This window comes from Sphaerisporangium sp. NBC_01403 (assembly GCF_045040145.1).
In the GTDB taxonomy this organism is placed as follows: Bacteria; Actinomycetota; Actinomycetes; order Streptosporangiales; family Streptosporangiaceae; genus Sphaerisporangium; species Sphaerisporangium viridialbum.
Genome location: NZ_CP109534.1, coordinates 633,403 through 1,094,775, shown reverse-complemented (window position 1 = coordinate 1,094,775; position 461,373 = coordinate 633,403). Strand labels below are relative to the sequence as shown.

Below are 461,373 nucleotides of genomic sequence, written 5' to 3'. Positions count from 1 at the left end.
ACGTGCACGCGCCTGAAGCCGTCCCTGGAGATCTTGGACAGCGACCGCCGCAGGTCCTTGCGCTGCCGGGTGATCACGTGCGCGCCGAAGGCCCTGTCGGGACGCAGGGCGTTGCGCGCGACCGCGACCTCCTCCGGCACGTCCAGCACGATCGCGTCCACGAGCACGTCGTGGCTCTTCGCCAGCTCGATGAGCTTCCTGCGGGCCTCCCACTGGACGTTGGTGGCGTCCACGACGGTGAACAGCCCTCGGCGCAGCCGGGTGCCGACGATGTAGTGCAGCACGTCGAAGGCGTCCGGGGTCGCCTCCTGGTCGTTCTCGTCGTCGGCGACCAGGCCCCTGCAGAAGTCCGAGGAGATCACCTGGGTCGGCTGGAAGTGCCTGCGGGCGAACGTCGACTTGCCGCTGCCCGACACGCCCACCAGCAGCACGAGCGACAGCCTGGGCACGCTGATCTCAGCCACGGACGAACACCCCCATCTGGGTCGGCGGCCCGACCTCTGGATCGACCTCGCCGACCGGCCGGTACGTCACGCGGTAGCCGTACTCCCCGCAGACTCCCTCGGCCCAGGCGGCGAACTCCGCGCGGGTCCACTCGAAGCGGTGGTCCGGGTGGCGCATGCCGGTCAGGAACTCGTACCTGACGTTGTACTCGCTGTTGGGCGTCGTCACGACCACCAGCCCCGGCCTCGCCGTGCCGAACACCACGCGTTCGAGGGCGGCCAGGCGCGGCGGGTCGACGTGCTCCACGACCTCCATGAGCACGGCCGCGTCGTACCCGGCGAACCGCTCGTCGGTGTAGGTGAGCGCGCCCTGGAACAGGTGCAGGCGGGCCCGCCGGGCGTCGGGCATCCGGTCGAGCTTCAGGCGGCGGGCGGCGACGGCCAGCGCGCGCGCCGAGACGTCCACGCCCGCGACCCTGGCGAACTCGGGGTTCCTCAGCAGCTCGCCGACCAGCTGGCCGGACCCGCACCCGAGGTCGATGACGGTACGCGCTCGCGCCTCGGTGAGCACCTCGACCACCGCCTCCCTGCGCAGCAGGTTGAGCGGTGTGCGGGCCTGCGGGCCGGGCTCCGGCTCGACGGCGTCCACCGCGTCCCCGGTCTGCGGCGTGGGTGTATCGGCGGTCTCCGGCGTGGCCGTCTCGGCGGCGGCGTCCTCCTCGATGGGCGGCTCCAGGTCCTCCTCGACGTCGTCGCCCAGCTCGGCCAGGCGGGCGAACGCGGTGTTCGTCAGGCTCCTGCGGCGGCCGAGGTAGCGGCGCGTGATCCGCCCGCGCTCGGGATGCGACGCCAGCCACCCCTCCCCCGCGCGGATCAGCTTGTCTACCTCGTCGGAGGCCATCCAGTAGTGCTTGGCGTCGTCGAGCACCGGGAACATGACGTACAGGTGGTTCAGGGCGTCGGCCAGCCGCACCGGCCCGCGCAGCACGAGCCGTACGTACCGCGAGTCGCCCCACTCGGGGAAGCCCTCGTCGAGCGGGAGGGCGTGCGCCTCCACCTGCCAGCCGAGCGGCTCGAACAGCTGTCGTGCCAGCTCCGGGCCGCCCCGGCAGGGCAGCGCGGGCACCGTGACCTCCAGCTCGATCGGCCCGGCCGCCAGCTCGGGCCTCGCCTTGCAGTGCCCCGTGCGGGCGGTCCTGAAGACGTCCGCGAGCGCGACGGCCAGCATCGAGGAGGCCGCGTACGGGCGGTCGTTGACGTACTGCCCCAGGCTGAAGTCGGGCGAGGACGTGCCGCGCGAGCGCACCAGCCGGATGGGGTCCACCTCGACCATCAGCGCGGCCGTGCAGCGCTCCTCGGTGGCCTCGGGATAGAACACCCTGGCCACGCCGAACGACTGCCCGAACTCCTGGACGCGGCCGGGGTGCTTGTGGAGCAGGAAGCCGAGGTCGGTGGCCGGCCGCGTGGTCGTCGAGATGGTCAGCAGCACGCTGCCCGATCTTTCCCTATCGGCCATCACACCGGCCACCAGTTTGACGGGTTCGCCCGCCCTTGCCGCGGTAAGCGAGGCTCAGACGTGCGGCATGATCTCCGCCGCTATCAGCTCCAGGTGGTCGAGGTCCGACAGGTCGAGCACCTGGAGGTAGAGCCGCTCGCTGCCGGCCCCGGCGAACTTACCGATCTTGTCCAGCACCTCCTCCGGCGTGCCCGCGAGGCCGTTCTCCCGCAGCTCGGAGACCTCGCGGCCGATCGCCGCCGCCCGGCGGGCGATCTCGGCCTCGTCGGCGCCGACGCACACGACCTGCGCGGCCGAGAAGACGATCGAGCGCCGGCCGGCGGCCGCGCACGCCTCACGCACCCGGCCGAACGCGGCGGTGGTCTCCTCCAGGCTGTTGAAGGGCACGTTGTACTCGTCGGCGAACTTCGCGGCGATGCGGGGAGTCCGCTTGGCGCCCGTACCCCCGATGATCACCGGCGGGCGAGGGTGCTGCGCGGGCTTGGGCAGGGCCGGGGAGTCGGCCAGCCGGTAGTACGCGCCCTCGAAGGAGTACGTTTCGCCCGGCTTGGTGGTCCACAGCCCGGTGATGATCTCCAGCTGCTCCTCGAAGCGGGCGAAACGCTCGCCGAGCGGCGGGAACGGGATGCCGTACGCCTTGTGCTCCGCGTCGAACCAGCCCGTGCCGAACCCGAACTCGACGCGCCCTCCGCTCATCTGGTCCACCTGGGCGACGCTGATGGCCAGCGGGCCGGGCAGCCGGAAGGTCGCGGCCGTGACCAGCGTGCCGAGGCGGATGGTGTGGGTCTCGCGGGCGAGCGCGCCAAGCGTCACCCAGGAGTCGGTCGGACCGGGTTCCGGGTCGCCGTCGCCCATGCGAAGGTAGTGGTCGGAACGGAAGAACGCGTCGAAACCGAGGCGCTCGGCGGCCTGCGCCACCTGGAGCTGGTCCTCGTAACCGGCCCCCTGCTGGGGCTCAGTGAAGATCCTTAATCTCATAAGGCCATTATCCCGTCGCTCCGGAATCAATCTTCGGGGTGGTGTAGGGGTTCGTACGCATCTCCCCAGTGGGTAAGAAAGCGCCCATGGGGGGACTTCCTGCCTACACGCCGATGCTCGCCCAGCTGGGACCGCTCCCACCGCCCGGCGAGGATGACGCCTGGGGTCACGAGATGAAGTGGGACGGCGTGCGGGCCCTCGCGTACGTCGAGAACTCCGCCCTCAGGCTCGTCTCCCGCAGCGGCAAGGAGGTCACGGTCGCCTACCCCGAGCTGTACGCGCTGGCGGGCGCGGTCGGCGGCCACGACGTCGTGCTCGACGGGGAGATCGTCGCCTTCGACGAGGCGGGCCGCCCGAGCTTCTCGGCCCTGCAGCCGCGCATGCACCAGCGGCGCGAGGAGCGTGTGCGCCAGCTCGCCCAGACGAACCCCGTGACGTACATGCTGTTCGACATCCTGCACATCGGCGCGGAGTCCTCCATAGCCCTTCCGTACGTCCAGCGCAGGGAACTGCTGGAGGGCATCGTGTCGGCGGGGGCCCGCTGGCAGGTGCCCGCCTGGTTCCACGACGACGGCGCCCACGCCCTCGGGCTGAGCCGGCAGCTCGGGATGGAGGGCATCGTCTCCAAGCGACTGCAGTCGCCGTACCGTCCGGGCAGGAGATCCCCGGAGTGGACCAAGGTCAAGAACTTCCGCGCGCAGGAGGTCGTGGTCGGGGGCTGGACGCCCGGGCGCGGCCGGCGGGCGTCGACGATCGGCTCGCTGCTGCTCGGCGTCCACGAGGGCGGCAGGCTCCTCTACGCGGGCAACGTCGGCACGGGGTTCACCGAGGAGACGCTCAGGGAGCTGGGCGCGATCCTCGCTCCTCTGTCGCGTGCCACCCCGCCGTTCGACGACCAGGTGCCCCGCGAGCAGGCCAGGGACGCCCGGTGGGTGGAGCCGGTGCTGGTCGGCGAGGTGCAGTACGCGGAGTGGACGCCGGACGGGAGGCTGCGCCACCCCTCCTGGCGCGGCCTGCGCGACGACAAATCCCCCGAGGACATAACGCGCGAGCCCGAACCGATCATCACCCGCGATAGCGGGCCCCGCACGGCCGGCGGATCGGACGTCACCCGCGAGGGCGGGCCCCTCAGGACCCGCGGACCGGGCGTCAGCCGCGGGGGCGAGCCGCCGCGGAGGGCAGGCTGACGAGCTCGACCAGCTCGTCCAGATCGACGTACTTCGCGACCTCGGCCACCGACCGGCAGTAGGCGACCAGGATCCCGTGCTGGCGCACGCGCAGCAGCGTCCGCCCGTCGAGCCTGATCGGCTCGATCTCGTACCCGTTGCTCCCCACCCATCGCGACATGCCGGAATCATAAGAAATCGCAGGTCAAAGGGATGCAAAACCTACCTGAGACCTCCGGCCGGTGGACGGGCGCCCCCGTTGACCGCCCATCCACCCCTAGCCTGAAACTCCACTAAACCGCGCTATCGTGACGAAACACGACTTATCCCTATAAATCGCCCAACCGTCCTCATTCCGAGAAAGGCCAGCCCTGATGTCTGATCTCCTGTCTGCCCTGAACGGGCTGAGGAAGTCCTTCAACCACCACGATCTCGACGCGCTCGCTCAGTGCTTCAGCGAGCGGGCCGTGCTGGTGGCGCCGGACGGCATAGGGCAGGACAGGGACGAGATCGCCTCCTACTACGGCCTGTTCATCGAGGCCTTCCCGGACTCGGCGTGCACGCCCCAGTCGGTGCACGAGTCCGGCGACACCATCACAGCGGAGTACACGTTCACCGGCACCCACAAGGGGCCGTTCCTCGTGCCCGGCGGAGGAGTGGTCGAGGCGACCCTGCGCCCGATCACCGTCCGCGCGTGCTGCGTGTCGTTCGTGGAGGACGGCCTCATCGCCAGCCACCGCATCTACTACGACCAACTCGAACTGGCCGCCCAGCTCGGCGGCTCCCTCTGCTTCAAGGAACCCGAACTGCTCACGGAACGCTAGCCCGATCAGCAGTTCTCCGTGCGCTCGTACTGGCCGTAGTGCCCGGGGCCGCCGCGGAGAGCGCCCTCTTCGTGGTGCGGAACTTCATCTTTCCTCCAGTGGTGTGACCGGTCGGGGTGCCTCCAGCTTCCGTCCGCGGCGGCTCCGGCGGCAGGCGGGCGACCGGCGGTTGACCGGCGGTTAGGCTGCGAACGGCGCGGACAAGATCGGGTACCGTGAACCGGCGGAAAGGGGATCGATGTTCGGCGGCGTGCTGCGCGACTTCCGGGTTCGGGCACTGCTCACGCAGGAGGAGCTGGCCGCGTTGTCCGGCGTCAGTGAGCGGCAGATCCGCGAGATCGAGTCCGGCCGCGTCGCGGTGCCCCGGTCCAGCACCGTCCGGGTGCTCGCCGACACGCTGAAACTCTCCCCCTCGGACCGGGCCGCCTTCCAGCTCGCCGCGCAGCCGGACGCCGGACGCCCGCCGGTCCCCGCGCAGCCCGGCGCAGGACTCCCGCCGGTGCCCGCGCAGCCGGACATGGGACTCCCGCCGGTGCCCGCGCAGTTACCCGCCGGCGTCGACGGATTCACCGGCCGGGCCGAGGCGCTGCGCGCGCTCGACGCGGCCACGGCCGCGGTGGTCACCGTCTCCGGCCCCGCCGGCGTGGGCAAGACCTCACTGGCCGTGCATTGGTCCCGCCTGGTCGCGCCGCGCTTCCCGGACGGCCGGCTGTACGTGGACCTGCGCGGTTTCTCTCGCCACGCCGCGGTCGATCCCGCCGAGGTGATCCGCGGATTCCTGGACGCCCTCGGGGTGCCGCCCGACCGCGTCCCGCCCGGCTTCGAGGCGCAGGTGGCGCTCTACCGCAGCCGGTCCGCGGGCCGCCGCCTGCTGGTCGTGCTCGACAACGCCCGCGACGCCGACCAGGTCCGGCCGTTGCTGCCCGCCGGCCCGGACGCCCGTACGGTCGTCACCAGCCGCCGGCAGCTCACCGCCCTGGTCGCCGAGACCGGCGCCGCCGCGCTGACGCTGGACGTCCCGGGCATCGAGGAGGCGGTAGAGCTACTCGGCCACCGGCTCGGCGCGGACACCGGTCGGCGCCGATCGCACCCGGAGGCTGAGGTCGGGGACGTGGACGCCGTGACCGCGATCGCGACTGCCTGCGGACGGCTCCCGCTGGCGTTGGCGCTGGTCGGCGCGCGGGCGCGGCTGACCGGCTTCCCGCCCGCGACGATCGCCGCGGAGCTGCGCCACCCGGGCGGCCGGCTCGCGGCCCTCGACGTCGGCGCCGTGTTCTCCTGGTCCTACGACGCGCTGAGCCCGGAGGCCGCGCGGCTGTTCCGGCTGCTCGGGCTGGTCGCGGGCGCCGACATCGCTGTGACGGCCGCGGCCGCGCTGGCCGGCCGGGCGCTGCCCGAGGTCCGGCGGACGCTGGCCGAGCTGGCCCACGCCAGCCTGGTGACCGAGCACGCGCCCGGCCGCTACCGGATGCACGACCTGCTGCACGTCTACGCCGGCGAGCGCGCCCGGGCCGACGAGTCCGAGGCCGCGCGGCGGGCGGCGCTGACCCGGCTGCTCGACCACTACACGCACACCGCGTACCACGCCGAGCTGGTGCTGAATCCGGTGCGGGCGCCCATCCCGATGACCCTCGGCGCGCCCGCCGACGGGGCCGAGCCGAAACGCGTGTTCGACGTCCCGGCCGCCCTGGCATGGCTGGAGACCGAGCACGCGGTGCTGCTGACCGCGCTGCGGCAGGCCGAGGCGGAGGGCATGCACAGGCACGCGTGGCAGCTGAGCTGGGCGCTGGACACATTCCTGAACGACCAGCGGCGCTGGCACGACGAGGGGGCGGCGTGGGCGGTGGCGCTGCGTGCGGCGACCGCCATGACCGACCAGCCGGCGGCGGCGCACGCGCACCGCTTCCTGAGCGCGGTGAACGGCCGGCTCGACCGGTTCGACGACGCGCACGCCCACATGCGGCAGGCGCTCGAACTGAGCCTCGCCGCCGGAGACCGGGCGGGCGAGGCGGAGAGCCGCTTCGTGCTGTCCTATGTGCACTGGCTGCAAGGCGACGGCGAACGGGCGCTCGACCAGGCCGAGCAGGCGTTGTCGCTCTTCGACGAGCTCGGCGACCCGCTCTGGGCGGGCAAGGCCAGCCTCGCGGTGGGCTGGTACCACTCCGAGCTCGGCGCCTACCAGGAGGCGCTGCCGTTCCACGTGCGAGCGCTGGAGCTGCAGCAACGGGCGGGCGACCGGGCCAACGAGGTGGTCACCTTGGACACGCTGGGCCTGCTCCACCAGCGGCTGGGCGACCCGGAGACCGCGATCCGGCACTACCAGCGCGGCCTCCGGCTGGCCGGCACGATGAACAGCGCCGGGTTACGGGCCCAGCTTCTCGGGCACCTCGGCGACGCGAGCGAGGCCGCCGGCGACCCGCGGACGGCCCGCGAGCGCTGGCTGGAGGCGTACGAGATCTTCCGCGACCTCGGCCACCCCCAGGCCGCCGACCTGCGCCGCAAACTCCAGTCCCCAGACCCGGCGTAGCCGGTAGGGGCGGCAGGCTGGCCCCGGTCCGGCAGGTTCCGGTACGGCTAGGCGGCGCGGTCCCCGGCGGGCGGGGCCTGGTGCCGTCGGCGGAGCAGGGCCAGCAGGGCCGCGCCCGCCAGGTACACGGCCAGCGCGGCCGGAGGCAGGCCGGTCCACCCATGGTAGGCGGGGCCCGCCAGGGCGATGCCGAGAAGGGCGGCGATGACGGCGGCTGCGCCGAGGGCGGTCAGCACGGCGGCCACGGGTCCTCGTGCGCCCGGTGAGGCGGCGGGTGGTTCCGTGCGTCGCTCGGCGCGCCCGAACACCGCGACCAGCACCGCGAGGATCACGGCCAGGCACAGCAGCCAGGGGATCCGCAGCAGCACCCAGGGGAGCGACCCGGGCGCGGGCTGGGGCATCAGGTCCGTCCCGTGCAGGGCCAGGGCGCCGATGATGAGGGCGGTCATGTGCCAGAGGAACAGCGTCATGATCACCGAGTTGACCGCGACCACCGCCGTCCACGGCCCCCGGCGCCGCAGCCACCGGTTCCCCAGGTCCCGCAGCCACAACGCGACCCCCGCCTGTGCGGTCGCGAGGGCGAGCAGGGCGAGTGTGGGCGGCGCGGTGTTCTGCAGCTCTTCTCCCGCGAACCCGACCATGCTGACCGGATAGGGCCCGGCCACGGTCAGCACCACGAGGGCGCCCGCTCCGAGCACCGCCATCGGCGCGGCGACCAGGGGCCGGGCGGGAAGGCGGCCGTCCTGCCAGGCGAAGCCCAACTGGTGGACGGCCAGCCATGCCAGCAGGTAGTTCGCCTGGCCCACGTACGGAACATCGAGGACGAGCCGCGTCAGGTCGCCCGCACCGACCAGCGCCGTGAGGACGACCGGCACGACGAGTCCCGCGCGCCGGTGCAGCGCGTACATGGGCGGGGCCAGCACGACCACGGCGATGTAGACGACCAGGAACCACAGCGGGATCAAGGCCAGCCAGATCGCGTCGCCGATCAGGGACGGGCCGACGCCCGCGAGCCGCGCGACCAGCGCCACCGCCGCGAGCGTGCACAGCAGCACGGTGGTCGGGCGGACGAGCCGGGCGGTCCTGCCGAGCACCCAGGCGGTGGGGCCGCCGCCGCGCCGCAGATGCGAGGTGAGGGACGCGGCGTTGGCGTACCCGCCGACCAGGAAGAACAGGGGCATGACCTGGAAGACCCACGTCAGGGGGCGCGTCCACGGCACGGTCTCCAGGACGCTACGCCCCGCGAACCCCCCGGGGCCGTGGGTGATCGAGACGACAAGCCAGTGGCCGGTGACGACCGCCGTGATGGCGAAGGCCCGGACGAGATCGACATAGCGATCCCGCCGCGCGGGCGTCCGCTCGGCCGCTTGCCCTATCCGCGCGATCAGCGATCCGGCCGGTCGCCGCGTCCGCCGCGCCGCCCGCCGCGCTCCCGGCGTGGGGCGGGCTCCCCTGGTGCCGCCGTCCGGCATGGCTGGACATCCCTTCGCCTTCCTTTACGTCATATCAAGCGGCTCTGGGAGGCTGAACGGCGGAGATGCTCATCCGCGCGTGGTGTCTCGTACCCGGGTTCCGAAATATCGCCTCCGCTATCCCGCGACCGATGGCGACACCGGCCGGCACCTTCCGCGATCGCCACGCCCGAGGCCACTCCCCACATGAAGCGTTTCGGGGCTCGCAGGGGGCCGGTAGGCCCTTGGGAGGCACTGCCCGAGCCGAAGGGGAGGTCCGACGGCGGTCAGGTCGTGTGGCGGGCTCTTTCGAGGCCGTCGAGGATGAGGTCGAGGCCGAACTCGAACTCGTCGCCGTAGTCGTAGCCGGGCTGCATGACGTGCTCGACGGCCAGCTCGGTGAGGTGTGGGTACTCGCCGGAGGAGAATCGCGCCATGATCGCCTGCGCGACCTGCGCCGTCTCGGCCGAGGTGTCGAACGGCAGGCTCGGCTCCTGCATCGCGAACCCGTAGATGTAGCTGTCCAGGGCGGAGTACGCGTGGGCGGCCAGGGCGATCGAGAACCCCGCCCCTCGCAGGGTGCCGATCACGGCGTCATGGTGCCGCAGCGTCGCGGGGCCGGGCGTGGCCCGCGACTCCATGCGCCCGATCGCCCAGCGGTGACGCGACAGGGCCTCGCGGGCCGAGATCGCCCGCCGGCGCATGGCCGTCCTCCAGTCGGTGTCACCGGCCGGCAGGTCTATCTCGCCGAAGACGACGTCGATCATGCCGTCGAGCAGGTCGCTCTTGTTGGCCACGTGGTTGTACAGCGACATCGCCTCGACCCCGAGCTCCTCTCCGAGCTTGCGCATGGTGAGCGACTCGATGCCACCCGCGTCGGCCAGGGCGACCGCGGACCGCAGCACCCGGTCGCGGTTCAGTCGCGCCCGGGGCTCGGGGGTCGGGTGGGTCATGCACATCCTCCTTGACTTACTTACACTGTAAGCAGCAGACTTACGGCATAAGCTTACAACGTAGGGAGCCCGCGATGGGAACCGACCACCGCACCAGACCGGCCGACCCCCCGCACGTCACGGCCGAGGGGACGACGATGAAGGCGGTCGTCCAGGACGTGTACGGCGAAGCCGAGAATGTCATGCGGGTCGAGCAGATCGGCCGTCCCGTCATCGGGGACGACGAGGTGCTGATCCGGGTGCACGCCGCCGGTGTCGATCGAGGCGTCTGGCATCTCATGGCCGGCCTCCCCTACCCCGTGCGCCTCGCCGGCTACGGGGTCCGCGCGCCCAGGACCCGAGTGCGAGGGCGGGAGGTCGCCGGGCGCGTCGAGGCGGTCGGCAAGACGGTGACCACGCTCCGGCCGGGCGACGAGGCGTTCGGCGTCGGCGAGGGCACCTTCGCCGAGTACGCCACGGCCACGCCGGGCAGGCTCGCGCCCAAGCCCGCCAACCTCACCTTCACGCAGGCGGCGGCCGTCGGTGTCTCGGCTCTCACCGCCCTGCAGGCGGTTCGCGACCGAGGGCGCGTGCGGCCCGGGCAGAAAGTGCTGGTCATCGGCGCGTCCGGAGGCGTTGGAACGTTCGCCGCGCAGATCGCCAAGGCCTTCGGCGCGGAGGTCACCGGCATGTGCACCACGACGAAGGTCGACCTGGTCAGGTCCCTCGGCGCGGACCACGTCGTCGATCGCACCCGCCACGACGTCGAGGACGCGGGGCGGCGGTACGACGTCATCCTCGACATCGGCGGCAACCGCTCGCTCACCCGCCTACGCCGAGCCCTCACCCCGCGCGGCACACTCGTCATCGTCGGGGCCGAAACCGGCGGGCGATGGCTCGGCGGCACCGACCGTCAGATCCGGGCGTCCATGCTGTCCCCGTTCGTCGGCCAGAAGCTGGGCACGTTCATCTGCTCGGAGAACGCGAAGGACCTGATCGTTCTCACCGAGCTCATCGCGTCCGGCAAGGTGACCCCGGTCATCGGCCGCACCTACCCCCTGAGCGAGACCCCCGCGGCCATCCAGCACATGCGAGACGGCCACGCCCGCGGGAAGATCGTCATCAACATCTGAGGCACCCTCAGCGACCTTTCGCTGACAACAATGCCAACGATCCCTCCGTTCACCACGCGAGTCCCCACGCCGAGTACCGGCCGTATCTGATCCGGACGCGCCGAGAGCGCGGCTCGGGAGATCCGCGCGGCCGGCCGGGCCTACTCCGGCGCCTGCGCCTACACCCACTCCACGCTGGCGAACGACCTGTTCACCTACGAGCCTGTCGCCAGGTCCTCTGGGAAGCACTGCCCGAGCCGAAGGCGAGGCCCAGAACCACGAGCGGACGCCGACGAGGCCGCATCCAGCTAGAGATCAGGTCCTTGGTCAGCAGCCGACTCGATGTGGCGGGCATCAGAAGCCATCGAAGGCTCGGACCCCGAACATCTGGTAAGCCGAGGTGCGACAGAACAGCTCTCCCCGTTCGGCATCTAGATGTACGGTCCGCCTTGGATATACTCTGCGTTCAAGATCGGACACACTAGGTCATGAGGTTTGGGTACGCGAGCACATGAACCGCTTGGTCGAACCCCAGCCTTCAGTAACCAGGCGATGCTCTGCCGTAAAGGTGACGCGGGTGGCTCGGGCTGGCAATGTAGACATACCTTCGAGTGACATGGCCTGATACAAATACAGTTTTACGCATTCGAACATTAGTTCCTGGAGAGTAGGATGCGGATCACCGAAGAGCAGGCTCGCCTGCTCGCCATATGCATGGTCAAAGGCGTCAGCTGGCACCTCATCGCCCGCGAGGCTCAGCGTCCAGAGGGCCTCGCGCGCCTCTGGGCAGGGGAGATCGTCGAGTCCTCCCCCGAAGCGACCAAGGCAAGAGCGCTGATCAGACAGAGCATCCCGGATCTTGATCACTATCTGGAAGCCGCCGAGCAGCAGGCAGGCCGAGCTGTGGCCGGTGGTGCTCACATCGTCACAGTCCTTGATCCCGACTATCCCGCTACTCTTCGCCTGATCTTCAACCTTCCGCCTTTCCTGTTCGTCCGCGGGCAGCTACGGGATGCGGATCTACGGAGCGTGGCGGTCGTCGGCACCCGCCAGGCCAGCGAGGATGGTCTGCGCCGGGCGCGCCGTATGTCATGCCTTCTCACCGAGCACGAGGTCACTGTCGTCTCCGGTCTGGCCCGGGGCATCGATACCGCCGCGCATACCGCCGCACTCGACGCCGGCGGCCGGACCATCGCCGTCGTCGGCACCGGCATTCTGCGCTGCTACCCGGCAGAGAACCGGGCACTGGCCGACCGGATCGCCGAGAATGGCGCCATGGTCTCCCAGTTCTGGCCCGACGCCAACGGGGCCAGCTATACCTTCCCCCGGCGTAACGTCACCATGTCGGGGATCGCCCAGGGCACGGTGGTGATCGAGGCGGCGAGCACGTCTGGGGCCAAGATGCAGGCCAGGCTAGCGTTGGAGCACGGCAAGAAGGTGTTTCTCCTTCGGAGCCTCACCCAGGACCAACCGTGGGCGCAGCAGTACGTCAGCGAGCGCGGAGCGGTCATGGTCGACGACGTGGATGATGTCGTCAAGGCCTTGTCCAGCCCTGGCCGCATCCAAGCCGTCGACGCTTCCCGGGCCCAGCTGGCCCTTGAGTTCGACGAACTGAAGCTAGAAGAGCAGGCCCCCGGAGGCCTGTGGTGAAACGGCCGGCCTATGGCGACGGCCCACCGCCTGCCGGCTTCGGGAGATGCGGAATATGCCCCTACCTACGGACGGGGCACGTCCGCATCTGCCACGAGTGCGCTTCAGAGCGATTCCAAGCCCCCGACGATCCCAACTGCCCTATATGCCATCAGGTCTTGCGGAGCGGCCAGCAGGCGTGTTCCAACCGGCTCTGCGGCCACCCTCAACGCGCGTTCGAGTGGACTGCTGTCATCGGGGTCAAGGCGGGCATCCTGCAGGAGGGAATCCTGCAACTCAAAAAGGGCGCCCATGGCTGGGGAATGATCTTCGCACGGATCGTCCTGGGCCACCTCTACACACGTCCCGAGCTCACCGCCAAGGTCGACGCCATCATTCCGATGCCCTCGTACCTGGAGCAGAACCAGGCCCGCCGTGGTAATGATCACACCGGATACGTCATCGAAAGAGCCATCCTAGAGGACGACCGAGGTCTCCCATTCGTACTGGAGCCCCCGCTGATACGGAAGACCAGCGTGACCGTCCGGATGAGAGACACCGCGTCGGCGTTGGAGCGGCATGTGGCGGCCCAAAGCCTGTACGACGCTCTCCATGTACCCGACCCAAGTCGCGTCAGAGGTCAGAGCATCATGGTTTATGACGATGTATTCACCGGCGGCAACACCCTGAATGCGGTAGCGAAGCGACTGAAGGCCAATGGCGCCAGCAAGGTGTACGGACTGACTCTCGCCCGGGCCCAGTGGCGAGTGTGAGTGGCCTAACGTGGCGGGCGCGGGGATGTCGCCGGCGTCAGGGGTGAGGAAGTTCGCGGCGTGCCGTCCCCAGCCGCGGAGGTCGTCGATGGTCTGGGCGATCTCCAGCTTGGAGCCGGGGATGAGGGACGCCCAGCTCGGTAGCCGTCGAGACGGGGTGAGTGGGGTCGTCCACCCAAGGCGTGATCAGCACTGGTAGGCGCAGCCGGGCGATGAGCTCACGTGGCGGCAGATCCAAGGCGCCCACCCCGCCTAGGACGGACGGTAGCAGCCGTTCGCCGGCGTCCACCGGCAGAGGCAGGCCGGGGGCGCCCTGGTGCGGTGCGGGAACCGGCGCATCGCGCAGTAAGGACTCCAGTGCGGCCGCCCCGCCTTCTTCTACGAGAGCGGCCATCGACGCATAGAGCTTGCCTTGGGACGCGCGGGTCTCCCACGCCGTGGCGAAGCCGTCAGCACGAGCTTCTCGAAGCGATCGGAAGCGAGGACCGCGGCGTGAAGCCGGAGAGCAACTGGCGGATTTCCTGCGCGCACGACCTGCGGCCGTCCGGCCGTCGGATGCCGCGAGTGCCTGCGCCGGGTCTCGGGGCGCCGGCCCGCGAGCTTGTCGAGCGACTGCGCTCCGAGAGCGCGGAGTTCGCTGTGCTGTGGGAAGCACATGAGGTGGCGACGCGGATCAGCGACCGCAAACGGGTCGCCGGCCCGACGGGCATGCTGGAGCTGTACTGCCGGTTCCTCACCGCCGGAGCCCCAGATCAGCTGCTCGTGGGCTTCACCCCGGTCGCCGGCACGAACGGCCACCGAGCGGCTTCGGTGAATCCGTTAGCGCCGGCGCGGAGCGTTCCCAACGGTGCATCAGCGACCAATCGCCCAGCGTTAGGCGACGCGGGGGTCGAAGGGGGCCGGCAGGCCCCATTCGAAGCACAGCCCGAGCCGTAGGCGAGGGCCATGACCGCGAGCGGGCGCGCCGGTATCTTGGCCGGCCAGGAGGCGACCGAACCCGGGCCGGTCGTGGCCGGTTAGATCACGTCCTTGGTGAGGAGGACGACGGTCTCGACGTGGTGGGTCATGGGGAAGGCGTCGAAGGCGCGGATGTCGACCGTGGGGTAGCCGCGTTCGGCGAACCATGCGAGATCGCGCGCCAGCGTGGCCGGGTCGCACGAGACGTAGACGACGCGGGCGGCGTCCAGGCCCGCGACGCGGTGGACCACCTCGCGGCCGAGCCCGGTGCGCGGCGGGTCGACCACGACCACGTCGGCCCGTTCGACCCCCAGCCGGTCGAGGGCGTCCTCCACCCGGCCCCGCTCGATGCGCGCCTGCGGAAGGTCGCGCAGGTTGTGGCGGGCGTCCTGCACCGCCCGCGCGTCGAACTCGATGCCGAGTACCGCGCCCTCGGGTCCGACGGCCTCGGCGAGGCCCGCCGCGAACAGCCCGACCCCGCAGTAGAGGTCGAGCGCCCAGTCGCCGGGGCGCAGCGCGGCGAACTCCAGCACCGCGTCGAGAAGCGTGGCGGGGGCCCCGGGGTGCACCTGCCAGAAGCCGCTGCCGGTGACCTGGAACTCGCGCTCGCCGACCCGCTCGGTGAGCGCCGTACGGCCCCGTACGGCCCTCGCGTGGCCCCGGCCCTCGTCGACGAGGACGTAGGCGTCCGCGTCGAGATCGGGCACCGCCACCGTACGGTGGGGCTTCGGGGAGACGACGACGGCCCGCTCGCGCGTGGACGTCGCGATCGCCTCCACGCTGGAGGCGCCCCGCCAGTTCTTGCGCTCGACGCCCATGCGCTCGACCTCGGGGTGGGCGATCAGGCAGGCGTCGACCGGCTCGATCTCGTGCGACCGGTGGCGGCGCAGCCCGGGCACGCCGTCGGGGGTGACGGCGAACTGGACGCGGGTGCGCCAGCCCAGGCCGTCCGGGGAGCCCGGGAGCTCCTCGACGTCGACCTTCATCTCGATGCCCGCGAGCCGCTGGAGCTGCTCGGTGACGACCTCGGCCTTGAACCGGCGCTGGGCGTCCAGAGTGGCGTGCTGCCAGTCGCAGCCGCCGCACCGGCCGGGGCCGGCGAACGGGCACGGCGGCGTGACCCGGTCGGGCGACGGGTCGAGGATCTCGACCGCGTCGGCCCGCAGGAAGCGCGTGGTCTCCTCGGTCACCTCGGCGAGAACGCGCTCGCCGGGCAGAGCGTGGCGGACGAAGACCACCCGGCCTTCGTGCCTGGCGACGCACCATCCACCGTTGGCGACGCGCTCCACGGTCAGTTCGATCGGCACCTCGGTCCCCCCGCTCACATTTTGACCTGGTCATCCTTACGTGCCACAGCGTACGGCCGGCGTACCGAGCCCGGGGCGAACGACTCCGGCCGGCCCTTGAGCCGGTCGGAGGACGCGAGCTGCCACGGCACGCTGGTGACCATCACGCCGGGCTGGAACAGCAGTCGGCCCTTGAGCCGCAGCGCGCTCTGGTTGTGCAGCAGGTGTTCCCACCAGTGGCCGACGACATACTCGGGGATGAAGACGGTCACCACGTCGCGGGGAGAGCGGCGCCGCAGGCTCTTGACGTATTCGAGCACCGGGCGGGTGATCTCTCGATAAGGCGAGTCGAGGATCTTGAGCGGCACCGGGATGCCCCGCTCCTCCCAGTCGCGCTGGAGCTGCCTGGCCTCGTCGGTGTCGACGCCGACGCTGATGGCCTCCAGCGTCGAGGGACGGGTGGCCCTGGCGTACGCGAGGGCGCGGAGCGTCGGCTTGTGGATCTTGGAGAGGAGCACGATGGCGTGGTTCCTTGCCGGGAGCATCGACTCGTCCGTCTGCATGTCCTCCGGCACGACCAGCTCGGCGGCCACGTTGTCGTAGTGGCGCCTGATGCCGCGCATCATCACGAAGAGCACGGCCATGGCGGCACAGGCGATCCAGGCGCCGTGGGTGAACTTCGTGATCAGCACCACGACCAGCACCAGGCCGGTCACCGTGGCGCCGAACGCGTTGATCATCCGCGACCGCTGCATCTGCGCGCGCTTCTTGGAGTCGGTCTCCGTGCGGAGCAGGCGGTTCCAGTGCCGCACCATGCCGACCTGGCTGATCGTGAACGACACGAACACGCCGACGATGTAGAGCTGGACCAGGCGGGTGGTCTCGGCGTGGAAGGCGTAGATCAGCAGCCCCGCCATGGTCGCGAGCATGACGATGCCGTTGCTGAAGGCCAGCCGGTCGCCGCGCGTGTGCAGCTGGCGCGGCAGGTAGCGGTTCTGGGCGAGCACCGACGCCAGCACCGGGAAGCCGTTGAAGGCGGTGTTGGCGGCCAGCACGAGGATCAGCGCCGTCATCGCCGTGATGACGTAGAAGGCCGGGGTGAAGTTGCTGAAGACGGTCTGCGCGACCTGGGCGATCACGGGACCGGGGTTGGGGACGGGGTGGCCCGCGCGGTCGACGAGCGAGCTGCCCGCCGCGCGGTCGGCGAACTTGGCGTCGGTGATGAACGCCAGGGCGGTGATGCCGGCGAACATCGTCGCGGCCAGCACGCCCAGCGCCAGCAGGGTGTTCGCGGCGTTCTTGCCCTTGGGCTTCTTGAACGCCGGCACGCCGTTGCTGATGGCCTCCACGCCGGTCAGCGCCGCGCAGCCGGAGGAGAACGCGCGCAGCAGCAGGAAGATCAGGGCGAAGCCGCCGATGCCGACGCTCTCGCCGGTGACCGTATAGTCGGCGGAGGGGGCCTTCAGCTCGGTGCCGAGCGCGAGCCGCACGCCACCCCAGATCATCAGGCCGAACACGCTGATCATGAAGGCATAGGTGGGGACGGCGAACGCCAGGCCCGACTCCCTGATGCCCCGCAGGTTCAGCACGGTCAGCACCGCGACGATGACCACCGCCGCGGCGACCTTGTGGTCGGCCAGGAAGGGGAGCGCCGCACCGAGGTTCTCCACGCCGGAGGAGACCGACACGGCCACGGTCAGCACGTAGTCGACCATGAGCGCGCTGGCGACGACCAGCCCGTAGTTCGACCCGAGGTTCTCGGTCGCGACCTCGAAGTCGCCGCCGCCGCTGGTGTAGGCCCGGACGTTCTGCCGGTACGACGCGACCACCGTCAGCAGGATCACCACAACAGCGAGGGCGATCCAGGGAGTGAAGTGGTAGGCCGCGAGGCCGGCGATGCCGAGCGTGATCAGAATCTCCTGAGGGGCGTACGCCACCGAGGACAGGGCGTCGCTGGCGAACACCGGCAGCGCGATGCGCTTTGGCAGCAACTGCTCGTGTGCCTGCGCACTTCGGAGCGCACGCCCGACGAGTAGTCGCTTGACCAGATCTGCAACCTTCACCACGAGTGACGATGCTAGTCCTCAGGTCCGGTCCTCCTCACACGACGCCGCCAGAACCGGCCATACTTGGCCTCGTAGCTGTATAAGGTCCAGGAGTTGCCGCCTCAAAGCCAACGGCGGGGGAGCATGCATATCGTCATCATGGGATGCGGCCGGGTCGGTTCGACCCTTGCCCACATCCTCGAGGACAGCGGCCACTCGGTCGCGATCATCGACAGGGACCCTCAGGCGTTCCGGCGCCTGCGGGCGGGCTTCCGCGGGCGCCGTGTCACCGGCATCGGCTTCGACCGGGACGTCCTGGAGGAGGCCGGCATCGAGTCGGCCGCCGCGTACGTCGCGGTGAGCAGCGGCGACAACTCGAACATCATCTCCGCGCGCGTCGCGCGCGAGACGTTCGGCGTCGACAACGTCGTGGCCCGCATCTACGACTCCCGGCGCGCCGAGGTCTACCAGCGGCTGGGCATCCCCACGGTGGCCACCGTTCGCTGGACGGCCGACCAGATCCTCCGGCGGGTGCTCCCCGAGGGCGCCGAGCCCCTCTGGCGCGACCCGACCGGCGTGGTCATACTGGCCGAGGTCGCCTACCACTCCAGCTGGATCGGCAGCCGCACCCGCACGCTGGAGGAGGCCGCGGGCGCCCGCGTCGCCTTCCTCAACCGCATGGGCGAGGCCCTGCTGCCCAAGGAGGAGACGGTGCTCCAGGAGGGCGACATCCTCCACATGATCGCCGGTGACAACGACATGGACCGGATCAACAAGGTGCTGTCCGCCGCGCCCGAGGAGGAGTCCAACTGATGCGCGTCACGATCGCGGGCGCGGGGGCGGTCGGCCGGTCCATCGCGGCGGAGCTGCTGGAGAACGGCCACGAGGTCCTGCTCATCGACATCGACCCCCGGGCCATCAAGATCGACAGCGTGCCGCGGGCCGAGTGGCTGCTCGCCGACGCGTGCGAGATCTCGTCGCTGGACGAGGCCGGGCTCAACAACTGTCATGTGATGATCGCCGCGAGCGGCGACGACAAGGTCAACCTGGTCGTCTCGCTGCTGGCCAAGACCGAGTACGGCGTGCCGCGCGTGGTCGCCCGCATCAACCACCCGAAGAACGAGTGGCTGTTCAACGAGTCGTGGGGCGTGGACGTCGCGGTCTCCACGCCGCGCCTGCTCTCGGCCCTGGTCGAGGAGGCGGTCAGCGTCGGCGACCTGGTGCGGCTGATGACCTTCCGTCAGGGCCAGGCCAACCTCGTCGAGCTCACGCTTCCCGAGGACGCCCCCGTGGTCGGCCAGCGGGCCGGCTCGGTGCCCTGGCCGCAGGATTCCGCGCTGGTGGCGATCCTGCGCGAGGGCCGGGTGCTGGTGCCCTCCGACGACGATCCCCTGGAGGCGGGCGACGAGCTGCTGTTCGTGGCCAGCCAGGAGGTCGAGGAGGAGCTCGCCCACCTGCTCGCCCCCCACTGAGAGCTCACCACCCACTGAGAGCTCACCCCCCACTGAGGGGGGCTCACCCCTCGCTGGGGGGGCTCACCCCTCGCTGGGGGTTGCCCCCCACTGGGGGCCGATCACAGCGAAAGCGCCGGGGCCCCCTGAGGGGCCCCGGCGCCGCCGTATCCGCCTCTTAGGCGCTGGCTCCGGGCGTGGTCGGCGAGATGGGGGTTCTCCCCCGGGCGAGCACCCAGACCATGGCGCCGAGCGCCGCGACCTGGATGGGCCAGCCCAGCACGACCTTCGCCACCCCGAGGGCGGCAACCTGGTCGGCGTAGTAGAGCGGCAGTTGCACGACCACCCGCAGCAGGCAGGGCAGGATCAGCAGCCACGTCAGCCGCGAGCAGAGCCGGACGATGCCGGAGTCCTGCCGCCAGCCAGTGGGGTCGCCGGTCACCGAGCCGATGAGGAACCCCACGACCGGCCACCGGACGACGATCGACAGCACCATCACGGCGGCGTAGCCCCCGTTGTAGAGGATGCCGGGCAGGAAGACGTCCTTGGCATCCCCCGAGCGGCTGGCGAAGACCGCGCCGATGCCGATGCCGATGAGGCTGTTGATCACGAACTGCGGCGTGGTCCGCTGCGCGAGCCGTACGAGCAGGAGCAGCACGGCCACGCCGATGCTGACCATGAGCGAGATCTTGAGCTGCTCGGTGGAGATCCACGTGATCGTGAACACCACCGTCGGGACCGCCGCCTCGATGATGCCGCGCACGCCACCGAGCGCCTTGGCGAGCTGGGCACGGATGGCGCTCTCGACGGTCTCGTGCGCGACCTCGTCCTGGATCGTCGTGCCGGACGCGCTCACGGACGCGCTCCCCGCCGGCGCGCCGCGCCCGCTCTCGTCGCGCCGTCTCGCCACTGCATGATCATTGGTCTCCTCGCCTGGCGGAACCGTGGTCACTGGCCACTCGCTGGGCGCAGCTCGTAGCGGGGGTTGAACATCACCTTGCGGCCGTCCTGGATGCTGACCAGACCCTCGGCCCGCACCACCCGGCCCGGCTCGATGCCGACGATCTTGCGCCGGCCCAGCCAGACCAGGTCGACCACATCGGAGCCGTCGTAGAGCTCGGCCTCCAGGGAGGGAACGCCGCCCCGGGGCCGCAACGTCACCGTGCGGAGCGTGCCCGCCACGCAGAACCTCCTGCGCTGGCCGCACGACGCGATGGGCGTCGCGCCGTAACGGTCGAGGTCCTCCTGGAGCTCCGCGGCCTCCAGCTCGGCCTGGCTGGTGGTCAGCCGCCGCAAGAAACCGCGCAGCCCGCGTTTGACGGGCTCTGCCGTACTCATCTCTCGTTCAACTCCTCGGGAGCCCATGCGATCCTGACCGCAGCTTACGTCAGCGAACCTCGGTGATCTCAGGCCCACGCTCGAACGGATTGAGGTCCGCCTTGCCCTCCTCGGTCGCCTGCTGCTCGACGGCCTGCCGGGCCTCGGCGGGCAGCCGCAGCTCGATCGGCTCTTTGGGGGCCATGGGCTGGTCTCCGCGCACCACGACGATGTCGCGGATGACGTCCTCCAGAACTTTGCCCGCCTCGGGGTCGGCGATGGCACGGCCGCTGAGGACGCCCCGCAGGAACCAGCGGGGGCCGTCGACGCCGATGAACCGGACCGGCTGCTTGGCGCCGTCCTGCTGGATCTCGGCGGCGAGCTCGGGACCGAAGGGGCCCTGCCGCTCCTCGCAGGCGCCGCCCGCGGCGGTCAGCTCGCGGGTCAGCTCGGAGCGGACCTCGTCCCAGATGCCGCTCTTCTTGGGGGCCGCGAAAGCGTGCACCTGGAGGGCACTCTCGTTGACCAGCACCACGGCGCCGACGATCTGGTCGCCGGCGACGTTCAGCTGGACCTCGAACCCGGGGCCGATGGGCAGCCGCATGCCGCCCAGATCGACCCGCTCGGTCTCGGGATGGGGCTCGTCGGCGTCCCATGGTCCCGACTCGCGGTCGGACACCGGCGCGTTCTCGGCGACCGGTGCCGACTCCTGTTCTTCCGCATGACGGCGGCGTCGGAACACTTCGTTCACACTCCTTATCGACTTATCGACCGGTGGAGCCGAACCCGCCGGCGCCGCGCGCCGACCCGGGGAGCCGCTCCACCTCGTAGAAAGCTGCCTTCTCCACCCGCTGGACGACGAGCTGGGCGATCCGGTCACCGCGCCTGAGCCGCACGACGTCCTTGGTGTCGGTGTTGAGCAGCGTCACCCTGATCTCGCCCCGGTAGCCGGCGTCGACCGTGCCGGGCGCGTTGACGAGCGTGACGCCGAACTTGGCCGCGAGCCCGGAGCGCGGGTGCACGAAGGCGGCGTACCCGTCGGGCAGCGCGATGGCCACGCCGGTGCCCACCACGGCCCGCTCCCCCGGCAGCAACTCGACGTCCTCCGCGGCGTGGAGGTCGGCTCCCGCGTCGCCCGGATGGGCGTACGAAGGAAGCGGCAGCTCGGGGTCGAGTCGCTGGATCAGCACCTCGATCATGGATTCACCTCGTAGTCGTGGAGCCGCGCCCGGCTGACGGTGTGACCCGGCCCACCGGACCGCGGGACGCGCATCCGGGCACCCGCACCGGCGAACGGCCTTCCGGGCGCGCCGCGGCGGCCCTCAGCCTCAAGGTACGCCCTCGGAGTGACCGGGGCGGAACGGGTGTGCAACGAGTCACGAACCGAGACCTTACCCGCTGTGCTGCGGCGACATGTCCTCTCCCGCGTCAGGCACCTGGTCGGCGGGCGGCTCGGGGGCCGGTGGCGGCTCGTGCGGCACCGCGGGCGGCAGCTCGGGGGGGTGCCTGCGGAGCTCGGGCAGCGCGCGGTAGACCACGGCCGCGACCGGCACCGCGATCGCGGCGCCGGCGATGCCGCCGAGGACGCCACCGATGGCCAGCACCAGGATGATCGCGAGCGGGTGGAACTTCACGGCCCGCCCGACGATCAGGGGCTGGAGCACGTGGTTCTCCAGCTGCTGCTCGACCAGCAGGATGCCGATGAAGACCAGCGCGAACACCGGCCCCTTGGCCCCGAGCGTGACGAGCGCGGCGAGGCCTCCGGCGAAGAAGATGCCGACGATCGGGATGAAGCTGGCGAAGAAGATCAGCACGGCGAGCGGCGCCCAGAGCGGCACCCCCATGCCGAACAGCACGATGCCGATGATCACACCGTGAATCGCGGCCACGATGACGGTGCCGTGGATGTACTGCGACAGGGTGTGCCACGCGGCCCGGCCCGCCCGGTCGACACGGGGGGCGTGGGAGCCGAAGCCGCGCAGGAACCACGCCCAGATGCGGTCGCCGTCCTTGAGCATGAAGAACGTGATGAACAGCAGCAGGACGATGGAGGCGAGCACCTCGATGAAGACGGCCGCCGTCGACAGCAGGGTGCTGGTGATCTGGCTGCGCTGCTCGTTGATCTGCTTGGCGATCTCCCCCACCATGTCGGTGAGCTGCGCCTCCTTGAGGTGCAGCGGGCCGGTCAGCAGCCAGCCCTGCACGTCGCGGGCGGTCTTCTGCACCTGATCGACCAGCCGGGGGAACTCGTCGTTCGCCCGCGTGCCGATGATGAAGCCGAGGCCGACGATGATGGCGAACGCGAAGAGCATGGTGATCCACGTCGCCCAGATGGGACGCAGGCCCGCCGTGCGCAGGCGGTCGGTGAGCGGGAACAGCAGGGCGGTAAGCAGCAGCGCGATGGCCACCGGCAGCGCCACGAAGCTCAGCCGGACGATGATCTGGGCCGAGAAGTAGATCACCACACCGATGACGATGAGGCGCCAGCTCCACGCCGCCATCGCCGACAGAACCGGTGGCACGCTCCGTTCCTGGGTCTCCCGTTCCGCGATCACCTCTCCAGACTGGCACGTCAGACGGCAAAACGCGCACTGGTTACGGTCAGGTTCAAGGTCTGGTCTGCTTCCTCCACATTTCCCCGCCAGGCGATCTGTACGCGCCTGCGGGGAAACGCGGGAAAAGTGTGATCCTGCTCAGGCGGGGGCGGCCTCGGCGAGCGTGACCTCCACCCTCAGGTCGCCGTCCTGCGGCGAGAGGACGAACTCGTCGACGGCGCCCGCCGCGCACAGGTCGTCCTGCCCGTGGCGCACCAGCTCGACGGCGGAGCCCGCCACGCTGAGCAGCGCCACCTCGGCCCGCATGGACAGCCTGGCCGAGGACTTGGCCTTGCGGACCTCGCGGAGCACCTCGGACACGGTCGGCAGGACCGCCGGGTCGCCGGAGGAGGCGAACCCCGCCAGCTCGGCGGCCGGCCAGGCCGCGCGGTGGACCGACCCCGGCCGCCACCACGACCAGACCTCCTCGGTCACGAACGGCAGGAACGGCGCGAACAGCCGCAGCATCACGTCGAGCGCCCGCCGCAGCGCCGCGCGCGCCGAGTGCGCCCCCGGATCGGACCCGTACGCGCGGGCCTTGACCAGCTCCAGGTAGTCGTCGCAGAACTCCCAGAAGAACCGCTCGGTGAGCTCAAGGGCCCGGGTGTAGTCGTAGGACTCGAACGCCGCCGTCGCCTCCTCCACGACCCCGGCGAGCCGCGCGAGCATCGACCTGTCGAGCGCCTCGGTGACCTCCCCGGCGACCTCGCCGAGGCCGAGGACGAACTTCGAGGCGTTGAGGATCTTGATGGCCAGGCGGCGCCCGACCTTGATCTGGCCGGTGTCGAAGGCGGTGTCCGTGCCGGGACGCCCGCCCGCCGCCCAGTAGCGGACGGCGTCCGAGCCGTACTCCTGGAGCAGGCCCATGGGCGTCACGACGTTGCCCCTGGACTTGGACATCTTCTTGCGGTCGGGGTCGAGGATCCACCCGGAGATCGCCGCGTGCCGCCAGGGCGCGACGCCGCTCTCCAGATGCGCCCTGACCACCGAGGCGAACAGCCAGGTGCGGATGATCTCGTGCGCCTGCGGGCGGAGGTCCATCGGGAACACCCGCCCGAACAGGTCGGCGTCGCGCTCCCAGCCGCCGATGATCTGCGGTGACAGCGAGGACGTCGCCCAGGTGTCCATGACGTCGGGGTCGGCGGCGAAGCCGAACGGCCTGCCCCGCTGGTCCGGCGCGTACCCGGGCGGCACGTCGCTGGACGGGTCGACGGGCAGCGCCTCCTCGCAGGCCGCGATGGGCGCGTCGTAGATCGGCTCCCCCACGGAGTCCAGGGGGTACCAGACGGGGATGGGGACGCCGAAGAACCGCTGCCGGGAGATCAGCCAGTCGCCCGCGAGGCCCTGGACCCAGTTCTCGTAGCGGACCCGCATGTGCGGCGGGTGCCACGACAGCTCCCTGCCGCGCGAAAGCAGCGCCTGCCGGAGCTCGGCGTCCCGCCCGCCGTTGCGGATGTACCACTGGCGGGTCGTGACGATCTCCAGCGGCCGGTCGCCCTTCTCGTAGAACTTGACCGGGCGGGAGACCTTCCTCGGCTCGCCGGAAAGCTCGCCGGACTCCGCCAGCATCTCGACGATGCGCTCGCGGGCGCTGTGCGCGGTCTTGCCCGCCAGCTCGGCGTACGGCCCGGCGGGGACGCCCTCGGGCGCGTCGGGCAGCAGGCGCCCGTCCCACCCGATGACCGGCCGGGTCGGCAGGTCGAGCTCGCGCCACCAGACGACGTCGGTGACGTCGCCGAAGGTGCAGATCATGGCGATGCCCGAGCCCTTGTCGCGCTCGGCGAGGCGGTGGGCCAGGACGGGCACGTGGACGCCGAAGATCGGCGTGCTCACGGTCTTGCCGAACAGCGGCTGGTAGCGCTCGTCGTCGGGGTGGGCGACCAGGGCGACGCAGGCCGGGATCAGCTCGGGCCTGGTGGTCTCGATGTGGACCCCGCCGGCGTGCTCGGTGCCGGGGACCCCGCCGAACCGGATGCGGTGGAAGGCCCCCGGCCACTCGCGGTCCTCGAGCTCGGCCTGGGCCACGGCCGTGCGGAACGTGACGTCCCACAGGGTGGGGCCCTCCGCGACGTACGCCTCGCCGCGCGCGAGGTTGCGCAGGAACCCGCGCTGCGAGGCGGCGCGGGAGGCGTCGTCGATCGTCGCGTAGGTGAGCGACCAGTCGACCGAGAGCCCGAGGTGGCGCCAGAGCTCCTCGAAGGCCTTCTCGTCCTCCTGGGTGAGCCGCTCGCACAGCTCGATGAAGTTGCGCCGTGAGACGTTGACCTGGCGCTTGGGGTCGGGCTTGGCGGGTGGCTCGAAGCCGGGGTCGTAGGGCAGGGAGGGGTCGCAGCGAACGCCGAAGTGGTTCTGCACGCGCCGCTCGGTGGGCAGTCCGTTGTCGTCCCAGCCCATGGGGTAGAAGACCTCACGGCCGCGCATGCGCTGGAAGCGGGCGATCGTGTCGGTGTGGGTGTAGGAGAAGACATGGCCGACGTGCAGGGATCCGGACACGGTGGGCGGGGGCGTGTCGATCGAGTAGATCTGGTCCCGCGTCTTCGACCGGTCGAACCGGTAGGTGCCCTCGGCGTCCCAGCGGCCTACCCATACCGACTCGAGCCCATCGAGGGAGGGCTTGTCGGGAACGGTGGTATGGCGCAGTCGCTGTTCGGTCATGGCGCCTTATGGTATGGCGTCGCGGTGCCGACCGGCACGAGGGACTAGGGTTCAGCTAGATCGACGAGGGGAGAAGTCATGGCCAAATCGAATGACACCGAGAAGCCGGACATGGCCTGGCGGCTGATCGGCGCGGTGGTGGCGCTCGGCGTGGGATACGGCGCCCGCAAGGCCATCGAGTTCGGCTGGCAGAAGACCACGGGCAAGAAGCCCCCGGCCGACCCCAACTCGCTGGAGACCAGCCTGGCCGAGGCGATCGGCTTCGCCGTGGTGCTGGGCGTCGGCATGGAGGTCGCCCGCATCGTGGCCACCCGCACCGCCCACAAGAGGTACCAGGCGTGGAAGGCCATCCCCGACAAGGTCGAGCGGGCCGTCAAGTCCTAGCCCGGGCCGTCCCTTCGGGGCCGTTCCGTGCCGTGCCGGCCACTCTTTCGTGACCGGCGACGGCGAGGGTCATGCGGTCAGCGTTCGAGGGCGGCCAGGAACTCCCCGGCCCACCGGTCGACGTCGTAGGTGGCCACCCGGCGGCGCATCGAGCGCATCCGGCGGGACAGCTCGTGGGGCGTGGCCCGCATGGCGGCGACCATCTGCCGCTTGAGCCCCTCCACGTCGTAGGGGTTGACGAGGAAGGCGTGTTTCAGCTCGTCGGCCGCCCCGGCGAACTCGCTGAGCACCAGCGCGCCCCGCAGGTCGTGCCGGCAGGCGACGTACTCCTTGGCGACGAGGTTCATGCCGTCGCGCAGCGGCGTCACCACCATGACGTCGGCCGCGCAGTAGAGGGCGGCCAGTTCTTCGCGGTCGTAGGACTGGTGGAAGTAGTTCACCGGGGGCACACCGAGCACTCCGTGCTGCCCGTTGATCCGCCCGACGCGCAGCTCGATGTCGTCGCGCAGGTGGCGGTACTCCTCGACGCGCTCCCTGCTCGGGGTGGCGATCTGGACGAACACCGCCTCCCCCGGGCTGACCGTCTTGTCCGCGAGCAGCTCCCCGAAGGCCTTGAGGCGCTGGCCGATGCCCTTGGTGTAGTCGAGCCGGTCGACGCCGAGCAGGACGTGCTCGGGCTCGCCAAGCTCGGCGCGGATCTCCTTCGCGCGGGCGAGGATGTGCGGTTCCCGTACGAGGTTGTCCAGCTCGCCGAAGTCGACCGAGATCGGGAACGCCTCGGCGCGCACCGTGCGGTCGCCGACGACGATCTCCGAGCGCTGGTTCTGCAGGCCGAGCTGGCGGCGGCAGAGCCGGATGAAGTTGGAGGCGCCACCGGGCCGCTGGAAGCCCACCAGGTCGGCGCCGAGCAGGCCTTCGAGGATCTCGCGCCGCCACGGGAGCTGCCAGAACAGCTCGGCCGGCGGGAAGGGGATGTGGAGGAAGAATCCGATCTTCAGGTCGGGGCGCAGCGCCCTCAGCATCGCGGGGACGAGCTGGAGCTGGTAGTCCTGCACCCAGACGACGGCGTTCTCGGCGGCGATGTCGGCGGCGGCCCTGGCGAACCGCTCGTTGACCGCGCGGTAGGCGTCCCAGAGCACCCGGGAGTAGATCGGCGTGGCGACGACGTCGTGGTAGAGGGGCCAGAGGGTCGCGTTGGAGAAGCCCTCGTAGTAGAGCTCGACCTCGTTGGCGGAGAGGGGTACGGGGATGAGGTTCATGCCGTCGTGCTCGAAGGGCTTGAGCTCCTCGCCGGGAGCTCCGTGCCAGCCCAGCCACGCGCCGTCACGGCGCTGCATCACGGGCGCGATCGCCGTCACCAGCCCGCCGGGACTGCGCCGCCATGACGCTGTGCCTTCGGCTGTGATGGTCCTGTCCACAGGCAACCGGTTCGCGACGATCAGGAATGAGCTACGCACACGTCCTCCCTCGTGATCGGTTTAGGACCACCTTACGAAATCGGACGCGGCGCTCTGTACAGGGCCTCCGGCTATGGAGTATGCGGGTTTCCGTCCGGGCGGCCTACCGGGCCAGCCAAATCGGACAAATAGCTCACAAAGGGGAGGAAAGGCATCAGCGCGGGGGTGGCAGTCCCCGCTGGCGGCGCAGGTCGGCGCGCACCATCTCGGCGAGGCGCTTGGTCGCGATCCGGTTGAGCGCTCCCCCGGCGACGGCGCCCGTCAGGAACGGGCCCAGCGTGGTCAGGTGACGGCCCATGGTGCGCAGCAGCCGCTTGCGTAACCCGGCCTTCGCGGCGGCCCCGAGGGCCAGCTGCACCGAGGCCGGTGACAGCGGGTCGACGCCCCGCTGCCTGGACCAGGCGACCGAGAAGGCCATGGCCCGCTGGCTCCCCGAGCCCTGCACCTGCACCCCGTACACCTCGTGCAGCTCGGCGAGGAGCTTGACCTCGATCGCGGCGACCACGAGGGTCTCGGCCACGAGCTGGGCGGGCGCGGAGAGCAGGAGCGGCGGCGCCGCGAACTCCGCGGCCGCCAGGGCTCCGCCGATCGCCCCTACCGCCATCGTGGCCTTGCTGGCGGTGCGGACGAGATCGTCGGCGAGCTGCTCGCCGGTCAGACCGTAGTGATGCTCCTGAAGTGCCGCGAGGTCACGGATGGGAAGGCGCGGCGCGATGGACGCGAACACGTCCGCGAGCCAGCGGCCCCGTCCGGCGCCGGACGCGCGCGCCCGCTTCCTGGCCGTGACCAGCGCCGTACTGAGGCGGCCGAGCAGCCTCCGCCGCTCGGCCCCATCCATGTCACCCGCGTCGGACAGCTTGCCGACGAGCTCGGCGACCTCGGCGTTGGCGTCGGTCGCGGGCCCGGGCAACGCGGGCCGCCCCGGCTGGTCCTGCGATGATCGATCCGCTCCTGATGTCACGGACCCTCCCAGAGTCTCAGGCGGCACATTCGCGGCAGATCTGCTGCCCGCCCTTGTCAGAGGCGAGCTGACTGCGGTGATGCACCAGGAAGCAGCGCGAGCATGTGAACTCGTCCGCCTGCCTGGGAATCACCCGGAGTGACAGCTCCTCGTTCGACAGATCGGCACCCGGCAGCTCGAGCGACTCGGCGAGATCGGTCTCGTCGATGTCGATGCTCCCGGAGGACTTGTCGGTCCGCCGGGCCTGGAGCTCCTGGAGGCTGTCCTCACTCAGGTCGTCGTCTGTCTTGCGCGGGCTGTCGTAATCGGTGGCCATTTGCGTATTCATCCCCCTCATCTATGGCTTGCGCGTCGCGCGTCGCGCGTCTGTAACGTCTGGGCGGTCCATCTTGTGCCCGTATCTCTCGGGGAATTTTGCAATCGGTACCCCGTCAGAACGGTCGATGAACCTCCTAACACGTGAGGGCCTTGCCGCCTTCGCCGCCCGGTTAGCCAAATATGGCGAAAACCTAAGCATTGGCCACAGGACCCATCGTGTTCGACGGCACATCCAACCACATGTCTGGCGTGAACGAGACGCCCCCCGCCGTATCAACCCGCCGGAAGTCGCACCGTCATCACGAGCCCCCCGCCTTCCCGTGGGACCGCCTTGACGATCCCCTGATGGGCGCGGACCACCGCGCGCACGATGGACAGCCCGAGCCCCGCGCCGCGCGCGGATTCCACGCGGTCGGAGTTGAGGCGCCTGAACGGTTCGAACAGGTCGTCCACCTCGTACGCGGGCACGTGCGGCCCAGTGTTGGCCACCTGAACAACGGGAGTGCCGTCCACCATTCCCGTGCGCAGCCAGACCTCACCGGACTCGGGAAGGTTGTGCTTGATCGCATTCTCCACGAGGTTGGCCACCAGTCGCTCCACCAGCACCGGGTCCCCCACCGTGGGGGCGGGGCGGAGATCGACGTGCACGGTGACCTTGGTCTCCTCGGCGAAGGACGCGTGCTGCTCCACCACCGCCTGCCCGACGTCCTGGAGATCGACGGGCTTGCGCACCGCCAGCTCGCGTTCGCTACGGGCGAGCAGCAGCAGGCCCTCGATCAGGTGCTCGTTCCTGGCGTTCGTGCCGAGCAGCGTACGGCCCAGCACCCTCAGGTCCTCCGAGGCGTGTGGATCGCCTAGGGCGACCTCCAGCACGGTGCGGTTGATCGCCAGCGGGGTGCGCAGCTCGTGGGAGGCGTTGTCGACGAACCGCCGCTGGGCGTCGAAGGCGCGGTTGAGGCGGGTGAGCATGGCGTCGAAGGTGTCGGCCAGCTCCTTCAGCTCGTCGTCCGGGCCCTGGAGGTCGATGCGATCGTGGGCGAGCGAGGTCTCCGACAGCCGACGTGCGGTGGCGGTCATCTTCTGGACCGGCCGCAGCGCTCGGTCGGCCACGAAGTAGCCCAGGATCAGCGCGAGGATTCCCACCCCTCCGAGCGCCAGCAGCGACCGGTGCAGGACGTGGGTCTGCGCGGCGGCGATCGTGGACTGCCGGTAGTGGTCCCACTGCTGCTGGACCTGGATCACCACCTGCGCGGGCCACTCGTCATAGATGGGGAACTCGGGCCAGGCCTGGCTGATGGCGCCGCCCACGAAGGAGTAGATCACGAACAGCAGAAGCGCTCCCGCCACGAAGAACAGGGCGCCGTAGGTCAGCGTGAGCCGTACCCGGATGCTCATCCGCCCGGTGATCCGCTTCAGCTGGGCGATCAGGTCCTGCGGGACGGGGTTGGAGGCCACCGGCGGCGGGCCGTCCCAGGCGGGGGGTCCGCTCGGCGGGGGTGGCGAGGTCCGCGGGCGGAACGACCAGCGCGTGCTCTCGACGGTCGGCTGCTCGCTTCTCCAGACGTCCGGGGCCGAGCGCTCGGCCTCCGTCCCTCGCGACGACTCTCCCGCCCGGACCGACAGCGCCCCGGCCCCCGGCGAACCGGACGACTCCTCCGCGCCCGGAGGCAACGGGGAGCCCGGTGGAACGATGACCGGCTGGGGCGAGGAGAAGGTCGGCCGCCCGGCCTCCCGGTCGCGTTCCGCGCTCACAGCTTGTATCCCACTCCTGGCACGGTCTCGATCACCGCCGGGTCGCCTAGCTTCTTGCGCAGGGTCATCATCGTGACCCGCACCACGTTGGTGAACGGGTCGATGTTCTCGTCCCACGCCTTGTCCAGCAGGTCCTCCTGGCTGACCACGGCCCCCTCGGCCCGCATCAGCTCCTCGAGGACGGCGAACTCCTTCTTGGTGAGCGCGATCTCGTTGTCCTCCCTGGTCACCAGGCGCTTGCCCGGGTCGAGGCGGATGCCCGCGCGCTCCAGCACGGGCGGCAGCGCGGGGGCCGACCGCCGGCCGAGCGCCCGCACGCGCGCCACGAGCTCCATGAAGGCGAACGGCTTGGCGAGGTAGTCGTCGGCGCCCAGCTCAAGGCCCTCGACCTTGTCGTCCACCTCTCCCGAGGCGGTCAGCATCAGGATGCGCGTGGCCGTGCGCTGCGCCACGAGCCGCCTGCAGACCTCGTCACCGTGGATCTTCGGCAGGTCGCGGTCGAGCACGACCACGTCGTAGTCGATGTACCCCGTGCGCTCCAGCGCGCCGACGCCGTCGTACGCCACGTCCACGGCCATCGCCTCGCGGCGGAGCCCCGTCGCGATCGCGTCCGCGAGCACCCGCTCATCTTCCACCACAAGCACCCGCACGGCCCCTGGCACCTCCTGTAGTCCGGACCTGGCGCGACCAGTCCTGTACATCCGCCCCTGGCGACGCGCGTGGCGCCCGTCCAGGCAGTACAGCTCGCAGGCTCATTGTTGCCACATTTGGCTTAAGCGCATGGTAAGCACTCGCCAGCAGTGCGGCGGACAGGTGACATAAAGCACACTCCAGACATCCGGCATTCGTGGTTTAAGGGAGACAGCCGGGTGGGTAGACCCGCAAGACCCACTCGCACCGCCGGGGAAGATTCTGTGCTCTCCCCAGGCTGTACGTGGCACGACTGCTCCTTCGCCCCTCGAGAAAGAAGGTGAGATGGGCGAGTTCACCACCACGATCGAAAATCGGCTCGACCAGGCCTACAAGGGTCTCCAGGAGGCACGCACCAGTGGCGACGACTTCCTCGCCGACACTCTCTGCGCGGAGATAGAGGATCTACGCCGGATCGCCGTCGACAACGGCGTCTCCATCCAGCACTGCTGACCCTCCTTCAACGACATCAGGGGCCCGCCCGTCCACCGGGTGGGCCCCTCGTCATGTCCGGGTCGCCCTAGGCGTCGCGCTCCGGGTCCAGGGGCGTCAGGAGGTCCTGGAGCTCCTCGAACAGGCCCGGGGGCGCGCACACCGTCATGCCGGGGTTGTACGGCCGGCCGCCGAGGCCGCCGATCACCGCCCCCGCCTCGGCCGCGATCAGGCCGCCCGCCGCGAAGTCCCAGTACTCCGGGCCCCGCTCGTAGTAGCCGTCCACCCGCCCAGCCGCCACCGAGCAGAGATCGGACGCGCAGGACCCGCCCCTGCGGATGTCGCGCACCTTCGGCAGCACGTGGGTGAGCACCTCCGCCTGCACGGCCCGCCGTCCGGGCTGGTAGCCGAAGCCGGTGGCGATCAGGGCCTGCGACAGGGGCACCGCGGCGTTGCAGCGCAGCGGCATGGCCGGGAGGCCTTCCCTGAGCAGTTCCGCCCCGCCGCCCTTCTCCGCGGCGAACAGCTCGCCGCGCGGCACCACGTTGACCACGCCCGCGACGACCTCGCCGTCGACCTCCACGGCGATGCTCACCGCCCAGTCGGGCAGGCCGTACATGAAGTTGACGGTGCCGTCGATGGGATCGACGATCCAGCGGACGCGGCCCTCTCCGGTCACCTCGCCTCCGGTCTCGCCGCCCTCCTCGCCGAGGATCGCGTCGCCGGGCCTGGCGGCCCTGACGCGGCTCCTGATCAGTTCCTCGGAAGCCCGGTCCAGCGCGGTCACCACGTCGGTCCGGCTGGACTTGGTCTCCACCGCCTCCGGGCGCGCCGGGCGCTTGGCGACCAGCATCTCGCCCGCCTCGCGGGCGATGCCCACCGCCAGGTCCAGAAAGCCCGTCATGCCACCGACTCCGGGCGCTTCCACTGCTCGCCGAGGACGTGCTGCGCCAGGAAGGCCAGGACCGTCTCGTACCAGGCGATCACATTGCCCGGCTTGAGGATCCAGTGGTTCTCGTCGGGGAAGTACAGGAACTTGGACTCGACCGACGATCTCCGCAGGTCCCACCAGAGCCGCAGGGCCTCGCCGATCGGCACGCGGTAGTCCTTGTCGCCGTGGATGACGAGCATCGGCGTCCTGATCTCGTCGAGCGAGTGGTGGGGCGACAGCAGCCGGTAGCGGTCGGAACCCGGGGCCCCGAACTCCCGCTGCCAGTAGAGCGCCGAGTCGGTGGTGCCGGCGAACTGGTCGAGGTTCCACAGGGACGCGTGGGTGACGACCGCGCGGAACCGGTCGGTGTGCCCTGCGACCCAGTTGGCCATGTAACCGCCGAACGAGCCGCCCATGACGCCCGTGCGCCCGGCGTCGATGTCGGGCCTGGCCACGCACGCGTCGGTGATCGCCATCAGGTCGGCGTGCGTGCGGGGGCCCCAGTCGCCCCAGCCGCGCTGGATCATCTGCTGCCCGTAGCCGGTGGACAGGCACGGGTCCGGCATGAGGACGGCGTAGCCGTGCTCCGCCATGATCCACGGGTTCCACCGCCACGACCAGTCGGTCCAGCTCGCGAGCGGCCCGCCGTGGATCCACAGCAGCAGCGGGGCCGGGTTGCCCGCCGAGGCGCCGGGGGGCAGCACGAGCCAGCCCCTGATCTCCACTCCGTCGTCGGCGACCGTGGACACCTCGGTGAGCGTCCCCGGGATCTCCACCGCGGGCGCGGGCGAGGGCAGCTCGGTGATCTCCCCGCTTTCGAGGGCGATACGCACGGGGACGGCGGGGCCCGCGACCGAGCTGCGCAGCGCGTACAGGTAGCGGCCGTCGGGCGAGGGGCAGGGCTCGATGAAGGCGTCGTCGCCCGGCGTCAGCCGTACCAGGTCGCCCGTGAGGCCCACCTGGAAGATCGGGCGGCGGCCTCGGTCGTCGGCCACTACGTACACCGACCGCGAGTCGGCCGCCCACACGGTGGCCGACGGGGCGAGATCGGCGGTGAGCGCGGACCCCTCACCGGTGGCGAGGTCGGCGATCCACAGCGCGAACTCGACGGCCCGCTCCTCGGTGGCGTGCAGCTCGCGCCAGCAGGCGACCTTGGAACCGTCCGGGGAGATCTCCATCGGGCCGGAGAAGTCGTGCACGCCGGAGGAGGCGAGGACGCGCCGCTCCCCGGTCGCGGCGTCGATCGCCACCAGATCGGTACGCGACCGCCCGGCGGGCAGCGGCACCGTCCACGTGGTGACGACGGTCGAGCCGTCGGGGGTGACCGCGAACGACGCCTCGGTCAGGGCGCCACCCGGCTCGGGGGTGAGGTCGCGGGGCTCGGCGAGACCGGGGAGAGCGGCGGCGAACAGCCGCGTCTGGCCCGGACCGAGATCGTGGTCCCAGTAGCGGATCGGGTATCCCTCGTGGAGGATCGCGCTGGTCCCGCTCTCCTTCCTGGACTTGCGCCGGTCCGCCTCGGTGGCCGCGTCTCCGGCGAGCACGTCGGCGGCGAAGACGACCGTGTCGCCGCCCACTTCGAGCCCTCCGACGCCTCCGGGTCTCTCGGCCAGCTTGCGGGCCTCGCCGCCCCTGGCCGGAAGCACCCACAGCGCGGGGACCTCGTCCTCGGGCTGGTCCTTGACCGCCGGGTCGGGGCGCCGCGACACGAACAGCAGGTCGCCGTCCGGGGCGAACCGCGCGCCGGTCTCCCCCTTGGCCGAGCGGGTCAGGCGGTGCGCCTCGCCTCCGGGCTCGGTGGGCACCTCCCAGATCGAGGTGCCGTACGACTTCCCGTCGGGGTTGAGCGACTGGACGACGGAGACCAGTCGGGACCCGTCCGGAGAGAGGCGCAGCGACAACAGGCGCGGCACACCGACATATTCGCGAATGTCCTTAAAGAGGCTCACTTCTCCGAACCTACCCCCACCCGCTCGCCCGCCCCCAGAGCCCGCCGTCCCTGGGATGCGGTTGGATGGTGGCATGGCACGTTACGACGCGTTGCTGGTCGTCTCCTTCGGCGGCCCCGAGAAGCCCGAAGACGTGATGCCGTTCCTGGAAAACGTCGTCCGCGGCAGGGGCGTGCCCCGTGAGCGCCTGCTCGAGGTCGAGGCCCACTACCAGGGCGTCGGCGGGGTGAGCCCGATCAATCAGCAGTGCCGCGACCTGATCACGGCCCTGCGGCCCGAGGTCGACATCCCGATCTACTGGGGCAACCGCAACTGGCATCCCTTCCTGGCGGACACGCTGCGGAAGATGGCGGCCGACGGCGTCACGCGGGCGGCGGCGTTCATCACCGCGGCCTACAGCTCCTATTCGAGCTGCCGTCAGTATCTCGACGACATCGCCCAGGCCCGCGCGGAGGTGCCCGGCGCGCCCGAGATCGTACGGCTGCGTCACTACTTCGACCATCCCGGCTTCATCGCCGCCATGGCCGACCACACCCGCGAGGCGCTCGACGGGCTCCCCGAGGAGCACCGCGACCAGGCCCGGCTGGTGTTCACCGCCCACAGCATCCCGACGTCCATGGCCGCCTCCTCCGGGCCGTCCGGCGGGGCATACGAGGCCCAGCTCCGCACCGCCGCCGCGCTGGTGGCGGGCGACCGGCCGTGGGATCTGGTGTGGCAGAGCCGCAGCGGGCCGCCGCAGGTCCCGTGGTTGGAGCCCGACGTGTGCGACCACCTGGCGGCGCTGCGCGCCTCGGGCACGCGGGCGGTGGTGCTGGTGCCCATCGGGTTCGTCTCCGACCACATGGAGGTCGTCTACGACCTCGACACCGAGGCCGCGGGCGTCGCGCGCGAGCTGGGCCTGCACCTCACCCGGGCCGCCACAGCGGGCACCCATCCGCGGTTCGTGTCCATGGTGCGCGAGCTGCTCGACGAGCCGGAGCCGCTGCTGCCCTGCGCCGCCGCCACCTGCTGCCCCGCGCCCCGCCGCCGCCCTCAGGCGTAGGCGCGGGCGTAGGAATCGGCGATGCCGAGCACCTTGTTCACGTAGTCCCACGAGTGGTTGTAGCGGTAGACCGCCGAGCGGAGCTTCGCCCCGCCGAGGCCGCCGCCGTTGGCGCACAGGTAGCGAGCGGCGGACGGCACCGCGTCGTACGGGCTCCAGATGTCGGCCTTGCCGTCCCCGTCGCCATCGACCCCATATGCCTTCCAGGTGGCGGGCATGAACTGCATCGGGCCGAGCGCGCCCGCCGACGAGGGGCCGTTGTTGCGCCCGTGGCCGCTCTCGACCTGCCCGATCGCGGCGAGCACGGTCCACGAGAGGCCGGGGCAGACGCCCGCGGAGAGCTTGTAGAGGTCGAGGTAGCTGCCGGGCCGTCCGACCAGTGAGGTGCCCGGCCGCCCGGCCACCGGGGGCAGGGTCGTGTCAGGCCGGGCCGCCGGCGGGGGCGAGGTCACCGCGCGGCGCGCGCCGATCACCACGACCTGCGCGCCCGGGCCCAGCAGCCGCTTGATCCGGGAGCCCACAGAGGCGGCCTTGCTCGCGGGGGTGTGGACGAGGACGGCCACGCCGGGCACCAGGCCGAGCCCCCGGCCGACCTCCTTGGTGACCAGCCCGTCGACGCCCGGGAGGCCGAACGGCGCGGACGCGGCGACACGGAGCCGGGAGCCGCCGCCCGCCTCGTACTCGCCGCCGAGCTGCAGCCTGTAGTGCCCGGCCGTCTTGGACTCGGCGATGAACTCGCCGCGCGCAAGCGCGTCCCACACCTCGGGCTCGCCCGCGATGGCCTTCGGCGCCCACGGGCGGTACTCGGCCGGGTCGACGGCGAGGAGGTTCAGCGTGGCGGCGGAGAAGCGGACCGCTCCCCCGTCGGCCACGGCCACCTTCGTCACGTCCTTCAGCGCGGCGATCTCCCGCAGGGTCGCCTCACCGACCTGCTCGCGCGCGACGGCGATCAGCCGGGGCGGCGTGGGCGCGACGGGGCCGTCCGCACCGGGGGAGGGCGCCTGGGACGGGGAGGGGGACGGCGCCGAGGCGAGCACCGGGAAGGGGGACACCGGCGCGGTGAGGTCACGGACGTCCGAGAGGGGTGTGCCCGCCGCCTCGGGAGCGTCTGCGGCCGGCTGGTGGAGGATCAGGAACGCGCTGCCGGCCACCGAGCCGAGGGCGGTGAGGATGGCGAGCCCCGCCATGACGGCGCGCGGCGGCACGAGCCGGGGACGATGGGACACTAGACCCACGTTAAACCCACGAATCCTGTTTCGTGTACGTTGCCGAAAAATCACTTGCCGCATCCGCGAATGGTGCGCAAGGGTACAAAGGGACTGTTCGACGCGCACCGGGGGTGCGCGAAAGGGGCGAGATCGTGGTCGGGCCGTATCGAGGGCTCTTCAGCATGCCCGGCACCAAAGGCTTCGTCATCGCCGGTTTCGTCGGGCGTATGCCGATGTCGATGCTCGGGATCGGCATCGTCCTTCTCATCTCGGCCCTCACCGGCTCGTACGCGACCGCCGGAGCGATCTCGGCGACCGTCGCCGTGGCCTACGCGGTCGCCGCCCCGCTGTCGGGACGGCTGGTGGACAGGTTGGGCCAGTCAAGAGTACTCATCCCGTTCGTCGTCCTGCACGGCGCCGCGCTGGTCACGATGATGCTCTGCGCCCAGTACGGGGCCCCCATGTGGACGCTGTTCGCCTCGGGCGTTGTGGTCGGCGGGGCCGCCACCTCGCTCGGCTCGATGGTCCGCGCCCGCTGGTCCCACCTGCTGGGCGGGTCGGCCCGGCTCCACACGGCGTTCTCCTTCGAGTCCGTGGCGGACGAGGTGATCTTCGTCGCTGGGCCGGCGCTGGTGACCGGGCTCACGACCATGGTCAACCTCTACGCCGGGCTGATCCTCGCGCTGGTCTGCACGATCATCGGCACCGTGGCCTTCGCGCTCCAGCGGCGGACCGAGCCGCCCGCGCGGCCGGGCGCGTCGCAGTCGGGCAGCCCCATCACGATCCCGGGCGTCGCGCTGCTGTCCTGCGTGTTCCTGGCGATGGGCGCGGTGTTCGGCTCGGTCGACCTGATCACGGTGGCGTTCGCCGAGGACAACGGCGCCAAGGCCGCCTCGGGCCTGCTGCTCGGGTCCTTCGCCGCCGGCAGCATGGTCTCCGGCCTCTGGTACGGCTTCCGCCAGTGGCGGATCTCGCTGCGCCACCGCTTCGTGCGGGGCCTCGGGGTGTTCGCCGTCGGGCTGACCCCGATCCTGCTCATCGGCGACACGCGGATCATGGCCGTCGCCCTGTTCTTCGCCGGTCTGGCCATCTCGCCGACGATCATCACGGGCTACGCGCTGATCGAGCGGCTGGTGCCCTCGCACCTGCTGACCGAGGGGATGTCCTGGATCTCGACCGCCGTCGGGTTCGGCGTGGCGATCGGCGCGTGGGCCGGGGGGCGGCTCACCGACTCGTTCGGGGCGTCCAACTCCTACGCGTTCTCCTTCGTGGCCGCGCTGCTCGCGGTGGGCATCGGCGTGGGCGGCAACACCCTGCTCCGCACTCCCGAGATCGGCCCGGCGGACGCCCGTTCATCGGCGGCGTGATCCGGCTTACATGAGCTTTGTTCACGTCTGGCCAGACGCGCGGTTCATGATTATCGTGCTCCACCATGAACGCCGTCTTCCGGAACTGGGCGGGCAACCAGTCCATCACCCCCGCCGAGGTACGCGCCCCTTCCTCGGCCGAGGAGGTGGCGCGAGCCGTACGCGACGCCGCCGCTCGCGGGCTGCGGGTGCGCATGGCGGGCACCGGGCACTCCTTCACCGGGGTGGCCCTCACCGATGGCATCCTGCTGCGGCCGGAGGCGCTGACCGGCGTACAGGAGGCGGGTGAGGGCCGGGTGCGGGTCGCGGCGGGCACGCCGCTGCGCGTGCTCAACGAGGAGCTGGACCGGCGCGGGCTGGCGCTCGCCAACATGGGCGACATCACCGACCAGACCGTGGCGGGCGCGATCCAGACCGGCACCCACGGCACCGGCCGGGAGATCGGCGGGCTCGCCGACCAGGTCACCGAGCTGGAGATGGTGCTCGCCGACGGGTCGCTCGTCACGGTGTCGGAGGGCGACCTGTTCGACGCCGCCCGGGTCGGCCTCGGCGCCCTCGGGATCCTCACGGCGGTGACCTTCAGGGTCGAACCGTCGTTCCTGCTGCGCAACGTCAGGCGGCCGATGACGCTCAGCGAGATCCTGTCCTCGCTGGACGAGATCACGGGCGAGAACGAGCACCTGGACTTCTTCTGGCTGCCGCACACCGACACCTGCCTGACCAAGCGCAACAACCGGTCGCCCGGCCCCGCCGCGCCGCCGGGGGCCTTCAGGCACTGGCTGGACGACGTCTTCCTGGAGAACACCCTCTTCGGCGCCCTGTGCGAGGTCGGGCGGCGGTTCCCCGGGGCCATCCCCCGGCTGAACGGCATCTCCGCGAAGGCGCTCACCTCGTCCGCCCACACCGACAAGGCGTACAAGGTCTTCACCAGCGTGCGGAACGTGCGGTTCCTGGAGATGGAGTACGCCATCCCGCGCGAGCGCCTGGGCCAGGCGCTGCGCGAGACGCGCGACCTGCTCGAACTGCGGGACTGGCGGATCACGTTCCCGATCGAGGTGCGGGTCACCCCGGCGAGCGACGCCTGGCTGTCCACCGCGTACGGCAGGGACTCCGCCTACATCGCCTGCCACGTCTACCGGCCCACGCCGAACCCGGCCTACTTCGAGGGGGTCGAGGAGATCATGACCCGCCTCTCCGGACGGCCGCACTGGGGGAAGCTGCACACGCGCGACGCGGCCTACCTGTCGACCGTCTACCCCCGCTTCGGTGACTTCGTGGCGCTGCGCGACGAGCTGGACCCTCGGCGCCTGTTCTCCAACGACTACCTGGACGTGGTGCTGGGCTGAGCGGTGCCGCCCTGCACGTCCCCCTGGTCCCCTGTGCCCGAGTCCTGGGTCGGCATCACGCTTCCCTCGGGCGACGCCGAGGACGACGGGACGGACGGCTGCCCGGTCTCCGCCGTGGTGGGCTCCTGTGACGTGCTCGCGCTCCGCTCCGAGGAGGGGCTTGAGCCGGAGACGCCGGCCGAGGTCGAGGGCGTGGGAGCGATCGGTTCCGGCTCGTCCACCCGCCCGCCCCAGCTCGTCCCCGATCCGCTCTGCCCGTGGACGGTGGCGGCCAGGGGCTTGCCGCTGAGCAGCTCGAACGCCAGGATCCCGCCCATGCTCAGCGCGAAGGTGGCGACGGTCGCGACCACCAACGTGGCCCAGAGCGGGCCCGGCGAGCCCTCGCGCCTCAACGGGGGCGCCTGCGCCACGGCCGCGTCCACCGGAGCGGTGTCGCCGACGGTGGGCGGCAGCTCCGAGGGGCCGTGGTCGCGCACCGTGGCGTGGACCGCCGTGGCCAGCCCGTCCTCACCCGGGCGGGCGAGGGCCGCCTCCTCCGCCTCTTCCTCCAGCGCCTGCCCCTCCAGTTGCCCGGTGATCAGCCCGTGGGCCTCCTTGAGCCGGTCGCGGGTCCGCTTGAGGTAGTGCGTGTAGACGGTGTTCCCGACCGTGGTCGCCGCGCTCGCCACGGCGGCGCCGATGATCGTTCCCGTGACTCCGAGGAACGACGCCGCGACGGCCGCCGTGGCCGCCGCGAGGGCGCTGCCCGCGATCTGCGGAGCGCTGAGGTCCAAGCCTTCCTTGCCGCCCATCCCTGAGATCAGTCCCTTCCGGCAGTGGCGGTGTTCCGGCACGTTCTGGGCGCGTCCCGCATCCCCCCTGCCGCAGGGGACCGGACGCCGCCGCATGACCTCTATCCGGGATGTGGGGGTATGAACATCTTTTACGGTTTCCACCGGTCGGAGGCGTTCACCGGCGCGGCCGTACCGCGACGGAGATCATTTTTGGACGCCGCCCGCTTCCCCGGCCCCCTCGGCGGGCACCGTCGCGATGTCGCAGGTCCGGGCCTTTCTCATGCCTCTTGGCCGAAGTCGAAGGCGGCGACGGGCGCGATTCGCGAGAATCCGTGCAGGACGCCTAACCCGTTTGCTGCATATCGAGCAGCCGATAGATAGGGTGAAAGCGACATATATAACCGCCTCTCATCGCTTCCCGTGCCTCTGAGGAAGGCGATGTTCGGACATGCCGGGTACGGTGCTGGCAGGTAACCGGCTCACGCGAGAGACTCAAGGGTCCGGGGGAAGATTGAGCACGACGACGAAGGGACTCGCATGCAGGAGCTCCGACTCGTCGCGGTGAGCGAGGACGGAACATACCTTGTGCTGGCCACGGCCGGCAGGGGTACACGGTTCACGCTTCCCGTCGACGAACGGCTCCGAGCGGCGGTCCGCGGCAACTTCTCCCGTCTCGGCCAGTACGAGATCGAAGTGGAGAGTCCGTTGCGCCCCAAGGAGATCCAGGCCCGCATCCGTGCGGGGGAGACCGCGGAGGAGATCGCCGCCACCGCAGGCATCCCCGTGGAGCGTGTCCGCTGGTTCGAGGGACCCGTCCTGCAGGAACGCGAGTACACCGCGCAACAGGCGCAGCGTGTCGCCGTGCGCCTGCCCGGGGAGTCCACTCCGGGGCCGACCCTCGGTGAGCTGGTGGCCGAGCGGCTGAGCCGCCGCGGCGTCCCCAGCGACGAGATCGACTGGGACTCCTGCAAGCGCGACGACGGCCTGTGGCGCATCAAGCTGGGCTTCGTGTGGAACGGTCACACGCGCAGCGCCGAGTGGCTGTTCGACCTCAGGCGCCGCCACGTCACGCCGTACGACGACGAGGCCATGCGCCTGTCCGCGGCCGAGTACGTCGAGCCCGCCGAGAGCGGTACTGTGACGCCGTTCGTGCCCCGGCTCGCCGCCAAGCTCGCCCCCGTCCCGGCGATCCCCGTCGAGGCGCCCGCGACCCTGCCCGGCGTCGTGCGGCACGACCACGCCGCCCGCACCCACCCCGAGCCCGTACGGCCCGACCTCCCGGACCTCCGCGACCTCCCGGACCACGCCGCGGAGCGCGGCCTACCGGAACGAGGCCTGCCTGAGCGAGGCCGCCCCGAACCGGCCGAGCCCGCGGCCTTCCGCCAGGACCCGCCCCCTCGCCACGAGCCCGGCTTCCGCCGCGAGCCCTCCTCCCACCACGAGGCCGAGCCCCGTCGTGAGCTTGCGTCCCACCACGAGCCCGGCTTCCGCCGCGATCCCTCCTCGCACCAGGAGCATGAGTCCCGTCGTGAGTCCGCCTCGCACCACGAGGCCGACTTCCGCCATGAGTCCGCCACCCACCACGAGGCCGACTTCCGCCGCGAGTCCGCCTCCCAGCGCGAGCCTGAGTCCCGGCACGAGCCCGCGTCCTACTCTGAGCCCGCGGCCCGCCATGAGCCGGCGCCGCTCCGCGCGGCCGAGCCCGCCGCGGCCCTCAGGCCCGCATCCGAGTCCTCGCAGGGTCCGGCCCCCAGGCCCGTGACCGAGCGCGCGCCCCGGCCCACCTTCGAGCCCGCCGTCCAGCAGTCCTACGAACGCCACCCCCAGCCCACCTTCGAGCCCGCGGCCCACCACTCGCAGGACCGGGCGTCCCACTCCCCCGAGCCCGGAACCCGCCAGTCCCCCGAGCCGGCGGCTCAGTGGTCTCCCGAGCCGGCGACCTACCACTCCGCCGAGCCCGCGGCTCCTCACACCGCCGAGCCGAGTGCGCCCGGCCACTTCGAACCCGCCGCCCGGCAGCCCGCCGAGACCCCGGCACCGCAGGCCACCACACCGCGCGCGGCCGAACCCGCCGCGCCGGGCGTCACCGAGCCGGGTGCCGATCCGGACGAGGCGGCCCTGGGGGCTGCCACGAGCGAGGTGGCCGACGCCGGGCGCACGACCACACGGTCGGCACCGCCGAGCGCGGCCGAGGCGCGAAAGCCCGAGCCCGGCAACGCACCGGCACCGGCGGCCCAGGTCGCGGCGGCTCCCGCCTCTGAGGTGGAGGCCGTGAAGGCCCCCGCCGCGGAGGCACAGGTCACGCGGCCACCGGCCGCCGAGACCACGGCTCAGGACGCCAAGCCCTCTACTCAGGACGCCAAGCCCACGGCTCAGGACGTCGAGGCCTCGACTCCGGACGTCAAGGCCGCGACTCCGGACGTCGTGCCCTCGGCTCGGGCGACCGAGCCAGAGCCCAAGGTCGCGTCGGCTCCGGCCGGTGAGCCCGCCGCCCACGTCCAGTCCACCGGGGAGGGCGAGCCGGGCGCCCAGGCCGCGTCCGCTGCCGGGACCGAGGTCGAGCAGCCCGCCGCCGAGACCACACGGCCCGCCCCCGAGGTCACCCGACCAGATGCCGAGGCCGTACAGCAAGATCCCCAGGCCGCACGACCCGTCGCCCAGACCACACGGCCCGGTCCCGAGGCCGCGCGGCCGTCGGCCGGCGATGAAGCCGCCGAAAGCTCGAACGCGCCCGCTCCGGAGAAGACGCGAGCCGGCCAGGCCTCCCCGGAAAGGAAGGCGGGACGGCCGGTGCCGGTGCCACCCGCCGCACGTCCCGCCGCGGCCTCTTCTCCCAAGAAGGCTCCGGCCGCCGCCAAGAAGGCCGAGGAGACCGAAGAGGCGCCGGTCGCCGTGCCCGCCGCCCGCACCAGCGGCGAGACCGCCGACCGTCCCGCCGCCGCCGCGTCCGCCGAGCCCGAGAAGGCGGACCAGCCTGAGAAGCCCGAGAAGGAAGTCAAGGCCGCCGAGCCGCCGGCCGTTCCTCCGCAGGCGCCCAAGCCGGCCCGGCCGGCGCGCAAGGGGGGCCGTGGCCGCCGCGCCTCGGTCCCGACCTGGGACGAGATCATGTTCGGAGCCCGCCGCCAGGACTAGCACGCACGCTGTGACCGGATGCCGCCGCCAGAGCCGGTACCCGAAGCCTGACCAGATGCCCGCCGCCAGGACGAGCACCACGGCCTGACCAGATGCCCACCGCCAGGACGAGCATCAGGGCCTGGCTGGATGCTCCTGGGGTACAGGCACCCGACCCGAAACGCGGTCCGCGTGATCGTCCCTGCCCGACCCGGCACCGGACGATCACGCGGACTCTCCGGCCTCATCCGCTGGCAGGGCCGCCCGTCAGGAGGCGGTCGACGCCTTGGAGAGGGCGTGCCCGCTGATCCGCCTCACCGACGCCGAACGTGAGGGCGTGCTCGGCCTTCTCGGGCAGACGCTGCCCGACTCCCAGGGCGCGGCCACCTCTCGATGAACGTGCCCAGGGCCCGTCAGTGGCCGGTGGTGAAGGGGGCGAGCCACTCGGGGGTCACCTCGGCGGCGAAGCGGACGCCCTGTTCCTCGCCGGTGTCGATCGCGGCGTAACCGCCGCTGCCCGCGCCGACCCCCGCGATCACGGTGAGCACCCTCGATCGCCGCTGGAACCACGTCTGGCGCACCGTCCAGCCCACCACGGCCCGGCGCTCCACCACCGCCTGCGACCGGGGCAGGGAGCCCGACCGGACCGACAGGCGCGCGCCGTCGTAGGCGTGACCGAGGGAGCGGTAACGGTCGAGCCCGAGCGGGACGCCGATCGCGGCCACGACCAGCGCGAGCGCTCCGATCCAGACCCAGCCGAGCAGGAAGGCGGCCACCGCGACGGCGACCCCCGGGGCGACGGCGCGGAAGAGCCGCCTCTGCAGCGCCTTCGGCGGATGCCGCCGCAGCTCGGCACCGAACGGGCCGATCGCGTCGGCGGCGACCTTCATGGCGAAGTCCCTCGGCACGACGGGCAGCAACTGACCTCTCGTCCGCGAGTCTCCGAGGCCGGTGACGATCGCCCACAGCCGCGCGACCCGGGCCCGGCGCTCCAGGAGGCCCTGGGCGATCTCGTAGCCCCGGATCCTGCGGTGTTCGAGTGCCACGCTGCGCCGGGTGACCAGCCCGCGCTCGGCGACCAGGGAGGAGTCGCGGCGGCGGAGCGTGAAGTTCCAGTTGAAGACGGCGTACATCACGCCGCCCGCGACGGGCATGGCCATCACCAGCAGGAGCCCGGCCAGGACCAGCAGGATCGGCCGGTTCCACAGCCACTCGCCCAGGGTGATGGCGACGCGCTCGCTGAGGCCGAACTCGCTGCCCCACTGGAATGCCAGGCCGATGGCACCGCCCAGCAGGGCGAACGGCGTGAGCAGGAACGCGCCGGACAGCGGCCCGTACAGGAGCCATTGCCAGGGCACCCGTACGTACACCCGCTCGTGCACGGCGGTGGGGGTGGCGGTGCGCGTGAGGGACGACTCGGGCCCGGCTCCCGCCGTCTCGGCGTGGTCCTCGTGACGGGCGTCGCGGCTGCGCCGGAGGAGGACCCGCCGCAGCCGCTCGGCCTCGGGGAGCGGTACGCCGTCCAGCTCGCCCTCCTGCTTGGCGCCGCCGCTCGCTCCCGTGTCGACGCGGATGACGGCGAGGTTGAACAGCCGATGCAGGGGCGGCGTCGTCACGTCCACGCCCCTGACGCGTTCGAGGGGGATGGTCCTGACCGAACGGCTGACGAGCGACCGGGTCAGCTCCAGCCGGTCGCCCACGATCTGGTAGGTGAACGTGGCCCAGCGCACGGCGGCGTACCCGACCGAGCCCACGAGCCCCAGCATCGCCCAGACGAACGACGAGGGCGAGAAGCCGCCCACGAAGAGCACACCCGCCAGGGGCAGGAACAGCGAGGGCAGCATGCGCACCGGGTCGATGAGGAGCACGAGCGGGCTGAGCCGCGACGGCGGAACCGCCATCGCACCGCTCCCCCACACCCCGGGCGGCCCTCCGCCCGGTCCGCCGGGAGCGCCGGACTCCTCGGTCATGTCGCGTCGTCCCTGAGCTCGTGGGCCCGGTGTGCGAGGTCTTCCGCCAGGCGGGCCGCCACGCCGACGTCCAAGCCCTTAATAGAGGACGATCCGGCGTACGAGGCCGTGCGGATCTCGACCGTGGCGAGGCCGAGGAGGCGCTCGAACCAGCCCTGCTCCTTGTCGACCGTCTGGATGCGGCTGACGGGGATGAAGACCCACTGCCGGCTCAGCCACCCCGACCGCGCGTAGACGACGTCTCCCGACAGCTCCCACCTGTGGACGGCGTAGCGCCACAGCGGCTCGATGACCACGAACGGGAGCTCCACGACGGCTATCACCCCCGGCAGCCACCAGATGTTCCCCGAGAGCCAGGAGGGCACCCACGACCAGCCGGACCCGGCGATCCAGGAGGCCGCCAGGGCCGATCCTCCGACGAGCAGGAGGAAACCGATCAGCGCCTCCAGCAGCCACAGGGTGATCGCGCGACGGGATACCCGGTGGGCGGGGTCACGCAGGGGAGCAGGCACGCCACCAGCCTAACTAGATCGCCACCCCCGGGAGCACCGCGACCGTCCCCGGCCCGGCTCCGCCTCGACCGGTATGTCGCCTCGGAGGTGCCCGGGTACCTCGGCCTTCACGCATCATTGAAGTGCGGGCGCCTTCGCAGGCCCGGCGTTCCTCCAGAACGGGGAACCGCCATTGCAATCGGGGCAGGACGCGTTTCTGTCAGCCGTCTGTCAGCGGGCGGGCCGTGATCGCGGTCTCGCCTCAGAGAAATGTCAGTGCCGTAGGCAAGACTCGGAACCAGCCACTCGGACCGCGAGCCGAGCGTTCCCCCAGCCCGTTAACTGAGGAGTTGAAGCTATGCGATATGCGGTCCAGGCTGAAGGTCTGGTGAAGCACTACGGCGAGACGCGCGCCCTCGATGGTGTGGACCTCGTCGTTCCCGAGGGGCGCCTGCTCGGTGTCCTCGGGCCCAACGGCGCGGGTAAGACCACCGCCGTGCGCATCCTCGCCACCCTGCTCCGGCCCGACGGCGGCCACGCCACGGTGGGCGGTTTCGACGTCGTCAAGGACGCCCACAGGGTGCGCTCGCTGATCGGCCTCACCGGGCAGTACGCCGCGGTCGACGAGACGCTCACCGGCGTGGAGAACCTCGTCATGATCGGCCGGTTACTCGGCCTGTCCCGTCCCGCGTCCAGGCAGCGGGCGGGCGAGCTGCTGGCGCGGTTCGACCTGACCGACGCCGGAGGCCGGGCGGCCAAGACCTACTCCGGCGGCATGCGCCGCAGGCTCGACCTCGCGGCGAGCCTGGTCGGGCGTCCTCAGGTCCTGTTCCTGGACGAGCCGACCACGGGCCTCGACCCTCGCAGCCGCACCGACCTTTGGGACGTCGTGCGCGGCCTGATGGCCGACGGCGTCACCGTGCTCCTCACCACGCAGTATCTCCAGGAGGCCGACGAGCTGGCCGACGACATCGTGGTGTTCGACCACGGCAGGGTCATCGCCTCGGGCACCTCCGACGAGCTGAAGGCCACCACGGGCGCCCAGGTGCTCCAGGTGCGGCCCATGCGCGCGGACCACCTCGATCTGGTGGCCGACGTCATCACTGATGTCATCGGCGACCGCCCCGACCTAACCGGTGGCCAGGCCACGGTCAACATCAAGGACCCCACGGTGGTCCCCGCCATCGTGCGCCGCCTCGACGACCTCGGGGTGGTCGCGGCCGAGCTGAGCCTGCGCAAGTCCAGCCTCGACGAGGTGTTCCTGGCCCTCACCGGCCACCGCGCCGAAGACCAGGCCTCCGTGGCGGAGACCAAGGAGAAGGAGGAGGTGCCGGCATGACCACGCTGACCGCGCCCGCGCAGGCCGTCCCGGGCCGCATCGGCCCCGCCACCGCGCTCCGGCACACCATGACGCTCGCCTGGCGGAGCCTGGTGCAGATCAAGCACAACCCGATGGAGCTGCTCGACCTCTCGGTGCAGCCCATCATGTTCCTGCTGCTGTTCACCTACGTCTTCGGCGGCGCGATCTCCGGGTCCACCACCGACTACCTGCAGTTCTCGCTGCCCGGCCTGGTCGTGCAGAACATGCTGTTCGCGACGCTGACCACCGCGATCGGGCTCAGCACCGACATCACCAAGGGCGTGTTCGACCGGCTGCGCAGCCTGCCGATCGCCCGCTCGGCGCCGCTCGCCGGCCGCATCGTGGCCGACACGCTGAAGCAGGTGTGGGCCTTCGCCCTCTTCGTCGGCCTCGGCACCGTGCTCGGCTTCCGCATCCACACCGGGGTGGCCGGGGTGGTGGGCGCGCTGGCGCTGCTGCTGACGTTCGCCCTGGCGATGTCCTGGCTGTCGGTGCTCATCGGCCTGGTGGCCTCCGAGCCCGAGAAGGTGCAGATCATCGCGTTCTCGGTGATGATGCCGCTCACGTTCACCTCCAACGCCTTCGTCCCGACCAAGACGCTGCCCGGGTGGTTGCAGAAGTGGGTGGAAGTCAACCCGGTCACCCATCTGGCCGACGCCGTCCGCGGCCTTCTCAGCGGGGGTCCGGTCGCGAGCCACGCGACGATCTCCCTGGTCTGGGCCCTCGTCATCGCGCTGGTCTTCGCCCCGCTGTCCCTGCGCGCCTTCCGCTCCCGCGGCTGACCCCCGCACCGACGGTGCCGGTCGGCGCCGGGGTCGTACCGGTCGGGGGCAGAGCCGGACGGGGGCAAAGGCCGGACGGGGGCAAGGGCGATGGTCTTTTCGTCCGAGCGAGATGGGATCACCCTGCGGTCAGGGCGATTCCCGGGCGCGGGGCGGTGAGGGCGGGGATCTCTTCGGGGAGGATCTTGCGGCCGCGTTCGAAGTACCGGGTGTAGTTCTCCGGGCCGAGCGCGGCCGTCGTCGCCTCGGTGATCCGCACATGGTCGTAACCGATCACGTCCTGGATCCCGCGGATGCGGGACGCCGCGCCCAGCAGCACCGCCGCCCTCGCGGCGTCCCCCTCGCGCACGACCAGGCCCGCGACGGCGATGAGCACCAGCCCGTAGGCGCCCCCGTCCTTGGCGTCCCGCGCCAGCCGCAGCGCCTCCAGGTGCGATTCCCGCGCGGCCCGCAGGTCGCCCTCCTGCTCGGCGAGCAGCCCGAGCGACGAGTGCAGCAGGGCCCGGAAGTGCGCGGGGAAGACCAGCGGGTCCACGGCGAGGCGGATCGCCTCCTCGTAGTGCCACCTCGCGAGCGCCGGCTTCCCTTCCTCGCGGGCGAAGTCACCCCGCACGCTGTGCACGCCCGACTCCCCCACCCTGTCGCCGGCGTTCACGCAGATGTCGAGCGCGTGGTCCAGCACCGCCTGGGCGCCGGCCGGGTCGCCGGAGGCGTTGAGCGCCATGGCCAGCCGGGTGCGCATGTACGGGGTGTCCTCCACGGCGCCGATCTCGTCGAGCAGCGCGAGCGCCTCCCGCAGCACCGAGATGGCCGTGGCGTTGTCTCCGCGCAGCATGCTCACCTCCGTGAGCGCGCCCATGGCGGTGCCGATGCCCCACCGGTCGCCCACCGCGCGGAAGTGGCGGAGCGACGACCCCACGTCGGCCTCGCCCTCGGCGATCCGACCGGCGTTGTAGTGCACGTGCGCGCGCAGCAGGTGGGCGCAGGCGACCACCCACGGGTCGGGGTCGCCGAACATGTCCGCCATGGTGCGCTCCTGGTCGGGCGCGACGTCGGGGATGAAGAGCACCAGCATCGGCTCGGCCAGCGAGACCATCGCCGGCCAGGGGCGGGGCACCGACGACCTGGCCAGGGCCATCGCCCTGGTCAGCACGTCCCTGGCCTCCTGCCACTGGTTCGTGCCGCCCGCCATGAGGATGCCGTGCACCGTGAGCGCCAGCGCCAGCCTTCTCGGCCCGACCTCGGCGTCGCCCCCGCTGTCCAGGCCGCCCCGGTCATCCGGAGGGCCACCATCCTCCCCGGCGTCCAGACCGCCTCCGCGGCCCGGGTCCTCCCCGGCGTCCAGACGGCCTCGGTGACCCCCGGCGTCCAGACGGCCTCGGTGGTCCCCGCCGTCCAGACCCTCTCCGCGGCCCAGGTCGTCCCCGGCGTCCGGGTCGTCCACCAGGGCGATCACCTCGGCGGCACGCTGGGCGCCCTCGGCCCTGCGGCCGGCCAGGAACCAGTACCACCCGAGCGCGCCGACCAGCCGGACCCCGAGCCCCCGGTCCGCCGACCCGACGGCCCAGCGCAGCGCCGCCGTCAGGTTGTCGTGCTCGGCCGACAGCGCGGCGAGCCACTTCACCTGCCCGGCGCGGCGCAGTTCAGGCTCGGCGGTCTCGGCCATGCCGGTGAAGAACCGCGCGTGCGCGCGTCGCACGCGGTGCTCCTCGCCCGACTCGGCGAGCCGTTCCGCCGCGTACGCCCTGATGGTCTCCAGCATCCGGTAGCGCTCGTTCTCGCAGACGACGAGCGATTTGTCGACGAGCCTCGCGAGCACGTCGAGCACCTCCTCGCGCGGCAGCCCGCCCCCGGAGCACACCGTCTCGACCGCGTCGAGCGACGCCCCGCCGGCGAACGCCGCGAGCCTGCGCGCGAGCACCAGTTCCCGGCCGTCCAGCAGGTCCCAGCTCCACTCGACGACCGCGCGCAGCGTCTGGTGCCTCGGCAGCGCCGTACGGCTCCCGCCGGTCAGCAGCCGGAAGCGGTCGTCGAGGCGGTCGGCGATCTGCCCGGCGGACAGCGTGCGTAGCCGGGCGGCGGCCAGCTCGATCGCGAGGGGCATGCCGTCGAGCTCGCGGCAGATCCGCGCGACCGCCTCCGCGTCACCGTCCATGACGTACCCGGGGCGGGCCGTGGCGGCGCGGTCGGCGAACAGGCTCAGGGCGTTCTCGTGATCGAGCGGCTGCACGGGCCACAGCAGCTCGCCGGTGATGCCGAGGGGCTCACGGCTGGTGGCGAGGATGCGCACTCCCGGGCATTCCGCCAGGATCCGGTCGGCGAGCCGCGCGGCGGCGTCCACCAGATGCTCGCAGTTGTCGAGGATGATCAGCTGGCGGCGCGACCCGATGCCGGCCACCAGGCGGCCGGTCAGGTCGGCGTCGGGGGCGGGCGTCCGTACGGGCACGCGGCGGGTGTCGCGCATGCCGAGCGCGGCGAGCACCGCCTGCGGCACACCCTCGGGGTCGCGTACCGGGGCGAGCTCGGCGAGCCAGACACCGTCCGGCATCCGGCCCGCCAGCGCCTCGCCGGACTCCACGGCGAGCCTGGTCTTGCCCGCGCCACCCGGGCCGAGCATCGTGACCAGCCGGTGCTCCGCCAGCAGCGAGCCCGCGCGCCGCACGTCGTCGCGCCGCCCGACGAAGCTCGTCAGCCGGGCGCGCAGGTTGCCCCTCTTGTGCCCCTTGTCGCGCATCTCGGGCTCCTGCCCCTGCTCGGGCGTCCCGGGCTCGGGCGCGACGGCCGTTGGCGGGTCGCCCCGGAGCATGCCAAGGTGCAGGGCGGCGAGCGCGGGCGAGGGGTCGGCGCCGAGCCGGGCGGCGAAGTCCGCGCGGGCCGCCTGGTAGGCGGCGAGCGCCTCCACCTGGCGCCCTGAGCCGTACAGGGCGCGCATGAGCTGGCCGCGCAGCCGTTCCCTGAGCGGATGGGCGGCGATCAGCGGTGACAGCTCGCCGGTCACCTCGGCGTGGCGTCCGAGCAGCAGATCGGCGTCGAAGCGGTCCTCGACGGCGGCCAGGCGCAGCTCCTCCAGCCGGGCGATCTCCGCGCCGGCCGCCTCGACCTCGCTCAGGTCGGCGAGCGCGGGCCCGCGCCAGAGCGCCAGCGCCTCCCTGAGCGTGCCCGCGGCCCCGCCCGCGTCGCCGCGCGCCAGCGCCGTACGGCCGTCGGCGGCCAGCCGGGCGAAGCGGTGGGCGTCGACCTGATCCGGAGATATAACCAACCGGTAACCTGACGTCTCCGTGGCCACCAGACCCCGGCCCAGAGTCGCGCGGAGGCGGGAGACCAGAGCCTGCAGCGCGTTGCCGACCGCGCTCGGCGGATCGGCCTCCCACACCCCCGCGACCAGGGTGGCGAAAGGCACCGTTCGTCCGGGGCTGAGCAGCAGCAACGCGAGGAGCGTCCGCAACCTCCGGCCGCCGATGTCAAGGCGTGCGCCGTCGTGACGCACTTCCAGCGGGCCGAGCACGCCGAAGCTCACGCGCGTGTCCGACTTCGCGCCATCCATGCCTCGATTGTGGCTGATTAAGGGACTTCCTGGCGCCGCTCATTCGGGCGATGGGGTCAGCGCACCCCTCAGATCCGCGTAGCATCAGCGGGCATGGGGCAGCCGAGAAAGTCCGTGCGCGTTGGGCGCACGGGACGCAGCGGGCGTATCGCTGTGATCGCGGCGGTCGTCGCGGCGGCGGCGGCGGGCTGCGGGATCGTGGGCGCAGGTTCACCGACCGAGAGGTCGCTGGACGGGCTCAGCGTCTCCAGCCCCCGGTTCCGCGACGGGGCCCCCCTCCCGGCCGAGTATTCCTGCACGGGAAAGGTCGGCAACCCGCCCCTGAGGTGGTCGGGTGTGCCGCAGAAGGAGACCAGGTCGATCGCCTTGGTGATCGACGCGAACAACGCGCAAGGAGCGGCGGAGGTGCACTGGGTGCTGTTCGACATCGACCCGCTCACCACCGAGCTCGCGCAGAACAGCGTGCCCAGGGGCGCCGTCCAGGGTCTGACGTCGAGCGGCAAGGTGGGCTACTCGCCCCCGTGCCGGCCCGATGACACCTATCGTTTCAGTGTCTACGCGCTCGACTCCAAGATCGAGCGCAAGGAGGGCGCCGCCCTCCGCGAGACGCTGGAGGACATCGCCCGGCACACGATCGCTCGGGGACGCCTCTCGGCGGCCCACATCGAGTGACATGCTGAGCACCAGAGGTAGTTATGGATACCAGATCTTCTCGTAGGGTGTGACAACGGTCATAGTGGTCGGACAGAATCAGATGCAATCCCGGAGCGCAGGTGGTCAACGGGGGAAGGTCGCGTCGATGGCCGCGCGATCTCACCAGCGCCACTGGAAGGCCATGGCCATGAAGGTGGTGCAATGATCGCGGTCATTTTTGGCCTCGTCGCCGTCGTGCTCCTCGTCCTGGTGGTCGTGGCACTCGGCATGCGGTCGATGAACCGCCGGGAGAGCAACCTGCCTCCTGAGCGGCTGCGCAAGATGGCCGAGCAGGCGGACGACCCGAACGCCAAGCGCCCCGGGCGTCCCGCCGAGGAGACGTTCTTCGAGAGCTTCCCCGAGGGCTTCGACGCCTTCCAGGAGCCCGAGCGGGCGACCGCGCGCCTGCGCCCGGGCAACGGAAGGCCCGCTTCGCGTCCCGCCGGGCGCCCCGGCGGCCGTCCGGCTCCCCGCGGCAAGCAGGCCGCCTCCTCCCGTGGCCGCCGCGGCGTCGACGAGTGGGGCGACGCCGACGACTACGACGACGACTACTGGAGCCGGGTCCGCGCCGACGACGGCGCCTTCGGAGGCACCATCGCGGCTCGCATGGGAGCGAGCCGCCCCGACGTGTCCTCTCCGTCCAACTCCGCACCCGCTCCCGCCAAGGCCGCCTCGCCCAAGGAGCCCAAGGAAGAAGGCGTCGACGCGAACGCCGCCACCGTCCAGGCGGCCCTTCCCACCCGGCCGGCCGGCCTCGCCGACCTGGTGGAACCCTCGCGCAACGTCACGCCCTCCGCCGCCGCGGCGTCTGATCGCACCGTCACCTTCTCGGCCCCCGTTCCCCAGACCCCCGCCGCGTCGGCGGCCGACGTGCTCGGCGCGATCGGCACCCCGCAGCCGTCCTCGCGCAGCCGTCGCGGCTCGCGGCCCGACCCCGCCGACCCGCTCGGCGTCGCGGACTCGCGCGCGAAGCCCCGCCGCCGCTCCGACGCGGGCGGCGACCCCGGGCGCACCGCCCCCGGCCGCACCACCGACTCCCGGCGCACCGACGCAAGGCGCGGCGGCTCGGGCAGGATCGCCGAGCCCGGACGTGCCGCCACCGCGCGGCCCGACGCCGCCCGCGCCGACGCCTCCCGTGACGTCACGGGCCCGTTCACGGCGGGCCGCCCCGCCACGGATCCCGCGCACGACCCGCTGTCCGGCCCCTTGACCACCGGCCCGCTCTCCGCCGCCCCGCACCCCACCGGCTCGCTCGCGAACGATCCGCTGTCCAGCGGCGCGCTGTCCGGCGGTCCCGTATCCGGTGGTCCGGCGTCCAAGAGCCCGCGCTCCGGCGGCTCCCGTCCGGCCGGCCCCCTGGACACCCCGAACAGCGCGACCGGCCCATTCGACGCCGGCCGCTCCTCGACCGGCTCGTACGAGACACCCCGCGCGGCGGGCGGCTCCCGCGGCAGCGGGTCCGTCCCTGCCGCCGCGTCGTACGACCCGCTCGGCACCGGCCCGGCGGCTCCCGGGGCGACCGGCGACTTCCCCGCCGGAGGCTCCTGGCCGGCGCAGGCCGCCTACCCGGCGACCGGCCTGTACGACATCCTCGACGAGCCGACCCCGGCGGCCGGCACCTCCAAGGAGACGTGGAAGGCGGCGGACTACCAGCTGCCCACCTACGACGGGTACGCCGCCCGCGACGGGTACGCCGCCGCCCCGTCCGCGCCTCCCGCCTCACCGGCACCCTCGTACGAGGTGCGCCCGGGCTGGGCCACCATCGACGACTCCGACTCGGTGAACGGGCCGACTCCCGCGTCCGGCCTGCCGACGGGGCCGTCCCGCGCGGTCCCCGCGTACGAGACGCCCACCGGGCGCGACCTGCCGCTCGCGGGCGACGAGCCCGCGGCCGGTCAGGGCTACCCCGGCTACGACGCCGAGCGCTACGCGGCGCCGGGAGCGACGTCCCCCGGCTGGCCCCAGCCGGTCCAGAACTCCGGGGGGAGCTGGCCCTCGTACGGCGAGCTCTACGGAACCGGCGCGAACGGCGGCCCAGGGCCCGACCAGCCGGCGCCGACCACCCAGTCGACGCAGTCGTCACAGGCGTCGCCCTCGCGCGGCGGCCACCGCCGGCGGGGCGAGACGGACTATCCCGACTACTACCGCTGATCGATCAGTGTTCTCCCGTCATATATAAAACGCGGCGGCCAAAGGCTTAATCAAACGGCCGTCGCGTCGTATGGTCGGCTCATGACCGAGGACACGCAGCGTAGCCGTTCAAGGACCGAGCGTATTTCCTCGGTGCTCAGGCACGACCTCCCGGCCTCGCTGGTGGTCTTCCTGGTCGCCGTGCCCCTCTCCCTCGGCATAGCCGTGACCTGCGGGGCGCCGCTCATCGCGGGTCTGATAGCCGCCGTGGTCGGCGGCCTGGTGGCCGGGCCGCTCGGCGGGTCGGTCGTGCAGGTCAGCGGTCCCGCGGCCGGGCTCGCCCTCGTCGTCGGCGAGCTCGTGCGCACGTACGGCTGGCGCGCCACCTGCATGATCACTCTGGCCGCCGGAGTGCTGCAGCTCGTGCTCGGCGCGTTCAAGGTCGCGAGGACGGCGCTGGCCGTCTCGCCGGCGGTGGTCCACGGCATGCTCGCCGGCGTCGGCGTGGTCATCGCCCTGTCCCAGCTCCACGTGGTGCTCGGCGGGCAGTCGCAGAAGTCCGCCGTGGAGAACCTCATCGAGCTGCCGAACCAGATCGTGAACAACCACAGCCACGCCGTGGCGGTCGGCGTGCTGACCATCACGGTGCTGCTGCTGTGGCCGCGCCTGCCGCGCCTGAACATGCTGCCCGCCCCGCTCGCGGCGCTGGCCATCGCCGCGCTGACGGCCGGGGTGTTCGGCTGGGACATCGCCAGGGCCGACCTGTCCAAGGGCTTCAGCGAGTGGGCGTCGCCGGCCATGCCGAGCGGTGACTGGCACGGCATCGCCGGCGCCGTGCTGCTGGTCGCGCTGCTGGCCGGCGTCGAGTCGCTGCTGTGCTCGGTGGCCGCCGACCGGCAGCACGACGGCCCCCGCTCCGACCTCGACCGCGAGCTGACGGGGCAGGGCATGGCCAACGTCGTGTCGGGGGCCCTCGGCGGCCTGCCGGTCGCGGGGGTGATCGTCCGCACGACCACCAACGTCAAGGCCGGGGCGCGCAGCCGGTGGTCCACCGTCCTGCACGGCGTGTGGGTGCTGCTGTTCGCCGTCTGCTTCGGCTGGATGGTCACGCTGATCCCGATGGAGGCTCTGGCGGCCCTGCTCGTCTTCATCGGCGTGCGCATGGTCAACCTCGGCACGATGCGCGGCCTGCACGGGCAGGGCGAGCTGCCGGTCTACATCCTGACCATGGGCGCCGTCGTCGTCATAGGCCTCGCCGAGGGGGTGCTGATCGGCCTCGGGCTCGCCGCGCTGTCGGCGCTGCGCCGTCTGACCAGGGTGTCGGTCCAGGTGCGCCTGGAGCCGGACGACCGATGGCACGTCGTGGTGACCGGCTCGCTGACCTTCGTGGGCGTGCCGCGCCTCACCGACAACCTGCGGGCGATCCCGGCGGGCGCCGCGGTCGACCTCGACCTCAACGTGGACTTCATGGACAACGCCGCCTTCGAGGCGTTGCACGGCTGGCGCCTCGAGCACGAGCGGGCGGGCGGCACCATCACCATCGACGAGATCCACGACGAGTGGTACACCTCGGCGGCGGGCGGCACCCGCGTCTCCTCGGCGAAGACGCCGCCGCGGGCCCCCGACCGCTGGTGGCTCCCCCGCGCCTACCGGCGGGGCGGGCCGCTGTCCAGCATCCCGGTGCGGCACGACGGCGTCTGGGTGCCTTCCCGTGCCGAGCCCGGCGGGCCTGGGTCGCGCGCGGACGCCGTGCCCGACCTGCTGGCCGGCGCCATCGACTTCCAGCGGAGCACCGCGCCCCTGGTACGGCCGTTCCTGCACCGCATGGCGCGCAGGCAGGAGCCCTCGCACCTGTTCATCACCTGTGCCGACTCCCGGGTGGTGCCCAACCTGATCACCGCGAGCGGCCCCGGCGACCTGTTCACCGTGCGCAACGTCGGCAACCTCGTGCCGAGGCACGGCGCCTCTCCCCCGGACGACTCGGTGGTGGCGGCCATCGAGTACGCCACCACCGCACTCGACGTCCGCACCATCACGGTCTGCGGGCACTCCGGCTGCGGGGCGATGGCCGCCGTGCTGAGCGCCGGGGAGCAGACCGGCGGGCTGCCGGGGCTCGAACGCTGGCTGCGCCACGGCGACCACACGCTCGCGCGTTATGTGCTGTCCGACAGCACCGGCGAGGACGAGGGGCCGCTCGACAGGCTGTGCCGGGTGAACGTCGCGCAGCAGCTCGACAATCTCCGCACGTACCCCTCGGTGGCCGGCCTGGAGGATTCGGGGCGGCTGCAACTGGTCGGCCTGTACTTCGACATCGGCGCGGCGCGCGTGCACGTGCTCGACCGCCAAGGCTTCACTCCGGTGGCGAGCGTCCGCTCGTAGCGGATTCGCTCACCGTGAAAGTTCTCGGCGGAAGGCGGCCACGGGTCGAGAGTGGTCGCCATGAGAATCCTGGTGATCGGCGGTTCGGTGTTCCTCGGCCGGGCCATCGTCGAAGAGGCCCTGCGGCAGGGGCACGAGGTCACGACCTTCAACAGGGGCAGGTCCGGAGACGATCTGCCCGGGGTGACGGCCGTCCGCGGCGACCGTGAGGTCCCCGCGGACCTCGAAGCGCTCGCCGAGGGACGCGAGTGGGACGCGGTCATCGACGTGTGCGGCTTCACTCCGCGGGTGGTCGCCGACTCCGCGCGCGCCCTGTCGGGGCATGCCGCCACCTACGCGTTCATCTCCACCATCTCGGCCATCTCCGACTGGCCGGCCAAGCGCGTCGACGAGTCCGCTCCCCTGTGGGAGTGCTCGCCCGACGCCGGCCCGGAGGATGGCGACTACGGCGTCCTCAAGGCCGGCTGTGAGCGGGCCGTGGAGAAGTACTTCGACGGAAACGCGCTGATCATCCAGCCGGGGCTGATCCTCGGCCCATGGGAGAACGTCGGCCGCCTGCCCGCCTGGCTGCGGCGCGTCTCCCGTGGCGGCCGGGTCGTGGCCCCCGGCGACCCCGGCCTCCCGATGCAGCTCATCGACGCCCGTGATATCGCGATCTTCACCGTCGACCAGGCGGCCAAGGGGGTGAACGACCGTTTCCTCACCACCGGGCCCGCCGGCAACACCACGTTCGGCCGGTGGCTGGCCGACTGCGCCGAGGTCACCGGCGCGAGCCCCGAGCTGGTCTGGATCGACGACGAGTTCCTGCTCGCCCGCGAGGTCGAGCCGTGGACCGAGCTTCCCCTCTGGATCCCGTCCACCCCCGGCGAGGTCGGCACCTGGGACGTCTCCACCGCCAAGGCCGAGGCGGCGGGGCTGCGGTGCCGCCCGGTCGCCGAGACCGTGCGCGACACGTGGCACTGGCTGAAAGACCGCGATCACGCCGAGCTGGAGCGCCGCCTCCCCCACTGGCGGCGGCACGGCCTGGCACCCGACAAGGAGGCCCGCATCCTCAGCGAGTGGGACGCCGGCTGACCTCGCCCGCACGCGGCCCGTCACGGGGGCTGTCGTGCACGCTCTCGCGCAGTGGCTCACCCGGGCCGAGGACGGCGTGGGTGAGCCCGATGGCCATGGCCTCGGCAGCGGGGAGTACGACCGGCACCGCCTTCGCGGGCGCGCTCGGTGAGCTGTACGGGCGTGCGGAGGGCCGGGTGGTTGACTAGTGCGCCGGAACCCCCGGCACGTAGTCACCTGACCCCCTTCGAGGGGTTTTGAACCGTACGCGTTCTAGGGGCGATCTACGGGTGTTAACGTCTGGACCGTGGCAGACCCCCCAGGGACCGCTGGTCCCGACGAGCGCGAGTCCAAGAGGACCACTGCGGGCCCTCCACCTGACATGACCATGTTGAAGACGCTGCGCCCGCAGGACTACGACGAGGTCGTCTACGTGGGGCACTTCTTCCGCAAGGGGCTGCCCGTGGTCATGGACCTCACCGGAATGTCGGACGCGGACGCCAAACCACTCCTCGACTTCGCGGTGGGCCTGGTCTTCGGGCGCCGCGGCGACATGGAACGCATCGCGCCCAAGGTCTTCCTGCTGGTCCCCTCGGGCGTGGTCATCAACGCCTGAGCCGGCCTTCGGCGGGAACGGCGGTGCCGCACCCGGAAGCTTCCGGATACGGCACCCGCGCGGTCACGCCTGAGCCCCGGCCAGGTTCACAGTGGCGGGGTGACGTTGACGAAGGCCGTGCAGTTGCCCGGCCAGACGACGTTCGGGGTGAGGCCGCACGACGTCTCCGCCACCTGGCCGGTCTTGGCCCGCACCGTGACGAGCAGCTGGTTGGTGGCCGGCGCCACCAGCAGAGTGACACCCGTGCCGGCGGCACCCGGGGCCTTGCCGGGCCGCTTCGCCGCGCTCGCCGCCGCCGGCAACTGCGGGGCCGCCGTCAGAGTCACACCCGTGACGTCGCCGGGGTAGCCCGCCAGCGAGGACAGGTCGTGCCAGAACGGGTTCGGCCCGACCGACGTGGGGTCCCGGACCAGGGTCGCCCCGTTGGCCTGGGTCTCCGCGACGTACCGCACGGGCCCGGTCGTCACGCCCGTCGGCGTGACCAGCGCCGAGTCGACACCGTCGACCCGTCCCCTGGGCCCGGGAGGACCCTCGGGGCAGCCATTCTCCTTGTCACGACTCCGGTCGTCGTGGTCGCACCTCCTGGCGGTCCTCCACCAGAGGCCGGTGGCGGCCTGGACGACGCCGGCCGCCGCCCGGTGCCCGGCAACGCTCTTCCCTTCCGCGCTGACGCCGGCCGTTGCCGGGCTGGACAGCGCGACGAACCCGCCGGTGACCGCGGTCGCGACCACCAGGGTCCATGCGGTCCTACCTGCGGACGGACCATTTTCCCGAGGAGTCACTCGGTTCCCCCATATCACTTGAATTCCCCTTAGGCCTGACAGACGGTCGGGCGGAAGGTGTCGTGATGACTGACGGCGCCGTACCCGGGACATCCCCGGGCACGGCACGCGCTGTCACTCCGAAAGCCCTGGTCAGGCCTAGAGCGGTGGCGTGGAGTTGACGAAGGCGCTGCAGATGCCGGGCCAGGTCGCGTTCACGGTGACGAGGCAGGTCGTCTGGACGACCTGACCGGTCAGGGTCCGCAGCGTGATGTGCAGGGTGTTGGTGGTCGGCACCGCCGTCAGGCTGACGTCCGTCACGTTGCCGGGGTAGCCCGTCAGCGAGGACAGGTCGTGCCAGAACGCGTTCGGCGCGACCGACGAGGGGTCCCGGACGAAGGTCGGACCGTTTCCCTGGGCAAGCGCGATGTACTTGACGGGGCCGAGCGCGCCAGTCGGTGTGGCCAGCGCCGAGTCGATGCCATCGCTGCGGCCCCGAGGCCCGGGAGGACCAGGAGGGCCGGGATGGCACTTCTTCGGGCACTTGCCCTTGCCGTCCTCGTCGTCGTCATCACCGACCGGCTTCAGCTGGCCGGCGCCGACGCCGGCGGCAGCGTGGCCGTACGACACCCGCTGCCCGGTGACGCTCCGCGCTTCCGTGCCGGCGTGGGCCATGGCCGGGCACGACAGTGCGACGAATCCGCCGGTGATCGCCGTCGCGACCGCCAGAGTCCACGCGGGCTTACCTATGAAAGAGCCTTTTTCCCGAGGAATCACTCGGTTCCCCCATATCGCTTGAATTCCGATGAATCGGACCTTCTTCGTGTCGCCATGGCGGCACTGCGACCAGGGAATACCCATTCAGCGAACCTACAACGCAGCACTGAAGTACCGATAGAGAAAACAGACGCCACAATAAATAAAAGAAGCCATGACGCCATGTCCCAGCGCGATCGCCAAGGCCCTTCGACCAGGCAACAGTGCACCATAAATCACATTGATGGACTTTCCTGCAGGCTCTGGGCTTTTCAGACATGCACCTGAATACCCCGCCGACCAGCACGAACAGGCCTTACAGGTGCGTCCTTCCGGTAGAGGGGGCCCTACGGGAGGACAAATGAATATCCGCCCGCCCCGCCAACGGAACTGAACCCAGGAGCCACCACAGAGAGCTTGTCATTCAGACGTCGCAACGAATATCTCCGCCCGCCGATCGGAATCCCTCGAACGCACCGTTCTCGTCACGACAGAAAAGGAAACCAGCCCCCACTCGGCAAGCCAGTGTGCCGGGAAACCCACATCATCATGGGCCGTGGAGGCAGAATTCGTTGTTCTCGGGGTCGGCCAGCACGATCCAGTGCTCCTCTGTGGCCACTACCCGGGCGCCGAGGGCGATCAGTCGCTTCAGTTCCGCGTCGATGTCGTCGCACGCGAGGTCGAGGTGGACCCGGTTCTTGGCCGTCTTGGGTTCTGGAACGAGTTGGAAGAAGAAACGCGGCGTGACACCCGGCCGAGCCTCGACCAGCACCGTCGGGTCGTCTTCCGGGTCATCGATCCCCATGCTTCGCAGCCGCTCCAGTTCGGCCTCGTCGTACGGAGCCACCTCGTAACCGTCCAGGACGGCCGCCCAGAACCGCGCGACCGACGCGGGGTGCCGGCAATCGACCACGACATCCTTGATCCGAGCCATGACACCATAATGCTGCAGATAATCCTGGCCTACGCGCGGACAACCTGGCACGGAAATGTCGGAACGCTTCGGTACGTTGCCATCATGGAATTCGTACTGGTAGCGGGCGCGTGGCTCGGATCGTGGGCGTGGGACGAGGTGGTGCCTGAGCTGCGTGCGGCCGGCCACGGTGCTCACCCGTTGACGCTTTCCGGCCTCGCCGACAAGCAAGGCGTCCCCGCCGGGCAGCAGACCCACGTCCAGGACATCGTCGACGAGGTCGAACGCCGCGATCTTCACGACGTCATCCTGGTCGGGCACAGCTACTCGGGCATCCCGGTCGGTCAGGCCGCCGAGCGGATCGGCGACCGGCTTGCCCGCGTGGTCTTCGTCGACTCCAACGTTCCGGCCGACGGCGCGTCGTTCGTGTCCGGCTGGCCGGACGGCAAGGCGATGGTGGAGGCCTCGATCGCGGAGCACGGCGGCTTCTGGGCACCGCTCACCACGGCCGACTGCGACGGCCAGGGGCTCACCAGCGCACAGATCACCCGCATCGTGGGCGGTTCCACACCGCATCCGGGAGCCACACTGACCGAGCCCGCCGTGCTGTCACGGCCACTCGGCGAGCTTCCGGCGACGTACATCAAATGCCTGCTCGACGGCGACGAGCCCACCGATGACGTGGCCGCGCTGCTGACCAGCGAGCACTGGCGACTGGTCGAGATGAACACCGGCCACTGGCCTATGTTCTCCCAGCCCCGCGATCTGGCCCACATCCTCCTCGACGAGACCAAGCCATGAGCCCTTCGCCCCGACCCCTACTCCGCGCTCACGTCAAGCCCGGCGCGTTGCCGGGCGCCACAGCTCTGGAGCAGGCCCGGGCGGCTGGGCGCTTCACCCCGTCCATGACGAGCGGTGGGCTGCCGCCTGCAAACGCACGGCGGTCTGGAGGGCACGAGCAGAGCTGACTTGGTGCCGACTCCGGCTAGGTAGGGATCAAGGAATCCCATGCTCAGAAGCGTAAGAGGCGGGCGAGTCGGCCTGTAGGCCGGGTTCTGATCCCGCCCACCTCTGACCTGCGGCTCACTCAGCGGCCTGCTCTCTGACCTGCAATAACGCTGCCGTCCTCTGCCACTGCCCTCCACCGTCTTCCAACGCCATGTGCCCCCGATGTGCCCCCGGGCAATGCCGTCAGACGCGCACCTCCCCCTCCCCCACCGCTGTGTGAACCGACTGCCGCCACTCCAAAGCCTCGGGAACGTCCCGATACTCCAGCAGATGCTGGCCCGCGATCTGCTCCAGCAGATCCCTGACCTCCGCGGGCGTGGCATGGAAGAACTCCCGCCGCAGATTGACCCTATTGACCCGCCGATCGTTCAACGCGGCGTGCAGCCGCCCCTCCAGCCCGACCGCGTCGTCGCTGAAGATCAGTGCGTGCGTGTCGAACCTGAACGGCACCAAGGCATCCCCCAGCTCCCGCACCCGGTCCTCCGGCTCCAAGCGCCGGGTCATGCCGATCTTGTCCTTGCCGAACGCGCCGACGTTGGAGATCACGTACACGTAGCCCGCCCGGACGTTGGCCTCGCGCGCCTCCACGTCACTGACCGCCGCGCCGATCTCCTCCAGCTTCGCCTTCAGCTCCTCCGCTCCGGCCTCGTCCCCCTTGACGATCAGCTTGGCCAGCGCCGCCTTGTAGTGAGCCTCCTCCTTGCGCAGCCGGACCTTCTCCCGCTCGAACTCCCGGCGCGCGGCCTCCTCCTCACGCTCATCGGGTCGAGTGGCGTCCCGCCTCCGGCTCAGGACTGGTTGAACAGCGAAAGCGTCAGGGTCGAGTGGTACTCCCCGGCGGCGACGTCGACCGCAGTCCGCAGGGCCAGGTCGGCGTTGACCTCCCAGGTGCCGATCTCGCCAGCGGAGTTCGCGGTCGAGACGAGCATCTCCTGGCCCTGCAGACCCACGGCGGGGGCGTCGGTGCCGTCGGAGATCACACTGGAGACGGGCTCACCGGCCTCCACCGCCCCGGTGGAGGAGTCGGTCAGCAGGCGCGGGGTCCATCCCAGGTACTCCGAGCCGATGGTCTTGGCGGGGTCGCCGGTCGCGGTGAACTGGCCGGCCTGGCCGACGACCGCCCAGAAGTCTCCCGCGGGGATCTCCTCGGGACTGCGGGCGTCGGTCACCGTGACCGTCGGCGTGGTGCCGGTGAACTGGCGGGCGGCGGCGTCGGAGCCGTTCTCCTGGAGGGACACTCCGCTGTTGTCCGCCACGGTCATCGACACCTGACCGGGAGTGGTGGTGGGCTCGATGGTCACCGACACGTCGATGCCGTCGCCGGGGTCGTCGGCCGCCACTGCGGGACCGGCCACGCCGGCAAGCGCAAGACCGAGCACCGACACGGCCAGCATCTGGGCAGCTTTCTTGGTTTCATGTGATTGCTCCATCTATGGGGGCGGGTAGGCCGATCGGTACGGCCAGGCCCCTGTTCACTACGGCGGCGTCCCCGGCGCGTACACCGTGGCCACCGCCGGCCCGGTCAGCCGCAGCTGATCGCGGTGTAGTCGGCCTCGTAGGACGAGGTGACCTTCTTGCCATCGATCGTCGCGGTTCCCGTGACAGTCACCTTGCCCGCGCCGATCTGTCCGGCCCGCGCGTTGAAGGACTGGTACGCCTGCTTGCCCGTGGCCACGTCCGCCACGGTCTTGGCACCGTACGGGGTCGTCAGCGTCACGGTCGCCGGCACATCGCCGCCGTTGACGGCCGTCACCGCCACGTACGCCGACGTGCCCACACAGCGGGACGAGGCGGTCACGGTCAGCGGAACGGCAGGAGAGTCATCGCCGTCCTTGCTGAGGTGGAAGTAGTCGAACTTGGCCGTCTTCGACGCCGTCTGGTTGGCGCCGAAGGCGAACAGACCGACCTTCGCACCGCCTGCGACCTTGCTGTTCTTGACCGCGGTCGGCGTGCCGTTCACACCGATCTCGGTCCAGTCGGTGCCGTTGGAGGAGTAGTAGCCGTGGAAGGTGTCGCCTTCCTTCTTCATCCGCAGCCACCACACGCCGCTGGTGAGATTGCTGACCTGCGGCTGCGGGTCCTGGACCACGCCGCCGACCTCGCTGCGCAGTTCGATCCTGCGCACCACGGCCGCCCCGGGCTGGTTGTCGATGACGTAGTCGAACTTCACGTAGTCGTCGTCACCGGCGTAGACGATCAGGCCGCCCTGCTGGTACTGCTCGTTGAGCGCCGATCCGTCGATCTTGGTCTCCAGCGTCCAGTCGCCGTCCGGCGCCGTCTGCAGGATGAAGTTCTTCGCATCGCTGTTGTCCGACCCGTAGATGTCTCCCTTTTCGGTGTCGATCTCCAGGTTGCCATCCTTCACCCGCACGGCCGATGCGTTGTAGCGCACGCTCGCGTCCCAGCGGCAGGTGTTGAGCTCGGTGCCGTCGAACTCGTCGTTGGGAGCCGGCTTGGTCGCCGTGTCATCGGGGGTGATGTGGAACCAGTCGAAGTAGGCGTTGATCACCGGACGGTTGCCGGTGCCGGCGATGGAGAACAGGCCGATCTTCGGGTTGTTGATCCCTGCGAGCTTCTTCGTCTCCGGCATCGCGGTGAAGCTGACGCCGTCCGCCGAGTAGTGCGCGGTCAGGTTGGTGCCGTCGGAGATGAACCGCACGTACGCGGTGTCGGGGAAGGCGTCCCCGAGCTGCGCCGTGTTGCTCGCCGTCACTTCCTTCGGATCGCCGTTCTCCTCGCGGATGAACTGGAAGATCCGGTTGGCCTTGCTGTTGGTGCCGCGGGCCTGCAGCACCATCTTGGCGTAGTTGTCGTCGTCGCCGTACAGGATCAGGCCCGCCTGCTGGTACGCGTCACGGGCGTTGAGCGTGACCTTGGTCGTGGCCATCCAGGCACCCGACGGCGCCGGCTGCACCACGATGTTCGGCGAGCCGGCGTTGTCCCCGTAGATGTCGGTGTTCGACGTCGGGATCACGAGGTTGCCGTCTTCGACCTTGAGGCCCTGGTTCTCCCGGATGACCGACCAGCGGTTGCGGTCGAGCTCCGTCCCGTTGAAGTCGTCGGAACGTCCGGCCAGGCAAATCGTGTTCGGCGCGTCCACCTTGATCGAGATCTGCTTGGTCGTCGCCGCGCCCTCGGAGTTGGTCACGGTGACCGCGGCCGTGTACGTACCCGGCACGGTGTAGGTGTAGCTCGCGTTCGCGGTCGTCGGCTGCGGAGCTCCCGCCACCCCGAAGTCCCACTTGTAGGTGAGCGACAGGTTACCCGGGTCGGTGGCCGATGCGGTGAAGTCGACCTTCAGCGGAGCGATGCCCGACGTCGGGTTCGCCGACGCGGTCACCACCGGGCGCTGGTCGCCCTGCTGCTGGTCGCCCTTGCGGTACTCGATCCGGTAGATGCCGGAGTCGGCGTTGTTACCGTTGAACCCCGATCCCCACTCGATCAGGTACATCGCCCCGTCGGGGCCGAACTTGATGTCCATGGGCCGCTTGAAGCTCATGGACTTGAGGATCTGGTTGATCTTGACAAGCTTGGTGCTGTCCTCGTTCAGCTGGAACGAGAACATCTTGTTGTTGTTCCACTCGCCGAACAGCGCCTTGTTGTCCCAGTACGCCGGCCACTTCACGTCCGACTTCAGGTTCTCGTCGTACCGGTAGACCGGGCCCGCCATCGGCGCGCCGCCGTTGAGCTCGGGGAAGTTGTTCGGGTCGGTCTGGTAGTGGTACCAGATCGTCGCCGGGATCGCCGGCGGCAGGTTGGTCAGGCCGGTGTTGTTGGGCGAGTTGTTGACCGGCGCATCGCAGTCGAACGTCTCGCCCGACTTCCCGGTCGCGAAGTCGTACTTGATGTACGCCTTGTTGGGGCCGAGGCAGTACGGCCAGCCGTAGTTACCCGGCCTGGTGACCAGGTTCCACTCCACGGCGTTCTCCGGACCACGCGTGGGGCTCGGAGCCCCGGCGTCAGGGCCGTAGTCGGCGACCAGCGGGTGCCCGGTCTTCGGGTCCATGCCGATCCGGAACGGGTTGCGGAAGCCCATGCCGTAGATCTCGGGCTTGGTCTTCGCGGTGCCCGGTGCGAACAGGTTGCCCTCGGGGACGGTGTACGTGCCGTCCGCCTCGGGGTGGATCCGCAGCAGCTTGCCGCTCAGGGAGTTGGTGTTGCCCGAGCTGCGCTGCGCGTCCCAGGCCGCACGGCCCGGCCGCTCATCGTGCGGGGAGTAGGCGTCCGAGGCGAACGGGTTGGTGTTGTCACCCGTAGCCAGGTACAGGTCACCGGTCTTGGGGTCCATCACCATGCCGCCGCCGTGGTGGCAGCACTCGGCCCGCTGCACCGGCACGTCGAGGACCTTCTTCTCACTCGACATGTCGATGGTGTCGCCGGTGACGGTGAACCGGCTCAGCCGGTCAACGTTCTCACTACCCGCGGGCGAGTAGAACAGGTACAGCCAGTGGTTGGAGTCGAAGTTCCGGTCCAGCGCCACCCCGAGCAGGCCGCTCTCGTTGTCGGTGAACACGTTCAGGTGACCGGCCGTCACCTTGGCGCCGCCGGGCTTGATGATCTTGACGTCGCCCATCCGGTCGATGTAGAAGACCCGGCCGTCGTTGGCGACGTCCAGCATCATCGGGTCCGACCTGCTGCTGTCGAGGGTGACCTTCTCGAAGCTGCCGCTCTGCGACGCCGCACAGTCGGCCTTCTCGACACCCGCGGCGGTCTTGATGCCGCCGAGGACCATCTTCAGGAAGTTGTCCTCGGTGAAGCTCTCCTTGGTGTGGCCGAGCGCCGTGTACCACGAATGGCCGCCGTCGTAGTCCTGGCACCACGAGTTCGGGTGGTCGATGCCCATGGTGGCGCCGGAGTAGGACTTCTCATCCATCGACGTCAGCACGTGCACGGTGTTGCGAGGGTTCGACTGGTAGTCGTACCACTCGTCGTTACGCGTCCACGACGTCGGCAGGTGCTTGGTCGACGGGTGCGCGGGGTCCTCGACCTTGACCGTGGCGTTCTGGATCGCCGGGTGCGACTTGAAGTACGCACCGACCAGCTTGCCGTACCACGACCAGCTGTAGTGGGTGTCGGCGGCCGCGTGGATCCCGGCGTAACCGCCGCCCCGCTGGATGTAGCGCTCGAAGGCGTCCCGCTGGTCCTGCGTGTTCAGCGGGTCGCCCGTGGTGGACAGCCAGATGACGGCCTGGTATTGCGCCAGGTTCTCGTCGGTGAACTTCGTGCTGTCCTCGGTGGCGTCGACCCCGAAGCCATTCTCCTGGCCGAGCTTCTGGATCGCCGCGATGCCGTTGGGGATCGAGTCGTGCCGGAAGCCGGTCGTCTTGGAGAAGACGAGCACCTTGAACTCGTCAGGGACGGAGTCCGCGCTCGCCGGCGACGCCAGGGCCGCCGGTGCGAGCAGCGCCCCCAGGGCGAGAGCCGCCGTCGCGGCCCTCCACCTTAAGGTGCGATGTTTGTGAACTGTCACAACAGCTCCTCCGGGAGTGGTTTGAGCATGAGCTCTTTGCTCTTTGCACTGACTGCTGCCCTGGGGGTGGAGTGGAACAGGGAGATGTCGGCGCCAGTACGTCGCCTCATCGCGACAGCGCGGTCTTCACCGGGAGCCGCTGTGGCGGCATCGGTGGCAGGGGTAAGGGGGCTATCGCCCGGGCCTGTGACGAGGTGGAAGCACAACCCGCGCCTGATGCGCGGACTCCGGTCGCGCGGCCGTTTGCGCCACGCCATACCTCCAGGGGGGGCAGGTGACGTGAACGTAACCAACTTTTCCTCTAAGGGGAAGATGTTTTCAGCCAAACGATACGACTTTGTATCCTTAGAGGACAAAGCTTGGTGTCTTATCGAGAAACTGTGGTCATCGCAGTCAGGTGAAGAGCCAGAGAAGTGCCCACACCCCGAGATCGCCGCAAGGGGCGGCTCCCGGAGGATCGACGACTACGGCTGAACAAACAGAGCCCGGAACGACGGTCAAACCGACGGGCGGGCGGCCAGAAGGGCCTGCCGTACAGCAAGGTCGACCACGGCCTCGCGGGTGGAACCGGTGAGTTTCTGCGCGGCCGCGTAGGTGTCGACGGCGGTGGCCAGCTGCCGTACGGCCGAGGCGAGGCTCGACCTCGCCACATTGGTGGCGGTCTCGCCGGAGGGCGGGTCGGCGAAGCCCTCGACGGCCGCGGCGGCCGCCTTCCGCCAGCTCTCGACGTCGGCCGAGGTCGCCGCGGCGGGTGCGGTGGCGTCGTCGGCGGGCGTGGCACCGTCGTCGGAGGGAAGGGCGCGCTCGAGGCCCTCGAGCACGGGAACGAGCCGGTCGCGGGTCGTCCGGGCCAGCTCGGATAGAGTCTTGATCTGCGCCTGGTACCGGGTCTTCTTCCGGTCGCCCGGCACCCCCGGGCATGGTCAGTCTTTCGGTGTGCCGCCGTAGTGGGCGATCAGTGCGCTTGCCTCGCGCAGGATCGCGGCCTGCCGCTCGAGGCGCCTGCGGCGCCGGGAAACGGCCACCCGGATGACCAGGAAGGCGACGACGAGGAGGGCGAGGAGAGCGAGCTGCGGCCACGGCAGTGCCCAGAGCGTGGTGTCGATCGTCACCCGCTCGGCGGTGATGCCCGGGGGCGACTTACCCGCGGGTGAGGGGATCGCCACGACTTTCGTGGTGATCGACCCCATCGGCCAGACGCCGGTCACCCGTGCGGTGAACTCGCGACTGCCACCCGGCATGATTTCCCTGGTCTTGGCTTCGGACGTGTCGTCCCAGCCGCTTTCCCCCACCAACGCGGACGTTCGGACCTGCGCGTCCGGGGCCACCCGGACATTGCCGACGTTGGCCACGGTGTAGGTCACGTCGATGTAGCCCGCGGCGAAGGGGTTCCATGAGCCGGTGTATTCGGTCCGCAGATCGGTCACGGCGACTTTGGCCACGTAGTCGCCGGTCACGCGGAGGTTCACCCGGACGCCCACCCGGTTCTGGACCCGGACCTGCCCGGAGATCGTGTCCACGGACGCGGTGACACCCGCGGGGTGGTCCCCCGGCGTCGCGTTCCGCGGCACCGAGACCTTGACGGGCACGACGGCGGTGGCACCGGCGGGAATGGTCACCTTGTCGGGAAGCTTGATCCATGCTCCGCCGTCGGTCGGCGTGGCGTCCGAGGGCCGCATGTCGAACAGTCCCTTGGCGGTCAGGTAGCCGTCGTTGGCGTCGATCGCGAAGACGACCTCCTTGGTGGAGCGGTTGATGATCGCGACATGCTCGGTCACCTCCTGCCCACCGGCCAGTTCGACATCGATCACGCTGCGGCCATCAGGGCCGTTGGCGTCGGCCGGCGCGACCGACCAGGTGATGTCGCTCCGGCCTGCGGCGCCGGCCGGGCCGGCGAATCCGACCAGGGTGGTCGCGACAGCGCACAGGAGCGCGAGGAGGGCGAGTGCCCTGCGCGGACTGCTCATGGCCAACAGAGGTGTCTCCTGTCTCATCGTGAAGGTCCGGGACGTGCGCCAGACTGGCACACGTCCCGGACGGACCCAGCGGCAGGGGGCGTCCCGCCCCCTCGGCTCAGGACTGGTTGAACAGCGAGAGCGTCAGGGTCGAGTGGTACTCCCCGGCGGCGACGTCGACCGGAGTGCGCAGCGCGAGGTCGGCGTTGACCTGGTGGGTGCCGATCTCGTCAGCGGAGTTCGCGGTCGAGACGAGCAGTTCCTGGCCCTGCAGACCCACGGCGGGCGCTCCGGTGCCGTCGGAGACGACACTGGAGACGGGCTCACCGGGCGCCACCGACCCGGTGGAGGAGCCGGTCAGCAGGTGCGGGGTCCATCCCAGGTACTCCGGGCCGATGGTCTTGGCCGGGTCGCCGGTCGCGACCAACTGGCCGGACTGACCCACCACCGCCCAGAAGTCTCCCGCGGGGATCTCCTCGGGAAGGCGGGTGTCGGTCACCGTGACCGTCGGCAGGGTGCCGGTGAACTGGCGGGCGGCGGCGTTCGACCCGTTCTCCGCTAGGGTCACGCCGCTGTTGTCCGCCACGGTCATCGACACCTGACCGGGAACACGGAGGGGCTCGATCGTCACCGACACCTCGATCCCGTCGCTGTCAGGGTCGCCGTCCGCCATCGCGGGAGCCGTGGCTACGCCGGCAAGCGCGAGGCCGAGCACCGACACGGCCAGTAACTGGGCAGTTCTCTTGGTTTTCATGTGCTTGCTCCATCTATGGGGGGCGGGGCCGGCCGATCGGCCGGCCGGCCCCTGTTCACTACGGCGGCGTCCCCGGCGCGTACACCGTGGCCACCGCCGGCCCGGTCAGCCGCAGCTGATCGCGGTGTAGTCGGCCTCGTAGGACGAGGTGACCTTCTTGCCATCGATAAACGAGGTTCCCGTGACAGTCACCTTGCCCGCGCCGATCTGTCCGGCCCGCGCGTTGAAGGACTGGTACGCCTGCTTGCCCGTGGCCACGTCGGCCACGGTCTTGGCACCGTACGGGGTCGTCAACGTCACGGTCGCCGGCACATCGCCGCCGTTGACGGCCGTCACCGCAACGTACGCCGACGTGCCCACGCAGCGGGACGAGGCGGTCACGGTCAGCGGCGTCTTGGCGGCCGGCGGCGCCGCGATGACCGTGAACTTGGCCTCGGCGACGTTGGAGGTGTTGCCGGCCTTGTCGGTGGCCCGGTAGCTCACGGTGTGCGCCCCCGGCTGGTCGATCACGAGCGGCTTGGTGTACAGCGCAAACGGCTGCCCGTCGATCGAGTACTCGATCGTGTCCACGCCGGAGCCGGAGTCGGTCGCGGTGATCGTCAGCGTGGCGGAGCCCACATAGTTCCAGGCCCAGTCCATGCTGCCGGTGAGCTGCGCCGACACCGTCGGCGGGGTGGTGTCGTCCTGCTTCGGCGCCACCACGGTGAAGGTCACCGACCCCGCCTCTGAGGTGTTGCCGGCCTTGTCAGTGGCCCGGTACTGCACCGTGTGCTTGCCGACCTGGTTCACCGACACCGGAGCCGTGTAGGCCTGGAACGCCCCGCCGTTCAGCGAGTACTCCACCTTGTCCACACCGGACTCGGTGTCGCTCGCCGAGACCGTCACCGTGGCGGAGCTCACGTAGTTGCCGTCAGCGTCCTTGGTGCCCGACACCGACGCCGACACCGTCGGCGGGGTGGTGTCCTTCGGCCCCGAGTTCACGACCGTGAAGGTCACCGACCCGACGTTGGAGGTGTTGCCGGCCTTGTCGGTGGCCCGGTAGCTCACGGTGTGCGCCCCCGGCTGGTTCACCTCGAGCGCCTTGGTGTACAGCGCGAACGGCTGGCCGTTCAGCGAGTACTCCACCGTGTCCACCCCGGACTCGGTGTCGGTGGCCGTGATGGTCACCGTGGCGGAGCTCTCGTAGTTGCCGTCAGCGTCCTTGGTGCCCGACACCTGCGCCGACACCGTCGGCGGGGTGGTGTCCTTCTCCTGCGGGGCCACGACCGTGAAGGTCACCGACGCCGCCTCGGAGGTGTTGCCGGCCTTGTCGGTGGCCCGGTACTGCACGGTGTGGTTGCCAACCTGGTTCACCGACACCGGAGCGGCGTAGGCCTGGAACGCCCCGCCGTTCAACGAGTACTCCACCTTGTCCACACCGGACTCGGTGTCGCTCGCCGAGATCGTCACCGTGGCGGCACCGACGTAGTTGCCGTCGGTGTCCTTCTCACCCGACACCGCGGCCGACACCTGCGGCGCCGTGGTGTCCTTGGGCGGGCCGGGGGTGACCACGAACTCGCCGTACATCTGGCCGTGGCCGGGGACGGCGCAGAAGTAGCGGTACTTACCGGGGGTGAGGTTCACCTGAACCTCCCACCGGCCCCCGTTGGCGTCGAAGGGGCTGGCCAGGATGTTGACGTCGACGTCGTGGTTGTAGCCGGGGCTGGAGGTGTCGAAGGTCAGGGTGTGCGACATCCCGAACTGGTTGCCGGTCGCCCTGCTGTTCTCGAAGACGATCGTCGCCGGGCCGGCGGTTGCCGTGGTCGGCGCGGACTTGTACTGGGTGTAGTCGTCGTTGGTGGTCCAGACGAGCACCTGCTCTGCCGCCTGGTTGGCCTGCAGCGCCTGCTGCCCCTGAGACTGCGCGGTGGCCCCGGCCGACGACAGCCACAGCGCCGGCAGCGCAACGCTCAACAGCACCACGGCAAGACCCCGCGCCGCGGCTGGTGATTTGGTTACTTTCCGTAATTTACTGAAGAAGAGGGCGGTAAGAGATCCGATATGCATCTATCGCTGTACCTCTCGTGAGTCTGCGACTTGGGCCGACGGACGTCGCGCCCCGGCTGAGGTCGGCTGGACGGGGTGCCGGGTACGGGGAGTGCGCTCCCCGTACCCGGCACCAACCGGTTACTGACCTAGAGCTCGCGCACCCGGATGTTGCGGAACTCGGCCAGGTCGTTGTTGCCGTGGTTCTGCAACCCGATGAACCCGCTGATGAACTGGCGCAGGTCCGTGTCCGGGTCGCCACTACGGGACGACTTCTTGCCCGGAACGTTGTCGAACTCGTTGATCACCACGCCATTGCGGATGATCGTGTAGTGCTGTCCGACCGCCCGGATCTCGTAGTCGTTCCACTGACCCTTCGGCGTCACCCTGGCCTTGTCCAGGCCGATCGGCGCGAAGTTGTAGACCGATCCGGTCTTCTGGACCTCGCCCGTGTCGCCGTCGTAGATCTGGATCTCGTGACCACAGTAGATCGCGACCCATGCGGGGGACGTACGGGCCGAGCCGACCGTGCCGCAGCTTCCGGTGGGACGGTCGGCCAGCGGGGTCCCCAGGTCGGGGAACCGAACGAAGACACCGGTGTTGGCGCGGCCCGTCCCGGGCGCGACGTCACGGAACTTCAGCCTCACCGAGAAGTCGGCGTACGCCTTCTTCGAGTACCACAGCATGCCCAGACCGCCGGACGTACGCAGCGAACCGTCAGGCTGCAGGTTGAACTGCCCGGACGGCGCCATGCTCCAGCCCTGGAAGGACTGCGGGGTCCCGTCGAAGATGGTCTCGTAGCCGTTGACCTTGCCGATGTCGGACTGGCCCGCCGCCTTGCTGATCGCGGAGGACTCCTTGTCGTCGATGATCCCGTCCAGGCGGAGCTGGTTCACCACATCGTTGAGGCTGCTCACGAACTGATCGTGGTTCGGCCACTGGCGCTCGTCGTCGATCAGGTCGTTGATCGTGCAGCCGCCACCGACCACACGGTTCGGCACACCGGTGTCGGTGTCCAGCAGCTGGACCGTCGACCGGGCGTCGGGCGCCGGGCAACCGATGGTGACGTCGATCTCACCGGTGGCCACCTCACCGTTGGCGTAGGTGACCTTCAGCTTCGCCTTGAAGTCACCGAACTTGGCGTAGGTGTGCGTCGGGTTGGCCTCCGTCGACTTGCTGCCGTCGCCGAAGTCCCACTCCCACTTCACGCCGCCGGCCTTGGTGTTGGAGAACTGCATCGTCTTCGGCGTGGCGTCCCGGACCGGCCGCACCGCGGCCTGGCTCGGGTTCGGCGTCGCCGGACCACCCTTGTAGGCGATGCGGATCAGCTTCTGGTTCGAATGCAGCGTGAAGAAGCCGCCGGCGTAGTCGAGCAGGTAGAGCGCGCCGTCCGTGCCGAATTTGGCGTCCATCCAGGACTGGAGCTGGGTGCCGCCGCTGCCGGGCTGGATGATGCTGCGCACGTCCTCGGCGAAGGGCGGCGGAGCCATGTCCTTGACCGTCTTTGGGTCGACGGTCACGGCGATGCGGTTGTTGGCGTTGGACTGGTCACCGATGAACCACTTGTTGTCCCAGTACGCCGGCCACGCGACACCGCTGTCGGTGTCGACCTCGGAGAGGTGGTAGGTCGGCCCGGACATGACCGCCTGGCCGCCGCCACTGAGGAAGGGCTGGGTGAAGGTCTCGTCGCCCAGCTTGTAGGTCGGCAGACCGCTGCCGTCGCCCCGCTTCGGGTAGACCGGGCCACCGCCCTGCGGCGAGTACCAGATCATGTTGGTGCGGGCCGGCGGGATGTCGACCAGGCCGGTGTTGCGCGGCGAGGTGTTCTTCAGGTTGTCGCAGTCGTACCAGCCGGCGGGCTGGCTGGCGTCGACGTTGCTGCGGTCACGGTAGGGCTGCTTGTTGCCCATGCAGTACGGCCAGCCCTGGTTGCCCGCGGAGGTGATGATCGTCGCGGTCTCGTACTTCGCCGGACCCCAGGTCTCGCTCGGGACACCGGCGTCCGGACCGACCCATGCGGCGTTCAGCCAGTTGTTCACGGGGTCCCACTGGAGCCGCGAGATGTTACGGACGCCCATCACGTAGATCTCGGGGCGGGTCTTGCCGCCGCCCTCTTCGTCACCCGTGAACAGGTTGCCCTTGGGGATCGTGTACGTGCCGTCCGGCTCCGGGTGGATCCGGATGATCTTGCCGCCCAGGTTGTTGGTGTTGCCGGCGGTGCGGCGAGCGTCCTGGAACGACAGGCCCTTGTAGTCCTGGGTCCAGTTGTTCCCGGCGTAACCCGCCCCGGCGCCGCCGGAGGAGTTGTTGTCACCGGAACCGACGTAGAGGTTGCCCTCGTTGTCGAAGGTCATGCCTCCACCCGCGTGGCAGCAGCTGTGGATCTGGGTGTCCCACTGCAGCAGGTCCTTACGGGTCGCCTGGTCGATCGTCTCGGTCTTGAGGTCGTAGGTGAACCGCGAGATCGTCCGCTTGCCGATCCGCAGGTCCCTGTCGATCGACTCGTGCGGCATCCAGTAGACGTAGATCCAGCCGTTCTGCTGGAACTTGGGGTCGGGGACGATGCCGAGGAGGCCTTCCTCGTTCTTGACCAGCTCGTCACCGCTGCCGCGGTTGCCCATCACGGCGAGCGTGGTGAGCAGCTTGACCTGCTTGGTCTTCGGGTCCCACTGGTGGATCGTGCCACAGCCGAGGCCGACCTTGGGGTCGTTCCAGCTGGGGATCGCGCCGGTCGAGCAGGCCGCCCTGCCAACGTAGAAGACCTTGCCGTCGGGGGCGACGGTCAGGCCGTGAGGCTCGCCGATCTGGTCGAGCTGACCCGACTTGTTCGTCGTGGTCAACCGCTCTGTCACATAGTTCGACGCGATGGTCGCCTGGCAGTCACCGCGGACCAGGCCGGCCGCCCACTTGATGGCGCCGCCGAGGTGGCTCTGGAACTGCTTGTCGCTGGTGTAGCTCGCCTCGGTGCCACCCATGCCGGTGTAGAACGACCGGCCGCCGTCGTAGTCACGGCACCACGAGATCGGGTGGAACGGGCCGTTGCCGTTCAGACCCGCCTTGTAGAACCGCTCCTCGAGCTGCGCGACCGTGTGGACCTTGCCGAGCGGGTTGGGCGCCCAGTTCATCCACTGGTCGGACCGCTTGACGGTGAGCGGCATCCCCTCGTTGGCCGGGTGCTGGCGGTCGGTGAAGTCGACCTGAGCCTCCTGCACCTCGGTCTCCGGCGGAGGGCCGGCCTGGGGGCCGAACAGCCGCAGCTCGGCCAGCTGGGTCAGCGGCTCACCGCTGTTCGCGGTGATGTCCAGCTTGTACCACAGGTATGCCGTGCTGTTCTCGAACTTGAATTCCCTGGTCTGGAACCGCTGCGGGAAGGTCTCATTGGACCGCTTGTCCAGGTCGACCCAGGTCTGCCCGTCCTGCGAGCCCTTCAGCGTCCAGTTCTTCGGGTCACGGCCGTCGTAGTCGTTGGCCGAGGTCAGCGCGTAGTGAGCGACCACGACCGGCTTCTCCAGCCGCACCTCGGCCCACCCGGTGTTCACGCGGGTCAGCCACTTGGTGTTGTTGTTGCCGTCGATCAGCTGGGCCTTGCCCTCGCTCGGCGGGTTCTCCCCGCTGACCCTGATCTCGACGACCTTCTCGGCAGGGGGGATGCTGCCGGCGGGGCGGGTGCCGACCAGGTCGGTGAACCAGGCCGAGTCCGGCTGTGCGCGAACCGCATCGTGGACGCCGACGAAACCGCCGCCGTCCCTGATGAACGTCTGGAACGCGGCCTCCTGTGCGGCGTTCAGGGTCACGCTCTTGGCGGACAGGAACACCACGCCGCGGTAGCGCGCCAGGTTCTCGGAGGTGAAGACCGCCGGGTCCTGGGACACGTCGACGCCGAAGCCGCTCGTCTTGCCCAGGTCCTTGACCGCCGCCGCAGCGCGCTCGACTGGGTCGTCCTGCTTTGCCGCCGGACCATGGAACACCAGCACGTTGACCGAGGTGTCGGCGGCCTGCGCCGGGTCGCTGGATTTGGCTGGCACCGGGTCGCCGGGTTTGGTCGGCGCCGCCGCGGCGGGCAGCGTCGCCATTCCCAGCGTCAGGGCGGCACTCAACACCATGATCAGTGCGCGGCGCCAGGCGGGTGGTCGGGGCTTTGCGAAGAGGTCTCTTTGACCCATCGTTCGCTCCTTTGTGGGGGGTGCACAACAGCAACCTTCGGAAGAGCTATCTGGTCAGCCGCGGCGGGTCACCGGGCTTGCCGATGTCGGACGTGACGCCGGCCTTGTTGATCTCCTTGTTCCTTCACTGATCGATCACTCCCTGTACGGCAGTGGTGCCGTGACGTCCTACATCCTTCCGGGGCCGATAGCAGGCTCCTTGGGCGCTTTGGGTGAAAAGTAACAGTCAGGTGCCACTTCGTCCAGACTCGTGACAAAGTTGTGTGCATCGTTACTATTCATAAGGAGAAATCAAGCAAAAGTCCCTTAAGTATCGACAAAAGTACCCTTTTACCTGCACAAATCCCTCCCGACCGGCATGCCCCATACTCCGCACGCCGCCTCGAGATCCCACCACCACGTCGTATCCGCCGACTCGCCGTCGGCATCACGGACCAGCCTCAGCTCGCCGCACCCAGGCGGCCGCCGTCACCGATTGGGGAACCATGACCGAGAAAAGCAGTGACGTGGCGCGACGCCTGTTCTCCCGGCGCGCCTTCACCGCCACCGCGGCGACAGTCGCCGCGATCGCGCCGTTCGCCGTGGCGAGCCAGGCCAACGCGGCATCGCCGGAGAAGGTCGCGGGCAACTCGGGCAACGGGCAGGGCGGCGTCCGCCGCATGACTCTCTACGCGGAGAGGCTGCCGAACGGTCAGATGGGCTACGGCCTGGAGCCCGGCAAGGCCACGATCCCCGGACCGCTCATCGAGATGATCGAGGGTGAGACCCTCGAGATCGAGCTGGTCAACAACATGGACGTGACCGTCAGCCTGCACGTGCACGGGGTCGACTACGAATGGAACAGCGACGGCACGCGGATGAACGCCAGCGTGGTGGAGCCGGGAGGCCGCTACGTCTACACCTGGCGCACCCACACCCAGACCAACCGCCCGGACGGCACCATCGAATCCGGCAGCGCCGGCTACTGGCACTACCACGACCACGTCGTGGGAACCGAGCACGGCACCGGCGGCATCCGGGCGGGGCTCTACGGGCCGCTGATTGTCCGCCGCAAGAACGACGTGCTGCCGGACAAGACGTTCACCGTCGTCTTCAACGACATGAAGACCAACAACCTCCAGAAGGCACCCGACTTCGTCGCCAAGCTCGGCGAGCGGGTGGAGTTCATCGTGATCACCCACGGTGAGTTCTACCACACGTTCCACATGCACGCGCACCGCTGGGCCGACAACCGCACCGGCCTGCTGCAAGGCGCGAACGACCCGAGCCGGATCATCGACACCAAGATCATGGGACCGGCCGAGTCGTTCGGCTTCCAGGTGATCGCCGGCGAGCGCGTCGGCCCCGGAGCATGGATGTACCACTGCCACGTCCAGAGCCACTCCGACATGGGGATGGCCGGGACCTTCTGGGTGACCGACGCGAACGGGAGCGTGCCGGGCCACCCGGGCGCCGTCGAGCCTGAGGTTCCGCTGACCGTTACCGCCTCGTCCCGCTGCGTGGGCACGTCGGCGTACGTGGCGGTGACGGCCGTCAACGACGGCGATGTGCCGGCAACCGTGACGTTGACGACCCCCTACGGTTCCAAGACCGTGGCCGACGTGGCCCCGGGCAAGCAGGCGTACCAGTCCTTCAACGCGCGGGCCGGACAGATCGGCGCGGGCAAGGTGACTGTCACGGGAACCGCGACGATCGACGGCAAGAAGGTCACCTCGTCCTACGACGCCACCTACAACGCGATCAGCTGCGGCTGACCGGGCCCTTCGACATCGATCACGCTGCGGCCGTCGGGACCGTTGACGTCGGCCCGGCCCGAAATTCCCAACCCCGGTGACCACCGCGGCTGACCGCTGCCGAACAGCTCTTAAAAGATCGCCAACTTCGTTTCGTTCCGCTAGCCCGGCATGACCCACATCGCGCAGGCCGGCATCGAGATCCCGACACCACACCGTTCAAGCCGACCCGCCGTCGGCTCACGGACGCAGAAGCTCGCCTCACGCGGGTGGGGCACCGTCACCGATTGGGGAACTATGACCGAGAAAAGCAGTGACGAGACGCGACGCCTCTTCTCCCGGCGCGCCTTCACCGCCACCGCAGCGACAGCAGCCGCGTCAGCCGCCGCGCTCGCATCGTTCGCCTTGACGAGCCAGGCCAACGCGGCACCGCCGGAGAAGGTCGCGGGCAACTCGGGCAACGGGCAGGGCGGCGTCCGCCGCATGACTCTCTACGCGGAGAGGCTGCCGAACGGTCAGATGGGCTACGGCCTGGAGCCCGGCAAGGCCACGATCCCCGGACCGCTCATCGAGATGATCGAGGGTGAGACCCTCGAGATCGAGCTGGTCAACAACATGGACGTGACCGTCAGCCTGCACGTGCACGGGGTCGACTACGAATGGAACAGCGACGGCACGCGGATGAACGCCAGCGTGGTGGAGCCGGGAGGCCGCTACGTCTACACCTGGCGCACCCACACCCCGGGCGACCGCCCGGACGGCACCATTCAGCCCGGCAGCGCCGGCTACTGGCACTACCACGACCACGTCGTGGGAACCGAGCACGGCACCGGCGGCATCCGGGCGGGGCTCTACGGGCCGCTGGTGGTCCGCCGGAAGGGCGACGTGCTGCCGGACAAGACGTTCACCGTCGTCTTCAACGACATGAAGACCAACAACCTCCAGAAGGCACCCGACTTCGTCGCCAAGCTCGGCGAGCGGGTGGAGTTCGTCGTGATCACCCACGGTGAGTTCTTCCACACGTGGCACATGCACGCGCACCGCTGGGCCGACAACCGCACCGGCCTGCTGGCAGGCCCGAACGACCCGAGCCGGATCATCGACACCAAGATCATGGGACCGGCTGAGTCGTTCGGCTTCCAGGTGATCGCCGGCGAGCGCGTCGGCCCCGGAGCATGGATGTACCACTGCCACGTCCAGAGCCACTCCGACATGGGGATGGCCGGGACCTTCTGGGTGACCGACGCGAACGGGACCGTGCCGGGCCACCCGGACGGACCGGGCAGCCACTCGATGGGCGGGGGCATGGACCACTCGAACATGGACCACTCCGGCATGGATCACTCGGGCATGTAGCGCTGACGTCGTCTCTCCGCCCCCAGAACCACCACAGAACGACCCAACATAACGGGTATCCCCCTGGACGTGGAACAGCCACGACGGCCCTCAGCTGGGCCATTGATGCTCGTCACTGGCCCAGCTGTTCGCGCACGACGGCCCACGCATGTCCTTACCGGTTAGGTCGGTCGCCATCGCGCGGCTGTTCTGTCGCGAGCAGCGCCGCCGCCTGGCTCACGGTCTTCCACAAAGCCGGGTCTTTCCAATAGCCGGTGTGACTGCCGATGTGGGGGAGTGGCTCGCTGGAGTTGCCCCGGTTCAGTAGACACGTCAGGGCTTTCGGCTACGCGGCAGCATAGCCGTCTTCTTGGATGCTCTTGAGGGCGTGTCGTGCTCGGCCGCAAGGCGTCGAAGCGGCTGATCGAGCACGGAGACTGGGCCATGGCGCTCGCGGAGGTGGCCGAGGAGACCGTACGGCTCCTGCTGGAACTCGTTGACGGGGCCGACCACGTGGACCCGGCGATCCTCCCCGCTCGTCTCATCGTCAGAGAGTCCGCCTGAGAGCTCCGGAAGGTGCCGCCCGGGCACGTCGGGCGGCGGACGAACAGAGACAGACGGGCAGATCAGGCGGCAGGAAGACGTGGTCGCTGATCAGCCGGGCGGCCCCGATGACGCCGGCCGTCCCGCCGAGATCGGACAAGACGATGGGTAGGTTGCCGGTCGCCAGCGGCAGGGACCGCTGGTAGACGAGGCTGCGGATCTCCGCGAGCAGCCTGTGGCCCAGCCCGGCCACCCCACCTGCGATGATGACGAGGCCCGGATTGAAGAAGCTCACGAGCCCGGCGAGCACGGTGCCGACCTGACGGCCCCCTTCACGGATCATCCGCACCGCGAGGGCGTCGCCCATGGCCGCCGCCGCGGCGACGTCCTCCGCCGTGAGCGCGCCTTTTTCGGCGAGCCGCTCGGCCAGGAACGCAGAGCGGCCGGACTGCGCCGCCACCAGGGCGTCGCGGGCCAGCGCCGCCCCGCTGAAGTACGCTTCCAGGCAGCCGGTGTTGCCGCAGGCGCAGGTGGGACCGTGATCGTTCACCCGGATGTGGCCTATGTCGCCTGCGCTGCCGGACACCCCGCGGTAGATCTCGCCGTGCACCACGATTCCGCACCCGATGCCGGTGCCGATCTTCACGAGCAGGAAGTCGTCGACCGACCTCGCGAGCCCGGCGTGCAGCTCGCCGAGAGCCATGATGTTCACGTCGTTGTCCACGAGCACGGGGCAGCCGAGCTCCTGGCTCGTTGCCTCCCGGACGGGGAAGCGGTCCCAGCCGGGCATGATCGGGGGTGCGATCGGCGTTCCGTCCCGGAAGCTCACCGGCCCGGGGACCCCGATGCCGGCCCCGTGGATCTCGGTGGCCGTTCCGTTGGCCCGCAACTTGCCGACCAGTTCCATGGCCTGGTCAAGCACAGCAGCGGGGCCGTCGCGCACGTCCGTCGGCCTCGACAGGCGGGCCAGCACCTCGAGCTCGCCGTTCGTCACCGCCACATCGATCGACGTGGCTCCGATGTCGATGCCGACGAAGCGCAGGTGCGAGGCGATGCGCACGATGCCAGATCGCCGGCCACCCCGTGAGGCGGCGAGGCCGCCGGATTCCACCAGTCCCAGGGTCGCGAGCCGGTCGAGCTCCAGGGCCAGCTTGGAGCGGGAGAGCTGGACCAAATCACCGAGCTCGGCGCGCGAGCGAGCACCGTCTTCGCGCAGCAGGCGCAGCAGCCGGGCTTGGTGCACGTTTTCGGGGCGAGCCATCATTCGCTTCGCGCCGCCCTCCAGGTCGGAAGTCGTTATGTGCCGAGGATATCTCTACTTTTGCTCAGCTGATCCTGGCTTTGTTATTTGAAATAGCCACTTTTATCCCTTTATGGACAAAGCCCATGCTCCATCAGGCGCGGATGCGCAGGCCACGCGGGGTCGGGTGGAACCCCGCCGCCTCCAGGGCCGCCGCCAGCGGCGAGTCCGCGATGGCGGTCCCGTTGGCCCGTTCCACGGTCAGCTTCCCCAGAGCGCCCTGCCGTACGGCCGTCGCCTGCATGGTCCGGCCACGGCAGGGCCGCGCCGTACAGGTTGGCCGGATCCGCCGCGGCCAGGACCATCGCGCGGCGAGCCGCTGCGCCCGTCGAAATTCCGGAAGATACCGGGGACGCGGGGGATATCGGGTAAGCGGGGTACGGTTCGGTACCCGGGACCGGCACCGAGAGCGGTGACGGGACCGGCGGCGGGTTGGCGGACGGACCCGCTGCCATGGCGCGCATACGATCGACCGCCCCGGCAGGGCGAACTGCGCACCGCCGAACCCTCGACGAAGTAACCCCGGCGGCACCGGCCGCTCTCCTCGTACGCCCGCAGCACCTGATAAAGCCCCCTGGAAGCCGTTCGGCGGCGACGCCGCCTCTGGTCAGCACGCCGTGCCGGTCGAGCAGCACCTCGGCCAGGGCCTGCGCTCGCCGCGTGCCGTCGGAAACCGGAGCCGGCACCGGCCACCACCGGCCGCTCACCTCTGGCTGATCCCGGAGGGCATTGATGAAGACGCTTGATCGTCTCTGGACGGTGAATGAGGTCGCCGCCTACCTCGGAGTGCCGGTCGGAACCCTCTACCAGTGGCGCTGCAGGAGGATCGGCCCGCCTGGTCGACGGATCGGCAAGCACCTGCGCTACCTCCCCGAGGATGTACGCGCCTGGGTCAGGGAGCAGGCATGACCGTCTACGACCGTTGGCACAAGTCCCATCCTGAGCCCGGTGAGGCGAGGTGCTCCGAGCACAAGCGGGTACCGACCGCCAAACACGGACAGGGGGTGCGCTGGCAGGTCCGCTATCGGAACGAGAAGGGCGAGCAGCACAAGCGCAACTTCGAGAAGAAGGCCGACGCTGACCGCTTCGACGTGACGCGCCGCGCCGACGAGCCGCGTGGCGAGTGGATCGATCCCAAGCTTGGACAGACCAGATTCCAGGTGTACGCGGGGACCTGGATGGCATCACGACTGCACAAGCCCGGGACCGCAACGACCTACGCAGGGCACCTGAAGAACCACATCAATCCGGTGTTCGGCCTGGTTCCCCTACTCTCCATACGGCCCACCTCGGTGCAGAGGTGGAAACAGGTCGTGGTGATCGACCGGCGTCCGATGCTGGCCCCGCCGAAGACGAGGGCGTCCATCCGCGACGTCCCGGTACCGGCCGTCCTCGCCGACGCGCTGGCCGAGCACATCGACCGGCACAAGCCCGAGGATGTGCTGTTCCGGACGACCCGCGGCAATCTGATCCGGCGTGACTACTTCAACGCCGACATCTTGAAGCCCGCGATCCTCGCGGCCGGAGTGCCGGCCGACATGACGTTCCACGATCTGCGGCACACCTTCGCCAGTACGGCGCTCGCCGAGGGCGTGCCCATCTCCGAGGTGTCACGGTGGCTCGGGCACGAGTCCATCACCACGACCGTGGACCTGTACGGGCATCTCGTTCCGGAGGCGTCCAATCGGGCTCGCACGGCGTTGGACAACGCCTTCGCCGCGGTGTCCGGGCTCACCTGAATGTGCCCCCAATGTGCCCTCTGGCCGCTTCGATCTTGCCTGGCAGGGGCTTCATCGCAGGTCAGAGGTGGATGGGGCGGACGAGTCGGCCTATAGGCCGGGTTTTGTCCTTTGCTTGCGCAAAGGGGCGACCATCCATCTAGGACCGCCGTTGCCGGCGGCCTCAAGCGGTCTACCCGCGCGACTCGGGCGGGGCACCCTCGAACGCCGCGCGCGGGATCCTCCAGGGGAGGATCCCTTCTTGACCTTGCTCCAGGTGGGGTTTACCGAGCCGCCCACGTCACCGTGGGCGCTGGTGGTCTCTTACACCACCGTTTCACCCTTACCTCCCCCGATCGGGGAGGCGGTCTGTTTTCTGTGGCACTGTCCCGCGGGTCACCCCGGGTCGGCGTTACCGACCACCTTGCCCTGTGGAGCCCGGACCTTCCTCGGCAGGGCTTCGAAAAGCCCCAACGCGGTCGCCCGGCCGACTCGTCCGCTGTGTCTCCAGTTTAACGGATCACAAGTCGCCTTTGATCCAGCGGCAAACCCCACCAGGTCTGATAGGAGGCGTACGGCGGTGGCCCGAGCCCCCCGCGGTCACCGCCGTGCACCACGCGAGGTCAGCGAAGGTGTGCCGTGTCGTTGAGTGCGGTGACCAGCTCCGGGCCGTCGGGGAAGTAGTCGACCGACGACAGGGACGCCACGTCGAGATGCATGCGGTAGAGCGCGTCCGGGGGCGCCAGCAGCGCGAAGCGCAGCAACAGCTTGATCGGTGTCACGTGCGAGACGACCAGGACGGTCTTGCCGCCGTGTTCGAGCAGGAGCCTGTCCTTGGCCTCCCCGACCCGGAGCGCCGCCTGCTCGAAGCTCTCACCGCCGGGCGGGGCCACGGAGGGGTCGGCGAGCCAGGCGGCCAGCTCGTCCGGCCAACGGCGCTGGATCTCGGTGAACGTGTGGCCTTCCCATGCGCCGAAGTCGACCTCGCGCAGCCCCTCATCGACGGTGACCTTGAGCCCCGTGCGCGAGGCCACGGCCTCGCCCGTCTGACGGGCACGCCGGAGCGGGGAGGCGACGATCACGTCGATCTCGTACGGCTTGCCGGAAAGCCGGGCGGCTGCGGCCTCGGCCTGGGCGAGCCCCTTGGGGGTCAGCTCGGGATCGCCGGTGCCGGAGAACCGGCGCTCGACGGAGAACGGCGTCTCGCCGTGGCGGAGCAGCAGCAATGACGTGGCCGTCCTGGCGGGCCCCCTCCAGCCGCTGCCGCGCGCCGGCTCGGTGAGGAGCTTCACCTCGGCGGCCGGCTCGGAAACTTCGGCCGGCCTGGAAGCCGCCGCGGGAGACGACGCAACCGCGGAAGGAGCCTCGCGAGAGTAATCGGCCGTGGAGGGAGCGGACGTGGCCATGAGCTCGGGAGCGGGTGCGGGAAGGGGGGTGCCCTGCCACTTGGTGCCGCGGGCGGCGGCGTCCATGGCCTCGTTGGCGAGGCGGTCGGCGTCGCGGTTGCGCTCTCGCGGGATCCACTCCCAGCTCACGCGAAGGCGCCGCGCGAGGTCGGCCGCCTCCATCGCGAGCGGCCGCAACCCCTCGTTCTTGATCTTCCACCGGCCGGCCATCTGCTCGATGACCAGCTTGGAGTCCATGCGGACCTCGACCATGGCGCCGTCGCCCCCGAGGGCGAGCGCCGACCGAAGGCCGGCGATCAGGCCCTGGTACTCGGCGACGTTGTTGGTCGCGACCCCGAGCGCGTCGGCCGCCTCGGCCAGCACCTGCCCGTCGGGGTCCTTGACGACGGCGCCGTATCCGGCGGGGCCTGGATTGCCCCGGGAGCCGCCGTCGGCCTCGATGACGAGCTTCACAGGCCGGACTCGGGGGTGCGGACGAGGATCCTGCGGCACTCCTCGCAGCGGACCACCTCGTCCGCGGCGGCGGCCCTGATGCGGTTGAGGTCGGCGATCGACAGGGAGACCTTGCAGCCCTGGCACCGCCCGCCCTGCAGCATGGCCGCGCCGACGGTGTACTGCCCGCGCAGCTTCTCGTACAGGGCGAGCAGGTCGGCGGGGATGTCGGCGGTGATGCCTCCGCGCTTCCCCTTGGCCTCCTCGCTCTCCTTGTCGAGGGCGCCGAGCGCGACGTCGCGCTTCTCCTCCAGCGTGGACAGGCCGGAGCCGATCTCGGCGCGCTCGGCCGTGAGCCGGGCGACCTGGGCGTCCGCCGCCTCCTTGCGCTCCATGATCTCCAGCACCACGTCCTCCAGGTCGGCCTGGCGGCGGTGGAGCGAGGCGATCTCGGACTGGAGGTTGGAGAGATCCTTGGGAGAGGAGACCTGGCCGGAGTCGAGGCGCTTCTGGTCGCGCTCGGCGCGCACCCGCACCGCGTCGACGTCGGACTCGGCCTTGGTCTGCTCCCTCGCGAGGTCGCCGGTCTCGGTCTCCGCCGCGATCACCTCGGTGGCGAGCCGGGCCAGCTTCGCCGAACGCTCGTCGATCTCGGCGAGCTCGGGCAGCGTGCGGCGGCGATGCGCCAGCCGGTCGAGGACGGCGTCAAGCTCGGCCAGCTCGAGCAGACGCTTCTGTGCTTCCGGGGCTGCTTTCACTTAATTCCTCGCACTGTGCTGTTGTCGTCCAGGCGTCCGTGACCGTCTCGGAGACGCGCGTCTCAACACTAATCCCCCTGGCGGCCAACCCTGACGCGAGAAGCTCCGCGGCCTGGGGCAGCCAGGGCCATTCGGTGGCCCAGTGGGCCGCGTCGATCAGTGCGGGACCGCCCGAGAACGCCCCGGACTCCATGAACTCGCTTGCCGGATGGTGCCTGAGGTCGGCGGTCAGGAAGACGTCGGCGGCACGAGCCGTACCGAGCAGGGAGTCGCCCGCGCCGCCGCTGACCGCGACCGTGCGGACCACGCGGGACGGGTCGCCGGCGACCCGCAGGCCCCACGCGGTGCGCGGCAGCCCCCGGGCGGCCTGGGCGGCGAACTCCTGGAGGGTGCGGGGCTCCTCCAGCTCACCGACGCGGCCGAGGCCCCGGCGCGGGTCGTCCGGTGAGGGACGCAGCGGGCGCAGCTCTCCGGAGAGCCCTACCGCCCTGGCCAGGGCGTCGGAGACGCCGGGATCGGCCACGTCGGCGTTGGTGTGGGCGGTGTAGAGGGCGATGTCGTGCTTGATCAGCCGGTGGATCAGCGCGCCCTTGACCGTGTCGGCCGCGACGGTGGTCGTACCCCGCAGGTAGAGGGGGTGGTGGGTGACGATCAGGTCGGCGCCCCAGGCCACCGCCTCGTCGGCGACGCTCGCCACGGGATCGACCGCAAACAGGATCTTGCCTACGGGTTGCGCCGGATCTCCGCAAACCAGGCCCACAGCGTCCCAGGCCTCCGCCCAAGCCGGGTCATACGCCGATTCAAGTTCCGCGATGATCGCGGACAACGCCGTTGGGGACACGTGCGCAGACTATCGCCACGATCTACCGTAAGTACGTCCTGACACCCGGAGGGCTGGCGAATGGCACCAACGGTAGCGATCATTGGGGCGGGCTTCGGCGGGCTGTGCATGGGGATCCAGCTCCAGAGGGCCGGGATATCCACCTACACCATCTTCGAGAAGGCGGGCCGCGTCGGCGGCACCTGGCGGGACAACACCTACCCGGGAGCCGCCTGCGACGTGCCCTCCCACCTGTACTCCTACTCGTTCGAGCAGCGTCACGACTGGACGCGCCGCTACCCCCGCCAGCGCGAGATCCTCGCCTACCTGGAGCACTGCGCCCGCAAGTACGGCCTGCGCCCCCACCTGCGGCTGAACACCGAGGTGACGGCCGCCGTGTTCGACGCGTCGGTGAACCGCTGGCGGGTGACGACGGCGGACGGGCAGGAGGAGCCGTTCGACGTGGTCGTCTCCGGCGTGGGCCAGCTGAACCGCCCCCGCCTGCCCGACTTTCCGGGTATGTCCTCCTACGAGGGCACCGCCTTCCACTCCGCCCGCTGGGACCACGACCACGACCTCACCGGCCGCCGCGTCGCCGTGATCGGCAACGGCTCCTCGGCCGCGCAGATCATCCCGCGCGTCGCCCGCGTCGCCGGCCACCTGGACGTCTACCAGCGCACGCCCAACTGGGTCATCCCCAAGGCCGACGGGGCGTACAGCCCGCGCGAACGGCTGGCGTTCCAGCGCGTGCCGCTTCTCCTCGCGGCCGACCGCGAGCGGATCTTCCGGTTCATCGAGGGCCTGGTGTTCCCCGTGCTCGTCGGGGGCTGGAGCCGGCGGCTGATCGTCAAGCGCGCCACGGACCACCTGAGGCAGCAGGTCGAGGACCCCGCGCTCCGCGCCAAGCTGACCCCCACCTACCCGATCGGCTGCAGGCGCATCGTGATCGACAGCGACTTCTACCCGGCGCTCACCCAGCCCAACGTCGACCTCGTCACCGAGCCGATCGCCCGCGTCGTCCCGCACGGCATCGAGACCGCCGGCGGCACCGTCCGCGAGGCCGACACGATCGTCTACGCGACCGGCTTCCAGACGACGGACTTCCTGGCCCCCATCGAGATCACGGGGAGGGAGGGCCGCAGGCTGCACGACGTGTGGAAGGGCGGCGCCGAGGCCTACCTGGGCGTCGCCGTGCCGTACTTCCCGAACCTCTTCCTGCTGTACGGGCCGAACACCAACCTCGGCCACAACTCGATCGTCCTGATGATCGAGTCGCAGGTCCGCTACATCATGGGCTGCCTGCCGCTGCTGTCCGCGCGCGGCCCGATGGAGGTGCGCCCGGCCGCCATGGACGCCTGGCGCCGGGCTCTCGACCAGGCCATGGCCCGCACGGTCTGGGAGGCGAGCTGCCACAGCTGGTACAAGAACGCCGCTGGGCGGGTGACCAACAACTGGCCCGGGCCGGCGACGGTGTACCGCAGGATCACGCGGGCTCCCCGCCCAGGGGCGTACACCTTCGGCTGACCGGCTCCTGCCGCCCAGGCCCCGGGACCTGGCGCCTTGGATTTCGATTTGCACCGCGTGCGTATACGGTCGGATGAAACCGGACACTCGGGGTGAACAAGGTGCCCCTTCCGGACGGCCGACTTCCGCGTCGCGGGCCTGACGCGTGGGAAGGACCGCTGGCGAGGTCCGCGGCGAGAGGAGCCCGTACGTGTTCGCAGACCTGCATCAGGACGCGATCGTGGCAGACACCCACAACGACCTCCTGATGGCGGTCTCGGCGAGGCCGCCGGAGATGTGGGCGTCGTTCTTCCGGGAGCGGTGGCTGCCCCAGCTCCGCGAGGGCGGCGTCGACGTGCAGGTCCTGCCGGTCTTCATCGACAGCCAGTACCGCCCGGAGGGCGCGCTCCGCCAGACCCTGCGGATGATCGAGTGCGCCCACGTGCTGGCCGAGGGCAACCCCGGCGAGGTCAGCATCTGCTACGACGGGCAGCAGGTCGACGAGGCGCTCGCCCTCGGCAGGATCGCCCTGGTCATCGCCCTTGAGAGCATGCCGGGCCTGGACGCGAGCGTGGAGCTGCTTCCCACCCTGTTCCGGCTGGGCGTCCGCGTCGCCTCCATCGCCCACTGGGGACGCACCCCGCTCGCCGACGGCAGCGGGGAGGACGCCACCGGCAGCCGTCTCACCGCGTACGGCGTCGCGGCCCTCCAGGAGATGGAACGGCTCGGCATGATCTTCGACATCTCCCACCTGGGAGCGTCGGGCGTGGCGCACGTGCTGGAGATCGCCACACGGCCGGTCATCGCGACGCACTCCTCGGCGCGGGCCCTGCGCGACCACCACCGCAACCTCACCGACGAGCAGCTGCGCGCGGTCGCCGCGGGCGGCGGCGTCGTCTGCGTGAACTTCCTCGCGGCGTTCCTGTCGGAGAAGCCCGAGGACTACACGGTGGAACGGCTGGCCGACCACATCCTGCACATCGCAGACGTCGCCGGCCTCGACCACGTCGGCCTCGGGCCGGACTTCATGAGGGAGGTCATGGTCGACCTCACCCCGCCCTGCTGCGAGGGGTTCAGCCCCAGCGGCATCGACTCTCGGGCGGCCATTCCCGGGCTCGACGGGCCGGGCGGCATGCCCCTGGTCACCGAGCAGCTGCTCAAGCGCGGCCTGGACGAGCAGGACATCCGCAAGATCCTCGGCGGCAACGTGATGCGGCTGTTCCGCTCGGAACTGGGACGGCCCGCGCCGGAGATCGCCGAGCCAGGGCTCGTCAGGTGATGCCCGGCGACCTTCCGGTCATGCTGGACGACCTGGAGGAGCTCGTCCTGCGCGAGTCCTTCTCCTCCGACCACGACGCGGTCGCCGCCAGCGCCTCGGTGGTCGCCGCTCTCGGCGCCCGGCATCTCGGCGTGCCGCCCGAGCCGATCGTGCTCGGCGGGGTCACGCACCTGCGCTGGAGCTTCGGCACGCCACGCGTCCTGCTCCTCGGCCACCACGACACCGTCTGGCCGATCGGGTCGCTGCGCGCGCACCCGTGGGCGGTCACCGGCGGTGTCGCCCGGGGGCCGGGGGTGTTCGACATGAAGGCCGGCCTGGTCCAGATGTTCCACGCACTGCGCTCGCTCGCGTCGGTGGACGGGGTGTGCGTGCTGGTGACGGGCGACGAGGAGCTGGGCTCGCCCACCTCGCGAGCGCTCATCGAGCAGAGCGCCCGGGACTGCGCGGCCGCGCTCGTCCTTGAGGCGAGCGCGGACGGCGGCGCGCTTAAGACCGCGCGCAAGGGCGTCTCCCGGTACGAGGTGGCCGTGCACGGCATGGCGGCCCACGCGGGCCTGGAACCCGAGAAGGGGGCGAACGCCGGGGTCGAGCTGGCCCACCAGGTGCTCGCCATCGCGGCGATGTCCGGCCCGGACGGCTCGACGACCGTGACCCCGACCGTGATGAGCGCGGGCACCAGCACCAACACCGTGCCGGCGGAGGCGGCCGTCGCCGTGGACGTGCGCGCGGCCGAGCAGGCGGCGCAGTCCCGCGTGGACGAGCGGATGCGCGCGCTGGCGCCGAGGCTGCCCGGCACGCGCCTCACGGTGACGGGCGGGCCGAACCGGCCGCCGATGGACGCCGCCTCCTCGTCCGCCCTGTTCAAGCTGGCCGAGCAGGCCGCCGCCGAGCTGGGGATCGGCCCGCTGCGCGGTGTGGCCGTGGGCGGCGGCTCGGACGGCAACTTCACGGCCGGCATCGGGTGCCCCACGCTGGACGGCCTCGGCGCGGTGGGCGGCGGGGCCCACGCGGCGCACGAGCACGTGATCGTCGAGGAGATGCCCCGCCGGGCGGCCCTGCTGGCCAGGCTGGTCCATTTGATCCTGAAAGGCCGGCGGTGACAGGCCGGCGCGGGAGCGGGCTGTGACCCCGGCGGCCCCGGCGTCGCTCGCGGAGGCGGCCGACGGGCAGTGGCGGGCCGCCGCCCGGCACTGCGGGGTGGAGGTGCGCGAGCTTCACGAGATCCCCGAGTTCGAGCTGGTCTACCGGCTGTACGACGAGATCTGGCATCCGGAGCCGGTGAACGTCCCGATGAGCGTGGAGCTGATGCGCGCGCTGTCCCACAGCGGCAACTACGTGGCGGGGGCCTTCGAGGGCGCCACGCTGGTCGGCGCGAGCGTCGGCTTCCTCGCCGGTCCCCCCGGCACCGCCCTGCACTCCCATGTCACCGGCAGCCTGATGGGGCGCGGCATCGGGTTCGCCCTGAAACTCCACCAGCGCGCCTGGGCGCTGTCGCGGGGGCTCGGCCAGATCTCCTGGACCTATGATCCACTGGTGCGCCGCAACGCCTACTTCAACATCGCCAAGCTCGGCGCCCGCCCCGAGCAGTACCTTCCGTGCTTCTACGGGGCCATGGAGGACGTGATCAACGCCGGTGACGAGTCCGACCGGCTGCTGGCGGTGTGGCGGCTGACCGAGCCGCACGTGCTGGCGGCGTGCGCGCGCACGGCACGTCCGGCGCGGCCCCCGGAGGGGGCCGTGGTCGCGCTGTCCGCCAAAGGCGATCGTCCCGCCGTCGGGCGCGAGGACGGCCAGGTGCTCCTGGTCGGCACGCCCGAGGACATCGAGGGGCTCCGGCCGGCCGACCCGGCCGCCGCCAAGGCGTGGCGCCACGCGATGCGCGACGTGCTCGGGGGGCTGATCGACGGCGGGGCGCGCGTCACCGGTTTCACCACCGACGGCCACTACATCCTGGAGCGAGCGTGAAGATCACCGGTGTCGAGCTGCGCAGGATCGCGATGCCGCTGGTCGCGCCGTTCCGTACCTCGTTCGGCACCGAGACCGAGCGGGACGTGCTGCTGGTCAGGGTGGTCACCCCCGAGGCCGAGGGGTGGGGCGAGTGCGTGGCGATGTCCGAGCCCCTGTACTCCTCGGAGTACGTCGACGGCGCCGCCGAGGTGATGCGCCGCTTCCTGATCCCCGCGCTGACCGCCCTGCCGAGCCTGGACGCGTACGCCGTGGGGCGGACGCTCGAGCCCTTCAAGGGCCACCGGATGGCCAAGGCGGCGCTGGAGACCGCCGTGCTCGACGCCGAGCTGCGCGCGGCCGGCAGGTCGTTCGGCGGCTTCCTCGGCGCCTCCCGCGACCGGGTGCCCTGCGGGGTGTCGGTCGGCATCATGGACTCGATCCCGCAGCTGCTCGACGCGGTGGCCGGCTACCTGGACGAGGGCTACATCCGGGTGAAGATCAAGATCCAGCCCGGGTGGGACGTGGCGCCCGTGCGCGCGGTGCGGGAGCGCTTCGGCGACGACCTGCCGCTGCAGGTGGACGCCAACGCGGCCTACACCCTGGTGGACGCTCCGCATCTGGCGAGGCTCGACGACTACGGCCTGCTGCTGATCGAGCAGCCGCTGGCCGACGACGACCTGGTGCAGCACGCTGCCCTCGCCAAGCGGCTGAGGACTCCGGTGTGCCTGGACGAGTCGATCGAGTCGGCCGCGCACGCCGCCGCCGCGATCTCGCTCGGGTCGTGCTCCATCATCAACGTCAAGCCCGGCCGGGTGGGCGGGTACATCGAGGCGCGGCGCATCCACGACCTGTGCCGGGCGCACGGGGTCTCGGTGTGGTGCGGCGGCATGCTGGAGACCGGCCTCGGCCGGGCCGCCAACGTCGCGCTGGCCGCGCTGCCCGGCTTCACCCTTCCCGGCGACACCTCGGGGTCCAGCCGCTACTACGCGACCGACATCACCGAGCCGTTCACCCTCCAGGACGGCCACCTGCCCGTCCCCACCGGCCCCGGCCTCGGCGTGGACCCCATCCCGGACATCCTGGACAAGGTCACCATCTCCAAGGAGTGGATCCCCGCCTGACCGGCTCAGCGGCCCTTATTCGGACACGAACAGGCAGAACGGGTGCCCGGCGGGGTCGAGGTAGACCCGCACGTCGTCCTGCGGCTGGAACTCCGCGAGGGTCGCGCCCGCGGCCACCGCGTGAGCTCCCGCGACGTCGAGATCGTCGACCAGGATGTCGAGGTGGACCATCATCTGCTGGTCGCCGGGGCCGGCGGGCCAGGCCGGCCTGACGTAGGCCGTCTCCGCCTGGAACGACAGCCCCGGCCCGCCGTCGGGCGCGGCGAGCTTCACCCAGTCGGGCTCGTCCTGCTGCACCTCCCATCCAAGGAGCCGGCGGTAGAAGGCCGCCAGCTCATGTGGGTCGAGTGAGTCGAGCACGACGCCCGACAGCGTCATTCGTGGCCGCCCGGTCACGTTGCCTCCAAGGTCGAAAGGACGGGGCCGAGCCTAGCCAAGGGCACTGACAACATCTGGCCGGCATGGTGGGCGAGTTCCAGCTCCACCTCGTGCGTGTCCCGCCCCGCACGGGGGCGCCGGCCCCGGCCGTGGACATTGATCTACAAGCCAACTCCAAGACGCTGCGCTCAGACTGTGCGACCTCGACAGAAGGAGAACAGCCTGTGAAGATCGCACTGGTTACCGGGGCCGGACGGGGCATCGGCCGGGAGATCGCCCGGCAGCTCGTCGAGCACGGCATGACCGTGTTCGCCGGGGTCCGCAACGAGAGCCACGCTCCCGAAGGCACCCGCCCCGTGCTGCTCGACGTCACCGACGGGGGGCAGGTCGCGAGCGCGGCCAAGACCATCGGCGAGGAGTTCGGGCGGCTGGACATACTGGTCAACAACGCTGCGCTCTGCGGCGACTTCGGCGTGGCTCCGGCGGAGGTGACGGCCGAGCATATGCGGGTCACCTACGAGGTGTGCGTCTTCGGGGTCGTCGCGGTCACCCACGCGATGATCCCGCTGCTCCGGGCGTCCGGCGACGCCAGGGTCGTCAACATGACGACCCGGCTGGCCTCGATCGGCCTCACCTCCGCCGCGGACGACCTCAACGCCGAGTGGCCGATGCTGGCCTACAACTCGGCGAAGAGCGCGCTCAACGCGATCACCGTGCTCTACGCCAACGAGCTGCGCGAGTCCGGGATCCTGGTCAACGCCGTCGATCCCGGCCACTGCGCCACCGACCTCACCGGCCACACCGGGACCCGCATGGCGGCCGAGGGCGCGGCGGTGGCACTACGAATGGCGACCCTCGGCGCCGGCGGCCCGACGGGCACGTTCAGCTCGGAGGAGGGCCCCATCCCCTGGTAGCCCGGCGACGCGCCGCCGCGATCTCGCACGGATCCTGCTCGATCACCCCCGTGACCGGAAACGGATCACGCGTGTACGGCGGCGGGGGTCGAGAAATCGCATAGAAAGCATGTGATCAGAGCGTCGGTCACTGTCCCGAGCGGGTGAGCGCGGGAGGCTGTGGTTCGCTCATCGTCATGCGTGATCGGGGGATTCACTTGCGACGTCTTTTCACTGGCCTGAGCTGTCTGGCCCTGGCCCTCGGTACGGCTGTCGCCGCCGGATCGGCGGCCGGCGCCTCTTCGGCCTGGGAGCCACCACCCGGCGCGCCCAGCCTGGGGGACCAGCCCGGGGTCGAGCCGACACCACTGCCGGCGCCCAACATCTGGCCGATACCGACACCACCGCCGGGACCTCACACCGGGCCACCTCCCGGACCTCACACCGGACCACCTCCCGGACCTCACACCGGACCGCCACCGGGACCGGGTCCCCACATCGGGCCTCCGCCGGGACCCCACATCGGGCCGGTGCCGGCCCCGCGCACCCGGATTCTGGTCCTGAGCAAGCGCCGCGGTGCCACACCGTTTCCGGCCGACCGCATCGTGACCCTGCGATGCACGCCTCCCGGTGGGACACACCCCTCGCCGGTGAGCGCCTGCCGTACGCTCGCCGTGGTCGGTGGCAATCCGGCCGCGTTGAACGTGTCGCCGGGGATCCACTGCACGAGGATCTACGATCCCGTGACGGTCACCGCCGTCGGCAGCTGGGACGGTCGCCATATCACGGTGCGCCACACCTACTCCAACCCGTGCGTCCTGCGAGCCGCCACAGGTTCGGTCTACCAGTTCTGACAGCGCGCACGCCGTACACGAGGGTCCCGGCCGGCGGTCGGGGCCCTCGTCGTCCGACGGCCGCTCAACTCGTGCGGAGGTAGTCCTCCCGGAGCCTGTGGCGGGAGAGCTTGCCCGTCGGGGTGCGGGGCAGTTCGTCGCGGTATTCGATGACGCGCGGGTGCTTGAAGCGGGCGATGCGCGGTTCGCAGTGCGCGAGCAGCTCGGCGGTCAGCTCCGGGCCTGTACGGGCGCCCGGGACCGGCTGGACCAGCGCGACCACCTTGTGGCCCCACTCCTCGTCCGGGACGCCGATCACGGCGACGTCGGCCACGATCGGATGTTCCAGCAGCGCGGCCTCGATCTCGGCGGGGTAGATGTTGACCCCGCCCGAGATGATCAGATCGGTGCGGCGGTCGCACAGGAACAGGTAGCCGTCCTCGTCGAGGTAGCCGATGTCGCCCGGCGCGTACCACTCGCCCCGCTTGCTCGCGGCCGTCTTGCCGGGGTCCTTGCGGTACTGGAAGGACCCAAGGGACGACTTGACGTACACCATGCCGGGCTCCCCCGGGGGCAGCACGGCGCCGCTCTCGTCGAGGATCCTGGCCTCGAACGTGGGCGCGGGGCGGCCGACGGTGCCGGGACGGGCGAGCCAGTCGTGCGGCTTGACGTAGAAGGCGATGGTCGACTCGGTGGAGCCGTAGTACTCGTAGAGCACCGGCCCCCACCACTCCATGATCCCCTTCTTGACGGCGACGGGGCAGGCCGCGCCGGTGTGGATCACCTGCCGGAGTGACGAGACGTCGTACCTCTCCTTGACCTCGGCGGGGAGCCGGAGCATCCGGTGGAACATCGTGGGGACCATCATCGCGTTGGTCACACGGTGCTTCTCGACCAGTTCGAGGATGTTCACCGGGTCGAACCTCGGGGTGATCACGATGGTGTGCCCGAGGTTGAGCGCGAGCATGGTGTGCGCGCACGGCGAGGAGTGGTAGATCGGCGAGGTGACCAGGTGGACGCCGTCACCGGGACGCAGGTCGCACACCTCGCCCGCGAACCACGCGGTCAGCGGCGCGGTGTCCTCCGGCGTGGAGGTCGACAGCGACCGCTGCACGCCCTTCGGGAACCCCGTCGTACCGGAGGTGTACCACATGACCGACCCGTTGGAGCGGTTCTCCGGCGCGCCGGGCGACTGTCCCTCGGCCAGAGCGGCGTGCCCGGCGAACGTCGCCTCCTCGAGGATCCCTGCCGACGCGCGGGCCTCCTTCACGGTGCCGGCGGGCATCCCGTCGATCTCCCCGTAGACGATGATCCCTGCGTCGCAGTCGCCGAGGATGTACGCGATCTCGGCGGCGGTGAGATGCCAGTTGACGGGCACGTAGTACAGGCCGATCTGACCGGTGGCCAGCAGCATGATCACGGCGTCGATCCCGTTGGGCAGCACGCCCGCGACCACGTCGCCTTTGCCCAGCCCGCGCGCCCGCAGCCCGTTCGACACCTGGTTGACACGGCCGAGCAGCTCGCCGTACGTGGTGACCGACCCGTCGGCGCCGATCACCGCCGTGCGGCCGGGGTCGGCCTCGGCGATCCTGTAGAAACCGGGCAGCTCGCTGATGTCCATGCAGCACTCCTCGATCGCGGGGCGGATCGGATCACGGGGTCGTCGAGGTCGGTCTGGTCAGCAGGTCGCGGGTACGGGCCGGAGGCGGTCAGATGACGAGGTCGGCGAGGCGGGCGCGGTGGGTTCTGGGCGGACCGAGAAGGACCTCGTCGCTCTTGGCCCGTTTGTAATAGAGATGCGCATCGTGTTCCCAGGTGAAACCGATGCCGCCGTGCAGCAGGAGCTGGTCGCGCGCCACCTCGAAGCAGGCGCGCCCGGCGTACGCCTGGGCCAGCGCGGCGGCCTCCGGCAGCTCGCCCGGGGCCTCGTCGGCGGCCCAGGCGGCGTAACGCACGATCGCGTCGGCCTGCTCCAGCTTGCAGTGCATGTCGGCCAGCTTGTGCTTGACCGCCTGGTACGAGCCGATCTGGCGGCCGAACGCCATCCGGATCTTGCTGTAGGCCACGATCGCGCCGAGTCCCGCGCGCAGCACGCCGAGCTGCTCGGCCGCGAGCGCCACGGAGATCAGGTCGAAGGCCCGTGCGAGCCCCCGTGCGGCGGCCTCCCCGCCGCCGACGAGCCGGCCGGGAGCGCCGTCGAAGGTCACGCGGGCCTGGCGGCGCGTGAGGTCGAGCGTCGTCAGCGGCGTACGGCCGACGCCCGGGGCGCCCGGCTCCACCGCGTACACCGCGTCGTGGTCGCCCGTGATGACCAGGATGAGGTCCGCGTCGGCGCCGTTGAGCACCACAGGGACCTCGCCGCGCAGCGTGCCGCCCGACACGGTGACGCCGCCGGGGTTGCCGGGGAGCGGCGCGAGGGTGGCCACCGTGGTCCCGGCGGCGATGCCCGCGAGCAGGTCCTCGGCGCCGGCGAGCTCGGTGAGGACGATGGTGGCGAACACGGTGGCGAGCAGCGGTCCGGGCAGGAGCGCGGCACCGGTCTCCTCCAGGACCACGGCCAGGTCGGCGTGCCCGGCCCCCGCGCCGCCGTGCTCCTCGGGGACGATCAGGCCCGCCAGCCCGAGCTCACCGTTGAGCCTCCGGTAGACCGCCCGGTCGTAGCCGTCGGTGGTCTCGACGTCCTGGCGGACCTTGGCGAGCGGGGAGACCGCGCCGAGGAAGGACCGGACGGCGGCGCGGAGCTCGCTCTGCTCGGCGGACAGGACGAGCCTCATGCCTGCGTACCCACTTTCAGGTCCTTGAAGGGCACCTTCTTGTCGACCCGCGGCTCGGGGGGCAGGTCGAGCACCCGGTCTCCGATGATGTTGCGCATGATCTCGTTGGTGCCCCCGCCGAGGGACATGGCCGGGGCGAGGGCGATCGCGCCGGCCAGTCCGCCCTCGCCCTCGTACGCGACGGCCTCCGGGCCGGCGAGCGAGACGGCGAGGTCGGCCTGGAAGTTGACGAGCTCGGCGAGCAGGAGCTTGGCGGCGCTGCCCCGCGCACCCGGGAAGACGCCGGCCTTGGTCTCCTGCGACAGCTTGGCGTTGAACAGCGCGAGCGCGCGGCTCCTGATGTGGAGCTCGACGAGCCGGTCGCGCACCAGGGGGTCGGCGGCGTCGACGATCTTCCGCAGGCTCTCGAACGACGCCGGATTGTCGCGCTGGCCGCTCATGCCGACCCCGCTGGAGATCGACAGCCGCTCGTGCAGGAGCGTGGTGACCGCGCAGCTCCAGCCGTCGTTGACCTCGCCGATGACGTTCCCCGGGGCGATGTGCACGTCGTCGAAGAAGATCTCGTTGAAGTGGGCGTGCCCGGTCATGTCCTTCAGCGGCCGTACGGTCACGCCGGGAGCGCGCATGTCGACGATGAGCATCGTCAGGCCCTTGTGCTTGGGCACGTCGACGTCGGTGCGCGTGAGCAGCAGGCCGAAGTCGGCGTGCTGGGCGACCGAGGTCCAGACCTTCTGGCCGTTGACGATCCAGCCGCCGTCATCGGCGGGGGCGGCCCGGGTCTGGAGGCTCGCCACGTCGCTGCCCGCGCCGGGCTCGGAGAACAGCTGGCACCAGATCTCCTCGCCGCGCAGGATCCTCCTGATGTGGCGGGCCTTCTGCTCAGGGGTGCCGAGGTCGACCAGCGTGGGACCGCACATGCCGAGTCCGATCGAGAACACGTAGGTCGGCAGCGTGACCCCGCCCGCCTCGGTGGCGAAGGCGCGTTCCTCGGCCTGGGTGAGGCCCTGGCCGCCCCACTCGGCGGGCCAGGTGATGCCGGAGTAGCCCGCGTCGTGGAGCCGGGCCATGAAATCCCTCGCGGAGGCGAGACCGTCCTCGTCCGAGGCGCCCTCGGCCCGGGCTCCGGGGGCGTTGGCCGCGAGCCAGCTCCTGGCGCGCCGCTGGTACTCCTCAAGGTCCATGTTCACTCCACCGCCTGGGCATCAGTGAGCACTTACTCTAACCAGCGGCGAATCGGGCGTACAGATCATCCCTCTGTTCGGCCGGTGAGCGAAGACGGATCACCACGCCACTCCCGGAGTAGTGAGCGAAACGTCCAGCCGGGGCGGCACGGGGGTCCGGGAATGGGCACGATGCGGAGCCGTGAGCGACAGGAATCTTCTCAACGGCCGCACTTTCATCATGATCAGCTCGACGGCGAGCGAGGTGAACGCCGTCGATCCCACGCGGTTCGCCTACGAGGAGGCGGACGGTCTCATCTGGGGCAGCTACACCGGCGACACCGTGACCCACGGCCGGTTCGTGGGCACCAGGGACGACGACCGCATCGAGATCATGTACGTCCACGGGCTCAAGGCGGGCGGCCGCGCCTCCGGACGCAGCGACAGCCGCATCGAGCCACTTCCCGACGGCCGCCTCCGCCTGGTGGAGCAGTTCACCTTCGACGGCGACGGCACCCCCCAGACCAGCGTCTGCGAAGAGGTCTGATCAGATCTCCCAGCCGAACCGCCGTACGGCGGCGCCGTCATCGCCGCACCACGACCCACCGTCCGGCGCCGGAAGCAAACCGCCCATAGCGGGGCGGGGGTCGGGGGCGGCCGGCCAGACGTCCCGGGGTCAGGTGTCCTTGTGCATGTCGGCGCGCCCTTCGGCGGCGCCGACGAAGCGCATCTTGCCGAGGGGTACGTTCGGCGGGGGCGGGGGTTCGGCGGCGGGCGGTCTGCGGGGCGCCTGCCCGGGGCGGCGGTCGGAGGGCAGCACGTACGGCCGCTTGAGCACCTCGTCCAGGATGAAGACCGTCTCGGTGGCCTTGACGGCGGGGATGCTCGCCAGGCGCTCGGTCACCAGCGCGTGCACCGCCGCGACGTCGGCCATCCTGACCTGGATCATCGCGTCGTGCTGCCCGGTGGTGATCGCGCAGTACTCCACCTCGGGCATCTGCGCGAGCTGGGCGCGGAACTGCTTCCACATCTGCTGCCGCACGGTCACGAACACCAGCGCGGTGATCCCGAGACCGGCCCGCAGGTGGTCGACCTCGGCGGTGAACCTCTTGATCACACCGTCCGCGCGCAGCGCCTCGAACCTGGTGTAGGCGCTCGCCCGGGAGATCCCGACCCGCTCGGCCAGCGCCGCGACCGAGATGCGGCCGTTCTCCCGCAGGACCTCCAGGATCTTCATGTGCGTCGAGTCGAGCTGGAGGCCGATGCCGATCCGTCCAGGGACCCCGGTCCCGGGCGACGGCGAGCCTGACATTTCGGTCATACCTTGTTCCTAAGCGTCATATCCGTCTCGGCTTCCCGCCATGAGCTGGACGTTCCATCGGACAATCCTGGACGACACGCTAACAATCGTCTACATAGCACCAATTCCGGAGGACACAGAATGGCGACCCGTCCGCGGCGCCGTACGGCATGGCAGGCGAAGGCGGCTCTGCTGCCGGTACTGCTCACCGGCGCGCTCTCCCTCGCCGCCTGCTCCGGTGGCAGCACGCCCACCACGTCGTCGCAGAGCGGCGGCGCGAGCAAGACCCTGGTGATGGACGCCTCCTTCACCCTCAAGACCGCGGACCCCGGCCGCAACTACGAGCCGACCGGGCTGCTCATCGGCAAGGCGCTCTACGACACCCTGCTGACCTTCGAGGGCTCCGACGTCACCAAGCCGGTGCCCTCCCTCGCCGAGTCGTACGAGCAGTCCGCCGACGGCAAGACGCTCACGCTGAAGCTCAAGCAGGGCGCCACCTTCTCCGACGGCTCCCCGGTCACCGCCGACGACGTCGTCTTCTCGCTCGACCGGGTGCGCGACCTGAAGGGCAACCCGTCCTTCCTGCTCGACGGGGTCGAGGTGGCCAAGACCGACGAGACGACCGTCACGCTGACCTCCAAGACCGCCAACCCGGCGCTGCCGTTCATCCTCCCGAACCCCGCCCTCGGCATCGTGAACTCCAAGGTCGTCAAGGAGCACGGCGGCACGGCCGACACCTCCGACAAGGCCGAGCAGTACCTCAACGGCGCCTCCGCCGGCTCCGGGCCGTACGAGCTGGAGTCCTTCAACGCCCAGTCGCGGGTGGTGCTGAAGGCCAACGCCAAGTACTGGGGCGCGAAGAAGCCCGTGTACACCAAGGTCGTGCTGCGCAACGTCGAGTCCGCCACCCAGAAGCTGAACGTGCAGCGGGGTGACAGCCAGGTGGCCCTGGACCTGTCCGGTGACCAGATCAAGGGCGTCGCCGGAGACATGCAGACCACCAAGACCGCCTCGGCGAACGTGGTCTTCATGCTCGCCAACCAGGACCCGGGCGTCAGCAAGGTGACGAACAACCCCAAGGTCGTCGAGGCCATCCGCAAGGGCGTCGACTACCAGGGCCTGCTGGAGCTCGCCGGCGAGGGCTCGGTCCAGGCGCCGGGCGTGATCCCGACGATGCTGCTGGGCGCGCTGCCCGCCGACCAGGCCGTCAAGCGGGACGTGGAGGGCGCCAAGGCGGCCCTCGCGGCCAGCGGCGTGAGCAACCCGAGCGTCAAGCTGGAGTACCCGAGCGACATCACGCTCCAGGGCCTGTCGTTCCAGCCCTTCGCCGAGCGCATCCAGGCCAACCTCAAGGAGGTCGGCATCACCGTCGAGCTGGCCCCCGCCCCGGTGGCGACCGCGCTCGACAACTACCGCAACGGCAAGGAGGAGCTCGGCCTGTGGTACTGGGGCCCGGACTACCCGGACCCGACCGACTACCTGGCCTTCCTCCCCGGCAAGACGGTCGGCCTGCGCGCCGGCTGGAAGGCGGGCGCCGACAAGGAGCTGGAGGCCGCGGGCGACAAGGCCGCGACGACCATCGGCGACGACGCGCGCAAGCAGATGTACGTCGACATCCAGAACACGCTCAACGCGTCGGGGCCGTTCGTCCCGCTGGTCCAGCCCAGCCAGAACATCGTGACGGCCGCCTCCGTCACCGGCCTCGCGTTCCACCCGGTGTGGACGGTCGATGTCGCAGCCCTCGGCGCCAAGTGACGCCTCGGCGGGCGGCACGGCTCCGCGCCGTGCCGCCCGCACGGGTGTAAGGGGGCTGCGGCATCCGCTGGCGCGGTTCCTGCTCCGCAGGATCGCCGCCGCGGTGCTGCTCGGCTTCGGGATCACGCTGGTCACGTTCGTCCTGACCAACCTCGTGCCGGGCGACCCCGTGACGGCCAACCTCGGCCAGCGCGCGCTGGGCGACCCGGCGATCGTGGCGCAGTTCCGCGCCGAGCACGGCCTGGACAAGCCGCTGCCCGCGCAGTACCTGACGTACCTCGGCGGGCTCGTCCAGGGCGACCTCGGCATGAGCCAGCAGAGCCATCGGGCCGTCCTGACCGACCTGGCGGAGTTCGTCCCCTCCACGATCGAGCTGGCCGGCGGGGCGATCGTGATCTCGCTGATCGCGGGCGTCGCGTTCGGCGTCGTCGCCGCGCTGCGCCGCGACCGGCTGTCGGACCAGATCCTGCGCGTGACGAGCCTCATCGGCATCTCCGTGCCGACGTTCTGGCTCGCGCTGGTGGCGTTCTACGTGTTCTTCTTCCGCCTCCAGATCACCCCGGGCAGCGGGCGCATCGCCCCCGACATGAGCCCCCCGCCGGACGTCACCGGCCTGTACACGGTCGACGCCGCGCTCGCGGGGCAGTGGGACGTGTTCTCCTCGGCCGTGGGCCACCTGATCACCCCCGCGCTCGTGCTCGCCGCGTACACCATCGGGCTTTTGACCCGGTTCACGCGCTCGGCGGTGCTGGAGGTGCTCGGGCAGGACTATGTGCGCGCCGCGCGGGCCAAGGGCCTGCCGGGCCGCGTCATCCTGTTCCGGTACGTGCTGCGCTCGGCGCTGGTGCCGATCATCACGGTCGCCGGCCTGGCGTTCGGCAGCCTGCTGTCGGGCACCGTGCTGGTCGAGTCCGTGTTCGCCAGGCCCGGCATCGGCCAGTACGCCTACAAGAGCGCCACGACCCTCGACCTGCCCGCCGTCATGGGCGTCGGCCTGGTGGTCGGCGGCGTGTACGTCCTGATCAACCTGGTGGTCGACATCCTGTACGGGATCATCGACCCGAGAGTGAGACTGTCGTGACTCCGTGCACGGGCATCGACCCGAGAGTGAGACCGTCGTGAGCCCGCGCATGGGCACCGGCCCGAAAGTGAGCCCGCGCATCGGCCTCGGCCCGTGGGCCGGCGCCCGCCCGGGAGTGAGGCCCGCGTGAGGATCCTTTCGCGCCTGCCCGAGGCGTGGCGGCAGCCCCTCGCCGTCATGGGGGCCGTGGTGGCCCTCGCCTGGCTGGTGATCGCCGCCGCCGCTCCCCTGCTCGCGCCGCACGACCCGCTGGCCCAGGACCTGCCCCGGCTGGCCTCCCCCGGCCCCGGGCACTGGTTCGGCACCGACCAGCTCGGCCGCGACATCCTGTCCCGGATCATGTACGGCGCCCGGGTGTCCATCCCGCTGACGCTGCTGCTGGTCGCGCTGTCCCTGCTGATCGGCGGCGCCCTCGGCGCCAGCGCCGGATATTTCGGTAGATGGGTGGGGGAAGGGATCATGCGACTGGCCGACCTGGTCTTCGCGTTCCCCACCGTGATCCTCGCGATGGTCGTCGCCGCGGCGCTCGGGGCGAGCCTGACCAACGCGGTGCTGGCGGTCCTGGTCGTGGCGTGGCCCGCCTACGCCCGCGTGACCCGCGGGCTGGTCCTCGGCATGCGGGAACGCGAGTTCGTGCTCAGCGGCCGGCTGCTCGGCTTCTCCGCCTGGCGCTCACTGCGGGTGGACGTGCTCCCCAACGTGACAGGACCCATCCTGGTGCTCGCCACGCTCGACATCGGCACGGCGCTGCTCCTGCTGTCCGGGCTCTCCTTCCTCGGGCTCGGGGCCAAGCCGCCGTCCCCCGAGTGGGGCGCGATGGTCGCCTCCGGCGTGGAGGTGTTCGACAGCTGGTGGGTCGCGACCTTCCCTGGCCTCGCCATCCTGACCGTCGTGCTGGCGTTCAACTTCCTCGGCGACACGCTGCGCGACGCCCTGGACCCCCGTACGGCCCGCGCGATCAAGGAGCGTGCGCTGTGAGCTCACCGGACACCGCCACCGTGCTGAGCGTCGAGGGGCTGAAGGTCTCCATCGGCGGGCACGAGATCCTGCGCGGGGTCGACATCGGCCTGCGGCCCGGCCGCGTCCACGGCCTTGCCGGCGAGAGCGGCTCCGGCAAGACCATGACGGGTCTGGCCGCGCTCGGCCTGCTCCCCCACGGCGCCCGCACGTCCGGCCGCGTCGTCCTCGACGGCGGCCGGAACCTGCTCGAACTGCCCCAGCGCGACCTGAACAGGGTCAGGGGACACGAGATCGCGATGGTCTTCCAGGACCCGGCGACCAGCCTGCACCCGATGCTGTCGATCGGCCGCCAGATCACCGAGCACATGCGCCACCACCTGGGGCTCGGCAGGGCCGAGGCGCGGGCGCGGGCGGTCGAGCTGCTCGGCCAGGTGCGGATCCCGGGGGCCGCGGCGGCGGTCGACCGCTACCCGCACCAGTTCTCCGGCGGGATGCGCCAGCGCATCGCCATCGCCATCGCGCTGGCGTGCGGCCCGAAGGTCCTGATCGCCGACGAGCCGACCACCGCGCTGGACGTCACCGTCCAGGCCGGGGTCCTGCGGCTGCTCAGGAGCCTGTGCGACGACCTCGGGCTCGCCGTGCTGCTGGTGACGCACGACCTCGGCGTCATGTCGGCGGTGGCGGACGAGGTCAGCGTCATGAGGGAGGGGCTCGTGCTGGAGACGGGCCCGCGCGCCCAGGTCCTGCGCACGCCGGAACATCCCTACACCCGCGCCCTTCTGGACGCACTTCCAAGGGAGGGCTCGTGAGCCTGCTGACCGTGGACGACCTGGTCGTCGACCACCGGACGCCGGGCCGTCCGGCCGTACGGGCGGTGGCGGGGGCCAGCCTGAGCGTGGCGGCCGGCGAGGTCGTCGGCCTGGTCGGCGAGTCGGGCTGCGGCAAGTCCACGCTGGCGCGGGCGGTCTGCGGGCTCACCGCCGCCTCCGGCGGGACGATCGCGTTCGAGGGCGGGCAGGTGGCCCCCCTCGGCCTGCGCCGCAGGGACCGGGCGCTGACCAAGATCCAGATGGTCTTCCAGGACCCCTACGCCTCCCTCAACCCCCGGCGGCGGATCGGCGCGCAGATCGCCGACGGCCTGGAGACCGCGCGCGACCGCGAGACGACCCCCGGCGGCATGCTGGAGCGGGTGGGGCTGCCCGCCCAGATGGCCGGGCGCTACCCGCACGAGTTCTCCGGCGGGCAGCGCCAGCGCATCGCGATCGCCCGCGCGCTGGCGGCGCGTCCCTCGCTGCTCATCGGGGACGAGCCGATCTCCGCGCTCGACGCCTCCGCCCAGGCGCAGGTGGCGACGCTGATGCGCAACCTCGCCGTCGAGTCGGGCGCCGGGCTGCTGTTCATCAGCCACGACCTGTCCGTCGTACGGCTGATCGCGGACCGCATCGCCGTGATGTACCTCGGGAAGATCGTCGAGACCGGTCCGACGGCCGAGATCTGGGCGAACCCCCGCCACCCGTACACCCAGGCGCTGCTGCGGGCGATCCCGGAGCCGGACGGGCTGGGCAGGCTGCCCCAGGAGCTGCCGGGCGACGTGCCCGACCCCGCGGACCCGCCCGCGGGGTGCCGTTTCCATCCGCGCTGCCCCATGGCGATGGACGTCTGCGCGGAGAAGGAGCCCGCCCCCGGGCCGGTGTCCTGCTGGCTGTATCCGCGGGCATGACCGGGGAGGTCATGGCGGACGTGCTCGCACGGATGTCCGCGGCCGGGCTGGACGCGCTGGTGCTGCGCCCCTCACCCGACCTGCGGTACGTCGCCGGCCGGGACGTCTCCGGGTTCCTCGTGCTCGTCCCCGGGCTGCCGCCGGGGTTCGCGGCCGACGCCGCCGAGGCCGCGGCGCTGATCCCCGCCTCGGTGTCGCGGGTGGGGGTCGACGCGCAGATGCGGGCGCACGAGTTGTTCGTGCTCCGCGTCGACGCCGACCTGGTGCTGGCGTCGGCGGTGCTCGACCCGCTGCGGGTCACCAAGCGCCCGGACGAGATCGCCGCGATCGCGCGGGCGGCGGCGGCGACCGACGGCGTGCTCGCCCTGGCACGCGAGCTGTCCTGGTTCGGCGCCACGGAGCGGGTCATGGCTCGGCGGCTCGCCACCGAGTCGGGCGCCGAGGGCGTGCTCTCGGTCGTCGTGGCGGCGGGCGAGAACACCGCGAGGCCGCGCCACACGCCGGCCGGCCGGGTGATCAACCCGGGCGACGCCGTGTCGATCAGGGTGACTGCCGAGTCGGACGGGTATCACGCGCACGCCAGCCGGGGATTCGTCGTGGCCGAGCCGCCCGAGGACTTCGACGCGGTCTACGCGGTCCTGCTGTCCGCGCGCGACGCGGCGGCCGAGGCCGTACGCCCGGGGGTGACGGCCGCGGAGGTCGACGCCGCCGCCTGGAGCGTGCTCGACGAGAGCGGGTACGGCGCCTACGTCACGCGCGGGACGGGTTACGGCGTCGGGCTGGACCGCCGTGAGGCACCGTGGCTCACCGCCGCGGACCGCACCGTGCTCGCCCCGGGCATGACCATGACGATCGAGCCGGGGATCCACGTGCCCGATCTTTACGGGGCCCGGGTCGGCGATGTGGTGGAATGCACGGACACCGGAGCCCGGACGATGAACCAGATGCCCCGCGCGCTGCATGTCCTTGATCCATAGTTTCTGCCATCTTGCCCTTTCGCTGCCCTGACCTCGAATGATCCGGTTTTAGGGTGATCATGAGGCGGACAGGGGGGCGCGGTGAGGCTCTGGCGCGACTGGTCCGTACGGACTCGGCTGACGTGGGTCGCCAGCGTCGTGATGGCCTTGGCGTGCGCGGGCGTGAGCGTGCTCGTCTTCCTGGGCGTGCGCGACCTGGCCATGAGCGAGAGGCGCCAGCAGATCGTTCTGGCCGATCTCCACGTGGGCCGCCTCATCAGGCTGGGCAGGCTTCCCCCGGTCCTCCCCCCGCAGAAGGTCGCGGCCGTCCAGGTGGTGGACGACACCGGGCGGATCGTCTCGTCGACCAGGCAACTGGTCGGCAAGCCGCTGATGGCCGACATCGCACCCCCGGACGAGCATGGTGAGTCCCACGGGGTGAAGTGCTCGCTGCCGGGGCACAAGGGCACCTGCATGAACGTGGTCGTCACGCGGTACTACCGCAAGGAGGGCGACTGGCTCATCTACGGCGCCGATCCGGTGGTCCCCTGGTACGTCAACTCCGCGCTGGTCGCGATCCTCGGGATCGGCTCGCTGTTCGTGGTCACGGCCACGGCGCTCGGCATGTACCGCATCGTCGGCAGGGCCCTCGCCCCCGTGGACAGCGTGCGCAGGGAGCTGACCGAGATCACCGCGTCGGACCTGAGCCGCCGGGTGCCGCTGTCCTTGCACCGCGACGAGATCAGGAACCTGGCGGAGACCGTGAACGAGACCCTCGACCGGCTGCAGCAGGCGGTGGAGCGGCAGCGCCGCTTCGCCTCCGACGCCGGCCACGACCTGCGCAGCCCGATCACCGCGATGCGCGCGCAGGTGGAGGACGCGCTGATGCACCCCGAGGACACCGACTGGGTCAAGACCTCCGAGTCCCTGGTCGTGAGCCTCGACCGGCTCCAGGCCATCGTCACCGACCTGCTGGTGATCGCGCGGCTCGACTCCGGCGAGAAGGTCACCCGTGACTACGTCAACGTCGCCGAGCTGGTGCGCACCGAGGTCGGCCGCCGCTTCCGGGGCAAGCGGATCGCACTGGACCTCCAGCACGGCGTGGTCGTCAGCGGCGACCGGCTCCAGCTCGTACGCCTGCTCACCAACCTGCTCGACAACGCCGAGCGGCACGCCATGTCCACGGTGACCATCTCGGTGCGCCGCGACGTCCACCACGCCGTGCTGGAGGTCATCGACGATGGCGAGGGGATCGCGCCCGAGCAGCGGGAGATCGTGTTCCAGCGCTTCACCCGGCTGGCCGCCGGCCGCGAGAAGGACAAGCAGGGCACCGGGCTCGGCCTCGCGATCGCCAGGGACATCGCCGAGCAGCACGGCGGGTCGCTCACCATCGAGGACTCCCCCAAGGGCGCCCGCTTCGTCCTGAGGGCGCCCCTCCTCACCGTGCGCAGTCCCGGCTGATGGCCTCTCCCGGCGACCCACCCGGACCGGACGGTACCCCCGGCGCGCACAGGGAGGAGAGCACGGCCGGCGCGCACGGGCAGGAGGGCGCGGACCCGCGCCGGTGGAAGGCGCTGACCGTCTGCCTGGTCTCCGGCTTCATGACGTTGCTGGACGTGAGCATCGTCAACGTGGCCCTGCCCTCCATCCGCGTCGGGCTGCACGCCCCGCCGAGCGACCTGCAGTGGGTGGTCTCGGGGTACGCGCTCGCCTTCGGGCTGGTGCTCGTCCCCTCCGGCCGGTTCGGCGACACCCACGGGCGGCGGAGCGCGTTCATCTCCGGCGTCGTCCTGTTCACCCTCGCGAGCATGGCCGCCGGGGCCTCTCCGGGGTCGACCTGGCTGGTCGTCGCGCGGATCGTCCAGGGGGCCGCGGGCGGGTTGATCAACCCGCAGGTCAGCGGCCTGATCCAGCAGCTCTTCCGCGGCGCGGAGCGGGGCCGGGCGTTCGGGCTGCTGGGCGCCACGATCGGCATCTCCACCGCGATCGGCCCCCTGCTCGGCGGCCTGCTCATCCAGCTCGGCGGCCGGCAGGACGGGTGGCGCTACGTCTTCTACGTCAACATCCCGATCGGCATCCTCGCCATAGTGCTGGCGTACCACTACATCCCCGGCGGCGGGGCCAGGAGGCGGCGGGAGGACATGGATCCCGTGGGCGTGCTCCTGCTGGCCACCGCCATCTTCCTGGTGCTCCTGCCGCTGGTGGAGGGGCAGCGGTGGCACGGCACCGGGAGGTGGCTGCTCATACCGGCGGGGCTGCTGGTGCTGGCCTTGTACGCGGGCTGGGAGCGGTGGTACGGGCGGCGGCACGAGCCGATGGTCGACCTCTCGCTGTTCCGGAGGCGCTCGTACGCCCTCGGCGCGCTGATCGGGATGCTCTACTTCGGCGGATTCACCGCGATCTTCTTCATCCTCACCCAGTACCTCCAGGAGGGCCTCGGGTACTCGGCCCTGCACGCCGGGCTGGCCAGCACGGCGTTCGCGGTGGGGGCCGCGCCGAGTGCCGCGCTGGGCGGGCGGATCGTCACCCGGATCGGCCGCCGGCTGGTCGCGCTGGGCCTGGTGCTGGTCACGGTGGGGCTGACCGCCCTGGACCTCGTGGTGCGGCTGATGCCCACGCCGAAGGTGGGCTGGGCAATGGCGGTGCCGCTGTTCGTCGCGGGCCTCGGCAGCGGCCTGGTCGTCTCGCCGAACCAGACTCTGACCCTGTCGGAGGTGCCGATCTCCAGGGCCGGCACCGCGGGCGGGGTCCTCCAGACGGGGCAGCGGATCGGCGCCTCCGTCGGCATCGCGGCGGTGGGCTCCGCGTTCTTCTCCCAGGTGGCCTCGACCCACGGCGACTACGCGCGCGCCTTCAGGCACGCGCTGCTGGTCAACATCGCGTTCCTCCTGGCCGCCCTGGTGGCCGCCCTCATCGACGTCCTCGCCGAACACCGGACCCGCTCAGCCTCACCCCGCACCCCGCCATGACCTCGGGTCAGCCCCACACGTGCCGACCTAGTCGGCGCCCCTGCGACCCGGCCTGAACCCGCAGACCCATGGCGCCTCAGCCCACCCTGAACCCGCGGACCCATGGCGCCTCAGCCCACCCTGAACCCGCGGACCCATGGCGCCTCAGCCCACCCTGAACCCGCAGACCGGTGGCGCCTCGGCTCACCCCGTGTGCTGGTGGGACCTCAGCTCGTCGAGCATGCCGTGCAGGTGAGCCGCGGCGACCTCGACGTCGGTGTAGTCGAGCCGGGCCGCCCGCACCTCGGCCGCGATGACACCGCACCGATGCACCTTCTCGAAGTCCCCGTACGGGAACTTGTACCTGGACTTGGTCTCTTCACCGGACTCGTCGTCCTCGGCGAGATGCCACTTCGCGTACTCCGCGAACCCGTGCTTCTCGATGAAGTCGTTCTCCTGCCGGGTGGACGGCTGGTGCTCGCTCCAGTCGTCCATCTCGTCCAGGACGTAATGCCCTTCGTCGATCAGCCTCTTCGCGAACTCGAACGACCGTTTACTCAGCCTCACAGTCATGCTGTCCTCCAACGTGTACGAACCCACCGCCGCAACGGCCCGGGCACGTGACTTCCACGCCTGGCACTTTCATGCTATTACCTGCGAAAACACGACAATGATCGCCTCATGCCCCGCAGGTCCACGTATCCCCCACACCCCCGCTCCACACCCCACCACCACTACCGGGCGCCGACACCGCCTGCCCTGCGGCGGTGTCGACGCCCGGCGACCACCGCTTGTGGCGGGGCATGTGCCGGGCGGGCAGAACGGTGTTCACCCGTCAAGTGCTGGACGGGTGGGTAGGAGAGAACATCACCCAATGGCCCGCGTTCTCATCTGAACAACGCCAAAGGGCCTCGAAACCCGGGTGTCCACGGCTTCGAGCCCCTTCGTCGTGCTGAACGCGCGCGGTACTAGACCAGGTTGGCCGCGTACACGGACACGTCGATCTCGCTCACCTGGTCGGCACCCATCGCAAGTGCCAGTTTGCGGTATCGCCGCGCCTCATCGCCGCGGTTACTCCGTTCGAGAGTCCTGGCCAGCGCCTCGTACGCCCATCCGTTGGCCGGGTCGAGCTCCAACAGCCGCCGGAAGGTCGCCTCCGCGCGGCCAAGCTGGGCGCTGTGGAAGTAGGCCCGGCCCAGCAGCTCGACAGCCGCCCGGTTACCCGGATCCCGCTCCACGATCGGAGCGAGAATGCGCCCCGCCTCCGGGTAGTCCTTCGCGTCGAAGAACATCATTCCCCGCTGGTACTCGTCGTAGGACATCGGCTCGTGCCCCTTCCCGGGAGCGTCCGCCGCACCGGCGGACCACCCACCGCCCCCTCAACACCGCCACGTACCACCGTCTTCCCGGCGCCTCACCGGCTGACAGTTCGGGTTGCTTTCGCATGCCGCCCAACCCGTGCCACTGCGCGTCACGACCAGGGGAACCCGGAACGTCACGTTCGGGCGCGCCGGGGGGCACAGGCCTAGACGCGGCTGAGGTGTTTCATCCGTCGCCCGGTGAGGTCAACACTTGGGTGACAACACACGGCCCACCCGTCAGCCCCTTGACGGGTGGGCCGTCGAACATCCCCGCCCTCGCACATGCCTAACGAGTACGGGCCATCAGCGGTCGGCTCGGCAGGCGCCCTCACCAGCTCCAAGACGGGCGCAGAGGTGGGTCACTTCTTCGCGCAGGTGGTGCCGTTGAGGGTGAAGGTGGCCGGTACGGCGTTGGTGCCGGTGTAGGTGGCCTGGAAGCCGAGGCTCGCCGTGCCGCCGTTCGCGCCGATCGTGCCGTTCCAGTCCGCGTTCTTCACCGTGACCTGGGCTCCGGACTGCGTGGTGACGCCGTTCCAGGTGTTCGTGATCTTCTGGGTGCCGGTGAAGGCGAACGCCAGGGTCCAGCCGTTGATCGCCGCGCTCCCGCCGTTGGTGAGGGTCACGTCGGCGGTGAACCCGCTCCCCCAGTCGTTGACCTTGTAGACCACCGAGCAACCACCGGGCGAGACGGTCGGCGTGGGAGTGGGGGTGGGGGTCCGTGTCGGAGTGGGCGTGGGTGTCGGAGTGGGCGTAGGCGTCGGGGTCGGGGTGGGCGAAGGGGAGGTGGAGCCGCCGCTCTTGGCCGTCATCCGGGCCGAGTGCGCGCGGAACACCGCCAGCGCCGGGTCGCCGCTCTTCACGCTGTGCGGGTCGCCCCCGGCGTTCTTGTCCGGATACCACCAGAAGGCCGAGCCGTCCCCGTCCCTGGCCTCGAAGTCGGCGTAGAGCGCGTTCCACCAGGTCACCCGGTCGGCGTTGCCCTCGGTGTTGAACTCCCCCAGGAAGAACGGCTTGCCGACCACGTCGTGCGAGTCGGAGATCCACCGGCCGATCAGGGTCTTGGTCTGGTCGAGGGTCAGGTTGGCCCAGCTCGCGTTCGGATAGGGGTGCGCGGAGGTGAAGTCGACGTACGGCGACTGGTGGATGTAGACGAACGGGTTGCCCTCGTCGCCGCCGAAGCCGTATCTCGACTCGTGCCCTTCCAGCCCGGTGCCGACCATGTGGTTGGAGTCGATGCCCTTGACGTAGGAGGCCATCTCGTCGACCCACTTGCGCAGGGTGGCGCCGCTCTTGTTCTCGTCGGCGCTGACGTCCTGGTAGCGCGGCTCGTTCATGAGCTCCCAGGCGAAGATGCCCGGCTCGTCCTTGTACTTCACGCCGCTGTAGTGGTTGGTCCGGTTGAGCGCGTAGTTGACGTAGTTCTTGTACTGGGTGAAGCAGCCCGGGCACTTGGCCTTGTCGAAGAAGACGGCCCGGCCGGGGTGCCCGCCGTTCAGTCCCTCCCACTTGAGCCGGGTGTCGATGCCGCCGTAGGCCTCCCAGTAGTTCTCGAACACCGGGATGAGCCGGATGTCGTGCGCCTTGGCCGACTGGATGACGTAGTCGAAGAGCGCGAACTGCTGGTCGTTGTAGACGCCCTTGGCGGTCTCGAACCCGTGCCAGCTCTCGTGGCTGAACATCCACAGCCGCAGCACGCTCACCTTGTCGGCCTGCAGCTCGGCCATATGCGCGTCTATGCGGGCCTTGTCCATGTACTGCGTCTCGGTGTCCCCGTAGCTGCCGCCGTAGGTGAACACGTCGTAGGTGTTCGTCCCGGCGAAGTAGTACGGCTTGCCATTGAGGCAGAAGTGGACGCCGCAGCGCTGCACGAACCCCGAGATCGCCGCGTTGGCGCCGGAGAGGGTGAGCGTGACGGTGCCGGCGGCGATGGCCAGCACCAGTGACAGCAGCAGATATACCGGTCGGATCCGTCGTCTCATGATGTTCCTTGCCACGGCGGCGAGTGGGAGCGCTCCCATAACCATCACGCCCTTCGCCCCACCGCAACCGCACGCGCCACGACCCCGTCGGACCACCGGCCCCACCTGCGCACGGCCGGACGGAGCCCGCCGGAACCCGTGAAACGTTCACCACGGAAACCGGCGGGCGCCGCCCGGCGGCGGGTTCAGGACGCCGCTGTCACTCTGCCCGCCTGGATGACCGTGCGGCGCTCGGGGCCCGCCCACAGGACCGACGGGTCGCCGAACGGGTCGCCGTCCAGGATCACCAGGTCCGCGACGGCGCCCGGCTCGATGCGGCCGAGGTCCGGGCGGCCGATGAGGTCGGCGTTCACGGACGTGGCCGACCGCAGCGCCTCCAGGGCGCCCTCGACCTCGACCTGGAGCCGGAGCCCGTTGAGCTGCTCGTCGTCGAGCGCGCCCATGAGGTCGGTGCCGAAGCCGATGCGCACCCCCTCGGCCCTCGCGATCTCGACCGCCCGGCGCCCGGACTCCAGCACCTCGGCGTTCTTGGCCCGGGGGATTGGGCCCAGCCCGAGGTCCGCACCTCGCCTGTCCATCGCGTCGTACGTCGCGAGGGTGGGCACCAGGAAGGCGCCGTGCCCGGCCATCAGCTTCGCGGCCGGCCGGTCGAGGAGGTTGCCGTGCTCGATCGAGCGCACGCCGTTCTCGACCGAGTGCGCGATCGCCTCGGGCGAGTAGGCGTGGGCCGCCACGTAACTGCCCCGGCGCGACGCCTCTCCGGTGACCGCGCGAACCTCCTCGGGCGAGTACTGCGGAACCCGGATCGGGTCGGTCAGCGAGACCACCCCGCCAGAAGTCATGATCTTGATGGCGTGGGCGCCCCGCCGGAAGCGGTCGCGTACGGCCCGGCGCAGCGGGTCCACGCCGTCCACGATCTCTCCGGTGTGGCTCCCGCAGGCACACAGGTCCTGGTCACCCGGGCGGGGATCGCCGTGCCCGCCGGTCTGGGTCAGGGCCGGCCCCGTGTACAGGTAGCGGGGCGAACGGATCAGGCCCTGGGCGATGGCCTTCGCCAGTCCAGGGTCCCCTCCGGCGACGTCTCGCACGGTCGTGAACCCCCGGCCGAGCGCGGCGCCGAGCCTGCGGGCCCCGGCCAGCGCGAGGTAGCTCAGCGGGGCCGACTCGATCTCCAGCAGGCTCAGTGAGACGCCGTAGGCGTGGAAGTGGGCGTCGATGAGACCGGGGATGACCGTGCCGCCCCGCGCGTCGACCACCCGCTGCGCGGCCGGCGCGGCGCCGCCGACCTGGACGACGATGCCGCCGGAGATGTGCACAGGGCCGTCCGAGAGCTCGGCCGACCGGCCGTCGAAGACGGCGGCGTTGACGATGGTCAGGTCTCCCGCGAGCGAGGAACCCATTTCAGCACCCCTTTCCGGCGGTGCCACGAGGGCTCGCCGCGACGATTTGGATCATACGGTCGCCCCGCCCCGGAGCCCCGCGGTCGCGTCGAGGTCGACCTGGAAGGTGTCCGGATCCACCACGACACCGTAGTCGCGGGCGGCCGCGGCCGCGGTCACGAAGCCGTTGCGCACGTCCTTGGCGACCCGCTCCGGCTCGCGCTCGAACGGGTCGCCGTACCCGCCGCCACCGCCGGTGTTGTTGACCAGCACGTCACCGGCCGCCAGGCGGTTGTAGCTGCCGCCCTGCGTCACCTCGCGGTCGGTGCCGGGGTTGAGCACGATGTGGTTGTTCTCCCCCGGCCGCCCGTCCCCGATCGGCCACGGCTTGGTCCTGGTCTTGTAGACCAGGCAGATGCCGGTGGACGGCGCGGTGAACCGGTACGTCCGCCCGACGCCGACGCCGCCGCGGTGCCTGCCCGCGCCTCCGGTGTCCGGCCGGTAGCCGTAGGACTCGATGAACATCGGCGACTTGGTCTCGAGGATCTCGACGGGGTTGTTGCGGCATCCGGGCTCGGACAGGTGCATGATCCCGTCCTCGCCGTCGCCCCGGGCGTGCCCGCCGAACCCGACCGCCTCGTTGGTCGCCTCCAGCCACGCCTCGCCGTTGCGGGGGTTGACCCCGAGGCCCATCATCGAGCTGACGTCACCGCCGGAGCACGCGGGCACCCGGTCCGGCATGCCCTGCGCGAGCGCCTTCAGCACGACCTCGCCGCCGAGCAGCCCGGTCCACAGGGTGAAGGTCGGCATGGGCGGCACCGCGTGCATCACGGATCCGGGTTCGGTGACGACGCGCATCGGCCGGAAGTTCCCGGCCACCACCGAGGTGTCGGGGGTCGTCAGCGCCTTGAAGATGAGGCTGCAGAAGGCCTCGGTCTGGCCCACGGGAAGGTTGATGGGCCCCCTCACGTCACGGTCGCTGCCGGTCCAGTCGATGACCATCTCGTCGTCGTTGATCGTGACCGTGACCTGCATCTTGATCAGGCGGTCGAGGTCGACACCGTCGTTGTCGACGAAGTCGTGGGCGGTCCAGGTTCCCTTGGGGAGCTTGGCCAGGGCCAGGCGGGCGAGCTTCTCACCGTGGTCGTTGATCGCGTCCATCGCGCCGAGGAGGGTCTCGGCGCCGTACTTGGCCGCGATCTCCTGGGTGCGGCGGACGCCGGTGACGCAGGCGGAGACCTGCGCCTGGATGTCGCCGATGGTCCGTTCCGGCATCCGGCTGTTGAAGCGGATGATGTTGAAGATGTCGTCGTTCTGGACCCCGCCCCGGTAGAGCTTGGTGGCCGGGAAGAAGAGCCCCTCCTGCGACATGTCCGTGGAGTCCAGGACGTATCCCGGGTCCTTCTGCTTCAGGTCGAGCACGTGGATCCGGCAGGAGGCGAAGCCGATGAGCTCGTCCTGGTGATGGATGGGGGCGAAGACCAGCGGGTCCAGCGTGTGGGCGGAGGACCAGTACGGGTAGTTGAGGATGACGACGTCGCCGGGCCGCAGGCCGTCCTCGCCGAGGAACTCCACGGCCTTCTTGATGCCGTGGTCGTTCCCCCGGGTGAACACCGCGATGCCGGGCGCGTCCGCGACGACGTCCCCCTTGGCGTCGTGGATGCCGATGCCGTAGTCGTGGATCTCGTACACCACGGTGTTGTACGCCGTGCGGCACAGGTTGCGGGCCATCTCCTCCGCCGCGGCGAGCAGCCCGTGCCGGATGATCTCTGTGGTGATGGAGTCGTTCATCGGTTGAACTCCTTGGTTCCGGAGGCGACGGTTCCAGAGGCGACGGTTTCAGGGGCGAAGGTTCCCGGGGCGACGGAGATGACCAGTTCGCCGTACGGCCCGACCGTGAGGCGGTCCCCTGCGTGGATGACGGAGGTGGCCGTGTGCTCGGCGATCACCGCGGGGCCCTCGATGGCGTCGCCGGCCAGCAGCGACTCGCGGGTGTAGAGGGCGTATCCGGCGGCCGGCCGGTCCGCCGACAGGTGGACGGCGCGGGTGCCCTCGGCCGAAAGCGAGCCGGACTCCCGCCGCGCCACCAGTGGCAGCGCGGGTTTGTCCACCGATCCCGTGGCCCGAAGGCGAAGCGTCGTGACCTCGACCGGGTCGCCCATCGTGTGCCCGTACTGCCGCTCGTGCAGCCTGGCGAAGCTCTCCGCGACCCGGGTGACCATGTCGTCGGCGCTCGCGGGGAAGGCCACGGTCACCGAGTGCTCCTGGCCCGCGTACCGGACGTCCAGCGACCGGGCGAGGGTCACGCTCCGCTCGCCGAACCCCTCGCCCGCCAGTTGCGCCAGGGCCTCGCGCTCCATCTCACCGTAGGAGGCCTCCACGGCCGAGGGGTCCAGCCCGTCCAGCGGCGATACCGAGGTGCGGGCGAAGTCGTGCTGCACGTCGGCCATCAGCATCCCGAAGGCGGAGAAGGCGCCCTGGCCCGGTGGGACGATGACGGTGGGAATGCCCAGCTCGCGCGCCACCTCGACGGCCACCAGCCCTCCGCCGCCGCCGAAGGACAGCAGGGCGAAGTCCTTCGGGTCACGGCCCAGCTCGACGGTGATCGCCCGCACCGCGCCCATGATCTTGGTGTTGGAGATACGGACGATGCCCCGGGCGAGCGCCTTGACGGTCATGCCCAGCTCGCCGGCGATCGGCTGGAGCGCCTTGTCGGCCAGGGCGGCGTCCAGGGTGAGCTTGCCGCCCAGCGGCGTGCCGCCGCCGAGGTATCCCAGCGCCAGGGCGGCGTCGGTGAAGGTGGGCGCCGTACCGCCCCGGCCGTAGCACGCCGGCCCGGGCACGGCGCCCGCGCTCTGCGGCCCGACCTGCAGCGCGCCGGCCTCGTCCAGCCACGCGATCGAGCCGCCGCCCGCGCCGATGGTGTGGATGTACAGCGACGGGGTGTTGATGGGCATCTGCTCGAACTCGGCCCCCTGGTACAGGACGGGCTCGTAATCGAGGATCAAGGACGCGTCGAGGCTGGTCCCGCCCATGTCGATCGTGATCAGATTCGGCCGGTCCAGGATCTTCGACAGGGCCGCCGCGCCGATGACGCCGCCGGCCGGGCCGGAGAGGATCAGGCTCACCGGCTGCTCCCGCGCCGAGCTCGCGGTCATCGCCCCGCCGCCGGAGCGCGTCATGAGGAAGCGCCCGCCGAACCCGCCCGAGGCGAGCTCTCCTTCCAGCGTGTGCAGGTAGTGGCGCACGATGGGCTTGACGTAGGCGTCCAGGACGGCGGTGCTGGTGCGCTCGTACTCCCGGTACTCGCGCGACAGTTCGTGCGACAGCGTGACCGCCACGCCGGGCGCGACCTCGGCGAGCACCTCCCGCATCCGCAGCTCGTGGCCGGGGTTGGCGTAGGAGTGCAGGAAGGCGACGGCCACCGACTGGTACCCGCGCGCGGCGACGACGGCCGCCACGCGCCGCGCGTCGTCGACGTCGAAGGGGGTGTGCACGGTGCCGTCGAAGCGGCTCCGCTCGGTCACCTCGAAGGTGTCGTGACGTTCGAGGAGCGCCGGCGGCTTGCGGTAGGTGATGTCGTAGTTGGTCCTGCGGTCGGTCCGCCCGAGAAGGTAGACGTCGCGGAAGCCCCTGGTGCCGATCACCGCGGTACGCGCGCCGGTGCGCGTCAGCAGCGCGTTCAGCCCAAGGGTCGTCCCGTGGGTGAACATCCCGATGTCCGTCATGGGCGCCCGTGCCACTCCGAAGGCGCTCATCACGCCCTTCGTCGGCGCTTCGGGCGTCGTGGGCACCTTGTCGAAGCGGAGTTCACCCGTCTCGGGGATCAGCTCGACGACATCGGTGAACGTCCCTCCGACGTCGATCGCCAGCCTGCTCGCCTTGTCCATCGTTGGCTTCCTTCCTGTCCGGGACGCCCGTGTCCGGCGCGGCCTCGGCGGGCCTCGGGATGACCTGCGGGGTTTCCCGGGTGTCATGGGCCGCGGTGGCCGCGAACGACCACGCACAGCCTGACTTCGCCTGTTCAGGAGGGGTGCGGCGAGCCGCACAGCGGCGGCGTCCCGCACTGTGCGGGGCGCCCAGGGGAGGGCTGGACCGGTTTCTACAGTTTCTGCCACGTCGTCGGGCATCGACGGGCGGCCACCGTCCAATCCGTTCGGAGGAACACATGATCCGCAGTGTTCTCTACCTCAGACCGCTCCCCGGCAAGGAGGGCGACCTGGAGGAGTTCTACGCCCGCCACGGTGTGCTGGACCGGGCACTGTCCCTGCCGGGCTGTCACGGGGCCGCGTTGCATCGCCCCGCCGAGCCGGGCGGGCCGTACCTGGTCACCGCTACGTGGACCGGCGAGTCCGACTACCAGCAGTGGCTCGGCGACCCCTGGCGCCAGCGGATCACCGGAGAGCTGGGCGACCTGCTCGACGGCGGCCCCCGCGCCGACCAGGGCGGCGGGCTCTACACGATCGTGGCGGCGGCCGGCGACGAGACCGGTGACGAGGAAGCGGCTCAATGAGAAGCGGGATGCACATGCACATCAAGAAAAAGGGACTCGCCCTCGGTGTCGTGGCCGGGGTGCTCGCGCTGAGCACCGCCTGCGTCGCGCCGGAATCGGACACCACGGCGACGGGCACGGCTTCCGCGGAATCATCGGCCGCTTCGAACGCCGGGCACAAGCGCATCGCCTTCTTCGGGTTCGCGCGTGCCAACTCGTTCGCCGCGGCCACCTGGGCGGGCATCGAGGAGTACGCCAAGGCCAACGACGCGGAGGCCGAGTTCTTCGACCCCAACTTCGACGCCCAGGCCCAGGTGCAGCAGATCCAGGACGCGGTGACGTCCAAGCGCTTCGACGTGTTCGTCGTGCAGGCCAACGACGGCGCGGCCGTGGTGCCCGCGGTCAAGCAGGCGGTGGCGGCCGGGATCACCGTGGTGGCCGAGTTCACCCCGGTGGGCACCCGCTATGACACCGCCGAGTCGCAGGTGCCCGGCGTGATCACGCTTCTGGACGTTCCGGTGGACAACGGCCGCAAGCTGGGCGAGCTCGGCGTGGCCGCCTGCGAGAGCAAGAAGCTCGACCCGTGCGAGGTCGCGTACCTGGAGGGCTTCAAGTCGCTCCCGCTGGACAACGCGCGCACCGACGCCGCCGTCAAGGCCCTCGAGGCCGGCGCCGGCGTGAAGCTGGTCGCCCGGGTCGAGGGCGGCTACACCAAGGAGAGCGGACGCAAGGCGACGCAGGACGTGCTCCAGTCGCACCCGGGCGTCGACGTCGTCATCGGCTCCTCCCAGGCCGTCGCGGGCGCCGAGGCCGTGCTCAAGGGCAAGGACGTGCTGCTGATCGGCAACGGCGGCTCCCGCCAGGCGGTGCGGGCCGTGCAGGACGGCCGCTGGTTCGCGATCTACTACCTGCCGGAGAAGTCCGCCGGCGCCAAGGCCGCCGAGCTCGGTCTCGCCAAGGCGCGCGGCCAGGAAGTGCCGACGACCAACAGCTCGACCGACCTGGCCCCCGGTGAGGGCAAGGGCACCAAGGACGTGCTCGCCGGAGTCCAGGGCGAGTACGACGAATAGCCGGAGCGGCACGGAAAGGGGTCACCCGATGTCCCAGCCGGTCAGGATCGACCTGGAAGGGTTCGGCAAGGCTTACGGCGGCGTGCCCGTGCTGCGCGATGTGTCGTTCACCCTGTACGGGGGACGGGTGCACGGGCTGCTCGGCGAGAACGGCGCCGGCAAGTCGACGTTGCTCAAGGCGGTGTGCGGAGCGGTGGCTCCGGACACCGGGCGCATCTTGCTGGACGGCGAGCCGATCTCGGTCGGCTCCCCCCGGGACGCGCTGCGGCACGGGTTCGCGCTGATCTCCCAGGAGCTCGCCCTGGTGCCGGCCATGACCGTTCTGGACAACGTCCACCTCGGCCGGTGGCGCAACCGGCTCGGCTGGCGGACCGGCCGCGAGGACGGCAGGACGCTGGCCCGGCTGATTGAGCGCACCGGGTTCGATCTCAACCCCTCGGCCCTGGTGCGTGACCTGCCGCTCGCCGCGCAGCAACAGGTGGAGATCCTCCGGGCGCTGGCGTCCGGAGCCTCGGTGATCGGCATGGACGAGCCCACGGCGCTGCTCACCCAGACCGAGACCGACCGGCTGATGGCCGTCATCAGGCAGCTCGCGGCCGACGGCACCGCCGTGGTGCTGATCTCGCACTTCCTGGAGGAGGTGCTGTCGGTCTGCGACGACGTCACAGTGCTGCGCGACGGCCGCCATGTGGTCACCGGACCGGCCGCCGCGCAGACGCCCGGCAGCCTGGTGCGGCACATGGTCGGCCGGCCGCTCGAACTGTTCTACCCCGAGCCGGCCCCGGTGAAGGACGCCGCCCCGGTGGTGCTCAGCGTCCGCGACCTGCGACGCGGCACGGCGGTGCGCGGCGTGTCGATGGAGATAAGGGCCGGGGAGATCGTGGGGGTGGCGGGGCTGGTCGGCAGCGGCAGGTCGGAGACGCTGCGCGCGATCTTCGGCGCCGACCCGCGCGACGGCGGCGCCGTCGAGGTGGACGGCGACGCGGTGCCTCCCGGCTCGCCGTCGCGGGCCATGCGCGCCGGCCTGGCGATGGTCCCGGAGTCCCGCAAGGAGCAGGGGCTGGTGCTGGACCGCTCGGTCCGCGAGAACATCGCGCTGGCCAGCCTGAGCTCCAGGCAGCTCGCCGGTTTCGTCAGGGGCGGGTCCGAGAGGCCGGCGGCCGGGTCCATGCTCCGCGACCTGGACGTGCGGGGCTCGGACCTCGGCGGGCCCGTCTGGACGCTGTCGGGCGGCAACCAGCAGAAGGTGCTCTTCGGCAAGTGGCTGCTGGAGAAGCCCGCGGTGCTGCTGGTGGACGAGCCGACCCGCGGCGTGGACGTGGCTGCCAAGAGCCAGATCCACCGGCTCCTCGTCGACCTCGCCGCCGGGGGCATGGCGGTCCTCATGGTGTCCTCGGAGGTCGAGGAGGTCATGGGGCTGTCACACCGGGTGCTGGTGATGCGGCACGGCCGGCTCGTCGCCGAGTTCGCCCGGGGCGAGGCGACCCGCGAGCAGGTGCTCTCGATGGCCTTCGCCGACGACCTCCCCACCGGAGCCGCCCCCGGGCCGACCCGCTCAGCTGACCCGACGAACTACCCAGAATCCAGCCGTAACAGCACGGAGGAGCACGAATGACCACCATGGCTGACACGGAGGCCCCGCCCGAGGCGGCCGCACGGGCCACGGCCAGCAGGTTCGCCAGGCTGCACGACTTCGGCATCGTGCTGACCGTGGTGGTGATCGTGGTCGCGCTGTCGCTGACCACCCAGACCTTCATGACCACCGGCAACCTGGTCAACCTGCTCGACCAGGCGGCGGTGATCGGGCTGCTGGCCTGCGCCGCCACCCTCGTCATCATCTCGGGCGCCTTCGACCTGTCGATCACCGCCGTGCTCGCCGTCTCGGCGATCGTCGCCGTGGTGGTCACCACGCACGCCGGGGTGCCGGCGGGCATGGCCGCCGGGGTGCTGACCGGCGGCGTGCTCGGCGCGATCAACGGCCTGGTCGTGATCACCGTCAAGGTCCACTCGTTCATCGCCACGCTCGCCCTCAGCATCATGTACCGGGGGCTGGCCGTGATCCTGACGGCCGGCGCCATCGTGTACCCGCAGGAGAGCAGGCTCGCGTCCTTCCAGGCGCTCGGCTGGCCGACCGTGCTCGGCGGGATCACCGCGGCCTCGCTGCTGTTCCTGCTGGTCGCGGCGGTCTGCTGGGTGGTGCTCGCGCGCACCACCTTCGGCCGGCGCATCTACGCCGTCGGCGGCAACGAGGAGGCCGCGCGCCTGTCCGGCATCCGGGTCGGCGCGGTGCGGGTGGCGGTCTTCGCGATCAGTGGCGTGTGCGCGGCGCTGGCGGGACTCATCCTGGCCTCCCGCGGCGGGTCGGCGCAGGCGGGAATGGCCACGGGCATGGAGCTCACCGCGATCGCGGCGGCGGTGGTGGGCGGCACCAGCGTGCTCGGCGGCGAGGGCGCGATCTGGCGCGGGCTGATCGGCGTGCTCCTCATCACCTTGATCGGCAACGGATTCAACCTGCTGGGCTGGGATACCATATATCAGCAGGTCGTGCAGGGTGCGCTGATCCTCGGAGCGGTCAGCTTCGACCGGCTGCTGCGAGGCCGAAGGAGTTAGGTGGCTGGCGCGCGCATCGGGGTCCGGCTGGGCGCCGGCCAAGCTCGGGCCGCTCTTGTCGGCGCCGGTGACATCCGCCATGCCGCGTGCGACTCCGGCGACGACCGCACGCTCTCGCGCATGCTCCGGGGCCTCGCGGAGGGCACGCCGGTCCGGTCGGTGACCTGGGACGTCTCCGCCGAGCTCGACCCGGCCACCGCCGGCTCGCCGGTGGCGTCCCTGCGGGTCATGCCGCGCCCGCCGGTCGGCAGCGGCCATCCCTCTCCCCTGCTCCTGGCACTGGCCGGGCGCCGGGCCGCGGTGGTCGGAGGGCACGACCTGTTCGGGGTCGAGCTCGCCACGCTGGACATCTACGAGGTGCTCCGCACCGCGGCGGCGGCGCAGGCGGAGGGGATGAGCGCGCTGGCGCTGACGGCCACGGGGGCTCTCGGATGCCCCGACCACGAGCTCGCCGCGGCCGAGCTGGTCCGCGAGGCCTTTCCCCAGCTCAGGGTCTCGCTCTCACACCAGGTCGGAGGCCTTGGCCTGCTGGAGCGCGAGGCCGCGACGGTGATCAACGCCGCGCTGCTGAGCCGCGCCGAGCAGGTGGTCGAGCGCTGCGTCGTGATCTCGGGCCGGCTCGGGGGCTCTACGTCGGCCTGGTTCGTGGCCGGGGACGGCGGCAGGATCTCCGCCGAGCGGCTGCGGCTGCTGCCGGTGCTGGGGCTGTCGGCCACCGGCGCCGCCGCCCTGACCGGCGCCGCGCGGCTGGCCGGAGTGGACGACGCGGTCGTGGGGCTGGCCGGGCCCGACGGGCTCGCCGTGGGCCACGTCCGCGACGGCCTCCCGGACGTGGCGACCGACCGGCCCGGTCCGGGTGGGGTGCGGATGGCCGTTCCCCAGGCGTCGCTGACCCCGATCCGCGGCTCGTACACGGCCACGGCGTCGGCCTTCGCCCTGCTGGCCGAGCACGACCAGCACACCGCGGTCATCGCCGTCGCCGATGCGGGCCCGGACGGGGACCCCCGCGACGGGGACGCCACCGACCGGGCGCGGGCCGCCGCGGCCCGGCTGCCGTCGGCGTCGGTGCTGGTGGAGCCGTCGGCCGAGCTGGCCGCCATCGGCGCGGCGGGCACGGAGCCGAGCGCCTGGCTCGACACCGTGCTGTACGCCGAGACCTCCGAGGTGCTGGCCCGCAAGCAGGCCGCCGCGGAGCAGCGGGCGCTCACCCTGGTGGCCGAGAGCGGCGCGCGGCTCGGCAGCGAGCGCGTGGTCAGCTCCCGCGCCCTGTCGCTGTCGTTCCTGCGCAGCGGCTCCTACCGGCTGGTGGTACGCGCGGGCGGCCGGGCGGAGGACGACGCGTGACCGGCCGCTCCATCACCGTGGCGGACGTCCCGGCCCTGCTGGCGGGGGCGGAGTTCTTCTCGACCAGCGCCGCGGGCGAGGGCATCGAGTTCGCGGGCTTCTGGCTGGAGGACATCCTCGCGCAGACGGGGCCCGTGGAGCTGGTCACGGCCGGCGAGCTCGACCCGGGCACGCCGTGCGCGGCGGTCGGCGCGATGGGCTCGACCGTCGCCATGGCCGAGCTGCCGCCCTCCGGGGAGGAACCCGTGGCCCTGGCACGCAGCCTGGCCGGGCGGTTCGGCGCCCCGCTGGGCGCGATCATGCCGCTCAACGCGGCCAGCGTGAACGCGCTGCACCCGGTGGCCGCCGCCGCGGTGCTCGGCCTGCCGCTGATCGACTGCGACGGCATGGGCCGGGTGTTCCCGCTGATCCACCAGACCACCTACGAGCTGGCGGGCCTCTCGCTCAGCCCGCTCGCGGTCGTCAGCGCCGGCAACGACTCGCTGCTGCTGGACACCGGCTCGGCCCGCGCCGAGCGGATCGCCAGGTCGATCGCCCAGGCCGCCGGCGGGTGGCTGCTGTGCGGGATGTACCCCACCCAGGTGGGACGGTTGCACGAGGCCGCCATCCACGGCTCGGTGAGCCGCGCGCTGGAGGTCGGCCGGCTGCTGCGCGAGCACACCTCCGACGGCAGGACGGCGCGGGAGTCCGCCGGTGGCGGCGGCTCCGCACTGCCCCGGTACGGGCGCCCCGGCGACGGCGCGTGGCCGGCGAGCGGCACCGCGCCGCACGAGCGCCTGCTCCGTGACCTCGCGACGGCGACCGGCGCGACGGTCCTGGGCGGCGGCCGGGTGGTGGAGCTCGGCCCCTCGGTGCGGCAGGCCGGAACCGTCTATCCGGGCAACCCGATGAGCATGGTGGTCCACGACCACGACAGCGGCCGCCTGATCCGGCTGGAGGCGCACAACGAGCTGGTGCTCGCCCTCGCCGACGGCGCGCTCACCGCGGCCGTTCCCGACCTGCTCTGCCTGCTCGACCGGGGCACGCTGCGGATGACCGGGCCGGAACGGCTCACCGTCGGCGACCAGGTGGACGTGCTGTGCGTGCCGGCCGCGCCCGTATGGCACACCGTCCACGGGCTCGGCCTCGGCGGGCCGGGAGCCTTCGGCTTCCCCCTGCGCCACCCACGCCAGGAGGGCCGATGAAGCGCGCCGGACGCCCCGCCGAGCAACTGACCGTGGACGAGCTGGTCAGGTACGGGCCGCTCGGCCACGCCGAGATGCTGGTCGGGGAGAACCTCGCCCGGCCGGTGTCACGGGTGGCGCTCATCTCCGATCTCGACCAGGTCCGCCACTGCGGCCCCGGTACCGCCGTGGTCCTCTCCTGCGGGCTGGCGCAGGGGGCGTGGGCGGTCGAGTCGGCGCTGCGCCTGGCCTGGGAGCGCAGTGCCGCCTGCCTGGTCAGCCCCGCCGTCGTCGGGCTGGACCAGGCCACCGCCCAGCTCGCCCGGCGGATGCGGCTGCCGGTGTTCGTCGTGACCGGGGACACCGCCGCCTGCGCCCTGGACCTGGCCGCGGCCATCGCCAGCCCCGAGGCCGCCCGCGCCCGCCTCGCGGCGCGCTGCGCGGAGCTGTTCGCCGAGCGGAGCAACGCCCGGGGCATCGTCGGGGTGATCAACTCGGAGGTTCCCGGCGTGACGGCCGCGCTGGTGGCTCCGGACGGTCACGTGCTCGCCGGCCAGGCGTCCGCCGACCGGGCCGAGCACCGCGTCCAGGTGGACGTGCCGGGCCCGGACGGGCGTCGCTGGGCCGAGCTGGTCGCCGCCACGGCCGGCCCTTCCTCGCCCACCTGGGCCGAAACCGTGCTCCTCATCCTGCGCCTGGCCCGGGGGCCGCTGGCCGCCTCGGTCGCCAGAGAGCGGGTCGACGCGGTGCACGACGCCGAGCGAGGCCGGGCGGCTCTCCGCGCCCTCTTCGCCTCGGCCGGGCGTGATCCCGCACCGACGGCGCAGGAGGAGCCGGGCACCCGTGACCGGGAACGGACCGTCCCGGGGGAGGCGCTCGGATGGCGCGTCGGCGGGCGGCACGTCGCGGTCTTCCTGCGGTCGAGCACCCCGCTGGACACCGCCGCCACCGGTCCCGGCGTGATCTCGGCCTGGCAGGAGGTCATCGACGACCTGCCTCTGGTGCCGTGGGACGCCGGCTGGGCCAGCTGGTGGACCGGCGAGGAGATCGAGGTGGAGCAGGTGGCGTCGGCGCTGCGGCGGCACCTCGCCCGGATGCGCTCGCCGATCCCGCTGAGCGCGGGCGTGGGCCGCGTCGCCGAGAGGGCCGAAGGGCTGCGGGAGTCGCTGTCGCAGGCGATGCTCGCGGCCGGGGTGACGGTGCGGGACGGCCACGGGACGGTGCGCTCGTTCGACGAGCTGGGCTTCCGGGTGCTGCTCGCCTCGCTGTCACAGCCGGAGCTGGTCGGATCCGCCCGGATGGTGCTCGCCGACCTGCTCTCGGCGCCGGACGGGCCGGTGCTGGTGACCACGCTGGCCGCGCTGCTCGACTGCGCGAACTCCACCAGCCAGGCCGCCGCCCGGCTCGGCGTGCACCGCAACACGGTGCTCGGCCGGGTCGAGCGCATCAGGGCGCGCGGCATCGATCCCGATCGCCCCGATCAGCGGCTCGCGCTCCACCTCGCCTGCTACGCGCTGCTGCCCGAGCTGAGCTGAGCCATCCGGACATGCCGTTGAGACCGGTACGGCGGCGCGGGTCAGGCCCCGCGCCGCCGTACCGGGATCGGATGCCGGGCTCAGACGGAGACCGCGTAGAGCTCGGCCGCCCGCGCGGCGGAGACGTGGCCGTCGAGCACGTCGGTCCGTACGGCCTCGGCGTCGCGCTCGGCCGGGTCGCCGAAGCCGCCGCCGCCACCGGTCATGCAGCGGATCACGTCACCGGCGGCCAGGCGCAGGCCGTTGCACTTGAGGATGCGCCGTTCGTCGGGACGGCCGGGGTTGATGACGATCTCCGGCGGGACCGCGTCGTGCCCGCCGAACAGGCCCCACGCCGGGGTCGACGACCGCTCGAACCACAGTGAGACCGTGCAGTCGTGCAGCACCGTGTACTCCCGGAGCACGCCGTTGCCCCCGCGGAAGCGGCCGGAGCCGCCGGAGTCCGGCCGGATCTCGTACCGGCTGATGCGGAACGGGTAGCGGGTCTCGAACACCTCCACCGGGATGTCCTTGAGCGAGCCGTTCACGTTGTTGATCAGGGCGGTCTCGCCGTCCGAGCCGTCCCAGGCGCCCCAGCCACCGAGGGTGGCCTCCAGGCTGACGTAGTCGCGCCTGGTCCGCGGGTCGGTGCCGGCCAGCAGCACGATCATCGAGTCGCCGTGGCTGGCGCCCGCCACCTTGCCCGGCATCGCCGGAGCGAGTGCCTTGGCCACCATGTCGATGAGCAGCCCCAGGTGGGAGAAGTACCACTGGCAGGCGGCCGGGGCCACCGCGCCGAAGACCGATCCCTCCCGCACCTGGACCGTCATCGGACGGAACGACCCGCCGTTGCCGGGCACGTCCGGGCTGACGAGCAGCTTGTACCCGACCCGGCAGGCGGACACCGTCTGGGACGTGCCGCAGTTGATCGGCCCCGTGGTCTGGTCGGCCGACTCGGTGACGTCGAAGTCGATGTCCGAACCGCTGACCGTGATCCTGAGCTTGATCGGGATGGTGGTCCCGAGGTCGATGCCGTCGTTGTCGAGGCAGCCCTCCGCGGTGTAGACCCCGTCCGGGATCGCCGCGATGACCTCGCGCTCCAGCGCCTCGGTCTGGGCGAAGATCTCGTCGCGGGCGGCGCGCAGCGTTTCGAGGCCGAAGCGCCGGACGATCTCCTCCAGGCGTGCCTGGCCCATCTTGATGGTGGCGATCATCGCGTGCATGTCGCCGCTGGTCTGGTAGGGGAAGCGCACGTTCGTGGCGATCGTGCTCATCACCCCGGGGACGTCGCGGCCTCCCTCGACCAGCTTCTGCGCGCCGAGCCGCAGGCCCTCCTGGTAGATGTTCACCGAGTCCATCGACCCGCCCGGGTCCTTGGAGCCCACGTCGATCCAGTGCGCCCGGGTGGCGGTGAAGCCGACCAGCTCCTCATCGACGAAGACCGGCCCGAAGATGGTGACGTCGTTGAGGTGGGTGCCGCCGAGATAGCTGTCGTTGAGGATCCACACGTCGCCCGGCTGCCACACCTCGCGGCCGAACTGCTCCTCGGTCGCCTTGGTACAGGTCTCCAGGTTGCCCAGGAAGATCGGCAGGCCGGCGGACTGGCCAAGCACCTGGTGCCGGTCGTCCAGCAGCGCGACGACGCAGTCGCCGCACTCATAGATGATCGGGGTGTAGGCCGATCGGATGAGGGTGGCGTTCATGTCGTCGGCGGCGGCGGCGAGCGCGTTGCGGATGATCTCTACCACGACCGGATCGACGGTCCTGTTGTCGGTCACGATTCCTCCTGTCTCACAGCGTTTCTCACAGCGTGCCGTCCGTGCTGGTCCGGATCACCAGGGAGCCGATGGGGTCCACCGACACCGAGAAGCCGGGGGGCACCACGGTGGTGGCCGTGCCCTCCACGATGATCGCCGGGCCCTCGAACGCGTGCCCGGCCGCCAGGTCCTCACGGCGGATGAGCGGGGTCGAGCGGCTCTGGCCGTCGAACACGACCTCGCGGAGCCGGTGCGGGAACGCCGTCTCCGTGGCCGCCTCCACCTGCTCGGCGGCGCCCCGGCCGAGGTCGCCGAACGCGGTGGTGCGCAGCGTGACGAACTCGATCGGCGCGCCCAGGTTCGCGTGGCCGTAACGGGACTCGTGCTGCTGCCCGAACCGCTTGGCGATGATCTCCACGAAGTCGTCCCTGGCCGGCTCGCTAGCGTCGAGGAGCGGCACGGTCAGGGTGTACTCCTGAGCGGCGTAACGGATGTCGACCGCGTACTCCACCCGGCGGTTCGGCTCGGGCACCCCCTCGTCGGCCAGCGAGCTCAGGGCGGCCTCGGCCATCGCCGCGAGCCTGGCCGCCATGTCGGCGGTGTCCAGGTCGGCGTCGAGGTGGAAGTAGGTGTCCGAGGCGTCCTTGCGGATGTCGGTCTGCAGCATGCCCCACGCGGAGAACGCGCCCGGGAAGCGCGGCACCACGACCTCGCCGATGCCGAGCTCCCTGGCGAGGAAGACCGCGTGCATCGGACCGGCGCCGCCGAAGGCGACCAGGGTGAAGTCGCGCGGTTCGATGCCCCGCGAGACGGTGATGGTCCTGATCGCCTGGGCCATCTTGGCGTTGGCGACGTCGCAGACGCCTTCGGCCATGGCCACGGTGTCCAGGCCGAGGCCCTGCGCCAGGCCTTCCAGAGCGGTACGGGCCGCGCCGGTGTCCAGCGTGAGCGAGCCGCCGGCGAACCACTCCGGGTCGATGCGGCCCAGGACGAGGTTGGCGTCCGTCACGGTCGGCTCGGTGCCGCCGCGGCCGTAGCAGGCGGGGCCGGGGGTCGCGCCCGCCGAGCGGGGGCCCACCCGCAGGCCGCCGGCCTCCAGCCAGGCGACGGAGCCGCCGCCGGCTCCGATGGTGTGGATGTTCACCACGCTCATCAGCATCGGGAGGCCTTCGATCTTGGCCTCCGGTGAGATGTCCGGCTGCCCGTCGATGACCAGCGACACGTCGAAGGACGTGCCGCCCATGTCCACGCAGATGAGGTTCGGCCGGCCGATCGCGCGGGCCAGCTCGACCCCGCCCATGGTGCCGCCGACCGGGCCGGACAGCAACGTCTGCAACGGGCGGCGGCGGGCCGACTCGGCGGTGAGGATGCCCCCGGAGGACTGCATGACGTGCAGCGGTACGGCGAGCCCCCGCTCCGTCAGGTTCGTCTCCAGGCGCTCCAGGTAACGTCGCACCACCGGGCCGGTGTACGCCTCGACGACCGCCGAGGAGGTGCGCTCGTACTCCCGCCACTCCTTCGCGGCCTCGTGCGACAGCGAGATCGTGAGGTCCTCGCCGAGCTCCTCGCTCAGGATCTCGCGGGTGCGCAGCTCGTGCGCCGGATCCAGGTAGCTGAAGAGATAGGCGACCGCGATCGCGCCGAACCCGCCGTCGCGGTAGCGCTGGGCCGCCTGCCGCACGGCCTGCTCGTCCAGAGGTTCGAGCTCCGTGCCGCCGGCGTCGAACCGGCCGCCGACCTCGACGATGTCGCGCAGCGGGACCAGTGGCGCCGGCTTGCGGAAGTGCAGGTCGTACAGCCGGGTGCGCGGGCCGCGCGCGATGTGGTAGGTGTCCCCCGCGCCCTTGGTGGACAGCAGCAGCACCTTCACGCCGCGCCGCTCAAGGAAGGCGTTGAGCCCCTGCGTGGTGCCGTGCACCGTGAACGAGATGTCGCCTGGGGAGTCCACCAGGGACTCCAGCGCTGTCAGCACTCCCTCGGTCAGGTCTTCCGGCGTTGTGGACGATTTGCCCACCTGATAACGGCCGGTGGCTTCGTCGTAGCCGATGACGTCGGTGAATGTGCCGCCGATGTCCATGGAGACCCGGAAACGGCTCATCAAGGAGCTCCTCTCTGCAAGGCGTAGCGGTGACCGTAGCTCCGGCGCGGCCACCCGGGATGTGCACGGCGACCACCGCATCGCCGGGTCACCGTGCGAGGCGCCCTGCGAGGGCTTGATGTCCGGCGGGAAACTGGGCGCGCCGTAACAGGGGGAGGTAGGGCGATGGACGTCGCGGTCGGACCGGGTCGGGCGGATGTGCCGGAGGTGCGAGGGGTCTTCACCGAGGAGGTGAAGAGCCTGCGCGCGGCGGGCCTGCTCAGGTGGGAGGGGTTCACGGCCGAGCCGGGCTCCACCGCGCCGGTCGAGGACGGGGGTCCGGTGCTGCTGGCCGGTCTCGGGCCGCTGGACGGGTGCGACGCCGAGCGGCTGCGCGCCGCCGCGGCGGCCGCGGCGGCACTGCTGCCCGGCGATGCCGTGCGGGTCGACCTGGCGGGCCGCGGCGCGGGCGCGCTCGGCGCCGGGGAGTCCGTCCGCGCGGTCGTGGCCGGGCTGGCCCTCACGGCCGCGCGACCGCTCAGCGTGACGCTCACCGGGCTGGATGGACCCGACGGTGACCACGTCACCGTAGGGCTGCTGGACGCGGAGGCCGTGCTGCTGGCCCGGGAACTGACCAACCGCCCGCCGAGCGAGCTCGTCCCGGATGACCTGGCGTGCCTCGCGCGGGACGTCGCCGCCCGGGAAGGCCTGGCCGTACGGGTCCTGGACGAGCATGACCTGCGGGAACTCGGGATGGGGGCCCTGCTCGGCATGGGCGCCGGATCTCCGCACCCGCCTCGGCTGGTGGACCTGCGCCACGAGCCCCCGGGCGCGCGGTGTTCGGTCACGCTGGTGGGCAAGGGCATCACCTTCGACTCCGGCGGCCTGTCCCTGAAGTCACCCGCGGCCATGATGGGCATGCGGGGCGACATGGCGGGCGCCGCGGTCGTACTCGCCGTGATGTCGGTGCTGGCCAGGCGGGGGCTCCCTGTCGCGGTCCGCGGCCTGCTCCCGCTCGCCGAGAACATGATCGGCCCTGCCGGCGTACGGCCCGGCGACGTGCTGCGCGCCTGTGACGGCCGGCGGATCCAGGTGCTGGACACCGACTTCGAGGGCCGGGTGACGCTGGCCGACGCGCTCGCCCTCGCCGCGCGGGAACGCCCCGGCGCGATCGTGGACGTCGCCACGCTGACCTACCAGGTGGTGACGGCGCTCGGACCCGAGATCGGCGGGGTGCTCGGCCGCGACCGGGGCCTGACGCGGCAGGTGCTCCGGGCGGGCGCGCTCGCCGGCGAGCCGCTGTGGGCGCTGCCCTGGGCGCGTCGCTACCGGGACCAGATCGCGTCCGGCTACGCCGAGGTGCGGAACTTCCCCGAGGCCGACACGGGCCGTGCCATCACGGCGGCCCTGCTGCTCGGCGAGTTCGTCCCGGAGGAGATCCCGTTCGCCCACCTGGACATCAGCGGGCCGGCATGGCGCGGTCCCGCCTCCGGCCACGGCGCCACCGGCTTCGGCGTGCTCACCCTCACCCGGCTGCTGGAGTCGTTCGCGACCGCCGCGGTTCCACGGGACCGCTCATGACGGCGGCGTCGAGGGGGTCATGGCCACGGCATCTCGGTCGGGGGGCGGACGACCGGCCCCCGCAGTACGTCACGGGTGAGCAGATCCGGCGCGTCCTGCCGATGGAGCACGCGGTGATGGCGCTGGAGCAGGCGTTCCGCGCCCGCGCGGGCGAGGGCGACCCGCCCCGCACGGCCGTTCCGTGGAGCCACGGCGAGCTGCTGGTGATGCCCAGCGAGCACGCCGAGTGGGCGGGCACCAAGCTCGTCACCGTCGCCCCCGGCAACCCCGCGCTCTCGGTGGACCGGATCAACGGCACCTACGTCCTCTTCGACGCCGCGACCCTGGTCCCGAGGCTGCTCCTGGACGCGTCCGAACTGACCGCGCTGCGGACCGCCGCCGTCAGCGCGCTGGCGACCCGCTATCTGGCCCACACCGACGCGCGGACCCTGGTGGTCTTCGGCACCGGCCCGCAGGCCCGGTCGCACGTGCGGGCGATGCTCGGCGTCCGGCAACTGGCCGAGGTGCGCGTCGTCTCCCGCGATCCGGCGCGGGCCGCGAAACTGGCCGGCGAACTCGCCGTGGAACACGGGCTGCCGGTGACTCCCGGCACCCCCGCTGACGTGGCGACGGCCGACATCGTCTGCACCTGCACCGGTTCGGCCACTCCCCTGTTCGACGGCCGCCTTCTGGCCGACGTGGCACATGTCAACGCCATCGGCGGCCACCACCCCGAGGTGCGAGAGGTCGACGGCGAGACCGTGCGGCGGGCCTTCGTCGTGGTCGAGCAGCCCGGCCCGGCCCGCCGCGAGGCCGGAGACCTGATCATGGCCGTGAAGTCCGGCGCTGCGGACGACTCCGTCTTCGACGTCGACCTGCACCGCGTCGTCACCGAGCCGTGGAACCGCCCAGAGCGTCCCACGCTCTTCAAGTCGGTCGGCCTCGCCATGGAAGACCTCGTCGTCGCGGCGGAGATCGCCACCAAAGTGCTGACGCCGTGACGCGGGGCGGCTTCGGAGGCGTCGAGCGACCCGCTTGCGACTCCCCCTTGGATCGCGAGCGGCGCCGCTGTCAGGGGTGGGCCTTGCGGTAACTCTCGTACAGGGCGGCGAGGTTGTCGGTGTAGAGCTCCGTGTAGCCGCAGGACGCGCAGATCCAGGCGCGCACGGTGCCCGTCGAGGAGCCCTGCTTCCAGACGAACCCGTGGTCCGGCGGCTCGGGCTCCTCGACGCGGACGCTCAGCGGCAGCGAACCGTTCCTCGCGTGATCGCGCACCTCCACCCCGGCCATGACATGGGGCGAACCGCATTTCGAGCAGAGATCACTTCTCACGGTCTTCCCTGTTCCTCGTCGAACCCAATCCGCAGCGGCAGCGTATCGGGATGCCAGGCCAGGTGGCGGGCAGAGGGAGGTATTCGGAACGGTCGAAATACGCCGAACCGCCCACGGGGATCGGTCCGGTACAGGCGGACGAAAACCTATCCGCGGACGAGCGTCGCAGGGGATCGCTGCCTCGGCGCGTGAGCGTCAGGGCCGCAGGCGGGGCAGCCGGGTCAGGAGGGCGACGGCGAAGAGCACGGGGATCAGCGCGAACAGCGCCCAGGCCAGTCCCACCAGTTCGGCGGCCCAGCCGATCGCGGCAGGACCGAGCAGGATGCCCGCGTACGTGAACGTCGTGAACCGGGAGACGATGGCCGCTGCGGCGGGGCCGGTGGCATCCGCCTGCCCGACTGCGCTGAAGGTCAGCGGGAGCAGGACCGACGCGCCGAGACCCATCACGGCGAACCCGGCGATCGCGGCGGCCGGTTGAGGAGCGAGCACGGCCATCGCGAGGCCGCAGGCCGCGACGAGCCCGCCGGTGCGGAAGACGGGCGGGGCGCCGTACCGCATGGTCAGGCGGTCGCCGACCAGCCGGCCGCCCGTCTGACCGGCCGTGTACGCCGTGACCGCCGTCACGGCGAGGCCGAGTGACGCGCCCCTGCTGTCGTGCAGGAAGATCGCGCTCCAGCTGAGGGCGGCGCCCTCGCAGACCATCAGAGTCATGCCGGTCAGGCCGAGTGCGACGACCGGGCGGGTCCAGCCACCGCGCCACCCGAGCTGACGGCGTGCTGGAGCCTTAGCGTTACGGCGATCCGTCGTTGCGGGCCGCAGGAGCGGCCCGAGCACGAGCCCACCGGCGAGGAGCACGGTCGCGGCTCCTACGAGGTGCGTGGGGGACGAGACGCCGGCGTGCGCCAGGGCGGCCATCGCGAGGGAGGCGACGACCGCGCTGACGCTCCAGGCGGCGTGGCAGCCGTTGAGGATGGGACGTCGATTGAGCCGCTCGACGGTGACGGCGTGTGCGTTCATTGCGGCGTCCGTGGTGCCGTGAACGGCGCCGAGCGCCGTTGCGACCAAGGCGAACTGGACCGGGCCGCCGGCCAGGCCGACGAGGGCCAGCAGCAGCGGCATGATGACAAGCGAGGCGCGCAGGACGGGCCGGCTTCCGATCCGGGCCACCAGCGGCCCGACGAACTGCATCGAGGCAAGGGCCGCCAGGGCGAAGAGCACCCCGACGACCCCGAGCTGACCGTCGGCGAGGTGGTGCTCACCCTTCAGGGAGGGTAGTCGCACGATGTACGTCGACAGCGCGAGCCCGTTGAGGAAGAAGACGGCCGTGGCGGGCCATCGGCCGGTCCCGCCGCCCCGCGCGGCCGACCGAGCCGGTGTGGTCTGGTCCTGGATCGTCATCGTGTGACCTCCGGTCGTGGATTGCCCCGGGAATCGGGTCCGCACGGACGACGAACGCGGCATGGCCCTCCTCGACAGCAGGAGGCGCCGGATCAGCCGCGGACCTCGGCGATGCGTCGACGTAGGTAGCGCCGCTCGGGCTCGGTGGGCGCCAGGGTGAGCGCCTGCTCGTACGCGGCGGCGGCCTCCGCCCGTCGGCGTAGCCGGCGCAGCAGGTCCGCGCGGGTGGCCGGGAGCAGGTGGTAACCGTCGAGCCTGCCCAAGGATTCGAGAGTGTCGACGAGTGCCAGCCCGGCTTCCGGCCCGTCAGCCATCGCGACCGCGACCGCCCAGTTGAGCTTGACGAATGGCGATGGCGTGAGACTGGCCAGCTGCTCGTACAGGACAGCGATCCGCCGCCAATCGGTGTCCTCAGCGGTGGTCGCGGTGGCGTGGCACGCCGCGATGGCGGCTTGGAGCTGGTACGGGGTGGTGGTGCCGGTGAGGAGGCGGACGCCTTGGCCGATCAGCTCGCGGTGCCACCGGGCCCGGTCCTGCTTCTCCAGCGGGACCAGGTCGCCGGCGCTGTCCGTACGCGCGTCGGCGCGCGCGTGGTGGAGCAGCATCAGCCCGAGCAGACCGCGTACCTCTGTCTCGGTGGGCATCAGCTGCTCCAGGAGCCGGCCCAGCCGGATCGCCTCTTCGGCCAGCTCTCGCCGTCCCGAATAGCCCTCGTTGAAGAGCAAGTAGACCACGCCCAGCACGCCGATGAGCCGCTCCGGCAGGAGCTCCGGCGGAGGGACGCGGTACGGGATGCCCGCCTCTCGGATCTTCCGCTTGGCGCGGGACAGCCGCTGCGCCATCGTCGCGGTCGGCGTCACGAACGCCCGGGCGATCTCCTCGGTGGTGAGGCCGGCGACCGTTCGCAGCGTGAGGGCGACCCGGGCGTCGAGCGGGAGCGCGGGATGGCAACACGTGAAGATCAGTCGCAGCCGGTCGTCGCCCGCCTCGTCGTCCTCGGCGTCCTGCACCTCGGCCACCTCCCTCAGCTTCGTCTCCTCGACGTTGCCACGGCGCAGCCGGTCGACGGCGCGGTTGCGCGCGGTGGTGGTCAACCACGCCCCGGGTCGCAGGGGAACACCGTCGTCGGGCCAGTGCAGCAGAGCCGCCTCGAAGGCGTCCTGGACGCACTCCTCAGCCAGTTCCCAGTCGCGAGTGAGGTGGATGAGCGTCGCCAGCACCCTGACCCGCTCCTCGCGGAAGGCGACGGTGACGGCGTCTCGGGCGCTCACCGTTCCCAGAACGGCCGCAGTTCGAGGGTCCCGAATGCCGCTGCCGGGTGCTTCGACGCCACCTCGATCGCCTCGTCGAGGTCGGCGCACTCGAGGATGTCGAAGCCGCCGATCTGCTCCTTGGTCTCCGCGAATGGCCCGTCCGCGACGAGCACCTCACCGCCCCTCACCCGTACCGTCGTCGAGTCACGGACAGGGCATAGCCGGTTGCCCATTAGCCGCACACCGCGACCCTCCATCTCGTCGGTCCAGGGCTCGGGGTCCGCGTTGGGCTCCACGTCCTCATCAACGCAGACCAGCATCAGGTACCTCATGCTTCCTCCTTCTACCGCATCGTCCAGCATGACGACGAACGGCGAAGCGCCATTCTCGACATGCCATGCACCCCCTCTCCGCCGGGCGGCACCGCTCCTGGCTGCCAGGCGGTGTGGTCGCCGCCGTGCCACAGCCGACCTACGGCTACCGAGGCGAGGACGCCGATGACTCGTCCCTTGAGCTCGCATGAGCCAGTCCATCTGCCGCGTTACGAGGGCAACATGGCCGTATATCGCGCCAAATGCGGAATTGGGCAGATCGCGGACAAGGCGCCCACGTGCGGCTCACCTTTACCGCCTGGCCTTCCCTCCCCCGAGCCATCCGTCTTTCACTCCACAGACGAAGACACGCCATTGGACCGAGGTGAAGGCGAGGATTGGGCCGGACGGGTTCTTGCTGTCACGTAGCAGGACCGAAGGGGCCTGTACTCCTGCGTCTGAGGCGGTGCCCATCGTGGCTACCTCTACGCACTCCGATCCGTTGGCACTGCGCGTGCTCTTACGCCAATGGAGCTGCGACGCGTCCATCATGGATCCTGCCCCTTCCCGTCTCGGTCACCTGATCGCCTTCATCGCTGCGGCGAGGACAGCCACTGATTCATCCGGTGGCAGCGCAGCAGCGCGCAGATGGTCGAAAACCAGCGTATAGCGACGCACCTCCGTCGGTTTCTCTACGTACAGGTTTCCTGCGGGACTTTCCGCATAGACGACATCGGGGTCGCTTACGTCAGGGAATTCGATGATCGAGAACGGGCCGATAAGCCCGACGTGTGCACCCTTCGCGAATGGCAGGATTTGGATGGTGACAGCGAGCGAGCCGGCGGCCTCTATGAGTCGCTCCAACTGGGCCCGCATGACGGCGGAACCACCGATGGGACGGCACAGGACAGCCTCGTCAAGCACAGCCCACAGCTCAAGCGGGTGATCACGTCCGAGAGCTGCCTGACGTCTCATCCGGAGTGCGACGAGGCGGTCCACGCTGTCCTGGCTGTCCATGAGCCGGACAGCGCGAAGAAGGGCACGAGCATAGTCCTCGGTCTGCAGCAGCCCATGGACAAGGTTGGTTTGGTAGGTGCGCAATGATGCGGCCTCGGCTTCAAGACCCACGTACGTCTCAAACCCGGCGGGCAAGACGTCTTCGTAGTCCGTCCACCACCCTTTCTGCTGAGCGTCTCGCACCATGGCGAGAAGCAACTCCCGCTGATCTCCGTCAACGACTCCGTACATGTCAAGCATGTCCCGCACATCACGAAGCCGCGGCACGGTCTTCCCGGTCTCAATGCGGCTGATGGTCGACGCCGAGCGCTCCAGATGACGTCCAACCTCACCACTGAGACAGGTGGTTCCTCTCCGGTGACGCCGCAGGGCTGGAGCGGCTCAACACCGAGCAGCGCGACCTGGCCCGAGACCAGGCCGCTGAACTGGATCTCCCTCGCGTCGACTACTGGCTGTTCGATTCACGGTTCGCGCGAGCCACAGAAGGCCCTTCATGGCGTACGGTGACTATCTATACTCGGATCGTGATTGTCTACACTCAAATCATGGACGAGAGCACCGAGGCGGCGGGCGAGGCTCCGCTCGACTACGAGGCCATCCGGCAGCGCTTCCCCTGGGTCGGGCTAGGTCCCACCGAAGAGCACGATTTCTCCAAGACCTATCGCGAGGTAATGGCCGAGGCGCGTATGGGCAGGGAGATCATCGAGGCTGTGGAGACGATCAGGCGCAGTGCGTGAAGGAGCTCCTGATCGACTCTGGCCCCCTGATCGCCACCTACTCGCCGGGCGATCTTTACCATGTGCGCTGTAGCAGGCTCCTGGCAAGCTGGCCGGGGCCCCTCGTCGTCCCTGAGCCCGTGCTCGTGGAGACGTGTGGGTTCATCCGGAACAACTTCCGCCGGGGCGCCGACTACGAGGCACAGCTGCTCGACCATATGAGTTCGGGTTCCGGCCCCTTCAAAGTGGCCATGACGACCCATGAGGACCTGCTCCGCGTCGCCCACCTGGTCCGGCGGATGGCCAGCGCACCGATGGGGTACGTCGACGCCGCCGTGATCGCGATGGCCGAGCGCCTGCACATCACCGACGTCGCGACAGTCGACACGAAGCTCGTCGGCATGTCCGTCAGCGTCTCTAAGATCAAGCCGATCTCCTGGCTCTTGCCCGACCCCTCCTAGTTTCATTCAACGTCCGTGCGTGAGCCGGTGTCGGTGGGCAGAGCGCGGGTCTCCTCTGCTCACCGACGCCTCGATCGAACGTGTCGTGCCCGCGACGGGATCTTCGTTACGCAAGGGGAAGGTATTCGAACCAGTGGAAGTCGGCGACGTTGTCGCTGAGGTGGCCTTCGCCGGGGAGGTACATGCCGATGTAGGCGCCGATGAAGCCTCCGGCGAGGGAGGTGCTGAGGACGCGGCCGTCCACCGGTTCACCGAGCGGGTGCCACTCCCCCGGCGAGATGGCGTACGACATCTGGTACTCCTGCTCGTGCGCCTCGACGCCGAGCCAGAGCCGCCCGCCGGGCACGTCCGCCTGCGTGCGGTCGGCGCCACCCTCCCTCCTGACCACGACGAGCCCCCCGGTGGTCATGACCAGCAGGATGTGGAAGTCGTCGTTCTGCACCAGCGCCAGACCGGCACGCTCCCCACCCGAGGGGGTGAACTCCATGGCCGCGTGCACGGCGAAGTGGGCGTGCCGCTGCCGCCGGGCGACGAGGCTCGGATTGGGAAAGGGTTTGGGTGGGCAGAACGGCGTGCACCCGTCACGCGCTACACGGGCGGGTCCAATAAAGGGCGCCCAATGGTCCGCGTTCTCTCCTGAACAACGCGAAGGGCCTCGAAGCCTGTGTTTCCAGGGCTTATCGACGTACTTGAGTACGCGACGTTGCCGGAGGATCTTGATTAAGCGGGTGAGCCAGAAGAGCATGCCCACACCGGGAAGGCCGAATATCAGATAAGGGATCGTTGGCCGTCGATGCACTTGGCGTAGACCCTGAGCATCACATCAACGCCGTGACCCGCCCGTTTCGCGGCTTCGGGTGCGTGTCCGGGGACGTCTGCGCGGGACGGCCCCGGACGGTGCTACCAGTGCTACTTCGTTGTGCAGACAGTCCCGTTGAGGGTGAAGACGGCGGGGAGGATGTTCGGGCCGCTGTAGTTGCCGACGAAGCCGATCGTGGTCGACGCGCCGGTGGGCAGCGAGCCGTTGTTGGGCTCGTTGACGACCTTGACGTTCGAGCCGTTCTGCGTCCAGACGGCGCTCCAGCCGCTGCCCAGACTCTGCCACGTCCTGGGCCAGCTGAAGTTCAGGGTCCAGCCGTTGATCGGCGCGCCGTTGTTGGTGATGTCGATGGCGCCGACGTAGCCGTTGCCCCAGTCGGACTGGTCGGTCAGCCGTACCGTGCAGGAACTGGAGGCGGGCGTGCCGGTCGTGAACGTGAGAGGCGGGGAGGCCGACGAGACGCCGCCGCCGCTGTCCCGCGCGACCACGTTGACCGTGTAGCGCGTGCCCGGCTTGAGGTTGTTGACGGTGAGGGAGTTACCGGCGGTCTCACCGAGCTGCTCGCCGACGGCTCCGTCGTGGCGGTAGACCTCGTACTTCACGATCGGACGCGTCCCGGCGGAGGCGGCGGGCCAGGAGATCGTGGCGGTCTTGTCCGTCACGTTCGAGACCGTCGGCTGCCCCGGCGCGCCCGGCAGTCCGGTCTGCGCAGAGCTGGGATGCACAACGATCGTGGTCAGCGACAGCGGCGGCAGCGTCCGGCTGGTCGCGCTCCCCGAGGTCGAGCCGGTGATGTCGGTGGCGCCGTTGGTGTGGGTCAGCACGGTCGGCGCCCCGGAGGCCGGGCTGAAGCCGGAATAACCGATCGTGACCGGGAAGGACGTGTCGGGCGAGGTGTTGATCAACAGGACCGCCAGATCGCCGTTGGGGCGGCGGACGGCGTGCGCGCTGACCTTCGCCTGGTCGGTGGCGGCCCGGATGAACTGGTCGCCGGGACGGGCGAACCTGCTCGTCATCTGCAGCGCGTAGTACGGCGCGAAGGGTGTGTTCAAGGCCGGCTCGCACACGCTGCCGTCGGAGGTGCAGGTCGCGCTCGACAGCAGGCCGAAGTCGCCGTAGTCGGTGTGCCCCGCGACCTGCGTGACACTGCCGATGCCGTTGTGCACGTTCCACCAGTCGACCGTGAACACGCCGTTCGCGAGCAGCGTCGCGTAGGCGTCGGCGGCGGCGAGCGCACCGGGCTGGGTGTTCGTGCCGTTGCTGCTGGTCCCGGTGTTGAACTCGGTCATCGAAATGCCGATCCGCTCCGACCCGGGCCCCGCGTACTCGGCGATCTGCCGGCGGGTGAGATAGATCATGTCGGGCACGCGGCCGGCCTTGTCCAAGGCGCCGGGGTACCAGTGCAGGATCACATAGTCGATCTTCGGTCCGGCGATCGACAGGACGACCTTGTTCCAGGTTCCGTCGTCGCCGCCGGCGACCAGCCCGTCGGGCCAGTCGCCCGCTGTGGTCAGCACAGCGCCGATCTTGATGGTCGGATCCACCGCCTTCATCGCCTCGGCGTAGGCGACGACATTGCGCGCGTACTCGGCCGGGCTCTTGTCGGCGTGGTCGTCGGCCTCCCAGGCGGAGCCGTAGTGGCCGTTGCCGTAGTTCTCGTTGCCGATCTCCCAGTACTTGACGCCGTACTTCTTGGTGACGTTGGCGTAGCGGACCCAGCCGGCGGCCTCGCTGGCGGTGCCGGTGCCGTAGTTGGCGGTCACCATCGCCTGCGCTCCGGTGCGCCGCACGCCACGCATGAAGGTGTCGAAATCGGTGTTGGGAGCCACGTAGCCGCCGGGAGCGGTGTGGTCGGCCCAGTGATAGATGTCGGAGTAGGAGCCGCCGGGATAGCGCAGCAGCTTCACGCCCGCGTCCTTGAGCCGGTCCGAGGTCTCGTCGGTGCCCAGATTGCTGTCCCAGATCGCATGGTTGGTGCCGATGCCGGTTTCGGGGACGGTTGCGAGTGCGGCGCGCGCGTTGACGGTCACCGCGACCGGGGTGACGTCGTCGGCGTACGCGGGGGGAACGTTCAGGGCGACCAGGGTCAGCAGGACGGCGGACGCGATCCGTGAGGGGACATTGAGCATGGGCACACCTCGTCATGGGTAGCGGCAATTCAGTTGACGCTCCCTCCTGACCAGGGAGGCCCCATGATCCTGCGGGCTGGCGCCACGGGCGTCAACCGTCGGTGAAAGTTTCACTCTGTACGGTTGCCGTGCCGGGCGGATTCAGATCGCCCCGGCGTACATCCAGGCTCCGCCGTACCGGGTGAAACGCCTGTGCTCGATGCAGCGGGAATAGTGCCGGCCTGCCCGGTTACTCTCCGATTTCCGGATCAGGGGTCGGTGAGGAGGGCGAGGGCGCCCCGTGAACGGCTCTTGGCCAACAGAGGTGTCTCCTGTCTGATCGTGAAGGTCCGGGACGTGGGCCAGACTGGCACACGTCCCGGACGGACCCAGTGGCAGGGGGCGTCCTGCCCCTTCGGCTCAGGACTGGTTGAACAGCGAGAGCGTCAGGGTCGAGTGGTACTCCCCGGCGGCGACGTCGACCGGGGTGCGCAGCGCGAGGTCGGCGTTGACCTGGTGGGTGCCGATCTCGTCAGCGGAGTTCGCGGTCGAGACGAGCAGTTCCTGGCCCTGCAGACCCACGGCGGGTGCTCCGGTGCCGTCGGAGACGACACTGGAGACGGGCTCACCGGGCGCCACCGACCCGGTGGAGGAGCCGGTCAGCAGGTGCGGGGTCCATCCCAGGTACTCCGGGCCGATGGTCTTGGCCGGGTCGCCGGTCGCGACCAACTGGCTGGACTGGCCCACCACCGCCCAGAAGTCTCCCGCGGGGATCTCCTCGGGAAGGCGGGTGTCGGTCACCGTGACCGTCGGCAGGGTGCCGGTGAACTGGCGGGCGGCGGCGTTCGACCCGTTCTCCGCGAGGGTCACGCCGCTGTTGTCCGCCACGGTCATCGACACCTGACCGGGAACACGGAGGGGCTCGATCGTCACCGACACCTCGATCCCGTCGCTGTCAGGGTCGCCGTCCGCCATCGCGGGACCGGCCACACCGGCAAGCGCGAGGCCGAGCACCGATGCGGCGAGTATCTGGGCAGTTCTCTTGGTCTTCATTTGATCGCTCCATTTATGGGTGCAGGGCCGGGGCCGGCCGAATCGACCGGCCCCGGTTCACTAAGGGCGGCGTCCCCGGGCACCTACGGCGCATTTACCGTGGCCACCGCCGGTCCGGTCAGGCGCAGCTGGTCGCGGTGTAGGTGGCGTCGTAGGACGAGGTGACCTGCTTGCCACCGATCGTCGCGGTGCCCGTCACGGTCGCCGTGCCCGCGGCGAGCTGCCCGGTCCGGGTGTTGAAGGACTGGTACGCCTGCTTGCCCGTGGCCACGTCCGCCACGGTCTTGGCACCGTAGGCGGTCGACAGCGTCACGTTCGCCGGCACGGAGGCGTCGTTGACGGCCGTGACCGCCACGTACGCCGATGTGCCCACGCAGCGGGCCTGGGCGGTCACGGTCAGCGGAACACCGAGTGCGGTTCCGCTGAGTGCCACCGTGGTCGGGCTGTTGGCGGCGGTGCTTCGGACGACCAGGTTTCCGGTGTAGGTCGTGCCGGCGGTCGGCTTGAACGCCACGGACACGCTGCAGGAGGCGCCCGAGGCAAGCTGCCGGCCCTGGCACGTGTCATCGGAGACGACGAAGCCCGAGGGCACTTCGACAGAGTTGACGGTGATCGTGGACTGGCTGGTGTTGGTGAACCGCACCGCCATCGGGTCGCTCTGCTCCCCGGTCCGCTGATCTCCGAAGCTGAGTTCGGTGGAGCTGGGGGTCAGAGTGGCGACGGTGTCCAGGACCAGGGCCGGCTCGCCCTTGTACACCAGACGCCAGTCCACACGCGCGAACGCGGCCGGGTCGATGGTCTTGTGTTCCATCATCCAGTCGATGATCTCGTCCCTCACCTCGGTGAGGGGATTGAAGACGATCGGCGCGGTGGCGATGTGGGGCGCGTTGCCACCGCCGTTCTGGCGGTAGTTGTTGGTCGCGACCACGAACTCCTGGGCGGGGTCCAGGGGCGCCCCGTTGAAGGAGAGGTTGATGATCCGCTCCCCAGCGGGTTTGGAAACGTCGATGTCGTAGGTCAGTCCCCGTGCGACGTCGTAGTTGTACGCCGGGCCGTTACCGGTCACGGTGCCCGGCTTGTACGGGCCGGGAACCGACACCTGCTTCATGAACTTCGCCGACCACTCCAGGAAGTCCTTCATCTGGGCGCCGTTCATCTTCACGCCGATCAGCGTGTTGTCGTAGATGTACGCTCCCGCCATGTCACGGATCGTGACGTTCCCCTTCGGGATGACGGCCTTGGCGTCGAAAGGCGCAGCCAGGGAGAGGACCGGAAGGGATGCTTCGGGCGTGCCCGCCAGGCCCTTCTTCACGACCTCCGCCTGGACGTAGTTGATGAAGTCCAGTGCGGCGACGTCCTTGTAGTGGGCCTCCCGCATCGGCATGGTCTCGAGAGACGTGCCGATGACACCGTTGACGTGATCGACCACCTTCTGGTGCGCCGCGCCGGTCAACGTGATGATCTTCGGGTCGTCGGTCGCGGTGCTCGCCTGCAGCAGCTTGGACGATTTCGAGGCCACGCTCCACTGACCGTCGACCTTCGCGAGATCGATGTCGACCACACCGAGAACCTTGCCCCAGGAGCCTGCCTGGGTGACAAGCACCTGCTTACCGGTGGCCTTGTTGGTGACCAACTGCTGCGGGATCTCGCTGTGAGAATGCCCGGCGATGATCACATCGATGCCGGGGACCTCCTGGGCGAGCAGCGTGGAGGCATTCTCGGGGAACGGGATCTGGTCGCCGTACGACGAGCCCGTGCTGGTGCCGGAGTGGACGGAGGCGACGAGGATGTCCACACCCTGGTCGCGGATGATCGGTACGTACTTCTTCGCTTCTTCGACGATCCCGTTGAAGCGAAGCCGCCCTTCAACGCTGGACTTGTCCCAGATGGCGGAGCCAGGTGTGGTCAGACCGAGGATGCCCACGCGGATCGGATCGTGCCCCTCGATCGACATCGTCTTGATGATGTAGGGGGTGAAAGCGGGCTCGCCGCTGTTCCAGTCGTGAACGTTGGCGCCGAGTATCGGGAAGTCGACCTGCTTTTCGAACGCTCGCAGAGTCTCGACCCCGTAGTTGAACTCGTGGTTGCCCAAGGTCATGACGTCGTAGCCGATCGCGTTCATCGCCTCGGCCATCGGGTGGATCGTGCCCTTGGTTATCGGCTCGGTCCTGGCGTAGTAGGTACCCAGCGGCGTGCCCTGGATCGTGTCGCCGTTGTCGAGCAGCAGAGTGTGGTCTCGGCCCTTCTCGACCCGGACCTTTTCGACGAGGCTGGAGACCCTGCTCAGGCCACGCCCCGTGTCCGGTTTATCCGCGTAGTAGTCCCAGTTGAAGAGGTGGGTATGTAGATCGGTCGTGTTCATGACCGTGACGGAGACGCTGTCGTCAGAGCTCGGCTCGGCGTGGGCGACCGGCAGTCCGATCGCGGCGAGGCACGCGAGCCCAAGGGCGACGATGCCTACTCGTCTCTGGTAGGCGGTCGAGGCTCTTAACACGTGACGGTCCTTCCTATCGGGTTGATCAGGGTTCGCAAGTCTGGGAGAAAAGTACAAATCATGTCAAGCAGGCACATTGACGTACTAACGTGAACAATGTTGGACAATTATTTAGCGGGGAGATGGCCGGGGCATGCACCGGGTTCATGCCTGCAACCTGCGACTTTCCAGGTCGGCCCGGCCGGGGGATCGACGATGAGTCCGCGGTTCGCCCCTTCCTGCTCGCGGTCACGGACCCACCGGCCGACGCGTCGCAATGCGGACCCCTGTGGCCGGCAAGTTCGACGCGTCCTGGCATTGCAATCCCCGTTCACCTTTGTGTTGGGGGCGGGCCAGGTCATCGAGGGCTGGGACAAGGGTCTGCGTGACATAAAGGTCGGTGGCCGGCGCGAACTCGCCATCCCGGCCGCACAGGCCTACGGCGCAGCCGGAAAACGCGCGATCCCGCCGAATGAGCCGCTTGTCTTTCTGGTTGACCTACTCGCGGTTAAGGCCGTTCACTGACCATTGATTACCGACTCAGTCGCCATGACGGCATCTCGCGCTCCGCGGCAGGCGTCGGGCCACTGTGCCCCGTCATAGATTCAGGGGCCGGAGGGTGTCGGCGCGAGCCCCGGAGGGCCGGCGGCGAGGTAGCGGACGACCTGGTGCAGGCGGCAAGAACGGTGACCCGGCGTTAGACGCCCGGCAGGGGGAGGTATTCGAACCAGTCGAAGTCGGCGACGTTGTCGCTCGGGTGGCCTTCGCCGGAGAGGTACATGCCGATGTAGGCGCCGATGAAGCCTCCGGCGAGCGAGGTGCTGAGGACGCGGCCGTCCACCGGGTCGCCCAGCGGACGCCACTCCCCCGGCGAGATGGCGTACGACATCTGGTACTCCTGCTCGTGTGCCTCCACGCCGAGCCAGAGCCGCCCGCCGGGCACGTCCGCCTGCGCCAGCGTGCGGTCGGCGCCGCCCTCCCTCCTGATCACGACGAGCCCCCCGGTGGTCATGACCAGCAGGATGTGGAAGTCGTCGTTCTGCACCAGCGCCAGACCTGCACGCTCCCCACCCGACGGGGTGAACTCCATGGCCGCGTGCACGGCGAAGTGGGCGTGCCGCTGCCGCCGGGCGACGAGGCTCGGATTGGTCCATTCGGTGAGCGACTCCGGCCGTCCCCGCAGCCGCAGGTGCCCGGGGCGCTCGGTGAGCGTCCAGTACGGCTCGCGCGGCGTGCGCAGGTGGTTCCAGTCGGGCGCCAGCCGTACGGCGTCGAAGTTGTCGCAGGCGGGCGCGGCCGGCCACCGGTGCACGGGAAGGTCCGGCCCCTCGGCGGTGAGCTCGACCGGGCCGGGGACGGGCCAGCCGTCCTCCCACCGCACCGGCGTCAGGAACGTCTCGCGGCCGAGGTTGTAGTGGTAGCCGCCGTACGGCCGCATGGCGAGGAGCACCATCCACCACTCGCCGCCCGGTGTCTGGACCAGGTCCCCGTGGCCGGTGCCCACGATGGGGTGGTCGCGGCCGAGGTTGCGGTGGGTGAGGACCGGGTTGCGCGGGTTCCCGGTGTACGGCCCGGTCACCGTGTCCGCGCGGGCGACGCTCAGGGCGTGGTCGTGCTCGGTGCCGCCCTCGGAGGCCAGCAGGTAGTAGGTGCCGTCGACCTTGTAGATGTGCGGCCCCTCGGCCCAGATCGCGCCCTTGACCGCGCCCTCCCAGAGCACGTGCTCCTCGCCGACGAGCTTCATGCCGTCGAGGTCCAGCTCGCGGAGCCAGACCTCGGTGTGTCCCTCGTACCGCTGTGGCCGGGCGGGGCGGGTGCCGTGCGCCCACGCCCGGCCGTCGTCGTCGAAGAACAGGGACGGGTCGAACCCCTCGGTGTCGGACAGCCAGTAGGGCTCGCTCCACGGCCCGGCGGGGTCGGTGGCGGTGACGAGGAGGTTGCCCGACTCCATCAGCCCGTCCACCAGGGTGGTGACCAGATAGAACACGCCGTCGTGGTGCCTCAGCGTGGGCGCGTAGATGCCTCCGCTCGGCCGTATGCCGTCCACGGGAAGCTGGGACGCCCGGTCGAGCGCGTGCCCGATCTGCCGCCAGTGCACCAGATCTCTGCTGTGGAAGACCGGCACGCCGGGGAACCACTCGAAGGTCGAGGTCACCAGGTAGTAGTCCTCGCCCACCCGGCAGATCGATGGGTCCGGGTGGTACCCCGGCAGGATCGGGTTGCTGAAGCGCACCGCACGCGGCCTTTCGTCTGCTTATCTGGTCAGTTCGAGCACTCCCCAGCCCGCCGTGCTGAGGTAGGACTGGCCGGAGGCGTCGTTCCAGGTCACGGCCCCCGTACGGGCGGCGGCGGTCGCGTCGTTGACCTGGATGTCGAAGCCCAGGAGGCTTCCGGCGGCCAGCGTGACCGTCGGCAGCCTGATCGACGCCTCGACGGCATAGCCGCCCGGAACGATCTTCGCCGCGCTCGTCAGGTTGTCCTTGACGGCGAAGGCGTCGAAGGTGCCGCCGACGGTCTGCTTCCCGGAGAAGGACACGCGGTACTGCCCGTCGTCATCGTCGTACCCCTTGGTCTTGCCGTTCCCGGGGTCGGCGAAGATCTCGACGGAGTCCTGCTCCCACGGGTTGGGCGAGGCCTCGCTGAGCGCGGGGTCGGTGACGCGCGCGAGCACGTACAGGTGCCCGGCGTCCCACATCGCGCGGACGGTGGCGGTGGCACCGGTGGTGCCCTGGATCCAGGTGGCGGTGCGGATCTCCGGGGCCTTGGCCCAGGCGGCGTCGGCGACCCCGTCGATGACCGGCGTGCCCCTGCGCGCCGTGGCCAGGCTCACCGCCGGGGTGAGGGTCAGCTCTCCCTTCCAGGAGACCTCCCCCCTGACGTCGTGCACGACCAGCTCGAAGGGGACCTTCCCGCCGAGCGCCGCCCCGGCGGGAAGGAGTGCCTCCACGCGGTAGCCGCCCTTGACGGCCCGCGTGTCGTACCATCGGGCACCGCCGTCACGCTTCATGACGTGGGCGGTGCCACCGGCCCGCAAGGTCACCGTGTCCGCCTTGTCGCGCGACGGGTCGCGCACCTCGGCCAGCACGGCGAGGCCGGCGGGAGACCAGCGGGCCTGGAACCCGGCGGCGAGGTCGCCCACCCGGGCGACCGGCGCGTCGGGCAGCAGGTCCCACTGCCGCTCGCGCTCCCCGTCGATCTTGACGGTGCCCTTCGGCGCGTCGAGCCTCCGCGTCAGCGGCGGCAGCCGCGACGGGTCGGCCACGCCCCAGTACGCCGGCTTGGCCTGGAGTTCGTCGTCGAACAGCACCGGCGGGTTGAGCCGGGTGATCGGGAAGGAGGACAGCCAGGTGGCGTCGTCGGCGAGGCCCCACACCGTCACCGAGGACAGGTGGGAGGCCTGCCGGCGTAAGACGTCGAAGATCTCCTTGTAGCGGTACCCCTGCTGGGCCAGCACTTCGGCGGGCACGGTGGCGTAGGAGGAGGCGAAGTCGGTGTAGACGCTGACGTCCAGCTCGGTGACCTGCTGGTCCACCCCGAGCCCCGCGAACAGCTCGATGGTCTTCTCGATCTCGGCTGCCGGGGCCTGCTCGATGTTCACGTGGAGCTGGTGGCCGACGGCGTCGACCGGCACTCCCTCGCCCCTGAGCTTCCTGACCAGGTTGTAGACGGCCTGGCGCTTGCGCGGCAGCTCGGTGTTGTAGTCGTTCAGCACGAGCTTGGCGGCCGGGTCCACCTGGTGGGCGACGCGGAACGCCGTGCGGATGAAGTCGTAGCCGGTGATCAGGAACCACGGGCTGCGGCGCATGCCGTCGGGCTGGTTCTCGTCCACGACCTCGTTGACGACGTCCCAGGTCTGGATCCTGCCCTTGTAGCGGCCGACGACCGCTCTGATGTGGTTCTCCAGCCGCTTCAGCAGCAGGGCCTTGTCGGCGGGGGTGGCGGTCAGGTCGCGGTCGCCGTCCTTGAACACCCAGTCGGGGGTCTGGCTGTGCCAGGCGAGCGTGTGGCCGCGGAACTTCAGGCCGTGCTCGGTGGCGTAGTCCACCAGGTGGTCGCCGTCGCCGAAGGTGAACTCGCCCTCGCGCGGCTCGGTGGCGTCCCACTTCAGCGCGTTGCCCGGGGTCACGCTGTCGAAGTGCTTGGTGAGCAGTCGCCCGTGCTCGCCGAGGGTCTGGGCCCGCGCGACCGCCGCTCCCACGTCGAAGGGCAGCCCGTCCTTGAGCGAGGGGATGTCGGTCTGGATCGGCTTCGGCGGCACGTACGCCAGTGTGAAGTCGTCGATCGAGAACGGGAAGGTGCCGCTTCCGGACTCCACGTAGACGCTGAGGAAGTCCACGTCGTAGGCCAGCGTGTATGAACCTTTCAGCTGGACCCACTGCCCGGCCGTGATCGCGGTGGGGGCCACCACGCGGTCGTAGCTCGCCGTACCGGCGAGGCGGCGCTCCACCGACAGGCCCAGCTCGCCGGCCGCCGTGTCCGGCCCGAGCCGCACCCAGATCGACAGCGTGTACTTCGACCCCTTGGTCATCTTGCCGAGGACCTTGAGGGAGGGCCCGTCCCAGGAGGCCGACCTGCCCGTGGCCAGCAGGCTCGCGGTGCCGCCGTGGGCCTCCGCCGTGCTGACCGTCAGCGAGGCCGAGCCGCGCGCCGTCCATCCCTGCGTGGTGCCGCTCTCGAAGTCGGTGGTCACGCCGGACTGCCCGGGGTCGGCGTCGGCGGTGATCGTGATGTCGTCCAGGTAGTACTCGCCGGTGGCCTCCGAGCTCTCGGCGTAGAGCTGTAGCTCGGTGGAGTCCTCCGCGTAGGTGTACGTGCCGGCCATCTCGGTCCAGGCCGCGTCGGTGACCGTGGCGGCGCCGACCCGCTCGTACGTGGTCGTCCCGCCGGCGGACGTGCGCTGCACGGTGAGCGCGACCGTGCTGGACGGCTGCCCGGCGGCCAGGCGCGCGTAGGCGGTGACGGAGTACGCCACCCCCTTCTCCAGCGGCGGGCTGATGGACGCTCCGTGCCAGGTCTCGGTCCTGCCGGTGGTCAGCAGGGAGCCGCTTCCCGTGTGGGCCACGTCCGGGGCCACCCTGACCGCGACCCCGGAACCTCGTGGCCCCCATCCCTGCGTGGTGCCGTCTTCGAAGTCATATTTCGCGATCTGTACGGCCTGCGCAGATACCGCCTGCGCCGCAGGGAGCGACAGGACGGATAAGGGCAGGCATAACAGGACAGCCGCCACCCAGGAACGGGGCAACCGCATGCTGGTCTCCTCAAGGTCAGGTAGATGAGCCAGGTCGAGCGAGGGGTCAGGTCAGGTTGGAGGTCAGGAGGTCGATCAGCGGGCCGCGCCGCACGCAGTTCCCGAGCGCGAAGGAGTCGGCCAGCGCGACCAGCTCACCGTCGTCCAGCCCGCCGAACAGGGAGGCGTACTCGGGCACGAGCGCCTGCGCGATGAGGATGTGCCGGATCAGGTCGTCCACCTGGTAGCGGGCCCCCCACGGGTACGGCTCCCAGAGGGGGAACTCGCCCTCCATGAACCGGTGGAGCGGGGTGAGCACGTCGCCCGACTCCTCCATCGTCGAGCCCCACCGGTCGGCCCCGAGCCGCTTCTTCTTGGCCACGAAGTCGCCGAAGCGGCTCAGGTACGGCCCGGCGGGGTCGGCGTGCACCAGGCCCTGGAGCCCCACATCCTTGTACGTCCACAGCGACCAGCCGGCCTCGTACCCGTCGAAGATCTCCAGCTGGTCGGCGAGTATCCGGTAGCGCTGCTCGTCCACGGCCGGGTCCCCGGTGTAGACCGGGCCGAATTCCCCCACCCACAGCGGCGTGCCGGTCTCGCGCTGGAAGGTCGTGCGCTTCTCGAAGGCCCGCTCCAGTTGCTCCCGGTCCACCCACTCCCCCCGCGTGTACCCCGGGTACGGCCCGCCGTGGGCGAACCCGGCCAGCGCGTAGTCGTGGCAGACGAACACCGTGTTCTCGTACACCTCGCGGAAGATCGAGAAGTCGGTGGAGTAGGTGTTGCCGTCCAGGAAGAGCACGTGGGACGGGTCCACCGCGCGCAGCGCCTTGACCAGGCGGTCGTAGAAGGGCCCGATCACCCGCCCGGCGGCGTCGCCCGGCTCGTTGACCGGGTTGTACCCCGCCACCCAGGGGTGGTCCTTGTAGTGGTCGGCGATCGCCTCCCACAGGTGGACGGCGCGGTCCTGGAAGTGCCTGTGCTGCCAGAACGACGCCACGTGGGTGGGGTTGTCGGAGTGCCAGTGCTGGTTCTGCGCGCCCGGCAGCGCGTGCAGGTCGATCACGCTGTAGATCCGGTGCTCCGCCAGCAGGCCGATGACGCGGTCGAGGTGGCGGAAGCCGTCCTCGATGATCTCCATCGGCCGGTCGTCGGACTCGAGGTGCCGGTAGTTCACCGGGATGCGCACGCAGTTGGCGCCCATGCCCGCGAGCAGGGCGGCGTCCTCGGGGCCGAAGAAGGAGGTCAGCAGCCGGTCGAAGAACAGCTCCTGCCGCTCCTGGCCCAGCACGCTCCGCACGGCGTCGCGCATGGACGCCTCGTTGGCCGGGTAGCCGGTGATGAAGTTCTCCATGTTCATCCAGCCGCCGAGGCCCACCCCCCGCAGCCGCACGGAGCTTCCGTCGGCCGCGACGAGGCGGGATCCGGACACACGCAGGGTCATTCGGCACTCCTTGGTGAGAAGCCGTGAAGCTCGATGGACCGGGAGAGGCGCGAGGTCATCCCTTCGTCGCTCCCGCCGTGAGGCCGCCGATGAGCTGGCGCTCGGCGACGGCGTAGAACGCCAGGGCGGGCACCATCGCGAGCACGACGTAGGCGAGGATGCGCGCCGTGTCCGAGGAGTACTGGCCGTAGAACTGCTGGACGCCGAGCGGGATGGTCCACCAGTTGGGGTCGTTGAAGATGACCAGCGGCAGGAAGAAGTTGTTCCAGCTCGCCACGATCGCGAGCACCGACACCGTGGCCAGGGCGGGCCGTGCCATCGGCAGCAGGATCCGCCAGAAGAATCCGAAGGTGGTGCAGCCGTCGATCGTCGCGGCCTCTTCGACCTCGCGCGGGATCGTCCTGAAGAACGACCTCAGGATGATGATCGTGACCGGCAGGCCGAAGGCGGCCTGGGGCAGGATCACCCCGAACGGGTTGTCCAGGAGCCCGAGGGTCCGCAGCAGGATGAACAGCGGCAGGATCGCCACCGCGAAGGGGAACATCAGCCCGATCGCGAACAGCGTGAACAGGAACTCCCTGCCCCTGAACGCGAAGCGGGCGAACACGAAGGCCGCCATGGCCGACAGGCCGACCACGATGGCCGTCGTCGCCAGCGCGATGAACGTGCTGTTGAGCAGCTGGCGCCAGAACGAGCCCGAGGTGATGACGTCGGTGTAGTTCTCCGGCACCCACGGCGAGGGCGGCCCGAAGGGGTTGGTCGAGAGCTGGCTGGTGTCCTTGAAGCCCCCGACCAGCCCGAACACGAACGGCACGACGATGAACGCGCCGAGCACCAGCACGATCGCGTGCAGCGAAAGGGATCTGAGCCACGAGAGCCGCAGGGGGGCGGGCGGGCGGGCGTGCCCGGGCGCCTGGGCGGGCGCGCTCATCGCTGGTCTCGCATGGTGGTGATCGCTCCTTCGGTGTCGCGGCGCAGGACGAACCGCTGGTAGGCCAGCGCGAAGACGAGGCTGATGAGGAACATCACGACGCTGATCGCGCTGGCGTAGCCGACCTGGGACCGCTTGAAGCCGAACTGGAACATCGTCACGGCCATCGTCTCGGAGGAGTGGATCGGCCCTCCGCTGGTGAGCACCCACACCAGGTCGAACAGCTGGATCGCCCCGATGACGGAGAGGAAGACGCTGATCCTGATCGTCGGCCCGAGCAGCGGCAGGGTCACGTAGCGGAACTGCGTCCAGCTCCCGGCGCCGTCGATCGCGGCGGCCTCGCCCAGCTCCTTCGGGATGCTCTGCCGGCCCGCGAGGTAAAGGATCATGTGGAAGCCGAAGTACTTCCACGTCATGACCAGGAACAGCGACATCATGACGGTGGAGGGCTCGGCGAGCCAGCTGGACTGCAGGACGTCCAGGCCGGTGGCGCCCAGTATCTGGTTGGCCAGGCCCGCCTCCGGGGAAAGGATCATGGTGAACAGGACCCCGGTGATCACCTCGGACAGCACGTAAGGGGCGAAGAACAGCAGCCGGTAGAACGCCCGCCCGCGCATCTTCTGGTTGAGCAGCATGGCGATGGCCAGCGCCAGCGGGAGCTGGACGGTGATCGACAGGACGATCAGCACCAGGCCGCGCCACAGGTCCCCGACGAACACCTCGTCGTCGAACATCCGGGTGAAGTTGTCGAGCCCGACGAAGTCGGACGGCAGGCCACCGAGGCCGTTCCACTTGAACACGCTGGTGTACATGGCGACGGCGATCGGCGCGAGTACGAGCAGGCCGAACAGCACCAGCGCGGGGAGCAGGAACAGCGTGATCGTCACCAGGCCCCCGAACCGGCGGCGGCGGGCCGACCAGGCGGCCACCGGACCGGCTCCTCGCGGCGCTCCCGCCGTGGCAGCCGGTCGTACATCCGTCAGCGCCGGACGTGTCATCTCACTCCATTCCGCCGGCGGGCCGGACTGTCCGGTCCGGCCCGCCCGTGTCGTCTCCTACTCGGACTTGGCCGTCTGGGTGATGGCCTGCGCGACCTGCTCGGGGGTCTTGGAGCCCGCGATGAGCGCCGCCACGCTGTCGTTGACCTCCTGGCCCACGGCCGGCGGGTAGGCCTGGTCGAGGTAGAGCTGGAACCCGGTCGCGGCCGCGAGCGCCTTGGCCACCACTGCGAGATTCGGGTCCTTGACCGAGTCCTCCTCGCCCTTGAGCACCGGGAGGAGCGCGCCGGTCTCCACCGCCTGGCGGTGGATGTCGCTCTGGGAGATGAACTTCAGGAAGTCGACGGCCGCGGGCGGCGCGTTGACGCCCACCGCGTACCCCCCGCCGCCGCCGAAGGCGTCCGTCGCCGAGCCCTTGCCGCCCTCGACCGAGGGGAAGCCGAAGAACCCGAGGTTGTCACCGAGGCCCTTGCCGGAGTCCTTCTCGACGGTCGGAGCCCACTGGCCCATCAGCTCCATGGCGGCCTTGCCGTTCCCCATGGTCGCGGCCTGGCCGTCGGGCGTGGAGTACCCGGCGCCGAGGAAGCCCTTCTGGAACGGCTGGAGGTCGACCAGCTCCTTCAGCCGCGTGCCGGCCGCCACGAAGTCGGGCTTGGTGAAGTCGTCGTCGATCGCGGCCTGCTTGAGCGCGTCGAGCCCGGCGATGCGCATGGCCAGGTAGGCCCAGTAGTAGTGGCCGGGCCACTTCTCCTTGCCCGCCAGGGCGATCGGGGTGATCCCGCCGGCCTTGAGCTTCTTGACGGCGTCGAGGTACTCGGTCCACGTGGCCGGGGGCGTGGTGACGCCCACCTTGGCGAACAGCGCCTTGTTGTACCAGAAGCCCACCATGCCGATGTCGCTGGGAATCGCGTAGGTCTTCTGGTCGAACTGGTAGGCCTGCATCGCGGCCGGGGTGAAGTCGGCGATCCAGGTGGCCGCCTCGGACGAGAGGTCCTTGACCAGCCCGGCGTCGATCTGCTGCTTGAGCACGCCGCCGCCCCAGGTGGAGTAGATGTCCGGCGTCTTGCCCGACTGGGTGACCGTCGAGAGCTTCGCCTTGAATGCCTCGTTCTCGATGGGTACGTTCTTGATCGTGACGTTCGGGTGCGCGGCCTCGTACTCCTTGACCTTCTGCGCCCAGAACGACTTCAGCGGTTCCGTCGTGGAGATGTTCCACCACTCGACGGTGACCTTCCCGGCGGAGGAGGACCCGCTGCCCGTGCCCTCCGTGTCACCCGTGCTCGCCTGGCCGCCGCACCCCCCGAGAAAGAGCGCGGCCGCCGCCAGTAACACCACACCTCGCCGACTCAACGACATCTCCGTGGTTCCCTTCCTCTATCTACGGACCCGCTGCGAGAGCCGGGAGACCCGCGCTCTGAAACTTTCTTTGATTCCCCCGAATGTTTCGTGACCCGGAGAGTACGTAAAGCGCTCGTAACGCGTCAATAGCCGCGCATGTCTCGTTAGGGAGACCCAGGGCAGCGCGGGCGGGTGGATCGGATCGGCGAGGGGGGCCCACTGAGGGATATTCCGAAAGCTTTCGGATACACTCCGTCGCATGTCAGCGAAGAGGCGGGTCACGATCGCTCTGATCGCCGAGGAGGCCGGGGTTTCGGTCCCGACGGTCTCCAAAGTCGTCAACGGGCGCCCGGAAGTCGCACCAGAGACGCGCCGGCGGGTCGAGCGTCTGCTTCACGAACACGGCTACAAGCGGCGCACCGGCCAGGGCGACGGCCCGGTGGGCCTGATCGACCTGGTCTTCGCCGAGATCGAGAGCCCCTGGGCGATGGAGATCATCCGAGGGGCCGAGACCGCCGCCCGCGAGGCCGAGGCGGCCGTGGTCGTCTCGGTCCTGCACACCCACTCCGGGCCCGGCCGCGACTGGCTCGACCGCATCGCGGCCCGCCGTACGGACGGGGTGGTGCTGGTGGCCTCGCGGCTGACCCGCCGGCAGCACGGCCAGCTCCTCGCCCGTTCCATCCCCTTCGTCATCGTCGACCCCGAGGGCGAGCCCGCCGCGGACGTGGCCTCGGTCGGGGCGACCAACTGGCACGGCGGGCTGGCGGCCACCCGCCACCTGCTGGAGCTCGGCCACCGCCGCATCGGCATGATCGGCGGGCCGCCCGAGATGCTGTGCAGCCGGGCGCGCATCGACGGCTACCGCGCGGCGCTGGAGACCGCCGGGGTGACGGTCGACCCCGAGCTGATCCGCTACGGCGACTTCCTGGTGGACTCCGGCCACGTGCACGGCAAGGCGTTCCTTGAGCTGCCCGAGCCGCCCACGGCCATCTTCGCGGGCAGCGACATGCAGGCGTTCGGCGTGTTCGAGGCCGCCCGGCGGGCCGGGCTGCGCGTCCCCGACGACCTGAGCGTGGTCGGGTTCGACGACCTGCCGCTCGCGCGCTCGGCGTGGCCGCCGCTGACCACGGTGCGCCAGCCGCTGGAGGAGATGGCCGCGCTGGCGACCCGCATGGCGCTGGAGATCTCCCGCGGGGACTCCCCCGAGACCCGGCGGGTCGAGCTGGCGACCGACCTGCTGGTCAGGGACAGCACCGCCCCGCCGCCTTCCCGCTAACGCATCCGAAAGTTTCGGCACCTCCTCAGCGATTGCAACGGGAGGTCTTGACGTATGCCCCGAACCCGTTTAGGTTTCAGGGCGCGAAAAGTCTCGTAAATCTTCTGAAACTTTCGGAAGGAATCCGAGTGCCCAGACGAGCGCACGGCGGGCTCACGGTCACGGTCTTCCGCAACGCGGACGGCGGCCAGGTGGTCGAGATCCTCAACACCGGCACCACGGCCGTCACGACCGACCTGCTCACCGGAGGCGACGGCCGCGCCACCGCCTACCTCACCGACGCGACCCACTCGGTGACGCCCGTCGCCGCCGCCCACGGGCGGGGAGGACGGCTGCGGGCCGATCTGGCCCCGCGCTCGCTGACCACCATCGTCCTCGGCGGCGGGGGGCACGCCGGATGATCCGCGTCGCCATCGTCGGCACGGGCGGCATAGCGGGCGCGTGCCACCTGCCCGCCCTCGCGGGGGAGCGCCACCGGGCCGAGGTCGTGGCCGCCGTCGACGTCGACGGCTCGCGGGCCAAGTCGTTCTGCGCCGAGCACGGCATCCCCGAGGCGTACACCGACCTCGGCGAGATGCTGGCCCGCGAGCGGCCGGACCTCGTCCACGTCTGCACACCGCCGTACGTCCACGCGCGCCAGGTCGTGGAGTGCCTGCGCGCCGGGACGTGGGTGTGGTGTGAGAAACCGCCGTGCCTGTCACTGGCGGAACACGATCGGATCACGGCGGCGGAGCGCGGCACCTTCGCCGCCGTGGTCTTCCAGCACCGCTTCGGCTCGGGGGCCCGCCATCTGCGCCGCCTGGCCGAGAGCGGTGAGCTCGGGCGCCCGATGGTCGCCCTGTGCGTCACGGCGTGGCACCGCGACAGCAGGTACTACTCGGTGCCCTGGCGCGGCACGTGGGAGACCGAGGGCGGCGGCCCGACGATGGGGCACGGCATCCACCAGATGGACCTGATGCTGTCGGTGCTCGGCGACTGGGAGGAGATCCGCGCCATGGCACGCCGGATCGACCGTCCTGTGGAGACCGAGGACGTGTCCATGGCGTCGGTCAGGTTCGAGAGCGGCGCCATGGCCTCGGTGGTCAACAGCGTGCTCTCCCGCCGCGAGGAGAGCTACCTGCGCTTCGACTTCGCCGAGGCGACCGTGGAGCTCAGGCACCTGTACGGATACGGCAACCACAACTGGACGTGCACTCCCCCGGCTCTGTGGAACCCACCGGACGACGTGCCCAGCTCCCACGCCGCCCAGCTCTCCGCCCTGCTGGACGCCTACGAGCGGGGCGAACGGCCGCCCATGAGCGGCGCGGAGGGCCGGCAGGCGCTGGAGCTCGTCACCGGTCTGTACGCCTCGGCGTTCACCGGCCGGCCCGTACGGCGGTCGGAGCTGACCGTCGAGAACCCCTTCTACCACCGCCTCGACGGCGGGGTGAGCCTGTGATCCTCAAGGACACCGGTGCCGAGCTGGTCGCCGAGGCGGGCGGCGTCGAGCTGATGCGGTACGTCTACCGGCCCGAGATGCCCGCCTTCGAGGGGTCCAAGCCGTACTTCCACCCGTTGCGCACGCTCGCGGGCGACGTCGTCACCGCCTACCGGCCGCACGACCACCGCTGGCACAAGGGCCTGCAGATGACGGTCTCCCATCTGTCGGGCCAGAACTTCTGGGGCGGCGGCAGCTACGTGCGCGAGCGGCGGGGCTACGCCGACCTGCCGAACGTCGGCACCATGCGCCATGAGGAGTTCACCTCCCCCGGCCGCGAGCGCCTGACCTGGCACACGCAGGCGGGAGAGCACTGGGTGGACGAGGAGCGGGAGCTGGCCGTGCGGGACGTCGAGGACGGCTCCTGGGCGCTCGACTTCTCGACCTCGATCACCAACGTGCGCGGGGAGCCGCTGCGCTTCGGCAGCCCGACCACCGAGGGCAGGCCCATGGCCGGGTACAGCGGGCTGTTCTGGCGGGGCCCGAGGTCCTTCACCGACGGCCGGGTGATCGCGGCGGACGGGCAGGGCGGCCCCGAGATGATGGGGCGCACCGCGTCCTGGCTCGCCTACACCGGCGAGCACGACGAGGTGGACCGCGCCTCGACCCTGCTCTTCCTCGCCGAGCCGGGCACCACCTGGTTCGTGCGCACCACCCCCTTCGCCGCCGTGAACCCCTCGCTGGCGTTCTTCGAGGAGGTCGAGCTGCCCCCCGGCGGGACGGCGCGCCACCGCTACCGCGTGGTGGTCGCGGACGGCGCCTGGGACCGCGACCGGCTTTCGGCGTACGTGCTCGCCCACCCGCTGGAGGGACGTCCATGAGCTTCCCCGGGGGCGTCGGCGTGTCGGGGCTGCGGGTCTACGACTGGGCCTCGGCCGACGGCGTCTGCGGCGGCTCCCCGCACATGCACCTGCTCTGCTCGGAGGCCTACATCGTGGTCGAGGGCACCGGGGCGGTGCAGACGCTGACCTGGGACGGGTACACCGAGACGCCGCTGGAGCCCGGGGCCGTCGTGTGGTTCACCCCCGGGACCGTACACCGGCTGGTCAACGACGACGGGCGGCTGAGGATCGTGGTCGTCATGCAGAACAGCGGCCTGCCCGAGGCCGGGGACGCGGTCTTCACCTTCCCGCCCGCCGTGCTGGCCGACCCGGCCATGTACGGCGAGATCTCCGCGATCACCGGGCCGAAGGACGCGCGGCGCCGCCGTGACGTGGCGATCGAGGGCTTCCTGGAGCTGCGCGAGCACGGGCGCGACGCCCTCGCGGCGTTCCACCGCGAGGCGGCGCGCATCGTCTCGGGCAAGCTGGACGCCTTCGAGAAGCGGTGGAGGGAGGGGGCCCTCCAGGCCGCCGAGGTCACCGGCGTCCACCTCCAGGCGCTGCGCGAGGGGGACGCGGACCACCTCAGGGAGGCCCGGATCATGACGTCGTTCCCCGAGGCCAGGCTGGGCATGTGCGGCAGGCTCGACACCTACCTGCTCGACGGCTGACCGGGCTCCAACAATGGACAGACAGGGGTCTAAGGCGGTAGCCATGTCCAACCGCGTTTTCCAGGACAGGCGGGACGCCGGCCGCGTCCTGGCGGGCCTCCTGCGGCACCACCAAGGCCGTCCCGGCCTCCTCGTCCTCGGGCTCGCTCGGGGCGGCGGAGGAGTACTACCGCACGATGTTCGGCGGGCGGGCCTCGTCCTGGAACCTCCGCGACGGCCACATGGCCCAGACCCTGGAGGCGCTGGCCGACCACCTCGGCCGCAGGCAGGGCCGCCCGGCGAAGATCGTCGTGTGGGCGCACAACTCCCACGTCGGCGACGCCCGCATGACCGAGGCCGCGTCGCGCGGGGAGGTCACCATCGGACAGCTCGTCCGCGAGCGGTATCCGCGCGAGTGCCGTCTGATCGGCTTCACCACCTACACGGGCACGGTGACGGCGGCCGACGACTGGGGCGGCCCCGCCGAGCGCAAGCGGGTACGACCGGCGCTCCCTGAGTCGATCGAGGAGCTCAACCACGAGGCCGGGAGGAAGGAGTTCATGATCTCCCTCGGCGTCGCGCCACGGGCCGCCGAGGCGCTGCGCAGGGCCCGCCTGGAACGGGCGATCGGCGTGATCTACCGGCCGCGGACCGAGCGGCGGAGCCACTACTTCCACGCCCGCGTGTCGGAGCAGTTCGACGCGGTGATCCACATCGACGAGACGCACGCGGTCGAACCCCTGGAGCGCACCGCCGGCTGGGAGGCGGGAGAGGCCCCCGAGACCTACCCCTTCGCCGTGTGACGCGGCATCCACTACGAGGGCTGGGACGTCAACCGGGTGCCGGTGAAGATGAGCAGATCTCGTAGCCGGGCGCCGTCACGGCCCGGATGCGCGGCTTACGCGGCCGTCAGGGGACGGAACGGATCTTCCATACGAGGCTCGCGCCGAGCAGCGCCAGCACGGCCGAGGTGAGATAGAGCACGGGATAGCCGCCGAGGCTCGCGACGATCGGGCCCGCGATCACCGGGCCGAGCACCTGCGGGCCGGAGTTGGCGATGTTGATGACCCCGAGGTCCTTCGCCCGGCCGGCCGCGGCCGGGAGCACCTGGGTGACCAGGGCGTTGTCCACCGAGAGGTAGATGCCGAAGCCGACGCCCATGATCACCGCGGCCACCATGACCATCGTCCACTCGGGCCAGAAGGCCATGATCACCGCGGGCACCGCGCTGATGAAACCCGACACCGTGACGAAGGTCCTGCGGCGGCCCAGGCGGTCGGAGACGACCCCGCTGACCACCGTGGTGAGCACGACCGCGGCCGTGTAGATCAGGATGAGCACGAGCAGGCCGTCCTCGGCCTTCTGACCGGGGAACCGCCGCTCGTAGTGGACGGCGTCGGTGAGGAAGTAGAGCAGGTAGAGCAGGGCGACGGCGTTGCCGAGCTGCATCAGGAACCGCGTCAGCCAGGCCCAGGCGAAGTCCGGGTGCCGGCGCGGGCTGATCCAGAAGCCGCGCAGGAACTCCCTGGCGTCGAACGGGGCCCGATGCCCGGCGGGCAGCCGCGCGTCCGGAGTGCTGAGCACGAACGGGAGCACGCACAGCGGCACCAGCGCGCCGATCAGCAGATATCCCGACCTGGTGGTCGTGGCGACCATCGTCACGAGCACGACCGCCAGCACCACCCCCAGCGTCTGCGGGATGCCGATCCACCCGGACACCTGACCGCGCTGGCTCACCGGCACGTGGTCGGGCACGCCCGCCGTGAGCGAGGCCTGCATGGCGTTGAGCCCGGCCTGCGCGAGGCACCACCCGATCGCCACGCCCGCGACCGTGCCCTGGAACGCGAGGAAGACCAGGCCGAGGCCGCCCGCGACCGCGCCCGCCAGCGTCCAAGGGTGGCGCCTGCCGAAGCGCCCGGCCGTACGGTCGGACAGGGCTCCGGCCACCGGGTTGAGGACCATGGCCACGGCGGCGCCGATGCCGGTCACCCAGGCGAGGGCGGCCTCCTTGCCCAGAGGGTCCGCGGCCGCGATCTGCTGGGGCAGCAGCACCTGCAGCGGACCGAAGTAGGCCATCCACAGGGCGAGGTTCGCCAGCGAGATGAACGTGATCCAGCGGGGGCCCACCCGCCGTACGGGCTCGGCGAGGGCGAGGGGGACGTCAGGGCGCGGCGTGACCGGGGGGACAGCACTCACCAGCGTGGCTCCAGGTAATGAGACGTGCTGGGATCGTAGTGGCAGCGCCCCCAGGGAGAAAGGGCCCACTTCCGACCGGCACGACTCCAATGCCCCAGCGGGTCGCGGCCTGTTCAGGGTCTGCGGGCTATGACCACCTCGGTGACGATCTCCTCCTCCCAGACGCCGCTCGGATGCGCCTCCGCCAGCGCCTGGCCGAGCGCCTCGACGAACTCCGGCAGCCGGTCGCCGAGACGGGCGGGCGTGGAGTAGGAGTACGAGAGCTGGAGCCCGATCACGGCCTCGGCGTCGCGGCGTGCCGTACGGCGGAACGAGGCGAACGACAGGCGGCGGAAGGTGGAATCGGCCAGCAACTCCGGATGGTGGCGTCCGGACTTCTGGTAGGAGTCCGTGCTGGCTCGCCACTCCACGCCGAAGCTCTGCCGCACGGCCTGCGCCACGGGCTCCCAGGGCGGATCGACCGGATCGCGGCCCGGCCCGACGAGCACGACGGCCCCTTCGGGCGGAAGCATGGTGTCCAGGTCGGCGAGCACCCGCGCCCGGTCCATCCAGTGAAACGACCGCCCCATGACGGTGTGGTCGACGCGGCCGAGCGGCAGGGACGTCAGGCGGCTGGAATCGCCCTTCACCCACCTGACGTTGGCGGGCGAGTGGCGTGCCCCCTCGGCCAGCATGTCGTCGCTCGGATCGACGGCCACGATCGTGCCGGCGAACCGGGACAGGGGGATCGCGAGCGTGCCGGGACCGGAGCCGAGGTCGAGCACCCGGGACCGCTTGCCAAGGGCCAGCTCGCGCGCGATGTGACCGATCACCTCGTCGCCGTACCCGTGGCGGTATCTGCTGTAGTGCGCGGCGGCACCGTCGAACAACAGTCCAGGTTCCACGCCGCCAAGCCTACGACCAGGCCCTCATCACCCACGCCCGTACCTGTCCAGTGCCCGCCCAAGGTGCGCCGGGGCTGCTTGGTGCCTGGCCGGGGAGGCTATATGCGCGTATAGGTGGCACCATGGCTGCGTCCGATGAACGCGAAGGAAAGGTCATGTCCCGGTGAGGCGATTCCTTACGGTCCTCGTGGTGGCCTGCGCGGCGCTGGCCGTGGCCGTCGCGCCCGCCCAGGCGCACAACGTGCTGACGGGCAGCGATCCGAAGGACGGCGCCAGGCTCGCCTCGGTGCCCGGCCGGGTGACGCTGACCTTCGACCAGCCGGTCAGGGCCGACTTCGCCCAGGTGGCGCTGACCGGCCCGGACGGCGCGGTCTCCAAGGCCCAGGTGGAGGTCGTGGACAACGAGGTGACGGCCACGCTTCCTGCCACGGCCGCGACCGGGGACTACGTCGTCGGCTACCAGATCGTCTCCAACGACGGCCACCCCGTCAGCGGGAAGGTCGGCTTCACCGTCGCGGGCGGCGCCGCGCCGGCCCCCGCACCCGTCCCCGCGCCTGCCGCGAAGGACCTGTCCACCTCGGCGGTTCCCCCGGCGAGCGGCGGAGGCTGGGTCTGGGGGCTGCTGGTCGTCGCGCTCCTGCTCTCCGGCCTCGGCATCCTCGTTGTCGCCCGCCAGGGCCGCCAGGCGAAGGGACAGGGCGCGTGAGCGCCAAGGGCGACATCCGCGGCACAGACAGGGTGGCACCTCCCACCGAGCCGTCCACCGCCGAGCCGTCCGCCGAACCTCCCATCCGGCCGTCCGCCGGCTCGTTCGTGGCGGGTGGGGTGGTGCGGTGGCCGGTGGTCTGGGGAGGTGCGGGGGCGGCGCTTCTGGCTGTGGTGGTGGCCAGTTGGTGGACCTCCCCGGAGGCCGTCCCGGGGATCGCGGTTCCCGGGCCGGTCGTCGAGTACGGCCTGCCGGTCGTCCGCCTGATCCTCGACCTGTGCGCCCTCGCGGTCGTCGGGCTCAGCCTGCTGCCCAGGTTCCTCGGCTTCGACGACCCAGAGCGTACCGAGCCGATCCTCAGCAGGGCCCGGAACTGGGCGGTGCTCGCGGCGTTCGGGTGGGCCGTCGCGGCGCTGGTGGCCATGGTGCTCAGCGCCGCGGAGGTCACCCCCGGCCGGATGCCCGACCCCGCCGGGTACGTCAGCGTGATCGGCTCGGGCCAGGGACTGGTGATCAGCGCCGCGTGCGCCCTCATCTACACGTGCTTCGGGCTGCTCGCCGTGCGTTTCGGGGAGAAGGTGCCCGCGGAGCTGCGCGTCGTCGTCGCCGTGTTCGGCCTGCTGCCGCTGCCGGTCAGCGGCCACGCCTCGAACTGGTACTGGCACGACCTCAGCATGGTCTCGATGGAGCTGCACGTCGTCGGGGCGTCGGCGTGGACCGGCGGCCTCGTGGCGCTGGCCGTGCTCCTGACGAGGGACCGCGACCTGCTGGCCCGCGCCCTTCCGAGGTTCTCGCGGCTGGCCACCCTCGCGCTGGTCGTGGTGGCGCTCTCGGGGCTGTTCAACGGGCTGGTCGAGCTGGGGCTGTCACCGACGACGCGGCTGCCCTGGTCGCTGTTCACCACCCACTACGGGCAGCTCGTGGTCGCCAAGATCATCCTGGTGTGCGCGGCCGCGGCGCTCGGGGCCCACATCCGCTGGCGGCTGCTTCCGGGCATCGCACAGCGGCGGGCCACGGCGTTCGCCGCCTGGGCGGCGCTCGAAGTCGGCGTGATGGCCGTGGCGTACGGTGTCGCCGTCGCCCTGACCCGCGCCCCGGTCGCCTGACCGGGGCGCGAGGGAGTCGGCTACGGGGTGGCGGGGGCGCTCATCGGGAGGGGGCCTGAAGTCTTGGACTCGCCCGAGCGCCTGCGGCCGTACCACTCGACGCCGAACCACGCCGCGCCGAGCACGACGGCCGCGACCGGCCACGAGGCGAGCATGAAGGGCGGGGCCTCCAGCAGGCGGTCCTGCACGGCGAGGCCGCCGTAGATCGCCGCCGTGACCAGCACGGCACCCAGCGCCGCCCGGGCGACCGGAAGCCGGATCATGAACGCCAGGTCCACGCCTAAGGCGGCGGCGACCAGGAAGAACGGCACGGCCGACGGCGGGAAATGGAAGACGACGAGCAGCGGCCAGATGGCGGCGCGGAAGCCGACGTACACGGCGGCCACCGCCGTGGCGGTCCACCTGCGGCCGACGAGCCTGCGCGCCAGGACGAGCACGAGCACCGCCGCGATGCCGAACCAAAGGGGATACACCCAGTCGGGGACGGGCAGCGAGAACTTCTCGACCATGCCACGGTCCATCGGGCGGCCCATCTGCTTGGCGGCGAACTCCAGCAGGCTCGGCTCGGCGTACACGTGCTCGGGCCCGCGATCCCAGGACGCCAGCTCAAGCACGCCGTACTCCTGGTGCTCGCTCGGGAAGAGCGTGTTCTCCAGGAAGAAGACGAAGAACGCCCCGAGGAGGATCGGGCGCAGCCTGCCCTCGGGGGCGTAGAGGTACCACCCGCGGATGACTCCGGCGATCATGAACGCCGTGCCGATGTAGAGCAGCATGTGGGAGGGGCTCCACGAGGTGATGTCGACGCCGTTCACCCTGTGGTTGATCAGGTCGATCGGCACCGCGATCAGGAACGCCCCGGTGCCCCACTGGATCAGCCGCTGCGCCGTGCGGTCCACTCCGTAGCCGGTGTAGCTGTGCACGATCATCAGGGCGACCACGATGGCCGTGCCCGCGCTGTTGAGCAGGTGCGGAGGCGCGAGGTCGTCGCGCAGCCACTTGAAGTGCCAGGAGACGTCCCAGGAGGCACCGAAGACCTTCAGCACGAACGCCGCGATCCAACTGAGATAGAGGAAGCGGAAGAGGTCCGGCGGGGTCTCCCTGCCCGCCTCTCCCCTGGTCCAATAGGGGAGGGCCCACTCGACCCAGCGAGTGGCCTTGTCCTTGATAGCCGCGCCTGCCTTCACGCGATGAATGATGCCGGTCCTCGACATGCTCCGCAATCGGGGACTTCCCCGAGATAACCCGCATTCACCTCGGGCGAGGCGTCTCAGCGATCTCTCAGCGGCGATCAGTAGGCTCTCGGCATGAAGCTTGCGGGGAGGCGGCCGGCGGCGTTGATCGTTGCGACGCTACTGGTGCTCGGCGCGGCGGTGTGGGCCCTGTGGCCCTCGCCCCCGCCGGTGAAGGGGTTCGACCAGCGGATCCCGGTCGTCGACGGCCCGCGTGACGACCAGCGCGTGACGCTGGACACCACGTTCTTCCCCCCGGCCGGGGGCGGGAAGGCCCCCGCGGTGCTCCTCGCCCACGGGTTCGGCGGCAGCAAGCAGAGCGTGCGCGAGGAGGCCGTACGGCTGGCGCAGGCGGGATACGCCGTGCTGACCTGGTCGGCGCGCGGCTTCGGCGCCTCCACGGGGCAGATCGCGCTGAACTCCCCGGACTACGAGGTCAAGGACGTCAAGCAGCTGATCGACTGGGTCGCCCGGCGCCCGGAGGTGCAGCTCGACTCCGCGGGCGACCCCCGCCTCGGCATGGCCGGAGGCTCGTACGGCGGGGCGATCACCCTGATGGCCGCCGCCTACGACGCCCGCATCGACGCGATCGTCCCGCAGATCACCTGGTACGACCTGGCGGACGCGCTCTTCCCCGACGCCACGGGCGAGGGTCCCGGGAAGGGCGTGTTCAAGCGCATGTGGGCCGGGCTGTTCTTCAGCAGGGCCGTCGACTCCCCCCTCGCGCCGGGGGCCGGGGGCCTCGGCGGCCTCACCGGCGCCCCGGGAGGCACAGGCTCGCGGGACGGCACGGGCACGCCCGCCGATGGACGGCCCGCGACCGGCTCGCCCGATCCCGCCGAGCAGGCGCGGGAGGTGCAGTGCGGGCGGTTCCTGCCGGAGATCTGCCAGATGTACCAGCAGGTCGCGGAGACCGGCCGCGCCACCCCCGGCGCCGTCGAGACTCTCCGCAGGTCGAGCCCGGTCTCGGTGCCCGGGAAGATCCGCGTGCCGTCCCTGCTGATCCAGGGCAAGCACGACTCGCTGTTCCCGCTCGGCCACGCCGACGCCAACGCCAGGGCCATCGCCGCCACCGGCGCCCCCGTGGAGGTCGCCTGGTTCGATGGAGGCCACGACGGCGGCGACGCCGAGCCCGACTGGGTGGCCGACCGCACGATCGGCTGGTTCGGCCACTGGCTCAAGAAGGACGGCACGCCCCTCGGGGACGCCTTCACCGTCACCCGCGACGGCGGGCGCGACCCGGGCACGCGCCGCCCCGTCCTGGTCCACGCCGGCACCGGGCGCTATCCCGGGCTGTCCGGCACCGCGCAGTCGCCGGTCCAGATCGCGGGCCCCGACCAGCAGGTGGCCAGCCCGCCGGGCGGCTCCCCCGCCTCGATCTCCACGGTGCCGGGCGTGGGCGGGCTGCTGGGCAACCTCGGCGGGGCCGGTCTCTCGATCGACATGCCGGGGCAGAGCGCCGTCTTCGAGTCCGCGCCGCTCACCGCGCCCCTGGAGGTGACCGGCGCCCCCGTGGTGAAGGTCCGGGTGCACGGCGAGGGCGAGGTCACCCTGTTCGCCAAGCTCTACGACGTCGGCGGGCAGCGTCCCGCGCTGCCGCAGGGCCTGGTCGCCCCGCTGCGGGTCACCGCCACCCAGGCCGGCACACCCGTGTCGGTCACGCTTCCGGCGATCGACTACCGGTTCGACGTGGGGCACCGGCTGCGGGTCGTGCTGAGCACCACCGACATGGGGTACGCCTCTCCCTCGGCTCCTGCGGTGCACCGCGTCGGGCTGGCCTCGCAGACCCTGACCGTGCCGACGGACGCGTCGCTGACCGCCGTCGCCGCCGGCCTCGCCTGGTGGGTCTGGGCGCTCCCGCTCGCCGCGCTCGCCCTGGCCGCCGTCCTGCTGCTTCTCGGGCGCGGCCGGCGGGCCGGTGAGCCCGACCCCGAGCTGGCCGGGGTGCCGCTGCAGATCACCGGCCTGGCCAAGAAGTACCGCAACGGCGAGCTCGCCGTGGACGACCTGTCGTTCCGCGTCGAGCAGGGCCAGGTCCTCGGCCTGCTCGGGCCGAACGGCGCGGGCAAGACGACGACGATGCGCATGCTTATGGGCCTGATCCATCCCGACGCGGGCGAGATCCGCATCTTCGGGCACCGGGTGACGCCGGGCGCGCCGGTCCTGTCGCGGCTCGGGTCGTTCGTGGAGGGCCCGGGGTTCCTGCCCCACCTGACCGGCAGGGAGAACCTCGACCTGTACTGGCGGGCGACCGGCCGTCCGGGGGACGACGCCCACATGGACGAGGCGCTGGAGATCGCCGCCCTCGGCTCCGCCCTCGACCGGGCGGTGCGCACCTACTCCCAGGGCATGCGCCAGCGCCTCGCCATCGCCCAGGCCATGCTCGGCCTGCCCGACCTGCTCGTCCTGGACGAGCCCACCAACGGCCTCGACCCGCCGCAGATCGCCGAGATGCGCAAGGTACTGATCCGCTACGCCGCGACCGGCCGCACGGTGATCGTGTCGAGCCACATGCTGGCCGAGGTGGAGCAGACCTGCGACCACGTGGTCGTGATGCACCGGGGCCGCCTGGTGACGGCGGGCCCGGTCAGCGCCCTGCTCGGCGGCGCGGTTCCGTCCAACGGCTCGAAGGGGCGTCTCGAAGACGTCTTCCTGGACCTGATCGGGGACAGAGCATGACCTCCGTACAGACGAACGCGCCCAGCGGGGCGAGCACCGCGTACGCGCCGGGGCGCACGCTGCCGTTGCGGGTGGAGGTCGTCAGGCAGTTCAAGCGGCGCCGCACGCTGGTGATGTTCGGCCTGCTGCTGGCGCTGCCGTGGATCCTCGTGGTGGCGTTCTCCCTGGGCCCCGCGCCCACACAGCAGAACTCCCTCAGGCTCTCCGACCTCGCCACGCAGGGCGGCCTCAACTTCGCCGCGTTCACGCTCTCGGTGTCGGCCACGCTGCTGCTGGTGGTCGCCGTGGCGCTGTTCTGCGGGGACACCGTGGCGAGCGAGGCGAGCTGGTCGTCGCTCCGCTACCTGCTGGCCGCCCCGGTGCCTCGCGACCGGCTGCTGCGGCAGAAGCTGACCGTCTCCCTCGGGTACTCGGCGGCGGCGGTGGTCGCGCTGCCGATCATGGCGCTGCTGGCGGGCACCGTCGCCTTCGGCTGGAACGACATCCGCCTGCCAGGCACCGGTGAGACGATCGCGGCCACCACGGTGCTGCCCCGGTTCGGCATCGTCATCGGGTACGCCCTGGTGAACCAGCTCGTGGTCGCGGCGCTGGCGTTCCTGCTCTCGGTGAGCACCGACTCGCCGCTGGGGGCGGTCGGCGGGGCGGTGGGGCTCGTCATCGTGAGCAACATCCTCCAGGCGGTGGAGGCGCTGGGGGTGGTGCGCGAGTTCCTGCCGACCTTCTGGAGCACGGCCTGGCTGGATGCCCTGGTGCCCCAGCTCGACTGGAGCGGCATGATCAAGGGGGCGTCCCTGTCGGTGACCTACGCCGTGGTCCTCGCGGCGCTGGCCTTCCGCCGCTTCCGCCGCAAGGACGTCGTCTCCTGACCACTCCCGCCGCACGGACGTCCGTCACTCAGCGACCCAGCGCCTCTTAACAACCCAACGCCTCTCAGCGACCCGCCGACCAGCTAGCCCGACAAATCCCCCAAAAGCCCTAAAAGAGCATTTATCGCTTAATACCCGGCAAGCCCAGACGGGTGGGCAGGACGCCCCTCCGCCCGCGAACGGGAACGCCGGGTATTCGTACCCCTGGGGCGGGTGCGCAAGGTGACTTTCGGGAGACGAATGTCCGTTTCCGCAAACATGTTCGGCGATATTCTGGAATGATCCTCTCGGTAATCCTGTCGGACATCGAGAATGACGGACAGAGACTGATGCCCCCCTTCGATCAGATAACGACTTTCACCTCCGAACACCGGGTTGAAACGGCCATCATCTGCGTGTCCGCCCTGGTGCTGCTTGTCCTTGCGTACTTCGCCCTTCGCGCCGCCTACTGTGCGGCGGCCCAGGCCTTCCGCCGGTTCGCCGCGAACCGCCCGGCGGAGGACATCCTCACCATCGTCGCGGCCAGCATCGCCACCGGGGTGTCGGCGCAGGGCATGTGGCGCTTCTCCGGCGACGTGCTCGGCTTCGACGGGCCGCTGAGGTTTCTGCTCTTCGCCTTCATCGAAGTCGCCGTGATCACCAGCGCCGTGCGGGCCCGCCGCAACATGCGGGAGAACTACTCCGCCGGCATCGACGGCATGGCCGTGTGGGCGCTCACGAGCCTGTCCGCGGTGCTGTCCAGCCTGGACGCCCGCAGCCTCGCCGAGGCGATCTTCCGACTCGCCGCCCCGCTGGTCGCCGCGTGGCTGTGGGAGCGTGGCATGGCGATCGAGCGCCACCGCATCACCGGGCGTTCCCGCATCAAGTGGCGGCTGACGCCCGAGCGCGCCATGGTCCGGCTCGGGCTCGCCGAGGTGAGCGACCGCACCGCCAGCGAGGTGGACGCCCACCGCAGGCTCACCCGCGTGGCCCTGGCCGCCAAGCGCGCCCGCGCGCTCCGCGAGGCGGGCGCCTCCGACCGCAAGATGCGCGCGGCGCTCGGCAGGCTCGACCGCATGATGGACCAGGCCGTCGAGCACACCGGGCTCGCGGTCGACAGCGACCGCCAGGAGGCGCTGCTGTCGCAGATCGGCGCGCTGTACAACACCAGCGCCCTGATCGACCTGCGCCCGCCGGTGCCGTGGGGTCCCGAGCCCGAGGAGCCGCCGAGGCCGCACGCGCTGCCCGTGGCCTCCTCCCCCGTCGCGGCCTACATCGCCGACGACGACGAGGACGCCGAGATGGTCGACCCGGCCCCGGCCGTGGTGGACACCGCGCAGCGGGCGGCCCTGATGCGCGCGGCCCGCGCGTACTGGGACAAGCAGATCGACCGCAAGTTCGTCCCGCGCGCCGCCGACATCGCCAGGGAGACCGGCATCTCGCTGGTCACCGCCCGCGAGTACCGCGCGCTGTGGAAGCTCGAACCCCGGGCCCACGCGCTGATCGAGATCGCGTACAACGAGCACGGCATCGTCGACACCGGCACGTTCCCGGCGATCGTGGTGCCGGACGGGCCCGAGGGGGCCGAGCGACCGGAGCGGGTGCTCACGGTGAACGGCTCCACTCCCTCGGCGGGCATGGCCGGCGCCTGACCGCCGGGGCCCAAGGTGGAAGGTGCGGCCCGGAGGCGGATGTCCGTCTCCGGGCCGAAACGCCGCTCCCCCTCACCTCAGTCCCAGTGCGGGGGGCGCTCCTCCAGCAGCCAGGACACGTCGTCGTCGGACGGGGAGCGCCACTCGCCCCAGCCCGTGTCGGTGTCGTCGCTCGTCTGGTCGGGCAGAACCGGCAGCCCCTCGTCGGAGAGGTCCACCGGACGCAGGTCATCCGGCTCTCGCACAGTCACGGCACAATGCTACGTGGCCGCCGGGGCGGCCGATCATTCCACGCACCAAGATCTCCCCTGTTACCCCTCAAAAGTGATGTCAGGTGTGGTCCCCGGAGCAGTCACCCCAGGAGCCCACATCTCAGGCGTACATCGGCGGCACAGGGACAGGTAACGCCCCGCACAGGTACGATGCGGAGGCAGGTAGCACGCCGGAACGACCCCCGTGAGGCGGCCCATGGCAACGCCGGCAGGATGGCGCAGAGAGGGAAATCTCCCCGCGGAGCTCACCAGCTTCGTCGGTAGAGACCGGCTGCTCGCGACCATCAGGCAGCGCCTCCACGGCTCCCGCCTGGTCACCGTGACGGGCATCGGCGGGGTCGGCAAGTCCCGCACCGCCCTGCGCGTCGCCCACCAGGTCGGCTCGCAGTTCCCCGACGGCGTCTGGTACGTCGACCTGTCCCGGCTGCAAGATCCCACCATGGTCCAGCACGCCGTCAGCGCGGCGCTCGGCATCGCCGACCAGTCGGCGAGGCCCGAGGCCGAGGCCCTCACAGAGTGGCTGGGCCGGCGCGACGCCCTCCTTGTGATCGACTCGTGCGAGCACCTGCGCGGGGCGTGCGCCGAGCTCGTCGACCAGCTCCTGCGCAGCGCCGAGCGCGTGCGGGTGCTGGCGACCAGCAGGCAGTCCCTCGGCGTGCAGGGCGAGCAGTCGATCCCCATCGCGCCCCTGCAGGTGCCGGGCGACGACGACGTGGAGAGCCCGTTCGTCAACGAGTCCGTCCAGCTCTTCGCCGAGCGCGCGTCCGCCGTCGTCCCCTCCTTCTCGGTGGACGAGGACAACATCACGGCGGTCTCCGAGCTGTGCCGGCGGCTCGACGGCATCCCGCTGGCGATCGAGCTCGCCTCCGTCCGCCTGCGGGCGCTGTCGGTGGAGCAGATCCTGGCGCTGCTGACCGACCGCTTCAGCCTGCTCGCGGGCGCGAGCCGCACGGCGTTGCCCCGCCACCAGACCCTGCGCGCGGCCATCGGGTGGAGCCACGAGCTCTGCGAGCCCGCCGAGCGGCTGCTGTGGGCCCGCCTGTCGATCTTCTCGGGCGACTTCGAGCTGGAGGCCGCCCGCTATGTCTGCGCCAGCGAGAACCTCCCCGCCGAGAACGTCATGGAGCTCATCACCGGCCTGGTGGAGAAGTCCATCCTGCTGAGCGGCAACGAGCGCGCCGGCGTGCGCTACCGGCTCATCGACACCCTGCGCGGCTACGGCAAGGAGTGGCTGGACAAGCTGGAGGAGACCGAGTGGGTCCGGCGCCGCCACCGCGACTACTACCTCCAGCTCGCCGAGCGGGGTGAGCACGCCTGGTCGGGGCCGCGGCAGGTCTACTGGTTCGGCCGCATGCGCCAGGAGCACGACAACATCCGCGCGGCGCTCGACTACTGCCTCCACGACCCCCGCGAGGCGCGCACGGGCCTCGAGCTGCTGTCCTCGCTGTGGTTCATGTGGGTCGCCTGCGGATTCGCCCGCGAAGGCCGCCTCTACCTGGAGCGGGCCCTGCACAACTGCCCCCAGCCGAGCAAGGAGCGCTGCAAGGCGCTGTGGGTGCTCGCGTACGTCCGCAGCGCCCAGGGCGACACCGAGGGCGCGCTGGACGCGGCCGAGAAGTGCGCCACCGACGCGGTCCGCGTGGGCGACTCGATCGCGGTGATCCTGGCGACCAAGATGCAGGGCACCGCCGCCTTCCTCCAGGGCGACCTGCACAAGGCGACGGCCCTGCTCGGCGTGGCGATCGAGTTCCACCGCAGCGGGCGCGAGCTGAACCCTGGGCTGCTGCCCGCGATCGTCGAGCTCGCGGTCGTGCTCACCCAGCAGGACGAGCTGACCGAGGCCGAGTCGCTGCTCCGCGACTGCCGCCAGCTGTGCGCCGAGCGCGGGGAGCTCTGGCTGCGCTCCTACGCCGTCTGGGCGACGTCCGACATCGAGCGCATGACCGGCCGCACCGACGACGCCGTGCTGAGCGCGCAGGAGTCCCTGCGGATCAAGCGTCACTTCCACGACGTGCTGGGCGCCGTGCTGGCGATGGAGACGCTGTCCCAGCTCGCCGTCGACAAGGGCGACCCCGCGCGGGCGGCGCGCATCCTCGGCGCGGCGCAGGCCAACTGGCAGCTCTTCGGGCTGCCGCAGTTCGGCTCGCCGTTCTTCAGCACCGAGCACGAGCAGTGCGTCAAGGAGTGCAAGCGCGTTCTGGGGGAGGATTCCTACCTCGACGTCTACCAGCAGGGCTCCAAGATGAGCTTCGAGGAGGCCGTCAGCTACGCCATGGGCGAGATCGACCCGAGCGACGCGCCCGTCGCCTAGCCGGGCGGCCCCTGGCCGGGGCCGGTCCGGCCAGGTGACCGGGGGGCGCCGGGTCAGCCGCCCTGGTGGCGCATGACACGCTGCGCCGACGCGCCCTGCCAGGCTCTGGTGTACCTGCTGCTCGTCAGCGAGTAGGCGATGCTGCCGCTGATCCAGTGCTCCAGGCCCCTGATGTACGCCGCCACGGCCTCGGAGTTGAGCCCTTCGAGCGCCGAGCGCAGGTCCACCATCCGCTGGACCGCGTCGTCGCGCATCCTGCCGATCTGGTTCATCGCGTGCTGGATCGACCGGTGCCGATGCCTGGCCAGCACGCTGACGAGGTTGTTGCCGGAGTTCACCCCCGTGCGCTCCTTGGGATACGAGAGGAGGTCGTTGTCCCACACCACCACGTCGTTGGCGCTCTCGGTGATCGCCCGTACGTCCGGGTGGCGCCACTCGCCGGGGGTCAGCGGACGCCCGGTGGCGACGTCGATCAGCGCGAAGACCGTCAGCATGGCTCCGGTCCTGCGCCGCATGAAGATGTAGTCACCATAGGTCGGGACCACGGCGTCCTCGCGGTTGGCCGCCTCCCACACCTGGGCGAACAGGTAGTCCTTGGTGACCGACCGCCAGCGGTCGAGCTGGTCGGCGTCCGCCGCCGCACTGACGCGGGCCTTGATGTCGAGCATCGCGCGCGCGAACGGGTTCTCCACGTACGCGGCGTCCGCGGGGTCGAGGTCGTCGAGCACGGCGAGCAGCTGCGGCAGCGCGCGGGCGATCTCGGCGGCCCGGCGGTCGGACTCGCAGAACGCGTCGTCGAAGGCGAACAGCCACACGCACCAGTCGGTGACCAGCCGGAGCATGTCGTTGCCCGCGTAGGGGTAGGTGCGGGCGCCCAGCCTGCCGTAGCAGGCCTCGCGGTAGCGGTCCAGCTCCGCCGGGTCGTCGATCATGTGGCTGGCGACCAGCCAGGAGAAGGTCTCCTCGTTGACCTGGTCGGCGTACGGGCTGATAAGGCTGGGGAACGGACACGACAAAGGAGGAAGAAGAAGCCTGGACGGCGCTAAATCAGCCATCTCCACATCATGGCAACAAAACCTCCGTATAACTACAACGCAACATCCCCGATTGCGGGTGCTATTTAAGTTTGTGCTCGAACCATTTCAGGAATTCGGCGTGTCCGAACATCTGGGCGGTGTCGACCGCGGAGGGCGTGCCCGCGGCGGGGTCGGCCCCGGCGTCGAGCAGTGCCCGCACCACCTCGGGCTCCTTCTTGAAGACCGCGCCCGCGAGCGGGGTCTGCCCGCGGTCGTTGACGCGCCCGGGATCGGCCCCCCGCGACGCCAGCGCCCGCACCGTCTCGGCGTGGCCGTGGTAGGCGGCCAGCATCAGCAGCGTGTCACCCTTGTCGTTGGTGAGGTTCGACGGCACCCCCGCGTCGACATAGGCGCACAGCTGCTCGGTGCGCCCCGCCCTGGCCAGCTGGAACAGCCGGGTGGCGAGCTCCTCGACCTCCGCGTCTTCCCGCACGCCCTCCATTGTGCACCGCCTGGGTGCCCGGGGCCGAACCCCGGGTAGCGGGCGACTCGCGCGGCGGAATCCCCAGGACATCCCATAGGTTCTCTCTTGAGAGACGAAAGAAAGGCTGGGACCCAAGGTGTTCGACCCGACGGATCTCTACCGGCTCAGCGGTGATGTCCCTGAGCTGACCGATCCGGTGCTGCTCTACCACTTTGAGGGTTTCGTGGACGCCGGAGGAGCCGGAAGGCTCGCCGTCGGCCACCTGCTCGCCGAACTGGAGCACCGGGTCGTGGCGACGTTCGACGTCGACCGCCTCCTCGACTACCGGTCGCGGCGGCCTCTGATGACCTTCGACACCGACCGCTGGGTCGACTGCGAGGCCCCCGAGCTCGCCGTCCACCTCGCCAACGACGCGACGGGCACGCCGTTCCTGGTGATGAGCGGCCCGGAGCCCGACCGCGAGTGGGAGCTGTTCACCGAGGCGATCGGCACGCTGGTCACCCGGCTGAACATCGGCAAGCTGGTGACCATGCACGGCATCCCCATGGCCGCGCCGCACACCCGCCCGCTCGGCGTGACCGCCCACGGCACGAGGCCCGAGCTCGTGAGCGGCCCCGGCAGCCCGTTCGGCAAGATCCAGGTGCCGGGCAGCGCCGCCGCCCTGATCGAGCTGCGGCTCGGAGCGCGGGGCCACGACGCGCTGGGCTACGCCGTGCACGTTCCCCACTACCTCGCCCAGGCGGAGTACCCAAGGGCGGCGGTGACGGCGCTCGAGGCGGTCACGCGCAGCACCGGGCTGGTGTTCCCCCTGGCGGCGCTGAAGGACGCCGCCGAGAAGACCACGGCCGAGATAGAGGAGCAGATCATCGCCTCGGCCGAGCTGTCCACGGCGATCCAGGGCCTTGAGCAGCAGTACGACGCGTTCACCGCGGGCGCCGAGCGCGAGAACCTCATGGCCGAGACCACTCCCATGCCGACGGGCGACGAGCTCGCCGCGCAGTTCGAGCGCTTCCTCGCCGAGCGCGACGAGCGCGACTCATGATCAAGGTAGGCCTGGCCGGGTACGGCCCGGCCGGGGAGTTCTTCCACGCCCCGCTGATCGCCGCCACGCCCGGCCTGCGGCTCGACGCCGTCGTGACGCGGGATCCGGAGCGGGCGGCCCGCGTCGGCCGCGATCACCCGGGCGCCCGGGTGGTCCCCTCGGCCGAGAGCCTGCTCGGGCTCGATCTCGACCTCGTGGTGGTCGCCTCGCCGAACCGCACGCACGTCCCGCTCGCCACGCAGGCGCTGTCGGCGGGGCTGCCCGTCGTGGTGGACAAGCCCCTGGCCGCCACCGCCGCCGAGGCCCTCGACCTCGTACGGCTCGCGCGCGAGCGCGGCCTGATGCTGACGGTGTTCCAGAACCGCCGCTGGGACGGCGACTTCCGCACGCTGTGCAAGCTCGACCTCGGCGAGGTCCACCGCTTCGAGTCGCGGTTCGAGCGCTGGCGGCCCGTGCCCAAGGGCGGCTGGCGGGAGAACGGCGGCCCGGACGAGCTGGGCGGCCTGCTGTACGACCTGGGAAGCCACCTGGTCGACCAGGCCCTGCGGTACCTCGGCCCGGTGACCGACGTGTACGCGGAGACCGACGTCCGGCGGGCCGGGGTGGAGGCGGACGACGACGCGTTCATCGCGCTGACCCACGCGAGCGGCGCCCGGTCGCATCTGTGGATGAGCGCGGTGGCCGCCCAGCTCGGGCCGAGGTTCCGCGTGCTCGGGTCCCGGGCGGCGTACGTCAAGTGGGGCCTGGACCCCCAGGAGGAGCGGCTGCGGGCGGGCGAGCGCCCGGGCGGTCCCGGGTGGGGCGCCGAGGAGCCCGAGCGGTGGGGCGTGCTGGGCGCCGACGGCGACGCCCGTCCTGTGGAGACCGAGCCCGGGGCCTACCAGGAGTTCTACGCCGGCGTGGTGGCCGCGCTCAGGGACGGCGCCCCGCCGCCGGTCGATCCGGTGGAGGTGTCGGCCGCGCTGGCCGTGCTGCACGCCGCGCGCACCTCGGCGGCCGAGCGGCGGGTCGTCCCGCTCGCGCGGGACTCCGGCTCACCCGGCCCGGCGTAGCGCCAGGGCTCCGGCGTGAGTCGACCAAGATTCACATCGCCCGCCGGAGGCCTCGCCCGCACTGTCGTGAGCCGTGGCCCGGCCTGATCGGCCCGATCAGGCCGGGCTGGGTTCAGCCGAGCAGGCGGGAGCGGAGCGCGGCCGCGTCCTCGGCCGTCCAGCCCTGCTCGGCGAGCCAGCCGAGCGGCCCTCCGTGCCTCTCGTCGAGCGCGCGCAGGAAGTTCTCCATGAACTCCCGGCGCGGCAGGTGGTTCTCGGCGGGCTGCGCGTCGAGGTCGTCCCGGTAGGTGTCACTGGCGCGCAGCCGGGCGAGGATCCGCTCCAGCCGGTCGCCCGTCGCGGTGTAGTCGGCCACGATCGCCTCGCGCTCGACTCCGGCCACCGAGAGCGCCAGGGCGCACACCACCCCGGTGCGGTCCTTGCCCGCGGCGCAGTGCACGACGCACGCGCCGTCGCCGTACGCCAGGACCCGCAGCGCGGCGAGCACCGAGTCGGGGCGGTCGCGGAGGTAGGCGTAGTAGAAGCCGAGGACCCTGACCTCGGCGGCGTCGCTCTCGCGCCTGCCCTGCCAGGGCAGCACCCGGTCGGCGTCGATGCGGGTCGCGGGGGCGTCCCCGGTGTCGGCCTCGACGTCGGTGTGCCGGCCGCCCTCCGCGAACAGGGTCAGGTGATGGATGCCGACCTCCGGCACCCTGGTGAGCGGGCCCGGGCCTTCGAGGGAGACCTCGGCGTTGGAGCGCAGGTCGACCACGTCGCGCAGTTTCAGCTCACCGACGAGCCTCTCCACGTCGGCGTCCGTCAGGCCCTGGAGGTTGTCCGAGCGCAGCACCCGCCCGAATGTCGTCGTCTCGCCGTCGACCGTGGGAAGACCGCCGAGGTCTCGCACGTTCACGGCGCCGTCAAGAGTTATCCACCTCGTTAGTTCATTCATCACTTCCAACCCTATATGCGCTATATGTCCGCGCGAAGAAGGCGGTAAGGGCACAGTGGCAAAAGAACATGTCCATTGCGTGGCGTCTGCCACCGTGACGCCCGCCCATACGTGATGTAAAGGACCGAGCCCTCATCGGCTCCGGCCGCCCGGCCGCCTTCCCCCAAGGAGGTCATGTGGACCCACGGACGCCCGTCCCGAAGCTCGTTCTCGACCCCTCGCTGCCGCCCGGCGTCGCGCGGACCCTCCGCACCAGCCCCGGAGCGCTCCACGCCGTACGCGCCGGAGCCGTCCCGCCGCCCGCGGGTCCAAGCCCGGCCGCCGTCGTCGCCGTCACGGTCTCCCTGATCGCCGCCTGGGTGCTGACCGGCCCCTGGGGCATGTTCACGCTGGGGGCCGTAGTCACGGGACTGGTCGGCGTCCGGGCGCTGGCCGCCGACCCGGAGCGGCGGGACGCGCGCAGGCGCCTGCGGGTGGCAGCCGAGCACTCCGCCCGGTTCATCCTTCCCGAGGACCTCGACGAGGGCTGCCGCGACCTGCTGGCCCGCGCCCAGGCGGCGACCGGCGACGTGCTGGAGTCCGAGGTCCACGCCGCCGGCCTGCTGGACTCGATCGACAACGCGATCACCCTCCCGGCCGAGGTCTGGCGGCTCGGCGAGCGACTGGCCGACCTCACCCGCACGCGGGCGGAGCACGAGAAGATCGTGCCGCGCGACCTGCCCGACGACGTGGCCGAGATCTTCACCCCCTACGACGACGCGCTCGACCGGGCGCTCCGCTCGCTCGCGGCACGCGTCGCGACCCTTGAGGAGTACGCCCGCGAGGTGCGGCGCGCCGACGCCGTCTACCGGGCCCATCGGCGGCTGGAGGTGCTACGGGAGCGCACCCCCGACTACGAGCGGCTGCTCGCCGGCACCGCGGAGGACCGGCTGGCGGCTCCGCACATCGACGGGCTTGGCGGGCAGGCGCGGGAGGTGGAGCGCGTCTTCCACCGGAGCCTCGACGAGGCCAGGCGAGCCGGGGACCACCTGATCTCCCACACCCCGCTCACCGCCGCCTAACGCCCTCCGGGGTGCGGTGCCGGGTCAGGCCCTGGTCACCCGCTCCAGCACGTTCTGGGCACGGGTCATCCCCGCCTCGTTGCCCAGGCTGCGGTACAGCTCCAGCGCCCGGGTGATCGGCTCGACCGCCTCGCCCGGGCGGCCCGCGTCGGCCAGCGTCTCCGCGAGCGTTCGGAGGCTCCTCGCCTGCCACCAGCGGTCGGCCAGGCCCTCGAAGCCGCTCACGGCCCGGCGCAGCGCCGCCACGGCACGGTCGGTCCTGCCGAGGCGGGCCAGCGCCCTGCCCTCGGAGACCTCGCTGCGCGCCACCCCCCAGGAGTCGCCGAGCCGGTCGAGCGTCTCCTTGGCCTCGACGACCGACGCGTACTCCCGCAGGCCGTTCTGGGGGTCGCCGATCTCCCCCGCCGTGCGCAGGCAGCGGGCCTCCTCCCACTCCTCGTTCCTGTCGTGGAAGGCCTTGGTCGCGAACCTCAGGGCGTTGCCCGCCAGGATGTACTTGCGCTCGGCGTCCTCCGAGCCCCCCTCGGCGTCCAGGGCACGGGCCTCGGCCGCCAGCACCTCACCGAGCACCCGCTGGGTCTGCGCCTCCGAGTAGCGGTTGCCCTCCGCCTGGAAGACGGCGAGCGCCTCCTCCAGCAGCACCCTGGCCTCGCGCGGCCGGCGCTGCGACAGCCACAGCTCGGCCAGGTTGCGCTGCGTGCGCGCCGACCACCAGGGGTCGCCCTCGGCCTTGAACGCCGCGATCGCGTCGATCAGGTATGTCTCGCTCCGGTCGAGACCGCCCTCGCTGAGCAGGGTCATGCCCACCGAGCGCAGCGCGCGGGCCATCCACCACATCTCCTCCAGCTCGGTGAAGATCGACAGGGCCCGTTCGGCGTCGCGCAGCGCGCCGGCGCGGTTCCCCTGGCCGCCGAGGACCGCCGACCGTTCCAGCAGGGCGATGCCGAGGGCGCGGGCGTCGCCCATCCGGACGGCGGCCTCGTACCCCGTCTCCGCGACCACCCGCCAGTCGGGCCAGTAGGCGCGCAGTGAGTGGCACAGGGAGCAGAAGGCCCGGCCGAGCCCCCAGGCGGGCTCCCACATCTCCAGCGCGCGGGCCTGGTGGACGGCGGCGAGCAGGGCGAGCCGCTCGGTGTTGAACCACTCGGCGGGGGGCGCCTGGCCGCCGGGCAGGGCGGGCGGCCCCGCCTGGCGATGGCTGCCCCGCCGCCGCCAGTCCTGGGGCCAGCGGGCCATCGCCGCCGCCTCCGCCCCCCGGCGGTAGCCGGCCAGCACGCGCTCGACGGCCGCGCGCCGCGCCTCGTCGCTCTCCTCGATCATGGCGCGCTCGCGGGCGTAGAGGCGCACGAGGTCGTGGAGCCGGTAACGGGTCCGCGTGCCCGCGCCGGGGCCGCCCTCCTGGGGGATGAACTCGACGAGCTGGGCGTCGACGAGCGCCTCAAGCTGGTCCTCGCCGTCCATGGCCGAGACCCCGAGAAGGTCGCCCGCCACCCAGCCGGGCATGTCAGGGGCGGTAAGGACCCCGAGCAGGCGGAGCAGGCGCCGCTGGATGTCGGTGCAGGTGTCGTACCCGAGCTGGAGGGACGCCCGCACGCTGAGGTCGATCTTGGGGGCGACCTCCAGCTGGTCGAGCCTGCGGCGCTCGTCGCTCAGGCGCTCGGCGAAGCCGGCCAGCGTCCAGCTGTCCCTGGTGCGCAGGCGGCCGCCGCAGATGCTGATCGCCAGGGGGAGGAGGCCGGACATGCGGACGATCTGCTGGGCCGATTCGAGGTCGGCGGCGACGCGGTCGTCGCCCGAGAGCCGCGCGAGCAGCTCCACCCCCTGGGCCTCGGTGAAGACCGAGAGCTGGCGGTCGTAGGCGTTGAGCAGGAAGAGCGGCTGGCGGGAGGTGATGATCACCGCGCATCCAGACTCGGGAGGGATCAGGTCCCTGACCTGGTCCCCCCGCTCCGCGTTGTCCAGAAATATCAGGATCCGGCAGCCCCGGGTCCAGGTCCACCAGAGCTTCTGCAGCTCGCGCATGCCGCCGAGGTCCGTGGTGAGCCGCACCCCGAGCGCCCGCAGGAACCCCAGCAGCACCTCCTCGGGCCGTACGGGCAGGTCCGTGCCGCGCAGGTCGAAGTACAGCTGGCCGTCGGGGTAGGCGTCCTTGATCTCGTGCGCGAAGCGGGTCGCCAGCGCCGACTTGCCCACACCGCCGGGACCGTAGATCGACATCGTGAGCGGCGCGGCCGGCACGCCCTTGCGGATCGTACGGCGCTCGGCGAACGCGCGGCGCAGCCCCGCGAGCGAGTCGCCGCGCCCGGTGAAGTGCTCGATCACCGGGGGAAGCTGCGCCGGCGCCTCGGTCCCCGCGGCGTCCTGGCCGGACGCCGTCCCCTGCGAGGGCGAGCCGGTGGTGGCCCAGGTCAGCAGCCCCACGAGCAGTGCCGCCAGCACGGTGACGGCGATCTTCGCCTGGACGGGCAGGTCCCACACGTCGAGCGAGGTGGCCAGCACGCTGGCGACCGCCGCGCCGATCCCGGCCATCGGCGGCGCCAGGCGGACGAGCAGGCCTCGCCGGGGCCCGGGGGCTCCGCTCCTCCGGCCTGACCCGTGCCCGGGCCTGTGGGCGGCGTTCGGATGGTTTCGCCGATCGAGCGACCGCGGTGGCCGGGACATGGGCGTCCTCCGAGGGGCATGGCGCGTCATCTGACCCGATTCAAGCAGACAAGTGGTGATCGCGCGCTCGGCCGGCGCGGTGGGTGCCACCGCTCGGCCACCGTTCGCGGGGAATTCACGTTCGCGGTCCGAAACACCCGCGTAACCGGGCACCCCCACCGGCTTCATCTGACCGTAATTGAGCTAACCGAAAGCATCTAATTCGGCCAGACCACTCAAAACACAGCCTTTCACCAGCAATTGCGCTTAGGCAAAGATCTCCCCTTTAATCTCCTCTGGACAAAGATCCGGTACGAGCTCCCATCCGCGCCACGTCGGACAGCTCCGCGCCGCCCGCGACACGTCGGAAAGGAGAAGGGTGATCCCGTCATGACCGCGCTCATCGAGGTCCGTGACGCGAGCGTCCGCTACCTTTCCACCGGGCAGGCCGCACTCGGCGCGACCTCGCTCACCGTGAACCCAGGCGACCTCACGCTGGTGAGCGGACCGTCCGGATGCGGCAAGAGCACGCTGCTGCGCCTGGTCAACGGCCTGATCCCGCACGCCTACCGCGCCGAGGTGACCGGCGAGGTGCTGGTGGGAGGGCGGCCGGTCACCGGACGGACGATCCGCGACATCTCCACGGTCGTCGGCACGATGCTGCAGGACCCGCGCAAGCAGATCGTCGGCACCACCGTGGCGGCCGAGATCGCCTTCGGCCCCGAGAACCTCGGCCTGCCCCGAGAGGAGATCAGGCGGCGCACGGCCGAGGTGGCGGACCGCGTCGGGATCACCCACCTGCTCGACCGCGCCACCGCCGGGCTCAGCGGCGGGGAGCTGCAGATGGTCGCCTTCGCCGGGGTGCTGGTGATGCGCCCGAAGGTCGTCGTCGTGGACGAGCCGCTGGCCAACCTGGACCCGGCGGCGAGCCTGCGCCTCATGCGCGAGGTCCGCAGGTTCGTCGACGACGGGGGCGCCGCCGTCGTGGTCGAGCACCGGGTCGAGGAGATCCTGGAGTTCGAGCCGGCCGAGGTGCTCTACCTGGAGGAGGGCACGACCCGCTACCAGGGGCCGGTCGAGGGGTTCCTCCAGGTCGCGCCGGTCGGGCACGTCAAGCTGCCGTTCGCCACCCTGGTGGCCCGCGCCGCCGAGCTGCCCGCCGTCACCGCGCCGGCCCGCCGCGTGGCCGCCGGCGATGTCCCGAGGCTGGAGTACCGGGACGTCAGCCTCGGGTACGGCAAGCGCACGGTGCTCGCGGGCACCGACCTCGCCCTCGGCCCGTCCGAGCGGGTGGCGGTGCTCGGGCCCAACGGGGCGGGCAAGTCCACGCTGCTGCGCGCCGCCGTGCTGCTGATCGCCGCCTCGCGGGGCGAGGTCCTGGTGGACGGCTCCCCCGTCGCCGACCGGTCGATCGCGAGCCTGGCGACCACCTTCGGCTACGTCTTCCAGAACCCCGGGCAGGCGCTCTTCAGCGCCACCGTCGGCCAGGAGCTGGCGTTCGGCCCGCGCAACCTCGGGTGGAGCCCCGGGGAGATCGCCGAGGAGTCGGAGAAGGTCCTGCGGGCGGTGCTCCTCGACGGCGAGAAGGACATCATGGACCGGCCGCCGCGCACGCTGTCGTACGGCCAGCAGCGCCGCCTCACCGTGGCGCTCGCCCTGGCCATGCGCCCCCGCACGCTGATCCTCGACGAGCCCACCGCCGGGCAGGACCTCCACACGACCACCGCGTTCATCGGCCACGCCCTGGCCGCCGAAACCGTGGAGAGCGTCTACTTCATCACCCACGACGTCGACCTCGCCCTCACCTACGCCGACCGCGTCGTCGTCGTGGACGAGGGCCGCGTGGTCGCCGACGCCTCCCCCGCCGAGCTGGCCCGCGCCGAGGGCGTGTGGTCGCGCGCGGGGCTCCAGGCCACCAGCCTGGTCCGGGCGGTGCGCGAGCACCTGCCCGACGCGAGCTCGATCCCCCACCCGTTCGACCTCGCCCGCGGCCTTTCGCACCACCCACGTTCCAACCCATCCCCCCAGGAAGGAACCACCCCCTCATGAGCACAGACGCAACCACCCCGCGAGAGCCCGTCTTAGCCATCTCGTCGCGCACGGTCGTGTTCGGCGCGGTCGGCGCGGCGCTCTACGCCGTCCTCGGCCTGTTCAGCTTCCTCATCCCCGGCACGCAGAGCGTCACCGTCCGCCCCGCCTTCGCGCTGGTGCCGTTCTTCGGCAAGCGCTTCGGCGTGATCGCGGGATTCTTCGTCGGCTTGGTCGGTAACGCCATCATCGACCTGATCTCCGGCTATGGCCTGCAGTACTGGAACTGGAGCGTCGCCAACGGCCTCGTCGGCGCCGTCGCCGGGCTCATCTTCGCCTACCTGCCGCCGATCGCCAACGAGGCCGTGCGCCTGGTGGTGACCGCTCTCGGAGCCCTGGTCGCCACCGCCATCGGCCTGTTCTTCGTGATCACGGACATCTGGGTGCAGGGCATCGGCTTCAACACCTTCTTCACCGTCAATTACGTGCCCGCGCTCATCGCCGACGGCATCGCCGTCGTCATCCTGACCCCCGCCCTGGACGCCATCTGGGAGCCGCTGTCCAAGCGGACCGGACGGTAACCGGGTGGACGTCACGCCGCGCTACCTGGGCGCGGGTTCGTTCCTGAGCCGTCGCGATCCGCGCGTGCTCCTGCTCGTTCCCGTGCTCTACCTCGTGGCCGTGGCGGGGATCGACGACCTCAGGCCCGTGCTGCTGTGCACCGCGGCCGCCCTCGCGTACTACCGCGCCGCGGGGATCCCGTGGCGCGGGGTGCGGGCCAACTGGGCGTTCATGCTGACCTTCACCACGGCTCTGGTCGTGGCGAACAGCATCCTGACCTCGGCGGACACCCGTTCCGGCGGGAACGCCGAGGTCCTTTTCACCGTCCCTGTCACCCACACCGCCGTCACCTGGGCGACCCTGTCGTACGCGGCCACCCTGCTCGTGCGCTACATCTCCCTGGCCATGGTCGGGTTCCCCGTGGCGTTCAACATCGCGCCCTCGGACCTCGGGGTGGCGTTCGCGCGGCTCGGGCTGTCCCAACGGCTCGCCTACGGCATCGACCTGACCTTCCGGTTCCTGCCCTCGACGTGGGCGAGCCTGCAGGAGACCGTGGACGCGCAACGGCTCAGGGGGTACGAGCACAGCCGCACCCGCAACCCCGTGAAGAGGCTGATCACGCTGAAGCCCGTCGTCGTGCCTGTGACGGTGAACGCACTGATCGACGCGGAGGACACCGTGAACGCCATGGACCTGCGGGGGTTCGGCGGCAGGCACCGCACCTGGATGCGGGAGCTGGCCTTCGACCGCGCCGACTACCTGGTGCTCGGCGGCTTCGCCGCCATGGCCGCCGTGCTGGTCGCCGCCAAGATCCTCGGGCTGACGGAGACCGTATGGGTGCCGTGATCCACTCGGCGCCGCTGGTCATGCCGGTGTCCCGCCCGCCGATCCGCGACGGCGCGATGGCCGTGCTGCGCGGCAGGGTGCTGGAGGTCGGGCCCCGCAGGGAGATACTCGCCGCCCACCCCGGCGCGGAGGAGCTCCGCTGGCCCGGGGTCGTCGTGGCGGGGCTGGTCAACGCCCACACCCACCTGCAGTTCACGGGCATGGCGGAGGTCGGCAGGCGGGTCTACGACACGTTCGAGGAGTGGTCGAACGCCTTCGACGCGGTCTACTTCTCGTCCGCGGGGGCGGACTGGGCGGGGAGCGCGCGGGAGGGGGCGCTCCTGGCGCTGCGCCACGGCACCACGGCGGTGGCCGACGTGGTGACCGACGTGGAGGCGATGCCCGTGCTCGCCCAGGCGGGCCTCGCCGGCATCTCCTACCTGGAGGTGCTCGGCGACACCGACGCGAGCTGGGCGGAGACCGGGCGCCACCACCTGACCTCGACGGTCCGCGAGCTGGGCGCCGCGGGCACGGGCGCCGTCGGGCTCTCGCCGCACGCCCCGTACACCCTGGACACCGGCGTGCTCGCCGACCTCGCGGTGCTGGCCCGCGGGTTCGGGCTGCGCCAGCACATCCACCTGCTGGAGTCGGCGCACGAGCGGGAGTACACGGTCTCCGGCACAGGGCCGATCGCTCATCTGGTCCGCGAGCTGGGGTTCGACTTCGAGATCCTGCGCGCGGGCGGCACCGGTCAGGGGCCGGTCGCCTTCCTCGACGCGCTCGGCCTGCTCGGGCCGCACTGCCACGTCGCCCACGGCGTCCACCTGGACGCGGAGGAACGGGCGCTGCTGCGCGAGCGCGGGGTGAGCGTCGCGCTGTGCCCGAGGTCGAACCGCACCCTCGGCCTCGACGGTCCGCCGGTGGCTGCGCTGCTGGAGGAGGGCTGCGCGATCGCCGTCGGCACCGACTCGCTGGCCTCCTCGCCGTCGCTCGACCTGCTCGAGGACGTACGCCTGCTGCGCGCGCTGGCTCTGGAGCAGGGGTACCGGGCACCGGACCTGTCCCGCAGGCTCGTCGAGGCGGCCACCGTCGGCGGGGCCCGCGCGCTCGGCCTGGACACCGGGCCCGGCCGCATCGGCTCCCTCGCCGCGGGGACGCGGTGCGACTTCGCCGTGTTCGACGTCGACCCCGGCGAGCGGGACCCGTATCTGTGCCTGATCGAGGACGGGCCGGGGCGCTGCGTGGCCACGGTCACGGGCGATGACCACGCGGGTCGCGTGCACCTCGTGAACTCGACCCCGGAGGGTCACCGTGGGTGCTAACCTCGCAGCGATCTTCACGAAATCAAGCGCGATATTACGATTTTATAGGCCTCACGCTAGGCGCGGAGACATGGCCCTTCAGAACCGCACTATTCGCTTTAAGTTATATTCACTGCTCAGCCTGCCGATTGTCGCGCTTATCGTGCTCTGGATGTTTATCACCGGGCACATCGTGGGCGACTTCTTCGACCTCCGCCGGGCCGTGACGCTGTTCGAGCAGGTGGCGAGCCCCGCCGCCGTCGTCGCCGGCCACGTGCAGCACGAGCGCCAGCTGTCGGCCATCTACCTGAGCGGCACCGCCCCCGACGGCGGGCGCCTGTCCGCCGCGCGCGACGAGACCGACCGGGCCATGGTGCTGTTCCACCAGCGCGCCACCTCGCTGGAGGGCCGGTCGGCCACCGGCCCCGAGGTGGTCCAGAGCCTCACGGAGCTGGAGCGCCGGCTCGACAGGCTCAACGTGATCCGCGAGGACGTCGACGCCCGGGCGACCAGCCGGCTCCAGGCGATCGTGGAGTACACCGAGATCCAGGACTCGCTCTACCAGATGTACGACCAGCTCGTCACAGTGCCCGAGCTGACGCTCTACCGCAAGGCGGCGGGCCTGCAGACGGTCGTGCGGTCCCGCGAGCTGCTGTCCCAGGAGGACGCCCTGCTCTCCGGGGCCATCCTGCAGGGCTCGCTGAACGCCGAGGAGCAGCGCGCGTTCGCCGAGATGGTCGCGGGACGCAGGCTGCTGCTCGGCAGGGGCCTGCAGGCGCTCGACGCGGAGCTGCGGCGGCCGTACGACGAGCTGCTCTCCTCGGCCGACTACAAGCGGTTCACCACCATGGAGAACCAGGTGATCTCGCGGGGCGGGCGCCCGGAGCAGTCCGCCGCCTGGCAGCCGCTCGCCGACCAGCTCGGGTCGCGGGTCGACCAGCTCGGCGTCAGCCGCGCCAACCTGCTCAACGCCCGCACCGACGCCGCCGCCTCGGGGATCATCGCGCAGATCGTCATCGCGGGCGGTCTCGGCCTCATCGCGATCCTGCTGGCCGTGATCCTGTCCGCTCGCCTCGGACGCGGGCTCGCCCAGGAGCTGGCCGACCTGCGCAGCTCGGCCCTGGACCTGGCCGACGTGCGGCTCCCGAGGGTGGTGGCCAAGCTGCGCGACAGCGAGGCCGTGGACGTCGAGAGCGAGGCGCCGCCGATCCCCGTCACCGGCACCACGCTGGAGGTGCAGGACCTCGCCCAGGCGTTCTCGACCGTGCGGCGGACCGCCGTCGAGGCCGCGGTCGGCCAGGCGGACCTCCGCAAGGGCGTCAGCCTGGTCTTCCGCAACCTGGCCAGGCGCAACCAGTCGCTGCTCCACCGCCAGCTCACCCAGCTCGACTCCATGCAGCGCAAGACCAGCGCGCCCGACGCCCTCGCGGACCTGTTCCGGCTCGACCACCTCACCACGCGCATGCGCCGCCAGGCCGAGGGCCTGATCATCCTGTCCGGCGCGCCCGCCGGCCGGGCCTGGCGCAGGCCTGTGCCGATGCACGACGTCGTACGGGGGGCCGTGGCCGAGGTCGAGGACTACACGCGCGTCACCGTGCCCCCGATGACCGACGCCTCGCTGGTGGGCACGGCCGTAGCCGACGTGATCCACATGCTGGCCGAGCTGGTCGAGAACGCCACGGTCTTCTCCCCGCCGAGCACGCGGGTCATGATCAGGGGCGAGCTGGTGGGCCGGGGCTTCGCCGTCGAGATCGAGGACCGCGGCCTCGGGATGACCGACGAGGACCGCGCGGAGGTCAACCGCCGCCTGGCCAACCCGCCGGAGTTCGACCTGGCCGACAGCGACCGGCTCGGCCTGTTCGTGGTGAGCCAGCTGGCCGACCGGCACGACGTCAAGGTCACGCTGCGCCGCTCGCCGTACGGCGGCACCACCGCCGTGGTGCTCCTGCCGCACACCCTGATCATCTCCACGGGCGAGGACGCGCCCCTCCTGCCGGAGCCGGGCCTGAACTCCCTTCCGCTCGCCCCGGCCGTAGAACCCGCCCCCGAGCCGGGCAGACCGCTGTAGCCCTCCAGGAAGGCGGGCGCTCAGAATCTGTGGTCGGCGAGGACGGTGACCAGCTCGGGGATGCCGTCGACGATCACGTCGGCACGCCGCGCCCCGGGCCGCTCCGCGTGCAGGTACCCCCACGGGCCGCGGCGCAGCAGCGCCGTGCGCATCCCGGCCTCGCGGGCGGGGAGCACGTCGTTGTCGAGCCGGTCGCCGACGTAGAGGATCTCGCCCGGCTCCCGGCCGGCGACGGCGGCCACCTTGGCGAAGAACTCCGGCCGGGGCTTGCTGACGCCCCACCCGGCCGAGGTGTGCACGGAGTCGACGGGCAGGTCCATCGCGACCAGCGCGTCATAGGCCTGCGGGGGCTGGTTGCCCGCGATGATCAGCTCGTAGCCCGCCTCGCGCAGCGCCGTCAGGCCGGGCCGCACGTCGGGGTAGAGATCGCCGGCGTCGAAGTTCTCCCGGAGGCCCTCGGGCTCGTCGCGGCGCCACGCCTCCATCTCGGCGTGGACGTCGAGGCCGGGCCGCACCACCTCGAAGGCGTCCCTGTGCGACCGGTCGAGCGCGGCCATGCCGCCGAGCACCCCCAGCATGACGAACCGCGAGACGCCCAGCCGGTCGGCCCACCGCGACCAGATGCGCGTCTCGTCGATGAGCGTCTCGCCGACGTCGAACACCACCGCCCGGACCACGGGACCTCCTCCTCGCAGGCGCCCTACGACCCTACCCGGCCGCCGGAGGCGCCCCGATCCCCCCATACGGCGCGCTTTCGCCTTAAGCGGGCCACAAGCCAGTTCCAAGAGCGCCCGGCGAGCCTGGGTCAGCGCCGGCACACCGGCGCCCGCGTCGATTGGATCGATCAGACGACGGCAATGGTGAAGTGATCCACATCTCGTACGGCACGCCAGGCGCAGTCCGGGGGAGAGCAGATGATCGGCAGGACCTTCGCCGGCTTCGACGGCACCCTCACCGTCGAGCACGAGGCATTCGTCGCCGCCGTCGGTGACCAGTGGCTGCGGGTGGGCATTTCCACCGCACCCGTCGACAGGGACCGGGCGGAGGAGGCCGTGCGCGGGGTCTACCGCGCGGTCGGGCTGGAGCCGCCCCGTCGCATGGTGTGGGCGGGGTCGCCGCTCGGCGCCTTCTCCGCCGCCGCCCCCTCGCGGCCGATCGACCCCGACAGGTTCCCCTTCGAGGACCGGCTCAGGGCCGACGTCGAGCAGCGGCTCCTCGCGAGGCTCGGCGCGGGGCTGTGGGACCGGCTGCGCGGCCAGCTCAGGAGCCTCCTTTGGGACCAGCTCTGGAACCGGCTCAGGGGCCAGATGCGCGGCCAGGTCCTCGGCCGGCTCCGCGACCGGATCAGCTCCGAGCCCTGCTTCTACGTGTGGGGCGCCCTCGGGGTGTGGGGCGACGCCTACTGGATCGCGCTGTACACCTGCGCCCTGCGGGTGGCCCTCCTGGACGCCGACGAGCGGCTTGACGCGCTGGCGGAGGTGACCCGGCTGGTGGGCTGGTGGTTCCCGCTGGACGGCACCGCCGTGCTGTGCGAGCGGCCCCTCCTCGTGCGGCGGGACAGGGACCACCGGCTCCACTGCGCGACCGGGCCCGCCCTCGCCTGGCCCGACGGGGACGCGCTCTACGCCTGGCACGGCACGCGCGTCCCCGCGTGGGTCGTCACCGCCCCCACCGCCGACGCGGTGCACGCCGAGGACGATCCGGAGGTCCGCAGGTGCGCCATCGAGTCGCTCGGCTGGGACCGCTACGTCGCCGACGCCGGGCTGGCCCTGGTCGCCGAGGCCGAGGAGCCCCGCGACCCCGGGCGGGTGCTGGCGCTCTACGAGGTCCCCGAGCGGATCCTCGGCGAGCCCGCCAGGGTCCTGCTGCACACCGCCGCGCCCGACGGGAGCCGCCGGGCGTCCGCGCTGGTCGTCCCCGCCGAGGTCGCCACGCCCTACGACGCCGCGGGCTGGGCGCACGGGCTCACCGGAGAACAGTACGCGTCGGCGTGCCCCGAGGAGGATCCGCCGTAGAGGTCGACCGCCGATCGACTTGCGGGGCCTCTCGGGAGACTCGGTAGGATGCCCGACGTGAGCGGTCGCGAGGGGAGGCAGTCGTACCACCATGGTGACCTGCGCCGTGTCCTGCTCGACACCGCCCTTGTGGCCGTCACCAAGGACGGCCCGGCGGCGCTGAGCCTTCGCGACGTCGCGCGCCAGGCCGACGTCTCCCACGCCGCGCCCACCCACCACTTCCGCAACAAGGCCGGCCTGCTGACCGCGCTGGCCGTCGAGGGCTACCACCTGCTGGCCGACGAGCTCGAGCGGGCGCAGGTCGCGGGCGGCCTCACCGAGCAGGGCGTGGCGTACGTGCTGTTCGCCGTCGCCCACCCGGGCCACTTCGCGGTCATCCGCGCGCCCGACCTGCTCAACACCCGCGACCCCGATTTCGTCGCGGCCCGCGAGCGCGCGGGCCACCAGCTCCTGCACGGCACGGCCCAGCAGCTCGGCTCCACCGACCGCACGAGCGCCATCGCCGTCTGGGCGCTGATGCACGGCCTGGCGAGCCTGATCCTGGAGGGCAACATCCGGCCGGGCGACGACGTCGAGGCCTTCGCCCGCGCCCTCAGCCACCACCTCACCCCGCGCTGACCAGTGTGACCGAGCCGTCCCCCCGGTTCCGGGGCGTCGCCGGACTGTTGCCCACGGTGCCCTCGTAGACGGTCAGCCGGTGAGCTGGGCCAGGGCCTTGTGGACGCGCTTGTCGGAGATGGGGTACGGGGTGCCGAGGGTCTGGGCGAAGTAGCTGACGCGCAGCTCTTCGAGCATCCAGCGGATCTCCGTGACGGCGTCCTCCGACCTGCGGGCCGGGGGGAGCTTCTCCACCGTCTCGTCGTACGCGTCGCGCACCCGGTCGAGCTGGAGCATGCGCTCGCGGTCGCGGTAGGGGTCGTCGGGGAGCTTCTCCAGCCGCCGCTCCACCCCGCGCAGGTAACGCTGCAGGTCGGGCAGGCGCCGGTAGCCGGTGGCGGTGACGAAGCCCGGGAAGACGAGCGACGACAGGTGCTCCTCGATCTCCTCCAGGGTGTCCGCCGGGCTCCTCATCGCGCTGAGGGTGTTCCGCACCGTCTGCCAGATCGCGAGGACCCGCTCGACCCTCGCCACGACCTCCGACACGGTGTCGAAGAGCTCGGCGCGCACGTGGTCGTGGACGCGCTGGAAGTCGGCGGGGTTCCACGCCGGGCCGCCCGACTCGGCGATGAGCTTGTCCGCCGCGCAGGTGACGCAGTCCTCGAACAGCTCGGCGGCGTCCCGGTGGGGGCTGTGGCTGAGTGCCAGCTTCTGCGAGGTGGTGAGGCCGCGCAGGATCGCCTTCGCCGGAGAGGTGACGTTGAGCAGGACGAGCCGCCGCATGCCCGCCCACATCGCGGACCGCTGTTCGGCCTCGGTCTCGAAGACCCGGATCGCGACGCTGCCGCCCTCGTCCACGAGCGCCGGGTATGCCTTGACCCGTCCCTGCTCGAACAGCTTGGGCAGCTCGCCGAAGGTCCACGCGCGCAGCCCCGTGCGTTCGAGCTCCTCACCCGCGCGGGCGAGCGTGGCGCGCATCTTCGGCGCGAGCCGCCGCTTCAGCGCGACGAGGTCCTTGTCCTCGGCGACCGTTCTCCTGCGCTCGTCGACGACGCGGTAGGTGACCCTCAGGTGGTCGGGCAGGCGGGCGGGGTCCCAGGCGTCGGGCGGCACCCGCACGCCGGTCAGCTGGAACAGCTCTCGGGCCACCGCCTCGACGAGCGGCTCGCCGCCCGGCGTGACGCGCTCCAGCACCGCCTTGGCGTAGTTGGGCGCGGGCACGAAGTTGCGCCGGATCGGCTTGGGCAGCGACCGGATCAGCTCGACGACCAGCTCCTCGCGGAGCCCGGGGATCTGCCAGTCGAACCCGTCGCCCTCGACCTGGTTGAGCACCTGGAGCGGGACGTGCACGGTCACGCCGTCGGCGTCCGCCCCGGGCTCGAACTGGTAGGTGAGCCGCATCCGCTGGCCGCCCTGCCGCCAGGCGTCGGGGTAGGCCTCCTGCAGGCCTCCGGCGTCCGCACCCTGGTTGATCAGCATGTCGGCCGAGAAGGTCAGCAGGTCGGGCTCGGCCTGCCGCTGCCGCTTCCACCAGGTGTCGAAGTGGGCGGCGGACAGGACGCTCTCGGGCACCCGCTTGTCGTAGAAGTCGAAGAGCGTCTCGTCGTCGACCATGATGTCGCGGCGGCGGGCGCGGTTCTCCAGCTCCTCCACCTCCGAGAGCAGCCGGCGGTTCTCCTTGAGGAAGCTGTGGTGGGTGTCCCAGTCGCCCTCGACCAGGCCGTGGCGGATGAACAGCTCGCGCGACAGCTCGGGGTCCACGCGCCCGTAGTTGACCTTGCGGTCGACCACGATCGGCACGCCGTACAGGGTGACCTTCTCGTACGCCATGACCGCGCCCTGGTTCTTCTCCCAGTGCGGCTCGCTGTAGGTGCGCTTGACGAGGTGCTGGGCGAGCGGCTCGACCCACTCGGGCTCGATCTTGGCCACCACCCGCGCCCACAGGCGTGAGGTCTCGACCAGCTCGCCGGCCATGACCCAGCGGGGCTGCTTCCTGAACAGCGCCGAGCCCGGGAAGATCGCGAACCGGGCGTTGCGTGCCCCGATGTACTCGCGGGACGGCCTGCGGCGCGGGCCCGCGTCGTTCTTGTCGGCCTTCTCGACGTCCATCAGCCCGATGTGGGAGAGCATCCCGGCGAGCAGCGAGACGTGGATCTGGTACGGCGCCGGGCGCATGGTGTTGAGCGTGACGCCCATGCCCTTGGCGACCTGCTTGAGCTGGCTGTAGATGTCCTGCCACTCGCGGACGCGCAGGTAGTTGAGGAAGTCGGCCTTGCACATGCGCCGGAACTGGCTGGAGGACAGCTCCCTCTGCTGCTCGCGGACGTACTCCCAGAGGTTCAGGTAGGACAGGAAGTCGGACTCCTTGTCGGCGAACCGCGCGTGCTTCTGGTCCGCCTGGGCCTGCTTGTCCGAGGGCCGCTCGCGGGGGTCCTGGATGGACAGCGCCGCCGCGATGACCATGACCTCGGTGGCGCAGCCGTTGCCGTCGGCGGCCAGCACCATGCGGGCGAGCCGGGGGTCCACGGGAAGCTGGGCGAGCTTCCCGCCGATCGCCGTGAGCTTGCGGTGCTCGTCGAAGGCGCCCAGCTCCTGCAGGAGGTTGACGCCGTCCTTCACCTGCCGCTGGTCCGGCGGCTCGACGAACGGGAACGCCGCGATGTCGCCCAGGCCGAGGGAGGTCATCTGCAGGATGACCGAGGCGAGGTTGGTGCGCAGGATCTCGGGGTCGGTGAACTCCGGCCGGCCGAGGAAGTCCTCCTCGGAGTACAGGCGGATGCAGATGCCGTCGGAGGTGCGCCCGCAGCGGCCCTTGCGCTGGTTGGCGGACGCCTGCGAGACGGGCTCGATCGGCAGGCGCTGCACCTTGAGCCGGTGGCTGTACCTGGAGATGCGCGCGAAGCCGGGGTCGACGACGTACTTGATGCCCGGGACCGTCAGCGAGGTCTCGGCGACGTTGGTCGCGAGGACGATGCGGCGCCCCCGGTGCGGCTGGAACACGCGGTGCTGCTCGCCCGACGAGAGCCGCGCGTACAGCGGGAGGACCTCCTCGCTGCGGCCCTTGAGCGCCTCGGCGGTGTCCCTGATCTCACGCTCGCCGCTGAGGAACACCAGGATGTCGCCGGGGCCCTCGGCGCACAGCTCGTCGACCGCGTCGACGATCGCCTGCGCCTGGTCCTCCTGGTCCTCGCTGATCGGCCGGTGGCGGACCTCGACGGGATAGGTGCGCCCGGATACCTCCACGATCGGGGCGTCGCCGAAGTGCCGGGAGAACCGCTCGGGGTCGATGGTCGCCGAGGTGATGATCAGCTTGAGGTCGGGGCGCTTGGGGAGCAGCTGCTTCAGATAGCCGAGGATGAAGTCGATGTTGAGGCTGCGCTCGTGCGCCTCGTCGATGATCAGCGTGTCGTACCGGGACAGGAGCCGGTCGCGCTGCATCTCGGCCAGCAGGATGCCGTCGGTCATGAGCTTGACGAGCGTGCCCTCGCCGGACTGGTCGGTGAACCGCACCTTGTAGCCGATGGCGTCGCCGAGCGGGGTGTCCAGCTCCTCGGCGATGCGCTCGGCCACCGTGCGCGCCGCGATGCGGCGCGGCTGCGTGTGGCCGATCTGGCCCCTGACCCCCCGGCCGAGCTCCAGGCAGATCTTCGGGATCTGCGTGGTCTTGCCCGAGCCCGTCTCGCCCGCGACGATGACCACCTGGTGGTCGCGCACGGCGTCGAGGATGTCGTCCCTGCGCTGGCTGACCGGCAGGCTCGCCGGATAGGTGATCTCCGGCACCAGCGCCCGCCGGGCGCCGACGCGGGCCTCGGCGGCCTCGATCTCGGTGGCCACCTGGTCGGTGATCGCCCGCAGTGCCTTGCCGTCGCGCACCCGGCGCGCGCCGTCGAGACGGCGGCGCAGCCTGATCTCGTCGCGCAGCATCAGCGCGGGCAGGCGTTCGCGCAGGTCGGTGAGGGGCGATTTCAACGAAGACGTTCCCATGGTCGCTTTCCCGGCCGTCTCGTCAGACAGCCGCCACCGGCAAGGATAAGCAACCCGCCCCCCGTCTTCGCCAACGGTTTACCAGTGGCCCCGTGCCCCCCGCCCGTCTGGACGGGGGAGGAGCCGGCTCAGTGAGCGGTGAGTAGTGCGCCAGGAGAGTCGCGGATGTACCGCAACGCCTTCTCCAGGCAGACGATCGCGCCGTGTTTCGGACGGTTCATGAAGCGCACGTCGTCGGCGAGTGCCCGCATGATCTGGAGCCCCCGCCCGTGCTCGGCCAGCGGGGATCTCGCCCCCACCTTGTCGGGATCGAACCCGCTGCCCGTGTCGACCACGGTGATCACGAATTTGTCGGCGACGAGCTGTGCGCTCACCGTGTACTCGTCGGTCTCGGAAGCGTGCCTGATCACGTTGGAGCACGCCTCGGTGAGCATCAGCTGGATGTCCTCCTTGATGTGCCGTTCGACGCCGAGCACCTCCAGTTCCGCCCCAAGGATCTGCCTGGTGACGGATACGCTCGCTGCATCGCGCGGCAAGCGCAATGCGATGGTCACCTCCACGGTGCCTCCTTCCGGCCCACGTTGATAAAGGTGCCCTCAGGGCCCGGTACAAACACAGAAGCCACCAGGAAATGCGATCGCCGCCGTGGCCGTCTCCGGCCACGGCGAGCGGGCCCTCCGGTCAGGTGATCTCGTGGCCGGCCGGCCGCGCGGCCAGGGCGGCCCCGATGATGCCCGCCTCGTTCTGCAGGAGCGCGGGCACGAGAGGGGTCCCCGTGAGCTCGATGTGGGGCAGGAACTTGTCGGCCTTCCTGCTCACTCCCCCGCCGATGACGATCAGCGAGGGGGACAGCAGCGCCTGGATGTGCTCCAGGTATTCCTGCACCCGGTGCGCCCATTTGTCCCAGCTCAGGTCATGGGCCTCGCGGGCGTGGTCGGAGGCGCGGTGCTCGGCCTCGTGGCCCTTGATCTCGATGTGCCCGAACTCGGTGTTCGGGATGAGGACGCCGTCCATGATGAGGGCGCTGCCGATGCCCGTCCCGAAGGTCAGCATCACCACGAGGCCCCTGCGGTCCCTGCCGGCGCCGAACGTCGCCTCGGCCACGCCCGCGGCGTCGGCGTCGTTCAGGACCGTGACGTCGAGGCCGGTCGTGTCCGCGAACAGCTTCCTGGCGTCCAGGCCGATCCAGGCGCGGTCGACGTTCGCCGCGGTCCTGGTCACGCCGTCCACCACGACCCCGGGGTAGGTGATGCCGACGGGCCCGGTCCAGGAGAAGTGCTCCACGATCTCCCGGACGACCTCGGCCACGGGGCCGGGAGCCGAGGGGCTCGGGGTCGGTATCCGCAGGCGCTCCTCCAGCAGCGTTCCCGCCACCGTGTCCACCGGGGCGCCCTTGATCCCCGATCCGCCGATGTCGATCCCCAGTACGTTCATCCCACTCCTCACGATGCCCACAGTGCTCGCAACGCCCGTGCAGCCCTTATTGCCGGGATACGACCGGTGATGCGTTCCGGCGCGACCGTGTCGCCGGAACCGACACCCTACGGAAGATCCGGGCCGCGGGCGGGGTCGCCCGATCGGGAGCGCCGGAGATGTCCGCTCTGGTAGGCATGGAGAATGATGTGGCTAATGCGCCGTGCGCCGCTGGTGATCGCCCTCACCGCCGCCCTCACGGCGGCCTGCGGGGCCGTACGGCCGGCGGCGGACACAGCGGCCGACACAGCGGCGGCGGGCACCCCCGCGGCGGGCCCCTCGGCGGCGGGCGGCGGCGCCCGGCAGTCCACCGCCAAGGCGGCGCCGGAGACGGGCACCCCCGCGGCCGTACGTCCGCCCAGGGTGCCGCCCGGCACGGCGGCGGGCTACATGGTCTTCGACCGCACCACGGGCAGGGCGACGCTCGGGTACAAGGTGCACACCAGGTTCAGGTCGGCGTCGGTCGTCAAGATCCTGATCGCGCTCGACTACCTGGAGTCGCGCGGGCCGGGCACGGCCGTCCCCGCCCGCGACCGCGACCTGCTCAGGCGGATGCTCCGCTCCAGCGACGACGACGCCGCGACGGCCTTCTGGAAGCGCGGCGGCCAGGGGGCGATCGTCGACCGGATGGTCCGCCGCGCGGGCCTGACCGACACCGGGCGGCCGCCCGCGTCCAAGCCGGGCTTCTGGGGCTACACCGCGCTCAGCGCGGCGGACGTCGTGCGGACGTACCGCTACCTGCTGGAACGGGCGGATCCCCAGGTGCGCGACCTGGTGCTCGGCCACCTGCGGAACGCCACACGGTGCGCCGCCGACGACTTCGACCAGTATTTCGGCATCCCGAGCGCCCTCCCCCGGCCGTGGGCGGTCAAGCAGGGCTGGTCGGGGTACGGATCCACCCCCGCCGTGCGGTGCGCGGGCACGCGAGCGACCAGCGTCTCGGAGGCGGCGGCCAGGCCCCCGGTGAACTTCAGCCGTCCGGTGCTCCACACCACCGGCCTGATCGGCAAGGGAGACCGCCTGATCGTCGCCGTGCTCACCCTCCAGCCGGCCGGGGCCTCGTTCAAGGACTCCTCCGCCCGCCTCACCGCGCTCACCAAGGCCGTCTACCGCGCCGGCCGCCCGGGCTGACCTCGGCCGGCGTGCCGGGCGATCAGGGCCGGCCCCCGTCGTACCTGGGCCTCACGGCGCTGAAGGGGGAGGTATTGGCGTCGAACGTCCAGCGGGAGGTGGTGTCCAGCGGGTCCAGGCGCCCGTGCCGGGGGTCGTCACTCCCCACCACGAACGGGTCCCCCTGGTAGGACGGCGCCGCGGGAAGCTCCCTCTGGTACGAGGACGGCGCGGTGGGGTCGCGGTAGTACGGGGTGGCGGCGTAGGAGTCCATGACGTACGCGGTGCCGGCCTGAGGGGAGGGTGCGGCGCCGATGGCGGCGGCGGCCCTGCCGTTCCCCACGGAGAACAGCGAGGAGTGCAGCGCGTCGACCAGGCGCTCCGCGTCCTGCCTCGGCGCCACCGCCAGGCGCAGGAACCTGCCGCTCGACCCCAGCTTGTCGCCGCAGTCGCGCACGAGCACGTCGTGCGCCGAGCGGAGGTGGTCGCACAGCGCCGCGCCGTCCTTGCCCTCAGGCAGCCTGACCAGCAGGAAGTTCGCCTGCGACGGGTACACCGTGAGCCCCGGCAGCGCGGACAGCCGCTGGAGCATCGACCGGCGGTCCGCCGCCACCAGCCGCAGGCTGTCCTGGTACTCGCGCGCGTGCTCCCTGAGCAGGTGGACGACCGGCTCGGCGAAGGAGCTCAGGCTCCCCCTGGGCAGCATGCGGCGGACCTTGCCCGCCAGGGCCGGGTTCGCCACCAGGTAGGCGAGGCGGATGCCGTGCAGGCCGAAGTTCCCGGTCAGGCTCCTCAGCACGATCACGTTGGGCCTGATGGCGGCCTCGTCGGCCACGCTCGGGCTCCGCTCGGCGTCCACGAAGTCGATGGACGACTCGTCCACGATCACGAGGTCCAGGTCGGAGAGCCTGTCGAGCAGGTCGCCGACCTGGGCGCGCGGGAGGTAACCGCCGTCGGGGTCGCCGGGGTTGCAGACGACCGCGACCCTCGACCCCCGCTTCCGTACGAACCGCACGTAGGCGTCCACGTCCAGCGCGAAGCCCTCGGCCTCCTGCAGGGGGAACATGTCGACGCGCTTGCCGGTCTCCAGCGAACGGCCGGTCCAGCGGCCGGAGGCCGGGATCGGGACGGCGAGGCTCTCGCGGACGAGCAGGTGGTCGATCCAGGCGATCAGCTCGGCGGACCCGTTGCCCATGACGACCGTCCGGGCGTTGAGCCCGAGCACCGCGCTCAGCTCGGCGGCGACGGTGCCGGCGTCGCCCGGGTAGCTCGTCAGGGCGGCGGCGACCTTCCTCCCGAGCAGCTCCGACATCTCCGGGGTGGGGAAGTACGGGTTGCGGGGGACGCGGAAGTCCGCCGGAGCACCGTACGGCCCGGAGCCTCCCCGCGCGAGCGAGGAGTACGAGGGGCTCTCCGAGCGCAGCGGGTTGAGATCGGTGGAACCGGCCAACGGTGGCCTCCTCCATGACGGTGGGCGTCCGCGGGGTGTGACACCTGGAGGTACGCGGCCCGGCCGTCGCCGGTTCATCCCACTTGCGAGGGGGCCCGCGGCGGGCCCCCTCGCAAGGACGGCCTCAGCGGCCGGCATCGAGCGACATCGCGGGGACGGCCTCAGCGGCCGGCGTCGGGCGACATCGCGGGGACGCGCTCCTCGGAGGCCGGTGGGGGCGGCGCGCCGCCGTCCTGCTCGTCCACGAACGTGGCCTCGTCGAACGGGATCCGCCCGGAGAGCACCTCCTCGGCGCGCTCCCTGTCGAAGTCCCGCACCCATGTGCCGATCAGCACGGTGGCGACCGCGTTGCCGGCGAAGTTGGTCAGCGCGCGGGCCTCGGACATGAACCGGTCGATGCCCACGATGAGGCCGACGCCGTCCACCAGCTCGGGCCGGTGCGACTGGAGCCCTCCCGCCAGCGTCGCGAGCCCCGCGCCGGTGACGCCCGCGGCGCCCTTCGACGCGATGATCATGAAGACCAGCAGCGACACCTGCTCCCCGACCGAGAGCGGCGCGCCCGTCGCGCGCGCCACGAACAGCGTGGCCATCGTGAGGTAGATGGCGGTGCCGTCGAGGTTGAAGGAGTACCCCGTCGGCACGGTGATGCCCGCGACCGCGCGGCTCACCCCGAGGTGCTCCATCTTGGCGATCAGGCGCGGCAGCGCGGACTCCGAGGAGGAGGTCGACAGGATGAGCAGGAACTCCCTGCCGAGGTAGCGCAGCAGCGACAGCAGGTTCATCCCGGCCCCGAACCACAGCATCGGCCCGAGGACGAGGCCGACGAACAGCAGGCAGGTGACGTAGAAGGCGATCATGAGCAGGGCCAGGCTCTGCAGCGCGCCGAACCCGCCCGCGCCGACCACCGCCGCCATCGCGCCGAACGCGCCCACCGGGGCGGCCCACATGATCATCGCCAGGACGCGGAAGACGAGCCGCTGGATGTGCGCCAGCCCGTTGAGCATCGGCGCCGCCCGCTCCCCCATCGCCTGGAGCGCGAAGCCGGTGAGCAGGGCCACCAGCAGCGTCTGCAGCACCTGGCCCTCGGTGAAGGCCGAGACGAAGGTCGCCGGGATGATGCCGAGCAGGAACGAGGTGGTGTCGCTCTCGCCGCCCTTGGCCGCCTGGTCCTCCGCGGCCTTGCGCAGCTCGTCGGTCAGCTGCAGGCCCTCGCCCGGGTGCACCAGGTTGCCGACCACCAGGCCGATCACCAGCGCGACCGTGGACATGAGGAGGAAGTAGCCGATGGCGAGGCCGCCGACCTTGCCGACCTTGGCGGCCTGGGCCACCGATCCGACGCCGAGGACGATGGTGCAGAAGATGATGGGGCTGATCATCATCTTGATGAGGGCCACGAAGGCCGTCCCAAGAGGCTTGAGCGCCACGCCGGCGTCGGGGGCCAGGAGCCCGACCACGATCCCGGCCAGCACCGCCACGATTACCGCCAGGTAGAGATAGCGGGTACGGTCCCGGTGCGCCGGGGATACGGGTGTGGTCACGCGACCCTCCTTATGTCTTTTCGTACACGGGTACGGAGGAAGTGAGGCTTCGGTCGAGTGACTATGCGCCCTGGTAGTGACCTGGGTCACTATTGCGTACATTTCGTTCATCGCCGTTCTCACCGGCGCCACCCCGCCACAGTGCGAGATCCATGACCCTGCGAACCCCCTGAACTGGTGAAAGTGGAAACCCTGACGACGATCACCGCGAGGCTCGGGCGATGGAGCCTCGCGCGGCAGATGCTCGTGCTCCAGATCGTCGTCGTCGGGATCACGGTGGCGGGCGGCACCCTGCTCGCCTTCTTCCACGTGCGCCAGCTGCTGGACGACGAGGCGGGCAGGACCACCAGCGCCGTGGCGATCAGCGTGGCCGCCTCCCCCGCCGTGCTCGCCGCCCTGGACGACCCCGACCCCTCGGTGGCGCTCCAGCCGTACGCGGAGCGGGTCCGCCTTTCCGCCGGGCTGGACTTCATCACGATCATGAGCAGGGAGGGCCGCAGGTACACCCACCCGAACCGGCTGCAGATCGGCGGGCGCTTCCTCGGCAACACCGCCCCCGCCCTCGCGGGGCACACCTTCACCGAGACCTACACCGGCACGCTCGGCCCCTCGGTGCGCGCGGTCACGCCCGTACTCGACGCGGCCGGCGACGTGCGGGCGCTGGTCAGCGCGGGCATCACCATCGACAAGATCAGCGCGCAGCTACGGGAGCAGATCGCGGCGGCCGTGCTCACCGGGCTGCTCGGCCTGACGGCGGGCACCGCGGGCACGTACCTGGTGGGCACGCGCCTGCGCCGCCAGACGCACGGCCTGCGCTCGGCCGAGCTGAGCCGCATCTACGAGCACCACAACGCGATCCTGCACGCGGTCCGCGAGGGGCTGCTCCTCGTGGACGGCGAGCACCGGCTGACGCTCGCCAACGACGGCGCGCGCGAGCTGCTCGGCCTGCCCGGCGACGCGGAGGGGCGGCACGTCACCGAGCTCGGGCTCCCGTCCTCGCTGGCCGGGCTGCTCTCCTCCGGCGAGGACCGCGCCGACGAGATCCACCTGACCCACGACCGGGTGCTGGTGGTGAGCGCCTCCGCGGTGCGTTCCGGCGCCCGGCCGCTCGGCACCGTGGTGACGCTGCGCGACCACACCGAGCTGCAGGCGCTCACCGGCCAGCTCGACGCCGAGCGCGGCTTCGCCGAGTCGCTGCGCTCCGCCGCCCACGAGGCGGCCAACCGGCTGCACACGGTCGTCACGCTGGTCGAGCTGGGCCGCGCCGAGCAGGCGGTGTCCTTCGCCACGGCCGAGCTGAGGGCCGCCCAGCAGCTCACCGACCGGGTGGTCGGCGCGGTGCGCGAGCCCGTGATCGCGGCACTGCTCCTCGGCAAGACCGCCGACGCCGCCGAGCGTGGCGTCGAGCTCTCCCTCAGCCCGGACAGCGAGCTGGACGACGTCCCCCTCGACGGCCGCGACCTGGTGACCATCCTCGGCAACCTCATCGACAACGCGGCCGAGGCCGCCATGACCGCCCCGCCGCCCGCCCGCGTGCGCGTCCACCTGCGCGCTGAGGACGGCACGTTCCTGATCCGCGTCGCCGACAGCGGGCCGGGCGTCGGCGCGGAGACCGCCAAGGACGTCTTCCGGCGGGGATGGACGACCAAGGGCGACGGCCGGGGTCTCGGGCTGGCCATGACCGGCCAGGCGGTGCGCCGCCTCGGCGGCACGATCGAGGTCACGCACGGCGGCGAGGGGGCGGTGTTCACCGTGCGGCTCCCGCTCCCGGACGGCCGCGCGCCCTCGGCGCCGCCGGAGGATGAGGGGGCGCGGCCGTGATCTCGGTTCTGATCGTCGAGGACGAGGAGCTCACCGCCGAGGCCAACCGCCTCTACGTGGAGCGGATGGAGGGCTTCGAGGTCGCCGGGGTGGCGCGCTCGGGCGGCGAGGCCCTGCGCTTCCTCCGGCGCAGGCCGGCCGATCTGGTGCTCCTGGACCTCTACCTGCCGGACATGCACGGGCTGGACGTGTGCCGGGCGCTGCGGGCGGCGGGCGTCTTCTGCGACGTCATCGCCGTCACCTCCGCGCGCGACCTGTCGGTGGTGCGGTCGGCGGTGTCGGTGGGGGTCGTGCAGTACCTGCTCAAGCCGTTCACCTTCGCCGTGCTGAGCGAGAAGCTCAGGCGGTACGCGGAGTTCCGGTCGTCCGTCGGCGGGTCAGGGGAGGTCAGCGGCCAGGGAGAGGTGGACCGGGCGCTGTCCGCCCTCAGGGGCACCACCCTCGGCCCCCTGCCCAAGGGGATGACGGGGCCCACCCTGGAGGCCGTGGCGGGCGAGCTGCGCAAGTCCCCCGGCGGGGTGTCGGCCCAGGCCGTCGGCTCGGCGATCGGCGTCTCGCGCGTGACGGCCCGGCGCTACCTGGAGCATCTCGTCGACACCGGGGGCGTGCGCAGGGTGCCGCAGTACGGCGGGCTCGGGCGTCCCGAGCTGCTCTACCAGATCGTCTGAGCCGGGCCGCGCTCCTGGACGTCGCCGCCGGGCCGACAGGTGGCACGGCGGCGACGATGCGCGTGAAGGACGACCCAGGCCTTCGGTCAGGAGCCGGCGAGCGCCTTGCTCACCGCGTTCGGACCGTCGTACTCCTTCTCGGGGAGCCGCTTCAGGGCTTCCATCGCCTGCTTGTCGGCACCCTGCCGCTTGCCGTGCTCCAGAAGCTGATCCTTCGTCGCGGGGTAGTCAACCCCGGACAGAAACTTCTGAACGTGGATGAAGTCCACCTGCGTCATGTTTCCTCCTTTGTCGCAAGGTGGTTCCTGTCCCACCTCAGACGCGGAGAAACCGGTCATTCCACCTCAGAGAAGCCGGACGCGCGAGTCTTTGCATCCCGATCACGATCACTCCAGGGGACTTCACAGCCGGGCTTACTCCCGACCGGAATCCTAGTTCGGGACAAACCAGGCCAAATGCGAGACGCTACGAGGAACGCCGGCTGGAAGCGGACGGAGGTTCGGCAGGCGGCACCCCGGACGATTCCCGAGCAATGTTCTGTAGCAGGCCAGGGGCCATGTCCCCTCCATCCCTCGCCAAACCAGGTCATCCAAGGAATTTTCCTGAACTCCCCGTCATGTAGCTCTTCCTGGAGAATCACAGGTCAATCACATCGACTGTGACAGTCATCATGAAAGCAATAGTGACACTGGCATATGACACCAATGGATACCGTCACTAGGCACGGCGGGGGTTATCCGTAATTCTCCTCCTAGCGATCGAGCGCTGAGAGGGGTGTGGGACATGATCGACAGATATGAGATCTATTGCCTAGCCGATCCACTGTTTTACGACACCCTTGACAACCAGCGCACGAAGCACCCTGACTTTCCCCTGGCGAGTAGGGACGTGCCGGCCGGGTGGGAGCACCGGGCGACCGACACCTGGCTGCACTACGGCCCGAAGGACCGTTCGCTACCCCTCCAGGGCTGGAAGATTCACGTCTCCTCCTGCCTGGAGGACGCCGAGAAGGCGCTGGACGCGGTCTGGGACTACTGCGTGGACCGCCGGCTGAGCTTCAAGTTCCTCCGGGGCCCGCGCGTCGTCATGATGCTCAACTCCAAGTACGCCGACCGGGGAAGCAGCGGCAAGCTGGTCACGATCTACCCGGGCGACGAGGACGAGCTCGAGCTCGTGGTCAAGGAGCTGGACGAGCTGCTGCACGGCGTCCGGGGCCCGTACATCCTCAGCGACCTGCGCATCGGGGACGGCCCCCTCTTCGTGCGGTACGGCGGCTTCGCCGAGCGTTACTGCCTGACGGGCAACCGCGAGCGGGTCCTCGCCATCGCGGACGCCGACGGCGTCCTGGTGCCCGACCGGCGGGGGCCGGCGTTCTCGCCCCCGTCATGGGTCACCCTGCCGGCCTTCCTCGCGCCCCACCTGGCCGCGCGCAACGCGGTCACCACCACGGACCTGCCGTACAAGATCGAGGAAGTGCTGCACTTCTCCAACGGCGGCGGCGTCTACAAGGCGCGGGACACCCGTACCGGCGGCCAGGTCGTGCTCAAGGAGGCCAGGCCGCACGCCGGGCTCGACGCGGCCGGCCGCGACGCGGTCACCCGCCTGCGGCACGAGGCCGAGATCCTGCGGCGGCTCGAAGGCCTGGACGTCGTCCCCGCCCTGCACGACTACTTCACCCTCGGCGACCACGAGTTCCTCGTCCAGGAGTTCGTGGACGGGACCACGCTGAGCCAGGAGTCGGTCCACAGGCACCCGCTGACCCGCGCGGTCATCACCCCCGAGGACGCCGCCGAGTACACCGAGTGGACGCTCGGCATGCTGGCCCGCGTCGAGCGGGCGGTGGACGCGCTGCACGGGCGCGGGGTCGTCTTCGGAGACCTGCACCCCTTCAACGTGCTGGTCGAGGGCGAGCGCGTCGTGCTGATCGACTTCGAGGTCGCGAGCCTGGCCGAGAACAGGGCGCGCCCGACCCTGGCCCACCCCGGCTTCTGCCCGCCCGCCGACCGGCTCGGCGTGGAGGCGGACCGTTACGCCCTGGCCTGCATGCGGCTCAACCTGTTCGCCCCGATGTCGACGGTGCTGATCCCCCTGCACCGGGCCAAGGTGACCCACCTCGCCAAGCTGGTGCGCGACACCTTCCCGGTCCCCCCCGCCTACGTGGACGAGGCCGTACGGACCATCCTGGGCAAGGACACCGAGACGGAGCGGGGAGCGGCGGGCCTGCGGGCGATGCGCGAGCTCCCCCTGCCAGGCACGGCCCCCTGGACCTCGGTCAGGGACGCGGCGTGCCGGGCCATCCTGGCCTCCGCGACCCCGGAGCGGCCCGACCGCCTGTTCCCCGGCGACGCGGCGCAGTTCCAGCCCGGCGGCGGGCTCAACCTGGCCGGCGGCGCGGCGGGCGTGCTGTACGCGCTGGCCGCGACCGATGCCGGGCGGTTCCCCGAGCACGAGGCGTGGCTCCGCGAGCGCGCCATGGCCCCCGAGCCCGGCACCGGCCTCGGCTTCTACGACGGCCTGCACGGCGTGGCCTACGCCTTCGAGGCGCTCGGCCGCCGGCAGGACGCCCTGGACCTGGCCGCCCTGTGCCTGCGGGAGAAGTGGGACCAGCTCGGCCAGAGCCTGTACGCGGGCCTCGCCGGCATCGGGCTCAACCTGCTCCACCTGGCCCGGGTGACCGGGGAGCGCGACCTCGAACGGACGGCGCTCACCGTCGCCGACATGGTGGCCGGCCGGCTCGGCGCCGTCGACAGCGTGCCCGAGGTCAGCGGAGGGACCAACCCGCACGCCGGGCTGATGCGCGGCTCGTCCGGTCCCGCGCTGCTGTTCCTGCGGGCGTACGAGGCCACGGGCGACGCCGCGCTGCTGGAGCACGCGAGCGTCGCGCTGCGTCAGGACCTGCGCCGCTGCACCCGCCGCGAGGACGGGCAGCTCCAGGTCCAGCAGGGCTGGCGGACCAATCCGTACCTGGACGAGGGCTCGGCCGGCATCGGGCTGGTCCTGCGCCAGTACCTCGCGCACCGCGAGGACGAGGACTTCCGGCGGGCTCTTGAGGACATCGGCCCGGTCGCGACCCTGGACTACTACGTGCAGTCGGGCCTGTTCGCTGGCCGGGCCGGCATGATCGCGGCTCTCGGCACGGGGCTGCGGCCCGGCGTCGGCCGCGACGCGCCCGAGGTGGCCGACCAGATCGCCCGCCTCGGCTGGCACGCCATGCCGTACGGCGGCGGGCTCGCCTTCCCCGGCAACCAGCTTCTCCGGCTCTCGATGGACCTCGCCACCGGCACCGCCGGAGTGGTCCTCGCGCTGGGCACCGTGCTGCACGACCGGCCGGTGGCCCTGCCCCTGATCTCCCCGCCCGGCATTCCCGCCGGGACGGCGGACCCGACGAGCGACGGAAGGAGGTGACTTACATGGCGCTTCTGGACCTTCAGGAGATGGAGATCCCGGGTGGCGGCCACGGCGGCGGCGGTGGCAGCAACCTCAGCCTCTTGGGGTGCACCCCCCACGAGAACAGCAGCCTCAGCATCCTCTGCGGCAACTGATCACCCGGCAACTCCAAACGAAAGGGCGTAACCGAAATGGCGCTTCTCGACCTGCAGGAGATGGAACTCCCCGGCGGCGGCCACGGCGGCGGCGGTGGCAGCAACCTCAGCCTCCTGGGGTGCACCCCCCACGAGAACAGCAGCCTCAGCCTGCTCTGCGGCAACTGACACATCGCCTGGAGCGGCCCTGTCCGGCCGCTCCAGGCCTGTTCATTCCCGGATCCCTCGGAAGGAAAACCTGCGATGTCGGACGCCCAGGCGCCAGGCGGCCAGGTGGACCGGACGGCGGACCGGCTTCTGTTCGAAGTGCTGCGCCGCAGTGGCCGCTGGCCCGCGGTGTACGCCGTGACCGCGCTGGCCGGCGCCGTGGTCGAGCTTCTGCTCCCCGGCGCGCTGGGCCGCGCGGTCGACCTGCTCGTCACTCCCGGCGCCGGCATCGCCGACGCCCTCCTGGTCTGCGTGGCGCTCGTCGTCACGGTGGTCGCGTGCGACGCCGTGGCGGTCCTCGCGGCAGGATCCGGCGGCGCGCAGGCCGCCCGCTGGCTTCGGGAGCGCGTCGTGCGGCACGTGCTGGCCGCCGGTCCCGCGATCTCGCGGCGCCTCCCGGCCGGCGACCTGGTCACCAGGGCGGGAGCCAACACCGAGGAGGTGGGGGCCGCCCCCGAGGCGCTGATCACGGCCGTGGCCCTGCTCGTGCCGGCGGCCGGGTCCCTCGTCGCCCTCGCGCTCATCGACCCCTGGCTCGCCGTGGCGTTCTCCGTCGGGCTCGCCCTCATCGGGGTGGTCCTGCGCGCGTTTCTGCGGGAGGCGACGGCCGTCGCGACGGGCTACCAGGAGGCGCAGAGCGACATCGCCTCCCGGCTGATCGACGCGCTGTCCGGCGCGCGCACCATCGCCGCCGCGGGGACCGAGGACCTGGAGACCGAGCGCGTGCTGAAGCCGCTGCCGCGCCTGCGCGCCCACGGCCTCGCCCTGTGGCGCGTCAACGCCCGCGCCGGCGTCCAGGCGGCCATCGTCGTCCCGCTGCTGGAGACGGCGGTGATCGGGGTGGGCGGCCTCAGGCTGGCAGCGGGCGAGCTGAGCGTCGGGGAGCTGTTCGCGGCGGCGCGGTACGCGGTGCTCGGCGCGGGCATCGGCTCCGCGCTCGGCTACCTCAACAGGCTCGGACGCGCCCGCTCGGCGGCCCGGCGCGTCCGTCACGTGCTCGACCAGCCCGCCATGGCGTACGGCCCCGACGACCTGCCCGGTGACCACCACCTCTCCGAGCCGGGCGACGGGCACAGGGACGGGCACGGCGACAGGCACGGCGCGCCGGATCCGGACGTGCCGCGGGCCGGACGCGGGCACGGGCCGTGCGGGCGGCTGGAGCTGCGGGATGTCACCGTGAGCGTGGACGGCAGGCCCGTGCTGCGCGGCATCGACCTCGTGGTGCCCGGGGGCGCGGCGATGGCCGTGGTCGGCAGGTCGGGAAGCGGCAAGTCCCTTCTCGCCGCCGTCGCCGGGCGGCTGGCCGACCCCGACGGCGGCGAGGTGCTGCTGGACGGGGTGCCGCTGCCCCGCCTCGGCCGCGCGGCGCTGCGCCGCGCCGTCGGGTACGCGTTCGAGCGGCCGGTCCTCTTCGGTGCCACGCTGGCCGAGGCGATCGCGGTCGGACGCGCGCCGCACGTGGCGAGGAGCGCCGCCGTGGCCGCGGCGGCCGACCCGTTCATCCGCAAGCTCCCCCGCTCGTACGACACGCTGGTCGGCGAGGCCCCCATGTCGGGAGGCGAGAGGCAGCGCGTCGGGCTGGCCAGGGCGTTCGCGCACGGCGGGCGGCTGCTCATCCTCGACGACGCCACCTCCAGCCTGGACACCGTCACCGAGTACCAGGTGGCCAGGGCGCTCACCGAGGAGCTCCGTGACCGCACGCGGCTGATCGTCGCCCACCGGGCCGCGACGGCGGCGCGCGCCGACCTGGTCGTCTGGCTGGAGGACGGGCGGATCCGGGGACGGGGCCCGCACGAGGTCCTGTGGCGCGACCCCGCCTACCGCGCGGTCTTCCAGGTCGCGGAGCGGTGATGGCGGTCCGCGACCTGCTGTGGGAGGCGCTGCGGCGGCGGCCACGCCACCTGGTCCGGCTGCTGGCGTGGTCGTTCGCCGAGGCGGCGCCGTCGTTCGCCTCCGGCCAGGCCATCGCGCACGCGCTGGACGACGGGTTCGCCGCGGGCCGTCCGATGACCGGCCTCGGCTGGCTGGCGATGCTGGCCGCCGCCTGGCTGGCGGCGGCGGTCGGCGCGCGGCAGGTGCTCCTGTCGATCGCCGCCGTCGTCGAGCCGTTCCGCGACACGCTGCTGCGGCGGGTGGTCGGGGGCACGCTGCACCGGGCGGCCACCTCGGGCGCGGGGCCGGACAGCGCCGCCGTGGCACGGCTCAACCGCCAGGTGGAGCTCGCCAGGGACTCCTTCGGCGCCGTGATCGCCGTGGTCAGGTCGTTCCTGTTCTCGGTGGTGGGGGTGGTGCTCGGGGTGCTGACGTTGATGGGCGCCGTGCTGCCCCTGGTGATCCTGCCCCTGGTGGCCGGGCTGGCGCTCTTCCTGATGTCCCTGCCTGCCATGGCGAGGCTCCAGCGGGAGCTCATCCTGGCCGAGGAGCGCACCTCGGCGTCGGTGGCCGCCATGGTGGACGGCCTGCGTGACGTCACCGCCTGCGGGGCCGAGGAGCGCGTGGCCGCCGGCGTCGGCCGGGATGTGGACCACCAGGCCCGCACGAGCCGGTCGCTCGCCCGGCTCACCGCCGCCCGGACGCTCTCGCTGGCCGTGGGCGGGTGGCTGCCCATCCTGATGGTGCTGGCGGCCACGCCCTCCCTGGTCCGCGACGGCGCGACGGCCGGCGTCATCCTCGGCACGCTGACGTACGTGGCGCAGTCGCTGACGCCCGCGCTCGGCAGCCTCGTGCAGGGCGTCGGGGTCAACGGCGTGCGCCTGGTGGTGGCGCTCGAACGCATCGTCCAGACCAGCGCGCGGCCCGCGGCGGCGGCGCCGGGCTCCGCGAAGCTGCCGAGGGGCGTGCTGCTGCGGCTGCGCGGGGTGACGTTCGCGTACGGCCCGCGCGCCGACCCGGTGATCTCCGACCTGGACCTCGCCGTGCGGGACGGCGACCATCTCGCCGTCGTCGGCCCGAGCGGCATCGGCAAGTCCACGGTGGCCGCGCTGGTCGCCGGGATCCTCCGGCCGCGCTCCGGGCGGATCCTCATCGGCGGGGTCCCCGTCGGGAACCTCGACCGGGCCGACCTGTGCCGGGCCCGCGTCCTCATCCCGCAGGAGGCGTACGTCTTCCGCGGCACGCTGGGCGAGAACCTGACGTACCTGGCGGACGAGCCCTCGGAGTCGGAGATCGACAAGGCGGTGGACGCGGTCGGCATGACCGATCTGGCGCGCAGGCTGGGCGGCTACGCGGCCGAGGTCGACCCGTCCGAGCTGTCGTCGGGGGAACGCCAGCTCATCGCCCTGACCAGGGCCTACCTGTCCCCCGCCAGGCTGGTCCTGCTCGACGAGGCGACCTGCCACCTGGACCCGGCCGCCGAGGCCAGGGCCGAGGAGGCGTTCGCGGGCCGCGACGGGACGCTCATCGTCATCGCCCACCGCCTCACCTCGGCGCTGCGCGCGCGGCGGGTGCTGGTCATGGACGGCACGCGGGCCCAGGTGGGCACGCACGAGGAGATGGTCGCGGCCTCGCCGCTCTACCGGGACCTGATGGGCCGCTGGGAATCCCCGGTCACCACCGAGGCCTGACCGGAAGCCACACCCATCCGGAGAGCAAAAATCGGACATTCGGCCTAAAATAGCCTTATATCACCTTACGTGGGGGTACGTGGGTAATAACGCCGGTTGTGCCTTCCTATTCGGCGACGCAGGCGAGCCCTGCTGGAACGGAGGACAACAAGGTGAGCACACAGATGAACGAGACGCCGGGGCGCTCGTCCGACGTCGGAGCCGTACGCACCGGATCGCAGCGCGGTAACGCTGAACTCGTGAGCGAGCGGGGCAGGACGACGATCGCCGACACCGTGGTGGCGAAGATCGCGGGGATGGCGGCCCGGGAGGTGTCCGGGGTGTACGCGCTGGGCGCCGGGATGTCACGGGCGCTGGGCGTCGTGCGCGAGCGCCTGACCGGGGGAAGCGGGGGTGTCGCCCAGGGGGTCGCGGTCGAGGTGGGCGAGCGCCAGGCGGCGATCGACCTCGACGTGATCGTGGAGTACGGGGTGTCGATCCCGGACCTGGCGGCGGGCATCCGGCACAACGTGATCGACGCGGTGGAGGGCATGTGCGGCCTGGAGGTCACCGAGGTCAACATCAACGTCGACGACCTTCACCTGCCCGGCGACGAGGCGGCCGAGCCGGAGGAGGCCCGCGTCCGATGACCCCGCAGGCCGGTGCCGGGGACGCGCCCGGGACGGCGCGTCCGGAGACGGGCGCCCGGGGGACGCGGGGAGCCAGCGGGGGCGCCAGGCCGCCCGAGGAGCGACTGGCGGACCGCGTCGCCCGGGCGGTGACGAACTGCCCGGACGTCGCCTCCCTCGCAGGGGGCCCGGTGGCCACCTACCTCTCCGGCCGCACCGTGCCCGGGGTGGCCGTCCGCGAGACCGAGGTGGAGGTCGCCGTGGTCGTCCGGTACGGGCGCCCGCTCGCCGAGATCGCCGCCGAGGTGCGCGACGCCGTCGGGCCGCTGGCGCCCGGGTTGCCCATCCACGTGCGCATCACCGACATCGGCGAGCCCGGGACACCCGGAGAGGACCCGCGACCCGGCGCCCGGAAGGACACCGGAGAACGCGAGAACATCGGCCCGACCGCGCACGACGCGGCCTCCCCCGGGGGGCCGGGAGACACCCCGGAGTCCCCGTGAGCGGCGCCGCCGGACCCGGCGAGTGCCTCTGCGCAGTGGAAGGTGAGCGATATGGATGAGACCCGCTTCTGGCCGGCGATCGGCCTGCTGTTCGGCACCGCGCTCGGGTTCGCCGTGGTGGTCGGCGGCCTGACCGCGTTCCTCATCGTGCTGGTCCTCGGCGTAATCGGGTTCCTGGTCGGCCGCGCGCTGACCGGCGAGCTCGACATGAGCGGACTGCTGGGCGGCCGGAGACGTCAGTGAACACCGGAACCCACGCTCCCGGCGTGCCGCCGGCGGAGGCCCGCGGGCGCACCGAGATCTCCGACCGGGTGCTGGAGCGCGTCGCCGCCCTCGCGGTGACCGAGGTGGACCAGGTCGGCGGGACCGCGCCCCGGCTGCTCAACGTGCCTCTTGGGCGCGGCACGACCGGCACGACCCCGAAGGTCAGCGCCCACGCCGACGGGCGTCTCGCGATCGTGAAGGTGACGCTGTCTGTGACCTACCCCGCGCCGATCCTGCAGGTCGTCCACCGCGTCCGCGACCACGTGATGGCGCGCGTCCGCGAGCTGACCGGCCTGGACGCCCGGCAGGTCGACATCGACGTCGCCCGGCTCGTCCACCCGGCGGAGCAGGAAAGGCACGTGCTGTGACCTCGCCAGAGCTCCACCACGACGCCGGCCAGGGTCCCGGAACCGATCCGCTGACCCCGCCGCCGGACGAGCGGGCCCAGCGGCGGGCCGCGACCCGCGAGTTCCGTCCCCGCCGGACGGTGGCGGCGGCCGTGACCGCGCTGCTGCTGGCCGCCGCCGCCCTGGTGACCTTCGTCGGAGCGGTGGCGGCGCTGGCGCGCGGGCGTGCCCAGGTGCCGCCCCTGACCTGGCTCGGCCCGATCGGCCGGGCCCACTGGAGTGACCCGGCGGCCCTCACCACGGCGGCGGTCGCCTGCGTGCTCGGGATCTGGCTCCTGATCCTGGCGCTGACCCCCGGACGTCCCCGGGCGATCCCGATCGCGTCGGAGGATCCGCGGACGGTCACCGGCATCACCCGTACCGGGCTGAGCCGCCACCTCGCGACCGTCGCGGCGAAGGTGGACGGCGTGTCGCGCGCGCGGGTGCGCCTGCGCCGTAACCGCGTGCACGTGACGGCCTCGACCCCGCTCCGCGACGCGAGCGGGCTTCCCGACCAGGTCACGCAGGCCGTGGTGGAGCGCCTGGAGGAGCTGCGACCGCTGAGGCCGGTGCGCGTCCGCGTCACCGTGCGCCAGAGAGGGGACTGAGCCCGTGAGCCACCACCACCACACCGGCCGCGTCAACCACGTGGGCCTATTCATCGTGGGCCTCGTCCTCCTGCTGGCCGGGGTCGCCGCGCTCGCACGAGGTCTCGGCGTGCGCCTTCTCGGGCCGCGCCACGATCAGGTGGTGTCCCCGCCGGTCGCCGCGTACGCCGCCGGGCACGGGTGGTTCTGGCCCGCTCTGGCCGTGCTCGCGCTGGTGGTCGAGCTGCTGGCCCTGCGCTGGCTCCTGCTCCAGGGTCGCTTGGACGGCATCCGGTACCTCAGCCTGGAACCCGACCCCGGTCACGGTGCCACGCACCTGTCCGCGCGGGCCGCCGCGAGCGCGCTGGAGGACGACATCGAGGAGAGCATGCGCGAGGCGCGGCCGGCGCGGGAGCAGGGCGCGGCGCGCGGCCAGAGGGTGCGTGCCACCCTCGGAGGCGCCCCCGCCGAGCCGAGGCTCGCGCTGGCCGTCGTCCTTCCCGACGAGGCCGATCCCGCCGTCGCGCGGCACGGCGTCCACCTGGCGGTGACCCGGCTGCGTGAGTCGCTGGAGACCGAGCGCCTTCCCGCCACCGTGCGAATGCACGCGATCCGCACCCATTTCTAGTTTTTCCTCAAGCGCCATGCCCGGCCGCCGGGGACCTTTGGCCGCGTGTACGGCCTGACCAGCCAGGAAATGCTGATAAATACGACATATCGTCGAATTGGATGGAGGGGGTGTCATGGGCGCGCACGCGCGTGAAATGACGCGAACGCCGCTGCAAATGGCCGCGTTCGTCTTGGGAATCGTCTTCCTCCTGATAGGAATCCTCGGCTTCATTCCCGGCATCACGACCGACTACGGCGCCATGAGGTTCGCCGGGCACTACTCGAACGCGCATCTCCTCGGCCTGTTCCAGGTGTCGGTCCTGCACAACATCGTCCACCTGCTCTTCGGCATCGCCGGCGTCACGCTCGCGCGCACGTGGAACGGGGCCCGCAACTTCCTCATCTGGGGCGGCGTCATCTACCTGCTGCTGTGGATCTACGGCCTGCTGGTGGGCCGCAACAGCGCCGCCAACTTCATCCCGCTCAACACCGCCGACGACTGGCTGCACTTCCTGCTGGGCATCGTCATGATCGGCCTCGGCGTCGTGCTGTCGCGCCGCGCATCGCGCCCGGGCAGGGGCTCGTTCCCCATCTAGCACGCGCCGCGTGCGCCTCCACCGGGCCCCGCGCCTCGCGGCCGGGGCCCGGTCGCGTCTGTCGTGGATGGTGCTCTGAACCACCAGCTTGCTCCCCCTTTGCCGGTTTTCTGGTGACATGGAGGGCGGGGGGACGCGATGCTACAGATCATCGGAGCCGGTTTCGGCCGGACGGGGACGATGTCGCTGCGGGCCGCGCTGCGGAGGCTCGGCATCACGCCGTGCTACCACTTCACGGAGCTGCTCACCCATCCCGAGCATCTCCCCCACTGGATCTCCGCGGCGGGCGGCACGCCGGGCGCGTGGCGCTCACCGCTGGAGGGGTACGCGGCGACCACGGACTGGCCGTGCGTGGCGTTCTGGCGTGAGCTGTTCGAGGCGAACCCCCAGGCGAAGGTGATCCTCACCAGCAGGGACGCCGACACCTGGTACGAGTCCATGGCGACGACCATCTTCAGGGTCATCACCGAGAGCGTCCCCGAACCCCCGGAGAGGTTCCGATCGCTCCCGGACGGCGAGCGCCTGGCCGAGTTCGCCCGCGCGATCGTGGCCGGCCGCTCCTTCGGGGGCGACATAGCGGACCGGGAGCACGTCATGGCCTGCTTCGAGCGGCACAACGCGGAGGTCAGGGAGGTCGTCCCGCGCGAACGGCTGCTGGACTACCAGGTGAGCCGGGGCTGGGAGCCGCTCTGCGACTTCCTCGAAGTGCCCGTGCCCGCCGAGCCCTTCCCGCGCCTCAACGACCGCGCGGCCTTCCCCCCGGACCTCCCAACCCGCTGACCGGTCGCGCTTCGTACCACTTGACCTGCGTCAACGTCCGGCCATGATCGATGCCGCCCTCTTGCCGAGGCGCACCGAAGTCTGATGTCGTGGCGATCGGGGGGAATGCCATGCTTCGCATCATCGGGGCCGGCCTCGGCCGTACGGGGACGATGACACTCAAGACGGCCCTGTGCCGGCTCGGGTTCGGGCCGTGCTACCACTTCACCGAGGTGTTCGCCCATCCTCGGCACCTGCACGACTGGGCCGCGGCGGCGGAAGGGACACCGGACGCCTGGCGAAGGCCGCTCAAGGGATACGTCGCGTCCACCGACTGGCCGGGCGTGGCGTTCTGGCGCGAGCTGGTGGAGGCCTCCCCGGAGGCCAAGGTGATCCTCACCACCCGGGACGCCGCCAGGTGGTACGAATCGGTGAACCGCACCGTCTTCGCGGCCATGGCCGGGAAGTTCCCCGAGGCCGTGGAGAGGCACAAGACGTTCGAGGCCGCCGACCAGCTGACCGCCTTCGGCCGCGCGGGGGTCGTCGGCCGCAGCTTCCAGGGAAGCATCGACGACCGCGACCACGTCATCGCCTGCTACGAGCGCCACAACGCGGAGGTCCGCGAGAAGGTCGCCCCCGGACGCCTGCTGGACTACACGGTGAGCCAGGGCTGGGAACCGCTGTGCGGCTTCCTCGGCGTACCCGTCCCCGACGAGCCCTTCCCCCACCTCAACGAGCAGGAGACCTTCGCCGCCACCCTCCTCGAACCCCCACGATAGGGCCGGCCGCACGGGCCAACCGTCAGCGACGGTTCTTCCGTTCATTCGTCCCATCGCAGCCTGGTCCAAACCCCCGCGGTCAAGGCTCCTGACCCGAGTGGCCGCGACCGGTGAGTCGGACGGCAGGGATTCAGTCGGCGCTCGGCAGGGGCCGGGCTGCTCGTCTGCTGACCAGCAGCAACGAGCCGACGGCGGCGAGCATCCCGACGGCGATGACCAGCACGAGGGCCTGGAAGCCGAACCCGCCGGCCACCAGACCGAACAGCGGGGGGCCGAGCAGCGATCCGAGGCTGCCCGACTGGGCGACCACGCCGTTGCCGACGTCGGCGTGGTCGAGGCGCTCCAGCACCAGAGGGAGGGCGGCGAAGACGAGGGCCCCCAGGAACCCGTTCCCCATAGAGATGACCCCCGCGCCGGCCAGCGCGGCGGCCAGCGAACCGTCGCCGGCATACGTGAGCCAGGCGGCCGGCACGACGAGGAGTCCGAACAGCGCCAAGACGCCGACCGGCGCGCCTCGGCGGAGCAGAACTCCCACGGCCAGGCCGCCGAGCACGCCGAGCAGCGAGATCACCGAGGTCATGGTGCCTGCGGCGGCGGCCGAACGTCCGTGCTGCTCGATGAGGAGCGTGGGCAGGAGCACGATCACCGGAATGGTCACCGACTCGCTGCTTCGTCCCGTCCTGTGGCGGCAGGAGCCCGGCACTTCGGTACAGCTGGTCGCGCTCGGCCTGGCCGGGCGACCAGGGTGGCTCAGGATCTTGGGCGGGTTCGGCTCCCTTCTCGCGCTTCGCTGTTCGCCGGCAGGCCCGCGAGCGTGAGACGCTCAGAGGGAGTCCAGCCAGCCGATCAGCCGGGCTCCTTCCCGCGCCATGATCTCCGGATCCCGCAGCGCGTTGGTCAGCAGCGACATCCCCTGGTACGCCCCCACCAGCGTCAGCGCGAGCCCGTCCGGCTCGGGCAGGCCCATCTCCCGGAACTGGCGTTCCACCCAGTCCAGCAGCAGGCGGATGACGTTGCCGGCCTCCGCGTCCAGCCCGCCTTCCGCGCGCTTGTCCAGTTCCGCGGCGAGCGTCCCGGTGGGGCAGCCGAAGCGTGCCGCGAGGTCACGCTGCCCAACCCAGCCGTCCACGAGGCTCTTGAGGCGCTCACGCGGGTCCGGCCGCCGGTCCAGCTCGCCGGTGATGACCGCCAGTTGGCGCGAGTGCTCGGCGAGCGCGGCCGCGATCAGGTCGTCCTTGGTCTTGAAGTAGTAGTAGACGTTGCCCGCCGGAACGTCGGCTGTGTGCGCGATGTCGGCGATGGTGGTGCGCTCGACCCCCTGCTGGTGCACCACCTGCGCGGCGGCGGCCATCAGGCGCTGTCGCTTGGCGCCGGCGGTCTTCATCCTCGAATTCTGTGAGTTAGTCACCCAACTAACTATAGGCGGCGAGACGTGCTACCGTTCTTCTCAGTCAGTCAACTCACTAACTCGTAGGAGATCACCATGTTCGTCGTCACGGGCGCCACGGGCAACGTCGGCCGGACCCTGGTGCGGCTGCTCGCCGGGGCGGGCGAGCGGGTGACCGCCGTCGCCCGCAGCATCACCGAGGCCGACGTCCCGGCGGGTGTGCGCGTGGTCGCCGCCGACCTGGGCGACGCCGAGAGCCTGCGCCCGGCCCTGGAGGGGGCGGAGGCGGTGTTCCTCCTGGTCGCCGGGGAGGATCCGCAGGGGATCGCGGGAGCGGCCAAGGTGGCGGGCGTCCGAAGGCTCGTCCTGCTGTCCAGCCAGGGCGCCGGGACCCGGCCGCAGGCCTACCGGCACGCCGGCCAGTTCGAGGCGGCCGTGCGCGAGTCGGGCCTGGAGTGGACCGTCCTGCGCTCCGGCGGCCTGGCCACCAACACCTATGCCTGGGCCGAGCCCATCCGCCTCCACCGCACCGCCGCCGCCCCCTTCGGCGACGTCGGCCTGCCCTTCGTCGACCCCGACGACGTCGCCGCCGTCGGCGCCGCCGTCCTGCGCGAGGACGGGCACCAGGGCGCCACCTACACCCTGACCGGACCTGCGGCGACCACCCCACGTGCGCGCGCGGCGGCGATCGCCGAGGCGCTCGGGGAGCCCGTCCGCTTCGTCGAGCAAACCCGGCAGGAGGCCCACGCGCAGATGGCACAGTTCATGCCGCTGCCCGTGGTCGAGGGAACCCTGGCCATCCTGGGCGAGCCCACCGCCGAGGAGCGGCGCGTCAGCTCCGACGTGGAGCGAGTCCTGGGCCGCGCCCCGCACGCCTTCGGCGAGTGGGCCGCACGCAACATCGCAGCCTTCCGGTGAGCACGGCCTTCCTGTCCGAGCCGCGCGTGGCCTCCCTGACCACTCTGCGGCCGGATGGCTCGCCGCACGTCGTGGCCGTCCGCTTCACCTGGGACGGCCGGGCGGCCCTGGCCCGCGTCCTGACCGTCGCCGCCTCGCGCAAGGCACGCAACCTGGTCGCCCGCCCGGGCAACCGTGCCGCGCTCTGCCAGGTGGACGGCTTCCGCTGGGCAACGCTCGAAGGCACCGCCACCCTCTCCGACGACCCCCACCGCGTCGCCGAAGCCGTCCGCCGTTACACCGCGCGGTACGGCACGCCACCGCCCGATCCGCCCGGCCGGGTCGTGATCGAGATCGCGGTGGACCGCGTGACCACCCTCAACCTCTGAAACGGAGCTATGCCATGCCTGTCCAGCAGATCCTCGACTCCACGATGTTCTACCGCGACCTCGGCACCGGATCGCCGATGGTCTTCCTGCACGGCAACCCGACCTCCTCCCATCTGTGGCGGCACATCCTGCCCGCGATCGGCTCGGGCCGCCGCCTGGCCCCGGACCTGATCGGCATGGGGCAGTCGGGCAAACCCGCCATCGACTACACCTTCGCCGATCATGCGCGCTACCTGGATGCCTGGTTCGATGCCCTGGACCTGGACGAGGTGACCCTCGTCGGCCATGACTGGGGCGGTGCGCTCGCCTTCGACTGGGCCACGCGACACCCGGACCGGGTGCGCGGGATCGCCTTCACCGAGACCATCGTCAAGCCGATGTCCTGGGAGGAGTTCCCCGAAGGCGGTCGCGAACTGTTCCGGGCGATCAAGACTCCAGGCGCCGGGGAGACCATGATCCTCGACGACGACGCCTTCCTGCAGGGCCTGCCAGGCACCGTCGCCACGCCGATCGCCGAGGAGGACCTGGCGGTCTACACCCGGCCGTACCCCACCAGGGAGAGCCGCCTGCCGCTGCTGAGGTGGGCACGCTCCATGCCGCTCGGCGGCGAACCCGCCGACGTCGTGGCCAGGGTCGCGGCGTACGACCGGTGGCTGGCCGGCAGCGTCGAGGTACCCAAGCTGCTGATCACCTTCCGGCCAGGCCCCGGCACAATGATGACCCCCGACATGATCGCCTGGTGCGCCGAGCACATGGCCGGTCTGGAAATCACGCGGCACGACGGCGTCGCCGGCCACCACACTCCGGAGGACCAGCCCCAGGCGATCGCGGCGGCCGTCGAGCGCTGGGCGGCCAAGCTCTGAGTCGACCTCACGCGGGCGTGGGCGCGCCCGGGTCGCCGCCCAGGGTGAGGACATCGTGCCCCTGGTCGGCGCCCCGGCCATGGACCACCTCGACAGCGAGTCCTGACCTCATGATCGCTTCTCGGCGTACAGGAGGATCCCCTTGCCGAGCTTGACGTTGAGCGGAAGGGAGAGTGACGCCTTGTTCCGCGCCACCGGAAAGCCGCGCACGCTCCAGGTGATGCTCGCCGTGCAGTCACCCGCGCCGAGGCTCATGAGACGGCCGTCGCGGACGCTCGCCTGCATGAGCGTGATGTCGAAGGCCAGGTCGATGCCGAAGTCGACCCGGGTGACCCGCCGGCCGTCCACGTACACGTCGACGTAGGGGGCGTGGCTGGAGGTGATCCTGTGTTCGGCCAGGCGGACCAGCTCGGTGCTCGACGGTTGTTCGACCGTCTTGCGGGCGGCGATCCGCAGATCGCGGTATCTCTGCCAGCCGCCGAGCAGGACCGCGCCCAGGTCCAGCCCCCTCAGCAACTCGCCGCCGGCCTCAGCGACCTTGCCGTTGAGCGCGTTCCGGAAGACCGTGTCCGCTCTCCGGGCTTCGTCTCCGACGGCTTCGAGCATGCGCCGCGCGTCGAGCGCCTGGGACAGGGCCGCCGCCGCGTTCTGAGGATTCGCGAAAAGCAGGAGGTCGGCCGTGCTCGGCTTGGTCTCGATGAGGACTGTCACGGTACGACCTCTCTCAGTTCCTGCCGGCCGGGGTCCGCGTACGGCTCAACCCATATGTCCGGCAAGCCCGCGGACGCGGTGGACCGAGCCGGATGGATCTCCAGGTTCGGCGCGGGGTCCGGGTAGGCGACACAGTGGATCGAATCCCCGGGCGAAGGGGCCTTGCGGCGCTGAGGGGCCTTGCGGCGCTGAGGGGCCTTGCGCCCTCGGGGGCGGACGAGGAACACGAGGCCGAGCGACAGCGCCGCGAGCACCGCCACGACAAGGGCCACCGGAACCAGCTCCGAACCGGCTCCGGCTTCGGTGGCCGGGCCGTCCAGGGGGTCGGTGTCGTCGCCTAGTCCGTCGGATTTCGGCGCTCTCGTCAGCCATACCGTCACCGTGGTGCGCTTCGCGACCTCGGTGCCGGCCGCGGGATTCTGCCGGCTGATCTTCCCTGTTCGCGGCGAGCCGGGATCCAGGCGTATACGCAGGCCCGCCTTGCTGAGCCGCTGTTCGGCCTTTGTCGTGTCGAGGCCTTTCAGCTTCGGCACCTTCACCAGAGATGGCCGCGGGGTGCTGACCTTGGGAGTAGGGCTGGACGGTGAGACCAGGTTGAAGCGGACGGGAGAGTCGTAGCGCACGAGGGTGCCGGGGGGTGGGTTCTGGTCCGTGACCGTCCAGTCGGCGCCCGCGTCCGCCGGCCGGGGGTCCGCGCCGAATCTGGCGCTGGCGAGGGCGGTCTCGGCGTCGCCACGGGGAAGCCTCTTGAGATCCGGGACCTTCGTTCCGAGCTCAAGCGTGATCGTGTACTTCTGGTAGGGGTAGTCGGTGGTGCAGTCGCTGAGCCGGTAGCCGACGACGTAGGACGGCGGCTCCGCCGGGTAGTCCTCGGGATCGAACTGGATTGTGATCTTGTTCCTGGGCAGGTCCGTGAGCATCAGTCTCGCCTGTTCGAGAGTCTGACCCGGTAAGTCGTCGGGCGCCACGCACTGGTTGATCCCGTCAGGCACGGGGACCGAGGGCACCGGGCTCAGGAACAGCGTCGAAGACACGGCGAGCATCGAGAAGTGGCGGAACATCGTCGACTCCTCAGACAGTCCGTTCGGCACCCCTGGTGAGTCGCACTGTAGGAAACCCGCACGCTCCCGGCATGAGTAACCCCATACTCATCCAGCACGGGAGCGCGGTCTACGGGCAATTTCCCAGCCCTACCAAGAGTGATCAGCGCCAGGACCGCCTATGGCCGGGAACCGCCATCGTTCCCGGGCCGAGGAGCCTCACCGGGTCAGCGGCCGGCGGCGCTGGAGATGAGGGCGCGGGGGTCGGCCGCGCCGGCCAGCATCCCGTCCGGCCGTACGTCGATCAGGTGCGCGTACCCGAAGGCCCCTCCGCAGCGGATCGGTTCGGAATGAGCCACTTGCCGAACTCGCCGTTCGACCAGGTCCCCGGCGCCGCCCTCCTGGAACCTCGCCTCACCATCCGAGGCAGCACCAAAGGACGCTGACGCCCATCCCAGACGGGGGCGAACACGCATGTCAAACCGGTGAGATCATCCCGCTGTCCCATGTCCGTCCCAAGGGCTTGCCCGCCGGTCCGCCTCTGGCCAAAGTGTGGTGCCCAGGAGGCCCGACAGGCGGCCGACTGACGGCGTCAACGGGAAGGTGCCGGCTTCCACACGGTCCGGCACCGTCTCCGCGCTGACGGCGTGGCACGCACACTGAAGTGAAGGTGACCATGAAAACGGGATCACAGCGCAAGATCTTCCGTACCCTCGGGGCGTCGGTGCTTCTGGCCGGCTCCACCCTGGTCCTGACCGGGGTCACCGCAGGCCCGGCGCAGGCCGGCACCTGCAACACCCCGAGGTGCGGCGGAGAGGTCGTCAACAACTCCAACAGCTCGATCCGCGTGGCGAACCAATGGTGCTGGGGCACGCTCGGGCAGACCCAAGCGGTCGGCCAGACACTGAAATGCGTTAAGAATCCGGGGCGGTCCGACACCTACGAGGCCGACTTCGAGCTCCCGGCGCACAACGAAACCGCCAACTATTACTACTACTACGACACCGACTCCGTCCGTTTCTTCGCCGGCTGCGTGACGAAGTACCACTGGTGGGGAGGCAGCCAGCAAACCATCAACCGCAGCGGCAAGGACAGCCTGTGGATCAAGATCACGGACATCGACAAGATCTTCATCGACAGCCAGTCGTGCCCCTGATGAGAACGGGCCGCCGCCGGCCGACCCGGAGTTCCGGGCCACCAAGAGGGCCCGGCATCGGGTCGCCGGATCGGTGAACAGCAGTGCCAGGCTGCGCACGCCGAACGGCCCGCCGGGTCAGCGGCCGGCGGCGCTGGAGATGAGGGCGCGGGGGTCGGCCGCGCCGGCCAGCACCCCGTCCGGCCGTACGTCGATCAGGTGCGCGTATCCGAAGGCCCCGCCGTACGGAAGCCCCCGGACGGGGTGGCCGCGCTCCTGGAGCCCCTCGGTCCACCCCGCGCCCTGCTCGACGTCCAGGGAGGCCTCGTCGGGCTCGCTCCAGGCGTCGAAGCCGGTGAGGCCGGGGCCGACCCGCCACCGGGGCGCGCCGATCGCCTGGCCCGGCGACTCCCCCGAGGCCAGCAGGCGGGCCACCACCTGCAGCAGGATCTGCGGCTGGGAGTCCCCGCCCATCGTCCCGAGGACGGCGCGCAGCGATCCGTCCGGCCGGGTCACCAGGGCGGGGGCGAGGGTGTGCGGCGGGCGGCGGCCCGGCCCGTACTCGGCGGGGTGGCCGGGGACGAGCGAGAAGCCGATGCCCCGGTTGTGGAGGTTGATCCCCGTGGCCGGTTCGAACAGCATGCTGCCGAACCCCGCGGCGTTCGACTGGATGAGCGACACGCCCATCCCCTCGGAGTCGACGGCGCACAGGTAGGTCGTGTCGCCGGAGGAGGTCAGGTCGCGGAGCCTGGCCCTGCGCGACGGGTCGATCGTCGCCCGCCGCTCGGCGGCGGAGGCGAGCACGCCGTCCACCGAGGCGCCCTCGAACAGGACGTCAGGGCGGTCGTGCCCGGCGGCCCTCGCGGCCTCGGCCAGCAGGTGGGCCCAGAGCGGGTCGGACGGGTCGCGGGGCAGGTCGAGCCGGTCGGCGATCGCCAGTGCCAGCAGCAGCAGGTAGCCCTGGGAGTTCGGCGGGATGGTCCAGACGTCGTGGCCGAAGGCGCGGGCCCGGAGCGGCTCCACCCAGTCGGCGTTCACGCGCTCCAGGTCGGCCTCGGTGTACTCGCCCTCGCCCGAACCTCCCGCCGCGCCGTCGCGGCCGAGCGCGAGCAGGCCCTTGCCGAACTCGCCGAGGTAGAAGCCGTCACGCCCATCGGCGGCCAGCGTCTCTAGGGTGCGGGCGACGCCGGGACGGCGGATGAGGTCGCCGGGGGCGAGCGCGGCGTCCACCCCGGGCAGCACCGCGGCGGCCGGAGCCAGCAGTGGGGAGGCCGGGAACCCCTCGTCCGCGTAACGGATGGCGGGCGCGAACAGCTCCGCGAGCGGCAGCCGCCCGTACCTGGCGTGCAGGGCCATCCAGCCGTCGGCGCAGCCGGGCACCGGCACCGACCGGATGTCCCGCTGGAACGGCATGCGGTCGTGCCCCTCGGCGCGCAGCCGGCCGGGGTCCGCGCCGGAGCCGGAGCGTCCGGAGGCGTTCAGAGCCTGAGGCGCCCCGCCGCCCTCGTGAACCAGGGCGAACAGATCTCCCCCCAGGCCGCAGGCGTGCGGAGCGGTCACCGCCAGTACGGCGTTGGCGGCGATCGCCGCGTCGGCCGCCGAGCCTCCCTGGTCGAGCATGGACAACCCGGCCGTGGAGGCCAGGTGATCGACCGTGCAAACCATGCCGAACCTGGCAAACCTCGTGTGCTCCATGGCGAAACCTTACGACGCCCCCGCCCGCGCGTGCCGCGGGCGGGGGAAGCGCGCGTCAGTGCCGGTGGGTGGCGTCGGCGTGGCGGGGGTCGGCCGGGTGCTCGAAGCCCGGCCGCAGCCGCACCTTCTCCGCATACCGGTGCTCCATCCAGCCGGCGAAGGCCCGCTCGGCCGCGACCGAGGACAGCTCGGACGCGATGTCCTCCCTGACCGCCTCGTACGCCCGCACGCCCCCGGGCTCGACGGCGTCCACGCGCACGGTCCACGGCCCGCCCGGCCCCTCGACGGGCCCGACGACCTCGCCCTCCGCCGCGGAGAAGACGGCCGCCTCCAGCGGTCCTGCCAGCTCGCCGCGCCGCACGCGGCCGAGGGACGCTCCCCCGGCCCGGCTCACGTCGCGGGCCTCCGGGCAGGTGAACCGGTCGAGGTTGCGGTCGTAGTACGCGCGGACCTCCTCCTCCGGCACGCGCACCCCGGCCGTCACCACGGCGCGCAGTTCCCGCGCCAGCGGCATCGACACCGTCACGGCGGCGAGGACGCCTCCCGTGCGCAGCGCGGCGGGCAGGGTCAGCGGGCCGGACCGTGGCCGGTCGCCCGCAGCGACGAGGCCGAGCGCGGCGGCCTCCTCCTCCACCAGCGCCTCGGTGACCAGCACCTGGACCAGCCAGCGGCGGAGGTTCCTGCCCTCGGCGGCGCGGGGATGCGGCAGCCGCGCCGCGAGCGGCCCCGCGCGCAGCTCCGCCTCCCGCGCGTCGACGTCGGAGACCGCGACGACCCGATCGCCCACCTCGGCGGCGACCTGCGCGACCGACGCGTCCGGCGCGTCCGGCGCGACCTGCGGGGCCACGCTCATGCGAGCACCTCGATCTCGACGGCCTCGGTGTAGTGCAGCCACCCGGCGCAGGCCAGCTTGACCACCGCCCACCAGCGGCCCGGCCGGGTGCCGGGCGGCGCCTGCACCTCGAAGCGGAGCCTGGCCTCCCCCCGGGCGGGCACGACGACCCCGGTGTTCCATTCGGGGATCAGCTCGAAGGTGTGCCAGGGGCTGATCAGCTGCGCCCGCACGGAGACGTCCGTGAGCGCCGGGGACCGCAGCAGCACCTCCACCGCCCCGGACGCGGCCTCGGAGCCGCCCGGCGTCAGCCGCACCGCGGGCGTCTCCACCGTGACGCCGAGGCCCGCGTCGTGCCCGGCGCCCACGCGCAGCCGGGTCACGTCCTCATACGCCTGACCCCCGTGGGAGGTGCCGGCGCGCAGCCAGTACACGCCGGGCTCGGCGCCGTCCACGGGGACGACCCGGACGGGGAACGAGGCGTGCCCGCCGGGCGCCAGCGCGTACGGCCGCTCGGCCGGCTCGCACGTCCACCCCTCGGGAGCCTGGACGGTGACGACGCCGGACACCTCGCCCTCGGTGAGCCCGGAGGCGACGGACACCTCCAGCTCGACGGGCCCGGGGCCCACGGTGAGGTCGGTCTCGGACAGGTGGACCGCCACCGGCAGGTTGCCCGCCGGGGCGGGCCCGGTGTTGTCCAGCCAGTAGCGCGTGTAGACCGGCTGGTACGGCTCGCCCTCCGGCCCGAGCGCCACCCCCTGGCCCCGCTGAGCGGGCCTGCCCGTCAGCGTCGCGGTGACGGTGGCGATCTCCATGCCGGACAGTTCGAGCCCGTCGCCGGGAAGCGGGAACAGCGGCCGTTCGAGCAGGTCGGCGCGGTGGGCCCCGGTGATCGGCAGGCCGGTGCGGATCCGGGCGGTGACCCGCTCGCCCGCCGCCTCGTACAGCCGCAGGGTGACGCCCTCGACCTCCCCCGCCTCCCGGCCCGAGGCGAGCGGGTTGCCCGTGGCCTTCAGCGCGGCGAGCACGACCTTGCCCTCGGGCTCCACGGCCAGGAACGAGGTGGTGGCGGCCAGCTCGCCCTCGTGCGCGGGCGCGGCCACGGCGGCCAGCGGGTGGTTGACGTCGTGCCCGTGGCCGACCAACCCGGCCGCACGCCAGTCGCCGGGCCCGGTGATCAGCGAGTACTCGAAGGAGTGAGTCCAGTGCTGAAGCTGGAAGTTGGACCCGTCGGGCGCGGTGCGGCGGGGCGCGTCGATCCACACGCCGGACGGCCAGCCGGTGCAGGAGCGCAGCAGCGACAGGTGGAGGGCGCCGCCCGCGTCCACGGCGAACCCCGGGACGCCCCGGTTGACCACGCCGATCGTGTAGTCGTCCAGCGCGGGCTCGGTGAGCGCGGCGAGTTCGGCCGGCTGGGTCACCTCGATGACCGCGTCGTCGAGGTCGGCGACCAGCTCCTCGGTGGCCCCCTCTCCCGCCACGATGAGGACGGGGAGCGCGCGGGGCCCGGTGAGGTCGGCGCTCGGCACCCACACCTTCTCCAGCGGCTCCGCGGCCGGCACCCAGACCCGGGCCCGTCCGCCGGACGCCAGGCGCTCGCGCAGCAGCTCGGCGTACTCCGGCTCGGCCGCCCGCAGGACCTCGGCCACGAACGGGTTCTCCTCCGGGGTGCCGAGCGCGACCCGCACGTCCGGCAGGTTGGAGTCCACGGCGAGGTCGCCGTACCGGGGACCGGGGGCGCTGGAGCAGGTGGCGGTCACGCCCTTGCGCACCAGGGCGACGGCCAGGTCACGCGGCTCGCCCCCGATGATCTCGGCGATGCCGATGGCCCGCGCGCCGACCGGTGTGCCGTCCTCGGCGCGCAGCGCGACCCTCGCGGTGGAGGACAGGGCGAACCAGTTGCCCGCCGGGTTGTCGAGCGTCCAGGGGTGCTCGCCTGAGTCCACGTCGATGAGGCCGAAGCCCCGGCCGACGACGGCGTCGCCGACCTCGCTGACCGGCAGCGCGCCCGGGACGCGGGCGGGCCAGCGCAGCCGTACGAGCTGGTCCGCGCCGTCGAACTCGTCGATGTGGGTGACGCAGTCGACCCGGTCGAGGCCGTGCCACAGGGTGATCCGCTGGGTGTAGGCGACGGGGCCGACCCGGCCGGTGACCGTGACCCGCTCGGCGAGGGCGCACGTCTCGGTGGTGACCGAGGTGGCGGGCCGCGCGGCCGAGCCGGTGGCGGTCCCCTTCGGCACCAGGTGCCAGGGGCCCTCGTGGTACTCGGGGTGCTCGGAGTACTCGTCGTAGACCACCAGCTCGTTGCCGACCCTGCCGGGCTGGAGCAGCTCGCGGTCGCGGGCGACGTCGCGGAACCGGGACACGCAGCCGCCGCGCGCGGGGTCGACCTCGACGAGGTGGGTGGCCGTGGCGATGGCGGTGCCCTCACGGGAGGTCCAGCCGAGCGGCGCCGCCTCGGCGACCGGCTCGGCCCGCAGCGTCCTGCAGCCCAGTGCCGGCACGGCGGGGGCCAGCACCACGACGTCGACGGCGGACAGGCCGCCGTCCTCGTCGTACTCGGGGTTCTCCAGCAGCACGGGAAGCTCGCCGGCGGCGGGATCGGTCACCCGCACGCCGTTCGCGCCCGGCCGGGGCAGCGCGAGCCGTACACGCACCAGGTCGGTGCGCTCCCACGAGGAGGGGTTCCACACCACCACGGCGATGCCCTCGCCCCGCGTGTCGACGTGGGCGGTCAGCTCGCCGAGCGACGCCTTGAGCACCTGCTCGCCGAGGTCGTGGGCCTCGCGCCAGCCGGTGAGCAGGTCGAGGTAGACCTGGTCGGACTCCGAGCCGGTGATGGCGTCGTGGTGCGCGCCGAACACGAGCTGCCGCCAGGCCTTGTCGAGCGCCGCGTGCGGGTAGCGGGCGCCGGTGGTCACCGCGGCGAGCGTGGCGAACTTCTCGGCGTCGCCGACCAGCGACTCGGCCGACCGCTGGGCCTGCTTGGTGTCGACGAAGGAGACGTCCTTGCCGGTGTAGACGGGGTTCATGTCGCGGGTCTGCGGGGACGGCGCCGCGAGCGAGGAGCGCACGGCCGCGAAGAACTCCTTCGGCAGCGCGCACACGAACTTGGGCGAGACGTAGCGGGCGTTCCAGTCGCGGTGGATCTCGGTGACCCACTTGTTGGGCGGCGTGTAGTCGGTGCCGACGGGCAGCAGCAGGTTGCGCGTGGCCGCGACCTTCTTGAGCTGGATGAACAGCTCGTACACGGCCTCCTCCGCGCTCGCGAGGTCGGCGCGGGAGTCCATCCACCATCCGGCGCTGTAGTGCGCGGGCATGTAGTGCGTGAGGACGCCCTTGCCCGACGGCGACAGCCACTCGAACTCGGCGGGGAACTGCATGGTCGACGGGTCGCCCCAGCCGTCGCGTTCGCGGTCGCGGTCGGTGAGCATCGGCCCCCACTGGTGGTGGGGGCCCCGCGCCCAGGAGCTGGAGGTCAGGCCGGCCTCGGCGATCAGCCCGGGGAACTGCGGGTCGTGGCCGAACACGTCGAGCTGCCAGGCGGTCGCCGGGTCGCCGCCCATCACGTCGCGCTGGAAGCCGACCCCGTAGACGATGTTGCGTATCGTCGACTCGGCCGAGGTGAGGTTGGTGTTGGGCTCGTTGTACGTGCCGCCCATCAGCTCGACCCTGTCCTCCGCGAGCAGCCGCCGCAGCAGGTCGCGGTGCTCGGGGTGGGCGTCCCAGTAGGGCTTGAGGTAGTCGACCTCGGCGAGCACGAACTTGTAGTCGGGGTCGCGGCGCGCGGTCGCAAGGTGCTCACGCATCAGGTCGAACCCGGCGTTCTGCCGCTCGCCCCGGTACCGCTGGGCGACCTCGCCCGCGTCGTCCCAGGTGGTGGTGTAGGCGGACTGGGTGTTCCACCACACCGGGTCGTAGTGGAAGTGGGGCACCATCCAGACCGTCCAGCCGGGCTCCGCCACCACCAGTTCGGCCGTCGCCACGGCGTCCCCGCACCTCACCTCGATGGGGACGCGCGTGCCGGGCGCGGCGTCCGCCGAGACGCCCACCTCCACCGGGCGCCGTGCCGTACGGCTCGCGCCGCCGACGCCGGAGCCGGTGACCCGGACCTCGATCTCGCCCGGAGGGCCGTCGAGGTGCACCCGGACGACCTGCCCGGCTTCGACGAAGAGCTCTGTGGATTCGACGCTGGTGATACGCAAGGGTCAACCCTTCACTGATCCGGCGAAGCTGAAGGAACCGGCGAGGTACTTGTTCACGGCGACATAGAGCGCCACGGCCGGGGCCGTGTAGATGATCGAGAAGGCGGCCAGCTCTCCGTAGGCGACCTGGCCGTACTGCGAGAAGAAGGTGTAGATGGTGACCGCCGCCGGCTGCTTCTCCGGCGTGTCGAGCAGGACGAACGGGACGAAGAAGTTGCCCCACTGGCCGACGAAGACGAAGATCGAGACGACGGCGACGCCGGGGGCCATCAGCGGCATGACCACTCGCGTGAGCGACCGCACCCAACCGGCCCCGTCGACCCAGGCCGCCTCCTCCAGGCTCACCGGCACGCCGTCCATGAAGTTCTTCATCATCCAGATGGCGAACGGCAGCGCGCTGGCCGCGAGGAACAGCACCATCGCCGGGATCGACCCGTACAGGTTGAACCGGAAGAACATCGAGTAGACCGGCACCATGATGGCCGTGACGGGAAGGCCCGTGGTGAACAGCAGCGTCAGCATGAAGTGCCGCCTGAAGCGCAGCTTGTAGCGGGAGAGCGGGTAGGCCGCGAGCCCGGCGACGACCACGGTGAGGACCGCGGTGGTCCCTGAGATGACGAGCGAGTTGATGACCGGCTGGTAGACGGTCTCCCAGTTGAGCACCGCCGCGAAGTTCGCGAGGGAGAACTGGAAGGTCGGCTTCGCGGTGAGGTTGGCCTGGGGTTGCAGCGAGGCCAGCACCACCCACAGGAACGGGCCGACGAAGGCGAGCGTGATCACCAGGAGCGACAGGAGCGCCGCGCCGCGGGCGGCCGTGCGGGTCATCGGCGAACCCCCTTGCCGGGCGGGCGGGCCATCAGGCGTCCACCTTGATCAGTCGCAGGTAGACCAGGGAGAACGCCGCGCCGATGACGAGCATCACCAGCGCCATGGCGCTGCCGTACCCGATCTCGAAGTAGCGGAACGCCTGCTCGTACATGTAGAGCGGCGTGGTCTGGCTCGCCGTGCCGGGGCCGCCGCCCGTCAGGGCGTAGATCAGGCCGAAGCTCGCCAGGGTCTGCAGCGTGATGAGCATGAGGTTCGACAGGATCGAGCGGCGGATCAACGGCAGCGTGATGTGGGTGAAGCGCCGCCAGGCGCTCGCCCCGTCCACCGACGCCGCCTCCAGCAGGTCGCCGGGAACGTCGGACAGCGCGGCCGAGTAGACCAGCATCGAGAACGCGGTGCCACGCCAGACGTTGGCCAGGATGATCGCGATCATCGGGGCGGTGAACAGCCAGTCCTGGGAGAGGCCGACGGCGCCCAGCACTTCGTTGAGCGTGCCCTCCTCCGAGAGGAACGAGAACCAGCACGCCGCCGCGACGACCTCGGGCACCACCCAGGCCGCGATGACGACGCCGTTCACCACGCTCCTGACCACCCGGCCCCGCCCGCGCTGGAGCAGCGCGATGAGCAGGCCGAGGGTGTTCTGGCCGATGACCGCCGACCCGATCACGAAGACGAACGTGAGGAGGAACGAGTTGCGGAAGTCCTCGTCGCCCAGCAGCTTGACGAAGTTGTCCACGCCGACGAACCGCGAGTTCACCGACGCCGAGCCGGTCAGCGTCTCGTTGGTGAAGGCGATGTAGACGCTCCACAGGATCGGCCCCGCCAGGAAGATCACGAGCAGGACCAGCGCCGGCGCGAGCGGCAGGAGCCACCGCAGGGTCCGGCGGGCCCGGCGGCGCGGCTCCCCCCGGCGGGGGGAGCCGGCCAGCCTCGGCGGCGTCGCCGTCGTGACCGTCATGAGCCGGAGGTCACCTTGTCGGGCCCGCCGACGACGCCGGGCAGCGCGTCGGCGTAATCCTTGGCCGCCGCGTCGGGGGCCTTGGAGCCGGTCGTCATGGCCTCCATGGCCTTCTGCACCTCGGCGGAGACCTTGGGATAGACCTCGTAGGCGGGCCGGTAGTGCGTCACGGAGGCGAGGTCGGTCCAGAACTTCACGGCGGGGTTGTCGGCGGTGTACGTCGGATCGGCGGCCACGTCCTTGCGGGGCGTGAGGTCACCGGAGCTGACGGAGTAGGTCAGCGTGTTGCGCTTGTTGGTCACCACGCTGATGAAGTCGAACGCCTCCTTCTTGTCCTTGGCGTAGGAGCTCATCGCCATGACCCACCCGCCCGACATGCTGACGGCGCCGGGGGCCTCGCCGTTCTGGGTCGGCATGGGGGCCCAGCCGATCTTCTCGGTCCACTGCGGCCACGGTTTGGTGCCGGTGGGCTTCCACGCCGAGGAGAGCCAGGCGCCGTCGAGGTCGATGCCCAGCTTGCCGCCGGGGAACCAGTCGTACTGCACCTTCTCGCCCAGCTTGATGTTGAACGCGTCGGCCTGCTTCGGGCCGAGGTTCTCGCGGTAGATCGTGTTGATGAAGCCGAGCGAGTCGGTGATGCCCTTGCTGGAGGCCACCCACTTCTTGGAGGCGTCGTCGTACAGGGTGCCTCCGGGCGTGCCGTACAGGAGCATCTCGAAGCCCTGCATGGTGGCGGCCTCGCCGTGCGGCTTGGTGGAGTACATGCTGAAGGGGATGGCCTCGGGCACCTTCTGCTTGATCGCGCGGGCGGCGGTCAGCACGTCCGCCCAGGTCTTGGGCTCCCAGGGCACCTGGATGCCCGCCTTGGTGAGCACGTCCTTGCTGTACCAGAGGCCTCGGGTGTCGGTGCTGATCGGGACGCCGTAGATCTTGCCGTCGGGGCCCTTGGCGGCCTGCTTGACCGAGTCGGCGTACTGCGTCGCCCAGTCGGGCCACGAGCTCAGGTAGGTGTCGAGCGGGGCGAGCTTCCCGGCGGCGACGTCGGCGTTGACCTGGAAGGTGTCGTGGAGGTACACGTCGGGAGCGGAGTCGGCCGAGCGGTTGAGCAGCGCGAGCTTGGTGTAGTAGACCTCGTTGTTGCCCTGCACCGGCGTGAGCTTGATCGTCACGCCCTTGTGCGCGGTCTCGTATTCGGTCTTGGCCTGTTTGAGCACCTTGTCCATGTAGGGCCAGCCGGGCTCGGTCTTGTAGAGCACCTCGATCTCCTTGGCCCCGTTGGCGCTCTTGTCGGCTGTGTCCCCACCGCATGCGCCGGCCGTGGCGGCCGTCGCGACCGCCAGTATCGAGGCCACCATCGCTCGTCTCATCGGACTCCTTCTCCGGCCTTGCGGCGACCACGAGCACAGTCCTGGGGCCCCCGACCCCCGCGCTGGAGTGGTCCGCCGGCCGTGTTTCGGCCGTGTTACTTGGGTGACGAGAACGTAAGTCTTTTTGATTTACTAAGTCAACGGGTTGTGCGATATTGCCTGGAGACCTCAAGGCGCCAGGAGCTAGGCATGCAGATGGGCACAAACCTGCCGAAAGTCGGCAGCTACAACCGTGCCGTCGTCCTCGACGCGATCCAGGTCTCGGACGGCATCAGCCGCGTCCAGATCGCCGAGCGTGCCGGCCTCACCGCCCAGACCGTCTCCGTCATCGTCCGCAGGCTGCTGGAGGAGGGCCTGGTCATCGAGGACGGGTCGCTCCCCTCCAGCGGAGGCAAGCCCCGCACGATCCTGCGGGTCGACCCCACCGCCGGGCACGCCGTCGGCATCCACTTCGACCCCGGCGAGATCTCGTACGTCCTCGCCGACCTCGCGGGGCAGCCGGTCGCCAGGCTGCGCACCGACGTGCGCCCCGGCCTCGCGCCCGAGGAGGTCATCCGCCAGATGGCCGTTACGGCCCGGCGCATGCTGGGCGAGGCGGGCGTGCCCGACGGCAAGGTGCTCGGCATCGGCCTGGCCTGCCCCGGCCCCCTCGACGCCGACGGCGCCATGCGCTCCCCGCCGCGCCTGACCGGGTGGGACCACGTGCCCATCAAGCGCCTGCTGGAGCAGCACACCGGCTTCCCCGTGACCCTCGACAACGACGCGGCGGCGGCGGCCATCGGCGAGCGCTGGGCAGGCCTCGCCCGCTCCACGCCGAGCTTCGCCTACCTGTATCTCGGCACCGGCATCGGCGGCGGGCTGTTCCTCGACAACCGCATCTACCGGGGCCGCTCGCTGAACGCCGGGGAGTTCGGCCACATCACCGTCGTGCCCGACGGGCCCGAGTGCTACTGCGGCAACCGCGGGTGCGTCGAGGCGGTCTGCTGCCCGAGCGCCATCGAGGCGACCGTACGGGCGCGCCTGGCCGGGGGCGCGCGCAGCACGCTCGCCGGCGCCCCCGCCGGCCACGCGGCCATCTGCGCGGCGGCCTCGGCAGGCGACCCGCTCGCGCGCGAGGTCGTCGGCGAGGTCGCGGCCCGGCTCGCCGACGCCGCCGTGGGCATCGTCAACATGCTCGACATCGACCTGCTGGTGATCGGCGGGCCCGCCATGCGCGAGGTCGCCGGCCTCTACCGGGACGTCATCGCGCACGCCGTGGCCACCCGGCCCCTGGCCCGCCGCCTGCACACCGTGCGGGTCGAGGTCTCCCCCATCGCCGCCGACGCCGCCGCGATCGGCGCGGCCTCGCTGGTCTTCCACGCCACCTACGCGCCTCGCCTCGACGCTCTGCTGACATCCTGATCCCCTTGCCCGCGACCCCCGATCCCCGCCTCTCACCGGTCACCCCCGTGCCCGCTGATCCGCCCATCTCCCGAGCGACGAGAAAACCCATGACCCCCTACGTGCTCGCCGCCGACATCGGCGGCACCAAACTGGCCGCCGCGATGATCGGCGAGGACGGCACGGTGCTCCGCCGCGGCGAGGTGCCCACCCCCGCCGCGCTCCCCGGCGAGGCCGCCGTGGTGAGCCGCGCCCTGACGAGCCTCATCCACGAGGTGGCCGGGGGCGCCCCGCCGCTGGCGGTGAGCGTCGCCTCGGCCGGGCCCCTCGACCTCCTCGCCGGCACGGTCAGCCCGGTCAACATCCCGGCCTGGCGGGAGTTCCCGATCCTCGCGCAGGTGGCCGAGGTGGTGCCCGGCGTGCCCTCCTGCCTGGTGGGCGACGCCGTCGCCGCGGCGGCAGGGGAGGCCTGGCGCGGCGCGGGGCGCGGCGCGGCCGCCATGCTCGGCATCGTGGTCTCCACCGGCATCGGCGGCGGCCTGGTGCTCGACGGCGTCCCGTACGCCGGGCCCACCGGCAACGCCGGGCACATCGGGCACATAGTGGTGGACCCCGGCGGCTCCCCCTGCCCCTGCGGCGCCGCCGGATGCGTCGAGACCATCGCGAGCGGCCCCTCGATGGTCCGCTGGGCCAGGAAGCAGGGATGGGGAGGCGCCGACGCGCGCGAACTGTCCCTCGCGGCCCGCGACGGCGAGGCGGTGGCCCTGGCCGCCTTCGAGCGTGCCGCCGACGCCCTCGCGAGCGCGATCCTGTCGGTGGCCGCCATCTGCGACCTCGACCAGGTGGTGATCGGCGGTGGGGTCGCCGGGGCGGGCGAGGTGCTCTTCGCCCCGCTGCGCCGTGCCGTCGCCGGCCGCGCGCGCCTGGGATTCGTCCGGCGACTGCGCGTCACACCGGCGGCCCTCGGCCGGGACGGGGGGCTGGTCGGCGCGGCCCGCATGGCACTGCTCTGAGGTCCACCGTACGGAGGCTCGCCCAGGCCCGATTCATGGACTTCTAAAGCTTCTTTAACGGCGCCGGTAGACGTGCCGTCCTAGCTTTACGGTGCTGATCCCGTAACCGGCAAAGGACGGTCGTGTGACTACCACCCTCGGCGAAACGGCCTCGCAGGGCCCGACGGCGGCGCGTCGCGCGTCGCGGGCATGGCGCACGTGGGCGAGGGGCGGGCCGGGGGAAGCGTGGTGGGCGCGGCCGGCGCTGGCCGGGCTGCTGGCCGGCACGGCGATCCTCTACCTGTGGGGGCTCGGGGCCTCCGGCTGGGCGAACCAGTTCTACTCCGCGGCGGCCCAGGCGGGCACCGAGAGCTGGAAGGCGTTCTTCTTCGGCTCCTCCGACGCCTCGAACTTCATCACCGTGGACAAGGCGCCCGCGGCGCTCTGGCCGATGGCGCTGTCGGCCCGGATCTTCGGGGTGAACTCCTGGAGCATCCTGGCGCCCCAGGCCCTGATGGGCGTCGCCACCGTCGGCGTCCTGTACGCGGCGGTGCGCCGCCGCTTCGGCCCGGGCGCGGGGCTGATGGCGGGGACGGTGCTCGCGCTGACCCCGGTCGCCGCGCTGATGTTCCGGTTCGACAACCCCGACGCGCTGCTGGTGCTGCTGCTCACGCTCGGGGCCTACGGCATGGTCAGGGCGCAGGAGCGCGGGCACACGGGCTGGCTGGTGTTCGCCGCCGCGTGCGTGGGCTCGGCGTTCCTCGCCAAGATGCTCCAGGCCTTCCTCGTCGTCCCGGGGTTCGCGCTGACGTACCTGCTCACCACGCCCGTGCCGGTGGGACGGCGGATCCGGCAGCTGCTCGCGGCGGGCGCGGCCCTGGTCGCGGGCGCCGGGTGGTGGGTGGCGGTCGTCGCGCTCGTGCCCTCGGGATCGCGCCCGTACATCGGCGGGTCGCAGACCGACAGCGTGCTGGAGCTGGCCCTCGGCTACAACGGCCTCGGCCGGCTCACCGGCGAGGAGACCGGCGGCCTCGGCAACCTGAACCAGGAGGCCGGATGGGCGCGGCTGCTCGACAGCGAGATGGGCTCCCAGATCTCCTGGCTGCTGCCCGCCGCGTTGATCATGCTGGTCGCGGGCCTGTGGCTGAGCCGGCGGGCACCGCGCGCCGACCCCACCCGGGCGGCGTTCGCGCTGTGGGGCGGCTGGCTGCTGGTGACCGGCGTGGTGTTCAGCCTGAGCCAGGGCATCATCCACGCGTACTACACGGTGGCCCTCGCGCCGGCCGTCGCCGCCCTCATCGGCATGGGCGCGTCCCTGCTGTGGCGGCGCAGGCGCGCGCCGGCCGCCACCCGGATCCTCGCGGCGGCGGTGGCCGTGACGGCGTGCTGGTCGTACGTCCTGCTGAACCGCACCCCTGACTGGTACCCCGGGCTGGCGATCATCGTCCTGGCCGGGGGCCTGGTCGCCGCCGCCTCGCTGCTCGCCACCCAGCGGCGGGTGGGCCCCGCCGTCACGGCCGTGCTGGCGCTCGCCATCGTGACCTCGATCGCCGGACCGGCCGCGTACGCCGCCCAGACCGCGAGCACCCCGCACACCGGCACGATCCCCACGGCCGGACCCGCCACGGGGGGCTTCGCCGGAGGCGGCGGCCGTCCCGGCGGGACGCGCGGCGGGCCCCCGGGAGGATGGCAGCGGCCGCCCGCGAACGGCACCCAGCAGGGCCGGCGGGGGCAGGCCGGGAACGCGCCTCGCGGCGGTGGCGGCGGGATGAGCCTGCTGTTCGGCAGCACTCCGGCGCCGGAGCTCACGGCCCTCCTCCAGGCCGGCGCCGCGTCCTACACCTGGGTCGCCGCCGCCGTCGGGTCCAACAGCGCGGCCGGCTACCAGCTCGCCACCGGGCGGCCCGTGATGGCCGTGGGCGGCTTCAACGGCACCGACCCGGCCCCCACCCTCGCGCAGTTCCAGCGCTACGTCGGCGAGGGACGGATTCACTACTTCATCGGCGGTGCCATGATGCGCGGCGGGGCCGGCACGGGAGGCAGCGACTACGCCCAGCGGATCACCTCCTGGGTGGAGTCCACCTTCACGCCGGTCACCGTCGGCGGCACGGTCGTCTACGACCTGACGGGCTCGTAGAGCCTCTCGGGGGTCAGTACGCCGGTGGGCTATTTTCAGGTTTTTACGACCTGTTTGGTTGGTTATAGTCGGAGACGACGTGCCCGGCCCACCGCCGTACGGACACCTGAGGAAGGACCATGGCGCAGATCATCACGAGCGACGCGGAAGCGGTCGCGACCGCCGCGAGGCTGTCGGAGAGGTTCGCCGCCGGTGCCGCCGAGCGCGACAGGGAGCGCCGCCTGCCGGCCGCCGAGCTGGACGAGCTCTCGGAGAGCGGCCTGCTCGCCATAACCGTCCCCCGCGACCACGGCGGGGCCGACGTGAGCGCCCGTACCCTGGCCGAGGTGGTGCGGCTCCTCGCGACCGGAGACCCCAACATCGCGCAGATCCCGCAGAGCCACTTCGTCTACGTGAACGTGCTGCGCCGCCAGGGCACCCCCGAGCAGCGGAAGTTCTTCTTCGCCGAGATCCTCGACGGCAGGCGGCTCGGCAACGCCCAGTCCGAGGCGGGGACCAAGCACGTTCAGGAATACCGCACGCGCCTGCTCCCCCACCCCGGCGGCGGCTGGGTGCTGGAGGGCGACAAGCACTACAGCACGGGGGCGCTGTTCGCCGACTGGATCCCGGTCCTGGCGCGCGACCCGGAGGATCGGCTCCAGGTGGCGTACGTGCCTCGCGACGCCGAGGGCGTCGAGGTCGTGGACGACTGGGCGGGGATGGGCCAGCGGCTCACCGCCAGCGGCACCGTCCACCTGCGCGGGGTACGGGTGCCGGCCGACCGCGTGGTGCCCCACCACCTGACGTTCACCGGGCCACAGCTCCACGGGGCCGTGGCCCAGCTGTTGCACGCGGCCATCGACGTGGGCATCGCGGGCGCCGCGCTGGCGGAGGCGGCCGAGTTCGTCCGCACCAAGAGCCGGCCGTGGTTCGAGAGCGGGTACGAGAGCGCGGCCGAGGACCCGCTGCTGATCCAGCGCTTCGGCGAGCTCGCGATCACGCTGAGGGCGGCCGAGGCGCTGCTGCGCGAGGCGGGGGAGGCGGTGGACGCCGCCGCGTCGGATCTCGACGACGACAGCGCCGCCTCCGCCTCCATCGCGGTGGCCACCGCCAAGGCCTTCGCCGACCGGGCCTCGGTCGAGCTGGCCGGCGCCGTCTTCGAGGTCTCGGGCACCAGGTCCGCGCTGGAGCACCTCAACCTGAACCGGCACTGGCGCAACGCCCGTACCCACACGCTGCACGACCCGGTGCGCTGGAAGATCCAGCACATCGGCCGCCACACCCTGAACGGCACCCCGCCGCCCCGCCATGGCCTGCTCTAAGGAATCCCCATGAATCTGGCGTTTCATTGGTTCTTGCCGACCTACGGCGACAGCCGGTACATCGTCGGCGGCGGGCACGGGCTGGCGGCCGGGGCCGCCTCGGGAGACCGGCCCGCGACCCTGAGCTACCTCGGGCAGATCGCCCGGGCCGCCGAGGACCTCGGCTTCGTCGGCGCGCTCACCCCGGCGGGCGCGTGGTGCGAGGACGCGTGGCTGACCACGGCGATGCTGGTGGAGTCCACCGAGCGCCTGAAGTTCCTGGTCGCGTTCCGGCCGGGGCTCATCAGCCCGACGCTCGCGGCGCAGATGTCGGCCACCTACCAGTGGCACTCGGCCGGGCGGCTCCTGCTCAACGTGGTCACCGGCGGGGAGCCGCACGAGCAGCGCGGGTACGGCGACTTCCTCGACAAGGCCGCCCGATACGAGCGGACCGACGAGTTCCTGCACGTCGTACGCTCCCTGTGGACCGGCGAGCCGGTGGACTTCGACGGAAGGCACATCAAGGTCGAGGGCGCCCGCGTCCCGCGCGTCCCCGACCCGCTGCCGCCGATCTACTTCGGCGGCTCCTCAGGCCCCGCGGGCCCGGTGGCGGCCCGTCACGCCGACGTCTACCTCACCTGGGGAGAGCCGCCCGCGGCGGTGGCCGCCAAGCTTTCGTGGATCGCCGCGCTGGCCGCCGAGCGCGAGCGCACCCTGAAGTGCGGCATCCGCCTGCACATCATCACCCGCGACACCGCGGAGGAGGCCTGGGCGGTGGCCGGGCGGCTGCTCCGGGGCATCGACCCCGAGACGATACGCCGCGTGCAGGAGGGTCTGCGGCGCAGCGAGTCCGAGGGCCAGCGCCGGATGCTCGACCTGCACGGCGGCGGCACCGCGGACCTGCTGGTGGCCCCCAACCTGTGGGCCGGGGTCGGGCTGGTGCGGGGCGGGGCCGGCACCGCGCTGGTCGGCAGCCACCAGGAGGTGGCCGACCGCATCGCGGAGTACCACGACCTCGGCCTCTCCGAGTTCGTGCTGTCGGGGTACCCGCACCTGGAGGAGGCCTACTGGTTCGGCGAGGGGGTCCTGCCGATCCTCGAACGGCGCGGGCTGTGGACCCATCCGAGCCGCGAGGGCACGGCCGCCCCGGCCGCCGTCCCGTTCGCGGGGGTCTGACCCCGCCGATCGGTGCGCGGCCCAGGGGACGGTCCCGCCGATCGGCATGAGGTCTGATGGACCGGCCCCGCCGATCGGCGGGATCTCCCGTGGGCGGCGGGCCGATCGCCGGGAATGACGGGACCTTCGGCCCTGATCGACGCCTCCCCCGTCGGGCAATCTGGACCCATGACACTGGATTCGGCCGGGTTGCAGGTGCTGTCGCGCGAGGAATGCCTCGTGCTGCTGGCCTCCGTCCCCGTCGGGCGCATCGTGTTCACCGACCGCGCCCTCCCCGCCGTCCAGCCCGTCGGCTTCGTCCTCGACGGCGAGCACGTCGTGATCAGGACCACCGCCGGCTCCCGGCTGGCGGCCGCCGCCCGGAACGCCGTCGTGGCCTTCGAGGCGGACGAGTTCGACGCGCGGGCGCACCGGGGATGGTCGGTGACCATGGTCGGGCACGCGCGAGCCGTCCATGATCTCGCGGAGATCGAGCGGCTGGCCCTGCTCCCCCTGACCCCGTGGGCGCGGGGCGGCGACCATTTCATCGTGATGTTCCCCCAGCAGATCTCCGGGCGGCGGATCCACGGGGAGGCCGCGCTCACGTGAGCGCCTTGAGCTCCTCCAGCGCCTCGCGGAGGTAGCCGGTGACGCTCCACACGTCGGGCACCATCTCGCGGCAGGCGACGACCCCCACGGCGATCTGCCCGTCGTAGGAGAAGGCCGTGATGTTGAGGCCTCCGCTGGCGTCGGTGACGACCGACACGGGGTACTGCGCGAGCAGCCGCCGCCCGCACACGTACAGCGGGATCTGCGGGCCGGGGATGTTCGAGATGATCAGGTTGACCGGCGGCGACGTCTGGGCGACGAGCCCGAAGGCGGCGCGGTCCGCGAGCCCGGTGAGCGCGGCGGGCATGCTCTCGCTCAGGTGCCGCAGCCAGCGGGCCGGGGAGAGGTCGAAGCGGTCCTTGATCCGCCGCATGGCCTGGTGGACGGCCTCCAGCCGCTCGCGCGGGTCGCCGATCTGGGTGTCCAGCGAGGTGATCATGAGCGTCACCTGGTTGCCTGGCCCGTCGTCCACGCCCCTGAGCGAGAACGGGATGCCCGCCACGAGCGGCTCGTCAGGGAGCGCCTCGTGCGCGATCAGCCAGCGCCGCACGGCCGTCGCCGCCAGGGTCATCACCACGTCGTTGACGGTGATGCCGAAGGCGTTCTTGACCTGCTTGACCTCGTCGAGCGGGAGCTCCACGAACGCGAACCTGCGGTGCGCGGACACCGGGCCGTTGAAGGGGGTGCGCGGCGCGGTGAGCTTGGGCAGCTCGGGCACGTCCTGCCCGAGGCCCACCTGCCGGGCCAGCCAGCGGGTGGCCCGGGACACCGGCACCGCGCCGGGCAGCCGGGAGATGATCGGGATCTCGTCCAGGTAGGGCATCGCCTCGGCGATGAACCTCAGCAGATGCGCGGGGTTGGCGAGCAGCCGGGCGGCGGTCCTGAGCAGCATCTCCCCCGGCTCCGGCACCCGCTCGGGCTCCCCGGGCCGCACGGCCGGACGGCGCTCCGGCCGGGGCTCGGTGTCCATGAACGCGGCCAGCACGTCGGCCCCGCCGATGCCGTCGATCGCGGCGTGGTGGAGCTTGGTGTAGAGCGCGGTACGGCCGCCCTCCAGCCCGTGGATGAGGTACATCTCCCACAGCGGGTGGCGCCGGTCGAGCCGCCGCGCGTGCAGCCTGGCCACCTGCGCGGCGAGCTGCCGGTCGGTGCCCGGGGCCGGGAGCGCCAGCTCGCGCACGTGGTAGTCGAGGTCCAGCGACTCGTCCTGCACCCAGTAGGGATGGTCGAGGCCGAGCGGCACCCGCACCGCCCGCTGCCGGAGCGGCGCGACCAGCGCCGACCGCTCCTCGACGAGCTTGACCAGGTCGTCACGGGACACCGCGCCCGCAAGGATGGAGAGCCCGGCGACGTTCGCGACGTTGGTATCGGTCTCGAAGTTGAGGAACTGCGCGTCGAGCGCGCTGAGCTGCCGCACGGGCCCGGCCCCTCGATCTCGGTCCGGCACGCCTGCCCCCTCCCCGCGCACGTCTGTTCCCTCCCTACCTGCCCCTTCCCGCCCGTACGATACCGGTCACGGGCGGGCGAACCGGTGGACGGAGACCAGGCCCGCGTACGGGCCGAGGAGGCCGGCCGCCAGGCGGGAGGCGCCGTCGAGGGCGGAGCCCGCCGGAGGGCGCAGCCGGGCGCGCGGCACGCGGGCGGCCAGCCGCGCCCTGAGCGGGCCGAGCAGCTGCTCGCCGGCGGCGAAGAGCCCTCCGGTGCAGGCGACGGGCACCTCGCCCTTCCCCCTCAGGGAGGCGACGGCCGCCCCGATCGTCTCCGCCAGGTCCCCGGCCGCGCTCTCCACGATGGCGCGGGCGACGCCGTCGCCGCCGGCCGCGCAGGCGAACACCCGGGGAGCGAGCCCGGCGACGTCCCGCGTGAGGGTGGGCGAGGTGTAGAGGCGGATGAGGTCCAGGTCGAGCGCGCCGGTGAGCGCGGTGGCCGGGCCACGGCCGTCCCTGGCCCGCAGTGCCGCCGCGAGCCCGGCCCTGCCCACGGCGAAGGCGCCGCCCGCGTCGCCGAACAGGTAGCCCCACCCGTCGACCCTGTGCCAGGAGCCGCCCGCGCCGAGCGCCAGGCAGACCACCCCGGTGCCCGCCGCGAGGACCACCCCGTAGCCGTCCGGCAGCGCCCCGGCGTGCGAGGTCACCATGTCCCCGCACAGCCGGACCTCCTCGGCCCCCAGCACCTTCGCCACGCCCTCGGCCAGCACGGGGGAGCTCTGCTCGTCCAGCACTATGCCCGAGAGCCCGAGGCAGGCCACCGCCACCCGTTCCCCGGCGTTCCCGCCCGCGGCGCGCGCCGCCAGCCGCACGGACTCGATCACGGCCCCGACCCCGTCCGCGACGTGCACGTACCCGGGGCCGGTGCCCGTACGGGCGTCCGGCGCCCATCTGATCCGCAGGCCGGACTGCCCGCCGTCGACCGCCGCCCATCGCGTCACGCGACCCACCTCGCTTCCTGTCCGCCCTGCGTGCCGGTACGGCTCGCGCCTCCCCGAGTGGGCGCGAGCCGTACCGCGATCATCCGTCAGGAGGCGGGGACGGTGTCCACCCACTTGGTGGAGGCGGAGCGGTACCCGTTGACGCGGCTCACCACGTCGGCGGGGGCCACCACCTCGTTCTTGGCGTGGTAGAACCAGTCGACCTGCTGGACATAGCTGCGCTGCGTCGAGCTGCCGACCAGGCCGCCGCTGATGAACCACAGGTTGAAGTTCACCGACTGCACCGTCTCGGGGTAGTAGATGTCACCGTGCTGGGCGAACAGCGCCCCGTCGATGTAGTACTTGATCAGCCCTCCGGAGACCTGGAGGACCAGGTCATGCCAGCCGTCGTAGCTGGCCCTGACCTCGTTGTGGACGTTGACCGCCAGCCACGGGTCGTTGCGGTAGGTCTCCCACGAGGTGGTGTACATGATGTTGCCGGTCTCGCCCCAGCCGCCGTTGGGCAGGTACTCGAAGTCCTGCTCGCTGTAGTCGGGGTCGAGGTCGGCGGCCAGCGGAGTGATCGTGAAGAACGTCTCCACGATGTTGTCGCCGTCGGGCCCGCTGACGGGGGCGTCGGAGAACTTCACCCGCGCGGCGTAGGTGCCTTCGAGGAACTTGCGCTGGTGCAGGAACTCCGCCTGCTGCGTCCCCGCGCTCGTGCCGTCGGTGACGGCCTTGAGCTGGAGCGCCTGGTTGCCGGTGCCGATGGAGGGGAAGCTGACGTTGCCCTTCGGCCAGCTCGCCCCGGGCACGCCGGGCCCGCCGGAGTTGGTGCGCACGGTCCAGTTGTGCGCGGCGATGGCCGGGTCGTCCGAGCTCGTGTAGGCGAAGTCGTCGAACACGACCCCGGCGTTCCCCCCGGGAGGCGGCGTGACGGTCGGGGTCGGCGAGGGAGAGGGCCCGCCGCCCGCCGGAGCGGTGCCCCAGAGCAGGCCGCCGTTCTGGTAGACGGTCACCTTGGTCCAGTCGCCGTACGTCGTGCGCGCGGGGCCGAAGGAGTAGTCGTCGCTCTGCGTGATCGTCTGCCAGTCGGCCCGGTAGAAGCGAAGCTGCAGGTCACTGGTCTGCGCCCCCGGGGCCAGGCTCCCCGCGGTGAAGCCCACCTCCAGGTAGCGGTCGGCGGTGGCCGTGCCGGGCGAGATGGCGCCGAACGCGCCGGTCACCGTCGAGCAGGAGATCACCGCCCAGGAGCAGGCGAAGCGGTACTGCTGCGACGCCGAGTCCGCCTTGAAGTAGTAGCGGATCTTCACCGTGCTCAGGGACACCGTCGTGGTGCCGTTGTTGATCAGGTTGAACCACGGCTCCACCTGGTCGGCGGTGGCGCCCGTCGCGCTCGTCTTGTACTGCAGCCGCACCGACGTGGCGGCGCCCGCCGGGCCGGCGGCGGTCACCCCGATCAGCGCCGCGAGCAGGGCGGACACGAGCCCGCCGAGTAACAGCTTCCTGGACATTCTGGTGCTCCTTGCCACTTTCATTCCTTTCCTGCGCTCACGTGCGGTTCCGCGCCGCGGGGGGCATGAGCGCCTCTTCGGGTCTCGCGGGAAGATCGGGCTAAGGGATGAGCGGGCCCACGTGGACGCCCTGGGCGCTCAGCCGGGCGAGGTGCGGGTCGAGCCGCCGGAGGAAGTCCGGGTAGTCGCGGGGCGACCCCCAGGCCACCTCGGCGAACGCGCACAGCCGGGGGAAGGCCATGTACTCGACCTGCTCCGGCGTCGGCATGTACTCGGTCCAGATCTGGCACTGCACCCCGCGCACGCCGGGGTCGGGAGTGAAGGCGTAGGCATCGGCGAGCGTGACGACGCCCGGCTGCGCGGGCGGCTGCCCCGGGGCGTCCGAGGGGTAGTAGTCAAGGTAGGTCCGCGTGTGGGGGGCAAGGATGATGTCGGTCCTGTCCCCTCCGGCGTGCTCGTCGAGCCAGACCATGACGGTCGTGCCGGGCGGGGACTCCCGGTCGGGCTCGTCCCAGCAGATGAGCCTGCGCCCGTGCCCCGACAGGTGCTCGGCCATCCGCCCGACGAACCACCCGCACGCCTGCGAGGGGCCGGACAGCCCGAGCTCCGCGAGCCGCCGCAGCGCCCTCGGGCTGCGCTCCCACTCGACCGGCGGGCACTCGTCGCCGCCGACGTGGATGTACGGGCCGGGGAACAGCTCCACGACCTCGTCCAGCACGTCCTGGCAGAACCGGATGGTGGACTCCTCCAGGTTGAAAACGTGCTCGCTGATCCCCCACTCCGACCAGACCGGAAGCCGCCGCGACGGCTCGTTGCCCAGCTCGGGGTAGGCGGCTATCGCGGCCTGGGCGTGGCCGGGCATCTCGATCTCGGGGACCACGGTGACGAACCGCTCGGCGGCGTAGGCGACGATCTCGCGGACGTCCTCGCGGGTGTAGAACTCCCGCGCCTCCCCCGGCGCGGGGGAGCCGCCGCGGCGGGCGCCGATCTCGGTCAGCCGGGGGTAGCGCTCGATCTCCAGCCGCCAGCCCTGGTCGTCGGTCAGGTGCAGGTGCAGGACGTTGAGCTTGTGCTCGGCCAGCAGGTCGATCAGGCGCAGCACGAACGCCTTGGGCATGAAGTGGCGGGCCACGTCGAGCATGACGCCCCGCCAGCCGAACCGGGGCCGGTCCTCGATCGTCCCGTACGGCACGGCGGCGCCGTACTGCGCCAGGGTCTGGAGCCCGTAGAACCGGCCCGCCCGGCCTCCGGCGGTGAGCTCTATCCCGGACGGGCCGACCTCCAGGCGGTATCCCTCCTCTCCCAAGGACGCGTCCTGCGGCGCGAGCCGTACAAGATCTGGGTGGAAAGCGACGGAGCCCCCGAGGACGGCCAGCTCCCGCGGCCGCGGAATGATCACGTTGTCTCTTCCTTTCGCAGCTTCACGAGTCCTGTTCAGAGCGCGCTGATGGACGGCTCGGCGCCGGTGCCGGCGCCGAGAGAAGGTGGAGGCGGGGGTCAGCCCTTGACGGCGCCGGCGATCATGCCGGAGGTGACCCTGCGCTGGAGCACGAGGAAGATCAGCAGCACGGGGAGCATGAAGAGGCCGGCGGCGGCCATCGTGGCGCCCCAGTCGGTGCCGAAGATGTTGCTGAAGGACGACAGCCACACCGGCAGGGTGCGGTCGTCCTGGTTCTTGATGATCAGCGCGTTGGCGAAGGCGAACTCGTTCCACGCGGTGATGAAGCCGAACAGCGAAGTGGACATCAGCCCGGGCGCCAGCAGCGGCAGCACCACCCGGCGGAACGCGACCGTGCGGCTGGCGCCGTCCATCATGGCGGCCTCCTCCAGCTCCGGTGGGATCGCCGCCAGGAAGCCGCGCAGGGTCACGATGGTGAACGGCAGCGTGGCCATGAAGTACAGGAGGGTCAGCATCGAGAGCCGGTCGAGCATGCCGGTGTCGCGGGCGATGACGAACATCGAGATCAGCAGCGCCTCCCAGGGCGCCATCTGGGCGATGAAGACCATCAGGATGAACGCCCGCCTGCCGCGCCACCGCATCCGCGCGACCGCGAACGCCGCCAGCAGCGCCACCACCAGCGAGAGCAGGACCGCGGAGACGGTGACGACGACGCTGTTGCGCCAGAACATCCCGAAGCCGTCCGCGCCGACGGCGGTGACGAAGTGCTCCACCGTCGGATGGGCCGGCCAGAAGGTCGGCGTCTCGGACTGGATGTCGGCGGTCGGCGTGAACGCGGTGACGACCATCCAGTACACGGGGAAGACCGAGACGACGAGGACCGCGAGCGCCGCGAGGTTGAGCGGGACGCGACGGGCGAGCCGGGACCTGGTCACGGGGCCTCTCCTTCGTGCTTGAGCATCCGCCGCAGGTGGGTGATCAGGACGGCCAGCAGGATCAGCACCGTCAGCGTGGAGATCGCCGAGCCGAGGTCGTACTTGTGCAGCGACTGGGCCACCTGGAAGGCGTAGATCGGCAGGGTCGTGGTGGCCCCTTCCGGGCCGCCCTTGCTGATCGCCCAGATCTGGGCGAAGCACTTGAACACCCAGATCACCTCCAGCGAGGTGATCAGCCCGAAGAGGGGACGGAGGATGGGGAAGGTGACGTGGCGGAAGATCTGCGGTCCTGTCGCCCCGTCGATCCTGGCGGACTCGTCCAGCTCGCCGGGGATCGTGGTCAGGCCCGCGTAGAGGGTGAGCGCGGCGAACGGCACGGACTGCCAGACCACCAGCATGACGAGGATGGCGAACGTCGAGGAGCCTCCCGCGAACCAGGTGTAGTCCCTGAACGACTCGAACCCGAGCGTGACCAGCAGCCAGTTGACCACGCCCAGCCGCGACTGGAACAGCCACTGGAAGATCGTGGTCGCGGCCAGGACCGGCGTCGCCCAGGTGAGCACCAGGCCGCCCATGACGGCCAGCCGCATGCGCCTGCCCAGCCGGGCGACCATCAGCGCCGTCAGCGTGGAGATCACCATGATCAGGACGACGTTGACGGCCGTCCAGACCAGGGTGCGGCGCACCACCGCCCAGAACTCGGCGCTGCCCAGCGCCTCCTGGTAGTTCTCCAGGCCGACGAACGCCGCCCCACCTCTAATCAGCTCACCCGTCCTGAAGTGCTGGAACGAGATCACCACACTGCGCAGCAGGGGGTAGAGCAGCAGGAACGCGGTCCCGGCGACGGTGGGCGCGACCAGGAGGTACGGCCACAGGCCGGCCATGCGCGGGGCGCGCGGCCCCCTCCGGGGCGCGCCTTCCTCCCCGAGACCGCTCGGACGACCGGCGGACGGCCCGGGGACGCCCTCGGGCGCCCCGGGAAGCTCCCTGCCGCGCCCCCGCCGCGGGGTGGGGGTCAGGGGTGAGACGGACACGGCACTCCTCGGTCAGTGGGGGGACCGCCCGAGGGAAGCCCCGATCCGGGTGCTCAGGACTTGGTGTTGAGGATCGTGCTGATCGTCTGCGACGCGGTGGCGGCCTCCGCCGCCGGGTCCCCGCCGGTCAGGGCCTTGGTCATGAACTCCTTGATGACGTTCTTGGCCTCGACCGCCGCCCAGTTGGGCGAGTTCGGGGTCGCGTGGCCGTTCGCGGCTCCGGCGGCCATCGCGGCGGTCCCCTCGTTGCCGTCCAGCGCGCTCCCCAGCGAGACGCGGTTCGGCACGTAGCTCATCTCCTTGGCCATGTCGACCTGGAACGTCTCCCCGGCCAGCGCCTTGATCACCTCGTACGCGGCGTCCTGGTTCTTCGACGCCTCGGGGATGATCAGGTCGGAGCCCCCGGTGAACACCGCGCCCGGCTTGTCCGCCGTCTTGCCCGGGATCGGGAAGAAGCCGAGCTTGCCCGCCAGCTTGGGATTGGCCTTCTCGATGGCGACCGCGCCGCCCGGGGTGGAGATGAGCTGCGCGACGTCGCCCTTGGCGAACACGTCGGCCTGCGGCGGCCGGCTCTCGTCGGAGTCCTTCGGGCCCTTGCCGAGGGCCTGGAGCCGCTTGTAGAAGTCCATGCCGGCCAGCGCCTGCGGGGTGCCGAGCGCGCCCTTCCACCCGGCGTCGTCCTTGACCGCGAGGTCGCCGCCCTCGTCCCAGATGAACCCCGCGAGGGTGTACCAGTTCTGTCCTGCCAGGTAGATGCCCTGGTCACCACCCTTGTTGAGCTTCTCGGTCGCGGCGAGCCACTCCTCGCGCGTCTTCGGCGGCGCGGTGATCCCGGCCTTCGCGAACAGGTCCTTGTTGTAGATCACCACGCGGTTGGCCGCGTACCACGGGATGCCGTACTGGTGACCGTCGATCTTGCCAGGCTCGGCGAGGCCGGGGAGCCAGTCGGTGCCGCCGAGCTCGGCGATCTTGTCGGTGAGGTCCTTCACCCCGCCGCTCGCGGCGTACTCGGCGACCTGGGTGTTGCCCACCTCGATCACGTCGGGGGCGTCGTTGCTGGCCAGGCCGCTGGTCACCTTCTGGCCGATGCCGTCCCATTCCTGGATCTGGATGTCGAGGGTCACCTTGGGGTGGGTGCGCCGGAACTCGGTGGTGAAACGGTCGAGGACCGCGTCGGAGAAGCTGTCGCGCATCACCCAGACCGTGAGCTTGGCAGGGGCCTCGCCCGCTCCTGAGGAGCCGGGAGAGCCGGTGGACGGGGAGGGGGAACCGCACGCGGTCAGGCCGGCGGCGAGCGCCAGCAGTCCTGTCGCGGCGAGAAGGCGATACCTCACGGGATCTCCCATTGGTCAGATATTGGTAAGCAATCCGCCCGATGTGGATAGAGTGGTCTTAACCAGTTGGTGCGTCAAGCCCCCTCCTGACGACAATCTCCGCCGGGGACGCGCGAGATTGGTAATACGCTGGTAACGTCACTGGTGTGACTCTGAACATGCGGGCCGGGCTCAAGCGTGATCGGGTGCGTGACTTCCTGCTCGACTTCATCGCCGACAAGCAACCGGGCGAGGCCATCCCGTCCGAGCGCGACCTGTGCAAGGAGCTCGGGGTGTCCCGCCCCACCCTGCGGGCGGCGATAGACGATCTGGTCAGGTCGGGCCTGCTGGTCCGCGAGCACGGCCGGGGCACCTTCACCGGGCCGCACCGGGTCACCCAGGCGCTGTCGGCCACGCCCAGCGGCTCCTTCTACGCCCCTCCCGCCGAGGGCCGGTGGCTCAGCCGCATCCTTTCGTTCGGCCTCGTCCCCGCCGGCCCGCAGCTCGCCACCCGGCTCCAGCTCTCCCCCGCCGCCCCCGTCCTGCGCGTCGTACGGCTGCGCATCGTGGACGACGAGCCGATGGCGATCGAGCGCATCCAGCTCCCTGACGCCCTGGTCGAGGGCCTGGTGCCCGCCGACATGGAGTCGGGGTCGTTCTACCGCCTGCTGCGCGAGAGGTTCGGCGTCGACGTGCGCAGCGCCGTGCAGACCATCGAGGCGACCGTCACCGACGAGACCGAGGCCGAGCTGCTGCACGTTCCCCAGCACTTCCCCGCGCTCGGAGTGGAACGCACCACTCGCGATGCCGACGGCAGGATCGTCGAGTTCGTCCGCTCCATCTACCGCGGCGACCGCTACCGCGTCACCTCCGAACTCCACTTCGACGCCAACTCCGGCTGAGGACGCCCCCTCGCCGGACGGCACGTACGCCCGGGGTGTTGCCGGGCGGGGCCGAATATGCGCCAATGGCGAGTGGGTGCGGTCCTTCCAGGAGGTGCCGGGCACGTGAAGGGGCGGCGAATGGGAGTGGTCGCGTGGGCGACATAGGTTCTCCGGCAATGGAGAAGCGGGTCGGGGAAATATGGAAAGACGTGCTCGGCGTCTCGCCCGGCGAGACGAATGCCACGTTCTCCGAGCTGGGCGGGCGGGGAATGTCCGCGCTGCGAATCGTCGCCCGTATCCAGGACGAGCTCGGGGTGCGGGTCGAGGTGGGCGACCTGTTCGAGCACCAGCGCCTGGACTCCTTCGTGCGCCACGTCATGACCAGGGCGCGGAGCGTCCCGCCCGCTGACGAGCGGGCCGAGTAGGCCCCGCCGCTCTGGCACCACCCTCCCGGACCGCGGGCCTCCCCTGCGCAGTGCCCGCCGGCACGCCCTGAACGAGGCCCTGTCCGGATGTAGCCATGCCCGGTTCCGCGCGGGTCGCGCGGGCCGTCCACCTGGCGTTGTTCCCCTTCTTCCGCCGTGCGCGCGCGAGTCCCGCCGGCCGTTGGCAGGAAGCTGCTACCGCCCTGCAACTTGCTGACTCCCGATCGCCTGGTTCGCGGGCCCTGAATCGCCGAGAGTTGGTGGTGCGAGAACGAATACCGCAGCCACAGAAAAGGGATCAGGAAATGAACCGCTCGAACCGCACCCCGCTCGGTGAGAAAGTCGCCGCCGGCACCACGTGGGATTCCGCGAACGCCATGCCCGGAACGACCTGGGACTGAGGAACAAATCAGATGCTGGTCGAACTCACAATCCGCCGTACCGCCGGAGAACCATCACCGAATTCACCGGTGGACGGAATCCGGATACTGGCCCTGCTGCCGAAGGAATGGCGTAAGGACCTCAAGCACGTCACCGGCGACATCGCCATCCGCGTGCACACCGACGAGGAGGTCACCAGCGCGCAGATCCGCGCCGAGGTGACCGCCATCCTCACCAACCCCGAAGTCAGCGACTGGGAACTCGTCACCTGCCACGCCCTGACCAACCGCCGCCACGAGACGAAGGAAGACACGCCATGAACGCCCTCGCCCTGAAGACCGCCGAATGCCGCGTGTGGTGGGCGGACCCGCGGGACCAGCCGATCGAGACGCTGCTCGGCGTGCTCAACGAGACCGAGCTGAAGCGTGCCGCGACCTACCGCCGCGAGCAGGACCGGCGCCGCTACCTCACCGCCTCCTGGCTGCTGCGCACCGCCGCCGCCACCCAGCTGGACATGGCGCCCGAGAACGTGTCCGTCGAGCGGCGCTGCGGGGACTGCGACAAGCCGCACGGCAGGCCGTACATCCTCACGGACGACTCCCTGCACGCCTCGATCTCGCACTCGGGGAACCGCGTCGCGGTGGCCCTGACCACCGCTGGCCCGGTGGGCGTCGACGTCGAGGAGGTGCCGACGGCGCCGGTCAGCGAGCTGGTACGGTGCGCGCTGTCCCCCGCGGAGCAGGCGGTGCTCGGCTCGCTCCCCGAGCGCGACCAGCAGGCCGGCTTCGCCCGGATGTGGGTGTGCAAGGAGGCCGTGCTCAAGGCGACCGGCCACGGGCTGCGGATCCCCCCGGACAAGGTGGAGGTCAGCGGTCCCCTGGAGGCGCCGGAACTGCTCGCCTGGCCTCTTGAGATCTCCCCGCAAAGCGTGCAAATCACCACCCTTTACCCCGGTGACGGGTACGCCGGCGTGGTCGCGGTGCTCACGGAGGACAGCCCGATCACGGTCTCCGAATGGGATGTCGCCGCCGTTCGCCACAACTCGTTCACTTCCGCGGCGCCCATAGCCGCCTGACCACCATTGACGCGATCCGGCACGAGACTGTTGAATAACTACGGGAATTCATCTTCGGCAGGGCCCCCCGGCCACGCCGATAAACTAACCGCCAGGTCCGATTTCCGTATTGTTGAGAGGCAGTCTAGCTGTAAAGGAGAGGAAGCTGACCTGCCGTGAAAAATCATTTCATCCTGATTCCCGGCCCATGGATGGGCGCCTGGGCCTGGGAGCCGGTGACCCGAGGGCTGCGTAACCTCGGCCACCAGGTCCGGCCGATCACCCTGTCAGGACTGTCCAGCCCCGACGCCGACGTCTCGACCGTCGGCCTGGCCACCCATGTGGACGATGTGCTGTCGATCCTGGAGAAGGACGACCTGCGCGACGTGATCGTCGTCGGGCACAGCTATTCGGGCATCGTCGCCGGCCTGGTGGCCGACCGGGCGCCCGACCGCGTGACGCACACCGTTTTCGTCGAGGGATTCCTGCCGCACGACGGCAAGTCGATGCTCCACGCCTTCCCCGAGCGCCTGCGGGCCGGCGAGCTGGCGCTGATCGCGGAGAACAGCGGGCGCTGGCCGATCCCCGACGTCACGATCGTCGCCGAGGGGCAAGATCTGTCAACCCAGCAGGCCCAGTGGCTGGTGGAGCGCTTCGTCGGGCACCCGGGGCACACCCTGTCCGAGCCCGCCGTCCTGACGCGGCCACTGGCGCAGCAGCGGGCGAGCTACATCGTCTGCTCCAAGGAGCACTTCGGCGGCCGGGTCTCCGACGACGTCGCCGCCATGCGCGCCGAGCCGAACTGGACCTTCCACACCATCAACACCGGGCACTGGCCGATGGTCTCGGCCCCCGACCAGCTCGTCACGCTCCTGACCTCGATCGCCTCGCAGGAGAACCCCCCGTATGCCCCGGCCCGCCACGCGTAGCCGGCCGGAAGCGACACGACGGCCCCCGCAGCGGGCCGATCCGACAGCCCCGCCCCCGGCCGTTCAGGCGAGCGCGGAGACCGGGGCGACAAGCCCCGCCCGCCCGTAGTCGAAGGCCGAGGAGAAGACCCGCTCGAAGGCGAGCGCGATCTTGATCTCGCCGCCGCTGTTCGGATGGACGCCGTCGTAGGCGTCGCCGTACGGATCGTAGACGCCGTCCAGATCGACCAGGACGGCCCTCGAACGGGGCGTGGACATCGCCGCCACGAGGGAGGACAGCTCCCGGTTGTAGGAAGTGATGTCGCGAGCCAGGTTCGGATGGTCGCGCAGCGGCGTGCGGTGCACGACGTTGGCGAACAGGATCTGGACCTCCGGGTTGGCCTCACGGGCTCGCAGGACGAAGGTCTCGGCGTCCGCCAGGAGCCCCGCGGGGCCGGAGACGCCCCAGGCCAGGTCGTTGAATCCCAGCGCGACCATGAGGTGGTCGGCGTCGTGGGCGGCGACGGCGTCCCCGATGTTGTCCTTGGCCTCGCGCAGCCGGCGTCCCCAGCTCGCGTAGTGCCTGCTCTCGGAGAACGCGATCCCCCGCCTGTACCGGCCCGCGTGGACGGGGTCGCCAGGGTGGGCCGGGTGGTCGCCGGGCTGGACCGCGGAGGACACCCAGGTGCCCGCCCACGGCCCGACGAAGCGGGCCGGGACGCCCAGCGCGGTGAGGTTCCGCCAGAAGCGGTAGCGCCAGGTGTAGTCGCCCTCGCGCCCCTGGCTGATGGAGTCGCCGACGATCATGATGTTCGGCGTCGCGCCCCCGCCGGCACGCCGCTCACCGGCGGGCGGCGCGCTCACCCGTGCGACACGCTTCGCACCGCCGTCTCCTCCGGCGCGGAAGCACCGAGCAGACGGCGCACCGGGCCCGCGTACGCGAACACCAGGACGCCGAGACCGGCGAGGAGCACCAGCGCCATGAAGACCCACTCGCTCGAGCCACCGGGACCGTACACCAGGTTGGGGCGGCCGACGTCGATGGCCTCGGTCCCCATCCCGGGGCGGAGCGAGTCCCGGTCACTGCCGTACAGCGCGACCTCGGCGCGGTCGATCCTGCCGTCGTTCGACCGGAACTCCCCGAGCCACGAGCAGCTCTCGTGGCCGGGGTGCTGGATGCAGCTGACGCTCCGGGCGGTGAAGACGCCGTGGTCCCCGTCGCCCCGCGCCGCGCGCAGGACCGGGCCGGCGTTCGGCACGACGAGGTACAGCAGGAAGGCGCCGATGAGGGTCAGGACCGCGGTGAAGAACGGAGAGCGCCCGTGCCTCGCGTGTTCCGCCGTCATCCCTTACCAGCCGTGCGCGTGCGCGGGACGGGCGCAGCCGCACACCATCGCGGCACGCTCGGACTCGCGGGGCCGCAGGTGGCGGACCATCGCGATCACCATGGGGATGAAGACGATCGTGTTGTAGAACAGGTGCAGCTCAACCCGGGGCACCAGGAGCTGGATGATGCTGGTCGGCACGGGACGGCCCAGCAGGTTGGACCCGCTGAGCGCCTGGCTCAGCAGGAGCAGGTGCTCGAAGTGGTGCCAGATCTGGATGACCAGAGCCGTGTTCCACCACGTGCGCGAGCCGCCGGTGAAGCCCTTCCTGAAAATGATCAAGCCGATCAGCATCAGCAGCGCGTAGCCATAGTGCATCCATTCGGACTTGACCAGCCACGGGAACGGCACGCCGAGCACACCGCGCGCCTCGGGGATCGGCCAGCCGAGGACCCAGATCTGGATCGCCTGGGCGATGTGCTCGGCCCAGTGCGCCAGGACTATCACCGCGAACACCCCCAGACCGGCCTTGTGATAGCGGCTGTTGAGGGCGGACACCTTGACTGGACTGGCCGTTACTGCCTCGGTCGCCATGCGCAAACCTCGATCCCAGGAATCTTGACCGCGAGCCCGGCGCGCGGGTCATCGCACGGGGAATGCTCCCTGGCGCCGCGTCCTCGCGAACGCGGTCACGACGGCGCCGGGAACCTGCGTCCAATTGTTCCGGGCCCCTCCAGGCACGGTCTTCTCCTGGCTTGCTCACCTACCGGCATCGGACGGCGACCGCTCAGCGCGTCGCGTGCTCGGCCGGCAGTTCGGGCGGGTCGAACGGGCCCCAGGCGAAGGCGGGCAGCCACGGCCCGGGGTCCTCGCTCCAGGAGAGCTCCGCGATCTGCGCGCGCGTGCGCCGCCCGGCGAGCGAGCGCACCAGGTCGTGCCGGGGGGCGCTCAGCGTCGCAACCGGCCGCCCCGCCCCGCCGGCCACCCACCGCGCGTCACCGCTCTCGATGCGCAGCGGGGGAAGGCCGCGCCTGTCCACCTCGGCGGAGAAGCCGGCGACGACGACGTCGAGCGAGCCGGGGTAGGCCGGATGCACGGCGGGCGGTGGCACGCCGAGCGCGTGGCGGATGTCCAGTTCGTGGGTGAACGCGTCCATCACCAGAATCGGGGCGCGCCGGACGGTGCCGGCGGCGACGAGCCGCTCCACCTGCTCGCCCGCGACGGCCCACACGTCGAGCAGGCCGGCGAGGCCGGCGTCCGCGGCGGGCGGGGGCTCCACCGGCCGGCCTCCCGACCGGCTCGTCACCCGCGCGCAGATCTCGACCAGGTGCGCGATGACGTCGCGCACCGTCCACTCCGGGCACGCGGCGACCGGCAGGGCGCCCGCGTCCGGGCGGCCGGCGAGCAGCCGCGAGAGATTCTCCCTGACGTGCCGGTAGGCCACGTCCTGGGGGATCCGCTCCCAGCCGGGAGCGGAGGTCACGTCCTCGTACGGGCCGGTCGTCATGCGCCACTCTCCCCTGTCTCGCCGGACATGTGGGTACGGGTCACAAAGGCACGTTGCCGTGCTTGCGCTGCGGCGACGGCTTGCGCTTGTTGCGCAGCATCGCCAGCCCGCGCGCGACCGCCGAGCGGGTCTGCACCGGATCGATGACATCGTCGACCAGCCCCCGTTCGGCGGCGTAGTGGGGGTGCATGAGTTGTTCCGCGTACTCGGTCACCAGCTCGGAGCGCAGCGTGGCGGGGTCCGAGGCGGCGGCCAGCTCCTTGCGGAAGATGACGTTCACGGCGCCCTCGGCGCCCATCACGGCGATCTCGTTCGTCGGCCAGGCCAGCGAGAGGTCCGTGCCGATGGTGCGCGAGTCCATCACGATGTACGCGCCGCCGTAGGCCTTGCGCACGATGACGTGGATGCGCGGCACCGTGGCCTCGCAGTAGGCGTACAGCAGCTTGGCGCCGTGTCTGATGATCCCCGCGTGCTCCTGGTCTGCGCCCGGGAGGAAGCCCGGCACGTCGATCAGCGTCACCAGCGGGATGCTGAAGGCATCGCAGAAGCGTACGAACCGCGCGGCCTTCTGGGAGGCGTTGACGTCGAGGACGCCGGCGAGCACCATCGGCTGGTTGCCGACCACCCCGACCACCTCGCCGTCGATGCGGGCCAGCACGCAGATCACGTTCTGCGCCCAGTCCTCGTGCATCTCCAGGAACTCGCCGTCGTCCACCACCTCGGCGACGACCGCTCGCATGTCGTACGGCTTGTTCGGCTCGACCGGGACTATCTCGGCCAGCCTCGGCCGCACGTCCGTGGTGGCGTCGCAGGACGGCGTGCTGGGCGGGAACTCCAGGTTGTTGCCGGGCAGCATCGAGACGAGGTAGCGCACGTCCTGCAGGCAGCTCTCCTCGTCGTCGTGCACGAACGTGGCCACGCCGGAGCGCTTGCCGTGGACGTCCGCGCCGCCGAGCTCCGCGTGGGTGATCCGCTGCCCGCTCACCGCCTCGACGACGTCGGGCCCGGTGAGGTACAGCTGCGCGGTGTCGCGGACCATGAACGCGAAGTCGGCCAGCGCCACGGTGTACGCCGCTCCCCCGGCGCACGGCCCGAGCACGACGCTGATCTGCGGTATCACGCCCGACGCCTGCACGCTGCGCTGGAAGATCCCGCCGTACCCGCTGAGCGCGACCACGCCCTCCTGGATCCGCGCGCCGCCGCTGTCGATCAGCCCGATGAGCGGGGCGCCAGTGGAGATCGCCAGGTCCATCACCTTGTGGATCTTGGACGCGTGCCCCGCGCCGAGCGACCCGCCGAAGATGGTGAAGTCCTGGGCGTAGACGAAGACCCGGCGGCCGTCGATCGTGCCGGACCCGGTGACCACGCCGTCGGTGTGCGGCCGGTTGTCCTCCATGCGCAGGCCGTGGGCCTGGTGGCGGCGGTACATGTCGAGCTCGATGAACGAGCCCTCGTCCAGCAGCATGTCGATCCGCTCACGCGCCGTGCGCTTGCCGAGGGCGTGCTGCCGTTCCACCCCCTGCGGACGGCCCGAGACGATGCCGTCGCGCAGGACCCCGTGCCGCTCGCGGAGCGATGCCATCGACCGGGGCGGCGGCGCCTCCTCGCGGCGGTCCCCGTTGGCGTGCTCGTCCGGACGGGCGCGGGCGCCGTCCTTGGTCCGCCTCGGCACGGAGACCGGCACGAAGTCGAGCTCCACGGTGCTCCCCGTCGCCCCCGTCGCGGGGTAGTCCAGGGTCGGGCTGGTCGCGATCCGCTCGCTCATGGCGGCATCTCCCCTCATTGCGCTCCTACGGACGTCAGGCTCGGCCGTATCGACGACCCCGCCTGGCGCGCGGACAGGTGGCCGCTTTCGTACAGCCAGCGCACCGTGTCGCCGACGGTCTCGGCGACGGGCCGGGGCGCGATGCCGAACGTGCCGGCGTTCTCGGCCACCCGCGTGGCGCAGGCGCACGTGTAGATGGCCCCGTACTCGGCGGGGATGTGCCACGGCCACACCCGCTGGACCAGATCGGTGAGCAGCCCGATCGGGATCATCCCCCGGGCCGGCAGGAACAGCGTCGGGAGCGCGCGCCCGGTGACCTCGCGCAGCGCGTTCACGTACTCCCGCGTCGAGAGGTAGCGGCCGGGCCCGAAGTGCCGGCCCGGCCCGCCGGACGGCGAGGCGAGCACCTTGGCGTGCAGCGCGGCGGTGTCCCGCACGTCGCCGACGGGGAAGCCGCCAAGCGGCCAGATCGGGGTGAGCCCGCGCAGCACGCCCCGCACGCGCGCGTTCTGGTCGCCCAGGTTCGGGTCGTGCGGGCCGAGCAGGGCGGGCGGATACGTGATGACCACCGGCGCCCCCTCCTCCTGGTGCCGGCGCGCGATCACCTCGGCCTCGGCCTTGCTCGCCATGTACGTCTCGCGGGGCCGGCCGACCGGCGAGCCCGCGTCGATCACCCCGCCCGGCGCCGGGAACATCGCGACGATGCTGGACACGTGGACGATCGTGCCCGCCCCCGCCCGCCGGGCGGCGCCGAGCACGAGCTCGGTGCCCCGGGCGTTCACCTCGCGCATCCGCGCGCGGAGCCTGCTGTCGAAGGAGTACACCGACGCCGCGTGCAACACGGCGTCGGCGCCGCGCATCGCGCGGGCCACGCTCGCCTCGTCGGTGACGTCGCCGGGAACCGTCTCCACGTCGTCGCGGCCGAGGCCGAACGGCGCGAGGGCGCGGCCGACCTTCGAGGGGTCGCGGACGAGCATGCGAACCCGGTGGCCCATCTGTGCGATCGCCGCGACCGAATGGGCCCCGACGAATCCAGTACCGCCGGTAACGCTCACCAGCATCAGACCATCTCCTCTGATCCACACCAGTCAAATGCCTGCCCCTCCCGCCTGTCATCTCCGAGTGTGCTTTGACCCGCTGTAAGGAGGCACGTCGATCACGATTATCGATCTCAGGGGGGGCGAAGACGTTGGCAGGATGCTGTTAAGGGCGTGCAACTTGCTGACGCCGAATTGTCTGGCCAGGGCGCCGCGGATAACGGAGAGTTTGTGGTGCGAGAACGAATATGGCGGCCCGCGAGAAGAGGTCAGAAATGAAAAACCCGGAATTCACCGGCCAGCCGATCGAAACGACGGTGCACGGGAATCAGGCGCCGGGTTCACCGGCCGGCGGCATCCGGATACGGGCGGCCGGCGGCCGTCACGGGCCACCGGGGCCGCGAGGCGACGCCGGCGGGCCGTACGCGGGCCGTCAGATCCAGTTCTCCTCCTTGGCCCGCAGAGCGGCCTGGAAGCGGTTGACCGCGCCGAGCCTGGCCATGAGGTCGGCGACGTAGCGGCGGTAGGTGCGGACGGAGACGTCGATCTCGCGCGCGGCGATCTCGTCCTTGTCCGCCCTCGCCATCACCTCGAGCACCTTTCTCTCCAGCTCGGACAGAAGCGGCGCGTCCGTACTGGGCTCGGTGAACTCGCGGAAATCGGTGGCGGCGTCCCACACGCCGTCGAAATAGGTGACCAGCTGTGAGACCAGGCCGGGTTCCTTCACGAGCAACGCGCCCCGGGAGCTTTCCTTCGGATGGATGGGAACGACCGCCACACTGCGGTCGAAAATCAACATCCGGTCCATCGGGTCTTCCGTGATGTGAATCTGGCCGCCGAGGCTGACGACCTCACGCAGATATGCCGACATGTTCTGATCGTCAAGCGCTTTGGGATGGTAAACCGCCTTGACGGCGAGCCCGCGGCGCAACGAGCGAGTATCCAAAGGCAGCGCCGTTTCGATGGCGCCGAGTGAAAGGGGTCCCCCCGGATGCAGGCACAGGGTTTCCTTGTACGAGAAGAATCCAAGGTCGTCGAGCCGCTGGCGGACGCGGTCGAGGCCTTCCACCCGTTCGATGTCGAGCGCCGACGTCGCGTTCTCGCCATGCCGCTGATCCTCTACGAACGACGCGATGGCGTCGCGTGTCGTCAGAACGCGGCGTATCTCCGTGTTGAGCTCGCTCAGGCGCTGCTCTATGAGGCGTTCGATGCCGATTCTCGGCTCGGTCGCCACCACCCGGTGGCGGTCGGTGAGGTCGAGCAGGGACAGTCTTCCCAGCGTCTCGATGGCACCCTCGATCGTGTCGGGGTCCATGTCGAGCGCCTGGCGGATCGAGCCGATGCCGTCGCCACGGTGTCGAAGGAAGTACCGGTAGATCTCTACTGCTTCAGTGGGAACACCGATGACGGAAATGTCCATGGCTCGCCTCCTGGCCATGTACCTCACCCAGGGGGGACCTCGGGGTCCTCGACCCTTGCCCGGCTCCATGGATATGTATGATTAGAAACTATCAGAGATTAGATGGTTCGTAAACTCTCACATTGCTGGCCGGGTCAGGCACCGCCGGCCAGCTGGGCGAGGATCCGGTTGAGGTGGGCGCGATCCTCGTCGGTGAGCACGCCGATCACCCGGCTGTGGACCTCCGCCGTCAGCGGATGGAGCACCTCCACCAGCAGCGCCCGGCCGGGGTCGGTCAGCTCGATCGAGTAGGCGCGCCGGTCGGTGCGGTCGCGGCTGCGCACGACCAGCCCGCGCTCCTCCAGCACATCGATGATGTGCACCATCGTCGACCGGTCGACCGCGAGCCGCCGCCCGATCTCCTGCTGTGACAGCGGCCCGGCCGCCTCCAGCACGACCAGCACTCCGTAGTCGCGCCAGCGAAGATCGTCGCCCTTCAGCGCCTCTTCGAGCCTGAGCGTGACCTCGCGAGCGGCGTCGTTGAGCAGCCAGCCGGTGGACTCGGCCAAGAGCCGCGCGGTCGGCACGGACTCGTGCCCGTTCACCCCCATAACCCCACCCTCCTCGGCGGATCAGACTTCCCGATCATCAGCCACCAGCGAGTCGGCCCATGTCGTCACGATCTCACGGACCTCCTCCCAGATCTCGGTGACCTCATCCCACGTCGTCCCGGTGTCAGGGCCGACTCGTCCTGCGGACATGGGCTCCTCCTCCACCATGAGCGCCCGTGCACCCCAGTCGACGCCGTCCTTCGCCCCTACGCTATAAGTAGCTTCGCAGATCATCAGCAAACCTGTCAATCAGCAAAGCTGATGGTTTGCAATCAGTTGTTGCGCTGCCCATGCCCGCATGTGACACTCGTGCCATATACAGGCGTGCTTGATAGGGACATGCCGCGCGTTACGGGACAGGTGACTACGGAAGGCACGTATGTGAGCGGTGATTCTCCGAGTACCGACGTACCCCTGCCGGGCTTCCTGTCCAGCTCCACCAGCCTCCTGCTGGGCAAGGCCAACGATCTTTTCAACGAGATCCTGGAGTCGGCGGTAGAGCCCTTCGGGCTACGATCGAAGGATTTCATCGTGCTCACGGCCATCGACTCGATGGGCCCGCAGTCACAGCAGCAGCTCGCCCGCACTCACGGCATCGACAGGACCACCATGGTCAGCGTCGTCGACGGGCTGGAGCGGCTCGGCCTGGTGCAGCGCGCGCGCAATCCGGACGACCGGCGCAAGTACGCGATAGGCCTGACCAGCGAGGGTCAGGCCCTGCTCAGGCACAAACTCGGCCCGGCCATGCTCAACGCGCTCGACGCCTTCCTGGCGCCGTTCACCCCCGACGAGCGCGAGCTGTTCAACAAGTTCCTCTGGCGCCTGGTGCACGAGCGCGGCCGGCCGGCGCCCGAAGGCGCCGGCGGCTCGTAGGGGTCCCTGGGGTTCTAGGGCACCGGGCAGGGAAGCGTCGTGCCGGGCGGCACCGTGCGGTAGCAGGCGGCGCCGGGACAGACCACCTTCACCGGATCGCCGAACGCCCCGAGCCCGACCAGGATCGGCTCGTGCCCGAACCGGCGGCAGGCGATGTCGGCCCAGCCGAGGGTGCCGTCCCACCCGCCGGGCTGGTCGATCACCGACGCGTCGGCGTCCAGGGCGGACCACTCCAGGTAGGCGAGGTAGTCGACCTCGCGATGCCACACCGTCAGCCGGCGCAGGGAGTCGGCGGTCGACAGCGTGTTCCAGGGCTGCGCCCGCGCCGCGACCGCGCGCAGGAACGCCTCGCTGACCGCCTCCCGCACCGACCTGGCGGCGGCCGTGGCTATCGTGGTGCCCTCCCCGCTGACCCCGACGACCGCGATCTGGAAGTCGGGCCCGGGGAGCACGAACGCCGACATCCGCAGGCCGAGGGCCGGTATCGCGTCGGCGGCCCCCGGGGGGATCAGCAGGCCGAGATGCTGGGACACCCGCAGGAGCGGCATCCGCGGGCTCGCCCACCAGCGCGTGACCATGTCGTGGGCGAGCAGGTCGGCGATCGCGCCGGAGACGCCGTCCGGGGCGTCGTCCTCGATCACGCCGACCGCGGTGGGCTCGACCCGGCAGTCCCGCTCGCCCATCCACACGACCTCGGCGGGGAGCATGTACTGCTCCTGGCTCAGCAGGCCCACGCCGGCGACGCGCGCGTGGTGGTCCGCCGGGGGGTCGGGCATGAAGTCGGAAAGGCACAGCTCTCTGCCGTCGCCGCCCGCGCAGGGCTCGGTGCCGCTGTCCGGGAGCAGGTGCAGCGCGTCAAGGGCAGAGGCCCGGACCCGCGCCCTGCCGCGCGCGACCTCCGGTGCGAAGCCCGCCGCGACGGTGACGACCCCCGACTCCCGCCGGTGCGCGTACGCCAGGTAGACCTCTCCGCCGAGGCATTCGGCGATCTCTTCCATGTGGACCGGCGACCGCGACGCCGAAATCGCTGAGATGTCAGGTGTGGGCGCCATCAGTCACTCCTCGCGACGGATCCCGGACTTACCGAGGGTCCCCGGGTGAGGGCCCTCGGCTCGCGGCCGACTGCCGCCGCCGGAAGGGTCTTGCCACTGGCCAGGCCGCGAGCCGAGCTTCCCCGGCATCCAGCACCCCGATTCGTGTCGCGGATCGTGCAAGGTGCTGACACAACACCAGTAGAACACGTCTCGTGAAGGACGCGTCAACACGAAATGAGTGATGTAGCAATACGGAAGAAGAGAAACCGGGGCCGCCCGGGGGACGGCGTCTCGCACCCTGGCTGGAATGTCTTCTAGGCTCGATTGTCCAATAAGTTCGACAGTGCTTCCACAATACACGTGGAACCGGCGCCCACCAGCTGTCGCAACCCCGCCCTCCGGTATGGGAATCCGATAGCGCCACGGCTTCGCATTCAACGATAAAGGGGAACCCCTGTGTGAAACAAGACCCCGGAAAGGGGGAATACACGACGGCCCGCGCGAATTCCGGGAAATCGGGAATCCGGGCCGGGCGGGAAATGGCGGCGGCCTGGCGATCGCGCCGGTTTCCCGGTCATCCGGGATTCCGGTGCGATCGCCAGGCCGCGAGATGTCACGGTGTTCGCGAAGGCCTTTGTGTGCCGCCCGGGATCAGGCTCCCGGGCCGGTGTGTCAGGCGGCGCCGCGGGGGCTGTTCTGGTAGGCGGCGAGCTTCCACTCACCCTCGTGCCGGGCGACGACCCACGTCGCCCGGATGGCGCTCTCGTCGGAGAGCTCGGTCTGGCCGGCGCCGATGATGCCGCCCACGGTGATCACCAGGGCGGAGTCGTCGCTGATGAACCGCACGTCGATGGGCTGCCCGGTCACCTGGGTGCCCTTGTAGGGGCCCTGGAAGGCGCCGGCCATGAACGCCTCGATCTCGTCCGCGCCCTTGCGGTAGAACCCGGGCAGGATCATGGTGCCGTCCGGCGTGAAGACGTCGGCGAAGGCCTTGGCGTCCTGGCGCGCCCACGCGGCGACGATGCGCCCGGGGACGGAGACCACGGCGGCCTTGTCCGCCTCGGTGACGCCGGCGTCGATGGTCGCTGAGGAACTGGATGTGGCCATGGTCAATCCTTCTCCGTGAGAGGCGATGCTGAGGAAAGATCGCGACCGGGCATCGGCCCGCCGATCAGATGTAGAGGGTGTTGGGCTCGAGACCGCACAGGATCCGGCCGTACAGCTCGGCGTTGGTGTCGGGGTGCATCAGGGCGTGCAGGTTGACCGCCTGGATGTCACGGGCGATGCGCTGGATCGGCACGTGGCTGTAGATCGACGACCCGCCGCTGGCCGTGTTGAAGATGTCCACGGCCTCCTTCGCCAGGCGGCACACCGCGCCCATGTCGGCGCGCGCCCTGGCCCGCTCCTCCAGCGTCCACGAGGCGCCCTCGACGCCCTTGGTGTCGACCACGGACGCCAGCCGGTGGGCGTGGAACTCCGCCTGGTCGATCTTCATCGACGCCTCCGCCACCTGCAGGTGGGTCAGCGGGGCCTCGCTCTGGCTGGCGTAGGCGGTGTAGCTGATCTTGCGCTCGGGGAGCCGCTCGAAGAACGCCTCCTTGGCGCCCTTGGCCATGCCGACCACGGTGCCGACCGAGGAGGCCGAGGCGACCGGCAGCAGCGGCGTCCGGTAGATGGGGCGGCCGGCGTTGGCCGGGGAGGCGGACTGGCCCTGCAGCACCGCGGGCAGGGGAAGCCAGCGCTCGGCCGGGATGAACACGTCCTGCGCGATGGTGCTGACGCTGCCGGTGCCCTTCAGGCCCGCCGTGTACCAGTCGTCGGCGATCTGCAGGTCGGAGATCGGGACCAGCGCCATGATCGGCATGGGCTCGCCCTCGCCTCCGACCAGGATCGCGACGACCACCTGCCACTGGCTGTGCAGGGCGCCGCTGATGAAGCCCCACTTGCCGTTGACGACGATGCCGCCATCGACCGGAGCGGCCATCGCGGTCGGGCTCAGCGTCCCGCACACCCGCACGTCGGGGGTCGAGAAGACCTCGTCCTGGACCTGGTCGGGGAACAGGCACGCCATCCAGGTCGGGATCCAGTACACCGAGGCCACCCAGGAGGTCGACCCGTCGGCCCGGCCGAGCTCCGACGCCACGTCGACCAGCGTGCGGGTGTCGGCCTCGTAGCCGCCATAGCGGATGGGCACCCTCAGCTTGAAGACGCCGGCGTCGGCGAGGGCCTCGATGGACTCCTCGTGGACGCGCCGGTTCTCCTCCGCCCAGGCCGCGTTCTTACGCAGCAGCGGCACCAGTTCGGACGCACGACGGGCAAGCTGTTCCCGCGTCGGAACATCGGTCGTCAGCACCATATCCTCCTAAAAGAATCCGACGAGAATCCGCGGAGCCGGCGAGATCCGCCGGATGGCGGGAAACCAGTCGTGGCCGGATGGCCGTCCGCCGATGCTCACCATTCGAAGGTCGCATTTCACGCCCCGCAGACGCATCTTCTGGATTGCGGGTCTCGTGGCGGAGGGCACCGGCACCGCAACGTGAAAGATGCCCGCCGGGATCTCCGGATGTGACGATTAGGGTCCGCAACTGGCTTGCGGGGTGCCCGCCCATCACCGCCGGCGAGCGGGAGGTAATCCGGCTCCCGCCGTTTCCCCCACACCCTTTCCGCCGGCGCGCGCGTGCGATCGCGGACTTTCTTCGGGCGCGTCCCATGGACGGCGACGCTCGACGGCTACCGATTCATCAAGGAGTTGAGGTGCTAGAAGAGGGAAGCAGTCCGATGGAAGGCGACCAGGCCCCCGCCGACGTCACGACCGAGGCGCGGCGGAAGACACGCCCGCTGACCGGCGACGAGTACATCGAGAGCCTGCGCGACGACCGTGAGATCTACCTCTACGGCGAGCGGATCAAGGACGTCACCTCGCATCCGGCGTTCCACAATCCCATCCGCATGACGGCGCGGCTGTACGACGCGCTGCACGACCCGGCGAAGCGCGACATCCTCACCAAGCCGACCGACACCGGCAGCGACGGCTACACCCACAGGTTCTTCACCACGCCGCACAGCGTCGAGGACCTCGTGGGAGACCAGCAGGCCATCGCCGAGTGGTCGCGCATGAGCTACGGCTGGATGGGGCGAAGCCCCGACTACAAGGCCTCGTTCCTCGGCACGCTGGGCGCGAACGCCGACTTCTACGAGCCCTTCTCCGACAACGCCCGGCGCTGGTACCGGGAGTCCCAGGAGAAGGTCCTGTTCTGGAACCACGCCATCGTGCACCCGCCGGTCGACCGCAACCGCCCGCCGGACGAGGTCGCGGACGTCTTCGTCCACGTGGAGAAGGAGACCGACGCCGGCCTCATCGTCAGCGGGGCGAAGGTCGTGGCGACCGGCTCGGCGCTGACCCACTACAACTTCATCGCCCACTACGGACTGCCCATCAAGGACAAGCGGTTCGCGCTGGTGGCCACGATCCCCATGGACGCCAAGGGCATGAAGCTGATCTGCCGGCCGTCCTACTCCGCCGCCTCCACGGTGATGGGGAGCCCGTTCGACTACCCGCTCTCCTCGCGGATGGACGAGAACGACACCATCCTGGTGCTGGACAAGGTGCTCATCCCCTGGGAGAACGTCTTCGTCTACGGCCACCTGGGCAAGGCCCTGCTGTTCACCGGCCGCTCGGGCTTCTTCGAGCGCTTCACCTTCCACGGCTGCACCCGCATGGCGGTCAAGCTGGAGTTCATCGCCGGCCTGCTCATCAAGGCGACCGAGATGACCGGCTCCAAGGACTTCCGCGGCGTGCAGACCCGCATCGGCGAGGTGCTGGCCTGGCGCAACCTGTTCTGGGCGTTCTCCGACGCGGCGGCGCGCAACCCGGTCGAGTGGAAGGACGGCGCGCTGCTGCCCAACCCCGCGTACGGGCTGGCCTACCGGTGGTTCATGCAGATCGGCTACCCGCGCGTCAAGGAGATCATCCAGCAGGACATCGCCAGCGGGCTGATCTACATCAACTCCAGCGCGGAGGACTTCAAGAACCCCGACATCCGCCCCTACCTGGACAAGTACATCCGGGGCTCGGACGGCAGCGACGCCGTCGAGCGGATCAAGGTCATGAAGCTCCTCTGGGACGCCGTGGGCACCGAGTTCGGCGGGCGCCACGAGCTCTACGAGCGCAACTACGCCGGCAACCACGAGAACACGCGCGTGGAGCTGCTCGGAGCGCAGATCACCAACGGCCAGGTCGACGGGTACAAGGCCTTCGTCGACCAGTGCCTCTCCGAGTACGACCTGGACGGCTGGACCGTCCCCGACCTGTCCTCCTTCGACCACCTGCGCCGCATCGGGAACGGCACGCTCAACGGCTGACCCCCGACGGCACCACTGACCGGGACCACCGATGCGCCGCGCATCGGTGGTCCCGTCGTCTTTCCCCCTTTCCCCGTCACCGGGGGCCGCGTACGGGAAGCACGGCAGGCTCCGGGAACGCGAGAACGGCGGAGGTGGGTCACCTCCGCCGTTCCTTGAACGCCCTGCCAGGGGGCGCCCGCTACGCCGGGGCCGCCGCGGCGGGGATCCGGTCGTCGCCGCCTTCGAGCACGACGTACGGGTCCTCCATCTCGTACCAGCCGAGGCCGGGCGGGCAGCGGTCGTAGCCGAGGAGCCGGCGCACCTCCTCGGGGTAGGCGAGCACGGCCTCCTTCGGCACCGCCAGGTACTGGTTCTCCTCCTGGCGGAGGTTGCCGAGGTCCAGCGCGAGGGTCATGCCGGTGCGCGGGTTCTCGGTGGTGTTGCGCCCGCCGCCGTGGTAGACGCCGCCGAGCCAGATCAGGCCGGATCCGGCGGGCATCTCGGTGGGGTAGGCCTCGGAGGCCTCGGGGGCGCGCTCGTCGTCCCAGTGATGGCTGCCGGGGATGACCAGCGTGCCGCCGTTCGCCGCGGTGAACTCGCTCATGGCGACCATCAGCTGCACCCGGCTGGTCGGGCCGGGGTGGCGGCGCAGGTGCAGCGCGTCGTCCCGGTGCAGGGGCTGCTTGCCCTGGCCCGAGTGGATCTGGATGAGCTGCGTGCCGCTGATCTGGATGGTCGGGGTCATCTCGACCCGCGACTTGCCGATCCACATGGGCACGGGCTTCTGCATGATCGCGCGCGCGGCCCCGAGGTAGAGGCGCTGCGTCACCACGGGCGTCAGATGGGTCGTACGGGCGAACAGCGACGACACCCGACGGGTCCGCTTGCCGTTGTACCAGTCCTCGCCATAGGCGCAGGCGTCGAGGGCCGGCGCGAAGTCGTCCCACAGCGCGGCCAGCGTTCGGTCGTCGACGAAGTTCTCGACGATCACGCCTCCGTCGCGCTCCAGGATCTCAACGACCTCACCGAGGTCGGCATCGGGCTGCACCCGGATAAGGCCCGCCATCGGGACCACCTTTCCTCACCAGAGTTGTTCGTACGGCCGCGCGGAGCCCAGGCTCGCGCGCGGCCGTCACGGATGACGCGCGGGCGGGTCACGCCCTCGGCTTGCCGGCCCTCGCGACGACGGTGCGGATGAAGCCCGCGAGGTCCGGGTCCTCCTCGAAGATGTCGCCGACCTCGATCCAGATGCCGAGCTCGCCCTCGACCCGCGAGGCGAGCCGGTTCGCCGAGATCGACTCGCCGTTCAGCTCGAAGAACGTCTCGTCCTCGTGGCCGGCCGGCACCTGGAGCACGTCCCTCCAGATGGCCTCGACCTTCGCCTCGATCGTGGCGACGCTGAGCTCCGTGCCCTGGTCTGTAGTCATTTCGCTGTCCTCTCGCTTGCCGGGCAAGCCTTCTCGATCGTTCAACGGTGTGTCGCGGTTGCTCAGGCCCATCGCACCGGGGCGTCCGGGGCGGTCGCCGTGCTCTCCAGAACCCGGTGGAAGTCCGCGGCCATCTGGATGATCGTGCTCTCGTCGAAGAGGTTGCTGTTGTAGCCGAGGGTGCCGACGATGTCGCCGGTGGAGTCGATCTCCAGGTGCCACATCGCGCCGTCCGGGATGTCGCCGCCCACGGCCTGCGACAGCAGGCGCCTGTGGATCTCGGTGTAGGTGATGCCCCCGGCCGACTCGGAGGTGGCGAGGGGGGAGCGGAAGACCTGGAAGGCGCACACGGCGGCGTCGTCGGCGAAGGAAGGAAGCATGAGCTCGGGGGCCACCCCGAAGACCTCGGCGAAGGGGATGTCGTTGCTGTAGGCCTCGATGCAGGTGGCCCGGGTCCGCTCGACGACCTCCCGGAAGGTGCCGCACCCCGCGAGGTCGACCCGCAGGGGGACGAAGTTGAAGAAGGACCCGACCGTGTCGTGGAACCGCGTGTGGCCGCGACCGGAGGTGAACGTCGGGACCGCGATGTCGGTGGTCCCCGTCGTCTGGCGGAGCATCGTGGCGTAGGTGGCGAGCAGCACCATGAAGGGCGAGCTGCGCGTGCTCTTGGAGATCTCCAGGACCTTGGCCGTCAGCTCGGCGGGCAGCCAGAAGCGGTGCCATGCCGTCGTCTTCGGAAGCCCTTCCGAGCGCAGGTGGTCGGTGGGGGTCGCGAGGATGCGCCCGCCCGCCAGCTTGTCCCGCCAGTACTCGCGCTTCTTGCTCGCGGACGCGCCGGCCTCGCTGGTCTGCCAGCGGGCGAACTCCTGGTACTGGGACACCTCGGGAAGCTCCACCGGGTGCCCCGTACGGGCCGCGTAGAAGCCGACGAGGTCGCGCATGATCAGGCGCATGGACCACTCGTCGGCGGCCGTGTGGTGGGCGATCAGCACGAGCATCGAGTCGTCGTCGTCGAACGTGCCGAGCACGGCGCGCAGGAGGGGCAGCTCACGGATGCCGTAGGCGCCGAGCTCGATCTCGACGAGCAGCTCCTCCGCGCGCAGCTCGCGCCCCCCGGGGGCGACATCGGTGAAGTCGTGGGTGACCAGGATGGGAGGAGTGGGCGGGAGGACCTTCTGGTACCTGTCGTCCTCCTCCCTGACTATCAGGGTGCGGAGCGCCTCGTGGCGGACCACCACGTCGTTCAGGGCGTCCTGCAGGATGGCGGGCTCGACCTTCCCGCTGAGGCGCCAGCCGCACACGATGTTGTACTTGGGACCGAACGGCCCCTCGTCCTCGCCCCTGTCGAAATTGAAGAGGAATTGCTGATTGAAGGAGAGCGGAATTCGCTCCGCCACGTCGCTCGGTGTGTGCGGTGCCTCAGAAATGGTCATGATGCGCCACGTCCTCCTTCAGGTCGTGCGAGATCGGCACCGCCGGGCTCGGTGCGTAAAGTCGATTCCCGGGGAAATCGGCCGGCTCGGGGATATCGCGTCCAGCCCATATTGACTAACTGTACGAACCCCGAGCCGGAATACGGTTCTTCTGGAATGCCGAGTGACGCCGGCGGGTCAGCGCAGTTCGACGTCCTTGCTCACGGGCGCCTGGAGGAACTCGCCGCGGGACACCGCGGCGGCCACGACCTCGATGTCGTCCGACATGTAGCGGTCACGGTCCAGGGTCGGCACCAGCGACCTGACGAGGTCGTAGGTGGCCTTGCCGACCGGGCTGAGCCGGTCGTACCGGCCGGACACGTCCACCGCCTGCGCCGCGGCGAGGAACTCCACGGCGAGGATGCGGTTGTTGTTCGACAGCACCCTGCGGGCGTTGCGGGCCGCGATGAGTCCCATGCTGACGACGTCCTGGTTGTCGCCGTTGGACGGGACGCTCTGGGTGCTGGCGGGGCCGATGGTCCTGTTCTCGGCGACCAGGGCCGTCGCCGGGTACTGCGCTCCGGCGAAGCCGCTGTTCAGGCCGGGGTCCCCCGCCACCAGGAACTCGGGGAGCCCGTCGCTGAGGTGACGGTTCAGCAGGCGGTTGGTGCGGCGCTCGGAGAACACCCCGAGCTGGGTGAGCGCGATGGTGACGTAGTCCATCGCGAACGCGATGGGCTGGCCGTGGAAGTTCGCGCCGTGGAAGATCTCCTTGCCGGCGAAGAACAGCGGGTTGTCGTTGGAGGAGTTCAGCTCGATCTCGAGCTTCTCCACGGCGTGGTAGATGGTGTCGCGCACGGCGCCGACGACCTGGGGGATGGCGCGCAGGGTGTAGGCCTTCTGGATGTAGACCTCGGTCCTGTGCACGCCCTCGCCCGACTTCGCCTCCTGCGCCTGGCGGCGCAGCTCGGCGTGCTCCAGGGTGAGACCGCTCCCCCGGATCAGCGCGCGCATGTTGGCGGCCGTGTCGATCTGCCCCTTGTGCGGGCGGGCGATGTCGTGGCCCTCGGCGAGGAACGGGCTGGTGGAGCCGCGCAGGGTCTCCACGACCAGCGCCGTGACGATCTCGGCCTGCCGCACCTGGTTGAGGGCCCTGCCCACGACCAGGGCGCCGAGGCCGGTCATCCCGGACGTGCCGTTGATCAGCGACAGGCCCTCCTTGAACCTGAGCTGCAGCGGCTCGATGCCGTTCTCGCGCAGGACCGTGGCGGTCTCGACCCGCTTGCCGTCACGCAGCACGTAGCCCTCGCCGATGAGCGTGCTGGCGATGTGCGCCAGCGTCGCGAGGTCGCCGCTGGCGCCGAGCGAGCCGATCTCCGGGATCGCCGGGGTGATCCCGAGGTTGAGGTACAACGCGAGGCGTTCCAGCAGCTCGGGCCGGACCGCGGAGTAGCCCCTGGCAAGGGCGTTCAACCGGGCCGCGACGATCGCCCTGGCCTCGTCCTCGGCGAACAGCGGGCCGACGCCGGCGCTGTGGCTGCGCACCAGGTTGGTCTGGAGCTCCACCTCCTTGGAGGTGTCGACGAGCATGTAGATCATCTCGCCATAGCCCGTCGTCACACCGTAGACCGGGATGTTCTGCCGCACGGTGTCCTCGAACATCGCCCGGCTGGTGGCGGCCCTGGCCAGAGCCGCCGGGGCCACGCTGCAGGTCGCCCAGTCCTCTGCGACCCTCCGGACATCGGCGATTTCCAGGCTCTCACCATCGAAATCAACTGAGAGCTCGGTTTCGACCAGAGTCACGATTCTCACCCCATCATGGTTTGGGTAATTGCTTCTGTCGTTACGGCTTGCGACTCGAGAAGAGCGGAGAGGCCGGCCGGCGTCGGATCGGCGAAGAACTGCGCGAGCGACACCACCACGCCGAAGCGCCCGTGAATCCGATCAAGCAACACGGGGACGAGCAGGGAATGCCCGCCCGCCGCGAAGAAGGTGACGTCCGCCTCCGCCGGTCCGGTGCCGAGCAGCTCGGACCAGATGGCGGCCAGGTCCCTCTCCACCGGCGTACGCGGCGACGCGGGCGCGCGGGCGAGGGAGGGGGCCGGACGCGGCAGCGCGGCCCGGTCCACCTTGCCGCCGACGTTGCGCGGAAGGCGGTCCAGGGTCTTGAACGACACCGGCGGCATGGACTTGCCGAACCGCCGGCGCAGGGCGGCGCGCCAGGAGTCCGCGGCGGCGCCGGGCGTGCGGGGGACGACGTAGCCCACCAGGCGTCTGACCAGCCCGTCGGCGTCGGCGATCGCGACCACGGCGCACTCGGCCACCGACTCGTGCGCGGCGAGCGCCGCCTCGATGTCGGTCAGCTCCATGCGCGCGCCGTTGAACTTCACCTGGAAGTCCTTGCGCCCGCCGAACTCCAGGGAGCCGTCCCACCGCCGGCGGCCGAGGTCGCCGGTCCGGTAGGACCTCCGCCCGTCGTCGAAGCCGTTCAGCGGCAGGAAGGCGGACCGCTCCCCCGACGCCGCGCCGACGTACCCCGGCGTGATGTGCGGGCCGCGGATGACGATCTGGCCGGCGACGCCCGCCGGGCAGGGCCGGTCGTGCTCGTCCAGCACCAGGATCTGCCGCCCGGGGATCGGCCTGCCGATCGGCACCACGCCGTACACCGGGCCGGTGACCTCGTGCCAGGTCGCCAGGACCGACTCGGTGGGGCCGTACAGGTTGACCAGCCGCAGCGCGGGCAGGGCCGCGCGCAGCCGGTTGGCCAGCTCTCCGGCCAGCGGCTCCCCCGCCAGCAGGAGATGGCCGAGTGCCGGAAGCCCGCCCGCCCGGCCGTCGGCGGTGATCGCGCCGAGGAGCTGGCGCGCGAAGCTGGGGACCGTCTGGAAGACGGTGATCCCCTCGGCCGCGAGCCAGCCGGCCATCCTCTCGGGGTTCGCCCGGGTGCGCTCGGGCACCGGGTACAGCGTCGCGCCCGCGACGAGCGCCGAGAATATCTCCACCAGGCTCGCGTCGTACGCCGGCGCCGCCCACTGGGCGACTCGGGAGCCGGGGCCCATGCCGAACTCCCCGGCGAACCACGTGACGAACTGCGCGAAGCTGCCGTGAGTCTGCGCGATGCCCTTGGGCCTGCCGGTCGAGCCGGAGGTGTAGGCGACGTACGCCCGCCCGGCCATGCCACCGGACCGCACGGGGTCGATCGCCGCCGGGCGGGTGCCGGGAAGGTCGGTGTCCAGAACGGCGGTGTCCAGAACGGCGGTGTCCAGAACGGCGGTGTCCAGAACGGCGGTGTCCAGAACGGCGGTGTCCAGAACGGTGTCGAGAACGGCGAGGTCCAGGATCCGCCCGTCCAGCTCGTCGCGGTACCACCGGGCAAGCTCGTCGTCCGCGGGCTCCTCGTCGAGCACCAGCACGGCCGGCCGGATGTCGCCGAGCACGGCCCTGCCCCGCTCACCGGCGTCCCCGGTGCCGAGGCACACCAGGTGCGCCCCGGCGTCGAGCACTCCGAGCAGCGTCGCGACCTGGCGCGGTCCCTGTGACATCCGCACCGCCACCGGCAGACCTTCGACGCCGCCGAGCGCCGCCAGCGCGCCGGTGACGGCCGCCGCCCGCTCCTCCAGCTCCCGGTAGGTCAGGCCGTTCCCGTCCCACACCACCGCGAGGGCGTCCGGGTCCGTACGGGCGCGCAGGTGCACCAGTTCGTGGACCGGCCGGTCCACGGGGGCGGCGGCCTCGATCAGGTCCGCCTCGCGCACCGCGGCCTGGAGGCGGTCCGCCCCCTCCAGCGGGAGGGCGTCGACCGGCAGCCCTGGCTCCCGCAGCGCTGCGGCCAGCAGGGTGTGGAGCTGCCCGAGGATCAGCCGCGCGGACTCCGGGTCGAACAGGCTGCCCCGGTACTCCAGGGATCCGGTCACGGAGGGCCCGGCCCGCTCGATGACGAGGGTGAGGTCGGTCCTGGCCGAGCCGCCGTGGTCCCGCAGGCGCCGGGCCGTCGCGCCGGGCGGCCTCAGCCCGGGCTCGGGTGCGTCCTCGAACACGAACATCACGTCGGCCAAGGGGATCCGGTAGGGGTCGCGCTCCACGTTGAGCGCCCGCACCAGCTCGTCGAAGGGCAGCTCCCGGTGCTCGAAGGCCTCCCGCACCACCCGCGCCGTCCTGCCGAGCAGCTCGCGGAACGCCGGGCGTCCCGACAGGTCGGCGCGCAGCACCAGCAGGTTGGCGAAGGGCCCGACGACGTCGTCCGCCTCTGGCCCGGGGCGCACCGTCGCGGGCACCCCGACCACCGGCCGCTCCTCGCCGCCGTACCTGCCCAGCAGGCACTGGAACGCCGCCAGCAGGGCGACCATCGGGGTGGTCCCCTCCGCCCGGCACAGCTCCGCGAGGGCGTCGCCCAGCTCCTCGCCCCACGCGAAGCGCACGACGCCGCCGTGGGACGACGGGCCCGAGGGCCGTGCCCGGTCCACCGGCAGGGCCTGCGGCGCCGGGGCCGGTGACAGCGCTTCGGTCCACCAGTCGAGGAGGCGCCGCGACTCCGGCGTGGACGACCGGTCGCGCTCGCGGCCGGCGTGGCCGGCGTACTGGCGCGGCGGGCCCGGCAGCGCGTCGCCGGCCGGGCGACCGGCGACGGCGGCGGCGTAGCAGGCGGAGATCTCGTCCACCAGGATCGACATCGACCGCTCGTCGGCCACCGCCTGGTGGCACACGAGCACCACGGCGTGCACCGGACCGCCCGGCCGCTGCTCCGAGGAGGCGTGGCGATGCTCCACGGCCGGCCGCTGCTCCGTGGGAGACGACCGCTGCTCCGTGGGAGACGACCGCTGCTCCGCTGGGGCCTGCCGCGCGACGGCCAGCCGGGCGAGCGGCCCGCTGGCCAGGTCGAACGGCATGGCGGCCTGCTCGGCGCACCACCGCGGGCCGGCGGGCGGGCGGAGCGTGCCGAGCTCGGTCACCGGGACGGCGGCCCCGCCCACGGCGGCGATCTCCTGCACGGGCCGCCCGCCGGCCTCGACCAGGGTGGTCCTGAGGATCTCGTGGCGGCGGGTCACCTCGCGCCACGCGGCGCTCAGGGCCTCGACGTCCAGCTCGCCGGTCACCAGGTAGGCCCTGGACAGGTTGTGCGCCGGCGAGCCGGGGACCAGCCTGTCCAGGAACCACGCGCGGTCCTGCGCGTGCGATGTCACGGCCCGCCGAGCGTGGGACCCACGGGTACGAGATGCCTCAGTCACTCATGTTCCCTTCGAGGTTCGGCGACCTGAGACGACCTTCAGAGGGAGGGAACCTTGGCCTTCTCCCCGGTCCAGGTCCAGTGGCCCTTCGCCTCCCTGACCTTGGACAGGCCCGCCGCCGCCAGCAGCACGCGCAGGAGGAACTTCGGCTTCATCAGCGTCTCGGGCCGCTCCACCTGGCCGGCGACGCGGAAGTAGGCCGCGGTGACCCTGCTGTCGCGGGTGCCCGCGCGGTAGATGAGGTTGGTCATCACCTGCCGCATGCGGACCGAGAAGGTGCGCTCGCCCTCGACGCCGGGGAAGCCGAGGTCGACGGCGTGGGTGACCTCCCACGGCGGGTCGATGACGTCGCGCGCGAGGTCGCGGAAGTACTGGAGCGGCTGCGGGGCGGCGCCGCTGTGCAGGTGGCCGCGCATGACGAGGGCCGACATCGCCGCCACCGTCATCCCACCGGCGTAGATCGGGTTGAAGCAGGTCACGGCGTCGCCGACCACCAGCAGGCCGTCGGGGAAGCGGTCCATGTCCTCGTACCGGCGCCGCAGGGTGGTCGGGAAGCGGAACGCGGTCGGCTCGTCCAGCGGCTCGGCGGCGATGACGGCCTCGTAGATCTCGGGGATGCCGAGCGACTTGACGAAGTCGTAGTAGCCCTGCTGGTCGGTCGGCGGGTGGTCACCGAGGATGCCGTAGACGGTGAGCTCGACGCGGCCGCCGTCCGTCTTGGTGAAGATCGCGCCACGCGGCAGCTTGGGGTGGGCGATGGTGTTGATCGACAGGTCGCCGTCGTAGGGGTCGGTGCGCAGCCGGTAGTGCTGGGTGCCGTAGCCGAGACCGATCTTCTTACGGTCCTCCACGACCCGCTGGTAGCCGAGGTCCTCCAGCCAGATGGGGGTACGGGAGCCGCGGCCGGTGGCGTCGACAACGAGGTCGGCGTCGAGGACCTCCTCGACGCCCTCACCGTCGAGGCTCTGCACGCGGACACCGGTGATCTTGCTGCGCTCCGGCGTGGCGACCAGGCCGAGGATGTCGTGCCGCTCCAGGAAGATCACGTTGCCGAGGGCCTGCGTCCTCTGGCGGACGTGCTTCTCCAGCATCGGCCGGCTGGCGGCGACGCAGATCATGCCGGCGGGCTGCTGCCTGAGGTGCTTGCCGAGGGCGTACCAGCGGACGGTGCCGGCCAGGTCGCCCTGGGGCGTGCCGTCCTCGAAGATCTCGGTGGTGATCCCCGGGTACATCTCCTCCATGGCCATCTGGCCGCGGGTCATCAGGCCGTTGATGTGCTTCCCCTGGGGGCAGCCGCGTCGCGGCCCCTCCACGTCGATCAGCTCGTCGCGGTCGACGATGACCACCTCGTCGTAGGCATCGGCGAGCACTCTGGCCGCGAACAGTCCGGCAAGGCTTCCACCGAGCACCACCGCGCGGGTATTTGCGTCGTTGCCCATCGTGTCATCTCCTCGAAATTCCGTATTCTTCAGGCATCGTCTATGCGGTGGTCGGTAACCGGTGCCGGTTCTTTTCCTGATGACCACCAGCGTCGTATGGATTTCACGCCGGCCTTGGTCGGTAACTGATCTGACGACGGCGGAGCGTGCCGGCCGGAATATCCCGGCGAGGGCGCCGGAATCGTGTGCGGCCCGGGTCGGCCGGTACATGGGACGACGACCCGCGGGCGGGGGTCGCATGGTTTTCAGAGCTCGCCGTGGTCGCGAAGCATGAGGGTCGATCCGCAGGTCGGCGGGGGTGATGACGGCCCGCCGTCGTACCCCTCCGGCTCATAACGGTTCGCCGGCGACGACGCTAGCCACGGTTACGAGACACGGAAGGCTCCTTCCTTCACCTGTTCAGCGAGAAACAGTCGATCCGCCGATCAGCACCGCTACATCGTCACGTCCTGCGACGCCGTGTCGCATCTTTCGGAATGCTGTGCTGAGCGCCCTCACGCCGCGGGAAGGGATATAAGGGGGGCCTGAAACCAGAGCGCAATTCAGGAGATGTGCGCGCGAGGCAGCGAATGTGACGCTGACCGCATGACCGAGTTTGAGGGTAAGACCGTACTGATCACCGGTGGCGGCAGCGGCATGGGCCTGGCCACCGCACGACGCCTCGTGGCCGACGGAGCGAACGTCGTCCTCGCCGGACGCGACAAGGACCGCCTCGAAGCGGCGGCCAAGGACCTCGACGCCGGAGACCGGGTGCTGACCGTCGCCGCCGACGTCTCCAGCACCGAGGACCTCGACCGGCTCATGGCCGAGATCGAGCAGCGCTTCGGGCGCCTGCACGGCGTCTTCGCCAACGCGGGCATCGCCCTGTTCGGGATGAGCGCGCAGGCCACCGAGGCCGACTTCGACCACATCACCGGCATCAACTTCAAGGGGGTGTACTTCACCATCCAGAAGGCGCTGCCGCTCCTGGGGGAGGGCTCCTCCGTCGTGATCAACGGGTCCTGGCTCGCCCACCGCGGCCTGGCCTTCACCTCGATCTACGCCGCCACCAAGGCCGCCGTGATCAACCTCACCCGCACCCTCGCGCCGGACCTCGGCAGCCGTGGCATCAGGGTCAACGCCGTCAGCCCCGGCTACGTCGTCACCGACATGTTCACCGCCATCTCCAGCACGGAAGAGGCGCAGGAGCAGTGCCGCAGCCAGGTGGCGCTCGGCCGGCTCGGCAGCGCCGACGACGTGGCCGACGCCGCCGCCTTCCTGCTCTCCTCCCGCTCGTCGTACATCACCGGCCAGGAGCTCGCCGTCGACGGCGGCCTGACCACCTCCGTCGCACTCTGATCCCCTTCGAACCGGGCCTCCGGCGAGCGCCATGTGCTGACCGACCATCGCCCGCCGGCCCGGCCTCTCCCCGGCGACACCCCGGCCGCTGACACGCGCCGCGGCCCCTACGCCTCGAACACGGCGTCTTCCCCATCCCGAGCCCCGATACATCGGAGGTATCGCAGCGGCTCGCATGGCGATTGTGGCTGGTAGCAGGCCGTTTATCCGCCCAGCTGCATGATTTTGGGCTGCTATGGGGGATTTTGTTGATCCAGCAGCCCATCTTCTAGGTATTGACGTTGGAAGACATCCAATGTTAACTGCGCCTGACAGTCTGGAAACGGAACTGTGCGGCGTCCCGGCGGGAGACACCGCCGTTCCGTATCGGGTCTGCGCCATCAGACACCCCCTCGGCACTGCTCCGCGCGGCGACGGCCGCAGTGACGGCGAGGGCGGCCCGCCGCGGGAGAGGAAGACCATGCTGAAGAGGCTGTTACGTAGCCTGCCACCGTTGACGCTCGCCGTAGGCCTGCTGGCCGTGGGGGTGGCCACGCCGACCCTGGCCTCGGCGACCGACGCGGCGTTCGACCAGGCCGCAGGCACGCTCAACGTGGACTACCAGGGATACCTGTCCAAGCACGACATCGTGTACAACAGGCCCAACACCAATCCGAACTACGGCCTCACCGTCGGCAACGGCCGCACCGGCGCCATGGTGTGGAACCAGAACGGCCTGACGATGCAGGTGTCGGGCGTCGACCTGTCACAGCAGTCCGCGTTCGCCGCCGGCCTGGTGAACCTGTACTCCAACCCGGGGATGGACACCGGGTACACGAACTACCAGCAGCGGCTGTCGCTGTACGACGGGACCCTGACCACCAAGTACGACTCCAACAGGACCGTCACCATCCTCGGGTCGCCCAACTCCGAGGTCATGGGCATCCACGTCGACGACACCCGCGGCGGGGTGTCGAGCGTGGCCATGGACCTGAGCATGTGGGACCCCGCGACCGTCACCAACAGCGGCGACGTGCCCGACCTGAACACCTGGAAGACGATCTCCACCTACGCCGACTCGGCGAGCGCCGGGCTGAGCCGAGGGCAGACCGACGCCAACGGGTTCGGCTACACCCTGGCCGCCACCGTGGAGGGCGCCGGCTTCACCACCCAGGTCGTGGACGGCAGGAAGGTGCGGCTGAACATCACGCCCACCTCCAGCTACACGATCTGGATCACCGCCTCCAGCCGGATCAACGCCCCCAACCGCGACTCGGTGACCCAGGCGCGCAACCAGCTCTCCTCGGTCAAGAGCACCGGGTACGCCACGACGTACACGAACTACCGCAACTGGTGGCACGCGTTCTGGAACAAGTCGTTCGTCCAGTACTCCAACGGCTCGCGCGACGCGGACTACATGGAGAACGTCTACTACCTGAGCACCTACATGATCGCGGCCGGGGGCTACGGCAACTACCCGCTGCACTTCATCAACGGGGTGTTCCGCGCGACCCAGGACGCCACCAAGTGGAGCAACGCCTACTGGTACTGGAACCAGCGCGACGTCTACAACTCGTTCCTGGCCTCCAACCACAGCGACCTGATGGACGGCTTCAACAAGCTCTACAGCCGTAACTACAACGCGCTGAAGGCGTACACGCAGACCAGGTACGGCGTGGACGGCCTGTGGGTGCCGGAGACGATGGGCTGGGACGGCAACGCGCGCGGCACCGTCGGCAGCGACTACACCAAGAACATCCTGTCGACCGGCTACGAGGCCGCGTACAACATGTACCTGCGCTACCGGTACACCAACGACGCCAACTACCTGCGCGACGTCGCCTACCCGTACATGCGTGAGACGGCGAAGTTCTACTCGGCCATGCTGTCGTACGACAGTGCGAGCAACACCTACTACATGGCCAACTCCAACTCCCACGAGACGTACTGGAACGTCCGCAACGCCATCACCGACCTCGCGGCCGTGCGGAGCATCTTCCCGCTCACCATCCAGGTCAGCCAGCAGCTCGGACTGGACAGCGGCCTGCGCGCCGGCTGGCAGAACGTGCTGGACCGCCTGGTGCCCTACCAGGTGGCCAACGGCGCCTACCAGCCGCACCAGCCGCCGATCTCGCAGACCAGGAACAACGAGAACGTCTCGGCCGAGCTGATCTGGCCGTACAACATCACCGGCATCGGATACCCCGACTACCAGACCGCGGTCAACACCTGGAACCAGCGGCCCTTCCCCTACGGCAACGTGTGGTCCAACGACGCGGTGCAGGCGGCCCGCCTCGGCCTCGGCGACCAGGCGTACCAGGGCATGAAGACGATGCTGCAGAAGTACCAGAACTACCCCAACGGCATGACCAACAACACCAACGGCGTCTTCGAGTACCTCGGCGTGCACCTGTCGGCGCTCAACGAGTCGCTCATGCAGAGCTACAACGACAAGATCCGGGTGTTCCCGGCGGTGCCGGGCGACTCCTCCTTCGTCGGGAAGTTCACCCTCCTGGCCAAGGACGGCTTCCTCGTCAGCTCCGAGCGCGAGGCGGGCGAGGTCAAGTACGTCGGCCTCAAGAGCCTGTACGGCAAGCAGGCCACGGTGGTCAATCCCTGGGGCACCCAGCAGGTGCGCGTGCGCCGCGCCTCGGACAACGCCATCCTGGCCACCTCCTCCAGCGCCGAGATCTCCTTCGCCACCGCGGCGAACACGGTCTACGTCGTGGAGCGCACGGCCAAGCCGCTCAGCTCGTACTCCTCGGCCCGGCTCACCGGCACCGCCAACCAGAGCGTGAAGACGCTCAGCGGCACCGCCTCGGCCCTCGGCATCGGGACGACGGGGAACGCGCTGGTCAACGACACCGAGCTCACCTACGACGCCAACTGGTACCACACGACGGCCAGGGGCTACGGCGACTACAACGACGACACCCACCACACCAACACGGTGGGGGCGACGGCCCAGTACACCTTCACCGGCACCGGCATCGAGTACCTCTCGGAGCGCAACGGTGACATGGGCAACGTGGACGTCTATATAGACAACGCCCTGCAGGCCAACGTGAACCTGTACGTCTCGGGCGCCAGGCAGGCCCAGCAGGTGGTCTTCAGCAAGTCGGGGCTGTCCAGCGGCCAGCACACGATCAAGATCGTCAACAAGGCCACCGCCGTCGGCATGGTGGACGCCCTGCGCGTCCTCACCGGGACGTCCGGAACCCCGACGGTCAGCCTGCGCTCCAAGGCCAACAACCTGTACGTCACGGCGCCCAACGGCTCGCCGCTGATCGCGAGCAAGACCAGCGTGGGAACCGCAGAGCAGTTCGAGCGCGTGGACCTCGGCGGCGGCAACATCGCGCTGAAAGCGAGGGGCAACGGCCAGTTCGTCAGCGCCGAGAACGCCGGGGCCGCGGCTCTGATCGCCAACCGGCCCTCCGCCGGCTCCTGGGAGACCTTCCAGCTGATCAACAACCCCGACGGGACGGTCAGCCTCAAGGCCCAGGTCAACGGCCAGTACGTCTGCGCCGACGGCGGCGGCTCGCAGCCGCTCATCGCCAACCGCACCGCCATCGGGCCCTGGGAGTCGTTCGACCTGATCAGCAACTGAACCTCGCGGGCCTCTGAGCCTTATCACCGAGTGAACCCCGGCGACGCGCCCGGCGGGCCTGTCAAGCCCCCCGGGCGCGTTCCGGCACGACTTCCACAGGAGAACCCGTGAGACGAGCAGCCGTTCCCCGTCTATCCCTGGTGGTAGCTTTCTTGACCGCTTTGCTCTCGACAGTGGCCGCCGCCGTGGCGGCCGGCCCGCCCGCCGCCGCGGCGGCCGCGTGGACCGGCACGTGGGCGGCCTCGCCGCAGCGCGGTGACACGGCCTTCAACCGGCAGACCATCCGCCAGGTGGTGCGCACCAGCATCGGCGGCACCTCCGCCCGCATCCAGCTCTCGAACGCCTTCGGCACGCAGCCGGTGACCTTCGACGACGTGCACCTGGCACGCCGTACCTCCGACTCCGGAGTCGATCTCTCCACCGACCGGGTGGTGACCTTCGGCGGCCAGCGGTCCGTCACCGTCCCCGCCGGATCGCTGGCGGTCAGCGACGCGATCGGCTTCACGGTCCCCGCGCAGTCGGACATCGTGGTCAGCGTCTACCTTCCCCAGCCGACCGGCCCCGCGACCTACCACCAGACCTCGACCCAGACCAACTACATCGCCTCGGGCGACGTCAGCGGCAACGCCTCCCTCTCGGGCGCCCAGCAGGCCGGCAGCTACTACTTCCTGGCGAACGTCGACGTGCAGAACGCCTCCTCGCAGGGCGCCGTCGTCACGCTGGGGGCCTCGATCACCGACGGGGTGGGCTCCAGCTTCAACGCCAACCGGCGCTGGCCCAACCGGCTGGCCTCCCGGATCATCGACTCCGGCCGCGTGGCCGGGGTGCTCAACCAGGGCATCAGCGGCAACAAGCTGCTGGCCGACGGCGCGGGACAGAGCGCGCCCAACCGCTTCGACCGCGACGTGCTCAACCAGCCGGACGTCCGCTGGGTGATCTTCTCCGACGACCCGATCAACGACCTGGGCTCGTCCTCGCCGCCGCCCCAGGCGTCGCGGCTGATCGACGCGGCCAAGCAGCTGATCGACCGCGCCCACCAGCGGAACATCAAGTTCATCTGCTCGACGCTGACCCCCTTCCGCGGCTCGGGCGGCTGGTCGCAGGCGGCCGAGGACCAGCGCGTGGCGTACAACAACTTCGTCCGCGGCGCGGGCAGCGGCTGTGACGCGGTGCTCGACCAGGACGCGGCGACCAGGGACCCGGCCAACCCGACCATGTTCCTGCCCGCCTACGACACCGGCGACCACCTGCACCCCAACGAGGCGGGCCTGCAGGCCATCGCGAACGCCGTCGACCTGAGCTGGTTCGGCGCCCCGGTCACGCCGGTCTCCTCGGTGGTCAGCCTGCGCTCCCGGGCCAACAACCTGTACGTCACGGCGCCCAACGGCTCGCCGCTGATCGCGAGCAAGTCCAGCGCCGGCGCGAGCGAGCAGTTCGAGCGCGTCGACCTCGGCAACGGCAACATAGCGCTGAAGGCGAGGAGCAACGGCCAGTTCGTCGCGGCCGAGAACGCCGGCGCCCAGGCGCTCATCGCCAACCGCGCGTCCGCGGGCTCGTGGGAGACCTTCCAGCTCATCAACAACCCCGACGGTACGGTCAGCCTGAAGGCGCAGGTCAACGGCAAGTACGTCTGCGCCGACGGCGCCGGTTCCCAGCCGCTCATCGCCAACCGCACCGCCATCGGCCCCTGGGAGTCGTTCGACCTCGTCAGGAGCTGACACGACCACACTCCGGGGCGCACGCCGAGCGCCCCGGAGCGTGTTTCACGGGCGGCGCGTCCTCCGGGTCAGGTCCGTACGGCCGTGATGAAGGCGAAGCTGCCGGGACCGGAGGCGTCGCGCACGGTCATCCCCGCGTCGGCCAGCCACCGTCTGATCTCGTCCATCTCGAAGAGCAGCATCCCCTCGACCCGGCTCGGGAAGTAGTGCGAGCTCTGGAAGTACCGGACGATCGGGTCGGAGTCGAACAGGAAGGTCATCATCGTGAAGGTGCCGCCCGGCCGCAGGACCCGGCCCACCTCGGCGATGGCCCTGGCCGCGTCGTCGGGGAAGGCGTGCAGGGCGTTCCAGCAGTTCACCGCGCCCAGGGTGGCGTCGCCGAACGGGAGGTCGAACGCACTGGAGCGGACCGCGGGCACCCCGGGCAGCCGGTCGCGCAGCGCCCCCAGCATCGCGAGGTCGATGTCCAGGGCGATCAGCCGGTCCTTGCCCACCGCCCGGGCCACCACGGCCGTCCACCTGCCGGCGCCCGCCGCGAGGTCGAGCACGGGGCCGTCCACCGGGCGTATCCGCCGGACCAGGTAGGCGTCCTCGTCCGCGGGGGTGACGGCGCCGCCCCAGTTCGCCCCGGCGATCCGCAGGAACGCCGGCCGGAGCACGGCCTCGTAGTGGACGCCGAGGCCCGGCATCTCCCCCAGCCGCGACAGCAGGCCGGCGGTCGCGTCGTCCAGGACGTCCGGCTCGCGCACCCCCGCCGACAGGTCGAGGACGCCCCGCGCGATCGGGTACCGGGTCGAGCAGGCCTCGCACCGCACCATGTCGTGCGCGAAGCCGAGCGTGCCGCGGCAGGACGGGCAGCTGAAAGCGTCCGCGTGGCGGGCGAACATCTCGGTCCCGGACCCGTCGAAGGGGGCCTCGATCGGATAGCCGAACGAGCCGGCGCCATCGGGCGAGGCCACTTCGCGGGTCGCCGCGGGGGCGCCGAACCGCACGGCCCAATACGCCATCGCCCCCGAGTAGCCGAGCAGGGTCCGGGTGTCGTTCTCCCAAGCGGTGGTGGCCTGCCCGGGGGTGAGGGTCTGGAGCCACTCCTGGTGGAACTCGCGCTCGTCCTCGGTCAGCACCCACACCGACGGCGAGGGCCACAGGGTGCCGAGGTCGGGGGCGTCGAGGTCCAGCGTGCTCAGGGCGCGGTCGAGCCTGCTCAGGTCGTCCGGGTCCAGCTCCAGGTGCTCGACGGCCGCGAGGATCCTGTCCCGGTCGCCGGGGAAGTGCGACAGGAGGTACAGCAGGGCGAGCGTCAGCGGCCGGCCCGCCACGGCGTCGCCGGCCAGGTCGAGGTACCGGTCGAGGCCTCCGCGCACCGCCGTGGCGACCGCGCCGTCGACGACGGGGTACTCGGCCTCGGCGAGCAGAGCCAGCAGGATGATCACGTAGCCCCTGCGGTCGTCGCCCGCCTCGTCCAGGTAGGCCACGAGAGCGGGCACAGCCGCCGCCGCCTCGTCCGTCAGCTCGCCGTCGTGCCACAGCGCGCCGACCAGACGCCGGTACTCCGTGTGGAGGTCGTCGGGACCTGCGGTGGTGAGGCCTGCCAGCAGTTCCGCGATGGTCAGCCGCATGGTGGAGACACTCATGTGCGCGTCCTTTCCCGAAACGAGCCCGCCGGGCTCCGTCGGCCGGCGTGCGTCGACCGCCCCCAAGGTGCGCCGCCATGTGCCGCTCCGGCGGCCCGGTTCGCTCCGCGCTTCCGGCGCTTCCGGTGAGATGCGGATGGCCGTTCGTCCGAGCTTCGCACCGGCGGTTCCCGGAGTCTTCTCCGAACGTGCTCACCGGCCGGGCGCGGCCCCGCATCGGCCGGACAGCAACCATAGAGATGCGGCGGGCTCCCGGCGGCGCCCACGATGGGCGTCAGTGAACGGTTCCGCGTCTTCGCGCCCGGCCGCCAAGGGGTGCCCGGTCGCGCCGGTCGGCACGCCTCTTGTCCGTTTCGCCGGCTTCCCTCGGCCCGGTACGGCGTGTGAGGCCACTCGATGGGAGTGACGGACTAATGACCAGCGAATTGATCAACCCTGCCGACATCGGCACGCACTACGACGAGCGCTCGCCGATCGGGGACGAGTTCCGCAACGGCCAGCTCCACATGTGGTACTGGTACGACAACGAGGACGACACCCCGCTGAAGGACGCCGTTCACCGGATCAGCCGCAAGGTGACCGACACGCTCGGCCTGCGCCCCGGCGAGCGTCTGCTGGACGCCGGATGCGGGCCGGGCGAGACGGCGGTGTACCTCGCCAAGAACCTCGGCGTGCACGTCACCGGCATCACGGTGAGCGCCTTCGAGATCGACAAGGCCAACGAGCGGGCCGCGGCCACGGGCGTGAGCGACCGGGTGCGCTTCGAGTACGGCGACTACATGGACCTCGCGTACCCCGACGACTCGTTCGACGCGGTGCTCGCGCTGGAGTCGCTCCAGAACGCCCAGGACCTCGGCCAGGTGCTGAGGGAGCTGTACAGGGTGCTGCGCCCCGGGGGCCGGATCTCCTTCTCCGACTTCAGCCTGGAGTCGGCGGCCGATCCGGACAGGGTGGCGAAGTTCATGGACACCCTCAAACTGCGGGAGCTGCCCACGCTCGCGGAGTGGATCGAGCACGCGCGGAGCGCGGGTTTCGAGGTCGAGGAGTACACCCAGTGCGGCCCGAGGGTCTTCGGGAAGAAGTCGAAGTACATCAGGTCCGCGATGGACCAGAGGGACACGATCATCGCGAAGTTCGGCGAGGAGGCGCTCGCCGAGTTCTCCCGCAACCATCTGGGTTTCTTCGCCCCGCGCAAGGACCAGATCGGCTACGTGATCCTCTCCGCCCGCAAGCCGCGGCACTAGCGAAATCCCCCAGGTCACCGGCGCGCCCCCTAATCCCCGGGTAAGGGGTGACCGTGGGGGCGGGCGCGCGCATCATGGAAATGCGCGTCAAGTCGCACGTCACCCGGCATCTTCGCCGGGCGAGCGGCGAGCGGCGAGCGGCGAGCGGTGACCGGCGCCGGCACGTCCGGTGCGCGCGCCAGAGCCGGCGGTCCGAATCGATCGCGACCGGAGCACCACGATCCTCCGGTGACGTCCATCGACGACCGTGGTCCGTCGGCGTTTCTCCCCGTAATCGACCGACCAGCGGAGCTGAGATGACCACAGACCATGCTTTGCACCAGCCCGAAGGCACCTCGGAGTTCTACGACATCTCCAACCTGATCCTGCTCGAGGTGTGGGACGAGAACTTCCACCAGGGGTACTGGCTCTCGGCGGACGACGAGAGCTCCAACAAGGTGGCCACCGACCGCCTGACCGACCTGCTCATCGAGAAGTCGGATCTCGGGCGGGGAGGCAAGGTGCTGGACGTGGGCTGCGGCGTCGGCACCTCCGCCTTCCGGCTGGCCGAGACCACCCCTGCCGAGATCATCGGCATCTCCAACAACCAGGCCCAGATCGACGAGGCCGGCCGCCGCGCCGCGGCCAAGGGCCTGGCCGACCGCGTCAGCTTCGAGTACGCCGACGTGCTGGCGCTGCCCTACGCGGACGGCTCCTTCGACGTGGTGTGGGTCTTCGAGGCGCTGATGCACATGGACCGCACGGCGACCCTGCGCGAGATCCTCCGCGTGCTGCGGCCGGGCGGGCGGGTCGTCCTCACCGACTTCCTGCTGCACGGCCCGCTGAGCGACGAGGACCGGGCGAGGGTCGCCGGGCACATGGAGGAGATCCAGGCCAGCCCCGTGCTCGACGAGGACGCCTACCGCACCCTGGTGGCCGGGACCGGGCTGGAGCTGGTCGAGCTCCTGGACATCAGCGAGAACACCAGCAAGACCGCCCGGCGGGTGTACGACGCGGTGAACGAGCGGTTCGACGAGCTGGTCGAGCGCTACGGGCCGGAGGCGGCTGAGGTGCTGAACGCCTTCCGCAACCCGATCGGCCTGCGGCCGGAGATGGGCTACCTCATCGCGGTCGCCGTCAGGCCGGCGGCCTGACACAAAGCTCTGCCGGCCGTGCCCAGCTTCATCGATGGGCACGGCCGGCAGGGTTTTGGGGGGCCTCAGTGCTCGTCGGCGATGCCGAAGTGCGCCTTGGCGAGCTCGCGCTTGGCGATGGTGGACAGGAAGACGGCGAATCCGGCGTGGCTGTGGAACATGGACATGTCACGCCACACCCGCTCGATGCGCTGCCCCTGGCGGACCGCGCTGGAGCCCGCGGTGGGGAACAGGTAGTTCTCGACAGCGTGCCAGCAGAGCTTCACGACCTCGTGGCAGATGGCGGCGATCCGCATCTCCTGCTCCTTGGTGACCGCCGGCGCGCCCTTGGCCGTGGTCTCGGCCCACTGCTGGACGGCGTTCATGATGGCCGCCTCCCCCGTGGCGATCATCCCGGCGGCCTCGCCGTACCAGAACTGGTAGTCGGGGGCCTCGGCGCGGGTCATGGTCGGCGGGAACGCGGTGGTCCGCGTGCGCATCAGCTCCTCGTAGGCGTCGAGCGCCCCGAGCGCCATGCCGACGGCGAGCACGGCGTCCTCGATGACCATGAAGCTGAGCTGGCCGCCGCCGTACAGCGGGTTGTCGTGCAGGTCGCGTCCGGGTGTGCCCTCGTTGACGGTGACCTGGCTGACGTGCGTGGGGAGGGTGTAGCGGGCCGGGACCAGCCCGTTCTCCATGACGATGCTGTGCGATCCGCTGCCCTTGAGGCCGAGCTGCCCGCCCCAGTCGTTCAGGCGCCTCCACTGGCTACGCGGGGCGACGAACAGCATCGGCGCCGGCGGCTCGCCCTCGGCGGGCGACACCAGCGTGTGGCCGATGAAGTGGGTGGCGTAGGGCGAGCCCGAGCAGTAGTTCCAGGTGCCGTTGAGCAGCCAGTCACCGTCGGGCGTGCGCTCGACGGTGCCGCTCGGCATCACCGTGGCGGGGCAGATGAAGTCGCCGGCCTCGAAGAACTCGGCCTGTGCCCGCTCGTCGAACAGCGAGGCGGCCATCAGTGCGTGGGCGTGTCCCAGGCAGTACATCCAGCCGGTCGAGGGGCACCCCCTGGTGAGGGCCATCACCACTCGCAGGAAGGTGTCGATGCCGAACTCGTACCCGCCGTAGCGCCGCGGGACGAGGATCCGGTAGAAGCCGGCCTTGAGGAACTCCTCGTGGGTGTCGGGCGCGTAGAACGTACGTTCCTCGGTCTCGGCCTGGCGGGCGACCAACGTCGGTGCGATGGCCTCGGCCCGTGCGATGATCTCTGCGGGCGTGAGCCCGGGCTCGGGCGGGAAGACGACTCCGTACTCGGAAACATTCGTGGCTACTGCCATCGCTGCGCAGGTCCTTATCTCGAATGGGTGGCGGGTAACGGTGGCGCCGTGACTTCACCGCGTGCACGGCGACGCCGTGCACGTGCCGCGGCTCACCGTTCATTACGCGGCCGTCACCACCGGCCCGCCGTCCCCGAGAGGCGACAGGTCCCTCCGGACGGGGAGGACGCACCCCCGAAATGGCGGCGGTCATCCGGTCGCACGGCCTTTGCTCACATCCGGCCTTACGACCAAGCGTCACTCGCGCCCGCCGGACGGGGCATCTCCTGGAATGCGCTGTGCCATTTCCCGCGTGCCGCCGGGGAAACACCGCATTTTGGAAAATGCGCGGGGTCCGCCGGAATGCAAAGGTCAAGACCTGCCGATCGGCTATCGCGGCTCCCCGGCCACACGACGACATCCGGGGCCGCCCGCCGATCGGCCTGAGCCAGCCAGAACGTAAGAAGGTGCGTCAAATTGGTGGAGTTGTCGAAACCCGTCGGGTCCCGTCCCGTACCCCTGCCATCCCGGCTTCCGTCACTGACCGGAATGCGGTTCATCTCCGCGGCGATGGTGTTCCTGACCCACGCCCTCGGCGCCGGCCTGTTCGCCACGGCGTGGCTGAACGCGAGCACCACGACGCTGGTCGTCCAGGGCGGCTGGGCGGCGGTCGTCTACTTCTTCGTCCTCAGCGGCTTCGTCCTCACCTACGCCCAGCGCTCCTCGGACACCACGGGGATGTACCTGCGGCGCCGCATCCTGAAGATCTACCCGAACTACGCGATCACCCTCATCGCCGCGCTCATCCTGGTGAGCGTGGTGGCCAAGACGGCCATCGACGGCAAGATCGCGCTGGTGCACTTCCTGCTGCTGCAGTCGTACTTCCCCACGATGGACGTCAGGATCGCCTTCAACTCCCCGGCCTGGTCGCTGTCGTGCGAGGCGCTGTTCTACCTCTGCTTCCCGCTGATGGCGCGCTACATCCGCCGGATCAGGCCCGAGCGGCTCTGGGCGTGGGCGGGCGTCATCGTGGCCGTGACCGTCGCCATCCCGTCGCTGTCCAAGCTGCTGCCGGAACAGCCGCTGATCCCCGGCTTCCCCATGACGGAATCGCAGATGTGGTTCGTCATGCAGTTCCCGCCGGTGCGGATGCTGGAGTTCGTCTTCGGCATGATCCTCGCCAGGATCGTCATGACCGGCAGGAGGCTCCCGCTGGGCCTCGGCGGCTCGCTGGCGCTGGGCGTCGCCCTGTACGCCCTCGCGCCGTTGCTCCCGCTGAGCTACACCGTCGTCGCCATCTGGATCGTCCCGCTCGGCCTCATCATCGCCGCGGGAGCCGCCGGGGACGCCAAGGGCAGGACCAGCTGGATCGGCAGCCGCCCCATGGTCAAGCTGGGTGAGTGGTCGTACGCCTTCTACATGTGGCACTACCTGATCCTGATCTACGCCCGCCAGTGGTTCGGCTCCCCCAAGGGCTGGAGCACCCCGGTCGGGTTCCTCATGCTGGGCGTGCTGTTCGCGATCACCCTGGGGCTTTCGTGGCTGCTGTTCACGCTGGTCGAGAACCCGATCATGAAGCGCTTCGCCACCCCCAAGCGCCGCCGCCGCGGCAGCCCGCCTCCTCCGCCGCCGCCGATCGAGGGCCCGCCCGCCGGCTCACCGGCCCACACGGCCGCTCACCCGCCCGCGACGCCCGAGCAGGCGCCCGCGCCGGTCACCTCGACGGCACCGTCCATCGCCCCCTAGTCGCCCCCGCCACGGGGAACGCCCGGCCGCCGGTCTCGTGACCTGCGGCCGGGCCGGACATCTCCAGGAATGCGCCGTGCCGGTTCGCACGTGCCGCCTGGGAAACACCGCATTTTGGGACATGCGCGGGATCCACCAGCGTGCAAGGGTCAAGACCTGCTGATCGGTGCACGGTGGTCTCCTGACCACATTCGGGGCGTCCGTCGTTCGGCCTTTGCCGGCCAGAACGTAAGAAGGTGGTCAAATTGGTGGAGTTATCCCAACCTGTCAGGTCCCGTCCTGCGGCACTGCCGTCCCGGCTTCCGTCGCTGACCGGAATGCGGTTCATCTCCGCGGCGATGGTGTTCATCACCCACGCCCTGGGAGCCGGCCTGTTCGCCACGGCCTGGTTGAGCACCAGCGCGACGATGATGATCATCACAGGCGCCTGGGGGGGTGTCAGCTACTTCTTCATCCTCAGCGGCTTCGTCCTCGCCTATGCCCAGCGCTCCTCGGACACCACGAAGACGTTCCTGCGGCGGCGGTTCCTGAAGATCTATCCGAACTACGCGATCACCCTGGTCGCCGCGCTGATCCTGGTGAGCGTGGTGGCCAAGACGGCCATCGACGGCAAGATCGCGCTGGTGCACTTCCTGCTGCTGCAGTCGTACTTCCCCACGATGGACGTCAGGGCCGCCTTCAACCCCCCGGCCTGGTCGCTGTCGTGCGAGGCGCTGTTCTACCTATGCTTCCCGCTGCTGGCGCGCCACATCGGCCGGATCAGGCCCGAGCGGCTCTGGGCGTGGGCGGGCGGCGTCGTGGCCCTGGTCCTCGCCGTGCCGGCGCTGGTCAAGCTGCTGCCGCAGCCGCCGCTGGTCCCCGGCGGCTTCCCCATGACCGACCTGGAGATGTGGCTCGTCATGCAGTTCCCGCCGGTGCGGATGCTGGAGTTCGTCTTCGGCATCATCCTGGCCAGGATCGTCATGACCGGCAGGAGGCTCCCGCTGGGCCTCGGCGGCGCGGTCGCGCTGGGCGTCGCGCTGTACGCCCTGTCGCCGTTCCTCCCGATGAGCTACAGCGTCGTCGCCATCTGGATCGTCCCGCTCGGCCTTATCATCGCCGCCGGAGCCACCGGTGACGCCAAGGGACGGACCCACTGGATCGGCAGCCGCCCCATGGTCAAGCTCGGTGAGTGGTCGTACGCCATCTACATCTCGCACTCCCTGATCCTGACCTACGTCCGCCAGCTGTTCGGCTCACCCAAGGGCTGGAGCACTCCGGTGGGGTTCCTCATGTTCGGCGTGCTGTTCGCGATCACCATCGGGTTCTCGTGGCTGCTGTTCACGCTGGTCGAGGACCCGATCATGAAGCGCTTCGCCACCCCCAAGCGCCGCCCACGCCACGGCGCGCCTCCCCCGCCCCCGATCGAGGGTCCACCCGCGGGCACTCCGGCCGAAACGTCCGAGGCGCCCGAGCAGGTCACCTCGACGGCGCCGGCCGTAGCCCCCTAGCTACCGCCCGTCCACCACGGGTTTACGCCCGGCCGCCTGCCCGGCGGCCGAGGCGTCGTCCTAAGGAACGAACCGACGATCCGCCCGCCATCCCCGGCGGGCGGATCTTTCGCGTGTGAAGGACCTTCACCGGTCGGCGTCTCCGGAGACACGACGATGCCTGACCGCCGAAGCGATCGGGCACCGTCGTTCCGCCGGCTGGCGCCTAGGCGTCGGCGACGGCGGGGATGACCCGCTTGCCGATGAGCTCCACCTGACGCACCGGGTCAGGGCCGGCCAGGATGCCGATCGCCGTCTGCACCCCGGCCTGGCCGAGGCCGTTCAGCATCTCGACCAGCGCGTCGGCGTTGACACCCTCGCCCATGTCGAACGGGAAGATGCAGGTCTTCTCGATCGCGTCGTAGTCGCGGCCCTCGGCCTCGCAGTGCCCGCGAAGGACGTCCAGCTTGGCGGGCAGCTCGGGGCCCGGGTAGAGGTTGCAGGCGTCCGCGTAGCGGGCCACCAGGCGCAGGGTCTTCTTCTCGCCGCCACCGGCGATCATGATGGGCGGGCGGGGCCTGGTGATGCTCTGCGGGAGGTTGAGCGCCCGCTCCAGCCGGTAGTGCTTCCCGTCGAAGGGCCGCTCGTCGCCCCGATCGCCCTCCCACATGCGAAGGCAGATCTGGACCGTCTCCTCGAGCCTCTCGAACCGCTCGGTCAGTGAGGGGTACGGAATGCCGAGGCCCTGGGCCTCGGTCTCGTCCCAGCCGACGCCGATGCCGAGCATCGCCCGGCCGCCGGACAGGACGTCCAGGGACGTCACCATCTTGGCGAGGAGGGACGGGTGCCGGAAGTTGACCCCGGCCATCACCGGCGCGACCCGGCAGCGCCGCGTGTTGGCGGCGATCATGGTGAGCGCGGTGAAGGACTCCAGGAACGGCGCCTCCGGGCCGCCGTAGTGCGCGCCCTGCCAGAGGTGGTCGCCGACGCCGACGATCGAGAAACCGGTGTCGTCGGCGGTCTGTGCGATCTCTACGAGCGTGTCCGCCATTCTGGCGGGCCCGCCGTCCCAGGTGTAGTCCCCGATTACCAAGCCAACCTTCATGCCGGCCTCCCATCCTTGCTTTCGATGACGTGTGTTTGTCAGCGGCCGGCGGCCTTGTAGCGCAGGACGCAGACCCCGGTGCCGAACAGCCGGGTGTCCACCAGCGTGAGCTTGATCCGCTCCTTGACGTCCGCGAACAGGGGCTTGCCCTGACCGAGGACGACGGGGTGGACCCACAGCCGGTACTCGTCGATGAGGTCCTGCCGCATCAGGCTCTGGGCGAACCGGGCGCTGCCGTAGATCAGCATGTTCCCGCCCGGCCGCGCCTTGAGCCTCGCGATCTCCTCGGCGGCGTCGTCGCCGGCCAGCCGCGCGTTGTTCCAGTCGAGCTTCTTCAGCGTGCGGGAGAAGACGACCTTCTCCATGCCGTTCATCTTGTCGGCGAACTCGCCGGTCTCCTTCGGCCAGGCCCCGGCGAAGATCTCGTAGGTCCTGCGGCCGAGCAGCAGGGTGTCCACCCCGGTGATCTGCTCGTCGGCGTAGCGCTCCATGTCGTCGTCGAAGACCTCCATGTCCCAGTCCATCTCACCGGCCGGACCTTCGATGAAGCCGTCGAGCGTCAGGAACTCCGCCAGGATCACTTTCCGCATGGCGCCTCCTCTGATCGGTGCCGTTCGCCGGGGCTTCAGCTCACCTCGGCGGGCACCCGGGCGCTGAGCAGCACCGGGAGGCTGCGGTGGCCGTTCATGATGAAGGTCGGCAGCGGCTCAAGCGCGTCGCCCGGCACGGCCAGGGTGAGCTCGGGGAAGCGCTCGAACAGCGTGGACAGGCCGATCGACCCGATCAGGCGGGCGATGCCGGCGCCCAGGCAGTAGTGGGGGCCGTAGCCGAACGACAGGTGCTCCTTGTCGGGACGGGTGATGTCGAAGCTGCCCGCGTCCTGCCCGTGGAGGGAGGGGTCGCGCCCGACCGCGCTGTAGTTGATGAGGATCGGGTCGCCCTTGGGGATGGTGACGCCGTCGAGCTCGATGTCGGCCGCGGCGAAGCGCAGCGGCAGGCTGGCGAGCGGCGCCTGGCAGCGCAACGTCTCCTCCATGACGCTGTCCCAGGAGATCTGCCCGCTGGTGACGAGGTCGCGCTGCTCGGGGTGGGTGAGCAGGCCGGTGGTGGCGTTGTCCAGGAAGTTGATGGTCGTCTCCGAGCCCGCGCCGAGGATCGCGAAGATCGTGTCGGTGAGCTCGTCCTCGCTGAGGCGCGAGCCGTCCTCGTCGCGCGCGGCGATGAGGTCGCTGGTGATGTCCTCACCGGGGTTGGCGCGCTTCTCCGCGATGAGCTGGGCCATCGCGTCCCGCCAGCCGGCGAGGATGGAGCCGGCCTGCTCGGGGCTGACGGTGGTGTCGACCATCATGTCGATGACCACGGCCGTCTTGGCGAGGGCGGTCTCGTCCATGCCGATCAGGTCGGCGACGAGCCGGGCCGGCAGCGGGAAGCAGAACCGCTCGCGCAGGTCCACCACCTGGCCGGGCTCGGTGGCGGCGAGCCCGTCGAGGAGCTGGTTTGTCAGCTCCACGATGCGCGGCCGGATGGCCTCCACCCGGCGCGGGGTGAACGCCTTGCCGATCAGCCTCCGCAGGCGCATGTGGTCCTTGCCGTAGGAGGTCGAGATGTTGTTCATCGCGACCCAGCTGATCAGCTCCCAGTCCGGCGGGATCTCGCCGTTGAGGAACGCCGTCCAGTGGGCGCGGGCGCTCTTGGTCACCCGGGGGTCGGTCAGCAGCCGGCGGATGACGTCGTGCCGGCTGATGTACCAGGCGAGGACGCCACCGGGCAGCTCCACCTGGGTGGCGACGCCCTGCGCCCGCAGCTGGTCGGCCTCGGCGTGGATGTCGGCGCCGGTGATGTCGAGGACGGGGCAGCGTTGTTCCATGAATGTCTCCAAGATCTGGCGCTGGCCGGGCTCCCGGCACACCAGCGACGTGAGGTCGGCCTCCCCGGAGCACCGGGGAGGCCGGGGAACGCGGGGCTATTCGGGCAGCCGGATCGACAAAGAGTGGCGGAACCGGTTCCGCGGGTCGTACTTCTTCTTGACCTGCTGTAGGCGGGGGTAGTTGTCCTTGTAGTACAGGGTGTGCCAGGGCACCCCGGAGGTGTTCAGCACGGGGTCGGCCAGGTCGGCGTCGGGGTAGTTGATGTAGGCGCCGTCGCTGTACTCGTCCGGCCCGGGGACGCCGCCGCTGTCGGCGTACACGTCGGCGAACATCCGCCGCATGAGCGCGAGGTTGGTGTCGTCCTCGGCCGGGCTCCCCCAGGCGCCGAGGAAGGCGGCCTTGAGGATGGAGTCGCGCTGGGCGGTCGCGGTGGCGTCGGGGGCGACGGTGTTGACCTGGCCGCCGTACCCGACGAGCAGGAGCTGGGTCGGGTTGTACACCTCAGCGGTGAAGTGCCGGTAGATCGCCGCGATCTGGCGGTCGGTGTACCCCTTGCGCAGGTACGCGGCCTTGATCTTGAAGCGGCGCACGCCCGGGTTGCCGGGGTCGCCGTAGCCGGGGTAGGCCGCGGCGTACAGCCAGGGCTGCACGTCCTGGAACTTCATCATCGGCTCGACGCCCACCCCGGCGCCGACCTCGTCCAGGAACGCGGTCATGAGGGCCTCCGCGTCGGGCACCCCGTCGTCGATGAGAGCCCCCAGCATCAGCCCCGGCGGGGTCGAGCTGTGGGTGCCGTGGAAGTAGGGGAACAGGTTCGCCTGCGGTGTGCCGGCGGCGCTGTTGTTCTCGCACCAGGTGCCGAAGTTGCGCAGGAGCGTGGAGAAGCTCTCCTCGCTCATGCCCTCCCACGACCAGATGGCGACCCCGCTGCGCGTCGCGGACGGCGCCTTGGGGAGCAGCTCGGCCGGGTTCGACGAGGTCGCGCCGGGGGTGCGCATCCAGTAGCGCGTCACCACGCCGAAGTTGCCGCCGCCGCCGCCGGTGTGCGCCCACCACAGCTCGCGGTGCGGGTCGCCGGGCTCGCGGGTCGCCACGATGGCCCGCGCCTCGCCGTCCTCGCCGACGACCACGACCTCCACCGCGTACAGGTAGTCGACGACCGCGCCGAGGCTGCGCGACAGCGGGCCGAACCCGCCGCCCGCGAAGTGCCCGCCCACGCCGACGTCGGGGCACATGCCGGCGGGGACGGTCACGCCCCAGCCCTTGAACAGCACCCGGAAGACGTGGCTCAGCATCGCGCCGGACTCGATGGCGAACGCCCGCATCGCGCTGTCGTAGTAGACGTCCTGCATCTCCGAGATGTCGAGGAGGATCTTGACCTCGGGGTTGGTGATGAAGTCCTCCAGGCCGTGCCCGCCGCTGCGCACCGCGAGCCGCCGCCCGGTGGACACGGCCTCGTTGACCGTGTCGATGACCTGCTGCGTCGTGGTGACCACACGCACGAAGTCGGGGCTGCCGACGAACCGGTGGTTGGTCCCGCGCAGCATGCTCTGGTAGCGCGGGTCGTCGGGGGTGATGGTCGTCGCCTGGAACGTCCCGCCCGCCGCGCCCGCGAGACCGGCGGCGCCGTTCGGAAAGGCGCGGCTCTGTAGATCGGTCATATTCGTTCCTCCAGTGGCGGCCCGGCGGTCGGCATCACCGCGCGGCCGTTCATGGGTCAAACTCGGCTACCTCCAGCGTGCGGTCCGCCGCGACACGGGTGCATCTCCCGATGTGCTCTTTATAAGGCGGCGCGATGAAATGCGCTGCCATTACCGGCGCCGCGGAGAACACCGCACTCGCAAAGATGCGGCACCCGGGACTGTGACAAAGCATGAGCCTCAGGAATCAAGGAGTCCCGCGCGTTCCATGAGCCCGGCCGCAGATCGCGACCAGGCCGTTCGTGCTGCACGGGCTCCTGTCTCGCGGCACTTGGAGAAAGGACCCGCACGTGGGTGAGGCGAACCAGCAGGACAGAATCACCATCGACGCGCTGTTCACGGGATACCCGTTTCCCAATTTCCTGGAGCCTATCGAGGAACGGGCCAGGGAATTCGAGGAGCTGCATCCCCGGTACCGGATCAAGGTGGGCAGTTTCTATTTCCAGAACCTCGGCGAGGAGATCTCCAAGGCCACTCTGGAGGGCCGCCCCCCGACGATGGCGTCGTACTACACCGGCGCCACCCAGATCGCCCGCGACACGCTGAAGGCGGACGGCACCCCGCTGTTCACCTCGGTGGAGAAGGCGATCGGCGGCCGGACCGAGATCCTCGGCCACCCGGTCGTGCTCGACGACATCATCACCGCGTGCCGCGACTTCTACACCATCGACGGCACGGTGGCCGCGATGCCGCTCAGCGTCTCCACCATGCACCTGTACACCAACGTGACCCTGCTGAAGGCGGCCGGCGTCACCGAGATCCCGCGCACCTGGCGCGAGATCGAAGCGGCGTGCCAGGCGGTCGCCGAACTGGAGGACGGCCCGTCCCACGGCATCAGCTGGGCCAACGACGGCAAGTTCTTCCAGCAGGCGATGGCCCAGCTCGGCGCCCGGCTCGTCGACCACGAGAACGGCCGCGACGGCCGGGCCACGACCGTGGACCTGACCTCCCCCGAGATGCTGGCGTACGTCACCTGGTGGCACCGCATGCACCAGGACGGCCACTACCTGTACACCGGCAAGGTGGAGGACTGGGAGGGCTCGTTCAAGGCGTTCGCCGACCAGCAGGTGGTGTTCCGGCTCAGCTCGTCCTTCGACGGGCCGTACATGGTCAAGGCCGGGCAGGACGGCGGCTTCGAGGTGGCCGTGACCCCGACGCCGTACAGCGACGACTTCCCGCGGGCCGGGAACTGGATCGGCGGCGACGGCATCTGGCTGGCGGACGGCCTGGACAAGGAGACCGAGGACGGGGCGCTGGCGTTCATGCAGTACCTCAGCACCCCGGCCAACGTCGCCAAGTGGCACAAGTCCTTCGGCACCTCCCCGGTCACGAACGGGGCGATCGCGCTGCTGGAGAGCGAGGGCTGGTTCGACGGCGAGCACGCCTACCACCGGGCGACGGTCGAGCAGCTCAAGGCGACCGACGGCACCCCGGGCGCCAGCGCCGCGCTGCTCGGGCACTTCGCCCAGATCCAGCACGCGATGATGAACGCGATGGAGGACGTCATGGGCCGTGGCGCCGACCCGGTCGCGCGGTTCACCCAGGCCTCCGCCGAGGCCACCAGGCTGCTGGACGACTACGGCGCCCATTGCCTGGCGACCGGCCCGCGCCCGGCGCACTGCCTGGTGGTGGACAGCTGATCGCACGGCGAAGGGCCGGCGGGGAGACTCCCCGCCGGCCCTTTTCGTATGGGGACCGAGGTCAGACCCGGACCTTCTTCTTGGGCCTGGGGATGTCGAGCGGACGTCCCGCCGTGTGGTACAGCCACCACTGCACGAGCATGAGGTTGACGACCCAGCCGATCCACCGGGCCCCCTCCAGCATGTAGGTGAAGCCCACGTCGAACGGGAGCCGCATCAGCACGTTGACGATGAGCACGCCCCAGATGTTGTTCATGACGATCGCGAAGCTGTAGAGCATGAAGCGGCGGTGCAGGTCGTACCGCTTCCGCACGGCCATCACGTACGCGGCCGCGGTCGTCGCGATCCACAGGGTCGTCGACGCGGCCACGCCGATCTGGCCGACCGGCGGGGCGAACCGCACGATGATCAGGCCGATGACGCCGCCGACCAGCGCCGACACCACGTACACCCGGCCGAGGGCCCGGTGGACGGCCGGGTGCCGCTTGCGCAGCCACGGCCACACCTGGAACACGGCGGTCACCATGGCCAGCGTGCCAGTGATCATGTGGACGACCAGCAGGGGGTAGTACGCCGGGAAGCCGTCGTGCGGGGGCGTCGGCGCGGTGCGCTCGGGCACGTACGGCGTGACCTGGTAGACGATGAAGCCCACGACGACCAGCAGCAGCGGGATGATCCAGGGCCGCCGCCAGAAGCGCGGAGACGTGCTGGACGTGGGGGCCGGCGGGCGTTCCGGCTCGGCCGGGCGCGCGGGCGCGCCGGAGTGCGTGTCAAGGGTCACGGTTGTTTCCTCCTGCTCGACGAGCTCCGTCAGGAACGGAACACGTAGCTCACATCCGGGGGCTGTTGTCCTGCCAGCAGGGAGCCGAAGACATCGGCTACGGCGCCCGGTCCTTTCGCGTGCCGGATGGTGAGCCACGTCGCCGTACTGTCGACGAACCCGTCCTCGGCCTCGGTGTAGCGGGCGTGGTAGCGGTCCGCGCCCTCCTGCTCGATGGTCTGCGCCTCGACCAGCGGGGTGAAGAAGAACTCCGGCTCGGGCCCGGGCAGCGCCGGCGGCTCGATGCTGGAGTCGGGGTGGGTGAAGCCGACCATCGCGGTGTGGCGCAGCTCGGGCGCCAGGCGCTCGCAGACGGCCGACTGCCTGCCGGCCTCACCGGTGAGGTCGACGAACACCACCGGGCCGGTGGGGGGCAACGACGACAGCGCGTCGTAGGAGACGACCTTGTCGTAGAGGCCGAGGCCCTCGACGAAGGCGGCGTTGCCCGCCGAGGTGACGCCGATGGCCGCGAGGCCGGCCCGCCGGGACGACAGGCGCTCGGCCAGGCCGATGGCCACCTTGCTGGACGCGCTGGTGACCACCACGGACCGGACGCCCGCCGCGGCCTGCCTCTCCAGCATGTCGGCGAGGTTGAGGACCGCGGGGTAGACGGCACGGACGATCGCCCTGCGGTCGTCCCGCTCGCCGGGCTCCCCCACCCGCTGGAAGTTCCAGTACCAGGGCGGCAGGTAGTGAAGTGACGGAGTGGTGTCGGCGAACCCCCTGGGCGTGGGCTCCGGGGCGGCGACGTGGTGGCTGGACATCGGCATGAGGCCGTAGAAGCGGCTTCCGACCGCGATGTCCGGGTGGCGGGACTCCTCGACGCGCGAGAAGCCCCAGACCGGCACCCGCCCGTAGCCGTCGGGGCCGGGGAAAGCGTCCCAGTAGGAGAAGCCGGGCTCGGAGAAGCGCGCGTAGGTGGCGTTGTTGGTCGTGAGGCCGAACCTCTCGACGGCGAGGCTCACCTCGCCGGGCTGAAGGCGGGGGGACGGCGCCTCCCTGACCTCACTGACCGCGAGATCGTCGAGCTTGAACACCAGATCCCATCTGTCCGGCTGAGGCACTGGCATCTCCTAGGTACGTCGCGCGGTGAGTGACGCCGAATCACATCGTGATCCGCCGCCCTCGCGCGCGGCATCTCCTGGATTGCGCGGTCGCGGACCGGCGGGGCACGACCGCCGACTCCGCACTCTGGAAGACGCCGCACGGGGCGCGGCGGCTTCCGCCGGACGTGGAAGACGCCGCCGCGGCGAGCGGTGAAGCTCGCCGCGACGGCGTCCGTTATCGCTTGCGACCCGCCGGCCACGGCCGGGACGGGCGGGGGGTCACCCGAGGAGCTGGCGCACCTCGATGCCGCCACGCCAGGTGCCCGGGCTCTGCTGGGCGATCTCGACCGCGTGGTCGATGTCCCGCGCCTCGATGATGGTGACGCCGCCCAGCACCTCCTTGGAGTCGACGAGCGGGCCGTCGGTGACGCCGTCGGCGCGCACGGCCTTGGCGCCCGTGCTGGAGTGCAGCGCGCAGCCGCTGACGATGCTGCCGCCGAGCTCACCGATCTTGTCCGCGTAGGCGCCGTGCGCCTCCAGCTCCTCCGGCGGGGCCTCCGACCAGTCGGCGGGGGCGGGCGCGTAGAGGAGAAGGGCGAACTGAGCCATAAGGGTTTCCTTCCGTTGTCGATGTGTGTCTTCAACGAACCGGCCACCACCGCGTCGGCGATCACCGGAGACGATGGTACGGTCCGTGCCGTCCTGCGTCCTGACGTCGGACGCATTCGGCCGGCATCTCGGGCGGGCCCGTCGGACAGGCCCGCCCTCGACGCAGGCGTCAGACCTCCTGGGTGGCACGCTCCTCGCTGGGCGCGGGCTCGGCGTCCGCCTGGCCCGCGGGGCCGCCCTGGGCGGCCTGCCCGAATGGGGGCAGGTCCTTCAGCACGACCGCGTTGAGGATGGCGACTCCCAGGATGATGAGGGCGCTCAGGGCCGCGACGACGTGCAGCCCGCTGGTGAACGCCTCGCGTGCGGGGACGAGGATCGCCGAGGCGACCTGCTCGGGAAGCGTGGCGGCCGCCGAGGTGGCGCCGGCGACGCTGTCACGGGCGGCGTCGGCGGCCCCCGCCGGGACCCCGGCGGGAATGGCGCCGGCGATCTGCGAACGGTAGACGAGGGTGCCGATCGTGCCGATCGTTGCGACGCCCACCGCGTAGCCGAACTCGATGGCGATCTGCGACATCGACGAGGCCGACCCGGCCTTCTCCGGCGGGACGGAGCCCACCACCAGGCCGATGCCCAGGGTCAGCAGCGGGCCGCCGCCGAGACAGCAGATGGCGTAGCCGACGATCAGGCCCATCGGGTCGCCGTTCGAGCCGGACTGCGTGAGCACCAGCAGGCCGGCGACCACGATCACCAGGCCACCGGCGACGAGGTGGCTCGGCCTGAACCGGCCGGCGAGCTGCGGGCCCACCGTCATGCTGATGATGCTGACGACCAGTCCGGGCAGCAGGCCGAGACCCGCCTGCAGCGGCGTCATGCCGGCCACCTGCTGGAAGTACTGCGCGATGAACAGCATCGTCGTGCCGGTGAGCGCGTTGTAGAGCAGCATGCTCAGCAGCTCGGTGTTGAAGATGCGGTTGTTGAACAGGCGCAGGTCGAGCAGGGGATCGCTCAGCGCGCGCTGCCTGCGCACGAACACCACGGCGAAGACGGCGCCGATGACGAAGGACACGACGGGCGCCACCGCCCAGCCCTCCCTGGCCAGCTCCTTGATGCCGTAGATCATCGGCAGGACCGCCACCAGCGACAGGGCCACGCTGGCGAGGTCCAGCCGCCCGGCCTGCGGGTTGCGGTACTCGGGGATGAGCTTCGGGCCCGCCACGAGGAGCAGCACCATCGGCGGCACTCCCACCAGGAACACCGAGCCCCACCAGAAGTGGTCCAGCAGCACCCCTCCGACGAGCGGGCCGATGATGGCGCCGACCGAGAACGCTCCCGCTATCACGCCGATGGCGGAGGCGCGCTGCTTCTCGTCGCGGAACATGTTGCTGACCAGTGAGAGCGTGGAGGGGCCGAGCGTGGCGCCGGCGATGCCGAGCACCGCCCTGGCCAGGATCAGGGTGATCGGGCTGTTGGAGTAGGCGGCGATCACGGAGGCGGTTCCGAACGCCGCCGCGCCGATCAGGAGCAGCTTACGGCGGCCGATCCGGTCACCGAGGTTGCCCATGGTGACCAGGAAGCCCGCCACCATGAAGCCGTAGATGTCCACGATCCACAACTGCTCGACGCTGGAGGTGTGGAGCGAGCTGCTCAGATGGGGCAGCGCCAGAAGGACCACGAAGATGTCGATGGACACGAGCAGGGCGGGGAGGGCCAGCACGGCCAAACCCACCCATTCGCGTTTCCCCGCTTTGGGTTGAGCAGCGTCTGTCACGTTCCTGTTCCTCTCTTCGTCGGCCGCCATCAATGCAAGGCCGCACTTGGTGAGATAGGGCGATTTACACGGATGTGCTCACGTCAAGCCGGATCCCCCGGGACAAGCGAGAGGGGGCGAACCGGCCAGCGACTCCTGACAGCGGCGCCCCCTTTCATCGGGATCCCGGATCTTGACGGTCACTCGGGCGGCGCCCACCGGACGGGTTGTGCCCGGACGAACGGAGCGCCCAAGGATCGCCGCGAGAGGATCCGGCGGGAGACAGAGCAGTAATCCCGCACACCCCGCGTCACGAAAGGCAGGAAAGCGGGGAAATTCGCGAGCCGCGCCGAATAGGCCGGGACTCGGTCCGAGCGAGCGGGCGGGGAACACGCCGGCGCCGTCAGGCCCGCCGCACTCACGGGCCGGTCACCGAGAAGCGGACCCGCCGGTGGGACCAGGTCAAGCCGTCCACCTGTCATGCCGGCCGGCACGCTCCTTCCGCTTTGCGCGCGGGCGGCCGTCGCCCGCGAAGACTCTTCCAGCATTATCTCCTCGGCCACCCGGGGCGGCTTCTTTCAAAATGCTCTGGTACTCGCCCGAAAAATGCTGATTAAAGGTAAATAGCCGTATTCGCGGGTTGCCATTCGGGGACATGCCGAGCCCGTACGGCCGTCCAGGGCGGGGGCCGCCGGTTAGGCCCGCAGGCCCGCCTTCTCCACCCGGCGGGCCGGCCACGTGCCGACGATGCGGTCGCGGCCCCGGTTGCCCCGCGCCAGCAGGTCGGCGAGGGCGCCCGCACCGGCGTGGTCCAGGCTTCGCAGCGCGTGCGCCGCCTGCGACAGCTCCCGGACCACCGTCTCCAGCACCACGGCCACCGCGTCGGCGTTCTGCTCGAGGATGTCGCACCACAGCTCCGGGTCTCCGGTGGCGATCCGCGTCGCGTCCTGCAGCCCCCTGCCCACCAGCGACAGCATCGTCTCGTCCGCGCCCGCGAACCCGGCCGCGAGCGCCGCCGCCACCACGTGCGGCGCGTGCGACACCGCGGCGACGACCCGGTCATGGGTGCTCGGAGCGAGCACCTCGGGCTCTCCCCCGCACACGGCCACCAGCTCGGCCACCAGGTGAAGGTGCCCCGGCGGCGTCGCGGCGTGCGGGCAAAGCGCCCAGGGGCGGCCGGTGAACAGGTCGGCGCGGGCCGCGAACGGACCCGACAGCTCGCGGCCCCCCATCGGGTGCCCGGGCACGTAGGTGGTGAGATCGCAGCCCGCGCGCTCGGCCTCGGCGACGATGCGGGCCTTGGTGCTGGCGACGTCGGTGTACACCGCGCCGAGGCCCCGCGCCTGGGCGTCGCGGAGCACCGGGACGACGGTGGACGGCGGCGTGGCGATGACCACCACGTCGGCGGGGGGATCGTCGGGCGCCAGCGCGACCCCCGCCCCCATCAGCACCGCCTTGGCGACCACGTCGCCGTCACGGTCGGACAGCGCGACGCGGATGCCGGAGCGCCGCAGCGCGAGCGCGATCGAGGTGCCGATCACGCCGCTGCCGAGGATCGAGACGCGGCGAAGTGTGGACGGATACATCAGCCCTCCCGAAGTGCCCTGACCGTGCTCTCAGCCGGCCAGAAGCTCCCGCTGTGTGGACAGCTGACGGCCCATGAACCCGCTCAGGTCCTCCATCGCGTGCGCCAGCGCCGCGAGGTCCTCCCCGACCAGCGCCTGTGGCCCGTCGCACAGCGCGATGTCGGGGTCGGGGTGCACGTCGACGATGAGGCCGTCGGCGCCCGCCACGATGGCCGCGCGGCTGAGCGGCAGCACCAGGTCGCGGCGGCCGCCGGAGTGCGAGGGGTCGACGACGACCGGCAGGTGCGACAGCCGCTGCACCACCGGCACCGCGGAGATGTCGAGCGTGTTGCGGGTGGCGGTCTCGAACGTGCGGATGCCGCGCTCGCACAGCACGATGTCGAGGTTGCCGCGTTGCGCGATGTACTCGGCGGCCATCAGCCACTCCTCGATCGTGGCGTTCATCCCCCGCTTCAGCATGACGGGCCTGCCCGCCGACCCGACGGCCTGGAGCAGCGGGAAGTTCTGCATGTTGCGGGTGCCGACCTGCAGCATGTCGGCGTAGGAGGCGACCATGTCGACGTCGTGCGCGCCCACGACCTCGGTGACGATCGGCAGGCCGGTCTCCTCGCGCACGTCGGCGAGGATGCGCAGCCCGCGCTCGCCCAGGCCCTGGAAGGCGTACGGCGAGGTGCGCGGCTTGAACGCGCCGCCGCGCAGCAGCGTCGCGCCGGCCGCCTGCGCCATCCGGGCGGAGGCGAGCGTCTGGTCCGGCGTCTCGACGGCGCACGGCCCGGCGATCAGCGTGACGGTGCGGGGGCCGATGGAGACTCCCCCGACCTCGACGACCGAGCGGTCAGGATGGTGCTCGCGGCTGACCAGCTTGTACTTCGCCGAGATGCGCGTGACCTGGCCGACCCCCCGCATGCCCCGCAGGTTCAGCGTGGCGAACTGGTCGATGTCACCAACCAGGCCGATGATTATGCGGCTGACCCCACGGCTGACGAACGCCTCGCCTCCCGCCGACTGGACCAGTGACACGACGGCCTGAATGTCCGGCGGGGTGGCGTCCGCGGTCATCACGATTACCATGTATTTGCGGCCTTTCTTCGCTCATTCCGATACCAGGCCGTCTTCGTGACGCCGATCTCGGTGGCGCACAGCAGGGAAAGCGATACCGGAAGGCGCGTCGTCACACCTGGGCGGTCGCGAACTGGCCGGGGGTGCGGCCGGCCCCGGCGGGCCCCCGGTAGCACTGCGCGATGTCCAGCCAGTGGTCGGCCTCGCTGCCGGTGGCGACGACCTCCAGGTCGTCACGGTGGCGCCGCCTGGTCACCAGGAGGCAGAAGTCGGCGGCGGGCCCGGTGACCTTCTGCGGCGAGTCCTCGGGGCCGAACGCCCACAGCTTGCCCGAGGGCGCGGTGAGCTCGAAGCGGAACTCGGTCGCGGGCGGGGTCTCGCCACGCGACAGGTAGCCGAAGTCCCTGGTCAGCACCGCGAACACGACCAGATGCTCGATGCGGTCGGTCAGCTCACGCCGTTCCCCGAGCGCGTCGAAGATGTCCTGGCCGTGCGCGAACTGCTCCATGATGCCCGCGCAGGCGAGGATGATGGGCGGCAGCGGGTTGACCAGCCACGGCACGACCTGTCCGGCCGGCACTGCGGCGAGCGCCCCGACCACCCTCTCGCGCTCGGCGCGCCAGCGCCCGAGCAGCACCTCGGGGGTGTCGTCGGCGTAGAGCGCGAGAGCGGCGTTCACCGCGCCGTTGAAGTCGTGCTCGGCTCCCGCGATCATGGCCTTGAACGCCTCGGCGTCGGACGCCGCGGTCCCGGCGAGCCGGAAGATGAAGGCCAGGTGGGCGATCTGGTTCGCGATCGTCCATCCGGGCGCGGGGGTGGGCAGCTCCCACTGCGACGCATCGAGGCCGGCCACCAGGCGGTCGAGCTCTTCGCCCTCCGCGGTCAGGGCCTCAAGCACGTTGTCCAGCTCGGTCACGCGTCTCTCCTCTCACTGGAATGGGATGCCTAATCGACTCGAAAGGCGGAACACTTATATTCAGGAAGTTATCCGGCCGAATTCAATTGACGTTCTTGAAACAAGCATGCATCAATGAAATTACCGGTGTCTTCTCCGTGTGTGCTTTTCGCGAATGGGCGGCCTGATCTCCCCCGCGGACCGCGCTCGGCGGGCCGCGGGGGTGGCGCTCAGGTGAGCGACGGGCCGCCGTCGCGGTGCTCCGCCGTACGGGCGAGCGGGGCGGGGCTGATCCAGCTCCCCGCCCGCCGTGCCGCCGCCATGCTCGCCCACGAGGTGAGCTCGACCAGCGCCCGGTCGCCCGGCGTGCCGGCGCGGAACTCCTCGATGACCGTCTGGTCGACCTGGTAGGAGGCGATGGCCGTGAGCAGCGCGAGCCGGCCCGCCGGGCGCTGGGCGGGCGGCAGGCCCGACACCGCGCCGGTCACCCAGGCACGTCCGAGACCGGGCGGCTCGCCGTTCCACACCGCCAGCTCGGCGGCGACCATCTCGCGCACCTGGGCCGGCACCGAGCGGCGGCCCACGGCGTCGATGGCGGCGGCGGCCTGGGCGAACGCCTCGGCGAGGTGTGGCGTGCCGTCCGCCCAGGACAGGTCCCCGGGCAGCGGGGCGGCCGGCAGCAGGTCGAGCGAGGCGCCGGGCATCCCGAGCCTGCGCGCCGCCGGGCGCATGATCAGGCCGAACAGCCGCATGAGGCCGCCGCGCGCCCTGTCCGGCACTTCGGGCGGCAGCGGGGAGTCGCCGAGGAAGACGTTGACCATGCGGTTCAGGTAATGGAAGGTGACCGCCACCCCGGCCAGCTCCCTGGTCTGCTCGGCCGGCAGCGGGGCCTGGTGGAGGGCGGCGGTCTCCCGCGTGCCGCTCGCCCGCGCCCAGGCGGCGACGCCCCGCACGACGGGGTCGCCGATCGCCTCTTCGCGGCCGCCCACGATCTCGGCGGCGTGGCGTCCCGGCACGAGGCCGTCCATCGTGGCGCTGTGCACGTCGACGCAGTACGGGCACGCGTTGCCGAGCGAGACCGCGGTGGCGACCGCCTCCTTGACCGCCCTGCCGACGAGCCCCCCGGCGAGCAGCGACTCGCGCAGGATCGACCAGGAGGCCGCGAGGGCCTCCGGAGCCGGCGAGTGCAGGAGCATGGGGGGCGCGAGCATCCCGAAGTCCCGCTCGACCTGCGCGTAGACCCTGGTGACGAGGCCGGTCGCCTCACGCGGCCGTACCGGGGTGACGTGGCGCACCTGAGACAGCGTGCCGGGCAGTGTCGCCCGGCTGAGCACCTTGCCCATGGCCTGCTCCTCTCTTACTGGCGCAGCAGGCTGGGCACCAGGGGCAGTGCTCCGCGCCGGCCGGCGGTGGAGCCGTCCGGGGCCGGCGCCCCGTACGTCACGTCGACGCCGCGGCTCTGCGCGGCCTGGACGATGCCGGGGATGGCGCGCTCGGCGAGGGCGGCGATGGTCATCGCGGGGTTGACGTTCAGCGCGCCGGGGACGGCCGAGCCGTCGGTGACGAAGATGCCCGGGTGGCCGCGCAGCTCGTTGCGGTCGTCCAGCGCCGAGGTCGCCGGGTCGTCGCCGATGCGGCAGGACGCCAGCGGGTGCACGGTGTAGGCGCCCACCACGTCGTTGGTCCACGCCGCCACCTCGGCCAGCCCGTCGCGCTCCAGGATGTCCTTGACCTCGGCGTCCGCCTCGGCCCAGCCGCGCAGCGTGTTGGGGGTCGGGTCGTACTTGAGACGCCCGACGCCGAGCATCTGCTGCGACAGCCGGTCGGCGTTGCCGTGGGCGGGAGGCGGGCCGAAGACCCCCTCGTTGTCGTCCTCGGTCATCTGGAAGATGATCAGCCAGGAGCGCCAGCGCTTGAGGATCTCCTTCTTGTCCACGCCGAACCAGCTCGGGCCGGTGGCGCCGGGGACCTGCGCGAGGATGGTGCCGAGGCCGGGCGGGAAGTAGAGCTGCTCCAGCGAGAACCGCGAGTACTCCGGCAGCGAGCCGTCCAGGCGGTCCCAGCTCGCCACGACCGGCCCCTTGCCGATCTGGTTGGCCTCGTACGCCAGCCCGTCGCCGCGCTCCAGGCCGAGCACCTCACGGACCTTGTCCTCGTTGAGGATGGCGGTGTTGAGCCGCTCGCCGTTGCCGGAGAAGTACCTGCCGACGGCGTGCGGCATCGTGCCGAGCGTCGCCTCGCTGCGCTGGAGGATGACGGGGGTGGCGCCGGCGCCGGCCGCCAGCACGATGACCTTGGCGTCGATCGTGCCGCTCTCGCCGCGGATCCGGTAGTCCTCGTCGTCGATGAGGTCGTAGTGGACCCGGTAGCCGCCGTCGTCGGTCCGCGAGATCTTCTGCACCTCGTGCAGCGGCCGGATCTCCGCACCGTGCGCGATGGCCGCGGGCAGGTAGTTGAACAGCAGCGACTGCTTGGCGTCGAAGTTACACCCGGCCATCATCCAGTTGCAGTTGGTGCACTTGGTGGTGTCGATGGCGACCGGCACGGGGTTGGCCGTACGGCCGGCGTGGTTACAGGCCGCGGCCCACAGCCCCCCGGCGTACGAGACGTCGTTCCAGTCCTGCTGGGTGATCTTGATCGACTCCGCCACCCGGTCGTACCAGGGGTCGAGGGTGTCGCGGCTGACGGCGGCCGGCCACATGCGCCTGCCGATGCTGCCATGGCGCTCGAAGGTGTAGCGCGGCGCGCGGGGCATGGCGGCGAAGTAGACGACGCTGCCGCCGCCCACGCAGTTGCCGCCGAGGATGCTCATGCCGTCGCCGACGACGAAGTCGAAGGCCCGCGTGTACGAGGATCCGAGCTTGAAGTCGTGGTCGAAGTCCTGGCCCGTCAGCCATGGGCCGCGTTCGAGCACCACGACCCGCGCGCCGCCGGCCGCGAGGTGGTACGCCGCGATCGCGCCGCCGAAGCCACTTCCGACCACGAGGACGTCGGTGCTCTCGGTGCTGGTCATGCGGGGCTCCCTGAAGGGGTCGTGTCCGGGTGCAGGCGGGCCAGCGGCCGGCCGTAGGAGTAGTTCGGGAACCGCCACCGGCCGTCGGGGTCGGGCTTCTCGATGCCCATCGCGATCAGCCCGGGGTGCCCGGCGGCGATGGCGTCGGCGGTGTGGAGGTGGGCCGCCGAGTCGAAGGCCATGTTGCAGAACAGCGCGAGGCTGACCCAGAGCGGCTTCTCGGGGTGGCCGGGCGTGGTGAGCCGGTTCACCATGGCGGTCCTGTGCTCGAACGACAGCGCCACGAACGGGGGCACCGACTCGTCGAGCGCCAGCTCCTGCTCGGCGGCGTACGCCAGCGTGTGCTCGTTCAGCGCGCCGGCGAGGTCGCCGAGCGCGCCGCTCAGCCCCGTCGCGTCCCACTCCAGCAGGTCGAGGGCGCCCGCGGCCACCGCCCCGCCGCCCGTGGTGGCTCCCGCGACGGCCCTGTCGTCGGAGGACCGCTTCTCGCCAGGGACGATCGTGTCGGCGAACGCCTCGATCGTCATCGTCCTGGTCTGCTCTTCGTCTTGAGTTCGCGGCCGCATAGGCGTGTTCCTCGTCCGTCTAGGTCGACTGCTGACAGTTCATCGTTCGTCCACGGCCGCCTCCGATGCATCTTCTGAGTTGCTTTCACCTCCGCCCCCGGCGCCATTCCCGGCCCCCGCCGGAACGGGATATCAGCAGGCTGGGGGCTGGTAGGGGTTGTCGCGGGAGGTGGGGCGGCCAATTCTGATGGCATGGCGAAGTGCCGTCGATGTGGCGTCGTCGAGCGTCGTTTTTTCCGGATTTCGCGCCATATGTGGGTGGGAAAAATTCGCTGCCATGGAGTGAGAGCAGATGACGGAGGCTCGCTGTGACGAGTTCTCCCGTGTCAATCCGGGGTCAATTATCGCCACACCTCCAACGCACGGGAGGAGCAATGGAAAACGCAATCGAACAAGCCGTGATGCGTGTCGTGAAGAGTATGCACGAGAATCTCGGCGAGCAGCTCACAATCAATGACATGGCTCGCACGGCGATGTTCAGCAAGTTTCACTTCTCCCGCGTCTTCCAGCGGGTCACCGGGCTTTCCCCCGGGCGATTCCTGTCGGCGGTACGGCTCCAGGAGGCCAAGCGGCTCCTCGCGTCGACCTCGCTGACCGTCACCGACATCAGCCACAGGGTCGGGTACTCCAGCGTCGGCACCTTCAGTTCGAGGTTCACCAGCAGCGTGGGGCTCTCCCCCACCAAGTACCGCCAGCTCAAGAGCATCACGCCGCAGATGTCCGCGGCAGGCTCCGAGGACGGCACGGGGAACGGGCCCGTGACGACGGTCCGCGGGGACATCTCGTCACCGCTGAAGGACCAGCCCATCTTCGCCGGGCTCTTCCCCGACAGGATCCTCGAAGGCCGGCCCGTCAGGTACGTCGTCCTGCGCAAGCCGGGCCCGTACGTGCTTGAGGACGTCCCCCAGGGCGAGTGGCACCTGATGGCGCAGTCCGTGGCCCCTGGCCGCGAGGACGCCGTCAACCACGCGCCCGGAGGCGACGAGGCGCTGTGCATCGGGCGCCACGGGCCGATCACCGTACGGCCCGGCACGCACACGAAGGTCGCCGACCTCCACCTGCGGCCGATGCGCCCCCTCGACCCCCCTGTGCTGCTCGCCATGCGTGACCTGCTGTCCGTGAACGTCCCCCAGCTCACCCACTGAGCCGAAGCCGCCGGCGCGCCGTACCGCGAACGGCGCCCCACGTGGCGGCGTCCGATCCCCCAGCGGCGGGTAGCCGCCACCGACGCGAGACCGGCTCCCCTTCTCCCCCCGCCGAGCCGGGCGCGTCCCTTCTTTCCCGATGCGGACCCCCTAGCCGAGCAGGGCGCATCCCCCGTCTTCCCGATCCGGGCCCCTTCGCCGAGCAGGGCGCATCCCCCGTCTTCCCGATGCGGACCCCTCGCCGAGCTCCGTTCCTCTCGTCCCGGCTGGGGCATCACCACAGAAGGCGGGCAGCCCGTACAGATGGGCGCCCGCCATATCCGTGTATATCCGTCTATTTCCGTCGGGACGGCCTGCGCCTCCGCGGGCCTGCTCGGGCCCGCGGCGGCGCGGGTGTCACGCGGAGTGCACGGTCATCGGCAGCCCACCGCGTACGCGGAGGGACAGCATGGGCTCGGCGACCACGTTGTGGCCGGGAACCTTGGTGAGCCGCAGGTCACGCGCGACCATGGCGATCACGAACGTCGCCTCCATCATCCCGAGGTGGTTGCCGACGCAGAACCTCGGCCCCGCCCCGAACGGGATGTAGGCGTACCTGGGCCGGCTCGTGGGACGGTCCGGGTCGAACCTGTCGGGGTCGAACTTGTCGGGCGCGTCCCAGAAGGCCGGGTGCCGGTGGAGGGTGTACGGGCTGATCAGCACGTCGGAACCGGCCGGCACGTGGTAGCCGCCGACCTCGTCGTCCCCCTGGGCCTCCCTGGGGAGCATCCAGACGGGCGGGTAGAGGCGCATGACCTCCTCCACGACCATCGCGGTGTACCGCAGGCGGTGCAGGTCCTCGTAGACCGGCAGCCGGTCGCCGAGCACCTCGACCGCCTCGGCGCGCAGCCGCTCGCGGACCTCCGGATGCCCGTCGATGAGGTGGAATGTCCACGACAGCGTGCTCGCCGTCGTCTCGTGCCCCGCGAGCAGCAGGGTGACCAGCTCGTCGCGCATGCGCTGCCGGCCGACCCGGGGATCGGCCTCCTGCCGGGTCGAGCCGATCAGGCGGGACACGACGTCGTCGCCGCCCTCGCCGGTCCGCGCCAGGCGGTCGGCCACGAGGTGGTCGACGATGCGCTGGAGCTCCTTGCGGGCCCGGCGGAACCGGATCTGCTTGGGCAGGGGCACCCACATGGGGACCTTGCTCAGCGTCACCAGCTCGAACATCGCCTGGTCCTGCACGGCCTCGAACGAGTGCCCGATCGAGCTGAAGGCGCCGAGGTCGGCGTCGAGCAGGGTGCGCCCGAGCACGCCGAGGCTGAGCGAGGTCATCTCCTGGACGACGTCGACCGGCTCACCGCCCGTGTGGGACCGCAGCCGCTCGACCAGGTTCGCCGCCTCCTTGGCGATGATCCCGTCCTGCTGGGAGATCCGCTTGTTCTGGAAGACGGGCTGGATCATCCTGCGCTGCTTGCGCCACAGGTCGCCCTCGCTGGTCAGCAGCCCGTCACCGATGGCGCGCCGTGCCTGCACGAGGCCGACGCCCTTGTGGTAGTTGCCGCTGTTGTCGGCCAGCACGTGCTTCGCGTGGTCGGGGTGGTTGAAGAAGTAGAGGGTCTTGGGGCCGATCGACAGCCGGGCCGCGTCGCCGTACGTCGCGGCGAGCGACATCAGCGCGATCCGGTCCGTCGCCAGCTTCTTGAACAGGCTCGGCGCCGCCCAGGGCGGCGGCCCGGGAGGCACCCGGCGGCCGGCCGGTGACGCGGACGGCCGCTCGGGTGCCTTCTGGGTCTGGGGTCCGGTGACGGTCACGCCGGTACCTCGCTCCAATCAGGACTTATCTGCCGGAACTTGCCCTTGAAGACCAGCAGGGCGTCCCGATCCGTCTGCTGGTGCAGAGAGACCACTTTTCCGATGAAGATCGTGTGGTCACCGCCGTCATAGGTGCGCCACAGCTCGCACTCGAAGCTGGCGAGGGTGCCCTCGATCATCGGCACACCGGTCACCTCGCCGGGCATCCAGTCGACGTGGTCGAACTGGGCCGCGCCCAGGGTCCGCCAGCGGTCGGCGAAGTGCAGAGCCGCCGCCTCCTGGTGCGCGGCCAGCACCGACACCCCGAAGAAGCCCGTGTCCGTGAGGCACTGGTGCATCACCGCGCCGCGATCGACGCAGATCAGCACCAGTGGCGGCTCCAGCGAGACCGAGGTGAAGGAGTTGGCGGTCATGGCATGCGGGGTGGGGCCGCCCGTCGTCACCACCGTGACACCGGTGGCGAACGTCCCGAAGGCGCGCCGCAGCGACTTCGCGTCCGGCATCGGGCGGGTTGTCGTGGAGTTGTCGACGTTCACGCTGTCCTCCTGGCTTGTCCGGGTCCGCGGCTACGAGGCATACGGTTCGAGCGCCCGCGCCAAAGCGTCGGGGACCCTGGCGGGGACCGTGCGGGTGTTCGGCCCGCGCATGCACGCCACTCGCTGCCGGCCGCGGGCGACGAGGGTCTCGCCCTCTCCCGGGTCGAGGCGGACGTAGTCGAAGCTGAACTCGACCTGGGTCTGCGCCAGCTCCTGCAGCCGCATCCTGATCGACAGCTCGTCGAAGGCCGTGATCTCGGCAAAGAACTCGCAGTCCACCTTCAGCGTGAAGAGCTTCAGGTCGTCCTGGAGGTCGGCGAGCACCTCGGGCGCCCGCTGCTTCAGGAACATCTCCCTGCAGCGTCCCTGCCACCGCAGGTAGTTGACGTAGTAGACGTTGCCGACGATGTTGGTCTCTTCGAAGCCGACCGTGTGCTGGTATTCGTAGTACTTGCCCATGGCCTACGACCGCCCTTCCGTGAGGACTGCGAACACGACTGGGGACTGGGCGTCCCTGAGCGTCGTGGCGAGCGTCGAGACGCGCACACCGCCCGACGCGAAGACCGCCCACGCGTCCCGTCCCGCCGGGGCGAGGGTCAGGGGAGCGTCCAGCGGGAGGCCGGCGCCGCGAAGGCACTCGACCGCGGTCAGCACCCGCGTCGCCGCGGTGCCGAGGCCCTCACCGGTCTCCGCGGAGACCAGCCCGGCCAGCGGCGCGTGCGCGCCGAGCAGCTCAAGCCACTCGGCCTCCGGCCGCTCGGTCACCGGCGCGACGCCGGAGCCGAGCGTGCCCTCGGCGGCGACGCACAGGGTCACGCCCGCTCCGTGGGACGCCGAGACCGCCGGGCCGCCGTCGATCTCCAGCCCGCCGCCGGGAAGGTGCCGGACCTCGACCTGCCGGCCGAGCGCGCGCCCTGCCGCCACGGCCGTACGGGCCAGGCGCTCGGCGTCGCCGTCCGGGCCGTCCGGATGGCGCGGTTCCACCGCGACCGCCACCCGGGCGCCGACCAGGTCCTCCAGCGTGCGCTCCAGGTAGGAGCCGAGGAGCGGGGTCACCCACGGGCCGCGCCCGTCCTTCTTGCGCACCGCCTGCAGGCGCAGGCCCTCCCACCGCTCGACGACCTCGCCCTCCGCTGTGCGCACGGCGATGTCGTAGATGTAGGTGTCACCGACGCGCTCCCGCTCGGTGGCGCAGTAGCGCAACTCGCCCGCCGCCGCCAGCGCGGCGCCGCCGGGGTGGATCCTGTCGATGCCGACCGGCAGCAACGTGGCGTCCGGCACGCAGACCTGGTTGCCGTGCATCAGCGCGTCGCGCATGCCCGGGTCGCCGAGCAGCAGCTCGCCGGACAGGAAGCCGGCGAACCAGTCCCTGGCCGAAAGCGCCGCCACGTCGGCGTCGACGTGGCGCGCGGCGGCCCTGTGGTAGCGGCGCAGGCGGTGGAACCGCCCGCCCTGGAACAGCACGTCGCCGTACATCTCGGTCGCCGGGTCCAGCGGCACGACCGGCAGGCCCTCGCCGACCTGGCTCGGCGGGCCCTCCGGCGCCGCCTCGCCGGTGAACCGCAGCCGCGCGCGGAAGTGGTCCACCTCGAAGCCGGTCTCCGCGCTGCGGATGGCCACCTCGAGCGTGTCGTCGTCCTCCGTGACGGTGGCGGCGATCCGTATCGTGGTGCTGCCCTCCGGCGGCACGATGATCGGCCGCAGGAACTCGGCCCGCTCGATCACCGGGACCGCTTCACGGCCGATGGTGGCCGAGGCCACCTGCGTCATGGCCTCCATGCCGAACACGGCCGGGAACAGCAGGTTGCCGTCCAGGAGGTGGTCGGCCAGGTAGAGGTCGGTGCCGGCGTTCATCTCGGCCTCGGTGACGAGCTCGACACCGTGGTAGCGGATCAGCGGCTTGTCGACGAAGCGCAGCAGCGGCAGCGACGGCAGGTCGTAGCGGACGGTGTCGATGCCCTCGGTGCGCCCGCTGATCACCACGACGGTGGGGGCGTCGGGGTCGGCGACCAGCCGCCGCATGATCTGCACCCCCTGCTCGGGGGAGATCGGCGCGATGCCCTTGGCGGCGAGACCCTCGACGACCGAGAGCCGCTCGCCCATGCCGACGTCGGACCAGACGGACCACTCCATGCAGATCGCGCGGCACTGAGGGTGCCGCTCGGCCACCTCACGGGTGAGGTCCGCCAGCCAGTCGTTGGCCGTGGAGTAGTGCGCCTCGCCGTGCAGACCGGCCCGGCCGATGATGCTGCCGAACGACACCAGCAGGCGGAGCCGGCCGGGGTCGACGACGTCGAGCACGTTGCGCAGGCCGTCGACCTTCGGGGCGAAGGTGCGGCGGAAGGCGGCCATGTCGAGGGTCGGCAGGCCTCCTGGCTCGTTGCGCCCCGCGCCGTGCAGCACGGCGGTGACCGGCCCGAGCGCCGCCTCCAGCTCGGCGATCCCGCCGCGCACCGCGGCCGCGTCGGTGACGTCGGCTCGTGCGTAGTGGACCGTCACGCCGGAGTCGGCCATCCTGCGGAGGTTGTCGGCCAGCTCCTGGTCGGCGGCCGGGTCGGAACGGCCCAGCACGGCCAGCTTGGCGCCGGTGTCGGTCGCCACCGCCAGCGCGCACTCGGCCGTGATGCCCTTGCCGCCACCGGTCACCAGCAGCACGTCGCCGCCGTCCAGCGGCAGCTCCGTACGGGCCGGACGTACCGGCATCGCGCGCATCGTCGGCACCCGGCGCACGCCCTCGGCGTCGTAGAACGCCTCGGCGAACCTGGTGGTCGACCCCACCTCGGCCACGACCCAGGCGACCGCCTCGGGCGTCGCCGGCACGTGGACGATGGTGGTGCGCAGGTGGGGGGCCTCCAGCTGGAGCGTCTTGGCGAGGCCCGCCGCGCCGCGGTCGTGCTGCACCACGACGAACCGGGTGCCGGCCGCGCTCGCGATGGCCGCCTTCGCGCCCAGCAGCGCCTGCTCCAGGTGCTCCTCGGCGCAGTCCTGCGGGAGGACGACCAGCACGCCGGAGCCGACCTTGCCGCCTTCGAGCGCCTGCCGCAGCGGCGCGGCGAGCGGGGAGTCCCCTGCCGCGTAGAGCTGCCACTGCCCGTTCTCCTGGGGCGAGGTCCGCGCCGGGAGGCGCAGCTCGTCCAGGTCGACGGCGAAGGGCCGAGCCCACGACGCGGCGCCCGCCACCAGCGACGCCGGGGCGGCCTCGGCGGAACCGGCGTTGGCCGCCAGCGCGTCGAGCGCCTCCGACAGCTCGCGCAGGCTCGCCGTGGCGAGGTTGGTCGGCGCCTGGGAGGCGGGCACGCCCAGCTTCTGGGTGGCCTGGTCGATGATGTGCATCACCGTGACCGAGCTGAGGTGCAGCTCGTCCAGCGGCCTGCTGTCCTCGCTCACCATCTCCAGCGGCAGCTCCGCGCGCTCGGCGGCCAGGCGCCGCAGCAGGTCGATGCTCGACTCCGCCGCGTCCCCCACACCCTGCGCCGCCGTGTCGCCGGCGACGGCGGGGGCCGCCGTCAGCGGCTCCTCGGCCCGCCGGGCGGTGGCCGCGATGGTCACCTGCGGCGCCTTCTCGACGGGGCTCTGGAAGTAGCTGAACTCGGTGCCGACCTCCAGCGGCCGGACCAGCCGGCCGTGGAACAGCTCCTCGTGCACGATCGGGACACCGGCGACATAAGCCGCGCCGGCCACCCGGAGCAGCCCGGTCAGCGACTCATCGTCGGTGTCCAGCGCGACGGCCGGGACGTCCGTGACGGACGCCGCCAGCCCGCTGAGCACCCGGCCTGGACCGACCTCGATGAGCAGGTCCATGTCCTTGGCGGCGGCCTCCACGGCCTGGGTGAACAGGACCGGGTCGGTGATCTGGCCGCGCAGCAGCGCCGGGATGTCGGTGTCCGGGGTGAGCGTCACCCCGGTCACGGTGGAGACGATCGGCCGGTCGACCGGGCCGAAGTCCTCCCCGGCCAGGTGCTCGCCGAACTCCTCGGCCGCCGGTGCGACGAGCGGAGAGTGGAAGGCGTGCGACACCGGCAGCTTGGTCCACTTCAGGCCCGCGCCGGCGGCCTTGCGGCCGAACTCCTCGATCGCGTCGACCGGTCCGGCGACGACGGTCTGGTCGGGACCGTTGTACCCGGCGATGACGACGGGCAGCTCGCCCGCCAGCTCGGTGACCGTGTCGGGGGTGGCGCGGACGCTGGCCATGGTGCCCGAGGCGCTGTGCTCGGTCATGGCCTTGCCGCGGACGCCCGCGACCCGCAGCAGGGTCTCCTCGTCCATCGCGCCGGCCCAGTGCAGGGCGGAGATCTCGCCCAGGCTGTGCCCGACCGCGACGTCCGCCTCCACGCCGATCGCGGCCAGCGCGCGCAGGCCGGCCATGGAGCCGGTCACGATGCGCGGCTGGGCGACCGCCGTGGCGACCATGTCGCCGGTGGTGGGCAGGTTCGCCTTGACGTAGATCTCCTCCACCTCGGCGAAGCGCCGGCGCAGCGCGCCGCCGCTGGTGCCGCGGCCCGAGCCCTGTCCCGGGAAGAGGAAGCCCACCCGGCCTGGCCCGTCGGCCTGGCCGAAGAAGGCGCGGCCGTCGGGGGCGAACAGGCTGGTCTCGCCCTCGTCGAGCGCGGTCAGCACCCGCTTGAGCTGCCGCTCGGCGTCCTCGGGCGAGGACACCACGACGGCGGCCCGGTACGGCAACTCGCGCAGGTCGCGCTGCAGGGTGGCGGCGAGGTCGGAGAGCTGGCCGTACGACACCTTGATCACGAAGTCCGCCAGCTCGGCGACCCGCTCGCGAAGCGCCTGCGGCGAGGCGGCGTCGGCGAGGAGCAGTTCCGCGTCCTGCAGGGAGGAGGCCAGGGTCTTGGTGCGCGTCGAGAGCGGCGCGCGCTTGCGTGGCCCGGACTTCTCCAGCACGACGTGGGTGTTGATGCCGCCGAAGCCCATGGCGGTGATGCCGGCGCGCACGGGCGCCCCGGCCGGCCAGGGCTCGGCCTTGCGAAGGACGCGGAGCGTCGCCGACTCGCTGGTCAGGATGTCGTGCGGGTCGACGCAGCCGATGGCCGGCGGGAGCACCTGCTCGTGCACCGCCATGGCGGCCTTGATCAGGCCGGCGACGCCGGCCGCGGCCTTGGCGTGCCCGATCATTCCCTTGATGGAGGTGACCGCCGCGCGCGTGGCGCCGGGGTCGGCCTCGGCCCGGGCCTCGGACAGCGCCGTGAGCTCGGTGGCGTCCCCGACGGGGGTGCCGGTGCCGTGGCCCTCGAACAGCTCCACGGTCTCGACGCCGAAGCCGGCGCGCTCGTAGGCCCGGCGCATCGCGAGCTTGTAGCCGCTGACCTCGGGCCGGGTGATGCCACCCTTGCCGTCGGAGGAGATGCCCCACCCGGCGATGGTCGCGTAGATGCGGTGACGGGCCTTGACGGCCTCCTCCTCGCGCATCAGCACGATCATTCCGCAGCCCTCGCCCGGCCAGAAACCGTTGGAGTGCCGGTCGTACAGGCGCATCTCGCTCTTTGCGAGGGCTCCGGTCTTGGCGAAGCCCACGATCTCGAACGGGTCGATCGAGAGGTCGACGCCGCCGACGATGGCCACGTCGATCTCGTTGTCGATCAGCGCCTTGCACCCGGTCGTCACCGACAGCAGCGACGAGGAGCAGGCGCCGTCGACGGTGTAGCCGCCGCCGTTGAGGTCGAAGTAGTTGCAGATGCGCCCGGCGATGGTGTTGGACAGGCCGCCGGCCAGGGTGTCCTCGTCGATGGAGGGGAACGGGCTCTTGTAGGTGGTCTCAAGGTCGGCCAGGAAGGTGGCGAGCCGCTCGTCGTCCCAGCCCTGCTCCTTGAGCACCGCGGCCACCGTGCGGCGCACGTACGGCCAGCGCAGGCGCATCACGTTGGCGCGGGTGAACTCGCCGGTGAGGGTGTTGCCCACGATGACGCCGGTGCGCTCCCGGGGCAGGCCCTCCGCCCCGGGGAAGCCCGCGTCGGCCAGGGCGAGGCCCGCCATGTCGAGCGCGAGCCAGTGGGTGAGGTCGGTGGAGCGGTACGTGCTGCCGCCGATCTTGTAACCGACACGGTCGAACTCGTAGCCCTCGATGACCGCCGCGGTGCGCGCGTAGAAGGTGTCCGGGTGCGCCGGGTCGGCGTCCCAGTAGTCCTCCAGGCGCATGCGCACGTCGGGCAGTCTCCGGAACGCGCGGCGACCGGCGAGAGCGTTTTCCCACAGCTCTCTCGGCGATGTGGCGTCCGGGTACCGGCACGCCATGCCGACGATCGCGATCCTGGTCATACGGTCGCGACCTCTTTCCCTGTGGCCGGGACCCGCTCTACGGGCACCTCGGAGACGGCCTGGCGGGCCTGGGCCTCACGCTGCTCGCGCGCCTTGTTGACGAAGTGCAGCGCCCAGAAGAACCCGCCGCGGATGGCGCAGACGCCGGCCGTGGCGAAGAAGAGCGCGTAGGAGATGTGCACCGCGGTCAGCAGGCCGTAGAGCAGGGCGATGCCGCCGCCGAAGGCGACCTGGGAGGCCGGTTTCGACGGGCTGGTGCCCGGGTCGGTGACCATGTAGTTGCTGAAGAGCACGAACGCGACGCCGGTCATCATCCCGAGGGCCGCCGGTATCGAGGTTCCGAAGAAGAGGCCTCGCACGATGGCCTGGAGGGCGAAGACGCCCACCCAGCCGAGGATCAGCGGCATGCGGTTCGTCAGCTTCCCGTTCAGCATCGTGCCGCCGATGATGATGATCCCGGGGATGATCCAGTCGAACCAGGTGTCGGTGTGCTCGGTGAAGTGGTACGGCGGTGCGATGCTGGCCCAGGGCAGGAGCAGCAGGACGACCGCGATGCCGAAGTTCGACGGGTTCATGAAGTGCCGCATGCGGCCCTTGACCGGGGCTCGCAGCACCCACTTGGCGCCGACCGCGACGACGACTCCGAAGAGCAGCACGAGGATCTGGTCGTTGACGTAGATCAGCATGTTCATCGCGAGGGATGTGATGTGCGCTGGGTACAGGAACTGCATCAGGCCGCGGAACCCCAGCCCCGTGTAGCGCGGAGCGCGCTTCTCGACCTTGGCTCCGATGTACTCGAGCCCGATCTCGGTGGCGTAGCCCGTGGCGAGGGCGAAGAACGGCCACAACCAGGGCTGCTCGAACCCGAGGACGGTGTATCCGAAGATGTTGAAGACGGAAATCGAGATCGCGAAGTTGCGCAGCGCGATGATTACCTTGGGGTCATGACGCGGCGGCGCACTGGGCTTCGTCTCAGCCATGTCGATCACTTCTCCTTGGCCTGCTGGCCGAGCACGAGCGAGTGCCAGCCCGTGGTCAGCTGAAGATCCTGGTCGTGAACCTGTCCGGTGCGGTCGCGCCAGCGGAGGTGCACCTGCACCGGACCGGTGACGTTCTGGCCCAGACCGATGTGGACGTCGGTGGAGCGCCGGCCGGAGTGGCCGCTGCTGCCGTCGACGCGGCCGATGAACGACCGGCCGTCCGCCGTCTTCACCGTGACCTGGGCGCCGGTGACCGGTGAGCCGGGAGCCGGAAGCGTCCCCGCGACCGGAGCCTGGTCCCGGGTGAGCCGCAGCCCGAGGTACGCGCCGGAGGAGGCGCTCTGGTTCTGGTAGAAGACCGGCTCGCCCCACTGCCTGGCGACGGCGAAGTCCACGAGGCCGTCACCGTCGGAGTCGCCGGTGGCGATGCCGCGGGTGGGCACCGGGATGGCGAGGCCGAGCTCGGGGGCGAGGTCGACGTAGCGTCCCGTCGGGCCCTTGGCGAAGAAGTGCAGCGTCTGGTTCCCGCCGATGTCGTCGCCGGCCTGCGCGTTCGGCCACCAGAAGGGGTTCTGCAGCAGCTGGTCGTTGGCCGTGGCCAGCTCCTGGAGCTGCGGCCACCGGTCGGTCTGGCCCTTCACGAACCCGGTCGCCTGGGCGATCGACAGCTCACCGGCGTTGTTGAAGTCCTCCATCTTGACGTCCCAGCCCCAGCCCGACCACGCGGTGCCGGAGGGAGCGCTCTCGTCCTTCCACGGCGCCTCGCCGGCGCGCAGCTTGGCGCGCAGGTCGGCCTGGTTCTTGGCCGTGGACATGAACTGGAAGTTGCTCTCCTCGATGCCCCACGACGTCGTGATGTTGCTGACGAACATGTCGTAGATGCCGTCGTGGTTGAGGTCGCCGAAGTCCACGCCCATGCCCTTGAAGGAGTCGTGGCCGATCGTCTTGGACTTGGGGATTAGCGGCGTGCGGACGCCCTCGACGGGCGAGAGCTTGATGTGCCCCGGGGTGGACTGGTTGTAGAACATCCGGTCCGGGCCGAAGTCGTTCGCGAGGTAGAGCTCGGGAAGCTGGTCGCCGTCCAGGTCGGCGGCGGCGGCTCCGAGCTCCCAGCCCTTCGACGCCTCCTTCGACAGGACGTTGTCCAGGCGCTGGTAGGTGACCGAGGGATTGTCACCCGTGGTCGCCCCGGTCCAGCGGAAGAAGTAGTCCTCGCCGCCGTTGTGGCCGTCGGACATCGAGTGGTTCATGTGGACGCCGCCGCTGACGGTGGAGTCGAGAACCGGGCTGTCGGCGAAGTAGTTGCCGATGAAGATGTCGTCGTGGCCGTCCCCGTCGAAGTCGGCGACGGTGGCGGTGTTGCTGTTCCACTGCGGGCCGGTGTACTGGCCGTTGGTGGAGTTCGCGCCGGGCACCAGCTCGGTCGGCTGGTAGGCGTCGGCCCCCAGCTTGGTCGCGTTCGGCTTCGCCAGGTACACGATCGGGGTGCGGCCCCACATGTAGACCAGCAGGTCGATGCGGCCGTCCTCGTTGTAGTCGCCGGGGACGCAGCCCATGGGCGCCATGTGGTCGTTCATCGGCAGCGCGCCCGGGTTCAGGGCGAACGGCGCGTACCGGTCGGAGCGGGCACCCGGGGTCGGCGTCACGACGACCTGGTCGATACGCGTGTCGACGAGGCAGAGGTCGTTGGAAAGCCCGTCACCGTCGAGGTCGTTCATCGCGATCGCCGCACCGACCGAGGAGATCCACGCGTCGATGTGCTTGTAGTCCTTGTTCACCTTGCGGATCGTCTGCTCTGTGTATCCACTGGGCAGGGCGATGGACAACGGCTTGAACGAGAACTTGCTCGCGATGGTCGCGGTCTCGGCCGCGGAGTACGAGGGCAGGCGGGCGATCAAGAAGACGCTCGTGACCAGCACGAGGGCGACGATTCCCGGTAGCTGCCTGCGCAGCCAGCCAAGGGTCGCAGTCACGGGCTAACACCTCCAAGAGAGACAAATTGGTCGGCAATCCGCCGGCGCCACACTTCATAGGCCGGCACATCACCCTGGATCCGCTGGTCGGGGCGGGATTCGTTGCTGATCCGCGCCGCCTGCTCCGGCGTCACGCCGCAGAAAACCCGGGTGGCGATCTCCGTGGCGGGCACCACCAGTCCCGGCTTCACCCGGGCCTCGGCCGCGAAGGCGGAGCCCTGGGCGAGCTGCGGGCGGTATACGCCCGCCCGGTCCCTGAACGCCCGCAGCTCGTCCTCTTCGGCGCCGCAGGCATAGGTGGCCGCCAGCCCGGCGCCCGCGTAGAGGTCGCCTCGCCGGTGCTCGGGGAACCGGTTGATCATCGTGGTGACCACGTCGACGTCGGTGCCCCCGACGAACCACATGGCCCGCCCGATGCCCTGGTCGATGACGCGGTTGGCGTACCCCTGCGGGGCGTCGGCCGGCCACGGGAAGCCCGGGTCCTGGTACTGCCCGTGCACGTACTGGTCGGTGCGGAAGTAGGCCTGGTGGAACCCGTATCCGTCGAGCGCCAGATACCGCAGCAGCGGGTCGGGCGCGTAGAGCTTGGACCACAGGAACTTGGGCAGCCGCGCCATCGCCCAGCCGACGCCGACGTAGACCAGGTAGATCTGGGCGTCACCCCGCCGGCCGGCGAGGAAGCCGGCGACCTTCGGCCCGCGCGAGAGCGGCGTCGCGTCGAGGATGGCGAACCCCATGCCCGCGCCCTCGTAGGCGAAGCCCCGGAACCGCTCCGGAATCTCCTCCAGACGCTCCTCGGCCTCGGCGGGCGTACGGGCCTCCGCCGCGTAGGCGTAACCGGTGAGGAACGTCTCGCCGACCTTCTCCAACAGGTCTCGGGCTTCCGGGCTCTTCACGTGGAAACCACGTGTCGAGAGCTTCGTCTCCGAGACGTTGGGTGTCAGAATACGGCTTCTCAATGACCGTAGAATGCTGGCCAATTGCCTCTCCCTCCCCTCGGGGGTTTCCCCTTCACCGTGGGGTAATCTTTACCTAAATGTAGCCATATAGGCCGACCTCGGGTCCACTTCAAACGTGCTCAGCAGAAGGAGGGAACCGTTTTCCGGGCATGCTCGAATGAGCCGCCCGGCCAAAAGGATCCCGCCCCACGCGAGAATCGCCGTACGCCGTCAAGCGGCGGGGGTGTCAGCTCGGGACACGGTCTCCCGACGAAATGAAATGCGCGCTTATCGCGCGCCGCCACAATTCATATGCGGGAACCGATTCGGTTCCGCCGGACTCCACGGCGGTGCTGTCGGCGAGCGCCACGGCGCCCTCCATCGACAGGTCGGCCAGGATGGCGGCGGCCATCTCGGTGTGCTGCGGCACGAAGCCGGCGAAGTCGCGCGCCTTGGCCGCGAAGACCACACCCTGGGCCAGCTCGGGATGGTGGTCGCCTGCCGCGCGGCGCAGCGCGGTGAGCCCCTCGGCCACGGAACCGCCGGCGAACGTCGCCGCCAGGCCGACCCCGCTCCACAGGTCGGCCTGCCGGTGAGCCGCGAAACCCCCCACCCTGGCGGCGATGTCGGGGACCCGCCCCGCGTGGATGAACCACAGTGCGCGGCCGATGCCCTGGTCGACGGCCCGCAGGAAGTAGTCGGGAGACCCTTCCCAGGCGTAGGGGGTGGGGACGCGCTGCTCGTCGACCCAGCGCCGGGTGTCGAAGTAGGCGCGGTCGAAGCCGTACCCGTCCACCGCCAGCCAGCTCATGGTCGGGTAGTACGCCGACCCGCTCAGGTCCGGCATGATCTTCTTCCACAGCGGCCTGGGCAGGCGTGCCATGGCGAAGCCGATGCCGATGTAGGTGAGGAAGATGTGCGGCTGCCCGGGGCCGAGGAGCAGATCACGGGTGCGGGTGCCCCGGCCGCCGCCCATCGAGTCGACGATCGTGAAAGCCATCGTCGCGCCCTCGTAGGCGAATCCGCGCAATTCCTGGTCGACCATGCTCAGCCGGCGCTCGACCTCCCACTGGTCACGCGCGTCGATTCCCCATTCGAATCCACAGATCACCGCCTGGGGAATGGCCTCCAGCTTGCGCGTTGCGGGCGACGGCGTGGACGGGAAACCGCGCACGCTGAAAGTCACGTCGGCCAGCGACGGAGTCAGCACGAGCCTGCGCAGGGAACCTAACAGGGTTGGCATAATGCTCCTCGTCTTTTCGCCGTCAGCCGATGACGGTTACTCCCACCAGCGTGACCATTTAATGGTCATATGCCGATCGTTGAGGCACATCTCCCTGATTGCTGTGCTAAGTAATGATCTGTAGTGAATCGTGTTGCCAGTACCCAGAAAGAAAGAAGCCCCCGCGGAAGCAGGGGCTTCGATGGAACAGAGCGGGGTCCCCCCCTAGCCGGTCCACCCGCTGACGCGCCACGCGGCGGGGCTGGAGCTCGGCGCGGCCGGCCGGCGCGCGGAGCGGGCGCCGTCGACCCACGCGGGGGCCGCGGACGCCGCTGCCGCGCGAGCGGCGGAGGCGGCGCGGGCGTTCAGGACGGTGATGAGCGCCGCCAGTTCCTCCGGTGTCGGATTGCCGCGGATCACCCTCAGGTACAAGCTCTGCGCCATGTCGTACCTCCGGTCGGGACCCGCCCTCTTCAGCGCTCTTATGAGGGTCGCCCCCGGGCCGGGAGGGCCGCAACTTCTCGAATGCGCAGCTGGAACGCGATTCCCGGCGCGCGCCAAGCGGGGGCGTGTCAAGCGCCGGGCGTGGCAGGAAGCGGCGGCGGCGGGGCAGCTTGCTGACTCGGCGAACCCTGTCCCGCCGGCAGCGAAAAGCGCAGAGTTGGTGGTGCGAGAACGAATGACAGCCGAGAAGAGGGGTCAAGACAATGACGAACGCAGTGGCCTTTCCCACCCGCGGGAACATCGCCCTCGAATTACCCGCCGTCGCCGAGCCCGCCGGCCACACCTGTGGGCTCGAATGGCCCGAACGCCCCCCGCTGGTTCCCATGGGCCCCGCGGGCGCCGCGTCACCGCACATCGAACTGAACACCGACGAGCCGGGAATTCGCGGCCTGTTCCGTTTCCGCCCGGAGACGGCTCTCCCCTTGAACGCGCTTTCCGAGGTGCTGCTGTGCGGGGAGAGCACGCTGACCCGCGGTGAACGCGAATTGATCGCGGCCTATGTCTCCGCGCTGAACCAGTGCAGGTTCTGCTTCTACACCCACGCGGCATTCGCGGCCGTACGGGCTCCCGAGGGCATGACATTGGTGGAGCAGGTGTGCGCCGACCTCGAGTCGGCGCCGGTCTCCGACAAGCTCAAGGCCCTGCTGGCCATCGCAGGGGCGGTCCAGGAAGGCGGGAAGCGGGTCTCCAGGCAGCACGTGGCCGAGGCGAGGGCGGCGGGCGCGTCGGACACCGAGATCCACGACACCGTGCTCATCGCCGCGGCGTTCTGCATGTACAACCGCTACGTCGACGGCCTGTCCACCTTCGCCCCCGACGACCCCGCCGTCTACGCCGCACGGGCCAAGATGACGGGCGGATACCTCGCCGTACTGGCCGAGTCGCAGCGTCAGGCGTCATGACAGGGCCACCCGGCTCGCCGCGACCTCCGACCTCTGGGTCCGCGTGAGCCGGGTGGCCGTGCGCCGCGCGCGTTTACGAGAAGAAGTCGTCGATCACATAGGAATCGTACGGGAAGCTCCAGCGCTCGGCGATTTTGCCGTCGACGATGCGGAATACGTGAACACCCCGGCCATCGAGGATCTTGCCGTCACGATTTCCCCGGATACGGAGCAGGACCGCCACGTGCTCGTCATCGGCGAGAAACGCGTCGGGGTCGTACCGCAGGGAACTCTCGGTCTGGTCCCCGAGCTTTCCGAGATAAGTTAATACGTCCGCCTTGCCGGTGTGGTCGCCGGCCAGTGAACCCTGGCCGGGAACGTGGAATACCACGTCTTCCGCGAGCAGGTTGTCGCGAATGTAGTCCAGGTCACCCTTGGCGATCGCGTCGTAACTCTCGCGGGCGGGGTTGACGTTGGGATGTTCGGACATGAACGGCCTCCTGGAGATGGTGCGGATCTTTTGGGGGGCGACGGTGACGCTACGCCTGGCCGCGAGAGCAAACAAGGGAGTTAGGACAGACTTACCTTATGGTCACGTCCCGGTAACGACGGCGGGAAAGACCCCGGCCACCATTGAGGAGGCGCGGAGAAACCGCCCGTTGACATCGGGGCCATCCGGTAGCGAACATGAGCGTCTGTCGGATGGATCTGTTCGCCCACGACTGCGAGTGAGGAGGCCCCTCCTCGCCGGTGAGGAATCGACCATGCCCCACATCAGCCTCAACTCAGATGAACCGGGGATCCGTGGCCTGTTCCGTTTCCGTCCGGAGACGGCCCGCCCGCTCAACGAGCTGGTGGAGGTGCTGCTCCGTCAGGAGAGCACCCTTTCCCGGGGCGAGCGGGAGCTGATCGCGGCGTATGTGTCGGCGCTGAACCAGTGCCGCTACTGCTACTCCTCCCACGCCGCCTACGCGGCGGCGCAGCTCCCCGAGGGCATGGAACTGGTGGAGCAGGTCCGCGCCGACCTCGACGCCGCGCCCGTGTCCGACAAGCTGAGGGCCCTGCTCGCCATCGCCGGCGCGGTCCAGCGGAGCGGGCGTGAGGTCGGCGACAAGGACGTCGCCGAGGCCCGCGCGGCGGGAGCCACTGACCTGGAGATCCACGACACCGTGCTGATCGCCGCGGCGTTCTGCATGTACAACCGCTACGTCGACGGCCTCGCGACAATCGCCCCCGATGATCCCGCAGGCTACGCCGCCCGGGCGAGACGGATCGTCTCGGACGGCTATCTGGGGCTGCTCGCCGAGTCGCAGCGCCAGGCCTGACACCACCGACGTCAGTCGACGCCCGTCCCACCCCCCGAAAGAGCGCCGAGCAGACGCGTACGCCCGACCGACGTCCGTGGAGGAGACCCATGGCCAGCCACTCAAGCGCGTTACCCCCCAGAGCGGACCTGCTGACCTCGCTGAACACCGACTACCACCGAGCCGGGCTGAACGTCTTCCTGGTGATCGTGCTGGCGCACTGGGCCGAGCACGTGGCGCAGGCGATACAGATCTACGCCCTGGGCTGGCCGGTGCCCGAGGCGCGCGGCGTGCTCGGACGGCCGTTCCCGTGGCTGGTGACCTCCGAGTGGATGCACTACGGGTACGCGCTGGTCATGCTCGTCGGGCTGATCGTGCTCCGCAAGGGCTTCACCGGCCGCTCCCGCACCTGGTGGAACATCTCGCTGGGCATCCAGGTGTGGCACCACCTGGAGCACCTGCTGCTGCTCCTCCAGGCGCTCACCGGCTACCACCTGCTGGGCAGGCCGGTGCCCACCAGCGTGATCCAGCTGCTGGTGCCCCGCGTCGAGCTGCACCTGTTCTACAACGCGATCGTGTTCGCGCCCATGGTGGTGGCCATGTGGCTGCACCGCAGGCCCACCCCCACGGAGCGGGCGTCGATGAACTGCCGCTGCGCGACCGCCGCGGCCTGAACGACGCGAGCCCCGGAAAATCCCTGTCCTCGACGCACATGGAGTGCTCATGCCCTTTGTCGCATCGGCCGCCGGCTCACCCGGCACCGCGGCTCCGCCCCGCCACCGCCCGCAGGCCGCCCGGCCGCTGAGCAGGCCGGCCCGGGCGGAGCGTGAGGTCCGATGACGACATCAGGCGAGCACGTCCACCGTTACCTGATCATCGGTGCCGGCCCGGGCGGGCTGCAGCTCAGCTATTTCCTGCGGCGCGCCGGGGCCGACTACCTCACCCTGGAACGCGAGGAATCCCCCGGCGGCTTCTTCCGCCGCTACCCGCGCCACCGCAGGCTCATCTCGCTGAACAAGGTGCACACCGGCGAGAAGGACCCGGAGATCGCCCTGCGCTGGGACTGGAACTCCCTGCTCAACGACTCACCCGACCTGATGTTCCCCCGCTACTCGCAGGAGTACTTCCCGAGCGCGGACGACCTGGTGCGCTACCTCGCCGACTTCCAGCGGGAGCACGCGCTCAACGTCCGGTACTCCACGCCCGTCGACCGCGTCGAGAAGGTCGACGGGCGCTTCGTCGTGCACGCGGGGGACGATGTGTTCCGCGCCGAATGCCTGATCATGGCCACCGGCTGGGGCGGCCCGCACATCCCCGACATCCCCGGCATCGAGCTGGCGGTGGGATACGAGGACATCTCGGTGTCCGCGGAGGACTTCACCGACAAGCGCGTGCTGATCATCGGCAAGGGCAACTCGGCGTTCGAGACAGCCCAGGCCATACTCGGCCAGGCCGCCATCATCCACCTGGCCAGCCCGAGCCCCGTACGGCTCGCGTGGACGAGCAAGCACCCCGGTCACGTGCGCGGCCAGTACGGCGCGCTGCTCGACAGCTACTGGTTCAAGACCCTGCACGGCGTGCTCGAATGCCAGGTCGACCGCATCTGGCGCGAGGGCGACCGCTACAAGGCCGCGATCACCTACACCCTCGCCGAAGGCGAGCAGGCGGTCCTGGAATACGACGCGGTGCTGCGCTGCACGGGCTTCACCATGGACACCGGCCTGTTCGACGCCTCCTGCATGCCCGAGCTCGCCCCGAACGGGCGGATGCCGGCGATCCGCCCGGACTTCCAGTCGGCGAACGTCGAGGGACTGTACTTCGCCGGCACCCTGATGCAGGCCCGCGACTTCAAGCGCGCCTCCTCCGCCTTCATCGACGGGTTCCGCTACAACCTGCGCACGCTGGCCGCCCTCCTCGCCGAGCGCTACGACGAGGCGCCGCTGCGCCAGGAGGTGCTGCCGGTCGACCCCGGCCGGCTCACCGCGACCATGCTGGACCGGGTCAACTACAGCTCGGCGCTGTGGACGCAGTTCGAGTACCTGTGCGACGTGTACGTCGTCGACGAGGCGGCCGGGCAGATCCTGCACTACGAGGACCTGCCCGAGGACTACGCGGTCGAGCGGTTCGCCGGCCACCCGCTGTACTTCACCGTCACCCTGCGATGGGGACGGCAGGACTACGGCGACGTGTTCGCGATCCAGCGGCACCCGACCCCGGAGCGGGCGCACGAGAGCGCCTTCCTGCACCCGGTCGTCCGGGCTTGGCGGCATCGCGAGCAGGTCGGCGAGCGGCACCTGCTCGAAGACCTGCTGGCCCAGTGGCGCGACCCGGTCAGGCACGTACAGCCGCTGCGCGCGTTCCTCGCCGCCCGCCTCGGCGCGCGGGAAGACCTGTCGGACGACCCCGCCCGAGCCGGCGGGAGCCCGTCAGACGACCTCGCCTGAGCTCGCGGGAGCGTGTCGGACGAGCCCGCCTGAGCTCGCGGGAGCGCGTCAGACGACCTCGCCCGAACCGTCCGGGGCGACCAGGTGCGCCACCAGGTGGTCGACGACGTCGGCGGCCCGCCCGCGCCGGTCGTGGGCGGCGCGCTGGCGTGCCGCCCCGGTGCCGGCGACGCGGAGCCGCCGCAGCCGCCGCGTCACCATGTCGAGGTCGCCGGCCTCCTCCAGGGCGGGACGGATGTGCCGCAGCAGCCCCGAGAGCAGGTCACCGGCCGGCCGCAGCTCACCGGCCACCGGGTCGACGCCGTGCCCGTCCAGGCCGTCGCGGGCCGCCCGCCAGTACGCCACCCGCAGCCGCTCGGCCGACACGGGCGTACCCGGATCGCCGCGCTCGACCCGCTCCAGCGACACCACCACCAGGGCGCGCACGACGGCCGCGAGCAGCGCGGACTCCTCGGCGGTGGCGGGCACGTCGGTCACCCGGACCTCCAGCGTGGGCAGCCGCGCCGACGGCCGTACGTCCCAGAAGATCGTCCCGGGATCCACCAGGGCCCCCGAGTCGGTGAGCACGCCGACCAGCTCGTCGTACTCGCTCAGCGAGCCGAAGTACGGCGGCGGCCCCGCCACCGGCCACTTGCCCCAGCACAGCGTGCGCCAGCTCGCGTATCCAGTGTCGCGACCGGCCCAGTACGGCGAGTTGGCCATCATCGCGATCAGCACCGGCAGCCACGGGCGCAGGTGGTTGCTCACCAGCACGGCCCGCTCCCGGTCCGGCAGGTGCACGTGGACGTGGCCGGCGCAGATGCTCTGCTCGTCGTGCAGCCCGCGGTAGTTGGCGATGCCCACCCCGTAACGGGGATGGTCGGTGATCGGCGGCGGGACCACGTCGCCCAGCACGGGCGTGCCTGAGGCGACCACGGCGAGCCCTTCCGCGCGGGCCGCGGCGGCCACCACCGACCGCATCCGCCGAAGCTGGCCCTCCAGCTCCGAGACGTCGGCGCACGGCGTCGTCTTGGCCTCCACCTGGAAGCGGGTGATCTCGGTGCAGACCTGGTCGCCCAGCTCCGCCTCCGCGCGCCGCACGATCGAGGCCGCCCTCGGCGCGACCTCCCGCGTGGCCGGGTTCACGACCAGGTACTCCTCTTCCACCCCCATCAGCGGGCAGACCGCATCGAAAGGTAGCGGCTGTGCTTCGTCCACGATCGCCGTCATCCCGACTCCCACCTTGGAAAGATCGCCCCTTGTCAGCGTCCGCGTCATGGACGAGACTTGGCGGCCCGCTTCTCAACCACGCCACGTTACCCAGGCGCATCCGCGATTCGCAGGCGCGAAACGGCATTTCACCCGGAAGAGCATCCTGGAAGAAGCCCAACTACCGGATATCCCACCATGAGTGCCTGATTCGTAATAAGCGGTGCATAAGCTCCACGATCATGCGCCGTCTCCTCCCGCTGCTGCTGGTCTGCGCCTTCACGGCCGCGTGCACGACGGAGCCCGATCCGCTCCCCATGGCGGTGCCACAGTGGTCCGCGACGCCGCTGGTCTCGCCGTCGACCTCGCCGTCACCGTCACCGTCGCCGTCGCCGTCGAGGTCCGCCTCGAAGACGCTGCCGCTGCCGTACGACCGCACCGCCGCGGTGAAGAGCCGGCTCTACACCGCGCCGCGGGCGAAGGCGAACTGCCGGATCCCCGCCATCAGGGCCGGCGACTGGGCGTCCATGAAGCGCTACCTCGGGGCGGTCTCGTCCTGCCTCGACCGGATCTGGGCGCGCGAGTTCGAGCGCACGCGCATCTACTTCACCCCGCCCAAGCGCAAGTTCGTGCGCCACCGCGTGAAGGATCGCGACTGCGGGCTCATGCCCTTCAAGGGGGCCGGCGGCACGTACTGCGACGAGACCAGGACGTACTACGTCCTCGTCGAGCGCGCCGAGCTCCAGCCGAGCGGCGCGTCCTGGGTGGCGGAGGTGACCGCCCACGAGTACGGCCACCACGTCCAGAACATGACGAACATCAGCGACTACATGTGGGACGAGGTGATCGGAACCAAGTCGAAGGGCGAGAAGGATCTCCTGAGCAGGCGGCTCGAACTCCAGGCCGAGTGCTTCGCGGGTGTCGCGATCAAGGCGATGGGCGATGAGATGCCCGCCTGGTGGGAGTTCCGCTCCTGGTACTACGGGACGCTCCCGGCGAGCTGGGTACGCGACCACGGCCGGCTCTCGACCCAGCTCAAATGGCTCGAACGAGGCTACAGGTCCGCCAATCCCCGCACCTGCAACACCTGGACGGCCCACCCACAAGCCGTCACCTGACCCGATGAAAGAAGGCACGCGGCTCGTTCGGAGCGACCGCATTGGCCTTCTTCGGCCCCCGCGCCCCGGGGGTGGTCAGGCGCGGACGAACCCGTTGACGATCAACGGGAGGGACGCGTCCAGGCCGGCGACGTTCAGCACGCCCGCGTCCTCCGGGTCGCCGATCGTGTACCCGGCCGGGGTCATCGCCGACACGACCACCCGGGCGTCCGCGTTGACGCGGCGCCGGTACGCGGTGAGCGCCTGCGACGGGTGCGATCGACCCACCCAGGTCTCGTTGTCGGTGAACACCACGAACCCGTCCACTTCCATCCCCTCGGCCTGGGCCCACGAGAACGGCAGCGACAGATCGGTGCCGCCGCCCGAGGGCCGCCAGGAGGCGATCTCCCGCAGGTTGGTACGCGGCGTCACCTTGGAGGCGTGCACCTCCGTGTCGACGTCGATGACGTGCGCGTCGCCCTTCTCGATGCGGGCGAGCATCGCCGCCATCGCGCAGGCCACCGTGTAGACCCGGCCGAGCGGCGACCCGCCCACGGTCACACCCGCGTAGCTCATCGACCCGGAGGAGTCGACGGCGACCAGCAGGCGCTTCCCGGACGGCCGGACCGTGCCGAACGACAGCTCGTAGGTCTCCTCCAGGGCGTCGAGGATCGCCGGCACGGGCTTCCACCTCTGCTCGTCGGCCCGCGGGTTCGGCCGGCTGACACCCGACGCGTAGACGCCCATGGCCAGCCAGGCGTCCATCGGGTGGATCCGCGCCTTCAGCAGCGCCCTGGCGTCGGTGAGGCGCGCCGCGGCCCTGCGCGTCGCGTCACCCATTGGCTTCAGGGTGCCGATGCGGGTCATGCGGGCCAGGTTGCGGATCAGCGCGGTCATGCCCACCGTGTCGACCAGGACATCCCACACCGCCGGCTCGCGGAGCATCGCGTCCGGGAGGAACTCCCACGGCACCCTCCGCTCGGTCACGACCCGCACGGCGTCGGCGGGCGTGGTGACGGCCTTGGCGGTGAGGAACGCGTCCACCGAGGGCAGTGCCTCACGGGCCTGCTCGTCGGTGACGTTCCCGGCGATCCACCCGAACAGCGCCTTCCGCTGGCCGGAGTCCGCCTGCGGGTGCGCCATGCGGAGCACGTCCCGCAGCGCGAACGCCTCCCCCGCCGGGGTCCTGCGCTGGGCCGCCTTGCACACCCTGAACGCCACGGCGTCCGGCTCGCCGGCCAGGAACCACGACCCGAGCGCCGTACGCAGCGACCGCCCCATCACCGGAGCCGAGCCCTGACCGGTCGTCTTGCCGCCGAGGCTCTTGTAGTAGCCGAAGAACGACGCCAGGTGGTCGGTCGTGCGGGCCACCTTGGGCAGCGCGAGCTTGGCCGCCTGCCGGGTGCCGGGGTCCCCCTTGGCGTACGCGGCGGCGAGGGCGAACAGCGCCGGACGGTTCTTCGGCGCCCGAGGCGGGCGGGCGGTCGAGATGCCGGTCAGCAGCGAGACGACCCGCGGGCCGTCCTCGGCGACGGCCTCGAACAACACGCCGGCGTTCTCGGCGGTGAGCCTGTCCTCGCCCACGTAGTACGTGCCGCCCGTGGTGCCGAGGATGAGAAAATCCTCCAGGCGGGTCCACAGGTCCTTGGCGTGCGCGTACCCGCCGGCGGCGTTGCGGACCTGGTCGGCCCGGCCGGGGATGCGCCGGGTCTGCGGGGTCGCGATCGTCGAGATCGACGCGAGAGGGTCACGAGCCATATCGGCCTCCGTTCGGTTCGACCCGCCTTCGCGGCGGATGTGGAGGGTCTCCCCTGCTTCGCGAACCCCGCTGACGGCACGGATATGGCGTACCGACCGGAGTCATCAGGCCCTAAGACCCGACAGGATTCGAACCTGTGATCACCAATAACCGATCGGATTCGACCCGTGCCGCCGGCGGGACTCGCGAAACGATCGGCTCCGAGGTGCGCACGGATATGGGGACGCCAACCGGTCTTAGGTGCTCTGCCATTGAGCTACGCGGGCATGGAACCCGCGGCGGGAATCGAACCCGCAACAACCCCATTAAAAGTGGATAACCGACGAGCTTCGACCCGTGCACACTTCGGAACCGACCAGCTCACCGGGCCTTGAGGCGGCACGGATATGTGAACGGACACCGGCGGATCTGATTCAAAGAGATAACCGATGTCCTTCGACCCGTACCCACTCCCGGCCCGCCGAACTAAACGCAACGCTACAGATCAATGCGAGCCTGCACACCCGAATTTCCGGCGGGTCAGATTGATCCGGCGAAATACCACCGCCTCTGCTCCGGGCCGTGCGATTGCACGGCTCCGCGACAGCGCCAGGCCCACCCGGTGAGGCTTGCACGAGGGCGTTGTCACTCGGCTGGTCATTCAGGCCTCCAGCCTGGGGTGCCTATCGGATACCTTAAGATCAACAGAACGCATGTAAGGGTGGGCGGATGGACATGGAACAGGTATCGCTGGGGATCGACCCGACGGTTCCGAGCGTTGCCCGGATCTACGACTATCTTCTCGGCGGCAAGGACAACTTCGCCTCCGACCGGGCGGCGGCCGAGAAGATCTCCGAGCTGACGCCCAATGTCAGGGAAGGCGTCCGCTCCAACCGGCGGTTCCTCAGCCGCGCCGTCCGCTTCATGGCCGAGACGGGAATCCGCCAGTTCCTCGACATCGGGGCGGGCCTGCCCACCCAGGAGAACGTCCACCAGGTGGCGCTGCGCGTCGCCCCCGAATCCCGGATCGTCTACGTCGACAACGATCCCATCGTGCTCACCCACGGGCGTGCCCTGCTCGCGGACAACCGGCAGACCATCGTGCTGGACGGCGACCTGAGACAGCCCGAGGTCCTCCTCGACGATCCGCGCGTCAGCGCGCACATCGACTTCGACCGGCCGGTCGGCCTGCTCCTGCTCGCCGTACTCCACTTCATCCCCGAGGACGACGTCGCCGAGCGGATCGTCAAGACGCTGAGCGACCGGCTCGCCCCCGGAAGCGCGATGGCAATCAGCCACCTGTCCTTCGGCGACCTCGATGAGGACAAGGTCCGCGCCGGCCGTGAGCTCTACACCCGGACCTCCGCAGGCTCGGCGACCCCCCGGTCACGCGCGCAGATCCAGCGTTTCTTCGACGACTTCGAGCTCGTCGAGCCCGGCCTGGTGTCCACCGACGACTGGCGTCCGGAGGCGGACGAGCCCAGCCTTCCCGCGCTCCCCGGCGTCGACGGTTTCAGCGGAGTCGGCCTCATCCGCTGACCTTCATCGGCGCCCCCGGATTTCCGCATCTGACGCGGGCCTAGCCGCTCGCGAAAATCCACGGCCGTCCGAGGTCACCTTCGTCTCCGACCACGTTCCCAAGGGGTTCGGAAAGCTCTTCGACGACCCGAAGAAGGTCTGGCACTACCCCACCCGTCCGTTCGGACCGAACCGGCAGTCCGAGATAGACGCCTTGCCCTGAAGTTCCGGCTGAAGGAGAACCTGGGCTACAACCGGATGCTCTCCACACCCGGCCGGCAGGGCGTGACCGCGCTGAAGTACATGTTGAACCGCAAGGGCCCTTCGCCGCGCCCGCTCTCCGATTCACTGATAGCGCTGTCATCCGGATCGCCCGGCCAGGCGGTAGTGATCAGTGAGGGTGGCCTGGACGGAGGGACGAGATGGCGGGCGATTTCGCCGAGTACGTCGCACAGCGGCACGACCGGCTGTGCCGGACGGCGTACCTGCTCACCCGGGACTGGGCCGTGGCGGAGGATCTCGTGCAGACTTCGCTGGCCAAGGCCTGGGCGGCGTGGCGCAGGATCGAGGGCGATCCCGACCGGTATGTGTACCGGATCATCGTCAACACGCACGCGTCCTGGTGGCGAAGGCGATGGCGGGGCGAAGTGCCCACTGACGCGGTGCCGGAAGGTCCCGTGGAGGGCGACTTCGCCGGGAACGTGGTCGACCGCGACGCTCTGTGGACGGCGATCGGCACCCTGTCGAAGCGGCAGCGCGGGGTGATCGTCCTGCACTACTTCGAAGAACTCACGCTGCAGCAGGTGGCCGACACCCTCGGATGCTCACTGGGAACCGTGAAGACGCAGCTCAGCAGGGGGCTGGCACGGCTTCGCGTGAATCCGGACGTCAAGGATCTGGAGCTGGAGGCGACGAGATGAGTGAATTCACAGAGAACCAACTCCGTACCGTGCTCGCCGAACGCGGCGGCGACGGCCCGAAGCGGCCTGCTCGCCTGGAGGAGATCGCCGAGCGAGGACGCAGGGTGCGCCTGCGGCAGCGTGCCACCGCGTTCGCCGCGCTGGCCGGTGCCGCCGCGGCGATCGCCGCCCTGTCCGGGGTCGTCGTGCCCGGCTTCGGCAAGGACACCGCGGCGACCTCGGTGCAGGTGACGACCGGCGTCCAGTTGCCCGAGACGGTGGAAGGATCCCTGGACGAGCTGTCGCTGATCCATGTGGAGACCCACGAGTTCGTGGGGCAGAGGGTGGAGGTGACGTTCCGGCCGACCACCGCCTACACCGGCCGCGCCATCCGATGCGCCGATCCCATGGCTTGGGTGCTGGTGCGGGAGGGCCCTCCGCTGCTGGTGCGGGAGGGCCCTCCGCGCTTCTCGCACGTCGAGTTCTCCCGGTGCGATGCCCGGCAGGGAAGCGGCCTTGACAGCCAGCACACTGAGGAGTCCGTCGACGCGGGATGGCTGGCGGGGCCGCAGACCATCGAGGTCTGGGTGTTCCCCGCAGACGCGCCGATCTCCGACGGCCCCCCAGGCGATCCGTACGCGAACTGTAAGGTCGCCGACCGGAAGCAGGGCACCTGCGACGGCAAGTTCACGCAGGAGACGCTCGCCTCGAAGCCCGAACGGATCGCCGCCGCGGTCGGCCGCCGGCCGGGCCTGTGGTCCGTGGGCATCTACGACAAGCTGGACGGCTCGTGAGCCTCTCGTGAGTAGGTTGCGGCCCGGCGCACTATCCGGCGGCACCGCCAGGTCGGCAGCGTTGGCAAGTCGGCCCGCTCACCGAGCGGTCGTTTCAGCGGGCCAGAGCTTGCCGGCGGTGTGCGGTCTGGTGTGTCGTCATGTGGGCGAGTACTTCCAGGGGGCTGGTCAGCAGTTTGGAGAAGGCGAGTTCGGCGGCGCCGATCAGGGTGGCGTCGTCGCCGAGGGCCGAGGTACGGAGCTGGACCTTCTCCCGTGAGATCACCAGCACGTTGGCCTCCACCCGGCTGTGGACCTGGGCCGCCGAGCCCGGGTAGACCTCACGGAGCATCCCACCGAAGATCACCATGCCCGGGTTGAAGAGGTTGATGAGGTTCGCCACCCCGATGCCGAGCCAGTCGCCGATCCGGCGCAGCGCATCCCTGGCCACCGCGTCGCCGCGGTCGGCGGCGGCCACGACGGCCCGTACGCCCTCGCGGCCGGCCGGCTCGGAGGACCGGCCGGCGGCGTCGAGCAGGGCCTGCTCGCCGACCTCGGCCTCCAGGCAGCCTCGCGAGCCGCACCCGCACGGCCGCCCGTTGTACGGGTTCACCATCATGTGCCCGACCTCGCAGCCGTACCCGCCGTCGCCGTCCAGCAGCTTGCCGCCGACGATGATCCCGCCGCCCACGCCGACATCCCCGTGCAGGTAGATGAGGTTCTGAAAGCCGATGCCGACCCCGCGTTCATGCTCGGCGAGCGCGCCCAGGTGGGCCTCGTTCCCCACCAGGACCGACAGCCCGAGCCCCAGCCTGACGCCGAGCTCGGCACCGAAGGCCTGGTCCACCCAGCCCATGTTCGGCCCGAAACGCACCATCCCGTCACCGGGCCTGATCATGCCGCAGTACGCCGCGCCGACTCCGGCGCACACCGAGTCCGTACGCGCATTGCGGTGCATCTCGCGGGCGAACCCGGCGAGCACCCCCACCACGTCGTCGAGGTCGACCCCGGCGCGCGGGCGGACCGCCTCCCTGCGGTCCAAGATCACTCCGCCCAGGCCGACCCTGGCGGCGACCAGCCGGTCCACGCGGATGTCGAAGGCCAGTACGTACACCCGGTCGGTCTCCGGCCGGACCACCAGCGACGGCCGGCCCGCCTTGCCGGTCTCCTTGGGGAGTTCCTCGCGGACCAGGCCCGCGGAGGTGAGCTCAGCGGTGAGCGCTCTGATCGTGCTGCGGTTCAGACCCATCCGGTCGGCCAGCGCCGCACGCGAGACCGCGCCGCCCAGGTGCACGTGCCGGAGCAGAGTGCCGAGATTGTGCTGGCGAATCTCTTCCTGGGACGGACCGGCTTTCAGCATCGTGGGGGTCCTGACGACTCGGGGTTGTCATCGTTGCCCGCCGCAACGGCACGCCAGAGCGTCCTCGCCGACCGCGACAACACGACAGATCCTGTCACAACCCGACAATACCAACCGGTAGCTGCGGCAGTATCTCGTCAAAGGCGCCATAGTCCCGAACAATTGTGAACATCAACGAGCCGTCGGCGCGACCACCGGGGACGGCGCGCGCGAGGGTGAGCAGCAAGTCTTGAACTCCTCCCCGGCCGGAACTGAAGGACTTTGTTGCCCGATTCGGTTCACGCTGCCAACCCGAGATCAGCGCCAAGTCGTGCCAGGTGAGAGGCTCGGGTGCCGCGGATGGGGGTGTCGGTCCACCAGGCGTCCAGGCGGATGAGGTTGAGGGCGGAGGCGGTGAGAACGTGGGCGAGCCGGGTCTTGGTCAGGCCCCGGTAGCGGGTGGTGCGGATCCGTCCGGTGCGGATGGCCTGGGAGATGGTGCCCTCTACTCCGGCGCGGATGTTGTAGCGCTGCTTCCAGGCGTCGGTCTGTTGTTCGGCTCGTTGCTGGTCCAGGGCTTGTTGCGACGGCTGGGACAGCAGGGTCAGGCTGCGTCCGTAGCGATGCCCCCTCGCGCGTGTGCACTGTTCGCGGACCGGGCACGGGCCGCAGTCGCGGGCGTCGAAGTGGACCTGGGTGATCGGGGTGCCGCTGGGTTTGTGCTGGTCGGACCAGCTGATGCTGGTGGCACCGCGCGGGCAGATCGCGATCTTTGCGGTCCAGTCGATGGTGAAGGCGTCCTGGCCCAGCCCGGTGGCAGCCTGCCAACTGGTGTCGGCCCCGACCGGCCCCACCAGGTCGATGCCATCGCGGTCACGGGCGTTGACCAGCAGGGCGATGCTGATATATCCGGCATCGACCACATGCTCACGGGGCCGGAGCCCGCGAGCGTCCAACGCTTGGTGGATCTCTTCGGTCATCTCCGCATCGCCGCTCGCTGCGTCTGTGGTGAGCACACCAGTGATCAGGTGCGGGGCGTCGGGGTCGCAGGTTTCGCTCAGATGGACCTTGTAGCCGACCCAGCCCGAGCCGCGTTTCTCGCCGTAGCGGGCATCGGTGTCATACGGCGTGGCCAGGCGGATTTTCCCTGGCGGGAGGTCTTTGCCCTCCCGCCAGCGCACCCCCTTCTCGTCGCGGTGATACTGCTGGATCCAGGCCAGGCGCAGGATGTTCACCGCCGGGATACGGCGCAGCCAGACCGGGGCGCCGGCGGCGTGAACCGCCTCCAGCAGGGCGAATCCGTCGGTCCCGACGGTGAGGGCCCAGCGGGTGCGGGCATCGGCGCCTTTGGGGAAGCGGTAGCCATCTATCCGCGCTCCGTAGCGTTCGATCCACTCCGGCGCCACCACCCCCGCCAGCCAGTCCGGCGCAGCGGCGGCCAGCGCCTCCAGCGCAGCTCGCAGGCTCTCCCCGACGAACTCCATCCGGTTCAGCATCCGCGCCGAGGCGATGACGTGGGTGGAATCGGTCCGCTGACGGCCCCCGGCGCTCAGCAGTCCCGCCTCCTGGCAGCGGGCCAGCAGTTCATCCAGCAGGCGCTGCCCTTGCCCATGCTCGATCAGCCGGTCGCGGAACTGCGACAGCACCGAGAAGTCGAAGCCCGGGTCGGTCAACTCCAGAGCCAGAGCGTACTTCCACGAGATCTTGTCCCGCACCGCGTCAGCAGCCTGCCGGTCGGTCAGGTTCTCGGCGAACGCCAGGACCGAGACCAGCGCCAGCATGCCCGGCGACAGCCCGGGTCCACCGCGCACGGAGAACGCCTCGGCGAACTGCGCGTCGTCGAACAGCGAGCCCAGCTCATCACGGACCCGCATCGCCAGGCATCCCTTGGGGAACGCGGCGCGCGCGACCTGGGCGGTTGCCTCGGGTACCGGACGGGCAGGTTGGGGGCGCAGAGACATGGCAGATCTTCCTCCACCTTCTCCGCGGCCCAAGTAACCCCAGACTGCGTCAGCAATCAACGATCATCAACCGAATCGGGCAACAAAGTCCTGAAGGCCGGAGATTCTCCCGTCGCGTCGCGGTTAAGCGGCGCGCGGGGGTTGACGCTTCGCAGACCGGGTAACCCCGAGGTCTCCACGTCCTGACACCGGCATTCCGACGGCGTTCTTGATATTGATCGCGGCGTTGGTGTCGGCATGCCCCACCCAACCGCACGCGGGGTTGGCGCAGGCGTACCTGATCCGGTCCCGGGCCGCCGGGTCACGGTGGCCGCACTGGTGACAGGTCTGCAAGGTCCCCCGCGCGGGGACCTTCACGACGTGGCCGCCCCGGTCGGACCCAAGGCGACGGTGATCCCCCGGTCGATCCCTACCGTGTGGCCTGGGTGCACGGCCGGGGCAGGCGCGACCAGGGTTTGGGTGCGGAACACGACCTGCCAGCCGTGGGCATCCTTGACCAGCCGCGCTCCGGTGATCCGCCCGGCAGGGCCGCCCCTGGTGACGCCGGGCAGGCCCTTGGTCCACCGAAACCGCACCCGCCCGACCTTGGGCAGATTGATCGCGCCCCACCGCCGGTTGACCCGCTTGATCTGCAAATCGCGGGCCTGTGGGACGTCCACGGCCAACCGGGTCCGCAACCGGCCCTTGAACGTGGGCCGCTACTTGGAGTTTGCTTGCGAACCGATGGGAAGTGTTGCAACTCGTTGGAATCGTGTCAAGTCTCGACATTACGCCGCTAAACAGGATATTTCGCTCAGAAGATGACATATCCCCACATGCATGATGGCGAGGTGCGCCGCCACCCCACGGGCGGTGGCGCACCTCGCCGGGTGGGCCGGTGTCAGTTCCCGACCGGCTGGGGATGCCTCGGCGAGAGGAGGTCCTCCTGCCGTATGTCACGGGTGAGCAGGAGGTACAGCGCGGCCGCGGCGAGCATGCCCACGATGAAGGACAGGTCCGCCCCGCCCAACGCCTCCGTGACCGGGCCCTTGTAGAAGCTGAGGGACAGGAACGGGATCATGGCGACGAAGCCGCCGAAGTAGGCCGCCAGGCCCCGCCACGCCCAGCGGCCGTAGATGCCGTTCGGGTCGGTGATGTCGGCGATCGCGTAGCGGCCGCGCCGCACCAGGTAGAAGTCGACCAGGTTGACGGCGCTCCACGGCACGAGCAGGTTCACCATGATCGCGATGAACGTCTCGAAGCTGTGCATGTAGTTGGAGGGCATGCCCAGGCTCAGCACGGCTCCGGCGACGCCGACGACGAGCACGCCGACTATCCGCACGCGCAGGGTCGGGTCGACCCGCTTGATGCCGTCCACGATCGTGGCACCCGACAGCATCGCGCCGTACGCGTTGACTCCCGAGGTGCCGACCAGGGCCGGCAGGGTGGCCAGCACGGCGACCACACCGAATCCGGGGAAGACCGTGTCGCCGATGTCGTACAGCTGGGTGAGCGCGTTCGGCGACGGGACGTAGCTCGCGATCAGCGTGCCGAGGGCGCCCAGCCAGGCCGCGCCGCTGAAGCCGCCGACGAACGTCCAGCCGATCAGCTTGCCGTCCGGGACGTTCTCCGGGAGGTAGCGGGTGTAGTCCGAGACGTAGATCCCGTAGCTGATCTGGTAGCCGCCGGCCGCGGCGAACTGCGCCAGGAAGGCCGAGAACGTGAAGCCCGTCGCGATCGGGTGAGCGCCCCCCAGCGGGAAGTGGATCACCGCGGCGACCGTGAGGACCGCGAAGATCGCGATGATGAGGTAGCTGAAGTAGCGCTGCACCGTGTGCAGGAGGTCGTGGCCCACCAGGGCGATCACGATGGCGACCACCGAGAACACGACGTACCAGATCTTGTCCCCCGGCAGGAACATCGCGACCGCTTCCCCGGCGAGGATCAGCTGGAACACGTTGTAGCCGACGTAGATGAACACCGCCATCAGCAGCGGGAAGATCGCGCCGCGGGCGCCGAACTGCGCCCTGGACTGGATCATCTGGGGCAGGCCGAGCCGCGGCCCCTGGTTGGCGTGGAGCGCCATGAACAGCGTGCCGAACGCCATTCCGGACAGGACCGCCAGCAGGGACCAGCCGAGTCCCAGTCCGATCGACGGCCCGATGAACCCGATCAGGAGTGACGGCAGCATGAAGCCGCCGGTCAGCCAGAACGGGCCTTGGTGCCACGCCTTGCCGTGCCGTTCGGCGAGGGGGATGTAGTCGATCGACCGCCGTTCCACGCCGGTGATCGAGCCTGCTGTGCCAGGTTCACGGTTGACCACGGGACAAATACCTCCGGGAGCGCGACGAAGCGCAGTGGGCATGTAATTAAAAGGGATGAATTGCCATGTCGGGCACCATGCGGGTGCCTTCGCCCCCGTACAGGAAGGGACGGTGGTTCACGCTGGGGCCCCTGGACCCCCGAAGGGCGGCTCGGGCACCCCCTCGCTCCGCCGCGGGACACCCGAGTCGTACGTCGGCGGACTGCGCCCCCGTCAGGCCTGGTCGTTCTGCCGGACCAGCTCGGCGCCCTGGTGAGCCGCCACGTTGACGCGCTCCTGCCACGCCTTCGACCGGCCCGCGGCCCAGACGAGGGCGGAGCGGAGATCGGTGAGCGGCCTCGGCCAGCGGGTGCCGACCCGTCCGTAGAGACGGGAGTACTTCTGCGTCGCGTCGGTGACCGGCCGCTGACGCGCCTCCCAGGCCAGCAGGCTGCTCGGAACGTCCTGCGCGCCGTCGAGCATCAGGCCGAGGGCGTACCCGTTGGTCATCGCCAGGCAGGCGGCCTGCCCCAGGTTGGGTGACATCGCGCTGGCCGCGTCGCCGACGAGTGCCGTGCGCCCCCTGACCCAGCCGTGGCAGCGGACGTCGGAGAAGGAGGCCCACCGCGAGACGTCCGGGATCCGCTCGAAGACGTCCCGCAGACCGGGGAACGACTGCGACCAGGACTCCTTGTCGAACGGCGTCCGCCTGCCGGCGAGGTCCTTGGCCGGGCAGCAGGTGTAGACGTAGATCTGCTCGGGGGTCACCGGGACGATCCCGACGCGCCGCCCGCCGTTCCAGTATTCGAGCGCGTTGTTCACCGGGTCGTACGGCCGGCGCGGGATGAGGTGGCGGCCACAGCCGTCCTCGAGGTCGCGCACGACCAGGTTCAGCCCGAGCGAGTTGCGGACGGGTGAGCCCACGCCGTCCGTGCCCACAACCAGGTCGGCCTTGAGTACCTTGCCTGATTCGAGCAGTAGCTCGCCCTCCGGCGTCGCACCCGCCACCAGCGAGTCGGTGACGATCTCGACCCCGGCGCGGATCGCCGCGTTGGCGAGCGCCTGGTGCAGGTCGGTGCGCAGCACCGTGTACAGGCGCGTCTGGTCGCCCTTCATCCAGTCGTCCTGGATGAGCCGCTGCCGCTCGTCGTACAGGCGCCAGCTGGAGATGCGCTCGGCGCGCCGGGTGGCCTCCTCGAAGGCGCCGATCCCTTCGAGGACCCGCAGGGCGTTCTCCCAGACGAAGATGCCGGCGCCGATCTCACGGAGCTCGCGGCCCCGCTCATGGAGCCGGACGCTCCACCCGCGCTGGGCCAGTGCCGTGGCGACGGTCAGCCCGGCGATCCCGCCTCCGGCGATCTCGGCATGACGAGCTCCAGACGACATGACAGTTCCTCCAAGAACCGAACACCATGGAAATTGATCGGGGAGCACGTGCGGCCGTCCCCATGAACGCCGACCCGAATCCGATCGGGTCGACGGTGAGGTGAACCGTAATCCGTCACGTGGTGGCCTTGTCAAGGGTAAAAACCGTCGGAACTTAATCGATCAACGGATCTTTCCGTTCAGCTGAGCCATGGACCGTGGCTCAGGAGGTCGTGATCGAGCCGTATGGACGAGAACAGTCCGTTGGAGTATGTAAAAGGACGGATCAAGTCGTTGACTGGCCGAAGGCGGGCGCTTACGCTCACCGGAAGTAGAACGTCGGGTCCAAGGGGGGAGCCAGTCATGGACGGCGTCGCGGATCTGGTCCTGTTGTCTGATCGAGTCGCCTGGCTGACCAACGATGATCCCGTCTCGCCCGGTTTCGTCGCCGTACGGGGCGGCGACATCCTGGCCATCGGGCCGCGGGAGCAGGCCGGCCGCCACATCGGCGAGGGGACGGTCGTCCGGGATGTCGGCGGCCGGTCGATCCTGCCCGGGTTCGTGGACGTGCACGCCCACATGGAGGTCGCCGCCCGCACGCTCTACCAGACCGTCGACTGCCGCGCCCCGCGCTGTGCGTCCGTCCAGGACGTCCTCGACACGCTGCGCGCCCATCTCGGCGAGGCCGTGGACGGCTGGCTCGTCGGCCAGGCGAACCTGTTCTTCGACCAGAAGCTGGCCGAGAAGCGGCTGCCGACGCGGGCCGAGCTCGACTCGGTCAGCACCGACGTCGCCATCGCCGTGCGCGCCGGCGGTCACGTGAGCGTGCTCAACACCCGCGCTCTCGAACTGGCCGGAATCGACCGGTCGTACGAGGAGGTGGACTACAGCATCACCGGCATGCCGACGGTCGAGCGGGACGAGAACGGCGAACCGACCGGTGTCGTCAAGGAGATGGACAACCTCCTTCCCCTGCCCGGCCTCTCCGGCGAGAGCCTGCGCGACGCGATCCGGCGGGGTGTGCGCGACCTGTTCACCGCGTACGGCGTGACCACGATCGGCGAGATATCGGAGACGGTCGAGGGACTGCGGGCGATGGACCGGCTGCATCAGGACGGCGAGCTGGGCACGCGGCTGCGCGTCTACCTGTGGGTGCCGGGAACCGCGAGCCTCGCGGACGCCTGCAAGCACGCCGACTGGCTGGGTCTGGCCGCCGGCGAGGATCTCATCCGCGTCCACGGGGTCAAGATGTTCGCCGACGGCGGTTACTCGGCGGCGAGCGCGGCGATGAAGCGACCGTACGCCGGTGAGGGCCACCACGGTCATCACGGCCACTGCGGCGACGTGGCGCTGAGCCCGGAGCAGATCGCGGCCGCGTTGCAGGAGACCGCGGCGGCCGGGCTGCAGCTGGCCGTCCACGCCAACGGTGACCGGGCTCAGGAGGAGGTGTGCCAGGCGATCATCGCGGCCGGCGGGGTGCCTGCCGGCGCCCCCGCCCCGCGGGTCGAGCACGCCGGCAACTTCCTGCCCGATCCCGAATCGACCGAGCTGTGGCGGCAGGCGGGAATCGTGCCGGTTCCCCAGCCCGTCTTCCTCTACACATTCGGCGATTTCTTCCCCACCTACCTCGGCGACTACGGCAGGCTCGGCCGGTTTCCGTTCCGCGACCTGCTCGACCAGGGCTGGCCGATCACCGGCAGCTCGGACGTGTGGATCGGCTCGGAGGAGCGCGCGACCAACCCGTTGTTCAGCATCTGGTGCACGCTGCGGCGGCAGTCCTTCCTCGGGGAGATCATCGACAGTGACCAGCGGATCACCATCATCGAGGCGCTGCGCATGCACACGATCAACGCCGCCCGGACGCTGGGCGAGGGCGACCGTTACGGTTCGCTGGAACCGGGCAAGCGGGCGGACGTCATCGTTCTCGACCGCGATCCGTTCACGTGCCGGGACGACGAGCTGCTCGACGTACGTGTGGACGAGGTGTATCTCTCCGGCCGGCTCGTCCACAGGGCCTAGTTCAGGCGGGGAACGACGTCCCGCGACGGACTATGTTGGCTCCCATGAACGGACCTGACAGCCCCACTCCCGGCCTGCTGCCCGGGGTGTTCCCGCTGTCCGGCGGGGACGACGGGGACTCCGGGCTGTCCGGTCTGGATCGGGCGATCATTCGTGCCCTGCAGGTGGACGGCCGGCAGTCGTTCGCGGCGCTGTCCCGGGACCTGGACGTTCCGGAGAAGACCATCCGCCGCCGGGTGAACCAGCTGCTCGCTGACCGCGTGATCCAGATCACGACGGTCGCCGACCCCGCGATCCTGGGCTACCAGGTCGCGGCTCTGGTGGGGGTGCAGCTGGACGGCCGGCGCCGCATCCACCCGCTCATCGAGTCGATCATCGAGCTACCCGCCGTCGACTACGCCGTCATCACCACCGGCCGCTACAACGCGCTGGTGGAGGTGCTGTGCCGCGACATGACCGAACTGCTGTCGGTCGTGTACGAGTCCCTGGCGCAGATGCCGGGGGTGCGCGGCGTGGAGACCTTCCCGTACCTCCAGCTGCACTACCAGGAGCCGGTCTGGGAGGCGGCCCAGCAGAAGGTCCCCGACGGCGGCGGCGGTGCGCGGCCGTCGCTGGACGCGATGGACCGGCGCATCATCGCGGAGCTCAGCGGCGACGGGCGGCTCGCCTTCTCCGTCGTCGGGGAACGGCTGGGCATGTCCGAGTCCCAGGCCCGCAAGCGGGTCACCCGCATGCTCAACGACCGCGTCATCCGGATCGCGGCCATCGCCAACCCGCGCAGCCTCGGCTTCGACACCCAGGTGTGGGTGGCGATCCGGTGCATGCCGGGACACAGCATCGAGGAGCTCGCCGAGACCCTGTCGAAGATACCGTCGATCACGTACGTGGCCGCCTGCGCCGGCCGCTTCGACATCTTCGCCGAAGCCGTGTGCCGCAACACGGAGGACGTCATGCGGCTGCTCGATGCCGAGATCAGGACGCTGACCAGCGTGCAGTACGCCGAGCTGCTGATCTGCCTGCACCTCTACTACCGAGCCGTACGGCCCGCCGCGGCGGAGCGCTCGTCATGAGATCCCGCACAGGAGCGGGACGTCCTCGGAGAGGCTGCGGACCAGCTGGGTCAGACGACCGATCTCCCGACCTGTGGGGCGGGCATTTCTGGTCCGGCTCCTACTTCGCCGCAAGCGTGGGCGGCGCACCGCTCACGGTCCTCAAGCAGTACATCGAACAGCAGAAACGACCCGTGTGAGCTGACCTGCTCACGGGCGCGGAAGGCTAGGGCACGCTCGCGCCCTAGCAGGCCACTCCCGCGTGGGCCTTCACCCCCGGCGTGAACGCCGGAGCACTGGCCCACAGTTCGGTAGAAGCCGCCGAGGATCTCGCAGGCCTCGGCGAACCGCTCAGTCCAGGGCATAGGCGATCTCGGTGAGGTGCCGGCCGTAGTCGGACTGCCGCATTCCGGCGCCGAGCCGATAGCAGGCCTCGGCGTCGATGAAGCCCATCCGCAGGGCTATCTCCTCCAGGCAGGCCACCCGCTCGCCCTGGCGTTTCTCGATGGCCTGCACGTACTGGCTGGCGGCCAGCAGGGAATCGTGGGTGCCGCAGTCGAGCCAGGTGTAGCCACGACTCAGCCGGGTCAGTCCCGCGCGGCCCTGCTTGAGGTACTCGAGGTTGACGTCGGTGATCTCCAGTTCACCGCGGGGCGAGGGGGCGAGATCTCGGGCGATGTCGACAACCTCATTGTCGTAGAAGTACAGGCCCGTGATGGCGTTGTTGGAGCGCGGGCGCAGCGGCTTCTCCTCGATGGAGACCAGGTTGCCCTTGGAGTCGACCTCGCCGATCCCGTAGCGCTCCGGGTCGGACACGGGGTAGCCGAACATGGTGCAGCCGTCGAGCGACTCCCGGGAGCGGCGCAGCAACTCCGGGAACCCGGCACCGTGGAAGAGGTTGTCGCCGAGGATCAGCGCCGAGCTGTCGCCGCCGATGTGGTCGGCGCCGATCAGGAAGGCCTCGGCGATGCCGCGCGGCTCGTTCTGCACCGCGTAGGACAGGTCCAGGCCGAGCTTGGAGCCGTCGCCGAGCAGGCTCTGCATGACCGGGATGGCGGAGGGAGTGGAAATGATCAATATCTCCCGGATCCCGGCCAGCATCAGCACGGAGAGCGGGTAGTAGACCATCGGCTTGTTGTAGATGGCAAGCAGTTGCTTGGACGTCGCCAAAGTCAGCGGGAACAGCCGTGTACCGTTGCCGCCAGCGAGAACGATTCCCTTCATCATCCGGTCCGTTCTTCGATGTGTAGGTCAGTGGTCGGTTCGTCCGGACGAACCTTCGGCACGGGACGGCCCGACCGGTGATCGACCCGGCGGCAGGCGCAAGGCACGCACGGCCCGGCGCAGGGTGCACGCGGCCCGGCGCAAGGTATGCGCGGCCCGGACGGTCGCGGGTGACGCCCGCCGGCGGCTCGGCGGCGGTCACGGACGACTCGGCGGCCTATCAGAACGGCTCCTCGCCTAGAGTACGTCGAAGTATTCGCCGATCCACAGACCGAGACCGGCGTCGACGGACTTCAGCGTGGAGGCGGTGTAGTTCTTCAGCGGAATGCACCGGAAATCGAAGCTGACCCTGGTGTGGCCCGTCTCGTTGACGACATTCCCGTGGCTCCAGTTGACCGCGTCGAAGACCAGCGCCTGCCCGGGGTTCAACGTCACCGGCTCGTACTTCGCCGAACCCAGTTCGTCCTCGATCCAGACCGAGTTGGAACCCCAGGCCGGGGTGAAGGGGACCCAGAAGTTGATCTCGCCGTCGCCGTGGTTGTAGTCGCCGTCGGTGTGGAACTCGCCGACGGCGACGTTTCCCGGGAGGTGGATCCGGAAGGTCGGAACGCGCTGGAAGCAGAACTCGTCGGTCTTCAGGACATCGGGAACAATGGATGCGATGAATTCCCGGTAAAGGGTTCGGATGCTCGGCTCAAACGCGTCATAGAACTTGGCGTGAAAGTCGGTCGCCTGGTCGGTCTCCACCGTCAGCACGTCGATGGGCACGTCGGCACGGAGCTTTGCCAGGTCGTCGACGTCGTAGATCCGACTCAAGATCGAAACGAAGTCAAATTTCGTCGAGTCATAGTCATGAACAGCGGGGTGCATTGCGAGGCCCTTCCTCTCAGACTCAATGTTGCGTACGCACCGGGGCAGCCTGTGCCATTAGCGGAACCTGTCGAGTTGTTCGTTGATCTGCTGAATCAATCGGGTCTGTCGATCCACATGGTGGTGCGTAGGTCTGGTGGTGCGGGGAGCTCGGCGCCGTAGGCCGGCTGCCGAGATCAAGGACGCGACGTGCGGTACTCGGCCGTCAGCCTCTCCAGGGCCGGCACGAGATCGCCCGGGCTCGGCATCGCTCTCACCTCGGTGCGCACCTGAGCGGCGTTCGCCGCGAACGACGGGTCCTCCAGGACCAGCTTGAGGCTGTCCCGCAGCCCGTCGGCGGTCAGCCTGTCGGCATTGGCCGCGTACACCCCGGCGCCGCGGCCCTCCAGGCCGTTCGCCATGGCCACCGGACCCCACCAGTTCTCGACCTTGTAGCCGTTGGGCACGATGATCTGCGGGACGCCGTGTTCGAGCGCCGACGCGAAGCTCCCGGCCCCGCCGCTGTGGACGATCGCCGAACACGTGGGCAGCAGCGCGTTCAGCGGGACGAAGTCGACGGCACGGACATTGTCCGGCAGGGCCGTCACCGACTCGAGCTGCTGGGCATTGAGGGTGGCGATCACCTCGACGTCGAGGTCGGCCATCGCGTCGAGAAGATCACGGGCCGAGGCCGCGACACCGACGACGTTGGCGTCTCGGTGCGAGAGGCCCATCGTCACGCAGATGCGCCTGCGGGTCGGCTGCTCGTACACCCACCTCGGTGTCGGGGAGGGACCGTTGAACGGCACATTGCGCATCGGGAGGTAGTGCACGCCCTCCGGCCGCCAGATCCACGGCGGCATGGGAGAGATGGTCCAGTCCCCCGACACCGTCGACTCGTCGAACTCGAGGCCGAACCGCTCCATGGTCGGCTGCAGCCAGTCCCGCAGCGGGTCACCGGCGGAGTCCGGCTGGGCCAGGCAGGCCGAACGCAGTTGCACCGCCCTGTCGACGCCGAACAGCATCCGGGCGTGCGCCGCGCCGACGGCCTTGGCCGCCACCGCGCCGGGGAAGGCGGTCGGGTCCGTGATCACCAGGTCGGGACGCCAGCTACGAGCGAAGTCGACCAGGTCGTCGACCGTGGAGTCCGGGAAGAACACCGCGTGCACGCCCCCGGCGAAATCCGCGAGTTCGACGTACGGATCGCCCCAGCCGAAATCGGTCTGTACCGACTTTCCGGTGGCCTGGCCCCTGCTGTCGACGGGCTCCGCCGACTCCTCGACCGGCCCCGCCTGCGCCATCTTCTCTTCGAGCAGAAGCATCTCGCCGACCGATACGCCGGGCAGTCCGGTGTTCGCGATGTCGTCGGCCATGTCCGGCGGGCCGGCGACGCACACCTCATGCCCTGCGGCACGGAGCGCCCACGCCAGCGGCACCTGCACGAACAGGTGTGACTTGAAGGGGTTGGTTACGAAGAGAATCCGCATCGGAGTCCTTCCACCTAGATGATGAGCGGTAGAGGCTGTGCCCGGTGACGCGCCCTGACGGCGGCCGGCCGGCGGGGCCCCTGGACAGACCCGAGACGCGGGGCGCACTGCGGACGGTCGTCGCGTCGGTGGGTGGTTTCCGGCCGGCTTTCGTACCGTCTGGGTGCCGTTTAAATCGAGTCGACGCTCGGCACCCAGTATGGCGTCGGGCGCCGTCGCGGCGCGTCTTCTGGATTGCGGTGCCCGGCCATCGCGGGAATGCCGCGCGTCCAGCGGAAATGAATCGCCGGGAATACGGAGGTACGGTCGGCGTCATCGCGCCGGCGGCCGGTGGCTGAACAGGCGTAGGCGTTAAGTCAGCACACCAGAAGGTGCATGGCGATACCCGATCTCAAAGACTTCTGAGATGAGCTCGGAAAGTCGTCGTACGTTTCTGCAACTTGGTCTCGGTATCGGAGCAGCGGTCATGTCCAATACATTCACCTCTGGATCCGTCGGCCACGCGGACGGCACCGGCACCCGCGGCCGCGCGGTCGACTGGGATTCGCTGCGCCGCCATCTGCGCGGTGACCTGATCCTGCCGTCGGATCCTCGTTACGCGCACGCACGGGAGCTGGCGATCGGCCAGTTCGACGCGATCAATCCGCGGGCCGTCGCCTACTGCACGACCGAGCAGGACGTGCAGGCCGTCATCGCCTTCGCGCAGGACAAGTCGCTGCACACCGTCCCTCGCAGCGGCGGGCACAGTTTCGGCGGGTACTCGACCACGGAGGGCGTGGTCCTGGACGTCTCCCGGCTGAACCACGTACGGATCAAGGGGCCGAACGTCGTCGTCGGCGCGGGCGCCCAGCAGGTCGACGTCCTCAACACGCTGACACCGCACGGGCTGGTGCTGGCGGGCGGCACCTGCCCCACCGTGTGCGTCGGTGGCTTCGTCCAGGGCGGTGGCGTCGGGTGGCAGACCCGCAAGTTCGGGCTGGCGAGCGATCGGATGGTCGGGGCCACCGTCGTACTGGCGAACGGGCACGTCGTGCGCGCCTCGGCCGAGGAGCACCCTGACCTGTTCTGGGCGCTGCGCGGCAACGGCGGCGGCAACTACGGTGTCGTCACCAGTTACGAGCTCAAGCCGGTGCACGTCAGCACCATGGTGAACTACATGGTGGCCTGGCCGTGGGAGGCCGCCAAGCAGCTCATCGAGCAGTGGCAGCCGTGGGCGATCGGGTCGCCCGACGACCTCGCCGCTTACCTGATCGCGATGAACCCGGACGCGGGGACGGGCCCGCCGCAGCTGTTCATCTACGGCGCCTGGTACCGCGGCGTGGAGGAGCTCGACCGTCACCTCGACACGCTGGTGGGAATGGTGGGCGTGAGCCCCGTCCACCGGATGGTCGCGGAGAAGCCGGTGTACGACGCCATCATGGAGTTCTACGGCTGCGGGGAGCTGTCGACCGACCAGTGCCACCGCGTCGGGTACTCCCCCGAGGCGCAGATGCCCCGTGACAACTTCTACCGCACCCGCAACCGCATGTTCGGCGGGCCGGTGCCCACGCCGAACGTCGACCGGCTGCTGGAGACGTTCACCGAGTCGGGACGCACCGGGCAGTTCCGCATGCTCTACTTCGAGACCTTGGGCGGCGCGGCCAACGGGCCGGCCAGGACGGACACCGCGTACGTCCACAGGACCACCGAGATGCTCACCGGTTACACCGTGTCGCTGACCAACCCGGACTACACCGCCGAGGACGCGGCGGCCTGCGAGGAATGGCTCGCCGACGGCTTCCGGGTGCTCGACCGTGATTCGCTGCGCGAGAGCTATCAGAACTACATGGACCCGGCGCTGCCGGACTGGCGTCAGGCCTACTACGCGGAGAACTATCCCCGGCTGGTCCAGATCAAGCGCAAGTACGACCCGCACCGGTTCTTCCACTTCGCCCAGAGCATCGGCTGATCGGCGGTCCTGCGGACCGTCGCCCCGGTCGTTGGACGACTCAGCGGTGACCTCGAACTCCGAGGTCACCGCTGAGTCAACTAGAAGGGGCCTGCCGTATGCGCCCCGGTACAGGCGGATACGGCAACGCCGCCGCCGGCTCGGTGACCGGTCGGCGGCGCACTGCCTCGACTACACAGATCAGAGCGCGACCGCCCGGGTGGTGATGGCGGCGAGCAGCGTGCGGGCCTGGACGTTGACGTAGTGGCCGTGCCGCACCAGGGAGGTGAGCTGCGGCGTGGTGACCCATCGGAAGCCACGCGGCGGCGTGGTCGGCGCGGTGTGCTCGCCGGCCTCCACGACGAGGTACCGGTTGACGGCGTTGAGGAACCGGCCGCCCTCTTCGGCGTGCACGGCGTCATAGAGGATGTCCGCGGGCCCGGCCCGCATCACGAGGTCCAGGTACGCGGGGCGCCGCTCGGGTGGCAGATCCGTGTAGTACTCGGGAGTGCACTGGACCGTCGGCCCGAGCTCGACCGTGTCGAGGAAGCCGCCCTCGATACGGGCATGGGCCAGCAGGTGCGGCACCCCGCCGAAACGGCGCATCACGAACGCCGTCAGGCCCGGGCGCACCGGTTCGAACAGGGGCTGCGTCCAGCCGGCGACCTCGCGGTTGGACGCGCCGACCGCCATGGCGACCACCTTGAAGTAGCGCCCATGGACATGGTGGATCGAGTACTCGTCGCGTCCCCAGTCGGAGACCTGGGCGAGCGGCATGCGGCGTGAGGTGAGCCGATACCGGGACCGCTGCGCGTTGAACCAGGACAGCAGGTCCGTGTCCGAATGCCAGGCGCCGCTCTCCGCGTCGGCGGCCGGGATGCAGGCGATGACCGTGCGCGAGTCCATGTTGACCACGTTGTCCCGCTTGAGCAGCTCGCCGATCTGGCCGAGTGTGAGCCAGCAGAAGTCCTCGGCGAGAGGCACGTCCTCGTCCACCTCGATGACCATGTTGCGGTTCCGCTTCTGCAGGAACCACGAGCCGTGCTCGGACTGCAGGACGTCGGCGAGCACCCGCCCGCGTCCGGGCTCGAGGAAGTACTCCAGGTAACGGACGGCGGCGCCCTTGTGCACGCGGGAGTAGTTGCTGTGCGTCGCCTGGACGGTCGGTGACAGCTGGAGCAGGCCGGGATTGCCCGGCTCCATCTTCGCCTGCATCAGCAGGTGCAGGACGCCGTCGATCTCCCGGCACAGGATGCCGAGGATGCCCACCTCGGGCTGGACGATGATCGGTTGCTGCCAGGAGGCGATCGGCGGAGCGCCGGGCTCGCCGACCGTCACGTCCAGTCCGTCGACGCTGAAGAACCGCCCGCTGTGGTGCCGGAGATCGCCGGTGTGCGGGTCGAACGACCAGCCTTCCAGGTCCGCGAGGGGGATTCGCTCCACTATGAAGGGATGTGCCCGGGCGCGGTCCCTGAGCCAGGCGTCGAAGTCCGCGGTCCGCATCTGGGCGCCGGCGTCACGGACCGCGATCGAACGCGCCAACCGGCCGGGAAGGGCCAGGTCCTCGCGCGCTGCCAGCAGCGTCTGTACCGTCATCTACGGCACCACCTCTCGGTGAAGACGGGTGTCCAAGGGCACCCGGAGCGGGGTCCCGAGGCGCGCGTCGCCCGGGTCGGCGGCACCCGGACGTAGAGGGGGGGACCGGAAGGGCGCCGTCACGAACGGGACACGCATACGTTCCTCCGGATCGATCGCTTGGGTCGATCGTGACCCCCCTGCCAACGGCGGCGCACCTTCCGGCTTGCGTTCATCGGTCCGCCTCGTGGCCACGTTTCTTCGGCGTTGCGCACTCTCCACCCGCACCCGTCCAACAGCGCTTCTGCGGTGTTACGGTCGATTTCGAGCCGCCATCCCGGCGGTTCGCTGACCTCGAAGGTCGTCATCGCCCGCCAGACCTCCCGGAGTGTCCATGTCGACTCGGAGCGCCACTCGTGTGCCTGCCGGACGGTTCGGTACGCCCGTCACGTCGAACGGCCGAGCCTTGCTGGCCCTGGTAGAGCAGGATGTCGCCCGGATCCGGGACGGCGCCGCCGCCCTCGACCGTTCCGGCGAGTTCCCGGTGGAGACCTTTGAGCGGTTCCTCGACAACGGCGTCATGGCGGGGACCGTCCCCGAGGAGCTCGGCGGCATGGGCGTCTCGTGCCTGTCCGACGTCGCCACTGTGCTGGCCGCCGTCGCCGAGGCCGACGCCTCCACCGCGCTCGCCCTGCACGTGCAGTTCAGCCGCGGCCTGACCCTCGCCTACGACTGGCAGCACGGCTCGGCGCCGGTGCGCGCGCTGGCGGAGCGGCTGCTGCGGGGCATGGCGTCCGAACGGTTCGTGATCTGCGGCGCCGTGAAGGACCACCACACGGCGGTGACCCGGGTGACGCCCGACGGGCGCGGCGGCTGGCTGCTGTCCGGCCGCAAGACGCTCGTGAGCCTCGCGCCGCTCGCCACCCACTTCGTGGTGCACACCCAGAAGGTCGTCGACGGCGAGCCGGTCACACTGGCCGCCGCGGTGCTCGACCGTTCGGCACCCGGGCTGACGGTCCTGCCCGAGTGGGACGGCCTCGGCATGCGTGCGTCGGGCACGTACGGCATCGTTCTGGACGGTTGCCGGGTCCCCGCGGAGGACGTGCTTCACCGGGGAGTGGTCGGCGCGCACAGCGACCGTGCGCTGGCCGGGCAGACCGTCAGCTCCATCACCATGCTCGGCATCTACGCCGGCGTCGCCCGCGCCGCCCGTGACATCGCGATCGGTGCGGCCGCGCGCCGGCCTGCCGCGCCGCCTGCGGCCGTGCGGGGCCTGGTCTCTGACATCGAGTCCAACCTCTACACGCTTCAGGCCTCGGCCGCGGCGGCGCTCGCCAATGCCGACGAGCTCAACGACGACCTCACCGGTGACCTGGACGAGCGTGGCAGGCGGATGATGGTGCCGTTCCAGTGCGCGAAGCTGGCGGTGAACCGGCTGGCGCTGTCGGTGGTCAACGACTGCCTGACCGTCGTCGGCGGCGCGGGCTACGGGGCGGCGCACCCGCTGTCGCGCCTCTACCGCGACGTGCGCGCCGGGTGGTTCATGCAGCCGTACACCTACGTCGACGCGGTGGACTTCCTCAGCGGCCAGGCGCTCGGCATCGACCGTGACAACGACTACATGAGCTACCGCGTGAGCGCGTCTGCCGCACGCTGAGCGGCCGGCCCGGCATACCGCACCGCCCGGCAGCGCATCGGCGCGGCCCGGGCGGTGTGTCGTTCACAGGCGCCGGGCGGCGGGCAGGCGCGCACCACGGCCGAGCCCATGAACGCCAAGATGCCCCGAGCACGGTCACCAGTGGGGCGACCGGCCCGGGGCTGGGTCGACTTCGGCTACACCGCCGCGGAATCCGCCCGGTAGAGCGCCTGCCAGTAGTAGCTCCACGGCACGGCGGGACCGTCGGCCACACAACTCCATGCCGGTCCCGGCCGGTACGCGTCCAGGAACTTCGGCACCTCGGCGGCCACGGCGCGGTTGTCGTGGATGTCGATGACGTCGCGGAGCAGGCCGGTGCGCAGCGCCAGCGCCACCACCTCGTCGCCCTGCACGTGGTCGTCCAGCGTCTTGTCGAGATACTTGCCGACCGGGTTGTTGACGTAGAGGTGGTCGCAGTTGCCGGCGATCAGCCGGAGGTAGTCGACCACCGTGTCCGGCTCCATCTCCGCGAACGAGTCGATGTTCAGGCCGAGGTCGAAGTGCCGGCCCGCGACGGTGTCGTCCACGTCCGACACCGGGGTGAACGTGACCTTCTCGAACTGCTCCGGGGTGAGGACCTCCGCCAGGTACGCCGAGGACAGCTCAAGGGTGTTCTCGAGATCGACGATGTGGTACGAGGCGACGTCGTGGTTGGACAGCATCGCGTGGCAGGTGCGCCCGTAGCCGGCGCCGATCTCCAGCACCGAGCGGCCGTCGAGGTCCAGCGTCCGCGTGATGAACCCCAGCTCGTACACCGCCTGAATGTAGTCGAGGCACACCGTCTCACCGTCGTAGGTGACGGAGAACGGGTCGCCCACGTCGCGGTGGGCGATGTTGCGCAGCCGCTGCCAGTTCTCGGCGTCCAGTCCGCCGGCGAGCGTGTAGACCAATGCCTTGAGGTACCGCACGCCGTTGGTACTGGGGTTCCACAGTGCCAACTTGAAGTTCACATCGTTGGACTTGAAGTCACGAAGATCCCGCACCGCCTCCCGCGTGACGTTCGCGGTGGTGTTGTACGTCCACAGCCCGCTCGCGCCGTACTTCTGAGACAAGGTCCTCCCCTTTCCGGCCCGTACCTCCGGGACGGGTAAGCCCACGACGACCGGCGGGCCGTCATCATTCACCGTGCCGCATGGCGCACGGGGCCCGCATCTCACGGGTTGCGCAGGGCGTTCGGCCCCGCGGCCGTCAGCCCGGCCGGAAGCGCAAGCCGGGAGATGCCCGGGCACCGGCCGGGTGCGAGCCTGAGACGGTGAGTGGCCCCGCTCTTTTTCGAGGAGGAACGTCGTGACCGTACGGGTGTGGGACTACCTGCCGGAGTACGAGAAGGAGCACGCTGATCTACTCGACGCGGTGGAGACCGTCTTCCGCTCAGGTCAACTGGTTCTCGGCGAGAGCCTGCGCGCCTTCGAGCGCGACTTCGCCGCCTACCACGGTCAGGGTCACTGCGTCGGCGTCGACAACGGGACGAACGCGATCACCCTCGCGCTGCAGGCACTCGGCGTCGGCCCCGGCGACGAGGTGATCACGGTGTCCAACACCGCGGCCCCGACCGTGGTCGCCATCGACAACACCGGCGCCCGTCCGGTCTTCGCCGACGTCCGCGAGGACGACTTCCTCATGGACACCGACCAGGTGGCCGGCCTCGTCACCGAGCGCACCCGCGCCCTGCTTCCCGTGCACCTGTACGGCCAGTGCGTCGACATGGCGCCGCTCGAACGGCTGGCGGCCGACCGGGGGCTGGTGATCGTCGAGGACTGCGCGCAGGCCCACGGCGCGCGGCACGGCGGGCGGCTCGCCGGCACCATGGGGAACGCCGCGGCGTACTCCTTCTATCCCACCAAGGTCCTCGGCGCGTACGGGGACGGCGGCGCCGTCATCACGGGCGACCCGGAGGTCGACGGCCGGTTGCGGCGGCTGCGCTACTACGGGATGGAGGAGGTCTACTACGTCGTCGAGACGCCGGGGCACAACAGCCGGCTCGACGAGGTGCAGGCGGAGATCCTGCGCCGCAAGCTGACCCGCCTCGACCAGTACGTCGCCGGCCGGCGCGCCGTCGCCGAGCGGTACGTCGACGGGCTCGGCGACCTGTGCGGCGAGGGCGGCCTCGTGCTGCCGCGCACGGCCCCCGGCAACGAGCACGTGTACTACGTCTACGTGGTGCGCCATCCCGCGCGGGACGAGATCCTGCGCCGGCTGGGAGAGCGCGACATCCAGCTGAACATCAGCTATCCGTGGCCGGTGCACACCATGACCGGCTTCACGCACCTGGGCTACCAGCGCGGGTCACTGCCGGTGACCGAGAAGCTCGCCGGCGAGATCTTCTCGTTGCCGATGTACCCCTCGCTCCCGCTCGCGGTTCAGGACCGGGTCATCGACGCGCTCCGCGAGATCATCACCGCGCTTTGACAAGGAAGGAGCTCGCCAATGCCTGAAGGGAACACCATGACCGTATCCGGCTGCCAGGTCTGTGGGGCCCGGTTGGAGGAATTCCTCGACCTGGGCCGCCAGCCGCTGTCCGATCGCTTCCTGCTCCCCGCGGACATCCCGGGCGAGTTCTTCTTCCGCCTGCGCGTCGGCCAGTGCGTCTCCTGCCGGATGGTGCAGCTGGTCGAGCAGGTGCCCCGGGAGGCGATGTTCCACGAGGACTATCCCTACCATTCGTCCGGTTCGTCGAGGATGCGCGAGCACTTCAGTGCCACGGCCGAGCGGTTCCTGCGCACCGAGCTGCGGCAGGCCGACCCGTTCGTGGTGGAGATCGGCTGCAACGACGGCGTCATGCTGAAGACGGTCAGCGACGCCGGCGTGCGGCAGCTGGGCTTCGAGCCCTCCGGCGGCGTGGCGGAGATCGCGCGTGCCGGTGGCGTGGAGGTGCTGAACGACTTCTTCGAGGAGTCGACGGCCGCAGGGGTGCGCGAGTCGCACGGGGCGGCCGACGTCATCTTCGCGGCCAACACGTTGTGCCACATCCCGTACATCGCCTCGATCTTCAAGGGCGTCGACGCGCTGCTCCACGCGGACGGGGTGTTCGTCTTCGAGGACCCGTACCTGGGCGACATCGTGCGGAAGAACTCCTTCGACCAGATCTATGACGAGCACTTCTTCTTCTTCGCCGCGGGGTCCGTCCAGGCGATGGCGCGGGAGTTCGGGTTCGAACTGGTGGACGTGGAGCGCCTCACGGTGCACGGCGGGGAGGTGCGCTACACGCTGGCCCGCAGCGGGGTCCGCACACCGTCACCGGCCGTCGCCGAACTCATCGCCGAGGAGGAGGCGAGCGGCCTCACCGACCTGTCGACGCTGCAGCGGTTCGGGGACCGGGTCGCGGCGATCCGCCAGGACCTCGCCGCCACTCTGACCGGCCTGCGCGCGGAGGGAAAGCGGGTGGTCGCCTACGGCGCCACCGCCAAGAGCGCGACCGTGACGAACTACTGCGGCATCGGCAGCGACCTGGTCTCCTTCGTGTGCGACACGACACCGGCCAAGCAGGACCGGCTGACCCCCGGAACGCACATCCCGGTGCTGCCGGCCGAGGCGTTCGCCAACCCGTACCCGGACTACGCCCTGCTGTTCGCGTGGAACCACGCGGAGGAGATCATGGCCAAGGAGCAGGCCTTCCGGGAAGCGGGCGGGCGATGGATCCTCTACGTGCCCGACGTCCACATCGTCTGACCGGCTCATCCAGGAGAGGGCGGACACCATGACCCCGCACAATCTGGTCGGCGGCGCCGTCGCGTTCACCCCGCGCCAGTACCCGGACCATCGCGGTCTGTTCGTCTCGCTGATGGAGGAGTCGGCGTTCGTCGCCGCGGTGGGGCACCGGCCGCCGTCGGTGTCCCAGATCAGCTGCAGCGTCTCGCGGCCCGGCGTGGTGCGTGGCCTGCACTACTGCCGCACGCCACCGGGCTGCGCGAAGTTCGTGTACTGCCCGCGCGGACGTGTCCTCGACATCGTGGCGGACATCCGCGTCGGCTCGCCGACCTTCGGCCGGTGGGACTCGGTGATCCTGGACGACCGCGACTTCCGTTCGGTCTACATTCCGGTCGGCATGGCGCACATGTTCGTGTCGCTGGAGCCCAACAGCATGATGTCGTACGCGCTGTCGGTGGAGTACGTGGCCGAAAACGAGCTGGCGGTGTCGCCGTTCGATCACGAGCTCGCCATTCCGCTGCCCGCCGGGCTGGAACCGATCGTGTCGGACCGGGACCGCGAGGCCCCGACCCTGGCCGAGGCGCTGGCCGCCGGCGCGCTGCCGGACTACGACACCTGCCTGCGGCAGGAGGCGGAGCTGAGCCAGCGGCTCCCCGTGTGACCCGATTGGCACGAGAGCGCCCCGTCAGAAGATCTCTGGCGGGGCGCTCCGGCTTCCGGCGAGTCCGGCGAGTCCGGCGGAGAGGAAATTGATTACAGGTGAGCGGGGGAAGACTGGTTCGATGGGCGGATGGACTTCTCCCGGCTTCTCAGCTGTCTCGATGACGACTTCGCTCTGCTGCGTGCCGCCGTCGCCGGCACCGATCCGTCAGCACGCGTGCCATCCTGCCCCGACTGGTCCGTCGGAGAGCTCGCGCGGCATGTCGCCGAGGTCTACCTGCACAAGGCCGAGTGCATCCGGCTCGGGGCCTTCCCCGAAGAGTGGCCGCCCGGCGTGCTCGACCCCGATCCCGTGACCTCGCTCGACAGGACCTACGCCATGCTGACCGGGCAGTTCTCGGCGCACTCCCCCGCCGACCACGCGGCCACGTGGCACGAACCCGATCAGACCGTCGGCTTCTGGATCCGCCGCATGGCCCAGGAGACGGTGATCCACCGCATCGACGCCGAGCTCGCGGCGGGGCGTCCGGTGTCCCCCGTCCCGGACGATCTCGCCTTCGACGGCATCGACGAGGTCCTGAAGCTGTTCGTCGGCTACGGGAGCACCAGCTGGCTGGACGACTTCGGCACCCTTCTCGACGCCCCGGACGAGCGCCCGCTCTCGATCTCCACGAGCCACCACGCCTGGACGCTGACGGCCATCGCCGGCAAGGGCGCCCAGCCCGGCCATGTGGACGTGAAGGACGCGGCCACCGGTTTCGAGGGGGACGCGCTGGTGAGCGGGGACGCGGTCCCGCTCCTGCTCTGGCTCTGGAACCGTGGCGACGACGCCTCCGTGCGCGTCTCCGGCGACGATGCCCTGCTGAAGCAGTTCCACGCGCTGCGAACCGCCGCGACGCAGTGACCCCTCGCCGAGTCGGTGCCCGGCCCATGGTGCATGTCGAATCGACGTTGAGGCCGGGCGCCTGACGCCGGTCGGCCAGGTGGTCACTGCATGTCGGATGGCCGCGTCGCCCGGTTCTCCGTCTGGCGCGGTGTCTCGAAGCACGCGAGCCAGGTGGTGAGAAGCGATTCGAGCTGCGCCGCCTCTTCCGGCGTCAGGTGGTCGAGGAGCCGGCGTTCATTGCGCATGTGCTCGCTGAACGCCTGGTCGATCAGCTCCCTGCCGGCATCGGTGAGTGCGACGACACGTGCGCGGCGATCGCTCGTGCTGGGACGGCGCGTGACCAGCCCGTCGCGTTCGAGCCGGTCGATGCGTTTGGTCATGGCCCCCGTGGTGACCATGGTGAACGCGGCGAGCTCTCCGGGCGCACGTTCGAAGGGCTCACCGGCGCGCCGGAGGGTGGCGAGCACATCGAACTCCCCCTCCCCGAGCCCATAGCGCCGGTAGACGACACAAAGCTGTTCGGTGAGGTGGTCGGCGACGCGGTGCAGCCGTCCGATCACACCTTGGGGCCGCACATCCACGTCGGGTCGTTCACGGGCCCAGGCCTGCTGGATGCGGGCGACATGGTCGAGGCGCTCACTCACAACTCCACTATAGCTTCCATGGAAGCTATATTAGCTTCCATGGAAGCTAATCTCCGGTGGGTGCCTGTCACCGCGATCGCACCCGTGGCGTGGGGCACTACCTATTTCGTCACCCATCGGTTCCTGCCGGCCGAATACCCGCTGTACGGGGCGGCGATCCGGGCGCTGCCGGCGGGTCTGCTGCTCCTCCTTGTGCACAGGAGGCTTCCCCAGGGGTCATGGTGGTGGAAATCGCTGGTCCTCGGCACCATGAACATGAGCGCGTTCTTCGCACTGGTCTATCTGGCGGCGCAGACGCTTCCGACGAGCATCGCGTCGACGATCATGGCGACCTCGCCGATCGTGATGATGCTGTTCGCCTGGGCGGCGCTTTCCGAGCGCCCGCGCACGACGCACATGACCGGAGCCGCTGTCGGCATCGGGGGCGTCTGCCTCATGCTGCTGAACGGCGCGAGCACCGTGAACGCCTCCGGTGTATTCGCTTCCATCATGGCCATGGCGATGTCGTCCCTCGGCTACGTGCTCGCCAAGAAGTGGAGCGCGGACGTCGATGTCTTCTCGCTGACTTCCTGGCAGCTCATCGCCGGCGGACTGGTCCTGTTGCCGGTCGCGGTCGCGGCGGAGGGATCACCGCCCGCCCTGGACGGACCCGCGTTGATCGGCTTCGGCTATGTCACGGTCGTCGCGACCGCTCTCGCCTTCGCCGCCTGGTTCACGGGACTGCGGCACCTGAGCGCTGGGACGGTGGGGCTCATCGGGTTACTCAACCCGATGACCGGTGTCCTGCTCGGCACCGTGGCCGCCGGTGAAACGCTCGCCGCTCAACAGATCTGCGGACTCGCACTGGTCTTCCTCGGGATCCTTTTCGGCCAGCCTTTCACGGCTCGCCTCATCACGCTCGTCAGAGCCCGGCGTCCCGATCGTGGCCGTCCCCCTGCTGAGGCATGCTCCTGCTCGGCGCCTGGCGTTCGGCCGTAGCGTCGACGCGCTCCGCGAGCACTGGCCTCATCCCATCCGCCCAGTGGCTTCTCTACGCCAATCCCAAGAGTGGCAACCAGGGGAGCATCGTCCGATCTTCCGCCCGCCTCATGTGGTGAAATGATGCACGGAGTCCAGAAAGGTCACTCGATGCGGGTTACCACGGATGCCGACGTGCGCCAGGTGTTCGACCGGGTCGCGGATCGGTATGACGACCAGATGCGGGCCTGGGAGCGGCGCCTGTTTCCGGGCAGCCGGGAGTGGGCCGTCGGGCAGGCGCGCGGCCATATCGTGGAGATCGCGGCCGGCACCGGGCTCAACCTGCCGCTGTACGACGCCGGCGTCACGGTGGTCGGGATCGAGCTGTCCGAGCGCATGCTGGAACTGGCGCGGCGGCGGGTGGCGCGGGCCGGCCTCGGCGAGCGGGTGGAGCTGCGGCAGGGCGATGTGCAGCGCCTGGAGTTGCCCGACGGCATCGCGGACACCGTACTGTCCACGTTCACGATGTGCACCATCCCGGACCCAGCGGCCGCGGCGCGCGAGGCCTACCGCGTGCTCAAGCCGGGCGGGCGGTTCGTGCTCGCCGAGCATGGGCCGTCAAGCAACCCGATCATCCGGGCTGGGATGCGGTTGGTGGAACCGGTGTTCGTGCGGTTCGAAGCCGACTACCTCACCCGCGATCCCCGGCCGTTCCTGGAGCAGGCCGGTTTCCAGATCGAGTCGGTGTCCCGGATGACACGCGGCATCAGCTTCCGGGTGCTGGCCGTCCGGCCATGACCTGCCAGGTCGCACGGGAATGATTTTTCGGTACATGTACGGATGTCGCTACGTATGTACTGCGCCTTCCGGTGGCCATACCGTCACGCACAAGTCGATTCGCCCATCACGACGAGGTCAGGAGCGTCATACCATGTCGTACCCGTCCTGACGGTGTAACGCCGCTCCCGGCCCTGGGAGTCATTCGGTGCCGGATGAGTCTCGGCCGCCTCAGCCACCGGCCGGCGTATCCGGCGTGTGAGCATTCATTTCTCCACACCCCCAGTCCCACATCATCGCGCCGTCCAGCGATTCGTGACGGCGCGATGAGCGCTGCCCGCGTACACGGCGAAAGCGCGGAAGTGGGATGCCGAGAAAGGAAAACGCACATGAGGCGCACAGCTGTCCTCACCGCGACCGTCGCCATGGCCCTGATGGGCCTGGTCGCGTCCGCGACCCCCGCGACCGCGCAGGCGCCGCCGGGGAGCACCCGGCATAACGCATCCCTCAGCGCGCCCCAGAGTGCCCCCCTCGCCGCCCTGGCGCCCCCCGACATCAGCCTGCCGAACATCAAGGCCCACCTCAGCCAACTGCAGAGCATCGCCAACTCCAACGGCGGCACCCGCAGGTCGACCACCGCCGGCTACACCGCATCGCTCTCCTACGTCGAGCAGAAACTGCAGGCCGCCGGCTACACCACCCGGCGCGTGACCTGCACGCCGGGTTGCACCAGCGGCTCCGGGCCCAATCTGATCGCCGACTGGCCGGGCGGGGACGAGAACCAGGTCATCATGTCCGGCGCCCACCTGGACAGCGTCTCGGCGGGTCCCGGCATCAACGACAACGGCTCAGGGTCGTCGATGCTGCTGGAGGTCGCGCTGACCCTGGCCGCGCAGCGCCCGACGATGACCAAGCACGTGCGGTTCGGCTGGTGGAGCGACGAGGAGCAGGGACTTCTCGGCTCTCGCGCCTACGTCAACTCGCTCAGCTCGACCGATCGTTCCAAGATCAAGCAGTACCTCAACTTCGACATGGTCGGCTCTCCCAACGGCGGCTACTTCATCAACAACATCACCACCACGGCCGCCGCCGACCTGCGCGCGTTCTACACCAACCTCGGCCTCCAGCCGGAGGAGAACACCGAGGGCGCCAACCGCTCCGACGACGCCTCCTTCCGCAACGCGGGCATCGCCACCTCCGGTGTCGCGGCCGGTGCCAGCGCCACCAAGACCTCGGCGCAGGCCGCCAAGTGGGGCGGCACTGCGGGAGGGGCGTACGACTCCTGCTACCACCGGTCGTGCGACACCACGGCCAACATCAACGACACCGTCCTGGACCGGTCGGGCGACGCCCTGGCGTACGCGATCTGGACCCAGGCAGTGGGCACCCCCACTGGCAGGGACTTCTCGATCAACGCCAGCCCCGCGTCGGGCTCCGTGCAGGCGGGCCAGCCGGTCACGACCACGATCAACACCACGACGACGTCGGGCGCCGCGCAGACGGTGAACCTCACGACGGCGTCCGGGCTGCCGAGCGGCACCACGGCGAACTTCAACCCGGCCTCGGTGACCTCGGGCGGCTCCTCGACGCTCACGCTCTCCACCTCGGCGTCGACGCCGAACGGCACCTACACCGTCACCATCACGGGCACCGGTGAGACCGCGACCCGCACCACGACATGGACGCTGACGGTCAGCGGCGTGGGCGGAAACCGGACGTTCACCAACGACACCAACTTCACGATCAACGACTTGGCGACGATCAACAGCTCGGTCACCTCGACCGCGACCGGCAGCGCCGTGTCGCCGGTCCGGGTGAGCGTGACGATCTCGCACACTTGTGCCGAGGACCTGCAGATCCGCCTGCGCGGCCCGAGCGGGACGTACTACACCATCGACAGCAGTGGTGGCACATCCTGCACCTCCTACGGCACCCGCACCTACTCGGTCCCGGTCACCCAGCAGGCCTCCGGAACCTGGACGCTGCAGGTGACCGACAACTACCGGCTCGACACAGGCTTCCTCGACACGTGGAGCATCACCGTCTGAGCGAAGCTCCGAACCTGAGCGATACAGCGAACCGCAGTGTGGCGCGGCGGCCGTGGGCCGTCGCGCCACAGGTGCGGTGTTTCGGGTGTTCGGGTCAGCTCGCGCTGCAGGAGACGGTCGGCCAGGTCCAGTTGCCGTTGGTCTGGATGGTCACGCCCCAGTTGTTGCCGTTGCCGTTGGGCTTGGCGGTCAGCACCTGGGCGCTGGGGTAGCTGGCGCTGATGTTCCAGGTGGCGATGATCTTGGCCGGGGACGGCACGTTCATCGTCACGGTCCAGTTGCTCGAGCCGCTGACCGAGACGTTGAGGTTGTACCGGTCACTCCACTGCTGACCTGCGGACAGCGACGCGGTGCAGCTGCCGCCACCGCCGCCACCGCCACCACCACCGCCGCCGCCGCCGCCGGAGGAGCTGTCCACCGTTATGTTGGAGTTCCCGCTGCTTTGGTATCCCTCTGTTGCGAGGATCATGTAGTCATGGCTGCCCAGATTCATTCCATTACGGGCCCATGCGTCGAAGTGGTTGCCAGTGGTTATGGTTCCGCCCGTTTTCTTCGACTGCCGGACGCTCCAGTACTGATTGAAGGTTCTAGTGCCTTCGATGGAGGGGGCGTTGGTTCGCGTCGTCTGGTAGATGTCGTACGTGCCGCCATCGCTGGTGACCGTGCCCTTGTACGTTCCCGTGGGCCGATAAGTGCCCCAGTTGTCGACGATGTAATATTCCACGAGTGGGTTTCTCGTCCACCCATAGAGAGCCAGATATGCATTGCCGGACGGATTGAAGCTGCCTGAGTAGTTCACGGTCCTACGTCCGCCGGTGCTCCAGCCCTTGCCGGCAACGAAATTCCCGACGTTGCTCCATGAGGTGCTGTAATTGCCGCCGGATCCCAGGTCCATGGAGGACGACCCGCCGCCATCGGTCCAGAATGAATAGAAGTAGCCGTTGTTGGTGCCGGTTTGACTGGAGGTTATGGCCGCGTTGGCGGTGCCGGGCAGCATCGTTATGGCCGCGGCCAGCGCTACGGCGCAGGCACGGCCGATGAGCAGCCTGGTGCGGCCGCGTCTGCGGCTCTGCGGGTGGGCGAGTGCGTCGTTCATGTGCGTGCTTCCTCCTTGTGAAGGCCGGCCGGGAGATCAGGCAGCGTGATACGACCCGGCGGGGGGTTGGCCGGTGCGGCGTGGCGAGCCCCAGGAGATCGCCACGCCACGTTCTTGGCCGGGCGGCATGTCAGTCCGCCGGGCGGTGTGCCGGGTGGGCCGGGTAGGGATCAGCCGACCCGGCAGGAGACCGTCGGCCAGGTCCAGTTGCCGTTGGTCTGGATGGTCACGCCCCAGTTGTTGCCGTTGCCGTTGGGCTTGGCGGTCAGCACCTGGGCGCTGGGGTAGCTGGCGCTGATGCTCCAGGTGGCGATGATCTTGGCCGGGGACGGCACGTTCATCGTCACGGTCCAGTTGCTCGAGCCGCTGACCGAGACGTTGAGGTTGTACCGGTCACTCCACTGCTGACCCGCGGACAGCGACGCGGTGCAGCTGCCGCCGGGCGGAGGGCTGGACGGAGGCGGGGTACCGCCGCCGCCCCCGCCGTCGGTGGGCGCGACGGCCCTGCCGGTGGCAGGGGAGATCATGCCGGCGCACAGGTTGCGGCTGCGCAGGTTCGCGGCGATCTGCGGAATCGCCTGGACTGTCGTCGCGTACTGGTCGTGCATGAGGATGACCTGACCGTTCTGCAGCCGGCCCGCCGCCTGCACGATCTGGGCCGTGCTGGCGCCGTTCCAGTCCTGGGAGTCGACGTCCCAGATGATCTCGGTGAGGCCGAGCTGCTGCTCGACCGACTTGAGCGTGCCGTTGGTCTCCCCGTACGGCGGGCGGAACAGCTTCGGCGCGGTCCCGGTGGCCTGCTGGATGGCCTGCTGGGTCCGCTGGAGCTCCGACTGGATCTGCGAGCTGCTCATCTGGGTCAGGTGCGGGTGGGTGTAGCTGTGGTTGCCGATCCACATGCCGGCGTCCTGCTGGGCCCTGACCAGTGCCTGGTTGTTCTGCGCGTTCTGCCCGATGTTGAAGAACGTTGCCCGCAGGCCGTTCGACTTGAGGGTGTTCAGCAGGTTGTTGGTGTTGCTCGGGTTCGGGCCGTCGTCGTAGGTGAGGCCGACGTAGCCGGCGCTACAGTCCGCGGCGCTGGCAGAGGACGACAGGCCCACGAAGAAGGTCGCGCCCAGGATGCCGGCCACGCCGGCGATGAGAGCCTTGCGAACGCCGGACAGGCGGTCGCGGGTCCTGCCGTGCGGGATGGCGCTGTCGATCATGTCTGTACCTCCACTGGAACACTGATCGTCGAGGTGGCATGTGTGCGGAGGCCGGCCTGTGCGCAATTCTGCGTACTTCACCGAAACATGTCAATCAGATGACGAAATATTTCAGACGGATTAACCGTTTAAGCACGGCTTGACCTCGTGAAAGTCGGATGAAGCGCCCGAAATATTTCGAAACTGGCGTAGGGTCAAGCGACCCAGGGTCGGGCGGTGAGGTGGGCCACATGGCCTTGTGGATGCGCTTGCCGGAGATCGGGTACAGGGCGCCGAGAGTCTGAACTGCGGCTCCTCCAGCATCCAGCGGATGTCGACCGCCTGAGCGGAAGCGAGATGGTCGCCACCATGGTGGACACCGACCGGCCACAGGATCGACCGTTGCGGAGCTAAAAGTTTCTTCACTTCTCAGAAAGTTTCAGCGCAGCCGGCTCCTGCCGAAGCTTACGTGAGCTCCGGTTTTGTCCGGTCCAGTGGAGATCACGCACTCGCACATTGGACACAGGCGTTGACCGCCGTCATGCAACTGTCTTACGTTCCGCCTCGGACGAAGGCCGGCGATGGAGGCAGCGATGGCTTCGATCATGGGTGGACTCGCCGTTGATGAAAGCATGAGAACGACCTAGACCTTTAATTCTGGCGTCTCGTAGTGTCGCCGCATGACGACTGTGCTCTGCGTACCACAATGGCAAGGTTCGGCGTCGAGCAAGGCGCCGCGGCTGATGGCCGGTGCTCGCCGCGCCGCCGAGCTCGTTCCGGCCGACGTGGTGGTGACCGTGCCGGTGCTTGATACCGGTGGGGAAAAGGTCGCCGGGATCCGCGCGTTCGACGCGCTCGTGGAGAACCAGCGGCTGACGCGGAAGGCACTGGCCGGCATCGACGACCGGGTGATCACCATCGGCGGCGACTGCGCGGTCGACATCCCGCCTATCGCCGCTGCCCACGCTCGCTATGGGGACGCTTTGACGGTGCTGTGGATCGACGCGCACCCGGACGTCTACAGCCCGCAGTCCCTGCCATCAGGTGCCTTCCACGCGATGGTGGTGCGCGCGCTGCTCGGAGACGGGCCGGCAGGCCTCACGCCGGAGCAGCCGCTGGCACCACAGCAAGTGATCATCGCCGGAGAGCGGGCGGGCGACGTGTCCGAGCACGAGTACCTCGCGAAGACCGGCCTGCGCAGGTACGGCGTCGACGACCTGGAGCGCGTGCTGGACGGTCTACGCGGCCCCGTGTACGTACACATCGACCTGGACGTCCTGGAGCCCACCGCTTTCGGCGCGACCTGCTACCCGGAGCCGAACGGCGTGCAGCCGCAGCGACTGATCGACCTCGTCTCCCAGGTGGACGACATCATCGGGGCAGCCATCACCGAACACGCGCCATCCAGCGACGACGTCAACCCCGGCGAGGCCGAGGTGATCCGCCGGCTGGGGGCCGTGCTGACGCGCTGACGGTCGCGGCAGAGCCGAAACCGTACAGTCCCGCCCGGATGTCGAGGGTCTGGTGAGGGGTCGTCTTCTACCATGCGGTGGGGAGGCGGTCTGTTCGTCGCAACCGTCGTTTCGATGGCGGCCGCCGCCACTGTCGGCGGAGTCTTGCCGACCGTGCATGCCGCGGCCGCCGATCGCAGGGTCACCTACTCGCTGCCGCACCTACGTGGGCGCGTCGCCATCTGGCTGGGCACCCGGGTCCGGGAGACGGATCCTTCCCTCAGGGGGTCCATCTGACGTTCGGGTTGAGATGGCCGGTCCAGTCGAAGACGGCCATGTTGTCCCAGCTGTCCCCGCTGCCGTTGATGTTCGCGGGATCCCAGCCGTTGCCGGGCACCGCGTACCAGGTGGGCTCCCAGTAGAAGACGCCGATTGCTCCCGCGCCGCGGGCGGTGTTCTGCACCGCGGCGAACTCCGCACCTTGCCCTTGCCAGGTGAGGGCGTATCCCGAGCACCCGGATGTGACCGAGTTGCCGGTGGAGTCCGCGTTGGCGGAGGTGAACGGGTACGCCGTTTCGGCAACGATGACCGGCTTGCCGTAGCGGGACCGCATGTCCGAGATGACGCTGGACAGGTTGGACAGCGTGCCGTGCCACATGCAGTAGTACGACAGGCCGGTGATATCCCAGGACACGCCCTTGGCTCTGATGCCGTCGTAGAACCAGCGGGCGTTGGTGTCGCTGTCCGCGTCGGCGGTATGGATGACCACCTGTGTGCCGCTGTTGCACGCCTTGGTCGCGTTGTACCCGGCCTTGAGCAGAAGGCTCAGGTTGGTGAAGTCATTGTTGATGACCTTGCCGTCGTTCCACAGCATGCCGACGTTGATCTCGTTGCCGATCTGCACGCTGTCGGGGGTGGTGCCCTGCGCCTTGAGGCTGGAGCATACGTCGTAGGTGTAGTTGTAGACGTCGGTCTGCAACTGGCCGATGCCGTGGCTGGACCAGGCGGCCGGCTTGGTCTGTTTGCCGGGGTCTGCCCAGGTGTCGGAGTAGTGGAAGTCGATCAGCAGCTTCAGGCCCTTGGCCTTGACCGTCTTGGCGTACGCCAGCACCTTGGCCCGGTTGTTGTACCCACTGGCCGGATTGTTCCAGACGCGCAGGCGGACGTAGTTGACGCCGATGCTCTGGAGGATGTCCAGCGGGTCCCTCTGGTTGCCGCTCGCGTCGTAGTACTTGGCGCCCAGGTCCAGAGCACGCTGCACCGTGGAGACGTCGGCGCCCAGCATGCTCAGGGAGCCGGCGGACGCGGCGTGCGCCGTCTGTCCGGTGGGCAGAGCCGCGGCGGCGCACAAGAGCAGCGCCGCCAAGATCTTCTTCATGGTTCCTCCGGTCAGGAGAGGAGTTGTGGACGGCCCCCGGTTTCCCTCGGCACCGCGCGTGGTCAGGGTTCGCGCGGGGCGAGGGCGCCTATGTGCGGATGATGGTGACCCCTCCGGCGGGCACCGTCGCCGACCCGGCGTAGTGGGCGCCGTCGAGCACTCCCGTGCCGGTCACCCCGTCGACCGTCGCCGGCTCGTCCGCATGGTTGATGAGGAAGATGTGGTCGCCCCGCCGTACGATCTCCAGGGTGTCGGGGAGGTCGCGTGGCCGGGACACGCCCGCGTGGTCGAGAGCCAGGGCGACGAGCCCGCGTAGACCGGGGGCGTGCTCGGCGCCGTCGCCGCGCGGGTCGAGGGCGGTGGCGACGTACCATGCGGCGCCCGCGCCCAGGTCGTGCCGGGTGACCGCGGGGTGTCCCGCGTCGGGCCCGTCGGCGAAGTCGTGCAGGGCCTGAGCTCCTGTCGGGCGCACGCGCTCGGACCAGATACGGCCGGTGGGTCGCGGCCGGGCATCCGGATCGGGCGAGGGTGTCCCCGCCGACGGGCGGAAGGTGACCGTCTCGTGCTCGCGCAGCGGGTGGAACTCCTCGACCGACACGCCGAGCACCTCGCGCAGCGCTCCGGGATACGGGCCGGCGTGGACGGTGTCGTTCTCGTCCACGATGCCGGAGAAGTACGACACGAGCAGATGGCCGCCGGCCTCGACGTAGCAGCGCAGGCTCTTGGCCGAAGCCTCGCCGAGCAGATAGGAGCTGGGCAGTAGGACCAGCTTGTACGGGGACAGGTCGGCCGAGGGATGAACGAAGTCGACGGTCACATGCTCGCGCCACAACGCCTCGTAGAAGGCCTCCATCCGCTCCCGGAACCGCAGGTCGATCGAGGGGCGCCACTCCAGCTCGAGCGCCCAGTAGGACTCCCAGTCCCATGCGATGGCCACGTCGGCCTCCACCCGCGAGCCGCGGGACGACGCCAGCTTGCGCAGGTCGGCGCCCAGCTCCACCACGTCCCGCCAGATCCGGGAGTCGGTGCCGGCGTGGGGGAGCATGGCCGAGTGGAACTTCTCGGCGCCGTAGCGCGAGGCGCGCCACTGGAAGAACAGCACCGAATCGGACCCGCGTGCCACATGGGCGAGGCTGTTGCGGCGCATCTCTCCCGGCCGCTTGGCGAGGTTGCGCGGCTGCCAGTTGACCGCGCCGGTGGAGTGCTCGATCAGCATCCAGGGCCGGCCTCCGGCGACCGAGCGGGTCAGGTCGGCGGCCATCGCCAGCCCGATGTGCGGGTCGTCCCGCTCGGCGTCGAGGTAGTGGTCGTTGGCGACCACGTCGACCTCCGCCGCCCAGCGCCAGTAGTCCATCGGCTTGCAGTTCGGGATCATGAAGTTCGTGGTGACGGGCAGGTCGCTGTACCGCCGGATCACCTCGCGCTCTCTGCGGAAGCAGGTGATGTGCGCGTCGACGGAGAAGCGCATGAAGTCGAGCTGGAGACCGTTGAGGAGGCCGGCGGGCGCCATCGCGGGCGGCTCGACCTCGTCGAACGAGCCGTAGGTCAGCCCCCAGAAGGTGGTGCCCCAGGCGGCGTTGAGCGCGCCTATCTCGCCGTACTTGTGCCTCAGCCAGGCGCGGAACGCCGTGGCCGAGGTCGGGCAGTAGCAGTGTGTGTTGGCCCAGCCGTACTCGTTGTGCACGTGCCACATGGCCAGGGCGGGGTGCGGGCCGTACCGGGCGGCCAGGGCCGTGACGACCCGCTCCGACGCCACGGCGTAGTCGGGCGAACTCGGGCAGAAGCTGTGCCGCGAGCCCCCGCCGAGCACACGGCCCTCCCGGTCCACCAACCGGCTGCCCGGGTAGCGGCTCCGGAACCACGCGGGCGGTGAGGATGTGGGGGTGGCCAGGTCGACGTGGACTCCCGCCGAGTGGAGCAGATCGAGAATCCGGTCCAGCCGGGCGAAGTCGTACTCGCCCTCCTCTGGCTCGATCAGTCCCCAGTTGAAGACGCCCACCGTGACCAGGTTCACCCCGGCCTCGCGCATCAGGCGGACATCCTCCCGCCACACCTCCTCCGGCCACTGCTCGGGGTTGTAGTCCCCGCCGTACGCGAGGCCCTCGGGCAGGACGGGGTATCCGGGCACATCTCCCCCTCAAACAATTCTTCTGTGAACGTGCACAGTAGCGCACAACCGATCGCCCGAGAAGGTGCCGAATATCTTCCCTGATGGATGCCACACGTTAACAACAACGTAACGGTCATTGACGTCATTGGGCACATCTCCCACTCTGTGAACGTTCCCAGATATTGGCAGCCTCTGGCATCCCCTCGCCATCCGCCTGGAGGAATACATGCGCACGAACCGGCTAGCAGCGACGGCGGTGGCGATCCTCGCCACCGCGCTCCTCACGGCGTGCTCGGGCAACTCCGACGAGCCGTCCTCGCCGGCCACCGGCAAAAGCGTGGCACCCGCCGGCCCGGTCAGGCTGACCTACTGGAGTTGGGTGCCGAGCATGGACAAGATCGCCGCGGTGTGGAACCAGACCCATCCCGACATTCAGGTGACGGTGAGCAAGCAGGCGGGGGGCGACGACGCGGCGGCCAAGTTCCTGACCGCCGCCAAGGCGGGCAACCCACCGGACCTGGTCCAGGCCGAATACCAGATGCTGCCCTCCTTCGTCGCCGCCGACGCCGTGGCCGACATCAAGGCGGAGACCGCACAGGTCAAGGGCGAATTCGGCGACGGGATCTGGGGCCTGGTCACCCTCGGCACCGACGCCGTCTACGCGGTCCCCCAGGACAGCGGGCCCATGATGCTCTACTACCGGCGGGACCTGTTCGAGAAGTACGGCATCGAGGTCCCGAAGACCTGGGACGAGTACGCCCAGGCGGCCCGTACCGTGCGCAAGAAGGACCCCAAGGTGTTCCTCGGCACGTTCTCCAGCAAGGACCCGGGCTGGTTCACCGGGCTCGCCCAGCAGGCGGGGGCCCAGTGGTGGTCGATCAGCGGCGACGCCTGGAAGGTCGCCATCGACGACGCGGCCACCGAGAAGGTCGCCGGCTACTGGGGTGGCCTGGTGAAGGAGGGCGTCATCGACACGATGCCGTACTTCACCCCGGAGTGGAACAAGGCGCTCAACGACGGCACGCTGCTCACCTGGCCGTCGGCCGTGTGGGGGCCGGGCGTGCTGTCCAGCAACGCGCCGAAGGGCAAGGGCAAGTGGGCCCTCGCCCCGCTGCCGCAGTGGAACGCCGGTGAGAATCACAGCGGGTTCTGGGGCGGCTCCTCCACCGCCGTCGCCGCGAAGTCGCCCAACAAGGCCGCCGCCGCCGAGTTCGCCGCCTGGCTGAACACCGACTCTGAGGCCCTCACGGCGCTCATCAAGGAAGGCGCGATCTATCCCGCCTCCACCAAGGGCGGCTCGCTGCTCACCACCACGCCCGACTACTTCTCCAACCAGCCCGACTTCTGGCAGCAGGCGGCCGCGATCGGCGCCACCGCCCGCGGCTTCACCTTCGGCCCGGACGTCAACGTGACGTACAACGCCTACAAGGACGCGTTCGACAAGGCCGTCGCCGCCAAGTCCGGCTTCCCGGCCGCCGTCCAGACGATGCAGGACGTCACGGTCGCGGACATGCGCAAGTCCGGCTTCACCCTGGCCCAGTGACCATGGCCGAGCGCAGCGACGGCGCCCGCCCCAGCGCCGTGCCCTACCTGTTCCTCGCCCCGGCCATGGCACTGTTCCTGCTGTTCATGGCCGTGCCGATCGGCTACACCGGCTACCTGAGCCTGCGGCGGACCAAAGTCTCCGGCCTCGGGCTCGGCAAGGGGGCCCGCAAGGAGATCTTCGCCGGGCTCGGCAACTACGCCGCCGCCGTCGGTGACGGCGAACTGTGGGCGGGCTGGCTGCGGGTCATCGGCTACGGCGCGCTCGTGCTCGCGCTCATGCTGGGACTCGCCCTGCTGTTCGCTCTGATGCTCGACGCGAAGCACGTTCGATTCGCCCGGCTCACCCGGATCTCCATCTTCCTTCCGTACGCCGTACCGGGCGTCGCGGCGACGCTGATGTGGGGCTTCCTCTACCTGCCCAGCCTCAGCCCGTTCGGTGACCGGCCCTTCCTGAGCGCGGGCGCGGTGACATTCTCGATGGCCAACGTGGCGGTCTGGGGCGGCACCGGCTTCAACATGCTCGTGCTCTACACGACGCTGCGCGCCGTGCCCCGCGACTACTACGAGGCGGCCAGGATCGACGGTGCGAGCGAACTGCAGATCGCGCTGAGGATCAAAATTCCGATGCTGACTCCGGCGATCATCCTGACCGCCGTATTCTCCGTCATCGCGACCATTCAGGTGTTCACCGAGCCGACCACGCTGCGGCCGCTGACGAACACGATCAGCTCGACCTGGAGCCCGCTGATGAAGGTCTACCGCGACGCGTTCGTCACCGGCGACCTGTATTCCGCCGCGGCGACATCCATGGTCATCGCCGCGATCTCCCTCGTCCTGTCATTCGGTTTCCTGCGCGTGGTGAGAAACCGCGCCTTCGGGGAGACGTGACGGCCGTGACCACCCTGACCAGGCCCGCCCGCCACACCCGCCCTGCGACGCGCCGGCCGTTCGGGATCGTGCCGACCACTGTGCTCGTCCTCGGCGCGATCTACACCCTGTTCCCGGTCGCCTGGGTGGTCGTCGCGGCCACCAAGTCGAAGGCCGAGCTGTTCTCCACCTCGACCTTCGCACCCGGCACCGGCCTGCTGTCCAACCTCACCGACCTGTTCGCCTACCGTGACGGCGTCTTCTGGCTCTGGCTGCTCAACACGGTCCTGTACGCCGGAGGCGGCGCCGTGCTGTCGACCGCGGTGTCCACGATCTCCGGGTACACCCTGGCCAAGTACGACTTCCCCGGCCGGAATCTCATCTTCAACCTGCTCATCGGCGGCATCCTGGTGCCGTCCGTCGTACTGGCGATCCCGCAGTACCTTCTGTTCTCCAAGATCGGCCTGGCCGACACCTACTGGTCGGTGCTGCTGCCGCAGATCCTTAATCCGTACGGCATCTACCTGGCCAGGATCTACACACAGGCCGCGATCCCCGGCTCGCTGCTGGAGGCAGGCCGACTGGACGGCGCGGGCGAGTGGCGCCTCTTCCGCCAGGTGGCCCTGCCGATGCTGACCCCGGGAATGGTGACGATCTTCCTGTTCCAGTTCGTCGCGATCTGGAACAATTTCCTGCTGCCGTTCATCATGCTGGGCGACGATCAGAAGTTCCCCCTGACGATCGGCCTCTACACGCTTCTGGCAGCGGGAGCCAACCAGCCCTCGCTGTACAACCTGATCATCACGGGCACAATGTTGTCGCTCATCCCGCTGATCACGTTGTTCCTGACCATGCAGCGCTACTGGCGTACCGATCTGTCCAGCGGGGCCGTGAAAAGCTAGACCAGGGCCTAGATCATGGCAGGGCCACGACGCGAATGGAGGCACGTGAACCAACAGTCCGGCGACCGGCGTTCACAGGACACCACTGCCGGGTCGGCCCATCCACCCGCGGCCCTGGCGCGGCCACGCCGAGGGAACAATAGGGGCATGGCGAAGCGTCCGACCATCCACGATGTCGCGGCGGCGGCAGGCGTGTCCCGGGGGACGGTCTCCCGGGTGCTCAACGGCGACCGGTACGTCAGCACGGCCGCCCACGCCGCTGTGCGCCGCGCGATCGCCGAGACCGGATACATCGTCAACCGCAACGCCCGCAGCCTGGTGACGCAGCGGACCGGGTCGGTCGTGATGGTGCTGTCGGAACCACACGAGAAACTGTTCGAGGACCCCAACTACAGCGTGACCATCCGCACGGCGGTCCGGCGTCTCGCGGACCGGGACATCTCACTGGTCATGATGGTGGCCGGGGACGACGGCGACCGCGACCGGGTGGTCCGCTACGTGCGCGGCGGCCACGCCGACGGCGTGTTCCTGCTGTCCACGCACGCCGGCGACCGCATGATCGATGCCCTGGTGGACCTCGCGGTCCCCACCGTCGCACTGGGCGCGGTCATCGGCAGGGAGCAGGTGATCCCCTACGCCGCGGCCGATGACCGCGAAGGGGCCAGGCAGATGACCCGCTACCTGATCGAACGCGGTCGCAGGAAGATCGCCACCATCACCGGCCCGATGGACACCCCCGGCGGCATCCAGCGCCTGGAAGGATTCGCCGATGTGCTAGGCCGTAAGGCGTCCAAGAAGCTCGTCGAGCACGGCGACTGGACCCAGGCCAGCGGGGAGAGCGCCATGGCCCGGCTGCTCCAGCGTGTCCCCGATCTCGACGCCGTTTTCGTGGCCTCCGACCTGATGGCCGCGGGCGCCCTGGCCGCACTGCGTGCCGCCGGCCGACGGGTGCCCGACGACGTCGCGGTGGGCGGATTCGACGATTCCTCGGTAGCCGTCTCCACCCATCCCCCGCTGACCACCGTCCGCCAGCCGCTCGCCCAGGTGGCCGAGGAGACCGTGCGGCTGCTGCTCGCGCTCATCGACGGGGCCGAGCACGTCGGCCCGGTGGTCCTGCCCACCCGCCTGATCACCCGAGAATCCGCCTGACCTCGCCGGCCGCCGCGGAAGGGCCACACCTCGAATACGGGCTCTCATCGACCAGATCTTCGATCTCTACTCGCCCGGCCCGCCGACGCTCATGCTGAATGTTTCAGCAAACCGAGCGTCGTTGACCGAGGGGCCGATTCCTCCAGATGACGGCATTCCAGCTTGATTTCCGTATGGCGGACTCAAGGGCCCCGCAATCGCCGCTGGATACCAGGTCCCGGCCGGCGGATATCTCACGGATCATGGAGTCGGCCGACGAAGAACAAGCCTCAACTTACCAGCCACTTCCCTACCGATGATCATGCATGTCAAACTTACGGCATGACCCTTGATGTCGCTGACATTGAACTGGAAGCGACCCTTGCCAAGCGGCGTCACCGCTTTGCCGCCTATTTCATCGACGTGACGCTGTTCGGAATCGTCTACATGGCCGTGAGTTACTACGCGTGGTACACCTTGCTGCCTTTCACGCCGGCGGCGCACGCCGATCCGACGTGGCTGGAACGCGTCCACTCCTACCTCAACACCTATGCTGACGATCCGCTCTGGCCGGTCCAGTTGGCGATGGATATCATCTTCGGTCTCTATTTTTACCCCTCACACGTCCTCTGGGGGCAGACGCTGGGGAAGTGGGTGTGCCACATCAAAGTCGTCGCCCATGACGGTCTTCTGCCGACGACCAAGCGGGTGGGAATGCGGGCTGCTCTGTTCCCCTATCTGGGTACCGTTCCCTACATCGGGATCCCGTTCTATCTTGTGGACACCTTGTGGATATTTCGGGACAGCCGGCGGCGCTTCCTGCACGACGTTTTGACCGGCACCATTGTGATCGACATCCGTTCCCGGGTGTCACGATCGACTGGATCACGCATCTTCGCGAACATCGCCGTATTCCTTATCGGGCTCATCGTGGTCCTGGCCACCGCGACCTTGATCATCTTGCGCCTGTGGCACTGGTTGTCCCCAGCGGATTTCGCATGGTCACCACGCGGCCAGAACGTGGATTCCCTGGCCGCGCCGCCCTCGGTGTGACCGAACGTCAGGGCCCCGGCAGTTTGTGATTTAAGCGGTCTTGCTGGAACGGGGTGGTACGGCGCGGAACTGCAACCCGCGCCGATCACGTCCAAATAGGAGCCCCATCGAAGTGGCGGCAGGACCTACGATCATCTCGTGGTTGACGTCGTGCCCTTAGCCTTCATCGGACTCCTCGCCTGCTTCTTCGTCCTCTCGGCGGTCTGCAGCCACCTGACAGCCCGAGTCTCCAATCAGCCGGCGGCCACCACTTCGATCTCCACCAGCCAGTCGCTGACAAGCGTCTGCGCGACGATCGCCGTAGTGGGAACGGTACGGCCGACCAACGCCTTCACCCGGGCCGCCGCATTCGCTTCGGCATAGGAAGCATCACGCAGGTAGCTGGTAAGCCGGACAATGTTGTCCACCGTCATGCCGGCCGACGCCAAGATCACACGCAGGTTGGCCCAAATGAGGTCGAGCTGTTCGTCGAGCGTAGCCCCGGCTGCGCCCGTAGAGTCCAGTCCCATCGTTCCGGAGACGAACAACAGCCGCTGCACGTTGCGGACTTCCACCGCGTGCACATAGTCGCTGGTGCTGGCGTATATCCCGTCCGTCGGGTCGTGCGTGACGATCTCCATCTGTGGATTCATGGCCATAAAGGAAGATCATGCCAGCCTTCGCTGCCAATGGGTGACGATCGCCTCCATTCATCCTCGCCGATGACCACCGCGCCCTTCCCGTGTTCTGATCTGCCGGCGCCACCCCTCCGTTCAATGCTTCACGAGCTCAAAGAACTCCAGACGCAATGATCAGCGGGCGAGGCGGCGCCAGCAGATGATGGCTGCGGCCAGCGTCATGAAGGCCTCGTGCATGTCGTCGCGGATCTCCCACCGGATGCGCGATGTTCCGCGACGAACGGCAGCGCGGGCAGGCCATCGCGATCTGGGCGACCTGCCAGTTCACCGGGCTCGTTCGCTATGACCAGCGGTCAGCAATGTTGCCGTTTGGGGCTGGTGACCGATTGCTTTGTTCGTGGCCTCGCCGACGGTGAGGTGTGGACTTTGCCCTTGGGTGAAGCCGCAGCATCATGGTGCCGGTCGTCCTGACCGGCGCGAGGAGGGTTGGGTGTGGGGCTGCTGACGATCGGGGCGTTCGCCCGGGCTGCGCGGTTGTCGCCGAAGGCGTTACGGCTGTATGACGAGCTCGGGTTGCTCCGGCCGGCTGCCGTGGACGGGGAGTCGGGGTACCGCTTCTACGATCCGACGCAGTTGGAGCGGGCCCGGTTGATCGCGTGGTTGCGGCGGTTGGGCATGCCGCTGGCCCGCATCCGCCAGGTGTGCGACCTGGAGCCGAAGGCGGCGGCCGAGCAGGTCGCCGACTACTGGGCGCAGGTCATGGCCGACACCGCCGTACGCGAACGACTCGCCACCTTCCTCGTCGACTACCTGTCAGGAAGGGGTAGCGCTGTGGAAGACGCAGATACCATGATCGGAATTCGCTACGCGGCACGGTCGGAGTCGGGGCTGGTTCGCACCAGCAACGAGGACGTTGCCTACGCCGGCGCTCGGTTGCTGGCGGTGGCCGACGGAGTACGCGGGCCGGGCGGGAGTCTCGCAAGCGTGGCGGCCATCGACGCGCTCAAGCCGTTGGAGATGAAGGCCGTACCTGCGGGCGACCTTCTCGGTGCACTGGCCGATGCGGTCACTCAAGCAGACCGGGCGATTCAGGGCATCGCCGAATCGGCACCGTCCGGTGATGCGGTCACGACACTGACCGCGATGCTGTGGTCGGGCTCCCAGCTGGCGCTGGTGCACATCGGTGACACGCGGGCGTATTTGCTGCGCGACGGCGAGGTCTTTCAGATCACCCACGACCACACCTACGTGCAGTCACTGGTCGACGAAGGCCGCCTGAGCCCGGAGGAGGCGGCCTCGCATCCGCAACGCTCATTGCTGGTCCGTGCGCTCACGGGCATGGGCGGGGCCCGGCCTGACCTGTCGCTGCATACGGCCGTGGCCGGCGACCGCTACCTGTTGTGCTCCGACGGACTGTCCACCGTCGTTGCGGCAGAGTCCCTGCGCGGCGTACTGAGCGCCGCGGGGGACCCTGAGCAGGTCCTCGATGAGCTGGTGCGGCTGGCATACGACGCGGGCGCCCCGGACAACATCGCCTGTGTGGTGGCTGATGTGGTGACGCTGTGACCGGACTCTTTTCAGGCGGCCGGGGGCGCCCCTGCAACGGCGGTTGTGGAAGGTGAGCGCTTCGGCTGTACGTTCTTTGGGCGCGTACACGTTCGACCGGCGCCCCTTGGCGATTCCCGCCTATCGGCGGTTGTGGGTTGCCTCGGCTACCTGCGCGGTCGGTGGATCGTTCAGCATGGTTGCGGTGCCGGCGCAGCTGTTCACGTTGACCGGGTCGTCCGCGGCCGTCGGCGCCGCGGCCGCAGTGTCATTCGGTGCGTTGGTCGTCGCGTCGCTGTGGGTCGGAACCCTCGCTGACCTCATGGACCGGCGACGGCTACTGCTGGCCGCTCACTGTGGCCTTGCGCTGACCTACGCGGCGCTGTGGGTTCAGGCGGCCCTGGGAGGCCGTTCTGTCGCCGTCCTGCTGGCGTTGGTGGCATGCCAAGGGCTGACCTTCGGGGCGATCATGGTGACGATGGGTGCAGCGGTGCCCCGTCTCGTACCTGCTGACCTGCTGCCCGCGGCGAACGGTCTCGGCTCGCTCGTCCGCTACACCGGGTCGATCATGGGTCCGTTACTGGCGGGCGTGCTGATTCCGCTGTTCGGGCTCGGCACGCTCTACCTGTTCGACGCCGTCGCACTGCTGGCCGTCGTGTGGGCGGTCGCCAAGTTGCCGCCGATCCCGCCCACTCGGTGCCACGTGCCGGATCGCTGGACGGAATCTCAAAAGCACCATCGGAGCGATGCGTCGGCGCAGCGTGACCGGCGTCGGTCCGCGCTTGGACAGCTGCTCGCCGGGTTCCGCTACCTGCTTACCAATCGGATTCTCGTCGCTGTGCTGGCAGTGGACCTCGCTGCGATGGTCTTCGGGATGCCGGTAGCGCTTCTTCCCGAACTGGCACAACGCACCTACGGCGGGCCTGCTGGAGGAGGCCTGGAGCTGGGCCTGCTTTACGCCGCCTACCCGGCCGGTGTCCTCGCGGCCGGGCTGATGTCTGGAACGTTCACACGCAGACGTCGACACGGTGCCCTGATGGCATCGGCTGCCATCGCCTGGGGAGGAACCGTCGTGATCCTCGGGTTGGCTTCACAACTCTGGTTCGCCCTGGCGGCGCTCGTGCTCGGTGGCGCGGTGAACTTCGTGCTCAGTACCTTCCGCAACGCCATCTCACAGGCGTATACCGACGACGCCATGCGAGGCCGGATCCAAGGATCACTCACCGTCGTCCTGTTCGGGGGCCCACAGCTCGCCGCCCTGTCGCACGGGATGGCCGCGGCGGTATACGGCCCTCAAGTGACGATCTGCGTCGGCGGACTGCTCACCGTGACAACCGTCGCCATGATCGTGCGGATGGCACCACGGCTTTGGCACTACGCCGCCCCAAGAACAGATCGATGATGAGAACCGGCCCGGATTCTGCCAGCAGGCGAGCACCGGGCCGGGTACCGCTGAGTGTCAGGCTGCAGGTGGCGACCATCTCAGCTACCGATATCCTCGCCTGGCTCACCCAACGGCCGCAGCCCTCGGGGCAGGTCGACCAGCGCGGCCTCCCTTCGTCCATGTCGGGCGAGGTGGCTTCTCCTCCGTCAGTAGGGCTTCTTGCCGATGGCGTGGGCCACGGCGAGAGGGTAGGAAATCGGGCAGTACGCCTGCGAGGTCGTCCCGGGCGACTCCCACTTGCCGTAGATGGTCTTCGTTGTACTTCCGTTGGAGCATTTGGCAATGGCCTGCACGTAGTGGAACTGGCGACGTAAAGGAGCTCGAAGCCCCGCGGGGAAGTCCTGGCTCAGGAAAGATCGAAGACGAGACCGGAAGTGGCTATTCCGACCTCGCCGTCGTATCCGGCCCTAGCGGCGGCTTGCGCGGCTGTGGCGTCGGTGCCCGGCTGCAGGTGAGTCAGTAACAGGTGTCGGGCGCCGGCGTCCATGGCTTGCCGGCCTGCCTGGCGGGCGCTGGTCAGGTGGCGCCGCGAATCCTCCGGGACTCGGTCCACATAGGTGGCCTCGGCCAGTAGCAGGTCGGCACCGCGTGCCAGGTCCACCACGTCGGGGCTCGGGCCGGTGTCACCGGTGTACGCGAGCACCCGCTCGCCCGCTGTCAGCCGTATGCCGGCATTGGGCACCGAGTGCGGCAGCAGACGAGTCTGGGCGCGGAACGGGCCGATGTCGAGCCTGCTGCCGGCGGTGAACTCGTGCAGGACGTAGGCGTCGCTCAGCATCCCTGGGCGGTCCAGAGCGAGTACCGCATCCAGTGCGCCGGGCAGCGAGTACACCGGCAACGGCGCCGGCGGGTCATCACGCAATGTACGCGCGCGCAGGAGCGGGCTCAGGTCGGCGCAGTGATCGGGATGGCCGTGGCTGATGAACACCGCGTCGACCTGATCGGCGGTGACCCGTTCCAGCAGCCGCGGCACCGTCGCATATCCAAGGTCGACGAGCAGCCTGAACCCATCGTGCTCCACCAGGTAACCACTGCAGGCCTGGCCGGCCTCCGGCCACGCACCGCATCCGCCAAGGATCGTCAGCAGCATCCATGAACTCTAACGGCGGCTCGCCAACCAGCAGGTCACGCCTGGCTCCGTAGGTGGGAACAGACACCGGATGCCGATGAGCTCGGACAGCACTTGCTGATCATCGGACCTTGAAATCTTGATGAGAACTGACAGCAGTACCTGGGCGTGTCGCTTCCCTCCTCCCCACAGGACAGAAGTCGCCGTTCCCTCTGTGCCCTGCCGAGTGATGACCGTCCGCTTTGGGAGAAGAACGAGGAGATGCGTCAGAGGCAGCGTTAACGTGACGTCATGCCGATAGAGATCGTTTTCGAGACGCACTCATGGAGCCAGGACAACGATCGAGGGATCGCCACCGGGTGGCTGCCCGGGCGTCTGTCCGAGCGAGGGCGGCACCTGGCCGTGGAACTGGGCGAGCGACGGCGAAAGGACGGCCTGGCCGCCGTCTTCACCTCCGATCTCACCCGGGCGGTTGAGACCGCTTCCCTGGCATTCACCGGCACCGACATTCCGGTCCTGCATGACTGGCGGCTTCGGGAATGCGATTACGGTGACAACAACGGCATGCTCGCGATTCAGCTGCACCGGAGCCGGTCCGAGCACCTCGACAAGCCCTATCCGGGGGGAGAGAGCTGGCGGCAGGCGGTGCATCGTGTGGGCCGCTTCCTTGGTGACCTGTCCTTACGCTGGTCCGATACGCGGGTCCTGGTGATCGGCCACGTCACAACACGGTGGGCGTTCGATCACCTCATCAACAGCGTGTCCTTGGAAGAGCTGGTGGACGCCGACTTCGGTTGGCGCGAAGGATGGGAGTACCGACTGGCCTGACGGGCAACCGAACCGCGGATCAACCGGTCGCGGGATGCTGTGCGGTGACGCGGGCGCGGGTCTGGGCCAGGCGGTAGGACTCGGTGCCGGTCTCGATGATGTTGCCGCCGAAGGTCAGCCGGTCGACGATGGCCGCGCACAGACGCGGGTCGGTGAAGGAAGCCCACTCCGTATTTACGCTGCAGTGCCCGGTTGGCCAGGCCGGAGTGAGCGTCACGGCGGATTGCCGCGTACAGCTCGATCTTCGACACCGGGGCCACGGGCACTCCCTCACGCTGCGTAGCAGCTCGATCGTCCCACGGTGGTGTCAAAACTCAGCAACACAGCCCGGCACGCATCAGCGCTGGTGTCAGCCCTGGCCTAGAAACGGTGTCGCGAACCACGTACAGAACCACACGCCTGATCAGCAAGCTCTTACGCGCAAAGCGCCCCGCCACACCCTTCCAGCGACTATGCAGCCGCTTGAAACCGCCCATCTGAACGTCAAGATCACCAACAGCATCCGAAAAGTGGGACAGAGCCAACATTCAGCCGTCGTTGACACGCGTTCGCCCGACGCGGGGCTTGATGGCCTCTGCGGCGCGGTGCTCGGTCGGGGTGATGCCTCTCGGCGTTTGAAGGCGACGCTCAGGGCGAAGGCGTTGGCGTAGCCGACTTTCCTGGCGATCGAGCCGACTGTGGCATCGGTAGCGAGGAGGATGGGAACCATCGGTAGTGGTGAGCTTTTCGGATCCGATGATTGTCTCGCGGGCCGGCGAAACAGCGTCAGCTCAGGCCGAAATGTGGCAGGCAGGGCTCCAGACCATGGAGCCCGATGGGGATTGGGCTCGTGAACGTGTCCTGGTTCAAGCGCAGACGTTGGGCGATGGTGCGCTGGCCGCGTACATTGTGGACCGCCAGGCCATCGGGCTGGTAACCGAGTTTACGGGAGACGGCCAGCGAGGCGCTGTTGTGCTCGAAGGCGGCAGAGATTGCTGAGAGAGCGCCAAGACCGGTGAAGGCCAGGTGGAGAACGGCGGCGCGCATCTCGGTGCCAAGGCCATGTCCTTGGTAAGAACGACCGAGCCAGGAGCCGGTATGCACCTCGCGGGTGACGGCGAAGTCGGTAGCGGACAAATCCTGGACGCCGATGGCCTGCCCGTCGCAGATGACGGCGAAATTGCAGCACCAGCGTTCGGGCCGCCACCGGGCGATCTCGCCGAGGTTGGACAGGACGACATTTCTGGGGAGTTCGTCGCTCGGGACGTCGGTCCACGGTGGGACGAAGGGCATTACTTCGGGGTCGTGGATGCCCTCAGCCGCTTGATCGGCCAGCTGATGGAGGTCCTCCAGTGTGGGCAAGCGCAGTTCCAGTCGGGGCGTGGTCAAGTGGAGCTTGAATAGAGGCCAGTGATCGGGCATGGAAACAGAGTGTCCAAGACGCTGCAGGGGCGGCAAGGAGCTTCTTGAGAATCATGCGATGACGTTGTGCGATCGCGGCCCGAGCGGCGGGCGCGCGCGAGAACGGCCCAAGGCAGGTACGGCTGAACCACGCACGTCATTTGGTCCGCGATGAGAATGTCATACCGGATCGTCTCATCGTAAACCGCGAGCTCAAATCGCTTGGCAACCTCGGGGGCGGGTGGGATCTGAGCGTCGCTCAGATCCAGCCCTGTTTGGCGGCGATGCGCACGGCCTCGTGCCGGTTCGCAGCGCCGAGCTTCGCGATGGCGGCTGCGAGGTAGTTCCGCACGGTCCCACGGGAGAGCGAAACGCGTTGCGCGATCTCGTCAACGGGCGCGCCGTCGCGCGCAAAGGCGAGAACATCGGTCTCGCGCGCAGTGAGCGGAGAGTCGCCCGCGCCGATCGCCTCGGCCGCGAGCTCGGGGTCGACGTGCCGGCCGCCACTCGCGACCTTTCGCACGACGTATGCGAGGGTGCGAGAGGAAACGGTCTTCGGCAGGAAGCCGCGTACGCCCGCAGCGAGCGCTGACTTCAGATAGCCGGGACGACCGTGCGAAGTCACGAAGACACAGCGGCAGTCCGGCAGCTCGGTCGTGAGCCGCCGGGCCACCTCGATGCCGTCGGGCTCGGGCATCTGCAGGTCGAGCAGGGCCACGTCGGGACGGAGTTTGAGTGCCGTCGCGATCGCCTCATCACCTGACGCCGCCTGCCCGACTACCTCGAAGTCGTCTTCGAGGTCGAGCAGCCCGGCGATGGCGTCGCGGATGAGATGTTCGTCGTCGGCGACGACGATGCGGATCATGCGCGGTCTCCCTCGGGAAGCGGGATCGTGGCCTCAAGCAGGAACCAGTCTCCGTCGCGGCGCGTTGCGATGTGCCCTCCGATCGCTCGGATCCTCTCGGACATCGCACGCAGTCCCGTGCCGGCGTCGGGGCTTGCCGCAGCGGGTCCGCCGGCCGCGTCGACGAGGCCGGCCCCATCATTCGCGATCGTGAGGAGGACCTCCCCGTCCTCGTTCGTCGTCACGAGCGTGACCTGTGTCGCCGCCGAGTGGCGCAGCACGTTCGTGACACCCTCGCGGACGACCCACGCGAGTGCCTCGGCGCACTCCTCGGGCACGGGGTCACCAGTCACCGTGCAGCGGATGCCGGCAGAGTCGAGCAGCGAACGCGCGCCCGATATCTCGCCATCCCAGGTCGCACGAAGCTCGCCGCGTACCACGCGACGGACCTCGCTTCCCGCCTCCTGCGCGAGCCGCCGGACGCCGGTGATCTCTTCGGCTGCCTGTTCGTCGTTGCCGCGGCGCACGAGTTCCGACGCGAGTTCGCTCTTGACCGCGATCGTCGCGAGGGTGCGGCCGAACACGTCGTGGAGGTCGCGCGAGATGCGCAGGCGTTCGTTCGCGAGCGTGAGGGCGGCGCGATCCTCGTGCGCTCTCTGCAACTCGCGCAGGACCCGCAGCGTCCACGTGCTCGACCAGCAGGCCCACAGGATGACGCTGATCACCGCCACCTCGACAATGAGGAGCGGTATGTCCGCGACGGCCGCGAGCGGGACGGCCAGAACGAGAATCGCCGCGTTGAGGTGAAGCGTTCGTCGCGCGTCGAGCACAGGCACGAAGCTCGCGGCGACCGACCCGATGGCCGCCGCGGCTGTCACGCCCATCGCGGGGACCGGAATCGTGAGGGTCGCGGCGACAAGCGCCACGAGGGCGAGCCCCCACGCGATGACACCGCCGGCTGCGAGCCGCCGGGGGCGGCCGCCGAGGACGTCGAAGCTCCACTGGCTGACGAGGATGTTCCCGGTGACGAGGGCGAGCGCGAGCACGACGGCCAGGATGACCACAACGAGGTGCGTCCCGATGAGTCGGTCGGCGCTTATCAGTCCAGCGAGGAGGGTGCCGATCGGGGTCGAAACGGCGCCGTATGTGGACCAGCGCGCGTAGGTCTCGAACCGACGTGCGCTGGCCGCCGACCAGTCCCCCATGAACCTCAGTCTGCCATCAATGACCTGGACCTCCATCCCAGAGGGTGAGGGCCGGCCCCGTCCACCGCGTCGGTCTCGGCAAGAAAGGGTCGAAGATCCATCTGATCAACGAGCGGAGCGGTCTGCCGATCTCTGTCGGGATCAGCGCGGCGAACGTCCATGGCGGCCCGGCGCTGGAGCCGCTGGTGCGCGGTATCCCGCCGATCCGCTCCGGGCGCGGGCCTCACCGGCACCGTCCTGCCAAGCTTCACGGTGACAAGAGGTATGACTACTCCCACCTGCGGGCCCATTTGCTACCGGCGACTGACCAAGTGAGACGACGACTTAAGAGGCTTTGGTGAACGCGAGAGCGAGTTCACCTGGGCGACCCACGAGCAGCTCCTGATCACGATCGTCTCCTGGATCGGCCGCAGCTACCACCGGCGACGGTGACAGGCCGAGCTCGGCCTTGGTTGAGGAAGCTCTTACCGTCCCGGCGAGCGCATCGATGCTGGTGGGGCCGCTGGTGAGGGTGGCGAGCGGGGTTGTGACGACGCCGTAGGCGGACCAGCGCACATCGGTCTCGAACCTGCGTGCGCTGGCCCGCGGGCCATTCGTTAATGCCCCTTGTGCCGCCGATCACCGGGCGGACGGACTGTTCTACGGCGTCAAGGGCGGACCGGTCCGTCGCGTGCGCGCCCAGATGACGGCGGTGATCGCAACAAGCAGGACGCAGGGAATGAGCATCACGATCGACCCGGCCCCCGCCGAGCGATCGGAGCCCGCGAGGGGGTCGGCGTGCGTGACGATCATCATTAGGTACGCGAGCGCATTGTTGGCCGCGTGGATGACGACCGACGTCTCCAGACCGCCCGTCCGCCACGTGATCAGGCCGAAGGTGACGCCGAGGGTGAGGTAGCAGACGTTCAGCCACGGGTCGGTGGACACGTGGATGGCCGCGAACAGGACGCTCGACACGGCCAGGCCGAGGACCAGCGCCGTCCGGGGCCCGCGTCCCCAGCTCGCAGCCACCCGGAACGCCAGTCCACGGTAGCCGTACTCCTCGCCCGCCGACTGCAGAGGCGTCAGCAGGAGCGTGATGACGAACACGGCGACCAGGTCGGAGAATTGCCACGACCCTTCCGTGTACGGCGAGAGGAGGAAGAAGACGGTCATGTAGAGCACCCAGATCGGCACGAGCGTCAGCACTGCACGACCGAACACGGCGGGCCGGAACGCGGACAGCACGGAATGCAGCGACGATCCCTTCACCCCGTACAGCCAGCGCTGGATGAACATGCTCCACGGGATCATCAGCGCGATCGAGATGAGGTTCGCGGCATGGAAGATCGGCGTGAACTCCGTACCACCCGCGATCGGGTTGACCCTGCCCAGTGCCTCGTCGATGGCGGAGCCGAGGGCGCTGAGGACACCGCCGAAGCCGAACAGCCCGACAAGGAGCAGCACGAGCGCCAGAATGCCGCGTCCGATGCGGCGCTTCTTACCAGCCAGCACGCGGTGGTAGGGAGCGCCTGACGGGACCGGTCGCGGACCGTGGCGGTGCTGTGACGCGTCGTGGAGGACGGTCGGCGCATTGTCGGGCAGAAGGGCGTCCGGGTCGAATGCCGGGGAGTTGGAGTCGTTTCGGTACATGCTTCCACCCTCTTCCGAGACTCGTTACGGCAGCAGTGGCGTCGGTCATGAGTTCGTATGCGATCTGCGCGGCATGGGCATGACATTTGCCATACGAGCAGGGGTGCCCGTGGAGGCGCTGAAGGCGCTCAAGGAAGACTAGGGCGAGACGCATGAACTGGTGTTCTCGACGCAGAGCGGCTCACTTGTGACTGCCCATAACATGCGCCCCGACTTCCGGAAGTACTCGACGACGCAGGGCTCACGGGGAAGAAGTGGGCTCCCCGAGAGCTACGGCATGGCTTCGTGTCCCTGCTCTCTGACCATGACCGCCCGATCGAGGAGATCTCGCGGCGCCCGCCCTTCTCGTGTGACATCCTGCTTGTAAAGACGCTCGCCGATCTTGCTGAACGTGCGCGACGCAACCCACGGCACTGATCGCGTTTCCCGTGACTCCCCCCTGGTCCCCCTCGCTTCCCGTCCCATCGGGCACGCAACGGCACGGCGATACCTCGCTGGGACGGTCTTCGGCATCGCACCGCGACTCCCCCGCGTGGGTACAGCTTGGTACGCCGAACCGTAGGCGATCGGGCACGACGCCGAGGCTGCTGGATAGCACCGGAGGCCGTCACCCTGCATGCCAGGGAACCGAGCAAATGCGCATAGTACGCGGGTGAATAGTCGTAGGCTCCAACCCCAATGAGGTGAGGTTGGCAACGTGCGGGCGAGGTTGCGAAAGCTGTATGCGGGCGGGCGAGAGTTCATATGGATGGGCCAGATCTATCACGTGGCCGGTGAGCGTGACTGTCACAGGTGTATTCGCTTGCGGGTTTGGGGTGCCGGAAAGAACAGCCGTGTACTCCAGGCGGACCTGTTGTCAAAGGCGGTCCTGCCGTGGGGCTGTGCGACTGATGGCACCTATCCGACCCCCAAGGACGTGCGGACGGTCATCGACTACGCCTTGACACTTGGCTGGGACCCTGACCTCGTTGGCGGGACCTTCTTCCTGAGCGAGAACGAGCACGCTTCTGAGTTCGAACTGGCTGACTTCCTCCTCACCGATCGTCTTCGGGAGTTGCGGGGTGCGAGTCCGAGAGCGATGCGGGCGAGGTCGGGCATGGCCAGTCCATCGGCGACGCGCTCGAACACCTCAAGGGCTGTGACCTGCGCGGACCCGTTCATGATGGCGCTGACTTTGCCTTGACTGAGGCTGACGGCGATACCAATTCGGGTTTGGCTCATTCCGCCGTATTGGCGAACCAGGCGGAATATCCGGCCGATATCGCGGGCGCGTAGAGCCGCAAATACGTCTTGGCGCTGCCAGAACGTGGCAGATAGGCCGACGGGCTCGCTCGCCTGTGCCCGCATGCGCTGGTCCCCCGGGTCGTCACCGATGGCCGACCTACAACAGGTAGGGGACGTGGGCTTATCCCGTCAAGGGATAACGACTCGGGATGGGTTACCGACTCGGCTTTCACAACTCTGGACCCATGCGTTTACAGGACGAGCAGAACCAGACGGAATGCGCCGCGTGCCGAGGGAAGGGCTGGCGGTTCATTCGGGCGCATCGGGCGAATGCCGGGGCTCGGTTGGAGGGCCGGTGGGGCTTCGCCGGGTGGCATGCTTTGACTGCCCGGACGGTACGGAGGACGCGGCATGACGACTAGCCAAGCGGACATATCCACTCTCGGTCAGTCAAGATGGCTGGCCAATTGAGTAGAGATAATGTTCATGGTGTTTCCGCCTGATCGAACGGCATCGCGCTTCCGTCGCGCCAGGCCCATTGGGGGGCAGCGCAGCGGCATGCGATGATTGCGGTGCCATGTCAGCCATGATCCCTCTTCGTGCCCTCAGGGCGGCCGTCTTCGCGATGGTCTCGGTCTTGCTCGGCATAGGCGCGCACAGGTGCGCGGGGGGCTCGGTCTCCGGGCTCGCGACGCTCGCGGCCTGGGGGACGTCGTTCTTCCCCGCGTATTTCCTCGCCGGGCGTGAGCGGTCCGCGGCCGTGATCATATCGGCGCTGGCCGCCACGCAGGCGGTGCTGCACGTTCTGTTCTCCCTCGCGCACACCATCGAGCCCGTCGTGGCGCACGATCACGGGCATGTCCACTCCGGAATGATGCCCGGCCTGGGCATGCTCCTCATGCACGGATGGGCCGTCGCGCTGACGGCCCTGTGGCTGTCGCGTGGCGAGGCGGCTCTTTGGGCGCTGTTGCGGCGGCTCGCCGTACGACTGATCGTCACGTTCGCGACTCCGCTCGATCCCGTCCACGAGTCGAACGTCGTCTCTCCGGTCGAGCGGCACATCGTCCTGCGCTCGGCTCTGCTCGGCCATGAGATGGGCCGTCGCGGCCCTCCTGGTACTGCCCGCACCGCTTCCGCCTGATTCAGCGCGGCGGCGCGTGCTCACGATTCCCTTTCACCCCGTGGACCCGCGGGGTGCCGTCGGCGTACGCGCCGGCTCGAATTCGTGTCACAGCACCAGAAGGGCCTTTCATGTTCTCCCGTGTCATCGTCGTCCTCGCCGGCCTCGCCGTTCTCACGGCCTGTGGAGGCGAGCAAAGCGTCTCGCTCCCAGCGGCGGCGCCCACCGTGGCCACGTCGCCCTCGGTCGCGTCGCCCTCGGCCACCGCGGCGGCGCTCAGCATCACCGATCCCTGGGTGAAGACCGCCAAGAAAGGCATGAGCGCCGCCTTCGGCACCATCGTCAACAACACCGGCGCCGCCATCACGGTCGTCTCCGGAGCCACGCCGCTCTCGCCCAAGGTCGAACTGCACGAGGTCGTCCAGGCCGACGGGAAGACGGTCATGCAGCCCAAGAAGGGCGGCTTCGTCATCCCCGCTCATGGTTCGCACGTGCTTGAGCCTGGTGGCGACCACATCATGCTCATGGACGTGGCGGAAGCGGTGAAGCCGGGCGCCGAGATCCCGTTCACCTTGACGCTCAAGGACGGTGGCACCTTCGAGTTCACCGCCCTGGGCAAGGACTTCGCCGGAGGCAACGAGGATTACCAGTCCGGCATGGACATGGGCGGCGGCAATGGCTGACCGGCCGGCCACGGCTTCGCGGCCGGATCCCGCTCCCGGGCTCCGGCTGTCCCGCAGAGGACTGTTCACCGGAGGCGCCGCGGTCGCGGTGGGCGTGGTCACGAGCGGCGTCGCGGCCGCGGCCTCCGCGACGGATGACACACCGCAGGCAGCCGGTGACCCGCCGATCAAGGACGGTACCGCCGTCGAGCCGTTCCACGGCTCCCGGCAGGCCGGGATCGCCACTCTTCCGCAGGCGCATGCCGTCTTCGCCGGGTTCGACCTGCGCGACGGCGTCGACCGTGACGGGGTTTCGCGGCTGATGCGGGTGCTCACCGACGACGCCCGGCGGCTCACCCAGGGCCTGCCCGCGCTCGCCGACACCGAGCCCCATCTGGCGGCCCTGCCGGCGAGGCTCACCGTCACGTTCGGATTCGGCCCCGGCCTGTACGCCGCGGCCGGAGCGGACGGACGGCCCGCCACGCTGCCGGCGTTCACGATCGACAAGCTGGAGCCCCGGTGGACCGGCGGGGATCTGCTGGTCCAGATCTGCGCGGACGATCCCCTGACCGTCGCCCACACGCTTCGGATGATCGTCAAGGACACCCGGTCGTTCGCGACCGTCCGGTGGGTCCAGCGGGGCTTCCGCCAGGCGGCGCACTCCCAGCAGCCGGGACTGACCCAGCGCAACGTGATGGGCCAGCTCGACGGGACCGGCAACGCCGTAGCGGGAACCCCCGAGTTCGAGCGGATCGTGTGGGCGCCCGATGGGGGCACCACATTGGTGTTGCGAAGGATTCGCACGAACCTGGAGAAGTGGGACGCCGCCGACGCCGTGGCCAAGGAATTCACCATCGGCCGGCGGCTCAGTGACGGCGCCCCGCTGACCGGGAACAAGGAACACGACGAACCGGACTTCGGACGGCTCAGCGCCGCGGGTTTTCCCGTCATCTCCGAGTACGCCCACATCCGCCGCGCCCGGGTCGAGGACCCGGGCGTGCGCATCCTGCGGCGCGTCTACAACTACGACGAGGGAGTGACCCGGGACGGTGCGACGGACTCCGGGTTGCTGTTCGCCTCCTACCAGGCCGACATCACCCGCCAGTTCGTTCCCATCCAGAGGCGCCTGGCCGAAGCGGACCTGCTGAACGAGTGGACGACTCCGATCGGCTCGGCGGTCTTCGCCATTCCCCCGGGGTGCGGACCGGACGGCTGGATCGGGGAGACCGTCCTGACGTGATCCGCCGAGGAACCTCTGTGATCATCTTCTGATCACACCGGCGACGTGCCGCCGGCTCGCCTGGCGGCACATCGCCTGTCCCCTCCCCGGCCGGAACCTCGTCCGGGCGGCCGATCCGGCGCCTGTGCCCGCCGCATGGACGCCGAGCCTGGAGTTCCCATGTCCACACCCCCCTCCACCGCGATGTCGCCACGCCTGTCGGCGGTCACGTGCAGGCATGGCCGGATCGATGTCGGCGGGCGGGAGGCACGTGGCGCGGCCGGGTGTGCCAGACGCCGAACGGAGACAGCGTGGGTCCCGCAGCACGGCCGGTCCCTGTTCTGAACTGCTCGCTCCGTCTACACCACATGGACACCACTGCTGCATGGTAGAAGTTATTGCGACAATATTGCAATAAGTTCCGACATGGCGAGGAGCCCACCGTGGGTCAGTACACCCTTCCGGACATGCCCTATGACTACGCGGCGCTGGAGCCGGCGATCACCGGTGAGATCTTGGAGTTGCATCACGCCAAGCACCATGCCGCCTACGTCAAGGGCGCCAACGACTCCCTGGAGAAGCTGGCCGAGGCCCGGGACAAGAGCGAGTTCGGCGGGCTGGTCGGACTGGAGAAGACCTTCGCCTTCAACCTGTCGGGCCACGTCCTGCACTCGATCTTCTGGCAGAACCTCTCCCCCGACGGCGGCGACCGTCCCGACGGCGAGCTGGGCGCGGCCATCGACGAGCACTTCGGCTCCTTCGAGGCGTTCCAGAAGCAGCTCACCACGGCGACCTCGACCGTACAGGGCTCGGGCTGGGGCATCCTGGCCTGGGAGCCGCTCGCCCGCCGCCTGGTGGTCGAGCAGGTCTACGACCACCACGGCAACGTCGGCATGAACACCACCCCGCTGCTGGTCTTCGACGCCTGGGAACACGCCTACTACCTGCAGTACCGCAACGTGCGTCCCGACTACGTCCAGAAGCTCTGGTCCCTCATCAACTGGAACGACGTCATCGCCCGATTCACCGCCGCCAAGGGCGCATGACCCCATGACCGCGGCGCCCGCCGACCGGCCTTCCTTGCATCGCTATCCAACCGGGCGGCCGGGCGCCGCACCCCGCATCCGTCTGCTCGCCCCCGGCGACACCACCCTGTACTTGACGCAGGTGGCCCAGGTGGGCGGGACGGGGCACGCCGGCTGACCTCCTCCGGGCCCGGTGCGTACACATCCAATGCGCACCGGGCCCACTCGTACGCCGATCACAGGTCATGGCAGAGGACCTCACGGTTCCAGGCACTCCATGTAGCTCTTTGCCCGAGATGTCGCGGTTGTGCGACCATGGTCGCTGTAGGCGACGGCGGAACGAGGAAGCCGGTGTGAATCCGGCGCGGTCCCGCCACTGTGATCGGCGAGCGGATCCCGAACAAGCCACTGCCCGCGTGCGGGTGGGAAGGCCGGGACGAGCTGTGACCCGAGAGCCAGGAGACTCACGCGGTCGCCTCCTCAGGGAAATTGGGGCGGATCTCCCCAAGAGAGGACCGTGGTCGTCGTCATGAGCAGGGTCACCGTCTGCCGCGGCTGTTGCTGCGGAACCGGCAAGGTGACGAGCCTGGATCACGAGGAGCCGGTGCGCTTCCTGGGCGAAATCGCCGAGGTACGCGTCACCGAGTGCTTGGACGTGTGCGAGCAGGCCAACGTTGTCGTGGTCCACCCTTCGCCGGCAGGACGCACGATGGGCGGTCGCCCGGTCTGGCTGGGCCTGGTCAACCAACCGGACGCGGCCCGCGACATCGCCGCCTGGATCCGCGCCGGCGGCCCGGGAGTGGCCGAGCCTCCCGAGATCCTCACTCTGCACATCTTCACTCCACCCCGCCGAACCGGCTCTGCCCGGGAAAGGACCCGTCGATGACGAGCCGCCGCTCGCTGCCCTTTCTGCTTCTGCTATCCGCCGCCATGCTGATCTCCGGCTGCGGAGCCGCAGGACAGAGCCCCCCTTCTCCCATGGGCCCCTCAGCGGCGAGTTCGTCGACGGCGGACTTCCCGGTGACCGTCACCAACTGCGGGGTGACCACGACCTACCAGCGGCCACCGCAGCGAGTGGTGACCCTCAACCAGCACACCACCGAGATCATGTTCGCCCTCGGCCTGGAGAAGTCGATGGCCGGCACCGCCTACCTGGACGACAAGATCCTGCCCGAGTACCAGGCCGCCTACCAGGCGGTTCCGGTGCTGGCCAAGGAATACCCCTCGCAGGAGTCGTTGCTGGCGGCCGAGCCCGACTTCGTGTACGGCGGCTTCAAGAGCGCCTTCGACGAGAAGGAAGGCCGCGGCCGGACCGCCCTGGCCGCAGGCGGAATCAATTCCTATCTCAACATCGAAGGTTGCCCGACAGGCCCGGTGACCATGGCCGAGGTCGAGCTGGAGGTCCGGACCATCGGCAAGATCTTCGGCGTCTCCGACCGGGCCGAGCGGCGGATCGCCACCATGCGCGGCGTACTGGACGGCGTCAAGGACAAGATCGACGGAGTGGCTCCGGCCAAGGTGTTCGTCTTCGACAGCGGAGAGAAGACGGCGTTCACCGCGGGCGGCGCCGGGATCGGCAACGAGATGATCACGCTGGCGGGCGGGACGAACGTATTCGGCGATCTGGGCAAGTCCTTCGGGGACGTGTCCTTCGAGCAGGTCGCCGAGCGGGCACCCGACGTGATCGTCATCTACGACTACGGCGACCAGCCGCTGGAGAACAAGAGGAAGTCCCTGCTGGCCAATCCCGCGCTCAAGGACGTGCCCGCGATCAAAAATCAGCGCTTCGCGGTGCTGCCGCTGTCGTCCACGGTACTGGGGGTGCGTGTGCCCTCCGCGGTGGATTCTCTGGCCCGCCAACTGCACCCGGAAAGCTTCGCGTGACCGAGGTCGTCGAAACGGGAGCGGTCGCCGTGGGCCGCCGTGCCCGCATGCCGTATCCGCTGGTCCTCGCGGCGCTCACCGTCGCGGTGGTGGTGGCGGTCACGGCCGGGATCGCGGTCGGCTCGGTACGGCTGCCGCCGGGCCAGGTGTGGGGAATCCTGGCCCACCGGCTCCACCCGGCACTGGCCGAACCGGTCTGGACCCAGGTCCGGGAGACGATCGTGCTGGATGTCCGGCTGCCGCGGATCCTTTTGTGCGGTGTCGTCGGGGCGGGGCTGTCAGTGTGCGGGATGGCCCTGCAGGCGTTGGTGCGCAACCCGCTGGCCGATCCGATGCTGCTCGGGGTGTCCTCGGGCGCGAGCGTCGGCGCGGTGCTCGTCATGGTGTTCCCGGTGTCACTGCTCGGCGCGTTCTCCCTGCCGCTCGCGGCTTTCCTGGGGGCCCTCGCGGCGCTGGTGCTGGTCTACTTCCTGGCCCGCGCCGGCGGGCGGATGACCACCGTGCGGCTGGTGCTGTCCGGGGTCGCCACGGGCGAGGTGCTCTCGGCCGTCGCCAGCTACCTCATCGTCACCTCCGACGACCCGCGCAAGGCCGAGTCCGCGCTGCGCTGGACGCTGGGCGGGCTGGCCGGGACCACCTGGGACCTCATCTGGATCCCCGCGGCGGCGGTGCTGGCGGGAACCGGTGTGCTGCTCGGTGTGTCCCGACCGCTCAATCTGCTGCTCGCCGGAGAAGAGGCGGCGGCCGCGCTGGGTCTGAACGTGCACCGCTTCCGCGCCGCACTGTTCGTGGTGATCGCGCTGATGATCGGAGCGATCGTCGCGGTCAGCGGCACCATCGGGTTCGTCGGCCTGATGCTGCCGCACGTGGTGCGGCTGCTGGTCGGCGCCGACCACCGGCGTGCGCTACCCGCCGTCGCGCTGCTCGGCGCGGCCTTCCTGATCGCCACCGACCTGGCCGCGCGCAGTGTGATCGCTCCTGAGGAGATCCCGATCGGGATCCTGACCGCGCTGGCCGGAGGGCCGTTCTTCCTGTGGCTGATGCGGCGGAGGGCGGCCTCATGACCGCGGCGACGTTGCGCGCCGAGGGCGTCGGCGTCGTCATCGGGGGCCGGGCACTGGTGGAGGACGTCTCGCTGGAGGTCGCCACGGGCGAGGTGGTCGCGCTGGTGGGACCCAACGGCGCAGGGAAGTCCACCCTCCTGCGTACTTTCTACCGCGCGCTGCGACCGACCTCGGGGCGGGTCCTGCTGGACGGCGACGACGTCTGGCAGCTGACCGGGAGGCAACTGGCGCGTCGGCTGGCCGCCGTGCTGCAAGAAGCGCCGGGCGAGTTTGAACTGACCGTGTACGACGTGGTCGCCATGGGCCGCAGTCCCTACAAACGCGCGTTCCAGGGCGATGACGCCGCGGATCTCCGTATCGTGACCGACGCCCTCGCGGCGCTGGATGTCGCCGGCCTCGCCCAAGCCCCGTTCGACCGGCTGTCGGGAGGGGAGAAGCAGCGTGTCCTGATCGCACGTGCTCTGGCCCAGCAGACCGGGACGATGGTGCTGGACGAGCCGACCAACCACCTGGACCTGCGCCACCAGCTCGATGCCCTCCACCTGGTGCGGCGGTTGGGCGTGACCGCCATAGTGGCCCTGCACGACCTCAACCTCGCGGCAGCGTTCTGCGACCGGATCTGCGTCCTCGACGCTGGGCGGCTGGTCGCGGCCGGCCCACCCACCGAGGTGCTCACCGCCGACCTGCTCACCGAGGTCTACCAGGTGGACGCCGAAGTGAACGTCCACCCACGCACCGGCATCCCGCAGATCAGCGTCGTCCCGGACCCTGAGCACAGGAGGAAGGGAGCGGCATGACCTCCCTGCGACCGGTCCCGTCCGTCTCCGTGGCTCGCGCCCTGACCGACGTCGCCGGCCTGGGGTCGTTCTTCTCTCTCACCACCGGCGACGCGGATGGCGAGTGGCGGCCGGTCTCGGACGCCTACGCGGCAGGACTGGGGCACCTCGTGTCCGCCCGCGCCGCCCGCTACGGCACACCCGAGCCGCGGATCGCCGCCTCCATCGTCCAACTCGGGCACGCCGCTCGCCTGTGGTCTCCCATCCTGGGCTGCGTCATCGTGCACGGCGTCATCCCCGACCTCGGCGGCCTCCAGCAGCGCGTGGACGGACCCGAACTCCGGTTACCCGCGCCCCGTGGCTGGGAGGCGCCCCGCGACGGCACTCTCACTCAGGTCCTTTATCGGCTGGTCATGGAGGATCATTTGGCCCCTCTGTCCGCCGGGCTGCGCGTCAAGGTCGCTCCCCGGCTCCTTCACGGCAACGCCGCCTCCGCCCTTGCCGAAGCGGCCCGCGACCTCCTGCGAGCCTGGCCCGAGCTGGGCCCGTCCATCACGCGGCTCGCCACTGACCTGCTCAGAACGCGGAAACTGCGTGGTCTTGGCGAGTTCACCGGACCCCGGCTGGAATTCCGGCGGCGAAGCTGCTGTCTGAACTATCGCGTACCAGAGGGTCGGAAGTGCGGCGACTGCTCACTGGACCGCAAAGCCCCCGGACACTCGATTTAGCGCCCACGGTGGGTCATACCCCGACGCGGCGCGCCTGGGCGCGGGTGGTCGGAGCGCCGGCGGTGACTCCGTGCAGGACATGAGCGAGGATCTCGGCTCCTCGGACCACCCGAGGCCCGGGCCGGTTGAAGTACGCCGGCCCGTCGAGCACCCATACCTGACCGCCACGCACCGCCGGCAAGTCCGACCAGCCCGGCAGGACGGTCAGCGACCGCCATTCGGACTCGGTGCGTTCCGGGCTGAAGCCACAGGGCATCAGCAAGATCACATCCGGGCGCGAGGCGCGCAGCGCCTCCCACTCGATGGGCTTGGTGTGCTCTCCCGCCTCGGCCAGCAGCGGCTCGCCTCCGGCCGCCTGGATCTGCTCGGGAACCCAGTGACCGGCGGGCCACAAAGGATCGAGCCACTCGATGGCCGCCACCCGCGGACACGGACGGCCGGCCACCGCGGCGCGTACCGCGGCCATCCGGTCGCGCAGCTCATCGACTCTCCGGGCCGCCATGGCCGACACGTCCAGCGCGTCCCCCACACGTTCGAGGCATCCCAGCACGTCTGCCAGCGTGCGTGGTTCCAAGCTGATCACCTGTGGCCCGGCATCGAGGACACGCACCGCCCGTGACACGGCGGTGTAGGAAACGGCGCACACGTCGCACAGATCCTGGGTCAGCACCACATCCGGAGCGAGCTCGGCCAGCCTTCCGACGTCGAGGGTATACAGCGACGAACCCCGGTGAGAGACCCCTCCCACCGCATCGGATATCTCCCGGCTGCTCATTCGTTCCGTTGAAAGGCCGGCCGCCGTCACCACCGGGACGGACGCGACCACCTCCGGCGGCCAGTCGCATTCGTGCGTACGTCCCACCAGGTCACCGGCGAGGCCGAGATACGCGACGATGTCAGTGGCGGCGGGCAACAGCGACACTATGCGCATACCACGAGCCTAGACCGCGCCAGGAACGGCAGTCTCAGGCGTCCAGTTGCCTAGCAGCAGGGCGCCTATCCGCCAGGACAGCGCCGAACGCGCCGCCTGCCGGCACTGGTCGGCCTGTCCATCGCGGGCACCGCCGACTACAACGCCCAGCAGATCAGCGACGGCGGCCCTCCACCGTCACTCGATGTTGCGGCCGCGGCATCCGCACCGCCCGCTCCTTCAGCTCCGCCGGATACCGACTTGGGAGGGATGCGACGAACCAGATCGATCTGACATGGTCTCCATCCTTTCCAACCGATGGAGCCCCCATAAATCCCGGCGCGGTTCAGGCGGCCGTCAGGTCAGCAACAACGCGAACGTGTTCGGGCAGTCCTTCGGCGTGATCGGGCTGGCGGGCCACCGTGCACGGCTACCCGAGTCAGGGCCCGGATCGCGAATTGAAGAAGGCCGTCGAAGGCTACCGGGCAAGCCGGGTCGCCGCTGACGAACTACGCGCCACCACCGAAGAGCCGCGCCGTGAACCCACATGTGCTACGCCGAGTTCGGGGAGATCCTGAACGCGATCGACAGCCTGGACGCCGACGTGATCCGCCTTGAGGCCGCCCGCTCACACGTGCAGGTGGCCCACGAACTGGCCGAGGCCGGCTACCCGCGAGCGGTCGGACCGGGCGTCTAAGACATTTACTCTCCGCGCGTGCCGGACGTGGACGAGTCGCCTCCCTGCTGCGTCGGCCGGTACAACCCGACCCGCTCCGCCCGAAATGGCTGCATCGGATTGTGGTGATCACGAAGTCCCGAACATCGACACGCGCCGCCCTCTCCCATCCGACCTGCGCCGACCACAAGAACCGGAATCACCGCAACAGATCCATCCCGTACGACCGCAAGATCGCCACCGACCGCCCTCGCGCCTGAAGATCCCTGAAGAAGATCTCGACCGGATCGACCGGCATGCCGAACGGATCCACTAACCGCCACGGCATCCAGACTTCGCCGGTCTCCACCAACGCGCCTACCCGGGGCACGTTCAACGAGGCACGATCCGGATTTGACTCTCCGAAGACGATCATGGCCAGCGACCGTACACCAAGGAGTACCGATATGACCATCTACCAGTAGAAACAGCCCATCTTGTTCAGTCAACGGGCCCACCGGGTAGGTGTTGCCGTCCGCCCACTCGATGGTCTTGTCACTGCTGATCGTGGACCGGGTGAGGAACGCGACTTCGCGCCGGGGTCGCGGAAGACGACCGGGTGGTAGTCGGGGTGAATGCCCTTCTATTTGCCGGGGTTTGTCACGTTAATGACAACGGTTATCGTTTATTGACTCGGGAGGTCCTGTGCCCATTCGCGTCGTCCTCGTCGCGGGCCCGCATGCCCCGGCCCGTACGGCCACCGTCGATCAGCTGCTGACCGCGCACCCAGGATCGGTCGCGGTCCACCACGATCTGCGCGCGGTCACCCTGGATCGTGTCGAGCGAGTGGTCCGTGACCGGTCGGGCGTGCTCGACCTGGCCGAGGTCCGGCTTGCGCACGGACCTCGCGAACCCAGCTGGTGCCAACGGAGAGAACGGCCGGGGCCGGGTAGCGGCGCGTGGGGGACCCGGTGGTCCCGTCAGCGAGACCCCGGGTCGCGGGTCAGGGCGTGGTACTGCCGGACGTGACCGGGGTGGCGTCCTTCGCCGGGGCCAGCGCCGTCTGGTCGAGGGTCCCGGGCAGGGCCGACGGCGGCCGGGTCGTCCTGCGGCGTTCGAGCAGCACGTCGGCCGCGAAGAAGACGGCGAGGCTGACGGCGAACAGCGGGACGAAGTAGGCGATGACCAGGGTGACCACGGTGACCAGGACCAGCACGCCCGGGGAGAGCGACTGCAGGCTGCCGCGCGGCGCCGGACGGCCGAAGCGGGCGCCTGCGCCGTTCTTCCTGGTCGGCCTGCGCTGCCACCACATCCGGTAACCACGCAGGATGACGAGGATGAGGCCGACCGCCAGGGCGATGAGGACGAGCTGGTTGGCGAGGCCGAAGAGGATGCCCATGTGGGCGTCGATCGTCCAGTCGGTCATCTTGGCCATGAAGGGCCAGTCGGCGTGGTCGACGCGGTCGACGACTCCGCCTGTGTTGCCGTTGACGGTGATGGCGTCGAAACGGGTGGGCCAGTCGCGCTTGCGTTCGGCCACGCTCCAGGCCGACTCGGCGTCTTCCGGCGGCGTGATGAAGAGGGGGACCTGGAGACCTTGGGCCGTGGCGGTGGCCATGACCCCGTCGATCCCCGCTCCCGAGGTGAACACGGCGTCGCCACCGGTGGCCACAGGGGCGACGTGCTGGTGTCCGGCGCCGCCGCCGGTTGCGGCGGCGAGGCTCGTCTCCAGCGGCCGGCTGTGCCAGTCGAGCAGCGTCCGGACATCGGCGATCTTCGCCCCGGCGTGGTTGGACCAGGTCAGCCCGGTGGCCGACAGCAGGAGCAGCCCGATGGCGATCCAGACACCGGTCACCGCGTGCCAGGACAGGTTGCGGGACCGCCCACGGCTGGAGGTGTCCGGCAGGACGATACGCCGCAGCCGCCGCTCGGTGCGGCGCCGCCCGATCCACAGGGCGAGCCCGCCGAGGACGACGATCCACATCCAGCTCGCCGCCAGTTCACTGTAGTTGCGTCCGAACGCCCCCAGGTGCAGGGTGCGGTGGAGTTCGTCGATCCAGGCGCGTACGCCGAGCCACTGTCCGAAGGTCTGCACCTGGCCGCGTACCTCTGCGGTGTAGGGGTTGACGAAGACCGCCATCGCGTAGTCGGCGGGCACGGTCTCGTCGCTGAAGATCACCCGTGTCGTGCTGGTCTCGTCGATGGCGGGCATCACCTGGGTGATGTCGCCGCCGGGATGGGCCACTCTGGCCGCAGCGACCTGCTGACTGAGCGGAAGCACCGTCTCCCCCGCCGGGACGTGCAACTCGTGGTCGTACACGATCTGCTCGATCTGCGGCGCGACCGTGTACAGCAGGCCGGTGGAGGCCGCGACCAGGATGAACGGTGCGATGAACACGCCCGCGTAGAAGTGCATGCGCAGCAACAGGGGCCGCAGTTGTGTCCATACGCCGCGGCGGTGGGACGTCTGCGGGGTCTGCGCGGTGTCCGATTGGGGAAGGGGATCGGTGATCACGGAAATCCTCTCAAGGTCGGCTTCCGCCGTCCAAGACGTGCAGCTGATGTCGGCCGGCCATGTTCTCGCCACACCGGTTCGTCACACGTAGTCGTGGCCGATCTTCGTCTGGTTCCCTACTGGCCTCATGCGTTCATACCGTTATGAGCGCTATGTCAGTCTTGGTGTACATGTGAGCTGAGAGGCCGAAATCAGGCCCTTGCTCGCCCACTCGAACAGCTGCACCTCAGAAGCTGTTGAGGTTCGCGATCCCCAAGACCTGCGCGAGTTCTCGTTCACGCCAGGAATGCCGAGGATCGGCGCGAAGAAGCGCCAGTACCTTGTCTTTTCCACTGGCGGTCGGCTGCATATCGTCTGGCTGCTCCTGCTCCTGCTCGGGTGGCTGTGGCTGGGTGGGCGGCGGTGGTGGCGGGGCGGTCTGTCCCTCGTGGACCACGATCAAGACATCGGTGACGTTCTGGCTGGTCAGTGGGCATTCGTCATCGCCAGGGCGGGCGTGGTAGCGAGAGATGGGGATTCACCTTGCGGGCGCTGATGCGGGGGCGGCGTGGCAGCAGGCCTGCCAGGACCGCCCGGCGGATAACGCCGACCATGTCGACCGGGTCGGCGGCAACCACACCGGAGGAGGGATGATCTGATCACGAGCGGCCTGCACAGAGTTTTATGCCTGTTTGCTACCTCTGCCTATTTTGGCAGGGAGCGAGAGCGGCTCACCCGTCTCGGCGCACAACATGCGCCGCGATTGAGTTTGACAAACATGCCCCGTTTCCTTGACCGGAAGCGGGGCGTTTTCGCTGGTGGGCGCTACTGGGTTCGAACCAGTGACCCCTCGCTTGTAAGGAGCCAAGATCGCCTCGGTGAGGCTCTGACGTGCGGCGCGCCGTGCCCGGTAGGCCACGACGGACCATGCTCGGGACCGGCTAATGGCACGCTAATGGCACGGTGATCACGGTCATGACCTGCTCGTTGATCACGTTGAATGGCACGGAATGGCACGCGCTGAGGCACGCGGATGGCACGCAGATCGCCTTTGGATGCATAGCCCGGTGCGGACCCGCACAACTCCCCCACCTGATCACCCCGTCTGCCTCGGCCCACCGCGAAGCGGCAGCAGGCTGGCGACGGAGGCACAAGCCCGTCTTCGCGTGTACGTCCACCGGTCCCCGTTCCTCGGCGATAGGACGCCAACGGTCACAGACGGGCTTGTGCCGGAGGAGCAGGCCTGCTGGGCTCGCCTGGGTCGCGGCAGACGGGGTGATCAGCCTGCCCCCACCTCAGCCAGCTACGGCCCGCCAGTCACGCCCAGGACCCCACCCCGGAGCCGAGCGCCCCCGCCGGAGGCATGCTTTTCGCCCCGCGCACACCTCGCGTCCGGGCTGCGCCTCGTGGGGGAGGAATGCCGTGGCTTTACATGGCGCGGCAGGCGCATCGTCCATCCACCAATACCATCTTCGAGACCCGAAGTCATCTGACCTGGGAGTGCGGGCGCAAGCACCCGCACCGACACCTCGCCCCCGCCATGGATTGGCGGACCCAGGAGTTGCGTCCTCAGCTATCCTGCCGTGATGGCTAGCCGAGGTGCTGGTTCCTCAACGAAGAACTACAGCCCGCACTAGAATGGCGGAGAACCTCTCAATCTGCAACTGGATGACCGTGATGACCTCAATCGCCGCGTGGGTGGGCGTTGACTCGCGAGCTATCGCATCCCTATATATTGTTGGGGACAGTCGCATTTCGTGGACTCCTAGCAAAAAATGGGATCAAGGGCGAAAGGTCTTCGCCTGCATGAATCAGCCTCATTTGTTTGCGTACTACGGTGACGTACTATTCCCAGCCCTAGCAATCCCGACTATCGCCGATCGCATTGATCGCGGCCTGTTGCTTGAGGGTACTCGCGACTGGGGTCAAATAATCCAGGAAGCACTGAGGCGTCTGGCTATTGACTATCCAAAGCAGCAGCGAAACAACTTTGGAGTCCTTCATGGGTACCGCAGTGGCGCAGGCATGGAATGCACATTCCAGCTAAACGTTATTTCGTATGTTGCATCCAGAAACAAATGGTCAATGACGACTCCTGTCATGCCAGCCGTATCTTCATTCTTACATATAGCCGGGAGTGGGATCTCATCGGTCCGGGATAGTGATGCACTCTGGCGGCAGAGCCTCGAGGGCAATACGAGTCGAGCGGTTTATTCCGCTTTTCATGAGTCCGTTGGAAGCGGAAAGGACTCGAACACGGGTGGGGTACCACAATTGGGCGGAATATATCGGGTGGGCCCCGCTCGACTGATAGGAATTATTCAGAACGGTCAGAGATATTTTGCAGGCGCACCTCTGATTGGCTATGAAGAGCCATCTGCTATCGAGTGGCGGAATGAGCTCTTTGAACGAGTAGATGGACTAAATAAGAGGCGTTTCCCCACCGCCCAGAGGCATCGTTCGCGAACATAGAATGGCATAGTTTCTGCAGCTCTGGGCTAGTCGCTCGCAGGCTCGAATGACTACTGATATCAGAATCGGCTGAATAACCCAGTAGAGATCTTTTCGGCGGGGACTGAAGGTCTCCGGTTCTCGACCGAGGGGCCAGGACATGTCTGAGCACGTAAAGAAGCAACACCTGGTGTCCAAGGTGCTCTTGAAGCGTTTTACGGCGCTGGATGCGAAAAGTGGGGAGATGAAGCTTGTCAGCTTCGATCTCAATCATCCCAGCGCACGCACCCAGGTAAAGACCCCTACAGAGGTCGGCTATAGTATACATTTTGTATCCGTCGATTCGAGGTCCCTTGAGGAGCTCTGGGGCGAAACTGAACGGATGGTCCCGGCGGTTTTTTCGGCCATCGATCTTGGTGAGCCTTATAAACTCCCAGAGAATGCTGATGCACTCCGGAACCTAATAGCTCTGCATCTGGTGCGTTCGCATCGCTATAAAACTATTCACGAGACGTCGTACCACCGAGCGTTCGATGAGCTGCGGGCGAGGATGCTGGAGCAGCATTATGAGTCCCTCCAAAATGAAGCGCTTCGTGTGACAGGCTTGTACCTGCATGGCTCGGCTCTCGAGGCGTTCCTCGACCGCATGCTCCGTGACTCCGCACCTGCTAAAGGCTTTACTAGCGGCCAGCTACTGCGAACCAATATAGAAGAGATGTATCAGAAAATCAGGAACTTCATCTCAGAATGGGAGCCAGAGCTACTCACTGCCAAGGATGGACAGTTCATCATGGGAGACAGCCCAGCCACTACTCTCCGATGGCCATCAGGGCAACCAGATCTCAACCAACCTGTGCAGTTCAACGTAGCAATCACCGATGCCCACGCAGTGGTGCTCCCTATTGACCCCAAGCATCTCGTCGCACTTGGCCCCCGACGTGCAACCATGGAGGTTGAACGACCTGTGGTGGAGCGACTTAACGCGTACCAGGTGCTGGTCGCGCATCGGCATGTATTCTTCCGGCCGAACAGCGAAACAGAGCTGTTCATAAGAAATGTCTGTCCAAGAAGAACGCCTATAGCCCCCTCATGATCTGCTTGGATCTGAAGCGATTGGCGTCAACTTAGACCCTTTACGTAGCGGCCGGCGCAATGCGAAGCACCCGAAGGGGCGCGTAGTGGTTGGGCTGGTGGCACGAACTGGTGAGCGGCGGCGCGTCGCTTGGGCGGTGAGTTCGTTCGGCAACAGCGAATACGCCGGTCGGCGGAGGGCCCGGGCCGCCGTCGGCTGGGACCGGCGCCCACGCCGCACGCCCAGGCGGCGTGCGGCAGAGGGCCCGGGTACGGCGGCGCGGCGCGCCGCCGCTTGATACCTAAGAGAACAATTCGGCAAGATCCCGCGCTACGTGCGTCTAGGTTCCGACGCGGGAAGCACGGACAGGGCGAGATGCCAGGGGTAGGCGTCGGTGTGGTCGGCTCCGGAGCTGGGGGCGTGGGGCTCGAACTGTCCGGGACCGATCAGAACGTGGATGCCTTCGGCGCGTAGGTGGTCGACACTGCGGCGGAAGGGTGCTCTGCCGGCTAGGGCGGTGTTCACGAACGGCAGGATGATGACCGGGATGCCGAGGCCGGGGGCTTCGGCTAGTAGGCCGAGGGCGTAGGTGTCGGCGATGCCTTGGGCGAACTTGTTGATGGTGTTGTAGGTGGCTGGGGCCACGATGATGGCGTCTGCCCTGGGCGGCTTCGGTTCTCCTGGTTTGCGGTACTGGCTGCGGACGGGTCGGCCGGTCTGCTCCTCCAAAGCCGGCACGTCGATGAAGTCGAGTGCCGACGGGGTGGCGATGACCTGGACCGCCCATCCGGCGTCTTGGGCCAGGGTGACGAGTTTGCCGACGTCTGCGGCGGGGCCGGCGGCGCACACGATGATGTAGAGAACCTTGCTCATGCCGACACGCCGAGCATTTCGGCGTACTCGCGGGCTTCGCGCCGGACGGTGATGGGCGCGGTTGCGAGCAGGTCGCGAACTAGGCGCAGGGTGGCGGGACGCGCGGTGATCTCTTCGGGGGCGATCTCGCCGGCGGCGCGTAGGACGTAGAGGGCTTGGTCGTGTTTGTTCCAGGTGAGGAACGCGCGGGCAGTGTCGAGCAGGAGTGTGGCTTTCCGCTCGTTGATCGGTAGGGCGTCGATGTTGACCTGCCTGGCGTAGTCGACCGCGGTGCCGGCGTCGCCCATGGTGAGGGCGATGTTCACCCGGTGGCATAGGACGTTGTTCGGGCCGAAGGCGGTCCACATGTGGTTGCCGTCGTGGCCGAGTCGGCGCCCGGCCTGGTCGGCCTCGTCGAGGAGTTCGGCGGTGGTGTGCCGGTTTCCGGTCTGGGCGGCGGCGACGGCTCCGCTGAGCAACAGGGATCCGTAGACCGATAGGTCGTTGTCGCTCGGGTGGCCGAGGTCGGTGTCCATGCGCTGGGCTGCGGTGCTGGCCGTGGTGATGGCGGCGCGGTGGTGTTTGCCGTCCATGAGGGCGCGCGTGATGATGCGGGCGCTGGAGCCGATCACCAGGGAATTCTCTGAGGCGTGGGCGGCTTGGGTGCTGCGGTCGGCTGCCAGCCAGGCAAGGCCCTTGTCGTCTTGCTTGAGCAGGATGGAGGCGGCGACGTGGTGGGCTTCGGCGGACAGTACGTGTGCCCGGTGGCGGGCGTCCCCGGTCGTGGCTGTGCAGGCGATGCGCACCAAGCGGAGGAGGCCGGGAAGCATGGCGGTCACTTCGGCGTAGCGGCATGCCTGGTAGGTGCTCTTGGCCTGGGTGACGGCGCGGGCCAGTGTGGCAAGGTCGATGGGCTGGTCTGTCGGGGTGGGGTAGTCGACCAGGGCGGCGGCGATGTCTTCGATGCCGTCTGCTGGCCGGCTGGTTGGGGTGGGCTGGAGTACGGCGCTGAACAGGGCGGCGCCTGTCAGTCCGACGAAGTCGCGGCGTCTCATGGTGTCCTCGTCCTCCCCTGATCGGACGAGGTCCACAGTAGGTGGCGCTATATGAGATGGCTCGGCGGGTGGCGGGGTGGTATCCCGAGGAGGGATGGCGGCGGCCGAGCTGCGGGGTGCGAGTCCGAGACCGATGCGGGCGAGGTCGGGCATGGCCAGTCCATCGGCGACGCGCTCGAACACCTCAAGGGCTGTGACCTGCGCGGACCCGTTCATGATGGCGCTGACTTTGCCTTGACTGAGGCTGACGGCGATACCGATTCGGGTTTGGCTCATTCCGCCGTATTGGCGAACCAGGCGGAATATCTGGCCGATATCGCGGGCGCGTAGAGCCGCAAATACGTCTTGGCGCTGCCAGAACGTGGCAGATAGGCCGATGGGCTCGCTCGCCTGTGCCCGCATGCGCTGGTCCCCCGGGTCGTTACCGATCGCCGACCTACAACAGGTAGGGGACGTGGGGTTATCCCGTCAAGGGATAACGGCTCGGGATGGGTTACCGACTCGGCTTTCACAACTCTGGACCCATGCGTTTACAGGACGAGCAGAACCAGACGGAATGCCCCTCGTGCCGGGGAAATGGCTGGCGGTTCATTCGGGCGCATCGGGCGAATGCGGGGGCTCGGTTGGAGGGTGAGCCGGTAGGGCTTCGCCGGGTGGCGTGCTTTGACTGCCCGGACGGTCGGGAGGAAGCGGCATGACGGGCTCGATCTCACCGGACCGTCAGGAGGGCGGAGGGAAGGCGGACATGGCCGTCACCAGTGACGTCGTATCGCAGTCGACTGCGGCGTATTACGGCACTCTGCTGGGCGGGCTCAATGATGGGCTTCGGAAGCACGGGATCCGCGGCCTGGTGGTCCGGGTGATTCGGCTGCGTCTGCTGTTCGATGACCTGGGGATTCCGGGCTATGTGTCGCCTGAGCTGGAGGTGCGGGGAGCGGATAACCGCCTTCGTGCGACGGTGACGATCGTGACCGGTAAGAGTGAGCCGGCTTACTGCGTCCGTCCGGCCGGTGACGCGCCACAGTTCTTGTTCCCTGTGGAGGAGGGCCGCGAGGCGCTGGCCTACCTGGTGGGGACGGCCCGGGACTGGCAGGCGGCGCGGTGACCGCTCCTACCCTCGGCCAACTCCAGCAGCGCCATGGCAGAACATGGCAGATCCACGACTTTCATGGCGGGTGGATCGCCATACGCCACCATTCCTGGTCGGCTGACACCGAGAGGTCGGGTATCCGCAACGTTCTGGGAGCCGACACTCTTACCGATCTTGCTGCGCGGCTGGATGAGCAATCCAAGGTGGAGGCGCGACGCAACGGGCTGCGCCTGCACGGTCCGCGTACGGCGCCGGATGACGGGAGAGCCGTCTCGTCTTCGTAGTGTTCCGCGGTGTGAGCCTCCACGATGTGTCGTCGTGGGGGCTTATCCGTGTGCGGCGGCTGCGGCGTTCGTGGGGCTTTTGGTTGGTGCGCGTTACCGCTGGTAGGGGCTTCGCACAGCTTGGCTGTCCTGCTAACGTGCTTGATTAGGCAGGCAAGCTGATTGTGAGGTTCCTCGGATGTCGTTCGAGTACACGCCGCCCAAGTACGCGCAATTGATCGCCGAGATGGAACGGCGTATCGAGTCCGGGGAGTATCCGCCCGGCTCGCCGTTGCCGAGCGAGCATCAGTTGATGGCCGAGTTCGGGATGGCGCGTCCGACTGTGGTCAAGGCGCTGGGGGTGCTGCGGGATAACGGGTGGATTGTCACTCAGCAGGGCAAGGGACGGTTCGTGCGGGGTCGGCCTGCTCTGTCTGCGGGGCAGCATCCCCGTACCGGGCGGGGGCTGCTGGACCGTAAAGAGCTTCCGGCTACGACGCGGCTGGTGTCGGCCGGGCCGGTGAAAGCTCCTCGGCGGATCGCCTCCTACCTCGGGGCCGATGAGGGCGCCTCGGTGGTTCTACGTAAGACGGTGGTGCATCAGGGCGATGAGCCGTCGGAGATCGTCGCGGTGTGGGTGCCGGCGCACCTGGCGGAAGGTACGGCGCTGGCCGAACCGGGAGAGCTGGCGCACGGGGTCCGGCGGCTGGTGGAGTCCGCGGCCGGGGTGGGTCTGGATCACATCATCGAGCACATGACCGCGCGCAACCCGACCAAGGAGGAGCGTGACCTGCTCGGGGTGCCTGGTTCTGCGGCGCTGCTGGATCTGTTCGCGGTGGCGTGTGACGCCACGGGAAAGGCGTGGGTGGTGCTGGAGACGGTACTGCCGGGGGACCGCCACGAGCTGGAAGACGCCTACCCGATCCGGTAATTCAAGTTTCCCGATCTAGCCCGCTTGGTTTGCTTGACTAGCCAAGCGGGTTTTGCGTTTAATGGACATATCCACACTTGGTCAGTCAAGTTGGCTGGCTAGTTGAGAGGGGTGATGTTCATGGCGCTTCAGGGACCGATCCCGATCGGCTTCGAGCAGGTGTTCCCGCACGGCTGCTACGTCGTGGGGGAGGTCGAGCAGGTGAAGGACTTCGAAGCCTCCACCGCCGGCAAGTTCGTCCCGGCGCGGGACAAGAGCACGGGTGAGCTGGTGTGGCAGGTCGCGGTGATGGACGCCGACCCGAGCGTGAAGGCCGCGCAGAAGACGGTGTCGGTGAAGATCCTCGCCCCGGTGCAGCCGGTTCCCCCGGCGTCGATGGCGGGTCTGCCGTTCACTCCGGTGGAGTTCGACGGCATGACGGTCACCCCGTATGTCCACCAGGCGACGGGTCGGCTGGCGTACTCGATCCGAGCGCGGGAGATGCGCGCTCCCCGAGCCGTCGGCAAGCCCTCGGTGAGCGCCAAGGACGCGGCGTGATGGGCCGCCGGTCGGGGGTCTCGTGGACGCAGACCTTCGTGCACGTGCAGGGCCGGGGCGCGGTCGACTGCCACACCTACCCCGACCGTACGCCGATCTTGGAGCTGTCGGCCGGGGCGTCGGTGGTCAAGGTCGTGCTCCCGGCTACGTGGGTGGACGACGCCGTGCGGTTGTTCGCCCGGGAGTTGGCCGAGCAGGCGCGGGCCTTCGCCGAAGAGGTCGAGCGGCTCCACCACAACCAGAACAAGCGCGAATCCAAGCGAGAGGAGGAAGCGGCGTGAAGGGCTACAGCTACACCACGATCACCATGGAGCCGGGCGAGGCTCCTCGGGTGGGTATGCACGTCTACCCCGACGAGCACGCCCGGGTGTCCTACTTCCCTGCCAGGGACACCCCGGCGTCGTTCGTGTCGGTCGACTTCGCCGAGTCGCACCTGAGCATCGGCCTCACCGCCGAGACGACGGTGACCGACATGCACGTGAAGTTCGCCCGGGGCCTGCTGGAGGCTGCGGCGGGATTCCTGGCCGACTGTGAGCGGCTGCGCGACGAGCACGCCACCCGCACCGAGCACAACACCACCGAGCAGGCGACGCCGGCCAAGGTCGCCTGACCGTTTCGGGCGGGGCCGCCAGAAGCGCCAACTTCCGGCGGCCCCCGATCTCTCTCCCCCTGAAGCTCATTTCACGAGAAGAGGCGTTCAGCTTATGCTGCGTAAACTCCCCGGGGACTACACCCGGGACATCGTCTCCACCGTCCCCAACTCGCTGGTCTTCCGCCCGGTCGTGGTCAACACCCCGGCGATCTTCACTATCTTCTCGATGCTGTTCCGGACCGTCGTGGGCCTGGTCCGGATGGTGTGGCGGCACCCGATCGCCTGCCTGGTCGTGGCCGTCCCTGTGGCGTTATGCCTGCTGTACGGGTGGCGCGTCGCCCTGGTGGTCGTCGTCGCGGCCGTCTCGTCCCTGGCCGGGTGGCGGCTGACCGATCCTGTCTCGTTCACGGCCGGGGTGGGGCTGCGGCTTCGGGCGTGGTGGCGGTGGATGTGGAACTACCGCCGACACTGGCAACCGGTCATGGTCGTCTCCGGCCTCGCCAAGCACGTGGGAGGCCGTGAGTACCTGCCCCGCCTGCTCAAGGTCACCTGCACCGCGACGGGCGATGTGGTCACGGTGAAGATGCTGTCGGGACAGGCCGCGGCCGACTGGCAGGACAAGGCCGACAACCTCGCCCACGGGTTCGCCGGTCCCGAATGCCGGGTCAAGCTCAGCAAGCCCGGCCGTATAACCCTGGTCTTCCCTCGCTGTGATCTGCTCGCTACGCCCATCCCCGCGTTACCCATCACGGGGGATGTTCAGGTGTCGGCGGTCCCGATCGGGCTGCGGGAGGACGGCGCCCCGTACCTGCTCAAGCTGCACGGGACGCACGTCCTGGTGGCCGGCGCGACCGGTGCGGGCAAAGGCTCGTGGCTGTGGTCGGCCATCCGCGGCTTACTCCCCGCGATGCGCGCCGGGCTGGTCCAGGTCTGGGCGCTGGACCCAAAGCTCATGGAGCTGTCCTACGGTCGGGCGTTGTTCGGGGACCGGTACGCCGCCGATCCGGCCGACTGCGCCGATCTGCTCGAAGCGGCGGTCAAGGTCATGCAGGAACGTGCGGGCCGGTTCGCCGGAGTTCAGCGCAATCACGTGCCCACTGTGGAGGACCCGTTCGTCCTGGTGATCGTTGACGAGGTGGCGTTCCTGACCGCCTACCAGACCGACCGCAAACTCAAAGAACGCATCAGCGCCGCGCTGGCCACCCTGACCACGCAGGGCCGGGCGGTCGGCGTCGGCGTCCTGGCCGCGCTCCAGGACCCGCGCAAAGAGATCCTGAGCATCCGCAACCTGTTCCCCGACAAGATCGCCCTACGGCTCGACGAACCCACACAGGTGGATCTCGTCCTCGGCGACGGGGCACGCGACCGTGGCGCGCTGGCCGATCAGATCTCCTCGACCCCCTCGCGTGGGGCCGGCGTCGGGTACGTCCGGCTGGAAGCCTCTCCCGAACCGGTGCGGGTCCGGGCGGCGTTCGTCTCTGACTCCGACATCCGTGCCATGGTGCAGCAGTTCGCCGGGGTGGGTGAGGCACGATGACGCTGGCTCACTTCCTCGACGGGCTGCGCTGCTCGATGTGCCGCACGCTCAACATGCTCTGGCTCGACCCCGTCCGCGGCCTGGTCGAGTGCCACGAATGCGGTCAGACCGCGATCACCCTGCCCTGTGAGGACGGTGGTGCCCGGTGACCAACCCAAACGACCGCAACATCCCCCGGGCCGTACGCCAGTCCATGCCGATGGCCCTGGACGTCATCGAGGAGGTCGCCAAACAGCACGGCGTCTGCATTCGCCCTATACCGCTCAAGCGCACCGACACCGAGACGGGCAAGACCGAGATCGTCAACATCCCGTGCGGCGCGACGCTGGAAAGCAAGTGCGAGCCGTGCGCACGTAGGGCCGTGCAGCTCCGTAAGGCCCAATGCCGGGAGGGCTGGCATCTGGAGGCCGAACCGGTCGCCGAACCCAACGAACCGACCGAACGCCAGCTCTGGCTCATCGAGGAACGGGCTGATGCCCATGTGCTCCGCGAGCTGGCCGAGGAGACCGGCGGGGACACAGCGGTGTGGGATGAGGTGATCACCACCCTGGAAGACGAGCTTGCCACCTCCGGCGTGCGGGGCAGCGTCGTCCCTGGGGAGGGCAAGCCGCGGCGGTCGCGCTCGACTCGTCGCCGGCAGGACGCTCCCGATCTGCCCAAACGGCAGCGGGAGAATCGCACCGTTGGACGCACCTTCGCCGCCTCGGACGGCAGGGTCTACCGGCCGTCGTTGTTCATCACCCTGACCTGCGACAGCTACGGCAAAGTGAAGTCGGACGGCACTCCGGTCGACCCTTCGACGTATGACTACGTTCGGGCGGCTCGGGACGCTATCCACTTCCCCAAGCTCGTGGACCGGTTCGTTCAGAACCTTCGCCGGGTGGCCGGGTATGACGTGCAGTACTTCGCCACCGTCGAACCACAGCGCCGTCTCGCGCCACACCTGCACATGGCCGTGCGGGGAACCATGCCGCGTGCTGAGGTCAAGTCCGTAGCGGCGGCCACGTACCACCAGGTGTGGTGGCCACCGTGTGATGAGATCCGCTTCGAGGGCGAACATCTGCCGGTCTGGGTCGCCGACGAGCACGGCGCCGATCGTGAGGACGGGCAGGCCGGCGACTACCTCAACCCCGCTACGGGCGAGGTGCTACCGACCTGGGATCAGGCACTCGACGTGCTTGGCGCTGACGAGGATGCCGAACCCCTGCACGTCGTGCGCCTCGGCCAACAGGTCGACGTCAAGGGCGTACTCGCCGGATCGCCCGGTGCCGATCGGGGGCTGTACTACCTGTCGAAGTACCTCACCAAGTCTCTGGCCGACTGCCACACCTCCGAGAGCGACGCCGTGCGGGCGCACGTGGAACGGCTCGTGAACGTCCTTCGCTACGAGCCGTGCGCGCCGACGTGCCCGAACTGGCTGCGGTACGGCGTGCAGCCCAAGGGGGCCAAGTCGGGGATGCGTCCGGGTGGCTGTCGGGGCAAGGCGCACAAGCCCGAACACCTCGGCTACGCCGGCCGTCGCGTCCTGGTCTCGCGTAAGTGGTCCGGTAAGACCCTGGCCGAACACAAGCAGGATCGCCGGGCGTGGGCGCTGGAACAGCTCGGCCTGTCGGCAACCGATGACCAGTCCGAAGCGGTCGACCCGCATCGGTACCTATGGCGGGTGGCCACTCCAGCCGATCGTGATGTGCCGTCCCTGGCTGCACGGCTCCTCAAAGAGATCGCCGAACGGCAACGATGGCGGGCCGCTCTCCAGCAAGCCCAAGCACGAGCAGACGGGCAACCTCTCCACGATCTTTCGGCAACGGGGAGGGCTGCCTGATGGCGAACAAGGACGGACGTCGGCGTTTCGGCAGCATCCGCAAGCTGCCGTCTGGTCGTTTCCAGATCCGCTATCCCGGTCCGGACGGGCGGCTGCGCACCGGTGAGTCCACCTATGCCACCGAACGGGACGCCGACAAAGCGCTCTCGCTCGTGGAAGCGAAGCTCATCACGGGTGACTGGACCGACCCTCAGCGGTCCAAGGTCAAGCTCGGCGACTATGCCGAGAAGTGGATCAACGAACGCACGAGCCTGCGACCCCGTACGGTCGAGATCTACCGGGGCCTTCTGCGGCGGTACATCGCGCCGTATCTCGGCAATGCGCCTCTCGGCAAGATTGAGACAGCTGTCGTCCGGGAGTGGCGGGCAACGCTCGTCGGCAAGGGCGTGGGCGCGTCCGAGGTCGCCAAGTCGTACCGGTTCCTGCGGGCCGTGCTGATGACTGCGGCCGATGACCGGATCATCCCGCGCAACCCATGCCGTATCAAAGGCGCCGGCGAAGAGAAGCCGGACGAACGACCGGTGCTCACGGTCGCCCAAGTGTTCCAGCTCGCCGACCTGGTCCCGGCACGACTTCGCGCCCTGGTCCTGCTCGCCACGTTCGCGAGCCTTCGATGGGGCGAGGTCGCGGCACTGCGGCGGATGGATCTGGATCTGCGCGCGGGCACGGTGAGCGTTCGGCAACAGCATGTGGAGCTGGACACGGGAGAGTTGATCGTCGGTCCGCCCAAGTCGCGCGCCGGCGTGCGTACCGTCGCGATTCCCTCGGGGATCATCCCGGCACTTGAGCATCACCTGGCCTCGTACATCGGTCCGGAAGACGACTCGCTGATCTTCACGGGGTCTCGGGGTGGCATCCTCCGGCGGAGCAACTTCCGGCGGGCCGCCAACTGGGCGAGTGTCACGCGCAAGATCGGTTTTTCCGGGCTGCACTTCCATGATCTCCGGCATACCGGCAACACGCTCGCGGCCGGCTCGGGGGCGAGCCTTCGCGATCTCATGGAGCGGATGGGGCACGACAGCGTGCGGGCCGCGATGATCTATCAGCACAGTACGGCGCAGGCTGACCGGAAGATCGCCAACGCGATGAACAGCATGATCGAAGAAGCCGGTACGGGCGGGTGAGTGCGGCCAAGGATCAACGCCGAGGCGGCCAAGATCCGTACCCTAATGGCACGCTAATGGCACGGAACCCCCGTCAGAAGATCTCTGGCGGGGGTGTTTTGGCTGGTGGGCGCTACTGGGTTCGAACCAGTGACCCCTCGCTTGTAAGGCGAGTGCTCTACCGCTGAGCTAAGCGCCCCGGACGCCCCTCGCGGAGCGCGACGGGCTACACCTTACGGTACAGAAGGCGACCTGAGCACATCCAGCGCCCAAGTGGCTCCCGCGTCGGGGATGCCGGCGGCCTGCCAGCCGAGGAGGGCGGCGCCGAGCATGCCCGCGCTCATCCCGAGGGCCGCGCGTCGCAGTGGAGGGGCGGGCCGGAATGTGAGCCTGGCTTCGAGCCGTTCGGCCAGCGGCTCGAACAGCGCCGGGCCGGCTTCGGCGAGGCCTCCGCCGATGACGATCGACGACGGGTCCAGTAGGAGCGTGTAGGAGGCGAGGGCGAGGGACAGCGCCTCCAGGGCCTCGTCCCAGACGGCTGAGGCGTCAGGGTCGCCGCGCATGGCGAGGGCCACGACGTCCTCGGCGGACGCCGCGAACGGAGCGAACGGAGCGAACGGAGCAGACGGGGCCGACGCGGCGGACGCGGCGGACGGGGCAGATGCGGCGGACGGGGCAGATGCGGCCGCGATGCCGGCGTCCGCGGAGTCGATCGTCACGCCGGATTGGGCGTTAAGGTCGCGTACGGAGGCGGCGCGGCTGCGGCGTTCGCCGTAGCGGCGGGCCACCGAGGCGGCCGAGGCGTAGGTCTCCAGGCAGCCGATCTGGCCGCAGGCGCAGCGTTCACCCTCGGGGAAGACCGGGATGTGCCCGATCTCACCTCCCCAGCCCGCGGACCCCCCGTACGGCTCGCCGGCGATGATCATGGCCCCGGCGATCCCCGTGCCGATCGGGAGGAACAGGAAGTCGGGCTCGGCGCGGCCGGCGCCGAGCACGCGCTCGGCCAGCCCCCCGGTGCGTACGTCGTGGCCCAAGCGGACCGGCACCTCCAGCGAGGTGAAGTCGGCGGCGGGCACGTCCTTCCAGCCGATGTTGGCCGAGTAGACGGCCGTGTCGGAGGTGACCAGCCCCGGGACGGCCAGGCCGACGCCGGACGGGGTGCCCTGGCCGGCCTTGGCGAGGTCGTCGATGAAGGTGCGGATCGCCTCGACCACGCGCAGGGGGCCCTCGTCACGCGGCGTAGGACGCTTGTCGGTCAGCAGCACCTCGCCTGAGGAACCGACCAGGCCGCCCTTCATGGCGGTGCCGCCGACGTCGAGAGCGACGACATAGGCGCCTCCGCGAGAGGCCTTCGGCGGACCCTGGCTGTAAGCGTTCACGCGCGGGCCTTCCTGTAAGCGTTCACACGAGAGCCCTCGCCATAGGCGTTAACGCATGTGCCCCGGCTGTAAGCGTTCATCAGCGAACCCGGCCGTAAGCGTTCACGAGCGGACCCCGGCCGTATGCGTTCACGAGCGGACCCCGGCCGTATGCGTTCACGAGCGGACCCCGGCCGTATGCGTTCACGAGCGGACCCCGGCCGTATGCGTTCAGGCGCAAACCCTCGCTGTAAGCGTTCACGGGCGGGTGCCCGATTTGGTGGGGGAACCCAAGTGGCTGGACTCGTGCACCGAGTTCTCCCCCTCTTTCACGATCTTCGAGGTCTGCCTACACAGCGCATTCCCGCGCAGTTTTGCCCATAAGCGCGCATGAGTCAAAACCAAAGAAACGCGACAAACAGCCCAAAACGAGGCTCAGGACGCCGGATGCCTGCCGAGGACGCGGCTCAGCGCGGCCTCGACCTCCTCCGACAGGCCCGGCGCCCCTGCCTTCACCAGTGAAGCCTCAGAGGACGAGTGCGCGAGCCGTACGGACCCGCACGACCGGCACTCCACCTCCCCCAGCCTGCAGATCAGCATGGTGGAGCCGCATGATCGGCAGTGGTCGAGGTCGAGATCGTGCTCGCGCTGGCAAGCCGGGCAGATGAGCACCTGTGCCTCATGGCGGACTCCTCGCCGCCACGGGCTCGCGCCACGCACCGGGTCCGTCTGCCGGACCCCGCACCGATAGCAGGGCATCGTCGCCACCGCCTTCTTCTTCGCCAGGTCATCGCCCGGCGCACATCGCTAGGAGATTTCCTCGAGCACCTTGTGGTACTCGGAGATGTCGCGCGCCGAGGGGATGGGGTTCACGGCCTTCCACCGAACCACGCCCTCGGCGTCGATGACGAAGGTGCCGCGTAGCGCGAGACCCCTTTCCTCATCGAAGACACCGTACGTTTGCGCCACTTCGCCATGCGGCCAGAAATCGGAGAGCAGCGGGAAGGTGAAGCCCTCCTGGTCGGCCCAGGCCCGATGGGTGAACACCGAGTCGACCGACACGGTCAGCACCTGGACGTCCTTGGGAGCCGAGGCGGCGAACTCGTCACGGATCGCGCAAAGCTCGCCGTGGCAGATGCCGCTGAAGGCGAGCGGGTAGAAGATGAGCACCACTCGCCTTCCCCGGAGGTCGGCCATCCTCACCGGCGTGCCGTGCTGGTCCTTCAGCTCGAAGTCCGGGGCCTTGTCGCCCACCTCGACTGCCATGCCAGTCCTTTCCCCGCGGAAAGTGCCCAGAAGATGAACGAATGACCGCGAGCGCACATCATCCTGCCGTACGGCCTGTGTCAGCCGTACGGCAGGGGAAGCGAATCGAAGAGCTCTACCTAGCGGCGACCCTTGGGAGCGACCAGCCGCGTACCCGACCAATCGCGGGCCGCGCTGACGCTGCTGGTCTGGGAGAGGCCGGCCGTGGTGGCGTCCTCCCCGATGTCGCTGGGCTCGACGTGACCTTCCCGTCCCACCTTGGGAGTCAGCAGCCAGATCTGACCGCCGTCGGCCAGTCCGGCCATCGCATCACTCAAGGCGTCGAACAGGTCTCCATCCCCGTCGCGCCACCACAGCAGCACGACGTCGATGACCTCTTCGGAGTCCTCATCGACCAGTTCGTTGCCGGTCAGCTCCTCGATCGACTGGCGAAGCTCCTCATCGGAGTCCTCATCCCAGCCGATCTCCTGCACCACCTGACCCGGCTTCAGACCGAGTCGCTCGGCCAGGCCGCGCTCGCCCTGCGCCTGACCCGCGGTCGCGCTCACGTTTATCCCTCCTGCTTGGATGGCCCCGCCCTATGCGGTTTACCGGCCCCTGCGAGGCCGCTTCGGCACAGTCCACACGCTGTGACCCATCGTCGTCAACGGTCGCCACGACCGGTGACCCGCACCGTTATCTGCTAGTCCGACAAAAACGACAAACGGACACGCCGTTCCGAGTTGTCGACGTTGAGGTCGACGATAGCGACTGACTGCCATGTACCCAGCGCCAGCCGACCGTCGAGCACCGGAACCGTCGCGTACGGCGGGATGAGCGCCGGCATCACATGCGACCTGCCATGACCGCGCGAGCCGTGGGCGTGCCGCCACCTCTCGTCGGCCGGCAGCAGGTCACTCAGCAGACTGAGAAGATCTTCGTCACTGCCGGAGCCCAGCTCCATCAGAGCCACCCCCGCCGTCGCGTGGGGGACGAAGACGTGAAGCAATCCGTCTCCCCCGCACGACCGCGCGAACTCCTCGCACTGCCGGGTGATGTCGTGCACCCGTTCCCTGTTTCCCGTGCTCACCTCGAACGTCTGAGATTTCACCTAACGGATCTTATGATCCCCGCTGAACTGGGACGACAATCGCATCCGGCCCGGGAAACACCAATCCGGTGTGCCCGTCGTCGAAGCGAACGACGTACGGCGGGCATCCGTCGGGTCCCCGTACCTCGATGATCAAGCCGGGCCGATCCCTGTCTCCCACCGTCGTTCCGTGGACGAGGAGCCGGTCGCCTATGGTCGCGTACACCTCGATGCCTCCTTCTTCAGGGTCCCCTACCAGGTTCGTACGGCTCGGGCCCGGCGAAAAGAGGAGGAGGGCCTCCCCCTGCGGAGGGAGGGGAAAACAACACCGAAACGTTACTCCGCGAAGACTCCGGGCCACGGACGCGGACGGCGACCGGCGGCCGCGCCCACCGCCCGGCTCTCCCCGGCCGGCCCGATACAGCGGCCGACGCAGCGGCCGACGCCGGCCCGATGCAGCGCCCGATACAGCGCCCACTGCAGCGCCGATGCGGCGGCCGGATACATAGGTATGCGCGAGAGCCCGGAACCAGGGGTCCGCGGTCCGAAGCAGGGGGGTTGGGGGCCCCTCCGGCTGGGGAGGCAGTGGTGGAAGGTACCCTGACAACCCCCCAGTTCGGGGCAGGGACGAACCCCCGGTTTTGTGCCAATTGTTGCTTGCTGGGAGAATCGTCCTACCATCGGTGGTCTAGGCCACAGCTGTGCCCCTGCCAGCAGGGACATCTTGGTTACCGGACGGTAGAGATGCACTTTCCGGTGTAAGCGGCCAGGATGGAAGACGACCTAGACATTCGAAGAAGAGGCTTACCAGTCCATCCTCGGAAGGCGAGACCCAGTGGCTTCCGGACGCCAGCGTTTCTCGATCATCAGCGACGGCCTACCCAGCCAGCTGCCTGATGTCGACCCCAGCGAGACCCAGGAGTGGCTCGAGTCGCTTGACACCGTCGTGAAGACGGAGGGTCGTAGCCGAGCCCGTTATCTGATGCTGCGCCTGCTAGAGCGGGCGAGAGAGCATCAGGTGGGGGTGCCCGGGCTGCGGAGCACCGACTACATCAACACCATCCCGCCGGAGCGCGAGCCGTGGTTCCCGGGCGACGAGTACGTCGAACGGCGCATCAGGGCGTACACCCGGTGGAACGCCGCGGTGATGGTGACGCGGGCCAACGCCCGCACCAACGTCGGTGGCCACATCGCCACCTACGCCTCCGCCGCGTCGCTGTACGAAGTGGGCTTCAACCACTTCTTCCGCGGCAAGGACCACGGCGAGTCGGGCGACCAGATCTTCATCCAGGGCCATGCCGCCCCCGGCATCTACGCCCGGGCGTTCCTGGAAGGCCGCCTGAACGAGTCGCAGCTCGACGCCTTCCGCCAGGAGCTGTCCCACGGCTTCAAGGGCCTGCCCTCTTACCCGCACCCGCGCCTGATGCCCGACTTCTGGGAGTTCCCCACGGTCTCCATGGGCCTCGGGGCGATCGGCGCGATCTACCAGGCGCGGTTCAACCGCTACCTGCTCAACCGCAAGGTCAAGGACACCAGCCGCAGCCACGTCTGGTGCTTCCTCGGCGACGGTGAGATGGACGAGCCCGAGTCGCTGGGCGCGATCGGCCTCGCCTCCCGCGAGGAGCTCGACAACCTCACCTTCGTGATCAACTGCAACCTGCAGCGGCTCGACGGGCCGGTGCGCGGCAACGGCAAGATCATCCAGGAGCTGGAGTCGTACTTCCGCGGCGCCGGCTGGAACGTCATCAAGGTGGTCTGGGGCCGCGAGTGGGACCAGCTCCTCGCCGCCGACGTCGACGGCGTGCTCGTCAACAAGATGAACACCACCCCCGACGGGCAGTTCCAGACCTACTCCGTCGAGTCCGGTGAGTACATCCGGGAGCACTTCTTCGGAGACGACCCGCGGCTGCGCAAGATGGTCGAGCACCTGTCCGACGACGACATCCGCAAGCTGTCGCGCGGCGGCCACGACTACCGCAAGGTGTACGCGGCGTTCAAGGCGGCACGCGAGCATGTCGGCCAGCCCACGGTCATCCTCGCCCAGACCATCAAGGGATGGACCCTCGGCAAGGACTTCGAGGCGCGCAACGCCACGCACCAGATGAAGAAGATGAGCAAGGCCGAGCTCAAGGAGTTCCGCGACCGGCTCTACCTCCCGATCCCCGACAAGGACCTCGAGGGCGACCTGCCCCCGTACTTCCACCCGGGCGAGAACGACGAGGAGATCGCGTACATGCGCGAGCGCCGCGCGGCGCTCGGCGGCTTCCTGCCGAAGCGCGTCACGCGTGCCAAGCCGCTGAAGCTCCCCGGCGACAAGGTCTACGCCGACCTGAAGAAGGGCTCGGGCAAGCAGAACGTCGCCACGACCATGGCGTTCGTCCGCCTGCTCAAGGACCTCATGCGCGACAAGGAGATCGGCGCCAGGTTCGTGCCGGTCATCCCGGACGAGGCCCGCACCTTCGGCGTCGACGCGATGTTCCCGACCGCCAAGATCTACTCCCCGCACGGGCAGACGTACGACGCGGTCGACCGCAACCTGCTGCTGTCCTACAAGGAGTCGGTCGAGGGCCAGATCCTGCACGAGGGGATCAGCGAGTCCGGCTCCATGGGCTCGGTGATCGCCGCGGGGTCGGCGTACGCCACGCACGGCCAGCACATGATCCCGGTCTACATCTTCTACTCGATGTTCGGGTTCCAGCGCACCGCCGACCAGATGTGGCAGCTCGGCGACCAGATGGGCCGCGGCTTCCTGCTGGGGGCGACGGCCGGGCGCACCACGCTCAACGGCGAGGGCCTCCAGCACGAGGACGGCCACACGCCGCTGATCGCCTCGACGAACCCCGCCGCCGTGTCGTACGACCCGGCGTGGGCCTTCGAGATCGCGCACATCGTCCAGGACGGCCTGCGGCGCATGTACGGCGAGCAGCCCGAGGACATCTTCTACTACCTCACCGTCTACAACGAGCCCTACCCGCAGCCGGCCGAGCCCGAGAACCTCGACGTCGAAGGGGTGCTCAAGGGTCTCTACCGGTTCGCGGAGGCCCCCGACATCGAGGGTCCCCGGGCGAACATCCTCGCCTCCGGCGTGGCCGGTCGCTGGGCCCTCGAGGCACAGCGCCTGCTCGCCGAGGAGTGGGGCGTGGCGGCCGAGGTGTGGTCGGCGCCCTCGTGGACCGAGCTTCGCAGGGACGCGCTCGACTGCGAGGAGCACAACCTGCTCAACCCCGAGTCCGAGCAGCGCGTGCCTTACGTCACTCAGGTGCTGACCGACGTCCCCGGTCCGTTCGTGGGCGTCAGCGACTACATGCGGGCCGTGCCCGACCAGATCGCGCGGTGGGTGCCCGGCGACTGGGCGTCCCTCGGCACCGACGGCTTCGGCCTGTCGGACACCCGCTCGGCGCTGCGCCGCCACTTCCACGTGGACGCCGCGTCGATCACCCTGGCCGTGCTCACCGAGCTGGCCAAGCGCGGCGAGGTCAAGCAGGAGACCCTGCGCGAGGCCATCTCGCGCTACCACCTGAAGAACGGCGTCACCGAGGTCGTCGCGCAGCCGACCCCGGAGAGCAACGAGACGCAGTCCATGGGAGTCTGACCTCCCCTGGCCGACGGCAGGCCCTCGCGCGAGCATCGCGCGGGGGCCTGTTTCGCGCCCAAGCCCACTGGAGCCGCTCGCCAAGTCAGTCACAAGCCATGGACAAGCCGCGTGTCCCACGATGGCCAGCGTGAACGGAAATATCAGGAAAAGGCTCACGATGGTCGCCGCCTCGGCGTCGATCGCCATGAGCATGACGGCCGTGGCCGCGCCCGCCACGGCCGATGGCGAACCCAACGTGCCCGTGGGCACCCGGCTGGCCGCCCAGGCCAACCCCGCGGTCCAGCTGACCAGCCTGACCTACAGCGGTCAGGTGGTCGTCCCCACTCCCGAGGTCAAGCAGTCGGCGCTCCAGGCACTGGCCCAGCAGGCCGCCGCCGCCGCGCTCTCCGGCAAGATCGCTCAGGACGAGCGCAGCATCTGGAAGTACGTCCTCCAGCACATGGCCGCGAACCCCAACGCCTACCTTCGCTCCGCGGGCCCCAACCGGTCCGTGGACGCCGAGGTCGGCGGGCTGTGCACCGGCTGGTGGGTGACGCCGGACGGGTACATGGTGACCGGCGCCCACTGCGTCGAGACCGGCGACGAGGAGCTCAGCCAGCTCTTCGCCCAGCAGGCGCTCGGGAAGTTCAACAAAGCGGACGCCGAATCGGTGGTACGCGATCTGGGCGATCTCCAGACCGACGAGGAGATCGTGAAGCTGGCGACGCAGATCTTCGTCACCTTCAACGGCACCCACCTGAGTATCCAGGGGCTGCAGAAGAACCTCGCGGTCCTGCAGAGCCTGCCCGGCGGCGGCGTCGACAAGACGGCCAAGCCCGTGCCCGCCGAACTGGTGTCGGTCGGCGAGAGCTACCCCGGCAAGGACTTCGCCCTGCTCAAGGTCAACGGCCAGCAGAACCTGCCGACCGTGCCCCTGGGCGACGACGCGGACGTGCAGACCGGTGACACGCTTTACATCAGCGGCTTCCCCGGCCTGGTGACCAACACCCCGTTCTTCAGCCTGGAGTCCAAGCTGGACCCGGCCCTGACCGAGGGCCCGTACAACGCCAAGCGCGCGACCCAGACCGGCGTGCCGTACATCCAGACCCAGGCCCCGGCCTACCACGGCAACTCCGGAGGCCCGGTCTTCAGCAAGGGCGGCAAGGTCGTCGGCATGCTGATCGCCGGCTCGGTGACCGACGGCGGCGAGAACACCGAGACCCAAACGTTCGTCCTGCCGGTGAGCATCATCAAGGAGAAGCTCAACGAGAAGAACGTCAAGCCGTCGCAGGCGCTGACCTCCACCCGGTACAACGAGGCGCTCGACGACTACTTCCGGCACTACTACTCGCAGGCGCTGCCGAAGTTCCGCGAGGTGCAGGCGCTCTTCCCCAACCACCCCTACGTCGCCAAGTACATCAGCGACACCCAGCAGGCGATCTCCTCGGGCAAGGACGAGACCCCGTCGTCGATCCTGCCGTGGCTCCTGATCGGCGGAGGCGTGGTCATCGGCCTCGTCATCGTCGTGGTGCTGGTGACCTCGCTCGGCCGCCGCCGCAGGCAGGCGGCGCCCGCGTCGTCCTTCCCGGCCCAGCAGGGGTACGGGGGCGCCGTCCCCCCGCCGCCGTGGGCCCAGCAGCAGGCCGCGCTCCCGTACGGCCAGCCCGGTGGCGCGCCGCAGGGCTACCAGCCGCCGCAGCCCAACGGGGGCTACCCGCCCCAGCACGCCCCGCAGGAGCAGCACGGCCCGCAGCCGCAGATCGCCGATCTGGAGCGTGAGCTGGCCCAGCTCCGCCGCCAGCTCGGGAACCGGCCGCCCGGCCAGTGACCACCGTCCAGGGCCCGCCACACGACCACGTGGCGGGCCTTCTACCTGTACTGGCAGGCTTCGGGGTGCCCGAGTGCCCGAACCCGCGCAGGAGCGGCCTGGGGCGTCAGCCGAGGGCGGAGTCGCGGGCGATCAGGTCGGGGATGTCCGGGGCGTACTCCTCCAGCCGGCGCCTGGCCCTGGCCGACTCGCCGGTGAGCGCGGCGGCGGCGACGCGGTCGAGCCGGAACACCCGGACGTCCTCCCTGAGCCGGCACCACGCCACCAGGTACCAGAAGCCGCCGCGCCCGCCGATGAACACGCCGGGCTCGACATCGCGCTCGGTGGTGGCGCCCGAGCGGTCTTCGTAAACGATGCGCAGCACCCGCCGGTCTCGCAGGGCCTCCTCGATCACCCGGGCGACCGCGGCCCGCGCGTCCAGGGCTGCCTCGGTGCCGGTCTCGGCGGGGATGAGGTCGAGTGGGGGAATCGCGCCGGAGGAGTCGATGGCATAGCCCCCGCGCTCGCCCGCCTCGGCGCGGATGGGCACGCCCGCCTGCTGGAGGGCCGAGATGTCGCGCTCGACGGTGCGGACGCTCACCCCTAACCGCGCGCTCAGCTCGCGTGCGGACCGGCACCGGGGGGAGATCGCGCGCAGCTCCTGGACCAGAGCGTTGAGCCGATCGGTACGGTTCACATCCCGAACCTACGCCGGGGCACCGACATTCGGCTCGTCTCGCATGGCGATCCGTCCTCGACGCGGCTATGCGGTGGTCCAGGCCAGCAGGTCGCCGAGGGGCCAGGTGTCGACCACGCGCTCGGCCTCGACGCCGCACTGCGCGGCCCGCGCGCATCCGAAGTGCTGCCATTCGAGCTGGCCGGGAGCGTGCGCGTCGGAGTCGATCGAGAACAGGCACCCCATCTCGTACGCCAGCCGCAGCAGCCGCTTGGGCGGGTCGAGCCGGTCGGGACGGGAGTTGATCTCGACCGCGACCCCGAACCGCCTGCACGCCTCGAAGACGAGCTCGGCGTCGAACGCCGACTCGGGCCTGAGCCCGCCTCGCCGGCCGCCGGCCCGGACGATGCGGCCCGTGCAGTGGCCGAGCACGTCCACCCGCGGGTCGGCGACGGCCGTGACCATCCTGCGGGTCATGTCGCCGGCGTCCATCCTCAGCTTGGAGTGCACGCTGGCGACCACCACGTCCAGCCGGTCGAGGAGCTCGGGCTCCTGGTCGAGCGAGCCGTCCTGCAGGATGTCCACCTCGATGCCGGTCAGGATCCGGAACGGCGCCAGCTTCTCGTTCAGCCCGGCGATGACGTCGAGCTGCTCGCGCAGCCGGGCCGGGGACAGGCCGCGGGCCACGGTCAGGCGCGGCGAGTGGTCGGTCATGGCGAGGTAGTCGTGGCCGAGGTCGCGAGCCGCCGCGGCCATCTCCTCGATGGGCGAACCGCCGTCCGACCAGTCGGAATGGCTGTGCAGGTCGCCCTTGAGCGCGGCGCGCAGGGCGGCGGTCTCCTCGTCGAGGTCGAGGCCCGCGGTGTCCTCCAGGCGGCGCAGGTAGGTGGGGGTCGCGCCGTCCAGCGCCTCGGTGATCGCCAGGGCGGTGACCTTGCCGATGCCCTTCAGGTCGGACAGGCCCCCCGACCGCGCGAGCCGTACGAGCTCGTCGCGCGAGATGCCCTCGACGGTGGACGCGGCGCCGCGGAAGGCGCGCACCCGGTAGGTCGGCTCGCCCGCCCGCTCAAGGAGAAAGGCGATCCTCTTCAGCGCTTCGACCGGTTCCACAACCGCGAATCTACCCGGCGGGGGTGACATTCTCCCGGGCACCGATCTCGCCGCCCCGCCGGACGGCCGCTCCCACCTGCCAGGATGCCGACTCACTGTTGCCAAGATTATTTACGACATTGGATATCCCGCTTTTTGGAACCTTTGATGCCGATGTTCCCGTTGATCGGTCCAAACGGTACGCTGTGCTGACTTTTCGAGAGATGGAATTCGATGGCAAACCCCGAGCCAGAGCGTGTACTGCCACCCCACCCTCTGGCACAGGGGGCGCCCCAGCAGGGCAAGCCGCCGGGCAAGGGCAAGGGATGGTCGTCCAGCGCGATCACGCTCGGGACCATGGGATTGCTCTCCACCCTGGTCGTCGGCTTCTGCGCCGCGCAGGACACCTTCGCCGAGCGGGTCACCGCCGACTGCGTGGACCTCAACAGCCGCCAGGCCGACGGGTCGTACCAGGTCGTGGGCGACGACAGGTGCGACGACGACGGCTACCGAGGCTCGCACGGCGCCTACGGCTGGTACTACGGGGGCGCCCGCACGGCCGGCCGGGTGCTTCGCGGAACGACCATCCGGCCGTCGAACGCGCACATCAGCGCCCGTTCGGGCACGGTCATCCAGCGGGGCGGCTTCGGCGGCAGAGGGTCGGGCGGAAGTTGAGCCCCCGGCGGCGGCACGGCCGGGGAAGGGGCTGACGTGCGGCGGGAGGCGTCCACGCCCCGGGACGGCTGGGAAGAGATCATCGAGTCGCAGGGGCTCGCCTACCACCGCTCCGCGCACCCGGTGCACCTGGCCCGCCCCTACTGGGACGAGAGCGTGCACTACACCTTCACCATGCGGGAGGTGCTCGACCTGGAGAGCCAGGTCGAGGAGCTGCACGGCATGTGCCTGGAAGCGGTCGGGCACGTGATCGCCCACGGCCGCTTCCGCGACTTCGCCATCCCCGAGTGGGCCGTGCCGGACGTGGAGGCGTCATGGCGGCGCCGCGACCCGCATGTGTACGGCCGCTTCGACCTGCGCTACGACGGGACCGGGCCCGCCAAGCTGCTCGAGTACAACGCCGACACCCCGACCAGCCTCGTCGAGAGCTCGCTGGTCCAGTGGTTCTGGCTCAAGGACGTCCACCCGGACGGCGACCAGTGGAACTCCCTTCACGAACGCCTGGTCGACCGGTGGAAGGAGCTTCCGCTCCAGACCGGCCCGGCGCACTTCGCCTGGACGAACATGGACGAGACCGGCGAAGAGGTGATGACGCTCGGGTATCTGCAGGAGACCGCCGAGCAGGCGGGCCTGCACACCGTCGCCGTCGCCATGGAGGACATCGGGTGGGACCCCCGCGGCCTGCGGTTCGTCGACATGGAACAGCGGGTCATCCGCACGCTCTGCAAGCTCTACCCGTGGGAGTGGGCGGTCGCCGACCCGTTCGGGCCGCGGGCGGTGAGTCAGCAGATCTCCATGACCTGGATCGAGCCTCTATGGAAGATGCTGCTCTCCAACAAGGCGCTGCTCGCGGTGCTGTGGGAGATGTACCCCGGCCACCCGAACCTGCTCCCCGCCTACCTCGACGGCCCCCGCGACCTGCCCGCCCACATCGAGAAGCCGCTGCTCGGCAGGGAGGGCGCGAGCATGCGCATCGTGACGCCCGAGGCCACCCAGAGCACCGAGGGCGGCTACGGCGCCGAGGGCTACGTCTACCAGGAGTTCCGCGCGCTTCCGGACTTCGACGGCTGGCGCCCGGTGCTCGGCGCGTGGATCGTCGGGGACGAGGCCGCGGGGCTCGGCATCCGGGAGACCTCTGGCCTGATCACCGATGACTCCTCCTCCTTCGTCCCCCACCGCATCATCCCCTGAGCCGGTGCCCACCCCCCGTACGTGCTAGGAGAAACACATGACCATCGCGCTCGCCGGCCCGCTGGGAGAGGCGCTCGGACGAGGGGCTCTCGCCATCCTCGCGTACGCGGTGCTGGGCGTCCTGCTGCTCGTCGCCGGCTTCTATGTGATCGACATGGCCACCCCCGGCCGGCTCGGCAAGCTCATCCAGACCGACCGCAACCCCAACGCCACGCTGCTCACCGCCTCGGGCCTCGCGGCCGTCGGGCTCATCGTCGCGGCCTCCATCTGGTCCTCCGGCGGGGTGCTTCAGGAGGGCCTGCTCGCCACGCTGGTGTTCGGGGTGGTGGGCATCGCCGTGCAGACCCTCGGGATGCTGCTCTTCGACCGCGTCGCGGGCATCTCCGTACGCCGGCTCGTGGGCGAGCCCACACTCCAGCCGGGCGCCGTCCTGCTCGCCGTGACCCACCTCGCGATCGGGCTGATCACCGCAGTCGCGGTGATGCCTTGACGACTGGCAGTCCGGGGCCAGGTGCACATACGCCCGAGCGTGGATCGACGTCAAAACCACTACACGCTGTCCATCACCAGGCGGAGAACAAAGCTCTCGACGAGATGCTTGATACCTGTGTCGGGGAACCAATCCACCCGTGATGGAACGACGAGAGTCGAAGGTTGTGGCCGGGCCCGGAGGTGTCATGACCAACGAGGTGGGGGTGGTGACTGGGGATCTGACCGTGACAACCGAGGTCCGCGGCGACCAGGCTGGGGTGCGGGTGCAGTACACCGGAGCCGAGGAGTGGTACACGGTCACAGGTTCCCCGCTCGCGATCGTCGTCGGGAACGGAGAATGGCTCCACGCCGCGATGGTCCGAGCGATCGAGCAAGGGCTCCCGGAAGGGCTCGTAGGGGTCGAGCTCGCTTGACATGTACTTGACATGTAAACGCCCCGGCATCCCAAGAGGACGAGCCGCCGACGAGTCTCGTTGATGAAGTTCAGCCGTGCCGACTCGATCGACGCGCCGAGCGAGTTCGCCAACTGGGCCAGAGCCAGGACGCGAGGCGGCCCGGCGGGCGGGACGATCCGTGACATGGGTTACTCCGCTCAGCCGACACGGGGGGATACGGTGCGGGAACGCTTGAGCTCGAAGAACCCGGGCGTGGCCGAGACCAGCAGGACGCCGTCCCAGAGCCGGCCCGCCACCTCGCCGCGTGGCACGGGGCTCACCACCGGGCCGAAGAACGCGTTGGGCCGCCCGTCCGCGCCGGGTACGTGGATGGCCGGGGTACCGAGATCGTCGCCGACCAGGTCGAGGCCCGCATGGTGGCTCAGGCGCAGAGCGTCGTCGTAGTCGGTGACGTCGGCCGCGTCGGCCAATTCGGTGTCCAGGCCGTGCTCGGCCAGCGCGCCGACATACAGGTCCCGGCCGATCGGCGCCTTCTCGTGGTGGATACGGTTGCCGAACGCGGTGTAGAGGTCCCGCAGGATCGGCGTGCCATACTTCTGCTCGGCGGCGATGAGGACGCGGACCGGGCCGAGCGTGTCTGTGAGCCATCGCGCGTACCACTCCTCCAGCCCTTCGCGGCCGTCGTTGAGCAGCCACAGGCTAAGCACGTGGAAGCGCACCTGTACGTCGCGTACGCGCTCGACCTCGAGCAGCCAGCGGGAGGTGTTCCAGGCCCAGGGGCATTTCGGGTCAAACCACATGTCGGCGACGGTCACCGTTACTCCTCGTCGGTCCGATGTCTCCCTTACGAGATCAAGCTATTGGCGATGATTGGCTGATGGAAGCGCCAATTCTGTACATCTTGAATGGGCCAATATAGGGTCTGGTCGTGGACCTGCACGTGAGCCTGACGGGCCCCGGCGACCGCGCCTCCCGCATCTACCGGGAGCTGCTCGAGGCGATCCTGGACGGCCGGCTGCGACCTGGTGAGCGCTTGCCGCCCACCAGGGAGCTCGCCCTCCGTCTCCAGGTGGCCCGCAACACGGTGGCCGTCGCGTACGAACGCCTGACGGCCGAGGGCTTCCTGGTCGCCCGCGTCGGCGCCGGGACCTTCGTGGGCACCGAGCCGCTCACCCGCGCCCGGCCCCGGGCCGCGCCGACGGGCAGCGGCGTGCGACCCCGGCCGTTCTGGGACTCCGTCCCTCCCCCGGCCCCCACCGTCCCGGCGCCGGTCCACGACTTCCGGGTCGGTACGCCCGACGGCGCGTTGTTCCCGCTCGCCACCTGGCGCCGCCTCATCGCCGGCGAACTCCGCGACTCGGCGATCAGGGCGGCCGGCTACGACCAGCCCGGCGGGCACCCCGGCCTGCGCGAGGCCATCGCCCGGTACGTCGGCGTCTCCCGCTCCGTCCGCGCGGGACCCGACGACGTGCTGGTCACGCAGGGCGCCCAGCAGGCCCTCGACCTCGTCGGGCGGGTCCTGATCGAACCGGGCGAGTGCGTGGCCGTTGAGGAACCCGGATACCCGCCGGCGCGGCTGCTGTTCCGCTCCCTCGGCGCCCGCGTCGTGCCGGTGCCCGTCGACGACGAGGGCTTGGACGTGAGCGCGCTCCCGGCCGCCGCGCGGCTGGTGTACGTCACGCCGTCACACCAGTTCCCGCTAGGTACGCCGATGTCGCTGGCCCGGCGCGCCGCGCTGCTCGAATGGGCCTCGCGCCGCGGCGCCGTCATCGTCGAAGACGACTACGACAGCGAGTTCCGCTTCTCCGACCGACCCCTCGCGCCCCTGCAGAGCCTCGACCGCACCGGCCGAGTGGTCTACGTGGGCACGTTCTCCAAGACGCTGCTGCCGAGGCTGCGGCTCGGCTTCCTGGTCGCCCCGGCCTCGCTGCAGCCCGCGTTGCGCGCCGCGCAGCAGCTCACCAGCTGGCACGGCGAGTACACGGTCCAGGCGGCGCTCACCCGCTTCATCGACACCGGCGAGCTGCCGCGGCACATCCGCCGGGCGACCCGGGTGTACGCCGCCCGGCACGAACGCATCGTCACCGCGCTTCGCAGCGACTTCGCCGACTGGCTCGACCCCGTGCCATCCGCCGCAGGCCTGCACCTGTGCGCCCGCCTCAAGCCCGGCGCGTCCATCGACCTGGCCCGCGTCCTGAACAGAGCGCGCGACCTGGGCGTCGCCACCGACAGCCTGGCAGGCTACTGCGTCGGCGACCGGCCGCAGGCCGGCCTGGTGCTCGGCTACGGCACCATCCACACCGAGAACATCGCCGCAGGCCTCCGCCTCCTGGCCCGCTCCTTCCAAGAGACACACAACGCCCGTTCCCCCGACCCTGGTCAGGGCACCGGCTGAGTTCACTCGCCATGGCGCCCGACCGCTCCGCGCGTCACAGAAATCCGAGCTGTCCGCGCTCGCGGGGTGATATACAGCACCACCACGCACCGTACGGCTGTCGCACTCGCGTTGACCTGGCACCCTAGGGGGGTGAACGACCGGGTACGTGAGGACACCGCGCGGCGCCTCGAACGCGCGATGGGAAGTCTCGGCACCGCGGCGATGACCCGGATGGACGACCGCCTGCCGTGGTACCGCGCGCTGTCGGCCGAAGACCGCTCCTGGGTCGGGCTCGTGGCCCAGGCCGGCATCGCCGCGTTCGTCGAGTGGTTCCAGCACGCCGACGAGGGCAGGCCGACCCCCAGCATCGAGATCTTCGGCACCGCGCCCCGCGAGCTGAAGCGCTCGGTGTCCCTGCAGCAGACGGTGGACCTCGTGCGCGTCGTCGTCGAGGTCGTGGAGGCCGAGGTCCAGGAGCTCGCGGCGCCCGGCGGCGAGGAGCTGCTCCGCCAGGCGATGCTGCGCTACACCCGCGACGTGGCGTTCGCCGCCGCGCACGTCTACGCCCGCGAGGCCGAGGTGCGCGGCGCCTGGGACGCGCGCCTGGAGGCGCTCATCGTGGACGCGCTGGTCCGCGGCGAGGTGGACGACGGGCTGCACTCCTGGGCCGCGGCGCTCGGCTGGACGTCCTCCCCCGTGGTCGTGCTGGCCGGGCACGCCCCGGACGCCGACCCCCAGACGGTCATCGACGGCATGCGCGACAAGGGCCGGCGCCTCGGGCAAGATCTGCTGGCCGGGGTGCAGGGCGACCGCCTCATCGTCATCGTGGGCGGCGCCGACAGCATCAAGGACGCCGCCAGGCACGTGGTGCCGCGCTTCGGGCCGGGCCCGATCGTCATCGGCCCGGAGGTCCCCGACCTGCACGCGGCGGCCAGCTCGGCGAGGGCCGCCACGGCGGGCCTGCGCGCGGCGACGGGGTGGCCCGACGCGCCCCGGCCGGTGCTCGCCGAGGACCTGCTCGCCGAGCGGGCGATCGACGGCGACGACGACGCGCGGGCCCAGCTGATCGAGAACGTCTACAAGCCCCTGGAGGGCACGCCCCTGCTCGATACACTGGCGACCTACCTGGAGCAGGGCACATCTTTGGAAGCCACGGCGCGTCTGTTGTTCGTGCATCCGAACACCGTGCGTTACCGTTTGAAGAAGATCACAGAGCTGACCGGTTACCTGCCGACCGAGGGCAGGTCGGCCTTCACGTTGCAGGTCGGTCTGATCCTCGGCAGGTTGTCGCGGGCAACCGTAACGTAACCGGGGTTCGGTAACGGGCAGGAAACCTCCACTGGAGGTTTCCTACAAAAACCCCCCGACAAAGTTCGTACGGATCATTAGCAGTGTGGTGAACTCCTACAGGGCATGGTGGATTTTGTGCTCGTCATCGTCGCTCCCGGCCAAGGTGCCCAGGCTCCAGGCTTCCTGTCCCCGTGGCTCGAGATCCCCGGTCTGCGTGACCGGCTGTCAGCGTGGTCGGATGTCGCCGGCCTCGATCTGATCTCCTACGGGACCACGGCCGAGGCCGATGAGATCAAGGACACCGCGGTCGCGCAGCCACTCCTCGTAGCCGCCGGCCTCGCCGTCGCCGAGGTCCTGCTCGGCGGCGAGGGCTCCGGCGCTCCCGGCGTGGTCGCGGGTCACAGCGTCGGCGAGTTCACCGCGGGGGCCCTCGCCGGAGTGCTCACCCCTGAGCAGGCCATCGCGCTGGTGCGCGAGCGCGGCCAGGCGATGGCCAAGGCCGCCTCGGTCACCGAGACCGGCATGACCGCCGTGCTCGGCGGCGCCGAGGAGGAGGTGCTCGGCGCGATCGAGCGTCACGGCCTCACTCCCGCCAACATCAACGGAGCCGGGCAGATCGTCGCCGCCGGCACGGCCGCCCAGCTTTCGGCCTTCAAGGCCGACCCCCCGGCCCGCGCCCGGCTGATCCCGCTCTCGGTCGCAGGAGCGTTCCACACCCACCACATGGCCTCCGCGGTCGAGCACCTGCGCGCCGAGGCCGCCGCCCTCACCCCGGGCGACCCGGGCGTGACCCTGCTGTCCAACGCGGACGGGACGGCCGTCGCCACCGGCGCCGAGTTCGTCCGGCGGCTGATCGACCAGGTCGGCCGCCCGGTCAGGTGGGACCTTTGCATGGCCACGATGGCCGATCTCGGCGTGACCGCCATGATCGAGCTATTGCCCGGTGGCACGCTCACCGGCCTCGCCAAGCGGGCGCTCCGCGGCGTCGAGACGGTTCCCCTGAAGACCCCCGACGACCTCGCGGCAGCCCGCGCCGTGATCAGCAAGGAGACCGTCCAGTGAGGATCATGCGGGGCGCCCCGGGCGCCAAGGTGCTCGCGTTCGGCGGTTACCAGCCGGCCGGGGTCGTCACCAACGACGACCTGGCCAAGACCATCGACACCAACGACGCGTGGATCCAGAGCCGTGTCGGCATCAAGGAGCGCCGGGTCGCGGGGCCCGAGGAGTCCGACGTCGACCTCGCCGTGCAGGCGGGCGGCAAGGCCCTGGCCGCGAGCGGGCTGTCGGCGAGCGAGATCGACCTGGTCGTCGTCGCCACCTGCACCCTCGAGGCGCAGATCCCGAACGCCGCCGCCCGCGTCGCGCACCGTCTCGGCATCGAGTCCCCCGGCGCCTTCGACGTCAACGCCGCCTGCGCCGGCTTCTGCTACGCCCTGGCCGCCGCGGGCGACGCCGTGCGGGCCGGGTCCGCGACCAACGTGCTGGTCGTCGGCACCGAAAAGCTCTCCCAGTGGGTCGACTGGACCGACAGGGCCACCTGCGTGATCTTCGCGGACGGCGCGGGGGCCGCCGTGGTCGGGCCGTCGGACACCCCGGGCATCGGCCCCGTCGTCTGGGGCAGCGCGGGCGACAAGTCCGACGCGATCATCGTCAAGGACCGCGACTCCTTCCTGCACCAGGAAGGCCAGACCGTGTTCCGCTGGGCAACGACGGCTCTTCACCCGGTGGCCAAGGAGGCCTGCGAGCGTGCCGGGGTGGACCCCTCCGAGCTGGCGGCGTTCGTCCCCCACCAGGCGAACCTCCGCATCATCGAGGCCATCGCCCGCAAGCTCGGCGCCGAGAAGGCCGTCATCGCCAAGGACATCGTGCTCGCGGGGAACACCTCCGCGGCGTCGATCCCGCTGGCGCTGAGCCGCATGATCGAGCGCGGGGAGGTCCAGTCGGGCGACCTCGCCCTGCTGCTCGGCTTCGGCGCCGGCCTGACCTACGCCGGCCAGGTGGTCGAGATCCCCTAGACCTGTACGGAGGCCCGCACGGCTCGCCGTACACAGCAAGAAGAACTCAATCCCAAGGAGAAATCAGGACATGGCAGCGACCGAGCAGGAAATCCTCGCGGGCCTCGGCAAGATCATCAACGAGATCACCGGCATCCCGGCTGCCGAGGTCACCCCCGAGAAGAACTTCGTGGACGACCTGGACATCGACTCCCTCTCGATGGTCGAGATCGCCGTCGCCGCGCAGGACGAGTTCGGCGTGGAGATCCCCGACGACCAGCTCAAGCACCTCAAGACCGTCAAGGACGTCGTCAACTTCATCCAGAACTGACCGCCTCAGGCGTCCGGCCCGTCCGGGCGTCTGAGCCCCCCCTGCTTCGCGACGATCACAAGGAGCGCATCAAAGTGAGTACAGACCGGGTACGTGTCGTCGTCACCGGGCTCGGCGTGACGACGCCCCTCGGTGGAGACGTCGCCTCGACCTGGTCGGCGCTCCTCGCCGGGCAGTCGGGAGTCCGCGCGCTCACCGAGGAGTGGGTCGACCTCCTGCCGGTGAAGTTCGCCGCCAGGGCCGCCGTCGACCCCACCGAGGTGCTCCCGAGGCCCGAGTCGCGCCGCCTCGACCGCGCCGAGCAGTTCGCGCTGATCGCCGCGCGCGAGGCCTGGCAGGACGCGGGCACGCCGAAGGTCGCGCCCGACCGGCTCGGCGTGGTCGTCGGCAGTGGCATCGGCGGGATCACCACGATCCTGGCGGCCTACGACGTCTTCAAGGAGAAGGGCTGGCAGCGGCTCTCGCCGTTCACCGTCCCCATGCTGATGCCCAACGGCTCGGCCGGGTGGATCGGCATCGAGCTCGGCGCGACCGCGGGCGTCCACGCCACCGTGAGCGCCTGTGCCACCGGTGCCGAGTCCATCGGCTACGCCACCGAGATGATCCGCACCGGGCGTGCGGACGTCGTGGTGGCGGGCGGCACCGAGGCGGCCATCCACCCGCTCAACATCGGCTCCTTCGCGGCGATGCGCGCGATGTCGACGCGCAACGACGACCCCGAGCACGCCTCCCGGCCCTGGGACAAGGGCCGCGACGGCTTCGTGCTCGGCGAGGGCGCGGGCATCGTCGTCCTCGAGTCAGAGGAGCACGCCCGCGCGCGAGGCGCCCGCGTGTACGCCGAGGTGGCCGGGGTCGGCTACTCCGGCGACGCCCACCACATCGCCCAGCCCGAGCCCACCGGCGCGGGCCTCAGAAGCGCGGCACGAAGGGTCCTTGCGGACTCCGGGCTGACCGGCAACGACATCTGGCACGTCAACGCGCACGCCACTTCCACTCCCGCGGGGGACGTCGTGGAGGCCGTGGCGATCCAGGACATCATCGGCGACCACCCGCTCGTGACGGCGACCAAGTCGATGACGGGTCACCTGCTCGGCGGGGCCGGCGGCATCGAGTCCGTCTTCACGATCAAGGCGCTGCACGACCGTGTCGTGCCCCCCACCGTCAACGTCGACGACCTGGAGGACGGCGTCGAGATCGACATCGTGCGCGACACGCCGCGCAAGCTCCCCGATGGTCAGATCGCCGCGATCAACAACTCGTTCGGGTTCGGCGGCCACAACGTCGCCGTCGCCTTCGCCAGCGTCTGATTTGGAGCGGCAGTGACTGTGCTCGACAACGGGGTGGTGTCCGCGTCCTCCGAAAAGGAGGCTCCTGATCCTCGCGACCCGCTGATACGTCTTTCAGCCCTGTTCGACGAGGGATCCATTCATCTGATCTCGCCCGAGGACCGCAGCGGTGTGCTCGCCGCCATGGGCCGCGTGGAGGGCGTGCCGGTGGTGGCCTTCTCCAGCGACGCCCGCCTCCAGGGGGGCGCGATGGGCTCCGAGGGCTGCGAGCACATCGTGCACGCCTACGACGTGGCAGTCCGCGAGCGGGTGCCGATCGTCGGCCTGTGGCACTCCGGGGGCGCCCGCCTCGCCGAGGGTGTGGAGTCCCTGCACGCCGTGGGCCGCGTGTTCGCCGCCATGACCCGGGCCTCGGGCGTGGTGCCGCAGATCTCCGTGGTCCTCGGCCCGGCGGCGGGCGGGGCGGCGTACGGGCCCGCCCTGACCGACCTCGTGATCCTGTCCGACCAGGGCCGCATCTTCGTCACCGGCCCGGACGTCGTCCGCAGCGTCACCGGCGAGAAGATCGACATGGCCGCCCTCGGCGGCCCCGAGCCGCACAGCAAGCGCAGCGGCGTGGTCCACGTGGTCACCAAGACCGACACCGAGGCCCTGCTGAACGCCCGGCGCCTCGCCGTGCTGCTCGGCCATCAGGGCCGCGTCCGGCTCGACTCGGTCCAGGACGTCGACTTCTCCGGCCTGCTGCCCGAGGAGGCCCGCCGGGCGTACTCCGTGCACCCGCTGGTCAACGGCCTGCTCGACGAGCCGGGTGTCGAGCTGCACCCCAAGTGGGCGCCCAACATCGTCACCACGCTCGGCCGCCTCGGCGGGCGCACGGTCGGCATCATCGCCAACAACCCGATGCGGCTGGCCGGCTGCCTCGACTCGATCTCCGCGGAGAAGGCCGCCCGGTTCGTGCGCATGTGCGACTCCTTCGGGGTGCCGCTGGTCGTCCTGGTGGACGTCCCCGGCTACCTCCCCGGCGTCGGGCAGGAGCACGACGGCGTGGTTCGGCGCGGCGCCAAGCTGCTGCACGCCTTCGCCGAGGCCTCGGTCCCGCGCGTGACGCTCGTGACCCGCAAGGCGTACGGCGGCGCGTACATCGCGATGAACTCCCGGTCCCTGGGCGCCACCAAGGTGTTCGCCTGGCCGACCGCCGAGGTCGCCGTCATGGGCGCGGTCGCGGCGGTGCGGGTGCTCAAGCGCCGCGAGATCGCCGCCGCCCCCGAGGACGAGCGCTCGGCCCTCGAGGCCCGGCTCGCCGAGGAGCACGAGAAGGTCGCGGGCGGCCTCGACCGGGCCATCCAGCTCGGCGTGGTCGACGAGGTCATCAAGCCCGCCGAGACCCGCGGCGCCATCGCCAAGGTCCTCGCCCAGGCCACCCCGGCACGCGGAGCCCACGGCAACATCCCGCTCTGAAGCCGCTCAGCCGTGAGGCCCCGCACCGGCGTCGTCCGGTACGGGGCCTCAACGCGTTTGTGCCGCGGAGATGCCTATTCGAACGAGATCTGGTCGATGGTCACCGTGCCGCTGCGGCCGTACCAGAATCCCATGGAGACCTGGCCGGGCGACGACGCGCTGATGCCGTTGCCGGCAAGCGGGATCTTGATGTCCTGGTATGACGTGGTGACCTGCGGGTGGCCTCCCCCGTCCAGGACGAAGTCCTTGAAGACCTTCGTCGCACCGCCGGCGCTGAGCTGGAAGTCGTTCTGCTCGCCGCCCGCCGCTCCCTTGATCCGCAGGACCAGATAGGCGCGGCCGGCGACCGAGGTGTTGACGTCGCTGCCGAACCAGCCCGCGTTGTTGTACTGAAGGGTGAGGGCTCCGCCCGATTCGGCGCCTTCGCCGTTGACGAAGCTGTTGGCCCCCGTCCACTTGCCGAGGTCGTTGACGTGGGTGCCGTAGCCGGGTGTGCCGTTGTAGTCGTCCACGACCAGCCGGTTCACGGTCGGCGTGGGGCTCGGGGTCGGCGTGGGGCTCGGGGTCGGGGTCGGCGTGGGCGTGGGCGTCGAGGTGGCGCCTCCCACGGTCACGGTGCCCAGCACGTTGAAGCCCCTGGCCGCGTCCCACACGTTCTGGTTGGCGAAGCGGATCGAGTAGGCGGGATTGGATCGAAGGGCGCTCGCCTTGTCCGGCAGCCACAGCGCGAGCCGATAGGAGCCCTTGGGGACGTTGGACGGGACCGTGACGGTCTGGTTGAGCGTCGTGTCGGCGCCCGAGTTCCAGGTCCTGGGATCGGTGGAGAGCTGGATCGGGAAGATTCCACCGCTGCCGTCCAGCACCGCGAAGACCGGCCTGTCGTTGTACGGCGTGGCCCAGCCGTCGTTGTGGATCGTGAGGCTGAGCGGCAGCGAGCCTCCCGGGGCGGCTCCCGCGGGGAGGTTCCCCGTGGTCAGTCGGAAGCGGTAGCCGAGGCCGCGCTGGATGGTGTCGAAGCAGCCCTCGTTCCGGTAGCCGGCGATCACGCCGGGCTCGTAGTCGATGTTGAGATCGGAGAAGTGCATCATCGACAGCTCGTTCAGCGCGGTGTCGCAGTGGGCGCGCGGGCTGTCCACGTTGCACGTCTCGCCACCGACGACGTGGCGCTGCCCGAGCTGCGCGATGAGCTGCTTGTCCTCGGCGGGCGAGTGCCCGTCACGCCCCCACGTCCCCCAGTCGTCGGGGTCGCTGGCGGCGAAGCAGTCCTGGTGGTTGCCGACGCGGGCCGCCTCCGGGGCGGTCAGCTGCGGCACGATGGCCCGGACGTCGCTGGGGTAGCGCAGCGAGACCTGGCGGTCGGCCGGGTAGGCGGCGAGGATCTCCTTGAGGATGTCCCGCTTGGCGTTCACGTCGGTGTCGTAACCGTGCGTGGAGGTGTGCCACTCGCCCCACGCGCCGATGAAACCGGCCTCGAAAAAGGCGAGCACGTCGGAGTTGGCGGCGAAGACTGGCTTGAGCTGGGCCAGGTGCTGGGTGATCCAGGCCCGGTCGGCGTCGGGCTCCGAGTTGGGGTACGGCCCCCAGTTGTAGGCCACCCGGATGATCACCTTCAGACCACCGGCACGGGCCTTGGCCAGCCCCGCCGCGAGACCGTCGAGCACGCTCTGCGGGATCCGGCTCGACCGGTAGGAGTCAAGCCGGAGGTAGCTGTGCAGCAGCGTGATGTTCTGACTCCTGGCGGCCGACACGTCGCCGTCGCTCAGGCCGACGATGTCGACCCGATGGTGGAAACCCCGCTCGGGGTTGGCGAAGACGCTGGTGTCCGCCGTGTAGCTGGTGCTCGCCGCGGCCGCGCCGACTCCGGTCACCGTCGCCGCGAGAGCGCCCGCGGCGGCCAGCAGCACGGCGAGGAATGCCCCTTGCCATCGTCGCATTGGAAAAGCCTCCTGTATGGCACGACAGACCCGCCGCACCAGGGGGTTGAGGGAGGTGTGAGCGCACGATCCGAATCGGCTTGCCTGAAATCGAAACAGATTTCGCAAACCTTCACAAGACCCAATTTGCCAATGCGAAACAGCGCTCTTCGTTAACGAAGACGGCTACTCCACGAGGTCCACGGGCGGGCCGTTCTCGCACAGGGCCGCGACGAACTCCGGGTCGGCCTCCCGGCCTGTGATCAGGAGATCCACCTCGGAGAGGGCGCAGACGGGGGCGAGCCCCGTGCGGCCCAACTTGGAGGAGTCGGCCAGCACGACGTGCCGCCGCGACGCGTTGATCATCCTGCGCTTCATCTCGGCCTCGAGAAGGTTGACCCCGGTGACGCCCGATTTGAGATGGACGCCGTGGCAGCCGAGGAAGAGCGTGTCCGCGTGGATGCGCTCCAGCATGGGGGCACCGAGAGGGTCGACGAGCGCGTGGGTGACCGGCCGTAACGTTCCACCGGTGACCAGCACCGAGATCCGGGGTATGGCCGGCTCCAGCTCCACGGCCACGCGCAGGCTGTTGGTGAAGACCACGACATCGGTCAGGTCGGCCCGGGCGACCAGGGCACGGGCGAGGAAGGTCGTGGTGGTGCCGGCGTCGATGACGACGCTCTCCCCATTGGCCACGAGGCCGGCCGCGTGCCGGGCCAGGCGGGTCTTCTCCACCGCCGCGCTGCCGAGGGAGTCCTCGAAGGACGGCTCGGCGGAGCGGGACGGCTTGACGGGGATCGCGCCACCCCGGACGCGCCGGATGACCCCCTGCTTGTCGAGCAGCTCCAGGTCGGCGCGGATCGTGACGCTCGTGACCCCGAATATCTCGGCCAGATCGGTGACGCGGACGAACTCGTGCTCCATGACCATGGAGACGATTCGCTCGCGCCGGACGTCGGCGGCGATGTCCGGCGCCGCGGCCGCCTCTCCCATCAGCCCGCCCTGCCGGACGGGATGCGCCTGTCGTGCACGATGCCCGCGGGCAACACCGCCTCGTGCGCGTCGATGAGCTCGTCGCACAGCTCCTCTATGGCTGCCAGGGGCAGGGTGGCCGAGGTGTTGGGGTCGAGCATGGCCGCCTGGTACACCGCCGATCGTCGTTCCTCGAGGGCCGCGGTCACGGTCAGCTCCACCACATTGAGGAAGGTGCGGTTCAGCGCGGCCAGCTGGACGGGCAGCGGCCCGACCCTGACCGGATGGATCCCCGAGCCGTCGACCAGGGCAGGCACCTCCACGCACGCCTCCTGGGGGAGGTTGTCGATCAGACCGGCGTTGGGCAGCGTGAGGTACACCTCACGCGGCGTTCCGGTGAGCATCGAGTGGATCACCTCGGAAGCCATCTCGAAATGCTTCCACCTGGCCAGGAGCGGCTCGCCGGACGCCAGGGAGCTCCGGAGCCGCTCGTAGGCGTCGAGCTTCCTGGCCCTGCGCCGCAGGGACTCGTCGATCGGCAGGCCGAGCCGCCGGACCTCGTTCTCATGCGGGAGGAACCATGACACGTACTCGGCGGCGTGCTCGCTCGACTCGGTCGGGAAGTAGCCGAAGCGACGGTAGATCTCGCTACGGACGTGGCCACGGAGCTCCAGGTCCTCCTCCATCAGCAGGTCGAGATCGGCGTAGAGCGAGCGGCCTTCGCTTTCGAAGCGCAGCACGAAGGCCTGGTGGTTCACTCCGGCCGTGCGGAAGGTGATCTCCTCCAGCTCGCGGCCGACGAGGTCGGCCAGCAGCGCGTGGGTGTCGCGGACCGAGTGGCACAACCCGGCGACGCGGCGCAGCGGCGCGCCCGCGTGTACCGCCCAGCACAACGTCGCCATGGGATCGGTGTAGTTCAGCAGCCACGCGTCCGGGCACAGCTCGGTCATGTCCGCCGCGAGGCCGACGAGCACCGGGATCGTCCGCAGGCCGCGGAAGATGCCGCCGACGCCGATGGTGTCGCCCACCGTCTGCCGCAGGCCGTACCGGCGCGGGATCTCGAAGTCGCGCAGCGCCGCGTCGTACCCGCCGACGTCGAACTGGCAGATGACGAAATCCGCCCCGTCGAGCAGCGACCGCCGGCCCTCGCTCGCCTGGACGGACGCGCCGGAGCCTGTCTCCCCGGCGAGGCGCCGGGCGAGCGCCTCAGCCGTGGCCAGCCGCCCGGGATCCACATCGTGCAGCGCGATGTGGATTGCGCCACCGAGCTCGGCGCTCGAGAACAGATCCGAAAGGATCTTGCGCGTGAGCTCGACGTTGCCCGCCCCGGTGATGACGACCTTTGCCATCCGAAACCTCCTGAGGACAGGAGCTTACCCCTGGGAAAGGACCTCAGGCACGTCCGTTCACTTGACCAGCAGCCGATCCGAGACGCGCCCGGTGGGGTTGACGTAAGGCTCGAAGTCCACGTCCCTGCCGTCGATGGTGAAGCGGTAGCGGTCGACGCGGCGGACCTCGGGGCGTTCGGTGAGAAAGGCGGTCAGGGCCCGGCGTTCGGGTTCGTCCAGCCATTCGACGGGGTCGGAGACGGCGCGGAAGCCGCAGATGTGGGCGAGATCGACGAGCAGCCGCTTGGTGTCGTCGTCCAGCAGGTTGTATCGGGTGCGGAAGAACACCGGGTCGGGGTCGACCTCCAGGAGAGGACGCAGCCAGAGCCGGTGGAGCGAGGCGATGACCGCGTTGCGGGCGCCCGCCCCCGAGTAGTCCGTCGAGCGCTCGCTGTTGTCCCAGTACGGTGCCACGTCAGGGCTGACCCGGATGCCGTCGAAGATTCCGATCGAGGGTATGACCGGAACCCCGCTGCCGAGGAGATAGGTGTCCTCCCCCGCGACCTCGCGGATCAGCCGGACGGCGTCGCGGTAGGCCTCCTCGCGCGGCACGTCCTGGTGGCGCGCCCCCGACAGCGCCCCGGCGTACATGAAGTCCAGCTTGAGATAGCGGTAACCCCAGTCCCGCACCTTCTGGAAGGTGTCCACCAGGTGGTCGCGGGTCTCCGGCAGGGTGGTGTCGAGGGCGAAGTAGGAGTTGCCCCAGTTGAATCCGGCGGGCTTGGGATCGCCGTGCTCGTCATGGAGGAACAGGTGCGGCCGGGTGCGGTAGACCTCCGACTGGGCGGGCGCGATGAACGGTGAGAGCCACAGGCCGGGAGTGAAGCCGTGGTCGCGGATACGGGAGGCCATCTCCGCCATGCCGGAGGGGAAGTCGGCGTTGGCCTCCCAGTCACCGACGCAGCGCTCCCAGCCGTCGTCGAGCTGGACGACGTCGAACGGGTAGCCCCGCAGGTCCTCGAGAACCTTGTGGATGAGCGGCTCGGTGATGTCCTCGAAGAAGGAGTACCAGCTGCACCAGACGTTGCCGGCGCTCGGGGTGCGGCGGCCCAGGCGCTCGCCGAGCAGGTCGGCGTATCGGCGGAACACCTGCTCCTCGGGGCCGTAGGCGAGAAACCAGTCGGCGTCCCCCGTCTCCAGGTGGCCGGCCAGCATCCGCCCGTCCGCCTCGACCCGTGGCACATCCAGACCCAGGCCTCCGAGCAGCAGCACGTTTCCGTCCGGGCCATCGATCGCGCCGACCGCGCTGCCGCCGTGCCGCCACGGGCTGTCGTTGTCGATGTCGTCGGCGGTCAGGCGTCGCGACTCCTCCGGGATGCGCAGTGGATCCCCGCCGAGCGGCCACCACGAGGTCGGGCTGTAGGAGTTCCAGCCATGCCGGTAGAAGTTCGTCGCGCCGAAGGGATGCAGAATCTGGACATCACCCGCGGGGATGATCAGCCCACCGTCGGTCACGCGCGGCTCGCCGGGCAGGCGAGCGGGCAGGCGATGGCCCCCGAGCTGCAGAATTGTCTCCATTGCCGTCCTTTTTAGGATGGGCCGGTACGGCTTGCGCAAGCCGTACCGGGCCGGGGATGTGAACGCGAGGCTGGGCGTGATCCGGCGTGCCCAGCGTGATCACTTGAGGATCGTGGCGAGGCGTTGGTCGAGCTGCTTGAGCGCGTCGGCCGGGGTGACCTTGAATTCCTGGATCTGGTCGATCACGGACTGGGCCTCGGTGTTGATCTCGTTCGCGCTACCGGTGATCGGGTAGTACGCCAGGTTCGCCGGATCGGCGGCTATGTCGGTGTAGGCCGAGACGTCCAGGCCCTTCGCCTTCTGGGCCTCGACGGCGGCCGCGGCGGCCGTCTTGATCGCCGGGAACACCACGGCCCTCTTCGCCACGAGATCCTGGCAGCCGGACGAGCCGAGGAACTTGACCCACTCCCACGCCTGGTCGGGGTGCTTGGTTCCGGCGGTGATGGACGGCGCCAGGCCGTTGATGATCGTCTTGCGTCCCTGGGGGCCCTGCGGCAGCGGGGCGAAGGCGAACTTCTGCTGGGTGCTCTGCGCCCAGGTGTTGATCCGCCACGAGCCGTCGGGGATGAGTGCGGCCTGATCGGTCTGCATCATCGGCTCCAGGCCGAGCTTGCCCGCCTTCTCCCGTGGCATGATGTAGCCGGCCTTCATCTGGTCCTGCCACCAGGTGAGGGCCTGCGCGAGGCGGGGGTCGTCGAGCTTGTAGTCGGTGCCGAACGGGTTCTTGTCGAGGTACTGGAAGCCCATGGACAGCGGCATCCAGGACCACTGCGTCTGGCCGACGACGCCGCCGCCCTGCTCAAGGCCCCAGCCGTAGGTCTTGACCTTGCTCTTGTCGAAGCCGGGCTGGTCGCCTCGCTTGCCGTTCTTGTCGATCGTGAGCTTCTTGATGAGCTCGCCGAAGGTGCCGCCGTCGGCCGGATTCCACGTGAGGTCCTTGAGGCCCGCCGGGTCCACGCCGGCGTCCGTGATGTCCTTCACGTTGTAGACGAGCGCGATGGTGTCCCAGTCCTGCGGCAGGCCGTACCGCTTGCCGTCCTTGACCCAGAGCGACGCCAGGTCACCGGTGTACTGCGACAGGTCGATCTTGTCCTTGTCGACGTACGGCTGGATGTCGAGCAACTGGCTGTTGGCCGCCAGCTCGGGATAGTAGGCGACGTGGTTGGTGATGACGTCCGGGGCGGTGCCGGAGACGAGCGAGGTGGTGATGCCGTTCCAGTAGTCCTCCCAGCCCTGCTGAGTGATCTTCACCTGGATGCCGGTCTTGGCGGAGAACGCGTCGGCGCACTCCTGGTAGGCGGGAAGCTGGTTCGGGTCCCAGAGGCTGTAGCTGAGCGTGACCTTCTCCGCGGCCTGGCCGGCACCCCCGGCCGGTTCGTTGGCGGTGCCGCAGGCGGTGAGTGACACGGCGATGGCGAGAAGCGCGCCGATCTTGCGAGGCATGATTCGTCCTTTTCGGGGATGGTCGGATCCCGGCGCGCCTCTGGCGTGCCGGTTAGGGGGGAGATCCGCCAGAAGGCGTTACTTGATGCCGGTGAACCCGAGCGAGTTCACCAGCTTGCGTCCGAAGACGAGCAGGAGCAGAAGAACCGGGATGACCTGCAGCGTCGCCGCCGCCATGAGGCCGGCCCAGTCGGGGGATGAGGTGGGCGAGGACTGGGCGAACACCCCCAGTGCCACGTTTAGCAGCCGCACGTTGTCCTCCTTTCCCACCAGTTGCGGCCACAGGTACTCGTTCCAGGCGAACACCGCGGTGATGACGCCCAGGGTGCTCAGCGGTGCGGCGCTCATGGGCAGGATGATCCGCCAGAAGACCGCGATCTTCCCGGCGCCGTCGATGGTGGCGGCGTCCTCTATCTCCGGCGAGATGCCGAGGAAGAACTGCCGCAGGAAGAAGATCGCGAACGGAGTCATGAGCAGGTACGGCGCCACCACGCCCGGGAAGGTGTTGAGCCAGCCCAAGCTCCTGACCAGCGCGAAGTTCGGCAGCACGGTGAAGATCGGCGGAACCATCAGCCCGGCCAGAAACAGCGCGAAGAGCGTGTCACGGCCCCTGAACCGCAGCCGGGCGAAGGCGTACGCGGCGGTGGCGCTGAACCCGACCTGGCCGATCACGAGGACCGCGGTGAAGACGACGGAGTTGCGGAGGTACAGCCAGAAGTTCACCTCCGCGCCGCTCCCCCCGGCCGCTATAGCCTCTTCGACGGTCGCCTGCCCGAGCACCCGCCTGAAGTTGACCAGCGTCGGGTCGGCGGGAATCAGCGAGTAGTCGCCATCGAAGATCTCGCGGTTGCCGGTGAAGGCGGTGCGCAGCATCCAGACGAACGGATAGAGCGTGACGAGCAACAGGACCGCCAGCAGGATCCAGGCGAGGATCCGTCCCGCCCCCATACTGCGCCGCCGCGGCAGGCTCTTGCGCCCGGCTCCCGCGGATCCTGAGGTGAGGGATCGAACAGCCATGTCCATCGTCCTTAGCGAAGATCGGAGTCGGCGGCGCGGAGCATTCTCATCTGGGACGCGGTGAGCAGGATGAGGATGAGGAAGAGCGCCACCGCCATCGCGGCCGCGTAACCCATATGGAACTCGTTGAAGGCCTTTTGGTAGATGTAGTAATAGATGACCCTCGTGGCGTCGGCGGGTCCGCCCTTCGTCGTCACGGCGACGGTGTCGAAGATCTGGAACGATCCGATGATCGACACCACCAGGACGAGCACCATGACCGGCCGCAGCAGCGGGAGGGTGACCCGGCGGAACAGCGTCCACTCCCCCGCTCCGTCGATGGCCGCGGCCTCGTACAGGTTGCGCGGGATCATCTGCATCCCGGCGAAGAACAGCAGGGCGGTGTATCCCATGTTGCGCCAGGTGTTCACCAGGGCGATCGTCGGGATGGCCTGGTCGGAGTCACCGTAGAACGCCTGCGGCTCGCTCCCGAACACATCCAGGACGTGGTTCACGAAGCCGACGTTGTGGTCCAGCATGAACAGGGTCACGATCGCGACGGTGACGTTCGGCACCAGCCAGGGCACCACTATCGCCGCCCTCACCAGCACGGACCTGGTGAGGCGGTCCATCAGCACCGCGATGGCGAGGGCGAGGACCGTCTGGCTGCCGATGTTGATCACGACGTACTCGGCCGTGATCCGCAGGGCGTTCCAGAACTTCGCGTCCTGGACCATGTCGCGATAGTTGTCCAGCCCGACGAACTTCGGGTCCGACAGCAGGTTCCAGTCGGTGAAGCTGATCCAGAAACCGCGGACCGTCGGTACCAGGTAGAACACTACGAAGCCGACCAGGGCGGGCAGCAGGAACAGCCAGGCCACGGGCCCGTCGCCCCGCGGCTTGCGCTCCCGCCGTACGGGTGTCCCGGCCGCCGGGCGGCGCGGAGGAGCCGCGGTCACGGTCATGGTCCGACCACCTCGACCCGCAGGCCCTGATCGCGGAGCAGGCCCAGGACCCGGGGATCCGCCGACGGGCCGGTGATGAGCAGGTCCACGTCCGAAATGGGAGCGACCGCGGCAAGCTGGACCTGGCCGATCTTGGAGCCGTCGGCGACCACGACGCGGCGGGCCGCGGCCCGCAACATCCGTTGTTTCATTTGTGCCTCGGGAAGGTTGATGTTGGTGATCCCGGCGACCGGATCCACGCCGTTGCATCCGAGGAACACCGTGCATGTGTTGATGCGCTCGAAGACGTGCTGCGCCAGCGGATCGACCAGCGAGTGCTGTAGGGGGCGCAGCGTGCCGCCGGTCAGCACGACGGTGATCCGCGGGATGGCGACCTCCAACTCCAGCGCGATGTTGAGCCCGTTCGTGAACACCACGACGTCGCGCAGGTCGTCACGGGCCGCCAGGGAGCGGGCGATGAACGTCGTGGTGGTGCCGACGTCCAGGATGACGCTCTCTCCGTCGGCGATCATCGCCGCGGCGGTCGCGCCGACCAGGGCCTTCTCGATCGCCGACGCGCTGAGCGACTCCTCGAACGAGGGCTCCTCCCGTAGCCGCTTCCCCACGACCATCGCGCCGCCCCGGACCCGGCGCAGCGCGTTGCGCTCCTCCAGCGCGCCGAGATCCGCCCGGACCGTTACGTCGGAGATGCCGAACATCGTGCTCAGGTCGCTGACCCGGACGAACTCGTGCTCCAGGACCATCGCGAGGATCCGCTCCCGCCGGACCTCGGCGGGCACTGGCTCTGACGCGTTCGACATGCCGCCAATCTTCGAAACATTGCGTTTACTTGTCAATAGAAAGACATCTCTCACCAATTGCGGAACGGTAACGAAGACAGAGATCCGGGGCCGCGAGCCATCAAGCGCCTCCGACCAGCGGCGGCCCCCCGAAAGCAGGGGTTTCGCATTTGAAGGCTCACTCGGCTGACAGGTACGCGGCCCCGGACCTGGCGCTCTATTCGAAGCGGATCTCGTCGATGGTGACGGTGGAGGCTCCGCCGTACCAGAAGCCCATCGTGAGCTGGCTCGGCGAGTTGCGGTTGATCCCGTTGGCGGCCATCGGAATCTTGATGTCCTGGTACGACGTGGTGATCACCGGGTGTCCCCCGCCGTCGAGGGTGAAGTCGCCGAACACCTTGGTGACCCCGCCCAGGCCCAGGTTGAAGTGGGTCTGCTCACCACCTGCGGCGCCCTTGACCCGTACCACCAGATACGTCTTCGACGTCAGATCCACCCCGACATCGCTGCCGAACCAGCCGCAGTTGTTGTACCGAAGACTCAACGCCCCGCCGGACACCACTCCGGAGCCGCCCCCGTCCAGGAAGCAGTTGGCCCCTGTCCACCTGCCCAGGTCGTTCAGAGCACTCGACGGGTACGGCGGGCTCCCGTCGAAGTCATCCAGCACCAGCCCTGCCACAGTGGGAGTGGGAGTGGGGGTCGGCGTCGGCGTAGGCGTCGGCGTAGGCGTAGGGGTCGGGGTCGGCGTCGGGCAGTTGGGTGAGCACTGGCCGACCACGATGTCGCTCGCCAGCACGTTGTATCCGGTGGCCGCGTTCCAGGTGTTCGTGTTCGCGAACCGGATGGAGTACGCGGCCCGCGACCGCAGGCCGGTGACCGAGTCGGGCAGCCAGAGGGCCAGCCGGTAGGTGCCCGGCGGGACGCTGGACGGCACGGTGACGGACTGCGCCGACACGGCGTGCGTTCCGGGCGTCCACGTACGAGGATCGAGGCCGGGCACGGGAATGTCGAAGCGGTGCGTGCCGTCGTCGAGTACGAGGAACACCGGGCGCGCCTTCACCGGCCCTGCCCAGCCGTCGTTGCTCAGGTTCCCGGAGAAGGCCAGTTGCCCGCCCGGCTGGACCGAGTCGGAGAAGTTCGCGTTGACCAGCCGGAGCCGGTAGCCGAGCTTGCGCTTGATCCGGGTGAAGGCGGTCTCGGCGGGGTCGTTCCCGGAGGCGGCGAGGTTGGTGGCCTTCCATTTATCGGTGTTGACCGCGGCGTAGTCCTCGTTGATCTCGGTGAAGTTCAGCTTGGACATCTCGGTCTGCACGTTGACGCCTGCGGCATCGTTGTAGCCGTCGGAGTTGCAGGTCTCGCCGCCCATGATCGTGTTGGTGCCGGCCGACGTCTGGCGGTCGTACATCCACTGCTTCTTGACCTCGATGTTGTACCAACCCATCCAGGAGTTGTTGTCGTAGGTCCCCATGTCGTTGTAGTCGGACAGGAAGCAGTCGTTGTGGAAGCCGATCCGGTCCTTCTGCGCCTGGCTGATGCCGCAGCCCTCGGGCACGATGCACGAGGTGGGGTCGACCATCTCCTTGATGTAGATCGGGTAGCGCATCGCCAGGGGGATCGACGCGGGCGTGGTGTCGAGGATCTTCTTGACGATGCGGTAGCGGGTGACCGCCTGGTCCTGGGCGAAGGGGTCGGCGTAGTTCCCGGTGTGCCACTCACCCCATGCGCCGAGGTAGCCGGTCTCCAGGTGCGCCACGACGTCGGCGTTGGCCGTGATCACCGCGTCGATCTGCTCGATGTGGCGGAGGATCTTGGCCTCGGTGACGTCGGCCCAGCCGTCCCACGTGTAGGCCGGGCGCAGCACGATCTTCAGGCCGGCCTGGCGCACGGCCGCGAGCCCGCTCGTCAGGTTGTCCAGCAGCGCCTGCGGCAGGTTGTCCGAGGCCTTGTACTTGTCGAGGTGCAGGTAGCTGTGGACCAGGGTGTTGCCGTTCTGCTTCGCGCGGGCGAAGGTCCGGTCCAGCAGGTCGGGGTTGAAGCCGGGAATCGACGACGCGCTCGCGTAGTCGTTCACGGCGGGATCGTTGATGATCTCGTACCGGTTGTGGTAACCCCGCTCGGGGTTGGCGAAGGCGGTCGCCAGATCGGCCGTGTAGGTGCGGGTCTGCGCCTGCGCGGTACCGGCGATCGACACTACCCCGGTGACGACCAGGGCGGCCGACGCCGCCAGCGCGGCGACCCGGCTTCCGATGCTTCCCGGTTTCCTGAGTGAGTGCTGCATGAAACTCTCCATGCGATGGGAGGGGGAGGAACATCGCAGTCCCGGCGCCCTGGCGGGAACACGCGCGGAGGAGCCGCGGGTTGTGCTCCCACCAGGACTGAAGGATGCGGACACCTACTCGAAGCGGATCTCGTCGATGGTGACGGTGGAGGCTCCGCCGTACCAGAAGCCCATGGCGAGCTGGCTCGGCGAGTTGCGGTTGATCCCGTTGGCGGCCATCGGAATCTTGATGTCCTGGTACGACGTGGTGATCACCGGGTGTCCCCCGCCGTCGAGGGTGAAGTCGCCGAACACCTTGGTGACCCCGCCCAGGCCCAGGTTGAAGTGGGTCTGCTCGCCACCGGAGGCGCCCTTGACCCGTACGACCAGGTACGTCTTGGAGGTCAGATCGACACCCACGTCACTGCCGAACCAGCCGCAGTTGTTGTACCGAAGGCTCAACGCCCCGCCGGAGACCACACCGGAGCCGCCCCCGTCCAGGAAGCAGTTGGCCCCTGTCCACTTGCCCAGGTCGTTCTGAGCGCTGGACGGGTACGGCGGGCTGCCGTCGAAGTTGTCCAGCACGAGACCGGGGTTGCCCGACTGCGCGTCGGTGACGACGGTCACCGTGTTGCTCGCCGGGGAGAGATTGCCCGCCGCGTCCTTGGCCTTGACCGTGTAGCTGTAGCCGGTCGACGGGCTCAGGCCGTCGTCGGTGTACGACGTGCCGGTCGGGGAGGCGACCAACGTGGTACCCCGGTAGAGGTCGTAGCCGGTGACGCCGACGTTGTCGGTGGCGCCGCTCCACGACAGGGACACCGAGGCGGCGGTCTTGCCCGTCGAGGTCAGGGTGGGCGCGGTCGGCGCGGTGCAGTCCCCGGCGCATCCGGTCGTGGTGGCGCTCACCGCGGCGGACCGACCCGAGGCGTTGCCGGCGTTGTCAACCGCCTCGACCGTGTACTGGTAGGTGTGTCCCGCGGTGAGCCCGGTGTCGGTGAACGAGGTGCCGGTGACCGGTGTCGCGGTGACCTTCGTGCCCGATCGGTAGACGTTGTAGCCGCGCAGCCCGCTGCCGCCGGTGTCGGTCGAGGCGGACCAGGACAGCGAGACGCTGGTGTCGGTGCGGCCGGTGACGGCCAGGCCGGTCGGGGTGGATGGCGCCGTGCAGTCGCCGCTACAGGTGCCGGTGGTGCTGAGCGCGCCCAGGTTGAGCCAGCCGTCGGTGCCCTGGTTGGCGTTGGCGAAGGAGAGCGGATAGGCGGGACGCCACTTGTCGATGATCCAGTCGGTGAGCCGTACGGCCGCGGGACGGTTCTGCAGGACGTCCTTGGTGATGGCCTCCAGCGGGTTGCGCACGCGCATCACGAGCTGGTAGTTCCCGGCCGGCACACCCGAGGCGCTGAGGTTCGCCGAGAAGTTCACCGGGCGGCCGTAGTCGAGGTAGGTGGGGTCCGCGCCCACATTCCAGTCGGGGAAGGCGCGAATCTTGAGCGGCTGGACGGTGCGGATGTCCCAGTCGGTGTCCCAGGTCTTGACCACGGTTCCGCTGGAGTCGCGCAGCCCGAGTACGAACTTCCACGGGTAGTAGAACGGCGCCACTCCGTCGTTCTGGACGGTCACGCCGACCTTGAACGTGCCGCCGGCGCTGGCGTTGAAGTTGGCCTGCGGGACGTGCAGGTTGTAGCCCATCTTCCGGACGCCCGCGGCGACCTTGGGGTCGGTGGCGCTGTAGCCGCCGGCTCCGGTCTGGTTGATCATCCAGCTGATGTGGGTGAGCTCGGTGGCGGCGAGCACGTCGTCGACCTGGCCTGAGCCACCCGGCCAGTTGGCGTACAGGCTGCCCTGGATCTCAGGCCGGGCCTCTCCGCCGATCGACTGGGTGGTCCAGCGGTTCTCGGTGCCGTTGTCGAGCATGATCTGGGTGAACGCGTCGTCCCAGCCGTTCATGGACTTGGGCAGCGTCATGCTCTTGAGCTGGCCACCGCGCCACTCCTTGTACGGCCAGGAGTCGTCGTGGAAGCCGATGTTCGCCGTCTTGGTGCCCGCGAGGCCCGGGTAGCGGACCTCGAGCTGGATGTTGTCGAACGCCGTGTCGTAGGCGTTGATGATCGTCTGGATGGTGGCGTCCGTCGGCATCAGGTTCGGGTAGCCGTCGGTGGTGTCCCGGTCGTACGGCCAGGTGTGCCACTCACCCCACAGGCCGACCAGGCCCAGGGACATGAACCCGATCCGGGGGTCGGCGGTGCCTCCCGGCCCGGACTTGTCGTAACGGGCGGCGAAGGCGTTGATGAAGCTGACGAACGCGGCGATGACGTCGGGATCGTCGTAGTCGGGGCTGACCGTGCCCCAGAATCCGTTGTTACGCAGGGTCATCTTGCCGTTGAGGCAGGGCGGGATGCCGTTGCCGGGGTGGGAGGCGGTGCCGCCCGGATACTCGACGTAGAAGCGGAAGGCCGACTGGCGGCCCCATACAGCGGCCTCGTCCAGCGCCTTGTCGAAGACCGTCCAGTCGAAGGTGTTGCAGCTGGAGGGGTCCTTCATGACCTCGTTCAGCGCGAAGTAGCTCCATATGAGGCCGCTCGGGTACTTGGCCCCGTAATCGTCGCCGGGGAACAGGTAGGGCGCGAAGCCCTTGAGCGGCTGACCGACCGGGGTGTCGGCGTAAGCGTAGGTGTGGGTGGTCGACGTCGTGTCCGGCGGCGGGCCGGCCGGCGGCCTCTGGGGCGGCCCGGCGGGTGCGGCCAGTGCGGGGAGCGCGCCGCACACCAGTGCGGTGGTCGCGGCGACGAGGGAAACGAGCAAACGTCTGATCTTCATAGGACCCTCTGTGAGGTTGGGGGGGTTGTCACAGTGGAACCGGAGTTAACGAAATAGAAGCATGCACGTTTCGTTAACGCAATAGAAGACCTTCGCAATCACAAATGCCCCGCGACCCGGTAGCCGGCTCATGCAAGCGGACGAGGGCGCCGCCGGGTAACCACCCCCGGTCCCGGCGGCACTACCGAACAGGCTCAGAGGTCCAGGGCGGGGCCTCCGTCGGCCATCCAGCGCTTGAAAGCGCCCCACTCGGCCGGGGTGAAGTAGAGCCTCGGGCCGTGCGGGTTCTTGGAGTCGCGGAAGGCGATCAGCCTCTCGCCGCGCGGGACCGCGGCCTGACGGCCGTCGAGAACGCCGACCTCCACGCAGTCGCCGCCGTTGGTGCTGTGCATGCTCCTGCGCCAGCCGCCACGGGGCTCGTCGTCCGGTCGTGGGGTCACCTGCGTCTCCTTCCCTGAGGGCTCGTCTCAACCCTCGCCGCGCGCGGCCGAACCGATGAGGATCATCGTCTCCCCAGGTGAGAGTGCCCTGGTCAGGAGGTCGGCGAACATCGACGCGTATCTGCGCCGCTCCTGCGGCTCCTCCAGCACGAGGCCGCTGACGGCCTGCTCCAGGTAGACCAGGTCGAGATCGCCCGGCTCCGGGAACTCCAGCAGGTTGAACTGGCCGTCCAGCGCCGGATGAGCGCCCGAGGCGAACGGGAGGACCCTGATGTCGACGTTCGGCAGGGCGCCGGCCTCAAGGAGGCGCAGGAGCTGCCCGCGCATGACGCCGGGCCCGCCGACCTGGCGCCGGATCACCGCCTCGTCGAGCACCATGACGATCTGGATCGGGTCGTCCACGCGGGTGACGAGATCCTGCCGGGACATGCGGACCGCGACCTTCTCCGCCACCTCCGCGCGGGCCGGGCCCATCGCGGTCGCCTCGATCACCGCCCGCGCGTACGCCTCGGTCTGGAGCAGGCCGGGGACGACCTGCGACTGGTAGGTGCGCAGGACCGACGCCTCGGCCTCCAGCCCGATGTAGGAGTCGAACCCCGGCTTCAGCGTCTGGCGGTGGCGGTGCCACCACCCGCGCTTGCGCGCCTGCCTGGCCATCTCTAGCAGCTCGCCACGGGCCTCGCCCGCGACGCCGTACACCTCCAGCAGGGCGGCCACGTCGGCCGGAGCGGGCCTGGTGAGCCCGGTCTCGTAGCGCCAGAGCGTGATGTCGGTGGTGCCGACCAGCTCGGCCACCTCCTGGCGCGACTTCGCGCTGGCCTCCCTGAGCCCGCGCAGCTCGGCGACGAGACGGCGATGCCGGGCGGTCGGGCTGCGACGTGGTGCGGTCACGCACACCTCCCTTCGGAGAGAACGCTGAAGAACACTGGCCGCCTAGTCTGGCGGCTACCCAGCGCATCCGACAAGACACTCTGCGACACCAACCAATCTGACAACTTTCAGGTTGAGGCATTAAAGGCTCTGCTAAGACTGTGACCTAGGGCGAGCATCTAACCACACAAAGTGGTCAGTGGGTCAGATGGCACTTGAGAGGCGGCAGTAGATGAAAACACCGGCAGGAGTGGGCTTGTCCGCTGTCACGCCTCTCGTCACCGCCGCCTTTCCCGGCACGCGGGACCAGGCCGCGCACGCCCGCGCGCTCGTACGCAAGGCCCTGCACGACGCCCGGTACCACCGCGTCGTCGAGGACGCCGAGCTGCTGACGAGCGAGCTGTTCACCAACGCCGTCCAGCACAGCCGGTCCCGCGACTTCGGCACCGTCACGGTCATGGTGCAGGCGGGCGACCTGGTCCGCATAGAGGTGGTCGACGACGGCTCCGCCTCCTCCCCCAAGGTCATGGCGCCGGACGCCGGCTCGTCGGGCGGCAGGGGGCTCTTCCTGGTCCAGGCCCTCTCGTCGCGGTTCGGCGTGCGGAGGGACCACGTCGCCACCGCGATCTGGTTCGAGCTCGTCCCCTAGCGGGGGCGCGGGAACGGTCCAAGATCACTACATTTGTGGCATGCGGCAACAAACCACCGCCCGAGGGACGGTTCAGACGGCCGCGTGAAGCCAGCGGACGGGAGCCCCGTCGCCGGCGTAGCGGAATGGCTCCAGCTCCTCGTCCCACTGCTTGCCGAGAAGCCTGTCGAGCTCCTCCTCAAGGACGACCCGGCCCTGCGCCGCCATGAGCATGACGTTGCGGAGACGGTCCTCGGGGATCATGATGTCGCCGGACACCCCGATCACCGCCGTGAAGGCCCCAAGGGTCGGCGTGTAGGCATGCCGGGAGCCGTCGACGCCCGCGGAGGCGTCCTCGGAGATCTCGAAACGGATGCGTTGCCAGCCCATGAGGGAGGACGTGATCGCCCCGGCCGTGCCGGGGCGGCCCTCCCACTCGGCCTGCGTACGCACCGTGCCAGGCTGGGCTGGCTGAGGAGTCCACGATAGGTCGACGGGTATGCCAAGCACACCCGCGACCGCCCATTCGATGTGCGGGCACAGCGCGGGCTGAGCCGAGTGGACGTACAGCACGCCACGAGCAGACACCGGACCTCCCGTTTCGTACGAGGTGCGCCTTCCCCAACGTCCTCATACTGGGATGATCACAAGTGACTGAGGGAGAGACTACCGTCCGTCGTGGCGGGGCACCAGAGCCGGGTCATACCTAATCACGCTTGGCAACTCTCCGCATGGGGAAGGCTACATTCCGTGTTTACCTCGCCCATAAGGAGCCGCCGGTGAACGTGCAGGCAGTGGAGCACACGCCGGGACGGAGCACCCTGATCCGGCCCGGCGTCCTCCTCGCCAGATCGCCCGCCGCCGCCGGGCGGTGGACCCAGGCGGTGGAGAACCTCGACGGCGTCTACCTCGTACGGCTGACGCCCGGGGCCGATCCCTGCGAGATCGCCGCCACGCTCTCCGGCCAGGGGCACGAGGTCTCCCCCAATCACGTCGTCACCGGCCAGCCGCTGTACTTCGGCGGGCCCACCGGAGCGCCGCTCCCCGCGACGGCGCCCGCGTACGAGCCGGGCGAGCCGTCCCGGGTGACCGTCGGGCTGCTCGACACCGGCGTGGCCCCGCATCCGTGGTTCAGGGACGCCGCCTGGTTCCGCGACCTGCCCGGCGAGGTCCTCGACGCCGACGGCGACGGGCTTCTCGACGGCCAGGCGGGGCACGGCACCTTCATCGCCGGGCTGGTGCTCCGCCAGGCTCCCGGCGTGCGACTGCGGGTGGCGAGGGTGCTCGACAGCAACGGCGTCGGGGACGAGGCCGGGGTGCTCCGGGCGCTGAGCGTGCTGCGGGACACCCGCCTCGACGTGCTGGTGCTGTCGTTCGGCTGCTTCACCTACGACGACCGCCCCTCGCCGCTGATGGAGCGCGCCCTCGCCGGTTTCCCCGACACCGTCATCGTGGCCTGCGCGGGGAACACCGCCTCCGCGCGCCCCTTCTGGCCGGCCGCGATGCCCCGCGTCATAGCCGTCGGGGCCCTCGACTCCGAGGAAGGCGAGCGCGCGAGGTTCTCCGCGTACGGGCCCTGGGTGGACGCCTGCGCGCGTGGCGAAGCCTTGACCAGCAGTTTCGTGGACTTTCAGCAGTTCCACAGCTATGCCGTCTGGAGTGGCACCTCTTTCGCGGCCGCAGTGGTGGCCGGCGCCATCGCCGCCGCGGCCCGGCACATGTCCCCCGGCGAGGCGGCGAACCACGTGCTCGACCCCGGGCATGGCAGGCGATTCCCCGATCTCGGGGTCCTGGTGCCCGCGCCCCGCTAGGGTGCTCACCAAGAGCATTCCCTCCACCACGCAAAGTCATTTCATGCCTTACGATCTCGACCTTCTCGACGAGCCGGCCTGGCGCGACCTGGTCGAGCGCTTCGGATACCGCATGTGGGCCGTCGCCCGGGCCTTCGGGCTCGACTCCACCGACGCCGCCGACGCGGTGCAGGCCGCATGGCTGCGGCTGGTCGAGAGCCTGCACACGATCCGCGACCCCGAGCGCGTCGGCGCGTGGCTGATCACCACGACCCGCCACGAGGCCGCGCGCATCCGCCGAAGCCGGTCGGGCGCCCCGCTGGCGGCCCTGCCCGCCGAGGTCCCGGCGCCGGACGGCGACCCCGCGGCGGCGATGCTCACCGAGGAGGACGGGCGGCGGCTCTGGGCGGCCGTCGACACGCTGCGCGAGCCGTGCCGCTCGCTGCTGCGGCTCATCGTGTGCGCCCCCGAGGCGGGCTACGCGCAGCTCGCACGCCGCCTCGACATGCCCATCGGCAGCATCGGGCCGACCCGCAGCCGCTGTCTCAGGCGCCTGCGGTCCCTTATCGAGGAGGATCGGTGACCGACGACGAGTACGTTCTGGCGGCTCTGCGAATCGCCGCGGGCGCCGATCCGGTGCCCGCGCGGGTCTCCACCGACGCCCGCGCCGTGTACGGGCTGCGCCTGCCGGGAGCCGTGACGGCGGGGCCCGTGGGGGTGCCCTCCGGCACGGGCGTCGGCGCCTGGCCGCCGTCCGGGGTGCGCTCCGACGGCTGCCCGGCCGACGGGGAGCCGTGGCTGCTCCGCTTCGCCGCGGGCGGGCTGACCATCGACGTGGAGCTCACGGTCTGCGACTCGCACATCGACCTGGCCGGCCAGGTGCAGCCCGCCCCGGGCAAGGGCGCCCGCGTCGAGATCAGGACCCCGCACGTCAGCAAGATCCGCTTCCCGTCCGACACCGGGGAGTTCGCCACCACGGGGCTGCCCCACGGGTGGCTGAGCGTGGTCTGCCACCGCCCGGGCAACCCCCCCGTGGCCACCCGATGGCAATGCGTCCGCCTGTGACCCGCCGGTCACCGGCACGCCCCCGCGTGAGCGGCCCGCCGCGCCCGCTGCCGTCTCGGGGCCGTCAGACGGTGTTGTGCCCGCTGTCGTCCTCGGGGCGTCACGCGGCGGTGTGCCCGCGCGAAGGCCGTCCGTTCACGGGGGCCGCAGGTGACTGAGCTGGTCAGGGCGGCCGAGGAGGCGGTGGTGCTGTCGGGGGCCGATCCGGCGCGGGCCCGCGAGCACGCCCGGGCCGTACTGGCCGAGGCCGAGGCGGGCGGCTGCGCCGAGGCGGTCTCGGTCGCCCACCGGGCCCTGGCCCTCGCCGCCCGCGAGTTCGGGCACCTCACGCTGGCGGCCGAGCACCTCGGCCGTGCGGTCGAGGCCGCCCGCGACCTGCCCGAGCGTGCCGCCCAGGCGCGGCTCTCCCTGGTGACCGTCCGCGCCGACCTCGGCGATCCCGTGGGGGCGCTCCGCGTCGCCGACCTGGCCGAAGGGCATCTCACCGGCCTCGACCCGGCACGGCTCGGCGTGCAGCGCGCGGTGGCGCTCATCCAGCTCGGCAGGCCGGAGGAGGCGGTGGCCCACTGCGACCGGGCCGTCGCGCGGCTCACCGGGGCGGGAGACCCTCGCTTCCTGGCCGGAGCCCTGCTCAACCGCGGCATCGCCCACACCTACCTGGAGCTGTACGACGCCGCCTCCCGCGACCTGTCGGCGTGCGTGACCACCGCCAGGCAGGCGGGCCTCGGCCACCTCGCCGCCCTGGCCGAGGCCAACCTCCCGTTCGTCGCCACGCGCAAGGGGGACATCCCCGGCGCCTTCGCCGGTTACCGGGCCGCCGAGAAGGCGCTGTCCGGCTATCCCGAGCGGCTGGCCGCGATGCGGGCCGACTTCGCGGAGGCCCTGCTCGCCGCCCACCTTCCCGGCGAGGCCCGCGCGCTGCTCGGCCTCGCGGTCCCCGATCTCGCCGCCGCGGGCGCCCAGGTGGCGCTGGCCGAGTCGCGCCTGCTGCTGGCCCAGGTCGAGCTCCTCGTCGGCGACCCGCACCAGGCGAGGACCACCGCCGAGCTGGCGGCGGGCGAGCTGACCGGCCAGGGGCGGGCCGCGTGGGTGCCGCTGGCCGCCGAGACGGCGCTCCGCGCCCGCCTGGCCGTGGAGCGCCCGACGCCCGAGCTGCTCGCCGAGGTACGGGCGCTGGCGGCGCGGCTGGCCACCGACGGCTGGGCGGGGCCTGCGGCGGGGCTCCGGCTCGCGGCCGCCGAGCTGGCCGTGGAGCTGTCCGACCGGGCCGCCGCCGACGCCGAGCTCGGCCTCGTCACCTCGGGGGAGCCCGCCACCGGACGCACCCACCGCGTCGTACGCCACCACGCCGTGGCCCTCCAGCGGAGCCTGCGTGGCGACCGTCCTGGTGCCCTCGCCGCCCTGCGTGCGGGCCTCGTGGAGGCCACCGAGGGCAGCGAGCGCCTGGACGACCCCGGCGTTCGCGCCCACGCCGTACGGGCGGGCGAGCGGCTCGCGGACTTCGGGCTGTCGCTCGCGCTCGCCGACGGGCGGCCCGAGACCGTGCTGGGCTGGGCCGAGCACTGGCGGGCGATGGCGAGCGGGAGGTCGGGGGAGCCGCTGGCGATCGACCGGCTGCGCGCCGCGCTCGGGGACGCCGTGCTGATCGAGACGGTCAGGCACGGCGACCGGCTCGCCGCCGTGGTCGTCACGCGCGAGCGCTGCGTGCTGCGCCCCCTCGGCTCGTACACCGCCGCCGCCGAGGCGACGATCCGGCTGCGGTACGGCCTGCGGCGTGCGGGCCTGCGGGACACCGGTGCGCGCAACGGGGTGGCGCGTGAGGCGGAGAGGCTCGCCGCAGGGCTGCTCGGGCCGCTGGCCGGCGACATCGCGGACCGCCCGGCGATCATCGTGCCGACCGGTGCGCTGCACACCCTGCCTTGGCCGGTGCTGCCTCCGTTCCGGGGGCGTGCGGTCTGCGTGGCGTCGAGCGCCAACGCCTGGCTGACGACACCCCCGGGCCGTCCGGGCTTCGTCCATGATGATGTGCGCCCGAGAGTGGCCGCTGTGGCGGGCCCGGGGCTGGAGCACGCCGATGCCGAGGCGGCGATGGTCGTGCGCACCCACCAGGGAGCCTCCGGGACGGCCGTGCGGGTCGGCGCCGGTTCCTCCGACGTGGTCGAGGCGCTGGGCGGGTCCGACATCGTGCACATCGCCGCGCACGGCACCTTCTGCGCCCGCAGCCCGCTGCTGTCGAGCATCGCGCTGGACGACGGCCCGCTGATGGCCTACGACCTGCTGCGGCTCGGCCGCACTCCGGGGCTGGTGGTGCTGTCGGCCTGCGACGCGGGGATGGCGCACGCCCCGGTCGACGGAGCGCCCCTGGGCCTCGCCGGGGCGTTCCTCGAACGGGGCACCGCGTGCGTCGTCGCCGGGCTCGTGCCGGTGCGCGACGAGGAGGCGCTGACGCTCATGACGCTCTTCCACGGGCTGCTGGCCTCCGGGCACACCCCGGCCCAGGCGCTGGCCACGGCGAGCGAGAAGACCGGCGTGCCAGGCTTCGCCTGCTTCGGCTCCCTCGGACAGCCGATCAGCCTTCCCAAGGGCTGAGTCCGCACGCAGGCGGCCGATCGGCCTTCCCGAGGGCTGAGTCGCCGTGGGCCGCCGGGGTGCTCGTCAGCCTTTGGCGATGGGGCGGGAGGGGTCGCTCACCCAGTTGGACCAGGAACCGACGTAGAGCGCCGCGGGGACGCCCGCGATGGCCAGCGCCAGCACCTCGTGGGCGGCGGTTACCCCGGAGCCGCAATACGCCCCGACCGGCACCTCCGGGAGCACCCCGAAGGAGATGAACCGCTCCCTGAGGAACTCGGCCGGATGGAAGCGCCCCGACCCGTCGACGTTCTCGGAGGTCGGCGCGCTGACCGCGCCGGGGATGTGCCCGGCCACCGGGTCCACCGGCTCGACCTCGCCCCGGTAGCGCTCGCCGGCACGCGCGTCCAGCAGCACGCCGTCGTCCGCGAGCGCCGCCGCCCGCGCGGCGTCCAGCACGGGCATGCCGCCCGGGCGGGCCGTGAAGTCGCCGGGCTCGGGAACGGGCTCCTCCTTGGTCACGGGGAACCCCTCGTCGGCCCACCTGCGGTAGCCGCCGTCGAGCACGCGCACGTCCGGATGCCCGAAGTAGCGCAGCGTCCACCAGGCCCGGGCCGCCGACGTGGAGTCGGCCTCGTCGTAGACCACGACGGGACGTGAACCGGACACGCCGAGCCGCCGCATGGCCTCCTGGAAGGCGCCGGCGTCCGGCAGCGGATGGCGGCCCTCGGACCCCGCCGGGGCGGCGAGGTCGGCATCCAGATCGCAGAACACCGCGCCGGGCAGGTGTCCCTCGCGGTAGGACTCGATGCCGGGCGTCCCGACCAGGCGCCACCGCACGTCGAGGATGGTGGCCTCACCGAGGTCACCGGGATCGATCAAGGGGCTCGGGCTCATGGGAATTACGGGGCGGACGTCCGTGCCTTTCAGCCATGGGAGGAAGCCCCTTCCCTCCTTCGTCTTCTGGATGCGGCTTCGTCTTGGAGTAGAGGCCAGTCTCGGCTCTGGTGCCCGCCGATGTCCACGCCCGCCACCGTGGGCGGAGGCCCCGCGCGGGGCGCCTCCGCTCGGCGTGGCAGGCCGGTGGCCGGGGGGTCAGGTCGCCGCGCGGGCCGTCGCCTCCGATAGCGCCTTGGCGAAGGCCAGGACATTGCCCACGGCCTCGGGACCGTCGGCGGCCTCGCTGACGCGCAGCGACAGGTCGTCTGCGGTGATGGCGCCGGTGTAGCCGTGATCGGCCTCGCAGTTCTCGTCTCCGCAGGTGGCGGGCTCCAGGTCGACGTGGGAGATCGCGCCCCAGCCGATCGTGAGCGTCACCTCGGTCGGGGGGACGCCCGCCACGTACGACGCGGGATCGGGGACCACCCGGGTGACCGCCACGGACTGGACGCGGCTGAGGCGCACGGCCTCCGTGGTCGTGGAGGCGTGTGAGGTGGGCATGCCGTCCGCGGGCGGGTGCTCGTCGGTGTGGCACACCAGCAGGCGGGTGGGTGAGAGGACCACCACGGTGACGTGCCTGCGCACCTCCATGGCCGGATCGAAGGTGGCTTCATGGTGCACGACGTACGCCGTGACCTGCTCCTTGCCCAGCGCGGACTCGGCCGCGTCGGCCACGAGATCGGGGTAGTAGCCGCTGCGTTCGATAGCCTCGCGCAGACCAGCGGCCGAGACTCGGGTTTCCCTCATGGGTCCATCCTGCCCTGTCTCGGCATGGTGTTTCACCTCATGGCCGCCCACCTTGGCGGCCTCGCGCGGAGAAGGGCGGCGACGGGGTCTCGGGGCCCGTACGGCGATCGCCCGTCGCGGCACTCACGACGCCTCACGTCACAACCGCCCCAACGGGGCGTCGCGCGGGCTTACCGCAGGCGCCTCGGGCCCCTGTCGGGACGCGGGCCCACGGTGTCGCGGAGCACCGCTCTGGCGCCCAGCACGCTCACGCCTGACTCCCCGACCAGGATGGGGTCGAGGTCCAGCGCCACCCCGGGAAGCTCGTCGGCGAGCCGCCCGACCCGTACCAGCAGGTCCTCCAGCGCCTTCACCGCAACGGGCGGGTAACCGTACTCGCCGAACAGCAGAGGGGCGGCACGTACGGACCGCACGAGGGCCGTCGCGTCCTCGGCGGTCAGCGGGGCGAGCCGGAACGCCTCGTCGCCGAGGAGCCGCGCGGTCACCTCCCCGAACGCGAACGACACCACCGCCCCGAAGTCCGGGTCGTCCACCACCCGCACCAAGGTCGGCACGGCGGGCTGCGGGGCCATCCGCTGGACCGACAGCATCACGTCCGGGCCGAGCCGCGCCGCCAGGTCGTCGTACGCGCGGCGCACCCCGCCCGGATCGGACAGGCCGAGCCGCACCGTGCCCGCCCGGTGCGCGACCTCGGGATCGGCGGACCTGACGACCACGGGCCAGCCGAGGCGCCCGGCCGCCGCGACGGCCTCGTCCGGCGAGGTCACCACCTCGGCCGGCCACACCTCCAGCCCGTACTTGGCCAGCAGTTCCGCCGCGTCGATCTCCAGGGGGCCACCCGCCATCGGGCTCTCCCCTGAGCCGCCGCCGTCCGGCTCCGCGGCTCCGGCGGTCGCGAGCGCCTTCTCGACGACCGCCCTGGCGCCCTTGGTGTCCACGCCGCCGAGCTCTGGGGAGATGCCGTGCGGCCTCTCGCGCCAGGAGGCGTATCTCACCACGTGAGCGAGGGCTCGCACGGCCTCCTCCGCGGCGGGGTAGGACGGGATGGACCTCTTGCCCGGGTCGCCGTCCTCGCCCGGGACGCGCAGCTCCGGAGGCATGCCCATGCGCCCCTCGAAGGTCGCGAGGACGGGCTTGCCGGTCTCCCGCGCCACCCGTACGAGCTCGGCGGCGACCTCGGCGGCGTTGCCGGGAACGGGCGGCATGTAGATCGCGACGATGGCGTCCACCTCACAGGTCATGTCCGCCAGCGCCTGGCGGTACTCCCTGGCGCCCGCCCGGGCCCCGAGGTTGGCGGCCGGGCACGGCTCCAGCCCGGCCGCCACGCAGGCGTCCACCGCCAGCAGCGCCATCGCGTCGGAGTTGCTGACCACCCCGACCTTCGGACCGGCGGGCAGGGGCTGGTAGGCGAGGAGCTGGGCCACGTCGAACAGCTGGGTGAGGTCGTCCACCCGGATCACCCCCGCCTGCTCGAACAGCGCGCTGAGCGCGGTGTCCGGCAGCCCGAGGACGGGCGCGGCGTGCCCCACGGGCACCCTCTGGGTGACTCCGCCGCTCTTGACGACGACGATCGGCTTCTTGCGCGACGTGCGCCGGGCCAGCCGGGCGAACTTGCGCGGGTTTCCCAGGGACTCCAGGTAGAGGAGGATCACGTCGGTCGCCGGGTCCCCCTCCCAGTACTGCAGGAGGTCGTTGCCCGAGACGTCCGCCCGGTTGCCCGCAGACACGAAGGTCGAGATGCCCATGCCGCGCTGGGCGACCCGCTGGAGCAGCGCGGTGCCGAGCGCGCCCGACTGGCTGAAGAAGCCCACGCGCCCCCGTCCGGGCAGATGGGCGGCCAGGGTGGCGTTCAGGCGGACGGCCGGGTCGGTGTTGGCGATGCCCAGGCAGTTGGGGCCGACCACGCGCAAGCCGTACGCGCGGGCGATGCGCACCAGATCGTCCTGGCGCGCCCGTCCCTCGGGTCCCGTCTCCCCGAAACCGGACGAGACCACCACCAGGCCCTTCACGCCCTTCTCCGCGCACTCCTCGACGACGTCGAGCACGGCATCGGCGGGCACGGCCACCACGGCGAGGTCCACGTCCCCGTCGATGGCCGAGACGCTCTTGTACGCGCGGACGCCGGCCACCGCCCTCATCTCCCTGTGCACCGGGTACACCGGGCCGCTGAAGTCGGCCCCGAGGAGGTTGCGGAGCACCGTCTGCCCGATGCCGCCCGCCTCACGGCCCGCGCCGACGACCACCACCGAGGTGGGCGTGAGCAGCCGCCCGATCGAGCGCGCCTCGGCCCGGTGCTCCCTCGCCGTCGTGACCTCGCGCGAGGTCTCCGTCGTCGCGAGGTCGAGGGTCATGCGGACGACCCCGTCCTCGAACTGGCTCTGCGCGGTGTACCCGGCCTGGCGGAAGAAGGCCATCATGCGACTGTTGGACGGCAGCACGTCGGCGATGAAGCGCTTGATGCCGTGCTCCCGCGCCGCCG

At 70.2% G+C, this 461,373-nt stretch carries 395 protein-coding genes, 1 tRNA gene, 1 other RNA gene, 4 pseudogenes and 1 riboswitch (2 of these 402 cut by a window edge); of the genes and pseudogenes, 190 read left to right on the top strand and 211 right to left on the bottom strand.

The window, feature by feature from the left end:
• The 3 genes from OG589_RS04665 to OG589_RS04655 form a co-directional block, all read right to left on the bottom strand.
• Nucleotides 1-464, bottom strand: partial view of a polynucleotide kinase-phosphatase gene (locus OG589_RS04665; RefSeq protein ID WP_405146465.1) — the start only. Its footprint begins 2,050 nt before the window's first position; 464 of the gene's 2,514 nt are visible here — the first part of the coding sequence; it begins with the start codon at nucleotides 462-464; the stop codon falls past the left edge of the window.
• Nucleotides 457-1,932: a 3' terminal RNA ribose 2'-O-methyltransferase Hen1 gene (locus tag OG589_RS04660; RefSeq protein ID WP_405146463.1), complete on the bottom strand. Its 1,476-nt coding sequence runs from the start codon at nucleotides 1,930-1,932 to the stop codon at nucleotides 457-459. The genes OG589_RS04665 and OG589_RS04660 overlap by 8 nt, the downstream gene beginning before the upstream one ends.
• Nucleotides 1,933-2,013: 81 nt before the next feature.
• Nucleotides 2,014-2,937 carry an LLM class F420-dependent oxidoreductase gene (locus OG589_RS04655; protein ID WP_405146461.1) on the bottom strand — a complete coding sequence of 308 codons (924 nt, stop codon included), beginning with the start codon at nucleotides 2,935-2,937 and terminating at the stop codon, nucleotides 2,014-2,016.
• A gap of 86 nt (nucleotides 2,938-3,023) precedes the next feature.
• Between OG589_RS04655 and ligD the strand changes: the two genes are divergently transcribed.
• Complete coding sequence (gene ligD / locus OG589_RS04650) at nucleotides 3,024-4,124, top strand: non-homologous end-joining DNA ligase (protein ID WP_405146459.1); 1,101 nt, start codon at nucleotides 3,024-3,026, stop codon at nucleotides 4,122-4,124.
• On the opposite strand, the gene OG589_RS04645 is transcribed toward ligD, so the two are convergent.
• Entirely contained in the window at nucleotides 4,087-4,284 is a 198-nt protein-coding gene (locus OG589_RS04645; RefSeq protein ID WP_405146457.1) for a transposase, read from the bottom strand. The two genes, ligD and OG589_RS04645, sit on opposite strands and share 38 nt — an antisense overlap.
• A 193-nt stretch (nucleotides 4,285-4,477) precedes the next feature.
• Here OG589_RS04645 and OG589_RS04640 point away from each other — a divergent pair, with 193 nt between their 5' ends.
• Nucleotides 4,478-4,927, top strand: a complete 450-nt coding sequence (locus OG589_RS04640; protein ID WP_405146455.1) for an ester cyclase — start codon at nucleotides 4,478-4,480, stop codon at nucleotides 4,925-4,927.
• A gap of 238 nt (nucleotides 4,928-5,165) precedes the next feature.
• A complete protein-coding gene (locus OG589_RS04635; RefSeq protein WP_405146454.1) occupies nucleotides 5,166-7,454 on the top strand; it encodes an ATP-binding protein in 2,289 nt (762 codons plus the stop codon).
• Nucleotides 7,455-7,501: 47 nt separating this feature from the next.
• On the opposite strand, the gene OG589_RS04630 is transcribed toward OG589_RS04635, so the two are convergent.
• Complete coding sequence (locus OG589_RS04630; RefSeq protein ID WP_405146452.1) at nucleotides 7,502-8,926, bottom strand: acyltransferase; 1,425 nt, start codon at nucleotides 8,924-8,926, stop codon at nucleotides 7,502-7,504.
• A gap of 266 nt (nucleotides 8,927-9,192) precedes the next feature.
• A complete protein-coding gene (locus OG589_RS04625) occupies nucleotides 9,193-9,858 on the bottom strand; it encodes a TetR/AcrR family transcriptional regulator C-terminal domain-containing protein (RefSeq protein ID WP_405146451.1) in 666 nt (221 codons plus the stop codon).
• Nucleotides 9,859-9,932: 74 nt separating this feature from the next.
• On the opposite strand from OG589_RS04625, the gene OG589_RS04620 reads away from it, so the two are divergent.
• From OG589_RS04620 to OG589_RS04605, 4 genes are all read left to right on the top strand, one after another.
• Nucleotides 9,933-10,970, top strand: coding sequence for an NAD(P)-dependent alcohol dehydrogenase (locus OG589_RS04620; protein ID WP_405146450.1), 1,038 nt, complete (start codon nucleotides 9,933-9,935; stop codon nucleotides 10,968-10,970).
• 651 nt (nucleotides 10,971-11,621) lie between these two features.
• On the top strand, nucleotides 11,622-12,599 hold the full coding sequence (gene dprA / locus OG589_RS04615) for a DNA-processing protein DprA (RefSeq protein WP_405146448.1): 978 nt from the start codon (nucleotides 11,622-11,624) through the stop codon (nucleotides 12,597-12,599).
• 158 nt (nucleotides 12,600-12,757) lie between these two features.
• Complete coding sequence (locus OG589_RS04610) at nucleotides 12,758-13,351, top strand: ComF family protein (protein WP_405146446.1); 594 nt, start codon at nucleotides 12,758-12,760, stop codon at nucleotides 13,349-13,351.
• Between the two features lie 555 nt (nucleotides 13,352-13,906).
• Nucleotides 13,907-14,287 (top strand): hypothetical protein, encoded by a 381-nt coding sequence (locus tag OG589_RS04605; protein ID WP_405151955.1) that lies wholly within the window; start codon nucleotides 13,907-13,909, stop codon nucleotides 14,285-14,287.
• 80 nt (nucleotides 14,288-14,367) lie between these two features.
• Here the strand turns inward: OG589_RS04605 and OG589_RS04600 are convergent, their stop codons facing one another.
• Nucleotides 14,368-15,633, bottom strand: a complete 1,266-nt coding sequence (locus tag OG589_RS04600; protein WP_405146444.1) for a class I SAM-dependent RNA methyltransferase — start codon at nucleotides 15,631-15,633, stop codon at nucleotides 14,368-14,370.
• Nucleotides 15,630-17,660: an APC family permease gene (locus tag OG589_RS04595; RefSeq protein ID WP_405146442.1), complete on the bottom strand. Its 2,031-nt coding sequence runs from the start codon at nucleotides 17,658-17,660 to the stop codon at nucleotides 15,630-15,632. Before OG589_RS04595 ends, OG589_RS04600 begins: the two co-directional genes overlap by 4 nt.
• 123 nt (nucleotides 17,661-17,783) lie before the next feature.
• On the opposite strand from OG589_RS04595, the gene OG589_RS04590 reads away from it, so the two are divergent.
• Both OG589_RS04590 and OG589_RS04585 read left to right on the top strand, forming a co-directional pair.
• The gene (locus OG589_RS04590; protein ID WP_405146440.1) at nucleotides 17,784-18,452 is read left to right on the top strand and encodes a potassium channel family protein; all 669 of its coding nucleotides are present in this window, start codon (nucleotides 17,784-17,786) and stop codon (nucleotides 18,450-18,452) included.
• Nucleotides 18,452-19,111 carry a TrkA family potassium uptake protein gene (locus OG589_RS04585; RefSeq protein ID WP_363914647.1) on the top strand — a complete coding sequence of 220 codons (660 nt, stop codon included), beginning with the start codon at nucleotides 18,452-18,454 and terminating at the stop codon, nucleotides 19,109-19,111. The genes OG589_RS04590 and OG589_RS04585 overlap by 1 nt, the downstream gene beginning before the upstream one ends.
• Nucleotides 19,112-19,268: 157 nt before the next feature.
• Here OG589_RS04585 and OG589_RS04580 read toward each other — a convergent pair whose 3' ends face one another.
• The 6 genes from OG589_RS04580 to valS all read right to left on the bottom strand — a co-directional run bounded on the left by OG589_RS04580 (nucleotide 19,269) and on the right by valS (nucleotide 25,656).
• Nucleotides 19,269-20,000, bottom strand: a complete 732-nt coding sequence (locus OG589_RS04580; protein WP_405146438.1) for a DUF3159 domain-containing protein — start codon at nucleotides 19,998-20,000, stop codon at nucleotides 19,269-19,271.
• Nucleotides 20,001-20,038: 38 nt separating this feature from the next.
• Complete coding sequence (locus OG589_RS04575) at nucleotides 20,039-20,428, bottom strand: OB-fold nucleic acid binding domain-containing protein (RefSeq protein ID WP_405146436.1); 390 nt, start codon at nucleotides 20,426-20,428, stop codon at nucleotides 20,039-20,041.
• A gap of 49 nt (nucleotides 20,429-20,477) precedes the next feature.
• Nucleotides 20,478-21,158 carry a DUF3710 domain-containing protein gene (locus OG589_RS04570; RefSeq protein ID WP_405146434.1) on the bottom strand — a complete coding sequence of 227 codons (681 nt, stop codon included), beginning with the start codon at nucleotides 21,156-21,158 and terminating at the stop codon, nucleotides 20,478-20,480.
• A 13-nt stretch (nucleotides 21,159-21,171) separates the two neighbouring features.
• On the bottom strand, nucleotides 21,172-21,606 hold the full coding sequence (gene dut / locus OG589_RS04565; RefSeq protein WP_358555570.1) for a dUTP diphosphatase: 435 nt from the start codon (nucleotides 21,604-21,606) through the stop codon (nucleotides 21,172-21,174).
• 192 nt (nucleotides 21,607-21,798) lie between these two features.
• A complete protein-coding gene (locus OG589_RS04560; protein ID WP_405146433.1) occupies nucleotides 21,799-22,929 on the bottom strand; it encodes an AI-2E family transporter in 1,131 nt (376 codons plus the stop codon).
• A gap of 171 nt (nucleotides 22,930-23,100) precedes the next feature.
• The gene (gene valS / locus OG589_RS04555; protein WP_405146432.1) at nucleotides 23,101-25,656 is read right to left on the bottom strand and encodes a valine--tRNA ligase; all 2,556 of its coding nucleotides are present in this window, start codon (nucleotides 25,654-25,656) and stop codon (nucleotides 23,101-23,103) included.
• Between the two features lie 78 nt (nucleotides 25,657-25,734).
• On the opposite strand from valS, the gene OG589_RS04550 reads away from it, so the two are divergent.
• Complete coding sequence (locus OG589_RS04550) at nucleotides 25,735-26,040, top strand: DUF4235 domain-containing protein (protein ID WP_405146430.1); 306 nt, start codon at nucleotides 25,735-25,737, stop codon at nucleotides 26,038-26,040.
• A 77-nt stretch (nucleotides 26,041-26,117) separates the two neighbouring features.
• On the opposite strand, the gene OG589_RS04545 is transcribed toward OG589_RS04550, so the two are convergent.
• The 5 genes from OG589_RS04545 to OG589_RS04525 all read right to left on the bottom strand — a co-directional run bounded on the left by OG589_RS04545 (nucleotide 26,118) and on the right by OG589_RS04525 (nucleotide 31,178).
• A complete protein-coding gene (locus tag OG589_RS04545; RefSeq protein ID WP_405146429.1) occupies nucleotides 26,118-27,497 on the bottom strand; it encodes a trehalose-6-phosphate synthase in 1,380 nt (459 codons plus the stop codon).
• Between the two features lie 154 nt (nucleotides 27,498-27,651).
• Nucleotides 27,652-28,458: a hypothetical protein gene (locus tag OG589_RS04540; RefSeq protein WP_405146427.1), complete on the bottom strand. Its 807-nt coding sequence runs from the start codon at nucleotides 28,456-28,458 to the stop codon at nucleotides 27,652-27,654.
• A 16-nt stretch (nucleotides 28,459-28,474) separates the two neighbouring features.
• The gene (locus tag OG589_RS04535; RefSeq protein ID WP_114029376.1) at nucleotides 28,475-28,774 is read right to left on the bottom strand and encodes a DUF4193 domain-containing protein; all 300 of its coding nucleotides are present in this window, start codon (nucleotides 28,772-28,774) and stop codon (nucleotides 28,475-28,477) included.
• A 275-nt stretch (nucleotides 28,775-29,049) separates the two neighbouring features.
• Complete coding sequence (locus OG589_RS04530) at nucleotides 29,050-30,528, bottom strand: sensor histidine kinase (protein ID WP_405146425.1); 1,479 nt, start codon at nucleotides 30,526-30,528, stop codon at nucleotides 29,050-29,052.
• Nucleotides 30,525-31,178, bottom strand: coding sequence for a response regulator transcription factor (locus OG589_RS04525; protein ID WP_405146423.1), 654 nt, complete (start codon nucleotides 31,176-31,178; stop codon nucleotides 30,525-30,527). Before OG589_RS04525 ends, OG589_RS04530 begins: the two co-directional genes overlap by 4 nt.
• 325 nt (nucleotides 31,179-31,503) lie before the next feature.
• On the opposite strand from OG589_RS04525, the gene OG589_RS04520 reads away from it, so the two are divergent.
• On the top strand, nucleotides 31,504-31,671 hold the full coding sequence (locus OG589_RS04520; RefSeq protein ID WP_358561898.1) for a hypothetical protein: 168 nt from the start codon (nucleotides 31,504-31,506) through the stop codon (nucleotides 31,669-31,671).
• Nucleotides 31,672-31,738: 67 nt separating this feature from the next.
• Here OG589_RS04520 and OG589_RS04515 read toward each other — a convergent pair whose 3' ends face one another.
• Complete coding sequence (locus OG589_RS04515) at nucleotides 31,739-32,554, bottom strand: inositol monophosphatase family protein (RefSeq protein ID WP_405146421.1); 816 nt, start codon at nucleotides 32,552-32,554, stop codon at nucleotides 31,739-31,741.
• Nucleotides 32,551-34,530: a S9 family peptidase gene (locus OG589_RS04510; RefSeq protein ID WP_405146420.1), complete on the bottom strand. Its 1,980-nt coding sequence runs from the start codon at nucleotides 34,528-34,530 to the stop codon at nucleotides 32,551-32,553. The genes OG589_RS04515 and OG589_RS04510 overlap by 4 nt, the downstream gene beginning before the upstream one ends.
• A 73-nt stretch (nucleotides 34,531-34,603) precedes the next feature.
• Between OG589_RS04510 and OG589_RS04505 the strand changes: the two genes are divergently transcribed.
• On the top strand, nucleotides 34,604-35,572 hold the full coding sequence (locus OG589_RS04505; protein ID WP_405146419.1) for a ferrochelatase: 969 nt from the start codon (nucleotides 34,604-34,606) through the stop codon (nucleotides 35,570-35,572).
• Here OG589_RS04505 and OG589_RS04500 read toward each other — a convergent pair.
• Entirely contained in the window at nucleotides 35,563-36,798 is a 1,236-nt protein-coding gene (locus tag OG589_RS04500; protein WP_405146418.1) for a lytic transglycosylase domain-containing protein, read from the bottom strand. The two genes, OG589_RS04505 and OG589_RS04500, sit on opposite strands and share 10 nt — an antisense overlap.
• Nucleotides 36,799-36,962: 164 nt before the next feature.
• Here OG589_RS04500 and OG589_RS04495 point away from each other — a divergent pair, with 164 nt between their 5' ends.
• Both OG589_RS04495 and OG589_RS04490 read left to right on the top strand, forming a co-directional pair.
• On the top strand, nucleotides 36,963-38,147 hold the full coding sequence (locus tag OG589_RS04495; protein ID WP_405146417.1) for an MFS transporter: 1,185 nt from the start codon (nucleotides 36,963-36,965) through the stop codon (nucleotides 38,145-38,147).
• Between the two features lie 65 nt (nucleotides 38,148-38,212).
• The gene (locus OG589_RS04490; protein ID WP_405146415.1) at nucleotides 38,213-39,493 is read left to right on the top strand and encodes a D-arabinono-1,4-lactone oxidase; all 1,281 of its coding nucleotides are present in this window, start codon (nucleotides 38,213-38,215) and stop codon (nucleotides 39,491-39,493) included.
• Here OG589_RS04490 and OG589_RS04485 read toward each other — a convergent pair.
• Nucleotides 39,469-40,266 carry a hypothetical protein gene (locus tag OG589_RS04485; protein WP_405146413.1) on the bottom strand — a complete coding sequence of 266 codons (798 nt, stop codon included), beginning with the start codon at nucleotides 40,264-40,266 and terminating at the stop codon, nucleotides 39,469-39,471. The two genes, OG589_RS04490 and OG589_RS04485, sit on opposite strands and share 25 nt — an antisense overlap.
• A gap of 537 nt (nucleotides 40,267-40,803) precedes the next feature.
• On the opposite strand from OG589_RS04485, the gene sepH reads away from it, so the two are divergent.
• Nucleotides 40,804-43,398 (top strand): septation protein SepH, encoded by a 2,595-nt coding sequence (gene sepH, locus OG589_RS04480; RefSeq protein ID WP_405146411.1) that lies wholly within the window; start codon nucleotides 40,804-40,806, stop codon nucleotides 43,396-43,398.
• A 392-nt stretch (nucleotides 43,399-43,790) separates the two neighbouring features.
• Here the strand turns inward: sepH and OG589_RS04475 are convergent, their stop codons facing one another.
• A complete protein-coding gene (locus OG589_RS04475; protein WP_405146410.1) occupies nucleotides 43,791-45,278 on the bottom strand; it encodes a PH domain-containing protein in 1,488 nt (495 codons plus the stop codon).
• Nucleotides 45,279-45,343: 65 nt separating this feature from the next.
• On the bottom strand, nucleotides 45,344-45,859 hold the full coding sequence (locus tag OG589_RS04470; RefSeq protein WP_405146408.1) for a PH domain-containing protein: 516 nt from the start codon (nucleotides 45,857-45,859) through the stop codon (nucleotides 45,344-45,346).
• A 337-nt stretch (nucleotides 45,860-46,196) separates the two neighbouring features.
• Here OG589_RS04470 and OG589_RS04465 point away from each other — a divergent pair, with 337 nt between their 5' ends.
• Both OG589_RS04465 and OG589_RS04460 read left to right on the top strand, forming a co-directional pair.
• Nucleotides 46,197-47,177: an ATP-binding cassette domain-containing protein gene (locus tag OG589_RS04465; protein WP_405146406.1), complete on the top strand. Its 981-nt coding sequence runs from the start codon at nucleotides 46,197-46,199 to the stop codon at nucleotides 47,175-47,177.
• The gene (locus OG589_RS04460; RefSeq protein ID WP_405146405.1) at nucleotides 47,174-47,980 is read left to right on the top strand and encodes an ABC transporter permease; all 807 of its coding nucleotides are present in this window, start codon (nucleotides 47,174-47,176) and stop codon (nucleotides 47,978-47,980) included. Before OG589_RS04465 ends, OG589_RS04460 begins: the two co-directional genes overlap by 4 nt.
• Before the next feature lie 118 nt (nucleotides 47,981-48,098).
• Here OG589_RS04460 and OG589_RS04455 read toward each other — a convergent pair whose 3' ends face one another.
• Nucleotides 48,099-51,524 carry an AfsR/SARP family transcriptional regulator gene (locus OG589_RS04455; RefSeq protein ID WP_405146404.1) on the bottom strand — a complete coding sequence of 1,142 codons (3,426 nt, stop codon included), beginning with the start codon at nucleotides 51,522-51,524 and terminating at the stop codon, nucleotides 48,099-48,101.
• 93 nt (nucleotides 51,525-51,617) lie between these two features.
• On the opposite strand from OG589_RS04455, the gene OG589_RS04450 reads away from it, so the two are divergent.
• The 4 genes from OG589_RS04450 (at nucleotide 51,618) to OG589_RS04435 (ending at nucleotide 57,800) form a co-directional block, all read left to right on the top strand.
• The gene (locus OG589_RS04450) at nucleotides 51,618-52,196 is read left to right on the top strand and encodes a YbhB/YbcL family Raf kinase inhibitor-like protein (RefSeq protein ID WP_405146402.1); all 579 of its coding nucleotides are present in this window, start codon (nucleotides 51,618-51,620) and stop codon (nucleotides 52,194-52,196) included.
• 183 nt (nucleotides 52,197-52,379) lie between these two features.
• Nucleotides 52,380-54,368 carry a hypothetical protein gene (locus OG589_RS04445; RefSeq protein ID WP_405146400.1) on the top strand — a complete coding sequence of 663 codons (1,989 nt, stop codon included), beginning with the start codon at nucleotides 52,380-52,382 and terminating at the stop codon, nucleotides 54,366-54,368.
• An 81-nt stretch (nucleotides 54,369-54,449) separates the two neighbouring features.
• Nucleotides 54,450-56,726: a SulP family inorganic anion transporter gene (locus OG589_RS04440; protein WP_405146399.1), complete on the top strand. Its 2,277-nt coding sequence runs from the start codon at nucleotides 54,450-54,452 to the stop codon at nucleotides 56,724-56,726.
• Between the two features lie 60 nt (nucleotides 56,727-56,786).
• The gene (locus OG589_RS04435; RefSeq protein ID WP_405146397.1) at nucleotides 56,787-57,800 is read left to right on the top strand and encodes an NAD-dependent epimerase/dehydratase family protein; all 1,014 of its coding nucleotides are present in this window, start codon (nucleotides 56,787-56,789) and stop codon (nucleotides 57,798-57,800) included.
• Here OG589_RS04435 and OG589_RS04430 read toward each other — a convergent pair.
• Nucleotides 57,778-57,927 carry a hypothetical protein gene (locus OG589_RS04430; RefSeq protein WP_405146395.1) on the bottom strand — a complete coding sequence of 50 codons (150 nt, stop codon included), beginning with the start codon at nucleotides 57,925-57,927 and terminating at the stop codon, nucleotides 57,778-57,780. The two genes, OG589_RS04435 and OG589_RS04430, sit on opposite strands and share 23 nt — an antisense overlap.
• A 234-nt stretch (nucleotides 57,928-58,161) precedes the next feature.
• Between OG589_RS04430 and OG589_RS04425 the strand changes: the two genes are divergently transcribed.
• A complete protein-coding gene (locus tag OG589_RS04425) occupies nucleotides 58,162-58,395 on the top strand; it encodes a cell division protein SepF (protein WP_405146394.1) in 234 nt (77 codons plus the stop codon).
• Nucleotides 58,396-58,481: 86 nt separating this feature from the next.
• Here the strand turns inward: OG589_RS04425 and OG589_RS04420 are convergent, their stop codons facing one another.
• The 3 genes from OG589_RS04420 to OG589_RS04410 form a co-directional block, all read right to left on the bottom strand.
• Nucleotides 58,482-59,126 carry a hypothetical protein gene (locus OG589_RS04420; RefSeq protein WP_405146392.1) on the bottom strand — a complete coding sequence of 215 codons (645 nt, stop codon included), beginning with the start codon at nucleotides 59,124-59,126 and terminating at the stop codon, nucleotides 58,482-58,484.
• A gap of 189 nt (nucleotides 59,127-59,315) precedes the next feature.
• Nucleotides 59,316-59,831, bottom strand: coding sequence for a hypothetical protein (locus OG589_RS04415; protein ID WP_405146391.1), 516 nt, complete (start codon nucleotides 59,829-59,831; stop codon nucleotides 59,316-59,318).
• Between the two features lie 628 nt (nucleotides 59,832-60,459).
• The gene (locus tag OG589_RS04410; protein WP_405146390.1) at nucleotides 60,460-60,846 is read right to left on the bottom strand and encodes a VOC family protein; all 387 of its coding nucleotides are present in this window, start codon (nucleotides 60,844-60,846) and stop codon (nucleotides 60,460-60,462) included.
• 84 nt (nucleotides 60,847-60,930) lie between these two features.
• Between OG589_RS04410 and OG589_RS04405 the strand changes: the two genes are divergently transcribed.
• A complete protein-coding gene (locus OG589_RS04405) occupies nucleotides 60,931-61,626 on the top strand; it encodes an alpha/beta fold hydrolase (protein WP_405146388.1) in 696 nt (231 codons plus the stop codon).
• 390 nt (nucleotides 61,627-62,016) lie between these two features.
• Here the strand turns inward: OG589_RS04405 and OG589_RS04400 are convergent, their stop codons facing one another.
• The 8 genes from OG589_RS04400 to OG589_RS04365 form a co-directional block, all read right to left on the bottom strand.
• On the bottom strand, nucleotides 62,017-62,421 hold the full coding sequence (locus OG589_RS04400) for a GIY-YIG nuclease family protein (protein WP_405146386.1): 405 nt from the start codon (nucleotides 62,419-62,421) through the stop codon (nucleotides 62,017-62,019).
• Nucleotides 62,422-62,621: 200 nt separating this feature from the next.
• Nucleotides 62,622-63,227 carry a hypothetical protein gene (locus tag OG589_RS04395; RefSeq protein WP_405146384.1) on the bottom strand — a complete coding sequence of 202 codons (606 nt, stop codon included), beginning with the start codon at nucleotides 63,225-63,227 and terminating at the stop codon, nucleotides 62,622-62,624.
• A 128-nt stretch (nucleotides 63,228-63,355) separates the two neighbouring features.
• On the bottom strand, nucleotides 63,356-67,303 hold the full coding sequence (locus OG589_RS04390) for a ThuA domain-containing protein (RefSeq protein ID WP_405146382.1): 3,948 nt from the start codon (nucleotides 67,301-67,303) through the stop codon (nucleotides 63,356-63,358).
• 497 nt (nucleotides 67,304-67,800) lie between these two features.
• Nucleotides 67,801-68,214: a hypothetical protein gene (locus OG589_RS04385; RefSeq protein WP_405146380.1), complete on the bottom strand. Its 414-nt coding sequence runs from the start codon at nucleotides 68,212-68,214 to the stop codon at nucleotides 67,801-67,803.
• A 12-nt stretch (nucleotides 68,215-68,226) separates the two neighbouring features.
• On the bottom strand, nucleotides 68,227-69,276 hold the full coding sequence (locus OG589_RS04380; protein ID WP_405146378.1) for a hypothetical protein: 1,050 nt from the start codon (nucleotides 69,274-69,276) through the stop codon (nucleotides 68,227-68,229).
• Between the two features lie 100 nt (nucleotides 69,277-69,376).
• On the bottom strand, nucleotides 69,377-70,012 hold the full coding sequence (locus OG589_RS04375; RefSeq protein ID WP_405146377.1) for a hypothetical protein: 636 nt from the start codon (nucleotides 70,010-70,012) through the stop codon (nucleotides 69,377-69,379).
• A gap of 105 nt (nucleotides 70,013-70,117) precedes the next feature.
• Nucleotides 70,118-71,965 (bottom strand): OmpL47-type beta-barrel domain-containing protein, encoded by a 1,848-nt coding sequence (locus OG589_RS04370; RefSeq protein WP_405146375.1) that lies wholly within the window; start codon nucleotides 71,963-71,965, stop codon nucleotides 70,118-70,120.
• 221 nt (nucleotides 71,966-72,186) lie between these two features.
• The gene (locus tag OG589_RS04365; protein WP_405146373.1) at nucleotides 72,187-76,200 is read right to left on the bottom strand and encodes a ThuA domain-containing protein; all 4,014 of its coding nucleotides are present in this window, start codon (nucleotides 76,198-76,200) and stop codon (nucleotides 72,187-72,189) included.
• A gap of 485 nt (nucleotides 76,201-76,685) precedes the next feature.
• Here OG589_RS04365 and OG589_RS04360 point away from each other — a divergent pair, with 485 nt between their 5' ends.
• The 3 genes from OG589_RS04360 (at nucleotide 76,686) to OG589_RS04350 (ending at nucleotide 79,832) form a co-directional block, all read left to right on the top strand.
• Entirely contained in the window at nucleotides 76,686-77,954 is a 1,269-nt protein-coding gene (locus OG589_RS04360) for a multicopper oxidase domain-containing protein (protein WP_405146371.1), read from the top strand.
• Nucleotides 77,955-78,230: 276 nt separating this feature from the next.
• On the top strand, nucleotides 78,231-79,289 hold the full coding sequence (locus OG589_RS04355) for a multicopper oxidase domain-containing protein (protein WP_405146369.1): 1,059 nt from the start codon (nucleotides 78,231-78,233) through the stop codon (nucleotides 79,287-79,289).
• A 372-nt stretch (nucleotides 79,290-79,661) separates the two neighbouring features.
• Entirely contained in the window at nucleotides 79,662-79,832 is a 171-nt protein-coding gene (locus OG589_RS04350; protein WP_405146367.1) for a hypothetical protein, read from the top strand.
• Here OG589_RS04350 and OG589_RS04345 read toward each other — a convergent pair.
• Both OG589_RS04345 and OG589_RS04340 read right to left on the bottom strand, forming a co-directional pair.
• Entirely contained in the window at nucleotides 79,816-81,072 is a 1,257-nt protein-coding gene (locus OG589_RS04345) for an ROK family protein (RefSeq protein ID WP_405146365.1), read from the bottom strand. The genes OG589_RS04350 and OG589_RS04345 overlap by 17 nt on opposite strands.
• Before the next feature lie 133 nt (nucleotides 81,073-81,205).
• The gene (locus OG589_RS04340) at nucleotides 81,206-81,355 is read right to left on the bottom strand and encodes a hypothetical protein (protein WP_405146364.1); all 150 of its coding nucleotides are present in this window, start codon (nucleotides 81,353-81,355) and stop codon (nucleotides 81,206-81,208) included.
• A gap of 488 nt (nucleotides 81,356-81,843) precedes the next feature.
• Here OG589_RS04340 and OG589_RS04335 point away from each other — a divergent pair, with 488 nt between their 5' ends.
• Together OG589_RS04335 and OG589_RS04330 are read left to right on the top strand one after the other, a co-directional pair.
• Complete coding sequence (locus tag OG589_RS04335) at nucleotides 81,844-82,020, top strand: helix-turn-helix transcriptional regulator (RefSeq protein WP_405146363.1); 177 nt, start codon at nucleotides 81,844-81,846, stop codon at nucleotides 82,018-82,020.
• Nucleotides 82,017-82,850, top strand: a complete 834-nt coding sequence (locus OG589_RS04330) for a tyrosine-type recombinase/integrase (RefSeq protein WP_405146361.1) — start codon at nucleotides 82,017-82,019, stop codon at nucleotides 82,848-82,850. The genes OG589_RS04335 and OG589_RS04330 overlap by 4 nt, the downstream gene beginning before the upstream one ends.
• Before the next feature lie 77 nt (nucleotides 82,851-82,927).
• On the opposite strand, the gene rnpB is transcribed toward OG589_RS04330, so the two are convergent.
• The 4 genes from rnpB to OG589_RS04310 form a co-directional block, all read right to left on the bottom strand.
• An RNA gene (gene rnpB / locus OG589_RS04325) (RNase P RNA component class A) lies at nucleotides 82,928-83,324 on the bottom strand.
• Between the two features lie 128 nt (nucleotides 83,325-83,452).
• Nucleotides 83,453-84,688: a bifunctional RNase H/acid phosphatase gene (locus OG589_RS04320; protein ID WP_405146359.1), complete on the bottom strand. Its 1,236-nt coding sequence runs from the start codon at nucleotides 84,686-84,688 to the stop codon at nucleotides 83,453-83,455.
• On the bottom strand, nucleotides 84,685-85,425 hold the full coding sequence (locus OG589_RS04315) for a zinc ribbon domain-containing protein (protein ID WP_405146358.1): 741 nt from the start codon (nucleotides 85,423-85,425) through the stop codon (nucleotides 84,685-84,687). Before OG589_RS04315 ends, OG589_RS04320 begins: the two co-directional genes overlap by 4 nt.
• Nucleotides 85,373-86,266, bottom strand: a complete 894-nt coding sequence (locus OG589_RS04310; RefSeq protein ID WP_405146357.1) for a Nif3-like dinuclear metal center hexameric protein — start codon at nucleotides 86,264-86,266, stop codon at nucleotides 85,373-85,375. Before OG589_RS04310 ends, OG589_RS04315 begins: the two co-directional genes overlap by 53 nt.
• 60 nt (nucleotides 86,267-86,326) lie before the next feature.
• On the opposite strand from OG589_RS04310, the gene OG589_RS04305 reads away from it, so the two are divergent.
• The 5 genes from OG589_RS04305 (at nucleotide 86,327) to menC (ending at nucleotide 92,095) form a co-directional block, all read left to right on the top strand.
• Nucleotides 86,327-87,769: a flavin-containing monooxygenase gene (locus OG589_RS04305; RefSeq protein ID WP_405146355.1), complete on the top strand. Its 1,443-nt coding sequence runs from the start codon at nucleotides 86,327-86,329 to the stop codon at nucleotides 87,767-87,769.
• Nucleotides 87,770-87,959: 190 nt separating this feature from the next.
• Nucleotides 87,960-89,027: a dipeptidase gene (locus OG589_RS04300; RefSeq protein WP_405146354.1), complete on the top strand. Its 1,068-nt coding sequence runs from the start codon at nucleotides 87,960-87,962 to the stop codon at nucleotides 89,025-89,027.
• Entirely contained in the window at nucleotides 89,027-90,127 is a 1,101-nt protein-coding gene (locus OG589_RS04295; RefSeq protein WP_405146352.1) for a M20/M25/M40 family metallo-hydrolase, read from the top strand. The genes OG589_RS04300 and OG589_RS04295 overlap by 1 nt, the downstream gene beginning before the upstream one ends.
• A gap of 22 nt (nucleotides 90,128-90,149) precedes the next feature.
• The gene (locus OG589_RS04290) at nucleotides 90,150-90,992 is read left to right on the top strand and encodes a GNAT family N-acetyltransferase (RefSeq protein ID WP_405146351.1); all 843 of its coding nucleotides are present in this window, start codon (nucleotides 90,150-90,152) and stop codon (nucleotides 90,990-90,992) included.
• A complete protein-coding gene (menC, locus tag OG589_RS04285; RefSeq protein ID WP_405146349.1) occupies nucleotides 90,989-92,095 on the top strand; it encodes an o-succinylbenzoate synthase in 1,107 nt (368 codons plus the stop codon). The genes OG589_RS04290 and menC overlap by 4 nt, the downstream gene beginning before the upstream one ends.
• A 15-nt stretch (nucleotides 92,096-92,110) precedes the next feature.
• Here the strand turns inward: menC and OG589_RS04280 are convergent, their stop codons facing one another.
• Nucleotides 92,111-92,491 carry a VOC family protein gene (locus tag OG589_RS04280; RefSeq protein WP_405146347.1) on the bottom strand — a complete coding sequence of 127 codons (381 nt, stop codon included), beginning with the start codon at nucleotides 92,489-92,491 and terminating at the stop codon, nucleotides 92,111-92,113.
• 206 nt (nucleotides 92,492-92,697) lie between these two features.
• Between OG589_RS04280 and OG589_RS04275 the strand changes: the two genes are divergently transcribed.
• Both OG589_RS04275 and OG589_RS04270 read left to right on the top strand, forming a co-directional pair.
• Nucleotides 92,698-93,387, top strand: coding sequence for an SDR family NAD(P)-dependent oxidoreductase (locus OG589_RS04275; RefSeq protein WP_405146346.1), 690 nt, complete (start codon nucleotides 92,698-92,700; stop codon nucleotides 93,385-93,387).
• Between the two features lie 176 nt (nucleotides 93,388-93,563).
• A complete protein-coding gene (locus OG589_RS04270; protein ID WP_405146345.1) occupies nucleotides 93,564-94,220 on the top strand; it encodes an SSI family serine proteinase inhibitor in 657 nt (218 codons plus the stop codon).
• 64 nt (nucleotides 94,221-94,284) lie between these two features.
• Here the strand turns inward: OG589_RS04270 and OG589_RS04265 are convergent, their stop codons facing one another.
• The 3 genes from OG589_RS04265 to OG589_RS04255 all read right to left on the bottom strand — a co-directional run bounded on the left by OG589_RS04265 (nucleotide 94,285) and on the right by OG589_RS04255 (nucleotide 98,154).
• Nucleotides 94,285-95,820 carry an AMP-binding protein gene (locus OG589_RS04265; RefSeq protein WP_405146343.1) on the bottom strand — a complete coding sequence of 512 codons (1,536 nt, stop codon included), beginning with the start codon at nucleotides 95,818-95,820 and terminating at the stop codon, nucleotides 94,285-94,287.
• An 88-nt stretch (nucleotides 95,821-95,908) separates the two neighbouring features.
• A complete protein-coding gene (locus tag OG589_RS04260; protein WP_405146341.1) occupies nucleotides 95,909-96,973 on the bottom strand; it encodes an acyl-CoA dehydrogenase family protein in 1,065 nt (354 codons plus the stop codon).
• The gene (locus tag OG589_RS04255; protein WP_405146340.1) at nucleotides 96,970-98,154 is read right to left on the bottom strand and encodes an acyl-CoA dehydrogenase family protein; all 1,185 of its coding nucleotides are present in this window, start codon (nucleotides 98,152-98,154) and stop codon (nucleotides 96,970-96,972) included. The genes OG589_RS04260 and OG589_RS04255 overlap by 4 nt, the downstream gene beginning before the upstream one ends.
• Nucleotides 98,155-98,335: 181 nt before the next feature.
• On the opposite strand from OG589_RS04255, the gene OG589_RS04250 reads away from it, so the two are divergent.
• Nucleotides 98,336-98,680, top strand: a complete 345-nt coding sequence (locus tag OG589_RS04250; RefSeq protein WP_405146338.1) for a hypothetical protein — start codon at nucleotides 98,336-98,338, stop codon at nucleotides 98,678-98,680.
• Between the two features lie 129 nt (nucleotides 98,681-98,809).
• Here OG589_RS04250 and OG589_RS04245 read toward each other — a convergent pair whose 3' ends face one another.
• Nucleotides 98,810-99,454 carry an Lrp/AsnC family transcriptional regulator gene (locus OG589_RS04245; protein WP_405146336.1) on the bottom strand — a complete coding sequence of 215 codons (645 nt, stop codon included), beginning with the start codon at nucleotides 99,452-99,454 and terminating at the stop codon, nucleotides 98,810-98,812.
• 120 nt (nucleotides 99,455-99,574) lie between these two features.
• Between OG589_RS04245 and OG589_RS04240 the strand changes: the two genes are divergently transcribed.
• The 8 genes from OG589_RS04240 to OG589_RS04205 all read left to right on the top strand — a co-directional run bounded on the left by OG589_RS04240 (nucleotide 99,575) and on the right by OG589_RS04205 (nucleotide 108,874).
• Nucleotides 99,575-101,188 carry an ABC transporter substrate-binding protein gene (locus OG589_RS04240; protein WP_405146334.1) on the top strand — a complete coding sequence of 538 codons (1,614 nt, stop codon included), beginning with the start codon at nucleotides 99,575-99,577 and terminating at the stop codon, nucleotides 101,186-101,188.
• Nucleotides 101,163-102,269, top strand: coding sequence for an ABC transporter permease (locus OG589_RS04235; protein WP_405146332.1), 1,107 nt, complete (start codon nucleotides 101,163-101,165; stop codon nucleotides 102,267-102,269). The genes OG589_RS04240 and OG589_RS04235 overlap by 26 nt, the downstream gene beginning before the upstream one ends.
• A gap of 126 nt (nucleotides 102,270-102,395) precedes the next feature.
• Nucleotides 102,396-103,247 carry an ABC transporter permease gene (locus tag OG589_RS04230; protein ID WP_405146330.1) on the top strand — a complete coding sequence of 284 codons (852 nt, stop codon included), beginning with the start codon at nucleotides 102,396-102,398 and terminating at the stop codon, nucleotides 103,245-103,247.
• Complete coding sequence (locus tag OG589_RS04225) at nucleotides 103,244-104,038, top strand: ABC transporter ATP-binding protein (protein ID WP_405146328.1); 795 nt, start codon at nucleotides 103,244-103,246, stop codon at nucleotides 104,036-104,038. Before OG589_RS04230 ends, OG589_RS04225 begins: the two co-directional genes overlap by 4 nt.
• Nucleotides 104,035-104,949 (top strand): ABC transporter ATP-binding protein, encoded by a 915-nt coding sequence (locus OG589_RS04220; RefSeq protein WP_405146326.1) that lies wholly within the window; start codon nucleotides 104,035-104,037, stop codon nucleotides 104,947-104,949. Before OG589_RS04225 ends, OG589_RS04220 begins: the two co-directional genes overlap by 4 nt.
• Nucleotides 104,946-105,926 (top strand): M24 family metallopeptidase, encoded by a 981-nt coding sequence (locus OG589_RS04215; RefSeq protein WP_405146325.1) that lies wholly within the window; start codon nucleotides 104,946-104,948, stop codon nucleotides 105,924-105,926. Before OG589_RS04220 ends, OG589_RS04215 begins: the two co-directional genes overlap by 4 nt.
• Nucleotides 105,927-106,007: 81 nt before the next feature.
• Nucleotides 106,008-107,366: a sensor histidine kinase gene (locus OG589_RS04210; protein WP_405146323.1), complete on the top strand. Its 1,359-nt coding sequence runs from the start codon at nucleotides 106,008-106,010 to the stop codon at nucleotides 107,364-107,366.
• Nucleotides 107,366-108,874: an MFS transporter gene (locus tag OG589_RS04205; RefSeq protein ID WP_405146321.1), complete on the top strand. Its 1,509-nt coding sequence runs from the start codon at nucleotides 107,366-107,368 to the stop codon at nucleotides 108,872-108,874. The genes OG589_RS04210 and OG589_RS04205 overlap by 1 nt, the downstream gene beginning before the upstream one ends.
• A gap of 183 nt (nucleotides 108,875-109,057) precedes the next feature.
• Here OG589_RS04205 and OG589_RS04200 read toward each other — a convergent pair whose 3' ends face one another.
• From OG589_RS04200 to OG589_RS04175, 6 genes are all read right to left on the bottom strand, one after another.
• Complete coding sequence (locus OG589_RS04200; RefSeq protein WP_405146319.1) at nucleotides 109,058-109,426, bottom strand: hypothetical protein; 369 nt, start codon at nucleotides 109,424-109,426, stop codon at nucleotides 109,058-109,060.
• A 395-nt stretch (nucleotides 109,427-109,821) separates the two neighbouring features.
• Nucleotides 109,822-110,175, bottom strand: a complete 354-nt coding sequence (locus OG589_RS04195; protein ID WP_392835085.1) for a tetratricopeptide repeat protein — start codon at nucleotides 110,173-110,175, stop codon at nucleotides 109,822-109,824.
• A gap of 398 nt (nucleotides 110,176-110,573) precedes the next feature.
• The gene (locus OG589_RS04190; RefSeq protein ID WP_405146316.1) at nucleotides 110,574-112,193 is read right to left on the bottom strand and encodes a cellulose binding domain-containing protein; all 1,620 of its coding nucleotides are present in this window, start codon (nucleotides 112,191-112,193) and stop codon (nucleotides 110,574-110,576) included.
• A 185-nt stretch (nucleotides 112,194-112,378) separates the two neighbouring features.
• Nucleotides 112,379-113,593, bottom strand: a complete 1,215-nt coding sequence (locus OG589_RS04185) for an amidohydrolase family protein (RefSeq protein WP_358557296.1) — start codon at nucleotides 113,591-113,593, stop codon at nucleotides 112,379-112,381.
• Between the two features lie 51 nt (nucleotides 113,594-113,644).
• Complete coding sequence (locus OG589_RS04180) at nucleotides 113,645-115,363, bottom strand: hydantoinase B/oxoprolinase family protein (RefSeq protein WP_405146314.1); 1,719 nt, start codon at nucleotides 115,361-115,363, stop codon at nucleotides 113,645-113,647.
• A complete protein-coding gene (locus OG589_RS04175) occupies nucleotides 115,360-117,462 on the bottom strand; it encodes a hydantoinase/oxoprolinase family protein (RefSeq protein ID WP_405146312.1) in 2,103 nt (700 codons plus the stop codon). Before OG589_RS04175 ends, OG589_RS04180 begins: the two co-directional genes overlap by 4 nt.
• Before the next feature lie 278 nt (nucleotides 117,463-117,740).
• Here OG589_RS04175 and OG589_RS04170 point away from each other — a divergent pair, with 278 nt between their 5' ends.
• Genes OG589_RS04170 through OG589_RS04140 form a run of 7 tightly spaced genes read left to right on the top strand, consistent with a single transcriptional unit; the run spans nucleotide 117,741 to nucleotide 125,786 of the window.
• A complete protein-coding gene (locus OG589_RS04170) occupies nucleotides 117,741-118,085 on the top strand; it encodes an antibiotic biosynthesis monooxygenase family protein (protein ID WP_405146310.1) in 345 nt (114 codons plus the stop codon).
• Entirely contained in the window at nucleotides 118,082-119,134 is a 1,053-nt protein-coding gene (locus OG589_RS04165; RefSeq protein WP_405146308.1) for a sugar ABC transporter substrate-binding protein, read from the top strand. Before OG589_RS04170 ends, OG589_RS04165 begins: the two co-directional genes overlap by 4 nt.
• A 28-nt stretch (nucleotides 119,135-119,162) precedes the next feature.
• Entirely contained in the window at nucleotides 119,163-120,749 is a 1,587-nt protein-coding gene (locus OG589_RS04160; protein WP_405146306.1) for a sugar ABC transporter ATP-binding protein, read from the top strand.
• Nucleotides 120,746-121,744 carry an ABC transporter permease gene (locus OG589_RS04155; RefSeq protein ID WP_405146304.1) on the top strand — a complete coding sequence of 333 codons (999 nt, stop codon included), beginning with the start codon at nucleotides 120,746-120,748 and terminating at the stop codon, nucleotides 121,742-121,744. Before OG589_RS04160 ends, OG589_RS04155 begins: the two co-directional genes overlap by 4 nt.
• The gene (locus OG589_RS04150) at nucleotides 121,745-123,088 is read left to right on the top strand and encodes a hypothetical protein (RefSeq protein WP_405146303.1); all 1,344 of its coding nucleotides are present in this window, start codon (nucleotides 121,745-121,747) and stop codon (nucleotides 123,086-123,088) included. It abuts the gene before it with no gap.
• Entirely contained in the window at nucleotides 123,085-124,272 is a 1,188-nt protein-coding gene (locus OG589_RS04145) for a DUF917 domain-containing protein (protein WP_405146302.1), read from the top strand. The genes OG589_RS04150 and OG589_RS04145 overlap by 4 nt, the downstream gene beginning before the upstream one ends.
• Nucleotides 124,269-125,786, top strand: coding sequence for a PucR family transcriptional regulator (locus tag OG589_RS04140; protein ID WP_405146301.1), 1,518 nt, complete (start codon nucleotides 124,269-124,271; stop codon nucleotides 125,784-125,786). The genes OG589_RS04145 and OG589_RS04140 overlap by 4 nt, the downstream gene beginning before the upstream one ends.
• A gap of 80 nt (nucleotides 125,787-125,866) precedes the next feature.
• On the opposite strand, the gene OG589_RS04135 is transcribed toward OG589_RS04140, so the two are convergent.
• A complete protein-coding gene (locus tag OG589_RS04135) occupies nucleotides 125,867-127,543 on the bottom strand; it encodes a hydantoinase B/oxoprolinase family protein (RefSeq protein ID WP_358557325.1) in 1,677 nt (558 codons plus the stop codon).
• A 25-nt stretch (nucleotides 127,544-127,568) separates the two neighbouring features.
• Nucleotides 127,569-129,620: a hydantoinase/oxoprolinase family protein gene (locus tag OG589_RS04130; RefSeq protein ID WP_405146299.1), complete on the bottom strand. Its 2,052-nt coding sequence runs from the start codon at nucleotides 129,618-129,620 to the stop codon at nucleotides 127,569-127,571.
• Nucleotides 129,621-129,785: 165 nt separating this feature from the next.
• Here OG589_RS04130 and OG589_RS04125 point away from each other — a divergent pair, with 165 nt between their 5' ends.
• Nucleotides 129,786-131,180 (top strand): leucyl aminopeptidase family protein, encoded by a 1,395-nt coding sequence (locus tag OG589_RS04125; protein ID WP_405146298.1) that lies wholly within the window; start codon nucleotides 129,786-129,788, stop codon nucleotides 131,178-131,180.
• Nucleotides 131,177-132,160: an ornithine cyclodeaminase family protein gene (locus tag OG589_RS04120; protein WP_405146297.1), complete on the top strand. Its 984-nt coding sequence runs from the start codon at nucleotides 131,177-131,179 to the stop codon at nucleotides 132,158-132,160. The genes OG589_RS04125 and OG589_RS04120 overlap by 4 nt, the downstream gene beginning before the upstream one ends.
• Nucleotides 132,161-132,230: 70 nt before the next feature.
• On the opposite strand, the gene OG589_RS04115 is transcribed toward OG589_RS04120, so the two are convergent.
• From OG589_RS04115 to OG589_RS04100, 4 genes are all read right to left on the bottom strand, one after another.
• Nucleotides 132,231-132,491, bottom strand: a complete 261-nt coding sequence (locus OG589_RS04115) for a hypothetical protein (protein WP_405146296.1) — start codon at nucleotides 132,489-132,491, stop codon at nucleotides 132,231-132,233.
• Nucleotides 132,492-132,686: 195 nt separating this feature from the next.
• Nucleotides 132,687-133,889 carry an MFS transporter gene (locus OG589_RS04110; RefSeq protein ID WP_405146295.1) on the bottom strand — a complete coding sequence of 401 codons (1,203 nt, stop codon included), beginning with the start codon at nucleotides 133,887-133,889 and terminating at the stop codon, nucleotides 132,687-132,689.
• 92 nt (nucleotides 133,890-133,981) lie between these two features.
• Nucleotides 133,982-135,160 carry an RNA polymerase sigma factor gene (locus OG589_RS04105; RefSeq protein WP_405146294.1) on the bottom strand — a complete coding sequence of 393 codons (1,179 nt, stop codon included), beginning with the start codon at nucleotides 135,158-135,160 and terminating at the stop codon, nucleotides 133,982-133,984.
• The gene (locus OG589_RS04100; RefSeq protein ID WP_405146292.1) at nucleotides 135,157-135,474 is read right to left on the bottom strand and encodes a YciI family protein; all 318 of its coding nucleotides are present in this window, start codon (nucleotides 135,472-135,474) and stop codon (nucleotides 135,157-135,159) included. The genes OG589_RS04105 and OG589_RS04100 overlap by 4 nt, the downstream gene beginning before the upstream one ends.
• 65 nt (nucleotides 135,475-135,539) lie before the next feature.
• Between OG589_RS04100 and OG589_RS04095 the strand changes: the two genes are divergently transcribed.
• Nucleotides 135,540-135,665, top strand: a complete 126-nt coding sequence (locus OG589_RS04095) for a hypothetical protein (protein WP_405146290.1) — start codon at nucleotides 135,540-135,542, stop codon at nucleotides 135,663-135,665.
• Between the two features lie 100 nt (nucleotides 135,666-135,765).
• On the opposite strand, the gene OG589_RS04090 is transcribed toward OG589_RS04095, so the two are convergent.
• Together OG589_RS04090 and OG589_RS04085 are read right to left on the bottom strand one after the other, a co-directional pair.
• Nucleotides 135,766-136,002: a DUF397 domain-containing protein gene (locus OG589_RS04090; protein ID WP_405151954.1), complete on the bottom strand. Its 237-nt coding sequence runs from the start codon at nucleotides 136,000-136,002 to the stop codon at nucleotides 135,766-135,768.
• Nucleotides 136,003-136,029: 27 nt separating this feature from the next.
• A complete protein-coding gene (locus tag OG589_RS04085; RefSeq protein ID WP_405151953.1) occupies nucleotides 136,030-136,839 on the bottom strand; it encodes a helix-turn-helix domain-containing protein in 810 nt (269 codons plus the stop codon).
• A gap of 176 nt (nucleotides 136,840-137,015) precedes the next feature.
• On the opposite strand from OG589_RS04085, the gene OG589_RS04080 reads away from it, so the two are divergent.
• Complete coding sequence (locus OG589_RS04080; RefSeq protein ID WP_405146289.1) at nucleotides 137,016-137,207, top strand: hypothetical protein; 192 nt, start codon at nucleotides 137,016-137,018, stop codon at nucleotides 137,205-137,207.
• Nucleotides 137,204-137,647 (top strand): type II toxin-antitoxin system VapC family toxin, encoded by a 444-nt coding sequence (locus OG589_RS04075; RefSeq protein ID WP_405146288.1) that lies wholly within the window; start codon nucleotides 137,204-137,206, stop codon nucleotides 137,645-137,647. The genes OG589_RS04080 and OG589_RS04075 overlap by 4 nt, the downstream gene beginning before the upstream one ends.
• A gap of 106 nt (nucleotides 137,648-137,753) precedes the next feature.
• Here OG589_RS04075 and OG589_RS04070 read toward each other — a convergent pair whose 3' ends face one another.
• The 4 genes from OG589_RS04070 to OG589_RS04055 all read right to left on the bottom strand — a co-directional run bounded on the left by OG589_RS04070 (nucleotide 137,754) and on the right by OG589_RS04055 (nucleotide 144,122).
• Complete coding sequence (locus OG589_RS04070) at nucleotides 137,754-138,392, bottom strand: hypothetical protein (RefSeq protein WP_405146286.1); 639 nt, start codon at nucleotides 138,390-138,392, stop codon at nucleotides 137,754-137,756.
• Between the two features lie 164 nt (nucleotides 138,393-138,556).
• A complete protein-coding gene (locus OG589_RS04065) occupies nucleotides 138,557-140,596 on the bottom strand; it encodes a cellulose binding domain-containing protein (protein WP_405146284.1) in 2,040 nt (679 codons plus the stop codon).
• Between the two features lie 399 nt (nucleotides 140,597-140,995).
• Entirely contained in the window at nucleotides 140,996-141,628 is a 633-nt protein-coding gene (locus OG589_RS04060; RefSeq protein WP_405146282.1) for a hypothetical protein, read from the bottom strand.
• 118 nt (nucleotides 141,629-141,746) lie between these two features.
• Complete coding sequence (locus OG589_RS04055) at nucleotides 141,747-144,122, bottom strand: 5'-nucleotidase C-terminal domain-containing protein (protein ID WP_405146280.1); 2,376 nt, start codon at nucleotides 144,120-144,122, stop codon at nucleotides 141,747-141,749.
• A gap of 297 nt (nucleotides 144,123-144,419) precedes the next feature.
• Between OG589_RS04055 and OG589_RS04050 the strand changes: the two genes are divergently transcribed.
• Nucleotides 144,420-144,626: an FKBP-type peptidyl-prolyl cis-trans isomerase gene (locus OG589_RS04050; RefSeq protein ID WP_405146278.1), complete on the top strand. Its 207-nt coding sequence runs from the start codon at nucleotides 144,420-144,422 to the stop codon at nucleotides 144,624-144,626.
• 172 nt (nucleotides 144,627-144,798) lie between these two features.
• Here OG589_RS04050 and OG589_RS04045 read toward each other — a convergent pair whose 3' ends face one another.
• From OG589_RS04045 to OG589_RS04020, 6 genes are all read right to left on the bottom strand, one after another.
• Entirely contained in the window at nucleotides 144,799-146,334 is a 1,536-nt protein-coding gene (locus tag OG589_RS04045) for a glycoside hydrolase family 43 protein (RefSeq protein ID WP_405146276.1), read from the bottom strand.
• A 21-nt stretch (nucleotides 146,335-146,355) separates the two neighbouring features.
• On the bottom strand, nucleotides 146,356-149,349 hold the full coding sequence (locus OG589_RS04040; protein ID WP_405146274.1) for an endo-1,4-beta-xylanase: 2,994 nt from the start codon (nucleotides 149,347-149,349) through the stop codon (nucleotides 146,356-146,358).
• A 46-nt stretch (nucleotides 149,350-149,395) separates the two neighbouring features.
• The gene (locus OG589_RS04035) at nucleotides 149,396-150,769 is read right to left on the bottom strand and encodes a glycoside hydrolase family 5 protein (protein ID WP_405146272.1); all 1,374 of its coding nucleotides are present in this window, start codon (nucleotides 150,767-150,769) and stop codon (nucleotides 149,396-149,398) included.
• A gap of 55 nt (nucleotides 150,770-150,824) precedes the next feature.
• Nucleotides 150,825-151,700: a carbohydrate ABC transporter permease gene (locus tag OG589_RS04030; RefSeq protein ID WP_405146271.1), complete on the bottom strand. Its 876-nt coding sequence runs from the start codon at nucleotides 151,698-151,700 to the stop codon at nucleotides 150,825-150,827.
• Entirely contained in the window at nucleotides 151,697-152,629 is a 933-nt protein-coding gene (locus tag OG589_RS04025; protein WP_405146269.1) for a carbohydrate ABC transporter permease, read from the bottom strand. Before OG589_RS04025 ends, OG589_RS04030 begins: the two co-directional genes overlap by 4 nt.
• Before the next feature lie 126 nt (nucleotides 152,630-152,755).
• Nucleotides 152,756-154,048 (bottom strand): extracellular solute-binding protein, encoded by a 1,293-nt coding sequence (locus tag OG589_RS04020; protein ID WP_405146267.1) that lies wholly within the window; start codon nucleotides 154,046-154,048, stop codon nucleotides 152,756-152,758.
• A 247-nt stretch (nucleotides 154,049-154,295) separates the two neighbouring features.
• Here OG589_RS04020 and OG589_RS04015 point away from each other — a divergent pair, with 247 nt between their 5' ends.
• The 6 genes and pseudogenes from OG589_RS04015 to OG589_RS03990 all read left to right on the top strand — a co-directional run.
• A complete protein-coding gene (locus tag OG589_RS04015; RefSeq protein ID WP_405146265.1) occupies nucleotides 154,296-155,312 on the top strand; it encodes a LacI family DNA-binding transcriptional regulator in 1,017 nt (338 codons plus the stop codon).
• A 128-nt stretch (nucleotides 155,313-155,440) separates the two neighbouring features.
• Entirely contained in the window at nucleotides 155,441-155,713 is a 273-nt protein-coding gene (locus tag OG589_RS04010) for a hypothetical protein (RefSeq protein WP_405146264.1), read from the top strand.
• Nucleotides 155,710-156,750 (top strand): Gfo/Idh/MocA family protein, encoded by a 1,041-nt coding sequence (locus OG589_RS04005; protein ID WP_405146262.1) that lies wholly within the window; start codon nucleotides 155,710-155,712, stop codon nucleotides 156,748-156,750. Before OG589_RS04010 ends, OG589_RS04005 begins: the two co-directional genes overlap by 4 nt.
• Entirely contained in the window at nucleotides 156,747-157,610 is an 864-nt protein-coding gene (locus OG589_RS04000; protein ID WP_405146260.1) for a PmoA family protein, read from the top strand. The genes OG589_RS04005 and OG589_RS04000 overlap by 4 nt, the downstream gene beginning before the upstream one ends.
• Nucleotides 157,607-158,281, top strand: coding sequence for a cupin domain-containing protein (locus OG589_RS03995; protein ID WP_405146259.1), 675 nt, complete (start codon nucleotides 157,607-157,609; stop codon nucleotides 158,279-158,281). Before OG589_RS04000 ends, OG589_RS03995 begins: the two co-directional genes overlap by 4 nt.
• A 164-nt stretch (nucleotides 158,282-158,445) precedes the next feature.
• A pseudogene (locus OG589_RS03990) lies at nucleotides 158,446-159,063 on the top strand (erythromycin esterase family protein); the annotation flags it as partial.
• Between the two features lie 106 nt (nucleotides 159,064-159,169).
• Here the strand turns inward: OG589_RS03990 and OG589_RS03985 are convergent.
• On the bottom strand, nucleotides 159,170-160,456 hold the full coding sequence (locus OG589_RS03985) for an MFS transporter (protein ID WP_405146257.1): 1,287 nt from the start codon (nucleotides 160,454-160,456) through the stop codon (nucleotides 159,170-159,172).
• Nucleotides 160,457-160,569: 113 nt separating this feature from the next.
• Nucleotides 160,570-161,340 carry a class I SAM-dependent methyltransferase gene (locus tag OG589_RS03980; RefSeq protein ID WP_405146255.1) on the bottom strand — a complete coding sequence of 257 codons (771 nt, stop codon included), beginning with the start codon at nucleotides 161,338-161,340 and terminating at the stop codon, nucleotides 160,570-160,572.
• A gap of 163 nt (nucleotides 161,341-161,503) precedes the next feature.
• On the opposite strand from OG589_RS03980, the gene OG589_RS03975 reads away from it, so the two are divergent.
• Together OG589_RS03975 and OG589_RS03970 are read left to right on the top strand one after the other, a co-directional pair.
• On the top strand, nucleotides 161,504-162,046 hold the full coding sequence (locus tag OG589_RS03975) for a copper resistance CopC family protein (protein ID WP_405146254.1): 543 nt from the start codon (nucleotides 161,504-161,506) through the stop codon (nucleotides 162,044-162,046).
• The gene (locus OG589_RS03970) at nucleotides 162,043-163,152 is read left to right on the top strand and encodes a copper resistance D family protein (RefSeq protein WP_405146252.1); all 1,110 of its coding nucleotides are present in this window, start codon (nucleotides 162,043-162,045) and stop codon (nucleotides 163,150-163,152) included. Before OG589_RS03975 ends, OG589_RS03970 begins: the two co-directional genes overlap by 4 nt.
• A gap of 20 nt (nucleotides 163,153-163,172) precedes the next feature.
• Here the strand turns inward: OG589_RS03970 and OG589_RS03965 are convergent, their stop codons facing one another.
• A complete protein-coding gene (locus tag OG589_RS03965) occupies nucleotides 163,173-164,336 on the bottom strand; it encodes a hypothetical protein (protein ID WP_405146250.1) in 1,164 nt (387 codons plus the stop codon).
• Nucleotides 164,337-164,456: 120 nt separating this feature from the next.
• Between OG589_RS03965 and OG589_RS03960 the strand changes: the two genes are divergently transcribed.
• From OG589_RS03960 to OG589_RS03950, 3 genes are all read left to right on the top strand, one after another.
• Nucleotides 164,457-167,060 (top strand): alpha/beta fold hydrolase, encoded by a 2,604-nt coding sequence (locus OG589_RS03960; protein ID WP_405146248.1) that lies wholly within the window; start codon nucleotides 164,457-164,459, stop codon nucleotides 167,058-167,060.
• A complete protein-coding gene (locus OG589_RS03955; RefSeq protein ID WP_405146246.1) occupies nucleotides 167,057-167,926 on the top strand; it encodes an ABC transporter permease in 870 nt (289 codons plus the stop codon). The genes OG589_RS03960 and OG589_RS03955 overlap by 4 nt, the downstream gene beginning before the upstream one ends.
• Before the next feature lie 395 nt (nucleotides 167,927-168,321).
• Nucleotides 168,322-169,557, top strand: coding sequence for a hypothetical protein (locus OG589_RS03950; protein ID WP_405146244.1), 1,236 nt, complete (start codon nucleotides 168,322-168,324; stop codon nucleotides 169,555-169,557).
• Between the two features lie 77 nt (nucleotides 169,558-169,634).
• Here OG589_RS03950 and OG589_RS03945 read toward each other — a convergent pair whose 3' ends face one another.
• Complete coding sequence (locus OG589_RS03945; RefSeq protein ID WP_405146242.1) at nucleotides 169,635-169,808, bottom strand: hypothetical protein; 174 nt, start codon at nucleotides 169,806-169,808, stop codon at nucleotides 169,635-169,637.
• Nucleotides 169,809-170,025: 217 nt separating this feature from the next.
• Here OG589_RS03945 and OG589_RS03940 point away from each other — a divergent pair, with 217 nt between their 5' ends.
• Nucleotides 170,026-172,140 (top strand): ATP-binding protein, encoded by a 2,115-nt coding sequence (locus OG589_RS03940; protein ID WP_405146240.1) that lies wholly within the window; start codon nucleotides 170,026-170,028, stop codon nucleotides 172,138-172,140.
• 53 nt (nucleotides 172,141-172,193) lie between these two features.
• Here the strand turns inward: OG589_RS03940 and OG589_RS03935 are convergent, their stop codons facing one another.
• Complete coding sequence (locus OG589_RS03935; RefSeq protein WP_405146238.1) at nucleotides 172,194-173,156, bottom strand: 4-epi-cubebol synthase; 963 nt, start codon at nucleotides 173,154-173,156, stop codon at nucleotides 172,194-172,196.
• 100 nt (nucleotides 173,157-173,256) lie between these two features.
• Complete coding sequence (locus tag OG589_RS03930; RefSeq protein ID WP_405146236.1) at nucleotides 173,257-173,658, bottom strand: ankyrin repeat domain-containing protein; 402 nt, start codon at nucleotides 173,656-173,658, stop codon at nucleotides 173,257-173,259.
• 118 nt (nucleotides 173,659-173,776) lie between these two features.
• On the opposite strand from OG589_RS03930, the gene OG589_RS03925 reads away from it, so the two are divergent.
• Together OG589_RS03925 and OG589_RS03920 are read left to right on the top strand one after the other, a co-directional pair.
• Nucleotides 173,777-174,682 carry a proteasome assembly chaperone family protein gene (locus OG589_RS03925; RefSeq protein WP_405146234.1) on the top strand — a complete coding sequence of 302 codons (906 nt, stop codon included), beginning with the start codon at nucleotides 173,777-173,779 and terminating at the stop codon, nucleotides 174,680-174,682.
• Nucleotides 174,679-175,734 carry a Gfo/Idh/MocA family oxidoreductase gene (locus OG589_RS03920; protein WP_405146233.1) on the top strand — a complete coding sequence of 352 codons (1,056 nt, stop codon included), beginning with the start codon at nucleotides 174,679-174,681 and terminating at the stop codon, nucleotides 175,732-175,734. Before OG589_RS03925 ends, OG589_RS03920 begins: the two co-directional genes overlap by 4 nt.
• A gap of 112 nt (nucleotides 175,735-175,846) precedes the next feature.
• Here OG589_RS03920 and OG589_RS03915 read toward each other — a convergent pair whose 3' ends face one another.
• Nucleotides 175,847-176,665, bottom strand: a complete 819-nt coding sequence (locus OG589_RS03915; protein WP_405146232.1) for a tyrosine-protein phosphatase — start codon at nucleotides 176,663-176,665, stop codon at nucleotides 175,847-175,849.
• A gap of 176 nt (nucleotides 176,666-176,841) precedes the next feature.
• Here OG589_RS03915 and OG589_RS03910 point away from each other — a divergent pair, with 176 nt between their 5' ends.
• Nucleotides 176,842-177,726, top strand: coding sequence for a hypothetical protein (locus OG589_RS03910; RefSeq protein WP_405146231.1), 885 nt, complete (start codon nucleotides 176,842-176,844; stop codon nucleotides 177,724-177,726).
• 24 nt (nucleotides 177,727-177,750) lie between these two features.
• Here OG589_RS03910 and OG589_RS03905 read toward each other — a convergent pair whose 3' ends face one another.
• Nucleotides 177,751-180,255 carry a tetratricopeptide repeat protein gene (locus OG589_RS03905; protein ID WP_405146229.1) on the bottom strand — a complete coding sequence of 835 codons (2,505 nt, stop codon included), beginning with the start codon at nucleotides 180,253-180,255 and terminating at the stop codon, nucleotides 177,751-177,753.
• Nucleotides 180,256-180,756: 501 nt separating this feature from the next.
• Between OG589_RS03905 and OG589_RS03900 the strand changes: the two genes are divergently transcribed.
• The 5 genes from OG589_RS03900 to OG589_RS03880 all read left to right on the top strand — a co-directional run bounded on the left by OG589_RS03900 (nucleotide 180,757) and on the right by OG589_RS03880 (nucleotide 187,149).
• Nucleotides 180,757-182,415, top strand: a complete 1,659-nt coding sequence (locus OG589_RS03900) for an ABC transporter ATP-binding protein (RefSeq protein ID WP_405146227.1) — start codon at nucleotides 180,757-180,759, stop codon at nucleotides 182,413-182,415.
• Nucleotides 182,412-182,975 carry an ECF transporter S component gene (locus tag OG589_RS03895; protein WP_405146225.1) on the top strand — a complete coding sequence of 188 codons (564 nt, stop codon included), beginning with the start codon at nucleotides 182,412-182,414 and terminating at the stop codon, nucleotides 182,973-182,975. The genes OG589_RS03900 and OG589_RS03895 overlap by 4 nt, the downstream gene beginning before the upstream one ends.
• A 4-nt stretch (nucleotides 182,976-182,979) precedes the next feature.
• Nucleotides 182,980-183,801, top strand: a complete 822-nt coding sequence (locus OG589_RS03890; protein ID WP_405146223.1) for an energy-coupling factor transporter transmembrane component T family protein — start codon at nucleotides 182,980-182,982, stop codon at nucleotides 183,799-183,801.
• Nucleotides 183,789-185,102 (top strand): amidohydrolase family protein, encoded by a 1,314-nt coding sequence (locus tag OG589_RS03885; protein ID WP_405146221.1) that lies wholly within the window; start codon nucleotides 183,789-183,791, stop codon nucleotides 185,100-185,102. Before OG589_RS03890 ends, OG589_RS03885 begins: the two co-directional genes overlap by 13 nt.
• A 151-nt stretch (nucleotides 185,103-185,253) precedes the next feature.
• Complete coding sequence (locus tag OG589_RS03880; RefSeq protein WP_405146219.1) at nucleotides 185,254-187,149, top strand: nitrate- and nitrite sensing domain-containing protein; 1,896 nt, start codon at nucleotides 185,254-185,256, stop codon at nucleotides 187,147-187,149.
• A gap of 20 nt (nucleotides 187,150-187,169) precedes the next feature.
• On the opposite strand, the gene OG589_RS03875 is transcribed toward OG589_RS03880, so the two are convergent.
• Nucleotides 187,170-187,826 carry an HAD family hydrolase gene (locus tag OG589_RS03875; RefSeq protein ID WP_405146218.1) on the bottom strand — a complete coding sequence of 219 codons (657 nt, stop codon included), beginning with the start codon at nucleotides 187,824-187,826 and terminating at the stop codon, nucleotides 187,170-187,172.
• A 237-nt stretch (nucleotides 187,827-188,063) separates the two neighbouring features.
• On the opposite strand from OG589_RS03875, the gene OG589_RS03870 reads away from it, so the two are divergent.
• Nucleotides 188,064-189,164: a DUF6745 domain-containing protein gene (locus OG589_RS03870; protein WP_405146216.1), complete on the top strand. Its 1,101-nt coding sequence runs from the start codon at nucleotides 188,064-188,066 to the stop codon at nucleotides 189,162-189,164.
• A 57-nt stretch (nucleotides 189,165-189,221) separates the two neighbouring features.
• The gene (locus OG589_RS03865) at nucleotides 189,222-189,782 is read left to right on the top strand and encodes a TetR/AcrR family transcriptional regulator (protein WP_405146214.1); all 561 of its coding nucleotides are present in this window, start codon (nucleotides 189,222-189,224) and stop codon (nucleotides 189,780-189,782) included.
• A gap of 72 nt (nucleotides 189,783-189,854) precedes the next feature.
• Here OG589_RS03865 and hrpA read toward each other — a convergent pair whose 3' ends face one another.
• From hrpA to ppgK, 3 genes are all read right to left on the bottom strand, one after another.
• Nucleotides 189,855-193,745 (bottom strand): ATP-dependent RNA helicase HrpA, encoded by a 3,891-nt coding sequence (hrpA, locus tag OG589_RS03860; protein WP_405146213.1) that lies wholly within the window; start codon nucleotides 193,743-193,745, stop codon nucleotides 189,855-189,857.
• A gap of 128 nt (nucleotides 193,746-193,873) precedes the next feature.
• A complete protein-coding gene (locus OG589_RS03855; protein WP_405146212.1) occupies nucleotides 193,874-194,305 on the bottom strand; it encodes an ATP-binding protein in 432 nt (143 codons plus the stop codon).
• 121 nt (nucleotides 194,306-194,426) lie between these two features.
• The gene (ppgK, locus tag OG589_RS03850; RefSeq protein WP_405146210.1) at nucleotides 194,427-195,179 is read right to left on the bottom strand and encodes a polyphosphate--glucose phosphotransferase; all 753 of its coding nucleotides are present in this window, start codon (nucleotides 195,177-195,179) and stop codon (nucleotides 194,427-194,429) included.
• Between the two features lie 195 nt (nucleotides 195,180-195,374).
• Between ppgK and OG589_RS03845 the strand changes: the two genes are divergently transcribed.
• A complete protein-coding gene (locus tag OG589_RS03845; RefSeq protein ID WP_405146208.1) occupies nucleotides 195,375-196,349 on the top strand; it encodes a hypothetical protein in 975 nt (324 codons plus the stop codon).
• A 22-nt stretch (nucleotides 196,350-196,371) separates the two neighbouring features.
• On the opposite strand, the gene OG589_RS03840 is transcribed toward OG589_RS03845, so the two are convergent.
• Both OG589_RS03840 and OG589_RS03835 read right to left on the bottom strand, forming a co-directional pair.
• Nucleotides 196,372-197,778, bottom strand: a complete 1,407-nt coding sequence (locus OG589_RS03840; protein ID WP_405146206.1) for a pyridoxal phosphate-dependent aminotransferase — start codon at nucleotides 197,776-197,778, stop codon at nucleotides 196,372-196,374.
• Between the two features lie 161 nt (nucleotides 197,779-197,939).
• Complete coding sequence (locus OG589_RS03835) at nucleotides 197,940-199,316, bottom strand: cation:dicarboxylate symporter family transporter (protein ID WP_405146204.1); 1,377 nt, start codon at nucleotides 199,314-199,316, stop codon at nucleotides 197,940-197,942.
• A 183-nt stretch (nucleotides 199,317-199,499) separates the two neighbouring features.
• On the opposite strand from OG589_RS03835, the gene OG589_RS03830 reads away from it, so the two are divergent.
• Nucleotides 199,500-201,137, top strand: a complete 1,638-nt coding sequence (locus OG589_RS03830; RefSeq protein ID WP_405146202.1) for an ATP-binding protein — start codon at nucleotides 199,500-199,502, stop codon at nucleotides 201,135-201,137.
• Nucleotides 201,134-201,805 carry a response regulator gene (locus OG589_RS03825; protein WP_405146201.1) on the top strand — a complete coding sequence of 224 codons (672 nt, stop codon included), beginning with the start codon at nucleotides 201,134-201,136 and terminating at the stop codon, nucleotides 201,803-201,805. Before OG589_RS03830 ends, OG589_RS03825 begins: the two co-directional genes overlap by 4 nt.
• 86 nt (nucleotides 201,806-201,891) lie before the next feature.
• Here OG589_RS03825 and OG589_RS03820 read toward each other — a convergent pair whose 3' ends face one another.
• Nucleotides 201,892-202,083 (bottom strand): DUF2795 domain-containing protein, encoded by a 192-nt coding sequence (locus OG589_RS03820; protein WP_405146199.1) that lies wholly within the window; start codon nucleotides 202,081-202,083, stop codon nucleotides 201,892-201,894.
• Between the two features lie 505 nt (nucleotides 202,084-202,588).
• Between OG589_RS03820 and lanKC the strand changes: the two genes are divergently transcribed.
• The 14 genes from lanKC (at nucleotide 202,589) to OG589_RS03750 (ending at nucleotide 214,208) form a co-directional block, all read left to right on the top strand.
• The gene (gene lanKC, locus OG589_RS03815; protein ID WP_405146197.1) at nucleotides 202,589-205,210 is read left to right on the top strand and encodes a class III lanthionine synthetase LanKC; all 2,622 of its coding nucleotides are present in this window, start codon (nucleotides 202,589-202,591) and stop codon (nucleotides 205,208-205,210) included.
• 5 nt (nucleotides 205,211-205,215) lie between these two features.
• On the top strand, nucleotides 205,216-205,347 hold the full coding sequence (locus OG589_RS03810) for a SapB/AmfS family lanthipeptide (RefSeq protein WP_358553676.1): 132 nt from the start codon (nucleotides 205,216-205,218) through the stop codon (nucleotides 205,345-205,347).
• Between the two features lie 36 nt (nucleotides 205,348-205,383).
• Complete coding sequence (locus OG589_RS03805) at nucleotides 205,384-205,515, top strand: SapB/AmfS family lanthipeptide (protein ID WP_405146194.1); 132 nt, start codon at nucleotides 205,384-205,386, stop codon at nucleotides 205,513-205,515.
• Nucleotides 205,516-205,590: 75 nt separating this feature from the next.
• The gene (locus OG589_RS03800; RefSeq protein WP_405146192.1) at nucleotides 205,591-207,405 is read left to right on the top strand and encodes an ABC transporter ATP-binding protein; all 1,815 of its coding nucleotides are present in this window, start codon (nucleotides 205,591-205,593) and stop codon (nucleotides 207,403-207,405) included.
• Nucleotides 207,405-209,117: an ATP-binding cassette domain-containing protein gene (locus OG589_RS03795; RefSeq protein WP_405146190.1), complete on the top strand. Its 1,713-nt coding sequence runs from the start codon at nucleotides 207,405-207,407 to the stop codon at nucleotides 209,115-209,117. Before OG589_RS03800 ends, OG589_RS03795 begins: the two co-directional genes overlap by 1 nt.
• 164 nt (nucleotides 209,118-209,281) lie before the next feature.
• Entirely contained in the window at nucleotides 209,282-209,746 is a 465-nt protein-coding gene (locus OG589_RS03790) for an Asp23/Gls24 family envelope stress response protein (RefSeq protein WP_405151952.1), read from the top strand.
• Nucleotides 209,743-210,228, top strand: a complete 486-nt coding sequence (locus tag OG589_RS03785; RefSeq protein ID WP_405146188.1) for a hypothetical protein — start codon at nucleotides 209,743-209,745, stop codon at nucleotides 210,226-210,228. The genes OG589_RS03790 and OG589_RS03785 overlap by 4 nt, the downstream gene beginning before the upstream one ends.
• 51 nt (nucleotides 210,229-210,279) lie before the next feature.
• The gene (locus OG589_RS03780) at nucleotides 210,280-210,471 is read left to right on the top strand and encodes a hypothetical protein (RefSeq protein ID WP_405146187.1); all 192 of its coding nucleotides are present in this window, start codon (nucleotides 210,280-210,282) and stop codon (nucleotides 210,469-210,471) included.
• Nucleotides 210,468-210,860: an Asp23/Gls24 family envelope stress response protein gene (locus OG589_RS03775; RefSeq protein WP_405146185.1), complete on the top strand. Its 393-nt coding sequence runs from the start codon at nucleotides 210,468-210,470 to the stop codon at nucleotides 210,858-210,860. The genes OG589_RS03780 and OG589_RS03775 overlap by 4 nt, the downstream gene beginning before the upstream one ends.
• Nucleotides 210,857-211,486: a DUF6286 domain-containing protein gene (locus OG589_RS03770; protein WP_405146183.1), complete on the top strand. Its 630-nt coding sequence runs from the start codon at nucleotides 210,857-210,859 to the stop codon at nucleotides 211,484-211,486. The genes OG589_RS03775 and OG589_RS03770 overlap by 4 nt, the downstream gene beginning before the upstream one ends.
• Nucleotides 211,487-211,490: 4 nt before the next feature.
• Nucleotides 211,491-212,093, top strand: coding sequence for an alkaline shock response membrane anchor protein AmaP (locus OG589_RS03765; RefSeq protein WP_405146181.1), 603 nt, complete (start codon nucleotides 211,491-211,493; stop codon nucleotides 212,091-212,093).
• A 157-nt stretch (nucleotides 212,094-212,250) separates the two neighbouring features.
• Nucleotides 212,251-212,670: a DUF4383 domain-containing protein gene (locus OG589_RS03760; RefSeq protein ID WP_405146179.1), complete on the top strand. Its 420-nt coding sequence runs from the start codon at nucleotides 212,251-212,253 to the stop codon at nucleotides 212,668-212,670.
• A gap of 138 nt (nucleotides 212,671-212,808) precedes the next feature.
• Nucleotides 212,809-213,450 carry a sulfotransferase family protein gene (locus OG589_RS03755; RefSeq protein ID WP_405146177.1) on the top strand — a complete coding sequence of 214 codons (642 nt, stop codon included), beginning with the start codon at nucleotides 212,809-212,811 and terminating at the stop codon, nucleotides 213,448-213,450.
• A gap of 110 nt (nucleotides 213,451-213,560) precedes the next feature.
• The gene (locus OG589_RS03750; RefSeq protein ID WP_405146175.1) at nucleotides 213,561-214,208 is read left to right on the top strand and encodes a sulfotransferase family protein; all 648 of its coding nucleotides are present in this window, start codon (nucleotides 213,561-213,563) and stop codon (nucleotides 214,206-214,208) included.
• A 130-nt stretch (nucleotides 214,209-214,338) separates the two neighbouring features.
• Here the strand turns inward: OG589_RS03750 and OG589_RS03745 are convergent, their stop codons facing one another.
• Together OG589_RS03745 and OG589_RS03740 are read right to left on the bottom strand one after the other, a co-directional pair.
• Nucleotides 214,339-214,866 (bottom strand): MFS transporter, encoded by a 528-nt coding sequence (locus tag OG589_RS03745; protein ID WP_405146173.1) that lies wholly within the window; start codon nucleotides 214,864-214,866, stop codon nucleotides 214,339-214,341.
• 165 nt (nucleotides 214,867-215,031) lie between these two features.
• Entirely contained in the window at nucleotides 215,032-215,592 is a 561-nt protein-coding gene (locus OG589_RS03740) for a TetR/AcrR family transcriptional regulator (RefSeq protein ID WP_405146171.1), read from the bottom strand.
• Nucleotides 215,593-215,691: 99 nt separating this feature from the next.
• Between OG589_RS03740 and OG589_RS03735 the strand changes: the two genes are divergently transcribed.
• Genes OG589_RS03735 through OG589_RS03725 form a run of 3 tightly spaced genes read left to right on the top strand, consistent with a single transcriptional unit; the run spans nucleotide 215,692 to nucleotide 217,744 of the window.
• Entirely contained in the window at nucleotides 215,692-216,513 is an 822-nt protein-coding gene (locus tag OG589_RS03735; RefSeq protein ID WP_405146170.1) for an SDR family oxidoreductase, read from the top strand.
• On the top strand, nucleotides 216,510-216,881 hold the full coding sequence (locus OG589_RS03730; protein WP_405146168.1) for a pyridoxamine 5'-phosphate oxidase family protein: 372 nt from the start codon (nucleotides 216,510-216,512) through the stop codon (nucleotides 216,879-216,881). The genes OG589_RS03735 and OG589_RS03730 overlap by 4 nt, the downstream gene beginning before the upstream one ends.
• Before the next feature lie 14 nt (nucleotides 216,882-216,895).
• Nucleotides 216,896-217,744, top strand: coding sequence for a haloalkane dehalogenase (locus OG589_RS03725; protein ID WP_405146166.1), 849 nt, complete (start codon nucleotides 216,896-216,898; stop codon nucleotides 217,742-217,744).
• Between the two features lie 108 nt (nucleotides 217,745-217,852).
• On the opposite strand, the gene OG589_RS03720 is transcribed toward OG589_RS03725, so the two are convergent.
• From OG589_RS03720 to OG589_RS03710, 3 genes are all read right to left on the bottom strand, one after another.
• Entirely contained in the window at nucleotides 217,853-218,455 is a 603-nt protein-coding gene (locus tag OG589_RS03720) for a hypothetical protein (RefSeq protein WP_405146165.1), read from the bottom strand.
• Entirely contained in the window at nucleotides 218,452-219,516 is a 1,065-nt protein-coding gene (locus tag OG589_RS03715) for a PASTA domain-containing protein (protein ID WP_405146163.1), read from the bottom strand. The genes OG589_RS03720 and OG589_RS03715 overlap by 4 nt, the downstream gene beginning before the upstream one ends.
• Nucleotides 219,517-219,722: 206 nt before the next feature.
• On the bottom strand, nucleotides 219,723-219,854 hold the full coding sequence (locus OG589_RS03710; RefSeq protein ID WP_405146162.1) for a hypothetical protein: 132 nt from the start codon (nucleotides 219,852-219,854) through the stop codon (nucleotides 219,723-219,725).
• 317 nt (nucleotides 219,855-220,171) lie between these two features.
• Between OG589_RS03710 and OG589_RS03705 the strand changes: the two genes are divergently transcribed.
• A complete protein-coding gene (locus OG589_RS03705) occupies nucleotides 220,172-220,651 on the top strand; it encodes a hypothetical protein (RefSeq protein ID WP_405146160.1) in 480 nt (159 codons plus the stop codon).
• 117 nt (nucleotides 220,652-220,768) lie between these two features.
• Here the strand turns inward: OG589_RS03705 and OG589_RS03700 are convergent, their stop codons facing one another.
• The 6 genes from OG589_RS03700 to OG589_RS03675 are packed head-to-tail and all read right to left on the bottom strand — an operon-like array spanning nucleotide 220,769 to nucleotide 230,515.
• On the bottom strand, nucleotides 220,769-222,325 hold the full coding sequence (locus tag OG589_RS03700) for a gamma-glutamyltransferase family protein (RefSeq protein WP_405146159.1): 1,557 nt from the start codon (nucleotides 222,323-222,325) through the stop codon (nucleotides 220,769-220,771).
• Nucleotides 222,326-222,380: 55 nt separating this feature from the next.
• Nucleotides 222,381-223,178, bottom strand: coding sequence for a peptidyl-prolyl cis-trans isomerase (locus OG589_RS03695; RefSeq protein ID WP_405146157.1), 798 nt, complete (start codon nucleotides 223,176-223,178; stop codon nucleotides 222,381-222,383).
• Nucleotides 223,175-227,362 carry a glycoside hydrolase family 38 C-terminal domain-containing protein gene (locus tag OG589_RS03690; protein WP_405146155.1) on the bottom strand — a complete coding sequence of 1,396 codons (4,188 nt, stop codon included), beginning with the start codon at nucleotides 227,360-227,362 and terminating at the stop codon, nucleotides 223,175-223,177. Before OG589_RS03690 ends, OG589_RS03695 begins: the two co-directional genes overlap by 4 nt.
• A gap of 3 nt (nucleotides 227,363-227,365) precedes the next feature.
• A complete protein-coding gene (locus tag OG589_RS03685; RefSeq protein ID WP_405146153.1) occupies nucleotides 227,366-228,187 on the bottom strand; it encodes a carbohydrate ABC transporter permease in 822 nt (273 codons plus the stop codon).
• Nucleotides 228,188-228,218: 31 nt separating this feature from the next.
• The gene (locus tag OG589_RS03680) at nucleotides 228,219-229,148 is read right to left on the bottom strand and encodes a carbohydrate ABC transporter permease (RefSeq protein ID WP_405146151.1); all 930 of its coding nucleotides are present in this window, start codon (nucleotides 229,146-229,148) and stop codon (nucleotides 228,219-228,221) included.
• A complete protein-coding gene (locus OG589_RS03675; protein ID WP_405146149.1) occupies nucleotides 229,145-230,515 on the bottom strand; it encodes an extracellular solute-binding protein in 1,371 nt (456 codons plus the stop codon). The genes OG589_RS03680 and OG589_RS03675 overlap by 4 nt, the downstream gene beginning before the upstream one ends.
• Before the next feature lie 189 nt (nucleotides 230,516-230,704).
• Here OG589_RS03675 and OG589_RS03670 point away from each other — a divergent pair, with 189 nt between their 5' ends.
• The 6 genes from OG589_RS03670 to OG589_RS03645 all read left to right on the top strand — a co-directional run bounded on the left by OG589_RS03670 (nucleotide 230,705) and on the right by OG589_RS03645 (nucleotide 238,068).
• On the top strand, nucleotides 230,705-231,916 hold the full coding sequence (locus OG589_RS03670; RefSeq protein WP_405146147.1) for an ROK family transcriptional regulator: 1,212 nt from the start codon (nucleotides 230,705-230,707) through the stop codon (nucleotides 231,914-231,916).
• A gap of 89 nt (nucleotides 231,917-232,005) precedes the next feature.
• Nucleotides 232,006-232,908: an ROK family protein gene (locus OG589_RS03665; RefSeq protein WP_405146145.1), complete on the top strand. Its 903-nt coding sequence runs from the start codon at nucleotides 232,006-232,008 to the stop codon at nucleotides 232,906-232,908.
• Nucleotides 232,909-233,032: 124 nt separating this feature from the next.
• A complete protein-coding gene (locus OG589_RS03660; RefSeq protein ID WP_405146143.1) occupies nucleotides 233,033-235,024 on the top strand; it encodes an ArnT family glycosyltransferase in 1,992 nt (663 codons plus the stop codon).
• A 119-nt stretch (nucleotides 235,025-235,143) separates the two neighbouring features.
• A complete protein-coding gene (locus OG589_RS03655; RefSeq protein WP_405146142.1) occupies nucleotides 235,144-236,325 on the top strand; it encodes an SfnB family sulfur acquisition oxidoreductase in 1,182 nt (393 codons plus the stop codon).
• Nucleotides 236,326-236,334: 9 nt separating this feature from the next.
• Entirely contained in the window at nucleotides 236,335-237,480 is a 1,146-nt protein-coding gene (locus OG589_RS03650; protein ID WP_405146141.1) for an LLM class flavin-dependent oxidoreductase, read from the top strand.
• Between the two features lie 168 nt (nucleotides 237,481-237,648).
• Entirely contained in the window at nucleotides 237,649-238,068 is a 420-nt protein-coding gene (locus tag OG589_RS03645; protein ID WP_405146139.1) for a pyridoxamine 5'-phosphate oxidase family protein, read from the top strand.
• Here the strand turns inward: OG589_RS03645 and OG589_RS03640 are convergent.
• The 7 genes from OG589_RS03640 to OG589_RS03610 form a co-directional block, all read right to left on the bottom strand.
• Nucleotides 238,061-239,515: a WS/DGAT/MGAT family O-acyltransferase gene (locus tag OG589_RS03640; protein ID WP_405146138.1), complete on the bottom strand. Its 1,455-nt coding sequence runs from the start codon at nucleotides 239,513-239,515 to the stop codon at nucleotides 238,061-238,063. The genes OG589_RS03645 and OG589_RS03640 overlap by 8 nt on opposite strands.
• Before the next feature lie 66 nt (nucleotides 239,516-239,581).
• Nucleotides 239,582-240,496: an N-acetylglucosamine kinase gene (locus OG589_RS03635; RefSeq protein ID WP_405146136.1), complete on the bottom strand. Its 915-nt coding sequence runs from the start codon at nucleotides 240,494-240,496 to the stop codon at nucleotides 239,582-239,584.
• Between the two features lie 86 nt (nucleotides 240,497-240,582).
• Nucleotides 240,583-241,989, bottom strand: a complete 1,407-nt coding sequence (locus OG589_RS03630; protein WP_405146134.1) for a cellulose binding domain-containing protein — start codon at nucleotides 241,987-241,989, stop codon at nucleotides 240,583-240,585.
• Between the two features lie 100 nt (nucleotides 241,990-242,089).
• The gene (locus tag OG589_RS03625) at nucleotides 242,090-243,388 is read right to left on the bottom strand and encodes a beta-N-acetylhexosaminidase (RefSeq protein WP_405146132.1); all 1,299 of its coding nucleotides are present in this window, start codon (nucleotides 243,386-243,388) and stop codon (nucleotides 242,090-242,092) included.
• Nucleotides 243,389-243,486: 98 nt separating this feature from the next.
• Nucleotides 243,487-244,323, bottom strand: coding sequence for a carbohydrate ABC transporter permease (locus tag OG589_RS03620; protein ID WP_405146130.1), 837 nt, complete (start codon nucleotides 244,321-244,323; stop codon nucleotides 243,487-243,489).
• Nucleotides 244,320-245,357 (bottom strand): carbohydrate ABC transporter permease, encoded by a 1,038-nt coding sequence (locus OG589_RS03615; RefSeq protein WP_405146128.1) that lies wholly within the window; start codon nucleotides 245,355-245,357, stop codon nucleotides 244,320-244,322. The genes OG589_RS03620 and OG589_RS03615 overlap by 4 nt, the downstream gene beginning before the upstream one ends.
• Before the next feature lie 53 nt (nucleotides 245,358-245,410).
• On the bottom strand, nucleotides 245,411-246,691 hold the full coding sequence (locus OG589_RS03610) for an extracellular solute-binding protein (RefSeq protein ID WP_405146127.1): 1,281 nt from the start codon (nucleotides 246,689-246,691) through the stop codon (nucleotides 245,411-245,413).
• Nucleotides 246,692-246,837: 146 nt separating this feature from the next.
• Here OG589_RS03610 and OG589_RS03605 point away from each other — a divergent pair, with 146 nt between their 5' ends.
• From OG589_RS03605 to OG589_RS03585, 5 genes are all read left to right on the top strand, one after another.
• Complete coding sequence (locus tag OG589_RS03605; protein WP_405146125.1) at nucleotides 246,838-247,572, top strand: GntR family transcriptional regulator; 735 nt, start codon at nucleotides 246,838-246,840, stop codon at nucleotides 247,570-247,572.
• 158 nt (nucleotides 247,573-247,730) lie between these two features.
• Nucleotides 247,731-247,979: a phosphopantetheine-binding protein gene (locus OG589_RS03600; RefSeq protein ID WP_405146123.1), complete on the top strand. Its 249-nt coding sequence runs from the start codon at nucleotides 247,731-247,733 to the stop codon at nucleotides 247,977-247,979.
• Between the two features lie 470 nt (nucleotides 247,980-248,449).
• Nucleotides 248,450-248,680 (top strand): hypothetical protein, encoded by a 231-nt coding sequence (locus OG589_RS03595; protein ID WP_405146121.1) that lies wholly within the window; start codon nucleotides 248,450-248,452, stop codon nucleotides 248,678-248,680.
• Nucleotides 248,677-249,435, top strand: coding sequence for a 4'-phosphopantetheinyl transferase family protein (locus OG589_RS03590; protein WP_405146120.1), 759 nt, complete (start codon nucleotides 248,677-248,679; stop codon nucleotides 249,433-249,435). Before OG589_RS03595 ends, OG589_RS03590 begins: the two co-directional genes overlap by 4 nt.
• A 155-nt stretch (nucleotides 249,436-249,590) precedes the next feature.
• The gene (locus OG589_RS03585; RefSeq protein WP_405146118.1) at nucleotides 249,591-250,343 is read left to right on the top strand and encodes an alpha/beta fold hydrolase; all 753 of its coding nucleotides are present in this window, start codon (nucleotides 249,591-249,593) and stop codon (nucleotides 250,341-250,343) included.
• A 63-nt stretch (nucleotides 250,344-250,406) separates the two neighbouring features.
• Here OG589_RS03585 and OG589_RS03580 read toward each other — a convergent pair whose 3' ends face one another.
• The 9 genes from OG589_RS03580 to OG589_RS03540 form a co-directional block, all read right to left on the bottom strand.
• Nucleotides 250,407-251,186, bottom strand: a complete 780-nt coding sequence (locus tag OG589_RS03580; RefSeq protein WP_405146116.1) for a GDSL-type esterase/lipase family protein — start codon at nucleotides 251,184-251,186, stop codon at nucleotides 250,407-250,409.
• Nucleotides 251,183-251,668, bottom strand: coding sequence for a hypothetical protein (locus tag OG589_RS03575; RefSeq protein WP_405146114.1), 486 nt, complete (start codon nucleotides 251,666-251,668; stop codon nucleotides 251,183-251,185). Before OG589_RS03575 ends, OG589_RS03580 begins: the two co-directional genes overlap by 4 nt.
• A gap of 3 nt (nucleotides 251,669-251,671) precedes the next feature.
• On the bottom strand, nucleotides 251,672-252,241 hold the full coding sequence (locus OG589_RS03570) for a hypothetical protein (RefSeq protein WP_405146112.1): 570 nt from the start codon (nucleotides 252,239-252,241) through the stop codon (nucleotides 251,672-251,674).
• 193 nt (nucleotides 252,242-252,434) lie between these two features.
• The gene (locus OG589_RS03565; protein ID WP_405146110.1) at nucleotides 252,435-253,154 is read right to left on the bottom strand and encodes a maleylpyruvate isomerase family mycothiol-dependent enzyme; all 720 of its coding nucleotides are present in this window, start codon (nucleotides 253,152-253,154) and stop codon (nucleotides 252,435-252,437) included.
• Between the two features lie 40 nt (nucleotides 253,155-253,194).
• Nucleotides 253,195-254,736, bottom strand: coding sequence for an acyl-CoA carboxylase subunit beta (locus OG589_RS03560; RefSeq protein WP_405151951.1), 1,542 nt, complete (start codon nucleotides 254,734-254,736; stop codon nucleotides 253,195-253,197).
• Nucleotides 254,737-254,933: 197 nt separating this feature from the next.
• The gene (locus OG589_RS03555) at nucleotides 254,934-255,980 is read right to left on the bottom strand and encodes an SDR family NAD(P)-dependent oxidoreductase (RefSeq protein WP_405146108.1); all 1,047 of its coding nucleotides are present in this window, start codon (nucleotides 255,978-255,980) and stop codon (nucleotides 254,934-254,936) included.
• Nucleotides 255,981-256,389: 409 nt separating this feature from the next.
• The gene (locus OG589_RS03550) at nucleotides 256,390-257,376 is read right to left on the bottom strand and encodes a hypothetical protein (protein WP_405146106.1); all 987 of its coding nucleotides are present in this window, start codon (nucleotides 257,374-257,376) and stop codon (nucleotides 256,390-256,392) included.
• A gap of 134 nt (nucleotides 257,377-257,510) precedes the next feature.
• Entirely contained in the window at nucleotides 257,511-257,966 is a 456-nt protein-coding gene (locus tag OG589_RS03545; protein WP_405146104.1) for a MarR family winged helix-turn-helix transcriptional regulator, read from the bottom strand.
• Between the two features lie 21 nt (nucleotides 257,967-257,987).
• The gene (locus tag OG589_RS03540; RefSeq protein WP_405146102.1) at nucleotides 257,988-258,116 is read right to left on the bottom strand and encodes a hypothetical protein; all 129 of its coding nucleotides are present in this window, start codon (nucleotides 258,114-258,116) and stop codon (nucleotides 257,988-257,990) included.
• Between the two features lie 231 nt (nucleotides 258,117-258,347).
• On the opposite strand from OG589_RS03540, the gene OG589_RS03535 reads away from it, so the two are divergent.
• Nucleotides 258,348-258,839 carry a MarR family winged helix-turn-helix transcriptional regulator gene (locus tag OG589_RS03535; protein ID WP_405146100.1) on the top strand — a complete coding sequence of 164 codons (492 nt, stop codon included), beginning with the start codon at nucleotides 258,348-258,350 and terminating at the stop codon, nucleotides 258,837-258,839.
• A gap of 14 nt (nucleotides 258,840-258,853) precedes the next feature.
• On the opposite strand, the gene OG589_RS03530 is transcribed toward OG589_RS03535, so the two are convergent.
• From OG589_RS03530 to OG589_RS03520, 3 genes are all read right to left on the bottom strand, one after another.
• Nucleotides 258,854-259,891, bottom strand: a complete 1,038-nt coding sequence (locus OG589_RS03530) for a hypothetical protein (protein ID WP_405146098.1) — start codon at nucleotides 259,889-259,891, stop codon at nucleotides 258,854-258,856.
• 654 nt (nucleotides 259,892-260,545) lie between these two features.
• Complete coding sequence (locus tag OG589_RS03525; RefSeq protein WP_405146097.1) at nucleotides 260,546-260,980, bottom strand: SgcJ/EcaC family oxidoreductase; 435 nt, start codon at nucleotides 260,978-260,980, stop codon at nucleotides 260,546-260,548.
• A 64-nt stretch (nucleotides 260,981-261,044) separates the two neighbouring features.
• Entirely contained in the window at nucleotides 261,045-262,229 is a 1,185-nt protein-coding gene (locus OG589_RS03520; RefSeq protein WP_405146095.1) for an acyl-CoA dehydrogenase family protein, read from the bottom strand.
• A gap of 422 nt (nucleotides 262,230-262,651) precedes the next feature.
• On the opposite strand from OG589_RS03520, the gene OG589_RS03515 reads away from it, so the two are divergent.
• On the top strand, nucleotides 262,652-264,235 hold the full coding sequence (locus tag OG589_RS03515; RefSeq protein ID WP_405146093.1) for a 4-hydroxyphenylacetate 3-hydroxylase family protein: 1,584 nt from the start codon (nucleotides 262,652-262,654) through the stop codon (nucleotides 264,233-264,235).
• Nucleotides 264,236-264,416: 181 nt separating this feature from the next.
• Here OG589_RS03515 and OG589_RS03510 read toward each other — a convergent pair whose 3' ends face one another.
• From OG589_RS03510 to OG589_RS03485, 6 genes are all read right to left on the bottom strand, one after another.
• Nucleotides 264,417-265,283 carry a phytanoyl-CoA dioxygenase family protein gene (locus tag OG589_RS03510; protein ID WP_405146091.1) on the bottom strand — a complete coding sequence of 289 codons (867 nt, stop codon included), beginning with the start codon at nucleotides 265,281-265,283 and terminating at the stop codon, nucleotides 264,417-264,419.
• An 88-nt stretch (nucleotides 265,284-265,371) separates the two neighbouring features.
• Nucleotides 265,372-265,644 carry a phosphopantetheine-binding protein gene (locus OG589_RS03505; protein WP_405146089.1) on the bottom strand — a complete coding sequence of 91 codons (273 nt, stop codon included), beginning with the start codon at nucleotides 265,642-265,644 and terminating at the stop codon, nucleotides 265,372-265,374.
• Nucleotides 265,645-265,706: 62 nt separating this feature from the next.
• A complete protein-coding gene (locus tag OG589_RS03500) occupies nucleotides 265,707-267,077 on the bottom strand; it encodes a condensation domain-containing protein (RefSeq protein ID WP_405146087.1) in 1,371 nt (456 codons plus the stop codon).
• A gap of 177 nt (nucleotides 267,078-267,254) precedes the next feature.
• Complete coding sequence (cmdF, locus tag OG589_RS03495; RefSeq protein ID WP_405146086.1) at nucleotides 267,255-268,859, bottom strand: tyrosine 2,3-aminomutase; 1,605 nt, start codon at nucleotides 268,857-268,859, stop codon at nucleotides 267,255-267,257.
• Between the two features lie 5 nt (nucleotides 268,860-268,864).
• A complete protein-coding gene (locus OG589_RS03490) occupies nucleotides 268,865-272,236 on the bottom strand; it encodes a non-ribosomal peptide synthetase (RefSeq protein ID WP_405146084.1) in 3,372 nt (1,123 codons plus the stop codon).
• Between the two features lie 83 nt (nucleotides 272,237-272,319).
• On the bottom strand, nucleotides 272,320-273,720 hold the full coding sequence (locus OG589_RS03485; protein WP_405146083.1) for an NAD(P)/FAD-dependent oxidoreductase: 1,401 nt from the start codon (nucleotides 273,718-273,720) through the stop codon (nucleotides 272,320-272,322).
• Nucleotides 273,721-274,305: 585 nt separating this feature from the next.
• On the opposite strand from OG589_RS03485, the gene OG589_RS03480 reads away from it, so the two are divergent.
• The 3 genes from OG589_RS03480 (at nucleotide 274,306) to OG589_RS03470 (ending at nucleotide 280,362) form a co-directional block, all read left to right on the top strand.
• Nucleotides 274,306-275,058 carry an SDR family NAD(P)-dependent oxidoreductase gene (locus OG589_RS03480; RefSeq protein WP_405146081.1) on the top strand — a complete coding sequence of 251 codons (753 nt, stop codon included), beginning with the start codon at nucleotides 274,306-274,308 and terminating at the stop codon, nucleotides 275,056-275,058.
• A gap of 493 nt (nucleotides 275,059-275,551) precedes the next feature.
• On the top strand, nucleotides 275,552-278,644 hold the full coding sequence (locus OG589_RS03475; RefSeq protein WP_405146079.1) for a glycosyl hydrolase family 95 catalytic domain-containing protein: 3,093 nt from the start codon (nucleotides 275,552-275,554) through the stop codon (nucleotides 278,642-278,644).
• A 152-nt stretch (nucleotides 278,645-278,796) separates the two neighbouring features.
• Nucleotides 278,797-280,362, top strand: coding sequence for a GDSL-type esterase/lipase family protein (locus OG589_RS03470; RefSeq protein WP_405146078.1), 1,566 nt, complete (start codon nucleotides 278,797-278,799; stop codon nucleotides 280,360-280,362).
• Between the two features lie 68 nt (nucleotides 280,363-280,430).
• Here the strand turns inward: OG589_RS03470 and OG589_RS03465 are convergent, their stop codons facing one another.
• Nucleotides 280,431-281,996, bottom strand: a complete 1,566-nt coding sequence (locus OG589_RS03465; RefSeq protein WP_405146076.1) for a class I SAM-dependent methyltransferase — start codon at nucleotides 281,994-281,996, stop codon at nucleotides 280,431-280,433.
• Nucleotides 281,997-282,409: 413 nt separating this feature from the next.
• Between OG589_RS03465 and OG589_RS03460 the strand changes: the two genes are divergently transcribed.
• The gene (locus tag OG589_RS03460) at nucleotides 282,410-283,240 is read left to right on the top strand and encodes a methyltransferase domain-containing protein (RefSeq protein ID WP_405146074.1); all 831 of its coding nucleotides are present in this window, start codon (nucleotides 282,410-282,412) and stop codon (nucleotides 283,238-283,240) included.
• Between the two features lie 296 nt (nucleotides 283,241-283,536).
• Complete coding sequence (locus OG589_RS03455) at nucleotides 283,537-284,373, top strand: SAM-dependent methyltransferase (protein WP_405146072.1); 837 nt, start codon at nucleotides 283,537-283,539, stop codon at nucleotides 284,371-284,373.
• 65 nt (nucleotides 284,374-284,438) lie between these two features.
• On the opposite strand, the gene OG589_RS03450 is transcribed toward OG589_RS03455, so the two are convergent.
• The gene (locus tag OG589_RS03450) at nucleotides 284,439-285,686 is read right to left on the bottom strand and encodes an acyl-CoA dehydrogenase family protein (RefSeq protein ID WP_405146070.1); all 1,248 of its coding nucleotides are present in this window, start codon (nucleotides 285,684-285,686) and stop codon (nucleotides 284,439-284,441) included.
• A gap of 528 nt (nucleotides 285,687-286,214) precedes the next feature.
• On the opposite strand from OG589_RS03450, the gene OG589_RS03445 reads away from it, so the two are divergent.
• Nucleotides 286,215-287,411 (top strand): acyltransferase family protein, encoded by a 1,197-nt coding sequence (locus OG589_RS03445; RefSeq protein WP_405146068.1) that lies wholly within the window; start codon nucleotides 286,215-286,217, stop codon nucleotides 287,409-287,411.
• 317 nt (nucleotides 287,412-287,728) lie between these two features.
• Nucleotides 287,729-288,901 carry an acyltransferase family protein gene (locus tag OG589_RS03440; protein WP_405146066.1) on the top strand — a complete coding sequence of 391 codons (1,173 nt, stop codon included), beginning with the start codon at nucleotides 287,729-287,731 and terminating at the stop codon, nucleotides 288,899-288,901.
• A gap of 205 nt (nucleotides 288,902-289,106) precedes the next feature.
• Here OG589_RS03440 and OG589_RS03435 read toward each other — a convergent pair whose 3' ends face one another.
• The 4 genes from OG589_RS03435 to OG589_RS03420 form a co-directional block, all read right to left on the bottom strand.
• A complete protein-coding gene (locus OG589_RS03435) occupies nucleotides 289,107-289,985 on the bottom strand; it encodes an LLM class F420-dependent oxidoreductase (RefSeq protein WP_405146064.1) in 879 nt (292 codons plus the stop codon).
• Nucleotides 289,986-290,023: 38 nt separating this feature from the next.
• Entirely contained in the window at nucleotides 290,024-290,575 is a 552-nt protein-coding gene (locus tag OG589_RS03430; RefSeq protein ID WP_405146062.1) for a dihydrofolate reductase family protein, read from the bottom strand.
• 35 nt (nucleotides 290,576-290,610) lie between these two features.
• A complete protein-coding gene (locus OG589_RS03425; protein ID WP_405146060.1) occupies nucleotides 290,611-291,852 on the bottom strand; it encodes a cytochrome P450 in 1,242 nt (413 codons plus the stop codon).
• A 96-nt stretch (nucleotides 291,853-291,948) separates the two neighbouring features.
• Nucleotides 291,949-293,514, bottom strand: a complete 1,566-nt coding sequence (locus OG589_RS03420) for a BBE domain-containing protein (RefSeq protein ID WP_405146058.1) — start codon at nucleotides 293,512-293,514, stop codon at nucleotides 291,949-291,951.
• A gap of 329 nt (nucleotides 293,515-293,843) precedes the next feature.
• On the opposite strand from OG589_RS03420, the gene OG589_RS03415 reads away from it, so the two are divergent.
• Nucleotides 293,844-295,193 (top strand): extracellular solute-binding protein, encoded by a 1,350-nt coding sequence (locus OG589_RS03415; RefSeq protein WP_405146056.1) that lies wholly within the window; start codon nucleotides 293,844-293,846, stop codon nucleotides 295,191-295,193.
• Nucleotides 295,194-295,254: 61 nt separating this feature from the next.
• Here OG589_RS03415 and OG589_RS03410 read toward each other — a convergent pair whose 3' ends face one another.
• The 10 genes from OG589_RS03410 to OG589_RS03365 form a co-directional block, all read right to left on the bottom strand.
• The gene (locus tag OG589_RS03410) at nucleotides 295,255-295,974 is read right to left on the bottom strand and encodes a DUF2306 domain-containing protein (RefSeq protein ID WP_405146055.1); all 720 of its coding nucleotides are present in this window, start codon (nucleotides 295,972-295,974) and stop codon (nucleotides 295,255-295,257) included.
• Nucleotides 295,975-296,003: 29 nt separating this feature from the next.
• Nucleotides 296,004-297,077 (bottom strand): DUF2855 family protein, encoded by a 1,074-nt coding sequence (locus tag OG589_RS03405; RefSeq protein WP_405146053.1) that lies wholly within the window; start codon nucleotides 297,075-297,077, stop codon nucleotides 296,004-296,006.
• Nucleotides 297,078-297,338: 261 nt separating this feature from the next.
• Nucleotides 297,339-297,668 carry a YciI family protein gene (locus OG589_RS03400; protein WP_405146052.1) on the bottom strand — a complete coding sequence of 110 codons (330 nt, stop codon included), beginning with the start codon at nucleotides 297,666-297,668 and terminating at the stop codon, nucleotides 297,339-297,341.
• Between the two features lie 169 nt (nucleotides 297,669-297,837).
• Nucleotides 297,838-299,394, bottom strand: coding sequence for an MFS transporter (locus tag OG589_RS03395; protein ID WP_405146050.1), 1,557 nt, complete (start codon nucleotides 299,392-299,394; stop codon nucleotides 297,838-297,840).
• 716 nt (nucleotides 299,395-300,110) lie between these two features.
• On the bottom strand, nucleotides 300,111-301,001 hold the full coding sequence (locus OG589_RS03390) for a prephenate dehydrogenase (RefSeq protein ID WP_405146048.1): 891 nt from the start codon (nucleotides 300,999-301,001) through the stop codon (nucleotides 300,111-300,113).
• Nucleotides 301,002-301,031: 30 nt separating this feature from the next.
• On the bottom strand, nucleotides 301,032-302,072 hold the full coding sequence (gene aroF, locus OG589_RS03385; RefSeq protein WP_405146046.1) for a 3-deoxy-7-phosphoheptulonate synthase: 1,041 nt from the start codon (nucleotides 302,070-302,072) through the stop codon (nucleotides 301,032-301,034).
• Between the two features lie 100 nt (nucleotides 302,073-302,172).
• On the bottom strand, nucleotides 302,173-302,976 hold the full coding sequence (locus OG589_RS03380) for a TIGR03084 family metal-binding protein (protein WP_405146045.1): 804 nt from the start codon (nucleotides 302,974-302,976) through the stop codon (nucleotides 302,173-302,175).
• A 209-nt stretch (nucleotides 302,977-303,185) separates the two neighbouring features.
• Nucleotides 303,186-304,298, bottom strand: a complete 1,113-nt coding sequence (locus tag OG589_RS03375) for a carboxymuconolactone decarboxylase family protein (RefSeq protein ID WP_405146043.1) — start codon at nucleotides 304,296-304,298, stop codon at nucleotides 303,186-303,188.
• 14 nt (nucleotides 304,299-304,312) lie between these two features.
• On the bottom strand, nucleotides 304,313-305,968 hold the full coding sequence (locus OG589_RS03370) for an FAD-dependent oxidoreductase (protein WP_405146041.1): 1,656 nt from the start codon (nucleotides 305,966-305,968) through the stop codon (nucleotides 304,313-304,315).
• Complete coding sequence (locus OG589_RS03365) at nucleotides 305,965-306,534, bottom strand: DUF5987 family protein (RefSeq protein WP_405146039.1); 570 nt, start codon at nucleotides 306,532-306,534, stop codon at nucleotides 305,965-305,967. The genes OG589_RS03370 and OG589_RS03365 overlap by 4 nt, the downstream gene beginning before the upstream one ends.
• 458 nt (nucleotides 306,535-306,992) lie before the next feature.
• Between OG589_RS03365 and OG589_RS03360 the strand changes: the two genes are divergently transcribed.
• Nucleotides 306,993-307,679 (top strand): helix-turn-helix transcriptional regulator, encoded by a 687-nt coding sequence (locus OG589_RS03360; RefSeq protein ID WP_405146037.1) that lies wholly within the window; start codon nucleotides 306,993-306,995, stop codon nucleotides 307,677-307,679.
• A 396-nt stretch (nucleotides 307,680-308,075) separates the two neighbouring features.
• Here OG589_RS03360 and OG589_RS03355 read toward each other — a convergent pair whose 3' ends face one another.
• From OG589_RS03355 to OG589_RS03315, 9 genes are all read right to left on the bottom strand, one after another.
• On the bottom strand, nucleotides 308,076-309,473 hold the full coding sequence (locus tag OG589_RS03355) for a cytochrome P450 (RefSeq protein WP_405146035.1): 1,398 nt from the start codon (nucleotides 309,471-309,473) through the stop codon (nucleotides 308,076-308,078).
• A complete protein-coding gene (locus OG589_RS03350; protein WP_405146033.1) occupies nucleotides 309,470-310,009 on the bottom strand; it encodes a flavin reductase family protein in 540 nt (179 codons plus the stop codon). Before OG589_RS03350 ends, OG589_RS03355 begins: the two co-directional genes overlap by 4 nt.
• A gap of 30 nt (nucleotides 310,010-310,039) precedes the next feature.
• Nucleotides 310,040-310,468: an acyl-CoA thioesterase gene (locus OG589_RS03345; RefSeq protein ID WP_405146031.1), complete on the bottom strand. Its 429-nt coding sequence runs from the start codon at nucleotides 310,466-310,468 to the stop codon at nucleotides 310,040-310,042.
• Nucleotides 310,469-310,471: 3 nt separating this feature from the next.
• Nucleotides 310,472-316,276, bottom strand: a complete 5,805-nt coding sequence (locus tag OG589_RS03340) for a type I polyketide synthase (protein WP_405146029.1) — start codon at nucleotides 316,274-316,276, stop codon at nucleotides 310,472-310,474.
• Nucleotides 316,273-317,256 (bottom strand): enediyne biosynthesis protein, encoded by a 984-nt coding sequence (locus OG589_RS03335; RefSeq protein WP_405146027.1) that lies wholly within the window; start codon nucleotides 317,254-317,256, stop codon nucleotides 316,273-316,275. The genes OG589_RS03340 and OG589_RS03335 overlap by 4 nt, the downstream gene beginning before the upstream one ends.
• 5 nt (nucleotides 317,257-317,261) lie before the next feature.
• Nucleotides 317,262-319,229, bottom strand: coding sequence for a CRTAC1 family protein (locus OG589_RS03330; RefSeq protein WP_405146025.1), 1,968 nt, complete (start codon nucleotides 319,227-319,229; stop codon nucleotides 317,262-317,264).
• A complete protein-coding gene (locus OG589_RS03325; protein ID WP_405146023.1) occupies nucleotides 319,226-320,188 on the bottom strand; it encodes a DUF1702 family protein in 963 nt (320 codons plus the stop codon). The genes OG589_RS03330 and OG589_RS03325 overlap by 4 nt, the downstream gene beginning before the upstream one ends.
• 226 nt (nucleotides 320,189-320,414) lie before the next feature.
• Entirely contained in the window at nucleotides 320,415-321,410 is a 996-nt protein-coding gene (locus tag OG589_RS03320; RefSeq protein WP_405146021.1) for a DUF1702 family protein, read from the bottom strand.
• Between the two features lie 204 nt (nucleotides 321,411-321,614).
• Entirely contained in the window at nucleotides 321,615-321,833 is a 219-nt protein-coding gene (locus OG589_RS03315; protein WP_405146019.1) for an acyl-CoA carboxylase subunit epsilon, read from the bottom strand.
• A gap of 263 nt (nucleotides 321,834-322,096) precedes the next feature.
• Here OG589_RS03315 and OG589_RS03310 point away from each other — a divergent pair, with 263 nt between their 5' ends.
• Nucleotides 322,097-322,795, top strand: coding sequence for a carboxymuconolactone decarboxylase family protein (locus tag OG589_RS03310; protein ID WP_405146017.1), 699 nt, complete (start codon nucleotides 322,097-322,099; stop codon nucleotides 322,793-322,795).
• Nucleotides 322,796-322,868: 73 nt separating this feature from the next.
• Here OG589_RS03310 and OG589_RS03305 read toward each other — a convergent pair whose 3' ends face one another.
• On the bottom strand, nucleotides 322,869-323,264 hold the full coding sequence (locus OG589_RS03305; protein WP_405146015.1) for a nuclear transport factor 2 family protein: 396 nt from the start codon (nucleotides 323,262-323,264) through the stop codon (nucleotides 322,869-322,871).
• A 274-nt stretch (nucleotides 323,265-323,538) separates the two neighbouring features.
• On the opposite strand from OG589_RS03305, the gene OG589_RS03300 reads away from it, so the two are divergent.
• The 3 genes from OG589_RS03300 to OG589_RS03290 all read left to right on the top strand — a co-directional run bounded on the left by OG589_RS03300 (nucleotide 323,539) and on the right by OG589_RS03290 (nucleotide 326,522).
• On the top strand, nucleotides 323,539-324,099 hold the full coding sequence (locus OG589_RS03300) for a carboxymuconolactone decarboxylase family protein (protein WP_405146013.1): 561 nt from the start codon (nucleotides 323,539-323,541) through the stop codon (nucleotides 324,097-324,099).
• 89 nt (nucleotides 324,100-324,188) lie between these two features.
• A complete protein-coding gene (locus OG589_RS03295; protein ID WP_405146012.1) occupies nucleotides 324,189-324,752 on the top strand; it encodes a hypothetical protein in 564 nt (187 codons plus the stop codon).
• Nucleotides 324,753-324,914: 162 nt separating this feature from the next.
• Nucleotides 324,915-326,522 carry an NAD(P)-binding domain-containing protein gene (locus OG589_RS03290; RefSeq protein WP_405146010.1) on the top strand — a complete coding sequence of 536 codons (1,608 nt, stop codon included), beginning with the start codon at nucleotides 324,915-324,917 and terminating at the stop codon, nucleotides 326,520-326,522.
• 48 nt (nucleotides 326,523-326,570) lie between these two features.
• Here OG589_RS03290 and OG589_RS03285 read toward each other — a convergent pair whose 3' ends face one another.
• On the bottom strand, nucleotides 326,571-327,731 hold the full coding sequence (locus tag OG589_RS03285; RefSeq protein ID WP_405146008.1) for a glutamate--cysteine ligase: 1,161 nt from the start codon (nucleotides 327,729-327,731) through the stop codon (nucleotides 326,571-326,573).
• A 221-nt stretch (nucleotides 327,732-327,952) separates the two neighbouring features.
• Here OG589_RS03285 and OG589_RS03280 point away from each other — a divergent pair, with 221 nt between their 5' ends.
• Complete coding sequence (locus OG589_RS03280; RefSeq protein ID WP_405146006.1) at nucleotides 327,953-328,828, top strand: neutral zinc metallopeptidase; 876 nt, start codon at nucleotides 327,953-327,955, stop codon at nucleotides 328,826-328,828.
• A gap of 75 nt (nucleotides 328,829-328,903) precedes the next feature.
• Here OG589_RS03280 and OG589_RS03275 read toward each other — a convergent pair whose 3' ends face one another.
• Nucleotides 328,904-330,565: a TROVE domain-containing protein gene (locus OG589_RS03275; protein ID WP_405146004.1), complete on the bottom strand. Its 1,662-nt coding sequence runs from the start codon at nucleotides 330,563-330,565 to the stop codon at nucleotides 328,904-328,906.
• A 709-nt stretch (nucleotides 330,566-331,274) separates the two neighbouring features.
• Here OG589_RS03275 and OG589_RS03270 point away from each other — a divergent pair.
• The 3 genes from OG589_RS03270 to OG589_RS03260 all read left to right on the top strand — a co-directional run bounded on the left by OG589_RS03270 (nucleotide 331,275) and on the right by OG589_RS03260 (nucleotide 333,756).
• Entirely contained in the window at nucleotides 331,275-332,084 is an 810-nt protein-coding gene (locus OG589_RS03270; RefSeq protein WP_405146002.1) for an SAM-dependent methyltransferase, read from the top strand.
• Between the two features lie 401 nt (nucleotides 332,085-332,485).
• Nucleotides 332,486-332,983 carry a SigE family RNA polymerase sigma factor gene (locus tag OG589_RS03265; RefSeq protein WP_405146000.1) on the top strand — a complete coding sequence of 166 codons (498 nt, stop codon included), beginning with the start codon at nucleotides 332,486-332,488 and terminating at the stop codon, nucleotides 332,981-332,983.
• Nucleotides 332,980-333,756: a hypothetical protein gene (locus OG589_RS03260; protein WP_405145999.1), complete on the top strand. Its 777-nt coding sequence runs from the start codon at nucleotides 332,980-332,982 to the stop codon at nucleotides 333,754-333,756. Before OG589_RS03265 ends, OG589_RS03260 begins: the two co-directional genes overlap by 4 nt.
• A gap of 94 nt (nucleotides 333,757-333,850) precedes the next feature.
• Here OG589_RS03260 and OG589_RS03255 read toward each other — a convergent pair whose 3' ends face one another.
• The 7 genes from OG589_RS03255 to OG589_RS03225 form a co-directional block, all read right to left on the bottom strand.
• On the bottom strand, nucleotides 333,851-335,095 hold the full coding sequence (locus OG589_RS03255) for an ROK family protein (protein WP_405145997.1): 1,245 nt from the start codon (nucleotides 335,093-335,095) through the stop codon (nucleotides 333,851-333,853).
• Nucleotides 335,096-335,189: 94 nt separating this feature from the next.
• Nucleotides 335,190-335,321, bottom strand: a complete 132-nt coding sequence (locus OG589_RS03250; RefSeq protein WP_405145996.1) for a hypothetical protein — start codon at nucleotides 335,319-335,321, stop codon at nucleotides 335,190-335,192.
• A 52-nt stretch (nucleotides 335,322-335,373) separates the two neighbouring features.
• Nucleotides 335,374-337,035, bottom strand: a complete 1,662-nt coding sequence (locus OG589_RS03245; RefSeq protein WP_405145096.1) for an IS1182 family transposase — start codon at nucleotides 337,033-337,035, stop codon at nucleotides 335,374-335,376.
• A 123-nt stretch (nucleotides 337,036-337,158) separates the two neighbouring features.
• The gene (locus OG589_RS03240) at nucleotides 337,159-337,392 is read right to left on the bottom strand and encodes a zinc ribbon domain-containing protein (protein ID WP_405145994.1); all 234 of its coding nucleotides are present in this window, start codon (nucleotides 337,390-337,392) and stop codon (nucleotides 337,159-337,161) included.
• Nucleotides 337,389-337,694, bottom strand: coding sequence for a hypothetical protein (locus tag OG589_RS03235; RefSeq protein ID WP_405145992.1), 306 nt, complete (start codon nucleotides 337,692-337,694; stop codon nucleotides 337,389-337,391). The genes OG589_RS03240 and OG589_RS03235 overlap by 4 nt, the downstream gene beginning before the upstream one ends.
• 221 nt (nucleotides 337,695-337,915) lie before the next feature.
• The gene (locus OG589_RS03230; RefSeq protein ID WP_405145990.1) at nucleotides 337,916-339,337 is read right to left on the bottom strand and encodes a purine-cytosine permease family protein; all 1,422 of its coding nucleotides are present in this window, start codon (nucleotides 339,335-339,337) and stop codon (nucleotides 337,916-337,918) included.
• A gap of 213 nt (nucleotides 339,338-339,550) precedes the next feature.
• The gene (locus OG589_RS03225) at nucleotides 339,551-340,702 is read right to left on the bottom strand and encodes an FAD-dependent oxidoreductase (RefSeq protein ID WP_405145989.1); all 1,152 of its coding nucleotides are present in this window, start codon (nucleotides 340,700-340,702) and stop codon (nucleotides 339,551-339,553) included.
• Nucleotides 340,703-341,044: 342 nt separating this feature from the next.
• Here OG589_RS03225 and OG589_RS03220 point away from each other — a divergent pair, with 342 nt between their 5' ends.
• Genes OG589_RS03220 through OG589_RS03210 form a run of 3 tightly spaced genes read left to right on the top strand, consistent with a single transcriptional unit; the run spans nucleotide 341,045 to nucleotide 343,949 of the window.
• The gene (locus OG589_RS03220; protein ID WP_405145987.1) at nucleotides 341,045-342,700 is read left to right on the top strand and encodes an amidohydrolase; all 1,656 of its coding nucleotides are present in this window, start codon (nucleotides 341,045-341,047) and stop codon (nucleotides 342,698-342,700) included.
• 44 nt (nucleotides 342,701-342,744) lie between these two features.
• Nucleotides 342,745-343,770 (top strand): Lrp/AsnC family transcriptional regulator, encoded by a 1,026-nt coding sequence (locus OG589_RS03215; protein WP_405145985.1) that lies wholly within the window; start codon nucleotides 342,745-342,747, stop codon nucleotides 343,768-343,770.
• Nucleotides 343,767-343,949: a transposase gene (locus OG589_RS03210; protein WP_405145983.1), complete on the top strand. Its 183-nt coding sequence runs from the start codon at nucleotides 343,767-343,769 to the stop codon at nucleotides 343,947-343,949. Before OG589_RS03215 ends, OG589_RS03210 begins: the two co-directional genes overlap by 4 nt.
• 151 nt (nucleotides 343,950-344,100) lie before the next feature.
• Here the strand turns inward: OG589_RS03210 and rfbA are convergent, their stop codons facing one another.
• The 3 genes from rfbA to OG589_RS03195 all read right to left on the bottom strand — a co-directional run bounded on the left by rfbA (nucleotide 344,101) and on the right by OG589_RS03195 (nucleotide 347,309).
• Nucleotides 344,101-344,973 (bottom strand): glucose-1-phosphate thymidylyltransferase RfbA, encoded by an 873-nt coding sequence (rfbA, locus tag OG589_RS03205; RefSeq protein ID WP_405151950.1) that lies wholly within the window; start codon nucleotides 344,971-344,973, stop codon nucleotides 344,101-344,103.
• A gap of 237 nt (nucleotides 344,974-345,210) precedes the next feature.
• A complete protein-coding gene (locus OG589_RS03200; RefSeq protein ID WP_405145981.1) occupies nucleotides 345,211-345,843 on the bottom strand; it encodes a hypothetical protein in 633 nt (210 codons plus the stop codon).
• Nucleotides 345,844-346,019: 176 nt separating this feature from the next.
• The gene (locus OG589_RS03195; protein ID WP_405145979.1) at nucleotides 346,020-347,309 is read right to left on the bottom strand and encodes an activator-dependent family glycosyltransferase; all 1,290 of its coding nucleotides are present in this window, start codon (nucleotides 347,307-347,309) and stop codon (nucleotides 346,020-346,022) included.
• A gap of 466 nt (nucleotides 347,310-347,775) precedes the next feature.
• On the opposite strand from OG589_RS03195, the gene OG589_RS03190 reads away from it, so the two are divergent.
• The gene (locus OG589_RS03190; RefSeq protein ID WP_405145977.1) at nucleotides 347,776-349,257 is read left to right on the top strand and encodes an FAD-binding oxidoreductase; all 1,482 of its coding nucleotides are present in this window, start codon (nucleotides 347,776-347,778) and stop codon (nucleotides 349,255-349,257) included.
• A 180-nt stretch (nucleotides 349,258-349,437) separates the two neighbouring features.
• Here the strand turns inward: OG589_RS03190 and OG589_RS03185 are convergent, their stop codons facing one another.
• On the bottom strand, nucleotides 349,438-350,832 hold the full coding sequence (locus OG589_RS03185; RefSeq protein ID WP_405145975.1) for an NDP-hexose 2,3-dehydratase family protein: 1,395 nt from the start codon (nucleotides 350,830-350,832) through the stop codon (nucleotides 349,438-349,440).
• A 445-nt stretch (nucleotides 350,833-351,277) separates the two neighbouring features.
• Between OG589_RS03185 and OG589_RS03180 the strand changes: the two genes are divergently transcribed.
• Nucleotides 351,278-352,468, top strand: coding sequence for an acyl-CoA dehydrogenase family protein (locus tag OG589_RS03180; protein ID WP_405145973.1), 1,191 nt, complete (start codon nucleotides 351,278-351,280; stop codon nucleotides 352,466-352,468).
• A 176-nt stretch (nucleotides 352,469-352,644) separates the two neighbouring features.
• Here the strand turns inward: OG589_RS03180 and OG589_RS03175 are convergent, their stop codons facing one another.
• Nucleotides 352,645-353,559: a putative sugar O-methyltransferase gene (locus OG589_RS03175; protein ID WP_405145972.1), complete on the bottom strand. Its 915-nt coding sequence runs from the start codon at nucleotides 353,557-353,559 to the stop codon at nucleotides 352,645-352,647.
• Between the two features lie 235 nt (nucleotides 353,560-353,794).
• Here OG589_RS03175 and OG589_RS03170 point away from each other — a divergent pair, with 235 nt between their 5' ends.
• The 4 genes from OG589_RS03170 to OG589_RS03155 all read left to right on the top strand — a co-directional run bounded on the left by OG589_RS03170 (nucleotide 353,795) and on the right by OG589_RS03155 (nucleotide 357,719).
• Nucleotides 353,795-354,916 carry a DegT/DnrJ/EryC1/StrS family aminotransferase gene (locus tag OG589_RS03170; protein ID WP_405145970.1) on the top strand — a complete coding sequence of 374 codons (1,122 nt, stop codon included), beginning with the start codon at nucleotides 353,795-353,797 and terminating at the stop codon, nucleotides 354,914-354,916.
• Nucleotides 354,917-354,934: 18 nt separating this feature from the next.
• Complete coding sequence (locus OG589_RS03165; protein WP_405145969.1) at nucleotides 354,935-356,176, top strand: methyltransferase domain-containing protein; 1,242 nt, start codon at nucleotides 354,935-354,937, stop codon at nucleotides 356,174-356,176.
• 28 nt (nucleotides 356,177-356,204) lie between these two features.
• On the top strand, nucleotides 356,205-356,816 hold the full coding sequence (locus OG589_RS03160; protein ID WP_405145967.1) for a dTDP-4-dehydrorhamnose 3,5-epimerase family protein: 612 nt from the start codon (nucleotides 356,205-356,207) through the stop codon (nucleotides 356,814-356,816).
• Nucleotides 356,817-356,945: 129 nt separating this feature from the next.
• Entirely contained in the window at nucleotides 356,946-357,719 is a 774-nt protein-coding gene (locus OG589_RS03155) for a maleylpyruvate isomerase family mycothiol-dependent enzyme (protein WP_405145965.1), read from the top strand.
• Between the two features lie 83 nt (nucleotides 357,720-357,802).
• On the opposite strand, the gene OG589_RS03150 is transcribed toward OG589_RS03155, so the two are convergent.
• Nucleotides 357,803-358,345, bottom strand: a complete 543-nt coding sequence (locus tag OG589_RS03150; protein ID WP_405145963.1) for a MarR family winged helix-turn-helix transcriptional regulator — start codon at nucleotides 358,343-358,345, stop codon at nucleotides 357,803-357,805.
• On the opposite strand from OG589_RS03150, the gene OG589_RS03145 reads away from it, so the two are divergent.
• From OG589_RS03145 to OG589_RS03135, 3 genes are all read left to right on the top strand, one after another.
• Nucleotides 358,325-359,323 (top strand): EamA family transporter, encoded by a 999-nt coding sequence (locus OG589_RS03145; protein WP_405145961.1) that lies wholly within the window; start codon nucleotides 358,325-358,327, stop codon nucleotides 359,321-359,323. The genes OG589_RS03150 and OG589_RS03145 overlap by 21 nt on opposite strands.
• A gap of 150 nt (nucleotides 359,324-359,473) precedes the next feature.
• Nucleotides 359,474-360,100, top strand: a complete 627-nt coding sequence (locus OG589_RS03140) for a class I SAM-dependent methyltransferase (protein WP_405145959.1) — start codon at nucleotides 359,474-359,476, stop codon at nucleotides 360,098-360,100.
• A 368-nt stretch (nucleotides 360,101-360,468) separates the two neighbouring features.
• Nucleotides 360,469-362,127: a M28 family peptidase gene (locus OG589_RS03135; RefSeq protein ID WP_405145957.1), complete on the top strand. Its 1,659-nt coding sequence runs from the start codon at nucleotides 360,469-360,471 to the stop codon at nucleotides 362,125-362,127.
• Between the two features lie 94 nt (nucleotides 362,128-362,221).
• Here OG589_RS03135 and OG589_RS03130 read toward each other — a convergent pair whose 3' ends face one another.
• Together OG589_RS03130 and OG589_RS03125 are read right to left on the bottom strand one after the other, a co-directional pair.
• Complete coding sequence (locus tag OG589_RS03130) at nucleotides 362,222-363,223, bottom strand: glycoside hydrolase family 11 protein (RefSeq protein ID WP_405145955.1); 1,002 nt, start codon at nucleotides 363,221-363,223, stop codon at nucleotides 362,222-362,224.
• A 170-nt stretch (nucleotides 363,224-363,393) separates the two neighbouring features.
• On the bottom strand, nucleotides 363,394-364,428 hold the full coding sequence (locus OG589_RS03125; RefSeq protein ID WP_405145953.1) for a polysaccharide deacetylase family protein: 1,035 nt from the start codon (nucleotides 364,426-364,428) through the stop codon (nucleotides 363,394-363,396).
• A gap of 722 nt (nucleotides 364,429-365,150) precedes the next feature.
• On the opposite strand from OG589_RS03125, the gene OG589_RS03120 reads away from it, so the two are divergent.
• Entirely contained in the window at nucleotides 365,151-365,879 is a 729-nt protein-coding gene (locus OG589_RS03120) for an arginase family protein (protein WP_405145951.1), read from the top strand.
• Nucleotides 365,880-366,138: 259 nt separating this feature from the next.
• Here the strand turns inward: OG589_RS03120 and OG589_RS03115 are convergent, their stop codons facing one another.
• A complete protein-coding gene (locus OG589_RS03115) occupies nucleotides 366,139-367,236 on the bottom strand; it encodes an arabinogalactan endo-beta-1,4-galactanase (protein WP_405145949.1) in 1,098 nt (365 codons plus the stop codon).
• 88 nt (nucleotides 367,237-367,324) lie between these two features.
• Nucleotides 367,325-369,364: a beta-galactosidase gene (locus OG589_RS03110; RefSeq protein ID WP_405145947.1), complete on the bottom strand. Its 2,040-nt coding sequence runs from the start codon at nucleotides 369,362-369,364 to the stop codon at nucleotides 367,325-367,327.
• 208 nt (nucleotides 369,365-369,572) lie between these two features.
• Here OG589_RS03110 and OG589_RS03105 point away from each other — a divergent pair, with 208 nt between their 5' ends.
• The 5 genes from OG589_RS03105 (at nucleotide 369,573) to OG589_RS03085 (ending at nucleotide 374,841) form a co-directional block, all read left to right on the top strand.
• Nucleotides 369,573-370,889 (top strand): ABC transporter substrate-binding protein, encoded by a 1,317-nt coding sequence (locus tag OG589_RS03105; RefSeq protein ID WP_405145946.1) that lies wholly within the window; start codon nucleotides 369,573-369,575, stop codon nucleotides 370,887-370,889.
• Between the two features lie 2 nt (nucleotides 370,890-370,891).
• Nucleotides 370,892-371,779 (top strand): carbohydrate ABC transporter permease, encoded by an 888-nt coding sequence (locus tag OG589_RS03100; RefSeq protein ID WP_405151949.1) that lies wholly within the window; start codon nucleotides 370,892-370,894, stop codon nucleotides 371,777-371,779.
• 5 nt (nucleotides 371,780-371,784) lie between these two features.
• Nucleotides 371,785-372,660: a carbohydrate ABC transporter permease gene (locus OG589_RS03095; protein WP_405145944.1), complete on the top strand. Its 876-nt coding sequence runs from the start codon at nucleotides 371,785-371,787 to the stop codon at nucleotides 372,658-372,660.
• A gap of 147 nt (nucleotides 372,661-372,807) precedes the next feature.
• Nucleotides 372,808-373,809, top strand: coding sequence for a LacI family DNA-binding transcriptional regulator (locus OG589_RS03090; RefSeq protein WP_405145942.1), 1,002 nt, complete (start codon nucleotides 372,808-372,810; stop codon nucleotides 373,807-373,809).
• 321 nt (nucleotides 373,810-374,130) lie between these two features.
• Nucleotides 374,131-374,841 (top strand): RDD family protein, encoded by a 711-nt coding sequence (locus OG589_RS03085; protein WP_405145940.1) that lies wholly within the window; start codon nucleotides 374,131-374,133, stop codon nucleotides 374,839-374,841.
• A 233-nt stretch (nucleotides 374,842-375,074) separates the two neighbouring features.
• Here OG589_RS03085 and OG589_RS03080 read toward each other — a convergent pair whose 3' ends face one another.
• Nucleotides 375,075-375,461, bottom strand: coding sequence for a RidA family protein (locus tag OG589_RS03080; protein ID WP_405145938.1), 387 nt, complete (start codon nucleotides 375,459-375,461; stop codon nucleotides 375,075-375,077).
• Between the two features lie 489 nt (nucleotides 375,462-375,950).
• Here OG589_RS03080 and OG589_RS03075 point away from each other — a divergent pair, with 489 nt between their 5' ends.
• Together OG589_RS03075 and OG589_RS03070 are read left to right on the top strand one after the other, a co-directional pair.
• Nucleotides 375,951-377,024, top strand: a complete 1,074-nt coding sequence (locus OG589_RS03075) for a MerR family transcriptional regulator (RefSeq protein ID WP_405145936.1) — start codon at nucleotides 375,951-375,953, stop codon at nucleotides 377,022-377,024.
• 52 nt (nucleotides 377,025-377,076) lie between these two features.
• Entirely contained in the window at nucleotides 377,077-378,405 is a 1,329-nt protein-coding gene (locus tag OG589_RS03070; RefSeq protein WP_405145934.1) for an MFS transporter, read from the top strand.
• A gap of 388 nt (nucleotides 378,406-378,793) precedes the next feature.
• Here the strand turns inward: OG589_RS03070 and OG589_RS03065 are convergent, their stop codons facing one another.
• A complete protein-coding gene (locus OG589_RS03065) occupies nucleotides 378,794-379,537 on the bottom strand; it encodes an MBL fold metallo-hydrolase (RefSeq protein ID WP_405145933.1) in 744 nt (247 codons plus the stop codon).
• 270 nt (nucleotides 379,538-379,807) lie between these two features.
• Here OG589_RS03065 and OG589_RS03060 point away from each other — a divergent pair, with 270 nt between their 5' ends.
• Entirely contained in the window at nucleotides 379,808-380,344 is a 537-nt protein-coding gene (locus tag OG589_RS03060) for a histidine phosphatase family protein (RefSeq protein ID WP_405145931.1), read from the top strand.
• 19 nt (nucleotides 380,345-380,363) lie between these two features.
• On the opposite strand, the gene OG589_RS03055 is transcribed toward OG589_RS03060, so the two are convergent.
• The 4 genes from OG589_RS03055 to OG589_RS03040 form a co-directional block, all read right to left on the bottom strand.
• Entirely contained in the window at nucleotides 380,364-380,561 is a 198-nt protein-coding gene (locus tag OG589_RS03055; RefSeq protein WP_405145930.1) for an ATP-binding protein, read from the bottom strand.
• Nucleotides 380,562-381,109: 548 nt separating this feature from the next.
• Complete coding sequence (locus OG589_RS03050; protein ID WP_405145928.1) at nucleotides 381,110-381,745, bottom strand: GNAT family N-acetyltransferase; 636 nt, start codon at nucleotides 381,743-381,745, stop codon at nucleotides 381,110-381,112.
• 238 nt (nucleotides 381,746-381,983) lie between these two features.
• The gene (locus OG589_RS03045) at nucleotides 381,984-382,589 is read right to left on the bottom strand and encodes a response regulator (protein ID WP_405145926.1); all 606 of its coding nucleotides are present in this window, start codon (nucleotides 382,587-382,589) and stop codon (nucleotides 381,984-381,986) included.
• On the bottom strand, nucleotides 382,586-383,773 hold the full coding sequence (locus OG589_RS03040; RefSeq protein ID WP_405145924.1) for a sensor histidine kinase: 1,188 nt from the start codon (nucleotides 383,771-383,773) through the stop codon (nucleotides 382,586-382,588). The genes OG589_RS03045 and OG589_RS03040 overlap by 4 nt, the downstream gene beginning before the upstream one ends.
• A gap of 68 nt (nucleotides 383,774-383,841) precedes the next feature.
• Here OG589_RS03040 and OG589_RS03035 point away from each other — a divergent pair.
• Nucleotides 383,842-384,066: pseudogene (locus OG589_RS03035) on the top strand (transposase); the annotation flags it as partial.
• A 346-nt stretch (nucleotides 384,067-384,412) separates the two neighbouring features.
• On the opposite strand, the gene OG589_RS03030 reads toward OG589_RS03035, so the two are convergent.
• A complete protein-coding gene (locus OG589_RS03030) occupies nucleotides 384,413-385,405 on the bottom strand; it encodes a CPBP family intramembrane glutamic endopeptidase (RefSeq protein WP_405145922.1) in 993 nt (330 codons plus the stop codon).
• Nucleotides 385,406-386,338: 933 nt separating this feature from the next.
• Entirely contained in the window at nucleotides 386,339-386,626 is a 288-nt protein-coding gene (locus tag OG589_RS03025; RefSeq protein WP_405151948.1) for a hypothetical protein, read from the bottom strand.
• A gap of 589 nt (nucleotides 386,627-387,215) precedes the next feature.
• On the opposite strand from OG589_RS03025, the gene OG589_RS03020 reads away from it, so the two are divergent.
• The 9 genes from OG589_RS03020 (at nucleotide 387,216) to OG589_RS02980 (ending at nucleotide 395,107) form a co-directional block, all read left to right on the top strand.
• Nucleotides 387,216-387,770 carry an MFS transporter gene (locus OG589_RS03020; RefSeq protein ID WP_405145920.1) on the top strand — a complete coding sequence of 185 codons (555 nt, stop codon included), beginning with the start codon at nucleotides 387,216-387,218 and terminating at the stop codon, nucleotides 387,768-387,770.
• Between the two features lie 110 nt (nucleotides 387,771-387,880).
• Nucleotides 387,881-388,432: a copper chaperone PCu(A)C gene (locus tag OG589_RS03015; RefSeq protein ID WP_405145918.1), complete on the top strand. Its 552-nt coding sequence runs from the start codon at nucleotides 387,881-387,883 to the stop codon at nucleotides 388,430-388,432.
• The gene (locus OG589_RS03010; protein ID WP_405145916.1) at nucleotides 388,425-389,651 is read left to right on the top strand and encodes a Dyp-type peroxidase; all 1,227 of its coding nucleotides are present in this window, start codon (nucleotides 388,425-388,427) and stop codon (nucleotides 389,649-389,651) included. The genes OG589_RS03015 and OG589_RS03010 overlap by 8 nt, the downstream gene beginning before the upstream one ends.
• A 422-nt stretch (nucleotides 389,652-390,073) precedes the next feature.
• Nucleotides 390,074-390,676: a superoxide dismutase gene (locus OG589_RS03005; protein WP_405145914.1), complete on the top strand. Its 603-nt coding sequence runs from the start codon at nucleotides 390,074-390,076 to the stop codon at nucleotides 390,674-390,676.
• A gap of 275 nt (nucleotides 390,677-390,951) precedes the next feature.
• Nucleotides 390,952-391,144, top strand: a riboswitch (cobalamin riboswitch).
• A gap of 88 nt (nucleotides 391,145-391,232) precedes the next feature.
• Complete coding sequence (locus OG589_RS03000) at nucleotides 391,233-391,541, top strand: (2Fe-2S) ferredoxin domain-containing protein (RefSeq protein WP_405145910.1); 309 nt, start codon at nucleotides 391,233-391,235, stop codon at nucleotides 391,539-391,541.
• Between the two features lie 92 nt (nucleotides 391,542-391,633).
• Nucleotides 391,634-392,539: an ABC transporter substrate-binding protein gene (locus OG589_RS02995; protein WP_405145908.1), complete on the top strand. Its 906-nt coding sequence runs from the start codon at nucleotides 391,634-391,636 to the stop codon at nucleotides 392,537-392,539.
• Nucleotides 392,536-393,603, top strand: coding sequence for a FecCD family ABC transporter permease (locus OG589_RS02990; RefSeq protein WP_405145906.1), 1,068 nt, complete (start codon nucleotides 392,536-392,538; stop codon nucleotides 393,601-393,603). Before OG589_RS02995 ends, OG589_RS02990 begins: the two co-directional genes overlap by 4 nt.
• Nucleotides 393,600-394,400 (top strand): ABC transporter ATP-binding protein, encoded by an 801-nt coding sequence (locus tag OG589_RS02985; protein WP_405145904.1) that lies wholly within the window; start codon nucleotides 393,600-393,602, stop codon nucleotides 394,398-394,400. The genes OG589_RS02990 and OG589_RS02985 overlap by 4 nt, the downstream gene beginning before the upstream one ends.
• Entirely contained in the window at nucleotides 394,397-395,107 is a 711-nt protein-coding gene (locus tag OG589_RS02980) for a (2Fe-2S)-binding protein (RefSeq protein WP_405145902.1), read from the top strand. The genes OG589_RS02985 and OG589_RS02980 overlap by 4 nt, the downstream gene beginning before the upstream one ends.
• A 13-nt stretch (nucleotides 395,108-395,120) precedes the next feature.
• On the opposite strand, the gene OG589_RS02975 is transcribed toward OG589_RS02980, so the two are convergent.
• Nucleotides 395,121-396,038 (bottom strand): cobalamin-binding protein, encoded by a 918-nt coding sequence (locus OG589_RS02975; RefSeq protein WP_405145901.1) that lies wholly within the window; start codon nucleotides 396,036-396,038, stop codon nucleotides 395,121-395,123.
• A 526-nt stretch (nucleotides 396,039-396,564) separates the two neighbouring features.
• Here OG589_RS02975 and OG589_RS02970 point away from each other — a divergent pair.
• The gene (locus OG589_RS02970) at nucleotides 396,565-396,714 is read left to right on the top strand and encodes a hypothetical protein (RefSeq protein WP_405145899.1); all 150 of its coding nucleotides are present in this window, start codon (nucleotides 396,565-396,567) and stop codon (nucleotides 396,712-396,714) included.
• A gap of 178 nt (nucleotides 396,715-396,892) precedes the next feature.
• On the opposite strand, the gene OG589_RS02965 is transcribed toward OG589_RS02970, so the two are convergent.
• The 4 genes and pseudogenes from OG589_RS02965 to OG589_RS02950 form a co-directional block, all read right to left on the bottom strand.
• Complete coding sequence (locus OG589_RS02965) at nucleotides 396,893-397,108, bottom strand: hypothetical protein (protein WP_405145897.1); 216 nt, start codon at nucleotides 397,106-397,108, stop codon at nucleotides 396,893-396,895.
• A gap of 79 nt (nucleotides 397,109-397,187) precedes the next feature.
• Nucleotides 397,188-397,309: pseudogene (locus tag OG589_RS02960) on the bottom strand (50S ribosomal protein L31); the annotation flags it as partial.
• A 41-nt stretch (nucleotides 397,310-397,350) separates the two neighbouring features.
• Nucleotides 397,351-397,572, bottom strand: a complete 222-nt coding sequence (locus tag OG589_RS02955) for a hypothetical protein (RefSeq protein ID WP_405145895.1) — start codon at nucleotides 397,570-397,572, stop codon at nucleotides 397,351-397,353.
• Between the two features lie 103 nt (nucleotides 397,573-397,675).
• Nucleotides 397,676-399,187 carry a PepSY-associated TM helix domain-containing protein gene (locus OG589_RS02950; protein ID WP_405145893.1) on the bottom strand — a complete coding sequence of 504 codons (1,512 nt, stop codon included), beginning with the start codon at nucleotides 399,185-399,187 and terminating at the stop codon, nucleotides 397,676-397,678.
• Between the two features lie 2,590 nt (nucleotides 399,188-401,777).
• Between OG589_RS02950 and OG589_RS02945 the strand changes: the two genes are divergently transcribed.
• Nucleotides 401,778-402,710, top strand: coding sequence for a DUF4238 domain-containing protein (locus OG589_RS02945; protein ID WP_405145891.1), 933 nt, complete (start codon nucleotides 401,778-401,780; stop codon nucleotides 402,708-402,710).
• Nucleotides 402,711-403,019: 309 nt separating this feature from the next.
• Here the strand turns inward: OG589_RS02945 and OG589_RS02940 are convergent, their stop codons facing one another.
• From OG589_RS02940 to OG589_RS02930, 3 genes and pseudogenes are all read right to left on the bottom strand, one after another.
• The gene (locus OG589_RS02940; protein WP_405145889.1) at nucleotides 403,020-403,562 is read right to left on the bottom strand and encodes a flavoprotein; all 543 of its coding nucleotides are present in this window, start codon (nucleotides 403,560-403,562) and stop codon (nucleotides 403,020-403,022) included.
• Entirely contained in the window at nucleotides 403,559-404,596 is a 1,038-nt protein-coding gene (locus OG589_RS02935; RefSeq protein ID WP_405151947.1) for an XRE family transcriptional regulator, read from the bottom strand. The genes OG589_RS02940 and OG589_RS02935 overlap by 4 nt, the downstream gene beginning before the upstream one ends.
• Nucleotides 404,597-404,800: 204 nt before the next feature.
• Nucleotides 404,801-404,872, bottom strand: a pseudogene (locus OG589_RS02930) (hypothetical protein); the annotation flags it as partial.
• 418 nt (nucleotides 404,873-405,290) lie between these two features.
• On the opposite strand from OG589_RS02930, the gene OG589_RS02925 reads away from it, so the two are divergent.
• The 9 genes from OG589_RS02925 (at nucleotide 405,291) to xerC (ending at nucleotide 412,492) form a co-directional block, all read left to right on the top strand.
• Complete coding sequence (locus OG589_RS02925) at nucleotides 405,291-405,701, top strand: hypothetical protein (protein ID WP_405145887.1); 411 nt, start codon at nucleotides 405,291-405,293, stop codon at nucleotides 405,699-405,701.
• A 447-nt stretch (nucleotides 405,702-406,148) separates the two neighbouring features.
• On the top strand, nucleotides 406,149-406,880 hold the full coding sequence (locus tag OG589_RS02920) for a GntR family transcriptional regulator (protein ID WP_405145885.1): 732 nt from the start codon (nucleotides 406,149-406,151) through the stop codon (nucleotides 406,878-406,880).
• A 120-nt stretch (nucleotides 406,881-407,000) separates the two neighbouring features.
• The gene (locus OG589_RS02915; protein ID WP_405145884.1) at nucleotides 407,001-407,417 is read left to right on the top strand and encodes a plasmid replication, integration and excision activator; all 417 of its coding nucleotides are present in this window, start codon (nucleotides 407,001-407,003) and stop codon (nucleotides 407,415-407,417) included.
• Entirely contained in the window at nucleotides 407,417-407,698 is a 282-nt protein-coding gene (locus tag OG589_RS02910) for a hypothetical protein (RefSeq protein ID WP_405145883.1), read from the top strand. Before OG589_RS02915 ends, OG589_RS02910 begins: the two co-directional genes overlap by 1 nt.
• Nucleotides 407,695-408,027 (top strand): hypothetical protein, encoded by a 333-nt coding sequence (locus OG589_RS02905; RefSeq protein WP_405145882.1) that lies wholly within the window; start codon nucleotides 407,695-407,697, stop codon nucleotides 408,025-408,027. Before OG589_RS02910 ends, OG589_RS02905 begins: the two co-directional genes overlap by 4 nt.
• 94 nt (nucleotides 408,028-408,121) lie before the next feature.
• The gene (locus OG589_RS02900; protein WP_405145881.1) at nucleotides 408,122-409,546 is read left to right on the top strand and encodes an FtsK/SpoIIIE domain-containing protein; all 1,425 of its coding nucleotides are present in this window, start codon (nucleotides 408,122-408,124) and stop codon (nucleotides 409,544-409,546) included.
• Nucleotides 409,543-409,695, top strand: a complete 153-nt coding sequence (locus OG589_RS02895) for a hypothetical protein (RefSeq protein ID WP_358554431.1) — start codon at nucleotides 409,543-409,545, stop codon at nucleotides 409,693-409,695. Before OG589_RS02900 ends, OG589_RS02895 begins: the two co-directional genes overlap by 4 nt.
• 50 nt (nucleotides 409,696-409,745) lie before the next feature.
• On the top strand, nucleotides 409,746-411,368 hold the full coding sequence (locus tag OG589_RS02890) for a replication initiator (RefSeq protein WP_405145879.1): 1,623 nt from the start codon (nucleotides 409,746-409,748) through the stop codon (nucleotides 411,366-411,368).
• A complete protein-coding gene (xerC, locus tag OG589_RS02885) occupies nucleotides 411,368-412,492 on the top strand; it encodes a tyrosine recombinase XerC (protein ID WP_405145877.1) in 1,125 nt (374 codons plus the stop codon). The genes OG589_RS02890 and xerC overlap by 1 nt, the downstream gene beginning before the upstream one ends.
• Nucleotides 412,493-412,595: 103 nt before the next feature.
• On the opposite strand, the gene OG589_RS02880 is transcribed toward xerC, so the two are convergent.
• The 7 genes from OG589_RS02880 to OG589_RS02850 form a co-directional block, all read right to left on the bottom strand.
• Nucleotides 412,596-412,670 (bottom strand) — tRNA-Val (locus tag OG589_RS02880).
• 34 nt (nucleotides 412,671-412,704) lie between these two features.
• A complete protein-coding gene (locus OG589_RS02875; protein WP_405145875.1) occupies nucleotides 412,705-413,850 on the bottom strand; it encodes an ROK family protein in 1,146 nt (381 codons plus the stop codon).
• A 414-nt stretch (nucleotides 413,851-414,264) separates the two neighbouring features.
• Nucleotides 414,265-414,588, bottom strand: coding sequence for a hypothetical protein (locus OG589_RS02870; protein ID WP_405151946.1), 324 nt, complete (start codon nucleotides 414,586-414,588; stop codon nucleotides 414,265-414,267).
• A gap of 48 nt (nucleotides 414,589-414,636) precedes the next feature.
• On the bottom strand, nucleotides 414,637-415,095 hold the full coding sequence (locus tag OG589_RS02865; RefSeq protein ID WP_405145873.1) for a peroxiredoxin: 459 nt from the start codon (nucleotides 415,093-415,095) through the stop codon (nucleotides 414,637-414,639).
• 119 nt (nucleotides 415,096-415,214) lie between these two features.
• Nucleotides 415,215-415,643, bottom strand: coding sequence for a DUF3052 domain-containing protein (locus tag OG589_RS02860; protein WP_358556973.1), 429 nt, complete (start codon nucleotides 415,641-415,643; stop codon nucleotides 415,215-415,217).
• 134 nt (nucleotides 415,644-415,777) lie between these two features.
• Nucleotides 415,778-416,185, bottom strand: coding sequence for a secondary thiamine-phosphate synthase enzyme YjbQ (locus OG589_RS02855; RefSeq protein WP_405145871.1), 408 nt, complete (start codon nucleotides 416,183-416,185; stop codon nucleotides 415,778-415,780).
• 10 nt (nucleotides 416,186-416,195) lie between these two features.
• The gene (locus OG589_RS02850; RefSeq protein ID WP_248958741.1) at nucleotides 416,196-416,390 is read right to left on the bottom strand and encodes a DUF1918 domain-containing protein; all 195 of its coding nucleotides are present in this window, start codon (nucleotides 416,388-416,390) and stop codon (nucleotides 416,196-416,198) included.
• Nucleotides 416,391-416,999: 609 nt separating this feature from the next.
• Between OG589_RS02850 and aceE the strand changes: the two genes are divergently transcribed.
• Together aceE and OG589_RS02840 are read left to right on the top strand one after the other, a co-directional pair.
• Nucleotides 417,000-419,756, top strand: a complete 2,757-nt coding sequence (gene aceE / locus OG589_RS02845) for a pyruvate dehydrogenase (acetyl-transferring), homodimeric type (RefSeq protein WP_405145869.1) — start codon at nucleotides 417,000-417,002, stop codon at nucleotides 419,754-419,756.
• Nucleotides 419,757-419,886: 130 nt separating this feature from the next.
• Entirely contained in the window at nucleotides 419,887-421,566 is a 1,680-nt protein-coding gene (locus OG589_RS02840; protein ID WP_405145867.1) for a trypsin-like peptidase domain-containing protein, read from the top strand.
• 106 nt (nucleotides 421,567-421,672) lie between these two features.
• Here the strand turns inward: OG589_RS02840 and OG589_RS02835 are convergent, their stop codons facing one another.
• Complete coding sequence (locus tag OG589_RS02835; protein WP_405145865.1) at nucleotides 421,673-422,242, bottom strand: helix-turn-helix transcriptional regulator; 570 nt, start codon at nucleotides 422,240-422,242, stop codon at nucleotides 421,673-421,675.
• A gap of 66 nt (nucleotides 422,243-422,308) precedes the next feature.
• Nucleotides 422,309-423,331 carry a PHP domain-containing protein gene (locus tag OG589_RS02830; protein WP_405145863.1) on the bottom strand — a complete coding sequence of 341 codons (1,023 nt, stop codon included), beginning with the start codon at nucleotides 423,329-423,331 and terminating at the stop codon, nucleotides 422,309-422,311.
• A gap of 213 nt (nucleotides 423,332-423,544) precedes the next feature.
• Between OG589_RS02830 and OG589_RS02825 the strand changes: the two genes are divergently transcribed.
• From OG589_RS02825 to OG589_RS02810, 4 genes are all read left to right on the top strand, one after another.
• Nucleotides 423,545-423,985 (top strand): hypothetical protein, encoded by a 441-nt coding sequence (locus tag OG589_RS02825; protein ID WP_405145861.1) that lies wholly within the window; start codon nucleotides 423,545-423,547, stop codon nucleotides 423,983-423,985.
• A 36-nt stretch (nucleotides 423,986-424,021) separates the two neighbouring features.
• On the top strand, nucleotides 424,022-425,176 hold the full coding sequence (locus tag OG589_RS02820) for a glutathionylspermidine synthase family protein (protein ID WP_405145859.1): 1,155 nt from the start codon (nucleotides 424,022-424,024) through the stop codon (nucleotides 425,174-425,176).
• 37 nt (nucleotides 425,177-425,213) lie between these two features.
• On the top strand, nucleotides 425,214-425,666 hold the full coding sequence (locus OG589_RS02815) for a DUF350 domain-containing protein (RefSeq protein WP_405145857.1): 453 nt from the start codon (nucleotides 425,214-425,216) through the stop codon (nucleotides 425,664-425,666).
• 226 nt (nucleotides 425,667-425,892) lie between these two features.
• Nucleotides 425,893-426,081, top strand: coding sequence for a hypothetical protein (locus OG589_RS02810; protein ID WP_405145855.1), 189 nt, complete (start codon nucleotides 425,893-425,895; stop codon nucleotides 426,079-426,081).
• Between the two features lie 179 nt (nucleotides 426,082-426,260).
• Here OG589_RS02810 and OG589_RS02805 read toward each other — a convergent pair whose 3' ends face one another.
• Nucleotides 426,261-426,863, bottom strand: a complete 603-nt coding sequence (locus OG589_RS02805; RefSeq protein WP_405151945.1) for a disulfide bond formation protein DsbA — start codon at nucleotides 426,861-426,863, stop codon at nucleotides 426,261-426,263.
• 128 nt (nucleotides 426,864-426,991) lie between these two features.
• On the opposite strand from OG589_RS02805, the gene OG589_RS02800 reads away from it, so the two are divergent.
• From OG589_RS02800 to OG589_RS02770, 7 genes are all read left to right on the top strand, one after another.
• The gene (locus OG589_RS02800) at nucleotides 426,992-428,458 is read left to right on the top strand and encodes a PLP-dependent aminotransferase family protein (protein WP_405145853.1); all 1,467 of its coding nucleotides are present in this window, start codon (nucleotides 426,992-426,994) and stop codon (nucleotides 428,456-428,458) included.
• Nucleotides 428,459-428,638: 180 nt separating this feature from the next.
• Nucleotides 428,639-429,748 (top strand): helix-turn-helix domain-containing protein, encoded by a 1,110-nt coding sequence (locus OG589_RS02795; protein ID WP_363913383.1) that lies wholly within the window; start codon nucleotides 428,639-428,641, stop codon nucleotides 429,746-429,748.
• A gap of 117 nt (nucleotides 429,749-429,865) precedes the next feature.
• Nucleotides 429,866-430,792, top strand: a complete 927-nt coding sequence (locus tag OG589_RS02790; protein WP_405151944.1) for an ACP S-malonyltransferase — start codon at nucleotides 429,866-429,868, stop codon at nucleotides 430,790-430,792.
• Nucleotides 430,793-430,797: 5 nt separating this feature from the next.
• The gene (locus tag OG589_RS02785; protein ID WP_405151943.1) at nucleotides 430,798-431,745 is read left to right on the top strand and encodes a beta-ketoacyl-ACP synthase III; all 948 of its coding nucleotides are present in this window, start codon (nucleotides 430,798-430,800) and stop codon (nucleotides 431,743-431,745) included.
• A gap of 70 nt (nucleotides 431,746-431,815) precedes the next feature.
• Nucleotides 431,816-432,055 (top strand): acyl carrier protein, encoded by a 240-nt coding sequence (locus OG589_RS02780; RefSeq protein WP_405145851.1) that lies wholly within the window; start codon nucleotides 431,816-431,818, stop codon nucleotides 432,053-432,055.
• A 74-nt stretch (nucleotides 432,056-432,129) separates the two neighbouring features.
• Complete coding sequence (gene fabF / locus OG589_RS02775) at nucleotides 432,130-433,362, top strand: beta-ketoacyl-ACP synthase II (protein WP_405145849.1); 1,233 nt, start codon at nucleotides 432,130-432,132, stop codon at nucleotides 433,360-433,362.
• A 12-nt stretch (nucleotides 433,363-433,374) separates the two neighbouring features.
• Nucleotides 433,375-434,799, top strand: a complete 1,425-nt coding sequence (locus OG589_RS02770) for an acyl-CoA carboxylase subunit beta (RefSeq protein WP_405145847.1) — start codon at nucleotides 433,375-433,377, stop codon at nucleotides 434,797-434,799.
• A gap of 74 nt (nucleotides 434,800-434,873) precedes the next feature.
• On the opposite strand, the gene OG589_RS02765 is transcribed toward OG589_RS02770, so the two are convergent.
• The 12 genes from OG589_RS02765 to OG589_RS02710 form a co-directional block, all read right to left on the bottom strand.
• Complete coding sequence (locus tag OG589_RS02765) at nucleotides 434,874-436,733, bottom strand: DUF4832 domain-containing protein (RefSeq protein ID WP_405145845.1); 1,860 nt, start codon at nucleotides 436,731-436,733, stop codon at nucleotides 434,874-434,876.
• Nucleotides 436,734-436,898: 165 nt separating this feature from the next.
• Nucleotides 436,899-437,705 (bottom strand): DeoR/GlpR family DNA-binding transcription regulator, encoded by an 807-nt coding sequence (locus tag OG589_RS02760; protein ID WP_405145844.1) that lies wholly within the window; start codon nucleotides 437,703-437,705, stop codon nucleotides 436,899-436,901.
• Nucleotides 437,705-439,033, bottom strand: coding sequence for an alpha-galactosidase (melA, locus tag OG589_RS02755; RefSeq protein ID WP_405145842.1), 1,329 nt, complete (start codon nucleotides 439,031-439,033; stop codon nucleotides 437,705-437,707). The genes OG589_RS02760 and melA overlap by 1 nt, the downstream gene beginning before the upstream one ends.
• A gap of 57 nt (nucleotides 439,034-439,090) precedes the next feature.
• Entirely contained in the window at nucleotides 439,091-440,590 is a 1,500-nt protein-coding gene (locus tag OG589_RS02750; RefSeq protein WP_405145840.1) for a glycoside hydrolase family 36 protein, read from the bottom strand.
• A 99-nt stretch (nucleotides 440,591-440,689) separates the two neighbouring features.
• Nucleotides 440,690-442,033, bottom strand: a complete 1,344-nt coding sequence (locus tag OG589_RS02745; RefSeq protein ID WP_405145838.1) for an ABC transporter substrate-binding protein — start codon at nucleotides 442,031-442,033, stop codon at nucleotides 440,690-440,692.
• Nucleotides 442,034-442,111: 78 nt separating this feature from the next.
• The gene (locus OG589_RS02740; RefSeq protein WP_405145837.1) at nucleotides 442,112-443,050 is read right to left on the bottom strand and encodes a carbohydrate ABC transporter permease; all 939 of its coding nucleotides are present in this window, start codon (nucleotides 443,048-443,050) and stop codon (nucleotides 442,112-442,114) included.
• An 11-nt stretch (nucleotides 443,051-443,061) separates the two neighbouring features.
• Nucleotides 443,062-443,994, bottom strand: coding sequence for a carbohydrate ABC transporter permease (locus OG589_RS02735; protein WP_405145835.1), 933 nt, complete (start codon nucleotides 443,992-443,994; stop codon nucleotides 443,062-443,064).
• Entirely contained in the window at nucleotides 443,991-444,794 is an 804-nt protein-coding gene (locus tag OG589_RS02730; protein WP_405145833.1) for a DeoR/GlpR family DNA-binding transcription regulator, read from the bottom strand. Before OG589_RS02730 ends, OG589_RS02735 begins: the two co-directional genes overlap by 4 nt.
• 196 nt (nucleotides 444,795-444,990) lie before the next feature.
• On the bottom strand, nucleotides 444,991-447,051 hold the full coding sequence (locus OG589_RS02725; protein WP_405145831.1) for a DUF4832 domain-containing protein: 2,061 nt from the start codon (nucleotides 447,049-447,051) through the stop codon (nucleotides 444,991-444,993).
• 114 nt (nucleotides 447,052-447,165) lie between these two features.
• Complete coding sequence (locus OG589_RS02720) at nucleotides 447,166-449,847, bottom strand: fibronectin type III domain-containing protein (protein WP_405145829.1); 2,682 nt, start codon at nucleotides 449,845-449,847, stop codon at nucleotides 447,166-447,168.
• A gap of 194 nt (nucleotides 449,848-450,041) precedes the next feature.
• Nucleotides 450,042-450,287: a DUF397 domain-containing protein gene (locus tag OG589_RS02715; RefSeq protein WP_405145827.1), complete on the bottom strand. Its 246-nt coding sequence runs from the start codon at nucleotides 450,285-450,287 to the stop codon at nucleotides 450,042-450,044.
• Nucleotides 450,288-450,314: 27 nt separating this feature from the next.
• Nucleotides 450,315-451,178 carry a helix-turn-helix domain-containing protein gene (locus tag OG589_RS02710; RefSeq protein WP_405145825.1) on the bottom strand — a complete coding sequence of 288 codons (864 nt, stop codon included), beginning with the start codon at nucleotides 451,176-451,178 and terminating at the stop codon, nucleotides 450,315-450,317.
• A gap of 235 nt (nucleotides 451,179-451,413) precedes the next feature.
• On the opposite strand from OG589_RS02710, the gene OG589_RS02705 reads away from it, so the two are divergent.
• Nucleotides 451,414-451,806, top strand: coding sequence for an ATP-binding protein (locus OG589_RS02705; protein ID WP_405145823.1), 393 nt, complete (start codon nucleotides 451,414-451,416; stop codon nucleotides 451,804-451,806).
• Between the two features lie 72 nt (nucleotides 451,807-451,878).
• Here the strand turns inward: OG589_RS02705 and OG589_RS02700 are convergent, their stop codons facing one another.
• A complete protein-coding gene (locus OG589_RS02700; RefSeq protein ID WP_405145821.1) occupies nucleotides 451,879-452,373 on the bottom strand; it encodes a DUF3145 domain-containing protein in 495 nt (164 codons plus the stop codon).
• Between the two features lie 191 nt (nucleotides 452,374-452,564).
• Here OG589_RS02700 and OG589_RS02695 point away from each other — a divergent pair, with 191 nt between their 5' ends.
• The 4 genes from OG589_RS02695 (at nucleotide 452,565) to OG589_RS02680 (ending at nucleotide 457,229) form a co-directional block, all read left to right on the top strand.
• Nucleotides 452,565-453,596: a S8 family peptidase gene (locus OG589_RS02695; RefSeq protein WP_405145819.1), complete on the top strand. Its 1,032-nt coding sequence runs from the start codon at nucleotides 452,565-452,567 to the stop codon at nucleotides 453,594-453,596.
• 43 nt (nucleotides 453,597-453,639) lie between these two features.
• Nucleotides 453,640-454,158, top strand: coding sequence for an RNA polymerase sigma factor (locus tag OG589_RS02690; RefSeq protein ID WP_405145818.1), 519 nt, complete (start codon nucleotides 453,640-453,642; stop codon nucleotides 454,156-454,158).
• On the top strand, nucleotides 454,155-454,640 hold the full coding sequence (locus OG589_RS02685; RefSeq protein WP_405145816.1) for a hypothetical protein: 486 nt from the start codon (nucleotides 454,155-454,157) through the stop codon (nucleotides 454,638-454,640). The genes OG589_RS02690 and OG589_RS02685 overlap by 4 nt, the downstream gene beginning before the upstream one ends.
• Before the next feature lie 150 nt (nucleotides 454,641-454,790).
• Nucleotides 454,791-457,229 (top strand): CHAT domain-containing protein, encoded by a 2,439-nt coding sequence (locus OG589_RS02680; protein ID WP_405145815.1) that lies wholly within the window; start codon nucleotides 454,791-454,793, stop codon nucleotides 457,227-457,229.
• A 66-nt stretch (nucleotides 457,230-457,295) separates the two neighbouring features.
• Here the strand turns inward: OG589_RS02680 and OG589_RS02675 are convergent, their stop codons facing one another.
• The 3 genes from OG589_RS02675 to OG589_RS02665 form a co-directional block, all read right to left on the bottom strand.
• Complete coding sequence (locus OG589_RS02675; protein WP_405145813.1) at nucleotides 457,296-458,105, bottom strand: sulfurtransferase; 810 nt, start codon at nucleotides 458,103-458,105, stop codon at nucleotides 457,296-457,298.
• Nucleotides 458,106-458,303: 198 nt separating this feature from the next.
• A complete protein-coding gene (locus OG589_RS02670) occupies nucleotides 458,304-458,894 on the bottom strand; it encodes a DUF5998 family protein (RefSeq protein WP_358558689.1) in 591 nt (196 codons plus the stop codon).
• A 170-nt stretch (nucleotides 458,895-459,064) separates the two neighbouring features.
• On the bottom strand, nucleotides 459,065-461,373 hold the 3' portion of the coding sequence (locus OG589_RS02665; RefSeq protein WP_405145811.1) for a GNAT family N-acetyltransferase. 376 nt of this gene lie beyond the right edge of the window; the window shows 2,309 of its 2,685 coding nt (coding positions 377-2,685); its start codon lies beyond the right edge, outside the window — the gene reads right to left on this strand; the stop codon is at nucleotides 459,065-459,067.

Excerpts from the sequence above, each read along its gene's own strand:
- OG589_RS04655 (WP_405146461.1), bottom strand. The coding sequence starts at position 2,937 with ATGAGATTAAGGATCTTCACTGAGCCCCAGCAGGGGGCCGGTTACGAG.
- ligD (WP_405146459.1), top strand. The coding sequence starts at position 3,024 with ATGGGGGGACTTCCTGCCTACACGCCGATGCTCGCCCAGCTGGGACCG.
- OG589_RS04645 (WP_405146457.1), bottom strand. The coding sequence starts at position 4,284 with ATGTCGCGATGGGTGGGGAGCAACGGGTACGAGATCGAGCCGATCAGG.
- OG589_RS04640 (WP_405146455.1), top strand. The coding sequence starts at position 4,478 with ATGTCTGATCTCCTGTCTGCCCTGAACGGGCTGAGGAAGTCCTTCAAC.
- OG589_RS04635 (WP_405146454.1), top strand. The coding sequence starts at position 5,166 with ATGTTCGGCGGCGTGCTGCGCGACTTCCGGGTTCGGGCACTGCTCACG.
- OG589_RS04630 (WP_405146452.1), bottom strand. The coding sequence starts at position 8,926 with ATGCCGGACGGCGGCACCAGGGGAGCCCGCCCCACGCCGGGAGCGCGG.
- OG589_RS04625 (WP_405146451.1), bottom strand. The coding sequence starts at position 9,858 with ATGACCCACCCGACCCCCGAGCCCCGGGCGCGACTGAACCGCGACCGG.
- OG589_RS04620 (WP_405146450.1), top strand. The coding sequence starts at position 9,933 with ATGGGAACCGACCACCGCACCAGACCGGCCGACCCCCCGCACGTCACG.
- dprA (WP_405146448.1), top strand. The coding sequence starts at position 11,622 with ATGCGGATCACCGAAGAGCAGGCTCGCCTGCTCGCCATATGCATGGTC.
- OG589_RS04605 (WP_405151955.1), top strand. The coding sequence starts at position 13,907 with ATGCCGCGAGTGCCTGCGCCGGGTCTCGGGGCGCCGGCCCGCGAGCTT.
- OG589_RS04590 (WP_405146440.1), top strand. The coding sequence starts at position 17,784 with ATGCATATCGTCATCATGGGATGCGGCCGGGTCGGTTCGACCCTTGCC.
- OG589_RS04585 (WP_363914647.1), top strand. The coding sequence starts at position 18,452 with ATGCGCGTCACGATCGCGGGCGCGGGGGCGGTCGGCCGGTCCATCGCG.
- OG589_RS04575 (WP_405146436.1), bottom strand. The coding sequence starts at position 20,428 with ATGAGTACGGCAGAGCCCGTCAAACGCGGGCTGCGCGGTTTCTTGCGG.
- dut (WP_358555570.1), bottom strand. The coding sequence starts at position 21,606 with ATGATCGAGGTGCTGATCCAGCGACTCGACCCCGAGCTGCCGCTTCCT.
- valS (WP_405146432.1), bottom strand. The coding sequence starts at position 25,656 with ATGACCGAACAGCGACTGCGCCATACCACCGTTCCCGACAAGCCCTCC.
- OG589_RS04550 (WP_405146430.1), top strand. The coding sequence starts at position 25,735 with ATGGCCAAATCGAATGACACCGAGAAGCCGGACATGGCCTGGCGGCTG.
- OG589_RS04535 (WP_114029376.1), bottom strand. The coding sequence starts at position 28,774 with ATGGCCACCGATTACGACAGCCCGCGCAAGACAGACGACGACCTGAGT.
- OG589_RS04520 (WP_358561898.1), top strand. The coding sequence starts at position 31,504 with ATGGGCGAGTTCACCACCACGATCGAAAATCGGCTCGACCAGGCCTAC.
- OG589_RS04515 (WP_405146421.1), bottom strand. The coding sequence starts at position 32,554 with ATGACGGGCTTTCTGGACCTGGCGGTGGGCATCGCCCGCGAGGCGGGC.
- OG589_RS04505 (WP_405146419.1), top strand. The coding sequence starts at position 34,604 with ATGGCACGTTACGACGCGTTGCTGGTCGTCTCCTTCGGCGGCCCCGAG.
- OG589_RS04495 (WP_405146417.1), top strand. The coding sequence starts at position 36,963 with ATGCCCGGCACCAAAGGCTTCGTCATCGCCGGTTTCGTCGGGCGTATG.
- OG589_RS04490 (WP_405146415.1), top strand. The coding sequence starts at position 38,213 with ATGAACGCCGTCTTCCGGAACTGGGCGGGCAACCAGTCCATCACCCCC.
- sepH (WP_405146411.1), top strand. The coding sequence starts at position 40,804 with ATGCAGGAGCTCCGACTCGTCGCGGTGAGCGAGGACGGAACATACCTT.
- OG589_RS04475 (WP_405146410.1), bottom strand. The coding sequence starts at position 45,278 with ATGGCGGTTCCGCCGTCGCGGCTCAGCCCGCTCGTGCTCCTCATCGAC.
- OG589_RS04465 (WP_405146406.1), top strand. The coding sequence starts at position 46,197 with ATGCGATATGCGGTCCAGGCTGAAGGTCTGGTGAAGCACTACGGCGAG.
- OG589_RS04460 (WP_405146405.1), top strand. The coding sequence starts at position 47,174 with ATGACCACGCTGACCGCGCCCGCGCAGGCCGTCCCGGGCCGCATCGGC.
- OG589_RS04455 (WP_405146404.1), bottom strand. The coding sequence starts at position 51,524 with ATGGATGGCGCGAAGTCGGACACGCGCGTGAGCTTCGGCGTGCTCGGC.
- OG589_RS04450 (WP_405146402.1), top strand. The coding sequence starts at position 51,618 with ATGGGGCAGCCGAGAAAGTCCGTGCGCGTTGGGCGCACGGGACGCAGC.
- OG589_RS04445 (WP_405146400.1), top strand. The coding sequence starts at position 52,380 with ATGATCGCGGTCATTTTTGGCCTCGTCGCCGTCGTGCTCCTCGTCCTG.
- OG589_RS04440 (WP_405146399.1), top strand. The coding sequence starts at position 54,450 with ATGACCGAGGACACGCAGCGTAGCCGTTCAAGGACCGAGCGTATTTCC.
- OG589_RS04435 (WP_405146397.1), top strand. The coding sequence starts at position 56,787 with ATGAGAATCCTGGTGATCGGCGGTTCGGTGTTCCTCGGCCGGGCCATC.
- OG589_RS04425 (WP_405146394.1), top strand. The coding sequence starts at position 58,162 with ATGACCATGTTGAAGACGCTGCGCCCGCAGGACTACGACGAGGTCGTC.
- OG589_RS04415 (WP_405146391.1), bottom strand. The coding sequence starts at position 59,831 with ATGGCCCACGCCGGCACGGAAGCGCGGAGCGTCACCGGGCAGCGGGTG.
- OG589_RS04410 (WP_405146390.1), bottom strand. The coding sequence starts at position 60,846 with ATGGCTCGGATCAAGGATGTCGTGGTCGATTGCCGGCACCCCGCGTCG.
- OG589_RS04405 (WP_405146388.1), top strand. The coding sequence starts at position 60,931 with ATGGAATTCGTACTGGTAGCGGGCGCGTGGCTCGGATCGTGGGCGTGG.
- OG589_RS04395 (WP_405146384.1), bottom strand. The coding sequence starts at position 63,227 with ATGCTGGCCGTGTCGGTGCTCGGTCTTGCGCTTGCCGGCGTGGCCGGT.
- OG589_RS04375 (WP_405146377.1), bottom strand. The coding sequence starts at position 70,012 with ATGAAAACCAAGAGAACTGCCCAGTTACTGGCCGTGTCGGTGCTCGGC.
- OG589_RS04365 (WP_405146373.1), bottom strand. The coding sequence starts at position 76,200 with ATGGGTCAAAGAGACCTCTTCGCAAAGCCCCGACCACCCGCCTGGCGC.
- OG589_RS04360 (WP_405146371.1), top strand. The coding sequence starts at position 76,686 with ATGACCGAGAAAAGCAGTGACGTGGCGCGACGCCTGTTCTCCCGGCGC.
- OG589_RS04355 (WP_405146369.1), top strand. The coding sequence starts at position 78,231 with ATGACCGAGAAAAGCAGTGACGAGACGCGACGCCTCTTCTCCCGGCGC.
- OG589_RS04345 (WP_405146365.1), bottom strand. The coding sequence starts at position 81,072 with ATGGCTCGCCCCGAAAACGTGCACCAAGCCCGGCTGCTGCGCCTGCTG.
- OG589_RS04340 (WP_405146364.1), bottom strand. The coding sequence starts at position 81,355 with ATGCAGGCGACGGCCGTACGGCAGGGCGCTCTGGGGAAGCTGACCGTG.
- OG589_RS04335 (WP_405146363.1), top strand. The coding sequence starts at position 81,844 with ATGAAGACGCTTGATCGTCTCTGGACGGTGAATGAGGTCGCCGCCTAC.
- OG589_RS04330 (WP_405146361.1), top strand. The coding sequence starts at position 82,017 with ATGACCGTCTACGACCGTTGGCACAAGTCCCATCCTGAGCCCGGTGAG.
- OG589_RS04305 (WP_405146355.1), top strand. The coding sequence starts at position 86,327 with ATGGCACCAACGGTAGCGATCATTGGGGCGGGCTTCGGCGGGCTGTGC.
- OG589_RS04295 (WP_405146352.1), top strand. The coding sequence starts at position 89,027 with ATGCCCGGCGACCTTCCGGTCATGCTGGACGACCTGGAGGAGCTCGTC.
- OG589_RS04270 (WP_405146345.1), top strand. The coding sequence starts at position 93,564 with ATGCGTGATCGGGGGATTCACTTGCGACGTCTTTTCACTGGCCTGAGC.
- OG589_RS04265 (WP_405146343.1), bottom strand. The coding sequence starts at position 95,820 with ATGGACATCAGCGAGCTGCCCGGTTTCTACAGGATCGCCGAGGCCGAC.
- OG589_RS04260 (WP_405146341.1), bottom strand. The coding sequence starts at position 96,973 with ATGAGGCTCGTCCTGTCCGCCGAGCAGAGCGAGCTCCGCGCCGCCGTC.
- OG589_RS04255 (WP_405146340.1), bottom strand. The coding sequence starts at position 98,154 with ATGGACCTTGAGGAGTACCAGCGGCGCGCCAGGAGCTGGCTCGCGGCC.
- OG589_RS04245 (WP_405146336.1), bottom strand. The coding sequence starts at position 99,454 with ATGACCGAAATGTCAGGCTCGCCGTCGCCCGGGACCGGGGTCCCTGGA.
- OG589_RS04240 (WP_405146334.1), top strand. The coding sequence starts at position 99,575 with ATGGCGACCCGTCCGCGGCGCCGTACGGCATGGCAGGCGAAGGCGGCT.
- OG589_RS04235 (WP_405146332.1), top strand. The coding sequence starts at position 101,163 with ATGTCGCAGCCCTCGGCGCCAAGTGACGCCTCGGCGGGCGGCACGGCT.
- OG589_RS04215 (WP_405146325.1), top strand. The coding sequence starts at position 104,946 with ATGACCGGGGAGGTCATGGCGGACGTGCTCGCACGGATGTCCGCGGCC.
- OG589_RS04205 (WP_405146321.1), top strand. The coding sequence starts at position 107,366 with ATGGCCTCTCCCGGCGACCCACCCGGACCGGACGGTACCCCCGGCGCG.
- OG589_RS04200 (WP_405146319.1), bottom strand. The coding sequence starts at position 109,426 with ATGACTGTGAGGCTGAGTAAACGGTCGTTCGAGTTCGCGAAGAGGCTG.
- OG589_RS04195 (WP_392835085.1), bottom strand. The coding sequence starts at position 110,175 with ATGTCCTACGACGAGTACCAGCGGGGAATGATGTTCTTCGACGCGAAG.
- OG589_RS04190 (WP_405146316.1), bottom strand. The coding sequence starts at position 112,193 with ATGAGACGACGGATCCGACCGGTATATCTGCTGCTGTCACTGGTGCTG.
- OG589_RS04185 (WP_358557296.1), bottom strand. The coding sequence starts at position 113,593 with ATGGGTTCCTCGCTCGCGGGAGACCTGACCATCGTCAACGCCGCCGTC.
- OG589_RS04180 (WP_405146314.1), bottom strand. The coding sequence starts at position 115,363 with ATGAACGACTCCATCACCACAGAGATCATCCGGCACGGGCTGCTCGCC.
- OG589_RS04175 (WP_405146312.1), bottom strand. The coding sequence starts at position 117,462 with ATGGACAAGGCGAGCAGGCTGGCGATCGACGTCGGAGGGACGTTCACC.
- OG589_RS04170 (WP_405146310.1), top strand. The coding sequence starts at position 117,741 with ATGATCCGCAGTGTTCTCTACCTCAGACCGCTCCCCGGCAAGGAGGGC.
- OG589_RS04165 (WP_405146308.1), top strand. The coding sequence starts at position 118,082 with ATGAGAAGCGGGATGCACATGCACATCAAGAAAAAGGGACTCGCCCTC.
- OG589_RS04160 (WP_405146306.1), top strand. The coding sequence starts at position 119,163 with ATGTCCCAGCCGGTCAGGATCGACCTGGAAGGGTTCGGCAAGGCTTAC.
- OG589_RS04155 (WP_405146304.1), top strand. The coding sequence starts at position 120,746 with ATGACCACCATGGCTGACACGGAGGCCCCGCCCGAGGCGGCCGCACGG.
- OG589_RS04140 (WP_405146301.1), top strand. The coding sequence starts at position 124,269 with ATGAAGCGCGCCGGACGCCCCGCCGAGCAACTGACCGTGGACGAGCTG.
- OG589_RS04130 (WP_405146299.1), bottom strand. The coding sequence starts at position 129,620 with ATGAGCCGTTTCCGGGTCTCCATGGACATCGGCGGCACATTCACCGAC.
- OG589_RS04125 (WP_405146298.1), top strand. The coding sequence starts at position 129,786 with ATGGACGTCGCGGTCGGACCGGGTCGGGCGGATGTGCCGGAGGTGCGA.
- OG589_RS04120 (WP_405146297.1), top strand. The coding sequence starts at position 131,177 with ATGACGGCGGCGTCGAGGGGGTCATGGCCACGGCATCTCGGTCGGGGG.
- OG589_RS04110 (WP_405146295.1), bottom strand. The coding sequence starts at position 133,889 with ATGACGATCCAGGACCAGACCACACCGGCTCGGTCGGCCGCGCGGGGC.
- OG589_RS04100 (WP_405146292.1), bottom strand. The coding sequence starts at position 135,474 with ATGAGGTACCTGATGCTGGTCTGCGTTGATGAGGACGTGGAGCCCAAC.
- OG589_RS04095 (WP_405146290.1), top strand. The coding sequence starts at position 135,540 with ATGCACCCCCTCTCCGCCGGGCGGCACCGCTCCTGGCTGCCAGGCGGT.
- OG589_RS04090 (WP_405151954.1), bottom strand. The coding sequence starts at position 136,002 with ATGGACGCGTCGCAGCTCCATTGGCGTAAGAGCACGCGCAGTGCCAAC.
- OG589_RS04080 (WP_405146289.1), top strand. The coding sequence starts at position 137,016 with ATGGACGAGAGCACCGAGGCGGCGGGCGAGGCTCCGCTCGACTACGAG.
- OG589_RS04070 (WP_405146286.1), bottom strand. The coding sequence starts at position 138,392 with ATGCTCTTCTGGCTCACCCGCTTAATCAAGATCCTCCGGCAACGTCGC.
- OG589_RS04065 (WP_405146284.1), bottom strand. The coding sequence starts at position 140,596 with ATGCTCAATGTCCCCTCACGGATCGCGTCCGCCGTCCTGCTGACCCTG.
- OG589_RS04060 (WP_405146282.1), bottom strand. The coding sequence starts at position 141,628 with ATGAAGACCAAGAGAACTGCCCAGATACTCGCCGCATCGGTGCTCGGC.
- OG589_RS04040 (WP_405146274.1), bottom strand. The coding sequence starts at position 149,349 with ATGCGGTTGCCCCGTTCCTGGGTGGCGGCTGTCCTGTTATGCCTGCCC.
- OG589_RS04035 (WP_405146272.1), bottom strand. The coding sequence starts at position 150,769 with ATGACCCTGCGTGTGTCCGGATCCCGCCTCGTCGCGGCCGACGGAAGC.
- OG589_RS04030 (WP_405146271.1), bottom strand. The coding sequence starts at position 151,700 with ATGAGCGCGCCCGCCCAGGCGCCCGGGCACGCCCGCCCGCCCGCCCCC.
- OG589_RS04015 (WP_405146265.1), top strand. The coding sequence starts at position 154,296 with ATGTCAGCGAAGAGGCGGGTCACGATCGCTCTGATCGCCGAGGAGGCC.
- OG589_RS04005 (WP_405146262.1), top strand. The coding sequence starts at position 155,710 with ATGATCCGCGTCGCCATCGTCGGCACGGGCGGCATAGCGGGCGCGTGC.
- OG589_RS03995 (WP_405146259.1), top strand. The coding sequence starts at position 157,607 with ATGAGCTTCCCCGGGGGCGTCGGCGTGTCGGGGCTGCGGGTCTACGAC.
- OG589_RS03960 (WP_405146248.1), top strand. The coding sequence starts at position 164,457 with ATGAAGCTTGCGGGGAGGCGGCCGGCGGCGTTGATCGTTGCGACGCTA.
- OG589_RS03955 (WP_405146246.1), top strand. The coding sequence starts at position 167,057 with ATGACCTCCGTACAGACGAACGCGCCCAGCGGGGCGAGCACCGCGTAC.
- OG589_RS03940 (WP_405146240.1), top strand. The coding sequence starts at position 170,026 with ATGGCAACGCCGGCAGGATGGCGCAGAGAGGGAAATCTCCCCGCGGAG.
- OG589_RS03930 (WP_405146236.1), bottom strand. The coding sequence starts at position 173,658 with ATGGAGGGCGTGCGGGAAGACGCGGAGGTCGAGGAGCTCGCCACCCGG.
- OG589_RS03920 (WP_405146233.1), top strand. The coding sequence starts at position 174,679 with ATGATCAAGGTAGGCCTGGCCGGGTACGGCCCGGCCGGGGAGTTCTTC.
- OG589_RS03915 (WP_405146232.1), bottom strand. The coding sequence starts at position 176,665 with ATGAATGAACTAACGAGGTGGATAACTCTTGACGGCGCCGTGAACGTG.
- OG589_RS03905 (WP_405146229.1), bottom strand. The coding sequence starts at position 180,255 with ATGGCCGGGATCGGCGCGGCGGTCGCCAGCGTGCTGGCCACCTCGCTC.
- OG589_RS03900 (WP_405146227.1), top strand. The coding sequence starts at position 180,757 with ATGACCGCGCTCATCGAGGTCCGTGACGCGAGCGTCCGCTACCTTTCC.
- OG589_RS03895 (WP_405146225.1), top strand. The coding sequence starts at position 182,412 with ATGAGCACAGACGCAACCACCCCGCGAGAGCCCGTCTTAGCCATCTCG.
- OG589_RS03885 (WP_405146221.1), top strand. The coding sequence starts at position 183,789 with ATGGGTGCCGTGATCCACTCGGCGCCGCTGGTCATGCCGGTGTCCCGC.
- OG589_RS03880 (WP_405146219.1), top strand. The coding sequence starts at position 185,254 with ATGTTTATCACCGGGCACATCGTGGGCGACTTCTTCGACCTCCGCCGG.
- OG589_RS03870 (WP_405146216.1), top strand. The coding sequence starts at position 188,064 with ATGATCGGCAGGACCTTCGCCGGCTTCGACGGCACCCTCACCGTCGAG.
- hrpA (WP_405146213.1), bottom strand. The coding sequence starts at position 193,745 with ATGGGAACGTCTTCGTTGAAATCGCCCCTCACCGACCTGCGCGAACGC.
- ppgK (WP_405146210.1), bottom strand. The coding sequence starts at position 195,179 with ATGAACGTACTGGGGATCGACATCGGCGGATCGGGGATCAAGGGCGCC.
- OG589_RS03845 (WP_405146208.1), top strand. The coding sequence starts at position 195,375 with ATGCGCCGTGCGCCGCTGGTGATCGCCCTCACCGCCGCCCTCACGGCG.
- OG589_RS03820 (WP_405146199.1), bottom strand. The coding sequence starts at position 202,083 with ATGACGCAGGTGGACTTCATCCACGTTCAGAAGTTTCTGTCCGGGGTT.
- lanKC (WP_405146197.1), top strand. The coding sequence starts at position 202,589 with ATGATCGACAGATATGAGATCTATTGCCTAGCCGATCCACTGTTTTAC.
- OG589_RS03810 (WP_358553676.1), top strand. The coding sequence starts at position 205,216 with ATGGCGCTTCTGGACCTTCAGGAGATGGAGATCCCGGGTGGCGGCCAC.
- OG589_RS03805 (WP_405146194.1), top strand. The coding sequence starts at position 205,384 with ATGGCGCTTCTCGACCTGCAGGAGATGGAACTCCCCGGCGGCGGCCAC.
- OG589_RS03800 (WP_405146192.1), top strand. The coding sequence starts at position 205,591 with ATGTCGGACGCCCAGGCGCCAGGCGGCCAGGTGGACCGGACGGCGGAC.
- OG589_RS03795 (WP_405146190.1), top strand. The coding sequence starts at position 207,405 with ATGGCGGTCCGCGACCTGCTGTGGGAGGCGCTGCGGCGGCGGCCACGC.
- OG589_RS03790 (WP_405151952.1), top strand. The coding sequence starts at position 209,282 with ATGAACGAGACGCCGGGGCGCTCGTCCGACGTCGGAGCCGTACGCACC.
- OG589_RS03785 (WP_405146188.1), top strand. The coding sequence starts at position 209,743 with ATGACCCCGCAGGCCGGTGCCGGGGACGCGCCCGGGACGGCGCGTCCG.
- OG589_RS03780 (WP_405146187.1), top strand. The coding sequence starts at position 210,280 with ATGGATGAGACCCGCTTCTGGCCGGCGATCGGCCTGCTGTTCGGCACC.
- OG589_RS03760 (WP_405146179.1), top strand. The coding sequence starts at position 212,251 with ATGGCCGCGTTCGTCTTGGGAATCGTCTTCCTCCTGATAGGAATCCTC.
- OG589_RS03755 (WP_405146177.1), top strand. The coding sequence starts at position 212,809 with ATGCTACAGATCATCGGAGCCGGTTTCGGCCGGACGGGGACGATGTCG.
- OG589_RS03750 (WP_405146175.1), top strand. The coding sequence starts at position 213,561 with ATGCTTCGCATCATCGGGGCCGGCCTCGGCCGTACGGGGACGATGACA.
- OG589_RS03740 (WP_405146171.1), bottom strand. The coding sequence starts at position 215,592 with ATGAAGACCGCCGGCGCCAAGCGACAGCGCCTGATGGCCGCCGCCGCG.
- OG589_RS03735 (WP_405146170.1), top strand. The coding sequence starts at position 215,692 with ATGTTCGTCGTCACGGGCGCCACGGGCAACGTCGGCCGGACCCTGGTG.
- OG589_RS03725 (WP_405146166.1), top strand. The coding sequence starts at position 216,896 with ATGCCTGTCCAGCAGATCCTCGACTCCACGATGTTCTACCGCGACCTC.
- OG589_RS03715 (WP_405146163.1), bottom strand. The coding sequence starts at position 219,516 with ATGTTCCGCCACTTCTCGATGCTCGCCGTGTCTTCGACGCTGTTCCTG.
- OG589_RS03705 (WP_405146160.1), top strand. The coding sequence starts at position 220,172 with ATGAAAACGGGATCACAGCGCAAGATCTTCCGTACCCTCGGGGCGTCG.
- OG589_RS03700 (WP_405146159.1), bottom strand. The coding sequence starts at position 222,325 with ATGGAGCACACGAGGTTTGCCAGGTTCGGCATGGTTTGCACGGTCGAT.
- OG589_RS03695 (WP_405146157.1), bottom strand. The coding sequence starts at position 223,178 with ATGAGCGTGGCCCCGCAGGTCGCGCCGGACGCGCCGGACGCGTCGGTC.
- OG589_RS03685 (WP_405146153.1), bottom strand. The coding sequence starts at position 228,187 with ATGACCCGCACGGCCGCCCGCGGCGCGGCGCTCCTGTCGCTCCTGGTG.
- OG589_RS03680 (WP_405146151.1), bottom strand. The coding sequence starts at position 229,148 with ATGACGGTCACGACGGCGACGCCGCCGAGGCTGGCCGGCTCCCCCCGC.
- OG589_RS03675 (WP_405146149.1), bottom strand. The coding sequence starts at position 230,515 with ATGAGACGAGCGATGGTGGCCTCGATACTGGCGGTCGCGACGGCCGCC.
- OG589_RS03670 (WP_405146147.1), top strand. The coding sequence starts at position 230,705 with ATGCAGATGGGCACAAACCTGCCGAAAGTCGGCAGCTACAACCGTGCC.
- OG589_RS03665 (WP_405146145.1), top strand. The coding sequence starts at position 232,006 with ATGACCCCCTACGTGCTCGCCGCCGACATCGGCGGCACCAAACTGGCC.
- OG589_RS03655 (WP_405146142.1), top strand. The coding sequence starts at position 235,144 with ATGGCGCAGATCATCACGAGCGACGCGGAAGCGGTCGCGACCGCCGCG.
- OG589_RS03650 (WP_405146141.1), top strand. The coding sequence starts at position 236,335 with ATGAATCTGGCGTTTCATTGGTTCTTGCCGACCTACGGCGACAGCCGG.
- OG589_RS03645 (WP_405146139.1), top strand. The coding sequence starts at position 237,649 with ATGACACTGGATTCGGCCGGGTTGCAGGTGCTGTCGCGCGAGGAATGC.
- OG589_RS03630 (WP_405146134.1), bottom strand. The coding sequence starts at position 241,989 with ATGTCCAGGAAGCTGTTACTCGGCGGGCTCGTGTCCGCCCTGCTCGCG.
- OG589_RS03600 (WP_405146123.1), top strand. The coding sequence starts at position 247,731 with ATGGAGAAGCGGGTCGGGGAAATATGGAAAGACGTGCTCGGCGTCTCG.
- OG589_RS03590 (WP_405146120.1), top strand. The coding sequence starts at position 248,677 with ATGAACGCCCTCGCCCTGAAGACCGCCGAATGCCGCGTGTGGTGGGCG.
- OG589_RS03575 (WP_405146114.1), bottom strand. The coding sequence starts at position 251,668 with ATGACGGCGGAACACGCGAGGCACGGGCGCTCTCCGTTCTTCACCGCG.
- OG589_RS03570 (WP_405146112.1), bottom strand. The coding sequence starts at position 252,241 with ATGGCGACCGAGGCAGTAACGGCCAGTCCAGTCAAGGTGTCCGCCCTC.
- OG589_RS03565 (WP_405146110.1), bottom strand. The coding sequence starts at position 253,154 with ATGACGACCGGCCCGTACGAGGACGTGACCTCCGCTCCCGGCTGGGAG.
- OG589_RS03560 (WP_405151951.1), bottom strand. The coding sequence starts at position 254,736 with ATGGCATCGCTCCGCGAGCGGCACGGGGTCCTGCGCGACGGCATCGTC.
- OG589_RS03555 (WP_405146108.1), bottom strand. The coding sequence starts at position 255,980 with ATGCTGGTGAGCGTTACCGGCGGTACTGGATTCGTCGGGGCCCATTCG.
- OG589_RS03550 (WP_405146106.1), bottom strand. The coding sequence starts at position 257,376 with ATGGACATTTCCGTCATCGGTGTTCCCACTGAAGCAGTAGAGATCTAC.
- OG589_RS03545 (WP_405146104.1), bottom strand. The coding sequence starts at position 257,966 with ATGGGGGTGAACGGGCACGAGTCCGTGCCGACCGCGCGGCTCTTGGCC.
- OG589_RS03540 (WP_405146102.1), bottom strand. The coding sequence starts at position 258,116 with ATGTCCGCAGGACGAGTCGGCCCTGACACCGGGACGACGTGGGATGAG.
- OG589_RS03530 (WP_405146098.1), bottom strand. The coding sequence starts at position 259,891 with ATGGCGCCCACACCTGACATCTCAGCGATTTCGGCGTCGCGGTCGCCG.
- OG589_RS03525 (WP_405146097.1), bottom strand. The coding sequence starts at position 260,980 with ATGGCCACATCCAGTTCCTCAGCGACCATCGACGCCGGCGTCACCGAG.
- OG589_RS03520 (WP_405146095.1), bottom strand. The coding sequence starts at position 262,229 with ATGGTGCTGACGACCGATGTTCCGACGCGGGAACAGCTTGCCCGTCGT.
- OG589_RS03515 (WP_405146093.1), top strand. The coding sequence starts at position 262,652 with ATGGAAGGCGACCAGGCCCCCGCCGACGTCACGACCGAGGCGCGGCGG.
- OG589_RS03510 (WP_405146091.1), bottom strand. The coding sequence starts at position 265,283 with ATGGCGGGCCTTATCCGGGTGCAGCCCGATGCCGACCTCGGTGAGGTC.
- OG589_RS03505 (WP_405146089.1), bottom strand. The coding sequence starts at position 265,644 with ATGACTACAGACCAGGGCACGGAGCTCAGCGTCGCCACGATCGAGGCG.
- OG589_RS03500 (WP_405146087.1), bottom strand. The coding sequence starts at position 267,077 with ATGACCATTTCTGAGGCACCGCACACACCGAGCGACGTGGCGGAGCGA.
- OG589_RS03485 (WP_405146083.1), bottom strand. The coding sequence starts at position 273,720 with ATGGGCAACGACGCAAATACCCGCGCGGTGGTGCTCGGTGGAAGCCTT.
- OG589_RS03480 (WP_405146081.1), top strand. The coding sequence starts at position 274,306 with ATGACCGAGTTTGAGGGTAAGACCGTACTGATCACCGGTGGCGGCAGC.
- OG589_RS03465 (WP_405146076.1), bottom strand. The coding sequence starts at position 281,996 with ATGAGTGTCTCCACCATGCGGCTGACCATCGCGGAACTGCTGGCAGGC.
- OG589_RS03460 (WP_405146074.1), top strand. The coding sequence starts at position 282,410 with ATGACCAGCGAATTGATCAACCCTGCCGACATCGGCACGCACTACGAC.
- OG589_RS03455 (WP_405146072.1), top strand. The coding sequence starts at position 283,537 with ATGACCACAGACCATGCTTTGCACCAGCCCGAAGGCACCTCGGAGTTC.
- OG589_RS03450 (WP_405146070.1), bottom strand. The coding sequence starts at position 285,686 with ATGGCAGTAGCCACGAATGTTTCCGAGTACGGAGTCGTCTTCCCGCCC.
- OG589_RS03445 (WP_405146068.1), top strand. The coding sequence starts at position 286,215 with ATGCGGTTCATCTCCGCGGCGATGGTGTTCCTGACCCACGCCCTCGGC.
- OG589_RS03440 (WP_405146066.1), top strand. The coding sequence starts at position 287,729 with ATGCGGTTCATCTCCGCGGCGATGGTGTTCATCACCCACGCCCTGGGA.
- OG589_RS03435 (WP_405146064.1), bottom strand. The coding sequence starts at position 289,985 with ATGAAGGTTGGCTTGGTAATCGGGGACTACACCTGGGACGGCGGGCCC.
- OG589_RS03430 (WP_405146062.1), bottom strand. The coding sequence starts at position 290,575 with ATGCGGAAAGTGATCCTGGCGGAGTTCCTGACGCTCGACGGCTTCATC.
- OG589_RS03425 (WP_405146060.1), bottom strand. The coding sequence starts at position 291,852 with ATGGAACAACGCTGCCCCGTCCTCGACATCACCGGCGCCGACATCCAC.
- OG589_RS03420 (WP_405146058.1), bottom strand. The coding sequence starts at position 293,514 with ATGACCGATCTACAGAGCCGCGCCTTTCCGAACGGCGCCGCCGGTCTC.
- OG589_RS03400 (WP_405146052.1), bottom strand. The coding sequence starts at position 297,668 with ATGGCTCAGTTCGCCCTTCTCCTCTACGCGCCCGCCCCCGCCGACTGG.
- OG589_RS03390 (WP_405146048.1), bottom strand. The coding sequence starts at position 301,001 with ATGTATCCGTCCACACTTCGCCGCGTCTCGATCCTCGGCAGCGGCGTG.
- aroF (WP_405146046.1), bottom strand. The coding sequence starts at position 302,072 with ATGGTAATCGTGATGACCGCGGACGCCACCCCGCCGGACATTCAGGCC.
- OG589_RS03375 (WP_405146043.1), bottom strand. The coding sequence starts at position 304,298 with ATGGGCAAGGTGCTCAGCCGGGCGACACTGCCCGGCACGCTGTCTCAG.
- OG589_RS03370 (WP_405146041.1), bottom strand. The coding sequence starts at position 305,968 with ATGACCAGCACCGAGAGCACCGACGTCCTCGTGGTCGGAAGTGGCTTC.
- OG589_RS03365 (WP_405146039.1), bottom strand. The coding sequence starts at position 306,534 with ATGCGGCCGCGAACTCAAGACGAAGAGCAGACCAGGACGATGACGATC.
- OG589_RS03360 (WP_405146037.1), top strand. The coding sequence starts at position 306,993 with ATGGCTCGCACGGCGATGTTCAGCAAGTTTCACTTCTCCCGCGTCTTC.
- OG589_RS03345 (WP_405146031.1), bottom strand. The coding sequence starts at position 310,468 with ATGGGCAAGTACTACGAATACCAGCACACGGTCGGCTTCGAAGAGACC.
- OG589_RS03340 (WP_405146029.1), bottom strand. The coding sequence starts at position 316,276 with ATGACCAGGATCGCGATCGTCGGCATGGCGTGCCGGTACCCGGACGCC.
- OG589_RS03335 (WP_405146027.1), bottom strand. The coding sequence starts at position 317,256 with ATGGCTGAGACGAAGCCCAGTGCGCCGCCGCGTCATGACCCCAAGGTA.
- OG589_RS03320 (WP_405146021.1), bottom strand. The coding sequence starts at position 321,410 with ATGCCAACCCTGTTAGGTTCCCTGCGCAGGCTCGTGCTGACTCCGTCG.
- OG589_RS03315 (WP_405146019.1), bottom strand. The coding sequence starts at position 321,833 with ATGGCGCAGAGCTTGTACCTGAGGGTGATCCGCGGCAATCCGACACCG.
- OG589_RS03310 (WP_405146017.1), top strand. The coding sequence starts at position 322,097 with ATGACGAACGCAGTGGCCTTTCCCACCCGCGGGAACATCGCCCTCGAA.
- OG589_RS03305 (WP_405146015.1), bottom strand. The coding sequence starts at position 323,264 with ATGTCCGAACATCCCAACGTCAACCCCGCCCGCGAGAGTTACGACGCG.
- OG589_RS03300 (WP_405146013.1), top strand. The coding sequence starts at position 323,539 with ATGCCCCACATCAGCCTCAACTCAGATGAACCGGGGATCCGTGGCCTG.
- OG589_RS03295 (WP_405146012.1), top strand. The coding sequence starts at position 324,189 with ATGGCCAGCCACTCAAGCGCGTTACCCCCCAGAGCGGACCTGCTGACC.
- OG589_RS03290 (WP_405146010.1), top strand. The coding sequence starts at position 324,915 with ATGACGACATCAGGCGAGCACGTCCACCGTTACCTGATCATCGGTGCC.
- OG589_RS03285 (WP_405146008.1), bottom strand. The coding sequence starts at position 327,731 with ATGACGGCGATCGTGGACGAAGCACAGCCGCTACCTTTCGATGCGGTC.
- OG589_RS03280 (WP_405146006.1), top strand. The coding sequence starts at position 327,953 with ATGCGCCGTCTCCTCCCGCTGCTGCTGGTCTGCGCCTTCACGGCCGCG.
- OG589_RS03275 (WP_405146004.1), bottom strand. The coding sequence starts at position 330,565 with ATGGCTCGTGACCCTCTCGCGTCGATCTCGACGATCGCGACCCCGCAG.
- OG589_RS03270 (WP_405146002.1), top strand. The coding sequence starts at position 331,275 with ATGGACATGGAACAGGTATCGCTGGGGATCGACCCGACGGTTCCGAGC.
- OG589_RS03265 (WP_405146000.1), top strand. The coding sequence starts at position 332,486 with ATGGCGGGCGATTTCGCCGAGTACGTCGCACAGCGGCACGACCGGCTG.
- OG589_RS03260 (WP_405145999.1), top strand. The coding sequence starts at position 332,980 with ATGAGTGAATTCACAGAGAACCAACTCCGTACCGTGCTCGCCGAACGC.
- OG589_RS03255 (WP_405145997.1), bottom strand. The coding sequence starts at position 335,095 with ATGCTGAAAGCCGGTCCGTCCCAGGAAGAGATTCGCCAGCACAATCTC.
- OG589_RS03245 (WP_405145096.1), bottom strand. The coding sequence starts at position 337,035 with ATGTCTCTGCGCCCCCAACCTGCCCGTCCGGTACCCGAGGCAACCGCC.
- OG589_RS03225 (WP_405145989.1), bottom strand. The coding sequence starts at position 340,702 with ATGTCGTCTGGAGCTCGTCATGCCGAGATCGCCGGAGGCGGGATCGCC.
- OG589_RS03220 (WP_405145987.1), top strand. The coding sequence starts at position 341,045 with ATGGACGGCGTCGCGGATCTGGTCCTGTTGTCTGATCGAGTCGCCTGG.
- OG589_RS03215 (WP_405145985.1), top strand. The coding sequence starts at position 342,745 with ATGAACGGACCTGACAGCCCCACTCCCGGCCTGCTGCCCGGGGTGTTC.
- OG589_RS03210 (WP_405145983.1), top strand. The coding sequence starts at position 343,767 with ATGAGATCCCGCACAGGAGCGGGACGTCCTCGGAGAGGCTGCGGACCA.
- rfbA (WP_405151950.1), bottom strand. The coding sequence starts at position 344,973 with ATGAAGGGAATCGTTCTCGCTGGCGGCAACGGTACACGGCTGTTCCCG.
- OG589_RS03200 (WP_405145981.1), bottom strand. The coding sequence starts at position 345,843 with ATGCACCCCGCTGTTCATGACTATGACTCGACGAAATTTGACTTCGTT.
- OG589_RS03195 (WP_405145979.1), bottom strand. The coding sequence starts at position 347,309 with ATGCGGATTCTCTTCGTAACCAACCCCTTCAAGTCACACCTGTTCGTG.
- OG589_RS03190 (WP_405145977.1), top strand. The coding sequence starts at position 347,776 with ATGTCCAATACATTCACCTCTGGATCCGTCGGCCACGCGGACGGCACC.
- OG589_RS03185 (WP_405145975.1), bottom strand. The coding sequence starts at position 350,832 with ATGACGGTACAGACGCTGCTGGCAGCGCGCGAGGACCTGGCCCTTCCC.
- OG589_RS03165 (WP_405145969.1), top strand. The coding sequence starts at position 354,935 with ATGCCTGAAGGGAACACCATGACCGTATCCGGCTGCCAGGTCTGTGGG.
- OG589_RS03160 (WP_405145967.1), top strand. The coding sequence starts at position 356,205 with ATGACCCCGCACAATCTGGTCGGCGGCGCCGTCGCGTTCACCCCGCGC.
- OG589_RS03155 (WP_405145965.1), top strand. The coding sequence starts at position 356,946 with ATGGACTTCTCCCGGCTTCTCAGCTGTCTCGATGACGACTTCGCTCTG.
- OG589_RS03145 (WP_405145961.1), top strand. The coding sequence starts at position 358,325 with ATGGTCGAGGCGCTCACTCACAACTCCACTATAGCTTCCATGGAAGCT.
- OG589_RS03140 (WP_405145959.1), top strand. The coding sequence starts at position 359,474 with ATGCGGGTTACCACGGATGCCGACGTGCGCCAGGTGTTCGACCGGGTC.
- OG589_RS03135 (WP_405145957.1), top strand. The coding sequence starts at position 360,469 with ATGAGGCGCACAGCTGTCCTCACCGCGACCGTCGCCATGGCCCTGATG.
- OG589_RS03130 (WP_405145955.1), bottom strand. The coding sequence starts at position 363,223 with ATGAACGACGCACTCGCCCACCCGCAGAGCCGCAGACGCGGCCGCACC.
- OG589_RS03125 (WP_405145953.1), bottom strand. The coding sequence starts at position 364,428 with ATGATCGACAGCGCCATCCCGCACGGCAGGACCCGCGACCGCCTGTCC.
- OG589_RS03120 (WP_405145951.1), top strand. The coding sequence starts at position 365,151 with ATGGCCGGTGCTCGCCGCGCCGCCGAGCTCGTTCCGGCCGACGTGGTG.
- OG589_RS03115 (WP_405145949.1), bottom strand. The coding sequence starts at position 367,236 with ATGAAGAAGATCTTGGCGGCGCTGCTCTTGTGCGCCGCCGCGGCTCTG.
- OG589_RS03105 (WP_405145946.1), top strand. The coding sequence starts at position 369,573 with ATGCGCACGAACCGGCTAGCAGCGACGGCGGTGGCGATCCTCGCCACC.
- OG589_RS03100 (WP_405151949.1), top strand. The coding sequence starts at position 370,892 with ATGGCCGAGCGCAGCGACGGCGCCCGCCCCAGCGCCGTGCCCTACCTG.
- OG589_RS03090 (WP_405145942.1), top strand. The coding sequence starts at position 372,808 with ATGGCGAAGCGTCCGACCATCCACGATGTCGCGGCGGCGGCAGGCGTG.
- OG589_RS03085 (WP_405145940.1), top strand. The coding sequence starts at position 374,131 with ATGACCCTTGATGTCGCTGACATTGAACTGGAAGCGACCCTTGCCAAG.
- OG589_RS03080 (WP_405145938.1), bottom strand. The coding sequence starts at position 375,461 with ATGGAGATCGTCACGCACGACCCGACGGACGGGATATACGCCAGCACC.
- OG589_RS03065 (WP_405145933.1), bottom strand. The coding sequence starts at position 379,537 with ATGCTGCTGACGATCCTTGGCGGATGCGGTGCGTGGCCGGAGGCCGGC.
- OG589_RS03060 (WP_405145931.1), top strand. The coding sequence starts at position 379,808 with ATGCCGATAGAGATCGTTTTCGAGACGCACTCATGGAGCCAGGACAAC.
- OG589_RS03050 (WP_405145928.1), bottom strand. The coding sequence starts at position 381,745 with ATGCCCGATCACTGGCCTCTATTCAAGCTCCACTTGACCACGCCCCGA.
- OG589_RS03045 (WP_405145926.1), bottom strand. The coding sequence starts at position 382,589 with ATGATCCGCATCGTCGTCGCCGACGACGAACATCTCATCCGCGACGCC.
- OG589_RS03040 (WP_405145924.1), bottom strand. The coding sequence starts at position 383,773 with ATGGGGGACTGGTCGGCGGCCAGCGCACGTCGGTTCGAGACCTACGCG.
- OG589_RS03030 (WP_405145922.1), bottom strand. The coding sequence starts at position 385,405 with ATGTACCGAAACGACTCCAACTCCCCGGCATTCGACCCGGACGCCCTT.
- OG589_RS03025 (WP_405151948.1), bottom strand. The coding sequence starts at position 386,626 with ATGAGCCAAACCCGAATTGGTATCGCCGTCAGCCTCAGTCAAGGCAAA.
- OG589_RS03020 (WP_405145920.1), top strand. The coding sequence starts at position 387,216 with ATGATCCCTCTTCGTGCCCTCAGGGCGGCCGTCTTCGCGATGGTCTCG.
- OG589_RS03015 (WP_405145918.1), top strand. The coding sequence starts at position 387,881 with ATGTTCTCCCGTGTCATCGTCGTCCTCGCCGGCCTCGCCGTTCTCACG.
- OG589_RS03010 (WP_405145916.1), top strand. The coding sequence starts at position 388,425 with ATGGCTGACCGGCCGGCCACGGCTTCGCGGCCGGATCCCGCTCCCGGG.
- OG589_RS02995 (WP_405145908.1), top strand. The coding sequence starts at position 391,634 with ATGGGCCCCTCAGCGGCGAGTTCGTCGACGGCGGACTTCCCGGTGACC.
- OG589_RS02985 (WP_405145904.1), top strand. The coding sequence starts at position 393,600 with ATGACCGCGGCGACGTTGCGCGCCGAGGGCGTCGGCGTCGTCATCGGG.
- OG589_RS02980 (WP_405145902.1), top strand. The coding sequence starts at position 394,397 with ATGACCTCCCTGCGACCGGTCCCGTCCGTCTCCGTGGCTCGCGCCCTG.
- OG589_RS02975 (WP_405145901.1), bottom strand. The coding sequence starts at position 396,038 with ATGCGCATAGTGTCGCTGTTGCCCGCCGCCACTGACATCGTCGCGTAT.
- OG589_RS02970 (WP_405145899.1), top strand. The coding sequence starts at position 396,565 with ATGTGCTACGCCGAGTTCGGGGAGATCCTGAACGCGATCGACAGCCTG.
- OG589_RS02965 (WP_405145897.1), bottom strand. The coding sequence starts at position 397,108 with ATGATCGTCTTCGGAGAGTCAAATCCGGATCGTGCCTCGTTGAACGTG.
- OG589_RS02945 (WP_405145891.1), top strand. The coding sequence starts at position 401,778 with ATGTCTGAGCACGTAAAGAAGCAACACCTGGTGTCCAAGGTGCTCTTG.
- OG589_RS02940 (WP_405145889.1), bottom strand. The coding sequence starts at position 403,562 with ATGAGCAAGGTTCTCTACATCATCGTGTGCGCCGCCGGCCCCGCCGCA.
- OG589_RS02935 (WP_405151947.1), bottom strand. The coding sequence starts at position 404,596 with ATGAGACGCCGCGACTTCGTCGGACTGACAGGCGCCGCCCTGTTCAGC.
- OG589_RS02925 (WP_405145887.1), top strand. The coding sequence starts at position 405,291 with ATGACGGGCTCGATCTCACCGGACCGTCAGGAGGGCGGAGGGAAGGCG.
- OG589_RS02920 (WP_405145885.1), top strand. The coding sequence starts at position 406,149 with ATGTCGTTCGAGTACACGCCGCCCAAGTACGCGCAATTGATCGCCGAG.
- OG589_RS02915 (WP_405145884.1), top strand. The coding sequence starts at position 407,001 with ATGGCGCTTCAGGGACCGATCCCGATCGGCTTCGAGCAGGTGTTCCCG.
- OG589_RS02910 (WP_405145883.1), top strand. The coding sequence starts at position 407,417 with ATGGGCCGCCGGTCGGGGGTCTCGTGGACGCAGACCTTCGTGCACGTG.
- OG589_RS02900 (WP_405145881.1), top strand. The coding sequence starts at position 408,122 with ATGCTGCGTAAACTCCCCGGGGACTACACCCGGGACATCGTCTCCACC.
- OG589_RS02895 (WP_358554431.1), top strand. The coding sequence starts at position 409,543 with ATGACGCTGGCTCACTTCCTCGACGGGCTGCGCTGCTCGATGTGCCGC.
- OG589_RS02890 (WP_405145879.1), top strand. The coding sequence starts at position 409,746 with ATGGCCCTGGACGTCATCGAGGAGGTCGCCAAACAGCACGGCGTCTGC.
- xerC (WP_405145877.1), top strand. The coding sequence starts at position 411,368 with ATGGCGAACAAGGACGGACGTCGGCGTTTCGGCAGCATCCGCAAGCTG.
- OG589_RS02870 (WP_405151946.1), bottom strand. The coding sequence starts at position 414,588 with ATGCCCTGCTATCGGTGCGGGGTCCGGCAGACGGACCCGGTGCGTGGC.
- OG589_RS02865 (WP_405145873.1), bottom strand. The coding sequence starts at position 415,095 with ATGGCAGTCGAGGTGGGCGACAAGGCCCCGGACTTCGAGCTGAAGGAC.
- OG589_RS02825 (WP_405145861.1), top strand. The coding sequence starts at position 423,545 with ATGGCAAACCCCGAGCCAGAGCGTGTACTGCCACCCCACCCTCTGGCA.
- OG589_RS02815 (WP_405145857.1), top strand. The coding sequence starts at position 425,214 with ATGACCATCGCGCTCGCCGGCCCGCTGGGAGAGGCGCTCGGACGAGGG.
- OG589_RS02805 (WP_405151945.1), bottom strand. The coding sequence starts at position 426,863 with ATGTGGTTTGACCCGAAATGCCCCTGGGCCTGGAACACCTCCCGCTGG.
- OG589_RS02795 (WP_363913383.1), top strand. The coding sequence starts at position 428,639 with ATGGGAAGTCTCGGCACCGCGGCGATGACCCGGATGGACGACCGCCTG.
- OG589_RS02785 (WP_405151943.1), top strand. The coding sequence starts at position 430,798 with ATGCGGGGCGCCCCGGGCGCCAAGGTGCTCGCGTTCGGCGGTTACCAG.
- OG589_RS02780 (WP_405145851.1), top strand. The coding sequence starts at position 431,816 with ATGGCAGCGACCGAGCAGGAAATCCTCGCGGGCCTCGGCAAGATCATC.
- OG589_RS02765 (WP_405145845.1), bottom strand. The coding sequence starts at position 436,733 with ATGCGACGATGGCAAGGGGCATTCCTCGCCGTGCTGCTGGCCGCCGCG.
- OG589_RS02760 (WP_405145844.1), bottom strand. The coding sequence starts at position 437,705 with ATGGGAGAGGCGGCCGCGGCGCCGGACATCGCCGCCGACGTCCGGCGC.
- melA (WP_405145842.1), bottom strand. The coding sequence starts at position 439,033 with ATGGCAAAGGTCGTCATCACCGGGGCGGGCAACGTCGAGCTCACGCGC.
- OG589_RS02750 (WP_405145840.1), bottom strand. The coding sequence starts at position 440,590 with ATGGAGACAATTCTGCAGCTCGGGGGCCATCGCCTGCCCGCTCGCCTG.
- OG589_RS02745 (WP_405145838.1), bottom strand. The coding sequence starts at position 442,033 with ATGCCTCGCAAGATCGGCGCGCTTCTCGCCATCGCCGTGTCACTCACC.
- OG589_RS02740 (WP_405145837.1), bottom strand. The coding sequence starts at position 443,050 with ATGGCTGTTCGATCCCTCACCTCAGGATCCGCGGGAGCCGGGCGCAAG.
- OG589_RS02735 (WP_405145835.1), bottom strand. The coding sequence starts at position 443,994 with ATGACCGTGACCGCGGCTCCTCCGCGCCGCCCGGCGGCCGGGACACCC.
- OG589_RS02730 (WP_405145833.1), bottom strand. The coding sequence starts at position 444,794 with ATGTCGAACGCGTCAGAGCCAGTGCCCGCCGAGGTCCGGCGGGAGCGG.
- OG589_RS02725 (WP_405145831.1), bottom strand. The coding sequence starts at position 447,051 with ATGCAGCACTCACTCAGGAAACCGGGAAGCATCGGAAGCCGGGTCGCC.
- OG589_RS02720 (WP_405145829.1), bottom strand. The coding sequence starts at position 449,847 with ATGAAGATCAGACGTTTGCTCGTTTCCCTCGTCGCCGCGACCACCGCA.
- OG589_RS02690 (WP_405145818.1), top strand. The coding sequence starts at position 453,640 with ATGCCTTACGATCTCGACCTTCTCGACGAGCCGGCCTGGCGCGACCTG.
- OG589_RS02675 (WP_405145813.1), bottom strand. The coding sequence starts at position 458,105 with ATGAGCCCGAGCCCCTTGATCGATCCCGGTGACCTCGGTGAGGCCACC.
- OG589_RS02670 (WP_358558689.1), bottom strand. The coding sequence starts at position 458,894 with ATGAGGGAAACCCGAGTCTCGGCCGCTGGTCTGCGCGAGGCTATCGAA.